This window comes from Thioclava nitratireducens, from assembly GCF_001940525.2.
Taxonomy (GTDB): Bacteria; Pseudomonadota; Alphaproteobacteria; order Rhodobacterales; family Rhodobacteraceae; genus Thioclava; species Thioclava nitratireducens.
This window is the reverse complement of sequence record NZ_CP019437.1, coordinates 3,556,494-3,910,681: the sequence shown is the minus strand read 5'-3', so window position 1 is coordinate 3,910,681 and position 354,188 is coordinate 3,556,494. Positions and strand designations below refer to the sequence as shown.

Genomic DNA, 354,188 nt, shown 5'->3' with positions numbered 1-354,188 from the left:
AAAACTGCAACAGTTTCGTGTCAAGGCACTGATTGTCCAAGAAAAAACGCGCCCACCAAATAGGCGGACGCGTTTTTTCTCAAGGAATCCAGCGTATTCCGGAGCCGGCTCGACCCCGGGGCGCAGATCAGGCGTTGAGAGCCTTCACGCGCGACGCAAGGCGCGAGACTTTGCGCGATGCGGTGTTCTTGTGCAGAACGCCCTTGGTGACGCCGCGAGCCAGCTCGGGCTGGGCAGCGCGCAGAGCGTTGGTTGCCGCTTCGTAGTCGCCCGAAGCGATCGCTTCTTCGACTTTGCGGATGAAGGTACGGATGCGCGAACGACGAGCTTTGTTGACGTCTTGGCGGCGCTCGTTCTGACGGGCGCGTTTCTTGGACTGGGGCGTGTTAGCCATGTGTATCTTCCCACTTTCCGGGTCTGTTCAAATCTTTCAATCGCACGACAGACCCCGGGCTCCAGCGAACCTAGATGATTCTAGCCTAAGCGGGCTCCACGCGCATGTGAGGCGGCCTCATAAGGCAAATTGCGCAAAAGGGAAAGGGAATAATGAAAAGCGGGGCCGAAGCCCCGCCATCTGGTGTCGTGCGAGCGGCCCGAAAGGGCTCACTTGTCGCGGAATTGAGGCTCGCGCTTTTCGAGGAAGGCAGCCATGCCCTCTTTCTGGTCGTCGGTGGCGAAGAGCCCGTGGAACAGACGACGCTCGAACAGGATGCCTTCGTTCATCGTCGTCTCGTAGGAGCGGTTCACCGCTTCTTTCGCGGCGCGAGTCGCAAGCATCGACTTCTCGGCGATCTTCTGCGCCGCAGCCATAGTCTCGGGGATCAGCTTGGCATTCGGGACGACCCGGCTGACAAGTCCCGACCGTTCAGCCTCGCCGGCATCCATGAAGCGGCCCGTGAGGTGCATGTCCATCGCCTTGGACTTGCCCACAAAGCGCGTCAGGCGCTGGGTGCCGCCGATCCCGGCGATCACGCCGAGATTGATCTCGGGCTGGCCGAACTTGGCGTTCTCCGCGCAGATGATGAAATCGCACATCATCGCCAATTCGCAACCGCCGCCGAGCGCGTAGCCCGCCACTGCAGCGATGATCGGTTTGCGGATGCGGTTGATGGCATCCGCTTCCTTGCCGAAGAAGTCGCTCGTGAACATGTCCACGAAGCTCTTTTCCGACATTTCCTTGATGTCTGCGCCAGCCGCGAAGGCCTTTTCCGAACCGGTGATGACGATGCAACGCACCTTGTCATTCTCTTCCGCCGATTTCAGCGCCTCGGCCAGTTCCCCCAGCAATTGCGAGTTCAGGGCGTTCAGTGCGTCGGGGCGGTTGAGCCGGATCAGGGCAACGTAATCCTCGATCTCGACGATCAGGGTCTGGTAGGCCATTTCGGTCTTGCCTTTCCTTGTCTCTGAACGGGACTCCTAGCAGAGCGTCAAATCAGATCAAGCGTCTTGTGATGCCGGAGCGCTGCGTCATTTCTGGCAGGCCGGGCAGAAAAAGGTGGATCGTCCGGATTGAACGATGCGCCGGATCGGCGTCCCGCAAGTGCTACAGGGCGCGTCCTCGCGGTCGTAGACATGGAAGCTGTGCTGGAAATATCCCAGTTCCCCATCCGCTTGCCGATGGTCGCGCAGAGACGACCCTCCCGCCGAGATCGCCTCGGTCAGCACCTCGCGGATGATCGGCACCAGCGAGGCGATGCGTGCGTTCGAAATCCGCTTCGCCTGACGGCGCGGGTCGATACCTGCCCGGTGCAGCACCTCGCAGACATAGATGTTGCCCAGACCCGCCACGACATGCTGGTCGAGCAGCGCAGACTTGATCGGGGTCGCGCGCCGTTTGAGCGCCTCGACCAGATAGTCTTCGTGGAAGTCGTTGCCGAAGGGCTCGGGGCCCAGGCCCGCCAAAAGCCAATGCGCCTGCTCGCGCTCGGTCAGCACCAGATCCATCGCCCCGAAGCGACGCGCGTCATTGAAGGTCACACGTCCGCCACCCGCCATGTGCAAAACAACGTGATCGTGTTTCGCAGGCGCGGGATGTTCGAGGTGAAACTCGCCAAGCGCCACGCCCGAGACCAGCATGCGGCCCGACATCCCGAGGTGGATCAGCAGGCTTTCTCCGCTGTCGAGATCCGCGAGGATGTATTTCGACCGTCGCCGCAGACGGTCCACGCGGGCCCCCTGCAACCGCTCGGCCATCCGCTCGGGCAGGGGCCAGCGCAGGTCGGGCCGATTGACTTCGGCACGCTCGATCCGATGGCCTTCCATGGCCGGGACCAACCCGCGACGAACCGTCTCGACCTCGGGCAATTCGGGCATAGTTCCTCCTCATCGCATTGTCTTGGGGCAAAGGGCCCCTATAAGAAGGGGGTGAAATGAGGATCGGCAAGGGCCCATGAGCGCAGAGCAATCAAAGACCACGCATTTCGGTTTTCAGACCGTGGACGAAGATGCCAAGGCAGGCATGGTTCACGGCGTGTTTTCGCGAGTGGCATCGAAATACGACATCATGAACGACCTGATGAGCATGGGCATCCACCGCGTCTGGAAGGACGCGATGATGGATTGGCTCGCGCCGCGACCGGGTCAAAAATTGCTCGACGTGGCGGGCGGGACCGGCGACGTGTCCTTCCGCTTCTTGAAACGCGCAGGCTCGGGCCACGCGACGGTCTGTGACATGACCGAATCGATGCTGATCGAGGGCCGCAAGCGCGCCGAGGCCGAAAGCATGGCCGACAGTCTCGACTGGGTGGTCGGCGACGCGATGGCGCTGCCCTTCGCGGATAATTCCTTCGACGTCTACACGATCTCTTTCGGCATCCGGAACGTGACGCGGATCGCGGATGCGCTTTCGGAGGCCTACCGGGTGCTCAAGCCTGGTGGACGGATCATGGTGTTGGAGTTCAGCCAGATCCCGAATGAACTGATGCAGAAGGCCTATGATCTCTATTCCTTCAACGTGATCCCGAAGATGGGCGAAATCGTCGCGAATGACCGCGACAGCTACCAGTACCTGGTGGAATCGATCCGCAAGTTCCCCTCGCAGGAGACCTTCGCGCAGATGATCCGTGAAGCCGGGTTCGACAATGTCTCCTACCGGAATCTGTCGATGGGAATCGCGGCGCTGCACTCGGGTTGGAAACTTTAACCGATGCGCGGACCCCACAACATCTGGCGCCTGATCCGGACGGGCGCGACCTTCATCCGCACGGGTGCGATGCATCAGGCGCTTGAGGCGATGGATGCGCCGCCGCGGCTGCGCGCCGTGGCCTATGCGATCAGCGCGCCCTTCGCGTGGCTTGGCTACAAGGGCGATCCGGAGCTACCGCCGGTCACGCGCGCGATCACCGCGCTGGGCCCGGCCTATATCAAGTTCGGTCAGGTCCTCTCGACGCGGCCGGACGTGGTCGGCGCCGAATTGGCCGATCAGCTGCGCGTGCTGCAGGACAAGCTGCCGCCCTTCGAGACCTCGATCGCCAAGCGTATGGTCGAAGACGAACTGGGCGCGCCCGCCGATCAGCTGTTCATCGATTTTTCCGAGCCCGTCGCCGCCGCTTCGATCGCGCAGGTCCATTCCGCGCGCCGTGCCGACACGGGTGAACGGGTCGCGGTGAAGGTATTGCGCCCGGGGATCGAGCGCGCTTTCCGTCGCGATCTCGACGCCTTCCATTTCGCCGCCGCGATGATCGAGCGGATTTCGCCCGCGTCGCGGCGCTTGCGCCCGAGCGAGGTAATCAAACACTTCGAATCCGTGGTTCTGGGCGAGTTGGATCTGCGTCTGGAGGCGGCTTCGGCTTCGCAATTCGGCGCCAATACCGTAGGTGATGCGGGCTTCCTAGTGCCACAGCCGGTCTGGAACCTCTCGGCCAAGCGGGTGATGGTGCTTGACTGGGCGGAAGGTCTGCCGATGGGCGACCCGACGGGCCTGCGCGATGCGGGACATGACGTGGCCGCCATCGGCGAGCGCGTGTTGCAACTGTTCCTTAGCCATGCGCTGCGCGACGGGTTTTTCCATGCCGACATGCATCACGGCAATCTCAAGGTGGCTGGGAACGGGGATATCCTCGCCTATGATTTCGGGATCATGGGGCAGATCGACGAATATACCCGCCGGGTCTATGCCGAGATACTCATGGGCTTCATCCAGCGCGACTACAAGCGTGTGGCCGAGGTGCATTTCGAGGCTGGTTACGTCCCCGCCGATCGCGATGTCGACGAGTTCGCGCTGGCGCTGCGCGCCGTGGGCGAGCCGATCTTCGGGATGGACGCCGCCCATATCTCGATGGCGCGGCTTTTGGCCTATCTCTTCGAGGTGACGGAGCGCTTCGGGATGCAGACCCAGACGCAGTTGATCCTGCTGCAGCGCACGATGGTCGTTGTTGAAGGCGTGGCGCGTTCGCTCCACCCGTCCATCAACATGTGGGAAGTCGCGAAGCCGGTCGTGGAGAAATACATTCGCGAAAGCCTCGGTCCGCGTGCCATCGCGAATGATCTGCGCAAGACGGTGCAGGTTCTGGGTCGCTTCGGGCCGCAACTTCCTGACCTCGTGAAGGCGGCGATCCGCAAGCAGACCGAACCGACACCGCCCCCGGTGACGGTGACCCGCTGGCGCTACGCGGCACTGATCTCAGCTGGGACGGCCCTTCTGCTGCTTGGCGTCGTCCTGGGCGAGCTGCTTTAACCCTCCCGCAGCGCGCTGACCGTATCGGCGGGAACTTTGGCCCCGCCTTCGAGCGTCAACATCGCGCCGTTAGCGCCTGCTTGCACCTCGACCACCCGGCTATAGGCCGCGACCGGATCGGTGCCGATCAGATTGCCCGCCGCGTAGCTTTGCAGCGAGAAGCGGTATTGCCCAGCCCCTAGCGATTGGCCCGCCTCGTTGGTTCCGTCCCACGCATAGCTTTCGAGCGTAGGCGAAATCAGCTTCTTCGCGACCTGTTCCTCGGTCGAATCCGTGATCACCAGAACGGCTGCGTCGGCCCCCGATTGCGCCGCGGGCGCAAGGTCGATCGGCGTCGAGCCGTCGAAGTAACTCGGTGCTTCCGCGCGGGCCTGCATTCCGACCCAGCTCGCCAGTTCGCTCAAACCGCCAAGTCCAATCTGGCCTGACAGAGCGATCAGCAGATCGTTGGTCTTTACCTGTTGCTCGACGCTGGAGAATGTCGCGAGTTGCACCGCGAAATCGGCGCTTTCGATCGGATTGAGCGGATCCTGATTTTTCATCTGGGCGGTGAGCATCGTCAGGAAGGTTTCGAAATCCGAACTGAGCGCCGAGGGGGCTTTTGCATCGCCACTGTTCGCTGCGGCCGTGGCGGCGACGTTGGGGTTCGTCGGGGTTACGGGGGAAGTGGTGGTGGTCATGATGATCTCCTACATGCGCAGGTCGAGCCCGCCTTTGTGTGGGGCTAGGCGGGTGGCGGGGCGCGGATTGGGGTCAATCGGCGTCTCAATGTGGGCGACGCCCGGGCCAGTACCTGACCTGTCGAATATATCGGGCCGCCGCTGGGGGCGCTCCTCGCGCTGGCTGAACTGAAAATCGAGCGTGCCGTAACCCAAGTCGCGTATTTCGCGCGCGAAAGTATCGATATGGCGGCGCATGAGGTCGAGTGTTTCGGCGCGATCGGCCTGTATCGCGACCGTCATGCCATGCTGGCTTGCATGGAGGATCATGCGCACGTGGCCCAATTCTTTCGGCGAAAGCGCAATTTCCACTGGCCGATCGGGCATCCACTGCAGTGAAATACCAATTTGATGCGCTATTGACTGCGCGATAGAAGCCGGGGCGGGCTGCGGCGCTGAACTTGTCGGCGCCGCCCCGCCTGTCCCCGCAGCCAGTGGTGCGCTGTGCGCGGCTGAGGTTTCGGGCGTCTCAGCCGTACTGAACCGCGCTCTGGGCAACTGGGACCTCTCCGTGTCCCCCTGCGCCGCCCGAAGCGCAGCTGTCCCCAGATAGATAGCCTGAGCATGGCTCATGCGAGCAGTCGGGGCATGGGCCGCAACGTCTATGGGTAGAATATCACGATCCACCCGGACCGAAGGTTCGCGCGCCTCGGCTTTGTCATTCTTGGACGTATCGCTTGGTGTGCTGAAAAGGCGCGCTGTGTTGAACTGTGGTTGTGGCGGCGGCTGCCAGCGGGTAGAGGCCCGCGCAATTTCTGCGTCGACTGGCGGAGCTTTGGCCGCCAAAGCGTAGTGAGGGTCTGATGCTTTCCCGCTCTGCACTACTTTTGCGGACACAGCGACCGTTTCGACCGTTTCCAAGGATGCGCTCCGCCGCACTGCGATCCCCGCAGCTCCCGCGCTTGGAGGGATAGCGTCGGCTGCCTCGGTGCTTGTGGCCGGTTTTGACGTGAAAACCGGCGTCGCGGCTTCGTGGTCGCCTCTGTTCGGGGATGCTTGCGCCGGCGCTGCCTCTGGCCCATGGCGGATTACAGCCCGGATCGCTTCCCCGTTCGGTTTCGCTGCGGTGTTACTCCGCCCCTGAAAAAACGACTCTGCGGATTGAGATGGCGCCTGAGTTCCGGCTTCTGCAGGAGGCGCGTGCGCGGACCGCGCCGTCTCCTCGGTCTCCGCGGGCAAAGTTTCCGGCGAGGCACGGGGACGGAGAGGCTTTGTGCCTCCCGTGTCCCTTTTCCTGTGACGCTTTGATGCAACATGCTCAGCTACTGGCTGCTCATTCTCGGGGGCGGGGGCGAGCGACTCGTTCACGTCGAAGGTTGCTTTCGGGGCATGCTCGGCACTGTGAACGACCACACTATCGGAAGCAGACGCACCGGTTCTTGCCGGCAAGGACACCGCTGATGTTTGCCCGGAATTGGCAGTTCTTTGTTCTCGCGCGTCGCTCGGCACCGCGAGTGGCTTTCGGTTCGACAGTGATCGTGGTGCCAGCCCATCCTGTCTGGAGTCGTTTCTTTTGGGCTCGATATGTGGTTGCATCGTGACTCCGCTCGAAACTGGAGCAGAAGTCATCATGTTGCCGGAGGTAGTCTCAGCGACTTTTGCTGCGGCTTTTGTCGGGTGCGTTTCGCTGGACTTGTCTGTCTCGGCGCCGTTCTTTCTCCCTCGAGGGCGCGCGTCGCCGTCTCTCGCGGCAACGTTCTTCTCCGTGGGCTTCACGATATCGGTCCCTTTGACCTGGTTTCGTTCGACCGTGGAAGCAGACTGCAGTTGGCGATGGGATTTCTGCCGTCCAAGCAGCACGATGACCTCAGACAAGTCATTTGAAACCGATGCGCGGAGAACGGCACCCTCTCTCTCCTCATGCGCGGACTGATCGTCCTCTGATCCTGCGCCGCTCTCCTTTGATGCGGCCGCGCCCGTATTACGAGCTTCGTCGGTAGTAGGCGCCGCTGCCTCGGCCACGAGCGCGAAATCCCCGCTCGGCGCTTCATCCGCCCGGGTATTGACGGTCGCTGACTTGATTTGGCTGCCCAAGCCTTTCGGTATTTCTGGCATCGGAAAGGGAATCATGGTCCTCACGACCTCTGTCTGTGTCGAAACCACTATCGCGGCAGGAACTTACCGATTCTTTACGCCCGACTGGCAGAGTGCAGAAAATTATCCGCACTTGGAGAGTTCGATGCTTCGCCCGACCATGTCACCAGGGCCGCGTGCCCCGGTCCTTTCGCCGCAAGACGCCAAACTTTTCGCGAAAGCCAAGGCGCTCGAAGCTGGTTTCCTTTCGGAAATGTTGAAAGAGGCCGGACTGCAGGCTGACGACGGCGCTTTCGGCGGCGGCATCGGGGAAGCGCAATTCGCATCTTTCTTAAGAGCCGAACAGTCGAAGGCCATGGTCGACGCGGGGGGGATCGGCCTTGCCGAAGTCATCTTCGAATCGCTCAAGAACGGAGGACAGGATGCCTGAAACGAATGCCGCGGAAGAGCTCATCTCGCTACTGCGCCTCGAACGAGAAGCAATCCGGTCGGCGGAGTTCTCCGACCTCATTGCCTTGAGCGACCGAAAGGAGCGCGCGATGGCCGCGCTGACGAAGCCTGATCGCGGCAGGGTCGAGCAGATTCAGGCGCTTGCTCGCGAGAATCAGGTGCTGCTGGCCTCTGCTCTGGAAGGAGTGCGCGCTGCGCAGGCCCGTCTCGAGGTAATTGTGGCGGCGGCGAAAGGCTTCGATTCCTATGACCGAGAAGGGCGTCCGCAGCCTATTCGCCGCGGTAGTGCGGATTTCGAGCGGCGTGCATAAGCTGTTAATCATGAAAGACATTTCTCAAGAGTTTAGGGACAGGATTTAGCAGGTTGTTAGCCTTTGCTCGGCCATTGTGGCGCCGCATCCAAGCGATGGCGCGCTTCAAAGCTCACGAGGCGCATTGGTCAGAAAGCCATGAGCGCCGCGTCGAACACGCGGCTTTGCAACCGAGTGACGCAAAGCGTCGACATTAAAAGGATAAATCATGTCCAGCATTCTGACGAATACCGGCGCCATGATCGCGCTGCAGACTCTGAAAGGGATCAATTCCGGCCTCGCCACCACCCAATCTGAAATCTCGACCGGCAAATCGGTCGGCTCGGCGAAAGACAACGCGGCCGTATGGGCGATTTCGAAGGTCATGGAGTCCGACGTAAAAAGCTTCTCTGGCATTTCGGATAGCCTCGCGCTGGGGGAATCGACTGTCGCGGTGGCCCGTAAGGCCGCCGAAACCGTGACTGACCTGCTGACCGATATGAAAAGCAAGATCGTCGCGGCACAGGAGTCGAATGTCGACCGCGACAAGATTCAGACGGATATCGACGCACTTCAGGAGCAACTGACGTCGGTCGTCGGGGCGGCGCAGTTCAATGGCCTGAACCTGGTCGATGGCTCCTCGGCTGCGACCGTTAAAGTGCTGTCGTCGCTCGACCGCGCCTCGGACGGCACCGTTTCCGCGAGCCATATCGACGTCACCGCCCAAAACCTCTCTGTCGGAAGTTACTCTGCGAAAGCGGCCTTCACCGGTTCGGCCGGGGTGTCTACCGATAAGGATACCGCCGCCACGACTCTCGCCAAGGCTGATACGACGGGAGTCAAAGTCTTTCTCGATGACACGGTTACCTGGGCCGCGGGCGATAGCGTGAAGGTCAGCCTCGGAGATCAAACGGTCAGCTACACGCTCTCCGAAGCGGATGCGGCGCAGACCGGCACTGCACGCACCGACTTGATCGCCGCTGGACTGAAATCGGCGATCGACGCGCTGGGCATCGCCAACCTGCAAGTCGACTTCACCGCCGGTGTGAGCACCACCAGCGACTCGACCCTGACCTTCAAGAATGATGGCGGCGCCGATCTGGCCGGCGATCTGACGATCGTGTCGCAATTCCTCAATGCGGGCTCGGGCGGTCTCGCCGCGGTCGCATCGATCGACGTGACCACTGACGCGGGGGCGACCGCTGCGCTCACCAATATCGAGACGCTGATCCAGACGGCAACCGATGCGGCTTCTTCCTTCGGTTCGGTCGAGGGCCGGATCGGCACGCAAGCCGACTTTATCTCCAGCCTCAGCGACTCGCTCAAGGCCGGTATCGGGTCGATGGTAGACGCGGATATGGAAGAGGCCTCGGCACGGCTTCAGGCTCTGCAAACTCAGCAACAGCTAGGTATCCAGGCGCTCTCGATCGCCAATCAGCAGCCCCAGAACATCCTTTCGCTGTTCCGTTAAAGTTCGGGTAGGGGCGCCTGATCCGGCGCCCCCGCTTCCCTCATGCCCTCCGCACATGATCAGTTTCAGTCACCGGAAGGATTTCCCGTGTACGCGACGACTTTGGCCAAAACGGCCTATTCCAATCCGAGCCAGCCGATGCGCACACCGCGCGGTCTCGAATTCGAGCTATTTGCCCGCATCACGCGTCGCCTTAAACAGGTGTCTTCGCAGGACGTGCCCTTTGCCGCGCTGGCAGAAGCGATCTTCGAAAACCGCCGCCTCTGGACCGCGCTCGCGGCGGATGTGGCGGATCCCGAGAATGGCTTGCCGCAGGACCTCCGCGCGCGCATTTTCTTTCTAAACGAGTTCACGCAGGCGCATAGCCGTCTCGTCCTTTCGGAAAAGCGTTCGGTCGATGTTTTGATCGACGTGAACACCGCAATCATGCGCGGGTTGCGGCAAGAAGGGATCAAACAATGAGCGGCCTAGTGCTTAAACTCGCCCCAAAGGAGAGAGTGCTGATTAATGGCGCGGTTATCGAAAACGGAGATCGCCGATCGCGGCTCGCGATCATGACGCCGAACGCAAATATCCTGCGGTTGCGCGACGCGATCCATCCGGAAGAGGTGAACACGCCTGTCCGGCGCGTGTGCTATATCGCGCAGCTCGTGCTGTCGGGGGACACCGACCCCGAAGAGGCAAGGATGCAGTTGCTTCGGGGGATCGAACAACTCAGCCAAGTTCTCAAGGATCACGATAGCCGGGCGCAGCTGAATGCGGCCACGCTCGCCGTGATCGAGAACCAGCATTACCAAGCGCTGAAGGCGCTACGGACGCTTCTCCCACGGGAGGAACGTCTCCTCGCCGCGGGCGCGTCATGACTTATCAACCCGTTATTCCCTTTTCCGGGTTCGCGGGGTGGCGGTTTCTCTCGCGCACGATGGAAACGCAGAAGGCGGCTTTCGCGGCGTCGTCGGAAAACCAGCGTCTTGATCGCTATTTCCGTGAGACGATCGGAAGCATCGATACGGCACAGGAACTGGTCGATGACCGGCGCCTTTTGAGCGTGGCGCTGGGCGCGTTCGGTCTCGATGCCGATATCGACAACAAGTACTTCATCCGCAAAGTACTCGAAGAGGGGTCTTTGGATCGCACGGCGCTTGCCAATAAGCTGTCGGATAAAAGCTATCTCGCACTGACCAAGGCATTCGGTTTTGGAGATTTCGCTATTCCGCGCACCAAGCATTCGACATTCGCGGATGAGATCCTGAACCAATTCGAGAGCCGGGAATTCGAAGTCGCGGTCGGCGGGGTCGACAACGACATGCGCATGGCGATGTCCCTTCAGCGTGATCTGCCCGCACTCGCGGCAAGGGACATGTCCGAGCCAGCGAAATGGTACACGATTATCGGATCGCCCGCTTTGAGCCGGGTCTTCCAGACCGCGCTCAACCTGCCGCCGAGTGTCGGCGCTTTGGATGTCGAGCAGCAGCGCGACATCTACATGACCAAGGCGCAACGCGTCTACGGCACCTCCGATCCGGCTGAACTCGCCGCGCCGGAGAAGCTGGTTGCCCTGACGCGGGACTATCTACTGCGCGCGCAGCTTTCGAACATGGCCAGCGTCTCTCCGCAGAATGTCGCGCTCAGCCTGTTGCGGAACACAGGGGCGCAGGGCCTGTCCCTTCGACTCTAGGCTTTAGGGGAACTGCGCTGCACGGCGCAGCTCGCCCGTTTTCAGGCCGCGCCAATTGGTGATTGGCCCGGTCAATCTGCGATGCACCACGGGCGCGTTGGCATCGAGCGCACCAAGGCGGATCAGCAGCGCGATTATCGCCGCTTCCGAGGCCCGGGTTGCGCCATCAGTGATTTTCAGGGCGACGCCGCGCTTCTGATCCGGAAGCATGGCGACGTAGACGCCTTCCGCACCGGTTTTGACGGCGACACGCCCGTTCGCCTCGCGCATGATTTCGGTGCAGGCGCGCCCTTCGCCCGCGACCATTTCAGGATACTCCATCATCGCGTCGACCAGTCGGGCGGCAGCGCGCGCCCGCAGATCGCCGTCCGGTTTCGCCGACGCGAAGAATTGCATCGCACGCGCGAGGCCAGCGAGGCTGGTCGCGAAATTCGGGGCCGAGCATCCGTCGATCCCATAGCGCGGAGAGCTCTCTTCGGTGACCTCTTCAAAGGCGGATTTCACGGCGCGCTGCACCGGGTGATCGATATCGATATAGTCCGGCCCGCCGCCCAGATACCGGTTCAGCGTCAGGAAGCCGGCATGTTTGCCCGAGCAATTGTTATGTGCTTGGCAAGGCGCGCCGTCCGCGCAGATCAGATGTTTCTTCTCGGCCTTGTCGCGCGGCAGATGGGCCCCGCAGCGCAGATCATCGTCCTTCATCCCGAGCGTCGCGAGCCAGTCTTCGACTGCGGCGCGGTGCATGCGAGCGCCGGAATGGCTCGCGCAGGACAGGGCCAGCTGGCAAGTGGTCAGGCCAGCCGCCTCCGCCGCCCCGCTTTCCAGCAGTGGCAAAGCCTGAATCATCTTCACGGACGATCTCGGAAAAATTACTGTTTCGGGATCGCCCCAAGCCGCTTCGATGCCCTCGGGGCCGAAGATCACTGCATGGCCATGATGGACGGATTCACACATCCCTCCGCGCCATAGCTCAATCATTGCCTCGGGTGCCGTCATCGCCTGCCTCCTATGCGCGAAATCTCGCCGTCGCGGGGTTTTCCCCCTAGGCTTTTTAGGGTTAAATGAGTGTTATCGAGAGGAAAACGCATCCGCCACCGAAAACAGGGTGACCAGCCCGGGCGATGCAGAGGCAACGTGACAGCTGGAGGCTGTAAGCATGATGATGAAGGGTCTGCGGATCGCGGCGGTCGCCGCGCTCATGATCGGGGCGGGGCACGGCGCAATTGCGCAGGAAAGCACCAACCGCGTCGCTGCGAATACCGATTGGAGCGTCTTCGTCGATAACGATCCGAAAGAATGTTGGGGCGTGTCGAAGCCGAAGAAAACGGTCAACACCAAAGCTGGGAAGGTCGTACAGGTGAACCGCGGGGATATCCTGCTCTTCGTGACCTATCGTCCGGGTAAGGCGCCCGAGATTTCCTTCATGGGCGGCTATCCTTTCGCGGATGGCTCGACCGTCGATCTGGAAGTCGGGGGGCAGAAATACACCCTCTTCACCGACGGTGGCGGCGCTTGGGCCGGATCGCCGGAAGAGGACGCGAAGATCATCGCCGCCCTCAAGGCTGGCGCAGACGTGAAACTGACCGGTCGTTCGAGCCGTGGCACCCAGACCGAGGACACGTTCTCGCTGATGGGCTTCACCGCCGCGACCGACGAGGCCGAGCAGCGCTGCAAGTAAGCGACCCTCGCGCCTGACATTCGAGCCCCGGCCATGCGCCGGGGTTTTCGCGTTCGAGCCAAAAGCGCGACGCCCCCTGTTAATGCAGGGGCGAATCCCCTATATGAGGCGCCTCATTTCAAGGAAACATGCGATGACCCAGTCTCAGGCTCCGATCACGCAAGACGTGCACACGATCCCGCGCAAGCTGCCCGAAGGCGGCAAGGTGAATCTCATCGGCCTCACCCGTGACCAGCTGCGCGCGGCGCTGATCGAGGCGGGCACGCCCGAGAAGCAGGCGAAGATGCGCGTCGGCCAGATCTGGCAGTGGATCTATTACTGGGGTGTGCGCGATTTCGCGGCGATGACCAACCTCGCCAAGGATTACCGGGCGATGCTGGCCGAGACGTTCGAGATTACCCTGCCCGAGATCGTCTCGAAGCAGGTCTCCGAGGACGGCACGCGGAAATACCTTCTGAAGATCGCGGGCGGCCACGAAGTCGAGGCGGTCTACATCCCCGAGGAAAGCCGCGGCACGCTGTGCATCTCGAGCCAGGTGGGCTGCACGCTGACCTGTTCGTTCTGCCACACCGGCACGCAGAAACTCGTGCGCAACCTGACGCCCGGCGAGATCGTCGGCCAGGTCATGCTCGCACGCGACGATCTGGGCGAATGGCCCGAGAAGAACAGCCCGAAGAACGAGACCCGTTTGGTGTCGAACGTCGTTCTGATGGGCATGGGCGAGCCGCTTTACAACTTCGAGAATGTCCGCGACGCGATGAAGGTCGTGATGGATGGCGAGGGGCTGAGCCTCAGCCGCCGCCGGATCACGCTCTCGACTTCGGGCGTGGTGCCGGAGATCGCGAAGACCGCCGAGGAGATCGGCTGTCTGTTGGCGGTGTCCTTCCACGCCACGACCGACGAAGTGCGCGACAAGCTGGTGCCGATCAACAAGCGCTGGAATATCGAGACGCTGCTGAACGCGCTGCGGGAATATCCGCGCCTGTCGAACTCCGAGCGGATCACGTTCGAATACGTGATGCTCAAGGGGGTGAACGATAGCGACGAGGACGCGCGGCGCCTGGTGAAGCTGATCCGCGGCATCCCCGCGAAGATCAATCTGATCCCGTTCAACGAATGGCCGGGCGCGCCCTACGAGCGCAGCGACTGGGAGCGGATCGAGAGCTTCGCCGACATCATCTATAAGGCGGGCTATGCCTCGCCGATCCGTACGCCGCGCGGCGAGGACATCATGGCCGCCTGCGGTCAGCTGAAATCGGCGACCGAGCGTGCGCGCAAGTCGCGGGCGCAAATTCAGGCGGAGGCGGGTCTTTAAGGAACCCGCTTCGCCGGGTCCGCATTGACGCTGGGTGTGGCTAGTTTCCGGAGACGTCATGACGCGAGAGGCCATCGCCCCGCTGCCAAAGCCCTGCAATGCCGAGGGAAAACCGCGCCGCACCGGCGTGGAGATCGAGTTCGCGGGGCTGACCGAGGCGCGCATCGCGCAGATCGCTGCGCGGGCCTTGGGCGGCGAGGCGCAGCGCAGCGACGGTCAGGACTGGGAAGTCACCGGTACGAAGCTCGGCGATCTGCAGGTCTATCTCGATATCTCGCTGCGCAAACAAGCCGGTGGGACGCTCAAAGAGCTTGGTCTACGCATCGGGCGCGAGGTCATTCCGGTCGAGATCGTGACCGATCCGCTGGACCGCGAAGGGCTCCTGCAGCTATCTGATTTCCTTGACTTGCTGCGCAGCGAGGGCGCGGAAGGAACCGGTCGGTCGCTGCTTTATGGTTTCGGGCTTCACCTAAACCCGGAGATCGCGTCCAGCAACGCAGAGGACATCGTCCGCCCTCTACTGGCCTTCGCGCTGATCGAGGAGTGGATGCGGGAGACATGGCCGATCGAGGCGACCCGCGAAGTGCTGCCCTTCACCGCCCCTTACCCCAAGAAGCTGATCGAAGATTTGGCGCGGCTCGGCCCGGATGCCGCGCTCGACGCGGTGATCCTGGCTTATCGCAAGCACACGCTGTCGCGGAACCACGGGCTCGACATGCTTCCGATCTTCTGCGAACTGCGACCCGACCTGATCGCGCCGGAAGAAGGGAAGGGTGGCACCGTTTCGCCGCGTCCCGCCTTCCATTTCCGGCTGCCCGATTGCCGCATCGACGATGAGACATGGTCGCTCGATAACGAATGGAAGCGTTGGTGGTTCGTGGAGACGCTCGCGGCAGACCCTGAACTGCTGGGTCTGATGTGTCGCGAATGGTTGACGGCGAAAACCGAATTTCATCTGCTGGGTGGGAAATGGCTCGAAACCTGCGAGAAAATTCTGAGGCTTGCCGGGCATAAATGAAGCCTCTGATCGGCATATCGACCTCGCGTCGCACCGGGTGGCGGGTCTATCCTTTCATCGCCTTCGGCGTCTGGCTTGCGGGCGGGCGTTCGGTGCGCTGGGTCGCGGGCAAACGCGCCGAGGTGCGCCATGTCGATGGCGTCATCGTGGGCGGGGGCGACGACATCTCTCCAGAGCTGTATGGCGGCGATCTGATCGCGAGCGCGGTCCTCGATCCGGCGCGCGACGAGTTGGAGAAATGTCTGGTCGAGGAGGCGATGGCGCAAGGAAAGCCGGTGCTGGGGATCTGCCGCGGCGCACAGATGATCAACGTGGCGCTCGGCGGTGATCTGCATCAGGACGCCTACGACCATTACAACGCGCGCAAACACACGACGCTCTTGCCGAAAAAGGATGTGCGGATCGAACCCGGCACCCGCCTCGGTGCGCTGGCCGGCCTGGAGCCGATGCGGGTTAACGCGCTCCACAGTCAGGCGGTGGATCGGTTGGGCGACGGCCTGCGGGTCGCGGCGCGCGACGGCTCGGGCATGGTGCAGGCGGTGGAGCGGATCGAGGAACCTTTCGCCCTCGGCGTTCAGTGGCACCCGGAATACCTGACCTATGCGCACCGGCAACGGGCGCTGTTTCGGGCGCTGGTGGCGGCCGCGCGCGCCGGTGTCGAACATCGCGCGCAGCTTCCCGAGGTCAGCGCCGAGGCGAAGGCCTGAGCCCACGCCTCAGCAGTTGTCGTAATCCCAGCCGTCGATGATCGCGACTGCGTCTTTTGCGGTCTCTACGAAGCTGACGAGCTCGAGATCTTCGGGCGAGATCGTCCCGGCCTCGGCCAGCCGATCCCAGTTGATGATCTCTTCCCAGAATTTTCGTCCGAACAGGATGAAGGGGATCTTCGACATCCGCCCCGTCTGGATCAGCGTCAGCGCCTCGAACATCTCGTCGAGCGTGCCGAAGCCGCCGGGGAAGACGCAGACCGCGCGGGCGCGCATCAGGAAATGCATCTTCCGGATCGCGAAATAGTGGAAGTTGAACGTCAGATCGGGCGTCACGAATTCGTTGGGCGCCTGCTCGTGCGGCAGCACGATATTGAGGCCGATGGACTGTCCGCCCGCTTCATGCGCGCCGCGGTTGCCTGCCTCCATCACGCCGGGGCCACCGCCGGTGCAGATCACGTTCTCCCGGCCATATTCCTGCATCGAACGCTCCGTCATCGCGCGGGCGAAGCTGCGGGCCTCCTCGTAGTAACCCGACAGTTCCGCGAGATATTCGGTCTTGGCGCTCGCCTTGTTTTCGGGGGCAGGGATGCGTGCGCCGCCGAACATGACGATGGTCGACTCGATGCCGCGCTCGTCCATGATCAGTTGCGGCTTGAGCAATTCGAGCTGCAGCCGAACCGGGCGCAGCTCGTCGCGCAGCATGAAATCCACGTCCGTATAGGCCAGCCGATAGGCGGGCGCGCGGGTCTGTGGCGTGTCGGGAATGTTCTTTGCGGTCTGCGCGTCTTCCCGCGAGTGGCGGAACGAATGCGTCGTGTCGTCCTTCATAGGGGCACCTGCTCATTGCGCGATTGGCTCTGACCAACTATAGGCTGAACGCTGTAAAGGCCACCTGAAAGAGGATTTGCCCATGTCGAACGCCGCGCTCGAAACTGCAATCGAAGCCGCTTGGGAAGCCCGCGACACGATCACCCCGTCAACCGGCGGTGAGACCCGCGAGGCGATCGAGGACACGCTCAACGCGCTGGATCGCGGCGAACTGCGTGTGGCCGAAAAGCGCGAGAACGGCGACTGGCATGTGAACCAATGGGCCAAGAAGGCGGTTCTGCTGGGATTCCGCCTGAAGGACATGGAGCAGCAGGATGGTGGCCCGCAGGGCGGTCACTGGTGGGACAAGGTCGACAGCAAGTTCAAGGGCTGGGGCGACAACGAGTGGAAAGCCGGAGGTTTCCGCGCCGTGCCGAACTGCATCGTGCGTAAATCGGCCTACATCGCACCGGGCGTGGTGCTGATGCCCTCTTTCGTGAACCTCGGCGCCTATGTCGACGAGGGCACGATGGTCGATACCTGGGCCACCGTCGGCAGCTGCGCGCAGATCGGCAAGGGCGTTCACCTCTCGGGCGGCGTCGGCATCGGCGGGGTGCTGGAGCCGATGCAGGCCGGCCCGACCATCATCGAAGACAACTGCTTCATCGGCGCGCGCTCGGAAGTCGTCGAAGGCTGCATCGTGCGCGAAGGCTCGGTTCTGGGCATGGGCGTCTATATCGGCAAGTCGACCAAGATCGTTGATCGGGAGACCGGCGACGTGATGTATGGCGAAGTGCCGCCCTATTCGGTCGTCGTGTCGGGCTCGATGCCGTCCAAGAACGGCATCAACCTCTACTGCGCGGTGATCGTGAAGCGCGTCGACGCACAAACCCGGTCGAAGACCGGCATCAACGAGCTGCTGCGTGACTGACAAGCCGGAAAAGCCGAAGAAGAAACCCTCGCGCCAGCAGGTCTTCACCCTGCTGGTCGAGGTCGGTCGCTCGCCCAATGACGGTCTGCCGAAAGGCGCGTCCGGGGCGGGGCTGCTCTGCTACGCATCGGGCGTGGACGAGGCAGAGGCCGTGCGCGAGACCGTGGCGATCCTCAAGCAGGCCGAGATGGCGCCGCTTGACGTCACGGGTTACGGCACGCTCGCGGAACGCGAAAAACAGGGGCACGAGATCGACGACGCTGAACGTGAATTGATGCAACGGGCGCTCGACGAGAACTCCGTGATCATCGCCCAGATGGAGCCGTTTTTCGGCAACGACAAGAAGCCGCTGCAGTAAGCCATAGAGTGTCTTTTGACGCCCGTTGAAACCTCACGAACCGTTGATACAGTGGTTCAAAGGGCAAAACAGCGAGCAGGCAACATGGCAATTCCGGGCAAGATTATCCCACTGACATTCATGGCGTTTTCCGCGCTCTCGGCCTGTGCGGGGCCTCCCGAATCCTCGCCCCGGCCGCTGGCGCGGGGCAGCGCGCCCGTGGCGGATCCGATCCCGCCGACGGACGCCGCAACGGAAGCGCGTTTCGAGTCCTGGCTCGCGGGCTTCAAATCACGCGCGCTGGCGAACGGCATCACCGAGTACACCTGGAACCGCGCGATGGCCGACGTGCGCTACAATCCCAAGGTGATCGAACGCGACCGCTACCAATCGGAATTCACCAAGTCGATCTGGGACTACCTCGACAGCGCGGTCTCGGATGAGCGCGTCGCCACCGGCAAGCAAATGCTGCGCCAATATGGCCCGCAGCTGGATGCGATCGAACGCAAATACGGGGTCGACAAGGAAGTCGTCGTCGCGATCTGGGGCATGGAGAGCCGTTACGGCGCCTATCGTGGGAAGACGGCGATCATCCCGGCGCTCGCGACGCTGGCCTATGACGGGCGACGCGGCGAGTTCTTCGCCAAGCAGCTGATCGCCGCGCTCAAGATCATCCAGTCCGGCGACGTGGATGCGCGGCACATGACCGGCTCCTGGGCCGGGGCAATGGGCCACACGCAGTTCATCCCGACCTCCTATCTGTCCTATGCGGTTGATTTCACCGGCGATGGTCGGCGCGATATCTGGTCGGAAGATCCAACTGATGCCCTGGCCTCGACGGCGGCCTATCTGGCGCGCTCGGGCTGGTCGAAGGGGCAGCCCTGGGGCGTCGAGGTCATCCTGCCGTCTGGCTTCAACTACGGCCTCACCGGCAAGGGCACGAAGAAGAGCCCTGCCGATTGGGCGGCGCTTGGCGTGCGCTCGGCCACGGGCGGCACTGTGCCGAATTATGGCTCGGCGTCGATCCTCGTGCCCGCAGGCGCGAAGGGACCGGCCTTCATGATCTTCGGCAACTTCCGCGCCATCTCGCGCTACAACTCCGCCGACAGCTACGTGATCGGCGTGGGGCATCTGTCGGATCGTCTGAAAGGGAAGGGGCCCTTCGTGCAGGATTGGCCCCGCACGGGCAAGCCGCTCAATTCGAAGCAGAAGGTCGAGCTGCAGGAGAGGTTGACCGCGGCGGGCTTCGATACGGACGGGACCGACGGCAAAATCGGCGCGAATACGTCGAAGGCGATCGTGGCCTTCCAGAAATCGCGCGGGCTGCCGCCCGATGGATACGCCACGTTGGAGCTGCTGCAGGTGCTGCGCGGCTCGTGAATTGCTAGGCGTAAAGTTCAGGGGCGCGGGGGGGGGTTACCTCCGCGCCTCTTGCTTTGAGATCTGCACCGCTAGAATGCCGCCTGCGATCACCAGCACGCCAAGCGCGTCGTGCCAGTCGACATGCTCGCCCAACACCGCCCAGGCGATCGCGACGCCGAAGACCGGCGTCAGGAAGTGGAAGGTCGCCGCGCGCACCGCGCCGATGCGGCCCACGAGGCGGAACCACACCCAGGTCGCCATCAGGCCTGGCACGATTACCGTATAGGTAAAGGCCAGCGCCAGTTTCGGCGTGACGGTCACGTCCAGATGCTCGGTGAAGGCGGAGACCACGGCGAGGCTCACGGAACCCACCAGCATCTGCAGCCCGACGATCATCAAGACGCCGCCGCCGCCGCCGCTCGCGCCGCGCACGGTCAGCGTGGCCACTGCCAGTGCCAAGGCGCCCGCGACGCAAAGACCCAGCCCGAACGGATCGATCCCGCCTTGCAGCCGCGCCCCCATGATGATGCCAACGCCCGCGAAACCAGCGATCAGCCCGGCGATACCGAGGAGCGGAATCCGGTCGCGGAAGACGATCCATCCGAGCGCGCCAACGATCAGCGGCATGGTAGAGGCGATGATCGCGGCGACCGAGGCTTCGACCGTCGTCATCGCGACCCAGTTAAACCCCAGGTAGAGCGCGTTTTGACAAATACCGAAAATGATCGTGGCGCGCCATTGGGCCCGGCTCAGCCGCCAGCTTTGCCCGAAGGCCAGCGCAAGCGCGATGCCGATCCCGCCGGACAGGGCGAACCGCAACGCCAGCGCCGCAAGGGGCGGCGCCTCCGCCACGATGATATGCGTGGACGTGAAAGCCGAAGACCACATCAGGGCAAAGGCGAGCCCCATTCCGATCGCGCGCAGATCCATCTTTCCTCCGGGCCTGAAAAAGGGCGCCCCGATTGCTCGCGGGCGCCCTAAAAACTTGGCTGTCCCTCTCTAGAGAGAGTCCTGCGATCAGGAATTCACGCTGTCCTTGAGCGCTTTCGCCACGGTCACTTTGACCTGCTTGTCAGCCGGCTTTTGCATCTGCTCGCCGGTGGCCGGGTTGCGGACCATGCGCTCGGGGCGCTCGCGGCAGTAGACTTTGCCAATGCCCGGCAGGGTAACGGCGCCGCCGTTCGACACTTCTTTGGTGACGACGTCGGTGATTGCGTCGAGCGCGGCCGAAGCCGTCTTCTTGTCGGCGTCCATCGCCTCGGCGAGGGCTGCCACCAGCTGGGTCTTGGTCATCGGTTTCGACATGTTCGTTCCTCTCTCCGCCCCGGTAATCCAGGGTCAATTTCGTCCGCGTTGCACGGTTGGTGGGCCATGTTCCACACGTTTTTATTGAGCATGGCAAGCCCTTTTCCCAGAATGCGCGGGTTTTTCCCACGTCACAGAAAAGCTGTTTCCTCGAAGCTACGCAATTTCCGGCTGTGAATACGATCCAGAGGCATCTCGCGAAGTTTCTCCATCGCGAGGATGCCGATCAGCAAATGGCTCGCGACTTGGGTGCGGTAGAATTCGGTCGCCATGCCGGGCAGCTTCAGCTCGCCATGCAGCGGTTTGTCCGAGACGCAGAGAAGCGTGCCGTAGGGCACCCGGAAGCGGAAACCGTTCGCGGCGATCGTGGCGCTTTCCATATCGAGCGCAACCGCGCGCGACTGGCTCAGCCGATGTACCGGGCCTGACTGGTCTCTCAACTCCCAGTTGCGGTTGTCGATCGTCGCTACCGTACCGGTGCGCATGATCCGCTTCAGCTCGTAGCCTTCCAGTTTCGTCACCTCTGCCACCGCTTCCTGCAGCGCGATCTGGATCTCGGCCAGCGCCGGGATTGGCACCCAGACGGGAAGGTCGTCATCGAGCACGTGGTCCTCGCGCAGATAGGCATGGGCGAGGACGAAGTCGCCCAGCTGCTGGGAATTGCGCAGACCCGCGCAGTGACCGACCATCAGCCAGGCATGCGGTCGCAGCACGGCGATATGGTCCGTCGCGGTCTTCGCGTTGGAGGGGCCGACGCCGATATTGACCAGCGTGATCCCGCCGCCATCGGCGCGCTTGAGGTGATAGGCGGGCATCTGCGGCAGTTTCGCAAGGCCCGGGATCTCGTCCTGCGGATCGGTGATCTCCTGATTGCCCGGCGCGACGAAGCTCGTATAGCCCGAGTTCTTGTCGCCCAGCAGGCGGCGCGCAACGGCCTCGAACTCGTCCACATAGAACTGGTAGTTCGTGAACAGCACGTGGTTCTGGAAATGCTCGGCCTTGGTCGCGGTGTAATGCGACAGGCGCGCCAGCGAGTAATCCACCCGCTGCGCGGTGAAGGGGGCGAGATGGCCCGAGCCGTCCGGGTTCGGCCCCGCCATGCCGTTGACGATATCGTCGTTCATCCCCGCAAGGTCCGGCACGTCGAACACGTCGCGCAGCGAGAAGTCGAGCACGCCTTCCTGCGGCACCGTCACTTCCGGATGCGCGGCGACGGCGAAATGCACCGGGATCGGGGTTTCCGACGGGCCGACCGTGACCGGGATATTGTGGTTCTTGATAAGCAGGCCCAGTTGCTGCGTCAGGTAGTTGCGGAACAGGTCGGGGCGCGTGATCGTCGCCGTGTAGGTGCCCGGCAGCGCCACATGGCCGAAGCTCAGCCGGCTGTCGGCCTTGATATGCGATGGCACAGAGATGCGCACCTCCGGGTAGAAGGCGCGAAAGCGGTTCCGCGCGGTCTTGCTCTCCAACGTCTCGTTGAATTTCTCGAGCAGGAAGGCGGTCGCCTCGTCATAGAGCGCCTCGAGCCGGGCGACGGCCTCGGCGGCATCGGTGAAGCTCTCCGCAGCCGCGGTTTCCGGGGTGATGAGGTCTAGCGTTTCGTTCATTCAAAAAGATCCGTCAGTTCAAAACGCGTCACGTCGACAAGTCCCAGATCCGAAATGCGGATCTCGGGAATGACGACGAGCGCGAGCAGCGAATGCTGCATGTAAGCGTTGTTCAAAGTGCAGCCGCAGGCGCCCATCGCCTCGACCATCTTGGCGGCGCGCGCGGCGACCGTTTGTGCCGGATCGTCCGACATCAGCCCTGCGATCGGCAGCGGGACGGCGGCGATTTCTTCGCCGTCCTTCCAGACCGAGACTCCGCCGCCCATCTCGCCAAGCGCATTGGCGCAGGCGGCCATCATCTCGCGGTCGGTGCCGACCACGATCATGTGGTGGCTGTCATGGGCCACGGTCGAGCCCATGGCCATGCGCCCTTTGTAGCCGAAGCCCGAGACGAAGCCGTTGGTGACGCCGCCCGTGCCCTGATGGCGCTCCACCAGCGCGATCTGGGCGATGTCCTTGGCGGTGTCGGGCTGGGCGAGCCCGTCGGTCACGTCCAGCTCTGCGGTCAGCGCCTTGGTCGGGGCCTGGTTCTCGACCACGCCGATCACCTTGGCGGTCACTGTGTTAGCGCCCTCCGGTGCCGCGATCTCAAAATCCGCGGCGGTAAGGGTCTTGCCCAGATGCACCGTGTTGCGGGCGCTTTCAGGCCAGTCGTAATGCGGGCAGTCCGCCAGCAGCTTTCCATCCTTCGCCACCGTGCGCCCACGTGCGATGACCTGCTCGACCGGCAGGGTCGCCAGATCCGAGGTCAGGATCACATCGGCCCGGCGGCCCGGCGTGATCGAGCCCAGCTCGCGCTCCAGCCCGAAATGGGTCGCGGTATTGATCGTGCACATCTGCAGCGCGACCAGAGGATCTGCCCCGCACGCCACGGCGTGGCGGAAGACGCGGTTCATATGCCCGTCATTCACCAACGTGCCGGAATGGCAGTCATCTGTGCACAGGATGAAATTGCGCGGGTCGAGACCCTTCTCGGTGACGGCGGTGATCTGCGTCTCCACGTCATACCAAGCCGAGCCCAGCCGCATCATCGAGCGCATCCCGTTGCGCACCCGCGCGATCGCGTCCGCCTCGCAGGTGCCTTCGTGATCGTCGGCGGGCCCGCCCGCGACATAGGCGCGGAACGGCGCGCCCAGATCGGGGGAGGCGTAATGTCCGCCCACGGTCTTATGCGCGTTCTGCGTCGCTGCGATCTCGGCGAGCATCTTCGGGTCGGCATTGATCACGCCGGGGAAGTTCATCATCTCGCCCAGACCGATGATGCCGGGCCATGTCATCGCCTCGGCCACATCTTCGGGGGTGATCTCGAAGCCCGTCGTTTCCAGCCCGGGCGCAGAGGGCGCGCAGGAGGGCATCTGGGTGAAGATGTTGACGGGCTGCATCAGCGCCTCGTCATGCATCATCCGCACGCCGTCGAGCCCCAGCACATTCGCGATCTCATGCGGATCGGTGAACATGCTCGTCGTGCCGTGAGGGATCACGGCGGCGGCGAATTCGGCGGGCGTGAGCATACCGCTCTCGATATGCATATGCGCGTCGCACAGGCCCGGCACCATATAGCGCCCTCCGGCCTCGATCACTTCGGTATCGGGTCCGATGCTGTCCGATAGATCGGGGGCCACGGCAGCAAATCTCCCCTCGGCCACGGAAATATCGTAGCCGTCGAGAACCTCTCGTGTGTGAACATTGACCCATTTGCCACCCCGGATCACGAGGTCGGCAGGTTCGCGCCCGGCAGCCACGGCAATCAATCGCGGTGCGGCTTCGGGCCAGGATTTGATCTTGTTCTTCTGTTCCATGTCCAAGCCTGTCATTGCATGCGGGAAGGTTCAAGAGACGTTGTTATGCCTTCACACAGCCTCTACCTATGACGGATGACAGAAACGCAAAGGAGGCCGTGATGCCGACGCTTCTTTCCATCGGACACGGCTATTCCGCCCGTGCACTCGCACCGCTTCTTCTGGCGCGTGGCTGGCGCGTGATCGGCACTACGCGCAGCGCAGAGAAGGCCGAAATGCTGCGCAGCGAAGGCGTGGAGCCGCTGGTCTGGGAAGGTGGGCCTCTGCCGCTCGATCAAGCGACGCATCTGCTGTCTTCGGTGGCCCCGGGACAGGAGGGTGATCCGGTCCTCGCTGCGCAGCATTCCGAAATCGCTGCATCGCGGCATCTGGAGTGGATCGGCTATCTTTCGACCGTCGGCGTCTATGGCGATCACGCGGGCGGCTGGGTCGATGAGGCAACGCCGCTGACCCCCTCGACCAAGCGCGGGCAGGCGCGGGTGGAGGCCGAGGCGGCTTGGGGCGCGCTGGCCGCAGCCCATGACCTGCCGCTGCATATCTTCCGGCTCGCGGGCATCTACGGCCCCGGGCGCGGGCCCTTCGAGAAGGTGCGGCAGGGCAAGGCCCGGCGGATCATCAAGGAAGGGCAGGTCTTCTCGCGCATTCATGTCGAGGACATCGCGCAGGTGCTGCTCGCCTCGATCGACCGTCCCGATCCGGGCGCGGTCTATAATGTCTGCGACGACGATCCCGCGCCGCCGCAGGACGTGATCGCCTATGCTGCGGAACTACTCAACCTGCCGCTACCGCCCGAGGTGCCGTTCGAGGAGGCCGATCTCAGCCCGATGGCGCGCAGCTTCTATGCGGAGAGCAAGCGAGTGCGAAACGACAAGATCAAACACGACCTCGGAGTCACGCTGCGCTATCCGGATTACCGCGCAGGGCTGCGCGCGCTTCTCGATCAGGCGGGCTGAAGCTCCACCCGCTTCTCGCGCACGGGCAGGTGGACGATGGCCGAGAAGGCACCCACGCCCACGCCGACCCACCAGACCAGCGTGTAATCGCCGTAGATGTCGTAGAGCTTGCCGCCCAGCCAGACGCCGAGGAAGGCGCCCACCTGGTGCGAGAAGAAGACTATCCCGTAAAGCGTGCCCATGTAACGAAGCCCGTAGATATGCGCGACCAGCCCCGAGGTCAGCGGCACGGTCGCGAGCCAGAGCGCCCCCATCGCGAGCGAGAACATCAGCACCGTCGCGGGCGTCATCGGCGTCAAGATGAATGCGGCGGCGACGAAGGTGCGCAGCAGGTAAACTCCCGCCAGCAGGTATTTCTTCGACCAGCGCTTGCCCGCCCAACCCGCATAGATCGTGCCAGCGATATTGGCGAGGCCGATCACCGAGATCGCGGCGGCGCCGAGCGCCGAGGTGGTCTCGATCCCGATCCCGGCCAGCAACGATCCGGGCGGCACCGCGCCGCACATCTCGGTCACCATCGCGGGGAAATGCGCCGTGATGAAGCCCAGCTGATAGCCGCAGGAGAAGAAGCCGAGGAAGATCAGCGTGTAGGACGGATCGCGGAAGGCGCGCATCAGAACGCTGCCCATGCTCTCGGCCATCTCTTCGCGGCTGGCGCGCTCAGGCGCGCGGATCAGCGGCAGGAAGGCCAGCGAGGCGAGGATCACGGCGGCGAAGATCACGAAGACGGTCTGCCACGGGAAATGGCCTAGCAGCAGCTCCGCCATCGGCGCGCCGAAGACCTGACCGGCCGAGCCTGCTGCCGTCGCGATGCCAAGCGCGAGCGAGCGGTTCTCGTCCGAGGTCGCTCGGCCTACCACGGCGAGGATCACGCCGAAGCCGGTGCCCGCGATGCCGAAACCCACGAGGATTTCCAGAAGCTGATGCTGTCCCGGCTCCACCGCGAAGGCCGAGAGCACGAGGCCGAGCGCATAGACCAGCGCACCGAGGATGATCGCCAGCCGGTCGCCCCAGCGCTCGGCAATCGCGCCGAAGATCGGCTGACCAATGCCCCAGGCGAGGTTCTGCACCGCGATGGCGAGCGAGAATTCGGCGCGTGGCCAGTTGAACTCGCTGGCGATCGGAATCTGGAAAACGCCGAAGCTCGCCCGGATGGCGAAGCTCAGCATCAGGATCACGGCCCCTCCGATCAGAACCGGCGTGAACAGTCTGCCTTGTGTCATTCTACGTCTCCCGGCGGATCTCCCTTCCGCGCGGGCGGCATATCGCCATGGATGCTGCAGCGCGTCAATCGCGAGCTTGTCTCGGTCACAATCGCGCGGGAATGCCCCAGAGCCGCTCTTGAACCTCCCCCGCAGCCATGGCCCAATGGCGTGACTTTCGAGGGGAGGCAGGATGTATACGGTTATCGGAACGGTCGGCTCGCGGACGCTGCGCGTGTTGTGGATGCTGGAGGAGCTGGGCGCGGAGTATCAGCACGTGCGGGCCGCGCCGCGCTCGGAGGATGTCGTGGCCTTCAACCCGGCAGGCAAGGTGCCGGTGCTCGTTGTCGACGGCACGCCGATCACCGATTCCACCGCGATCCTCACTTATCTTGCTGATGCGCATGGGAAGTTCACCCATGAGGCGGGTACGCTGGAGCGTGCGCGGCAGGACAGCCTGACGCAATTCCTGCTCGACGAGTTCGATGCGAATCTCTGGACCGCCGCGCGCCACAGTTTCGTCCTGCCCGAAGAGCTGCGGCTGTCGGGCATCAAGAATTCCCTGCGCTGGGAGTTCGAGCGCTCGCAGCGCACGCTGATCCACCGAATGGGGGATGGGGAGTTCGTGATGGGCGAGGAAATGACCGTGCCCGATATCATCCTGACGCATTGCCTCGACTGGGCGCTGATGGCGAAATTCCCGATCGTCGAGCATCGGCTGAGCGAATATCACGACCGGATGCGGGCGCGCCCCGCCTATAGGCGCGCGGTGGCGAAGCGGGACGAGTAAGGGGGCTCTGCCCCCGGTGCTACGGACCTCCCCCGGGATTTTCTATCAAGAAGAAGCGAGCTGTCGCGCGGCGGCGCGTCCGGCATGGCGGCCGGAGGCGAGGCAGGCGGTCAGCAGATAGCCGCCCGTCGGGGCCTCCCAGTCGAGCATTTCGCCTGCGGCGTAGAGGCCGGGCAGGGCGGTCAGTTCCAGATCGTCGGTGAGGCTGTCCCACGCGATGCCGCCCGCGCTGGAGATCGCCTCGGCGATCGGGCGCGGCGCACCGAGAGGCACGGGCAAGGATTTGAGCGTTGTCGCAAGTTGCGTCGGGTCCTTGGGTAGCGGGCGCCCCCATTCCAGAGCGAGCGCGAGTTTCACCGGGTCCAGCTTCGCGCCTTTGCGCAGGCGGTTCGTAAGGCTCTGTTTGGGCGGGATCTTCGCAAGCCGCGCGGCGAGGTCTTCGGCGCTTTGATCCGGGGCGAGATCGAGGCTCAGCGGCGCGCCCTCGCGCAACTCGGCGGAGAGTTCATAGATGCCGCCGCCCTCAAGGCCACGCTCCGAGATCACGAATTCCCCGCGCGTGCGCCGGGTCGGCGTGATCAGCGCGGCCCCTTTCACGGGCTGGCCGAGCTGGTTTGCCATATGCGCTGACCAGTCGATCTCGAACCCCATGTTGGCGGGGGCAAAGGGGGCGATCTTTACGCCTTTCGCGCTCAGCCAAGGCGCCCATGCCGCATCCGAGCCAAGCCGCGGCCAGCTTGCGCCGCCAAGCGCGAGAATCGTGGCATCGGGGCTCAGGCTCTGGCGCCCCTCGGGCGTGTCGAAGATCAGCGCGTCGCCGTCGAAGCCCTGCCAGCGCCAGCGGGTGTGGATCGTGACGCCGAGAGATTCGAGGCGCGCGATCCAGGCGCGCAGCATCGGCGAGGCTTTCATCACTTTCGGGAAGACCCGACCGGTGGAGCCGGTGAACAGCTCGACACCCAGATCGCGGGCGAAACTCTGCGTCGCCTCGGGGCCGAACGCGCGCGTGATCGCGGCGATCTGCGGGTGGGAATAATGGGACAGGAAGACGTCGAGCGGCTCATCCTTGGTCAGGTTCAGCCCGGACTTTCCCGCCATCAGGAATTTGCGCGCGAGCGTCGGCTTGGCCTCTGCCAATGTCACGGCGACACCGGCCCGCGCCAGTTCCTCGGCTGCCATCAGTCCCGCCGGGCCACCACCGATGACGAGCGCGGATTTCGCCGCCGCGCTCACCGCCGGGCCAGCATCGCGAGCCGCATCAGCGCGCGCTCCATCACCGCCATCTGCGGCGCGCGGCTGGCGGAGCGCAGGGTCAGGTCGGTCTCGACCAGTTCCTTCAGCGCGGTCTCCAGCTTGAACATGCCCCAGCTTTGCGCCTGCCGCTGCATCCGGTCGCGGCGCGGGCCGAAGATCGGTGGACGCATCCGGGCGATGCCTGCACCGGGGCCTTGCGGGTCGGAGGCCGCGGCATGCAGCGCGCGGAAATGGCGCATCGCGGCGATGGCGAGCTGCACGGGTTGCACCCCTTGGCTTTCCAGCCGCCGCATAACCGGACCAAGCTCGGGCGCGCGGCCCTCGGCCACGATGGAGAGCACGTCATCGACGCCTGCCTCGACCGAAGACGGCGCGCAGGCAGCCACATCGGCAGGGGCAAGCGGCGTAGTGTCACCGAATTTGTAGAGCGCGATCTTTTCGACGGTCTGGCGGAAATCGCCTGGATCGAGTGCCCGCGACAGCGCCACGAGATCGGTCATCGCGTCGTTCGAGATGTCGCGCAGACCGGCGCGGCGCAGGATATCCTCGATTTCCTCGCGGCTCGGCGGGTCGTCGTAAATCCCTACAGAATAGGCGTTGTTGTGACCCTCGAAAGCTTTGCGCAGCTTCGATTTCGCGGCGAGCGAGCCTGCGGTGATCACGATCTGCGCATCGCCTTCGCGCCATGCGTCGAGCGCGTTTTTCACTGCATCGGCTACCGCGTCGGTCGCGTCTTCGACGAAGGCCACGCGCGGGCCAGGGAAGAAGCCGACCTCCTTGATCGCATCGAGCAGCAGCGAGGGTTGCTTGCGCAGATCGCCGCCCGCGATCCGGCTCAGGCGCATCTCCTCTTCGCCCTTTGCGCCAATCAATGCGGCGATGACTTCCTGACGGCGGAGGGCCACGCGCATCGCATCGCCCCCGAAGATCAGCAGGCCGGTGCGCTCTGGCTCGGGTTTGGCGAAATAGCGGGTCGCTGCTACGCCGGTCAGTTTCATTCCGGAAGGCTCGGTGCTTGGGACAGCAGGCGCGTTACGATCTGATCGGCAAGGATCACCATCAGACGGCGATGCGCGTCTTCCTGCGCGGCCTGTGAGGCGACCACGGTGCCGGTCGCGGACCACGAGGTGAAGGAGGTGACGCGTCCGGTCAGCAGTACGGCGTTATCGGCCGCATCGCGCAGCGTGTAATCCACAGTGCCGTTCAACTGGTAGCGCGTGGTCGCGTTGTCGGGCGAGATGCCCTGACCGACCGCCTCGGTGTCGATCTTGTAATCGAGCCGGTAGCGGGTGGCCTGCGACGGGCCGAGCCGGGCATACAGCTGCTGAACGAGGGCGAAGGCGTCGCGCGTCGTGGGCGCAGCCGGTTCGACCCCTTCGAGCAGTTTCGCAGCCCCGCCCTGAGGCCCGTAGGCCGGGGTGAAGCCGCAGCCCGCGAGCAGGCCAGCGGCCCCCGCGAGCCCCAGAAATCCGCGTCTGTCAGATGACCACATTGACGATCCGCCCCGGCACAACGATCAGCTTCTTGGGCTGGCCACCGGCCAGCGCCTTGACCACAGCTTCGTCGGCCAGAACCAGCTTTTCAACCTCTTCCTTCGGCATGTCCTTGGGCACCGAAATCTCGGCGCGGCGCTTGCCGTTGATCTGGATCGGCAGCGTCACCGAATCCTCGACTAGCAGGGCCGGGTCCGCCTCTGGCCAAGGGGCTGCGATCACGAAGCCTTCGCCGCCCAGCATCGACCAGACCTCTTCGGCGAGGTGCGGGACCATCGGCGCCATCAGCTGCGCCATCAGCTTCATCGCTTCGCGCTTGGTCTCGGCCCCGGCCTTCGATTTCGACATCGTGTTGGTCAGGCCGTAGAGCGTCGCGACCGCCTTGTTGAAGGTGAAGCCCTCGATCGATTTGGTGACCTCGTCGATCGCCTTGTGGGTGGCCTTAAGCAGCGCCGTATCCTCGGCCTCGTTCGCGGGCGCATCCGAATTGGCGATATCGTCGGCAATGCGGTGCACGCGGGCGAGGAATTTCGACGTGGCTTCGGCGCCAGCGGCGGTCCACTCCACGTCCCGCTCGGGCGGGCTGTCGGACATCACGAAGAAGCGGGCGGTATCGGCCCCGAACTCGGCGATGATGTTCATCGGATCGACGACGTTCTTCTTCGATTTCGACATCTTGGCCGAGGGGATGGTCTCGACCGCTTCGCCGGTCGCCTTCAGCTTACCGTCCTCGACCTCTTCGGGGAGGTGGTAGACGGGGCGATTCTTGGCGTCGCGCGTGAGGTAGATCTCGTGCGTCACCATGCCTTGCGTGAACAGCGCATCGAACGGCTCGATCGCTTTCGCTGGCAGGTGGCCGGTCTTGTGCATCGCGCGGGCATAGAAGCGCGAATAGAGCAGGTGAAGAATCGCATGCTCGATGCCGCCGATATATTGGTCGACGTTCATCCAATACTCGGCCTCGGCCGGATCGGTCGGCGTGGCGGCGCCGGGCGAGGTGAAGCGCGCGTAATACCAGCTCGAATCGACGAAGGTATCCATCGTATCGGTCTCGCGCTGACCCGGCCCGCCGCAATTCGGGCAGGTGCAGTCGCGCCAGCTGGGATGACGGTCGAGCGGGTTGCCAGGTATCGAGAAGTCGATCTTCTGGCCGTCCTCGTCGTAAGGCAGCTCGACGGGCAGGTTTTCCTTCTTCTCCGGCACCACACCGCAGGTCTCGCAATGCACGACCGGAATCGGGCAGCCCCAGTAGCGCTGGCGGCTCAGGCCCCAGTCGCGCAGGCGGAACTTGGTCACGCCCTGACCGATGCCGTTTTCCTCGCAGAAGGCGATCGCGGCTGCTACGCCCTCTTCGCCGGTCTGCACTTCGTCGCCCGCGAAGCCGCGGATATAGCGGACTTTTTCCGATTTCAGCGGGACGTATTCGGCGTCGGGATAGTCACCTTCGAGCGGCTCGAAAACGGGCGTGATCGGCAGCTCGTATTTCGTCGCGAATTCGAAGTCGCGCGCGTCATGCGCCGGGCAGCCGAAGATCGCGCCGGTGCCGTAATCCATCAGGATGAAGTTCGCGATATAGACCGGCAGTTCCCAGCTAGTGTCGAGCGGGTGGCGGACCTTGATGCCGGTGTCCATGCCGAGCTTCTCGGCAGTCTCGATGGCTTCTTCTGTTGTGCCGCCCGCGCGGCATTTCGCGACGAATTCCGCGACCTTGGGATCGTGACGCTCCAGATGCTTGGCGAGCGGGTGATCGGGCGAGATCGCCGCAAAGCTAGCACCGCGCAGCGTGTCGGGGCGGGTCGTGTAGACCTCCAGCCGGTCGAAACCTTCCGGCGCATCGACGGTCGAGAAGGCGAATTGCAGGCCGCGCGATTTCCCGATCCAGTTTGCCTGCATCAGGCGCACCTTCTCGGGCCAGTCTTTCAGGTTGTCGAGCGCGTCGAGCAGTTCTTCGGCATAGTCGGAAATCTTGAAGAACCACTGCGTCAGCTCGCGGCGTTCGACCTCGGCGCCAGAGCGCCAGCCCTTGCCATCGATCACCTGTTCATTGGCAAGCACGGTCATGTCGACCGGGTCCCAGTTCACCACCGCGTTCTTGCGATAGACGAGACCGGCCTCGAGCATGTCGATGAACATCGCCTGCTGTTGGCCGTAATAGTCCGGGTCGCAGGTCGCGAATTCGCGCGACCAGTCGATCGAGAGGCCCAGCGGCTTCATCTGATCCTTCATTACGGCGATATTGCCGTAGGTCCAGTCCTTCGGGTGACCGCCATTGTCCATCGCGGCGTTCTCGGCGGGCATCCCGAAAGCATCCCAGCCCATCGGATGCAGCACGGAAAAGCCCTTCGCCATCTTGTAGCGCGCGACGACGTCGCCCATCGTGTAGTTGCGCACATGGCCCATATGGATGCGGCCCGACGGGTAAGGGAACATCTCGAGGACGTAATATTTCGGCTTGGCCGGATCACGGCGCGCGGCGAAGAGATCCGCCTCGTTCCAGGCCTCTTGCCATTTCGTCTCGCTCTGGCTCGGTTCGTAGCGTGCCATGTCGGGCCCCTCATCACGTCGAATTCTGCGCGAGCTTGCTACACTGGCCTTGGGGGCGAGGTCCAGCCGCCGCGCTCATTTGGACAGAAATATCCCCGCCGGAGGCTGGCTCGGGCGGGGATCTGAATGCGTCCTGCGGTCGACTTTCGGGATCAGAGTTGCGAGTCGCGGACCCGCAGCTGACGTGCGCGGGTGAGAATCGCGTTCTCCACGGCGCGCTGCGTATCGGCGGAAACTGCTCCGCCCCGGGTGCGGATCGACACTTTCAGCGAGCGCGCATCGAGCGCCGGATCGGTGACGTAAACAGTGGCTTTGTAGGCGCGACCGCCGCCCGGCGGGGTGCCGTAGCCGGTCACGATGACGCCGGAGAAGGGGTCAACCTCTTGAATCGGCAGGAAGTCGAGCACTTCGAGCGAAGCCTGCCAGAGATACTTGTTCACCTCGACGGTGATGTTCGGATCGCCCTTGCCGCTGAAGAGGTCCCACACGGTGGATTTCTTCTGAACGCGGCGCGAAGGCCCGTCGATTACGGCCTCGTTGGAGCCGGACAGGTGGTCGAGCTGATTGGCATCGCGCTGCGCGGGGGTGCCACCGCTACCCGAGAAGATGTTGCCGCTCGAGATACCCTTGCCGCAGCCTGCGAGCGCGAGGCACAGGCCCAGAATTGCCGTGCGTTTCAAAAGGGTTCTGGAAGTCATGCGAAGCTGTCCCCGTCGGCCTGCGTCATTGGTTGCCTTTTCTCTAGCCCATGGCCCCAAGCCCGACAAGGTTTTTCCCTTTTCGCCCCGGAATTCGCCCGATCGGCCCGCTGCCATTCGCGGGTCTTGTGCCGCTATACACGCACATGAGGGCTATCGCGAGGTGATGGCAAGGAAAGGCTGCAAGGGCGGGCTGACGTTACTGTGACATGTCTGCACCATCAAACACCCTATTCGACCGGGGCGGGCGCTTTGAGTTGCAATAAAAGGGGTGGGGAGAGAAAACACCGTCATACCCAACTTCGGATTCCCCAGGTTGGGGGTTACCTGTAAGACAATGAGGGAAAACGATGAAAAAGGTTCTCTTCGCGACGACCGCGCTCGTGTTCTCGGCTGGCATCGCTGCCGCTGAGGTCTCGGTTGGCGGTGACGGCCGCATGGGTGTCGTGTACAACGGCTCCGACTGGAACTTCTCGAGCCGTATCCGCGTCTCGTTCACCGCTTCGGGCACCACCGACGGTGGCCTCGAGTTCGGCGGCTCCATGCGCGCTGACCAAGCGACTGCTGCCACCAACGGCACCGCTGCTTCGGTCTACATCTCCGGCGCATTCGGCAAGCTCTCGATGGGCGACGTCGTCGGCGCTTCGGAAGCTCTGTTCGGCGACTACTACGAAGTCGGCTACACCGATCTGTCCTCGATGGACGGCTACGGCAACGACATCATGTACCTGACCGGCGATAACGGCGGCAATGTTGGTAAGAACGTCGCGACCATGGCGGCCACGTCGACCGGCAGCGCCACCACCACGTTCTCTGTCGCCAACACCGGCCCGAACCTGCTGTACACCGGCACCTTTGGTGCGTTCTCGGTCGCAGCGTCGATGTCGGACGGCAAAGCTAACTCGACCGATGCGTCTCAAGAGTACGCCATCGCGGGTGCATATACCTTCGGCAACTACACCGTTGGTTTGGGTTACGAGTATCTTGATGGGCGTTTCACCGGAACCTCCACGGATTCTTCCACCACCCCCCCCACTGTCACCGTTGGCACCGTCGACGGCAAAGCTGACATGGTCACTCTCGCCGGTGTCGCTCAGTTCGGCAACACCTCGGTCAAAGCCCACATCGCGCATGCTGGCAAAGATCTCGACATTGATTACTACGGTATCGGTGCTTCGTCGGTCTTCGGTGCGACCACCGTTGGTGGCTACGTGCAGCACGCTAAGTTCAACGGCTCGAACGAAGACGTGACCTGGTACGGTCTCGGCGCTGAGTACGACCTCGGCGGCGGCGCGACCATCAAGGGCGGCGTTGCTGACAACGACCTCACGGGTTCGGACATGGTTGCCGACCTCGGCGTGAAGTTCTCGTTCTAATCCTTCGGGACAGAACGATGGGAAGAGCGGGCCTTGCGCCCGCTCTTTTCTTTTTGGGCCCTTCGGTGTTTCTTGGGCGCGCTGACGAGGGAGGGCCAGATGGGACTGAGTGACATTCAGGCGCGGATCGCGAAAGCGGAAGACGAGGCAGGGCGCGACGCGGGATCGGTGAAGCTGATCGCCGTGTCGAAAGTTCAGCCCGCCGAGCGGGTCGAGGCGGTTCTGCGCGAAGGGCATCGGCTCTTCGGCGAAAACTACGTGCAGGAAGCGCAAGGCAAATGGCCCGCCTGGCGCGAGGAATTTCCCGGCTGCGAAGTCCACATGATCGGGCCGCTGCAGTCGAACAAGGCGAAGCTGGCGGTGGAGCTGTTCGAGGCAATTCACACGCTCGACCGGCCCTCGCTGGGCAAGAAGCTGGCCAATCTGGCGCAGGCGCGCGGGGCGTCTCCCGATCTTTTCATTCAGGTCAATACTGGCGAGGAGCCACAAAAAGCGGGCGTGCTGCCCGATGATGTCGACGCTTTCGTCGCGGACATGCGGGCGAAGGATCTTCCGATCGTCGGGCTGATGTGCATCCCGCCCGAATCCGAAGACCCTGCGCCGCATTTCGCGATGCTGGCCGAGATGGCCGGGCGCAACGGGCTCGACGGTCTCTCGATGGGGATGAGCTCGGATTTCGAGAAAGCGATCGCGGCGGGCGCAACCCATGTGCGCGTGGGTTCGGCAATCTTCGGCGCGCGCGACTATTCCTAAGCTTTGTCCCGGGCGTCGAGCGCCGGGGGCTTTCCGCCCCCGGACCCCCGGAGGATATTTCCTCCAAGCCGAATTGGAATGTCGAGCGGTTCGCCCGGTGCAACATGCCGCGCGATCCAGATCAGGTGGTCCCGGCGGAAGGCGAGGCAGCCTGCGGTAGGGTAGCCCGCGCGGCGGCGCTGATGCAGGAAGATGGCCGAGCCTTTGCCTGCCTGCGCCTGCGGATAGTTCCAATCGGTGACCAGTACGATGTCGTAAAGCGGATCGGCGCGCCGCATCGCCTCATGCGAGGCGGGGTAGGGTGCGCGAACCAATTGGTTATAGGCCGAATCCTCGGAGGCGTCGCACCACAGATCGCGCGGCCCGATCGGTTCGGCCCAGTCTTGAGGCGCGACAATTCGATCCGCGCGGTAGAACATCCGCAGGATGTGCAGCCGCCCCGAGGGGGTCGCGCCGTCGCCCTCCTGCTTGCTGCCGGTGATGCCGCCGCGGCCGATCTCGACCGGGAAACGGCGGCCGCGAAACAGCAGGCCGGTGGGCGTCAGGCGCATCACAGGATATGCCCCGATTTCGCCGCCTTGGTGGCGAGGTAGTTTTCGTTATGGCGGCTCATGCCGACCTTCAGCGGCACGCGCTCGGTCACGTCGATGCCGTTGGCCTCCAGCATCGCGACCTTGGCGGGGTTGTTGGTCAGCAGCCGCACCTGCGAAAACCCGAGCTTGCGCAGCAGCGCCGCGCCGATCCGGAAATCGCGCTCGTCATCCTCGAAGCCGAGGCGGTGGTTCGCCTCCACCGTGTCGAATCCCTGATCTTGCAGCGAATAGGCGCGCATCTTGTTGGCAAGCCCGATCCCGCGCCCCTCCTGATTGAGATAGAGCAGGATGCCCGCGCCCTCATGGCCCATCAGCGTCAGCGCCGCGTCCAGCTGCGGGCCGCAATCGCATTTCAGAGAGCCCAGAACGTCGCCGGTGAAACAGGCCGAATGCAGCCGCGCGAGAACCGGTTTCGAGCGATCGGGGCGACCGATCTCGATCGCGTAATGCTCCTCGGCGCCATTGTCGGGGCGGAAGATATGCAGGCGCCCCGCTTCGGCGGCGCGCATCGGCACGCGCGCGGCAGAGACCGGGGCGAAAGCCTGCGGAATGTCGGCAGCGGCGAGCGCCTCTTCGGCGGTAATGCAGGTCAGATCCGTCGGCGTGGGGTCGGGCGCTGCGACCATCAGCGCTGCGGGCAGAAGCTGGGCGGACTTTGCCAGCCGGATAGCGGCACGGGAGAGATCCGCATCGCCGCCGCGAAGGGCCTTGAGCGGGCCTTTCATCGGCACGCGCAGATCGTCTGCCGGATCGGCGAGCGCGCGCAGCCAGAGCAGATCGGCGTCTGCAGGCACTTCGATCCGGGCGATATCGGCGTCATAGACCCGGGCTTTCAGCGTCTCGGCCCGGCGCGCGGTCAGCACCAGCGTCAACGGCCCCAGCGCGCGCAACGCCGCGAGCCGCTCGGGCGAGAGCGCCTCGACCGCCACCGCGAGGTGATCTGACAGCAAGACGGGCAGCCCCATGCGCAGATCGGCGCGGGCGCGATTCAGTCGTTCAGCCGGGCTCGGCCCGAGGGAATAGGTACCGGTCATGCGCTCTGAGATAGCCTCGACTGTAACAAATTGAAATATCTGCCGGTGATTCGACACGTCAGCGTGAGATAGGTTTCACCACCCTTGCCATCGCTGTGAAAGGGCAACAGCTATTCGTCAAACGCAAATGGAGGCTCAGGACATGGCATCATTGAAGAAGGTCCTTTTGGTTGACGATGACAACGATCTGCGCGAGGCGCTCGCCGAGCAGCTCGTCGCGACCGATGATTTCGAGGTGTTCGAGGCCAGCAATGGTCACGAAGCTGTAGATAAGGCGAAATCGACGCTTTACGACCTCGTCGTTCTGGATGTGGGCCTTCCCGACACCGATGGCCGTGAACTGTGCAAGAAGCTGCGCAAAAGCGGTGTGAAATGCCCGATCGTGATGCTCACCGGGCATGACACCGACGCCGATACGATCCTCGGCCTCGACTCCGGCGCCAACGACTACGTCACCAAGCCTTTCAAGTTCCCGGTGCTTCTGGCCCGTCTGCGCGCCCAGCTTCGCACCCATGAACAGTCCGAAGACGCCGTATTCCAGCTCGGCCCGTATACGTTCAAGCCCGCGATGAAGATGCTGGTCGACGACAAGGACCGCAAGGTGCGTCTGACCGAGAAGGAAACCAATATTCTCAAGTTCCTCTATCGCGCGACCGACGGCGTGGTGCCGCGCGACGTGCTGCTGCACGAGGTCTGGGGCTATAATGCGGGTGTCACCACCCACACGCTCGAGACGCATATCTATCGCCTGCGTCAGAAGATCGAGCCCGATCCCTCGAATGCACGCCTGCTGGTGACGGAATCGGGCGGCTACCGACTGGTGGCCTGAACTGAAGCGTTTCGCGCGGCATGGGCTGCGTGACGCGCGCCAAGGTTGGAAATGAGGAAGGCGGCTCCTGCGGGGGCCGCCTTTTCCTTGTCCGGCGCTTGGGATGCGCGGCTCAGACCGTGGGGTAGATGTCTTCCTCGGCCTCTTCGAGCGAGATACCAAGCGCATTCAGCCCGTCTTCGAGATGATCGGCCAGCATCGGATTGCCCAGCAGGTAATCTTCGGTGGGCGCGGTCGCTTCGGCCTTGGCGGTGGCGATCGCTTCATCGAGTTCCGACGCGTCATAAGTGTCGCGCCCGACCCACATCACCGCAGTCAGACCTGCTTGCTCATCCTCGTTCAGCGCGGCGATGAAGGCACGCAGCTCACGGGCTTGGCCGGAGCCGGGCACGCCCGCGTCGAACTTGCGGGCGCGGATGATGACATGGGCGATTTTGGCGGGGCTGATGGTGAGCATGTATCCCTCCTGAGAGGCTTGAGTTTGCGCCTCCGCCCTCTTTTGCGCAAGCGGCAATAGGTGTCAGTCTTCCTCTTGCACGAGCGCCGGGGCGGAGACTGCGCGCGGATGGCTGTCGACCAGCGCGGGCGTCTCCAGCGTGCCGCCATCGGGCACGACGCCCATCTGTTCGAAGCGGCGGGCGGAAGGCAGCACGCGGCTTTCCAGCGAGCCCACCGCCTTGTTGTAGCTCTCGACCGAGCGGGTCAGCGCCTTGCCGACGGATTCGACATGGCCGCCGAAGGTCTTGATCCGCTCGTAGAGATCCTTGGCGGTCTTCTGCACTTCGATGGCGTTGCGGGCCATCTTCTCCTGCTGCCAGCCATAGGCGATGGCTTTCACCAGCGCCATCAGCGTCGTCGGCGAGGCGATCAGCACCTTGTTCTCGAACGCGTATTCGATAAGGCCCGGATCGGCCTCGGCGGCGGCGGCCACGAAGGTCTCGCCGGGGATGAACATCACGACGAAATCGGGCGTCTCGTGCAGCTGTTCCTGATAGGATTTCGAGGACAGCAGCTTCACATGCTGACGCACCTGCTGCGCGTGGCGGGTGATGGCCGCGTTCTGCAGTTCCGGGGTCTCCGCCTCCAGCGCATCGAGATAAGCCTCGAGCGGGGTCTTGGCGTCGATCACGATGCTCTTGCCGCCGGGGATATGGACGATCGCATCGGGGCGGCGCGCGCCTGCATCGGTCTGGAAATGCTGCTCGAGGTGGAAATCCACGTTCTCGGACATCCCCGCCATCTCGAAGACCTGCCGCAGCTGCATTTCGCCCCACCGCCCCCGCGTCTTCGGCGCCCGCAGCGCCTGCACAAGCTTGCGGGTCTCCTGCCCCAGATGCGCTTGCCCTTGGGCCAGCGTCTTCACCTGCGCATGGATCGCGCCGTAAGCCTCGTTGCGGGCCTTCTCGATCGACTGAATCTGCTCGCCGAACTCGTTGAGCCGGGTGTTGAGCGGCTTCACCAGATGCTCGATCGCGTCGCGGCGGCGGTCGAGTTCCTCCTGCGCGGTCTTCTCATGGGTCTTGAACCGTTCCGAGACGAGCGACAGGAAAGCCTCGGAGTTCTTCTGCAGCACGCCGGAGGCGACCGAGGAGAACCGATCCTCGATCTCCTTCTTCATGCCGCGCAATTCTTCGAGGCGCGCCGCATGTTCGCGCTGCAGGCTCTCATAGGCCTCGGACTTGGCAACGCGCGCCCGGTATTCGTCGTTGAGCGCGTTTCGCGTACGCTCCAGTGTGGCTTCGACCTCGTGCAGACGTTCTGCCGCAGCTTCAGAGGCAGCGAGCGCCTCGCGCAGGTTCTGGGCCTCTTCGCGGTAAGGTTCGGCCTCGGCCAGATCGGCATCCAGTTCCGCCGCGCGCTTGCGCGCAGACAGCCACAGCCCGGCGAAGATCAGCGCGACGACGACTGCGCCGATCAGAGCCTGAACCACGGGATCGTTAAGGTCGAGCGTGAGGGAACCGAGCTGGATCATGTGCGGCCAAACAGTCTTTCAATATCGCTGAGCTTCAGTTCGACATATGTCGGACGCCCATGGTTGCATTGGCCGGAATGGGGGGTGGCCTCCATCTGGCGCAGCAGCGCATTCATCTCGTCGGCGCGCATCTGGCGGCCCGAGCGGATCGAGCCGTGGCACGCCATGCGGCTGAGTACCGCTTCGATCTTGGCCTGCACCAACTGGCTGTCGCCCAGATCGGACAGCTCGTCGAGCACGTCGCGCAGCAGCCCTTCGGCATTGATTTCGCCCAGAACGGCAGGGGTTTCGCGCACCGCAATCGCGCTGCCGCCAAAGGGTTCGATGGTCAGCCCAAGGCGGGAAAGCGCGTCGGCATGTTCCAGGAGCAGCGCGGCGTCGCCTTGGGAAAGCTCCACAATCTCGGGGATCAACAGCGCCTGCGCGGACACGCCGTTCTCGGCCATCTGGCCCTTCAGCCTCTCATAGACCAGCCGCTCATGCGCCGCGTGCTGATCGACGATGACGATGCCCCGCTCGGTCTGGGCGATGATGTAATTCTCATGCACCTGCGCGCGGGCAGCCCCCAAGGGCTTTTCGGTCAGCGCGGGCTCTGCGGGGGCCGGGGCCTCGGCCCGCGCCGAGGGCGCATAGTCGAAGCTGGGCGCAGGGGCCTCTTGGAAGGACGGCTGCGGGTAGGATGCGGGCTGATAGGCCGGATCGGGCAGCGGCGCCTGCGCGGAGTAGGACGACCGCATCGCGCCAAGGCTCGGGCGATCCATCTGGTAAATGCGCGGTGGCTGATCGGCGGTCGGTTCGGGCCGCATCGCGCCGAGCGTCGCATCCGAGACGGTCGAGGACGCCCGATGCCCCGCTTGCGCCAGCGCATGGCGTAGCCCCGTCACGATCAGCCCGCGCACGGTCGCGGCCTCGCGGAAGCGGACCTCGGCCTTTGCGGGGTGGACGTTGACGTCGACGCGCTCGGGCTCGCAGGTCAGGAACAGGCAGGCGGCGGGGTGACGCTCGCGGCTGAGGAAATCCATGTAAGCCGCGCGCAGTGCCCCGGTCAGCTGCTTGTCGCGCACGGGGCGGCCATTGACGAAGAGGAACTGCTCCACCGCCGCGCCGCGCGAATAGGTGGGCAGCGCGGCATAACCGGTCAGACGGATATCTTCGCGCTCAGCGTCGATCTTCACCGCGTTGTCCGAAAAGGCCCGCCCGATCACCCGGGCCAGACGCTCGGACAGCGCGTCGAACAATTCGCCCTGCTCGCCATCGGCGCGGAAAATCTCGCGCGATTTGCCGTTGGACACATCGGTGAGGGTGAAGCTGACATAGGGCTCCGCCATCGCCAGCCGTTTCATCACATCGGCGATCGCCTGCGCCTCGGCCCGGTCGGTGCGCATGAATTTCAGACGTGCGGGCGTGGCGAAGAACAGGTCGCGCAACTCGACCACGGTGCCCCGGTTCAGCGCCGCCGGTTTCACCGGCCCGATCTGGCCGCCCGCCACGCTGATCTGGAAGGCGTCGAGACCATCGACGCGCGAGGTGATCGTCAGCCGTCCGACCGCGCCGAGCGAGGGCAGCGCCTCGCCGCGAAAGCCGAAAGTGTGGATGTTCAGAAGATCCGAGCCGTCGATCTTCGAGGTGGCATGGCGCGAGAGCGCCAGCGGCAGATCCTCGGCGGTCATCCCGCAGCCGTCGTCGGTTACGCGGATCAGCGTCTTGCCGCCATCGCAATATTCCACCGCGACCCGCGAGGCGCCCGCGTCCAGCGCGTTCTCCACCAGCTCCTTCACCGCCGATGCCGGACGTTCGACCACTTCGCCCGCTGCGATGCGGTTTGCCGCAGCGTCATCGAGCTGCCGGATCACGGGACGCTCAGACGCGCCGATATTGCGGTTGTGCTGGTTCATTCCACTAGGGATAGCATGGCGCGGCGCTCATCTAAAGAGATTCGCGCCAGCTATCCCCAGCGAAATCAGTTCAGGCCCTGCGGGCGTCCGACGACCACGAAGGTGAGGTTGTCGGGGTTCAGGATGCGCTTGGCCACGCGCTGGATATCCTCCTTCGTGACCGCGTTCACCTTGTCGTTGCGGGTGTCGATATAGCTCGGCGCCATGTCGTTGAGCTGCATCCCCGTGAGAATGCCCGCGATCGTGCCATTGCCGTCGAAACGCAGCGGATAGGCACCGGTGAGGTAGGTCTTGGCGTCCTCCAGCTCCTTGTCGGTGACCTTGCCGGTCGCCGCTTTTTTCCACTGTTCTTTCACGACCGAGATCGCCTCTGCGACCTTCTCATTGGCGGAGGCAAAGCTGCCCTGCCAAGTCTTCGCCAGATCCTTGTCGACGATATAGGAGGCGATGCCATAGGTCAGGCCGCGTTTCTCGCGCACCTCGTCCATCAGGCGCGACGAGAACCCGCCCGCGCCGAGGATCTGGTTGAGCACATAGGCCGCGAAGAAATCGGGGTCTTTCAGCCCGATCCCCTTCTGGCCGAACATCACCACCGATTGCGGGCTGTCGAAATCGACCGTGGTCACGCCGCCCTTGAAGCTCGGATCCGCGGGGGGTGGCATGTCGGCGCCCTTGGCGGGCAGATCGCCCAGCAGCTTGTCGAGCATCGGCCCGAGTTCTTCCGGGGTGATGTCGCCCACTGCGGAGACCACCATGTGATCGCGGGTCATCACACGGTCCTTGGCCTCGAACAGGTCCTCGCGCGTCAGGCCCTTCACGCTCTCGGTGGTGCCGTTGAGCGAGCTACCATAGGGATGATCGCCATAGGTGATCTCGCGGAATTTCTCGCCCGCGATGTCGTTCGGGTCCTGTTTGCTCGACGCGATCACGGCGAGCACCTGCTGGCGGACGCGTTCGATTGCGCTTTGATCGAAACGCGGATTGACCAGCGCCTCGCGCAGAAGATCCACGGATTTGTCGCGGTTCTCGGTCAGCATCCGGGCCGAGATGTCGAGCGAGTCGTCGCCCACATCGAAGCCGAACTGTGCGGCCAGTGCTTCCTCGGCCTCGGCGAATTGCTGCGAGTTCTTCTCTCCCGCGCCTTCTTCGAGCGTGGCGGTCATCAGGTTGATCGCGCCGCGTTTGCCCTTGGCATCGAGGCTCGCCCCGCCGCGGAAGGCGATGTCGAGCGCGGTGAAGGGGATGTCGTGATTCTCCACCAGCCACGCCTTGATGCCGCCGGGCGAGGTGACCTGCTGAATGTCGATCGCGCGGGCGGGCAGAGCCAGCACAAAGGCGAAGAGCGACGCCATCACGAGGCGCGCTGTGATCGGGAAACGGGTATGGATCATTGCGTGATCTCCTGCGCGGTCACGGGCGGCGCGGCGGGGGCCGCAGTCTCGGCGGGGGCGTCATCGGGACGCTTGGCATAGCCCGTCACCGAGGACTTGTTCTGGAACAGATCGCGGGCCGCCGCCATCACGTCCTCCTCGGTCACCGACATCAGAACGTCCGGCCAGTCCTCGACATCCTTCACCGTGAAGCCCGAGGCCAGTGCTTCGCCATAGCGCCGTGCGAGGCCCTGCGTGTTGTCGCGCGAATAGATCTCGGAGGCCTTCACCTGCGTCTTGATGCGGGCAAATTGCTCAGGGTCGATGCCTTCCTTCAGAAATTGCGCCAGCGCCTTGTCGAGCGCCTTTTCGGCCTCGGGGAGGCTCACATCCTTGGCAGGCATGACCGAGAGGTTGAACGTCGTCGGGTCGATCGACATGCCGTCATAGTAGCTCGACGCGTAGATCGCGGTGCCGTCGCCGTAGATCAGCTTTCGGCCAAGTACGGAGGTCGCCTGATTGCCGCCGAGAATCTCCGACAGAACGGTCAGGGCGGCCGCGCGCTTCTGATCGCCCGGATTGCGCTCGGGGGCGAGATAGGTGCGGACCAGATAGGGCTGGGCGACGCGGGCGTCCTCGAAGGTCAGGTGGCGCGCGGCGCGTTGCGGCGGCTCTTGCGGGCGGGCGCGGGGCGACAGGTCCTCGGTCGGTTTCAGCTTGCCGTAATACTTCTCGGCCAGCGCCTTCACCTCGTCGGGCTTCACATCGCCCGCGACCACGAGTACCGCGTTATTGGGCGCGTAATATTCGTGATACCACTTGAGCGCGTCCTGCCGGGTCAGGCCTTCCATTTCCTTGCGCCAGCCGATGACCGGCGTGCCATAGGGCGAGTTGAGGAACTGGGCGGCGCGCTCCTGTTCGTTGAACAGCGCCTGCGGGTTGGAATCGGTACGCTGCGCACGCTCTTCCAGGATCACCTGCAGCTCGGTCTTCGCGTCGTCGGGCGAGATACGCAGATTGCGCATCCGGTCCGCTTCCATCTTCATCACCAGCGGCAGTCGGTCCGCGGCGATGCGCTGGAAATAGGCGGTGTAATCGAAGCTGGTGAAGGCGTTGTCCGAACCGCCATTGGCGGCGACCGTCTTCGACAGCTCGCCGGGGGCCATGGTGTCGGTGCCCTTGAACATCAGGTGTTCAAGGTAATGCGCGATGCCGGATTTGCCGCGTTTCTCGTCGGCCGATCCGGCTTTGTACCAGACCATATGGACCACGACGGGCGCGCGGTGATCTTCGATCACGACGCCTTTCAGGCCGTTTTCCAACTCGAAAGTAGAGACGTCACCGGCCACCGCCGGGCTCAGACCTGCCAATGTCAGCAGGGCGAACAGGAATGCACGCAATGCCCAACTCCTCACAAGACACAGTTTCGGCGAAGATAAGCACTCTCGCTTCGCGTGCAAACGCCGGTGACGTTCTCGTGATGATTTTCCGGATTACTTGACCGCTTGCTGCGCTTCACCCGAGGGCGGGGCGCCCGGGGTGACGACGCCGAGACGGCGCCAGCGCTCGAGCTCTGCCGACTGGTCGAGCTCCATCGGCTTGTAGGCTTTGTAGTAGACCGAAACCTGGAACAGACGTTCGAGCAGGCGACCGTCGTGATCCTTGCGCCACTGGTAATCTTCGGCGGCGAGGGTCTGGCGGATGCCCGCCTGGCTGCCGTAACGCGAAGCCGCGGAGACGAGCGCCCGATCCGACGTCGGCACCTGGCCGTTCCGATCGAGGCGGCGCGGATTGCCACCAAGGGCGGCGACGGCATCGGCTTCGGGCGTGGGATCGGTGATGTTCGCGCCGCCCGGCGTCGGCGGCGGCAGGGCATCCAGATTCTCCGGCATCTCCAACGGCTTCGTCGGAATTACGCCGAATTCGTCCGGGCCTTGGTGCGAAGATCGCAGATTCATCAGGCTGGGGTCGCGGGAATTGCCGCAGGCAGCCAGCGTCAGTACCGCTGTAAACGCGAGTCCGAGCGTGCCGATCTTCGCCTGCATGAACCACTCCCTTGCCAGTTCCGCCCCTGTCTTAACGCAACATTGGAGCGTCGTCACCTGCGAAAAACAGGCTAGCCTTCGTTGGCGCGATGGTCCTTGCCGGTGAACAGCACCAGACCGACAGCGCCAAGGAAAATTGCCACATCTGCCACGTTGAAAGAATAGGGGTTCTCCCAACCCGGTAGCGACATGTTGAGAAAATCCGCCACCGCGCCGTAAACGAGCCGGTCGACGACGTTTCCGAGCGCGCCACCGACCAGCAGCCCGGCCGAGATATTCACCCGGCGCGAATGCGGCTCACGCGCGATCCAGACCCAGACCCAGAGCGAGATCACCAGCGCCACGATGATCAGCACCCAGCGCATCCAGTCGGTTTCGCCGGAGAACAGACCGAAATTGACGCCGCGATTCCATGCCATGCGAAAGTTGAGGTAGGGCGGCACCACGTCGATCGCGCCGCGCTGGTCGAGATGCATCCCCTGCACCACGATATATTTCGACACCTGGTCGAGGAGCAGGACGCCCGCTGTCACTTTCGCTGCTAGCCGCATCTGGCCCTCGTTTGTTTCTCGTCACGTCTTCATGCCAGAAGGTGCAGCCCGGCATCCACCGGGCTACGCGAAGATACGGGCGGATCAGTGGCGGAAATGGCGCATTCCGGTGAAGACCATCGCGAGACCACGCTCGTTCGCCGCGTCGATCACTTCCTGATCGCGCATCGAGCCGCCGGGCTGGATGATCGCGGTGGCGCCTGCCTCAGCCGCGGTGATCAGGCCGTCGGCGAAGGGGAAGAAGGCGTCCGAGGCCACGACTGACCCCTTGGTGGGAGTCTCGCTCAGACCAGCGGCTTCCATCATGTCTTCCGCTTTGCGCGCCGCGATCCGGGTCGAGTCGACGCGGCTCATCTGGCCCGCGCCCACGCCGACGGTCGCGCCGTCCTTGACGTAGATGATCGCGTTCGACTTGACGTGTTTCGCGACTTTCCACGCGAACAGAAGGTCTTTCAGCTCCTGCTCGGAGGGCTGGCGCTCGGTCACCACTTTCAGATCGTCCAGCGAGATCACGCCGTTGTCCTTGTCCTGTACGAGGAAACCGCCCGCGACCTGACGATAGGTCGTGATCGGTGCGGTGATGTCGGGCAGGCCACCGGTTTCGAGAAGGCGCACATTCTTCTTCTTCGCGATAACCTCTTTCGCCGCCTCGTCCACCGAGGGCGCAATGATGACTTCGGAGAAAATCTTGGTGATCTCTTCGGCGGTCGCCGCGTCGAGCGTCTGGTTCAGCGCGATGATGCCGCCGAAGGCCGAGGTGCGATCGCAGTCGAAGGCGCGCTTATAGGCCTCGATCACGGTCTCGCCGGTCGCCACGCCGCAGGGATTGGCATGCTTGATGATCGCGACGGCGGGCTTCTCGGTACCGAATTCCGAGACCAGCTCGTAGGCGGCATCGGTGTCGTTGATGTTGTTGTAGCTCAGTTCCTTGCCCTGCAACTGCTTCGCGGTCGCGACGCCGGGGCGGTTCGTACCGTCGAGGTAGAAGGCCGCCGACTGGTGCGGGTTTTCGCCATAGCGCAGCGTTTGGGCGAGCGTACCCGCGAAAGCGCGGCGGCGCGGGGTCTGCTCGCCGATAGCGCCGGCCATCCAGGTCGAGACGGCGGCATCATAGGCCGCGGTGCGCGCATAGGCGATCTGGGCGAGGCGCTGGCGGAACGGGTAGGAGGTCGCGCCATCATTCGCGTCGAGCTCTTCCAGCACGGCGGCGTAATCTTCGACATCCACGACGGTCGAGACAAACGCGTGGTTCTTCGCCGCAGCCCGGATCATCGCCGGGCCGCCGATATCGATATTCTCGATGCAGGTGTCGTAATCGGCGCCCTTCGCGACCGTTTCCTCGAACGGGTAGAGGTTCACCACCAGCAGGTCGATCGCCTCGATCTGGTGCGCTTCCATCGCGGCGAGGTGTTCTTCGTTGTCGCGCAGCGCCAGCAGGCCGCCATGCACTTTCGGGTGGAGCGTCTTAACGCGACCGTCCATCATCTCCGGGAAGCCCGTCAGATCGGCCACGTCGCGCACGCTGAGGCCAGCTTCGCGCAGGGTCTTGGCGGTGCCGCCGGTGGATAGCAGTTCCACACCGCGCGCAGCGAGCGCTTGGGCGAATTCGACCAGTCCGGTCTTGTCGGAAACGGAAATCAGCGCACGGGTCAGGGGGATCGGGCGGGTCACGGGCAGCTCCTCGCAAGGCTCAGGTCAGGGGCGCCCGGCCATCCTTGGGGGATCTGCCCCAAGGTCAGGGCGCGTCGATGGCCGAGGGGTTATCGCGTGCTTGCGAAAAGGTCCAGCCAATCTGGCAGGCCCGGTCCAGAACCTTGCTGGAAAGCACGATCTGTTGTGCGGGACGCGGGCGAATGCGCCCTTTTTCCAGGTAAACCGAGGGTTCCAATGCCAGATCGGCGACCCCGTCATGGCGGAAAATCCAGATTTCCCCGGTGCGCAGCGCGACCGAAACGGCGGTGCCACCCAGATCGAGTGCCGCGTCGCAATCGGGATGCAGGTGAAAGCGGATATCGAAGGGGATGCCGCGCAGGCCTTCACGCTCGAAGATCTGGTCGAAGCGCTCGATATCCTGAGGCGTCATCGCGCCCAGCGTGTCGCGCCCGCGCAATTCGCGCCCGTCGACGGAGAGGTCCAGCTCGCGGATATGCGACATGCCGTGGGTCTCGGCATAGCCGTCATGGCCGAAGATCATCCCGGTCTCGGACAGGTCGTCGGGCTTGAACCAGACGTTTTTCGGCGTCTTGTCGAGAAAGGCGCGCGGTGCCCGTCCGAAGAGGCGCTCGGGGCCGAGGCGCGACGAGGAATAGCCGCGGATCGAGAGGGTCGAATGGCTGGCGGTGGCCCGGCCCGCCCGGTGCCAATCCGCGCCGAACTGCGCGCCCGAGCCGCAATTGACGATCAGCGGGCGACGACCGGAGGTCAGCTCGAAGGCCAGCGTCGACGCATGGGCATTGGCCGAGGCCTCGCCCTGCGGAGGTCGCGCCGCGTCGATGATGAGAGAGCCGCGCCCCCCCTGCATTCGCACATAGCCCATCGCGATCGGTTCGCGCCGCACGCTGCGGATGCCGGTCGCCGAAAGCGCTGCGTCGAGACGTCCTTCGGGGCCGCGTCCGCCGCCGTGAAACCGCGCCAGCGCCCCATCGGAGTGGCGCAGTGCGCGTAGGGTGGGCGCAATCCGAGCGATCGCATCGAGGAGCGGACCCGGCGGCGTGCGCCCCGCCGTTTCCAATGCCTCGGCTGCCCAGTTGAGAAGCGTCAGGATCTCGAGCAGTTCCTCGGGGTTCCGGCTGGCGATCCCGCCCTCCGCGTCGATTTCCTGCGCGCAATCGCGCGACAGCGCCTCGAGCGCGGGGGCGGCGTGCCGCTCCATCCCGGTCAGCGCAAGTCCCGCATAGACGAGACCGGTAAGCGCCTCGAACCGGGGCAGCCCCTGCACCGCGCCGGACCAGCGCTTCGAAAGGAAGATCGTCTGCTTGCCCAAGGCGTGGAAGAAGCGGTCGGCATCCACGCGCTCGCGCCCGTTCAGAAGCAGGACCGCGTGGTTGATCCAGCGGATCAGGCGGCGCCCGGTCAGATCGGGCGTCCAGCCCGGCCCTTTGCCGTCGCCGAAGCGGTCGATCCAGCCGAAGACCCAATCCTGCGCGCGGATCCGGGCCTCGCGGGTGCCCAGCGCGGCGAGATCGTCCAGCCAACCGCAACCGTGAAGCGCATCCTCGAACGCGGGGTCAGGCATCGGCAGATCCCAGATATTGACCCCCGGACCTTCGATCAGGAAGCCGGCGAACAGGAAATTGCCCTGAACGAGTTGCCGCCCCTTGGCATAAGAGCCGATCGTGCGCGGTTCCGGCTGGCTGACGAAGCCGGTCACGGTTTGCGCACGGCCCGCGCGCGCAGCAGCGAGCCGGTTCAGCGCCATGCCGAATTTTGCCGATGATCGGGTTCTGTCCTTGCCCATTCCGTCGCCGCTTGCATGCCCTTCTGTCGGGGAATGCGGTCACGTTACTGGGAGGCAGGCGCGCTGTCACCGCCTGCGGTGCCAGTTCACGCAGAGCGTTGCAGTCGCGCCATGTAGAATCCGTCCATCCCCCCGAGATCAGGCCAGAAATCGGGCCGCAGGCGCAGCCCGCCTTCCTCGGTGATCCACGCGGGATCGACGCCGGGCAGATCGGGGCGGATCACGGTGAGGTCCGGATGCCGGGTGAGCGCCGCCTTGATCTGCGCCTCACCCTCTTCGGGCAGAAGCGAGCAGGTCGCATAGACCAGCATGCCGCCGGGTTTGAGCCATTGCAGCGCGCGGTCGAGGAGTTGTTCCTGAAGCGCGAAGAGCGGCTTGATCGAGGTGCCGTCCTTGATGAAGGGCAGGTCGGGATGGCGGCGGATCGTGCCGGTGGCCGAGCAGGGCGCATCGAGCAGGATCGCGTCGAAAGGCGCATCCGGCTCCCATTCGAGCGCGTCGGCGGCGACGATCTCGGCCTCCATCTGCGTCCGGTCGAGGTTTTCCGCGAGCCGCTCCAGCCGCGCCTCGGAAATATCGAGCGCGGTAACATCGGCCCCCATCGCGGCGAGTTGCAGCGTTTTGCCCCCGGGTGCTGCACAAAGGTCGAGGACGTGCGCACCAGATGCCGGAGCGAGCAGCTTCGCGGGCAGCGCGGCGGCGGCATCCTGCACCCACCAAGCGCCGTCTTCGAAGCCCGCCAGCTCGGACACCTTGCCGGGATCGGTCAGCCGCAGCGAGCCCGTGGGCAGAAGCGTCGCGCCCAGCGTCTCGGCCCAGCTAGCGGCTTCGTCCTTCACGCTCAGATCGAGCGGTGCGCCCGCCAGATGCGCAACTTCCATCGCCTGCGCGGCCTTCTTGCCGAAGGACGACATGACGCGCCCGCGCAGCCAGCCCGGCATTTCGGGCGCAGGCGTCGTGGCCCATTTCTCACCCTCCTCGGAGACCTTGCGCAGCACGGCATTCACCAGTCCGGAGAAGCTCTGCAGCTTCGGTCCGGCCGATTTCACCAGCGTTACGGCGGCATCGACGACGCCATGCGGGGCTTGCTTTTCCTCCAGCAGCTCGACCGTGGCCAGCCGCAGGATCGCCATCACGTCCGTCGGCGTGCGACGGCGCAGATGAGGTTTGAGAATCCGGTCGGCGCGGCCCAGATGGCGCAGCGTCGTCGTCGCGAGGCGCTGGGCGCGAGCGCGTTGCGCAGGCTCCAGCCCGTCGAGCGCTTCCGCGCCGATTTGCTCGGAGAGGCTTTCGCGATCCTCGAGAACGCCCACGATCAGGCCAAGGGCTGCGCGGCGCGCGGGGTCGGGTCTGGACATGGGCTGCGGCTTCCTGGCTTGTTGCGGCTTAAGCGCAGGCCTATATCATGCCCCGATCCACAGACAAGAAAGGACGCGCCATGTCCGATCAGCCCGAAGATAAGCGCGACTTGCCGCCCGCAGCCCTGCGCGCGCTCGCCGAAGCCGAGGAGCGCCGCAAGAACGCGCAGGCGGCGGAACTCCCAACCGAGCTTGGCGGTCGCGACGGTCCCGAGCCCGTGCGCTACGGCGATTGGGAGAAGAAGGGCCTCGCGATCGACTTTTGATCGCGGCGCCCTTTGATGCCGGGGCAGGGGGCGTCGCCCCCTCGGCGCGTTGCGCCTCACCCCCAGGATATTTGAGCCAATCCGAAACTGCTGTGACTCAGAGCCCCAGCACGTCGAGCATGTCGTATTCGCCGGGGCGCTTGTCCTGACCCCAGAGCGCGGCCTTGAGCGCGCCGCGCGCGAAGATGGCCCGATCGGTCGCGACATGGCGCAGGATGATCCGCTCGCCCATGCCGGCAAACAGCACGTCATGCTCGCCCACGATATCGCCACCCCGAATGGCCGAGAAGCCGATCGCGCCATGCTTGCGTGCGCCTGTGATACCGTCGCGGCCCGACTCGCGATTGTCTTCGAGCGAGACGCCACGGCCTTCCGCCGCCGCCTCGCCCAGCATCAGCGCGGTGCCAGAGGGTGCATCGACCTTCTTGTTGTGATGGGCTTCGATCACCTCGATATCCCAATCGGCATCGAGCGCCTGCGCGACTTTCTTCGTCAGCTGCGTGAGCAGGTTCACCCCGAGGCTCATGTTGCCCGCGCGCACGATCACCGCGTGACGGGCACAGGGCTTGAGCGCCGCGATGTCATCGTCATCCATGCCGGTCGTGCCGATCACATGGGTCAGGCGTGCCTGCGCCGCGATCTTCGCGAATTCGCGGGTGGCGGCAGGCGCGGTGAAGTCTATCACGGCCTGCGCCCCGGAAAACGCCTCCAGCGGATCGTCGGTCACGATCACGCCGTTCGGTGCGCCGCCCATCGCCTCGCCCAGATCCTGTCCGACCCAGTCGTGGCCCGTGCGTTCGACGGCGCCCACAAGGCGCGCCTTGTCGCTCTCGCCCACGGTGCGGATCAGCATCTGGCCCATCCGGCCCGACGCCCCGGTGATCACGATGCCCGGCAGGTCGCTCATGTCTTTCTCCTTCACGGTTTCGCGCTATCTAGCTTGCGCAGGCGCGCTTGGCAAAGCCCCCGTTGCGCAAAACCCGCAGACGCCCTATGTGAGCGCCATGGCAAAGAACCGTTTCTCCTCGGGCGATGGCCCCTCGCAACGTCAGCTTCGCATGGGCGAGTTGATCCGACGCACGCTGTCGGACCTCCTGATGCGCGGCGACGTGCATGATCCCGATCTCAGCCGCTTCTCGGTGACGGTGGGCGAAGTGCGCTGCTCTCCAGACCTGAAGGTCGCGACCGCCTATGTCACGCCCTTGGGCGGGGAAGGCGGCAAAGAGCTGATCGCGGCGCTCGCGCGCAACAAGGGCGAGCTGCGGCGTCTGCTGGGCAAAGAAATGACCGCGAAATACAGCCCCGATCTGCGCTTCCGGCTGGACGAGACTTATGACCGGCTGGACGAGACGCGCCGTATGTTTTCGGACGAGACGGTGCAGCGCGATATCGCTGCGCGGGACGATGACGAAGACGATGAAGACGATCGCAACTAATGCTGCCGCGCTGATGCTGCTGGCCACGCCTGCGCTGGCCGACGCTCCTTGCGCGGATCGCAGCTTCGACGGCGTGACCTACACGGTCTGCGAAGCGCAGCTCGGGCAGGACCTGAAGCTGTTCCTCGACGATCCCGATGGCAATCTGATCGGAACGCCCGAGCGGCTTTCCGAAGTCGTCCCCAAAGGCGACCGCGTTATCTTCGCGATGAATGCGGGGATGTACCATCCCGATCGCAAGCCGGTGGGCCTGTTCATCGAGAACGGCAAGGAACTGCATTCGATCGTCACCTCCGAAGGGCCGGGCAATTTCGGCCTGCTGCCAAATGGTGTCTTCTGCATCGGCGAGGCATTCTCGGTGACGGAATCGCGCGCCTTCGCCGCTGACCCGAAGGACTGCACCTATGCGACGCAATCGGGGCCGATGCTGGTGATCGACGGCACGCTGCATCCGAAATTCCTCGCCGACGGAACGTCGAAGAACATCCGCAACGGAGTGGGTGTCTCGGCCGATGGCAAGACCGCCTATTTCGCGATCTCCGATGCGCCGGTGAGCTTTCACGAATTCGGTCGGTTCTTCCGTGACGAGATGCAGGTGCCCAACGCGCTCTATCTCGACGGAAAGATATCTCGGCTGACCATTCCCGGCCAGGGGCGCGAGGATATGGGCCTGCCGATGGGGCCGATCGTGGCGCTGATCGCGCACGCGGACCCCGCTGCTGGAGATTGACGGCTCGCGCCGCTTGGGCTAGCAGGCGGCCCCTGTTGACTACGGAGGCCTCATGGCACGCAAGAAGGGTCGCGACATTTCCGGCTGGTTGATCGTGGACAAGCCCGCGGACATCACCTCCACCTCGGTGGTGAACAAGGTGCGCTGGGCGCTGGGCGCCAAGAAGGCGGGCCACGCGGGCACGCTCGACCCGGCGGCGACCGGGGTTCTGGCGGTGGCGCTGGGCGAGGCCACGAAGACGGTGCCTTTCATCACCGATGCGCTGAAGTGCTATCGGTTTCAGGTGCGGCTGGGGGCTGCGACCAAGACCGACGATGCCGAGGGCGAGGTGATCGAGACCTCCGATCTGCGCCCCACCGATGAAGAGATCGCCGCCGCGCTGACCGCTTTCGAAGGTGATATCGAACAGGTGCCGCCGCAATTCTCCGCGGTGAAGGTTGATGGCGAGCGCGCCTATGCCCTGGCCCGGGCGGGCGAGGAAATGGAACTGGCCGCGAGGCCTCTCTATGTCGAAAGCCTCGTGATGCTAGGCCGGCCCGATGCCGATACGGTCGAGCTGGAACTGGTTTGCGGCAAGGGCGGCTATGTGCGCTCCATCGCGCGCGATCTGGGGCAGAAGCTGGGCTGTCTCGGCCACGTCCTCTGGCTGCGCCGCGAATGGTCGGGGCCTTTCGAGGCGAGCGACGGGATTACGCTGGCGGAGATCGACGAACTGGCAAAGACGCCCGAACTCGATGCGAAACTGCTGCCTGTGGAACTTGGTCTTGACGATCTGGTGCAGCTGAAAGCCACGCCCGAGGGCGCGGTGCGGCTGAAGAACGGCAATCCGGGCATGGTGCTGCCGGGTGACGCCGAATGGGGCGAGGAAGTCTGGGTCAGCCATGAGGGCAAACCGCTCGCCGTCGGCATCTACAAATCCGGCGAGGTCCATCCGAGCCGCGTCTTCAATCTTTGACGCGCCCTTCCCCTTGGTCCAAATATCCCCGCCGGAGGCCTCCGCCCTCTGCCACACACGCAACGGTCAGGACGAGAGATGATCACCCGCGAGCATATTAAAGGCGACGCCCCTTCCATCGCGGTCTATTCGGATTGCGAGAACTACCGCTACCTGCTGACGCGGGTCTGGGACGACAGCAAACCCCGGGCGCTTTTCATCATGCTCAACCCCTCGACCGCGACCGAAGTGCAGAACGACCCCACGGTGGAGCGCTGCGAGCGCCGCGCGCGGGCGCTAGGTTTCGGGGCGTTCCGGGTGACCAATATCTTCGCCTATCGCGCAACCGATCCGAAGGTGATGCGGGCGCAGAAAGATCCGGTCGGTCCGGAGAATGATGCGTCGATCCGCGAGAGCCTCGATTGGGCGAGCGGTCCCGAAGACCGGATCATCTGTGCCTGGGGGGCGCATGGGGCGCATCTTCAACGGGGCGCCGCAGTAGAGGACTTGCTGCGCGCCAGTGGCCGGGCGCTGCACCATCTCGGGCTGACCAAGGCAGGCGCGCCGAAGCATCCGCTCTACATCGCGTACGAGCATCAGCCCGAGCTGTGGTTCGCCCCGGCAGGGTGAGCGTATCGTTAAGCATTTAACGCTTAAGTCCTAGGGAATTCTTCTCCGCGACCGTAACGTCCGCGCATCTTCGCAGGGGTGCTCGAAATGTTGTTTCTGTCGGGATTTCTGGGTCTGCTGATGGCGGGTGCCACGGCGGGTCTCATGGTGGTTTCCTCCGACAATGAGGAGGATGAGCCACCGCAGGGTGATCCGGATGGCACGTCCATGGAGAGTGACGGCAACCTTCTTACCTTGGTCAGTGCCGGAGAGGCTTCGCCGGTACCGGTCGATCCCCCAGCGCCCGGACCGGAGGATGACATGACCTGGGGTGATGCGTCCGACGATGCGATCGCGGGGGCGGCGGGCGATGACCAGATCGATGGATATGGTGGCGATGACAGCCTGCTTGGCGGCAGCGGTGATGACGAGCTTCTCGGGGCGGCCGGCAACGATACGCTGCGCGGAGAGGCGGGGGCGGACACGCTGATCGGCGGCGACGGCGCGGATGTGCTCGCGGGTGGCGCGGATCCGGATTTCCTCTCCGGCGGGTCAGGGGCGGATCGGCTCTCTGGTGAGGCGGGGGGCGACACGCTGATCGGTGGCGTGGGAGACGATACACTCGCGGGCGGCACTGGGGACGATACGATGGTCGGAGCGGATGGCGCCGACACGCTGACCGGGGATGCCGGGCGCGACGAGTTGAATGGCAATGCGGGAAACGATCTGCTGCGCGGCGTCACGCTGCAGACGCGCGATCTGGGGGCGGCCGATGCCGATACCCTCAATGGCGGGGCAGGGGAGGATGTGCTCCTTGGCGGCTCCGGCGATTGGCTGCATGGTGGCGAAGATCCCGACAGCTTTGCGCTGAGCGACTGGATCGACCCGGCGACGCCCGCAACGATCGCCGATTACACGGCGGGCGAGGATCGGCTGGCCGTGATCTACGATCCGCAGGGCGCGGCCTTGCCGCAGATCAGTGTCGAGCCCTCGGAGGTTCATTCCGGTGCGGCGTGGATCCTGCTCGATGGGATACGGCTGGCCGAAGTGCTCGACGCGCCGGAGTTGAGCGCGCAGGACATCGCACTCTTCACGCCCGAGCAATTCGCGGCGCAACAGGCGGTAGGCGCTTTGAAATAAGGCTTTTCAACAGGCCGATTCGCGTCTATACGCGCGCATCTGTTCCGAAAGGGGCAGTCTATGGACCTTGCTGGACGACATCCCGGCTTGCGCCCGAACCCTCAATGTAAGGAGATCCCGATGTCGATCACTGTTGAAGACAAGAACGCGCTTATCAAGGAATACGGCACCAAAGAAGGTGACACCGGTTCCCCCGAAGTTCAGGTCGCAGTCCTGACCAAGCGCATCGCGAACCTGACCGAGCACTTCAAAGAGCACAAGAAAGACAACCACTCGCGTCGTGGTCTTCTGATGCTCGTCGCGCAGCGCCGCAAGCTGCTCGACTACCTGAAGGCGAAAGACGTCGCACGTTACCAGTCGCTGATCGAGCGCCTCGGCCTGCGTCGCTAATCCGCCTAGGATTGGAATTCGAAACGCCCGCGCATACCGCGCGGGCGTTTTCATTTGCGTAATTCCGTGTGAATTGCCTGAAATGACATGATTGGGCTCTGTTCCCATGATTGGGGAGATTTTTGGGCGAATGGCCTTCCAATGAAAAAACTTTGGTCGGTTCGACTTCTTGTCCTCCTGTATCGTCCGCTCCAAACGGGAAAACGCGCGCATCTGCCCTAGTTTGCAGATGCGGTAACAGGGAGGATACAAAATGCAGATCGGAGTCTGGATCAGCTTGGCACTGTATTTCGTGCTGATGCTGGCCATTGGGGTCTACGCGTGGCGCAAGTCCACGTCGAGTTCCGAGGAATACATGCTGGGCGGGCGCAACCTGCCCCCCGCGGTTGCAGCTCTCTCGGCAGGCGCATCGGACATGTCGGGCTGGCTGCTTCTGGGTCTGCCGGGCGCGCTCTTCGTGTCGGGCCTGACGCAAAGCTGGATCGGGATCGGTCTTTTCGTCGGTGCGTTCGTGAACTGGATCGTCGTGGCGCCGCGCCTGCGCGAGCAGACCGAGCGTTATGACAACGCGCTGACCATCCCGGGCTTCCTCGCCAATCGCTTCCCGAGCCACGCGACATTGCTGCGGATGGTTTCGGCGGTGATCATCGTGGTCTTCTTCGCGGTCTACACCGCGTCGGGTCTCGTCGGCGGCGGCAAGCTTTTTGCCAGCGCCTTCGGTGGCAGCTACATGACCGGGGTCATCCTCACGCTGGGTGTCGTTCTGGTCTACACGGTGATCGGCGGCTTCCTCGCCGTGTCGCTCACCGACTTCGTGCAGGGCTGCATCATGATGCTCGCGCTCGTCATCATGCCGATCGTGATCCTCACGACCGGTCAGGGCGACGGCGTGGACGCGGCTGCGAGCCGACTGAGCGATATCGACCCGAACTTCCTGTCGATGACGAACGGGCTGACCTTCGCGGGCTGGCTCTCGGCCGTCGCCTGGGGGCTGGGCTATTTCGGCCAGCCGCACATCATCGTGCGCTTCATGGCCGTGCGCTCGGTCGCCGATGTGCCGAAAGCGCGGAATATCGGCATGGGCTGGATGGCGATCTCGCTGATCGGCGCGATCTCGGTCGGGATCTTCGGCCGCGCCTATGCACAGCGTAACGGGCTCGACGTGCAGGATCCGGAGACGATCTTCATCATCCTGTCGAACCTGCTCTTCCATCCGCTGGTGACGGGCTTCCTGTATGCCGCGCTTCTGGCGGCGATCATGTCGACCGTGTCGAGCCAGCTTCTGGTGTCCTCCTCCTCGCTGACCGAAGACTTCTACAAGATCGTCTTCAACAAGGAGGCCTCGGACCGTGCCTTGGTGAATGTCGGTCGTCTCGCGGTGCTGGCCGTGGGGATCGCGGCGATCATCATCGCCTCGAACCCGGACAGCAAAGTGCTTGGCCTCGTCTCGAATGCCTGGGCCGGGTTCGGTGCCGCCTTCGGTCCGCTGATCATCCTGTCGCTGACGTGGAAACGGATGACGGGTCTCGGCGGCGTGGCTGGCCTCGTCGTCGGCGCACTGACCGTGATCGTCTGGATTTCGCTGGGCTGGGGCTCGTTCCTCTACGAGATCATCCCGGGCTTCATCGCGGCCTTCATCGCCATCATCGTGGTGAGCCTCGCAAGCGAAGATCGTGGCGAGTTCCGCCCGATCGAATGATCCTCGCGACTTGAGATGTGAAAGGCCCGTCCAATGTGGCGGGCCTTTTGCGTTAGTCCTTCGCGGCGCGTCTCGCGAGCCAGCCGACACTCAGCCCCTGCACCACGATCGAGAAGACGACGATCACGTAGGTGGCCGAGAGGATTTCATCCGTCCACTGCGAGTCCGGCAGGGACAGCGCGAGGGCGACCGAGATGCCGCCTTTCAGCCCGCCCCATGTCATCACGCGGGTCACGCCGGGGCCGAAGTTGCGGAACGGGCGCAGCGCGAGGATCGGCACCACCACCGCGACCAGCCGGCCGACCAGCGCTAGGCCGATCGAGGCGACCGACGTCGTCAGGATATCCGCGTCGAACCGGATCGCGAAAATCTCCACCCCAATCAACAGGAAAAGCACGGCGTTGAGTATCTCGTCCACCAGCATCCAGAAAGCGTCGACGTACTTGCGGGTCTCCTCGGACATGCCGAACCGCGCCCCGACATCTCCGATCAGAAGCCCGGCGCAGACCGCGGCGATCGGGCCGGAGACATGCAGGAACAGCGCCAGCTCATAGCCACCGAACGCGAGGCCAAGCGTCAACAGTACTTCCAACGAGGGGTCGTCGATGAGGCGCATCACGCGAAACAGCCCCCAGCCCATCGCGAGGCCGAGCGCCGCGCCGCCCACCGCTTCGCGGAAGAACAGGGTGCCCGCCCCGGACAGGCTTGAGGCTTCGGAGTGGCCGCTGGTAAAGGCGAGGCCCGAGAGGATCAGGAAGACCGTGTAGCCGACGCCGTCGTTGAACAGGCTCTCGCCCGAGATCACGGTCTCGAGCGTGCGGCGCAGATTGGCCGAGCGCAGTACGCCGAGCACGGCGACGGGATCAGTCGGCGAAATCAGTGCCCCGAAGGTCAGCGCGACCATGATCGGCGCGCCGGTCAGCCAGTGAAAACCGAAGCCCACCACAAGGGTCGACAGCACGACGCCGATTGTCGCCATCACCAGAACCGTCGGCCAGACCGCCCGCAGGTCCGACAGCTTCACATGCAGCGCCCCCGCGAAGAGCATCAGCCCCAGCATCCCGTCGAGCAGCGCTTTCGAGAAGTCGATGCTCTTGACGTAATCTTGTACCTGCTGCGCGAGGTTCAGCCCGAAAATGCGATCGACGATCATCAGTCCGATCGAGGTCATCAGAGCGACGATCAGAATCCCGATCGTCGGCGGCAGGCGCAAAACGAAGTGATTGATGACGCCGAACAACCCAGCGAGCACGATGAGGGCGGCGGCGAATTGCAGAACGGTCATGGGGCGGCTCTTGGCGTGATTGTCCGTTTAAGGTAGCCCGGAGCACCTCAGGGCAAGCGGCGCATGCCCTCCAGAGGGGCGCCGCATTGATCCCGAGATCGCGGGGCGGGGACTCTATTGGGCGGCGATGACAAGCTGTGCGAAGCCCTTCGCGCGGTAGCGGACGAACGCCTCCGGGCCCTTGGGGTCGAGGTCGTAAAGATGCGGACGCCCGGCAAGATAGGGGCGCCAGCGCTTTTCCGGCGTTTCGCTTATCAGCACATCGTGAGACTTCTTCATCTCGCACGCGAGGTCCTTGATCTTCATTCCCCGGCCTTCCTTGCTGTTCTGCGCGATGACCTGTCGGATCTTGTGGTCGAGTTGGCCGATTTTGCTTTCGGGCGGGGCCACCTCCTTCGGCTTGCTCTTCGGCAGGCCGATTTCGTGAAACACGGAGCAGCTTTTCCGAAACCCGGCGGGCGCCTTCTTTTCGCCGATGCCGATGACTTCAAAACCCTTCTCGCGAAGACGGGTCGCGAGATGCGTGAAGTCTCCATCAGAACTTGCGATCACGACACGTTCGGCCAAACCTTCGAAAGCGATCTCCAGCGCGTCGAGGGCAAGCAGCAGGTCGGACGCGTTCTTGCCGGTGCCCGAATGTATGAGCCGGATCGACGGCACGTCTCCCCAGTTCTTGATCTGCGCGATATCGCCATAGGCGCGCCGGATGAACGCGCCGGGTGCGAAGGATAGGATCTTCGGCGCGTGGCAGGCGGAGATGTTCTCGCCGTCGATGAAAAGGGCTGTGGGTTTGCTCATGGTCTCACAATGTTCAATCTTAATAACTACGGGCTGAGGATGGCGCGCCAATCTGGCCAGAATTGGGCGCGGGCCGTTTCCTTCCCCAAGGACTCTTTGCTTCCCAAACCCCTTCATTTCCTGTATTGGCAGGCCCATCTGAGACGTGACGCCTCGAGCCCCCGGGCGCGTGCAAGAGGATAAGGGGGCGGCGGCAATGGGGCCGCCATGCAAATCGGGAGACACGGGATACGCCTGTGAGAGCTCCCAGAAGGATACGCTGAATGTTCAACACCGTTAAAAAATCGATCCAGTGGGGCGAAGAAGAGCTCACGCTGGAGACCGGCAAGGTCGCACGTCAGGCTGACGGCTCGGTTATCGCCACGCTGGGCGAAACCTCCGTCATGGCCAACGTGACCTTCGCCAAGGAACCGAAGCCGGGTCAGGATTTCTTCCCGCTCACGGTTCACTACCAAGAGAAATACTATGCCGCCGGTAAAGTGCCGGGCGGCTTCTTCAAGCGCGAGGCCCGTCCGTCCGAAAAAGAGACGCTCACCGCGCGCCTGATCGACCGTCCGTGCCGTCCGCTCTTCGCGGAAGGTTTCAAGAACGAAGTGCTCGTGATGTGCACCGTTCTCTCGCACGACCTCGTCAACGAGCCCGACATCGTCGCGATGATCGCCGCGTCGGCCGCGCTGACGATCTCGGGCGTTCCGTTCATGGGCCCGATCGCCGCTGCGCGCGTCGGTTTCGCCGATGGCGAATACATCCTGAACCCCGAAGTCGACGACATGCAGAAGCTGCGGGAGAACCCCGAGCAGCGTCTGGACCTCGTCGTCGCGGGCACCAAGGACGCCGTGATGATGGTGGAATCGGAAGCTTACGAGCTGTCCGAAGCGGAGATGCTGGGCGCGGTCAAGTTCGGCCATGACGCGATGCAGCCGGTGATCGACCTGATCATCGACCTCGCTGAAGCCGCCGCGAAAGAGCCCTTCGACTTCCAGGCGCCCGACTACTCGGCGATGCTCGAGACCGTCAAAGCTCTGGGCGAAGAGAAGATGCGTGCTGCATATGCGATCTCCGACAAGCAGGAGCGCGTGGCCGCCGTCAACGCCGCCAAGGAAGAGATCAAGTCGCAGCTCACCGAAGAGCAGCTCGAAGATCCGACCCTCGGCACCGCGATGAAGAAGCTGGAATCGGCTGTTCTGCGTGGTGACGTCGTGAAGAACGGTCGCCGCATCGACGGCCGTGCGCTGGACGAGGTTCGCCCGATCGTGGCGGAAACCGGTCTGCTGCCGCGGACCCACGGCTCGGCACTGTTCACCCGCGGCGAGACGCAGGCGCTGGTCGTGACCACGCTGGGCACCGGCGACGACGAGCAGATCATCGACGCGCTGCACGGCAATTCGCGCTCGAACTTCCTGCTGCACTACAACTTCCCGCCCTACTCGGTCGGCGAAGTGGGCCGCGTCGGTTCGCCCGGCCGTCGTGAGATCGGTCACGGCAAGCTCGCATGGCGCGCGCTTCAGGCGGTTCTCCCGGCTGCGACCGACTTCCCCTACACGATCCGCCTCGTCTCCGAGATCACCGAGTCGAACGGCTCGTCCTCGATGGCGTCGGTCTGCGGTGGCTCGCTGGCAATGATGGACGCGGGCGTTCCGCTGAAGTCGGCCGTGGCGGGTGTCGCGATGGGTCTGGTGCTGGAAGAGGATGGCTCCTGGGCCGTTCTGACCGACATCCTTGGCGACGAGGATCACCTCGGCGACATGGACTTCAAGGTCGCAGGTACCGAGGAAGGCATCACCTCGCTGCAGATGGACATCAAGGTCGCCGGCATCACCGCCGAGATCATGGAGAAAGCTCTGGAGCAGGCACGCGCTGGCCGCATGCACATCCTTGGCGAAATGAACAAGGCGCTCTCCGCAGGCCGTTCGGAATTCTCCGCCCATGCTCCGCGCATCGAGACGATGACCGTTCCCACCGACAAGATCCGCGAAGTGATCGGTTCGGGCGGCAAGGTCATCCGCGAGATTGTGGAAGTCTCGGGTGCCAAGGTCGACATCAACGACGACGGCGTGATCAAGATCGCTTCGGCCAATGCCGAGGCCATCAAGAAAGCGCATGACATGATCCACGCTATCGTGGCTGAGCCCGAAGAAGGCCAGATCTACACCGGCAAGGTCGTGAAGCTCGTCGATTTCGGCGCCTTCGTGAACTTCTTCGGCAAGCGTGACGGTCTCGTCCACGTCTCCCAGATCGCCAACAAGCGCCTGAACCACCCGAGCGATCTGCTAAAGGAAGGTCAGGAAGTGAAGGTAAAACTTCTGGGCTTCGACGATCGCGGCAAGGTACGCCTTGGCATGAAGATGGTCGATCAGGAAACCGGCGAAGAGATCGCGCCGGAAAAGCGTGAAGAGAAAGCCGACTGATCGGTTTGATCCGCTAGACAATTAAAGAAGGCCCCGGAGCGATCCGGGGCCTTTTGCTTTTCGCGCTTCTGCGGGGCCGCGCGGAGAGGAAAAAGCCCCGGACGCTGCCGGGGCTTTTCCGCAAATGGAGTGGCTGGGCTCAGCCCTGCGCTTTCACAGTGCGCAGATAAGGCAGCTTGACGTCGACTTCGCCAAATTTCTCTTTCGCTTCCTCGGTCGACACTGAGAGGGCGACGATCACGTCCTGGCCCGGGACCCAGTTCGCGGGGGTCGCGAAGGGCTTGCCGTCGGTGGCCTGAACGGCATCGAGGGCGCGGATGATCTCGGCGAAGTTGCGGCCGACCGACATCGGGTAGGACATGGTCAGACGGACCTTCTTGTCGGGTCCGATGATGAAGACGGTGCGCACGGTCGCCGAGTCCGCCGGGGTGCGGCCGTCGGGCAGGTAGGCGTCGGCGGGCAGCATGTCATAGGCTTTCGACACGGCCAGCGAGGTGTCGTCGATGATCGGGAAATTCGCGGGCGCGCCGGCGACTTGCTCGATATCCGATTTCCACTTCACGTGCTTTTCGACGCTGTCGACCGATACGCCCATGACCTTGGTGTTGCGCTTTTCGAATTCGGGGGCGAGCTGCGCCACAGCGCCGAATTCGGTGGTGCAAACCGGGGTGAAGTCTTTCGGGTGCGAGAACAGGATGGCGTAACCGTCGCCGATCCAGTCGTGGAATTTGATCTCGCCAGCGGTCGAGTCGGCGGTGAAATCGGGAGCGGTGTCGTTGATACGCAGGCCCATGAAAAACCTCCTGTGTTTGCGTAAAATTACGTCTTTGCGGGATATAAGTCCTCGCCGGGGTCCATTCCAGCCAGTTTAGAATCTTTTCAAACTTGGGGTCTGCGACCTATCGTCAGGCCTTGCGCAGGGCCGAGAGTGGTGAAACGCTCTTGCGCAATATCTGTGTGCGGGAGGCTGAAATGATCGAGAAGCGGAATTTCTACATCGACGGGGAATGGGTGGCACCCAAGGCTGCGCAGGACTACGAGGTGATTGATCCATCGACCGAAGATCCCTGTGCAGTAATCTCGCTGGGCGATCAGGCCGACACGGACGCGGCAGTCGCGGCAGCGAAGGCGGCGCTGCCCGGTTGGAAAGCGGCCGACCCGGCAGAGCGGATCGCGGCGGTCGAGCGGATCGCCAAGGTCTATGCCGAGCGCGCCGAGGACATGGCGCAGGCGATCAGCCTCGAGATGGGCGCGCCGATCGATCTCGCGCGCAAGAACCAGTGGGGCGCGGGCGCCTATCACATCAAGAATTTCATCGACGCGGCGAAGGCGTTCGAGTGGGTGCATCCTTTGGGCGACGGCACGCCGGGCGCGATGATCGCCTATGAGCCGGTGGGTGTCGTCGGGCTGATCACGCCGTGGAACTGGCCGATGAATCAGGTGACGCTCAAGGTGATCCCGGCGATCCTCGCGGGCTGCACGATGGTGTTGAAGCCGTCCGAGGAAGCGCCGCTGTCTTCGCTGATCTTCGCGGAAATCCTCGATGCGGCGGGGCTGCCGAAGGGCGTGTTCAACCTCGTGAATGGCGACGGCGCGGGCGTCGGCACGCAGCTCTCGACCCATCCGGATGTCGAGATGATTTCCTTCACCGGCTCGACCCGTGCCGGGCGCGCGATCTCGAAGGCGGCGGCCGATACGCTCAAGCGCGTGACGCTGGAGCTTGGCGGCAAGGGCGCCAACCTGATCTTCGCCGATGCGGACGAAGATGCGGTGGCCCGCGGTGTGAAGCATTGCTTCCAGAACTCGGGGCAAAGCTGTAACGCGCCGACGCGGATGCTGGTCGAGCGTTCGGCCTATGATCGCGCGGTCGAGGTCGCGCGGCAGACCGCCGAAGCCACGCAGGTCGCCAGCCCTCGCGAGGAGGGCAAGCATATCGGTCCGGTCATCAACAAGGCGCAGTTCGACAAGATCCAGGGCCTGATCGAGACAGGCATCGCGGAAGGCGCGAAACTCGTCGCGGGCGGTCCCGGACGGCCCGAACATCTCAATCGCGGCTTCTATGTCCGTCCGACGGTCTTTGCCGACTGCGATCCCTCGATGACGATCATGAACGAGGAAATTTTCGGCCCAGTCCTGTCGATCATGCCCTTCGACAGCGAGGAGCAGGCGATCGAGGTGGCCAACGCCACGCCATACGGTCTGACCAATTACCTGCAATCGGGCGACGGCGCGCGACGCAACCGGCTGGCGCGTCAGTTGCGCTCGGGCATGGTCGAGATGAACGGTCAGGACCGCGGGGCGGGGGCACCGTTCGGCGGCGTCGGCTCCTCGGGCCGGGCGCGCGAGGGTGGCCGTTGGGGCATCGAGGAATTCTGCGACGTGAAGTCGATCTCCGGCTGGGCGGAATAAGGGGCGCTGCCCCTCTTGCCCTATCGGCCAATTCACCTGCCGATATTTTTATTGAGAAGAACAGGGGCGGTTGCGCAAGCGGCCGCCCTTCGACATGATCGCGCGGCTTTTGGAACGGGAGAATGAGATGAGCTTCACGCTGGCGACCTGGAACATCAACTCGGTGCGGCTGCGCGAGGGGCTGGTGCGCAAGCTGATGGAGGAAGAGGCGCCCGACGTGCTCTGCCTTCAGGAATGCAAGAGCCCGGTCGAGAAGATCCCGGTCGAGGGTTTCAAGGAACTGGGCTACACGCACATGATCGCGCGCGGCCAGAAGGGCTATAACGGCGTCGCGATCTTCTCGAAAATTCCGATGGAAGAGAACAGCGCCCATGATTTTGCCGATCTCGGCCATGCACGCCATGTCGCGGGTACGCTCGAGAATGGCGTCACCATCCACAACTTCTATGTCCCCGCAGGCGGCGACGTGCCGGATCGCGAAGTGAACGAGAAGTTCGGCCAAAAGCTGGATTACCTCACCCAGATGCGCGATCACTTCAAAGCGGAAGGGCCGAAGAAGTCGATCCTCGTCGGCGATCTGAACATCGCCCCGCGCGAGGATGACGTCTGGAGCCACAAGCAGCTGCTGAAGATCGTCAGCCACACCCCGATCGAAGTCGAGCATCTGCATGACGCGATGGAGGCGGGCAAATGGGTGGACATCACCCGGCAGGACATTCCCGAGGGGCTTCTCTATTCGTGGTGGTCCTACCGGGCGCGCGACTGGGATGCCGCCGACAAGGGTCGCAGGCTCGATCACATCTGGGCGACGCCGGACATCTCGAACGCGGCGCATGGCAGCCGGGTGCTGCGCGCCGCGCGGGGCTGGGAGAAGCCCTCCGATCATGCGCCGGTTTTCGCGACTTTCGATCTGTAATCGCTTGCGGCAGCGCGCCGCGGTCAAACGGGTTTGCGTTCGGCCCTTCCGAGGCCATATAGGAAAGCAAATCCTCCGCAATTTCGGGAGACGGACATGCTGGAACTGGGTGGCGGCGCCAAGGCCGCAAGCAAGAGCGAATACGTCACGGACGTGACCGAAGCCAACTTCATGGCCGAGGTGGTCGAGAAATCGCAGACCGTGCCGGTCATCGTGGATTTCTGGGCGCCGTGGTGCGGCCCGTGCAAGCAGCTCGGCCCGGCACTGGAAGCCGAGGTCGAAGCCGCGAAAGGCGCGGTCGTGATGGCCAAGGTCAATGTCGACGAAAACCAGATGATCGCAGGCCAGATGCGCGTGCAGTCGATCCCGACCGTCTACGCCTTCTGGCAGGGCCAGCCGATCGACGGTTTCCAGGGCGCGTTGCCCCCCTCCGAGATCAAAAGCTTCGTGGCCAAGCTGATCGAAGCGTCCGGCGGTGAGGCGGGCAACGGTCTGGGCGATGCGGTCGAGGCGGCGGAAGCCATGCTGGCCGAGGGTGCGGCGGAAGATGCGGCAGAGACCTTCGCGGCGATCCTCGAAGAAGATGGCGAGCTGGCGGAGGCCCATGGCGGCCTGATCCGCGCACGCATCGCGCTCGATCAACTGGATGCGGCAGGTGCAGCCTTGGCCGCGGTGCCGCCGAAGCTCGCCGACAGTGCCCCGGTAGAGGCAGCGCGCGCGCAGCTCGATCTGGCGAAACAGGCGCAATCGGCCGGTCCGCTCGACGATCTGAAATCCAAGGTCGAGGCAGATCCGAACGATCATCAGGCCCGCTTCGACTATGCGCAGGCGCTCTACGCGGCCGGGAACGCCGAAGAGGCCGTGGATCAACTTCTCGAGTTGTTCCGGCGGGATCGCGAATGGGAGAACGAGGCCGCGAAGACGCAGCTTTTCACCATTTTCGACGCGCTCAAGCCGAACGATCCGATCGTCGCAAAAGGTCGCCGTCGTCTGTCGTCGATGATATTTGCCTGAGGACTTGGGCGCGCTAGTTTCATCCGCATGATGAAGAAAGGCGACTTGCCCGAAATCCTTCCGCTTTTTCCGCTGCCCGGTGCGCTGCTGCTGCCCCGGGCGCGGCTTCCGCTGCACATCTTCGAGCCGCGCTATCTGCAGATGATCGAAGATTGTATGAAGACCAAGTCTCGACTGATCGGGATGATCCAGCCGATCAAGGGGCCGGAGGGGCAGAACCACCTCAACACGATTGGCTGCGCGGGCCGTCTGACCGGGTTTTCCGAGACCGAGGACGGACGCTACATGATCACGCTGTCGGGGATCTCGCGCTATCGCATCCTGCAGGAGGTCGAAGGCTTCACGCCCTATATCCGCGCCGAGGTCAGCTGGGCCGGGTTCGAGCGCGATCTGGGCCCGGCGGAGCATGACAACGGCTTTGATCGAGACGATTTTCTCGACCTGTTGTCCAAGTTTTTCCACGCCCAAGGGCTGGATACTGATTGGCAAACGCTGAAGGATGCCGATGACGAGTTGCTGATCAACTCGCTCGGGATGCTTTTGCCGCTGGAGCCCGAGGACAAGCAGGCACTGCTGGAGGCGCCCTGTCTGGCCACCCGGCGCGAAACCCTGGTGACCCTGATCGAATATGCGCTGCATGGCGGCGGAGAGGAGCGGTTGCAATGAGCGAAGAGACCGAGAGCGCACCGGCTGCGGAGAAACCGCTATTCGACCGGCACATGCTGGAGGCGCTCGTCTGCCCGCTGACCCATGCGGTGCTAAAATACGATGCCGAGAAACAGGAGCTGATTTCTCAGCCCGCGAAGCTGGCCTTCCCGATCCGGGGGGGCATTCCGATCCTCTTGGAAGACGAAGCGCGCCGGATCGACGAATAAGGCGCGGTGCTTACAGTGCGCGGCCCTGCAACAGGCGGGGCAGGGGGCCCGAAAGCCCCGCCGCTTGCTGCATGAACCCGCGCCGCAGCCCCGGGATTGCCTGCACCAGACCCATTCCCAGATCGCGCCCCGCCTTCAGTAGCGGATCGTCGTTCGAGAACAGCTTGTTCACGGTATCCATGCCGAGTGCGAGCGACGTCGAGTCGAAGCGTCGCCAACCCTGATAACGCTCCAGCACGTCCTCGGCCCCGATATCCTCACCCCGGCGCATTGCTTCCACGACGATTTCCGCCAGTGCCGCCACGTCGCGCAACCCGAGATTCAGGCCCTGTCCCGCGATCGGATGCACCCCATGCGCCGCATCGCCCACCAGCGCCACGCGCGGCGCGACATAGGCTTTCGCAAGCGTCAGATTCAGCGGGTAGGAGAACCGTGGCCCGGCCAGTTTGATCTCGCCGAGGAAATCCCCGAAACGCGGGCGCAGCACAGCGAGGAAATCCTCGTCATCCAGCGCCGAAATGGTCTTTGCGTTTTCTTCGGTCTCGCTCCAGACGATGGAGGACCGATTGCCTTTCAGCGGCAGGATCGCGAGCGGTCCGGTCGGCATGAAGAACTGATGGGCGATGCCGTTATGGGGCTTCTCGTGCTCGACCGCCGCCACCAGCGCGGTCTGACCATAGCCCCAACCCTCACGGGTGATCCCGGCGCGTTCGGCCACGCCCGACCGGCGACCGTCCGCGCCGATCAGCAGTTTCGCGGTCAGGGTCTTGCCGGTGGACAGGCTCACCTCGACCCCGCCGGGCACGACCTGCTGTCCCGTGACCTGCGTCTCATGCAGCAGCGTGATCTTGTCGCTCGCCTCCATCGCATCGAGGAACGCGCGATAGAGGTAGCGATCCTCCAGCATGTACCCGACCGGTGCCTGATCCAGCTCGCGCGCGTCGAAATGCAGGAAGAAGGGCGCCGCCCCTTCGCCTGCGTGACCGTCGGCGGCTTTCACCTCCATCATCGGTTGCGCCTGATCGGCAAGCCCGTCCCAGACGCCGATCGCGCGCAGCAGTTTTTGCGACGCGATCGCCAGCGCATAGGCGCGTCCGTCGAACGTGTCGGTCGCGCGCTGGCGAGCCGGCGCCGCATCGACGAGGGTCACGGAAAGGCCGGCGGAGGCCAATGCAAGCGCCAAGGCGGGGCCGTTGAGCCCGCCGCCTGCGATGATGACGTCTGAATCGTGTTTCATGGCGCTTACTATGGCGCTGGAAGCGGGATTGTCCATGCGCGGGACTGTCGCTAGCGTGGCGGAAAGAACGAAGGAGGTGGGGTATGGAATGGCGTCTGGCAGGGGCTGCGGAGCAAGGGCGGGCGATCGCCGCCGGGCAGCTCGATCCGGTGGAGCAGACCGAGGCCTATCTCGCAGCGGCTGAAGCGTCGGAAGACATCTATGCACGCCTTACGCCGCAGCGCGCCCGCGACGAGGCGATGGCCGCGCATCAGCGCGCCAAGCAGGGCCGTCGGCGCGGGATGCTCGATGGCGTTGCGCTGTCGTGGAAGGATCTGTTCGACACCGCGGGCGTGGCGACGGAAGCGGGCACGCGGTTGCTGGCCGGGCGCGTGCCCGAGCGCGACGCCGATGTGCTGATCGAGGCCACGCTGGGCGGCTCTGTCTGTCTAGGCAAGACGCATATGACCGAACTGGCTTTCTCCGGGCTGGGCGTGAACCCGATGACGGCGACGCCGCCGAACATCCAGGATCCCGAACTCGCGCCGGGCGGGTCTTCCTCCGGAGCGGCGCTGTCGGTGGCGCGCGGCTTGGCGGCGGCGGCCGTCGGATCGGACACGGGCGGGTCGGTGCGCATTCCTGCGGCATGGAACGATCTGGTGGGGCTGAAGACCACGCATGGCCGGATCACGACCAAGGGTGTCGTGCCGCTGTGTAGGAGCTTCGACACGATCGGTCCGTTGACACGCAACGTCGAGGACGCGGCCCACGTGCTGGCGTTGCTCGAAGGGCGTGCCGCGCCGGATCTGCGCGACGCAAGCCTCAGGGGCAAACGGCTGCTGGTGCTCGAAGGGCTGCCGTTCGAGGGCACCCGCGAAAAGCCGGTGCAAGGCTTTGAGCGGGCCGTTGAGGCCTTCGCTAAGGCGGGTGCGGTGATCGAGCGGCGGGGCTTGCCGATGGTGCGCCCGGCGATGGACCTTTCCGGCGTTCTCTTCGCGCCCGAGGCCTATGGCGAATGGAAGCACGAGATCGAAGCCGCGCCCGAGAAGATGTTCGCAGCGATCCTCGAGCGGTTCCGCAGCGGGCGCGACGCTCTGGCCTCGGATTACGCCAAGGGGTGGCACGCGCTGGAGGGCTATCGCGCCGCCTATCTGGAGGCGACTGCGGAATATGACGCCGTTCTGGTGCCGACATCGCCGATACTGCCGCCCGATGTCCGCCGCCTTCTCAGCGACAAGCGCTATTTCCAAGAGGAAAACGTGCTCGCCCTGCGCAACACCCGGATCGGCAACGTGCTGGGGCTGTGCGCGCTGAACCTTCCGACGGGAATCCCAAGCTGTGGTATTTCGCTGATGGCGCCGCCCATGACGGAGGATCGATTGCTGCGTTTGGGCATGTGCGCCGAATCGGCGCTGGCCTGAAAAACACATTTCTTGTGGTCAACCCGCTCTGGAGCTTGTCTTTTTCTGGACGAAACGGCGGAGCTTTTGTAACCTCGTCGGTAATAAGGGGCGACATAGACCCCATTCGATGAGGCACAGATGGACTTTCCCGAGCGGTTTTCGAACCTGCCCGAATACGCATTTCCGCGTTTGCGCGCGCTGCTCGATTCGCATGAACCGGGCGGCGACGTCTTGGCCATGTCCATCGGTGAGCCGCGCCATCCGATGCCCGAGTTCGTGGGTGATGTCATTGCGCAAAGCCTTAGAGAGTTTGGGAAATATCCCGCCAACGACGGCACGCCCGAATTGCTGGATGCGATCTCTGGCTGGCTCAAGCGGCGCTATTCGGTCGAGATCGGACCCGAGCGGATCATGGCGCTCAACGGCACCCGCGAGGGTCTTTACAACGCCGCGATGGCGCTTTCGCCCGAACAGAAACGCGGCAAGACGCCCGTGATCGCGATCCCGAACCCGTTCTATCAGGTCTACGCGGTGGCCGCGGCAGCGGTCGGCGCGGAGCCGGTTTTCGTGCCCGCAGGCGTCGAGACCGGTTTTTTGCCTAATTATTCGGCACTTCCGGCGGAGGTGCTGGACCGCGTCACCGTCGCCTATCTGTGCTCGCCCTCGAACCCGCAGGGCGCAGTCGCGAGCCGCGAATATCTGGCCGATCTGCTGCATCTGGCCGAGAAGCACGACTTCATGGTTTTCGCTGACGAGTGCTATTCCGAGATCTGGCGCGAGGCCCCGCCGCCCGGTGCGGCACAGGTCGCCGCCGAGGAAGGCATCGACCCCGAGCGCGTGGTGATTTTCCATTCGCTCTCGAAGCGGTCGAACCTGCCGGGTCTGCGCTCGGGCTTCCTCGCTGCCGGGCCGCAAAGCATTAAACATATCCGTCGCCTGCGCGCCTATGCCGGTTCACCGTTGCCGCAACCGCTGCAGCGCGTGGCAGAGCGGGCCTGGGCGGACGAGGCCCATGTCACGGAAAATCGTCGCCTTTACGCCGAGAAATACGAGATCGCGGGACAGATCTTCGACGGCGTCGATGGCTTCCAGCTGCCGCAGGGCGGTTTCTTCCTCTGGCTTCCCGTCGAAGACGGGGAGGCAGCGGCGCTCAAGCTTTGGAAAGAGACCGGCATTCGCGTGCTGCCGGGCGCCTATCTCGCGCGCGAGGTGAACGGGGAAAACCCCGGCCAGAAATATATTAGGGTGGCTCTGGTCGCCCCAAAAGCAGAAACGCAGCGCGGGCTTACGCAGCTTCGCGACTGCCTATACGGTTGAGGACGGTAGGTTATGGCATCTTATCAGGTTCGACAGCGCGATCCGCTTTTCGATCAGGACACGCAAGCCGTTCTGGAACGGCGTGGCAAGGAATTGGTAGGGGGGCTGCTGGTCGTCTTCGGCCTGCTCGCCGCAATGATGCTTTTCTCCTATCATCCCGAAGATCCAAGCTGGATGGCAGCCTCGGATGAGCCGGTGCAGAACTGGCTCGGCCGGATCGGCGCCGGGATCGCCTCGCCGTTGTTCGTGATCGTGGGTCACGGCGCGTGGTTGCTGCCTGCGGCGCTGGTGGCCTGGGGCCTGCGCATGATCACCCATCGCGGCGAAGAGCGCCTCGTTTCGCGGATGATCTTCTTCCCGATCGCCGTGGCCGTCGCCTCCGTCTATGCAGCGCTTCTGGTGCCGGGCGATCAATGGGGTCAGGCCTTCGGCCTTGGTGGGCATTTCGGCGATATGATCGCGGGTGCGATGCTGGGGATCGTCCCGATTTCCGGCGTGGTCGGGCTGAAGCTTCTTTCGCTGGTCCTCGCCGCGGCGATGCTGGCGATGGCGACCTTCGTTCTCGGCTTCACCAAGCCCGAGTTGCGCGCGATCACGCGTTTCATGTGGCTGGGCACGGTCGCGGTCTATGTCGGTGTGATGAACGTTCTGGGTCGCGGGGCCTCGGCCTCGGTCATGGGGGCGCGCTCGGCGGCGGAGCGTGCGCGCCAGCGTCGCGCCGAAGCCGCCGAACGTGCCGCTGAGCAGGCGGCTTGGGAAGAGCAGCAGGCGCTCGCCGCGCAGCATTGGGCCCCGGAGGTCGAAGCCGCCCCGGCCGCGCGCCCGTCCTTCCTGTCTCGCATCCGTCGCCCGGTGGAGCCGGACTACGATCCCTATGATGCCTCGCCGGAGCTGTTCGAGACCGAGCCCTATTGGGACGACCAGCCGCCGGCCGCGCCCACCGAAGATCGGATCCGTGCGCGCATCAGCCAGGCGGTGCAGAACCGCAAGGCCGCACCGGTCGCCACCGATTACGCGCCCGAGCCTGCCGGAGCGCCGCTGCATCACGATATGCCCGAAACCTTCGCCGAGCCCGAGCCGGCGCCGCCGCGCCCTTCGGCCTCGGTGCTCGCCGCAGTCGCCAAGCGTCTCGCGCGCGGCCCGCGCCAGCCGCAGGTGGTCCATCAGGAGCCGCCGCTGCGGGCCGAGCCGCAATTGCGTGCGGAGCCACCGCTTCGGGCCAAGCCGCGTTTCATGCCGGGCTTCGGCGCACCGGCCGCAACCGCCCCGGAGCGCGCGTCCGAAATGGCGACCTATGCCGAGGCCGAAGAGCCGCATATGACGGCTGCCGAGCAGGTCGCACAGGAACGCGAATACGCAGGCGAAGAGAGCCGCGACTGGACCCACCCGGATTACGAAGGCTTCGAACCCGATCTCCGCGATATGCGCACCGAGCATTTCTATGCCGGCGAGCCACATTCCTTCGACGAGACCGGCAATGCGCAATGGATCGAGGAAGACGTGGTGCCGGAAATCCCGGCCTCGGCGCGTGGCCTCGACCGTCAGGTCATCAAACAGCCCGAGCCGAAGCGCGTGGTGCAGCCCGCGGCGAAACCCGCGGCCCCGTCGCGTCGTGCGATCGAAGAGGCGCAGCCCAAGATGACTTTTGAGAAGCCGCAGACTGCGCCCTTCGAAATGCCGCCGCTGTCGCTGCTGACCAATCCCACGACGATCCAGCGCCACCAGCTCTCGGATGAGGCGCTGGAGGAGAACGCACGGATGCTCGAGACGGTGCTCGACGATTACGGCGTGAAGGGCGAGATCGTCTCGGTCCGCCCGGGCCCGGTTGTCACGATGTATGAACTCGAGCCCGCGCCGGGTCTCAAAGCCAGCCGCGTGATTGGTCTGGCCGACGATATCGCCCGCTCGATGTCGGCGCTGTCGGCACGCGTTTCGACCGTGCCGGGCCGTTCGGTGATCGGCATCGAACTGCCGAACGATCACCGCGAGAAGGTGGTGCTGCGCGAGATTCTCTCGGCGCGCGACTTCGACGACAAGAACATCAAGCTGCCGCTGGCTCTGGGTAAGACGATCGGTGGCGAGCCTATCGTGACCAACCTCGCCAAGATGCCCCACCTGCTGATCGCGGGGACGACCGGTTCGGGTAAATCCGTCGCGATCAACACGATGATCCTGTCGCTCCTCTACCGTCTGACGCCGGAAGAGTGCCGCCTGATCATGATCGACCCGAAGATGCTCGAACTCTCCGTCTATGACGGCATCCCGCATCTGCTCAGCCCCGTCGTGACCGATCCGAAGAAAGCTGTCGTCGCCCTGAAATGGGTCGTCTCCGAGATGGAAGAGCGCTATCGCAAGATGTCCAAGATGGGCGTGCGCAACATCGAGGGCTACAACGGTCGCGTGAAGGAGAGCCTTGAGAAAGGCGAGATGTTCAAGCGCACCGTGCAGACCGGCTTCGACGAGGAGACCGGCGAGCCGATCTTCGAGACGGATGAATTCCAGCCCGAACCCTTCCCCTATATCGTCGTGATCGTCGACGAGATGGCGGACCTGATGATGGTCGCAGGCAAAGAGATCGAAGCCTGCATCCAGCGTCTGGCGCAGATGGCGCGGGCCTCGGGCATCCACCTGATCATGGCGACGCAGCGCCCCTCGGTCGATGTCATCACCGGCACGATCAAGGCGAACTTCCCGACCCGGATCTCGTTCCAGGTGACGTCGAAGATCGACTCGCGCACCATTCTGGGCGAGCAGGGCGCCGAGCAGCTTCTGGGCATGGGCGACATGCTCTACATGGCTGGCGGCGGCAAGATCACCCGTTGCCACGGGCCCTTCGTGTCCGACGAGGAAGTCGAGGAAATCGTCAACCACCTCAAGAGCTTCGGTCCGCCGGCCTATATGTCTGGCGTGGTCGAGGGCCCCGATGACGAGGTGGCTTCCGACATCGATCAGGTGCTGGGCCTCAACACTGGCGGCAATACCGGCGGCGAGGATGCGCTCTATGATCAGGCGGTGGGCATCGTGATAAAGGATCGCAAATGCTCGACCTCCTACATCCAGCGCAAGCTGGGCATCGGCTACAACAAGGCCGCGCGCCTCGTGGAGCAGATGGAGGATCAGGGCGTCGTGTCCTCGGCCAACCATGTCGGCAAACGCGAAATCCTCGTGCCCGAACAGCAATAAGCCGGTCACAATCTGAGATGCAGAGCGCCCCGGGGGAGACCTCGGGGCGTTTTGCATTGGGCCGCACGGGCTATCCGCACCCGGTGTGCTGTCATCCGATACTGGGGGAGATGTTATTGAATGACATCCCCGGTTCGGCGCAAATGCGCTCAAGACGGACCCGCAGCGCGATTGGCGCGTTACGGCGGGACTTCCGCTTTCGCAAGGAGTGCCTAAATCTATGGTCATGAAACAGATCCGCATCCTGCTCGCCGCGATCTTCACGCTGGCGCTCGCCCTTCCGGCTTCGGCCGGGAAAGTCTCGCTGAATCAGATATCGTCCTATCTGAACTCGCTGACCTCCGCTTCGGCGGATTTCACGCAGGTCAACTCGGACGGGTCTATCTCGACCGGCAAGCTGTTCATCAAGCGGCCCGGTCGGGCGCGCTTCCAATACAATAACGACAAGACTTTGGTGCTGGCCTCGGCTAACCGCGTCGCTGTGTTCGATCCGAAATCGAACCAGCCACCGGAGCAATACCCGCTGGTGAAGACGCCGCTGAACCTGATCCTCGGGCGCAATATCGACCTGAATCGTAACGGTATGGTCGTGGGCTACACGACGGACGGGCCGAAGACGATCGTCACCGCGCAGGACCCGCAGCATCCTGAATACGGGAATATTCAGCTCATCTTCACTGACGGGCCGGTTGAGTTGCGCCAATGGGTGATCACCAACCAGTCGGGCGAGAAGACCACGACGATCCTCAACAACCTCCAAAAAGGCGGCAACTTTGCCACCTCGATGTTCTCGATCGACCAGGCGTTGGCCCAGCGGCGCTGATTGTTCAGCGCCGGCAGGCTTGAAGCTGGATCTCGTACATCTGCGCGCGGGATGCGACTCGGTCGGCCACGGCTAGAAGCCAGGATTTCGACCGGTGTGACCCGCGCGAATAGCCGCCGCGCCCTTCGTGATAGGCGAGATACTGGTTGCGCGCGTCGGCCTTGGAGATGCCGAGCTTCTTCTGCGTGCCATCCATGTACCAACCCATGAAGTCGGTGGCATCCGAGATGCGGTTGCGCCGGGCACCGAAGCGACGGGTATCTTCGCGATACTCGTCCCAGGTGCCGTCGAGGGCTTGGCTGTAGCCGTAGGCAGAGCTCTGGCGGCCCAGCGGGATGATCCCGAGCGCGAAGCGCTGCGGTGTCTTCGCGTTGCCGTCGAACTTGCTTTCCTGGTGGATCGTGGCCATCTGAACCGCGACCGGAACGCCCCATCGGGCCTCCGTCCGGCGCATGGCGTTGAAATATTGCGGACGCTCCTTGATGATCGCGCAGGCGTCATCAAGGTTGCGCGGGGGCTTGGACGGTCCGCCTCCGCAGGCGGCCACCGCAAGCAATACGCCGAGGGCGAGGTATTTCTTCATAGCTGCTCTTCTTTGCTCTGACGGCCTTGTTTTTTGTCATCCTATGCGTAATTGGCCCGTTCGAAAACCGGGAAACGCACGATGTCAGCGGACTGTCGCGACGAATCGGACAATCTGTTTCCGGCGGAAATGAGGCGAAAACGTGGACCTGAGCGGTTTCACGATTTAGGTATTAGGTATGAGGATAGACATGCATACCACGCACGCGAAATATCACATCGGCCAAGTGGTGCGACATCGCAACCACCCGTTCCGGGGGGTGGTCTTCGACGTCGATGCAATCTTCTCCAACTCGCAGGAATGGTACGATGCGATCCCCGAGGAGTCGCGCCCGTCCAAGGATCAGCCCTATTACCACCTGCTCGCGGAGAACGACGAAAGCTACTATGTGGCCTATGTGTCCGAGCAGAACCTCGTCGCGGATTTCTCCGGCGAGCCGGTGAGCCATCCCGATCTCGATGATCTGTTCGGTGAGTTCGGCAACGGCTCCTATCGGCTGCAATTCCAGATGAACTGAACGACCCTGCGGGTTCGGCGCCGGCTTATCCCTCTTGGAGTATCTCGACCGGTTCCAGCGGCATCCGGAAGGCCAGCAGATTGCGCCCGTCCTGCCGGTGATAACCAAGATCGGTCGCGAGGTCGCGGATCAGGAACCAGCCGAAGCCTCCTTCGGGCAGGCTGCTCGGGTCGGGCCGCTCCGGGTCGCGGTCCCGAAGGTCGAGGCAGGCCGGGGGCAGTGGGATCCCGTCATCGCTGACCGAACAGTTGAGCCCTTTTCGGTCGCGGACGATGGATAACGCGATCACGCCCTCCTCGCTTTCGCCGTAGCTGTGTTCGACGATGTTGTTGAGGATTTCCGCGAGGATCAGTTCCAGTGTTCCGGCCTCTTCCTCGGTCATCAGACGGATGAAACGCGCCACCGCAGCCCGCAGGGCATCACGCACCGCGATCAGTGTCGCCGGGAAGCTGAGGTTGAAGACGCGCACCTCGCCCCCATCCGGGCGGGGGTCTGGGCGCGCAGTCGTGGCGGGGGCTCTTGCATTCAGACGCTCACGCATATCTCCGGTCCTTCCCCAAGGCGGTTGCGAGATCGGCATGGATCGGCAGGACCGAATTCATGCGGGTGAGGCGGAAAACTTTCACCACATTCGGTGTCAGCCCGCAAAGCTCCAGCTGTCGGTCGGGGGCGAGCGATTTCATCACCGCCACCACCGCGCCGAGGCCGGAACTGTCGAGAAACTCCACCTTCGAAAGGTCGAGCAGTACCCGCGGCGCGGGCTGCATCGTCACATCGCGCATCCGTTCCTTGAACCTGAGGGCGATCGCAGCGTCCAGCCGCGCCTCGGCCAGATGGACGACAAGCGCGCCTTTCAGCGCTTCGGCAGTAAGGTTCATGTACGCCTCCCGCGGTTGATCTGACGGGAAGGCTAGACGGCAATGCTTACCATTCGGTATCCGTGGAACAGGATTTTGGAGGATATCATGGAAAACGTGGTGATCGTCGGAGCGTCGCGCACGCCGATGGGTGGGATGCAGGGCGTCTTTGCAGGTGTGTCTGCGTCCGAACTGGGCGGTGTCGCGATCAAGGCGGCGATGGACGGTGCGGGTGTCGCGCCTGCGCGCATCGAGGAAGTGCTGATGGGCTGCGTGCTGCCCGCAGGGCAGGGGCAGGCGCCCGCGCGGCAGGCGGGTTTCGCGGCGGGCCTCGGCGAAGAGGTGCCCGCGACGACGCTGAACAAGATGTGCGGCTCGGGCATGAAAGCGGCAATGGTGGCCTATGACCAGATCGCGCTTGGCCAGACCGGGGTGATGGTCGCGGGCGGCATGGAGAGCATGACCAACGCGCCTTACATGCTGCCGAAGATGCGCGCAGGGGCGCGGCTCGGCCATGCGCAGGCGCTCGATCACATGTTCCTCGACGGGCTGGAGGACGCCTATGACAAGGGGCGCCTGATGGGCACCTTTGCTGAAGATTGCGCGCAGGCGTTCCAGTTTACCCGCGAGGCGCAGGACGATTACGCGATGGCGTCGCTGAACCGTGCCGTTGCCGCGGAGAAATCCGGGGCCTTCGCGGGTGAGATCGCGCCCGTGACGGTGAAGAGCCGCAAAGGCGAGACCGTGGTCGCGATCGACGAGCAGCCGGGTAATGCGCGCCCCGACAAAATCCCCCAACTCAAGCCCGCCTTCCGCAAGGACGGCACGGTGACGGCGGCGAATTCGTCCTCGATCTCGGACGGGGCGGCGGCGCTGGTGCTGGCCTCCGAGGCCGCGGCGAAGGCCGAGGGGCTGCCGATCCGCGCACGCATTCTGGGCCATGCGAGCCATGCGCAGGCGCCGGCCGATTTCCCGACGGCTCCGGTGCCGGCGGCGGAAAAGCTGCTGAAGAAGCTGGGCTGGACGATCGAGGATGTCGATCTTTGGGAGGTCAATGAGGCCTTCGCGGTCGTGCCAATGGCCTTCATGCACAAGCTGGGCATTTCGCATGACAAGGTAAACGTGAATGGCGGCGCCTGTGCGCTTGGCCATCCGATCGGCGCGTCGGGTGCGCGGATCATCGTGACGCTGCTCAATGCGCTGGAAAAGGCCGGTCTCAAGCGCGGCGTGGCCGCGATCTGCATCGGTGGGGGCGAGGGCACGGCCATCGCGATTGAACGGGTATGAACGTGGATTACCAAGACCTGACGAAACGCATCGCGGCGCTGACCGAGGGCGAGACCGACGAGGTCGCGCTGATGGCGACGCTCGCCTGCGAAATCCACCACGCGGATGACCGCTTCGACTGGACCGGCTTCTACCGGGTCACCGAGCCGGAGCTACTGAAGATCGGCCCCTATCAGGGGGGGCATGGCTGTCTCGTGATCCCGTTCTCGCGCGGGGTCTGCGGGGCGGCGGCCCGCGAGGGGCGCACGCAACTGGTGCCGGATGTCGAGGCTTTCCCGGGCCATATCGCCTGCGCCAGCTCCACCCGTTCGGAACTGGTGATCCCGGTCTATGCGCAGCGGGGCCTCATCGCGGTGCTGGATATCGACAGCGACCAGCCCGACGCCTTCACCGAGGCGGATGCCGCGGCGCTGGAAGCGATCCTGAAAAACGTGTTCGGCCATTTGTGAGGAAGCGATGAAACATACCGGCGCGTGCCTGTGCGGGGCGGTCAGCTACGAGGTCGAGGGAGAGATGCAGCCCGTGGTGGCGTGTCATTGCTCCCAGTGCCGCAAAACCTCCGGCCATGTCTGGGCCTCGTCGCAGGTCGACGCCCATCAGCTCGTGCTGATCAACCGCGACGGGCTGCGCTGGTATCGCTCTTCGGAGACGGCGGAGCGGGGCTTTTGCGCGGTCTGCGGCAGCTCGCTGTTCTGGCGTCTGGATGGGGAGGGGCGGATCTCGATCGCGGCGGGCACGCTTGACCTGCCGACCGGGCTTTCGATGGCGGAGCATATCTTCGTGGCGAACAAGGGCGATTACTACGAAATAGAGCCGGGGCCGCCCCAATCGCCCTGAGGCTTGACCCGACAGGCGGCGCAGTGCATCTCGCAGTCCATGAGTTATGTCTATGACCCGCCACAGGAGGCTCCGCGCATCCTTCATGCCGATCACGAAATCCTCGTGGTCGACAAGCAGGCGGGGCTTCTCTCGGTGCCGGGCAAGGGGCCGGACAAGGCCGATTGCCTCATTGCGCGGCTGCGGGGGATTTACCCCGAGGTGCTGCTGGTCCATCGGCTCGATACCGATACCTCGGGTGTGATGGTCTTCGCGCTGACGCCCCATGCACAGCGCCATCTCGGTCTGCAATTCGAGAAGCGCCAGACGAAGAAAGCCTATCAGGCGCGGCTCTGGGGGGAACTGGCCGATAAGGAAGGCCGGGTTGATCTGCCGCTTTGTGTCGACTGGCCGAACCGCCCGCGCCAGCATGTCGATCACCAGAACGGCCGTCCCGCGCAGACCGACTGGCGGGTTATCCGGCATGAGGATGGCTCGACGCGGGTGCGGCTGATGCCGGTGACCGGGCGCAGCCATCAGCTGCGGGTGCATATGGCCGAACTGGGCCATCCGATCCTCGGCGATCCGCTTTATGCGGAAGGAGAGGCGCAGGAGTTCGAGCGTCTGATGCTCCACGCCGAGACGCTGCGCTTTCGCCATCCCGATGGCGGGATGCATATGACCTTCACCGCGCCGGTCCCGTTCTGAAACCGATACAATCGCAGGTCTTTTCCCCGCCTGCGCGCGCAGGCATACTCCTGCGAGACCTATTGCGGAGAGCCCGATGTCCAAACCCTTGCGCCTTGGTGTGAATATCGATCACGTCGCCACCGTGCGGAATGCCCGCGGCTCGGCCTATCCTGACCCGCTGCGCGCCGCGCGTCTGGCCGAGCAGGCCGGAGCCGACGGGATCACCGCGCATTTGCGCGAAGACCGCCGCCATATCCGCGACGCCGATATCGACGCGCTGCGCGGCGGCATCGATATCCCGCTGAATTTCGAGATGGCCGCAACGTCCGAGATGCAGAAGATCGCGCTGCGCCATTTGCCCCATGCCTGCTGCATCGTGCCGGAAAAGCGCGAAGAGGTGACGACCGAAGGCGGTCTGGACGTCGCGGGCGATGTCTCGCGGCTGACCGATTACGTGGGGCCGCTCGTCGAGGCGGGCATCCGCGTGTCGATGTTCATCGGTCATGATCCGGCGCAGATCGAAGCCTCCGCCAAGATCGGCGCGCAGGTGATCGAGCTGCATACCGGCCATTTCTGCGACATGCATTACGCGGGCGATTTCGCCGCGCGTGATGCCGAACTGGAGGCGCTGAAAGCGGGCGCAGACTATGCCGACAGTCTCGGGCTGGAGGTCCATGCGGGCCACGGTCTGACCTACGAGACGGTCGAGCCGATCGCCGAGATGAAGCAGATCCGCGAGTTGAACATCGGCCATTTCCTGATCTCCGAGGCGATCTTCGTGGGGCTCGGCCCCGCGATCGTGCATATGCGCAAGCTGATGGACGCGGCGCGGGGCTGAGGCGGCATGATCCTCGGCATCGGCACCGATCTCGCGAATATCGAGAGGATCGAGCGCACGCTCGAACGCTTCGGCGACCGTTTCCGCAACCGCGTCTTCACCGAAATCGAGCAGCGCAAGGCCGAGCGCCGCAAGGATGTGGCGGGCACCTATGCCAAACGGTGGGCGGCGAAAGAAGCCTGTTCCAAAGCGCTTGGGACCGGGTTGCGGATGGGCATCGCGTGGAAGGATATGGCGGTCACGAATCTGCCAACGGGACAGCCGGTGATGCAGGTCACGGGCTGGGCGGCGGACCGGCTTAAGGAAATGACACCAGAGGGTTACGAGGCCGTCATCCATGTGACGCTGACGGATGACCACCCCTGGGCGCAAGCCTTTGTCGTGATCGAGGCCCGCAAGCTTTCTTGACTCGGGCGCGAGGCCGCGTATTGAGGCCAAGGAATTTTGAGGCAGGGTAAGAGATAATGGCGAAGAACAAGGCCGAGGGCGGTATCCTCGACACGATCAAGACGATTGTCTGGGCACTGGTGATCGCGGGGGTGTTCCGCACGCTGTTCTTCCAGCCCTTCTGGATTCCCTCCGGCTCGATGAAAGACACGCTGCTGATCGGCGACTTCCTCTTCGTGAACAAGATGGCCTATGGCTATTCGCGCTATTCCTGCCCGTTCTCGGCCTGTCCCTTCGACGGCCGCCTGCTGGCCCGCGACCCCAAACGCGGGGACGTGGTGGTGTTCCGCCATCCGACGAAGAACGTCGATTTCATCAAGCGTCTGATCGGCCTGCCGGGCGACAAGATCCAGATGATCAACGGCGTGCTGCAGATCAACGGCAAAGCGGTCGAGATGAAGCCCGAGCCCGATTTCGAGGAAGTCATGCAACCGCAGGGTCCGCAGGGGCTGTTGCCGCGCTGCTCGAATTCGCCGGTCGGCATGGGCGATACCTGCATCAAGAAACGCTATGCCGAGACGCTGCCCAACGGCGTCACGCATGACATTCTGCAGATCAATAATGACGGTCCCGTGGACAACACGCCCGTCTACACCGTGCCCGAGGGCATGTACTTCTTCATGGGCGACAACCGCGACAACTCCGAGGACAGCCGCTTCCCGCAATCGGTGGGCGGTCTCGGCTTCGTCCCGAAAGAGAACCTGATCGGCCGGGCCGACCGGGTGATGTTCTCCTCGGCGGGTCGCTCGCTGTTCTACTTCTGGACCTGGCGTCCGGATCGGTTCTTCAAGGCGATCAATTGAAGCTGAGCGCGGAGATCAAGGCATTCGAGAAGCGCCTCGGGCACAAGTTCAAACGGCCCGAGCTGCTCGCGCGCGCGCTGACGCATAGCTCGATCTCCACGCCGACCCGGCCCGACAACCAGCGGCTGGAATTTCTGGGCGACCGCGTTCTAGGCCTCGTGATGGCCGAGGCGCTGTTCCTAGGCGACCGTGCCGCTTCCGAGGGGCAGATGGCGCCGCGCTTCAACGCGCTCGTGCGCAAGGAAGCCTGCGCCGATATCGCCCGCAAGATCGACCTTGGCGCGGTGCTCAAGCTCGGCCGATCCGAGATGATGACCGGCGGGCGGCGCAAGCTGGCGCTGCTGGGCGACGCGATGGAGGCGGTGATCGCCGCCGTCTATCTCGATGGCGGGTTCGAGGCGGCGAAAGAGCTGATCCTGCGGCTCTGGGAAGACCGGCTCGACAGCGTCGAGGAGGACGCCCGCGACCCGAAAACCGCGCTGCAGGAATGGGCGCAGGCTCGCGGTCTGCCGCCACCGCGCTACGAGATCACCCATCGCGACGGTCCCGATCACGCCCCCAATTTCACCATCGAGGTGAGTCTGGAGAACGGCGCGCGCGAAACGGCCAAGGCCGGATCGAAGCGTCAGGGCGAGATGACGGCGGCGAAGACGCTGCTGAAACGTCTGGAAGACGACGCCGAGGGCTGAGATTTCGGTGGGACCGGGGCGACCAGCCCCGGGCCGCGCCCGATCCTTGGGAGGGCGCATTGGCGATGTCAGCGCGAGCACGCCTGACTTACGGGCTTCCAAGATAAAGCGCCAAGCCTCGTCGGGATGGCCGCGCCCACCCAAGGATCGGGCGCGGCCCTCGTCGCACAAGCCACATGACAAGATGACTGGCAACACGCGCCGTTATAAGCTACCCCGCGCCCCGTATCGCTTTCGCGTATCGCCAAAAAGGAATCCACATGACCACACGCGCCGGTTTCGTCGCCCTGATCGGAGAGCCCAATGCGGGCAAATCCACGCTGCTCAACGCGATGGTTGGCGCGAAGGTCTCGATCGTCACCCACAAGGTGCAGACCACCCGCGCCCGCATCCGTGGCGTCGCGATGGAAGGCCAGAGCCAGATCGTCTTCGTCGACACGCCCGGCATCTTCCGTCCGCGCCGTCGTCTGGACCGCGCAATGGTCAATGCCGCTTGGGGCGGGGCGGCCGATGCCGACATGATCGTCCTCCTGGTCGAGGCGCATCGCGGCCTCACCCCGGGTGTCGAAAGCATTCTCGAGGCGCTGCGCGGTCGCGAAGGCAAGCAGCCGGTGGCGCTTGCGATCAACAAGATCGACAAGGTGAAATCCGAGGAGCTTCTGGGCCTGACCGCGAAGCTCAACGAAGCGTTCGAGTTCACCAAGACCTTCATGATTTCCGCAGAGCGTGGCTACGGCGTGCAGGATCTCAAGGAATGGCTTGCGGGTGAGATGCCCGAGGGGCCGTGGCTCTATCCGGAAGACCAGATCGCCGACCTGCCGATGCGCATGATCGCAGCCGAGATCACCCGCGAGAAGCTGACCCTGCGGCTGCACGAGGAACTGCCCTACCAGCTGACGGTCGAAACCGAGAGCTGGGAGGAGCGCAAGGACGGCTCCGCGCGGATCGATCAGGTGATCTATGTCGCCCGGGACGGCCACAAGGGGATCATCCTTGGCAAGGGCGGCGAGACGATCAAGGCGATTTCCAAGGCCGCGCGCGAGGAAATGATCGAGTTTCTCGACCGGCCCGTGCATCTGTTCCTGCAGGTGAAGGTGCGCCCGAACTGGCTCGAAGAGGCCGAGCGCTATTCCGAAATGGGTCTCGATTTCAAGGACTCGAAGTGATGGCCGAGGCGCGTCTGACCACGGATTTCTGGGTCCGCGCCTATCTCAAGCGGCTGGAGCTCGCGAATATTCCGGCCTATGTCACTGCGCATGGGCAGGCATCTTCCGGTGCCGTTCTGGTGAAATGTGCCCGCCTCGACGGGACCGCGCAAAGCTACGAGCGGCGGGCGGATCTGATGACCGGAGAGAGCGCGTGGATGCTGCTGCATGACGGGCCCGAGGCCGAGGTCGATGCCAGCATCCGCAAGCAGCGCAGTTTCGACCCCGACCTCTGGGTGATCGAGATCGAGAGCCGCGACGGGCAAACGTTGCTGGAAGAGGACGGCCTCAGCGGCTGATCCCGAGCCGGTTGAGACCGCGGCCCAAGGTCACGATCACCAGCCCGCCGATCCAGAAAGCGACGAGGAACTTCACGCACCACAGGCCCAGTCCGCCCCAGCCGAGCTTGTCGAGGTTGAGGAAGAAATACGGGTAGAACCCGGTTTCCAGCCCCCGGATCACCGCATAGACCAAATAGATCAGCGGCCAGGCCAGCCAGATAACTGCGTGATGGCTCGTCAGCCCACCTTTCGGCGCGAAGGCCAGCCACCAGACCGGAACGAGTATCGGGGCTGCGGTGTGATAAAGCAGGTTCGAGACGTAATCGAGCCCGTGCAACGGCGTGTCGCCAGCCAGAAGCAGGTGATAGACCACGCCGACGATCAGCATCCACAGCACCAGAGCGGCAAGGAACGGTTTGGCCAGCGCCCGCTTGCGCCATGCCATCCAGCCGAAGGCGAGCCCCGCCAGCGTATTCGTCCAGATCGTGAAATAGCGAAACATCAGCCACAGGATGCCCAGCGGCACGGCGGCCTGCGGATGTTCGGCCATGTTGTCGAGGAAGCTTGCGCCGAACGCCGTCAACTCGACGAGGGCGATCAGGGCGGCGAAAAGGGTCGAGGCGCGTGTCATGCGACAAACGCTAGTGCGGCGCGGGGCGTTTGCGCAACTCACGAAGCCGCTTGCGCCGCAACGTCACGGAAAGGATAGTCGCAGCCATGGACTGGCAAGACCTCGGCACGATCCTCTCGGCACGACCGCATGGCGAAAGCTCGATGATCGTCGAGCTGTTCACCTCGGCGCATGGGCGTCACGCGGGCGTGGTGCGCGGCGGGGCGTCGCGGAAGATGGCGGGGATCCTGCAGCCGGGAAACCGGGTCACGGCGACGTGGCGCGCGCGGCTGGAAGATCACCTTGGCAGTTATACGATCGAGCCGCTGCAAAGCCGGGCGGTGATCCTGTCGGACAGGCAGGCCTTGGCCGGGCTGAACGCGGCGACGGCGCTGCTGCGGTTTACGCTGCCCGAGCGCGAGGCACATGACGCGCTGTTTCTGGCTTCCGAGGCGCTGTTCGACGCGATGGCCGAGGGCGGCGACTGGCTGCCGACCTATCTGCGCTGGGAGTTGGGACTGCTGGAGGAGATGGGCTACGGGCTCGACCTGTCGCGCTGCGCGGTGACCGGGTCGCGCGACGATCTCGCCTATGTCAGCCCGCGCTCGGGGCGTGCGGTGAGCCGTCAGGGGGCCGGGGAATGGGCGCCGAAACTGCTGCCGCTGCCGCTCTGCCTGCTGGGGCAGGGGCCCGCGAGTCTGGGCGAGATCGTGCAGGGGCTGCGGCTGACCGGGTTCTTCCTTGGCGAGCGGATGGCGCCGGATCTGGGAGACCGGCCCTTGCCCGAGGCGCGGCAACGGTTCGTGGATTTGCTGGGGCGGAGCGCGCGGTAGCTCATGGAGCGTGGCGCGGGGCGACGAGCCCCGGGCCGCGCCCGACCCTCCCCCGGGAGGGCGCATTGGTGATGTCATCGCGGGCACATCCGGCATGCGGGCTTGCGAGATAAAGCGCCAAGCCACTGGCGGAGCACAGCGCCCACCCAAGGGTCGGGCGCGCCCCTCACCTCAAGCTCAAGGCCGCTCGCGATCGTCCAGCAACAGCGTCAGCAGCGCCAGATCCAGCCAGCGCCCGAACTTCTTGCCAACCTGCGGCATCAGGCCAACCTGAGTGAAGCCCAGCCGCTCGTGAAGCCGGATCGACCCGTCGTTTGCGGCATCGATCGCGCCGACCATGACGTGAAACCCGCCCTCTTTGGCACGCTCGATCAGTGCCGCCATCAGCTTCGCACCCTTGCCGCCCGCGCGGTGGTCGCGATGGACATATACGGAATGCTCGACGCTCAGGTGATAGCCGTCATGGGGGCGGAACGGGCCGAAGCTCGCATAGCCTACGGCGCGCCCATCTTCCTCCCAGACCAGAACGGGATAACCCGCCGCCTGCCGATCCGCGATATAGGCGCGGCGGTTCTCGGGGCCGACTTCGATCTCGTTCCAGATCGCGGTCGTGTTGCGCACCGCGTCATTGTAAATCTCGGTGATCGCCTCTGCGTCTTCGGCCTTTGCGTCGCGGATCATCTGTGCCCCTCCAGTTCGTCGCGCCAGATTTGGCCGCGAAACCGGGCGAGCGCAACGCTATTTCTGCGCGATGAAATGTCCGGTGCGGCGCACGGCCTCGGCGGCGGGCACGAATTCCACGCCCAGATCGCGCGTCGCGGCCTCGTTGCTGAGCCGCATCGTCATCCCGAGCATCGGCTTGATCAGCGCGATCTGTTCGTCGAACAGCGCGAGGATCGAGACGATCCAGTTCGGCGCCTTCCGGGTCGGGATCTTGCGGTCGGGGAATTCGGCCTTCAGTACCTTCGCCATCTCTAGGAAGGACATGAAGCTTGCCGCACAGATGTAGCGGCGACCGATGCTCTCGGACCGGTCGAGCGCCGCGACATGGCAGGCGGCGACATCGGCCACATCGACCACCGGAATGTCGAACTCCGGCGCCATCGGGTCCTTGCCCGCCATCAGCCGCTCGATCACCGCGACCGACGAGCCGGTATGGCGATCCATCGGCGTGCCGCAAACGAGGCCCGGATTGATCACCGTCAGCTGCATCTCGTGGTGATCCTCGATGAATTCCCACGCCGCTTCCTCGGCGAATATCTTCGAGCGCGTATAGGCGCTGCAGGTCGGCGCGCGCGGGTTCGACCAGTCGGCTTCCGTAATCGGGTCGGAGGTCACGCCATGCATCACCGCCTCCATCGAGGAGGTCTGGATCACGCGGGTCACGCCGGCGGCCTGCGCTGCGCTCAGCACCCGCTTGGTGCCCTCGACCGCGGGCTGGATCACCTCGGCCTCGTTCTTGGGCTTGCTGAGCGGGAAAGGGGAGGCGGTGTGGATCACGGCATCGACCCCGGTCATCGCCGCGTCCCATCCCTCATCCGCCGTCAGATCGGCCTCGACGAAGCTCAGCCGCTCCAGCGCCTCGGGGCCGAGGTCGCGCAGCGCCGCTTTCACCTCTTCGCCCCGGCTGGCCTTGCGCAGCGTGCCGCGCACCTTTTCGCCCTGCGCGAGCAGGTCATAGGCGATGCGTTTGGCGATGAAACCGGTGATGCCGGTGACCAGAATTGTGCGGGCCATTCGCGCCTCCCTGCTTTGAACTCTTTCGTTCAGCTTGCGAGGGCGGCGGGCGGGAGTCAAACGAGAACGGGGCGATGCGAGGATCGCCCGCATCGCCCCGTGTTTTTCAGTGTGCCCCCGGCGCCGCGACGCGCGGCGCGTTCGTGCCTGAGAGGCTCAACTGGAGCCTCTCCGAGACGGCACTCACCCCAAAAGCCTGCGCGCAATCACCTGCGCCTGAATCTCGGCGGCCCCCTCGAAGATGTTCAGGATGCGCGCATCGCAGAGGATACGGCTGATCTGGTATTCCAGCGCGAAGCCGTTGCCGCCATGGATCTGCAGCGCGTTATCCGCGGCCGCCCAAGCAACTCGGGCACCCAGCAGTTTCGCCATGCCAGCTTCCAGATCGCAGCGATGGCCGTGATCTTTTTCCCAGGCCGAGAAATAGGTCAGCTGGCGGGCGATCATCGTCTCCACCGCCATCATCGCGAGTTTCGAGGATACGCGCGGGAATTCGATCAGCGACTTGCCGAATTGCTTGCGGTCGATCGCGTATTGCATCCCGATCTCCAGCGCCGATTGCGCCACGCCCACGGCGCGGGCGGCGGTCTGGATGCGGGCGGATTCGAAGGTCTCCATGAGCTGCTTGAAGCCTTTGCCCTCTTCGCCGCCCAGAAGGTTCTTGCCCTTCACGCGGAAATTGTCGAAACCGAGCTCGTATTCCTTCATCCCGCGATAGCCGAGCACTTCGATCTCGCCGCCGGTCATTCCCTCGGTAGGGAAGGGGTTGTCGTCGGTGCCCGGCGTCTTCTCGGCCAGGAACATCGACAGGCCTTTGTAATTGTCGGTAGCCGGGTCGGTGCGCGCGAGCAGCGTCATCACATGGGTGCGCTGCGCATGGGTGATCCAGGTCTTGTTGCCGGTAATCAGCCAGTCATCGCCATCCTTGACCGCACGGGTGCGCAACGAGCCCAGATCCGAGCCGGTATTGGGTTCGGTGAAAACGGCGGTGGACAGGATCTCGCCAGAGGACAGGCCCGGAAGCCATTTCTGCTTCTGCTCCTCGGTGCCGCCGCAGATGATCAGCTCTGCCGCGATCTCGGAACGCGTGCCGAGCGAGCCGACACCGATATAGCCGCGCGAAAGCTCCTCGGTCACGACGACCATCGAGGCTTTCGACAGGCCCAACCCGCCATATTCCTCGGGATGGTCAGGCCGAAGACGCCCAGTTCGGCGAGTTCCTCGATGATTTCCATCGGGATCAGCTCGTCCTTGAGGTGCCATTCATGCGCGTTCGGCTTCACGCGATCTTCGGCGTAGCGGTAGAACTGCTCGCGGATCATCTCGAGATCTTCATCGAGACCAGACTGCCCGAAGATCGAGCGCCCCTGAACGTCGCGCATCAGTTCCACTAGGCGCATTCGGGCGGCGTTGGAATTGCCCGCGGCGATCAACTTCGCGGCCGCGTCCGAGGGAGTCCAGCTGACGCCCATATCGGTCAGGCGCACCATCTCGCCCTGGTTCATCTGGATGCCGCCCGCGATCTGCGCGAGATATTCGCCGAAACCGATCTGCAGGATCAGTTGCTCCATTTCGCCCAGCTTGCCGTCCTCGGTCAGGCGCGCCGCCCAGCCGTGCAGCTGTTTGAGCGCCTGCTGATAGGTCGTCAGCCATGCAAGGCCGTGGGCGCGATACTGGTTCGCTTCGAGCGCGGCGCCGGAAATGCGACCGTCTCTCTCCGTCGCGTTGCGCAGGCTTGCGGTCGCGTCGGAGACCAGCGTCTCCAGCTCGGGCAGGCTCGCTTCCGCAAGGCTCAGGAGGTCATCCAGAATGATCGTCGTCGGCATATCGGCCCCGTCATGTGCCATGAGTCGGCTCCTTATTCTGCAGTTGCAGCCTGTGTAGATACTTCGCAACCGCAGCGCAATAAAAATTCGCCAGCGGATACAATTGCGACGGATAATGTCGCGGAGGTTGTCGGCGCGGTCGGGTATCCGCCTGATTTCACGTCGCTTCCCGGCTGTATCCCACCGCGTAACCCGATAGAAGCGATGCGGGACACGAAGGGGAGCGCGCATGTTCGGGATGGAAGTTTGGCAGATATTCGCGGCGCTTGGCGTCACGCTTTTCGCGGGTTTCGTGAAAGGCGCGGTCGGCTTCGCGATGCCGATGATCATGCTGTCGAGCTTCGCGTCGTTCCTGCCTCCGCATCAGGCGCTGGCGCTTCTGATCCTGCCGACGCTGGTGACCAACGTGATGCAGGCTTTCCGTCAGGGGGTCGGCGCGGCGGTGGGCTCGATCAAGAATTACCGACTGTTCATCGCGATGATCATCGTTTTCATTCCGATCAGCGCGACCCTCGTCGATGTAATCCCGCAGCCGGTGATGTACGCGCTTCTGGGGGCGCCGATCCTCGGCTTCTCGATCTGGCAGATCTCGGGACGGCAAATTCCGATGCCCACGCGCCATCGCGCGGTGACCGAGACGGGCTTGGGCGTGATCGCGGGACTCTATGGTGGGATTTCCGGCATCTGGGGGCCGCCGTTGATCATCTACCTGATCTCGATCGACGCGCCGAAACAGGAAGCGGTGCGCATCCTCGGCGTCGTCTTCCTGACCGGGGCGATTATCCTGACCGGCTCGCATCTGGTCTCGGGCGTGCTGAACGCGCAGACCATACCGCTGTCGCTGTTGATGATCCTGCCCGCGCTGGCGGGGATGAAACTGGGCTTCAAGGCGCAGGACCAGCTCGATCCGGTGCGGTTCCGGTGGTGGACGCTGATCTTGTTGGGCGTGGCCGGACTGAACCTGCTGCGCCGCGCGCTGATGGGTTAAGCCACGAAGGGGCGCAGCCCCTGACGGCGGGCGGAGGCCAGCGTCTTCGCCTCATTGCCCGAGACGATCTTGCGCACCGGCTTGCGATGGAGCGGTAGCCCGCCTTCGCGGACTAGCCCCGCAAAGGCCGTGGTCGCCGCCAGAAGCGGTTGCCGGGCGAGCCGCCCGATATGCAGGCTCTCCAGCTTGCAGCCATCCGCCATCAGCAGGTGATGACCGCCCAGCAACAGCCCGTGCCACTCCAGCACGCCGGGGCAATCGGGTTGCAGCGCGGCGCAGCCATCGGCCAGCGACCGCGCCTCGATCAGCACCTCGTCCTCGCCGAAGATGAAATCTACCGACGGACCGCTCAGCGCCACGCGGTGTTGGGGCATGACCCAGAGGTCCTGACGCGCCGAGAAGACTGGCGCACAGAGTTTCACCGGACGCAGGTGCCCGATCGCAGGCAGGCTGACCCGGCCCGACCAGAGCACCGGCTGCGGCCCGGCATCGAGGGTCTCGACCAGATCGCCCGCGCGCAGACGTGCGGCAGGCACCACGCCCTCCGGAGTCTGGATTGGGGTCGCGGGGGCGAAGCAGCCCGCCGGTCCCATCGGTTGCAGATGATCCCCAAGCGCCAGCCAATCGACGCGCGGCCCGATCCGCGCGGGCCCCGCCGGATCGATCAGGGCCGCGGCCTCGTCACGGGTCAGCGGCAGTGGCGCCATGCCCGCCTGCTGCCGGATCGTGCGCTGGTCGAGCGCCTCCAGCGTCAGCAGGCTCTCGCGTCCCGGCCCGTCCCAGCGCCAAATGAGCCGCATCCGCCCGCCGGTCAGCCGCTCCTGCGTGGCGTCGATGGAGATCGCATGGACCGCCGAGCCGCGCCGCTGCGCCAGCACGATCCGCCCGTCGACATCGAGATTGAGCGAGAGGAAATTCCGCCAGCCTTCGCGCTGATGCAGATGGATCAGCGGCAGGGGCGATTGCTCACCGCGCATCAGTGTGAATTCGAGCATCAGGCTGCCCCGTGCGAGCAACTCCGGCAGTCTGCGCTCTTCGAACATGACCGCGCCGCGATGTGCGATCTGCGCACCGATCCAGCCCTGTTGCGCCCTCATCTGCGACGCTCCGAATGCTGCCTTGATCCCATGCCTGTCTCCGCGCCCGGGGAAGCCGACACGGAAAACGTACGCCGCCCGAGAGGGCCGCGCGTGGGTCTGCTGCGTCTGAATCCGGGCTTTGCCCTGCTCGATACGCCCGATTCCGGGCTTTTGCTTTTGACATATCATGGCACCGCAACACGCCCTTGGGTAGTGCTTGTCTCTGCGTCACATGCTCCCGGTGGCGGGCCTGCAACAGCCATTGCCCCTAGGGCTTCGGCACTCTAAGCCTGTAGCGCTGAAAAGGAGTGCCCATGACGACCGACCCCATCCGCCTGAGCGCCGATCTGATCCGCTGCCCCTCTGTGACCCCGGAGGAGGGCGGCGCGCTCGTCTTGCTCGAAGATCTGCTGAGCGGGGCGGGCTTTTCCTGCACGCGCGTTGATCGCAACGGCACGCCGAACCTCTACGCGCGCTGGGGCGCGAAGGGGGCGGCGAAGAGCTTCGGCTTCAACGGGCACACGGATGTCGTGCCGGTGGGCGATGCGGCTGCCTGGACGCACGATCCCTTCGGCGCCGAGATCGTCGACGGCGTGATGTGGGGGCGCGGAGCGACCGACATGAAGACCGCCGTTGCGGCCTTCGCCGCGGCAGCGGTCGATTTCGTGACCGAGACGCCGCCCGAAGGCGCGGTGATCCTCGCCATCACCGGCGACGAAGAAGGGCCGGGCCGCGACGGCACGCGGGCGCTTCTGGATTGGATGAAGGCCGAGGGCGAGGCGATGTCGGTCTGCCTCGTGGGCGAGCCGACCTGCCCGAACGAGATGGGCGAGATGATGAAGATCGGGCGGCGTGGCTCGCTCAGCTTCTATATCGAGGCCGAGGGCGTGCAGGGCCATGCCGCCTATCCGCATCGCGCGAAGAACCCGCTGCATGCGCTGGTCGATCTGCTGGGCCGGATGACCGCAGAGCCGCTCGATAACGGGACCGATCATTTCCAGCCCTCGAGCCTGCAGATCACCACGATCGATTGCGGCAACCCGGCCAATAACGTGATCCCGGCCAAGGCGCGCGCGACCGTGAATATCCGTTTCAACGACGCCCATACCGGCGAGGGGCTGATCGCCTGGGCCGAGGCCATAGCCTCCGAGATCGCCGCCGAGACCGGCATCCGCATCGCGCTCAACCCTGACATCTCGGGCGAAAGCTTCGTCACGCCGCCCGGACCTTTCGTCGATCTCGTCGCGAAATCGGTCGAGGCGGAAACGGGCCGCGCGCCGGAGCTGTCCACCTCGGGCGGCACCTCGGATGCGCGCTTCGTGAAGGATCTCTGCCCTGTCGTGGAATTCGGCCTCGTAGGTGCGACGATGCATCAAGTGGACGAGCGTGTCCCGGTTGATCAGATCGTCACGCTCCAGCGCATCTATGCGCGCATATTGAAAGACTATTTCGCATGATCAAGATCGAGCCGGTCACCGATTATACCCCCTGCCACGCGCTGCGCCGGGCCGTGTTCATCGAAGAACAGGGCATCCCGGAGCCCGAGGAATGGGACGATCTCGACGATCAGGCGATCCATCTGCTGGCCAGCGAGGCAGGCACGCCGCTCGGCACCGCGCGGCTGATCCGTAAGGGTGAGACCGGCAAGATCGGCCGTATCTGCGTGGCGAAATCCGCGCGCGGCACCGGGCTTGGCGCGGCGTTGGTGCGCGAGGCCTGCGAACGGTTCGCGGAGATGGGCTGCACCCGCGCCTATCTCTCGGCCCAGAGCTACGCGATCCCGTTCTATGAAAAGCTCGGCTTCGTGCCTTATGGCGAGGATTACGACGACGCGGGCATCCCGCATCGCGATATGGAAAAGCCGCTCTGAGCTTCCTCTTGGCGAAAATATCCCGGAGGGCGCGTCAGCGCGGGGGCAGAGCCCCCTCCGCCTAAGCCATGCGCGCCTGCGCGCGGGGGCCGCGCCCCTCGACACCCACGAATAGCGTTCCACTCTTTGAGTGACGCCCCTCACGCCCCATGTTAGGCAAACCCATGAGCAAACCCGCCCCCATCCCCTCGCGCCAGCAGATACTCGACTGGCTGAACGACAACCCCGACCAAGGGGCCAAGCGCGACATCGCGCGGGCTTTCGGTGTGAAGGGGCAGGCGAAGATCGAGCTGAAGCGCATTCTCAAGGACATGGCCGACGAAGGCCTGATCGAGAAGCGCCGCCGCAACTTCCGCGACCCCAATGTGCTGCCGCCGGTGTCGGTACTGCGGGTAATGCGCGAGGATAGCCAAGGCGATCAATGGGCCGAACCTGCGGAATGGAGTGGCGAGGGGCCTGCGCCCTTGGTTCTCTTCGTTCCGAAGGACGGCGATCCTACGCTGGCCGAGGGCGACCGTATCCTCGGTCGCCTGACCCCGGTCGAGGATGAGGATTACGGCTACGAGGCGCGGCTGATCCGCAAGATCGGCCAGGCCTCGCATCGCATCGTCGGCATCTTCCGCAAGAATGCCGAGGGCGGGCGGATCATGCCGATCGACAAGGGGGTCGGCAACGAATGGCAGGTGCCGGCGGCGGTCACGCAGGGCGCCAAGGATGGCGAGCTGGTCGAGGCCGAACAGACCGGGCCGCGCGGCCGCATGGGCCTGCCCAAGGCGCGCGTGATCGAGGTGCTGGGCGATCCGTCCGCGCCGAAGGCGGTCTCCCTCATCGCGATCCATCAGCATGGCATCCCCGACGATTTTCCCGATGCGGTCGTGGCCGAGGCCGATGCCGCCGAGCCTGCGCCTCTGGGCGAGCGCGAAGACCTGCGCAAGCTGTCTTTCGTCACGATCGACCCGGCGGATGCCCGCGACCGCGACGACGCCGTACTGGTGATCCGCGATGACGATCCGAAGAACGAGGGCGGCTTCCTGATCTGGGTGGCGATCGCCGATGTGGCGCATTACGTGACGCCGGGCTCCGAGCTGGACCGCGAGGCGCGCAAGCGCGGCAACTCCACCTATTTCCCCGACCGCGTCGTGCCGATGCTGCCGGATCGTCTGTCAGGCGATCTGTGCTCGCTGCACGAGAACGTGGACCGCGCGGTGCTGGCGGTACGGATGAAGATCGACGCGCAGGGGCGGAAGGTCTCGCATCGCTTCACGCGCGGGATGATCCGTTCGGTCGGCTCGCTCGAATACGGGCAGGTGCAATCCGCGCGCGACGGCAACCCGGACGAGAAGACCGAGGATATGGTCGAGGAGATCATCGACCCGATCTACGAGGCTTACGAGGCGCTCAAGCATGCTCGTGCGATCCGTCAGCCGCTGGAACTGGACCTGCCCGAGCGGCAGATCGTGATCGGAGACGATGGCCATGTCGCCTCGATCCGGTTCAAGGAACGGCTCGATGCGCATAAGCTGATCGAGGAGTTCATGGTGCTGGCCAACGTGGCCGCCGCCGAGGAACTGGAAAAGCTGCGCCGTCCGCTGCTCTACCGGGTTCACGAAGAACCCAGCCTCGAGAAGATCGAGAGCCTGCGCGAAGTGGCGCAGGCGTCGGGCTTCACGCTGGCGAAGGGGCAGGTGCTGCAGACCGCGCATCTGAACAATCTGCTGAGCCAGTCCGAGGGCTCCGAGTTCGACGAGTTGATCAACATTTCGACGTTGCGCTCGATGACACAGGCCTATTACGCGCCGACGAATTATGGCCATTTCGGCCTCGCGCTGCGGTCCTACGCGCATTTCACCTCGCCGATCCGGCGCTATTCCGACCTGATCGTGCACCGCGCGCTGATCCTCGGCCATGGCTGGGGCAAGGACGGGCTGAGCGCGTGGGATATCGAGAACCTCGAGGACACGGCAAAGCAGATTTCCGATACCGAGCGCCGTTCGATGGTGGCCGAACGCGACACGACCGACCGCTATCTGGCCGCTTACCTGTCGGACCGCGTGGGCAGCGAGTTCACCGGCCGCATTTCGGGCGTGCAGAAATTCGGCGCTTTCGTAAAGCTCGACGAGACTGGCGCGGACGGGCTGATCCCGATCCGCGAGATCGGGCGCGAGTTCTTCCATTTCGATCGCGAGGCGCAGGAGCTGGTGGGCTCCGATACCGGCATGGTTATCACGATTGGGCAGCGCGTCCGGGTGCGGCTGTCGGAGGCCGTGCCGATCACCGGCGGGCTGATGCTGGAGCTGCTGGAAGTCGAAGGGCAGGGGATGCCCTCGGGCGACGGCAAGCGCCGCAAAGGACGTCGTCCCGGCACCCGCCCGCCGCGCAAAGGGCCCGGCAAGGGACCGCGCAAACCGGCCCGCGACGCTGCCAAGAAGAAGGCTGTCGCGCGCAAGGTGAAACGCACGCGCAAGAGCTGAGGCCTTAGAGCATCCACTCGATCGGCAGACGCTGCGCCACCCACAGGAAGATGCGATGCGAGAAGGGCACGCCCGGCTCGCGCTTGCGGACGCCGTGACCGGGCCGCGACCAGCGCAATTGCTGCGCACGGGTCAGGCGCAGCCGCCATGCGCGGGTGGGGATGAACTCCTTGAACGTCTCGGAGATCTCGCTCGCGATCTCGGGCGCAGCGATCACGATCCCCAACTCGGTATTCAACCGCATCGAGCGCGGATCGAAATTGAACGAGCCGATGAAAACCCGCGCGCGATCCACCGCGAAGACCTTGGCGTGCAGCTTGTTGCGCGAAAACGGCGAGGTGCCGCGAATGTCGGAGCCAAGCAGCCGTTCGCGCCGGTTACGCTCGTTCGGGCGGCGATCTTCGGCATCGGCGGCGTATTCGTAAAGCTCGATCCCGGCGCGCAACAACCCTTTGCGGCGATGGGCATAGCCCGAATGCACGAGCGCCACATCGGTCGCGGCATAGGAGTTCGTCAGCACCTTGATCTTCGCCCCCGATTTCGCGATCCGCTTTAGATAGCGCACGCCGGTCCGCGTCGGCACGAGATAGGGCGTGATCAGCACCAGTTCCTGCAGCGGCTGGCCGAGGGCACGCACCAGATATTGCCAGAGCAGCTTGCGCCCCTGCAAAAGCCCGTGAATCTTCGACGGGTGGTCGTAGATCAGCTGCGCCTCGGCGAAGATCACGGGCGCCTTGCCCGACAGCAGCCGCGAGAGCCGGTCGGGATGCCGCAGGTCCGCGGCATAGCGCTTCGCCTCTGGCTCGGAGAGACGAACCTCCTCATCCTTGATGATGTCTTCGGCTTCCGCTGCCTTGCAGCCACCCAGCATTTTCTCCGCCGGGATCGCGGGCGGGGCGTTCCAGTAAAGGTCGAACTGCTTTCCGATCTGCGCTAGAACGGGCCCTGCGACGGCGACGTCGAGATCCATGTAGAGCCCGCTCTCGGAGAGGCTGTTGAAGTAGTCGTCGCCGATATTGCGCCCGCCGAGGATCGCCATCCTTCCATCCGCGATCATCGCCTTGTTGTGCATCCGGCGGTTCAGACGACGAAAATCGGACAGGTAGCCGAGAACCCGCGCGGTCCGGATCGGGAAGGGGTTGAAGAGGCGCACCTCGACATTGGGCAATTCGTCGAGCGCGGCCAGCGTACGGTCCATCCCGGCGGTGCCGTTGTCGTCGATCAGAAGCCGGACATGGACCCCGCGTCCGGCCGCCCTGCGCAGCGCGCCGAGCATGATCGCGCCCGCAGTATCGTTCTGCCAAATGTAATATTGCAGATCGAGAGAGACCTCCGCCGCTTCGATGAGTTCCAGTCGCGCCGCAAGCGCATCGAGCGGATCGGCGAGCAGCTGGACCGCGTTTTTCGTTTCGAGCCCCGCAAGCCGGTCCTGCAGCGCGGTGGCAAAGCGGCCGGTTTCGGGGGCGACCTGCATCTTCGACTCGGGGAAGGGCCCTTTCGGTCGCCGATGCGACAGCCTCGCGACGATCAGAGTCAGGCCGGCCAGGGCGATGAGGCCAGCGAGCAGGGCGAAGCCCAGAATATGAAGCAGTTCCAGTTTCATGGCTGGCATCATGTAGGCGGTTCAAGGGTTTAGGAAAGTGGGCTTCGCGCATGAAAAAGGCCGGCGTGATCGCCGGCCCCTTTAAATATTTCGTGTTCCCGGTTCAGCGCATCAACCGATCGCGGCGGCTTTCACATCGTCGTCGATGTAGGGCACGTATTGCGCGAAATTGTCCGAGAACATCTCGACCAGTTTCTGCGCCTGCGCGTCATAGGCGGCCTTGTCGTCCCAAGTGCGGCGCGGATCGAGGAGCACGTCCGAGACGTTCGGGACCGAGACCGGAACCTCGAAGCCGAAGTTGGGATCCTTGCGGAACTGCACGTTGTGGAGCGAGCCGTCGAGCGCGGCTTTCAGAAGCGCACGGGTCGCCCGGATCGGCATCCGCGAGCCGGTGCCGAAGGCGCCGCCGGTCCAGCCGGTATTGACCAGCCAGCAGGATGCGCCAACGTCGCGGATCTTCTCCTGAAGCAGCTTGCCGTAGACCTCGGGGCGGCGCGGCATGAACGGCGCGCCGAAGCAGGTCGAGAAGGTCGGGATCGGCTCGACCACGCCCACCTCGGTGCCCGGCGTCTTTGAGGTGAAGCCCGACAGGAAGTGATACATTGCCTGCGCCGGGGTCAGCCGCGCGATCGGCGGCAGCACACCGAACGCGTCGCAGGTCAGCATGATCACGTTCTTGGGCTGGCCCGCCATCGCGGTATCCGAGGCGTTCGGGATGTAATGCAGCGGATAGGCGCAGCGCATGTTGTCGGTGATCGAGTTGTCGTTGAAGTCCAGCTCCAGCGTCTCCTCGTCGAAGACCATGTTCTCGATGACCGTGCCGAACATCGAGCACGTATCGTAGATCTCCGGCTCCGCCTCTTTCGAGAGGTTGATCGTCTTGGCGTAGCAACCGCCCTCGAAGTTGAAGATGCCGTTGTCGGACCAGCCATGTTCGTCATCGCCCACGAGGATGCGCGAGGGGTCGGCCGAGAGCGTCGTCTTGCCCGTGCCCGAGAGGCCGAAGAAGACCGCCGCGTCGTCGGGGTCGTCGATCGCGTGGTTGGCCGAGCAGTGCATCGCCATGACGCCTTCGCCGGGCAGAATGTAGTTGAGAAGGGTGAAGACGCCCTTCTTGTTCTCGCCCGCGTAGGAGGTGTTGCCGATCAGGATCGTCTTCTTGTCGAAGTTCAGCGCGATCACGGTTTCCGAGCGGCAGCCGTGCTTCGCGGGGTCGGCCTTGAAGCTGGGGCAATTGATGATCGTCCATTCCGGATCGAACGCGTCGAGCTCCTCGCGCTCGGGGCGGCGCAGCATGGTGCGCAGGAACAGGCCGTGCCATGCAAGCTCGGCCACCAGGCGCACGTCGAGACGGTGCTCCGGATCGGCGCCGCCGAAGAGGTCCTCGACGAAGTAATCCTTCCCCTTCATGTGCTCCAGCATGTCGGCGTGGAGGCGATCAAAGGCGTCGGGCTCCATCGGGGCGTTGTTCTCCCACCAGATGGTGTCCTCGACGGAGGTGGTGCGCACGACGAACTTGTCTTTGGGCGACCGGCCGGTGTGCTTGCCGGTCGTGCAGTAGAAGGCGCCGCCCTTGCCGAGTATGCCTTCGTCGCGCTTGATCGCTTCTTGGATCAGCGCCGGTTCCAGCAGGTTGTAATAGACATTCCCGAGACCTTCGATGCCTTGATCTTCCAGTCGTTTCGCGGGGTTAACGCGTCCAATGTCCATCTGATGCTCCCGATGCCGTCGCGCGGCGTTCACAGGGTTATTCCCGGCGCGTCGGGGCCTCGAAGCGCCGATCCAAGCAACAATCTTACCCGGATGGATCGCCTATAGCATGACATTTTTGCAATGGAACAGAATGGTAGGGTGCAGTTAGCGCAACCATCCGGAAGTTTAGCGCAATCACGGCGAAATGTCGCGGAAAGGTGAGGCAAATTAGTCAAAGGTTGGGAAATTCTGGCTCTATTGATTCGCGAAAACTTGGTGATTCGCAGCTTTTTGTTGATTTGAAGGCAGTGAACGCGGAATATGTGCGTAAACGCGGAATAAGTGCGTAATAACTATAAAGTAGCAGTGAAGGGGTATTCCGACATGTCGAGAATCGCGCTGGTCGATGACGACCGCAATATTCTGACCTCGGTCTCGATGACGCTCGAGGCGGAAGGTTACGATGTCGAAACGTATAACGATGGACAGGCTGCATTCGACGCGTTTACCAAACGCCTCCCCGACATGGCGGTTCTGGATATAAAGATGCCGCGGATGGACGGCATGGAGCTGCTTCAGCGGCTCCGGCAGAAGACCGCGATGCCGGTGATCTTTCTGACCTCCAAGGACGATGAGATCGACGAGGTTCTTGGTCTTCGCATGGGGGCGGACGACTACGTCAAGAAGCCGTTCTCGCAGCGTCTTCTGGTCGAACGCATCCGCGCGCTGCTGCGCCGGCAGGAAGCGATCTCGACCGGCGAGGTCGCCTCGACCGAAGACACCAAGGTGATGGTGCGCGGCTCGCTCGAGATGGATCCGCTGCGCCACGCGGTGACCTGGAAGGGCAAGGATGTCACGCTGACCGTGACCGAATTCCTGCTGCTTCAGGCGTTGGCCCAACGGCCCGGTTTCGTGAAGTCGCGCGATCAGCTTATGGACGTGGCCTACGACGATCAGGTCTATGTCGACGACCGCACGATCGACAGCCACATCAAGCGCCTGCGCAAGAAGATGCGCAGCGTCGACGATGATTTCTCGGCGATCGAGACACTCTACGGCATCGGGTACCGGTATAACGAAGAGTGATCCCACGTCGATGAGTATTGCCGGGAAGATCGGATTGGCTCGAAAGCGCTCCTCAAACTTCGCCCGTCGCGCGCCGGAAACGGATGTCGTGCTCGGCGAGGATTGGGTCGGCCCAGCCGATATCGTCGATGACGATCTGCGCAAGGGGCGGGCGCGGCGGTCCATGTTCTCGCTCAACCGCTCGCCGCTGGCGCGCAAGATCATCACCTTCAACCTGTTGGCGATGATCGTGCTGGTGACAGGCGTGCTTTACCTCAATCCGTTTCGCGACAGCCTCGTGCTGCAACGCGAAAGCGGGCTCGTGAACGAGGCGCAACTGGCTGCCGACGTGTTCGAGGCGCAGCTGCCCGCGGGTGCTCCGGTCAATCTGGCGGCGGGCGACGGGCTCGATCCGCTTGCGACGATCCGCGGGATGGAGCTGCCCGAGGGCGCCGATCTCTACCTGTTCGACCCAAGTGCTGCATTGCTCGGCACTACGACCACGGGCGACCGCGCGCCGGTCGAAGAGGTCGATGGGCTCAATTTCGACAAACGCTCGACCGTGCTCAGCGATTTTCTGGGCCAGATCTGGGACTCGGTCGCCGGCCTGTTCGAGCGGGGCGGCGGCACCGCAGCCGATAGCGCGCTCGATATGGTGCGCGATCTGGTGCCCTCCGCGCTGGAAGGGCGCACGAAGATCTCGTCGCAGAAGAACGCGGCGGGCTCGACAATATTCGCCGTCGCCACGCCGATCCGGCAGGGGGATCGCGTCGTTGGCGTCGTGGGGCTGATCTCGGTCGCGGGGCAGATCGATGCGCTGGTCCGCGTCGAGCGCGAGCAGGTGCTGCAGATGTTCGTGATCGCGATCATCGTCTCGATCGGCCTGTCGCTGGTGCTGGCCTCAACCATCGCAAATCCGCTCTCCGATCTCGCGGCGGCGGCCGAAATCGGGCGCGACAAGAATGCGCGCAAGATGGCGCCCGCCCGGGTGCGCATCCCCGACCTCACCGCCCGACCCGACGAGATCGGGCGGCTGTCGGGCGCGATGCGCGGCATGGTCGGCGCGCTTTACGAACGCATCGACGCGAACGAACAATTCGCCGCCGACGTCGCCCATGAAATCAAGAATCCCCTGGCCAGCCTGCGCTCTGCCGTGGCCTCGCTGCATATGGTCAAGAAGGACGAACAGCGCACGCGTCTTCTCGAAGTCATCGATCACGACGTGCGCAGACTGGATCGTCTGGTGAGTGACATCTCCAATGCGTCGCGGCTCGATTCCGAGCTGGTGAAGGAAGAGGAAGAGCAGTTCGACCTGATCAAGATGGTGTCGAACCTCAGCGAGTTCCTCGGTCAGCAGGCGCGCGAGAAGGGTGTCGACTTCATCACCGATCTGCCGTTGCAGTCCGTGATCATCTCGGGGCTGGAAGCGCGTCTGGCCCAGGTCTTCGTGAACCTGATCACCAACGCGACCTCGTTCTGCGAAGAGGGGGACGCGGTGCGGGTCTGGGCACGCCAGCGCGACAACCGCGTGCTGGTCGTGGTCGAGGATACCGGGCCGGGCATTCCCGAAGAGGCGCTCACCAAAGTGTTCAAGCGCTTCTACTCGGAACGTCCCGAGGGGCAGTTCGGCGACCATTCAGGTCTCGGCCTTGCGATCTCCAAGCAGATCGTCGAAGCGCATGGCGGCGTGATCTGGGCCGAGAATATCCGCCCGACTGATGCCGACCGGACCTCCGATCCTCTGGGCGCGCGTTTCGTCGTGGGCCTGCCGGTAAGCTGAATGACCGGGTCGGACGACCTCTCGACCAATCTCCATGCCAGTGCCGTCGCGCTCGACCCCGAGCGCGGCGTTCTTATTCGCGGCGCGTCGGGCAGCGGCAAGTCTCTCCTCGCGCTGCGGTTGATGGCGCTGGGGGCGTCGCTCGTAGCCGATGACCGGGTTGACCTGCGGGCCGAGAACGGGGAGCTGATCGCCAGCGCGCCGGAGATGATCGCGGGCCGGATTGAGGCGCGCGGCGTCGGTATCCTGAGGGCCGATCCCCTGTCGCATGCCCGCATCATCCTGCTCGTCGACCTCGACCGGGAAGAGACCGCGCGCCTCCCAACCTGTCGAAAAGACAGTATGTTGGGGGTCAGTCTGCCCCTTGTGCTGCGCGTGCAGCATCGTCATCTTGATGTGGCAATCCTGCAATGGCTGAAAGGGGGCCGATGGGCGTGACCCGATCCGATCCGGTATGGGCACAGGCTGGCCAGCGCGTCGTGCTGGTGACCGGCCCCTCAGGTGCGGGCCGCACCACCGCAATCGGCGCCCTCGAAGACCTGGGCTACGAGCCGATCGTCAACCTGCCGCTGAATCTCGTACCGCGCCTTCTCAAGGGCCATCTGACCGGCCCGGTCGCGCTTGGCGTCGATGTGCGCGGGCGCGATTTCTCGGCTGCGGCGCTGATCGAACTGGTCGATATGCTGACCAAACGGCCGGATCTGGATCTCGACTTGCTCTATCTCGACGCGCGTCCCGAGGTGCTCGAACGGCGCTATTCGGAGACCCGCCGCCGTCATCCGCTTTCGCCCGTGGAAGACCCCGGCGCCGGTATCGCGCAGGAGATGGATCTTCTCTCGCCGATCCGGATGCGCGCCGATGTCCTGATCGATACCTCCGAGATGAGCCCGCATGATCTGCGCGCCGAGGTCGGGCGTTTCTTCGACACGGGCCGCACCGAGCCGCTCTCGGTCACAGTGAATTCCTTCAGCTATAAGCGCGGGGTGCAGCGCGGGCTCGATCTGATGTTCGATTGCCGCTTCCTCGCCAATCCCCATTGGGAACCGGGGTTGCGTGCGCGCGACGGGCGCGACGCGGCGGTCGCGGAGTATGTCGCCGCCGATCCCCGCTTTGCCGAGTTCCACCAGCGCGTTCTCGATCTGCTTCTGTTCCTGCTCCCCGCCTATGTCGCGGAGGGCAAGGCCTATCTCTCGGTCGGCTTCGGGTGTACCGGGGGGCAACACCGCTCGGTCGCAATGACCGAGAGCATCGCCAAAGCGCTTGCGGAAGCAGGGTGGCGCGTGTCTAAACGTCATAGGGAATTGGAGCGTCTCGGCCATGCCGAGAACGAAGAAACGAAGGTGAGGTCGGGCGCGTGATCGGTATCGTGATCGTGGCACATGGTGGTCTGGCGCGCGAATATCTCGCCGCTATAGAGCATGTCGTGGGCCCGCAGCGCGGCATTCGTGCCATCACGATCGAGGATGATCACGACCGCGCGGGCAAGCAGGCGGAGATTCGCGCCGCCGCCGATGCGGTCGATGACGGCACAGGTGTCGTGGTTGTGACCGACATGTTCGGCGGCTCGCCCTCCAACTTGTCGCTGATGGCCTGCGAGGCGCGCGACCGCGAAATCATCTACGGCGCGAACCTGCCGCTTCTGATCAAACTGGCGAAATCGCGCAGCCTCGCCGTGCATGCCGCGGTCGAGGCCGCGCTCGATGCCGGGCGCAAATATATCAACAGTTACAACGCCCAAGCGGGAGTGGTGAAATGTCCGTGACCCGCGAATTGGAGATCGTGAACGAGAAAGGCCTGCATGCGCGCGCCTCCGCCCGTTTCGTCGAGGTTGTCGAGGATCACGACGCCCGCGCCACGGTGGCGAAGGACGGCCAGTCGGTCTCGGGCGACTCGATCATGGGGCTTTTGATGTTGGCAGCTTCGCGTGGAACCACTATTGAAGTGACGACAAGCGGGGCCGAAGCCGAAAAGCTCGCCGATGCGCTTCAGGCATTGGTGGCCGACAAATTCGGCGAAGGTATGTGACGCGCTCCGCACCCAGCGAGGGGGTTCGACCAATGAACCAAGAGAGCGACATCGCAATCGAAGCCGCGCAAGCCGTATCGAAGCCGTATGATAAGCGTCGCCTGTCCTATGCGGGAACGTTTTCCAACCCGTTCAAGGTCGGCACGATCCGCACTCTGGAATGGATGACGGCGAAGGCGCAGCTTCTGCACCTGATCCGCAAGTTCGAGAAACGCGGCGCCCCGGTCGGGGCCGAGTTCTGGCCGCAAGCGCTCGACGTGATGGGGATCGAGGTCAAGACGCCACCAGAACAGATCGCCCATATCCCGAAAGAGGGGCCGTTGGTTGTTGTCGCCAACCACCCGCATGGGCTGGTGGACGGGATGGTGCTGGCCTACCTGATCGGCCAAGTGCGCGACGATTTCCTGATCCTTACCCGCTCGCTGCTGACCGGGATTCCCGAGGTCGAGCAATACATGCTGCCCGTGCCCTTCCCGCACGAGCCCAATGCCCGCGAAGACAGTCTCAAGATGCGCGCGGCCTGCATGGCGCAGCTCAAGCGCGGTGGCGTTGTGGTGCTGTTCCCTGCGGGGCAGGTTGCCCATTCCGAGACGCTGATGGGCCCGGTGATCGAGCAGGAATGGAATCCCTTCACCGCGAAGATGCTCGCCCGGTCGAACGCCTCGGTGCTGCCGATCCACTTCCCGGGGCAGAATTCGCGCGCCTATCAGATCGCCAACAAGCTGAGCGCGACGGTGCGTCAGGGGCTTCTGCTGTACGAGATCAAACGCGCGCTGAACAAGCCGCAGAACCCCGCGATTGGCCCGGCAAAGCGGCCCGAAGAGATTGCCGAGGCCCTGAAGAACCCGCGCAAGTTCCTTGCGGATCTGCGGGCGGAAACCCTGGCGCTGTAAGACGGCTGACGGCGAGGGCTCTGTCCCCGCGGTTCCGCCGTTCCCCGGGATATTCGACCCAATTGGAAAGAAGAACGCCCGGCTATGCCTCTTAGGTCAGGGCAAGCCTGGCGCTTTCAACTGCGCGGGGATCGGCGTCCCGCCTGTTCCGCGAGACCATTTAAGTGGAGCTGGGTAAAGAAAGCCTGAGCGGCTTTCCAGCTGCCCTAAATATCCCGGGGGGAGCGACAAAGTCGCGAGCGAGGGGCAGCGCCCCTCAACCCCATCGGTTCAGCGCGTCGGCACAGGCTCCTCGCCGCGATAGTCGTAGAAGCCGCGCCCGGTCTTGCGGCCGAGCCAGCCGGCTTCGACATATTTCGTCAGAAGCGGGCAGGGGCGGTACTTGGTATCGGCCAGCCCGTCATGCAGCACGTTCATGATCGCGAGGCAGGTGTCGAGCCCGATGAAGTCGGCCAGCTCCAGCGGCCCCATCGGATGGTTCGCGCCGAGCTTCATCGACTCGTCGATCGAGCGCACGTTCCCCACGCCTTCATAAAGCGTATAGACCGCCTCGTTGATCATCGGCATCAGGATGCGGTTCACGATGAAGGCCGGGAAATCTTCGGCAGACGCGGCGGTCTTGCCGAGTTTCTCGACGACCTCGTGCAGCGTCTTGTAGGTCTCCTGATCGGTCGCGATGCCGCGGATCAGCTCGACCAGTTGCATCACCGGCACCGGGTTCATGAAGTGGAAGCCCATGAACTTCTCGGGGCGGTCGGTGCGCGAGGCAAGCCGGGTGATCGAGATCGACGAGGTGTTCGAGGTCAGGATCGTCGTCGGCTTGAGATGCGGCAGCAGGTCTTCGAAGATCGCCTGCTTGACGGTCTCGCGCTCGGTTGCGGCCTCGATCACCAGATCGGTCGGGCCCAGTTCGCTCAGTTTCGTGGTCGTGGTGATCCGCTTCAGCGCGGTGTTCTTCTCGTCTTCCGAGATTTTCCCGCGCGATACTTGCCGATCGAGGTTCTTGGTGATCGTGGCGATCGCCTTCGTCAGCGCCTCGTCGCTGATGTCGTTCAGGAGAACGTCATATCCGGCCAGCGCGAAGACATGGGCGATCCCGTTGCCCATCTGCCCTGCGCCCACGATGCCTACTTTCTCGATCGCCATAATTTTCCCTCTCGCGCTTTGCGCCCTGACCATAGTTCTCCGCTCGGTCCATGCAAGCGAAACGCAGGGCTGAGATCATTTTAACATTAGCCGTTTGGCAAGATTTTGGGCGCATTCTGGCCTCGGGCGAGTCGAACACAGACTGAGGTGGGAAAATGGCTTTCGAATATACGGGCGATGGCGCTCTCGATTACTTCCCGTGCAGATACGGGAAATCCAAACTGCTGTTCCGCGGGCCGCGCCGTGCGCTGCAAGGCGATTTCATCGCGGCGATGGGCGGGACGGAGACCTATGGCAAGTTCGTGGAGCATCCCTGGCCCGCGCTACTCGAGGCGCGGCTGGAGATGCCGGTGGTGAATTTCGGTTATCTGAATGCCGGGATCGACGTGTTCCTGCACGAGCCGCAACTGGCCGCCGCATCGGATGCGGCGCAGGTTACGGTCATCCAGTTGCTCGGGGCGCAGAATATGTCCAACCGCTTTTATGCCGTGCATCCGCGCCGCAACGATCGGTTCCTGCGCGCTTCGAGCCTGATGCGCTCGATCTTCCGCGGCGTGGATTTCACCGAGTTCAACTTCACGCGTCACATGCTGAGCACATTGAAAGAACGCGAGCCCGAGAAATTCACGCTGCTCGAGGCCGAATTGCAGGAGGCGTGGCTGCAGCGGATGACCGCGCTTCTGGCCAAGATCAAGGGGCGCAAGCTGCTGCTGTGGCTCGGGGCGTTCAACGACTCCGCCCGGAGCGACGATCTTGGGCCCGAGCCGTTGATGGTCACCGAACCCATGGTGGAGGCGCTGCGCTCGCTCGTGTCGGACGTGGTCCGGGTCAAGCCTTCGGCGGCGGCACGTAGCGCGGGCACGGCGGGGATGCACTTCACGCCGCTTGAGGAACCAGCCGCGGAAATGGTGCCGGGGCCGCTGGTGCATGAGGAGATCGCAGCGGCGCTCGCGTCTGCTCTGAAGCCATTGCTCTAACAGGAAAGGGCGGGGGATTTCCCCGCCCTTTCGATTTGGTTCCACTATCGCGGGGGCAGCGCCCCTTCCGCGGATCAGAGCTTTTCGGTCAGCGCCGGAACGGCGTCGAAGAGGTCCGCGACGAGGCCGTAATCGGCGACCTGGAAGATCGGCGCTTCTTCGTCCTTGTTGATCGCGACGATGATCTTCGAGTCCTTCATGCCGGCGAGGTGCTGGATAGCTCCAGAGATGCCGCAGGCGATGTAGAGCTCAGGGGCCACGACCTTGCCAGTCTGACCGACCTGCCAGTCGTTCGGCGCGAAGCCCGAGTCGACGGCGGCGCGCGAGGCACCCACAGCCGCGCCAAGCTTGTCGGCCAGCGCTTCGATCACCTTGAAGTCCTCTTCCGAGCCGACGCCACGGCCGCCCGAGACGACGATCTTCGCCGAGGTCAGCTCCGGACGATCGCTCTCGGCGACCTTGTCCTCGATCCAGCTCGACAGAGCGGGCGCGTCCGACATGGCGACGGTCTCGACCGAAGCCGAACCGCCTTCGCCGGCGGCGTCGAAGGTCGAGGTGCGGAAGGTGATGACCTTCTTCTCGTCCTTCGATTTCACGGTCTGGATCGCGTTGCCCGCGTAGATCGGGCGCTCGAACGTGTCGGCATCGACGACGCCGGAGACATCCGAGATCACCATCACGTCGAGAAGGGCTGCGACACGCGGCATCACGTTCTTCGCATCAGTCGTGGCCGGGGCCACGATATGCGAGTAATCGCCCGAGAGCGACACGATCAGCGCGGCGGTCGGTTCCGCCAGACGGTGGCTCAGCGACGGGTCCTCGGCCACGAGGACTTTCGCGACACCGTCGATCTTCGCCGCGGCTTCACCCGCGGCGGCAGCAGACGCGCCCGCGCAGAGCACGGTCACATCGCCCAGCGATTTTGCGGCGGAGACGGCCTTGGCGGTCGCGTCGACCGACAGTTCGCCATCATTCACTTCACCCAGCAGCAGAACGGCCATCACACGACCCCCTTCTCTTTGAGTTTCGCAACCAGCGTGTCGACATCCGGCACCATTTCGCCAGCCTGACGCGCTTCGGGCTCGGTGACCTTCACCACTTCGAGACGCGGCGAGACGTCGACGCCGTAATCCTCGGCGGTCTTCTCGTCGAGCGGCTTCTTCTTCGCCTTCATGATGTTCGGCAGCGACGCGTAGCGCGGCTCGTTGAGGCGCAGGTCGGTGGTGACGATCGCGGGCAGCTTGACCTCGATGGTCTGCAGACCGCCGTCGACTTCACGGGTGACCTTCGCGGCCTCGCCCTCAACCACGACTTCCGAGGCGAAGGTCGCCTGACCCCAGCCCAGAAGTGCGGCCAGCATCTGGCCGGTCGCGTTCATGTCGTTGTCGATCGCCTGCTTGCCGAGGATCACCATGCCGGGCTGCTCTTCCTCGACGACCTTGGCGAGGATCTTGGCGACGGCCAGCGGCTCGATATCGGTTTGCACGTCATCGGCAGCGACCACGAGGATCGCACGGTCCGCACCCATCGCGAGCGCGGTGCGCAGGGTCTCCTGCGCCTGCTTCACGCCGATGGAGACCGCGACGATCTCTTCGACAGCGCCCTTCTCCTTCAGACGGATCGCCTCTTCGACAGCGATTTCGTCGAACGGGTTCATCGACATTTTGACATTGGCGAGATCGACACCGCTTCCGTCCGCTTTCACGCGAGCTTTCACGTTGTAGTCGATCACGCGTTTGACGGGTACCAGGACCTTCATGCGTGTCTCCCTTGTCTGGTCCGCCAAATTGCGGCGAACGGATTCATTCGGCAATTTTGTTACAAGAGCACGGGGCGAAGGGACAGGGGGAAAACGCCTCGTTTTGGCCCTGAAACGTCACGTCTTTTCGACTGTTTGCGCTAGCGGTCGGGGCCCATTGCCGTTGCGTCGCCCCGGTACCGTCTCGCCGATGGCAAAAAGGCCGCCCCGGGGGACGGCCTTTCCTTGATTTGGCTTTCCGGCTGCCAGCTCAGTCCTGGCGCCGCTCACCGGCGATCCGCGCGTCGTTCTGCATCTCGAGCCACATCGCGTTGGCGACGGCGACCAGAGCGGCCAGCGGAAGTCCGAGGATCCATGCGAAGTACCACATCTGTCTGTCTCCTTAATAAGCTGTATGGCTGTCGCGCTCGACATCTGCGACCGTCACCTTGCCCCACAGAACCTTATAGACCCATGCGGTATAGGCGAGGATGAGCGGCATGAAGATCAACGCGGCGATGAGCATGATGAAGAGCGTCTGGTGGGAGGACGAGGCGTCCCAGACCGTCAGCGAGGCGTTGGGCATTTTCGAGCTCGGCAGGATGAAGGGGAACATCGTCAGGCCGACCGAGGAGATCACGCCGAAGATGCCCAGTTTCGACCAGAGCAGCGTCGAGACTTCGCGGCCGGCGCGCAGCCCCCGCACCGCCATGGCGATCCCCGTGAGGCCGAGGATCGGCGCAATCGCGATCCACGGGCGGTCCGCATAGGCCTGCATCCAGCTCCCGCCATGCTCGACCGTCGAGAAAAGCGGGTTGGAGGGGCCATTCGCCGGCACGACCGAGGTGACGTGGTAGCCCTTGATCCCGAAGGCGAGCCAGATGCCAGCGACGATATAGGCAACGAAGGCCACCATGCCCGCAACAGAGCCGATCTCGGTCGCGCGGACCTTCACCGCGCCTTCGGTCTTCACCGAGAGCCACGCCGCGCCATGCATCATCAGCATCGACAGCGACACAACGCCTGCAAGCAGCGCGTAGGGGTTCAGAAGGCCCAGCAGCTTCATGATGAAGTTGCCCGGATAGAGCGGCATCAGCATGTCGTTGAACTCGAAGGGCACGCCTTGCAGAACGTTGCCCACGGCCACGCCGAAGATCAGTGCCGGAACCGCGCCGCCCACGAAGAGCGCCCAGTCCCAGCCATTGCGCCACGCAGCCGAGTCGCGCTTCGAGCGATACTTGAAGCCGACCGGGCGCAGGATCAGCGCCGCGAGCACGAGGAACATCGCGAGGTAGAACCCCGAGAAGCTTACCGCGTAGAGGGGTGGCCAGGCCGCGAAGATCGCGCCCCCGCCGAGGATGAACCAAACCTGGTTGCCTTCCCAGACCGGGCCGATCGTGTTGATCGCCACGCGGCGCTCGCTATCGCTCTTGCCGACGAAGGGCAGCAGTGCGCCCACGCCCATGTCGAAGCCGTCGGTCAGCGCGAAGCCGATCAGCAGGACGCCCAGCAGCAGCCACCAGATGACGCGTAGAACGTCGAGGGGGATAAGTTCATAGAGGATCATTGGTTCTTACTCCGCAGGCATGGTGACAGGGTTGCCGCCGCGACCGGACAGGCGATCGTCATGTCGTTGCAGCCACTCCTGGGTGACCTCGACATCCTGATACGGGCCTTTCTTGATGTATTTGAGCATCAGGCCCATCTCGACGATGAAGAGCACGGTATAGAAGGCGACGAAGCCCAGCAGCGTGAACAGCAGGTCGCCCACCGAGAGGTGGCTGACCGAAAGCGCCGTAGGCAGCACGCCGTCGACGGTCCAAGGCTGGCGTCCGAACTCGGCGGTGAACCAGCCCAGTTCCGCGGCGATCCAAGGGGCGGGGATGACGATCACGGCCAGACGCAGCGCCCAGCGGGGATAGTTCATGCCCTTCCAGTTCGAGACGACGAAGAAGTAGACCATCAGCGCGATGAAGGAGAAACCTAGCGCAACCATCAGGCGGAAGGACCAGAAGATCGGCCAGACCGTTGGGACCGTGTCGTTCGCGGCTTTCTTGATCTGCGCGTCGGTCGCTTGACGCGGATCGTCCACGTAGCGTTTGAGCAGGTAGGCGTAACCGAGATCGCCGACGTTCTTGTTGAATTCCGCGGTGACGTCAGCGGGGACATCCCCCTTCGCTTCGCGAATTTTCAGCAGGTCATTATAGGCGACGATGCCGTTGCGGATCCGCTCCTCCGAACCTTTGACCAGATCGTCGATCCCGGTGATCTGCTCGGTCAGCGAGCGGGTACCGATCAGCCCCATCACCCACGGGATATGGATCGCGTATTTCGTTTCGCGCGCTTGCTGGTCGGGAATGCCGAAGAGCGTGAAGGAGGCGGGGGCCGGTTCGGTCTCCCACATGGCTTCCATCGCGGCGAGTTTCATCTTCTGGTTATGCGTCGTCTCGTAGCCCGACTCGTCGCCGAGGATCACCACCGACAGCGCCGAGGCGAGGCCGAACGCAGCGGCGACCGCGATGGAGCGGCGGGCCAGTTCGAGGTGACGCCCCTTGAGCATGTACCAGCTCGACACGCCCATCACGAAGACGGCCGCTGTGACGTAGCCGGCGGAGACCGTGTGCACGAACTTGGCCTGGGCCACCGGGTTGAACACGACATCGAAGAAGGAGGTCATTTCCATCCGCATCGTCAGCGGGTTGAACGCCGCCCCGACCGGGTTCTGCATCCAGCCGTTCGCGATCAGGATCCACAAAGCAGAGAAGTTCGAGCCGATGGCGACGAGCCACGTGACGACCATGTGCTTGACCGGGCTCAGCTTCTCCCATCCGAAGAACATCAACCCGACGAAAGTCGCTTCCATGAAGAAGGCCATCAGGCCCTCGATCGCGAGCGGTGCGCCGAAAATGTCGCCGACGTAATGCGAGTAATAGCTCCAGTTCATGCCGAACTGGAATTCCATCGTGAGGCCCGTGGCCACGCCCAGCACGAAGTTGATGCCGAACAGTGTGGCCCAGAACTTGGTCATTTGCCGCCAGACGGGGCGGTTGGTCATCACATAGACCGTCTCCATGATCGCCACGATGATCGACAGACCAAGCGTCAGCGGCACGAAGAGGAAGTGATACATCGCTGTCATGGCAAATTGCAGCCGTGACAGCTCGACGATCCCGAAATCCATTCTCGTTCTCCGTTTCCCTACTTGCATCCGGCGCGGTGAAAAGCCGGATTCTCCGGAAATGTTTTTCCTGGATGCAGGTTATGAGGAGGCGGTCGGCACGCGACTTTGAGCCAAATCAAATTGACGATGTGTCGCACGCGGACGTGAACAGAGGTGAACGGGAATATGTCTCGTGATTTTAGGGGCTTATCGTCGCAGGTCGTGCGTCATTTCAGCGCGATCGTGGCCGTGGCGGCGCTCTGGTCGGGCTGGCGGTGAGAGACCAGAACGAAGCCCGCCTCGGGCAGAAGCGCCCGTAATCCGGCCAGCGTCGCGGCGGCGGTTTGGGCGTCGAGTCCCTCGGTCGGTTCGTCCAGCAGAAGGATGTCGGGCCGGCGCAGTGCCGCACGGGCCAGCGCCAATCGTTTCGCCTGCCCGCCGGACAATCCCGTGCCGCCTTCGCCAAGCCGTGCTTCGAGCCCGCCGCGCGCCACGATCACTTCATCCAGCGCCACGGCGCGCAGCGCGGCCCATGCCGCATCGTCATCGAGTTGCGTTCCGGGAGGCAGGGCGAGCGCGAGATTCTCGGCAATGGTGCCGCCGATCAACTGGCTGCGCTGCGGCACCATCGTGAGCACATCGCGCAGGTCTCCCTCCGGCCAGTCGGCCAGCGCGCGGCCCATCGCCGTGATCTCGCCACCGGACGGCTTGAGAAGGCCGGACAGCACGGCGAGTGCGGTGGATTTCCCCGCGCCCGAAGGCCCGGCAAGCATCACGGTCTGACCGCGCGCGAGGGTGAAGGTCAGATCGGAAAAGAGCGGCGCGGCGCTCTTGGCGCGGGTGAAGGCAACTTGGCGCGCCTCGAGCAGCGGGGCGTCCATATCGGTGGGGGCGTGGCCGTCGGGCTGGGCGCGTGTGGGCGTATCGGTCAGCTCCATGACCCGCGCGCCCGCCTCCTGCATGCGTCCAATCTCGGCCATGCCTCGGCGCAGCAGCATCAGCGACTCGGCCAGTGCCAGCGCCACGAACAGGCCCACCGCGGCGCGCGCGGGCGTGATCTGCCCGGCCAGCGCCATCTGTCCGGCGATCGCCAGGGCGGCTGCCCCGGCAAGCGCGGTGGTGGCGGAAATCACCGCCCCCACCCGGCGGTCGAGCGCCTCGAGATTGCGCCGCGCGAGCGCTTCGGCCTCGACCTCGGCCAGGGTCTGCGCAGTTGCGGCCTCCAGCTGTCCGGCCACGGCCAGATCGGCTCGCGCGCGCATCGTCTCCAGCGCGCGGCGGCGAATGTTCTGCAGTGCCGTTTCGGCGGCGCGGGCATCGTGGCGGGCGGCTCGGGCGACCCAGATCAGGCCGAGCCCACCGCCCAGCAGGTAGATCAGGAAGACCGCGAGCCCGATCGGCAGCCCTTCGAGCCACCCCAGCATCAGAAGCGCCGCGATCTGGACCATGCCGCCTGCAAGGAAGGGGATGACCAGCCGCAGCAATACGCCATCAAGCGCATCCACGTCCGAGGTGATCCGGTTCAGCGCCTGCGCACCGCGCAGCCGCGCCTGTTCCTCATGCGGGCGGCGCGAGACGCCATCCATCAGGTCGATGCGCAGCTTCGCCAACGCGCGCAGTGTGGCGTCATGGGTCAGTAGCCGCTCGCCATAGCGCGAGACCGCGCGGCCGAGCGCGAGACCGCGGACACCTGCCGAGGGGGTGAAGAAATTGAAGTTTAGGCCCATCCCCGCGATCCCGGCCAGCGCGGAGGCGGTGATGAACCAGCCCGACAGGCCGAGCAGCGCCGCCCCCATCGCGAGCACGAGGAACGACAGCGCGAGGCCCCTACTGAAGGCCCATTTCTGATCGCTGATCAGGCGAGCGGTGAGGGTCAGAAGCGTTCTCATGCTGCGCCCTCCAAGTCGATCTGACGGTCCATCGCGGCAACGAGGGCAGGGTCGTGGCTTGCGACGATCAAGGTCGTGCCCTGCGATCGTAACGCCAGAAGAGCTGCGATGACTTTCGCGCCCGTCTCGGCATCGAGATCGGCGGTCGGTTCGTCGGCCAACACGATCGGGCGGCCCGCGTAATGGGCCCGCGCGATCAGCAGACGCCGCGCTTCGCCACCCGAGACGCCGCCGCCCATATCGCCCAGCCGGGCGTCGAGCCCGCCGGGAAGGCCCGCGACGACCTCGGTGGCCTGCGCAGCGTCGAGCGCTGCATCGAGGTCGCCGGGACGGTTCAGCGTGATCAGTTCGCGCAGGCTCGCATCGGCGAAGCGCGGGCTTTGAGGAATCCAGCCGAAGGCTGCGCGCCAGTCATCGGCGTTTTCCTCTGTCAGGGAGGTATCGCCCAGCGTGATCTTCCCCGCCTCGGGATGGATCAGACCGACCAGCGCGGTCAGAAGCGTCGTCTTGCCTGCGCCCGACGGTCCTGTGATCGCGATCGCCTCGCCCGGGGCGATGTCGCCATCGGGCAGGGGGAGCGGAGCGGCGGCCTCGCCGGGGCGGATTTGCAGCCCGTGCCAACGCAGCGCGCCAAGCGTCGGTGCCGCGCCTTCGCCTCCAGTGCCCATCAGCGTGTTGGCCTTGGCGATGGCAGTCTCGGTCGTCTCCAACTCGGAGGCTACGGCGAGCGCAGCGGCCCGGTCATGCCATGCCGCAGCGAGATCGCGCAGCGGCTGGAAAAACTCGGGCGCGATCATGAGCAGGAAAATCCCCTCGGCCGGGGTCATCTTGCTGCCCCATGTGCCGAAATTCATCCACCCGATCAGCGAGAAGCCGACATAGACCGCGACCAGCGCCACGCCGATCGCGGCGAACAGTTCCAGAAGCGTCGAGGAGAGGAAGGCAACCCGCAGAACCGCCATCGTGCGGAGGCGCAGGTCTTCGGATTTGGTTTCCAGATCGGCGCGCGAGCGGGCCTCCGCGCCCAGAAGTCGCAGATCGGTGATCGCGGCGATCCGATCGATCAGCAGCCGGTTGAGCGAACCGATTTCGACCATCTGCTTTTCCGAGGCGTCCTGCGCGGCCATGCCGACAAGCGCCATGAAGATCGGGATCAGCGGCCCGGCGATCAGCAGGATTCCCGCGACCGCCCAGCTTTGCGTGGCGGCGAGCAGGATGAAGGCGAGGGGGATGATCCGGGCGCGCAGGAAGGCGGGCTGATAGCGCGTGGCCCATGGGCCGAGCGCGCCGAGCTTCTCCGCGGACAGCGAAGCCAGTTCCGCAGGCGACAGCGCGGCGGCGCCGCTAGCCTGACGCAGCGCCTTTCGGATCAGCTTCTCGCGGCTCTCACGCAGCACCACCTCGGCGGCATCGGCCGAGAGCTTCTGCGAAATCCAGTCGAGGACGATCCGCACGAGCGCCAGCACCACGAAGCCTGCAGCCCCGGCGAGCGGCGAGAGCGACGGGCTCACCCCCGGTGCGACCAGGTCGCCAAGTACCAAACCGATCAGAGCGGCCTGCGCGGGCCAGATCAGCGCCGAGGCCACACCGAGCCACCCGGCGAGCTTCAACTTGCCCGCGACGGGCTGAGCGATGCGGGTCAGAACGGCTTTCGGCTTCGGCGCTTCGGTCGTGGCGTCTGTCATACGGGTTTTGGGGTCTTTTCCTCTTTCGCGCTTGGCTGTCGAGATAGCCGGGCAGAGGGGCTGCGACAATGGAGTGCGACAATCCGCGCTTGTCACGTCTGCGGTACGAACCTTCATGCCGACATGAAAAAACCGTTCGGATGAGGGTCCGAACGGTTTTCGAGGTTACCTGTGGCGGGGCCTTAGCAGGGCGCGATGTACTCGCGGCCATACGAGTCACGATAGCGGCACTGACCCGGCTGGTTGGCTTTACCGATCAGGGCGCCGGCAACGGTGCCGACTGCGCCGCCGATCGCGGCGTTTTGAACGCGGTCGCCATCATCCGAAACGGCAGCGCCGATCGCGGCACCGGCAACACCGCCGGTCGCGGCAGCGCGGTCCTGTTGCGACATCTGGCAGCCTGCAACGGCAACGGTGGCGCTGAGCGGCAGGATCAGGAACATCTTCTTCATGGTACGTGTCTCCCTTCTGTGTCTTCGGACATCCAACGTCGCCCCTCTCCGGGCAGTTCCAAGTTTTTCTTAATTAGTTTTGAGCATCTATTCTGGAGCCGTGATGACCCAGCGGCTTGACATGCGCGGTCATTCGGGGGTCAAGCAAAGAAAGACATCTCGAGACATACGACAGAAAGACCCGCCTATGAGTTCGACCGCCTGGCGCGTTCCCCTGATCGGAGCGCTTTTCCTTTTCGCATTGAGCGCGGTGGTGTTGATGATCATGCGCCCGCTGATGGCGATCGACGAGACGCGCTATGTCACCGTCGCCTGGGAGATGTGGCAGGGCGGCTCCAAGCTGGTGCCGCATCTCAACGGGGCGATCTATTCCGACAAGCCGCCGCTTCTGTTCTGGCTCATCAATATCGTCTGGAGCGTGACTGGCCCCAGCGAATGGGCGGCGCGGCTCGTGGCGCCCGCCTTCGGGCTGCTGTCGGTCGGACTGGTCGCGGTTCTCGCGCGCAAGCTCTGGCCGGAGGAACCGGAGCGCGCCGGACTCGCCGCACTGATCCTTGGGACGAGCGGCGTGTTTCTGCTCTTCGGCTCGACAACGATGTTCGACACGATGCTCACGGCGGCGACGCTGACGGGAATGCTCGCAGTCTGGGCGATGCGCGACACGGAGCGCTTCGCCCCGGTGATCGGGCTTGGCATCGCGCTGGCCTTCGGCGTCTTCGCCAAGGGGCCGGTGATCCTGGTGCATGTGCTGCCGACCGCGCTTTTGATGCCGCTTTGGGCAACCGGGGCGGAGCGGCCCGCGCTCAAGCAGTGGTATGCGCGGATCGGAATCGGTTTTCTGATCGGTTTCGGCATCGTCCTGCTCTGGCTCGGCCCCGCGATCATCTTCGGCGGTGCGGAATACCGCGAGCAGATTCTGTGGAAGCAGAGCGCCGGGCGGATGGTGGAAAGCTTTGCCCATGGTCGCCCCGTCTGGTTCTTCGTGGCGTTGCTGCCGTTCTTCCTCTGGCCCTGGGGCTGGAGCCGCGCGGGGCTGGCTACGTTCAGGCCGTCGCGGCTCTGGGAGGATGCGGGCACGCGCATGGTGACGGTCTGGTTCGTCGCCGCCTTCGTCGCCTTCTCGCTGATCTCGGGCAAGCAGGCGCATTACCTTGTGCCGGAAATGCCCGCGCTGGCGCTGATCCTGTCGGGATTGCTGCCCACGGCGGAGCGCCGGATGCGCTGGCTGCGCCTGCTGTGGCTTCTGCCCGGCGTGGCGACAGCGATTGCTGCGGCTTCGGTGCATTTCGGGGCGTTCCCCGAACTGCCCGAGGGCACCGGATCGTGGCTCTTCGTGATCGCTGGCGTGGCGATGCTCGTGGGCGGCGCGCTAATCGTGCTTAAAGCGCGGCAGGGCTGGTTCGCCGAAGCCTTCGTCGCGCCGCTGGTGCTGATCGCCATTCAGATCATGGTCTGGCCGATCCTCTGGAAAGTCTACGATCCGGCACCGATCGCGAGCCTGATCGCTTCGCATTCGGAAAATGGCGTGGCCACCACCGATCGCGGCTATGCAGGGCAGTTCTCCTTCGTCGCGCGGCTCGAGAACCCGGTGACGGTGCTTGGCAACAGCGCCGATCTCGGGCGCTGGATGGCGGCGCATCCCGACGGTCTGGTTCTCGCAGCGAATCCGATCGAGGGCGTCGACGGTCTGAGCCAGATCGCCGAGCGGCATTTCCGGCAGAACGACTGGCGGCTCTATCAGGTCGCGGAGGCGATTGTGCCGTCTGCTTCGGATGCTACGGCCACTCCCACCAGTGCGAACTGACACTTCAAACTAAAGACACGCCCGAAGCGGATGCTCCGGGCGTGCCTTCAAACCGATAGACTGCAAGTATTACGACTTGGTCTTCTCGGTGGGCCGCTCATCGAGAGTGACGGAGAGCGTGAGCGGCTTGTTCGCGCGCAGCAGCGAGAGCTGCACTTCGGTGCCCGGCTCGTCGGACCCGATCGCACGGGTCAGATCGCGGGGGGCTTTCATCGGCTTGCCATCCACGCCGACGATGATGTCGCCGCGCTTCAGACCAGCTTTCTTCGCGGGCGTGTCGGGCGACACGTCGGCTACGAGCACACCTTCCGGTTGGTCGAGCCCCAGCGCCGCGGCGATGTCCTCGCTGACCGGCTGGATCTGCACGCCGAGGAAGCCGCGCTTCACCGTGCCATTGTCCTGCAGGTCGGCGACGACGCTCTTGATGGTGTCGGAGGGCACCGAGAAACCGATCCCGACGGAACCGCCAGTGGGCGACAGGATCGCGGTGTTCATGCCGATCACCTGGCCTTGGTCGTCAAAGAGCGGGCCACCCGAGTTGCCTTTGTTGATGGCTGCGTCGGTCTGGATGTAGTTATCGAAGGGGCCCGATTTCAAGTCGCGGCCTTTGGCCGAGACGATGCCGGTCGACACGGAGGTGCCGAGGCCGAACGGGTTGCCGATCGCCACGACCGGCTCGCCGACCTGCGCGGCCTGACTGTCGCCGAAGCCCACGGTGTCGAGGTCCTTGTTGGTATCGACCTTGATCAGCGCGATGTCGGTGGCCTTGTCTTCGCCGATCACTTTCGCATCCGCGGTCGAGCCGTCGGAGAAGGTGACCTTCACGCTCTCGGCGCCGTCGACGACGTGGGCGTTGGTGACGATATGGCCGTCTTTCTGGATGATGAAGCCAGTGCCGAGACCGGTGATCTCAGGACGCTGCATCGGCTGACCCTGACCGTTGGGGCCCATGTCGGGCATACCGAAACGACGCTGGAAGAACTCGAAGGGGAAATCCTGAGGCATCCCCATCTGGGCCATTTCCTGATCGTTGGCCTGCTTCTTGATCTCGATGGTGACCACGGCGGGCATCACCTTCTTCACCAGGTCGACGGTGTTGGTGAAGGTTTCGGCCGCGGCCACGTTCGGGACCAGTGCCAGACCGCTCGTCGCCACGGCGCCGGCGCCGAGCATGGCGGTGGTGGCGAGGGTGCGCAGCAGGGGAGCTTTGCGAATGTCCTGCATGTTTCTCTCCTTTTTGACAGGTATGCACCCTATGTGAGGGCCTAGCCTGTCAGGGACTCTGCGGGAAGATTGCAGAGTTGTTATCCTTTTCACCTTTAGGGGAGGGGTGCGTGACTTGTGCGGTGTCATCGGCCACATATGTCGCGAACCGAGAAAGCGAGTGCGATGAAACTGCTGTTGATCGAAGACGACGCGACCACCGCCGATTACGTTCTGCGTGGCCTGCGCGAAGAGGGCCACACGGTCGACCATCTCGCGAATGGCCGCGACGGGCTGACCCAGGCGCTGGGCGGCAGCTACGACGTGATGATCATCGACCGAATGCTGCCGGAGCTGGACGGTCTCTCGATCACCCGCGCGATCCGGGCCGCAAAGGTCACGACGCCGATCATCTTCCTCACCGCGATTGGCGGCGTGGACGACCGGATCGAGGGGCTCAACGCGGGTGCCGACGATTATCTCGTGAAACCCTTTGCCTTCGGCGAGTTGTCGGCGCGGCTCGCGGCGCTGGCGCGTCGCCCGCAAGCGCAGTCGGAGCAGGTAATGCTGGAGGCGGGCGATCTGAAGATGGACCTGATCGCGCGCAAGGTGACGCGCGGCGGACAGGAGATCGACCTTCTGCCGCGCGAATTCTCGCTGCTGGAATTTCTGCTGCGCCGCAAGGGCCGGGTGCAGACCCGGACGATGCTGCTGGAGGGCGTGTGGGATCTGAATTTCGACCCGCAGACCAATGTGGTGGAGACGCATATTTCGCGGCTCCGGAACAAGGTCGACAAGCCGTTCGACCGTGATCTCATCCACACCGTGCGCGGCGCGGGCTACCGGATCGAGGGTTGATGAAGGCACGTCTGAATCGCGCAGAAATCCTTGCCTCGACGCCGCTGCGGCAGGCGCTCGGGCTGATGGGGATCGTCTTTGCGATCCTGCTGGTGACGCTGGGCTTCGCCTATGTCGCGCTGCGCTCCTCGACCGAGGAATCGATCCGCGCCGATCTAAAGCAGCAGACGGCGGTGTTTCAGGTTGCCGCCAACCCCGAGACGCTCTCTGTGATCGTGTCGGCGGAGGCGCGGGCGTCCGATCCGTCAGAGCGCGCCATCGCCTTCGTGATGTCGGACGGGCGGCAGGTCGGCAACGTCCGGGTCACCCATGAGGGCGACAGCTGGGTCATCTCGCGTCATCCCGAATATGCGCCGCTCTCGAAACATGGATATTTCACGCTGACCATGCCGCTTGCGGGCGGCTTGCTGGTGATCGGCGAAAGTCGCGCGCCGATTGCGGAACTGACCTCGACCTTCCTCGCGATTCTCGTCTTCTCCTTCGTACCCTCGCTTCTGGTCTCTGCCGCCTATGGTGCGTGGGTCGGGATGCGGGCGCGCAAACGGGTGAGCGCGATCGAAAACACGCTTGACGATCTTACCGAGGGGCGGCTCGAGGCGCGGGTGCCGCGCGACGAGGTGAAGGCGCGGCGCGGCGATGACCTCGCACGGATCGGGGCGCGGCTTAACGTGATGGCCGAGACGCAGGAGGCGACGGTTGCGGCGCTGCGTCAGGTCTCCGCCGATATCGCGCATGACCTGAAGACGCCGATGCAGCGGATTTCGGTGCTACTCTCGGAGCTGCAAGAGGCCTTGCCCGAGGACGCGCCGCCCCGCGCGCTGGCCGAGCAGGCAGGCACCGAGGCCGAGCGCGCGGTCGCCGTGTTCCACTCGTTGCTGCGGATCGCCCAAATCGAGGGCGGCAGCCCGAAGGCACGTTTCGCGACGGTCGATCTGGGCGCGCTCGCCGCCGATATCACCGAGCTTTACGAGGCCAGCGCCGAAGAGGCGGGCGGTTCGCTGACCCTGCAGCGGCCAGACGCGCCGCTCATCGTGCAGGGCGATCGGGGGCTTCTGGGACAGATGCTGTCGAACCTGATCGAGAACGCGATCCGCCATGGCGGGCCTGCGCCGAAGATCGCGGTAAGTCTGTCTCGCGAACGCGGCGCGGTCACGCTCAGCGTCGCCGATCGTGGCCCCGGCATCCCCGAGGCCGAGCGCGAGAAGGTTCTGCGCAGGCTCTATCGGCTGGAACGCTCTCGCACGACGCCGGGCAACGGGCTGGGCCTTGCGCTGGTTCATGCGGTGGCGGGGCTGCATGAGGCGGAGCTGGAGCTGTCCGACAACAATCCCGGTCTGATCGTGTCGCTGCGCTTCGTTGGGTCCGCTCAGTCGGCCTGATCGGGCAGATCGATCTCGGTCAGGAAACGCAGGCTCAGCGGCAGGGTCGCGGCCCCCAGCGCCCGCGCATCGGGCCCCACCTGGCCTTCGCGCACGATCGGAACGCCCGCGCCCGAGAGGTTGATCTTCGCCAGTTCCGCTTCGGTCGCGGCGACGAGCCGCGCGCGCAGATCGTCGGGCATCCAGCCGTCGATCACGATCGCATCGAGGTCGCACAGCGCCGCCGAGGACGCGGCGACAGTCGCGAGGCCCCGCGCCGCTTTCGCGAGCCAGTCGTCGACGATGTCTTCGGGAAGATCCCACTCATCGCGCCGCTCCCAGAGGAAACTCGCATCGAGCCCGCGCTCCGTCATCGCGGCTTCGATGACCGACAACGAGGCCACGTCGAGCAACTGGCACTGGCCGCCGTGACCGTCGGGCACCGGCATCGAGGCAAGCGCGCCCGCATTGTTGTTGGGGCCGGTCACAAGCGAGCCGCTCATCACCAGCCCGCCACCTACGAAGAAGCCCACGAACGCATAGAGGAAATCGTCGGGCAATGTCTGATCGCCCAGCAAAAGCTCTGCCGAACAGGCGGCAGAGGCATCGTTTTCCAGCACCACGGGAAACGGATAGAGCGCCTCCAGTTCGGCGCGGATGTCGCGTTCGCGCCAATCGGCCATCGCGCTTTCCTCGAGCCCGAGCGCGACGCCCCAATCCCACATCCTGAACGGCGCCCCGATGCCGAGGCCGGCGATGCGCTCGCGCTTCGAGGCGGGGAGTTCTGCCACCATCCGGGCGATCGCGTCGATGGCGAAGGCTATCGTGTCAGCCGCCGTGGGGTAGTCGTGGCGCGCGACACGGCGCGAGACCGGGGTGCCCATCATGTCGATCAGGATCACCTCGGTCCGGCGACGCCCGACCTTCAGGCCAAGAAAATAAGCCCCCTCGGGGTTCAGGCGCATCGGCACGGTGGGCTGGCCCACCTTGCCGCGCACCGGGTCGCAGCGCAGCAGGAAGCCTTCATCCTCGAGCGCGCGCATGATGACCGACACTGTCTGTGCCGAGAGCCCCGTGAGCCGTGCGATTTCGGATTTCGCCAAGGCGCCGCGACGGCGAATCAGCGACATCACGAGCCGCTCGTTGCGGTTGCGCATCGCGGAGTGATCCGAGCCGATCTTCCCCGCTCCGGTCTTGATCAATTCCATCACGCGGTGGGCCAAAATTCATTCTCCGAGGCTGCTCGCGCATAAACTACGCCTTGTATTTATCGGCTTCCAGAGGCTCTTCTGTCAATTAATAAATCCATTTGATTTATCTATTGACGAGTCGGCCCGTGTTCGCACATGATTTACCCCGAAGCCGATCGGAGGACGGCTGGACATGTTTCTGGGAGGAGACCTGACATGAAGAAGACAACCGCGATTCTGGGAGCGACGGCGCTTGGTCTGATGGCGACCGGGGCCTGGGCGGAGACGACCGCCTGCCTGATCACGAAGACTGACACCAATCCGTTCTTCGTGAAGATGAAGGAGGGGGCGACGGCGAAAGCCGAGGAGATGGGCATCAAGCTCAACACCTATGCGGGCAAGCTCGACGGCGACGTGGAAAGCCAGGTCGCGGCGGTCGAGAGCTGCATCGCGGCGGGTGCCAAGGGCATCCTGATCACGCCGTCCGACAGCCGCGCGCTGGCGCCGGCGGTGACGAAAGCGCGCGACGCGGGGGCGCTGGTGATCGCGCTCGACACCCCGTTCGAGCCCGCCGACACCGCCGATGCGACCTTCGCCACCGACAACTTCAAGGCGGGCGAGCTGATCGGGCAATGGGCCAATGCGAAGATGGGCGACAAGGCCAAGGACGCGAAGATCGCCTTCCTCGACCTCAACCCGAGCCAGGTCTCGGTCGATTACCTGCGCGATCAGGGCTTCATGAAGGGCTTCGGCATCGACGTCAAAGACCCCAAGAAGATCGGCGACGAAGACGATCCGCGCATCGTCGGCCATGACGTGACCAACGGCAACGAAGAGGGTGGCCGCACGGCGATGGAGAACCTTCTGCAGAAGGATCCGGGCATCAACGTGGTCTACACGATCAACGAGCCCGCCGCCGCCGGCGCCTACGAGGCGTTGAAATCGGTCGGCATGCAGGATCAGGCGATCATCGTCTCGATCGATGGCGGCTGCCCGGGCGTGCAGAACGTCAAGGAAGGCATCATCGGCGCGACCTCGATGCAGTTCCCGCTGAAGATGGCCTCGATGGGCATCGAGGCGATCGCGGCTTTCGCCAAGGACGGCACCAAGCCGCAGAACTCCGAAGGTCTCGACTTCTACAATACCGGCGTGACGCTGATTACCGACCAGCCGGTCGACGGGGTCGACTCGATCTCGTCGGAGGAAGGCCTCAAGCAGTGCTGGGGCTGATCCCCGCCTGACAGATCGGAGGGGCCGCCCGCGCGGCGGCCCGTCCTCTTCGGGCCGGATCACGGCCCCTCACCCCATATTGCACAAAGAGGATGACGGACATGACCCAGACCGCTCCGCCTCGCGGCCAGTCCTTCGAGCACGAGCTCGATAAGAGCGACAAGACCGTCGCGGCCTTCAAGGGAAAGAAGCGCGGGCTTCTCGGCACGATCCAGCACGGGCTGCACGGCAACCCGACGATGGTGCCGGTGATCGTGCTGCTGTTGTCCATCGCCGTGTTCGGCCTTGTGGCGGGGGGCAAGTTCTTCTCGGCCTTCAACCTGACGCTGATCATGCAGCAGGTCTCGATCATCGGTATTCTCGCCGCGGCGCAATCGCTGATCATCCTGACCGCGGGGATCGACCTGTCGGTCGCGGCGATCATGGTGCTGATGTCGGTCGTGGCGGGCAACCTCGCTGTCTACATGGGCGTGCCGGCACCGCTGGCGCTGCTGATCTCCTTCGCGGGCGGCACCGGGGCGGGGCTGATGAACGGCTTTCTGGTGACCAAGGTGAAGCTGCCGCCCTTCATCACCACGCTGGGCACCTGGTCGATCTTCTACGCGCTGAACCTGTGGCTGTCGGGCGCGCAGTCGATCCGCTCGCAGGATATCGACAAGTTCGCGCCGCTTCTGAAATTCTTCGGCAACACGATCGCGGTGGGCAATGCCCGGCTGACCTATGGCTCGATCCTGATGGTCGCCGTGTTCCTGGTGCTCTGGTATCTGCTGAACAAGACCGCCTGGGGCCGCCACGTCTACGCGGTGGGCGACGACAAGGAGGCGGCGGAGCTTGCGGGCATCCGCACCGACCGCACGCTGCTGTCGGTCTACGGCATGGCCGGGCTCGTCTGTGCGATCGCCGCCTGGGCCTCGATCGGCCGGGTCGGGTCGATCTCGCCGCAGGCCTTCTACGAGGCGAACCTGCATTCCATCACCGCCGTGGTGATCGGGGGGATCTCGCTCTTCGGCGGGCGCGGTTCGATCCTCGGGGCGCTGTTCGGCGCGCTGATCGTGGGCGTGTTCCAGTCCGGTCTGCGGCTCGCGAATGTGGACGTGCTCTGGCAGGTCTTCGCGATCGGCTGGCTCATCATCATCGCGGTCGCCATCGACCAATGGATCAGAAAGGTATCGGCATGACGCAAGAGCCCATTCTCACCGCGCGCGGTCTGGTCAAACGCTATGGCCGCGTCACCGCCCTCGACGAATGCGACTTCGATCTCTATCCGGGCGAAATCCTCGCCGTGATCGGGGATAACGGGGCCGGGAAATCCTCGCTCATCAAGGCGATCTCCGGCGCGGTTTCCGCCGACGAGGGAGAGATCCGTCTCGAAGGCAAGCCGATCAGCTTCCGCAGCCCGCTCGAGGCGCAGGATGCCGGGATCGCGACGGTCTACCAGACGCTCGCGCTGTCGCCCGCGCTCTCGATCGTCGACAACATGTTCGTCGGGCGCGAGCTGCGCAAGCCGGGCGCGATGGGCAAATGGCTGCGGATGCTCGACAAGCCCGCGATGCGCGCCTTCGCCCGCCAGAAGCTGAACGATCTGGGCCTGATGACCATTCAGGATATCGATCAGGCGGTGGAGACCCTCTCGGGCGGCCAGCGCCAGGGCGTGGCGGTCGCGCGTGCGGCGGCCTTCGGCTCGAAGGTGATCATCATGGATGAGCCCACCGCGGCGCTCGGCGTCAAGGAGAGCCGCCAGGTGCTGAACCTGATCCTCGATCTGAAGGCGAAAGGGCTGCCGATCATCCTGATCTCGCACAACATGCCCCATGTCTTCGAGGTCGCCGACCGGATCCACGTCCACCGGCTGGGCAAACGGCTCTGCGTCATCGATCCGAAGCAACACTCGATGTCGGACGCCGTCGCCTTCATGACAGGCGCCAAAACACCCGACGGCGCGACAGAGGCGGCCTGAGCGATGAGCACTACCGAGGCGCCCGGTCGGAAAGGCCGGGCGTTTTCGTTTGGGGTTGCGTCCTTGACTTGGGGCGACCACCCCGGGCTTCGCCCGCCCCTTCCCCGGGAGGGCGCATTGGCGAGGACAGAGCGGACACGAGTGACCGACGGGTTTGCAAGATAACGCGCCCGGGCACCGGCCGGACGAAGCGCCCACCCAAGGCTCTGACGCACCCGGAAGACCCCACACCAGAACACCCGCGCCCCTCGCGAGCGCGGGTTTCTCGTGAAACATAAATGGGTCGTCAGTCGCGGCGGCCCGCTTCCAGCGCATCCTCGAAGGTGCGCAAACCGGTTCTCGGAGCCTGAACCAGCACCGCCATATTGCCCGGCTTATGCTCGTTGCGCAGCATCTTGGTATGGGCCTGCGGGATCTGATCCCACGGGAAGACTTCGGACATGCAGGGGTCCAGACGCCGCTCTACCATCAGCTTGTTGGCCGAGGCCGCCTGCTTGAGGTTAGCGAAGTGCGAGCCCTGCAGACGCTTCTGGTGCATCCACATGTAACGCACGTCGAAGGTGCAGTTGAAGCCGGAGGTGCCGGCGCAGATCACGACCATGCCGCCCTTCTTCACCACCAGCGTCGAGACCGGGAAGGTCGCCTCGCCAGGGTGTTCGAAGACCATGTCCACGTTCACGCCCTTGCCGGTGATGTCCCAGATCGCCTTGCCGAACTTGCGAGCCTCTTTCAGCCATTCGTTATATTCCGGCGTGTTGACCGTGGGCAGCTGCCCCCAGCAATTGAACTCCTTGCGGTTGATCACGCCCTTGGCGCCCTGATCCATCACGAACTGGCGCTTGCTCTCGTCCGAGATCACGCCGATCGCATTTGCGCCCGCGGTGTTCGCGAGCTGGATCGCATAGGAGCCGAGACCGCCAGAGGCACCCCAGACCAACACGTTCTGGCCGGGCTTGAGCTCATGCGGGTGGTGACCGAACAGCATCCGGTAGGCGGTGGCCAGCGTCAGCGTGTAGCAGGCGGCCTCTTCCCAGGTCAGGTGTTTCGGGCGCGGCATCAGCTGTTGCGCCTGCACGCGGGTGAATTGCGAGAACGAGCCGTCATGCGTCTCGTAGCCCCAGATCCGCTGGCTGGGCGAGAACATCGGATCGCCACCGTTGCATTCCTCGTCGTCGCCGTCGTCCTGGTTGCAGTGGATCACGACCTCGTCGCCGACCTTCCAGCGTTTGACCTTGTCGCCCACCTTCCAGACGATGCCGGAAGCGTCCGAGCCCGCGATGTGATAGGGCTGCTTGTGCCCGTCGAAGGGCGAGATCGGCACGCCGAGACCTGCCCAGACGCCGTTATAGTTCACGCCAGCGGCCATCACGAGCACCAGCACTTCGTGGCTGTCGATCTCCCAGGTGTCGACGACTTCCTGCTGGAACGACTGCTCGGGCTCGCCATGGCGTTCGCGGCGGATCGCCCACGCGTACATTTTCGGGGGGACGTAGCCGAGGGGCGGCATCTCGCCGATCTCGTAAAGGTCCTTCTCCGGCGCGTCGTAGGGCGCGATCCCGGTTTCCTGATCAAGGGCCATGGCTCTCTCCTGTCAAAATCTCGCCGCGCCGCAGAATCGGGGCGGGTTGAGTAGGAGAGTTACGCATGGCCGAGTAACTTTGCAATAGTTGTAATGCATAGTTTTGAAATAATATGTCCCTGCCGTTTCGCGCGGCGCGGATCATAGATCAAAGTTCGGGGCAGCTGTAACTCCCGTCCTTGGCTCTTTTCGCTTTGACGAAACTGCCATCGCCGACGCTGCAGAGAAGCGCCCCGTCGGGGAAAGCTTCGCCTTCCTGGTTGCGCGCGTTCCTCACTGCGCCATAGGCTGCCTTGCCCCCTTCATAGCCAAGGTTTGTTGCTCCAACGGCGGTGTTGACCACCACCCGACCGCCGAGCTTGGCAGCATCCACGGAGATGTCGGTGACCTGCTCTCGGGTGCAGGCGGGCAGAGTGGCAGCAAGGGCGAGGGCGGGAACGATCAGCAGTTTCAAAGGGCTCTCCTAAGGTGGTCTCCCCGTCAAAACCCCGCCCTGCTACGATGCGTTCCCTTGGGGCTGCCGCCTCGCCGCGACGCAGCGAATTGACAGGATCACAAAATTGAATTTAAACCATCCAAACGCGCAACAATATTGCGCAGACAAGATTCGCACCCCGATGGAGGCCGCAATGACCGACACGATGCCCGCCAAAGACCGCCCCTGGCTGTTTCGCACCTATGCGGGCCATTCCACGGCTGCCGCCTCGAACGCGCTCTATCGCAACAACCTCGCCAAAGGACAGACGGGGCTCTCCGTGGCTTTCGATCTGCCGACCCAAACCGGCTACGACAGCGACCATGTCCTGTCGCGCGGGGAGGTGGGCAAGGTCGGTGTGCCGGTCTGCCATCTGGGCGACATGCGCGCGCTGTTCGATGAGATCCCTCTCGAGCAGATGAACACCTCGATGACGATCAACGCGACCGCGCCGTGGCTCTTGTCGCTCTATATCGCTGTGGCCGAGGAGCAGGGCGCGGATGTCTCGAAGCTGCAGGGCACGGTGCAGAACGATCTGGTGAAAGAATACCTGTCGCGCGGCACCTATATCTGCCCGCCGAAGCCGAGCCTCGCGATGATCACCGATGTCGCGGCCTATACCCGCGAGCACCTGCCGAAATGGAACCCGATGAATGTGTGCTCCTACCACCTGCAGGAAGCCGGGGCGACGCCGCAGCAGGAACTGGCCTTCGCGCTGGCGACGGCGATTGCAGTGCTCGACGATCTGAAAACCAAAGTACCGGAAGAGGCCTTCCCGGCGATGGTCGGCCGCATCTCCTTCTTCGTGAATGCGGGCATCCGCTTTGTCACCGAGATGTGCAAAATGCGCGCATTCACGGAGCTTTGGGACGAAATCTGCCGTGACCGCTACGGCGTCGAGGATGAGAAATTCCGCCGTTTCCGCTATGGTGTGCAGGTGAACTCCCTGGGCCTGACGGAGCAGCAGCCGGAGAACAACGTCTACCGTATCCTGATCGAGATGCTGGCCGTGACGCTGTCGAAGAACGCGCGCGCCCGCGCGGTGCAGTTGCCTGCGTGGAACGAGGCGCTGGGTCTACCGCGCCCGTGGGATCAGCAATGGTCGCTCAGGATGCAGCAGATCATGGCCTATGAGACCGACCTGCTGGAATATGGCGACCTCTTCGACGGTAATCCGGCGGTGACCGCCAAGGTCGAGGCACTGAAAGATGGCGCCCGCGCCGAACTCGAAACGCTCGACGGGATGGGCGGGGCGATCGCCGCGATCGACTACATGAAGTCGCGTCTGGTGGAATCGAACGCCGCCCGGATCAACCGCATCGAGGCCGAGGAGACCATCGTCGTCGGCGTGAACCGCTGGCAGCAGGGCGAGCCCTCTCCGCTGACCGCAGGCGATGGCGGGATCATGGTCGTCGACCCGGCGGTGGAGCAGGAGCAGATCGACCGGCTGAACGCATGGCGGGCCGAGCGCGACGAGGCCGCCGTGCAGGCTGCGCTGGCCCAGCTCAAGGCGGACGCGAAAGCCGGCAAGAACGTCATGGAAGCCTCGATTGCTGCCGCGAAAGCGGGCGCGACTACCGGCGAATGGGCGGGCGTGATGCGTGCGGTTCACGGCGAGTATCGCGGTCCGACGGGCGTCTCGCGTTCGCCCTCGAACCAGACCGAAGGGCTCGACGATATCCGCGAAGCCGTGGACGCGGTCAGCTCGCAGCTGGGCCGCCGCCTGAAATTCCTCGTCGGCAAGCCGGGCCTCGACGGCCACTCGAACGGCGCCGAGCAGATCGCCTTCCGTGCCCGCGATTGCGGCATGGACATCACCTATGACGGCATCCGCCTGACGCCGGAACAGATCGTCGCGAAAGCCATCGAGGACGAGGCGCATGTGGTGGGGCTGTCGATCCTGTCCGGCTCGCATATGCCGCTGATCGAGGAACTGATGGAGCGGATGCGCGCGGCGGGCCTCGACCATGTCCCGGTCGTCGTGGGCGGGATCATCCCGGATGAGGACGCGAAGAAGCTTCTCAGCTTCGGCGTCGCCCGCGTCTACACGCCCAAGGATTTCGAGCTGAACCGGATCATGATGGATATCGTGACGCTCGCGACCCCGGCCGAGAAGGCGGCCTGAACGCGCAAGCCAATTGGGATCGGGAAGGGGCAGGCGTCTTCTTCTCGACCCAAATATCCCCGCCGGAGGCTCCCGGTGGCGGACCCCGCGAAAACCGCGCCCTTTCTCCCTTCCGCCCGCCAATGTGCGCGGGTAAGGTCGCGCCATGACGACCCCCATGATCCAGTTTTCCGAGGACCAAGCCGAGGCTTGGGATGCCGTTGCTTCCGCGCTCGAGGCGGCGGGGGTCGATATTCTCGAAGGCGCGATGACGCCTGAAAGCGGCAGCAAACGCGTGCTGTCGGTGATCGGCAAGGCGGGGTCGGGCAAGACGCTGCTTCTGGCGGAACTCTACAAGGCGCTGGAGGCGGCAGGGGTCGATCTGGTCTCGGGTGATTTCGAGGGCAAGCGGCGCAAGGAGAAGCGCACGCTGGCGATCCTCGCGCCGACGAACAAGGCGGCGAGCGTGTTGCGCTCGCGCGGGGTGCCCGCGACGACGATCCACCGCATTCTCTACACCCCCGTCTACGACCCGGAATACGAACGGATCGCGGAGTGGCTCACCGGTCAGGGCGAGCGTCCGAAGCCTGAATTGCTGATCGAGATGGGGCTCACCGAAGAGACGCTCGACCGGGCGAAGGCCTTCTACGATCTGCACAAATCGATCCCGGCGGCGCTGGCTTCGGCGGGGTTGCGCGGCTCGGATTTCATCAATGGCTGGAAACGGCGCGAAGACCCGCTCGATATCGGTTTTGTCGATGAAGCCTCGATGCTCGACGAGCGGCAGTTCGACGATCTGCGCGAGATTTTCCCGACGCTGGTTCTGTTCGGCGACCCGGCGCAGCTCGCTCCGGTGAACCAGTCGGGCGAGATGGTGTTCGAACGGCTGCCCGACGAGCGCAAACACATTCTGCACCGCATCCACCGGCAGGCCGAGGATAACCCGATCCTCGATCTGGCGCATATGCTGGGCGACGACAGCCTGACCTTCGAGCAGTTCGAGCGCGAGATCGAGAAGGCGGCGGCGAAGGATGACCGCGTCGTCTGGGCCGAGCGGGTGGAGAGCGATCTGATGGCGCGCTCGCCGGTACTTGTCTGGCGCAACGCGACGCGCATCCGGTTGATCCATGCCTTCCGTGCGGCCCATTCCGCGCCCGCCGACATGATGCTGCCGGGCGAGCCCTTGATCTGCGACGGGATCGAACTGCCGGTAAAGCACCGCAAGAAGCGGATTGATCTGGAAGCGCGCGGGCTGATCAAGGGCGCGCAGGTGATCTATCTCGGCCCCGGCAAGAAGCCCGGTTTCTCGCGGCTACATGTGATGGGGGCGGAAGATCCGCGGCTTTCGGCGGCCTCGATCGTGAAGATCGAGATGCCGGACGAGGAAGAGCCGTTCATTCCGTTCGCGGCCCGGATGGGCGCCACCTTCCTGCATGGCGCTGCGGTGACGATCCACAAGGCGCAAGGCTCGCAATGGGAGGATGTGCAGGTTTTCGCGCCGGATATTTATGCGGCTTACAGGGCAGGGCGCATCGAGGCGGGTATCCCGCTGTGGAAGCGGCTCGCCTATGTCGCGATCACGCGAGCGCAGCATCGCCTGCTCTGGGTGGTGCGGGCGCGGCTGGCACGGCCCTCGGCGCCGCTGACCATTGACGACCTGCCGAAAGGCGGCGGTAAGCTGGAACTGAAAGCCGAACCGCAGGACGGATAGGGCCGGAGCCTCCGGCGGGGATATTTGAGCCAAGGCGAAGGAGGGGCGAGATGGGCGTGATGGTGGTGACCGGGGCGAGTGCCGGGATTGGGCGCGCGGTGGCAGAGGCCGCGCTGGCCGAGGGCTGGCAGGTCGCCTGTCTGGCACGCTCGGAAGACAAGCTGGCGGAGGTCGCCGCGAAGGGCGACGGGCTGGCGGTGGCCTGCGACGTGAGCGATGCGGCAGCGGTGGAGCGCGCCTTCGCCGAGGTGGTCGCCAGGTTCGGCCGGATCGACGTGCTGTTCAACAATGCCGGGATGTTCCCGCCTGCGGCCTTGCCCGACGAGGTTACGCTCGAGGATTGGGATGCCTGTATAGCGGTGAACCTGACGGGGATGTTTCTTTGCGCCCGGGCCGCTTTCGCGCAGATGCGCAGGCAGGCCCCGCGCGGCGGACGGATCATCAATAACGGCTCGATCTCGGGGCAGGTGCCGCGCGCGAAATCGCTCGCCTATACGACCACGAAACACGCGATCAACGGCATGACCAAGCAGATCGCGCTGGACGGGCGCGACTTCGACATCGCCTGCGGGCAGATCGACGTGGGCAACGCGCGCACCGGGCTTCTGGCGAATATGGATGCGGCGGCGGCGAAGACGGCGGAGCCTACGATGGATGTGGCGAATGTCGCGCGCTCGGTGCTGTACATGGCGTCGCTGCCGCTGGATGCGAATGTGCTCAACATGACGGTGATGGCGAGCGGAATGCCCTTCGTCGGGCGTGGTTAACGCACGAAGCGGAAGATCGCAGCGGCGGCCCAGCCAGCGAAGACCGCAAGCGCCAGTGACAAAAGCCCGTAGAGCGGCGCGTTCTCATGGGCGAGCGAGTAGAGCCACCGCTCAAGCCCGACTTTGCGCACTTCGATCGCGGATTGGTATTTGTCCACCAGCTTGCCGCCGCGCAGTAGGAAGATGCGGGTCTTGTAATCGCCCTCGATGAGGTTCGCCGGCAGCGCGAAGTCGGCGCGGAACAGTGTGTCGTCGACAATATGCACGCCGCCCGACTCCATCTTGTAGAGGCCTTGCTGCTTGCGGATATCGACCATCGCCTCGGTGAAGGGGATCGAATCCTCGACCGTGATCGGCCCGGAGAAGGCCCGCATCGCGAGCGGGATCGAGATGCGCTGCTGGATATCGGTGCGCCGCGAGAGGATGTCCTCCATCGGACCGGAGGTGGCGACGGCGTAATAACTGGGCGCGGCGGCCACGCCGACGGAGGCCGTGTTCACCCAGATGCCGAATTCGCGCGATTTGCGGCGGATCGTGACCGGGCCGAGCGGACCTTCCAGCGTCACGATCACCGCGAGTTTCTGCCCGTCGGGCTGCGGGGCCTCGCGCTTGATGGCGCCATAGATCAGGATTTGTGACCCATCGAAGGACGTTGTGATGCCGATGTTGTCACGGCTCAGTCCCGCGACGATCTGCTCGTCTGGCTCGGGGCGATTGGTGATCGGCATCCCAGGGCGCGCGGGAAGTACCTGCCGGGTCTGCGCCAAAGCGGGCAGGGCGGCTGCGCAAAGGCCGAGGACGAGAAGAGCGGCACGGATCATCATTCGCCCCCCGATGCGATGGAGTAGAGATTGGCCGGATGCAGCACGAGGTCGAGGCCGAGCTTGCCTGCGACGATGATCACGAGAAGCGCCAGCAAAATACGCAGCTGTTCCGCCTTCAGCCGCGCGCCCAGACGCGAGCCGATCTGTGCGCCGATCACGCCGCCGACGATCAGCAGCAGCGCCAGCATCACGTCGACCGTCTGATTGGTGATCGCGTGCATCAGCGTCGTGAAGGCCGAGACGAATAGAATCTGGAACAGCGAGGTGCCGATCACGACCTTGGTCGGCATGTTCAGCAGGTAGATCATCGCCGGAACCATGATGAAACCGCCGCCGACGCCCATGATCGCCGCGAGAATCCCGACCAAGGTGCCGACCAGCAGCGGCGGGATCACCGAGATATACAGGCCCGAGGCCCGGAACTTGAACTTGAAGGGCAGCTTGTGGACCCAGGTGTGCTGCACGCGTTTCTTGCGCGCGCCACCGCCCTTGCGCTGCTTTTGCAGAGTGCGGATGCCCTCCTGCAGCATAAGTAGTCCGATCAGGCCGAGAAAGACGACGTAGCAAAGCTGCACCGCGAGATCGATCTGGCCGAGCGCGGTGAGCAGGTTGAAGACGTAGATACCGCTTGCCGAGCCAAGAAGGCCGCCCACCAGCAGCACGAGCCCCATCGGGATGTCGACCGCCTTGCGTTTGAGCTGCGCAAGAACCCCCGAGACCGAGGAGGCGACGACCTGGTTGGCGCCGGTCGCCACCGCGACGGAAGGCGGGATGCCGATGAAGAACAGAAGCGGCGTGATCAGGAAGCCGCCGCCCACGCCGAACAGGCCTGAGAGCAGCCCCACGATGCCGCCGAGCCCCAGCAGGGTGAAGATATTGACCGAGACTTCGGCGATGGGCAGGTAGATCTGCATGGACTGCACCCGCTGAGGAGGTTGCATCGTTAGTGTCCCCGAAGGACAGGCGAAGTCAAACCCCGCCGTGCCGCAGGGTTACAACTGTTGCAGATATCGTCGCAAAACCTGCTCGAGCTTGGCTGCGCCCATGGGGGCGATCGCCTTGGTCTGCTCGTGGCTGATATTCTCCTGCGCCATGCCCGCCCCCATATTGGTGATGACGGAGACGGCGGCGACGCGCAGCCCGAGGAAACGCGCAAGGATCACTTCCGGCACGGTCGACATGCCCACCGCATCGGCGCCGAAGACCTTGGCGGCGCGGATTTCGGCGGGGGTCTCGAAGGTCGGGCCGGAGAACCAGCAATAGACGCCTTCGGGCAGTTCGATCCCTTCGGCCCGGGCCGCGGCTTTGAGCCCGGCACGGATGTTCGGGTCGTGCGCCTCGGTCAGCGGCACGAAACGCGCATCCGAAGGCTCGCCGATCAGGGGGTTGTTGCCCGAGAAGTTGATATGATCGTTCAGCATCATCAGCCCGCCGGGCTGGATGTCCTCACGCAGGCTTCCGGCCGCATTGGTCAGCAGCAGGCTTTCGCAACCGAGCTCCTTGAGGATCTCTAGCGGGAGGCGCATCTCGGCGGGGTTGCCGTGTTCATAATAGTGAACCCGACCGCCGAAGACCGCGACGCGGACGCCTTCGAGCGTGCCGATCACCAGCTTCGGATTGTGGCCCGAGACGCCCGCATGGGGAAAGCCCGGAAGCTCCGAATAGGGGATCGCGACACCCTCGACCTCCTCGGCCAGATGGCCGAGGCCGGAGCCGAGGATCAGGCCGAGGCGCGGGGCCTCGTCGCCCGCGCGTTCGCGGATCAGTTGCGCGAGTTCAGCGCTCTTTGACATAGGGCTGCCCCCCTGCACGCGGCGGGATCGCCTTGCCGATGAAGCCGGCGAGGATGATCACGGTGAGGATGTAGGGCACCGCCTGCATGAACTGGATCGGCAGCGTGATTACGCCCAGATCGATGTTCGGATAGCGGTTCGAGATCGCTTCCAGCAGGCCGAAAAGCATCGTCGCGCCAAGCGCCGGAACAGGCCGCCATTTCGCGAAAATCAGAGCCGCGAGAGCGATATAGCCGCGCCCGGCTGTCATTTCCTTCACGAAGCCAGCCGCGAGGCCGGTTGCCAGATAGACGCCGCCCAGCCCCGCCAGAACGCCGGTGATGGCGACGGCGGTGTAGCGCATCCGAATGACCGAGATGCCCGCGGTGTCGACCGATTCCGGGTTCTCGCCCACCGCGCGCAGGCGCAGGCCGAAGCGGGTGCGGAACAGCACCCACCAGGTGATCGGCACCATCGCGAAGGCGACATAGACGAGGATCGAGTGGCCCGAGATCAGGTTCGAGTAGATCGGCCCGAAGAAGGGAACATCCTTTATCGCGTCCGCACCGGGCAGCGTGATCGGATCGAAGCGCCCGTTGCCCGAAAGCTGCGGTGTGCGACCGCCCTGCTGGAACCAGCTTTGTGCGATCAGCACGGTAAAGCCCGAGGCAAGGAAGTTTACCGCGACGCCGGAGATCAGCTGATTGCCGCGGAAGGTGATCGAGGCGAGGCCGTGCACGAAGGCGAGGCTCATCGAGCCCGCGACACCCGCCAGAAGACCGAGCCACGCATTGCCCGTCACCGCCGCGACCGCGCCGGAGAAGAAGGCGGCCATCAGCATCTTGCCTTCGAGGCCGATGTCGAAGATGCCTGCGCGTTCCGAGAACAGGCCCGCGAGGCAGGCCAGCAGCAGCGGCGTGCCGAGACGAACGGCGCTATCGAGAATTTCGATGATCGTTCCGAAATCCATCTTAGGCCTCCTTCCGGGCGTTGGCGCGCGCGACGAAGAAGCTCTCGATCGGTGCGCGCAGCATGTTGTCGAAGGCCCCGGTGAACAGGATCACCAGCGCCTGGATCACGGTGATCAGCTCCCGCGGGATCGTCGTTTCCAGCGCCAGCTCGCCGCCGCCTTGGTAGAGAAAGCCGAAGAGAAGTGCTGCAAGGAACACGCCGAACGGGTGGTTGCGGCCCATCAGCGCGACGGCGATCCCGATGAAGCCTGCGCCCTCGACCGAATTCAGCACGAGACGATGCGCTTCGCCCATCACGTTGTTGATCGCCATCAGCCCGGCGAGAGCGCCAGAGATCAGCATCGCGGCCATCACGATCTTCACCGGCGAAATGCCTGCATAGCGCGCCGCGCTTTCCGACCGCCCGAAGGCGCGAATCTCGAAGCCCAGCTTCGTGCGCCAGATCAGCACCCAGACGAGGTAGCAGGCGAGGATCGCCACAAAGAACGACACGTTCGCCGGGACCGATTTCGAGAAGAACTGTCCGACCAACGGGAAATCATGGAAGGTCGGCAGATGGGTTGCGGGCCCGAAGCGCGCGGTGGCCGGGTCCATCGAGCCGCGCGGACGCAGCACGTTGACCAGCATGTAGTTCAGCACCGCAGCGCCGATAAAGTTGAACATGATCGTGGTGATCACGATATGGCTGCCGCGCTTGGCCTGCAGATAGGCCGGGATCGCCGCCCAAGCCGCACCGAAGATCGCGCCGCCCGCCATCGCCGCGATCAGCGCGATGCTCCAATGTGGCCACGGGAAGGCCAGCAGTACCAGCGCCACGCCAAGCCCGCCCAGCGTCGCCTGACCCTCGCCGCCGATATTGAACTGGCTGGCGTGATAGGCGACCGCGACGGCGAGGCCGGTGAAAATGAAGTTCGTGGCGTAATACAGCGTGTAGCCCCAGCCATAGGGCGAGCCGAGCGCGCCCGAGACCATGACCTTGATCGCCTTGATCGGGTCTTCGCCGATCAGCAGCACCACGATCCCCGAGATCACGAAGGCGATCAGCAGGTTGAGGAGCGGGATCAGGGCCACGTCTACCCATTTCGGTGTCTTTTCCATTATTGGCTCTCCTCGGGCGCGGCGATGGTCCAGCCGTCCATGCCGCGCACGTCCTCGCCGCCCATGCCCGCCATCAGGCAGCCCATGCCGGTCTGCGTGGCGGTCTCGACGGGGCCGATGCCCATGATCTGCCCGTCGAACATGACCGCGACCCGGTCCGAGAGCGCCCGGATTTCGTCAAGCTCGACCGAGACCAGCAGGATCGCGGCGCCTTGGTCGCGCAGTTCGATGATGCGTTTGTGGATGAATTCGATCGCGCCGATATCGACGCCGCGGGTCGGTTGCCCCACCAGCAGCAGGGCCGGATCTCTTTCGATCTCTCGCGCCAGCACGATTTTCTGCTGGTTGCCGCCCGAGAAGCTTTTTGCGGGCAGGGTCGGGATCGGCGGGCGCACGTCGAAACGCTCCATCGCCTCGGCGGTGTGGGCGACGATCCCCGTATTGTCCATCACGAAGCGGTTCTTCTGATAGGCCGGATCCGAGTGATAGCCGAAGATCATGTTCTCCCACGCGGCAAAATCGAGGATCAGCCCGAGACTGTGGCGATCTTCGGGAACGTGCGAGATGCCCCGACGCCGCCGCGACTGGCCGTCGCTGTGCTTGCCGGTGAGGTCGATCTCTTCGCCGTTGATGCGAATGTTGCCGGTGCCCTTGGCGAAACCGCCGAGGATTTCCAGCAGTTCGGACTGGCCGTTGCCCGCCACGCCCGCAATGCCGAGGATCTCGCCCGCGCGGATTTCGAGATTGATGCCCTTGAGGCGTTCGATCCCGTCTTCGTCCTTCACGCGGAGGTTCTCGATCTCCAGTACGGTCTTGCCGGGTTGGGCTGCCGTCTTGTCGACGTTCAGCAGAACCTTGCGGCCCACCATCAGCTCGGCCAGTTGCTCGGGCGAGGTCTCGGCGGTCTTCACGGTCGCCGTCATCTCGCCGCGGCGCATCACAGAAACAGTGTCGGTGATCTCCATGATCTCGCGCAGCTTGTGCGTGATCAGAATGATCGTCTTTCCTTCCTTGCGCAGGAAATCGAGGATGCGGAACAGGTGGTCGGCCTCTGCAGGTGTCAGCACCCCGGTCGGCTCGTCGAGGATCAGGATATCTGCTTGACGATACAGCGCCTTGAGGATTTCCACGCGCTGCTGGTGGCCGACGGAAAGCTCTTCGATCTTCTCGTCGGGATCGACGTTGAGCTCGTATTCCTCGGCGAGGCGCTTGAGTTCCTTGCGCGCCTTCGACAGCGAGGGGCGCAGAAGTGCGCCATCCTCGGCGCCAAGGATGATGTTCTCGAGCACGGTGAAATTCTGCACCAGCTTGAAATGCTGGAAGACCATGCCGATGCCGGCGCTGATCGCAGCCTGGCTGTCGGGGATATGAGTGTGCTTGCCCTTGATCCAGATCTCGCCCGCATCCGCCTTGTAGAAGCCGTAGAGGATCGACATCAGCGTGGATTTCCCCGCGCCGTTCTCGCCGATGATACCGTGGATCGTGCCGGGCATGACCCGGATCGAAATGTCCTTGTTGGCCTGCACCGTGCCAAAGGCTTTCGAGATGCCTTTAAGCTCGATCGCGGGCGCGCCCGTGGGCGTTGCGGCAGCGTGGGCCGCCTCGGCCGCATCGCTGGCGTTTTCAGTGGCAAGGGCGGCAGTTGCCTGCCGCCCTGCATTGTTCGACTCTGTTCCGTTCATCACTCGACCGGGCAGCTGTCATCCGACATGTAGTCATGCACTTCGATCTTGCCCGAAGCGATGTCGGCTTTCGCCTGCTCCACCGCTTTTTCCATCTCGGGGGTGACGAGCGACTTGTTGTTGTCGTCCATTGCGACGCCAACGCCGTTATCGGCGAGCCCCATCACCTTAATGCCCGGCTTCAGATCGGGACCGGCCGAGAACGCGTCATAGACGGCGTTGTCGACGCGCTTGAGCATCGAGGTCAGAACCTTGCCCGGGTGCAGATAGTTCTGGTTGCTGTCCACGCCGATCGACAGGACGTCGGCGTCGGCAGCCGCTTGCAGAACACCGATGCCGGTGCCGCCGGCAGCGGCGTAGATCACGTCGGCGCCTTGGCTGATCTGGGCCTTGGCGATCTCGCCGCCCTTCACCGGGTCGTTCCAAGCCGCCGGGGTGGTGCCGGTCATGTTCTGGATGACTTTCGCGTCCGGATTGGCCGCTTTCACGCCCTGCACGTAGCCGCAGGCGAATTTGCGGATCAGCGGGATGTCCATGCCGCCGACGAAACCGACGGTACCGGTTTTCGAGGCCATGCCAGCCATCAGGCCGACGAGATACGAGCCTTGCTCTTCCTTGAAGACGATCGACTCGACATTGGGCTGGTCGACGACCATGTCGACAATCGCGAATTTCGTGTCGGGATAGTCGGGGGCGACGGTGTTGAGCGTGTCGCCGAAGGCGAAGCCGGTCATCACGATCGGATTGGCACCCGACTCGGCGAGTTTGCGCAGGGCCTGCTCACGCTGAGCTTCCGACTGCATTTCCAGTTCCTTGTAGGAGCCGCCGGTCTCTTCCGCCCAACGCTTCGCGCCGTTGAAGGCGGCTTCGTTGAAGCTCTTGTCGAACTTGCCGCCCAGATCATAAATGATCGCGGGATCGGCCAGCGCGGCCCCGGCGCTCAGCGCGAGCGCGGTCGCGGCGCCGAGGAACTTGGTGAAATAGGTCATGGATTACTCCCGAGTCGTTATGGCCCTGTTGGAAAAGCCTGTTGGCGCGCTCTGTTCGGCGCGCGGACACAGCGATTTGGGCAGAGCTTGCCGAGGGGGTCAAGCGTCAAGTTGCGGATGACGCGAGGTCGCGAGACAAATTTGATTGAACGGTCAGCTTCCCGCTCTAGAGAGTGGCAGCGTAAGAACCAGCGCGTCGATGCGTTCGCCCTCCGGACCGCGGTAATAGCCCTTGCGACGGCCTGATTCCTTCCAGCCGGTCGCTGCGTAAAGCGCGCGTGCGGCATCATTCTCGGCGGAGACTTCTAGGAAGGCGCTCTCGGCCCCCAGCTCTGCGGCTTCTTGCGCGAAACGCTCGACCAACTCGCGTCCCGTGCCGTTGCGGCGCGCTTTCGGGTCGACGGCGAGGGTCAGAAGCTCGGCTTCGCCCGCGATGACGCGTCCCAGCAGGAAGCCTCGGTTCTCGTTCAGCAGAAAGGTGCCGGGACCGCGCATCAGATCCCGGAACTCGGCTTCGTTCCAAGGGCGTGGCGTGGTGAAAGAGGCGGCGTGCAGTTCGGCGAGAGCTTCGGCGCGCATCAGTCGAGGATCCTTGGCGGCGGATCGGAGGGCGGGGCGGCATCTGCGGCACGCAGGTAGAGCGGCGCGGGCCGTTCGCCGGCAACCACTTCGCGCTTCGCCGCGATGCGTGCGATCGCTTCGGCCGGCGAAAAAGCCGCAGGCGCGACAGCGGCGCCGATCCGTTGGGCGACCGCTTCGGCTGCGGAGCCGATGCACGTCAGCCCGGGTTCGGTCAGCCCTTCGGGCAGCGCGTCGAGATCGTGCAGATCGAGCGAAACGGGCCGGGCCATGCGGAATCCTTCGAGATAGACACGCTCGCGCGGGGCTGCGACCGCCGCAAGCACCGGGCCCTTACTACCGAACTGTGTGGCCTCGGTGATCGAGACGCCCAGAGCCGGGGCCCTCAGGCTCAGTGAAAGCCCGCGTGCGGCGGATACGGCGATACGGACGCCGGTGAAATTTCCCGGTCCGATCCCGACGCCGATTCGCGTCACGTCGCGCCAGCAAACGCCCGCCTCGGCGAGGAGTTCTTCCAGAAGCGGCACAAGCCGTTCCGCCTGACCACGTCCCATCTCTTCGTGGCGGGAAGCGAGGCAGTCTTCACCCGACAGCAAAGCGGCCGCGCAATGCGCGGCCGATGTGTCGAAGCCTAACGTCAGATCAGGCATTGACCGGACGCACCTCTGAAACCTCGGGGATGTAATGTCTGAGCAGGTTCTCGATCCCCATCTTGAGCGTCAGCGTCGACGACGGGCAGCCTGCGCAGGCGCCCTGCATGTGCAGGTAGACCACGCCTCGCTCGAAGCCGTGGAAGGTGATGTCGCCACCGTCCTGCGCCACGGCCGGGCGCACGCGGGTGTCGAGCAACTCCTTGATCTGCGAGACGATCGCACCGTCCTCGCCGTCATGCTCGGCATGGCCCGAGGGCGCAGCTTCGCCTTCGATCACCGGGGCGCCGGACTGGAAATGCTCCATGATCGCGCCGAGGATCGCCGGTTTCGCATGATCCCAGCTGGTCGTGTCATCCTTCGTCACGGTCACGAAATCCGAACCGAAGAACACTCCGGTCACGCCGGGTACTGCGAAAACGCGCTTGGCCAGCGGCGATTTGGCCGCCGTCTCGGCGGAGGGGAAATCAGCGGTGCCGGTCTCCAGCACGGTCTGGCCGGGCAGGAATTTCAGCGTCGCGGGGTTCGGGGTCGTCTCGGTCTGAATAAACATCGCGTGCCTCCTTGGCTTGCCGCTGATATGCGCCTTCCGACTGAATTAATCAAGTAATCGCGGCTATGCGCTAGATGATGCGCGGCGCGATCTCGGCGGGATCGGCCACCTCCGGGCGCCAGAATGCTTCCGCTTCCGGCCCGATCCGCGCGAGAGCGGCCCCGAAGTCACGATGATTGACATGGCGCCAGAGCGCAAAGGCGGTGGCCTCGATGGCGTTATCGGGGGTCAGGTTGTGATGTGGGCGCAACGCCTGCGCTTCGCGCGTCATCTCGGTCCGGCTGCCGAACGGCTGCGGCATCGACATCACATCCCAGTGATACAGGAAAATCGCACGTACCACCGCAGGCAGGCAATCGGCGAAGGCGATGGCCTCGACAGGGCGCAGCCGAGCACGGAAGGTCACGAAGACGCCCTCGATCGCCGTGTAGGTCATCTTGTCGGAATCGAGGCTCATCCGATCGCGCGCATCTGCGAGGAAAGAGGCGAACTCCTTCTGCGCATGCCGATAGGTCCAGGGCATCGGCATCGGTCAGGTGATCTGTTCGAGCTTTTCCTTCGACATCTCGCCCGGCACGATCGTCAACGGGCAGGGCAGCGTCCCCGCCTGCTTGACCATCTGCGTCACTAGCGGACCCGCGCCGCCCTTGCCGGAGCCCGCGCCGAGTACCAGAACGCCGATCTCGGGATGCTCGTCCATCACGGCGATGATCTCGGGCACCGGCTCGCCTTCGCGGATCACCAGTTCCGGCTCTACGCCCTGCCGGTCGCGCATCCATTTCGCGAAAACCTCGAAATGCGCCTCGATCCGCTCGCGGGCTTCGTCGCGCATGATCTCGGCTACGCCGATCCAATGCTGATACTCGTCGGGTGGAATCACCGAAAGGATGATCACGCCGCCGCCGGTATGGTTCGCGCGCATCGCCGCGAACCGCATCGCGTTGAGGCATTCGCGGGTATCGTCGAGCACAACCAGAAACTTGCGCATGGCTCCTCCGGGACGGGGTGTCTGCGGATCATCGCCCGGCGAGGGGCCTTTGGCAACCGCAGGGGTGTCGAGGCTCAAAGCGGCGAGCCTTGCGCCCAGTCCATATAGGCTTCGCGCGCCCGCTGTGTGCCCTTGCCGGGCGTGTAGCTGACATCGTCGAAGCCCGCGACCGGGGTGACCTTGGCGAAGTTGCCGGTCAGGAAGACCTCGTCGGCATTGCGGAAATCGTCGAGCGTCAGCACCGCTTCATGCACCGTCTCGCCGCCCTCGCGCAGAAGGCCCATGATCCGCTTGCGCGTGAGGCCTGCGAGGAAGGTGCCGTTCGGCATCGGCGTGAAATACTCGCCATCCTTTACCATCCAGACATTCGCGGTCGCGCTTTCGGCGACGTTACCCATGGCGTCCTGCACCAGCGCGTTGCCGAAGCCCTTGCGCTGCGCCTCGACCAGCATTCGGGCGTTGTTCGGATAGAGGCAGCCCGCCTTCGCGTCGGTGACGTTGTCGGCAAGAACGGGACGGCGGAACTGCGTCGTGGTCAGCGTCGTCGACTTGCCGGGGTCGGGCATTGCCACCTCTTCGAGGCACAGCGCGAATCCGGTTTCGCCGGGCTTCGGCGCGACGCCCAGATCCGAGCCCGCGATCGCCCAGTACATAGGGCGCACGTAGACAGCAGCACCCTTGTCATATTTCCGCAGCCCCTCGCGCGCGATTTCGACCATCTCCTCGGGTGCGATGGTCGGCGTGATCATCAGCGCCTCGGCGGAGCGGTTGGTGCGTGCGCAATGCAGGTCTAGATCGGGCACGACCCCGTCGAAAAGTCGCGCCCCGTCAAAGACCGAGCTGCCCTGCCAAAGCCCGTGATCGGCGGCGCGCATCACGGCGATATCGCCCTCGTGCCATGCGCCTTCGAACCATGTGCGGATGTTTTTGCCGAATGCCATCGGTGCCTCCTTCGTAACGGGCGCGATCCAACCATTGGCGTCCGGCGAAGTCCATACAGCCGATTGTATCGGTGTCAGGTGCCGTGAGGTCCGGTCACATCTCGTGATCTGGCGGCGTTAACCGCATCGCAACTGGAAGAGGCATAGGCTCGCGAAGGTTTCGTTTCTTCGGTGATGATCCACAGCAGGAGAATTGGCATGACCCAGGTCCGGCGCAGGCGCAAACGTCTCTTCGATCTGACACTGGCGATGCTCGCGCTACCCATGGTGGTGCCGCTGATCGCGCTGGTCTGGCTGGTCATCGCGATGGTGCAGGGGCGACCGTGGTTCCACGGGGGTGAGCGGATGCACAGTCCCACGCGTAGCTTCCGCATGTGGAAGTTTCGCACGATGGCGGCGGATCCCGGCGATTACGGCGTCTCCGGCGGACATAAAGCCGGACGGATTACGCCGCTTGGCCGGCTGTTGCGCCGCTGCCACGCGGATGAATTGCCGCAAATATGGAACGTGCTGCGCGGCGACATGAGCTTCGTCGGACCGCGCCCGCCGCTGCGCGAGGTGGTGGAGCGATTCCCCGCGCTTTACGCACAGGTGCTTACAAGTCCGCCGGGGATCACCGGGCTTGCGAGCGTGCAGTTCGCCGCGAAAGAGGCGCGGCTGATGGCATCGTGTCGTTCCGCGGAGGAGGCGCGGCGGATCTATGACCGCGTCTGCGTTCCACAGAAAGCGCGGCTTGATCTGCTGTACCAACGTCGGGCCTCGTGCTGGCTCGATCTCGCGCTGATCTGGCAAACCCTGCGCGGAGCGCGCGCATGAGTTCGGTGCTCACCGACAAGATCGCGACGCGGCTGATCGCATTGTCGCGCCCGCGAAAGGCGGCTGTCATCGCGGCGCTCGATGCGCTTCTGGCGATAGGATGCCTTGCCGCAGCAATGCATTTCGCAACCACGTCGCCGGGATGGAGCCTTGGGCTCCCTTCGCCGATCTTTCTGACGGTGGGGGGTATCGTCGCCGCATCAGTGAGCCTCGGCACCGGTCTTGCCCGCTTGCCCCTGAAGGACTTCGCAAGGGATGGGGCGGGGAAGGCATTGGGTGTCTCCTGCCTTCTGGTATTTGCCCTCTGGATCAGTCCTGGATGGCGAGGTGGCGCGATCGCATTCTTCTTCGGGGGCGCGTTCCTGTCTGGCCTCGTGGCTCAACGCTGGGCTCTTCTGGGGCTGACCGCAGTGCTGTATCGCCGCTCGTACGTCGTCTCGCGCATCGCAATCTACGGCGCGACCCCGGAGGGGCTCGCGCTGGCGCGGGCGTTGCGCGATCGATCCGGTTTCCTGACCTGCGCGTTTCTCGATGACAGCCCGGTTCTGCGCGGTGCGACCTTGGACGGGGTTCCGGTTCTCGGCCACGTGACGCGCGAGGCATTGATCCGCAAGTTCAACGTCGATCGCGTCGTTCTCGCCGACCCGCTCCTGCCCACGCCGCGCAAGGCCGCGCTGGCGCGAGACCTCTCGGCCCTCGGACTGCGCTGCGAGGCATTGCCGGATTTCGCGCTTCTGGTCGGTGGCGCCGATCTCGCCGCGCGGCTGCAGCCGGTGCGCTCCGAACGGTGGCTTGGTCGTTCCGAGATCACGGAAGACGATCCGCCCGACGCGGAGTTCTACTGCGGCAAAACCATGCTCATCTCGGGGGCGGGCGGTTCCATCGGGGCGGAGCTTTGCCACCAGATACTCGCCTGTCGTCCGGCGAAACTGGTCCTTCTCGAGCTATCGGAAAAGGCGCTCTTCACAATCCTCTCCGACCTGAGCCCGCTGGCGGAGCGCGCGGGCACCGAACTTGTCACGCGGCTCGGCTCTGCAGCGGATGCGGCGCTGGTGCATGAGATATTCGCGCGCGAAACGATCGACGTCGTATTCCACGCCGCCGCCTACAAACATGTCGTTCTGGTCGAGCAGAATCCCTTCTCGGGATGCGCGAATAACGTCGCCGCCACGGTCTGTCTCGCGCGCGCCGCCCGTGCCGCGAAAGTTACGCGTTTCGTGCTGATTTCGAGCGACAAGGCGATCGCGCCCCGCTCGGTCATGGGGGCGTCTAAACGAATGGCCGAATTGGTCGTGCAGGATCTTGCGCGCCGTGCGGGCGCGACCGTCTTCTCCATCGTGCGCTTCGGGAATGTGCTCGGCTCATCCGGGTCGGTCGTGCCGATATTCGAGCGACAGATCGCGCAGGGTGGGCCGATCACGCTCACCGATCCCGAGGCCACGCGTTACTTCATGACGATCGCCGAGGCCGCGCGGCTTGTGCTGATCGCAGGGCGTTGGGACGGCGCAGGACGGGTCTATGCACTCGACATGGGCGCGCCGATCCGGATCGGCGATCTCGCCCGGCAGATGGTCGAAGCGCGCGGGTTGCGCCTTCGCGGACCGGACTGTCCAGAAGGCGATATCGAGCTTTTGCCTATCGGCCTGCGTCCGGGCGAGAAATTGCATGAAGCTCCGGTGACCGGCGCGCGTAGCCAAGCGACCGCACATCCGAAGATTCGAGATGTCCCCGTCCCCCATCTCTCGAGACGCGAGACCGCCATGTTTCTGCGCTATCTCGACGCTGCCTTGGGGCAGCGTTGCGCGGCGCGGCTGGATGAGATCATCTCGCGTCTGCAACGGTTGGAGGGCGACGACCCTGCTTCGCCTGTCGTTCAGGTGCCCGGAGGGCCTGACGCTGATATTCAAAAAGCGCAGAATTTCGAGATCACGCCTCGCAGGCGAAGCGGAGCAATGGCAAGCCAGGTCACGCGCGCGATGAAGGAAAGTCGGAGCATCGCCCCGATGGAAAAGCGCAAGACCTCGCTTCCAACTCAGCTGCCGATGCCGCGCGCCCCGGCCGGGGGCCAGACCGTGTCAGCCGAAGGGATCGCGGGGATAGCCGACGGCGCTTAGATAGAGGCCCTGCGGCGGACAGACCGGACCGCATGCGGCGCGGTCGCGGGCGGCGAGCGCTTCGGCGACGCGCTCGGCCGGCCAGGAGCCAGCACCGACCCGCTCCAGCGTGCCGACGATCGAACGGACCTGATTGTGCAGGAAGCTGCGAGCGCGCAAATGAAACCGCACCTCGCGCCCATGTAGAATGTCATGTTCTTCGATCCGGATCTCGTCGAGCGTTTTGACCGGCGATTTCGATTGGCACATGGTCGAACGAAACGTCGTGAAATCATGGTGCCCGATCAGATGCGACGCGCCTTCGCGCATCGCCTCCACGTCCAGCGGGTTCTGCACGCGCCAGACCAGACCGCGGTCATGGGTCGTCGGCGCACGACGTTGCACGAGCCGGAACAGGTAGCGCCGCTCCTGCGCCGAGAACCGGGCGTGGAACTCGTCGTCGACCCGGGCGCAGGCGAGTATCGCCACCGGCGCGGGGCGGAGATGATAATTCAGCGCTTCCGAAAGTCGGAACGGGTCCCAATCCTTCTTCAGATCGGCATGGGCCACCTGCCCGGTCGCATGAACGCCCGCATCGGTGCGTCCCGCCGCGGCGATCGTGTGGGGGCCGGGTTCGAGCTTCGCCAAAGCGTCCTCGACCGCGCCTTGCACCGAAGGCTGATCGGCCTGACGTTGCCACCCGGCAAAGGGGCCCCCGTCATATTCGATTTTCAAGGCATATCTGGGCATGGGTCGCCCATAGCCCGAGTGCGCTGCGTTCCGCAATCCCTTCGCGCGCCCCTTCTTGCAACCTGGGAGTTCGGCGGACGGCACCGCTTTCCAGACCCGCGGCGGGGTTGCCGCCTTGGGACGAAGTTTCCGATTCACTGTATCATTCGGTCGCATTCCTCGCATGTCGGTTGACTCGAGAGCGCCGTAGCCCCTTCCCTAGTTTCTTCGTGCGCCCCGCGCGGAGAGAAGCCGTTGCGGCGAGGCCAGACATCTCAGCACGGTGCGAGGCCGCTTGCCCTTGTCGTGGCCCGGAGCTACCGATTGTCGGTCGGGCAGGGAAGGGCGCGGAAATGAGTTTGACGATCATGGCGGCGGTGCTGGGCGCGGCCTTTCTGCACGCCCTGTGGAACGCGCTGATCCGGCTTGGTGGCTCGAAAATCCGTGCGATGGTGATGCTGTCGATTGCCGAGGCGGTGATCGGCCTGGCGGTCGCCCTGTCGCGACCGCTGCCGGACAGTGCCGCGCTGGGCTGGATCCTCGCCGCGGGCGTCATCCATTTTGGCTACAAGTTCTTCCTCGCCCATGCCTATGAGCAGGGCGACCTGAGCCGGGTCTATCCGATCGCGCGTGGAACCGCGCCGATGATGGTGGCGGTCGTCTCCGCCGCCTTGGCGATCGACGCGATGAGCGGGCTCGAATATGCCGGGATCGCTGTGCTGGGCCTCGGCATCGCCTTGATGGCGCGCGGCGTGTTCACCGATGGCGAGAGTCGCCGTCTGCTGCCCTACGCGATGGGCTCGGCACTCGCGACTGCGACCTACACGCTGGTCGACGGGATGGGCGCGCGCATATCGGGCGAGCCGGTGGGCTACGTCGGGTGGATCATGGTGTTGGGTGGCGTGCTCTTCGCCTCAGGTATGCTGGCGCAGCGCGGCACCGCGATGCTGCGCGCCGTGCCGCGCGAATGGGGAATCGCGACGCTCGGGGCTGCGGCGTCTTACGGGGCTTACGCGATCTCGATCTGGGCGATGACCCGCGCGCCGATCGCGCTGGTCGCGACCCTGCGCGAGACCTCGATCCTGTTCGCGGTGCTGATCGGTTGGCTCGTTTTCGGCGAGAAGATGCGGGTTACGAAAGCGCTTGCCGCGCTGCTGATCGTCTCGGGCGTGGTGCTGACGCGGGTCTGAGTGCTCAGAACCGCGGCCGACCGTCGGCGTCGCAGCTTACGGGCATGGCCTCGTCCGAAGATCGCGCCACGAGGTACCCGTCCGTGATCTGCAGCGGCGTGAAGGGCGGTTCCTGGATCGCGGGTTGAATCTGGCGCACCACGTAACAGCCCCCGAAGCTCTCGGTCTTTCCGTCACGCGTCCGGGCGGTCACCGTCACCGCGAGAGTCGTGTAGATAGAGCCGGCCGCGCCTTCCGACGTCATGGGGCCGACCGTGACCGAGGCCTCCGCCGTGTCGGCGTAGCCTCTCGCGAAATCCGCATAATCGCCATCCTCTTCCGGATCGGCGTAATAGCTCCAGGCGCGGGCGTATTGATGCAGCGAGATCGCGTTATAGAGCGAGCGGACCAGCGCAGCGGGGGTGGAGCGGTCGTCGAGATAGTCCGGCGCGGCGATGGCCGACTGCGCCGAGAACACGACGGCAATGAGCGCGAAAGTGTGACGCATGAGGCCTCCTGAAAACTGTTGCCGCGGACCGCCGGAGCGGCCGTCGCAGGTCAACGCCGTTCAGGGACGATTTGTTGCACGATGCCGACGAGCAGCAGGTAGAACGAGGTCACGACCAGCCCCCAATGCGCCCAGCTCGCCGGGTCGAAATCGACCCATGCGGCCCAGCCCGCGAAGAAGGTCCACAGTAGCGCCACAGGCAGAGAGACCACGCGCCAGCGCTTCGTGCGCACGGGGTGGATGAATTTCAGCGGCAGGAACATCGCGATGGCAAGCGCCACGACCACCACGAGGATCGTCCAATAGCCGGGCTTCAGCGCGAACAGCACCAGCACAAGCATGTTCCACGCGCCCGGAAAACCCTGAAACGAGTTGTCCTTCGTCTTCATCCGGGTGTCGGAGAAATAGACCACGCTGCCATAGGTGATCGCGATGATCGCGAGCCAGCCCGTCCATCCCGGCAGCAGGCTCGACTGGAACAGCGCGAAGGCAGGGATGAATACATAGGTCAGGTAGTCGATGATCAGGTCCATCAGGACACCGTCATAGAGCGGAAAATTCGCCTTCACATCGTAGCGCCGCGCGAGCGGACCATCGATCCCGTCAACGAAGAACGCGGTGACGAGCCAAAGGAACATCATCGACCATTGGCCTTCCGCGGCCGCGAGGAGCGCGAGCATCGACAACACCGCGCCGGTGGCGGTCAGAAGGTGGACGAAAAGGGCTTTGATGCGGATATCCATTTGTCCGTGATGCCGGATTTGCGACGCAGGGGCAAGCGAACTTCAGGCGCGCGGATGGCTCTTGTCGTAGATTTCCATAAGTCGCGCCGCGTCGACGGCAGTGTAGATCTGGGTGGTGCCGAGGCTCGCATGGCCCAGCAGTTCCTGAATGGCGCGCAGATCGCCGCCAGCGGCCAGCAAATGCGTGGCAAAGCTGTGGCGCATCGCATGCGGCGTCGCGGTCGAAGGCAGGCCAAGCGACATGCGCGCCCGCTCCATCGCCTTGGAAATCATCCGCGGATTGAGCGGCTTTCCGCGTGCGCCGTAGAACAAGGGGGCGTCCGGCTCGGCCGGGTAGGGGCACAGGCGAATGTATTCGGCCACCGCCTCGCGGGCGGCGGGGACGACCGGGACCAGCCGTTCTTTGTCGCCCTTGCCGCGGATGCGCAGCACCTCGGGCAGCGGGTGGGCGTCGGCGCGCAGCGCGAGCGCCTCGGATATCCGCAGCCCGCAGCCATAAAGCAGCGTCAGCACGGCGGCATCGCGCGCGGCGATCCACGGCTCCATCGCTTGCGTGTCGACCTGTTCGATCATCTCGGCGGCGGCGTCTTCGTTCAGCGGTCGCGGCAGCTTGCGTTGATATTTCGGGCTGCGGGTCGAGAGGATATGGCTCGCGTCGAACCCGTCGCGATCGGCGAGCCAGCGGATGAAGCTTTTGACCGAGGACAGAGCGCGGGCGAGCGAGCGCGACGAGACCTCGCGCGACCGCTCATGCGCCATCCATGCCCGCATGTCGGAAGGGCCGAGCTGCGCGATCCGGGCGGTGCCGAGGCTCTCGCCATGATGATTTTGCAGAAATCCTAGGAAGCCCGCCACGTCGCGCCGATAGGCGGTGATCGTATGCTCGGACGCGTCGCGTAAACCGCGCAGATGGCTCAGCCACTCGGCGAGCGCGTCTAGCAGCCCTGCGGACGGCTCCGCCATCAATCCAGCCAGCGGCGCATCGTGCGTTCGAATACGCCTGCGAAGAAGGCCAGAAGATCGGTGCCCTGCGAGGGTTTGAACTGATGCGGATCCTCGGCGGCCATGACCAGCATGCCCGGCAGCCGGCCCTCGCCCAGATCGAGCTGCATCAGCGCCTCGGAGCGCACCCAGTTCGCGGCCTCGCCGAAGATCGCCTCGGAGCCGGGAACGGTCTGGCGCAGCACGACCTGTCGCGGCTGCCCGCCGCGCCCGCCGCGCATGTATTCGGTGATGAAGCCGGGTTCGGCCACGCAAAGCACCTCGCCCAGCTGGCGAAGTGCCGGGTCGTCCTCGTTCTGGTGGCTCTCGAGCACCAGGCGCACCGCATCGACGCGCAGGATCTCGGCCACTTCGGAAGCCAAATTCGACAGGAAGGACTGAAAGTCATGCGGGTCGAGCATCCGCAGAACCGCGCGGTGAATCTGGTTGGTACCTGCGAGGTTCTCATAGGCGGCGGCGATGACAGACCGGTGGGTGTCTTCCAGCCGGTCGAGCCGCGCCTCCAGCCGGGACATGGCCGCGCCGCGCAGATCGACGATATTGCCGCCCATCGCCGCTTCGTTCGCGGCGATCAGCGCCCGCATCAGGTCGCGGTCCTCGAGAATCACGTCAGGGTCGGAAATGATCTTGTCGCGGAGTTGCTCCACGAGGGCCGGTTCGGTCATGCCTGTCTCGTCGCTCATCGATGCGTCATTTTTTCCGAGCATACACGATGCGCATCGCGACGCAGTCCAAAAATCGGCCCCCGCGACGAAAAAGGCCCGCCGGATAGGCGGGCCTGTGCCGTTTCGGACGTACGCCGGAAGATCAGATCTTCTGGCCGGTCGCTTCCCAATCCTTGAGGAACTGGGCCAGACCCTTGTCGGTCAGCGGATGGTTCGCCATCGACTTGATAACCGCCGGCGGGGCGGTGATCACGTCGGCGCCGATGCGCGCGGCGTCGCTGATGTGGTTCACCGAGCGGATCGAGGCGGCGAGGATCTGGGTCGAGAAATCGTAGTTGTCATAGACCGTGCGGATGTCTTCGATCAGATCCATCCCGTCGAGGTTGATGTCGTCGAGGCGGCCGATGAAGGGCGAGATGAAGGTCGCGCCCGCCTTCGCGGCGAGGATCGCCTGCGCGGTCGAGAAGCACAGCGTGACATTGACCATGTGGCCTTCGGATGCGAAAGCCTTGCAAGCGGTCAGGCCCTCCCAGGTCAGCGGCACCTTGATCGCGATATTGGGGGCGATCTTGGCGAGCTTCATACCTTCTTCGATCATGTCCTTGGCTTCGGTGGCCACGACTTCGGCCGAGACCGGCCCGTGGACCATGTCGCAGATTTCCTTGGTGACTTCGAGAATGTTGCGGCCCGATTTCAGGATCAGCGACGGGTTGGTGGTCACGCCATCGACCATACCCAGATCGTTGAGTTCCTTGATCGCGGCGGTGTCAGCGGTATCGACGAAGAATTTCATGGCAGCTCTCCTTGGCGGCAGTCGCGAGCGTGTTAGCGCAAAAGCGGCGAGGGTGAAAGAGGTCGCAACGCCAGAGGGGCTCAGCCCCGCGGCTTCGCCGCTCCCGGGAATATTTAGTGCAGTTGGAAGGCATGGCGATGTCTGAACCCGGTTGGTTCGAAGAGGGCGCGCGGGTCGCGGTGCTGACAGCGGAGCCGATCGGGCGGCCGCTCGATTACCGCGCGCCGGAGGGCGGCTGCTACAACGGCGCTTTCGTCGAGGTGCCGCTGGGGCCGCGCAAGGTGCTGGGTGTGGTCTGGGGGGCGGGCGAGGGCGGTTTCGACGCGGCCAAGCTGCGCGCGGTGAACCGGGTCTTCGACGTGCCGCCGATGCGCGACGAACTGCGCATCTTTCTCGAGCGGATGGCGGAGTACACGATGACGCCCCTGCCGCAGGTTTTGCGCCTCGCGACGCGGGCGCCGGGCTTGGGCGATCCGCCGGGGATGCGCAAGATCTACCGCTTGGGCGATCGTGAGCCGTCGCGGATGACCGATGCGCGGGCGCGGGTGCTCGAGGTGCTGGAAGAGCATGGCGGCGCGGGGTTTTACCTGAGCGAGTTGGCGCATCTGGCGGGGGTGACGACGCAGGTGGTGAAAGGGCTGGTGAAGACTGGTGCGCTGATCGAGGCGGAGGTCCCGCGCGATCAGCCCTTCCCGCGGCTCGATCCGGCGCGGCCCGGCAAGGCGCTGTCGGAGGCGCAGGCCGCCGCGGCGGAGGCGTTGCGGGCAGGCTCCGGGGCATATTCGACGACGCTGCTTAAGGGCGTGACCGGATCGGGCAAGACGGAGGTTTATCTCGAGGCCGTCGCGGAATGTCTGCGCAAGGGGCGGCAGGCCTTGGTGCTGTTGCCCGAGATCGCTCTGAGTTCCGAGTTCCTTTCGCGGGTCGAGGCGCGGTTCGGCGCGCGCCCCGGCGAGTGGCATTCCGGCGTCACGCAGAGCGAGCGGCGCAGGCTGTGGAAGGCCTGCGGTGCGGGCGAGGTGCAGCTTGTCGTCGGCGCACGCTCGGCGCTGTTCCTGCCGTTTCGCGATCTGGGGCTGATCGTCGTCGATGAGGAGCATGACAGCTCCTACAAGCAGGAGGAGGGCGTTCTCTATAATGCGCGCGACATGGCGGTGCTGCGCGCCTCGGGTTGTTCGGCGCAGGTGGTGCTGGCCTCGGCGACGCCCAGTCTCGAGACATGGGCGAACGCGGAGGCGGGGAAGTATCAGCGGCTTGATCTGGGCGCACGGTTCGGCACGGCGGAACTGCCCGAGATGGGCACGATCGACATGCGTGACGAGGCGATCGAGAGCGCGCATTGGATCGGGCCGACGCTGGTGAAGGAGGTGCTGGCGCGGGTGGCCGAGGGGCAGCAGGCGATGCTGTTTCTCAACCGTCGCGGCTATGCGCCGGTCACGATCTGTCGGGCCTGCGGGCATCAGATCGGCTGCGATCATTGCGACGCGCGGATGGTCGAGCACCGTTTCCTGAAGCGCCTCGTCTGCCACCAATGCGGCGAGACGAAGCCGATCCCGGTGAAATGCCCGAGTTGCGAAGTGGAAGGGAAGCTCGCGCCGGTCGGGCCGGGGGTCGAGCGGCTGGCCGAGGAGGTTGCGGAGCGCTTCCCCGACGCGCGCCTGGCGGTGCTGTCTTCCGACCTGTTCGGTTCAGCCCGCGCGCTGAAGGAGAAGATCGCCGAGATCGCACAGGGCGAGGCGGATATCATCATCGGCACCCAGATCGTGGCGAAGGGGCATAACTTCCCACGGCTGACCTTGGTGGGCGTGATCGACGCCGATCTGGGCCTGCAAGGCTCGGACCTGCGCGCGGCGGAGAAGACATTCCAACTGATGCGGCAGGTGGCGGGCCGGGCGGGCCGCGCCGAGGAGAAGGGCGCGGCGCTGTTGCAGACCTATCAGCCCGAGCACCCGGTGATCCGGGCGATTCTGGGTGGCGACGAGGAGGCGTTCTGGGCGCAGGAGGCGGCCGCGCGGCAGGCGCAGGGCGTACCGCCTTACGGGCGGATGGCCGGGATCATCCTGTCGGGGCCGGACCTGCAGCCGCTTTTCGAGATCGGCAATCACCTGGCGCGCAACGACGCCGCGCTGCGCCGGATCGGCGCGCAGGTCTTCGGGCCCGCGCCTGCGCCGATCGCGCGGGTGCGCGGGCGGCATCGGGTGCGGATGCTGGTGAAGGCAGAGAAAAGCGCGCCGCTGCAGGGCGCGCTCAAGGCTTGGCTCAAGGGGCTGAAGCTGCCGACGAATGTGCGGCTCGCAGTCGATATCGATCCGCAGAGCTTCCTTTGAGGGCGCCTAGCGGCTGCCTCTTCCCTTCGCCGGTGGTTTCTGGAAGCTCCGCCACTGACTTCGTTAGCGGTTCGCTCCGGGAACCCATAACACATCATCCTTGCCATCGTCATTCGCGATCCGGGCTGCGACGAAGAACCAGTCGGACAGGCGGTTTAGATATTTCACTGCCCATTCGTTGACGCCTTCGATCGCGGCGAGGGACACGGCTTCGCGCTCGGCACGACGCGCGACGGTGCGCGACATGTGAAGGTGCGCCGCGAGCGCCGTGCCGCCCGGCAGGATGAAGCTGCGCAGCGGCTCGAGCTTCTTGTTCATCGCGTCGATCTCGGTCTCGAGCCGGGTCACCTGGGACTCGACCATGCGCAGGACCGGGTAGCCCGCCTCGTCGTCATGTTCCATGTCCGGGCGCGCCAGATCGGCGCCCAGATCGAAGAGGTCGTTCTGGATCACGGAAAGCTGCTTTTGCAGCGCCTCGTCGGCATGCAGGCGCGCGATACCCACGGTCGCGTTCAGCTCGTCCACCGTGCCATAGGCGGTCACGCGCGCGGAATGTTTGGCGACGCGCACCCCGTTCGAGAGCGCGGTTTCCCCGGCGTCGCCGGTGCGCGTGTAGATGCGATTGAGAACGACCATCAGCCACCCTTTCTGAGATAAACGAACAACAGGATCAGCGCGATCGCGACCGCCTGGGCGGCAATGCGCAACCGCATCAGCTTGTTGGCATGTTTCTTGTTGAAATCGCCCCCGCGTCCGAAGCCCGCGATGCCGATCATCAAGATCACCAGAACCGCCAGACTTGCCACGGCGACGATGTAGAATAACGGGTCGTTGCGCATGTAGTCTCTCTCCCTCTGGGCTCAAGACATAGCTGGAGATCACGAAAATGCGAAAGGATTTTCAGCCCTTGGCCAGCACCCAGTCGAGCATCCGGTCCGGCAGGAAGCGGCGCACGACACTGATCGTCTTCGTGGGCGTGGTGATCTTGTAGCGCGGCTTCGGGTTCGGGGCCTCGAGCGCCTTGAGGATCGCCTTCGTCACCTCGGAGGGCGGCAGTTCGAACGTGTCGGGCTTGCCGCGGCTTTGGTAGAGACGCTTTAGCAAGCTGCCCTCGTATTGCGCGCGGCGGGCGGAGTTCTTCCAATCCACCCATTTCTCGAAAGGCGGGATCGAATTGACCCGGATTTTCGAGGTGATAGGACCCGGCTGGATCAGCACGATCTTGATATCCGTATCTGCCATCTCGAGCCGCATCACGTCGGTCAGCCCTTCCAGCGCGAATTTCGTCGAGGCGTAGGCTGCGCGCCATTTCAGACCGACGAAGCCCAGCACCGAGGAGCATTGCAGGATGCGTCCTTCGCCGTTGTCGCCCTGTGCGCGCATCACCTTGATCGCGCGGGTCGTCAGGTCGTGCAGGCCAAACAGGTTGGTCTCGAAAATCTCGCGCAGCGCGCCGGGCGGAATGTCCTCGGCAGCGCCGGGGCAGGCGAAGGCGGCGTTGTTGTAGAGCGCATCAAGCCGGCCATGCCCGCGCGCGAGCGCCTCGTTGAAGCCAGCCTCGATGCTTTCGGGATCGGCCACGTCGAGTTGGAACGAGACCAAGCCCTCGGAGCGCAGACGTTCGCAATCCTCTTCGCGGCGGCAGGTGGCGAAGACTTTCCAGCCCGCGGCCTTCAGCCCGTGGGCCGCGTCGTAGCCGATGCCCGAGGAGCATCCGGTGATCAGAATCGTCTTGGCCATGCGCGCGCCTTCCCTCTGATCCGGCGAGGCAAAGAAAAACCCGCCGGAGATATGCCTCCGGCGGGAATATTTTGACCCGGGTGGAAAAACAAGATTTTAGCGGTGCACCGCCTGTGAAAGCTCAGTTCGCCGGGCGCAGATATTTCTTCGAGACCCAGCCTTCGGTGCCGCCGCCTTCGATCTTCACATGCGCCCAACCTCCGCTCTCGGCCACAACGAGCACTTGATCGCCTTTGCGGACGCTGTCGATCGCGGCATTGCTGGTCGAGGGGCCCGAGCGCACGTTGAGGGCATTGGCCGAGACGCTCCAGAGCGTGCCGCCGTCGACTTCCGGCGCAGCGGTCTTGCGATGTTCCGGCGAGGGTTTGAGCTCAGGGCCCGGCATCCGCGTTTTCGGCGTAATGCGCGTGATCAGCGACGCCTTCTCGATTTTCGGCGTATCGGTCGGCGATGTGGCGGCCGCCTTCGCGACAATTTGAGGCGCTTCGCTGGCCGAAAGTTCTTGACTGTCGGTCGCGGCGCGTGACACCTGTACCGTGTCATTTGACGTAGCCGCAGAGGCCTGTTCGACGTCCCCGGGGACGTCGCGACCGGCGATGGCCATAACGGCGTAAATACCCGCCAAAGTGGTCAGCAACAACTTACCCATGTTCAACCCCCTGATTCCGAATTGGCAGCTGGGGAATCATTGAAATGTTAACACGATTCCGCCTGCTCTACGTCGGTGAAATTCCGCCGACGGGGGAAAAGTTCCTTGGAAAATCTTATTCCTGCTTTTCCCGCTGGACCGGGATCGGGCTCGGCTTTAGTAAATCGGCATGAGCAGTGACGAAGAAAATCCCCTCTCCACCAGTTCCGAACCGCTGAGCCGCGCGATTGGCGAGCGCTATCTGACCTATGCGCTCTCGACGATCATGCACCGGGCGCTGCCCGATGCGCGCGACGGGTTGAAGCCGGTGCATCGGCGCATCCTCTTCGCGATGCGCGAACTGAAGCTGTCGCCCACCGGCGGCTTTCGGAAATCCGCGAAGATCTCGGGTGACGTGATGGGGAACTACCACCCCCATGGCGACGCCGCGATCTACGACGCGATGGCGCGTCTCGCGCAGGATTTCGCGATGCGCTACAAGCTCGTCGACGGGCAGGGCAACTTCGGCAATATCGACGGCGATAACCCGGCAGCCTCGCGTTACACCGAGGCACGTCTGGCCTCACCGTCCGAGTCGCTTCTGGAAGGTCTGGCCGAGAACGCGGTCGATTACCGCCCGAACTACGACGGTACGCTGACCGAGCCGGTCGTGCTGCCCGCCGCCTTTCCGAACCTGCTGGCCAATGGCGCGAGCGGCATCGCGGTCGGCATGGCGACGAACATCCCCCCGCATAACCTCGGTGAGTTGGTCGAGGCGCTCTTGGAGATGATCAAGCGCCCCGCCATCACTGATGACGAGCTGGTCGAGCATATCCCCGGCCCCGACTTCCCGACCGGCGGCGTGCTGGTCGAGCCGCCCGAGAATATCCGCGACGCCTATCGCACCGGGCGCGGTGCATTCCGTCTGCGGGCGCGCTGGGAGAAAGAGGATCTCGGCCGCGGTCAGTGGCAGATCGTCGTCACCGAGATTCCGTATCAGGTGCAGAAATCGAAGCTGATCGAGCGTCTGGCCGAGGTCATCCAGACCCGCAAAGTGCCCGCGCTGGCCGATGTGCGCGACGAGAGTGCCGACGATATCCGCATCGTGCTGGAGCCGAAATCGCGCACCGTCGAGCCCGAGATGCTGATGGGGATGCTGTTCAAGAACTCCGATCTTGAGGTCCGCTTCTCTCTCAACATGAACGTGCTGATCGACGGGCGGGTGCCGAAGGTCTGCTCGCTCAAGGAGGTGCTGCGCGCCTTCCTCGATCACCGGCGCGAGGTGCTGCTGCGCCGTTCGCAGCATCGGATGGACAAGATCGACGCGCGTCTGGAAGTGCTCGAAGGCTACATTATCGCCTTCCTGAACCTCGACCGGGTGATCGAGATCATTCGCTACGAGGACGAACCCAAAGCGATGCTGATGGCCGAGTTCGAACTGTCGGACGTGCAGGCCGAAGCGATCCTAAACATGCGCCTGCGCAGTCTGCGCAAGCTCGAGGAGATGGAACTCAAGCGCGAGCGTGATGCACTGATCGAAGAGCGCTCGGGACTGGAAGACCTTCTCGCCTCCGAAAAGCTGCAATGGAAGACGATCGGCGGTGAGCTGAAAGAGATCGACAAGAAATTCGGCCGCAACGCCGAGGGCGGCGCGCGACGCACCGGCTTCGCCGAGGCTGGTGAGGTCGAGGAAGTGCCGATCGAGGCGATGATCGAACGCGAACCGATTACCGTGATCCTGTCGAAGATGGGCTGGATCCGGGCGATGAAGGGCCACAACGCGCTAGACGCCGAGGTGAAGTTCAAGGATGGCGACGGGCCGATGTTCGCCATGCATGCCGAGACCACGGACCGGATCGTCGCGATGGGCTCCAACGGGCGCGCCTATACCGTGCTGGGGGCGAATCTGCCCGGCGGGCGCGGCATGGGGGAGCCACTGCGGCTGATGGTCGACCTGCCCAACGAGGCGGAGGTGACGCATCTGCTGCTGCCGAAGGCGGGCGAGAAATACCTTCTAGCCTCCTCGGATGGCGACGGGTTCGTCTGCCCGGGCGAAGAGCTCGTGGCGCAGACCAAATCGGGCAAGCAGGTTCTGAACATGAAGGGGGCGGCGAAAACCACCGTCTGCTCGAAGATCGACGGCGACACGGTCGCTTGCGTCGGTCAGAACCGCAAGCTGCTGGTCTTCCCGCTGGAAGAGCTGCCCGAAATGGCGCGCGGCAAGGGCGTCCGTTTGCAGAAATACAAGGACGGGGGGCTGAGCGACGCCAAGACCTTCACCCTGGCCGATGGTCTGAGCTGGAAGGATCCGGCGGGCCGCACGCGGACCGAGACCGACCTCGCCGAATGGACCGGAAAGCGCGCCTCGGCGGGCCGCATGGCCCCGCGTGGCTTCCCGCGGGACAACAGGTTCACCTGAGGCTTTGCCTGAGGGATCGTCCGGGCAGGCCCGGGCGATCCGGCAGGGGGCGCTGCCCCCTCTTGCCCTGTCGGGCAATTCACCCCCGGGATATTTTCGCCAAGGCGAAGCATGAGTGTTCGCTCTCGCCCGTCACGCGCGCTTTACCGTCAGCCAGATGCCGCCCTTTGGGCGTGTCGTCAGGATCATCTCCGGCACAGGCTCGCGCCCCGGAACGGCGGTGAAGCGGAACCGGGCGAGGAGCGTGGCGAGGATGATCTGTGCTTCCTGCATCGCGAAGCCCGCGCCGATGCAAATCCGCGGCCCGGCCCCGAAGGGCAGGAAGGCGAAGCGGTCATGCGTCGGATCGGCGAAACGATCCGGGCGGAAGGCATGCGGGTCGTCCCACAGCGCGTGGTGACGGTGGAGCGCGTAGATCGGCAGCATCACCGTGTCGCCTGCGCGCACCTCGCGCCCCAGAAGCGTGTCGGGTTTGCGCGCCGTGCGCGACAGGAAGCCCGCAGGCGGGTAGAGGCGCAGGCTTTCGTTCACGATCTGCGCGACGAGGGGCATCTTTGGCAGGTCATCGACGGTCGCCGCATGCGCGCCGAGCGCGGCCTGCGCCTCGCTGCGGGCGGCCTCCTGCACCGCCGGGTCGAAGGCGCAGAGATAGAGCGCCCAGGCGAGCGTCAGGGCGGTGGTCTCATGGCCTGCGACAATGAAGGTCAGCAGGTTGTCGCGTAGCTCGGCCGGGCTCATCTCGCGGCCGGTTTCGGGGTCCTGCGCGCCGTCGAGCAGGTCCAGAAGGTCGGGCACCGCCTTCGCCTCGCTCGCGCGCCGGGCCTCGATCGCGCTGTCCGCATGGCGCTTGAGGTCGCGCACGACGCCCGAGGAGATCACCCGATGCGGGCGCGGCACCCAGGCGGGCAGGGCGAAAAGATCCAGAAGCGAGACCTTTGCCGTCTGCGCGATATAGGCGTCGATCGCCCGATGGATCGCGGCTCGGTCGAAGCCCTCGTCGCCCGAGAAGGTCACGTCCGAGATCACCTCGAAGGTCGCGGCCACCATTTCCTGATGCAGGTCCACCGCGCGACCGGTATCGGCGGCGGTGCTGATGCGCGCGGCAGAGGCCTCCGCTGCGGCCCCCATGACGGGGGCGAGCGCCTCCATGTTGCGCGCGGCGAAGACCGGAGAGGCGGCGCGGCGCTGCCAGCGCCATTCGGCCCCTTCGGCGACGAATAGCCCTTCCCCTACGGCAGGGCCGAGAATGAGCTTGGTCACCACCGATTTCGGATAATCCTCGACGCGCGTCTTGAGGATGTGACGCAGGCTGTCAGGGTCCATCACCATATGCCAGCGCGCGCCTGTATTGCCCGAGATGATCGGTGCATGGGTGGCCAGTTCCGGTATTATTTCCAACAGGTTGCGCCGCGCAGCCCGGAAGCTCGCGAGAATCCCCAGCGGGTGCTCGGCAAGCGGTGCGCGGGCGGGAAGGCGGTGGGTGTCGTCTGTCGCAGCGTAATCCATGACGGGATGGTAGTGCGGAGCGGGTCGCTGCCCAAGCGAAACCGCGAACACAGACAGGGGAAACCCTGCATTCCGGGCTTGATTTTTCCCCGCCAGGGCAATAGGTAGCGCGCGATATTGACTCGGGCTCGCTGCTAGCGGCCCCCTAACCAGAGGCGCCCCGCGAGATGGCAAAGGAAAAGTTTGAACGTAACAAACCGCACGTCAACATCGGCACGATTGGCCACGTTGACCACGGCAAGACGACGCTGACGGCTGCGATCACGAAGTATTTCGGTGATTTCCGCGCGTATGACCAGATCGACGGCGCGCCGGAAGAGAAAGCCCGCGGCATCACGATCTCGACCGCGCACGTGGAGTACGAGACCGAGTCGCGTCACTACGCGCACGTCGACTGCCCCGGCCACGCCGACTACGTGAAGAACATGATCACGGGTGCCGCGCAGATGGACGGCGCGATCCTGGTCGTGAACGCAGCTGACGGCCCGATGCCGCAGACGCGCGAGCACATCCTGCTCGGCCGTCAGGTCGGCATCCCGGCGATGGTCGTGTACCTGAACAAGGTTGACCAGGTCGACGACGAGGAGCTGCTCGAGCTCGTGGAAATGGAAGTTCGTGAACTTCTGTCGTCCTACGACTTCCCCGGCGACGATATCCCGATCATCAAGGGTTCGGCTCTGGCCGCGATGGAAGGCCGTGATCCGGAAATCGGCGAGAACTCGATCCGTGCTCTGATGGAAGCTATCGACAGCTACATCCCGACGCCGGAGCGCGCCGTGGACCAGCCCTTCCTGATGCCGATCGAAGACGTGTTCTCGATCTCGGGTCGTGGTACGGTTGTGACCGGCCGCGTCGAGCGTGGCGTGATCAACGTCGGCGACGAACTGGAAATCGTGGGCATCCGCGACACCTCGAAGACGACCTGCACGGGCGTCGAGATGTTCCGCAAGCTGCTGGACCGTGGTGAAGCTGGCGACAACATCGGCGCGCTGCTGCGCGGCATCGACCGTGACGGCGTCGAGCGTGGTCAGGTTCTGTGCAAGCCGGGTTCGGTGAAGCCGCACACGAAGTTCGAAGCTGAAGCCTACATCCTCACCAAAGAGGAAGGTGGCCGTCACACCCCGTTCTTCGCGAACTACCGTCCGCAGTTCTACTTCCGCACGACGGACGTGACCGGCACCGTGACGCTGCCCGAGGGCACCGAGATGGTGATGCCGGGCGACAATCTGAAGTTCGAAGTCGAACTGATCGCTCCGATCGCGATGGAAGACGGTCTGCGCTTCGCAATCCGCGAAGGCGGCCGCACCGTCGGCGCCGGCGTGGTGTCGAAAATCATCGAGTGATCTTCGGATCATTTGGACTTGCGAAGGGCCGCCCGCTTGGGCGGCCCTTTTACTTTGCGTGAAAGGCGCGGTGCCGGTGGTCGCAATCGCGGGTGTCTCGCGCTAGATCTTCTGCGGATTGGGGGCGTGGGAGGATGCAAGACATGGTGGAGACGAACGGTGCGCGTGAGCGGCACTGGGACGTGGACGGGCTACGGATCGCCGGGCTCGAATGGGGCCCCGAGGAGGGGCTGCCGGTCTTGGCGCTGCATGGTTGGATGGATCATGCAGCAAGCTTTGCCGAGCTCGCGCCGCGGCTGAATGGCTGCCATGTCGTCGCGCTCGATTTGAGCGGGCAGGGGCTGAGCGGGCATCGCGCGGCCCATGCGAGCTACAATATCTGGGACGACTTGCCGCAGATCCTGCGGGTGCTCGACGCTCTGGGCTGGAAGGAGTGCGTGCTGCTGGGCCATTCGCGCGGCGCCAATATCTCGGCGTTGCTGGCGGCGGCGATGCCGGAGCGGGTGCGGGGTTTCATCGCGCTCGATTCGCTGGCCCCCGAGCCGGTGGCGCAGGATTTCGTCACAACTCTGCGCGCCTATCTGACCGAAGTGCCAACGCAGGCGGCGCGACCTCCGCGCCGTTTCCCGACGCGCGAGGCCTATATCGCGCGCCGCGCGGGGCAGGGCAATGCGCGCGCGGTGGCCGAGGCGCTGGCGGAGCGTGCGCTGGAAGACGGCCCGGAGGGCTGGCATCTGCGCGGCGACCGGCGGCTGTTCGCAAGCTCTGCAGCGAAACTCGATCGCGACGATGTGGAGGCGGTGCTGCGGGCGATCCGGGCACCGGTGCTCAATATCTGGGCTGCGGACGGGATCCGGGCGCGGCGCGAGGGCACGGCGGAGCTGGCGCGATGGGGGGCCGAGCTGATCGCCGATTATGAGAGCGTGGAGATCGCAGGCGACCACCATTTCCACCTCGACCCTGACGCGGCGGAGCAGATCGCGAAGGCGATGACGGAGTGGCGCGCGCGCAAGCTGTGACCGGACGGCTGGCGCGGACCCGTCGCTTGCGCTAGACTGGACGAGCACGCAATGGAGGCGCCGATGGACAAGACCCTTTTCTGATCCCGTTTCCCTGAAACTCTGATCGAGAGAGGTCTCTCCATGTCTGCCCATCCGCTGCCGCGGCGCTTTCCTGCGCCCGATACCCGCAATCCTGTACTGCTGCCCGATGGCATGCCGCATGAACCCACCGTGTTCCTGCAGGCGGTGATCGATCATCCCAATATCGAGGTCGGGCGCTATGCTTATTACAGTCCTCTCGTTCCCGTGCCGGACGCGGCGGCGGAGCTGGCGCCGTATCTGTTTCCCGGCTGCCCCGAGCGGCTGGTGATCGGCCCCTTCGCGCAGATCGCTCATGGGGTGCGCTTCATCACCGCCTCCGCAAATCACCCGATGGGCGGGATTACGACCTATCCGTTCCGGATTTTCGACATGGAGACAGCGGGGAAATATCTCGAGGAGAACGCCGCGACTGGGGACACTGTCATCGGGCCGGATGTCTGGCTTGGCTTCAACGCGATGGTGATGCCCGGCGTGACGATCGGCGCGGGGGCGATCGCGGCGGCTGGCTCGGTTGTGGCGCAGGACGTGCCGCCCTTCGCCATCGTTGCTGGCAATCCGGCGCGCGTGGTGCGGTCCCTGTTCAACCCCGATGAGATTGCACAATTGCTCGAACTGGCGTGGTGGGGCTGGCCGGTGGAGGCCATACAGGCCGCGCTTCCGGCACTGGAAGCAGGCGATGTCGCCGCACTGGCCAGACACGCACCCTAAGCGAGAGGCTTGCCGCTGCGCGCAACGACGCTAGGCTCTGGGCAACGCTACGATTTCGCCCGGAGCCCGGATGACCAACAGCCCGATCCTCTTCTCGCATATCCTCTCGGGCGCGCCCGATCCTGACGGGCCTGCCGATATCGTCGAGGCGCTACGGGACGAACGGCTCGCCTGGGCGCATCTGGACGGGACGCACCCGCGGGCGCAGCGCTGGATTCGCGAGGAGCTGGATTACCTCGACCCGCAGGCGGTGGAGGCGTTGCTCGATGTCGATACGCGCCCGCGCATGAGCCAGATCGGCGAGGGGCTTCTGGTGATCCTGCGCGCGATCAACTTCAACGAGGGCGAAGACCCCGAGGATATGGTCTCGCTGCGGATGTATCTCGACCGGCAGCGCATCCTGACGATCTCGCGCAAGCGCGTGCGCGCGATCGAGCACATGAACGTAGCGATCCGCGACGGCCAAGGGCCCAGCGACGCGGGCAGCTTCCTCGTGCAACTCACCGAGGATATCGTCGGCAATATCGGAGTGTTCCAGAGCGAATTGGACGAACGCGCCGAAACGCTAGAGGATCAGGTCTATGGCGGGCACGCCGATCATATGCGCCGCGACGTTCTGGACCTGCGGCTGCAGGTGATCGCGGCGCGGCGTTACCTCGCGCCGCAACGCGAAGCCCTGATCCGTCTGACGCAGGCGGAAAGCCCGATCATCGACGAGGTTACGCGGCGCGAGATCGAGGAAGAAGCGTTGAAGATGACGCGGATTTCGGAAGATATGGACGAGCTGCGCGATCAGGCGCAGGTGCTCCGCGAGGAACTCTCGAGCCAGCTGTCGGATCGGGTGAACCGCAACACCTTCGTGCTGTCGGTGGTCTCCACGATCTTCCTGCCCCTCGGGTTTCTCACCGGACTGTTCGGGGTCAACATCGGCGGGATGCCGGGGCTGAATTCCGACAATGCGTTCAATTATCTGGTGATCGTCTGCGTGGTGATCGTCGCCGTGCAGTTGATGGTCATGGGCCTCCTGCGCCTCTATTCGAAGCGCAGGAAGCGGTAATTCACGCGATCAGGCGGCGTCGCGCATGTGGCGACCTTCCTGCACCTCCTCGATGATCTTTGCGACGAAATCGTCGAGATCCTTCGGGTTGCGCGAGGTGACGACGCCATTGTCGGAAACCACGGATTCGTTGACCCATTCGCCACCGGCGTTTTCGACATCGGTGCGCACCGAGTGATACGAGGTCATCTTGCGCCCCTTGGCGATCCCGGTTTCGATCAGAAGCCAAGGTGCGTGGCAGACCGCGGCTACAACCTTCCCCTGGTCATAGAAATTGCGCAGCAGGTCCAGCGCGCTTTTCTCGACACGAAGAAGGTCGGGGTTGATCTGACCGCCGGGTAGAACGATCGCATCGTAATTCGACGCGTCGACATCGGAGATCTTGCGCTGCACCGAAACGGTTTCGCCCCAGTCGGTTTCGTCCCAACCGCGGATATCTTCGCCGTCGAGCGAGGCGATGTCGATCTGCGCGCCTGCTTCGATCAGCTTGTCGCGCGGAACGGTCAATTCGGCCTGCTCGAAACCATCGGTGGCCATGATCAGAATGCGGGCTTCGGTAATCTTGGGCATATGCTTTCCTTTCCAGAGGCGCAGCTTGCGCGGGTTCGGAGGAAAAACGATCTGTGCTCGGCTTGCGTTCCACGGCGATTTCTTCGGCGGGGAAATGCGAGATCGATGGAAAGGTACTTGATTTCGGTCGCGCGAGACTTTAGCACCCACGCCACGGCCTAGGGGTATAGCTCAGTTGGTAGAGCATCGGTCTCCAAAACCGAGGGTCGCGGGTTCGAGTCCCTCTGCCCCTGCCAGCCGTTTCCTGAAAATTTACGTTCGTTCGCGTAACGTTCCGAAAGATGGCGTCACCTGACGCCGATTTCGGACGCTATCGCGAGGAATCGTTGTGCTGGGCAGAATTTTCCGGGTCTTTCATCGATATGCCGACGCGAATCTCCGAATCTCTCGGACTGTGGGCGGTTTAGGCGCGCGCGCGGAAGCTTGGGGCCTGCATGTCACGCGATATGAGTATAGCGGAAACCGTCTTCGGCTGGAGGGGCGAATCGCCGCTCCGGAGCTGGTCTTGCGGTTGGACAGCGTGACGCAACGATGCGCCCTTGAACCCGACGTTTCAGGGGTGGCGAAATTCGCCTTCGATCTGCCGTTTTGGCCCGGTCGGGTAGAACTGGCCATTCCCGGTAAAGGAGCTGAAGGGCAAGGAAACGAAAGCTGGACCTTGCCGCCGATCGGACGCCTTCGTCTCACTTTCGGGCAGCTGCGTATTGCGCCGATATTTCTTTGGCGGCTCGCCTCTCATGCCGGCGACATCTGGCGATGGCGAAGCCGCGGCGACAGTTCCGCGGGGATGAGGGTGAAGTCGGCACTGGGGTTTGTGGCGCAATCGCGAGGTGCGCTTCTGCCGTCCAACTTGTTGCGCACCGGACCGCCTGACGAACCGCCGGCTTCCCCCGCGATCGTGATTGTCTTGCCAGTTTTCAACGCGCGGAATCTGCTGCGCGAGACGCTCGATCGCATCGTTCGGCATACGGATCTCGATTGGCACATGATCGTGGTCGAAGATCGCTCGACCGATCCCGAGATGCGGCCGTTTTTGCGCGATTGGTGTAAGGCCAAAGCCAACGTGACGCTTCTGGAAAATGCAGCGAATCTGGGCTTCGTCGCCTCCGTCAATCGCGGGTATGAGGAGGTCCTGAATCGCTTCCCAGACCGTCCCGTGGTCTTGCTGAATTCGGATGTCTTCGTGCCTGCGGGCTGGGCGTCGCGGCTTGTGGAGCCGCTCACCGACCCTGAGGTGGCAAGCGTGACGCCAATGTCGAATGACGCGCAGATATTGTCGGTGCCGTTGCCTGGTACGCGGAGCGATCTGCCGCCCGGGGCCGTCGATCAGATCGATGCCATCGCCGCGAAGTTGGAACCTTCGCAAGCGCGCGCCGATCTGCCCACCGGGATCGGTTTTTGCATGGCGCTCGCACCCCGCTTTCTTTCCCAACTCTCGCGCTTCGATCCCGGATTCGGGCGCGGCTACGGAGAAGAGACGGATTGGTGCCAGAGGGTGCGACGGCTCGGGGGGCGCCATGTCGGGATAAGCTCGCTTTTCGTCGAGCATCGGGGCAGTGCCTCCTTCGGTCCGTCGGCGCGCCAGAAACTGGTGGAACGCAATCACGCGAAGATCGAGCGGCGCTATCCGAGCTATCCGCGCGCGGTCGGTCGGTTTCTTAGCCGCGACCCGCTGGCAGCTCCTCGTTTTGTGCTTGCCTTGGCGCGTGCGGGCGCATTGCAGGCCGCGCCGCTCAAAATCTGGCTCGGACATTCCCTTGGTGGCGGCGCAGAGATTCGGCTGCGTGAGGAAATCGCCGCGGAGCTTCGCGCCGGGCGGCGCGGCGTCGTTCTGCGTGTCGGCGGTACGGCTCGTTGGTCCATCGAGCTTCACGACCCGCTCGGCCTATGCATCACAGAGACGGCGGATCGGGCAGCGATCCTTTCTCTGCTGCAGGTCCTTCCAGAACGCCACGTAATCTATTCCTGCGGCGTCGGTCATTCGACGCCGCTCGAAATCCCAGAGCTGTTAGTCGATCTGTCCCGAGGGCACCAACTCGACATTCTTTTCCACGACTATTTCCCTCTCAGTGAGGCATACACCCTCCTGGAAGAGGGGCCCAGTCTGCGCGACATCCCGGCGCGTATCGATCTGCGCCCCGGATTCCGAAAGCCGCCTCGCGTGCATTCAAGCGGCGACCGATCGGAATGGGAAGATGCATGGGGTGCGGCAATGACCGCCGCGACGTGCTTGCGAGTTTTCTCGCGCAGTTCCGCTGGCATCGTTGCGTCGGTTCGCCCCGACCTTGCGGATAAGATCGACTGCAAGCCGCATGACAGGAGGCGACCTGCACGTCTGACCTATCCGCATCACAGGCACCTGGCGAACTCCGGCACCTCCTCGAATGCTGACAGATCTGCGCAGCCCGTTATTGGCGTGCTTGGCCATATCGGCCTGCACAAGGGGGCCTCGGTCGTGGAAGCCGTAGGCGATGCGTGCATCGCTGACGGGCGCGCGCGGCTCGTGCTACTGGGGACTCTCGATCCGCGGTTTCATCTCGACGCGCCGAACCACATCCATGGGCCGTTCGAGCGGTCTGACTTGCCGATACTGGTTGCGCATCACGGAATCGATCGGTGGTTTATCCCGTCGCTCTGGCCGGAGACCTTTTCGTTCACGACGCACGAGGCCCTCGGCACCGGCCTGCCGGTGACCTGTTTCGATCTCGGCGCACAGGCCGAGGCGGTCAGGGCTGCGGGCGGACAGGGATGCGTTTTGCCGCTGCCACGGTATCCATCGGATGTCGACATGGGTCGCCTGCTCGGACAGCCCGACTGCGAAAGGTGGGTGGCATGACATTCGAGGACAGTGTCGCCGTCTTCCACGTCGGCGCTCCGAAATGCGGCAGTTCGGCCCTTCAATCGGCATGGAGCGTACACCCGGACAGGGCGTCACGCACCGGACATCGCGTGCGCTATATCGGCGCGGCGAAGGTCAGGGGATTGGTGATGCCGCTGCGCGGCAGGGCCGTGTCACATGCCGCGGCGCTTTCTCCTTACGGATATGTCTCGATGCCAGATCCGGGTCGCGAGGTCGGGGCAAGACCCTTCGCCGCTTTCCTCCAGAGAGAAATGGCGCGCGCCCACAGAGGCGGCTACATCCCGTTTTTCTCGAATGAGGGATGGATTCGGCGCCCCGAAATTTTTGCGTCGCTGCTCGCCGACCTTGGCCATCCGCCCGTCACCGTGTTGGCCTTCCTGCGGCCGCCTTTGACATGGATGAATGCGGCGTTCTGGCAGTGGGGCGTCTGGAGCCGTCCCTGCTTTGACGATTGGCTGCGCGCCTGGCGGTGTCCTTATAGCTTCGGTGCCGATCTCGCGGCTTGGGTGCGTATTCCCAATGTTCGCTTGCAGGTCGCCCCAGCAGGGCATGACGCGGTCGCTTGCACCGATGCTCTCTTTCAAACATCGAGCCAGCCGTCCCGGCAGCGTCACAGAACTGGCAGCGCGGCGCAGATTGGTTTCCTACTGCGCAATCGGCGCTTCCGCCCAGATACCCATCGCGCCGAAATCGAGTTCCTGTTGCAGAGGCGTTTGGCGGCGGGGCCTATGCTTCGCCGCGCGTGGGCAATCGCGCCGCATCATGTGGAGACGCTGCAGGAGATCGCGCAGACCCAGCGCCAAAAGCTCGAGCGCGTGTTACCCGCTACCCAGGCGGAGGCCATACGCGACGATCCGTTCTGGGCTTCACCCTATCCCTATCATCCCGAAATAGAGAAAGGTCCTGCACAGCTAGACGATCTCGACGAATTGCGCGTCTTTGCGGGGCGGCTCCTCTCTGGGTCATGGCCAGCGGACGCAACGCTTAGAGAACTCGATCGGTTGATCGCAAAGCGTCTCGATACCCTTCTGCACAAGGACCGTTGTGGTCGATGGCGCGCCGCGCTGTTCGGTGCGCCTTCGCGCCGATCCGCAACGCTCACCTTGCGAGGAGATCCCGGTAACGCGTCCCGAGCGCCAGAAGGCCGATGGCCAGCGCCACGAGTGATACGCCGATGACCCAAGGCGCGGAAAGATGATCGGGCTCGTAGGTCGGGAAGAACCCGTGCCTCAGATAGCCGATGACATGTACGAGCGGGTTGAACCACAGGACGTCTGCGGCCCACGTCGGCAGGTGATCGGTGAGGAAAAACACACCGGATATCAGGAACATAGGTCGCATCAGGATCGACCATATCTGCTGCCAGACAGGGATACGCAGGAAGAGAAAACAGTTGAGCGTTCCGATGCCGAAGGACAACAGCACGGCAAGACTCGCCGCCTCGAATATCCGCAGCGGATCAGGGCTCGCGCGGGAGTCGAAGATCAGCAGGCAGCCCTGAAGAACTAGGTAAGAGACGATGAGTTTCGTGAGTGCATTCAAAATAAGTCGCGCGATGAGTGCATCGAGAAAGCTCACCGTCGGATAGGCCAGAAGGGCGCGCGAGTAGGTGAGCGCGTTGGCGACTTTCGATTGGACCTCCGAAAACAGCATGAAGGGCAGTAGCCCTGTCGCATAGAAAAGCTCGAAACTGGCTCCGAGCGGCGGAGCATGGAAGGTCAACGAAAAGAAAAGAGTGAGCAAGGCGATGCCGCCGACCGGCTCGAGGAGAGCCCAGAGATAGCCCCCCGGCGAGCGGCCGTAGCTGGCGGACATCTCGCGCAAGATGAGCGCGCCGATCGCACGAAGAGCCGGGAAGGACCGGTTGGGGGGACTGGGCGCATGTGAGAAAAACATTTCGAGCCTCGTTTACCGGTTTTCAATTCGGATCGTGTTCGCTGGGATCCGATGCGATCAATAGTGGAGCCAATTGTGAAACACGCGGTTAACGAGCCTGCGCGTGCCGCGACCGTTCTCGCTACGGGGGCGGGGTTGCGCGACGTCTCCCAGCCGCTACGACCAGTGCCGAGCGCTTACGCCCCGCCTGCCCGCAAGGCGCGTTGGCGGCGGCGCCATCATGCGGTGGGGTTGAGCTTCGTGGCGCTGGTGATCGCGCCGGTTCTGGCCGCTGCCTGTTTTCTTTACGCGCAGGCTGCAGATCAGTTCGTCTCTCGCGTCGGCTTTACGGTTCAGCGCAAGGAGGCCGGCCCGGCATTCGATATTTTCGGCGGGCTATCCAGCCTGTCGGGGGCGTCTTCGGACGATACGGATATTCTGTATGAGTTTATTCAAAGCCCCAGCCTTGTCGCCGAGATCGACGATGCGCTCGATTTGAGAGCGATTTGGTCGCGCAAGCGATCAGATCCGGTGTTCGGGCTGTCGACCGACGCCAATTTGGAGGATCTTGTCGCCTATTGGCGGCGCATGGTCCATGTGCGGCACGGCGCGGGTGCCGGGCTGCTCGACATCGAGGTGCGGGCTTTCGACCCGGTCTCGGCGCAGCGGATCGCGCAGACCTTGATGGCCCGCAGCTCGACGATGATTAATCGGCTCAGCAACGCGGCGCGCGAAGACGCGATCCGCCATGCGCGCGGCGAGTTGCGGCGCGCGGAGGGGCGACTGAAGGCGGCGCGCATGGCACTCACCACCTTCCGCAATCGCCATCAACTGATCAGCCCGGAGATGGATTTGCAAAGCCAAGCTGGGGTTCTGGGATCGCTGCTCGAGCAGCAGGCGCATGTGATGATCGAGAGCGATCTACTACGCGGCACCGTGCGCAGCGGTACGGATCCGCGGTTGAAGCAGGCCGCGCGGCGGCTGGCGGTGATCGAGAAACGGATCGTGGCGGAACGGCGCAAGCTTGGCATCGAGGGCGGCACGAAGGACGAAGCCTATGCAAGCATCGTGGGCGAATTCGAGCGGCTCATGACGGAGCGCGAATTCGCAGAGCGTGCCTATGCGGCAACGCGTGCGAGCTTTGAGGCGGCGGAGGCCGAGGCGCGCCGCAAGAGCCGTTTCCTCGCGACATTCATGGCACCGACCCTCGCTGAGAGCGCCGAATATCCACGCCGCGAAACGCTTCTTGCGCTGATCGCCGGCAGCTTGATTTTGCTTTGGGCGATTGGCGTGCTGGCGGGCTATGCGATCCGGGACCGTCGGTAACGGCGATGATCCGGCTGCAAAATCTCGGCAAGAGCTTCCGCGTTCCCGGTGGCGAGAAAATCGTGGCGCTCGATATCTGCGCGAGCTTTCCCAGCGGGCGATCCGTCGCACTGCTGGGGCGCAACGGGGCGGGGAAATCAACGCTTCTGCAAATGATAGCGGGGACCGCACGGCCCGATCGGGGCCGGGTGATCACGCGGGGCAGCGTCTCCTTTCCTGTCGGCTTCGCAGGGTCGTTTCACAATGACCTGACAGGCGCGCAGAATTGCCGCTTCATCGCGAGGATCTACGGGGTGGATACGGATGAGATGGTGGCCTTCGTGGAGGAGACTGCAGAGCTCGGGCTGCATTTCCGAATGCCGCTGCGCAGCTATTCTTCCGGGATGCGCGCGCGATTGGCCTTTGCGGCGTCGATGGCGATCAGTTTTGACACCTATCTCGTCGACGAGATCACGGCGGTCGGCGATGCGGCGTTTCGCGAGAAGAGCGCAGCCCTGTTTCGCGACCGGCTGAAAGAAGCCGGAGCGATTGTGGTCAGCCACTCGATGAACCAGTTGCGCGAGATTTGCGATTGCGGCGCGGTGCTCGAGCGTGGACGGCTTGAGTTTTTCGACGATCTCAATGCCGCGATTGCCTGCCACGAACGCAATATGCTTTGAGTTGGGCGATGTTAGCCGTTGAATTCTATTAAAATATTGAGAAAAAACCATTTTCTGGCCGCTTTCCCTCCGCGCTCTGAGCCCAGCTGCGCCTCATGCTTGAGACAGTGAGAACGTTGAAAGCAGGGGTGGCTATGCCTCAATTGACGCCGGTCGCGACCGTAACGAATGGTGCGGAAAATTTCATGACGTCGATCACCGACCTGCTTCTCGTGCAGGGTGAGACGGGGCCAACGCTTTACTCGATTTCCAATGCGCCGGGCGGCATCGCGCAGCTTCCGCTGAGCGCGCAGCTGAATTCGAGCGATCTGGCTTATCTGAGCGAAAGTGCGGGACTGGATGCAGCCGGGACGCTGACCGAGATCTCGATCGACGGCAGTCCTGCCTTGATGGCGACCGGTTCGGCATCGGGCGCGTTTCAAGCGGTCTGGCTAAACCAGAATGACGGTGGAATCAGCGATGTGCTTACGCTGCCGGGGGCGGTTGCGCCGGGTGCGGTGCTTGCGATCGCGCCGCTGCAACTCGACGCGCAGAGCTTTTTCGTCGGCGCCCTGGCGCATGGGAGCGGGCTGCATGTCTGGCAGATGGGTGCCGGAGGCCGGATGACAGAGATCGCGCAGGGCACTGCGGGCGCCGCTTGGTCAGCGAATGATGTCCATACCCTCGGCACGGTCGAGATCGACGGGGCGCAATACGTTCTGGCCGCCTCGGCTACGGATAATTCGCTGACCACGCTCGCGCTCGATACGCAGGGACAGCTGAAGATCGCCAGTCAGATCGATGCGCGCGACGGCCTCTTCATCAACACCCCTAATTCGATCGAGACGGTCCATGTGGGCGGTCAGGCTTATGCGCTTCTGGGAGCGGCGGGCACAAGCTCGATCTCTGTCGTGGCGCTCGGTCCGGGCGGGCGGATGGAGGTCACCGATCAGATCAATGACGACCTCGGCACGCGGTTCGAGGGCGTGACGACGCTCGAAACCGTGACGATGGGCGATCAGGTCTATGTGCTGGCCGGAGGCGCCGATGAAGGGGTCAGCCTGCTTACGCTGCTGCCCGGCGGCAAACTGGTCCAGATCGGGACCTTGGCGGACGAGATCGAAACCGCGCTGACCGATCCGGCTGCGGCGGCGATGATCGCGGATGCGACCGGGCTCGATATTTTCGTGGCGGGCGACGTGTCAGCGAGCGCGAGCGATCAGGGAATGGGGATCAGCCATATCAAGGTGGAGTTGGGCCCTGCCGGTCTGGCGCTGAAGCTTGGCGATGGCGGCGAAACCGTGAAAGGTGGGGCGGGAAACGATCAGATTTCCGGCGGCGCAGGCGATGACGAAATCCACGGTGGGGCAGGGGCGGACATCGTGCAAGACGGCGGCGGTGTGGATACGCTTTGGGGGGGCGAAGGGGGGACGTCTTCGTGCTCGATGCGGATGGGCGCACGGATTTCATCATGGATTACGAGCCCGGCATCGATCGGCTCGACCTCTCGAGCATGGCCTGGTTCTACACCAAGGAGGCTTTGGACATTACCCCGACCGCGACGGGGGCGGATATTCGGATCGGCGACGAACGTGTGATCGTGAATACCGCGAATGGCTCAAGCCTGAGCGCCGCGGATTTCGAAACCTCGGAGCTGCGCGATCTGTGGCATTCCGCGATCAACCCGCTCGAGGTCGGCGATATCCACAAAGAAGGTACAGCGCAGGGCGATATCATAGATGGGCGCGGCGGGGACGATCTGCTGGTCGGCAATGACGGGGCGGATATCCTGCAAGGCATGGGCGGGGATGACCTGCTAAATGGCGGACGGATCGATCGCAGCTACGATCCGTTCGCGGCACAGGTGTTCCGGGTCTATCAGGCGACGCTTGACCGGGCGCCCGATGCGAACGGTCTGCACTATTGGACGGACCTTCTGTCGAGTGGCGCGATCGATCTGCAGGAAGTCGCGGACCGATTCATCAACTCGCCGGAATTCCAGTCGAACTACGCGCAGACGAGCGACGCGGAGTTTCTGACGCTGCTTTACCAGAACGTGCTGGATCGAAACCCCGATAGCGGGGGGCTGAGCTATTGGCTCGACCAGCTCGATCGGGGGGAACGAAGCCGGGAGGAGGTTGTCTTGGGATTTTCGGAAAGCCCGGAATTTAGGAAGGCGACGGAAATCGATACGCTTCTCCTGAGCCAGGCCAGCACTCAGACGGATTTCACCGACGACGTGTTTCGCCTGTATCAGGCGACGCTCGGGCGCGAGCCGAATCTCGGCGGGATGATATATTGGAGCGAGATGCAGGCCGACGGAATGGAGTTTCTCGACGTGATCTCGGGCTTCGTCAAGTCGCCGGAATTCACCGCAACTTACGGCAGTCTCGACGATGCCGGTTTCGTCTCGCTGCTCTATCAGAATGTCTTTGGGCGGGCGCCGGATAGCGAAGGGCTGACATGGTGGGTCGATCAACTCGACAGCGGGGGCTACACTCGCGAGAAGGTCGTCGCCGCCTTCGCGCAAAGCCCCGAGATGATAACCCAGACGGCGCAGTCGCAGATCGATTGGTTCCGTTCCTTCGGCTTCGAGGATCAACTCGATGGCGGCGACGGGTACAACCTGCTCCAGGGTGGCGTGATGGCGGATCAGTTCGTGTTCCGCGCTGATGAAGACGGGCATCACGTCATCATCGATATCGAACCCTGGGATGAGCTGAGCTTCGAGGGGTTCAACTACAGCTCTGCCGCAGAGGCCCGCCACCATATGATCGAGACCGGCTCCGGCGTGACGTTCTCGGATCAGGGCGTCACGGTCGAATTCATCGACACCGATCTCGGCCTGTTCTCCGACGGGATGTTCGACCTCTCGGGCTAGGTGAGTTCCGTTCGTAGTGCGGCGAGGTAGCTTGCGACAAGGCTCTCTGCGCGCTCGGGCGTCGCGGCTTCGGCGTAGCAGCGGCATTCAGGAGCGTTGCCAGAGGGCCGCAGATGGACGATCTCGCCCGAGGGGAAGGTTAGGCGCAGACCATCGGTCTGGTCGATTCGCTCGGCCGGGTCGAAATCGCTGAAGAATTCCGTCCGTGCGACGGGATCGGCTGCGAGGCGATCAATGAAGGCGCGCGAGCGGTCGGTCGAGACTTCGGCGACCCGGTCGGCTGCGGTGAAGCGGGCGGGCAGCTGGGCGACAAGTCCGCTGAAGGCGGTGCCGGCCTTTTTCGCTGCGACCAGCGGAGCGACGATCGGTAGCAGACAATCGCGCGTTGCGAGCGGCGCGATCTGCCCGACAGGGCCCGTTGCGGTGAAGCCCAGAAGGAAGCCGCCATTGGGCTCATAGCCTACGACCTTCGCGGCTGGATCGGCAGCGAGCGCGGCCCCCATCGCGGCGATCACGAAGGGCGATCCGATCTTAGTGCGATGAATGCTGTCGAATTCTGGCATCGCGTCGACCATCGTATTGGCGGAGACCGGGGTGCAGAGGATTTTCGCCCCGAGAAGCCGCGCGGTCAGCGCCCCCAGCACGTCGCCGGGGATCAGCGTGCCGGTCTCGTCGGTCAACATCGGGCGGTCGGCATCGCCATCGGTCGAGATCACCGCATCCAGCCGTTGCTCGGTGCACCAGCCTTGCAACGTTTCGCGAGTCTCGGGGGCGATCGCCTCGGTGTCGACGGGGATGAACTCGTCCGATCGGGCGAGCGGAACAGCGGTCGCGCCCATCGCCTCGATCGCGGTGACCAGGATGTCGCGAGCGACGGAGCTTTGTTGATAGACGCCGATGCGCAGGCCCTCGAGAGCCTCCGAGCCGAAGGCGTCGACATAGCGGGCGATGTAGTGCGCCGCGGTATCTGCCCCGGGGATTTCGGAGCCGCACTTCTCGGTCACGGGATGGTCTTGACCGAGCCGGTCGAGGATGGCGGCCTCGTCCTCTTTCGCGATCTCGCCATGCGGGACGTAGAATTTCAGCCCGTTGCGATCGGCGGGGATGTGGCTGCCGGTGACCATGATCGCGGCGTTGCCCGCTCCCATCGATGCGAGCGCGAGCGCGGGGGTAGGGAGCGCGCCCTCGCGGATCGCGGTGAGTCCGGCGTCGCGGATTGCGGCGATGACGGTCTCGGCGATCGCTGGGGAGGAAGGGCGCAAGTCCCAGCCCACATGGACGGCTCTGCCCTGCGGGCAGGCAGACAGGAACGCGCGGGTGTAATCGGTGACCAGCGCGTCGGTCAGTTCGGTGACAAGGCCGCGCAGCCCGCTGGTGCCAAATTTCGGTGCCATATGTCCTCGATTGTCGCGCCGTTGCAATCGCGTCGACCCTAGGGGGAGGGGTAGGGACAGGCAAGCACCGTGCGCCGCTCTCAGATACAGTTAACGCCAGGTTCCTATCGTCGGTCCCATCGCAACCATCGCAGGAAATCCCGATGCCCGATCAGACCGCCAATCTCGCGCTGCCGCTCATCCTTGGCAGCCAGGCCCAGAAACACGTCACCCATAACGAGGCGCTGCAACGGCTCGATACGCTTGTGCAGCTTGCGGTGATTTCGCGCAGTGTAAGCGAACCTCCGACCGGTCCATCCGAGGGGGCGAGGTATCTCGTGCCAGCCGGTGCGCTGGGCGCATGGGCGGGGCACGACGGCGCGCTTGCGATCTTCTCGACCGGGGCTTGGCAATTTCTGAGCCCGCGTGAGGGCTGGCGCGCTTTCGTGCTGGATGAGGCGGTGGAACTGGTCTTCGCAGCAGGCGCCTGGGACGTGCCGCCGTTGCCGGAGTTGAGCCAACTCGACGGTGTCGGGATCATGACCGGCTATGATGCGGTGAACCGGTTTTCGGTTGCTGCCGAGGCTACGCTGCTGAGCCATGCCGGGGCGGGTCATCAGCTCAAGCTGAACAAGGCAGCGGCGGCGGAGACGGCGAGCCTGCTGTTCCAGTCGAACTGGTCTGGCCGGGCCGAAATGGGACTGGCGGGCAGCGACGACTTCGCGATCAAGGCGAGTGCGGATGGCGCGACATGGTTCGAGGGTCTGCGCATCGACGCGGCCACCGGGCGGGCGACGATGTCGCAAGGCGCGGTGATCGACGGAGCGCTGACAGGCAGCGGCGTCGTCGGCACGGTCGCGCAGGTCGGCGGCGTATCGACGGGTGCCGTGATCGAGCAGGGCAGCACCGCCTCGGGCGATTACATCCGCTTTGCCGATGGCACGCAGATTTGTTCGGCGCAGCTGAGCCTTAGTTACGTCGCGGAGTGGGCGCTCAAGGAGGACTGGGCTTATCCGGCGCAATTCGCGCAGGCGCCCTGTCTGAGTGTCGCGCTCGATGCGGACAGCCTCGCGGCAGGCAGTGCCATTAGTGCGGGTGCGCTCTCCTTCGCGGGAGTCGAGGCCGTCACGAGTTCGGGCGCGCGCGCCGTGGTCTATGCCGCGAATGGCGCGAGTTTCCTCAGCGGTGAGAGTTGCGATCTGAGCGTCACCGCGATCGGGCGCTGGGTGTGACGCTTAATCGGCGGGGCGGGCGAGCGGTTTGTGCGTCCCGTCGAGCCGGATGAAAATCTCGGACAGGCGGACACTGTAGCGCGCGGCGATCGCATCGGCGGAGAAATGGCGGCGCACGAAGGCTTCGGCCTGCGCCGCCTTTTTCTTGCGCGCATCCGGGTGGCTGCGCGCCGCTTGTAACTGGGCGACCGCGGCGGCGTGATCGGGCTCGCCCCAGCGCATCCCCGGTTCGACATAGAGATAGTCCTGCGGCGCGACTTCAACTTCGGTCGCAGGCACAAGCCACGCGGTCTCTTCGTTGCAGAATTCCAGATTGCCGGAATAACCCGTGCATAGGACCGGCACGCCAAGCACCATCGCCTCGAGCATACCGAACCCCCAGCCCTCGGAGCGATGCAGCGACACGTAGAGGTCCGCACCGGTCATCAGCTCCAGCACTTCCGCGTGATCGAGCGTCTCGTCGAGCAAAGAGATGCGCGGTTCCGCCGCCAGGAGTCGCTCGATTTCGGACCAAAGCATGGCTTGCGCCGGATCGCAGATACGGCCGCGATTCTGCGTCTTGATCAGTAGGCGCACCTCCGCATCCTCGGCAAAGGCCGCGCGGAAGGCGTGGATCGTGCCGAGCGGGTTCTTCCGTTGTATGAACGAGAAACTGTCGAAACTGGCGAGGCAGACGAAGCATTGCTCGGGCCAATCGTTGCGTCGGCGCAGGGCGCTGCGCGCGTGGCCCCGGTCGATGGCGGGCGGTTCAGGATAGCACATCCCGACATTCACCACCGGCTTATCGGTCGCCTTGCGGTAAATCTCGGCGCAATATTCCGAGGGCACCCAGACCTCGTCGATCAGATCGAGGGCGAGGCGATGGCAGGCAGGGGCGCGGTTCAATTCCCAATGCATATAGGCGATATTGTAGGCGTCGGAGTAACAGTCGGCGTCGAAGGAGAAGGCCGGGGGGATCGCGTCTGCATTCAGGTGCAGGAGGTTGATCCGCGCGGGGCGGGATACGGCGGTCTTGGCTCCGCCTTGCGCTGGCGTCGGATTGTCGCGCGCGCTTTCCACCGCGTTGAGCGTGACGTCGCAGCGGGACAAAATGTCATGCGAGAGCCGCGTCGATTGGCCCAGTCCGGAGGCTTTCGCGAAGGGGCCAAGGACTTGAACATCGACCGGGACGCCCTTCGGGGCAGGGCGGGTGGCAGCCGCGAGACGATGGCCGCCGGGTGCGCGCAGGAACGCCATGCTGTCGAGGTCGAACCCATTCTCGCGCAGCGCCGCTGCATAGTGCGCGCGGGTGATCGGCGGGCCGGGATGCAGCCGCGCGCAGACATCCGAGAGGCGACCGCCTTCGAGAAGCATCGTGGTTTCACTTCGACGCAGGAACAGCAGGATCTCGGGCCGCTCGACCGCGAGGATCATCGCGAGCACATGCAGCATCCGGCGGTGGCGCTCGATTTTCGGCGAAAACTGCGCGAGCGGCGGGATGGCCTCGCGCAGGGCCAGAAGGCCGCGGGTCATCGGCCAGGGGCCGGGGGTTTCCGACTGGGACAAAGACTCGATCAGGCTGTCGGGGAGGAGGCAATCGGCGATGCCGAGCGACGGGGCCCCGCGAAGTGCCCATGCGGTCGTGGTGTCGCGATCGTCCCCGGTCTTCCCGAGGATATGCATCGCTCGGCTCGGGCCGCCGGGGTGGATCTCCGTATTGAGCCAGTCGATCGCGGCGCGACTCAGCGGGATTTGCTGTGCCGGGTGCTGCGCGGCGTGGCTCTCAAGATACCAGCGGAGAATGTTCGATACCGCCCTGTCGCTGCCATCAAGAGGAAGCTGCTTCGCCATCCCCGCATGATGGCGCGCGTAGTCGATGTAGGAAAAGAGCGGTGCGGGCAGCGCCTCTTCCCTCGCGCGCGAGGTGAAAAGGGGGTGCTGCGCGCTCAGATGGGGAGTGCGGGGCCGCTCTGTCCCGGCGGAGCGTAGCGTGACGATCGGGCCAAGCATATGGCGCCGCAGAGCGTCTCTCTCTTTCGGACACGGTGCCGCATCGGGGTCGAAGCGCAGCGAGGCAATCGGGCCGCCGCCGGGAAGGTGCAGGCTGAGCGCACCGCCTGCGGCGTCCTTCAGGGCCGGCGAGAGAGGGAGCGCGAAGCCGTGGTTGCCCGCGCCGATGCCTGCCTGCACAAGATCGGCGCGAAACATTGCCGCGCGCCCCGACCCGAGCCGCCCAGCGTTACAGTGGATCTCGATATCGAGCGGGGCGCTGTCGCCTGTCTTCGCGAGCCAACCGATTACCCTTCCGTTCTCGAGCCGCTCGAGCGCGCCGCGATAGCCGCGCAGGCGGTGGAGGAACGAGACGGCGGACGGGGGCGGGGCGAAAGTCGACATGCCAAAATTGTCTTCGAGAAAAGTCAATTTTTGATGGATAAGCCCCTGTCCATCGCCGGCGATAATCGCAACACTCCGCGCCACCCGGAAATTGGCGGGTGACGCGGCCGGCGTCATTACGGCTGCACCATCAATTGTTCGGCCAGCGCCGCGGCGGAGCTGTCCTGCGCCGCGGCGATTTCAGTCAGGCTTTGCGTCACGGTGGCGCCCAGTTTGGCGGCGGCATCCGTTCCCGAGATTCCCAGCACCGGGGCGGCCTCGGACAGCGGTGCGTCGAACAGCGCTTGGGCGATCGCGAATTGCGGCGGACCCCGGCGCGCGCCGTTCTCCGGCCCGATGACGGAGGGAAGCGCGAAGGCGAGTGCCGCGACGAGGGAGAGGGCAAGCGCCAGCGCCATCGGCGCGCGCTTCAGGTAGCAGCTCATCGGTCGCCAGTTCTTCCAGATGTGCAGTCCGAAAGGCACGATCAAAACCATCGAGAGCCATTCATGCATCCCGTGAAACCACGCGCTGCCCCAATGGAAGAAAAGGGCGATTCCCGAAACCAGCGATACGAGAAAAAGACCGGTGATGAGCGGCGTGGCGTAGCGGTTGAGGATTGCGGGCATTGAAGGCTCCTGTGAAACTGCGACTGCGTGCGTTTGCGGACATCAACTTCCACGCGGGACGAGCAAATTTCCGTCCTCAAAGCCGCCTTGCGGCCCGCGCATGACGCTTGCGCGGGGGCAGGAAGGCGCAACAGCCTTGAAATCCGCGAGGGGAGCAAGTATCTGGCGGCAGTTGCGCCGAAAGCGGCGCGGTTTTTTCGGCTCAAGGGCGCCGCATTGGGCGCGTAAGGAACGACGACGATGGCAAACCCACTCCAGTTTCTCCAGCAGGTGCGCTCGGAAGCGGGCAAGGTGGCTTGGCCGAGCCGCCGCGAAGTTCTGCTGACGACCGGCATGGTGCTGGCGATGGCGGCACTGACGGCAATCTTCTTCTCGCTGGTGGACTGGGTGATCCGTCTCGGCGTGACGCAGGTGATCGGGAGCTGATAGGCCCCCGGGCGCTCGCCGCCAGACCTAATTCGCAGTTGCGGCGAGGAAGTGATCGCGCTCCAGCCTTACGCTCTTGAAATCACAGGGCTCCGGCGGTAAAGGGGCGGGACTTTCCCAGAGGCGGCGTGCATCGATTCGCGTGGTGCGCGCTGTTTTTTATTCTGGGAGACGCGGGTAATACCGTGAAATAACAGGAATTTTCGGCGCTCCGGCGTCGGCGGCAAGAGGCAAAGAATCGGCATGGCGAAGCGTTGGTATTCGGTAAGCGTTCTCTCGAACTTCGAGAAGAAAGTGGCCGAGCAAATCCGTCAGGCCGTGATCGATCAAGGTCTGGAAGACCAGATCGAAGAGGTTCTGGTGCCGACCGAAGAAGTGATCGAGGTGCGTCGCGGCAAGAAAGTGACCTCCGAACGTCGCTTCATGCCGGGCTACGTGCTGGTGCGGATGGAGATGACCGACAAGGGTTATCACCTGATCAACTCGACGAACCGGGTCACCGGATTCCTCGGGCCGCAGGGCCGGCCGATGCCGATGGGCGATGCGGAAGTGAACCGCATCCTCAGCCGTGTCGACGAATCGGGTGAGCAGGCGGCACCGCGCAGTCTCATCACCTTCGAGGTCGGCGAGAACGTGAATGTGACCGACGGGCCCTTCGAGGGCTTCTCGGGCATGGTCGAGGAAGTGGACGAGGCGGCGAGCCGCCTGAAAGTTACCGTCTCGATCTTCGGCCGGCCGACGCCGGTCGAACTGGAATACACGCAGGTGCAGAAAACCGCCTGAGTGGGAGCCGTGGGAGGCGAGGGGCCCTGCGCGACAGGGAGGTCCGGACCGAACCACTAAACTTCGCGACCCCCTAGGGGCGTGACAGTGATAAGGAGAGGGCCACATGGCCAAGAAAGTTGTTGGGCAGCTCAAGCTGCAAATTCCGGCAGGCGGCGCGAACCCGTCCCCGCCGGTCGGTCCGGCGCTGGGTCAGCGCGGGATCAACATCATGGAATTCTGCAAGGCGTTCAACGCCAAGACGCAGGAAATGGACAAGCAGGCGAAGATCCCGACGATCATCACCTACTACGCCGACAAGTCGTTCACCTTCGAGATCAAGCAGCCCACGGCTAGCTTCATGATCAAGCAGGCGGCCGGTCTCAAGCCGGTCGGCAAGCGTAACCGTCCGAAGGGTTCGGAAGCTCCGGGCCGCGTCACCGCCGCGACCATCACCGCCGCACAGGTGCGTGAGATCGCCGAAGCGAAGATGAAGGACCTGAACGCCAACGACATCGAAGGCGCGATGAACATCATCCTCGGCTCCGCGAAGTCGATCGGCATCGAGGTGAAAGGCTAAGTCATGGCAAAGCTCGGTAAACGCACCAAAGCCGCCCGCGAAGCCTTCGCCGGCAAGTCGAACGTCTCCGTCGAGGAAGCCGTTTCGCTGATCAAGTCGAACGCGAACGCGAAATTCGACGAGACCCTCGAGATCGCGATGAACCTCGGTGTTGACCCCCGTCACGCCGACCAGATGGTTCGTGGCGTCGTCGCTCTGCCGAACGGCACCGGCAAGACCGTCCGCGTGGCTGTCTTCGCTCGTGGCGCGAAAGCGGATGAGGCCAAGGAAGCCGGGGCCGATATCGTCGGCGCCGAGGACCTGATGGAAACCATTCAGGGCGGCACGATCGAATTCGATCGCTGCATCGCGACCCCGGACATGATGCCGATCGTCGGCCGTCTGGGTAAGGTCCTGGGCCCGCGCAACCTGATGCCGAACCCGAAGGTCGGCACCGTGACGATGGACGTGAAAGCGGCTGTCGAAGCGGCGAAAGGTGGCCAGGTTCAGTTCAAGGTCGAAAAGGCCGGCGTCATTCATGGCGGCATCGGCAAGGTCTCCTTCTCGGAGGAGCAACTGGCCGAAAACATCCGCGCCTTCGTGGATGCCGTGACCAAAGCCAAGCCCGCCGGCGCCAAGGGCACCTACATGAAGAAGGTGTCCCTGAGCTCGACGATGGGCCCGGGCGTCGCAGTCGACATCACGTCGGCGACCGGCAACTAAGAGAATTCCACCGGGGGAAACCTCGGTGGGTGGTGGGGCGGCGGCCTGAAGTCTCCGCCCTGACCTGTCCGAGACGGAGGGTGCCAGATCCCGCAAGGTGACGGCTTAATTTCCTTCCTGAGATGGGGATCGAGACCAATTCCGGGTTTGGGCCTTCGGGCCGATCTCGGGCGATCTGGCCTCGGGCCCTTCGGACCCGACCCCGGGAAACCGGGACAATGAGAGCCGGGGGGAAACCCCCATACTTGGAGTGTAACTGTGGATAGAGCCCAAAAAGAGAAAGTGGTCGAGGAACTCGGCCAGATCTTCGCAAGCTCTGGCGTCGTAGTGGTTGCTCACTACGAAGGCATGACGGTTGCTAACATGCAGGACCTCCGCGCACGCATGCGTGAAGCGGGTGGTTCGGTTCGTGTTGCCAAGAACAAGCTCGCCAAGATCGCCCTTGAAGGTCAGCCCTGCGAAAGCATCGCTGAATACCTGACGGGCATGACCGTGCTTTCCTATTCCGAGGACCCTGTCGCTGCGGCGAAAGTGGTCGTCAACTATGCCAAAGAGAACGAGAAGCTCTCGATCCTCGGCGGCGCAATGGGAGACTCGGCACTCGACATCGCTGGTGTCAAAGCTGTCGCTGACATGCCGTCGCGTGAAGAGCTCATCGCTCAGATCGTCTCGCAGATCGGCGCACCCGCTTCGAACATCGCCGGTGCCGTTGGCGCGCCTGCTTCGAACATCGCGAGCATCCTTTCCACCATCGAGGAAAAGGCTGCGTAAGCAATCGACTTGTCCCGTAGCGGCTTGAAACCGCGACGTTGGAAACCCAAATCTAGGAACTGAAAAATGGCTGATCTGAAAAAACTCGCCGAAGAAATCGTGGGTCTGACCCTCCTGGAAGCCCAGGAACTGAAAACCATCCTGAAAGACGAATACGGCATCGAGCCGGCTGCTGGTGGCGCCGTCATGATGGCTGGTCCGGCTGCTGGTGGCGAAGAAGCTGCTGAAGAGAAAGACGAATTTGACGTCGTTCTCGTCGAAGCTGGCGCTCAGAAGATCAACGTGATCAAAGAAGTCCGTGGCATCACCGGCCTGGGCCTGAAAGAAGCCAAAGAGCTCGTTGAAGCTGGCGGCAAGGTCAAGGAAGGCGCTGCGAAAGCGGAAGCCGAAGAGATCAAGAAAAAGCTCGAAGACGCTGGCGCGAAAGTCGAGCTCAAGTAAGCGAGCCGGATGCGTCCGCATCCGATCTGAAAAATGGGCTGGGTCCGGGGTTTTCCCGGGCCCAGCCGAACCTGTCTCGGAGAGGGCTTTAGCGCCCTGAAGCCCTCTCCAAGGCGGTGTTCGCGGTTCGGGAGCCTTCCGGTGGGACGGAAGGCAGGTATGGAACCGCCCCCCCTTCATTCGCCTTGCGGCGTGCAATGGGCCCCGACATTGCATGTGCCGCGAAGAGACGAAAGGTCACGCAGAGCATGGCTCAAGCTTACGTTGGTCAGAAACGCATCCGTCGCTATTACGGCAAAATCCACGAAGTCCTCGAAATGCCGAACCTCATCGAGGTTCAGAAATCCTCCTACGATCTGTTCCTGCGCTCCGGCGAAGTGGATCAGCCCACCGATGGCGAGGGTATCCAGGGCGTTTTCCAGTCGGTCTTCCCGATCAAGGATTTCAACGACAACGCCATCCTGGAGTTCGTGAAATACGAGCTCGAAAAACCGAAATACGATGTCGACGAGTGCCAGGCTCGCGACATGACCTATTCGGCGCCGCTCAAGGTGACCCTGCGCCTCATCGTGTTCGATGTGGACGAGGAAACCGGCGCGCGCTCGGTCAAGGACATCAAGGAGCAAGACGTGTTCATGGGGGATATGCCCCTCATGACCAAGAACGGTACGTTCATCGTGAACGGCACCGAGCGGGTCATCGTGAGCCAGATGCACCGCTCGCCGGGCGTTTTCTTCGACCATGACCGCGGCAAGACCCACTCCTCGGGCAAGCTGCTGTTCGCCTGCCGCATCATTCCCTATCGCGGCTCGTGGCTGGACTTCGAATTCGACGCCAAGGACCTCGTGTTCGCGCGTATCGACCGCCGCCGGAAACTGCCGGTGACGACGCTGCTTTATGCGCTGGGGCTCGACCAGGAAGGCATCATGGATGCCTATTACGAGACCGTCACCTACACCGCGAAGGGCAAGTCGGGCTGGGTCACCAAGTTCTTCCCCGACCGCGTGCGCGGCACCCGTCCGACCTTCGATCTCGTCGACGCGGCGTCGGGCGAAGTGATCCTGAAGGCGGGCGACAAGGCGACCCCGCGCATGGTCAAGAAATGGCGTGACGACAACTCGGTTCCCGAGCTGCTCGTGCCGTTCGATCACATCATGGGCCGCTTCTGCGCCAAGGACATCATCAACGAGGAAACCGGCTTCATCTACATCGAAGCCGGCGACGAGCTGACGGCGGAATACGACAAGAACGGGGAACTCTCGGGCGGTTCGATCAAGACCCTGATCGACAACGGCATCACCGAGATCCCGGTGCTCGACATCGATAACGTCAATGTCGGTCCCTACATCCGCAACACCATGGCGTCGGACAAGAACATGAACCGCGAAACCGCGCTCATGGATATCTACCGCGTCATGCGTCCGGGCGAACCGCCGACCGTCGAGGCCGCGGAAACCCTGTTCAACAGCCTGTTCTTCGACTCCGAGCGCTACGACCTTTCGGCCGTGGGCCGCGTCAAGATGAACATGCGTCTCGACCTCGATGCGCCGGACACCCAGCGCACGCTGCGCCGCGAAGACATCATCGCCTGCATCAAGGGCCTGGTGGAGCTGCGCGACGGCAAGGGCGAGATCGACGACATCGACCACCTCGGCAACCGCCGTGTGCGTTCGGTCGGCGAACTGATGGAAAACCAGTATCGCGTCGGCCTGCTGCGCATGGAGCGCGCCATCAAGGAGCGTATGTCCTCGGTCGAGATCGACACGGTCATGCCGCAGGATCTGATCAACGCGAAACCGGCCGCGGCCGCGGTGCGTGAATTCTTCGGTTCCTCGCAGCTGTCGCAGTTCATGGACCAAACCAACCCGCTGTCGGAAGTCACGCACAAGCGTCGTCTGTCGGCGCTCGGTCCGGGCGGTCTGACCCGTGAGCGTGCCGGCTTCGAAGTGCGCGACGTTCACCCGACCCACTACGGTCGGATGTGTCCGATCGAGACGCCGGAAGGTCAGAACATCGGCCTGATCAACTCGCTGGCCACCTTCGCCCGCGTGAACAAGTATGGCTTCATCGAAACCCCGTACCGCAAGGTCACCGACGGTCAGGTCACCGACGAGGTGGTCTACATGTCCGCGACCGAGGAAATGCGTCACACCGTGGCGCAGGCGAACGCGACTCTCGATGAGAACGGCAAGTTCATCAACGATCTCGTCTCGACCCGCCAGTCGGGCGAATACGCGCTCAACCCGCCGGAAATGGTGGACCTGATCGACGTGTCGCCGAAGCAGCTGGTCTCGGTCGGTGCAGCGCTCATCCCGTTCCTCGAAAACGACGACGCCAACCGCGCTCTGATGGGGGCGAACATGCAACGTCAGGCCGTGCCGCTTCTGCGCTCGGAAGCTCCCTATGTCGGCACCGGCATGGAAGCGACCGTCGCACGCGACTCCGGCGCTGCGATCATGGCGAACCGCGGCGGCATCATCGACCAGGTCGATGCGCAGCGTATCGTTATCCGCGTGACCGACGATCTCGAAGCGGGCGATGTGGGCGTGGACATCTATCGTCTGCGCAAGTTCAAGCGTTCGAACCAGTCCTCGACCATCAACCAGCGTCCGATCGTGAAAGTGGGCGACCGGGTGGTGAAGGGGCAGATCGTCGCTGACGGTCCGTCGACCGACATGGGCGAACTGGCTATCGGTCGCAACGTGGTCGTCGCCTTCATGCCGTGGAACGGCTATAACTACGAAGACTCGATCCTGATCTCCGAGCGGATCCACCGCGACGACGTGTTCACCTCGATCCATATCGACGAATACGAAGTGGCGGCGCGCGATACCAAGCTCGGCCCGGAAGAGATCACCCGCGACATCCCGAACGTCGGCGAGGAAGCCCTGCGCAACCTCGACGAGGCCGGTATCGTCTATATCGGCGCCGAAGTGGGGCCGGGTGACATTCTCGTCGGTAAGATCACGCCGAAGGGCGAAAGCCCGATGACGCCGGAAGAGAAACTCCTCCGCGCCATCTTCGGCGAGAAGGCATCGGACGTGCGCGACACCTCGCTGCGTCTGCCGCCGGGGGCTTACGGCACGATCGTGGAAGTCCGCGTCTTCAACCGTCACGGCGTCGACAAGGACGAGCGTGCGCTGCAGATCGAGCGTGAGGAAGTCGAGCGTCTGGCCCGTGACCGGGACGACGAGCTCGCCATTCTCGAGCGCAACATCTACGCGCGTCTCAAGACCCTGATCACCGGCAAGACCGCCGTGAAGGGGCCGAAAGGCGTCAAGGCTGGTTCGACCATCGACGAAGAACTGCTGGGCACCCTGTCGAAGGGCCAGTGGTGGCAGCTCGCGCTCGAAGACGAGGGCGACGCCAAGGAAGTCGAAGCTCTCAACGACCAGTTCGAGGCGCAGAAGCGCGCGCTCGACCTGCGCTTCGAGGACAAGGTCGAGAAGGTCCGTCAGGGCGACGATCTGCCTCCGGGCGTGATGAAGATGGTCAAGGTCTTCGTGGCTGTGAAGCGCAAGCTTCAGGCTGGCGACAAGATGGCTGGCCGTCACGGCAACAAGGGCGTTGTGTCGAAAGTCGTTCCGATGGAAGACATGCCGTTCCTCGCCGATGGCACCCCTGTCGATCTCGTGCTGAACCCGCTGGGCGTGCCGTCGCGCATGAACGTCGGTCAGATTCTCGAGACGCACATGGGCTGGGCTTCGCGCGGTCTGGGCAACCAGATCGACGAGGCGCTGAAAGCCTATCGTCGTAACGGCGACCTGACCCCGGTTCGCGAAGCGATGAAGATCGGCTATGGCGACGAGACCTACGGTGAGATCATCGAAGGTATGGATGACGAAGCGTTCATCGAGAGCGCCGAAGCCGTCCGCACCGGCGTTCCGATCGCGACCCCGGTCTTCGACGGCGCCAAGGAGGCCGACATCAACGACGCGCTCAAGCGTGCGGGCTTCAACGAATCCGGTCAGTCGATCGTGTTCGATGGCCGCACCGGCGAGCAGTTCGCGCGGCAGGTCACGGTGGGTGTGAAGTACTTCCTGAAGCTTCACCACCTCGTCGATGACAAGATGCACGCCCGTTCGACCGGTCCGTACTCGCTCGTCACGCAGCAGCCGCTGGGTGGTAAGGCGCAGTTCGGCGGTCAGCGTCTCGGGGAGATGGAGGTCTGGGCTCTGGAAGCTTACGGCGCCGCCTACACCCTGCAGGAGATGCTGACGGTGAAGTCGGATGACGTGGCAGGCCGGACGAAGGTCTACGAGTCGATCGTCAAAGGTGAGGACAACTTCGAAGCCGGCGTGCCGGAGTCGTTCAACGTTCTCGTCAAAGAGGTCCGGGGCCTCGGCCTCAACATGGAACTCCTGGACGCGGAGGATGAGGAGTGAGGGCTTCGGCCCTCCTCTAAGCCCTTCCGCCCTCATTCAAGGATTTACAGATGAACCAGGAACTGACCCAAAACCCGTTCAACCCGCTCGCGCAGCCGAAGGCGTTTGACGAGATCAAGATCTCGCTCGCCTCGCCGGAGCGGATCCTGAGCTGGTCCTTCGGTGAAATCAAAAAGCCGGAAACCATCAACTACCGTACGTTCAAGCCCGAGCGTGACGGTCTGTTCTGCGCGCGCATCTTTGGCCCGATCAAAGACTACGAATGCCTGTGCGGCAAATATAAGCGCATGAAGTATCGCGGCGTCGTCTGCGAGAAATGCGGCGTCGAAGTCACCCTCCAGAAAGTGCGCCGCGAGCGTATGGGCCACATCGAACTGGCCTCGCCCGTCGCTCACATCTGGTTCCTCAAATCGCTGCCTTCGCGCATCGGCCTGATGTTGGACATGACGCTGCGCGACCTCGAGCGTATCCTCTACTTCGAAAACTTCGTGGTGATCGAGCCGGGTCTGACCGACCTGCAATACGGTCAGCTGATGTCCGAAGAAGAGTATCTCGACGCGCAGGACACCTACGGCGCGGATGCTTTCACCGCCAATATCGGCGCGGAAGCGATCCGTGAAATGCTTGCTGGCATCGATCTCGAAGCCACGGCCGAGCAGCTCCGCGAGGAGCTGAAGGAAGCCACCGGCGAGCTGAAGCCGAAGAAGATCATCAAGCGTCTGAAGATCGTCGAGTCGTTCCTCGAGTCGGGCAACCGTCCCGAGTGGATGGTGCTGACCGTGCTTCCGGTGATCCCGCCGGAACTGCGTCCGCTCGTCCCGCTCGATGGTGGCCGGTTCGCGACTTCGGATCTCAACGATCTCTATCGTCGTGTGATCAACCGGAACAACCGTCTCAAGCGTCTGATCGAACTGCGTGCGCCCGACATCATCGTGCGCAACGAAAAGCGGATGCTGCAGGAATCGGTCGATGCGCTGTTCGACAACGGCCGTCGCGGCCGCGTCATCACGGGCACCAACAAGCGCCCGCTGAAGTCGCTCTCGGACATGCTGAAAGGTAAGCAGGGTCGCTTCCGTCAGAACCTTCTGGGTAAGCGCGTCGACTTCTCGGGTCGTTCGGTCATCGTGACCGGCCCGGAACTCAAGCTGCACCAGTGCGGTCTGCCGAAGAAGATGGCGCTCGAACTCTTCAAGCCCTTCATCTACTCGCGCCTTGAGGCCAAAGGCCTGTCGAGCACCGTGAAGCAGGCAAAGAAGCTGGTCGAGAAAGAGCGTCCCGAAGTGTGGGATATCCTCGACGAGGTCATCCGCGAGCACCCGGTTCTGCTGAACCGTGCGCCGACGCTGCACCGTCTGGGTATCCAGGCGTTCGAACCGATGCTGATCGAAGGCAAGGCGATCCAGCTGCACCCGCTCGTCTGTTCGGCGTTCAACGCTGACTTCGACGGTGACCAGATGGCCGTCCACGTCCCGCTCTCGCTGGAAGCCCAGCTGGAAGCGCGCGTGCTGATGATGTCGACGAACAACGTTCTGTCGCCCGCCAACGGCGCGCCGATCATCGTTCCTTCGCAGGATATGATTCTGGGTCTCTACTACGTGACCATGGAACGCGAAGGCATGAAGGGCGAAGGCATGTCCTTCTCCTCGGTCGAGGAAGTGGAGCACGCGCTCAACTCTGGCGAAGTGCATCTGCACGCCAAGATCACCGCGCGGATCAAGCAGATCGACGAAACAGGTAACGAGGTCTACCAGCGTTTCGAGACCACGCCCGGCCGGGTGCGCCTCGGCGCGCTGCTGCCGCTGAACGCGAAAGCTCCGTTCGAGCTGGTGAACCGTCTTCTGCGTAAGAAAGACGTGCAGAACACGATCGACACCGTCTACCGCTATTGCGGTCAGAAAGAGTCGGTCATCTTCTGCGACCAGATCATGGGCATGGGCTTCAAGGAAGCGTTCAAGGCGGGCATCTCGTTCGGCAAGGACGACATGGTGATCCCGGACAACAAGTGGGACATCGTCGAAACCGTCCGCGACCAGGTCAAGGACTTCGAACAGCAATACATGGACGGTCTGATCACCCAGGGTGAGAAGTACAACAAGGTCGTCGATGCGTGGTCGAAGTGTAACGACAAGGTCACCGACGCGATGATGAACACCATCTCGGCGCCGAAATACGACGAGAACGGTGCCGAGCAGGAACCGAACTCGGTCTACATGATGGCCCACTCGGGTGCGCGTGGCTCGGTGACGCAGATGAAGCAGCTGGGCGGCATGCGTGGCCTCATGGCCAAGCCGAACGGCGAGATCATCGAGACGCCGATCATCTCGAACTTCAAGGAAGGTCTGACCGTTCTTGAATACTTCAACTCGACTCACGGCGCCCGTAAGGGTCTGTCGGATACCGCACTGAAGACGGCGAACTCGGGGTACCTGACCCGTCGTCTGGTGGACGTCGCTCAGGACTGCATCGTGCGTACGCATGATTGCGGCACCGACCGCGCGATCACCGCGTCGGCGGCTGTGAACGACGGCGAAGTCGTCGCTCCGATCTCGGAGCGCGTGCTGGGCCGTGTCGCAGCGGATGATGTGACAGTTCCGGGCGAGGACGAAGTGATCGTCCGCGCCGGCGAGCTGATCGACGAGCGCAAGGCCGACGCGATCGAGCAGGCGGGCGTCCAATCCGTCCGTATCCGCTCGGCGCTGACCTGTGAGGCCGAAGAGGGCGTTTGCGCGCTCTGCTACGGTCGCGACCTCGCACGCGGTACGCTGGTGAACCAAGGCGAAGCGGTGGGCATCATCGCCGCGCAGTCCATCGGTGAACCCGGTACGCAGCTGACGATGCGGACCTTCCACCTGGGCGGTGTTGCTCAGGGTGGCTCGCAGTCGTTCCTCGAGGCCAGCCAGGAAGGCAAGATCGAGTTCCGTAACGCCAACATCATCCTCAACGAGATGGACGAGCAGATCGTCATGGGCCGGAACATGCAGATCGTGATCGTGAACGATCAGGGTGACGAGCTTGCCTCGCACAAGATCGGCTACGGCACCAAGGTCTTCGTGAAGGATGGCGAAACGGTCAAGCGCGGCGACAAGCTGATCGAATGGGATCCCTACACCCTGCCGATCATCGCCGAGAAGCCCGGTAAGGTGCGCTTCGTGGACCTCATCTCGGGTATCTCCGTTCGCGAGGATACCGACGATGCGACCGGCATGACCCAGAAGATCGTGTCCGACTGGCGCGCTGCGCCCAAGGGCAACGATCTGAAGCCGGAAGTTCTGATCCTCGGCGAGGATGGCGAACCGGTCCGCAACGAAGCGGGCAACCCGGTGACCTATACCATGTCGGTGGACGCGATCCTCTCGGTGGAAGACGGTCAGGACGTGAAGGCGGGCGACGTCGTTGCGCGTATTCCGCGCGAAGGCGCCAAGACGAAGGACATCACCGGTGGTCTGCCGCGTGTGGCCGAACTCTTCGAGGCACGCCGTCCTAAGGATCACGCGATCATCGCCGAAATCGATGGCTATGTGCGCTTCGGCAAGGACTACAAGAACAAGCGTCGGATCGCGATCGATCCGCGTGACGAGGGTCTGGAGCCGGCAGAGTACATGGTGCCGAAAGGCAAGCACATCCCGGTGCAGGAAGGCGACTTCGTGCAGAAGGGTGACTACATCATGGATGGCAACCCGGCGCCGCACGACATCCTGCGCATCATGGGGATCGAGGCTCTGGCCGACTACCTCATCAACGAGGTGCAGGACGTCTATCGACTGCAGGGCGTGAAGATCAACGACAAGCACATCGAGGTGATCGTTCGCCAGATGCTGCAGAAGATCGAGATCCTCGACTCCGGCGATACGACGCTCCTCAAGGGCGAACATGTCGACAAGGTCGAGTTCGACGAGGAGAACGACAAGGTCGCGGCCCGTGGTGGGCGTCCGGCGCATGGCGAACCCGTGCTGCTCGGCATCACCAAGGCGTCGCTGCAGACCCGGTCGTTCATCTCGGCGGCCTCCTTCCAGGAGACGACCCGCGTCCTCACCGAAGCCTCGGTGCAGGGCAAACGCGACAAGCTCGTGGGCCTCAAGGAGAACGTCATCGTCGGCCGTCTGATCCCGGCGGGTACCGGTGGCGCGACCACCAAGGTCCGCAAGATCGCGACCGAGCGCGACTCCAAGGTCATCCAGCAGCGTCAGGCCGAGGCGGAAGCCGCGGCAGCGCTGGCGGCTCCGACCGAGGAAGAAGCCGATTTCGGTCCGGTCGAGACGCCCGAAAGCCGCGATTGATCCAACTCCGGTTGGAGACGATATGACACACCCCCGCGCGATCGCTCGCGCGGGGGTTTTTCTTTGCGCGAACCCGATCCGTGGGGCAGTGTAACGTCGAAAGGCGAAAGCCTGTTTGCCGGAGGAGGGACCCCGATGATCCGCTTTGTCACCCCGTTTGCGCTGAGCGCGTTGATCGCGTTGCCTGCTTTCGCAGGAGCCTATCAGGATGCGGAGGCCCAGCTGCGCAAGGCCTATGGGGCCTATCGTGCGGCGCTGTTCCTGTCGAACCAGGGCAAGCAGGCGGAAACCAAGGCCGCGCTCGATCGCTTCGTCGGAGAGTGGCAGACCCTGTCGAACGAATGGACCGCTTCGCCGCCGCCGCAATATGCCGATGACGCGGTTCTCGGCGCGACTTTCGACAAAGTCAGCGAGCTTGCGGCGAAGGCCGAGGAAGAGGTGGCCGCCGGGAACCTGCCCGAGGCGCATGAGACCCTCGAAGGGGTGCGTGAGAGCATCGGCGATCTGCACCTGCGCAACGGTGTCGTCGGCTTCTCGGACCGGATGAATGCCTATCACGCGGAAATGGAAAAGGTGCTCGCCCGCGATTACGTCGGGATGGGCGGCGAGGGCGCGCGCCAGTTGATCGCGGATGCCTCGCTTCTGAGCTACCTCGCGGCGCAGGTCGTCAAGCATCCGGCGCCGGAGGCCGACGCCGATATGAGCTATCAAAAACTCGTGGACGGCTTCGCGGTCTCCGTCGCGTTTTTCTATGATGCGGCGATGGCGGGCGACATGGAGCGCGCGATGGAGATGCGAAACGCCCTCAAAGCGAGCTACGCGCAGCTTTTCGCGAAATTCGGCTGATCGGCCACAGGGGGGCGGCTGTCCCGGCATGATCCGTTTACAAGACCGGGTCGCAGGTCTAATAGAGCCGCACCTTCGGCGCTACCGTGGCGCAGCGACAAAAGAGTTCTGGCACCCATGCCCGAGATTTCCATCGTCATCCCGGCAAAGAACGAGGCGCCCAACATCGCGGGGCTCCTCGACGAGATCGACGCCGCCTGCGCGCCGGTTTGCGACTACGAGGTGATCGTGGTCGATGACGGCTCGGATGACGGGATGGACCAGATTCTGCGCGAGCGCATGGAGACCCATCCGAACCTGCGTCTGCTGCAGCATTTGAACGCCGCCGGTCAGCGGGCTTCGGGCGGTCAGAGCGCGGGCGTGCATTCGGGCGTTCGGGCCGCGAAGGGCCACATCATCTGCACGCTCGATGGTGACGGTCAGAACCCGCCGTCGGAACTGCCTGCGCTTATGGCGCCGCTGCGCGCCGAGGGCTCCGAGATGATCGGGCTGGTCGCGGGGCAACGCGTCGGGCGGCAGGACACGATGTCGAAGAAGCTGGCGTCCAAGCTCGCGAACAAGATCCGCGGCGCGATCCTCAAGGATGGAACCCGCGACACCGGTTGCGGCCTCAAGGCATTCCGGCGCGAGGCGTTCCTGGCGCTGCCCTATTTCGACCATATGCATCGCTACCTCCCCGCGCTGTTCTCGCGCGATGGGTGGCAGGTGGCCCATGTCGACGTGGCCCACCGCTCGCGCGGCGGCGGCAGCTCGAATTACAACAATCTGCAGCGCGGTCTTGTCGGCATCGTCGACCTGATGGGCGTTGCGTGGCTTCTCCGTCGGCGCAAGAAAGCGCAGCCCGGAGAAGTGGCGCGCGAGGAGTGACGCCGATGGACTGGCTGATGGATATGCTTCACGTGGAAAGCATAGTCGAGCTGTGGTGGGTCCTGTTCGGCCTGCTTGCGCAGCTGATGTTCACCGGGCGGTTTCTCGTCCAGTGGATTGCCTCCGAGCGCAAGGGCGAATCCGTAGTGCCCATTTCGTTCTGGTATTTCTCGGTCGCGGGCGGTGCGATGCTGCTGACCTATGCGCTCTATCGCAGAGACCCGGTTTTCGTTCTCGGCCAGTCGCTCGGGGTGTTCATCTACGGGCGCAATCTGTGGCTGATCTATGCCAAGCGTCGGCGCGAAGCTTGATCGCGGGGCGGATCGGGACGGCTGGTTCCTCCCGACCCTGATCGTCGTCGCCGCGGCCACTGCGCTGCGGCTCGTATTCCTGGCGTTCAACAAAACCGATCTCTTCGTCGACGAGGCGCAATACTGGCTTTGGGGCCAGCATCTCGACTTCGGCTATTATTCTAAGCCGCCGCTGATCGGCTGGCTGCTTCGGGCGGTGACCGATCTGGCGGGCTCCGATGCGCCGTTCTGGGTGCGGATGCCGGGCGCCATTCTGCACGGAATCACGGCGCTGGTACTTGGCGCCTTGGGAGCCCGGATCGCATCGCGTCGGGTCGCGATCTGGTCGGCTGCGATCTATGTGACGCTGCCCTTCGTCGCGCTCGGCTCGGTGCTGATCTCGACCGATACGGTGATGGCGCCCTTCTACGCGTTAAGCTTGCTGTTCCTGCACCGCGCGGGCGGTAGCCGCCATTGGTCGGACGCGCTGGCCGCGGGGCTGACGGCAGGGCTGGCCTTCATGGCGAAATACGCTGCAATCTACCTGATCCCCGGTCTGGCGCTGGCTGCACTTGTCGCGCCGGCATGGCGGATCGGCTGGCGCAATACGGGGATTGCGGCGCTGGCGTTCGGGCTCGTGATCGCGCCGAACGTGGTCTGGAACCTCACCCATGGCCTGACCACGGTCTCGCATACGATGGATAACGTCGGCTGGGTCCGCGAAGGGGCCGAGCTGAATTTCAGCTCGATGCTCGAGTTCGTCGCCTCGCAATTCGCCGTCTTCGGGCCGGTGACGATGGTGGCATTGCTGATCGGCTATGCGAGTTGGGGCGACCCGGCGAAGCGCGGGCTGGCGATGCTCTCGGTGCCGCCGCTGGTCGCGGTGACGCTCGAGGCGCTCTTGGACCGGGCCTATGCCAATTGGGCGGTCGCCGCCTATTTCGCCGGAACCGTTCTGGCGGCGATGGTTCTGCGCGACATCTGGCGCTGGATTGCAATCCTGATCAACGGTCTGATCGCGCTGTCGATCCCGCTGCTGACCGTCCTCGCACCCTATCCGCAAAAAGACGGCGCGCCGCTTCTGAAGCGGTGGTTGGGGCAGGCCGATCTGAGCCGCCAGATCCTGACGCTCGCGAAAGAGGCCGATGTTCCGGTGTATGCCAGCAATCGCGCAATCCTCGCCGATCTGTTCTATACGGGGCAGGGCGCGGGCGTGACCGTCTACGCACCGAGGCCCGTCGTGCGGGCCGACAGCTATTACGAGCAGATGTGGCCCTTGCCACAGGACTACAACGGCCGCCTACTTCTGATCGCCAACAGCCCGCCCGATTGCGGCAGCGGCCCGGTCTCGCCGGCGGCGCAGCTCGACGCGACGGGGACTTGGGCCGATAAGGGATATGCGGCTTATCTGGTGGAGGCGCGCTGTGTCCGTTCCGAAAATTGATATGAGCTTTGCCGTCCGGCTGCTGCTGGCGGCGTGGATCGGAGGCTTCCTGCTGTTCCGCCTGGTGCCGGAACTCGATCTGGGCACCGCCGGGCTGTTCTACCGGGCAGGGGAGGGGTTCACGGTCATCACCAACCCGCTCTGGGAATGGCTGCGCCAGCGGATCTGGGATATCTCCATCGTGCTGTTCGTCGTCTCGCTCGTGGCGTGGCCATGGGCGGGGTTGCGCCATCGCACGGTGCTGCGTTTGCCTGCGCGGATCTGGGCCTTCATCTGCCTTCTCTATCTGCTTGGTCCGATCGTGGTCGTGAACGGCGTGCTGAAGGCGAATTCCGGGCGAGCGCGACCTGCGAATGTTGATCTATTCGGCGGCGCGCATCACTTCAGCCTGCCGGGCACCTTCACCGATCAATGCTCGCGGAACTGCTCGTTCGTGTCGGGCGAGGTCGCGGCGGCAGTTGCGCTGGGGCTGCTGATATGGCTCGGCGCAGAGCTGTGGCGGGCGCACCTGCCACGCTGGGGCGTGCTCTATCTGCGCGCAGTCGGCGTCTTCGTCGCGGTCTTCATCATCGTGCAGCGGATCGGCACCGGACGGCACTTTCTGTCCGACACCTATTTCGCCGGACTGGTAAGCCTTACGGTGGCCTGGCTGCTCTGGGGAATCCTCTTCGCAGGGTGGGGCGCGCGGCTTGTGGCGCAAGTGCGCGGCGAGGCCCGGCGCGAGAGTTGACAACCCAGACGACTCCCCCTATACGCCGCGCTACCTGACGGGTGAAGTCTGCCCGAAGGGTCGCCGATTTCTAGTGGTCATGATCCGGGCCTTCGCCCCGATCCTCTGGAATTCAACGCATTCGCCGCGGTCCTCGGGCCGGGGAGGAATGCGATTTGGCGTTTTCGCGAATCCGCGCGGAAACGCGTCGAGAAGTGGCGCCTCCGGAAACGGGGCGAGTATTGACAGCAGAACGGGGAACCGAATGCCGACGATCCAACAGCTGATCCGCAAACCGCGGCAGCCCAAGGTGAAGCGCTCTAAGTCGCAGCACCTCCAAGAATGCCCGCAAAAGCGTGGCGTGTGCACGCGCGTCTACACTACGACGCCGAAGAAACCGAACTCCGCTATGCGTAAGGTTGCCAAGGTGCGCCTGACGAATGGCTTCGAGGTCATCTCCTACATCCCGGGCGAGAAGCACAACCTCCAGGAGCACTCCGTTGTGCTCATTCGTGGCGGCCGTGTGAAAGACCTTCCGGGCGTTCGTTACCACATCCTGCGCGGTGTGCTCGATACGCAAGGTGTTAAAGACCGTCGTCAACGCCGTTCGAAATACGGCGCGAAGCGTCCGAAGTAAGGAGATCTCGAGATGTCTCGTCGTCACGCCGCTGAGAAGCGCGAAGTCCTGCCCGACGCCAAATATGGCGATCGCGTGCTGACCAAATTCATGAACAACCTGATGATCGACGGCAAGAAGTCCGCCGCCGAGAAAATCGTCTACAACGCGCTCAACCGCGTTGAGGGCAAGCTCAAGCGTGAGCCCATCGAGGTGTTCCACGAAGCCCTCGACAACGTGAAGCCTTCGGTCGAAGTGCGTTCGCGTCGTGTGGGTGGTGCCACCTATCAGGTTCCGGTCGAGGTGCGCCCGACCCGCCGCGAAGCGCTGGCCATCCGCTGGCTCATCGCTGCCGCCAAGTCCCGCAACGAGAACACCATGGAAGAGCGCCTCGCCGGCGAACTCCTCGATGCCGTGAACTCGCGTGGTTCCGCGGTCAAGAAGCGCGAAGACACCCACAAGATGGCCGACGCGAACAAAGCGTTCAGCCATTATCGCTGGTAATAACGGAAGGACGCCACCATGGCTCGCGAATATCCCCTAAAGCGTTATCGCAACTTCGGGATCATGGCGCATATCGACGCTGGTAAAACCACGACGACCGAGCGCATCCTGTTCTACACCGGCAAGTCGCACAAGATCGGCGAAGTGCACGACGGTGCTGCTACCATGGACTGGATGGAGCAAGAGGCCGAGCGCGGCATCACCATCACCTCGGCAGCTACCACGACTTTCTGGCAGTGGCAGGAAGATCCGACCGCCGAAGGTACGGATGATACCAAGTTCCGTATGAACATCATCGACACCCCCGGCCACGTCGACTTCACCATCGAGGTGGAGCGTTCGCTGGCCGTGCTCGACGGCGCTGTCGCGCTGCTCGACGGGAACGCCGGTGTTGAGCCGCAGACCGAGACCGTGTGGCGTCAGGCTGACCGCTACAAGGTTCCGCGCCTCGTCTTCGTCAACAAGATGGACAAGATCGGCGCGGACTTCTTCAACTGCGTGAAGATGATCAAGGACCGCACCGGTGCGACTCCGGTTCCGGTGAACTTCCCGATCGGTGCCGAAGATCAACTCGAAGGCATCGTCGACCTGGTCACCATGGAAGAGTGGGTCTGGAAAGGCGAAGATCTGGGCGCTGCCTGGGTGCGTCAGCCGATCCGTGACGATCTGAAGGCGACCGCGGACGAATGGCGTTCGCACCTCATCGAGAACGCCGTCGAGCAAGACGACGACGCGATGATGGCCTATCTCGAAGGCGAAGAGCCCGATATCCCGACGCTGCGCAACCTGATCCGCAAGGGCACGCTGTCGCTGTCCTTCGTTCCGGTTCTCGGTGGTTCGGCCTTCAAGAACAAGGGTGTCCAGCCGCTGCTCAACGCCGTGGTCGACTTCCTGCCCTCGCCGCTCGACGTGCCCGCCTACATGGGCTTCTCGCCGGACGACGAGACGGAAACCCGCAACATCGCACGTCATGCCTCGGACGAAGAGCCCCTGTCGGGTCTCGCGTTCAAGATCATGAACGACCCCTTCGTGGGTTCGCTCACCTTCACGCGCCTCTACTCGGGCACGCTGAAGAAGGGCGACTCGATCCTGAACTCGACCAAAGGTCGTAAAGAGCGCATCGGTCGTATGATGATGATGCACTCGAACAACCGGACCGAGATCGAAGAAGCCTATGCGGGCGACATCATCGCGCTGGCCGGTCTCAAAGAGACCACCACCGGTGACACGCTGTGCGACCCGAACAACCAGGTCGTTCTCGAAACGATGACCTTCCCCGATCCGGTGATCGAGATCGCCGTGGAGCCGAAGTCGAAAGCCGACCAGGAAAAGATGGGCCTCGCCCTTCAGCGCCTGGCAGCCGAAGACCCGTCCTTCCGCGTCGAAACCGACCTCGAGTCGGGCCAGACCATCATGAAGGGCATGGGCGAACTTCACCTCGACATCCTGGTCGACCGCATGAAGCGCGAGTTCAAGGTCGAGGCGAATATCGGTGCGCCGCAGGTGGCCTATCGCGAGACGATCAGCCACGCGACCGAGATCGACTACACGCACAAGAAGCAGACCGGCGGTACCGGTCAGTTCGCGCGCGTCAAGCTCGAGATCTCGCCGACCGAGCCGGGCGAAGGTTATTCGTTCGAGAGCCGCATCGTTGGTGGTGCTGTTCCGAAGGAATACATCCCGGGCGTCGAAAAGGGCATCAAGTCGGTCATGGACTCCGGTCCGCTGGCAGGCTTCCCGGTGATCGACTTCAAGGTTGCGCTGGTTGACGGTGCATTCCACGACGTCGACTCCTCGGTGCTCGCCTTCGAAATCGCGTCGCGTGCCGCGATGCGTGAAGGTCTGCGCAAGGCTGGCGCGAAGCTGCTCGAGCCGATGATGAAAGTCGAAGTGGTGACCCCGGAAGAATATACCGGTGGCATCATTGGCGACCTGACCTCGCGTCGGGGCCAGGTGCAAGGTCAGGACACCCGCGGCAACGCGGTCGTCGTGAACGCCTTCGTGCCGCTCGCCAACATGTTCGGCTACATCAACAACCTGCGTTCGATGTCCTCGGGCCGTGCGGTCTTCACGATGCTCTTCAGCCATTACGAAGCCGTGCCGCAGAACATCTCGGACGAGATTCAGAAGAAATACGCGTAAGGGACGCGCGCCGGGGAGACCCGGCGCCTTTCCCACCCAACGCACTGACAGGAGGCCATCATGGCAAAGGAAAAGTTTGAACGTAACAAACCGCACGTCAACATCGGCACGATTGGCCACGTTGACCACGGCAAGACGACGCTGACGGCTGCGATCACGAAGTATTTCGGTGATTTCCGCGCGTATGACCAGATCGACGGCGCGCCGGAAGAGAAAGCCCGCGGCATCACGATCTCGACCGCGCACGTGGAGTACGAGACCGAGTCGCGTCACTACGCGCACGTCGACTGCCCCGGCCACGCCGACTACGTGAAGAACATGATCACGGGTGCCGCGCAGATGGACGGCGCGATCCTGGTCGTGAACGCAGCTGACGGCCCGATGCCGCAGACGCGCGAGCACATCCTGCTCGGCCGCCAGGTCGGCATCCCGGCGATGGTCGTGTACCTGAACAAGGTTGACCAGGTCGACGACGAGGAGCTGCTCGAGCTCGTGGAAATGGAAGTTCGTGAACTTCTGTCGTCCTACGACTTCCCCGGCGACGATATCCCGATCATCAAGGGTTCGGCTCTGGCCGCGATGGAAGGCCGTGATCCGGAAATCGGCGAGAACTCGATCCGTGCGCTGATGGAAGCTGTCGACAGCTACATCCCGACGCCGGAGCGCGCCGTGGACCAGCCCTTCCTGATGCCGATCGAAGACGTGTTCTCGATCTCGGGTCGTGGTACGGTTGTGACCGGCCGCGTCGAGCGTGGCGTGATCAACGTCGGCGACGAACTGGAAATCGTGGGCATCCGCGACACCTCGAAGACGACCTGCACGGGCGTCGAGATGTTCCGCAAGCTGCTGGACCGTGGTGAAGCTGGCGACAACATCGGCGCGCTGCTGCGCGGCATCGACCGTGACGGCGTCGAGCGTGGTCAGGTTCTGTGCAAGCCGGGTTCGGTGAAGCCGCACACGAAGTTCGAAGCTGAAGCCTACATCCTCACCAAAGAGGAAGGTGGCCGTCACACCCCGTTCTTCGCGAACTACCGTCCGCAGTTCTACTTCCGCACGACGGACGTGACCGGCACCGTGACGCTGCCCGAGGGCACCGAGATGGTGATGCCGGGCGACAATCTGAAGTTCGAAGTCGAACTGATCGCTCCGATCGCGATGGAAGACGGTCTGCGCTTCGCAATCCGCGAAGGCGGCCGCACCGTCGGCGCCGGCGTGGTGTCGAAAATCATCGAGTGATCGGTGGTTTCGGGGCCCACTCCGGGGTCCCGAAAACGACAGTTGGAAAGAATCTGAATGGTGCGCCGAAAGGCGCGCCATTCGCTCTTGACAGACTCAGGGTGACGCCATAGAGGACGCGCCTGATCTGCCAAGATTTATAGGTTCGATGCAGGCGCTACATTCGGTGCCGTCTGCCTCTCAACCTTCACGCCATGCGAAGAGGCATGACATATGACCGGCCAAAATATCCGCATCCGGCTCAAGGCGTTCGATTACCGCGTGCTGGACGCCAGCACCCAGGAAATCGTGAACACCGCGAAGCGCACGGGTGCCCAGGTTCGCGGGCCCATCCCGCTCCCGAACAAGATCGAGAAATTCACGGTTCTGCGTGGTCCGCACATCGACAAGAAGTCGCGCGACCAGTGGGAAATCCGGACGCATAAGCGTCTTCTCGACATCGTCGATCCGACCCCCCAGACCGTGGACGCGCTGATGAAGCTCGACCTCGCAGCGGGCGTCGACGTCGAGATCAAGGTGTAAGGAGGGCATTATGCTGCGGACTGGTGTTATCGCCAAGAAGCTGGGCATGACCCGGCTCTTCCTTGAGGACGGCAAGCAGGTTCCTGTGACCGTTCTCCAACTCGACAAGCTTCAGGTGGTGGCTCAGCGCACTTCCGAGACCGACGGCTACACGGCCGTTCAGCTCGGCGCTGGTGAAGCCAAGGCCAAGCGTACGACCGCCGCCCTGCGTGGTCACTTCGCGAAAGCCAATGTCGCCCCGAAGCGCAAGGTCGCGGAATTCCGCGTCGCTGAAGAAAATCTGATCGAAGTGGGCGAGGAAATCACCGCGAACCACTATTTCGAAGGTCAGTTCGTGGATATCGCGGGCACCTCGATCGGTAAGGGTTTCGCCGGTGCGATGAAGCGTCACAACTTCGGCGGTCTGCGCGCCACGCACGGCGTGTCGATCTCGCACCGCTCGCACGGTTCGACCGGCCAGTGTCAGGACCCGGGTAAAGTGTTCAAGGGCAAGAAGATGGCCGGTCACCTCGGTGCCGTCCGTGTCACGACCCAGAACCTTCAGGTCGTCAAGACCGATGCCGACCGTGGCCTGATCATGGTCAAGGGTTCGGTTCCGGGCGCCAAAGGTGGCTGGGTGACGGTCAAGGATGCGGTCAAGAAGCCGCTTTCCGAGAACATCATCTACCCCGCCGCGCTGAAGTCGGCTGCCGAAGCCGCTGCGAAAGCTGCCGAAGAAGCCGCTGCCGCCGCTGCCGCCGAGGCCGAAGCCGAAGCTCAGCGTCTCGCCGAGGAGCAGGCCGCTCAGGAAGCTGCCGCGCTGAAGGAAGCCGAAGCGTCGATCGAAGCCGATAAAGGCGAAGACGGCGGCGAAGCGCCCGAAGGAGACAAAGAATGAAACTCGATGTGATCAAGCTCGACGCCGGCAAGGCCGGTTCGATTGACCTCGCCGACGAGATCTTCGGGCTCGAGCCGCGTGCGGACATCCTGCATCGCGTCGTGCGCTGGCAGCGCGCGAAGGCTCAGCAGGGCACCCACTCGGTTCTCACCCGCTCGGAGGTCAGCTACTCGACCAAGAAGATCTACCGTCAGAAGGGCACCGGTGGCGCACGTCACGGTTCCCGCAAGGCGCCGATCTTCCGCAAGGGTGGTGTCTACAAGGGTCCGACCCCGCGCAGCCACGCTCATGACCTGCCCAAGAAGTTCCGGGCTCTAGGTCTGAAGCACGCGCTGTCGTCGAAAGCCGCCGCTGGCAAACTGATCGTCCTGGAGGACGCGCAGCTCGCCGAAGCCAAGACCAAGCTGCTGGCGAAAGCCGCCAAGGAGCTGGGCTGGAAGAAGGTGCTGGTGATCGACGGGGCCGAGGTGAACGAGAACTTCGCCCAAGCCGCGCGCAACATCGACGGCATCGATGTGCTGCCTTCGATGGGCGCCAACGTGTATGACATCCTCAAGCGTGACACGCTCGTGCTCACGAAGGCGGGTGTCGAAGCTCTGGAGGCTCGTCTGAAATGAGCGCGAAACCCGAACATTACGACGTGATCGTCAAGCCGGTCATCACCGAGAAGGCCACAATGGCCTCGGAGAACGGCGCTGTTGTTTTCGAAGTGGCGAAAGACGCTTCGAAGCCGCAGATCAAAGAAGCTGTCGAGACTCTCTTCGGCGTCAAGGTGAAGGCGGTCAACACCACCATCACCAAGGGCAAGACCAAGCGCTTCCGGGGCACCCCCGGCCGTCGCTCGGACTTCAAGAAAGCCTACGTGACGCTGGAAGAAGGCAACACGATCGACGTCACCACCGGCCTGTAATCCGGTACGACCGAGACATTGGAAAGGCCCTCGTGATCGCGGGGGCCTTTTCGTTTGCGGAGTTGGATTAGGGGCTTGCCTCTTATGGGGCGCCCGGGTGGCCAGCCCGGGCAGCGCCCACCACTCACTTCTCCCGCAGGTAGCTCTCAGAGACATAGCCGCGCAGGTTGCGCGCGACGTCGAGCGAGACGTTGCACCAGCGGGTATTGCCGCTGCGCTCGCAGCTGCGCACATGGACGATTGCGCCGTTGGGAAGCCCCAGGATTACCTTGTAGCCGGTGCCGGGGCCTGCGCGCAGTTTCAGCATGTCCTGCCCCTTCACCCCGGCGACCTCATAGGTGCCGCGCCACGCGTCGGCGAGGGTCGGGGTGGCGAGGGTGGCTGCCGCGCAGAGCGGAGCGGCGAGCAGAATTGCTCGGGTTGGACGCATCGATTTTCTCCTGTTATGTCGTCTGCCTCGGGGGCCATTTTGCCTGCCCGGACCGCGAAGCGCCAGTTGCTTGGGCCATCGCGTGTAAAAACAGGCCAAGGCTATAGACTCACCCCCATAAGCCTGCTACATCGCGCCAGTCTCGCGGCCTCGGATTCGTTCCGGGGCCCGTGATTTTTGAATTCGGGGACCTTCGGGGCCCTATACACACAGACAGGCGAGGCAACTCGCCGCAAACCAACGGAAGACAGAAAGCATGGCACTCAAGTCGTATAAGCCGACGACGCCGGGCCAGCGTGGGCTGGTTCTGATCGACCGTTCGGAGCTTTGGAAAGGCCGTCCGGTCAAAGCCCTCACTGAGGGTTTGACCAAGTCGGGTGGCCGGAACAACACCGGGCGGATCACGATGTGGCACAAGGGTGGTGGCGCGAAGCGTCTCTACCGCATCGTCGATTTCAAGCGTCGCAAGTTCGATGTTCATGGCACCGTCGAGCGGATCGAATACGATCCGAACCGGACCGCCTTCATCGCGCTGATCAATTATGAAGATGGTGAGCAGGCCTACATCCTCGCACCCCAGCGTCTCGCTGTTGGTGACAAGGTCGTTTCGGGCTCGCGTCACGACGTCAAGCCGGGCAACGCGATGCCGTTCTCGGGCATGCCGATCGGTACCATCGTCCACAACGTCGAACTGAAGCCCGGCAAGGGTGGCCAGATCGCACGCGCCGCGGGCACCTACGCCCAGTTCGTCGGTCGTGACGGCGGCTACGCTCAGCTGCGTCTTTCGTCGGGCGAACTGCGCCTCGTGCGTCAGGAATGCATGGCGACCATCGGTGCCGTGTCGAACGCCGACCACTCGAACCAGAACCTCGGTAAAGCCGGTCGTAAGCGCCACATGGGTGTTCGTCCGACCGTCCGCGGTGTCGCGATGAACCCGATCGACCACCCGCACGGTGGTGGTGAAGGCCGCACCTCGGGTGGCCGTCATCCGGTTACGCCGTGGGGCAAGCCCACCAAGGGCAAGCGCACGCGCGTCAACAAGAAGACGGACCAGTACATCCTGCGTTCGCGTCACGCGAAGAAGAAGGGTCGCTAACATATGTCTCGTTCTGTTTGGAAAGGCCCCTTCGTTGATGCCTACCTGCTGAAAAAAGCAGAGAAGGCTCGCGAGTCGGGCAAAGGCGACGTCATCAAGATCTGGTCGCGTCGCTCCACCATCCTGCCGCAATTCGTCGGCCTCACCTTTGGGGTCTACAACGGTCAGAAACACATCCCGGTCAACGTCACCGAGGAAATGATCGGCCAGAAGTTCGGTGAATATTCGCCGACCCGCACCTATTACGGGCATGCGGCCGATAAAAAAGCCAAGAGGAAGTAATCGTCATGGGTAAGGAAAAGAATCCGCGCCGCGTGGCGGAGAACGAAGCGATGGCGAAGACCCGTATGCTTCGCACCTCGCCGCAGAAACTGAACCTCGTCGCCGCGATGATCCGTGGAAAGAAGGTCGACAAGGCCCTTTCGGACCTGACCTTCTCGAAGAAGCGCATCGCGCTCGACGTGAAGAAGTGCCTCCAGTCGGCGATCGCCAACGCAGAGAACAACCACGGCCTGGACGTGGACGAACTCATCGTGGCGGAAGCCTGGGTCGGCAAGAACCTGGTGATGAAGCGTGGCCGTCCGCGGGCGCGTGGTCGCTTCGGCAAGATCATGAAGCCGTTCTCGGAAATCACCATCAAGGTGCGTCAGGTTGAGGAGCAAGCGTAATGGGTCAGAAGGTTAATCCGATCGGCATGCGCCTCCAGGTCAACCGCACCTGGGATAGCCGCTGGTATGCCGACAGCAAGGACTACGGCGACCTGCTGCTCGAGGACATCAAGATCCGCGAGTTCATCCACGAGGAAGCCAAGCAGGCCGGCGTCAGCCGTGTCATCATCGAGCGTCCGCACAAGAAGTGCCGCGTGACCATTCACGCTGCGCGTCCGGGCGTCATCATCGGCAAGAAGGGCGCTGACATCGAAGCGCTCCGCAAGAAGCTGGCGAACTTCACCGACAGCGAGCTGCACCTGAACATTGTCGAAGTCCGCAAGCCGGAACTCGACGCGCAGCTGGTTGCCGAGTCGATCGCTCAGCAGCTCGAGCGTCGTGTCTCGTTCCGTCGCGCCATGAAGCGCGCGGTGCAGAACGCGATGCGCATGGGTGGTCTTGGTATCCGCGTGAACGTCGCTGGCCGTCTGGGCGGCGCCGAGATCGCACGGACCGAGTGGTATCGCGAAGGTCGCGTTCCGCTGCACACCCTGCGTGCCGACATCGACTACGCGCTGTCCGAAGCGTCGACCCCCTACGGGATCATCGGCGTGAAGGTCTGGATCTTCAAAGGCGAGATCATGGAACATGATCCGCAAGCTCGTGACCGCAAGCACGCCGAAGCCCAAGAGGGCCCGGCACCGCGCGGCCCGCGTCGCGATCGCTGAGGGAGTAGATAGTTATGCTGCAACCGAAACGGACGAAGTTCCGCAAGATGCACAAAGGCCGGATTCATGGTGAAGCCAAAGGTGGTTTCGACCTGAACTTCGGTCACTTCGGCCTCAAGGCAGAGGCGCCCGAGCGCGTCACCGCCCGTCAGATCGAAGCTGCGCGTCGTGCGATCACCCGCCACATGAAGCGTCAAGGCCGTGTCTGGATCCGGATCTTCCCGGATACCCCGATCACCGCAAAGCCCACCGAAGTCCGTATGGGTAAAGGTAAGGGTTCGGTCGACCGTTGGGCCGCCAAGGTCAAGCCCGGCCGCGTGATGTTCGAGATCGACGGCGTCAACGAAGTGACCGCTCGCGAGGCTCTGCGCCTCGGCGCGGCCAAGCTTCCGGTGGCCTGCCGCATCGTCGAGCGTCAGGACTGGTAATCCCGGTCTGAAGCTGAAGACAAACGAAAGCCCCGCCAGCGATGGCGGGGCTTTTGCGTATCTGGCGCTGCGATCAGGCGCCGTCGGAAATCCAGCCGTCGATCAGCGCGTCCAGTGCCTTCCAGTCGGTATATTCGATATCTGCATCGAGATCGGCATCGGGATTTTTCTTCGCCACGATCCGGCGCATCACGAACCGGCGGAAAATATCGTATCTCGACGGCAGATAGGCGCCCGCGATCTGTTCCGTCAGATCCGGCGTCCAGCCGGTCGCCGCTTCGAAGTCCTTCAGGATTTTGTCGAGGGCGCGCCAATCCTCTGCGTCATGACCGGCGGCGGCCAGCGAGACCGAGAGAAAGAGGTTCGGGCGGTTCTTGATGATATCGCGTTGTTCGGCGACGAAATCCGCGAAGCGACCCTGATAATGTCCGACATGGATCGAGGCCGCGAGGACGATCCGGTCGAACCGGCCGAGATCCATCCCTTCGGCCTCATCGGTGGAAATCAATTCCGCGGAGTGACCCAGATCCGCGATGCGGTCGGCGACGTGCCGCGCGATTTTGCGGGTTTGCCCCTCGGTCGAGGCATAGGCGACGAGTGTTTTCATGCTGCGCTCCCGGTGTCTGGTTGCGCAGCAAGAAAATCAGGTGAGATGCGGCTTGGCTATGATGGCGATCAAAGCGCCGGGCTCAGTCGACCCATTTGTAATTGAAGCTGACCGAGATCCGCTCGTCTTCGGCCGTGTTCATCGGTACCTCGTGGCGCAGCCAGCTTTCCCAGAGCAGCACCTCACCCGGTTCGGGGGCGATGTAGATGAAGGGCTGCAGCTCGCGCCGGGCGGTCTTGAGGCGGGTAGGGGCCGCCATCATCCGGGCGCTGCGCGGGTCTTCCAGCTTCAGCGCTGAGGCGCCGTCGGGCATTGCGACATAGGTCGTGCCCGAGATCACCGAATGGGGGTGCAGGTGCGAGCTGTGGGTGCCGCCTTCGGGCAGGATGTTGATCCAGAGGTCTTCCAGCACCAGCTTACCCTCGCCCAGATCGAATTCGAGATCTTTGGCAAAGGCCGCAACGTGCTTGTCGAGCGCCTTCACTATGTCCGCGAAGATCGGGAAGCGCCAGGGCAGGTCGGTGAGCGAGGCGTAGGAGGTATAGCCCGGATAGCCGTTCTCCTCGCACCAGTCCTGACCGGCTTCGTCGTCCTCGGCGATGGCGTAGCACGAGGTCTCCAGCTCGTTCGTATCGACCTTGGGGCCGAATTCGGATAGGGAGGCGCGGTAGAGGCGGGTGACGAAAAGGGACTCGATCTGGGATTTGGACTCGGGCATTGGGGGCTCTCGCAACTGGGCGTGGATTTACCCCCCTGTTACGCGAAAGCGGGCCGGAGGCCAAACAATCCTTGCCATATTCGATTCGCTCTGATATTGGCCCCAAGTTCCTGAAATCAGGACCGACATAACCCATCAGAAGTAGGGTCACCCGCGAGGGGCCCTCTGATGCCAAGAAAGGACCCGGGATGAACGCCCAAGAACTCAAGGCGAAGACGCCTGATGAGCTGCGTGACCAGCTCGTCTCGCTGAAGAAAGAAGCCTTCAATCTCCGCTTTCAGCAGGCCACGAACCAGCTCGAGAACACCGCGCGCATGCGTACCGTTCGTCGGGACGTTGCACGGATCAAGACCGTGCTGAACCAAAAAGCCGCTGAAGCCGCGAAGTAAGGAGAGCTTCCTATGCCCAAACGCATCCTGCAAGGTACCGTGACGTCGGACAAGAACGACCAGACCATCACCGTTTCGGTCGAGCGCCGCTTCACGCATCCGGTTCTCAAGAAAACGATCCGGAAGTCCAAGAAATACCGCGCCCACGACGCGGAAAACCAGTTCAAGACCGGTGACATTGTTCGCATCGAAGAGTGCGCGCCGATCTCGAAGACCAAGCGCTGGCGGGTTGTGGTCACGGCGTAAGCCGCGGCCATTTCGCCAGTATTCGAAACCCTGGGGCCCTTACTGCATAGGCGTCCCCAAAGGTCGGGAGTAACCCCATGATCCAGATGCAGACCAATCTGGATGTTGCTGACAACTCCGGCGCTCGCCGGGTTCAGTGCATCAAGGTCCTCGGCGGCTCGCACCGCCGTTACGCATCCGTGGGCGACATCATTGTGGTGTCGGTCAAGGAAGCGATCCCGCGCGGCCGCGTGAAGAAAGGTGACGTCCGCAAGGCCGTCGTCGTGCGCACCGCCAAAGAAGTTCGTCGCGACGATGGCACCGCCATCCGTTTCGACCGCAACGCCGCCGTCATCCTGAACAACGCGGGCGAGCCGGTCGGCACCCGTATCTTCGGGCCGGTCGTGCGTGAGCTGCGTGCGAAGAACTTCATGAAGATCATCTCGCTTGCTCCGGAGGTGCTGTAATGGCTGCTAAGCTCCGCAAAGGCGACAAGGTCGTCGTTCTCGCTGGTAAGGACAAGGGCAAGCAGGGTGAAATCACCTCTGTTGACCCGAAAGCCGGCAAAGCTGTCGTCGACGGCGTGAACGTTGCGATCCGCCACCAGCGTCAGACCCAGTCCAACCAGGGCGGTCGCCAGCCCAAGGCGATGCCGATCGACCTGTCGAACCTGGCTCTGATGGACGCAAACGGCAAAGCCACCCGCGTCGGCTTCCGCGAGGAAGACGGCAAGAAGGTGCGTTACGCCAAGACCACGGGGGATGCGATCTGATGCTCGATCAAGCTACCTACACTCCGCGTCTTCGCGCTCTTTACCGCGACTCGATCAAAGCCGCGCTGAAAGAAGAGTTCGGCTACAAGAACGACATGATGATCCCGCGGCTCGACAAGATCGTGCTGAACATGGGCGTCGGCGAAGCCGTGAAAGACACCAAGAAGGTCAAGCAGGCCGCCGAAGAGCTCTCGCTCATCGCTGGTCAGAAGGCCGTGATGACCAAGGCGAAGAAGTCGATCGCAGGCTTCCGCGTCCGTGAAGAAATGCCGCTGGGCGCGAAAGTGACCCTGCGCGGTGACCGGATGTACGAATTCCTCGATCGCCTGATCAACGTTGCCCTGCCGCGCGTTCGCGACTTCCGCGGCGTGAAGCCGGCCTTCGACGGTCGTGGCAACTTCGCAATGGGCCTCAAGGAACACATCGTGTTCCCGGAAATCGACTTCGATAAGGTCGATGAGGTTCTGGGTATGGACATCATCATGGTGACCACGTCTGACGTGGATGCCGAAGCGAAGGCGCTGTTGAAGCATTTCAACATGCCTTTCAACGCCTGATCGCGGAGGAACGAAACTTATGGCTAAGAAATCCATGGTTGCGCGCGAAGCGAAGCGCCAGCGTCTTGTGAACAAGTACGCTGACAAGCGGGCCGCGCTCAAGGAAATCATCAACGACCAGGAGCGCCCGATGGAAGAGCGCTTCAAGGCGTCGCTGAAACTCGCGGAACTCCCGCGCAACTCGTCGGCGGTCCGGCTGCACAATCGTTGCCAGCTCACGGGTCGTCCCCACGCTTACTACCGTAAGCTCAAACTCTCGCGGATCATGCTGCGTGACCTGGCCTCCTACGGTCAGATCCCCGGCATGGTGAAGTCGAGCTGGTAAGGAGGGCGACATGTCTGTGAACGATCCTCTCGGCGATATGCTGACCCGCATCCGCAACGCACAACTGCGTGGCAAATCCACCGTCCGCACCCCGGCCTCCAAGCTCCGCGCTTGGGTTCTCGACGTGCTGGCTGACGAAGGCTACATCCGTGGTTACGAGCAGACGACGTCTGCTGCCGGCCATCCGGAGCTGGAAATCAGCCTCAAGTACTACGAGGGCACCCCGGTCATCCGCGAGCTGCAGCGCGTCTCGACCCCCGGTCGTCGCGTGTACATGGCCGCGAAAGACGTCCCGTCGGTCCGTCAGGGCCTCGGCGTCTCGATCGTCTCGACCTCGAAGGGCGTGATGTCGGATGCAAACGCACGCTCCGCCAATGTCGGCGGCGAAGTGCTCTGCACCGTATTCTAAGGAGGGCTCAATGTCTCGTATTGGTAAGAAACCGGTCGAGCTTCCCAGCGGCGTTTCGGCGCAGCTGTCGGGCCAGACCATCGAAGTGAAGGGGCCGAAAGGCACCCGTTCCTTCACCGCGACCGACGATGTGACCCTCAAGGTCGAGGACAACCTCGTCACCGTCACCCCGCGTGGCCTCTCGAAGCGCGCGCGCCAGCAGTGGGGCATGACCCGCTCGCAGGTCGCGAACCTCGTGCAGGGCGTGACCGAAGGCTTCAAGAAGGAGCTGGAGATCCAGGGTGTTGGTTATCGTGCGCAGATGCAGGGCAACGTCCTGAAGCTGTCGCTCGGTTATTCGCACGAAGTCAACTTCGAGGTTCCGGAGGGCGTGACTGTCACCGCTCCGAAGCAGACCGAGATCGTTGTGGAAGGTTCCGACCAGCAGCAGGTGGGCCAAGTCGCGGCAAATATCCGCGAATGGCGTGCTCCCGAGCCCTATAAGGGCAAGGGCATCCGCTACAAGGGCGAGTATATCTTCCGCAAAGAAGGTAAGAAGAAGTAAGGAACGCGAAAATGGCAAACAGCAAACGGGATCTGTTCCTCAAGCGCCGCCTGCGCGTCCGGAACAAGCTTCGCAAGATGGCCGCTGGTCGCGCCCGTCTTTCGGTGCATCGTTCGTCGAAAAACATCAGCGTTCAGCTGATCGACGACGTCAACGGTCGCACTCTGGCAGCCGCTTCCACGCTCGAGAAGGATCTCGGCGTGGTCGGCAAGAACAACGTCGAAGCGGCTGCCAAGGTTGGCGCCGCGATCGCCGAGCGTGCGAAGAAGGCCGGTGTCGAAACCTGCTACTTCGACCGCGGTGGCTTCCTGTTCCACGGGAAGATCAAGGCGCTCGCCGACGCAGCCCGCGAAGGCGGTCTGAAGTTCTAAGACTGGTGGGGGACGTTCGCGTCCCCCCGATGATCCGGGCCGCGCCCTTCGGGGCGGGGCACCTGGATTGAGACAAACGGCGTGAGACCACGCCATCACGAGAAGGAATGCCTCATGGCAGAACGTGACAACCGCCGGGGCCGCCGCGACGACCGCGACGAAAACCCGGAATTCGCCGATCGCCTCGTCGCGATCAACCGCGTGTCGAAAACCGTGAAGGGTGGTAAGCGCTTTGGCTTCGCAGCCCTCGTGGTCGTCGGCGACCAGCGTGGCCGTGTCGGCTTCGGCAAAGGCAAGGCCAAAGAGGTTCCGGAAGCGATCCGCAAAGCCACCGAGCAAGCGAAGCGCAACCTGATCCGCGTCCCGCTGCGCGATGGCCGCACGCTGCACCACGACATCGAGGGCCGTCACGGCGCTGGTAAGGTCGTGATGCGCACCGCACCGGAAGGTACCGGGATCATCGCCGGTGGTCCGATGCGTGCCGTGTTCGAGATGCTGGGCGTGAAGGACGTCGTGTCGAAATCGACCGGCACCCAGAACCCCTACAACATGATCCGTGCCACGCTGAACGGTCTGACCCGCGAAGCAAGCCCCCGTCAGGTGGCTGCGCGCCGCGGCAAGAAAGTGGCCGACATCCTCAAGAAGCCCGAGGCCGAGGCACCTGCCGAAGCCACGGAAGCGTAAGGAGAGCGATCAATGGCTACCATCGTCGTCAAGCAGATCGGTTCGCCGATCCGTCGCCCCGCCATCCAGCGTGCCACGCTGAAAGGCCTGGGTCTGGACAAGATGAACCGTACCCGTGAGCTGGAAGATACCCCGGCCGTGCGCGGTATGGTCGCGAAGATCCCGCACCTCGTCGAAATCGTCGAAGAGCGTGGCTGAACCGACCGGTTCATCTGAGTAACGAAGCGCCCCGACCGAAAGGCCGGGGCGTTTTGCATTTGTAGCGCTTGGCTTCTGGCGGGGCAGGTGCGGAGAGGCCGCCCGCGTGTGACGGATCGTCCGCCGGATACGCGTCCTCCAAGGCCGAGAGACGGGCCGCATGTTTCGCCGGAATGAACGCCGCCTGCGGAGGTGACGTCGAGGCGCCTCCGACCGCGATCACGGTGTTGGTGCCGCTGAAATCTGTTCCATATCGGCGGTGAAAACGTCTCGCCCTCTCCGGTCTGAGGCGATCGGACATGGTACATCCGCGTATGGCGGTTTTGGGCGAAATTGGGGCCGTCGCGCGCCGCACCCGATAACGGCATGTCATTTCTTTAATATTTATTCACGATTTCCGGAACCGATTGTGACACACTGGGTTGGTTGGATATCGTTGCATCCTGCAATAGGGTGCTGCGCTTCAAGACTGAGGGACGGATCGAGATGTTTGAGAAAATCATGGTTCCGGTCGACCTGCGTCACGTCGAGAAGATGGACAAGACGTTGAGAGTCGCTTCGGAAATCGCAGCGAAACACGACGCGGAAGTCGTTTTCATAGGTGTTACGAGCCAGGAGCCGAGCGAATTCGGCCATAATGCCAAGGAATATGCCGCGAAGCTGGACGCTTTCGCGGATAGCCATGCCAACGAATTCGGGCACAAGGCCTCGGGGAAGGCGGTCGTCGTGCCCGATCCTGCCGTGGATCTCGACAAGACGTTGCTGAAGGTGGCCGACGATCTCGAGGCCGATCTCGTCGTGATGGCCACGCACGTGCCCAACGCGGCCAACTATCTCTTTGCCTCGCATGGGGGACATCTGGCCGCGCACAGCGATGCGTCGGTCTTCCTCGTACGCGGATAAGCGGACCAACATAACCAATAAGGACAGGAGGACGGCATATGGCCGAACCTGAAGAAGTTCAGGGTATCCCTGCCCCCGAAGGGGACACGCAACTCATCGAAACCGATTACGAAATCGGTCAGGACAACCTGGAAGGCCAAGTCGGGCCCTTCGGTTTCGACATTCACAACCCGGTTTTCATGATCTCGGCGCTGACGATCGTGGCCTTCGTCTTCTATGCGCTAGCCCTGCCCGAACAGGCGAGCGAGATCTTCGGCGCAATGCGTCCGTGGCTGACCTCGACTTTCGACTGGTTCTTCATGAGCGCCGCGAACATCTTCGTCATCTTCTGTCTCGCCCTGATCGTCTCGCCCTATGGCGCGGTGCGCCTGGGGGGCACGGATGCCGAGCCGGACTTCACCTATATGGGCTGGTTCGCGATGCTCTTCGCGGCCGGTATGGGCATCGGTCTGATGTTCTTCGGCGTGCTCGAGCCGGTCTATCACATGGCGGTATCGCAGCCGTTGGGCACACCTTCGCCCTTCGATGCGGATGGCAACCTGATCCCGGAGAATGTCGCCCGGGCCAAGGAAATGGGCCTCGCCGCAACGATCTATCACTGGGGTCTGCACCCTTGGGCGATCTATGCGGTCGTGGCGCTCGCGCTGGCGCTGTTCTCCTATAACAAGGGGCTGCCGCTGACGATCCGCTCGGCTTTCTATCCGATCTTCGGTGAGAAGGTCTGGGGCTGGACCGGCCACATCATCGACATCATCGCGGTGTTCGCGACACTGTTCGGTCTTGCGACCTCGCTCGGTTTCGGCGCGCAGCAGGCGAATGCGGGTCTCAATCACGTCTTCGGCGTTCCGATCAACACGACGGTGCAGATCATTCTGATCACCATCATCACCGGCGTTGCGTTGTTCTCGGTGCTGCGCGGCCTCGACGGCGGCGTGAAGCTGCTCTCGGAGATCAACATGGGCATCGCGGCGCTGCTGCTGCTCTTCGTTCTCTTCGCGGGTCCGACCCTGATGATCTTCACCGATTTCGGTCAGGGTCTTCTGGCCTATGCCAAGGACATCATTCCGCTGTCGAACCCGATCGGGCGCACGGATGACAGCTATCGCGACGGCTGGACCGCGTTCTACTGGGCGTGGTGGATTTCCTGGTCGCCCTTCGTCGGTATGTTCATCGCCCGGGTGTCGCGTGGCCGTACCGTGCGCGAGTTCATCATCTGCGTGCTGCTGATCCCCTCGCTCGTCTGCGTGCTGTGGATGGCGGTCTTCGGTGGCGTCGCGATCGACCAGGTTATCTCGGACCCGGCAGGCTCGCTGGTGAAGGCGCAGGTCATCGATAGCTACAACCCGCCGCTGTCGCTGTTCGCGATGCTGGAGGGTCTCCCGCTGACCTCGATCACCTCGGTCATCGCGATCATCCTGGTGATCGTGTTCTTCGTGACCTCCTCGGACTCCGGCTCGCTCGTGATCGACACGATTACCGCAGGCGGCAAAGTCGACGCTCCGGTGCCGCAGCGTGTGTTCTGGGCCACCTTCGAGGGCGCGGTCGCGATCGTGCTGTTGATCGGCGGCGGTCTGAGCGCGCTACAGGCGATGGTGATCTCGACCGGTCTTCCCTTCACGCTGGTTCTGTTGGTGATGTGCTGGGCGATCTGGAAGGGTCTTCGGACCGAGCCTCGGTAAACTGAGGGACACTTGAGACAGAGAGGCGCGCGGGGGGAAACCTCGCGCGCCTTTCGCTATGCGCAGGGCGTCTGGAAACGCGGCGCGACTGCGTATATGACCCGGCGCATGTCTGACGGCGCGACCCTTACTTCTGCGAGCCATATCGCGATTTCCGATCTGGGCCACGATCTCGACGGTCGCCCGGTGCTGGAGGGGATTTCGCTTGAGACCCGTGCCCGCCGCATCGGCGTGGTGGGGCGCAACGGATCGGGCAAATCTACCCTCTCGCGGCTGATGGCCGGGCTGATTGCGCCGAGCCGGGGCAGCCTGCGGATCAACGGCCACGATCTGGCCGCCGACCGCAAGGCCGCGCTGCGCGAGGTCGGCATCCTGTTCCAGAACCCCGATCATCAGATCATCTTCCCCACCGTGATCGAGGAGATTTCCTTCGGGCTGCGCCAGCAGGGGATAAGGAAAACCGAAGCCGAGGCTGCGGCGGAAGAGACACTCGCGCAGTTCGGCAAGGCGGCGTGGCGCGATGCCTATGTCACGACGCTCAGCCAGGGCCAGAAGCAGCTTCTATGCCTGATGGCGGTGAGCGCGATGGCTCCGAACCTGCTGATCTTAGACGAGCCCTTCTCCGGTCTCGACATCCCGACCAAGGCGCAGCTGGGTCGCGCGCTGACGCTCTATCGCGGGACGCTGGTGCAGGTGACCCACGACCCGCGCGAGTTGGAGCATTACGAAGAAATCCTCTGGCTCGACCAAGGGCGGCTGCGAATGCATGGCGCGGCGCGCGAGGTGCTGCCCGCCTACGTCGAAGAGATGACCCGCGCGGGAGAGGCCGATGATATCGCTCAGCTCTCCCGTTAAGACCGCCGCCCATGACTGGCCTGCGGGTTTGAAACTCGCAGCGCTCTGCCTCGCGACCGTGGGTCTGTTCTATATCGAAAGCCCGCTGATCCTCTCGGGCGTCGTCACGGCGATCCTGATCGCCTATGCCTTGCCCGGTCGCGCCTTCTTGCGCGCGGGCCTGTCGGCGCTGAAACTGCTCTGGCCGTTTATCGTCATCGTCGCGATCTGGCAGATGGTGATCGGCGAGATCGCGGAAGGCGCGGTGATCGTGATGCGGATGATCTCGGCGGTGGCGCTGGCGAACCTCGTGTCGATGACGACGCGGCTCAGTGATATGATCGCGGTTGTGCGCTGGCTGACGACACCGTTGCGCCGCTTCGGGCTGTCGACCGCCGCGCTGGAGATCGCGATCGCTTTGGTGATCCGCATGGTGCCGGTGCTGACCAACAAGGGTGCGCGCCTGACCGAGAGCTGGCGCGCCCGGGCGACGCGGCGACCGAGCTGGCGGCTGGTGCTGCCCTTCACGCTTCTTGCGCTTGACGATGCCGACCATGTCGGCGATGCGCTACGGGCCCGGGGAGGGCTCACATCCGAGAGGGAGACTTGAGATGGAAAAGAATGTCGCGCTGATCGCGCTGTTTGCGGCCCTGATCGCGGTACTCGCGCTGATCCCGAAGATCACGCTGGGCTTCGGTGTGCCGATCACGGCGCAGAGCCTTGGGATCATGCTGGCCGGCGCCGTGCTGGGCTCGAAGCGTGGTGCTCTGGCGGTCCTGCTGTTCCTGCTGCTGGTGGCCGTTGGTCTGCCGCTGCTGGCCGGCGGTCGTGGGGGCCTCGGCGTCTTCTTCGGTCCGACGGGCGGGTTCCTGTTCAGCTGGCCGCTGGCCGCGTGGCTGACCGGCTTCGTCGTCGAGAAATGGCGCTCGGTTCCGCTGGGCGCATCGGTCTTCGTAGGGTCGATCCTTGGTGGGATCGTGTTGTCCTACGCGATGGGAATCGTCGGGCTGTCGCTTGCGCTCGGCAAGAGCCTGATCGAAAGCACTTCGCTAATGGTCGTCTTCATCCCCGGCGATCTGATCAAGGCGCTGATCGTTGCGGCGCTGACCGTCTCTCTGGCCCGCGCACGGCCTTCCAGCGTCCTGTCGCGGAACTGAGGGACGCGGCATGGCGCTGCTTCTGATCCATACGGGCGGGACGATCGGCATGGTCGCCTCTGATGCGGGTTTCGTACCGCAGCAGGGCGTGGTCGAGGATTTCCTCGCGACCCTGCCCGAGGGGCGCGAGGTTGAGACCCTACGTCTCGATCCGCTGATCGACAGCGCCAATGCCACACCCGCCGATTGGGATCGGATCGCCGAGACCATCGCCGCGCGTCACGACCGTTGCGACGGGGTGATCGTGACCCACGGCACCGATACGCTCGCCTATACGGCGGGGGCTTTATGCTTCGCGCTCGAAGGGCTGGGCAAGCCGGTGATCGTGACCGGCTCGATGCTGCCGCTTTCGGTCGAGGGCAATGACGGCGCGCGCAATCTGCGCGACGCGATTGCGGCGGCGCGGACAGCTACGCCAGGCATATGGGTGCAATTCGCCAGACGCCTGTTGCACGGCGCGCGGGTCCGCAAAAGCCACTCGCGCGCTTTCGATGCCTTCGCCGCCGATCCTTCCGACATCCCGCCCTGCCAGCCGGGGCCGCACCTGATCCGTCATCCGGTCAGGCCCGCGCGGATCGCCGTTCTGGCCGTTGCGCCGGGGGCGGAGGAGAGCCTTCTCGACCATGCAGCCAAGACCTGTGACGGTCTGGTGCTGCGCTGCTACGGCTCGGGGACTGCGCCCGACACGCCCGGCCTGCGCGCGGCGCTTGCCGCGGCGCAGGCCCGCGCGGTCCCGGTCATCGGGGTCAGCCAATGTCCCGAGGGAGGGATGGCGCTTGGCACCTATGCGGCGGGGGCGGTCCTGCGCGATCACGGGGTGATCGACGGGCGCGACATGACGCCGGAGTCGGCCTATACAAAGCTCTCCCATGTCCTTTCGCTCGACGATCCGCAGACGCGGGCGGCGCGCCTCTCCCGGTCGCTCTGCGGAGAATACACGCCCTGAGCCTTGGGGCTCACGCCGGTTTTTCGGAACGCCTTCGCCCGTCCTCCCGTTAGGAGAGCGAACCCCGAAAAGGAGCAGCCCCATGGCGGAAGGCAATAACAAGCCGAAATCTTCCAATTCCAAAGCGTCGAGCCAGAAACGGTCGCGCAAGGCCACCGGGGTTGCGCCCGTCCAACAGCTCCAGAGCCGCGTCGAGGCCTATCGCGAGCTCGCCGAGGCCTATGTGAAATACCCCTGCGTGATGCGTCCGGGCGATCTGACCGGGCTTGCGCGTCGCCTGCATGTGCGCTCGACGATCATCGAGGACCACGCGGTGCGCATCGACGAGAAGGCCGAGGGCGCGAGCGAGAAATTCGAGGAACTGGCGGATTCGCTGTTCTCCTTCTTCCGCGGCACCTCGCTGCTGTTTCACCGCGACATGCTGGGCGAGGATGAGCGGATGCCGACGGTGCTCGCGCTCGGGGATGTCCATCCGGAGAATTTCGGGATCATGCCCAATGCCGATAACGTGCCGATCTTCGGCGTGAACGATTTCGACGACGTGCTCTACGGGCCCTTCACCTGGGATCTGAAGCGCGGCATCACGGGCTTTCTGATCGCCGCCAAGGAAGAGGGAGACCAGAAGAAGAAGCACCGTGAGAAGATCGTGCGCAAATTCGTCGAAGGCTATCGTGACGGGATGGAATTCTATGCCCGCCACGACAAGGAGGCGAGCCAGCAGATGCGCCCCGATAACAGTCCGAAAGTGATCCGGCGGATGTTCAAGAAGGCGCGCAATAGTCGGAAGGAATGGCTCTGGGATCGCTATCTCAACGAGACCGGGCGGGGCTTCCGGGCGAATGACGAACTGACGCCGATCTCCAGTCGGATCTCGGAGTTTCAGGGTTACATCAACGACGTGGCCAAGCAGAACGGGATCGATCCCGGTGGGCGCGCCGGGCAGCTGAAGGTGAAGGATGTGTGCATCCGCCATGGGCAGGGCACGGCCTCGCTGGGGCTGCCGCGCTACTATTGCCTGATCGAAGGTCCGAGCAAGAATGCCAGCGACGATCTGATCATCGAGTTCAAGCGTGCCCGGCAGTCCGCGCTCGAAGGTCTGGTCCCGGAGAACGATTTTGTCGCCGGTGAAAAGGGCGACCGGATCGCGCATGGCCAGCGGGTGCATCTGGCGCATGGCGATGTCTTCTACGGCAGCGTGGAGATCGACGATATGAGCTTCATGTCGCGCGAACGTGCGCCGTTCCGCGACGATATCGACCTCGACGATCTGTCGAAGGACAGCTGGCGTGACTATGCCCACGCCTGCGGGCAGGCGCTGGCGCAGGCCCACGCGCGCTCCGACGATGCGGGCGAGCTGGACTACCGGATCGAGCCGCGCATCATCGAGGCGATGCAGCCCTTCGATCTGTTCGTCGACGATCTGCTGTGTTTCGGGCGAGAGGCGGTGAAGCGCCTCAAGCGTGACCACAAGTTCTTCAAGATGGATCTGAAACGCGGCGCTTTCGACATGACGCAGAAGCACTACCGCTAAACTCTCGTACTCGCGTTGACACGGTCTTCCCAGACGGGCTCCCCAGACGGGGCGGCCGTTTCCCAATGAGCGCAGCTAGTCGCGTGACGGCGGTGTCGTGCTTGCGCGAGCGCCTTCCTGTCGTTACTCCGCGATTATGGCGGTGAAGCGTACGACATTGATGGATGTGGCGCGGGCGGCGGGCGTGTCCCGCGCCACGGCCTCGCTCGTCATTCGCGGCTCGGACCTCGTGGCGGCAAAGACGCGCGAGAAGGTCGAGAAGGTCATCGCCGAGCTCGACTACGTGCCCAATAGCGGCGCGGCACGTCTGCGCGGTCAGAAAAGCCGCACTATCGGCGTGATCATTCCGAACCTCGTGAACAGCTTCTTCTCGGAATTCGTCGAGGGGATCGAGGCCGAGCTGGACGAGCAGGGCTATCAAGTCATGCTCGCCAGTTCGCGGGACGATCCGGAACGGCAATCGGGTCTGCTCCGCCGGTTGCGCGAGCATGACGCGGAGGGAATCATCCTGTTTCCCGCCGAAGGGACCGAGCCGGATACGATAGAGAAGCTGGTCGCGGCAGGGGTGCCGCTGGTGCAGGCGATGCGCCACGTGGGCCGCGATCTCAGCGATTTCGCAGGCTCAGATCACGGCCTCGCGGTGCGGCTGAGCGTTCGGCATTTGCGCGATCTCGGCCATCGACGGATATCCTTCGTCGCGCTCGCGGGGGAGGTTTCCACGCGGGATGAACGTCTCGCGGCCTTCGAGGAGGAGATGCGGGCTCAGGAGCTCATCAATGCTGGGGTGATCGACGTGCCGCTCGCATGGGATGGCTCGCCGCAATCGGCCGCGATGCTGATGGCGCTCGAGCCACGCCCGACCGCAGCGATCTGCTTCAACGACATCCTCGCCTCGGGCCTGCTGCGGGGACTGTTCGATCTGGGGCTGATGCCCGGCCGCGATCTTTCGGTGGTGGGCCACGACAACCTGTCCTTCATCGATCTCGGTGCGCCGCCGCGCCTGACCACAGTGCAGGTCTTCCCGCGCCAGATCGGCGCGGCTTCGGCGCGCCTGCTGCTGCGGCGGATCGCAGATCCGGGCGCAGAGCGGAAAACCGAGATCGTGACGCCGCGCCTGCGGGTGCGCGACACCACCGGTCCCGCCGACTGATCCCAACTTGCCCCGACGTTTTCCACTCACGCATCCGTGATTTGCGACTCGGAATTTAGATCGTTCTAATTAGATCGATCTAAATGAGCATGCCCGACCGTTGAGGAGCGTGAGGGCATGTGGTTACACGCAGGGAGGCGACGTGTATCACTTCAACTTCACGCCCGTATTAGAGAATCTGGACCTGCTGCTTTACGGCGCATGGCTGACCATCCGCCTGTCTTTCGCGGCGATGCTTCTGGGCCTGATCGTGTCGGTCCTCGGGGCTGCTGCGCGCACCTCGCATTCGAAGGTGCTGCACGCGATCGTCGGCGCCTATGTCGAGATCATCCGCAACACGCCCTTCCTCGTGCAGATCTTCTTTCTGTATTTCGGGCTGCCCGCGATCGGGATTTCTCTCGATCCGAATGTCGCGGCGCTGATCGCTCTGGTGATCAATGTCGGCGCGTACGGGACCGAAATCACCCGCGCCGGGATCGAATCCGTGCCCCATGGCCAGATCGAGGCAGGGCGCGCGCTGGGTCTCGGGCCGATTCAGATTTTCCGCTACGTGATCCTGAAGCCGGCGCTGCGCAACGTCTATCCGGCGATGACGAGCCAGTTCATCTACCTGATGCTGACCTCGTCGGTCGTCTCGACGATCTCCGCGAACGATCTGGCCTCGGTAGGGGCGGATCTGAACGCCAAGACCTTCGCCAGCTTCGAGATCTACCTCGTCGTGACCGCGTTCTACCTCGTTCTCTCGCTGCTGTTCTCGGGCCTCTTCAAACTCGTCCAGAACGCCATTTTCAACTATCCTGCGAGCCGCTGACATGATCCGCCAATTCGGTCCCTCCGACATCCTGTTCATCATCGAGGCCGTGCGCTGGACGCTTCTGCTGTCGGTCATCGCCTTCATCGGCGGCGCAATCGGCGGGCTGTTCGTGGCACTCGCGCGCAGCTCGGGCTCGAAGGCTCTGCGCCGGATCAGCGCCGGGTTCATCCGGATCTTCCAGGGCACCCCGCTCCTGATGCAGCTGTTCCTGTTCTATTTCGGTCTGACCGTGCTGAACCTGCCGATCAACCCGCTGCTGGCGGCGGCGATCGCGCTGACCTTCCATGCCAGCGCCTATCTGGGCGAGATCTGGCGCGGCTCGATCGACGCGGTGCCGTCGGGGCAGACCGAGGCCGCGACTGCGCTTTCGCTGAGCTATCGCGACCGGATGCAGCATGTGGTTCTGCCGCAGGCGGCGCGGATCGCCGTAGCCCCGACCGTCGGCTTCCTTGTGCAGCTGATCAAGGGCACCTCGCTTACCTCGATCATCGGCTTCACCGAGCTGACGCGCGCCGGTCAGATCGTCAACAACGCGACCTTCGACCCCTTCGTGGTCTTCGGGCTGGTGGCCGCGATCTACTTCATCATCTGCTGGCCGCTGTCGCTTTATGCGCGCCGGCTGGAAGGGCGGATGCGCCTCGCATTCACCCGCTGATTTTTCACCCGCTTCAGGTTTAGGAGGAGTAAAACATGAAGTTTCTCAAGACAGTCGCAACGGCGGCCCTGACGGTCGGCGCATTGATGGCAGGCCACGCGCAAGCCACCACGCTCGATCAGGTCGAGAAGGCCGGCGTGCTCAAGGTCGGCATGCTCGTCGATTTCCCGCCCTTCGGTCTAATGGGCACCAGCGGCAAGCCCGAAGGCTATGACGCGGATACCGCCAAGGCGCTCGCCGACTACCTGGGCACCAAGATCGAGATCGTGCCGGTGACCGGCCCGAACCGTATCCCCTACCTGCTCTCAGGTCAGGTCGATGTGCTGGTCGCCTCGTTGGGCATCACGCCAGAGCGCGCCAAGCGGGTCGATTTCTCGCGCCCCTATGCCGGGATCGAGATCATGGTCTACGGCAAGAAAGAGGAAAAGGTCTCGAAGCCTGCCGATCTGTCTGGTGGATCTGTCGGCGTCGTGCGCGCCTCGACGCAGGACGCGGGCGTGACCAAGGTCGCCCCCGACGACACCACGATCCGCCGCTTCGACGACGACGCGGCCGCAGTGCAGGCACTCCTCTCGGGGCAGGTGCCGCTGATCGGTGTGTCCAACGTCGTGGCCGCGCAGATCGCGAAGGCTGCGCCGGGTCGCTTTGACGAGAAGTTCCCGCTTTCGAGCCAGGTCCAGGGCATCGCGGTCGAGCCGGGCGCAGACAAGCTTCTGGCCAAGATCAACGCGTTCGTCGGCTCCGCAATGAAAGACGGCACGATGGACAAGATCTCGCAGCAGTGGCTGGCGACGGACATCCCCGATTTCGTCCGCAACGGATCGGCCGAGGAAGCCGCGACGCCGAAATCGGCCTCGAACTGATCTCACCCCACATCCGGCGCAGCCCCGCGCTGCGCCGGGTCACCCTACAAGGCATCCCATGACACAAGCACAGCAGCCCGCCGTCGAGATGCGCGGCGTCACCAAGTTCTTCGGTGCGTTTCAGGCGCTGAAGTCGATCGATCTGACGGTCGAACAAGGCGAGCGGATCGTGATCTGCGGTCCGTCCGGCTCCGGCAAGTCGACCCTGATCCGCACGCTCAACCAGCTCGAAGAGATTCAGGATGGCACGATCACCGTCGACGGGATCGAGCTGACGGCAGGCGGCGAGAACGTCGCCAAGGTGCGCCGCGAAGTCGGGATGGTCTTCCAGCAATTCAACCTGTTTCCCCACCTGACCGTGCTGCAGAACTGCACGCTCGCGCCACTCAAGACGCGGCGGGCGGACAAGGCCGGGGCGGAGGCGACCGCGCGCAAGTATCTGGAGCGCGTGAAGATCCCCGAGCAGGCGGACAAATTTCCCGCCCAGCTTTCGGGCGGTCAGCAGCAGCGGGTCGCGATTGCGCGGGCGCTCTGCATGGAGCCGCGGATCATGCTGTTCGATGAGCCGACCTCGGCGCTCGATCCCGAGATGGTCAAGGAGGTGCTCGACACGATGATCGACCTCGCCCGTGAAGGCATGACGATGCTCTGCGTGACCCACGAGATGGATTTCGCCCGTGCCGTCGCCGACCGCGTGATCTTCATGGAGCAGGGCGCGATCATCGAAGAGGGGCCGCCGGCAGAGTTCTTCGGCAATCCGAAGTCGGAGCGTCTGCGCAACTTCCTGGGGCAGATCTCATGAGTGATGATGCCAAACCCACCCCGTCGATCCTCGCGCTGATCGAACTGAAGCCCGCCGACATGATGGAAGCGTTCTGCGCGGCGCACCCGGTCACCCGTGACGCCACAGCGCGCGAGGGCATCGAGATCGTGCTGACCAGCGGCGCGCGCGGCCTCTCCGGCGAGGAGATCGCCGAGTTTCGCGACCTGCGCCTGATCGCGGTCAATGGCGTCGGCACTGATGCGGTCGATCTGGATGCGGCGGCCGCGCGCGGCATCCATGTGACGACCACGCCCGACGTGCTGTCGGAAGCGGTGGCCGAGCTGGCGCTGGGTCTCGCTATCTCGGTGCGGCGGCGGATCGGCGAGGGCGAGCGGTTGCTTCGCTCGGGCGGCTGGTCGAACGGGCAGAAACCGCGGCTCGGTCAGGCGCTGACCGGTTGCCGTGCGGGTATTCTCGGCTATGGCCGGATCGGGCGCGCACTGGCGGATATGCTGCGCGCGCTGGGGGTTGATGTGATCTATCATGCCCGCAAGCCCCATGATGACGCCCCCGAGGCATGGCGCCCCGACGCCCGGACGCTGGCCGCCGAAAGTGACGTCCTGTTCGTCACGCTCTCGGCCACGCCTGAGACGCGGTATATTGTCGATGCGCCGGTGTTAGAGGCGCTCGGCTCCGAAGGCACCTTGGTCAATGTCGCGCGCGGCTCGGTCGTCGACAGCGCGGCGCTGGCTGCGGCCTTGCATGGCGGCACGCTCGGCTCTGCCGCGCTCGATGTATTCGAGGTCGAACCTGTCGCGCCCGATGGGGCGGAGGACGGTCTTTTGCGCGCGCCGAACACGCTTTTCACGCCACATATCGCTTCGGCCACGAACGAGGCGCGACGCGCGATGGCGCAGCTGGTGATCGCGAATATCGACGCCTATCTGGCCGGAGCCCCGCTTCTGAGCCCGGTAGGGCCCGCCTGATCGGAGCCTTGCATGCTGGACTTTCTCTGCATCGGCGAGCCTCTCGCCGAGTTCACAAACGACCCTGCAACGCCCGATCTGTTCCACCGCCGGCTTGGGGGCGACACGCTGAATGCGGCGATCTACCTCGCGCGGCTGCGGCCCGATCTGCGGGTGGGCTACCTTTCGCGGCTCGGTTCGGACGGGATGAGCCGCTGGATGCGCGATACGATCGCGCAGGAGGGGGTCGAAATCGAGGCAATCGGGTCCGATGCCGATGGCAGCCCGGGGCTGAGCTTCATCGCCACCGATGCCACGGGCGAGCGCAGCTTTACCTATTGGCGCGATCAGGCGCCGGCGCGCCGGATGTTCGGCGCCGACGGGGAGGAGGTCGCGGCGCTCGGTCAGGCACGCGTCCTTTTGTTCTCGGGCATCACCTTGGCGATCCTTCCCGACACGGCGCGCAGCCGTTTGCTGGCGGAGTTGGACGCGCTGCGCCAGCGCGGGATCACCGTCGCCTATGACACGAATTACCGCCCGCGGCTCTGGCGTGACCGGGCCGAGGCGGCGGAGTGGACCGAGCGCGCCTTGGCAGTGACGAGCCTCGCGCTGCCCTCGCTCGACGATCTCGCGGCGCTCTGGAACGAGACCGACCCCGAGGCGATCATGGCGCGCTGCGAGAAACACGCAGCGGGCGCCATCGTACTGACGACGGGCGGCGGCGCGGTGCTCGCGCGCGACGCATCGGGGGCGACGCTGCGCGTTGCACTGCCCGATCCCGTCGCGGCTGTCGACACGACTGCGGCAGGCGACAGTTTCGATGCCGCTCTCCTCTCGGCCCTGCAGCGCGGTAAAACGCTGGAGGCCGCAATTCTCGACGGTGCGCGTCTCGCAAGCCGAGTCGTCCGTCATCCCGGCGCGATCATCCCGCGCGATGCCATGAAAGAAGAGGTTGCACACCATGCAGCGTGACCAGATCGCAAGCGCCGCAGAGGCGCTGGCTGCCGCGAATGACGGCGAGACGCTCGAGGCGCTGACCCCGCTGCCGGTCACGCCGGCGGAAGCCTATGCCGTGCAGGCCGAGAGCCTGCGCCATCTCGGCCCCGTGGGGGGCTGGAAACACGCGCTGCTGGGCGGGCAGGACCTGTCCTGCGCCCCGGTTCTGGGTCGCGCGATCCATCGCTCGGGTGCGACCCTTGCCGTTGCGCCCCATGCGCGGCTCGAACTGGAAATTGCGGTGCGGCTGCGTGCCGATATTTCGCCCGAGGCCAAATCTCACGAGATTCTGGAAGCGATCGGCAGCGTTCATGTCGCCTTCGAAGTGCTTCAGTCGCGCTTCACCACGCTCGAAAAGCAGCCGCCGCTGGCACAGATGGCGGATCGGTTCTCGAACCGGGCGATCGTCATGGGAGATGAGGTGCCCGATTGGCAAACCCGTGACCTGTCGCGCCTGCCGCTTGCGATCGGCGCGCCTGCCGATCCGCCTGAAATGGCCGCTGGGATGTCACTTTCCGAGATCGTGTCCTTCCTCGGCTTCCTCGCCGAGCGCGCCGCCGTGATCGGGCCGGGGCTGCGGGCGGAGCATTGCATCGTCACCGGCGCGCGCATCGGCCCGCAGCCTCTGCCGGTGGGGGTGCAATTACACGGGGGGCTCGAAGGCTGTCAGGTTTCGCTGACCACGTGCGCGCTCTGAAAACTCATCGGTTTGACGGAGAGATAGCCGGCCCTGCTTCGAAAGAGGCGGGGCCTTCGTATTCCGCCCTCGCCGCCGCGATCGGGGGCAGGCTCTGTCGAGAGTCGCCCCGTGGGCGAAACGAAATTTTTCGGGGAAAGGTGGAGGCGAGTACCGGAATCGAACCGGTGTACACGGATTTGCAATCCGCTGCGTCACCACTCCGCCAACTCGCCACCGTGGTGTGGGCGTCAGATACGGTATCGCAGGCGCCCGCGCAAGAGGCGAGTTGCGTCCGAGATGCATTGTGCGCGGGCGCCATCGCCCCTGAGCGCGACGGCAGGTCGGATCTGGCTCTCGCATAACTTGCTCAGGCCCTGCTTCTGTGGCAAAACCGCCCACAAGGGTTTGCTACCGAAGAGTTCTCGACATGCAAGATTTCGCTACGCGCCGCACCGTGATGGTCGACACGCAGGTCCGCCCCAACGACGTGACCAAATTCCCGATCATCGCGGCGATGCTGCATGTGCCGCGCGAGCAATTCGTGCCCGCGGCCAAGCGCGAAGCCGCCTATATCGGGGAAAACCTCGAACTGGCACCGGGCCGGGTTCTGCTCGAGCCGCGCAATTTCGCGAAGATGCTCGACGCGCTCGACATTCAGCCCGACGATCTGGTGCTCGATGTGGGCGCGGGGCTCGGCTATTCCTCCGCGGTGATCGCGCGGATGGCCGAGGCAGTCGTCGCGCTGGAAGACGAGGACATGGCGTCGCAGGCGGAGGCCGCGCTGGCCGAGGCCGGGGCCGACAATGTCGCCGTCGTGACCGGCGCGCTGACCGAGGGTGCGGCGCAGCACGGCCCATATGACGCAATTCTGATCGAAGGCGCAGTGGAAGCCATTCCGCCCGCGCTGATCGAGCAGCTCAAGGAAGGCGGTCGGATCGCCGCGATTTTCATGGAAGGCGCCCTCGGCATCGCTCGGATCGGCTACAAGATCGACGGAGCGATGAGCTGGCGCGACCTGTTCAATGGCACCGCACCGGTCCTTCCGGGCTTCGTGCAGCCGCGTGAATTCGTGCTCTGAAAGGCACATCGAATAGGCTAGCTGTTTTGCAGGATATGCAATCGAGCGGCGAGCCGATAAACTTAAAGTAATTGCGCCCGGCGGCAGAGGGACTCCTGCATCTGTGGCGATACAGGAAAACGAGGGGCATTCGATGCTGCGCAAGACACTGACATGGACCGCTTTGGTCGCGGCGACCGCCATGGCGCCGATCACGGCCGGGGCCGAGACGCTGGCCGACGCGCTGGTCTCTGCTTATCGCCATTCGAACCTGCTGGAGCAGAACCGTGCTGCGCTGCGGGCCGCGGATGAAGACGTCGCGCAAGCCGTCGCGAATCTGCGCCCGGTCCTGCAATGGACCGCGAGCTACGATTACCTCAATGCCGACGCCACGCGCACGATCTCGCAAAAAGCCTCGACCACGCTCGGCGCGTCGATGACGCTGTTCGATTTCGGCCGTAACAAGCTGAATGTCTCGATGAAGAAAGAGACCGTGCTCGCCACCCGCGAGGGGCTGCGTTCGGTCGAGCAGAACGTGCTTCTGGCAGCGATCCAGGCCTATTCGGACGTGAAGTCGGCCTCCGAGCAGGTTGCGATCAACCAGAATTCCGCGCGCGTCCTGAACGAGGAACTCAAGGCGTCGAACGACCGGTTCGAAGTGGGTGAAGTCACCAAGACCGACGTCTCGCTCGCACAGGCGCAGCTGGCTTCCGCCCGCGCGTCGCTCGCCGCGGCACAGGGCAAGCTGCGTTCCGCGCGCGAGGCCTACAAGGCCGCGACCGGGCACTACCCGAGCAATCTCGCGGCGTTCCCGAAGCGGCCCTCGCTGCCGGGCTCGCTGGATGCCGCGCGCGATATCGCCCTACGCAGCCATCCGAGCATCAAGCAACTGCAGCACACTGTTGCGGTCTATGACCTCGGCGTTGATTACGCCCGCGCCAATCGTCTGCCGAAAATCACCGGTTCGCTCGGCCTGAAGCAGGAAGAGCAGGGCATCCAGACCCAGTCCGCCGGCATCGAAATGAGCCAGACGCTCTATTCCGGCGGTGCGCTTCTCTCGGCACAGCGCCAGGCCGTGGCGAACGACCAGTCGGCCCGTGCACAACTCAGCCAGGCCGGCGTGACGGTCGCGCAGAACGTGGCCAATGCGTGGTCGGCGATCGACATCGCGAAGGCGCAGATCTCGGCTTATGACCAGCAGATCACCGCAGCGCGTACCGCCTATCAGGGCGTCAAGGAAGAGGCGCTTCTGGGCGCCCGTACCACGCTCGACGTGCTCTCGGCAGAACAGGATCTGCTTGATGCGCAGGCCGGACGGATCGACGCGGCCGCCACGCTGCAGGTAGCTTATTATCAACTTTTGTCCGCTATGGGGCTGTTGACGGTAGAAAACCTGAAGCTTGGAATTCCGACCTATGATCCCGCGGCTTATTACAATGCGGTCCGCACCGCGCCCCTTACGCTCAGCCCGCAGGGCAAGCGTCTGGATCGTGTGCTCAAGGCCATCGGCCAGTAACGACCAACCGGTGTTCCGGCGGGCTCTTGGGGCCCGCCCCCCGCGCCATAGTGGCGCGGGTATCGCAGCCTCCGGGTGTCCCTCGCAGTTTCGGATCCGTCACGGCTGGACAGGCGCGCGTGCGCGCTGCAGGATGGAGTGATTATGGCTGATACCCGACCCAGACCTGAAATCGAAGATGTGCTGGCATCGATCCGGCGACTGGTGTCGCAGGACAGCCCGCGTATGGCCGAGAGTTATCCGGCCTCCAAGGCCGAGCGTGCGGCCCCCGATCCGCTGGTTCTGACGCCCGCGCATCTCGTCTCCGACACGCAGGCGGAGCCGAAGGGCGACATCCATGATCTCGAATGGTCCGCGCCGGGAGTGACGCCTGAAGAAGAGGCGGCCGAACCGCAGGATTTCGCGCAGGACCAGCCGGAGAAGGCCGCCGCGCCTGCCGGGGCCGAGGCGCCCGCGCCACTGTCCGAGGCACGTCGGAAGCCGCAGAATTTCGAACCCGAATTCGACGATGCCGAGGCCGAGCCCTGGCCGTCGGAGGCGGAACTGCAGCAGGGCGGGTTCGACGATGAGCTCAAGCGGCTTGAAGGGTCGCTCGCGCAACTCGAGGCGGAAGTCGCGCGCGATGGCTCAGATTTCGAATCCGAGACAGGCGACAGGTTCGAACCTGCCGGCACTGCACCCCTGACCGAACTTCCCGAGAGCTTCACGCCGGTCTGGTCCCAAGGTGCGGATCCGGAGCAGACTTTTGCCACTGCCGATTGGGAGGACGTGGCCGGGTTCGTCGCGCCGCAATCGCCGGATCAGTTTGGGGCCGCGGACGAAGGTATCACAGAGCCGCTCCCGGCAGAGGATGCCGACGCGCCTGCCGAAACCGATCCCTTGGCCGGGCTTGATTTCGCTGCGGCCGACACAGACGAAGGGGAGCCGGAAGACGTTAATCTCGGCGAAACGCCGTTCGAGGCAAACGCCATCTCGGGCTTCGATGTCCCGCCGGGAGTTGAGACACCGGAGGAGGCGCCTTCGGCACAGGATTGGGAAGATCTTGCACCGGAATCGGTCGGTGGCGCTGCCGCGCCGCAGGCGACAACCGCGCCACCGACCGATTCCGCACCGCCACGCCGCCTGCATCTCAGCGATGCCGGGGCGCGCATCCCGGAGCCGGAGCCACGTATGTCCAGCTATGCCGAATTGCGTGCGACGCTGGAAGAGGATTCCGAAGCCGACGAGATCGCCGCGCTCGAGGCTGAACTGGCGTCGACGCCGGACCAACCCGAAGCGCCGCTGCATCCGGCGGTGCAATCAATGAACGAAACCCAACTTCGTCAGATCGTCTCGGCGATGCTGCGCGAAGAGTTGCAAGGCGCACTTGGCGCGAAGATCACACGTAATCTGCGCAAGATGGTGCGCCGCGAAGTGCAGCGCGCGCTGATGAGCCGCGATCTGGACTGACTCGCGCCATCGCCAACACAGCCGGGGCAGGGGCGACGATCGCGCGCTGTTTGCCCGCGAACATGCGCTTCAGCCGCGATTGCGGTAATCTCGGCGCAAAGCTGCCCTTGAAAATTCAAAACGGCGCGCCCTGAGGGACGCGCCGTTTTGGGTACTCAACTGTCGCCGTGGCGCCTGACAGGATCAGGCCGCTTCGGCCTCGTGCTCATCCGAGATCGCGGCGAGGCGGCGTTCGCTTTCTTCGCGCGACAGCGCGACCGACGTACGGACACCCTTGCCGACGAATTCCATCAAACCCCGGACGACGCGCTCGTTCGGATCGATGCCGGCGCAGGACAGAACTTCACGGCCATCGCGCGAGCGTGCCCAGCGGGCGATCTGCTCGGGGCCATTGCCGTATTTCTTGTCGTCTGCAATCGCATCGTCCAAGGCCGCGAGGACCACAGCGGCGAACAGTTTGCGGGCTCGTTGGCCCTGCTCGTAATTGAAGGCCGAGCCGTCAACGAAATCGCGCATTCTTCCGTCCTTTGTTATTGCTCTTGCGTTTCCTGGCGTGAGGGCCATCTAGGCCTTTCGGCCCCCGATTCGATATGGCTTGGGTCACATGGCAGCTATGCGCTTAACGCATGGCACCTTTGCTCGTTTCCAAAACCTGGTCCTTCGCGAAGGATCGCATTGAACGCGAATTAAGCGCGGGCGCCCGAAATTCAAGGGCTGTCATTCGCGAAGCGCGAAACCCGTATCGCATCAAGAGCCGGTTAATATTCTGTAAACATTACAAGTTTACGGGATGGGCGCAGCGAAAAAACCTTTGGTGCCCCAGGTGCGGCCGATCGTCGTTTCCTCTGCGTCACGATGTTCCGCAAATCTCCGCCGTGGGGCTTGCGCTTTTCGAAACAGTTGATCCGCGGCGGTCATAAATAAGTGACCACGGCCTCGCCAGCCGACAACTCGCCATCGGCGCGCCCGAAGCGTAGATAGGCGATCGCGCGATCGCCCGAACGCGTGAAAAGACGCCCCACGCTGCGATCTTCGGAGGTAATCTCGGTACCCGGTTCCGCGGGCCCTTCGACACCTACGGTGACGAAGCCTTTGCGCAGCTCTGTTTTGTGCTTCATCCGCGCCGTGACCTCTTGCCCGACATAGCAGCCCTTGCGGAAATCGACGCCATTCAGCTGAGCGAACCCGGCTTCGAGGATGAAAGTGTCGGGGGTCAGTTCGATACCGGTCTCGGGGATGCAATGCTCGACCCGGATCGCATCCCAATCGGTGCCGTCATCGCCCACCTCGTCGCCGTAAAGCCGCCAGCCCATGTCGGGATGGCGTGGATCGGTCAGCGCGCCCTCGGGTGCCGGACCTGTGCCGCGGTAGACCTTCAGATCCGAGGGTGCGATCGCGACGTCGGCGCGGAGCTTGTACATGCCCAGTCGTTTGATCGTCGCCTCGGCGATGCTTTCGTCGATATCGATGACGATCGCGTCGCCTCGCGCTAGCAAGAAGAAATCGGCAAGGTATTTTCCCTGCGGCGTCAGCAGGGCGGTATAGACCAGCCCGTCTTTCACGTGGCGCACGTCGTTCGTCACCAGCCCTTGCAGGAAGTGCTCGCGATCCGTTCCAGTGATCTCGTAGAGAATGCGCTCGGCCATGGAGGTCTCCTTTCCCCGCCCATGTAGGCAGCCGGGGCGGGAATGCCAACTCAATCGAGAAGCTGCATCCGGCACAGCCCCGCATAGGGCCCGTTCTTGGCCAGCAGTTCGTCATGCGTGCCCTGTTCGACGACCTGACCTTCAACCACCACCACGATCTTGTCGGCGTTGCGCACGGTCGACAGGCGGTGGGCGATGACCAGCGTCGTGCGGCCCTCGCTGAGCTCCGAGAGCGCCTGCGCCACCTTTGCCTCGGAGACGGTGTCAAGCGCCGAGGTCGCCTCGTCGAGCAGCAGGATCGGCGCGTCGCGCAGCACGGCGCGCGCAATCGCGACCCTTTGCCGTTGTCCGCCCGAGAGCGCCGAGCCGCGCGGGCCTGCGCCGGTATTGATGCCGTTCTGCAGAAGGTCTGTGAACTCGGTCACGTGCGCGGCTTCGAGCGCGGTCTGGATATGGTCGGGATCTACCTCCTGCCGGCCGAGCAGGACGTTCTCGCGGATCGTCTCGTCGAAAAGAGCCGAGTCCTGCGACACGGTCGAAAAATGCTGGCGCAGTTCGGCAAGGCCGAGATCGCTCAGCGGCGTGCCGCCCAGAGTGATGCGCCCGCTATCGGGATCGACGAGCCGGGTCAGCAGGTTGAACACGGTGGTCTTGCCCGCGCCCGAAGGGCCGACGAGTGCGGTGGTCTGGCCGGGCTCCGCCACGAAGCTGAGGCCGCGCAGGACATGCTTGTCGCCGTAATGCAGATGTACGCCGTCGAACTCGATCCGCGTGGTCTCGGGCAGGGCGGCGGGTGCGCGGGCGAGGTGATCGACGGTTCGGTATCGAACAGGCGATAGATCCGCTCGAGGCTCGCCGCCGCCCCGTCTGCCAAGAGCCCGCCGAATTCGCGAGGCGGCGAAGCGGCTGGAAGGCCAGCGCCATTGCGGTGAAGAAGGACATGAAATCGCCGACCGAACGCTCGCCCGCCATGATTTCCTGACCGCCGAGGATCAGTACCAAGAAGAAGCCAAGCCCGGTGATGATGTCGATCATCGCGGGCACCAGCCCCGAAATGAAGGTGGTCTTGATCTGCGCGATGCGGACCTCGTCCACCAGCCGCGCGAAGCGCCCCGCTTGATAGTCCTCGATCCCGTTGAGCTTCACCGCAGCGATACCGTGGAACACCTCGTCGAGCCGAGTCGCGCGGTCGGAGGAGCTTTCGCGCATCTGCCGGGTTTTGCGGCGGATGTAGCGCTGCGCCATCGCGACCGGCAGGATCAGAAGCGGCGCGCCGATCACGGCGCCCATGGTCCAGCCCGGATCGATGGCGACCGCAACGGCGAACAGCGAGATCAGCGAGACCGCATCGCGCCCGGTGCTGGAAATGAAGATCTTCCAGACGTTCTGCACTGCGCTCGTATCGCCTTGCACCCGTTCGATCAGCGCGCCGGGCGGGTTGGCCTGGTAGAAGCGCTGGTCGAGCCGCAGCATGTGGCGGAAAGATCGGTCTGCATGTCGCTCGACGTGCGCAGCGAGACGCTGGTCATCACCGTGCGCGAGGCCACCGAGGTCGTCGCCCGGACCACGAACAGCCCGAAGATCGCGGCGCCTACCCACCAGATCAACTGGCTCTCGCCCTGCACGAAGACCTTGTCGAAGAGCGGTTTGAGCATCCAGCTCAGTGCGCCCAGCGTTGAGCCTTCGATCATCAGAAGGACCATCGACACCCCGATCATCGGCCAGTGCTTGCGCAGATAATCGCGCCACATCCGGCCGGCGAGGTGTTTCGACGTGTAAGGGTTTGCAGTCTTGGCCACGAGGCACCATGCGATAGGCGCGCCTCTCGAGCGCGCGGTTAAGTCCGTGAATTACCGCGAGACGGGGCCTGCGTGCAAGCCGGGCGCGAGATTGACGCCGCGCGCGGGCGGCATTACCGATTATTCGTTGTGCCAGACGGAGATACCCGATGAGCCTTGCCCAAGGTCGCCCTTACCTCGCAATTCCCGGCCCTCGACGATGCCCGACCGTGTTTTGGCCGCGATGCATCGCCCGGCGCCCAACATCTATGAGGGCGAGATCGAGGAGATCTCGGTGCGGGTCGCGGCGAACCTGCGGCGGGTGGCAATGTCCTCGTCCCATGTCGCGATCTACATCGCCAACGGCCACGGCGCATGGGAGGCCTCGATCGCGAACGTCTTCTCGCGCGGGATAAGGCGCTGAGCCTCGTGACAGGGCGCTTCGGCAATATCTGGGCGCGTAACGCGGCGACGATGGGCGTTCATGTGGAGCGGCTGGAATTCGGCCTGAAGGCGCCCGCCGATCCGGCCCGCGTCGAAGAGGCCCTGCGCGCCGACAAGGATCACGAGATCAAGGCCGTGCTGCTGACCCATGTCGATACCGCGACTTCCGTGGTCAACGACGTGGCGGCGATCCGTGCGGCGATCGACGCAGCGGGGCATCCGGCGCTGCTGATGGTCGATTGCATCGCCTCGCTCGCCTGCGACGAGTTCCGGATGGACGATTGGGGCGTCGATGTGATGGTCGCCGCTAGCCAGAAGGGGCTGATGGTGCCGCCGGGTCTGGGCTTTGTGTGGTTCTCCGACAAGGCGCTGGCGGCGAGCCGCGAGGCCGATATGGTCACGCCTTATTGGGACTGGCAGCCGCGCGCCTTCCCGAGATGGTCTACCAGTATTTCGGAGGCACCGCCCCGACGCATCACCTCTTCGGCCTCGACGAGTCGCTCAAGATGATCCTCGAGGAAGAGGGCTCACCCATATCTGGGCGCGTCACGCGACGCTCGCCTCCGCCGTCTGGGCTGCTTTCGAGACCTGGGGGCAGGAAGGGGATATTCGCGCTCAACATCGCCAACCCGGCCCATCGCGCCCATTCGGTGACGGCAGCGCGGATCGGCGCGGGCAATGCGCAGCGGCTGCGCAGCTGGTTGGAGCGCGAGGCGGGGGTGACGCTCGGCATCGGGCTCGGCATGGCAGAACCCGGCACGCCCGAGGCCAACGATTTCCTGCGGGTCGCCCATATGGGCCATGTGAACGCCCATATGACGCTGGGCGCGCTGGCGACGATGGAGGCCGGGATGCAGGCGCTGAAAATCCCGCACAACCCCGGCGGCATCGCCGCGGCGGGCTGGTGCGATCGCGAAAGGCGCCGGTCAGGCCTGACCGTGACGCTCCAGCCAGTCGGTGAGCTGTTCGACCTCTTCGAGGCTTCCCGCGAGACCTGCGGCGCCTCGGTGCGCGAGGACGACAGCCGCATCTCGCGGCTGGTCTGGTGTTGCCTGCATAGGCGCGAAGGCCAACGCGAAGGCCAGCGGGCTCAACATTGCGATACGGGCGTTGCGGATCTTGCGGCTCATGTGTCTGCTCCTGTTGTCGAGCAAAACATGGGCCCGGCCTCGAGTCGGCGCAATTCACCTGCGGCGAGACGTGCTGACGCCGGTGCTTTTTTGCCGATTGGTAGGCGGATTTGTGTCCGGGAGGGCGCGCAGATCAGCGGCGCGCGGGCGGCTTTCAGCGCGTCAGGGAGGGCCGCGGCAAAGGCGTCGAGCTCGGCTTCGGGCCCGACCGAGACGCGGATGCAGCGGTTTTGCGGGGCGACGAAGGGCATCCGCACGAACACCGCGCGCGCGTCCAGTTCCTGCAGCACGGCCCCGCGCGAAATCACCATCCTGCCCGCAGTCCACGGCGACGAAATTCGTGGCGGAGGGCAGGGTGCTCAGCCCGTTCTCGCGCGCGATCTCGTCGATCCGGTCGCGTGCGCCTGCCACGAGGAGACGCATGTAGGCCTGCCACGTCTTGTCCTGCAGCGCGGCCAGCGCGCCTGCCTGAGAGATGCGGCACATGCCGAAATGATGCGAATCTTGTCGAAAGCCGCGATCAGGCCGGGGGCCGCAAGCGCATAGCCCACGCGCGCGCCCGCCAGACCATGGGCCTTTGAGAAGGTCCGCATCCGAATCACTCGGGGATCGTCGGCCGCTATGCGCGCCTCGGTCCCGTCGTCGGCGAATTCCACATAGGCCTCGTCCAGCACCATCAGCGTGCCATCCGGCACCGCGTCGATCATCGCCTCGATCGTCTCGCGCGGATGATGCGTGCCCATCGGGTTATCGGGATTGGCGATATAGACGAGCTTCGCGCCCACCTCGGCGGCCTTCGCGATCAGCGCATGCGGGTCTTCGTGATCCCCGGCATAGGGCACTTTGTGAAGCACCCCGCCGAAGCCCGCGACATGGTAGTTGAACGTCGGGTAGGCACCTTCCGAGGTGACAACGGGATCGCCCGGTTCGATCATCAGGCGGCACAGGTAGCCCAGAAGCCCGTCGATCCCTTCGCCGACCAGAACGTTCTCGACCGCGACATCGTGATGCGCGGCAATCGCCGTACGCAGATCGAAGCTCGTCGAGTCGCCGTATTTCCAGGCATCGCCGGCCGCAGCCGCCATCGCGGAAATCGCCCGCGGCGAGGGGCCAAAGCCGTTCTCGTTGGCTCCGAGCCGCGCAGTGAAGCGGCGACCGGCAAGGCGCTCGTGTTCCTCGGGCCCGACGAAGGGCACGGTGGCGGGAAGGCTGTCGATCAGGCGGGTATATCGAGGTCCGGTCATGGCTACAGGCGTAAGCGCAAAGCGCGGATGCGGCAAGAGGCTGCGTCGATCGGTTCCTCGCGGCGGAACCGGGGACTGGGCCAAGCGCTTTTCCCTGCGTAATATCGTGAAATGACATAAGTTCGGGAAGCCAGCCGATGAGCGCCAGCGACACCTCTTTCTCCTCCTCCCTATTCGAAACGCTGACCGGCGATGCGCCGGGGAATGTGAAAGAGCTGAGCGACACCGCCGCCAAGCACGAACCCGGCAGTTTTTTGCGCCATGTCGGATCGCTGTCGATGACCAAGCTGGCAGACGGGCTGATCGACCCGAAGCTGGTGCTCAGCTGGCTCATGCAGGCGGTGGGCGCGCCCGCCGCTCTGGTCAGTTGGCTGGTGCCGGTGCGCGAGGCGGGCTCGCTATTGCCGCAGCTGTTCACCGCACCGCATGTCCGCAAGATGCCCCAGCGCAAATGGGCCTGGGCCGCCGGTAGCATGATCCAGGGGCTGGCGGCGGCGGCGATCGTGGTGATTGCGCTGACGATGCAGGGGATGGCCGCGGGGCTTGCGATGCTCGCCGCGCTGGGCGTGCTGGCCATCGCGCGCTCGCTGTCCTCGGTGAGCTACAAGACGTGCTGGGCAAGACCGTGGACCGCACGCGGCGTGGTACGACGACCGGCATCGCGACGAGCGTTTCTGCGGCCGGGGTGATCCTGTTCGCGCTGATCCTGATGAGCGGATTCGTCCCGCGGAAGAGCCTCGTGATCGGGGCGATTTCACTGGCCGCCGTGCTCTGGGTGGCGGCGGCTGCGCTGTTCTCGACGCTGCGCGAGGAAGACCAGCCGGGCGAGGCGAAGGGCAGCATTGGCCTGTCAGAGCTTAGCCTGCTGTGGAAGGATGCCGATCTTGGCAAGTTCGTGATCGCGCGGGTGCTGCTGCTGCCGACCGCGCTCGCGCCGCCCTATATCGTGCTGCTCGCCGCGAATGCCGGAGATAACCGTTTCGGCGCGCTGGGGGCGATGGTGCTGGCGTCGGCGCTGGCCTCGCTGGTGAGTTCCTATATCTGGGGGCGGCTGGCGGATCGCTCCTCGCGCAAGGTGCTGATCTTCACCGGGCTGGTCGCCGCCGCGTTCCTGGCGCTTGCGGTGGGATTGAGTTGGTCGGGGCTGATGGGCACGATCTGGGCCTCGCCGGTGGCGCTGTTCGGGCTGATGATTGGCTATCAGGGGGTGCGGCTGGGCCGCTCGACCTACCTCGTGGACATGTCGCCCAAGGACGATCGCGCGGCCTATACGGCGGTGTCGAACACGAGTGTAGGCGTGATGCTGCTGGCCTTCGGCGCGGCGAGTTCGGCGCTCGCGATAGCGGGGCCGGATATGGTGCTGATCGTCTATGCGGGGATCTGCGTGGTCGCCTCGGGCGTGGCCTTCACGATGAAGGAAGTGTCGGAGTAAGGTCTCCGCTCAGCTCACGGCGCGGGACGACCAGGCCCGGGCCGCGCCCACCCGAGGGGCAGGCGCGGCCCTGATCGCTAAAAGCCTCGCTCAGCCCAGCTCCGCCAGACGCGCGACGGCCTGACGCACCTTCTCGGCCTCTTCCTCGGCGCGGGCGAGGTTTTCGCGGGTTTCCACGACCACGTCGGGATCGGCATTGGCGATGAATTTCGGATTGTTCAGACGGCCCTTCATGCCGCCGATTTCCTTCTCCATCTTGCCCAGAGCCTTCTCCAGACGTGCCTTCTCCTTGGCGATGTCGATCACGCCTTCCAGCGGCAGACCGAACAGCGCGCCCTGCGCTGGGATCGAGATCGCGCCTTTCGGGATCGGTCCCTCGGTGACGCTTTCGATGCGGGCCAGCTTGAAAATCAGCGCCTCGTTATTGGCGAGCGCTGCGCGCGCCGCGTCATCGGCCTCGGCCAGAACCATCGGCAGTTTCAGCCCTACCGGCACGCCCATCTGGGTGCGCGACGACCGGATCGCCTCGATCAGTTCGATCACCCAGTTCATCTCGCGGTCGGCGGCCTCGTCCACCAGATCGGCGGCTTTGTAATCCGGCCAGTCGGCATGGACGAGCATCTTCGCGCGGTCGCCCTGCGGCGCAGTCAGTTCCCACAGCTCTTCGGTGATGAAGGGCATGATCGGGTGCAGCAGCGTGTAGCACTGATCGAGCACCCAACGCATCGTGGCGCGGGTTTCCTCGGCATGCTCGCCATCGAACAGGGGCTTGGCGAATTCGACATACCAGTCGCAGACCTTGCCCCAGACGAAACCGTAAAGCCCCAGCGCCGCGTCGTTGAAGCGGTATGCGGCGAAGGCCTCGTCCACCTGCTCACGGATCTTCGCGGTCTCGCCGATGATCCAGCGGTTCACCGTATGCGTCGGCTGCGGGATCTCGGTCACGACCGGCCCTTCGAACACGCCGTTCATCTCGGCGAAGCGTGTCGCGTTCCAGATCTTCGTGCCGAAGTTGCGATAGCCCTTGATGCGCTCTTCCGAGAGCTTCAGCACGCCGCCCATCGCCGCCATCGCGGCATTGGTGAAGCGCAGCGCGTCCGCGCCGTAAGCATCGATGATCTCGAGCGGGTCGATCACGTTGCCCGTCGTCTTCGACATCTTCTTGCCCTTCTCGTCACGGACGAGCTGGTGCAGGTAGACGGTGTGGAAGGGCACCTGATCCATCACGGCCAGCTGCATCATCATCATCCGCGCCACCCAGAAGAACAGGATGTCGAAGCCGGTCACGAGGACATCGGTCGGGAAATACTTGCGCATCTCCTCGGTATCCTCGGGCCAGCCCAGCGTGCCGATCGGCCAGAGGCCCGACGAGAACCAGGTGTCGAGCACATCGGCATCGCGCCAGACCGGGTAGACGAGCTGCGTCGGGTCCTCGGTCATCTCGTATTGCGCGAGGCTCGCGGCCAGCACTTCGATCGCCTTGTGGCGGTCTTCGACCTCGACGATGCGCGCCACGTTCAGCGGCGTCGGCAGCTCGGCATTCTGCGCCTTGAACCAGCCGATGACGCTCTCGAAGTCCGAGGCGCAGTGGTAGCGGTCGTCGCGATGCACCATCTTCGTATCGACGAGCAGGCGGCCCATCTCCACGAGGTCGATCGTGCCATCGCCTTCGTCATCGCGGAAGTCGGGCGCTTCCATGTCCAGACCGTACCAGACCGGGATCTGGTGGCCCCACCAGAGCTGGCGCGAGATGCACCAGGGCTCGATGTTTTCCAGCCAGTGGAAATAGGTTTTCTCGCCCGCTTCGGGCATGATCACGGTGTCGCCGTTGCGCACGGCGTCCAGCGCCTTGCCGACGATCTGCTCGGCATCGACGAACCACTGATCGGTCAGCATCGGCTCGATCACCACTTTCGAGCGGTCACCGAAGGGCTGCATGATCGGCTTGTCTTCGACATACGGAACGGTGGTTTCGGTCTCAACGCCGTCTTCGTCGGTGACGGTCTTCGTGGTCGTCACCGCGAGGCCTTCCTCGGTGATCTGACGGATCACGGCTTCGCGCGCCTCGAACCGGTCGAGCCCGCGCAGCTCCTCGGGCACGAGGTTGAGCGCGTCGATCTCTGCCTCGGTGAAATCCGCGCCGCGGGAGATCTCCATCGCGCGGGCCGCGCATTCCTCGTAGGACAGCCCGTCGGCGCGCATCGCGCCCTTGGTGTCCATGAGGCGATACATCGGGATGCCGCCGCGTTTGGCGACCATGTAGTCGTTGAAGTCATGCGCGCCGGTGATCTTCACCGCGCCCGAGCCGAATTCGGGATCGGGATATTGATCGGTGATGATCGGGATCAGGCGGCGATGCTCTTTCGGGCCCACCGGGATTTCGCAGAGCTTGCCGACGATCGGCGCGTAACGCTCATCGGACGGGTGCACCGCGACAGCGCCGTCGCCCAGCATCGTCTCGGGGCGGGTCGTCGCGATCGAGATGTAGTCGCGCTCTTCCGTGAAGACGACGTTCCCCTCTTCGTCCTTCTCGACATAGGTATAGGTCTCGCCGCCCGCGAGCGGGTATTTGAAGTGCCACATGTGACCGGCGACTTCGATATTCTCGACCTCGAGATCGGAGATCGCGGTCTCGAAATGGGGATCCCAGTTCACCAGCCGCTTGCCGCGATAGATCAGGCCCTTCTCGTACATGTCGACGAAGACCTTGATCACGGCGTCATGGAAGTTACCCTCGTTGCCTTCCGGCGCGCCGGGAGCCCCCGACATGGTGAAGGCATTGCGCGACCAATCGCAGCTCGAGCCCAGACGCTTGAGCTGGTTGATGATGGTCGAGCCGTATTCGCCTTTCCACTCCCAGACCTTCTCGAGGAATTTCTCACGGCCGAGTTCGATGCGCTTGGGCTGACCGGTCTTGGCCAGTTCCTTCTCGACCATCAGCTGGGTCGCGATACCCGCATGGTCCTGTCCCGGCTGCCAGAGCGTGTCGAAGCCGCGCATCCGGTGCCAGCGCACGAGGATATCCTGCACGGTGTTGTTGAAGGCGTGGCCCACATGCAGCGCGCCCGTCACGTTGGGCGGCGGGATCATCACGCAGAAGGTCTCGTCGCGCGACGCGTTGGCCCCGGCCTTGAAGGCTCCGGCCTCTTCCCATTTCGCGTAGATCCGCGGCTCGGCGCTCGCGGCATCGAAAGTCTTGTCCATCGTCATGTCAGGCATCCTTGGCTCGGCTTGAGGGCTGTTTAGCCCGCGCAGGCGACAAGGAAAACCCCGTGCGCGCGGTCCGAAAAAGCGCGGCGGGCACGATCGGGTCAACAAACTGCCGCGATTGCCCCTGAAGATAAGTGAAACTTATCCTACATTGGATAGTATAAGCCCAACTTATGTGGAGCGCTGATATGCGCGGTCTCTTCGAGCGTGTGATCTCTGCCCTGCGCCGCCGCAGCCCGGAACGGGCCGAGGCGCGCTCGGCGGCAGGCGCGGGCCGTGGCCCGGTCGATCATGTCGTGTTGCTCGACGGGACGCTCGGCTCGCTGCGCGCCGACCGGCTGACCTCGATCGGGCTGATCTATCGCTTCCTGCGCCGGGCAGCGCCGAAAGTCTCGGTCTATTACGGGCGCGGCCTGCGCTGGCGCGACTGGCACGACATGTCGGATGTCTGGTTCGGCTGGGGCGTGAATCAGCAGATCTCCCGCGCCTATGGCTGGCTCGCGATGCGCTACCGCCCGGGCGACCGCATCTTCCTGATCGGCTATTCCCGGGGCGGCTTCGCTGCGCGCTCGCTGGCGGGGATGATCGGGCGGATCGGTCTGTTGCGCCCGGAGCATGCGATCGAACGCAACACGCGGCTTGCATGGCGCCACTACGAGGAAGAGACGCCCGCGGACGTCCTCCAAAGCTTCCGCAACAGCCTGTGCCACGAGAATGTCGAGATCGAGATGGTCGGCGCCTTTGATACGGTTCAGGCGCTGGGCATTCGCGTGCCGTTCTTCTGGATCGTCAACGAGGAGCGCGTGCGCTTTCACGACCACCACCTGAGCGACCATGTGCGCCACGGGTTTCAGGCGCTCGCGCTCGACGAGCGGCGCTCTGTGCTGGAGCCGCTGGTGTGGGAAAGCGACGAGGGCGCTTCCGACGCCGATTCTCCCGCGACTCGGATCGAGCAGCGCTGGTTTCGCGGCGCCCATGGCGATATCGGCGGGATGCTCGGGCATTTCGCGGATGCGCGCCCGCTCGCCAATATTCCGCTCGTGTGGATGCTGGAGCGGGCGGAATCGCTGGGTCTGAGCCTGCCGCCCGGTTGGCAGGCGGAGTTCCCGCGCGATCCGAATGCGCCCTCGGTCGGCACCTGGACTGGCTGGGGCAAGCTGTTCTGGCTGCGCGCGCCGCGCGTCGTGGGGCGCGACCCCTCTGAAGGGCTGCATGAGAGCGTGGTCTTGCCCGAAGGCTCGCGCGCGATTTTCAGGCCGCGCATCCTGCGTCCCGAAATCCGTCGTCTCGCGCGCCGGTCCGAGCCTGTCTCAGAGGTCAGGCGTCATGACGAAACAGGTGGCGGTGCCGGTCGCGTAGAGGCGTCCATCCTCGGCGCCCCGGATCTCACCCCGCGCGACGCCGGTTGACCGGCCGATGTGATCGAGCTGTCCCACGCCGATCACCTCGGTGCCGGGCTTGATCGCGCGGATCAGGTTCACCTTGAATTCGAGCGTGGTCTGCGTCTGACCCTTCTTCAGTCCGGTGATCACCGAACAGGTCATCACCGTATCTAGCATCATCGCATACCAGCCGCCGTGAATGCCGCCATAGCCGTTGGTCTGCGGATGGCCCGGCGTCCCGCGGCAGACGACGCGGCCTTCCTCGGCCTCGGTGATCCGATAGGCCATCAGCTTCTGCACGGTGGGGGAGGGAACGTCGCCCGTCACCATCTTGCGAACGTAGTCGAGCCCCGACATCGAAAGCACCTCCTCGAGTGGGAGGAAATCTTCGGGGCCTTCGGCGAAATATTGGTCGGGCATCTTCGGGTCCTTTTCCGGGTCGGCACTAAGCTATCGCGGTAGCTCGGAAAGGGAAGGGGAGGTAGGTGTCGGATTGCGACCGAAGTGGCCTTAACTGCCCGGCGGCACGAAGTTCGAACGGATGCCGGCCGCAGCCTTCTGCATCTCCTTGAAGTCGGCGGTCGTGAAGGCCTCCTGCGTCTGCACCTTCGACAATGACCCCGAGCCAGCGGCGGCCATGATCGCCGGCAGCACCTTCTTCATGTCGTCGCCCGTGGCGATGATCAAAAAGTCACTCGGACCGGTGGTTATGTAGTAGTTTTCCAGTTTCCCCCCAGCCGCCTTTATCAACGCGTCGATGGTCTCCCATCGGTCCGTCGGGCTGTCCATGAAGCCCTTTATGGCCTGAGGAGAGAAGCTCCCCGTGATCACGAAACGTCCCATGTGTTACCTCCCTAGAACGGACGCCAGTCATCGGCGCGATCTCGTCGGCAGATTTGAACTGGCTTCCGCTGGGTAAACATTATCACGACCGGCGCGATTTCCTGAGCGTCTTCTCGGCGGTGGTGTGGGCGTTGCGACAAGCGTCAGACGCGTGACGCACCACGACCAAAAAAGAAAAGGGGCCCAGCCGGGCCCCTTCGTTCAATCCGTGTCGCGACCCTTTCAGGCCACTTTCTCCAGCACCGTATCGGGCGTCACACCCAGCGCGTGGCAGACGTCGCGGGTCAGGCCGGGACGGTTGAGCGTGTAGAAATGCAGGTCTTCCACGCCGCCCTCGATCAGCTTGTCGCACAGCTCGGTGCACAGCGCGGTCGCCAGAAGATGCTCGCGCCCGTCGCGGATCGCGGCCTCGAAGGCTTCCTCGACCCAGGCGGGGATGGAGGTGCCGCAGCTTTGCGCGAATTTCTTGGCGCCTTTCCACGACTGGATCGGCAGGATGCCGGGGATGATCTTGGCGTCGATCCCTTCGCGCTCGCAGGCATCGCGGAAGCGGAAGAAGGTCTCGGGCTCGAAGAAGAACTGGGTGATCGCCGAGGTCGCACCCGCCTCGACCTTGCGCTTGAGCCAGCGCACGTCGGCCATGTTGTCGGCGGCGTCCGGATGCCGTTCGGGATAGGCGCCGGCGCGGATCGTGAACCGGCCATCCTCGGCCAGCGCCTCGATCAGTTCGACCGAAGAGGCGAAGCCCTCGGGATGCGGGGTGAAATGCTTGGCACCCTGCGGCGGGTCGCCCCGCAGCGCCACGATCTCGGTCACGCCGACCTCGGCATAGGCGTCCACGATGTCCATCGTCTCTGCCTTGGTCGCTTCCACGCAGGTCAGGTGGGCGGCGACATTGAGGCCATAATTCTTGTGGATCGTCCCCACCGCCTCGTGGGTCAGCTTGCGCGTCGTGCCGCCCGCGCCATAGGTCACGGAGGTGAACTCGGGTTTGAGCGGTGCCAGAACCTGCGCGGTTTCCCACAGCCGGAACGACGCATCGAGCGTCTTCGGCGGGAAAAATTCGAAACTGACCTTGGGCGTCGTCATGGGATTTTGTCCTTTCGTTCGCTCTCTTGTGCCAGATCGGGCTTTGTGAGACAAACTCATAATCCTCAAAATGGTTATGAGTGTAACAGCAAGATGCATCTCGAGTTCCGTCACCTGCGCACAATCAAGGCGATTCACGATGCCGGAGGGCTCGCGAAGGCAGCGGACGTTCTGCACATAACACAATCGGCGCTGTCGCACCAAATCAAAGGGCTCGAGGACCAGACCGGGGTGGAGCTGTTCGTGCGCCGCTCGAAGCCGCTGAAGCTCTCGGCGGCGGGGCAGAAGCTGTTGCGGCTGGCCGAACGCATCCTGCCCGAGATCGCGGCAACCGAGGCCGAGTTCGACGCGCTGCGGTCGGGGCGGGCGGGCCGTCTGCATATTGCGATCGAGTGCCACGCCTGTTTCGACTGGCTGTTTCCGGTGCTGGAGCGTTTCCGCCATGCCTGGCCCGATATCGACGTGGATATCCGGCCCGGTCTGGCTTTCAACGCGCTTCCCGCGCTGAGCCGCGAAGAGGTCGATCTGGTGATATCGTCGGATCCGGAAAAGATCGACGGCGTCACCTTCAATCCGCTTTTCGACTACGCGCCGACCTTCATCGCCGCCGCGAATTCACCGCTGGCGGCGAAGCCATATATCGAGGCGCAGGACTTCGCGGATCAGACGCTGATCACCTATCCGATCGACCGCGGTCGATCGGACATCTTCACCCAGCTGCTCACGCCCGCACGGGTGGAGCCGAAAGCCGTGCGACAGGTGGAGCTGACGGCGGTGATCCTGATGCTGGTCGCCTCGAATCGCGGCGTGGCGGTGCTGCCCGACTGGGTGCTGCGCGAGGTGAAGTACCAGCCTGACTACATCACCAAACCTGTGACCGAACACGGGCTGACCAAGCGCCTTTACGCCGCGACGCGGTCCGAGGATGCCACTCAGCCCTTCATGGCGCATTTCCTGCGGCTTGCACGCACCGAGCCGGTGAAGCTTCAGCGTGCCTGACCCATCGGGCTTGTCCAAATATCCCAGGGGCTCGCGCAGCGAGCGGGGCAGAGCCCCTCCTCAGTTTGCCTCACGTGCCAAAGCTCTTGGATTTTCCGCGCAACCCCTGTAAGGCGACCGCTTGAAACGCGAAGGAGCCCAGAGATGCAAGGCAGCGCAAACCTCAACCTGATGATCAAGGCCGCCCGCAAGGCAGGCCGCTCGCTGGTCAAGGATTTCCGCGAGGTCGAGAACCTTCAGGTCTCCTCGAAGGGTCCGGGCGATTTCGTCTCGAAGGCCGATCGCGAAGCCGAGAAGATCATCAAGGACGAGCTGCGCGGCGCGCGCCCTTCCTATGGCTGGCTCGGCGAGGAGACCGGTGAAGAGGCGGGCGATGACCCGACCCGCCGCTGGATCGTCGACCCGCTCGACGGCACCACGAACTTCCTGCACGGCCTGCCGCATTGGGCGATCTCGATCGCGCTGGAGCATAAGGGCGAAATCATCGCGGCCGTGGTGTTTGACGCCGCGAAAGACGAGATGTATTTCGCCGAGAAGGGCCTCGGCGCCTACATGAACGATACGCGTCTGCGGGTCTCGGGCCGTCACAAGATGATCGAATCGATCTTCGCGACAGGCGTGCCCTTCGGCGGCAAGTCGACCCTTCCGGCGACGCTGCAGGACCTTGCGAAGCTGATGCCGCAATGCGCGGGCGTTCGTCGCTGGGGCGCGGCCTCGCTCGACCTCGCCTATGTCGCGGCGGGCCGCTACGAGGGCTATTGGGAGCGCGGGCTCAACGCCTGGGACATGGCCGCGGGGATTCTCCTCGTGAAAGAAGCGGGCGGTTTCGTGGAAGCAGTGCGCGAGGGGCGCGACGTTCTCGAATCGGGTTCGGTGATCGCGTCGAATGCTGAAATGTTCCCGGCTCTCACCAAGGCGCTTCGGTCAAACGACTGAGAAATCTCTGAAAATTCGATGAGGCGGCGAAAGGTGAGCGAAAGTTCACCTTTCGTTCATTCCGTTGTGCCAGCCTGAAGCGGTTACCAGAAAGGGGATGCCGCCATGGTTGGACAGGAATTCGGGTCCGCGTCACTCGCGCTTGAACAGCGCGCATTGACTGCGCTGCACGGGCCGGGCGATTGCGCGGTCGAACGCGCGTTGGAGGAGTTACGGCAGGCGGTGTCCGATCTCGCCTTCGCCGAGGTCGCCGAGTTGATCGCGCGGCATCGGGTCGCCTTCCTGGACGAGATGATTTCGGGCTGCCTCGACGATGCCGAAACGGCGGAGGCGGACACTGCGGCGGCGCTGCGCACGGCGGCCGAGGGGCTTCAGGAGGAGCGGGCGGCCGTGGCAGAGACCATGCCGCTGGAGCTTGCCCTGCGCGCCGACCAACGCGACGCCGCCTGCGATCGCATCCGTGCTGCGCAGCGGCGTCTGCGCAATATCTCACAAATGCCCCAGCATTTCGGTTGTGCCTGCAGCTTTGACTGTCCCTCTGAGGGCGACGGGGCGGGACCCTGCTCGGGGGTGGCAGAGCGAATCCAGCAGGCGCTCCGCTGTGATGCAGACGCCATCGCCGACATCGCCAGACAGGAAGCGCGCGCACGGCTCAGCGACGGTTTCGCGGCCTTGCCGGTCGCCGCGCCTCTCTCGTCCCGTTCCGGCGGGGACACGGTGTCCACGGCGGCGCAGGTCGCCCGCCGCCTTGTCGAGGATGCACGCCGAAGGTTGTGCTAAAGCGAAACCGGCAAGCCTGCCTTGCGCTCGCTGCTTGAGGCTATGCAGACGCAAAGATCGTGATAGCCTGTCGTCGCGCAGAACGCGCATCGCAATGAGGGGCTGGAATGATTCAGGAATTCAAGGATTTCATCGCCAAGGGCAATGTCATGGACATGGCGGTGGGCATCATCATCGGGGCGGCCTTCACCGCCATCGTGACCTCGCTGGTCGGCGACATCATCAACCCGATCATCGGTCTGTTCACCGGAGGCGTTGATTTCACGAATAACTACGCTGTGCTCTCCGGCGAGGTTCCCACCGGGGCGAGCCTTGAAGAGGCGCGCAAGGCAGGTGCCTCGGTCTTCGCCTATGGCGCGTTCCTGATGGCGGTGATCAATTTCTTCATTATCGCCTTCGTGGTCTTCATGCTGGTGAAGATGGTCAACCGCATCAAGGCTGCGGCGGAGAAGCCGGACGATGTCGCGCCCGAGGTGCATACCGGTCCGAGCCAGCTCGATGTGTTGCTCGAAATTCGCGACGCACTTCGGAAGTGACGGCGCGGCGCGCAGCGCCGCCTGAAGATAGAAGAACGGCCCGGGGCAAAGCGCCGGGCCGTCCTCGTCATGGGTGCAGTTGTTCTTGGCGTCGTGGCCTTTATTCGGCCGCGTGCATCACCGCGTCCGGCGCGTCGAACGGCAAGTCGAGCGCTTCGGCCACTGCCTTATAGGTCACCTTGCCGGCATGGATGTTAAGCCCCGCCGCGAGATGCGGATCCTCGGCACAGGCGCGCTCCCATCCCTTGTCGGCCAATGCGAGCAGGAAGGGCTGGGTCGCGTTCGACAGCGCGAGCGTCGCGGTGCGCGCGACCGCGCCGGGCATATTGGCCACGCAGTAATGCATGATGCCCTCGACCTCGTAGATCGGGTCGTCATGGGTGGTCGGGTGCGAGGTCTCGACGCAGCCGCCCTGATCGATCGCGACATCGACGATCGCCGCGCCGGGCTTCATCGTCTTGAGCATTTCGCGGGTGACCAGTTTCGGGGCGGCGGCCCCGGGGATCAGCACCGCCCCGATCACCAGATCGGAGGCCGCGACCAGCGCCTCGGTCTCGGCTTTCGAGGCATAGGCGGTGCGGAAGGTTCCGCCGAACGTGTCATCGAGATAGCGCAGACGCGGCAGCGACTTGTCGAGCACGGTCACATCCGCGCCCATCCCGGCAGCCACGCGCGCGGCGTTGGTGCCCACGACGCCGCCGCCGATCACGACGACCTTCGCGGGCGACACGCCGGGCACGCCGCCCAGCAGCACACCGCGCCCGCCATTGGCCTTCTGCAGGGTCCACGCGCCCATCTGCGGCGCGAGGCGACCAGCCACCTCGGACATCGGCGCGAGCAGCGGCAGGGTGCCGTCCTTCGCCGTCACCGTCTCGTAGGCGATGCAGGTCGCGCCCGATTTCATCAGGTCATGAGTCTGCGCCGGGTCGGCGGCCAGATGCAGATAGGTGAACAGAAGCTGGCCTTCGCGGAGCATCGCGCGCTCGGAGGCCTGCGGCTCTTTCACCTTCACGATCATCTCGGCCTCGGCGAACACCTTTGCCGCATCGCCGAGGATCTTCGCGCCGGCGGCCTCGTAATCGCTGTCATTGAAACCCGCGCCCAGGCCTGCGCCGGTTTCCACCAGCACTTCGTGGCCATGGGCGACCGCCTCTTGCGCCGCGGCCGGGGTCAGCCCGACGCGGAATTCCTGCGCCTTGATTTCGCGTACGGTTCCGATCTTCATCGCGTGTCCTCCTCCAAAACATGGAAACGTCCTGCGACCAGTATGCGCTCCGTCACAAGCAAGTGCTTTGCCATTTGGCGGTTGTGGATGGGGTGGGCCGCTCGTATCTTCGATAAAATACGTGAATAGCGGCAGGATTTTGCATGAGCGACAAGCTGGACGCGACAGATCGTCGGTTGCTGGAGGTTTTGCAGCGGCAGGGGCGAATCTCCAATGCCGAGTTGAGCGAGCGGGTGAACCTCTCGCCCTCGGCCTGTCACCGGCGGGTGCAGCGACTGGAGGAGGAGGGTTACATCCGCGATTACGTCGCCCTGCTGAACCCGCGCAAGCTGGGGCGGACGACGACGGTCTATGTCGAGATCAAGCTGTCCAGTCAGGCCGACGAGGTTCTGGATGCCTTCGAGAAGGGTGTGCAGCAGGTCCCGGAGGTGCTCGAATGTCATCTGATGGCGGGGGCTGCGGATTACCTTCTGAAAGTGGTCGCCGCCGATGCCGAGGATTTTGCGCGGCTGCACCGGGCGAAGCTGGCCAACATTCCGGGCGTGGCGCAGATCCAGTCGAGCTTCTCGCTCAAATGCGTGGTCTCCACCACGGCGATGCCGGTCTGAGAGTCAGGCGCGCCAGAAGCGCGGCAGGAATACGACGAGGATCGCGAGCATCCCGATCCGGCCCAGCAGCATTGCGAGCGTCAGCAGCCATGTCGCGGTGTCGCTGAAGTCGATCATCGTGCCGGTGCGATCGGTCAGCGGACCGACCCCGTAGCCTATATTGCCGAGAGCCCCCCAGGTCGCGAAGATGGCCGAGACGAAATCGGCCCCGGTCATCGAAATCCCGACCGAGATCAGGCCCAGCGTCAGGATGTAGCCGGTAAAATAGAGGATCAGGGAGGAGAGGATGTCTTCCTCCAGCAGCCTTTCGCCGAGGCGCGGCTGCAGTACACGATGTGGCATCTGCAATCGGCGCACGGCGGCGCGGATCACCGCGCCGAGTGCCTGCCAGCGAAAAACTGACAGCGCGCCCGAGCTGGACCCGGTGCAGCCGCCGATCAGCCCGACCCAATAGGCCAGCACCATCGCGAAGCTGCCCCAATTCGAGACGTTGGCCGTGCCGAAGCCGGTGCCGGTCATGATCGAGGACAGGTTGAAAGCGGCGGAACGGAAGGTCGGCTCGATCCCGTCGGGCGCGTGGGTGTAGAGCCAGATCAGGAGTGCCGCGAGCGCGAGGCCGAACCAACGAAAGAAGGCGTGGATTTGCGGGTCGTCCCAGAACGGGCGCAGGTCGCCTCGGCCAAGCTGGACATAGCGGATGAAGGGCAAGGCCGAACCCAGCATGAAGACGACGCCCGCATATTGCGATCCGGGCGAGAAGTTCGCGAAGGAGCTGTCATGCGTGCCGAAGCCCCCGGTCGCGATCGTCGCCATTGCGTAGCAGATCGCGTCGAAGGAGGTCATGCCCGTGGCGGTGTAGCTGATCGCGCAGGCCAGCGTCAGCGAAACATAGACCCAGAGCAGCGAGCGCGCGATGTTATGGGCGCGCGGCATGACCTTGCCCAGCGTGTCGAAGCCTTCCGCCTGGAAATAACGCATGCCGCCGATGCGGAGCACCGGCAGGAAGATCATCGCGACGAAGGCGATCCCGAGCCCTCCGAACCAGTTCAGCATCCCGCGCCACAACACGACACCGCGTGGCAGCGTGTCGAGATGTTCGAAGACGGTGTAGCCGGTCGTGGTGATGCCCGAGGCGGCTTCGAAATAGGCATTCGTCCAGGTCGCGTGCGGTGCGCCTTCGATGAAAGGGAGGGCGGCGAAGATCGGCAGGCCGAGCCAGATCGCCGCGGTGAGCAGATAGGCCTGCCGCGTGGTGAGCCCGCTCGCGCTCTTGGTGCGGGTCGCGAGCGCGAGAGCGCCCCCGATCAGCGCAGTCTCGAACGCCGCTTCCAGGAAGTCCTGCCAGTTCGGGTTGAGGTCGCTGAAATCCAGCGCCGCGGGCACCAGCATAGCGGTTCCGAGGGCTGTGACGATCAGGCCAAAGAGGTGCAGGACGGGCCGGATATCGGACATTTGAAAGCGGTTCCCGCCAGAGCGAAGTGCTGGCGCTAGGGTAGGGGGCGCAGCGCTTTAGGCAAGATCAAAGCGGCGGCGATTGCGCTTTCTTGTAGCGGTGTCCTCCAGAAACCAAAAACCCCCGCGGCCAAGCCTCGGGGGTCATCGGTGCGGGCAAGCCCGCCAGCATTTTCAGGCGCCTTTTCAGACGCGGAGCGGTGCGCTTAGAGCGCGCCTTCGCGCTGAGCCTTCTTACGTGCCAGTTTACGGGCACGGCGGACGGCTTCGGCTTTCTCGCGCGCTTTTTTGACCGAGGGTTTCTCGAAATGCTGCTTGAGCTTCATTTCGCGGAACACACCCTCGCGCTGAAGCTTCTTCTTCAGAGCACGGAGCGCCTGTTCGACGTTGTTGTCGCGAACGCTGACCTGCATGTGGTGTCACCACCTTCCTAAGTTAGAGTTGCAGTTGCTTGCAGGAGCGCTCCATATAGTCACCAAAAGGCGGTTTGTCTACCGTCAAAGCTGAGAGAGGAAACGCGATGAAAAACGACCATCTCGATATGGAACGCACGCGGTCCGAGCTGTTGGCGGCGATCAAGCCGCATGTCCCATTCGATGGCTGGTCCGAGCCGGCCTTCAAGCTCGCAGTGTCCGATCTGGGGCTCGATCCGGGGTTGGCGCGGGTCGTGTGTCCGCGTGGTGCCGTCGATCTGGCGGTGGCCTATCACCGCGAGGGCGATGCCGAAATGCTCAGGCGTCTGGAAGAGGCGGATCTGTCGGGACTGAAGTTCCGCGACCGGATCGCGACTGCCGTGCGCTTCCGTCTGGAAGAGGCCGATCCGGAGCTGGTGCGCCGTGGCGCCGCGATCTTCGCGCTACCGCAGAACGCCACGACCGGCTCGAAGCTGATCTGGGAAACGTCGGACAAGATCTGGCGCGCGCTGGGTGATGTCAGCGAGGATTACAATTGGTACACGAAGCGGATGACGCTTTCGGGGGTCTACAGCTCAACGGTGCTCTACTGGATGGGCGACGAGAGCGAGGGCAAGGGTGACACCTGGGCCTTCCTCGACCGCCGGATCGAGGACGTGATGCAGTTCGAGAAGGTGAAGGGGGCCGCGATGAAGCTGCCCTTCCTGCCGAAACTCCTTGGCGGCATCCGTGCGCCCAAGGGTAATGCCGACATGCCGGGTCGGGAGGCGCAGTGATGGAGCCTGTCGAGATGCCGACCGAGATGCGCTGCGTCGAGATTTCCGAACATGGCGAGCCGGAGGTGCTGAAGGAAGTGACCCGCGCCGTGCCGGTCGCGGGACATGGCGAGATCCTGATCGAGGTGGCCTATGCCGGAGTGAACCGCCCGGACGCGCTGCAGCGTGCGGGCGCCTACAATCCGCCGCCCGGCGCGTCGGATCTGCCGGGACTGGAATGCTCGGGTCGGGTCGCGGCGATCGGCCCGGGCGTCACCGATTGGGAGATTGGCGACGAGGTCTGTGCGCTGCTGCCCGGTGGCGGATACGCGGAATACGCGACCTGCCCGGCGGAACATGCGTTACCCGTGCCCGCCGGGCTCGATCTGAAATCGGCGGCCTGCCTTCCCGAGACCTGCTTCACCGTCTGGTCGACCGTTGTGATGCGCGGCGGCTTGCAGGCGGGCGAGCGGTTCCTCGTGCATGGCGGCTCGTCGGGAATCGGCACCACCGCGATCCAGATCGCGACGGCGCTGGGTGCGCGGGTGTTCACCACCGCCGGGTCAGCGGAGAAATGCGCGGTCTGCGAAGAACTCGGCGCGACCGCGATCAACTACAAGACCGGCGATTTCGTCGACGTGCTGAAGGCCGAAGGCGGGGCGAACCTCGTGCTCGACATGGTGGGCGGCGACTATATCGCGCGCAACATCAAGGCGATGGCCGATGACGCGCGGCTGGTCTTCATCGCTTTCCTCGGCGGTCCGAAGGCTGAAATCAATTTTGCGCAGGTCATGGCGAAGCGGCTGACGCTTACCGGAGCGACGCTGCGCCCGCAATCGGTTGCGGCCAAGGCAGAGATCGCGCGGCAATTGCGCGCCAATGTCTGGCCGATGATCAATTCGGGCAAGCTGCGGGTGATCCATGACAGCAGCTTCCCGCTGGCCGAGGCCGCAAAAGCCCATACCCGGATGGAGACGAGCCAGCATATTGGCAAGATCGTGTTGGAAGTTGCGGGCGGCTGAACTTTCGTCACGCGCGCGCCGGGTGTATGCTTGCGGCGCGCGCGAACCAACGAGGGGAGGCAGTCATGAGCGAAGGACGCTTTGAATTTCTGGACGGATTTCCGGCGGATGTGCTGGCTTTCGAAGCCAAGGGCACGATCGGTGCGGAAGCCTACGAAAAACACCTGATCCCGGCGGTGGAGAAGAAGATCGCCGCCGAGGGAAAGGTGAAGCTGCTCTATATCATCGGGGAAGAATTCGACGGCTACACTGCGAAGGGAGCATGGGACGACACCAAGCTGGGCCTGTCGCATCTGGGCGATTTCGCCGCCGTGGCGCTGGTCAGCGATGTCGACTGGATCCGCTGGGGCATTCAGGCCTTCGCGCCGATGATCCCCGGCACGGTCAAGCTGTTTCATCTCAGCGAGCTCGAGCAGGCGAAAGCGTGGATCTGTTCCTCGGGCAAGCTGGAGGAAGATCACAGTCACGACGTCGCGGCGACACACAAGCTGCCGACGCTGGAAGATCGTCAGCCGCCGCTCGACGAATAGCGCCTCAGCGCACCTTTTCCATCAGCGCGTTCGACAGGCTGCAATCGCGGATCGTATCGGCCCCGCAGCGGCGCGGCTCCAGCTCCTTGGTCAGGCAGATGCGCGCTTCTTGGATGCGTCCGGATTTGCAGGTGATGGTGATCTCGTCGGCATCGAGGCCGGGATTGGCCTCGAGAAACGCCTGTTCGACCACTTTCGCGGGCAATCTTACGTCGCGGTCGAGGTTCGCCAGCACGCGCGGAATTTCGATGCTCTCGTAAGCCTTGCGCTCCAACGCGAAGTAATCCGTGGCGGACAGCCCCGAGCAGCGCCCGTGCTTCTTCCACTCGTACCACGCCAGCCCCGGCGCGCCGGTCAGGTCCTCCATCGCTGCGGTCTGCTGGCGCGACGGATCGCGCTGCGGCGTGCGGCAGAAGCTGGGCCAGCCGGTCTCGTATTGCGGCCAGAGCCCGTGCAGCACGAAGCCGCGATCCTCCGCCGGGTCACATTGCGGCGAGTTGCGCGCGTCGCCGGTCAGCGCGCACCACGTGGGCGACCAGCTGAGCGAGAGGAGGTAATAGTCGAAATCGCCCGCGCGCTCGCCCTCGGCGGAGACGCTGGATGTGAGGGTCGAAAGCGCAAGCAGGGCTGCGGTCAGAAGGCTCAAACGAGTCATTTTCTCTTTTCTCCTGACGCGCGATTGACTATATGAGGCGGCAATTCCCCTTCCAGAAATGGACCGCGGCAGGGAAATCTCGCGCCGCAGCCGATTTCTCGGCCCGGGAGAGATATGTAAAGGATGGCTGCAATGACGAACAAGCCCCTGATGGCAAAGGCCACCGCCGTGTGGCTGGTGGACAATACGACGCTCAGCTTCAAGCAGATCGCGGATTTCTGCGGCCTGCACGAGCTGGAAGTACAGGGCATCGCCGATGGTGACGTCGCCACCGGCGTGAAAGGCTTCGATCCAGTCGCGTCGAACCAGCTCGATCAGGAAGAGATCGACAAGGCCGAGAAAGACCCGCTGCACAAGCTGAAGCTGAAGTTCAACAAGGCGGCGCTGGGCGAGGACAAGCGTCGCGGCCCGCGCTACACCCCGCTGTCGAAGCGTCAGGACCGTCCGAACGCGATCCTGTGGCTGGTGAAATTCCATCCGGAACTGGCCGATGCGCAGATTGCGCGTCTCGTTGGCACCACCAAGCCCACGATCCAGTCGATCCGCGAGCGCACGCACTGGAACATCCAGAACATGACCCCGATCGATCCGGTCGCGCTGGGTCTTTGCCGCCAGTCGGAACTGGATATCGAAGTGCAGAAGGCCGCGAAGAAAGCCGCCGCCGAAGGCGTGATGAGCGATGACGAGCGCCGCAAGCTGGTCTCGACCGAGCAGTCGCTGGGCATGCCCGACGAACCGCGTCTGCCCTCGGGCATCGCCGGCCTGGAGAACTTCTCCTCCTCCGATCTCAAACAGGAGACCGAGGAAGAGGAAGAGACCGCGGACAATGCCGACTATTCGGACGCGGACAGCTTCTTCAACCTGCCCGACGACAATGAGGACGAGGACGAAGACGACAACCACAAATAAGTTGTCGCCGTTGCGAAAGATCAGGGCCGCTCCATCGGGGGCGGCCTTTTCACATTGCGGGTGCGTCGTTTCGCGCCGCTGAGGATGGAAAAGGAACACGGGCGACGAATGAACCGTCGCCCGTCGCTGATATGGCAGAGTGAGCTGCTCGAGAGGCGGCCCTGTTCCGCCGCAGCTGCGACTTACTGCTTCAGCACCACCGGCTGGAACGAGAACACGGCGTCGGATTTCGGATCGACCGTCATCTCGACCCAGCTGTTGTCGCTGCTGCCGAAGACCTCGACGCGGGTGAAGTTCGCGGTGCTGCGGCCATCGGGCTGGATCATCGGCTTGTCGACCTTGAAGTAATGGGAGTCGCCATGGACCAGCAGGACCTGACCTTCGAAGTTATGCGTCTCCTCGACGAGAGACTTGTAGAAGTCGGTGAAGCCGTTCTTGTCGTCGAGGGTCGGAAGGAAATCCTCTTCGTAGCCGCCGTCGCTTAGCTCGAACGGGAAGAAGATGTCGGCCTGAATGTCGATCAGGATGCCCGCGTCGTTATTCTCGCGCGCCGTCGCGAAGGACTCCTTGAGCCATTCGACGTTCTTCGGATTGCGGGCTTCGTATTCCGCAGTTGCGGCATCGCAATCGGCCTGCGTGCGGTCGGATTTCTTGGTGCACTGCTTGTCGGTTACGACGAGGTTGTTGTTGCTGCCCGGCACGTTGAGGGCCACGAACATGACGTTGTCGCGCTCGAAACGGCTGTTCTCGCTGTAAGCTTCGCCCGGCGTGCCCTGACGTTCGACGTCGATCGGGTTCTGGCCTTGCGACTTCGCGGCAGTAAAGAAGGTCTTGCGCAGGTAGGACAGCCGCTCGACCGGGTCGTAGCTGCCGTTGTTGGTCCGGTGGCAGTCGACCCATTCATTATCGCCGAGGGCGTAGAGTGTCGGCATGTCGAGGCGGTTGAAGATCGCCTGCACGTCCGCCCCGATCGCCTGATCGGTGCACTCGCTGCTGCCGCTCTTGGTGTCGCCGGCGAAGATCGTGAAGTCGAGATCGTGTGCGTTCATCGAGGCGACGGTCTGGTCGATCCAGTTCGCCTTTTCCTCCGGGTCCTTGCTGTAGAACTCGTCGCCCCAGAGCGCGACCTTCAGCACGCCCGCGTCGGAGGCGGATTGTGCATGGGCCGGAGCCAACAGGGCAGTGGAGAGAACGGCGGCAGCGAGAGCCGCGCAAAGCGTGATCGAACGGGAAGGACGTGGCATATATACCCCCAAGGTAGACTTGATATGACGAAGGCCCAGAGGGTGGCGCGGTGCATCGGGCGGCAGACCGTCGGCTCGGGGCGCTTCGGGCGTCATAATACGCCGGGCTGTGACAGCCCGCTGACGCAGGGGCGAAGGATTTGTGACGCGGGCCGCGCCGCCACCGGCTGGACAGTCGCGACCCCGGGCGCGATGCTCCCGTCGAGAAGAGGAGGAACAGATGCGGGAATTCGCCACTTATCCGAGCCTGAAGGGCAAATCCGTGATCGTGACCGGGGGCGCCTCCGGGATCGGAGCGCTGATCGTCGAAGGCTTCGCCGCGCAGGGGGCGAAGGTCGGCTTTCTCGACCGCGATGCGGAGGGGAGTGCGGCGGTCGCGAAACGGCTGGGCGTCGAGTACGAGCTGTGCGACCTGCGCGACATCGCCGCGATGAAGGGGGCGCTGGGTCAGCTGCGCGAGAAGATCGGCACCGCGGATGTGCTGGTGAACAATGCCGCGCGCGACGACCGCCACGACTGGCGCGAGATCGATGCGGAGTACTGGGACGAACGCCAGCACACCAACCTGCGCCACATGTTCTTCACGATCCAGACGGTTGCGCCGGACATGATCTCGAAAGGGGCGGGGTCGATCATCAATATGGGCTCGAATTCGTGGTGGGAGGCCGGCAGCGGTTTCCCGGCCTACGCGACGGCGAAAGCGGCGGTGCACGGGCTGACCCGCACGATGGCACGCGAGTTGGGCGGGCATCGCATCCGGGTCAACACGGTCGTGCCGGGCTGGATCATGACGGATCGGCAGAAAACACTCTGGGCGACGCCCGAGGCGCTGGAGGATCATCGTCGCAATCAATGCCTGCCGGATCTGATCCAGCCGGAATATGTCGCGCGGATGGTGCTGTTCCTCGCGTCCGACGATGCGGCTATGTGCACCGCGAACAACTACATGGTCGAGGCGGGTTCGATTTAATCGGGTTGCGGCGCGTTGTTCGACGGCGCGTCGCTTCGCCCGGTCTCCAAGGGCTCGACAGGTTCGATCTCGACCTGCGCGAGTTCGGTTTCGAGGAATTTCTCGAACGCATCGAAGTCCAGCGGTTCGAACTGGCCGAAACCCTGAATCCATGTCGTCGCGGCAGACATTGCGAGCGGCTCCAGCTTGCACCATTTCACCCGGCCGCGTTTCTCCTGCGAGATCAGCCCGGCATTGGTCAGGATCGCGAGGTGCTTGGAAACCGCGGCGAGCGACATCTCGAAGGGCTCTGCCACGTCGGTCACCGCCATGTCGTCTTCGAGCAGCATCGTCAGGATCGTCCGCCGGGTCGGGTCGGCGAGCGCGGCGAAGATCGCATCGAGAGAAGGGGCGGGCGGCGGTAGCATCGCTCCTTGATGGGGCGGTACGCGACAAACGTCAACCGATCGGTTGAATATGCCCTTGCTCGCATTCCCGTGAGCTTGGCGCGGCGCGAAATTGATGCCTATTTTCAAAATCGTTACGGATCAATGGGTTGCGCGGTGCCTTCAAGGGGCTATCCGGAATTGACTCAGGCTGGGGGCGCGGCTATCACGGCTGGGACCTGAGTGGGGGCCGAACCATGCCTGATCACCGCTCCGACGAGCCCGATCCCGAGCGCCTCGCAGCGCTTGAGAAGAAGCTTGCGGCAGTGAGAAAGACGCAAGAACCGCCTCCGCAACGTGCCGATCATCATCTGTCCCAGGCGAACATGGCCTGGCGTATGGTGATCGAAATGGTTTCGGGGCTGGGGATCGGCTTCGGCATCGGATACGGGCTTGATGTGCTGCTTGGCACGATGCCTTGGATGATGGTGCTGTTCACGCTTCTCGGGCTCGCGGCCGGGGTGAAGGTGATGCTTCGCTCGGCCAAGGAAATGAACGAAGAGCGTGCGGCCGACATGGCCGATGAAGAGGAAGACGACCGTGGCAAATCTTGAACAGGAAATGCGCAGTGAACTGACCTTCCACCCGATGGATCAGTTCATCGTTAAGCCCCTCTTCGGCGAGGGTCCGGTTCACTGGTACACGCCGACCAATGCGACGCTGTGGATGGCGATTGCCGTTCTGGCGATCTTCTTCATGCTGGTCATCGGCACCCGTGGCCGCGCCGTGGTACCCTCGCGCGCCCAGTCGATCGCCGAGCTGTCCTACGGCTTCATCCACAAGATGGTCGAGGACGTGGCGGGCAAGGACGCGCTGAAGTTCTTCCCCTATATCTTCACGGTCTTCCTGTTCATCGTCTTCTCGAACTTCCTCGGCCTGCTGCCGCGCGGCTTCACCACGACTTCGCATATCGCGGTGACCGGTCTGCTGGCAGTCGCGGTGTTCGTTGCGGTGACCGTCATCGGTTTCGTCAAGAACGGCGCGGGCTTCCTGAGCCTGTTCTGGGTGGCTTCGGCCCCGCTGGCGCTGCGCCCGATCCTCGCGATCATCGAGGTGATCTCCTACTTCGTGCGTCCCGTCAGCCACTCCATTCGTCTTGCGGGCAACATGATGGCCGGCCACGCGGTTATGAAAGTGTTCGCCGCCTTCGCGCCGCTGATCCTGTTCTCCGGCGTCGGCCTCGCTGTGACCCCGCTGTCGATCCTCGCGATCACCGCGATGTACGGGCTCGAAGTTCTCGTGGCCTTCATCCAGGCCTATGTCTTCACGATCCTGACCTGCGTCTACCTGCGCGACGCGCTGCACCCGGCACACTGACCGGATAGCGGATCGAACCAGTTCACCAAGTTTCTGCCACTTCCAACCTCAAGGAGTTACGACAATGGAAGGCAATATCGTTCAAATGGGTGCTTACATCGGCGCTGGTCTGGCCTGCATGGGCATGGGCGGCTCGGCTATCGGTGTGGGCAACGTTGCCGGCAACTTCCTGTCGGGTGCCCTGCGCAACCCCTCGGCCGCCGCTGGCCAGACCGCGACCCTCTTCATCGGCATCGCCTTCGCAGAAGCGCTCGGGATCTTCTCGTTCCTCGTCGCTCTGCTGCTGATGTTCGCAGTCTGATCCAGCACGCTTTTCCTTGAGGGCGGGTGGGCTCATTCGGAGCCCATCCCGTGACCCGCAAGGGGATTTGTGATCAGGGTCGAGGGACGACATGGCAAGCGAAACGCAAAATACGGCGCACGCAGCCGCTGATGCGGCCCAAGGCGCGGCACATTCCGCGCAGCAGGGCGGCATGCCGCAGCTCGACTTCTCGAGCTACCCGAACCAGATCTTCTGGCTTCTGGTCGCTCTCGTCGCGATCTACTGGCTGCTGACGCGCATCGCACTGCCCCGGATCGAGGCAGTTCTCGCCGACCGTCAGGGCACGATCGCGGGTGACATCGCCGCAGCCGAGGACTTCAAGCGCAAGGCCGAAGAGGCCGAAGCCGCTTACGAGAAAGCTCTGGCTGAAGCACGCGCTCAGGCGCAGAAGATCGCAGGCGAAACCAAGGCCGAGATCCAGAAGGACCTCGACGCGGCCATCGCCAAGGCAGATGCCGAGATCGCGGCACGCTCCGCGGAATCGGAAGCGCGCATCGCGGAAATCCGGGACGGCGCACTTGCAGCGGTCGATCAGGTCGCCAAGGATACCGCCGGCGAGATCGTCGCGGCTCTGGGTGGCAACTCGGACGCAGCGGCTGTGAACGCAGCTGTCGAACAACGGCTGAAAGGGTAAGACGATGAAGAAACTCTCGCTTCTCCTTCCGCTCGTGGCGGCACAGCCCGCCTTCGCGGCAACTGGTCCGTTCTTCTCGCTGTGGAACACGAATTTCATCGTGACCATCGCCTTCATCATCTTCGTGGCCATCGTGCTCTACGCGAAGGTGCCGGCGACGCTGGGCAAGATGCTCGACAAGCGTGCGGCGAACATCCGTTCGGATCTCGACGAAGCTCGCAAGCTGCGTGACGAGGCACAGGCGGTTCTGGCCAGCTACGAGCGCAAGGCGCGCGAAGTGCAGGGGCAGGCCGACCAGATCGTTGCCGCCGCCAAGCGCGACGCCGAAGCCGCCGCAGAGAAGGCCAAGGAAGATCTGAAGGTCTCGATCGAGCGCCGCCTGAAGGCCGCTGACGAGCAGATCGCCTCGGCCGAGGCGCAGGCTCTGAAAGAGGTCAAGGACCGCGCCGTGTCGGTCGCCGTGGCCGCCGCTGGCGATGTGCTCGCCAAGCAGCTGAGCGCGTCGGACCGCGCCGCGATGATCGACAGCTCGCTTTCGGAAGTCGAACAGCGCCTGAACTGATCTTCCCTTACGGGTGACATTGAAAACCCCGGTCCGATGGGCCGGGGTTTTTCTTTATTCAGCGGTTATGTTCGAGACGTAATCGCGCGGTGGCCTCATTGCGCTCGGCCCGGCGCATCGCCGCCATCTCGACCTCGACGAATTCCATATGGGCCGCGATGGCCTTGCGCGCGGAGTTGGCGTCGCGGCGCTGGATCGCATCGTTGATCGCGCGGTGCTGGTCGAGCAGCTTGCTGCGCGTGCCGCGGTTCTTGAACATCATGGAGCGGTTGTAGAACACGCCTTCGGCCAGAAGATCGAACATCGCGCGCATCATATGGATCATGATGACGTTATGGCTCGCCTCGATGATCGCCATGTGGAACTGCGCATCGAGCTGCGCTTCCTGCGTGGGATTGCGCTTTGAATGGGCCGCTTCCATCTGAGAGAACAGGGTCTGGATCACTTCGAGATCGGTGTCCGAACCGCATTGCGCGGCGCGTTCGGCGGCCAGTCCCTCCATGTCGCGGCGGAACGAGATGTAATCGAACAGCGCCTGGTCGTTGCGGGCAAAGAGCCGGATCAGGGCGGGCGAAAAGGCGGAATCGAGCACTTCGGCGACATAGATGCCCGCCCCGGCGCGGGTCGTCAGAAGGCCGGATTCCTGCAGCTCCGCGACCGCTTCGCGCAGACTTGGGCGCGACACGCCGAGACGCTCGGAGAGCTCTCGCTCCGAGGGGAGGCGCTCTCCTGGGCGCAGGATGCCCTGCAGGATGAGCTGCTCGATCTGGCGCACGACGGCATTCGCGAGCTTCTCGGATTCAATCTTCTGAAACGGCATTTCCCCCTCCATGTGGTCAAGATGTATGACCAGATCAGGGGGTAGGCAATGAAAAAAGGCCGGGATTTCCCGGCCCTTTTCCCGCTCTGATGAGCGATTTAGTTGTTCGGACGAATGATGAATTCGACCCGGCGGTTGGCCTGACGGCCTTCCGGCGTGAGGTTGCTCGCGATGGGCTGATCCTCGCCACGACCGGTCGGGATGACGCGGTAGCTCGGGACGCCGCCATTGATGAGGACATTGGCCACCGACTGCGCGCGCTGACGCGAAAGGCGCATGTTGTAGGCCGCATCGCCGGTGTTGTCGGTGTGGCCGACGACCTCGACGGTGGTATCCGGATAGCGGTTAAGGCTGCCGGCGAGCGTGTACAGATCGCGCTGCAGATCGGGGCGCACGGCTGCGCTGTCGGTCGCGAAGAGCACGTCTTGCGGCATGGTCACGATCAGCTGGTTGCCCTGACGCACGACGCTGACGCCGTTGGTGGTCAGGTCGCGACGCAGTTCCTGTGCCTGACGGTCAAGCTGCGAACCGATCGCGCCGCCGATCACGCCGCCGACGATTGCGCCGGCTGCGGCTTTGGTCAGCTTCTCGTCGCCTTTGCTTTTCGCGCCGAGGGCGCCGCCGATCAGCGCACCGGTGATCGCACCGGCATTGCGATTTGCGTTCGGGCTCTGGTCGGGGTTGTTCGCCCCGGTATAGCCGCCCGGCACACAAGCGGTGAGCGCCATCGCTGCGGCGGCACTCAGAAGAATGGTTTTGGTCTTGAGAACGGTGGTCATGTTCTGTCTCTGCCTTCTCTGGTCGCCCCATGTTTCGAGGCTTGACGGAAGATACGCGTAAAAAACGCGCAGGTTCCATGCCCTTTTCGCGAAGCGCGGAATTCCGCGCATCATCTGCCGGTAGAAGCGGCGGAGCGACGCTCAATCTGCCTCTGCGCGGGCGCCTTCCCAGCCCAGAATCGCGCGTTTGACGCCCAAACCCCAGTGATAGCCGCCCAATCCGCCCGATTTGCGTAAGGCGCGGTGGCAGGGAATCAGGAAGGAAATCGGGTTGCGGCCTACGGCGGTGCCGACGGCGCGGACCGCTTTCGGGTGGCCGATCGCCTCGGCGATGTCGGAATAGGTCGTGACCTGTCCCGAGGGGATCGAGAGCAGCGCCTCCCACACCTTGATCTGGAAGGGCGCGCCGATCAGCGTCAGCTTCGCCTCACCATGGCGGGAGAAGGCGGCGTCGACCCAAGGACGCAGCGGCTCGGGGTCTTCGGTGAATCGGGCCTCGGGCCAGCGGCGGGCGAGATCGTCAAATGTCTCCTGCTCGCCCATCTCGGCGGTGAAGCCCATGCCGCAAAGCCCCTGATCCGTGCCCATCGCGATCACCGGGCCGAAGGGGCTGTCGAACCGTCCCCAGCGGATCGCGACGCCTTCGCCGCCACGCGCGAAGGCGCCAGGCGTCATCGCCTCCCAGCGCAGAACCAGATCGTGCAGACGGCCCGTGCCGGACAGTCCCGCACGGTCCGCCACCTCGTCGAGCGGCAGGCGTTGGCTGAGTAACTCGCGCACGAAGTCGAGCGTCAGATATTGCTGGTAGCGTTTCGGAGAGACCCCGACCCAGGCAGAGAACAGCCGCTGGAAATGCGCGGGGCTCATCGAGAGCCGCGCCGAGATCGCCTCGAGCGTCAGCAATTCGCCCGCCGCCTGCGCCGCGTCGATCTCGTCCAGCGCGCGGGCGATGACCTGATAGTGGTAGCTGTCGGCGATGTCGCTGTGGTCGTTCATCACGCACCTCTTGGGCTTTCCCCGATCCTAGGACGCGGGCGGCAGGCGCGCGACCCGAAAGCTGCGGTTTCGCGTGGCCTTGCCCTTCGCGCGCGTGGCGGGCATTAGGAAAGCATGGCCAAGCAATTCGATTATGCCACGATGAAAGAGGTCTTCGCGCGGTTCGAAGCCTCCGAGCCCCATCCCAAGGGGGAGCTCGAGCACGTCAACGCCTATACGCTCGTGGTGGCCGTGGCGCTGTCCGCGCAGGCGACCGATGCGGGCGTGAACAAGGCGACGCGAAAGCTATTCGCCGTGGCCGACACGCCCGAGAAGATGCTGGAGCTGGGCCTTGAGGGCGTGACCGAGCATATCAAGACGATCGGTCTCTTTCGGCAGAAGGCGAAGAACGTCATCAAGCTGAGCCAGATCCTCGTCGATCAGTATAACGGCGAGGTGCCATCCTCGCGTGCCGCGCTGCAATCGCTGCCGGGCGTGGGGCGCAAGACCGCGAATGTCGTGCTGAACATGTGGTTCGGCCATCCCGCGCAGGCGGTCGATACGCATATCTTCCGGGTCGGCAATCGCAGCGGCATCTGCCCGGGCAAGGATGTCGACGCGGTCGAGCGCGCCATCGAAGACAACGTGCCCGTCGAATACCAGCGCCACGCCCATCACTGGCTGATCCTGCACGGTCGCTATATCTGCGTGGCGCGCAAACCCAAATGTCAGGCCTGTCCGATCAAGGATCTGTGCCAGTTTGAGGAGAAAAACCTTTGAAACAGTATCAGGTCGTCGGCATCGGCAATGCCGTCGTGGACGTGATCGCGCAATGCGACGACAGCTTTCTCGAGCATATGGGCATCGAGAAAGGCATCATGCAGCTGATCGAGCGCGAGCGCGGCGAAACGCTGTACGGCGCGATGAAAGAACGCACGCAGGCGCCGGGCGGCTCGGTCGGCAACACGATCGCGGGGCTGGGCAATCTGGGCCTGACCACCGCCTTTATCGGCCGGGTGCGCGACGACACGCTGGGCCGCTTCTATGAGGCGGCTCTGCATGGCGAGGGCACGGATTTCCCGAACCCGCCGGTGAAGGATGGCGAGCTGCCGACCTCGCGCTCGATGATCTTCGTGACGCCGGACGGTGAGCGTTCGATGAACACCTATCTGGGGATTTCGGCTGAGGTCTCGACCGAGGATGTAAGCCTCGAGGTGGTCGAGAACACGCAGATCCTGTTCCTCGAAGGTTATCTCTTCGACAAGGATCACGGGAAGGCCGCATTCCTGAAGGCGGCGCAGGGCTGTCACCGGGGCGGCGGCAAGGCGGGGATCGCGCTGTCGGACCCGTTCTGCGTCGACCGTCACCGCGCCGATTTCCGCCGTCTCGTGCGCGACCAGATGGATTACGTGATCGGCAACCAGCACGAATGGGAATCGCTCTACCAGACCGATCTGGATGCGGCGCTGAAACAGGCCGCTGAGGAATGTGAGCTGGTGGTCTGCACCCGCTCGGGCGACGACGTGATCCTGATCCGTGGCGAGGAGCGTGCCACGGTTCCGGTCAAGCGCGTGGTGCCGGTCGATGCGACGGGCGCGGGGGATCAGTTCGCGGCGGGCTTCCTCTATGGCTACGCGACGGGGCAGAACCTCGAGACCGCGGGCAAGATGGGCTGCGCCGCGGCGGCCGAGGTGATCGGCCATTATGGCGCGCGCCCGGAAGTGGATGTGAAGGCGCTGTTCGCGGATCGCGGGCTCATTTGAGCCTGTCCGGCGCGCCCGGGATCAGGGCGCGCCGCCAACCTTAACGCATCAACAGCATCGGCCCGAGCGGGCGACCTGCGAGGATATGCAGATGGTAATGCGGCACTTCCTGCACGCCATTCTCGCCCGCATTGGTGATGCCGCGATAGCCCTCGCCGCCTTCGCCCGGGCTCGCGCCGGTCATCTTGCAGACCTCGGCCACGGTGCGGTGGAAATCGACGATCTCTGCATCGCTGGCTTCGGCGCAGAAATGATCGAGCGCGACATAGGCGCCTTTCGGGATCACCAGCACATGCTCGGGCGCTTTCGGGGCGATGTCGCGGAAGGCCAGCGTATGCTCGGTCTCCAGAACTGTGTCGTTCGGAATCTCGCCGCGCAGGATCTTGGCGAAGATGTTCTGGTCGTCATAGGTATAGGCCATGGCCTCTCTCCTCAGTCGCGGAAGATGTAGTCGAGTTCGGCCAATTCCTGCGCCATATCGGAGGGGATGTCGAGCGCATGGGCCAGCGCGCGTGCGTTGTCCTCGATCTCGCCGCCCTCGCGCATGAGCGCGTAATTCTCGAACTCGGCATCGCGGAGCCGTTCGGATTCATGATGCAGGTCGGCGCGGATCGTCGGCAGCATCTGATCGAGCACCTGCGGCGGAGTATGATGCCCAGCGAGGCCCACGCGTTGCGCGTGCCCCTTGAGATAGTCGTCGGAGAACTGGCACTCGATCTCGAGGATGCGGGTCTGGCATTTGTCGCGGGTGAAATCCTCGATCACGTCAAGCTCGGCCGGATCGACGCAGATCACCATGCGGTCGGCGTTCTCATGGTCGAACACCATCCGCATCAGGGCGCGGCGGTGACGGTTGCGCTTTTCGGGGCTGGTCTCGATGCCGCCGAGATCGGGCAGGGGGGCCATCTCGTTGAAAACGTAATCGAGCGCGGGGATCGAGGAGCGTTTGCGGAACTCGGCCACCAGCCGCTTCGCGACATGCCATTTCTTGCACAGGATCAGGGTCAGCGTGCGTTCGCGCCCCAAGGTCGCCTCCGCCTCCCAGAAGCGCGGTGCGAAGCGACGGCCGACGCGACCGCGCCCGGTCAGGAAGCGATGCAGCGCGCGGCCTTCGTTCGAGACGGCGAATTGGACGCCCTCGCGTGTCCACAGCTCGCCCAGACGCTGCTTCAGCTCCTTCGCCTCGGGGCTGATCTTGCGCGCGAAAAGGTAATCCTGAGCGAGCAGCAGGTCGTAATGGTCGTTGTAGAAATTCGCCGGCATCCCGTAATCGGTGAACATCAGGAAGGTCAGCGTCCGGGCACGGATCTCGGTCTCGGGGATCAGGTGGTGGACGATGGTCTGAAAGAAGGTCTCGTCCGGAATCCATGTCGTGCGGAAGAACCGCATCACATCGGGCCGCGCCTTGATGAAATCGAGCACCTGCTCCATCGTGCGCCGCCGCAGGCACCACCATTGCGAGCCGATCATCATCTGCAGATCGCGCGGCACCTCGCGCGATAGCTTCAGCCGTTTCTGCAGGTTATAGGCAAGGTAGAACCGCTTGGGTTGATTGCGCTCGTTGAACCAGTGGCGATAGACCAGCCGGTCCTCCTTCATCCCGGTCTTGATCCAGCCAGACGAAAAGAAGTCGAAGCTTTCGATGTAATCGACCTCTTCTGCGTCGAGAAAGTCATGCGCGTATTCGGCCGATTTGATCTGCATGCAATCGCCCGAGAGCATGTAGAAATGCGTGGCGCGCGGGAAATCGGCGACGGCGGCTTTTACCGCCTCCAGGGTCGCGGCGACGAGGCTCCATTCGCCCCAGCCGCATTTGACGCGCTTTTTCGCGAAGGTGACATTGGGATTGGCATCGAGCGCGCTGCGCAGCTTGCGGTAATGCTCTGGTTTGGCGCGGGCATCGAAATGGATCGCCACATAATCGCCGGTCTGCGTCAGTCGTTCCGCCTGAGCGATGATCCCGTCCGGGTCCTTATGGGTCAGAAGAATAAAGGCGATTCGGGCCATACGGGAAACGATGCGCTGTCACTTGCTGGTATTATCCGACTTGTTAGCCGGAATGAGCGTTGAAAAGACAGGGTTTCTTTGCTCTTTACTCGATATTTATTATGTCTGCGTCACCCATTCACGGGTGCGCGACCTTCTGGAGGGCTTTGAATGGGATTTCCCGGAACCTGGATGACCGAGAGCGAAAGCATGGTGTATCGCGTCGTGCCGAAATGCGCCTGCTCCTCCATCGGGCAGATCATGTTCTATTCCGACCACGGGAAATTCTTCGACGGCGACATCCACGATTCCAAGACCGGGCTGCATAAGTGGTCGCAGGAGGAAAGCCAGACGCCGATCACCGAGAACGTGGTGGCGCACAAAAGCTACGCCTTCACCTGCGTTCGCAACCCGTATCAGCGCATCCTGTCGAGCTTCTTCGACAAGATCGCGGGCATCCAGCGCAACGGCAAACGCTATCGCGGAAATCTGGTGCCGCAGCTCGTGCAGAAGTACGGGATTGAGGTCGGCTCGCCGGAAGATAACTTCGATTTCGACCAGATCGCCTCGTTCCGCCGCTTCTTGCTGTTCGCGCGCGACACGATCCGCTGGCGCCGCCCGATGGAGCCGGACATTCACTGGTCGGCCATGTCGGGCCATATCTCGACCTTCATCGTCAATGGCGGGAGCTACGACAACATCTTCTTCACCGAGAAATTCAACGAAGGGATGCAGTCGGTGCTCGACGCGGTCGAGACGCCGGTGAAGGTCGATCTGGCCGACGTGCCGCGGTTCAACGAATCCGAAGGGCACGGGCCGAAGCGTGCGCATAAGGTCAGCGATTACTTCGACGACCTCTCGCGCCACCTGATCTGGGAAATCTACAAGAAGGATTTCCAGCTGTTCCAATACGATTTCGACGATCCGGATAACAAGATGCCGGTGGGCGAGGTCGATCTGGACGAGGTGCACGCAAAGCTGGGCGACTGATCACCAGCGTTTCAGCGCGTCCTCATCCTCATCCTTCGCGGCGACCCAGGAGGTGCCTTCGGGCCCGTGTTCCTTCTTCCAGAAGGGCGCGCGGGATTTCAGGTAATCCATCAGGAATTCGGCCGCCTCGAAGGCAGCGACGCGGTGGCGTGCGGCGGTGGCGACCATCATGATTTGCTCGCCCACGACGAGACGTCCATGGCGGTGGATCACGGTCACGTCCGACAGGGACCAACGCTCGACCGCCTGATCCACGATACCCGCGATCGCGCGCTCGGTCATGCCGGGGTAATGCTCCAGCTCCAAGGCGTCCATCGCGCCGGTGTCGTCGCGCACGATGCCGGTGAAGCTGACGACCGCGCCGACATCCGCGCGGCCCGTGCCGAAATCGGCAAGCTCTGCGCCCAGATCGAAGGGCTCGGCCTGAACGGAGACTTTCATCTCAGCCTCCCGTCATCGGCGGGAAGAAGGCCACCTCGCGCACACCTTCGAGCGGCGCATCGAACTCTGCAAGATCCTGATCGAGCGCGACCCGCAGCGCCGAGATGTCGGCAAAGGCCGCCTCGTAGCGCGGCTCGCGCGCTTTCAGCTCCTCGACCAGATCGGCCACTGTTTTTGCCTCGGTCTCGACCTTTTCCCTCGGCAGGCCGATCCGCTCGCGGACCCATGCGAAATAGAGAACGTCAATCATGGCTCGGCTCCTTCAGATAGGGCAGGGCCTTGCGGAAATAGTCCCAGCCGGTGATCGCGGTCAGCACGGCGGCGATCCAGATCAGCGCAAGCCCCACATGGGTCGCGACATCGGCGGGGGTGGCGCCCATGCGGATATCACCTTCCCCCGCGCGCGGGGCCTGACCCTGTTCGAGATAGGCGAGCCCGGTACCGAGGAACAGCACGGCGATCGCCACCATCTGCGCGGTCGTTTTCCACTTCGCGAGCTTGGTCACCCGCAGCCGCCCGGCATCCGCGCCGAGGAATTCGCGCAGCCCCGAGACGAAGACCTCGCGGAACAGGATCACGGTGGCGGGCAGGATCAGCCAGGGGTTCATGCCCGAGTAGCCGGTCAGCACCACAAGCGCGATCACCACCATCGCCTTGTCTGCGATCGGGTCGAGCATCGCGCCGAAGCGGCTCTCCTGTTTCCACGCCCGGGCAAGGTAGCCATCGAACCAGTCGGTGATTGCTGCGCCGATGAACAGCGCGAGCGCCAGCCAGTCGGCCCAGGGCCGCGAGAAATAGAGGAACATGACCGCCACGCCCGGGGCAGCCAAGAGCCTGAGCACGGTCAGGATATTGGGAAGGGTCCATTTCATGGGAGGCAACCTAGCTGCGTGCTTGGCAAAGCGGAAGAGGGCGCGTTAACGGGTCGCGGGATCGCGATATGCATGCACCGTGCCGCGTCGGTCGGTCACATGCCAGTCTCCGGGACTGTCCCCCGGCGTGAAATGGTCGGACGTGATCGGCACTTTGCCATGCCCACCGGGGATGTCGAGCACATAGGTCGGCAGCATGGTGCCCGAGCAGCGGCGGCGCAGCTCGGCCATCAGCGCGCGGCCTTCCGCGATGGTGGTGCGGAAATGCGAGGTACCGCGCGCGAGGTCGCAATGGTGCAGGTAATAGGGTTTGACGCGCAGCTTGGTCAGGGCGCGGAACAGGCCCTCCAACGCGTCGGCACTGTCGTTGATGCCCCGCAGCAGTACGGTTTGCGACAGCATTGGGATGCCGCGATCGACAAGTCGGGCGATGGCGTCGTGAGCGACAGGCGTAAGTTCCTGCGCGTGGTTGGTATGCAGCACGATCCACGCAGTAGGCGCATTGCGCAACAGAGCGCAAAGCTGATCGGTGATGCGCTCTGGCGCGACGACCGGAACGCGGGTGTGGAGCCGGACCTGGTCGAGATGGGGGATGCCGGAAAGACGCTCCAGCACCGCGCCGAGCCTGCGCGTCGAGAGCGTCAGCGGATCGCCTCCGGTCAGGATCACCTCGCGAATGGCCGGGGTCGCGGCGATATAGTCGAGCGCCTGCGTCAATTGGTCTTCCGGCAGCGGCCCGTTCTCCCCCACCGTCTCGCGGCGGAAGCAGAAGCGGCAATAAACATCGCAGGTCTTGGTGATGTGCAGGATCACCCGGTCCGGATAGCGATGCGTCAGCCCGGGCGCTGGGGAATGGGCATCGTCGCCGATGGGGTCTTCCATTTCTTCGGCGCGGGTCACCAACTCCGCCGCGGAGGGCACGAATTGCGCGGCCACCGGATCGGTCGGATCGGCGATGGCCCCACGCATCTCGGGTGTCACGCGGATGCGGAATTCCTTGGCGACGCGCTCCAGATCGACGCGCACCCCCGAGGCGGTCAGCCCGTCGCGTTCGAGATCGGCCACGCGGGTCAGCGCGCGGGGGTGGCGGCTGTGATCGGTCATCTCAGCCCTTCTCGTTGAAGAAATTGTGGATGGTCTCGGCCATCGCCTCGGAGATGCCGTCGACCTCCATAAGATCGATCGGCGCCGCGCGGCTCACCGCCTTGGCGGAGCCGAAATGCGCCAGCAGCGCGCGTTTGCGGGCCGCGCCGATGCCCGGAATTTCATCCAGCGGGTTCGCCATCTGCGCCTTGGCGCGTTTCGCGCGGTGCGTGCCGATGGCCCAGCGGTGCGCCTCGTCGCGCAGGCGCTGGATGTAATAGAGGACCGGCGATTGCCGGGGCAGGGCGATCGGGCGCTGGCCGGTACGGTGGAATTCTTCCTTGCCGTGGTCGCGGTCGACGCCCTTCGCGACGCCGACCATCGCGACGTCACTCACGCCCATCTCGTCCATGATCTCGCGCACCGCCGAGACCTGCCCGGCGCCGCCGTCGATGAGCAGCAGATCGGGCCAGGATTCGGATTTGCGCTCTGGGTCTTCCTTCAGCAAGCGGGTGAAGCGGCGCGTCAGTACCTCTTTCATCATCCCGAAGTCGTCGCCCGGCGTCAGGTCGGCGTTCTTGATGTTGAACTTGCGATACTGGCTCTTGATGAATCCTTCCGGCCCTGCGACGATCATCCCGCCCACGGCATGCGCGCCCTGAATATGCGAGTTGTCGTAGACCTCGATGCGCTGCGGCGGCTTTTCCAGCCCGAAGGCTTCGGCCACGCCCGCCAGCAGCTTCGCCTGCGCCGCGGATTCCGACATCTTCCGACCGAGGCTCTCGCGGGCATTGCGCGCGGCGTTCTCGACGAGTTCGGCTTTCTCGCCCCGTTGCGGCACGGTGATCTCGACCTTGCGCTCGGCGCGCTCGGAGAGGAATTCGCTTACCAGTTCCTCATCCTCGACCGGGTGCGACAGCAGGATCAGCTTCGGCGGCGGGCGGTTGGTGTAGAACTGCGCGATGAAGGCCTGCAGGATTTCGGGCGCCTCGGCGCCGGAGCCGGTCTTCGGGTAGAAGTCGTGATTGCCCCAGCTTTGGTTCGCGCGGATGAAGAAAACCTGAACACAGGCCTGCCCGCCTTCCTGATGGAGCGCGATGACATCGGCCTCGGCGGTGGTACGGGGATTGATCCCCTGGCTTTGCTGCACGTTGGTCAGCGCTTTGATCCGGTCACGGAGCGCCGCGGCGCGCTCGAACTCCATATCGTCCGAGGCTTGCTGCATCTGCTCCGCCAATTCACGCTGGATCGTGGTGGACTTGCCCTGCAGGAAGCGCTTCGCATCGTCGACCAGCGCTGCGTAATCCTCCTCGGAGATCTTGCCGACGCAAGGCCCTGAACAGCGTTTGATCTGGTATTGCAGACAGGGGCGTGTGCGGGTCTCGAACATCGAATCCGAGCAGTTGCGCAGCAGGAACACCCGCTCCAGCTGGTTCAGCGTGCGGTTCACCGCGCCAGCGCTCGCGAAGGGGCCGAAGTAATGTCCCTTCTCTTTGCGCGCGCCGCGATGCTTCTTGATCATCGGGTAGGGGTGATCGGTCGCGATCAGGATGTTGGGAAAGCTCTTGTCGTCGCGTGCGAGAACGTTGTAGCGCGGCTTGAGCTGCTTGATCAGGTTCTGCTCGAGCAGCAGCGCCTCGGTCTCGGTCCGCGTCGTGAGGAACATCATCGAGGCGGTCTCGAAGATCATCCGCGCGATCCGTGCCGAGTGTCCCGAAGGCCGCGCATAGTTCGAAACCCGCGCCTTCAGGTTGCGCGCCTTGCCCACATAGAGCACCTCGCCCTTCGCGTTCAGCATCCGGTACACGCCGGGCGAGCCGTCGAGACGCTTGAGGTAATCCGCGATCAGAGCATGGCCCGTCAGCCCGTGTTGCGGGCGCGTGGCCGCCGGGGGATCGAGGGTGTCCTTGTTGTTCTCGTCATCATTCATGAGCAGGCTTCGATTCTCCCCCGTGGCTGCAACCTCGCGCGACCGTTTTCAAGAAAAAACATGTCCACGAAATTTGGGGATAAGTCTGTTGGCAAACATGTGGGACCGCGGGTTCCGACCTTAATATAAGGGTTGATCGAGTGTTTGCCCGTTTTTTGAGCAATTGCGGAGCGCATTGATTTCATTGAGAAATTTTCTGCACATTTGCCAAGCTATTGAAAGGATTAATACTTTTGTGACGGTCTCGTTACAGGCCGCCGCGCAGTGCACAACTTCGGCCTGTGATTCGATTTCAGGCTCATTCCGGACCTAATACATCGGGCGTCCGCCAGCCTAGATGTTGGCCGCCATCTACGCAGAGCAACTGCCCTGTGACGGCCGGCGCATCCATGAAATATCCTAGCGCTGCGACGATATCCGCAGGGTCCGCGCCACGCTCAAGGATCGTCGCCGCGCGCTGCCGGTTGAAGTGATCTTCCGACTGGCGCGCGCCCTGCAGGGTGGGGCCGGGGCCGATCGCGTTCACCCGGATATCGGGGGCCAGCGCCTGCGCGCCGGTCTGGGTCAGCGTCCACAGCCCCATCTTCGCGAGTGAGTAGGTCATGAACTCGGGCGTCAGCTTGCGCATCCGCTGATCGACCATGTTGACCACCAGGGCACGGGCCTTGGGTTCCGCGCCTGAGCGATCGGCTTGCGGGGCCTGTGCCGCGAAATGCTGGATCAGCACGAAGGGCGCGCGGAGGTTGGAGCCGATATGCCGGTCCCAGCTTTCGCGCGTGGCCGAGCGGATCGTGTCGTATTCGAAGATCGAGGCGTTGTTGATCAGCAGATCGAGCGGCCCGTCGAGCAGGTGCGCCGCATGCGGCACCAGTGCCGCCGTCGCTGCCTCGTCCAGCAGGTCGGCCTGTAGGATCTCGGCGCGCACGCCCTTCGCGCGGGCCTCCGCTGCCGTGGCCTCCGCGTCCTCCGCGGAGCCGTGATAATGGATCGCGACGTCCAGGCCGCGTTCGGCCAGATAAAGCGCCATCGCACGCCCCAGCCGCTTCGCGCCGCCTGTCACCAATGCTCGTTTCATGCGCTGCCTCCAATGAAGAGGGCCACCATATAGGCCAGATAAGCCACGGAAAAAGCGATACCGACGCCGCGGGTGATCACGCGGTTGCCGAAGATGAATGGCGCGAGCGCGATCGAGGCGGCTGCCATGACCCAAAGGTCGATCTGCAGCATCTGCCGAGGCACCGGAATATCGCCGAACAGCCCCGCAACGCCGATGATGCAGAGCAGGTTGAAGATGTTCGAGCCCACGACGTTGCCGAGCGCGAGGTCCGAGCGGCCTTTCATCGCAGCCGTGATCGAGGTCGCCAGCTCCGGCAGCGAGGTGCCGAGCGCCACCAGCGTCAGGCCGATCACCGCATCCGAGATGCCCATGGCGCTGGCGATCTCCGAGGCGCCGCTGACCAACCAGTTCGCGCCCAGCGGCAAGCCGACGAGGCCCGCGAGAACGTAAAGCCCGATCCGCCAGAGCGGCATCTTCGGATCGACGCTTTCGATCTCTTCATTCGCCTCGGTCTCGGCCGCGCTCCCGTTGCCGCGATTGGCGCGATGGGCGCGCGCCTCGCGGATCTGCCGGAACAGGACGATGCTCAGAGCAAAGAGCAGAAGCAGCCCCTGCGCCCAGCCGATCGGGCCCATGAAACAGACGAGAATGAACAGAATCGTCGCGCCCATCATCAGCACGAAGCTTTCGCGCGTGTCGTGCAGGTCGGTGCGGATCGCGGAGATGATCGCCGGCAGTCCCAGCACCAGCAGGATATTCGCGATGTTCGAGCCCACGACGTTTCCGAGCGCGATGCTCGGCGCATTGTCGAGGACGGCGGCGACGGAGACCATCAGCTCGGGCGCGGAGGTGCCGAAGGCCACGACAGTAAGCCCGACGATCAGCGCCGGAATCCCAAGGCGCAGCGACATCGCCACCGCGCCTTTCACCAGCAGATCGCCCGCCACGACCAGCAACGCCAGCCCGGCAATGATCTCGCCGAAATCCCAGATCATGACCGGCGCTCCGTCTTCTTGCTCTTGGTCTTGGAGGTCGTCTTGCAGGGGCAGGGGCCGCGTCCGATTTTCGGACGTCCGCAATCGGGACAACGTGCCGACAGCCGGCCCGGACCGCGCGGGCCCTTGATCTTCGGCATCCGCAGCTTGCCGAACATGGCGAGCACCGCCATGACGACCAGGAAGAGGGTCATGCCCTTGATGAGCATCGGGTTACAGCCCGTAGCGCGCCCAGAGCGCGCGCTCTTCGGTCGTGTCGATAAGTGCGCCTGCCGTCGCCGCCGCCATCTCGCCGCCGATCTGCGCGCCGAAACGCCGGAAGAGCGAACGCTTGGGCGCATAGGGCACGATGCGTGTCTTCTCGCCGTAGATTTCTTTCAGCTTCGGTACCGCATGGGCCAGACCGTCGATCAGGCCGGTCTTCTCGGCCAGCGCTTGTCGCCCGGTCCAGATATCGCCGGTAAAGAGGTCGCGATCCGAGGCCAGTTTCGCGCCGCGCCGGGACTCGACATGTTCCTTGAAGCTGACATGCATGTCCTCGAGCAGCTTGTTCAGCCGCGCGACGTCCTCGTCCTTTTCTGGGCGGAACGGGTCCATGAAACTTTTCGAGCCGCCCGCCGTGTGCACGCGGCGTTGGATTCCGTGACGGCTGATGAACTCGTCGAGGCCGAACCCTGCCGAGATCACACCGATCGAGCCCACGACCGAAGTCGGGTCGGCCCAGATCTGGTCGGCGGCGCAGGCGAGCCAATAGCCGCCCGAGGCCGCGACGTCTTCGACGAAGGCATGCACGGGAATACCTTTTTCGTCCGCGAGCCTGCGGATACGCCCCGCGATCAGCGCCGATTGCACGGGCGATCCGCCGGGCGAATTGATCATCAGGGCCACCGCCGCCGGTTTCCCGCGGGAAAAAGCCCGCTCGATGATCGGGGCCATCGCGGCATCCGACAGGCCGGGCGATCCCGGGCGCGAGATGCCAATGGCACCGTGCAGACGGATCACCGCTACGAAGGGCGATTTCTTGACGAAGGGGAGGCGTTGGATCAGGCTCATGTGAGGGATGTAGAGGCTCACCCCTGCCCGCGCAAGCACGGCGATGACGGTTCCTGTCCGCGCCTGTTCGCGATTGAACCAGTCGTGACTTGCTGGCCGGGGCATGCTCGCCCCATCATCGGGGCCGGGAGGATGGAAATGACCGAAGACGACAGGCTCGCCGCGATTCTGGCGGATCATGCGGGGCGCGAAGGTGCGCTGCTGCCCATTCTTCACGATGTGCAGGCCGCTTACGGCTGCGTGCCCGCCGATAGCTATCAGCCGATTGCCGATGCGCTGCGGTTGAGCCGGGCGGAGGTGGCGGGCGTCGTCTCCTTCTATCACGATTTCCGCGATGCGCCCGCGGGCAAGCATGTGATCAAGCTGTGCCGTGCCGAGGCCTGCCAATCGATGGGCGGGACGGAGATGATCGCGCGGCTGGAGCGCGCGCTCGGCATGAAAGTCGGAGAAACGAAGGGAGACGTGACCCTTGAGGCGGTCTACTGCCTCGGGCTGTGTGCCTGCGCGCCCGCCGCGATGGTGGGCGATCAGTTGGTCGGGCGGGCGACGCCCGAGCGGATCGAGGCTCTGGTTGCGGAGGTCTCGGCATGAAGATCTGGGTTCCCTGCGATGCCGCTGCCGTAGCCTGTGGCGCCGATGAGGTCGCGGCGGCGATTGCCTCGGCGGCTGGTCTGAGCGGCGAAACGGTCGAGATCATCCGCAACGGCGCGCGCGGGATGATCTGGCTGGAGCCTTTGGTCGAGATCGAGCGCGACGGTGTGCGCTACGGCTTCGGACCGATGACGCCCGAGGACGTACCTGCGCTGTTCGAAGACGGCGATCACCCGAAGGCGCTCGGCCCGGTCGAGGAAATCCCCTTCTTCGCAAAACAGACCCGCCTGACCTTCGCGCGCTGCGGTCGGACCGATCCGCTGTCGCTGGCCGATTATGAGGCGGGCGAGGGCTGGCAGGGTCTCAAGCGTGCGCTGGAACTGAGCGGGGAGCAGACCATCGAAGAGGTCATCACATCGGGGCTGCGCGGTCGTGGAGGTGCGGGCTTCCCGACCGGCATAAAATGGAAGACTGTCGCCGGGGCAGAGGCCTCGCAGAAATATATCGTCTGCAACGCGGACGAAGGCGATAGCGGCTCTTTCGCGGATCGGATGCTGATGGAAGGCGATCCCTTCTGCCTACTCGAGGGCATGGCGATTGCCGGTCTTGCGGTCGGCGCGACCAAGGGCTTCATCTATGTCCGTTCGGAATATCCCCATGCGATCCGCACGCTGAACGCAGCGATCAAGGCAGCGCGCGCGGCCGGGATCATCGGCGACAGCCTGATGGGGCAGGGGCCGGCCTTCGATCTGGAGGTGCGCGTCGGCGCAGGCGCCTATATTTGCGGCGAGGAGACCTCGCTTCTCAATTCGCTCGAAGGAAAGCGCGGGATGGTGCGCGCCAAGCCGCCGCTGCCCGCGCTGGAAGGCGCGTTCGGCAAGCCGACCGTGGTGAACAACGTGCTCTCGCTGGCCGCCGTGCCGTGGATCTTGGTCCACGGCGGCGCTGCCTATGCCGAATTCGGGCTGGGTCGCTCGCGCGGGACGATCCCGCTTCAGATCGCGGGCAACGTCAAACATGGCGGGTTGTTCGAGACCGGCTTCGGGATGTCGCTCGGCACGCTGGTCAACGAGATCGGCGGCGGTACGGCTTCGGGTCGTCCGTTCAAAGCGGTGCAGGTGGGCGGACCGCTGGGCGCCTATCACGGGCCGGACGATTTCGATTTGCCGGTCTGCTACGAGGCTTTCGCCGATCAGGGTGGCCTCGTGGGCCATGCTGGTTTCGTGGTGCATGACGACAGCGCCGACATGCTCGCGCTCGCCCGCTACGCGATGGAGTTCTGCGCCGTCGAGAGCTGCGGGAAATGCACGCCCTGCCGGATCGGCGCGGTGCGCGGCATGGAAACGCTCGACCGCGTGGCAGCGGGCGACCCGGCGGCGATCGAGTTGCTGCACGAGCTATGCGAAGTGATGGAGAAGGGCTCGCTCTGCGCGATGGGGGGCTTCACGCCCTTCCCGGTGCGCTCGGCGATCCGGCTTTTCCCGCAAGAATTCTCGCTCTCACAGGAGGCTGCGGAATGAAGGATTTCATCATCCCCGACGGAGTGCACGGGCCGAAACTCTCCGATATGGGCACGCCTGCCAAATCGGGCCCGCCTGTGACGCTGGTGATTGACGGCATGGATGTGAGCGTGCCCGAGGGCACCTCCGTGATGCGCGCCGCCGCCGAGGCCGGGATCACCGTGCCGAAGCTGTGTGCGACCGATATGCTAGACGCTTACGGCTCGTGCCGTCTTTGCGTGGTCGAGATCGAGGGGATGCGCGGAACGCCTGCGTCGTGCACCACGCCCGTGCGCGAAGGCATGGTCGTGAAAACCCAGACCGAGCAGCTGCACAGGCTGCGTCGCGGGGTGATGGAGCTTTATATCTCCGATCACCCGCTCGACTGTCTGACCTGCGCGGCGAACGGCGATTGCGAATTGCAGGACATGGCAGGGGCCGTCGGCCTGCGCGACGTGCGCTACACGCCGGGCGAGAACCATGTCGAGACGCGCGCGGCGGACGGCGCCAATCCGCTCTATATTCCGCGCGACGATTCCAACCCGTATTTCTTCTACGATCCGTCGAAATGCATCGTCTGCATGCGCTGCGTGCGCGCCTGCGAAGAGGTGCAGGGCACTTTCGCGCTGACCGTGGACGGGCGCGGCTTCGACGCCCGCATCTCGACCGGTACGGAAGATTTCCTGAACTCGGATTGCGTCAGCTGCGGAGCCTGCGTGCAGGCCTGCCCGACCGCGACCCTTCAGGAGAAGACCGTCGACGAGATCGGCGTGCCGGAGCGTTCCGTGGTTACGACCTGCGCCTATTGCGGCGTGGGCTGCTCTTTCGAGGCGCAGATGCGAGGCGACCAGCTGGTGCGCATGGTGCCGTGGAAAGAGGGCAAGGCGAACCGTGGCCATAGCTGCGTGAAGGGCCGTTTCGCCTGGGGCTATGCGAACCATGGCGACCGCATCCTCAACCCGATGATCCGCGACAGCATCACTGACCCGTGGCGCGAAGTGTCGTGGGAAGAGGCGCTGGAATTTGCTGCCAACGGCATCAAGCGCGCGCAGGCCAAGCACGGTAAGGATTCAGTGGGCGTCATCACCTCGTCGCGCTGCACCAATGAGGAGACCTTCCTCGTGCAGAAACTCGCCCGCGCGGTGATGGGCACGAACAACACCGATACCTGCGCCCGGGTCTGCCATTCGCCGACCGGCTACGGGCTGAAGCAGACCTTCGGGACCTCGGCTGGCACGCAGGATTTCGACTCCGTCGAGCAGGTGGATTGCGCCGTGGTCATTGGGGCAAACCCGACCGACGGCCACCCGGTTTTCGCCTCGCGGCTGCGCAAAAGGCTGCGGCAGGGCGCGAAGCTGATCGTCGTGGACCCGCGCCGGATCGATCTGCTGGAGACCCCGCATATGGGCGAGGGGCATCACCTACCGCTACGTCCGGGAACCAATGTCGCGGTGTTGACCGCGATGGCCCATGTGATCGTGACGGAAGGGCTGTTTGACGAGGCGTTCATCCGCGAGCGCTGCGATTGGGACGAATGGATGGATTATGCCGAGTTCGCCGCCGATCCGGCCCATTCTCCCGAGGCGGTCGAAGAGTTGACCGGCGTGCCGGCCGACGCGCTGCGCCACGCCGCGCGGACCTATGCCGCCGCGCCGAACGGGGCGATCTATTACGGGCTGGGCGTGACCGAGCACAGCCAGGGCTCGACCACCGTGATCGCCATTGCCAACCTCGCGATGATGACCGGCAATATCGGACGCCCCGGTGTGGGGGTGAACCCGCTACGGGGGCAGAACAACGTGCAGGGCTCGTGCGATATGGGCTCCTTCCCGCACGAACTGCCGGGCTATCGCCATGTCTCGGACGACTCCGTGCGCGCGGTGTTCGAAGCGGAATGGGGTAGGACGCTCGACCCCGAGCCGGGGCTGCGTATTCCCAATATGCTCGACGCCGCCGTCGCGGGGGACTTCAAGGCGATCTACATTCAGGGTGAGGATATTCTGCAATCCGATCCCGATACCCATCACGTGGCCGCGGGCCTCGCGGCGATGGATTGCGTGATCGTGCATGACCTCTTCCTGAACGAGACCGCGCGCTACGCCCATGTTTTCCTGCCGGGCTCCACCTTCCTCGAGAAGGACGGGACCTTCACCAATGCCGAGCGCCGGATCAACCCGGTGCGCAAGGTCATGGCGCCGAAAGCAGGGCTGGCCGACTGGGAGGCGACGCAGGCGCTGGCCAATGCGCTGGGCGCGGGATGGAGTTACACCCACCCGTCCGAGATCATGGCCGAGATCGGTCGTACGACGCCCGCCTTCGCGGGCGTGACCTACGACTTGATCGACCGTATGGGCTCGGTGCAGTGGCCTTGTAACGATGCGCATCCGCAAGGCTCGCCGGTGATGCATGAACATGGCTTCGTGCGCGGCAAGGGGCGGTTCATCCGCACGGCCTATGTCGCGACCGAGGAGCGCACCGGGCCGCGCTTCCCGCTGCTGCTGACCACCGGGCGCATCCTGTCGCAGTATAACGTGGGCGCGCAGACGCGGCGGACCGAGAATTCCGTCTGGCATGCCGAGGACCGGCTGGAAATTCACCCGCATGATGCCGAGACGCGCGGCATTCGCGAGGGCGACTGGGTCCGGCTCACCAGCCGAGCGGGCGAGACGTCCTTGCGCGCGACGATCACCGATCGGGTCTCGCCCGGCGTCGTCTACACGACCTTCCACCACCCCGAAACGCAGGCGAACGTCGTCACAACCGACAATTCCGACTGGGCGACGAACTGCCCGGAATACAAGGTGACGGCGGTGCAGGTGGGGCTGTCGAACGGGCCGTCGGACTGGCAGGAGCTCTACACCGCGCAGACCAAGTTGACCCGCCGCGTCGAGGCTGCTGAATGACGGCGACCGATTGGGAAATGCCCAGCGGCGCTGTGCAGCGCCTTGCCGAGGAAGTGCCCGTGGCGCTGTCTTTCGACGGGGTGACGCAGGCGGTGATGATGGCGAGCCCCGCCGATCTGGAGGATTTCGCACTGGGATTCGCGCTCTCCGAAGGGCTCATCGAGGACGCGTCCGAGATCACCCGGCAGGAGCTCGAAGTGACCGAGGCCGGGATCGAAGCGCGCAACTGGCTGGCAGCTCCCGCAGGCGCCCGGTTTGCCGAACGCCGCCGCGCTACGATGGGGCCGGTGGGCTGCGGGCTCTGCGGGATCGAGCAGCTGGAGGAGGCGCGGCGCAAGCTCGCTCCGGTTCTCCCGCCCGCCTTTACCATGACGCCGGAACAGGCCGCGGAGGCGCTCGAGACCCTGCGTGACCATCAGCCTCTGCAGGACGAAACCCGCGCCGCCCATGCGTCGAGTTTCTGGCAGCCGGGCAAGGGGATCGTGCTGACGCGCGAAGATGTCGGCCGCCACAACGCCCTCGACAAGCTGATCGGGGCGCTTATCCGGGGCGAGATAGACCCGGCGAGCGGCGCGCTGGTGATGACCTCGCGGCTTTCGGTCGACCTGATCCAGAAGGTCGCGACCCTACGTATCCCGGTGATAGTCGGCCCCTCCGCCCCCACCGCTTTGGCGGTGAGCGAGGCGCGGGACGCGGGCCTTACCGTTATTGCACGCGCAGGCCGGGGCCTCGCGCTCTACACCGCGCCGCAGGAGGCCACCGCATGAAGCCTGAGAAACTCGCCGGGATGGCCAATCAGATCGCACAGTTCTTCGAAAGCCAGCCCGGCGATCAGGCGCATGCCGTGGCAGATCACATCAATGCCAATTGGGCGCCCACCATGCGCGACACGTTCCTCGCGGCGGCGGACAAGCTGGAGCTGCACCCGCTGGTGAAAGCGGCCCTGCCGGATATCCGTCCCCCCAGCGCGGCTGATCGCCCGGCGTCACGATTGGCGCGACCGAGAGGGTGAACTTCGCCTCATCCGCGAAGGGGTAGGGGGCCGCGAACCGCTGCCCCGGTCCGATCGTCCAGTCGGGATGGCCTGGATAGGTCGCGCGCGGAAGACCTGCCCCGGACATATCATCTGCGCATCGTCAAGCCCGCGCGCACCGCCGAGCGCGGTGCGGTACAGGGTCTGGATCACGAAATAGGTGACGATGCTCAGCGGCCAGATCGCATCGGGCAGGCTGCGGCTTGCGATACGGGGCATGGGCTCGGCGCATATGCCGGCGGTGCGGCAGGGGAGGGCGCCACGGGAAAAGTCTGGAGCATGGCGCAGCTATTGGCTTGCAGATCGGCCGCGCATGGCGGGCGGGACTCGATACCAACTTCGGGGCGCGGGCCAAAGCGCCACGGGCGTCTGCCGCCTGACATGACGGTTTGGAGAATCTGCGGCAATATCGGGCAGGGAGCCGCGAGAGATCAGGCCTCTTTCGTACGCTCTATATAGGCGCGCAATTCCTCGGCCTCGTGACGCGCGTCGCGCAATCCATCCATCGCCGCGCGCAGCTCGGCCTCGGTCTGGCTGAGCTGATTGGCCAGTTCCGCCTCGCGCTGCTCGACATAGACGAGCGCCTGATCGCGGGTCTCCTCGGCTTCATGCAACGCCTGCGCCATCTGCTCCAGCTCGCCCATATCGGCCTGGCTCACACGGGTGAGGCGGTGGATCAGCCAGCTTGCGAACCAGCCAAGCGCGAAAGCCACGAAAAGGATGATCGCTGTGGCGATGATGAATTCGTCTCTGTTCATATGGCGTCCCTTCAGCCCTTCGACAGGTCCTCCGGCCGGGATTGCGGGCGCGGCGTCTTCTCGCCGGGCGTCTCGACCGGAATTTCTTCTTGTTGCGGGGTCTGTTGCCCCGGTTCTGCGGCGGTGTCCCCATCGCCGGATTTGTCCTGCGCGCCGTTCTCGGTGGCGGGGGCGCCGTCATCGGTCACGGCGCCATTCCAGTGCGGCTCGCCAGCGCCATCCCCAGTCCCCTCGTCAGCGCCTGCCGTCGCGTCTGCCGTGGCATCGGGCAGCGCCTCGTCACCCACCGGCGCCTCGTCCAGCAGCACGAACTCGATCCTGCGGTTCTGCTCGCGGCCGGCTTCGGTGTCGTTCGAGGCGATGGGCTGGGCTTCGCCGTAGCCTTTTGCCTCCAGGTTGCCGATCAGCACGCCACGGTCCAGAAGCCCGCGGATCACCGCCTGCGCGCGCTGTTGCGAGAGCTGCAGGTTCATTTCCTCGCGGCCCTGATTGTCGGTATAGCCGGCCACTTCCATCTTGAAGTCGGTGCAGTTCTTCATTGCCTTGGCCAACGCGTCGAGCGCGTCGAGGCTTTCCGCAGCGACCTGCGCCGAACCCGGATCGAAATCGACCTTCTTCTTCTTCAGCGTGTCGTTCAGGCGGGCCACGCACTCCTTGCCGGTCGGCAGGGCGAGCTGCTCATCGAGGCGCTTGTCGTATTTCACGCTCAGGTCGATCTGCGCATCTTCGCCAAGCTCGCTCGTCAGGATGCGCGAAATCGTGTCGGAGGCCTGCGGATCGCCCGAGACGCCGCTGACCGAGATGCCGTCGGGGGTCACGGTGACCTTGCCTTCGTGCAGCACCGACAGCGCGTCGAGGGCGGCCAGCGTGCGTACCGGCCAACCGGCGGGAAGCTCCTTGTCGACGCGGGTCGCGCCATGGACATTGGCATGGCCGAGCTTGGCGCGTGCGTAGCTCTCGACGGTCTGGCGCTCACGCGCATCGGTCACGCGGCCCTTCAGGTCGACATGGCCGTTGCCGTCGCGGGTGGCGGTGAAGCTCGCCTCGCCGGCTTTCGCATCGGGGGCGGGCTCGCGCTTGGCCTTGAGCGAAAACACCCCGGGCAGGTTCGATTCCAGCTCACCCACGACATCGTCGAATTGCTGCTGATCGACGGTCGAAGGCACATCCAGCGCGATATCGGCATCCGAGAAGGTCACCGAGCCCGCGCCGAGATCGCCGAGCGCCTTGATCGCCATCTGCGCGGCCTTGGACCAGTCGGGCGAAGGCGTGCCCATCCCGATCGTGCAGCTCAGCGTGCCTTTCGCGCCAGCCGCGCGGGCCGCAGTCAGGATGCGGTCGCGCGCACGTTCGTTATCGGCGGAGCAGGCGTCGAAATGCGGGCCTTCCGCCTTGTCGATGAGGAAGCGCAGCGTGAAGGGGGTGATCACGGGGCGCGGTGCGGAGATGTCGAAGCTGAGCTTGAGATCGGAGGGGCGGCGGCGTGCCAGCGAAGTCTCCACTCGCCCCTTTTCGGCGGGGCTGTCGGTGATCGCCTCCACCGAGACTTTGCCAGCGCTGACTGACACTTTCGAGCGCGGCAGCGTCTCGAGCGTCGTCATCGCGAATTTCATCGCTTCGTCCCAACCACCGGGCACCGGGTAATCGGCGCTCTCCAGCATGTCGGTGACGCCATCCTCGCCTGCGACTTTCGAGAGCTTCTCCACGATCGCCTCGCGGTCGATCGAGGATGGCACCAGCCCGATCAGCGAGATGCCGTTCTCGTTGCGCAGCATTTCCAGCGAGAAGGCGGGTGGCGTGATCGGCTTCGTGATCTGGGTGTCGGTATTGTCGACGACCCGCGAGCTGTCGACGTATTTGTCGACCTCGGAAACGGCGCGGAACCGCTCGGCCTCAGTCGGGGCGGTGCCGGAGAGGATCACCTGCAGCCCATCGGTATGGATACGCATCCAGCCGTAGCCCTGCGCCTCCATCGCGACGCGCACTTCTTGTTTCGTGGATTTTTCGACAATTGTCGCCGCGCCGCCCGCGATGACTGCGGAGACGACGAGTGCGAGGACAAAGGCGGCGATCGTCAACAAGGTGGCGCGGCTGCGCATCGGTCTCAGGCCCTCCCCAGGGGAATCTTTATCCCGTTTCCTTAAGGTGCAGGGGCGCGGGGATCAATCGATACGCCGTTACACGATTGCGCCAACGGCGAGAAACAGCGCAGCGATCAGGCCCGTATCGCGGTTCGCGCGGAACAGTTTCAGACAGGTGTCCGGGTCGTCGATATCGAGCTGACGCATCTGCCAGAGCATGTGCCACCCCATCGCCCAGGGCGCGAGCAGCGAGAGCGCGAGGCGCAGCGGCGGCGCGCCGGGCAACAGTGCGCCCATCACGGCGATGGTCATCAGCGCGACGGAGGTCATCAGGAAGCCGCCCAGCCATTTCGCGCTGTCGTCCCCGAAGAGCCGCGCGGTGGATTTCACGCCGATCAGCGCGTCGTCTTCCTTGTCCTGATGCGCGTAGATCGTGTCGTAGAACAACGTCCAGGCCATGCCCGCGAAATAAAGCACGACGGGCGGCCAGCTGAGGCTTCCGGTATGCGCGACCCACAGCAGCAGCGCGCCCCAGTTGAACGCGATCCCGAGGAAGATCTGCGGCCACCAGGTGAAGCGCTTGGCGAAGGGGTAGATCGCGACCGGACCGAGCGAGACGATCCCGAGAATGATCGCGGGGGTGTTGAAGGTCAGCAGGATCGCGAAGGAGATCAGCGACTGGATCACAGCCCAAGCCAGCGCCTGTTTCGTCGAGACCTGCCCCGAGGGGATCGGGCGCGAGCGGGTGCGGGCCACGCCGGCGTCGATGTCGCGGTCGGTGATGTCGTTCCAGGTGCAGCCCGCGCCGCGCATCAGGAAGGCTCCGACGGAGGCGCCGATGGCCAGCCACAGATCCCACCAGATGAAGCCGCCCGTCGAGGACGCGGCCAGCGCGATCGACCAGTAGCAGGGCAGCAGCAGCAGCCACGTCCCGATAGGCCGGTCGGCGCGGCTCAGGCGCAGATAGGGCCGCGTCCATGCCGGGGCCAGCCGGTCGACCCAGTTGCCGCGATAGGCATCCGCGACCGTACCGTTTGCGTCTTCCGCCGCCTCTGGCGTTTCGGGTTTTCCGCTCATAAAGTCCGCCTCATGGAACGTGCCAAGATCAGGCTCTGTGTAGAGCACCCGCTGGGCGCGGGGCAAGCCGTGCCTCTGACTCAGGACGAAGCGCATTACCTCTTCGCGGTGATGCGGCTGGCCGTGGGCGCCCGTGTTGCGCTGTTCAACGGGCGGGATGGCGAGTGGACGGCGGAGGTCGTCGAGGCTCACAAGAAGCGCGGTATTCTGGCCTGCGTCGAGCAGGCCGCACCGCAGCTCGCGCCGCCCGATCTCTGGCTGATCTTCGCGCCGATCAAGAAAGAGCGCACCGATTTCATCGTCGAGAAGGCGACCGAGCTGGGCTGCGCCAAGGTGCTGCCGGTACAGACCGAATTCACCAATTCCGCGCGCATCCGGCAGGACCGTCTGCAGGCCCATGCGAAGGAGGCGGCGGAGCAATGTCTGGGCACCTATGTGCCCCCGGTCGAGGATTTGCAGGGGCTCAAGAAGCTGCTGGATGGCTGGGATCCGAGCCGACGTATCCTCTGGGCCGACGAGGCTCTGGTTGGCCCCGCAGAGACGCTCGCGGGGTTGGAGCCGGGACCTTGGGCGATCCTGATCGGGCCAGAAGGCGGGTTCTCGGAGGCCGAGCGCGAGATGCTTCGCAGTCGCGATTTCGTGACCCCCGTCAGCCTCGGCCCGCGCATCCTGCGCGCCGATACGGCGGTCTGCGCGGCGATCACATTGTGGCAATCGGCGCTGGGAGACTGGCGGTGATCCGTCCCGAGGTCGCAGAAGGCTTCAAGCGCTGGGGCGAGGTGATCGCGGCGGGCGTCGTGGTGGCATTCGGCGCGTGGCTGATCTGGCTCGGTGGGTATGTCCTGATGCCGCTGGGGGTGATTACGGTCGCGCTCGGCCTTGGATGGGCGCTGATCGGCTGGCGTCGGCTGCGCTTTGCGCGTGAAACCAGCGCGCCGGGTCTGGTCGAGATCGACGAGGGTCGTATCTCCTATTTCGCAGCCAGCCGGGCGCGCGCCATTGCGGGGCCGGGCAGCAATGTCTCGGCGCTCGGGATGGGCGGCGAATTGCCGCTGCGCGAACTGGCCGAAATCCGTCTGCTGACACTGCAGGGCAAGCAATATTGGCGGCTTCGCAGCCTGTCGGGGGAGGCGCTCCTGATCCCGCTCGACGCGGCGGGGGCGGATGCGCTCTACGATGCCTTCGCGAGCTTGCCGGGGATCGATATGGGGAAAATCTCCGCCGCGCTCGACCAGCAGACTACCGCACAGAGCCTCTGGATCCGTAAACAGGTTTCACGCTTGACTTGAGCTAGCCCCCGCGCCACCTGTGGCGCCCCATAAAGCGACGCGAGAAAAGACATGTCCATTCCGCAGCAGGGCGGTGGCCCGATCGAGCGCTTCGAGCAACTGGCCGAATATCTGGCCGCGGGCGAGAAGCCGCGCGACGATTGGCGCATCGGCACCGAACACGAGAAATTCGGCTATTGCGCGGACAAGCAATTGCCGCTGCCCTATGACGGCCCGCGGTCGATCAAGGCGATGCTGGAAGGTCTGCGCGACCGCTTTGGCTGGCAGCCGGTGGAAGAGCAGGGCAACATCATCGGGCTGGAGCTGAACGGCGCGAATGTGAGCCTCGAGCCCGGTGGGCAGCTGGAACTGTCGGGCGCGCCGCTCGAGACGATCCACCAGACCTGCGACGAGGTGAACCTCCACCTGCGCGAAGTGCAGTCGGTCGCCGACGATCTCGGCGTAAGGTTCATCGGCCTTGGCGCGGCTCCGATCTGGTCGCAGGAGCAGATGCCGATGATGCCCAAGGGGCGCTACCGGCTGATGACCGATTACATGGGCCGCGTCGGCGAACTCGGAACGCAGATGATGTATCGCACCTGCACCGTGCAGGTGAATCTCGACTTCGCGTCCGAGGCCGACATGGTGCAGAAGATGCGCGTGGCGCTGGCGCTGCAGCCGGTCGCGACGGCGCTCTTCGCGAACTCGCCCTTCCTCGATGGCAAGCCCAACGGCATGAAATCGTGGCGCAGCCATATCTGGCAGAACCTCGACGATGCGCGCACGGGCATGCTCCCCTTCATGTTCGAAGAGGGCGCGGGCTACGAGGCCTACGCGAACTACGTTCTAGATGTGCCGATGTATTTCGTCTATCGCGACGGCAAATATATCAATGCTTTGGGCCAGTCCTTCCGCGACTTCCTCAAGGGCGAACTGCCCGCGCTGCCCGGCGAGAAGCCGACGCTGAGTGACTGGGCCGATCACCTGACCACCGTCTTCCCTGAGGCGCGGGCGAAAAAATTCATCGAGATGCGCGGTGCCGATGGCGGGCCCTGGCGGCGTTTGTGTGCGCTGCCCGCGCTGTGGGTCGGCCTGTGCTATGACCAGACCGCGCTCGATGCGGCTTGGGATCTGGTGAAGGGCTTCGATCACGAGACCCGCGAAGGTCTGCGCCGTGCGGCGGCGGTCGATGCGCTGCAGGGCGAGTTTAACGGCGTGAAGCTGCATGACCTCGCACGCGAAACGGTGGCGATCGCGAAATCCGGTCTGGCGGCACGGGCGAAGCCCGGCGCAGGCGGAATGATCCCCGACGAGACCCATTTCCTCAACGCGCTGGAAGAGAGCGTCGAGACCGGCCGCGTGCCTGCCGACGAACTCCTCGAGAAATATCACGGCGAGTGGAATGGCGATCTGAGCAAGATCTACGCCGAATACAGCTACTAACGGACAGGGCAGGGCGGTTAGCCGCCCCGCCGCTCTATCCCAGCCGCTCGCGCACCCATTGCGGGACGAGCACGCTCGCCGGTCCCTGGCGCGAGATGTCGAACATCTCGCTGCCCGCCGAGCGGTCGAGGTTCAGCTCCAGCGTCTCGACACCGGCCATCGCGGCATCCTGTACGAAGCCTGCCGCCGGATAGACGTTGCCGCTGGTGCCGATCGAGACGAAGAGGTCCGCGGCTTCCAGCTCGCGGATTATCCGGTCCATCTGGTAGGGCATCTCGTTGAACCAGACGATGTCGGGCCGCGTGGCTTTTCGCCCGCACTCGGGGCAGGTGTCACGCGGCTTCATCGCTTCCGGCGCGGGCCAGCGATGGCCGCATGCGTGGCACAAGGCTCCAAACAGCGTGCCGTGCATGTGGATCACGTTCCGAGAGCCAGCGCGCTCGTGCAGGTCATCGACATTCTGCGTCACCACCAGAACCTCGTGGCCCGGATCGGCCTCGAGTTCCGCCAACGCGACATGGGCAGGATTTGGCTGTGCCGCGCGCGCCGCCGCCCGGCGCGCATTGTAGAAGCGATGCACCAATTCGGGGTCGCGCGCAAAACCCTCAGGCGTCGCCACGTCCATGATGCGATGCTCTTCCCAAAGGCCGTCACTCGCCCGAAACGTCTTGAGACCACTTTCGGCGGAAATACCGGCGCCAGTCAGAATCACGACCTTGGCCATCGCGCTGCCCTCCGTTATCACTCCTCCTATGCGTATCCTCTTTCTCTGCCTTGGCAATATCTGCCGCTCGCCCGCCGCCGAAGCGGTGACCCGTCACAAGGCCGCCGCGGCCGGCCTCGATATCGAGTTCGACAGCGCCGGCACCGGTAGCTGGCATCTGGGAGAGCCGCCCTACGAACCGATGATCGCGGCGGCGGAGGCGCGCGGCTATGACATGCGCGCTCTGCGTGCACGGAAAATCGAGCCCGCCGATTACGACGCGTTCGATGTGATCCTGGCAATGGATGAAAATAACCTGCGCGATGCGCTGGACGGGGCGCCGCGCGAGATGCGCGCGCAGGTGCAGATGTTCATCGACGGGCCGGAAGGGCCGCGCGATGTGCCCGATCCTTATTTTACCCGCAATTTCGAGGGAGCCCTCGACATGATCGAGGCGGGCGCGGATCAGCTGATCGCCGATTTGCTGGCCGATGAGGAAGAAAAGCGGCGCGGGCAGTAGACCGCGCGCCGCAGACTGACCGCTTACTTGCAGAAGCCTTCCGCGGTGGAGGCGAAGTTCTTGTAGCGGTCCCAGAAGTCCGAATCCGACTTGCGATCCGACATCCGCACTTCCTGCGCGCGGTCGGGATCGTGGAAGAAGCTGGCGGCGCGGCGCTGGTCGCGGTGGCTCAGCGTCATGTCGGCGACTTGCTGGATGCACCCACAGGTGCCGGGATTGCTGGCGCGCCCCGCCTTCAGGCAGGCGTTGTCGATGGGCCCGGCCGAGGCCATCGAAGCGAGCGCCACGGCGCCCGAGAATGCGCAGAGTCCGAGTGTCGTCTTGAAAGTCATCTACTGCCCCTTTTGTCGTTGCGGCCGGCATGTATTTGCCGATCCTGCCTGCTCATTTGTCCGCGATTCTAACTCAAATTCAAAAAGCGGGCAATAAAACAGGCAGAATTCCGCCGGTTCGGGACAGGGGAGGGAACCCGATTTCTAACCGTCGCGTTGCGCGGCGCTGGGCCTACTACATCTGGACCGCGACGCCCCGCCGGATCACTCTTCGACCGGGGTGGCCTCGTAGCCCGCACCTTTCAACGCGCTGATCACGGTGGATTCGGGCAGCCCTTCCACCTCGACCTCGCGATCTTCCAGATAGACATCGGCCTTGCCGCCCACCTCTTCGATCGCGGCTTCGACCGAGGCTTTGCAATGCCCGCAGGTCATGTTCGGAACGGAATAGATCATCTTGCGTCTCCCGTGTTTCGTGTCTCAGGGATATGTCGGACGCGACCGGGCCGAGGTCAATGGCAGATGGCGTTCAATCCCTCTTCCCGGCCCGCTTTTTCCCCTGTATACGCGCGCCCATGACTGATCTTGATCGCATCCGCAATTTCTCCATCGTGGCGCATATCGACCACGGTAAATCCACGCTTGCCGACCGGCTGATCCAGCTGACCGGTACCGTGGCCGAACGCGATATGAAGGACCAGCTCCTCGACGCGATGGATATCGAGCGTGAGCGCGGCATCACGATCAAGGCCAACTCGGTGCGGATCGACTATCCCGCCAAGGACGGCAAAACCTATGTGCTGAACCTGATCGACACCCCCGGCCACGTCGACTTCGCCTATGAGGTGTCGCGCTCGATGCAGGCGGTCGAGGGATCGCTGCTGGTTGTCGACGCCTCGCAGGGCGTCGAGGCGCAGACGCTGGCCAACGTCTATCAGGCGATCGACGCGGATCACGAGATCGTCCCGGTCCTCAACAAGATCGACCTTCCGGCCGCAGAGCCCGAGCGCGTGAAGGAGCAGATCGAGGATGTGATCGGGATCGACGCCTCCGAGGCGGTCGAGATTTCCGCGAAGACCGGCCTGGGCATCCCGGATGTTCTGGAAGCTATCGTCCATCGTCTGCCCGCCCCGCAGGGCGACCGTGACGCGCCGCTGAAAGCGATGCTGGTGGATTCGTGGTACGACCCCTATCTGGGCGTCGTGGTTCTGATCCGCGTCATGGATGGCGTGATCAAGAAGGGCGACCAGATCAAGATGATGAAGACGGGGGCGACCTACAAGCTCGACCGTCTCGCCGTTCTGAAACCCGCGATGGTCAATATCGACGAGCTGGGCCCCGGCGAAATCGGTGTCTTCACCGCCTCGATCAAGCAGGTGCGCGACACCAAGGTCGGCGACACGATCACCCATGAAAAGAAGCCCTGCGCCAACGCGCTGCCGGGCTTCAAACCCTCGATCCCAGTCGTGTTCTGCGGCCTCTTCCCGGTCGATGCGAACGATTTCGAGGCGCTGCGCGACGCGATCGAGAAACTGCAGCTGAACGATGCGAGCTTCTCGGCGGAGATGGAAACCTCGGCAGCGCTCGGCTTCGGATTCCGCTGCGGCTTCCTCGGGCTGTTGCACCTCGAAGTGGTGCGCGACCGTCTGGAGCGGGAATACGATCTCGACCTGATCACCACCGCGCCCTCGGTGGTGTTCAAGGTTCACATGAAGGACGGGGAGGTGATCGAGCTTCACAACCCCGCCGACATGCCCGACCTGACCTATGTCGACCATATCGAGGAGCCGCGCATCAAGGCGACGATCCTCGTGCCGGACGAATATCTGGGCGATGTGCTCAAGCTCTGTCAGGACCGCCGCGGCATCCAGCAGGACCTGACCTATGTCGGTGGCCGCGCGATGGTGGTCTATGACCTGCCGCTCGCCGAGGTCGTGTTCGACTTCTACGACCGCCTGAAATCGGTCACGAAGGGCTATGCCAGCTTCGATTACCAGATCACCGAATATCGCGAGGACTACCTCGTGAAGATGTCGATCCTGGTGAATGACGAGCCGGTCGACGCGCTCTCGATCATGGTTCACCGCGACCGGGCCGAGGCCCGGGGCCGCGCGATGTGCGAGAAACTCAAGGACCTGATCCCGCGCCACATGTTCAAGATTCCGATCCAGGCCGCCATCGGTGGCCGCGTGATCGCGCGCGAAACGCTGTCGGCGATGCGCAAGGACGTGACCGCGAAATGCTATGGCGGCGACGCGAGCCGGAAGAAGAAGCTGCTGGAAAAGCAGAAAGCCGGTAAGAAGAAGATGCGCCAGTTCGGGAAGGTCGAAATCCCGCAGAGCGCGTTCATCGCTGCGCTGAAGATGGACGAGTGATCCTCTTCGAAATTTCTTGATTGAAGGCCCGGCGATTGCGCCGGGCCTTTTCGTTTCTGGCGGCGCAGGGCGGCGGCCTTTCTGAGGAACATGGGAAGGCGGGCTCACGTTCTCCTCCCAGACCTATTTCAGGAGGAAACGACATGACCGACCAAGCCAAGATCGAGAAAGATTTCTGGGACGCCCTCGACTCGGATCGCACAGTGATGTTGGCGCGGGCCGGCGTCGATACGGCGGCGCCGCGTCCGATGACGGCGATCGTCGAGGAAAAACCCGGCCCCGTCTGGTTCTTCACCGCGCGCGACACGGAATTGATGGACGGGCTGGCCCCCGGCGCCGGTGCGATGTTCACCTTCGTCGACAAGGGGCATGATGTCTTCGCGACCGTCACCGGCAGTCTGACGGAGAACACCGACCCGGAGATCGTCGAGCGTCTGTGGAACCCCTTTGTCAGCGCCTGGTATGACGGCAAGGACGACCCGAAGCTGGTGCTGTTGCGCTTCGATGCGGATGCGGCCGAGATCTGGGACAGCGGCAATGCCTTGGTGGCGGGCGCGAAAATCCTTCTGTCGTCGGACCCGGGCGAGTCGATGAAAGATCGCGTCGCCCATGTGAAATACTGAGCCGGACGCATCTCTGACGGCATCGGTCCGAAGTTCGAAATGCAAAGGCCCCGGAAATTTCCGGGGCCTTTGATGTTTCCGGCAAGCTTCGGTCGTGCTTAGCGCGCCTGACGGGCTTCACCCGCAATCGTGCTGCCCGCGACGGACAGATCCTGACCCGCGCCTTGCACCGTGTTGCAGGCCGCGAGGCCCAGAAGAATCACGGTCATTGCTGCCATTTGAACCGATTTCGTCATCTCTTACGCTCTCCTATTAAGCCATTGTCGGCCAACGTACGAAAAAATTTACGGTTCCGTGGAACTGTAGGCAAGAAGCGGCGTTTTGCCCTCGAACACATAAGGGAGAGCCCGAAGAAAGACGCCTCTGCGCCTATTCGTCGTCGCCCTCCCGGACCGAATTCTCGCCGGACTCCGGTCCGAGCGGCGCAACAAAAGGAATGACCCGTTCTGGCCGCCCCGCCAGGCATGATCCCTGTCAGAACGGTCTTGCGGCCCCTGCTATGTCCCTCGCGGGGGCCGCACACTCCGCCCGAGCTGGTTAACTCATTGTTAATCAAGCTCTGAAAGGCTCCGGGTTGTCCCTCCCCGGAGCCTTTCCATGTCTAGAGCCTCGTTTTTCCTCGCTCTTTGCCTCCTCGCGGGCTGCGCTTCCCCGGCGCCGCAGTTCCTCGGTGCGTCGCGGCACAAGGTGAGGCTCGACGGCATCGATTTCGTCGTCTTCCTCAAGGGGGACCGGGCGGAGGTCGTGCGAATGGGCTATCTGCGCAGGGCAGAGAGGGGCCGCGTGCCGCCCCTGTTGATCCGCGCGGCGGAACAGGTATCTGGCTGCAAGGTCACGGGTTCGGCGGGCGGGCTCTATCGGTCGCCCTCGCTGCCCGGCGATACGGGCGAAGCGCGCTTCCAGCTCGATTGCTGATGCGACGCCCTGCCGCAGCGGCGAGAGGGCGGATTTGATGCGGATCAAGGTAACATCGCCGTGATCGTGGCCAATCTGACGTCCGAAATGTGTTCTCACTGGAGATCAGATATGCGCCTCTTCGGTATCATCTACGCCCTCGCCGGACCGACCCTTGCGGGCATCCTCATTATCGCCGTATTGACGATGAATATGGTCACGACCAACGCGATCATCGTTTCGGCAGTAATCGGCTTCCTCGTGGCCCTTCCGATCGCGTGGTTCGTCGCCAAGGCGATCCGCGAAAACGCCTGATCGCATTCGCGCGAGCCGTCGTCGCGGGGGAATCCCAACTTCGTGACGGGGCGGAACCTCTGCGCCTTCCTCGCGCTAGTCTGGCGAAGCGCAGAGCCGTTTCGCCAATTTTGAAGAGGTAACATGTCCTACGCCCCCGGTTATTCGAAAACGCAGATATGGCTTCACTGGGCCGTCGTCCTGCTGCTCATCGTCCAGTACCTGTTCAATGACGAGATGGGCCACACTTTCCATGACCTGATGAAGAACGGATCGGCCGATGCCGGGTTTCTGACTTATGGTCACATCGTCATCGGCATCACGGTGCTCGTACTTGCGATCTGGCGCTTGGCGCTGCGCGCAGGCCATGGAACGCCCGAGCCGCCGGAGAACGATCCTGCCATTCTGCGGTTCGGCGCAGCGGCAATCCACTGGCTCCTTTACGTGCTGCTCTTCCTGATCCCGATTGCGGGGCTCGTGGCCTATTACGGGCAGCTGGGATGGGCGGCCGAGACGCACTCGATCCTGACGACGGCTCTCCTGTGGCTCGCCGGTCTGCATGTGGCGGCCGCGCTCTACCACCAATACGTCAAGCGCGATCATCTGCTCCGCCGGATGATGAGGCCGGGCGCCTGAGCGAGGGGGCGCGGTTTCGTCAGCTCGCGGAGTTGAGGAAACGCGCCACGTCGGCTTCGAATTCGCGGGGTTTCTCGGCGTGCAGCCAGTGCCCCGCGTTGTCGACTTCCTCGAAGCGAGCCTGCGGGAAGAAGCCGCGGATACGCTCATGCATCTCCGGCTGGACATAATGCGAGTCCGCGCCGGACAGGAACAGCGTCGGTCCGTCGAACTGTTTGCCCTCGAGTGTCTCGGGCCAGCCGAGAATGCCGTCCATATTCGCTTTCAGCGCCGCAAGGTTGAACTTCCAGCGCGGCGGGCCGTCGCGCAGCACCAGCGATTGTAGCAGGAAGGCGCGGGTGCCCGGATCGAAGACCTGCTCGCCCAGCCGCTCGTCCGCGGTGGAACGCGAGGTCAGATCGCTGATATCCATCTCCTGCATCGCTTCGATCAGCGCAGTGTGGTTGTCGCCGTGGTCGTAGTTCTCGGGCGCGATATCCGCGACAATGAGATGCTCGACACGTTCCGGCCGCGTCAGGGCGAGCGTCATCGCCGCCTTGCCGCCCATCGAATGGCCCAGAACGTCCGCGACCCCACCATTCGCCTCGATCACCTCGGCGATATCCCCCGCCATCGCCTCATAGCTGTGATCGTCGTCCCAGAAGCTGTCGCCGTGATTGCGCATGTCGAGCGCGATCACGGGCCGGTCCGCGCTCAGCCGTTTGGCGATCGCGGTCCAGTTCCGGGCCGATCCGAAAAGGCCGGGCGCGATGATCAGGGGCCGCGCGCCGGGATTGCTGTCGGAGGAGTAGAGGGTCGTGTTCAACATGGGGCCTAAGCTAGATCGCTCTTTCAGGCGCTTCCAGAGCGGATGCGAAAAAAACTGCGGCCATGCGCGCTGTTGCGCTGATCTCGCGCGGCGGCTAGCGTCCGGTGCGGTCGTGCCGAACGCCGCGTAGGGGAGAGGGTCGCATGGGACCGGAGAAGATAAACGAGATGGTGCGGCAGGTCTCGCGGCTTCTGGCGCAGCGGCTGGGCGCTAAGGGGCCGACGCTCGAGGCGCGGGTCGCCTCGCGGGCCCGGGCGCTGCCGCGCAAGGTGCGCAAGGCGGCGCTGGTGCTGATCGATGCCGAGCGCAAGATGCAGGCCCCCAAGATCGCCCGACAACTGGATGCCCGCCGGGTGGAGGCGGCCTTCGCGACCTGCCGCGATTATCTCGAACCGCTGGGCGCGGCAGAGCGGTTGCGCTCAGCGGCGCTTGGCCTCGCCACGTCGATCGCGGTGATCGTGGTGATCGTGGGCGGCACCTTGCTGGCGGCGATGGTCTGGACCGGGGCGATCTGATCCGCCCGCAATCTCCCACATGAAAAAAGGCCCCCGGAACGCGGGGGCCTTCGTCGTGATCTCGGATCCGGATCAGAGTTCGGGGTAGATCGGGAAGCCGCTGAGCAGGGTCGCGACCTTGGCCTTCACGGCCGTTTCGACCTCGCCATTGCCCTCTTCGCCATTCGCTGCGAGCCCGTCGACCACTTCGACGATCAGGCGTGCGATCTCGCGGAACTCTTCTTCGCCGAAGCCACGGGTCGTGCCCGCCGGGGTGCCCAGACGGATGCCCGAGGTGACCATCGGCTTTTCCGGGTCGAACGGGATGCCGTTCTTGTTGCAGGTGATGTGCGCGCGGCCCAGAGCCTTCTCGGTCGCGTTGCCCTTCACGCCTTTCGGGCGCAGGTCGACCAGCATCACGTGGGTGTCGGTGCCGCCGGTGACGATGTCGAGGCCACCCTTCATCAGCTCGTCGGCCAGCGCCTGAGCGTTCTTCACGACCTGGGCTGCGTAGTTCTTGAACTCGGGGCGCAGCGCTTCGCCGAAGGCCACGGCCTTGCCGGCGATGACATGCATCAGCGGACCGCCCTGAATGCCCGGGAAGATCGCAGAGTTCACCTTCTTCGCAATCTCCTCGTTGTTGGTGAGGATCATGCCGCCACGCGGACCGCGCAACGTCTTGTGCGTCGTGGTGGTCGCGACATCGGCATAGGGGAAGGGCGAGGGGTGCTGACCGCCCGCCACGAGGCCCGCGAAGTGGGCCATGTCGACCATCAGGTAGGCGCCGACCTCGTCCGCGATTTCGCGGAACTTGGCGAAGTCGATCTGGCGCGGGATAGCCGAGCCACCGGCGATGATAAGCTTCGGCTTGTGCTCCAGCGCGAGTTCACGGACCTGCTCGTAGTCCAGCAGGCTGTCTTGCTTGCGCACGCCGTACTGGATCGCGTTGAACCACTTGCCCGACTGGTTCGGCTTGGCGCCGTGGGTCAGGTGGCCGCCCGCATCGAGGCTCATGCCGAGGATGGTGTCGCCGGGTTTCAGAAGCGCGGTGAACACGCCCTGGTTCGCCTGGCTGCCCGAGTTCGGCTGGACGTTCGCGAATTCGCAGCCGAAGAGCTGCTTGGCGCGGTCGATCGCGAGGTTCTCCGCGACGTCGACATATTGGCAACCGCCGTAGTAGCGCTTGCCCGGGTACCCTTCGGCGTATTTGTTCGTCATCACCGAACCCTGCGCCTCCATCACCGCCTTCGAGACGATGTTTTCCGAGGCGATCAGTTCGATCTCGTCGCGCTGGCGACCGAGTTCATCGGTGATCGACTTGAACAGTTCGGGGTCACGGCTGGAGAGGCTTTCGGTGAAGAAGCCCGCATCGCGTTGGTCTTTCATGGCCATTCCTCGCAAAGATCCGGTCGCCGACCGTTTAGCGCAGATTTCGCAGGGCTGAAAGCAGACAAACGACCAAATCGGTCATTTCCGCGCCGGATTGACGCTTGTCTTTCGTCCAAGCCCTTGCAACACCTTGGACAAGCAGGAGGACGGCGCGGTGGCGAAGCAATTTACCCATATCCATTTCGCAGCCTCCCATGCCGAGACGGCGCAGAAGGCGCTCGAGGATCTGGTGGCGCGTTACGGGCAGGTGCCGCGCTATGCGGCCGATGTGATCGTGGCGCTTGGCGGTGACGGGTTCATGCTGCAATGCCTCCACGAGGGCACGGGGTTGCCGGTCTACGGGATGAACCGCGGCTCGGTCGGCTTCCTGATGAACGACTATGTCGCCGACGATCTGCCAGAGCGGCTGGAGGCGGCGGAGCAGGCGGTGATCAATCCGCTGTCGATGAAAGCCGAGACCGAAGACGGGATGCTGCATGAGGCGCTCGCCATCAACGAGGTCTCGCTGCTGCGCGCGGGTCCGCAGGCCGCGAAGCTGAAGATCTCGATCAACGGCAAGGTGCGGATGGAAGAACTGGTCTGCGACGGCGCGATCGTCTCCACCCCGGCCGGATCGACCGCCTACAACTTCTCCGCCCACGGGCCGATCCTGCCGATCGGCTCCGACGTGCTGGCGCTGACCGGCATCGCGAGCTTCCGGCCACGTCGCTGGCAGGGCGCGATCCTGCCATCCTCCGCGCTCGTGCGCTTCGACATTCTGGAATCCGACAAGCGACCGGTCATGGCCGATGCGGACAGCCGATCGGTCAAGCCGGTCAAATGGGTCGAGGTGCGCTCCGAGCCGGAGATCGAGCACTGCATCCTCTTCGATCCCGGCCACGGTCTCGAAGAGCGATTGATGCGCGAGCAATTCGCCTGACGCTCAGTCCTTCGACAGCCACGCATCGCGCTTTCGATAGATCGTAGAGGGCGCGACCCCCAGTTCCAGCGCCGCCCGCGGGATAGATCCGTCATGGCGGTCTATCGCGGCTTCGATCGCGGCGCGCTCGATCTCTGCCAGGGTTCGGTTCGCGAAGGGATCGGCGGCTTGCGCGGCAGGCGCGGCGGCGGCGCCCATCGTCGGGTCGAACTCCGGAAGCATATGGGCGCGCAGCACCGGCCCCTCATGCATGACGATCGTCGCGCGGATCACGTTCATGAGTTCGCGCACGTTGCCGGGCCAGGGGCGGTCTTCAAGACGGGCGATCGCTTCGGGCTCGATCTCGCTGAAGCAGCGATCTTCCTCGGAGGCGAACCGCTCCAGCGCCATCCGCGCCAGAGGGCCGATATCCTGCCGGTGCATCCTCAGCGGCGGCATCTCAATCGCGAGCACCACCAGCCGGTAATAGAGGTCTTCGCGGATCGCGCCGCTTTGCAGCAGTGCCGTCGGCGAACTGGTGGCGGCGCAGACGATACGCACGTTGACGTCAATCGCCTGGCTGGCACCGAGCGGTTTGATCTGGCCGCTTTGCAAAAACCGCAGCAGCTTGATCTGCGCGGTGGGGGCGAGCTCGCCGATATTGTCGAGCAACAGAGTGCCTCCATCTGCGTCATGGAGCGCACCGGGTTTGTCTTCCAAGGCGCCGGGGAAGGCGCCGCGGCTGTGACCGAACAGCTCGCTGTCGATCCGTTCCGCGGGCAGGGCGCCGCAATCAAGCGCGACGAAGGGGCCGTCGGCGCGGGGGCTCGTGCTGTGAACCGCATGGGCGCAGAGTTCCTTGCCGGTGCCGCTCTCGCCCCAGATATAGACCGGCGCCGTCGAGCGGGCGGCGGCGCGCGTCCGGGCATAGAGCGCGCGCATCTTCGGCGCGCTGCCGATGAACTCCCCGACCGTCCCTTCGACCGCGTTCGCATCGTTGGCATCCGCTCGCAGCGACAGGCTGCGCGCGCTCTCGATGGCGCTTCGGAAGCGCGGTTCGTCGATCGGTTTGACGAGAAAGTCGATCGCGCCCTCCTGCATCGCTCGCACCGCGCGATCGATCGACCGGTCGGCGGTGACCGCGATAATCGCCGTGTAGGGGCGCAGGGCCAGCATCTCCGCGATCAACTCATCGCCATCACGGTCGGGCAGCATCAGATCGAGCAGAACCATGCGGATCGGGTTCTCGCGGAAGATGCGCATCCCTTCCTCGGCGCTTGCCGCGAGATGGGTGACGAAGCCGGCATTGCGCAGATAAGCGTCGTAGATCGCGCGCAGCGATCCGACATCTTCGATCAGAAGGAAATGATCGGCTTCTGCGTCTTCGCCGTCCCGCGCGCGTTGGCTTGACGCGTAAGGCTGGTCGTCCGTCCCTCCGTGCGTCTCGCTGTCCGGGGTCTTCGTATCGGAGTCACTGGGTCTCATGCTGTAAATCAGTCTTCGTGTTCAAATTATTTCGAGTGGTGGCGATCAGCCGGTCGATGAAAATGAGGGCGACACGGCCAAGGGTTTGAATATCTTCATAAGTCCCATGACGGGTAGCGCTGTCAAGCGCCCGTGCTTGCCGCGACAGGGGTGTGTCACCGGCGGCTCCAGCCACGGCACTGAGCTTATGACTAAGTAATTGCAGGGCGCAGAGGTCGAAAGGGGGCAACGCGAGCGAGAGTCCGTGACGTACCGTCTCGAGATCGGCGATCAACTCGCGCCCGAGCCCTTCCGGCAGCGCCTTCTCGGTCAGGCGCAGGTGCGCGAGCAGACCGCGCGGCGGTGTGGTCACCCGCGGCACCGTCGTCGTGCAGCCGGCGTCTTCCAGAGCGCGCAGGATCGGCCGCAGACCCAGCATCGGCTTGAGGAGGCAGGCATCGGCCCCACCCATCTGAGCTCCGCTATGGCCGCTACACTGAATGATCGGAAGGTCCGCCCAAGGCAGCCCGGAGCGGCGAATAGCCGCAATCACCTCGGTGCCGCGGAGACCCGGCATCTCGATGTCCAGCACCGCGAGATCGAACCGTTCGGTCAATAACTGGGCAGCGGCGGTGCCGCCGTTGCTCAACCCTGTCACTTGCGCGCCCAACGCGCTCAGGAACTGTTCGAGCAAGGCGCGGCTCGTCTCGCTGTCGTCCGCGACGAGCACGTTCCATCCGCTGAGATCGGGCAGCGGAGCGTCTGGCATCGTGGAGCCGATATCGACGGGACGGGCGGGAAGCGACACGCGAATTTCGGCGCCGCCTTCCGGTGCGTTGGCGAGTTCGATCCGGCCGCCGGCCTCCGCCACCAGCGCGTGGCAGATCGCGAGCCCCAGCCCTTGCCCTTCTGGATTGCGGAACGTCGCGGTCTCGCTGCGTTGCCCCGCGCATGCCGGATCGCTGAGGCGTTCGGCGGGAAAGCCATCCCCCTCGTCCCGCACGGTCAGCAAAAGCCCCTCGGCTTGGTCGAAGTCAAGCGACAGATGGATCGTGCCACGCTGCGCATAGCACAGTGCGTTGCGCATCAGGTTGGCGAAGATGCGGGTGAGCGGCACGCGGTCGATCGCCAGCACCGGCGGAATATCGGGGGACATATGAACTGCGAGCGCCATGCCGCGACCGGAGGCCGCGCTGGTCCAGCGACGGCGCACACGTTCAAGCGCATCGGCGATGACCAAGGGCGGTGTCTCGGAGGGGGTGCCCCGATCGGCTGCGTCATCGCTCTGGACCACGGGCGCACCCGTCACCGCGTCGTCCAGATCGATCAGCTGAGCGAGATCGTTCGCCGCTTCGCGTGCGCGTTGGAGTTGCCCATGCATGCCTCGCCCGCCGGGATCGGCGAGCGCCGCGTCCAATCCGCACATCACATCGGCAAGCGCGGCGCGCAGATCGTGCTGCCATAGAGGCCCCCGATCGCATCGCGATGTCGCGAGAGGGGCTTGGTCAGCGGGGTCTGGTAGCTCTCGGTTCATCAAAATAACCCCTCGATGGATGATTCCGGGGTGCGGTTCTCAAATCAATCTTTGATAGCATAAACAATAACGTAAAGCCGCACCCATTGTGGATGCGGCTTCTTAACTTTCGCGTAAACTTCTAAAGTGGTGCCTATTCGCGTCTCTCACAATCAGCGACGCTTATTATAAGCTTGCCTTACTTTCGGGGATAACCGAGCCCCTTGAGCGCCTCGGTTATCTCGTCGAGGATCGCCGGATCGTCGATGGTGGCAGGCATTTTCCACTCCTGCCCGTCCGCGATCTTCACCATCGTCGCGCGAAGGATCTTGCCAGAGCGGGTCTTTGGCAGCCGATCCACCACAGTGGCGAGCTTGAAGGCCGCGACCGGACCTATCTGTTCGCGCACGCGGCTCACGCATTCCTTGACGATCTCTTCATGCGGGCGGTTGCAGCCAGAACTGAGGCACAGGAAGCCCAGCGGCGTCTGCCCCTTAAGCTCGTCCGCCACGCCGATCACGGCGCATTCGGCGACGTCGGGATGCCCTGCGAGAACCTCCTCCATCGCGCCGGTCGAGAGGCGGTGACCGGCGACGTTGATCACGTCATCGGTGCGCGCCATGATGTAGAGATAGCCATCTTCGTCGACATAGCCCGCGTCGCCCGTCTCGTAATAGCCGGGGAACTGTTCGAGATACGCCTTCTTGAAGCGTGCCTCGGCATTCCACAGCGTCGGCAGCGTGCCCGGAGGCAGCGGCAGCTTGATCGCGATGGCGCCGAGCTGGCCCGCCCCGACCGGATGGCCGCCCTCGTCGAGCACCTGAATGTCATAGCCCGGCATCGGCACCGAGGGGCTGCCCACCTTGGTCGGCAGTTCCTCGATCCCGATCGGGTTTGCGGCGATGGCCCAGCCGGTCTCGGTCTGCCACCAGTGATCGACCACCGGCACGCCAAGATGTTTCTGCGCCCATTCGACGGTCGCGGGATCGGCCCGCTCGCCTGCGAGGTAGAGTGCCTGCAGGTCGTGCAGCGCATAGCGCTTGATCCATTCGCCATTCGGGTCTTCGCGCTTGATCGCACGCAGCGCCGTGGGGGCGGTGAAGAAGCTCTTGATGCGGTTGTTCTGAATAATCCGCCAGAATACGCCCGGATGCGGCGTGCCGATCGGCTTGCCTTCGAACACCACCGTGGTGGCGCCTGCGATCAGCGGGCCGTAGCAGATGTAGGAGTGACCCACGACCCAGCCGACATCGGACGCCGCCCAGAAACGGTCGCCCGCCTCGATATTGTAGATGTTCTTCATCGACCATTGCAGCGCGACGAGATGGCCGCCGGTATGGCGCACGACGCCCTTCGGCTGTCCGGTCGTGCCCGAGGTGTAGAGGATATAGGCCGGGTGGTTGCCTTCGACCGGCACGCAGTCTGCGGGCTTCACGCCATATTGGAAACCGTGCCACGAGAAGTCGCGCCCCTCGATCAGCTTCGCCACTTCCTGTTCGCGCTGGAAGATGACGCAGAATTCCGGCTTGTGCTCGGCCTGCTCGATCGCCTCGTCGAGAAGCGGCTTGTAATGCACTGTGCGGCCCGGCTCGAGACCACAGCTGGCCGCGATGATCGCCTTGGGGGTGCAGTCGTCGATCCGCACCGCGAGTTCATGCGCTGCGAAGCCGCCGAACACGACCGAATGGACCGCGCCGATCCGGGCGCAGGCGAGCATCGCCTCCAGCGCCTCGGGGATCATCGGCATGTAGATGATGACGCGATCGCCCTTCTCGACGCCGCGCATCTTCAGCGCGCCCGCCAGCGAGGCAACGCGCGTCTGCAATTCCTTGTAGGTGATGCCCTTGGTCGAGTGGGTGATCGGGCTTTCATGCATGATCGCGATCTGATCGCCACGTCCTTCCTCGACATGGCGGTCGACCGCGTTCCAGCAGGTATTGACCATCCCGTCCGAGAACCATTCGTAGAGCGGCGCGTTCCCGTCAAACAGGGCCTTCGAGGGCTTCTCGTCCCAGTCGATCTTCTCGGCGGCGTCCATCCAGAATTTCTCGGGATCGGCCTGCCAGGCGGAATAGACCTCTTTGTAGCCCATGCGAACATCTCCTCCTCAGGAATTTGGAGATGTGTTACGGAGCGGAAACGGCTGACGCAAGAATGTTACCGCGCACAATCCGTTGCCCTGCCAAAAAATTTGCAGAAACCGCGACAAATCGCCCGCAAACTTTTGCAAACTGCGGGCGAGTTTTCAGGTTATTTGCACCCTCGTGGGGGTTTGCAAATTTCGCTGGCGAGTGCGACTCAGCTGTAATGCGCCACCGGCGTGCCTGCGATGGCGGACATGTTCAGCAGGCCGCGCGAGGTGATCGAGGGCGTGACGATATGCGCCTTGTTGCCCATCCCCATCAGGATCGGCCCGACTTCCAGACCGCCCGCTTTCATCTTGAGGATGTTGCGCACGCCCGACGCCGCATCGGTATTGGCGAAGACCAGCACGTTGGCCGCCCCCTCGAAGCGCGAATTCGGCATCAGGCGGGCGCGGGTGTCGGGGTCGAGCGCCGCGTCGACATGCATTTCGCCTTCGAAGTCGAAATTCACCTCGCGCTGGATCAGCAGATTCATCGCGGCGCGCATCCGCTCGCCCGAGTCGCTGTCGAGATTGCCGAACTGGCTATGCGAACACAGCGCGATCTTCGGCTTCAGCCCGAAGCGCGAGACGTGCCGCGCCGCGCCGCAGACCGTTTCCATGATCTGCTCCGGCGTCGGCGCGTGATGGACGTGGGTGTCGGCCACGAAAAGCGGGCCGTCCTCCAGGATCATCAGGCTCAGCGCGCCCTGGGGATGGAGCCCGTCGCGGGCAAGGATTTCGCGCACATATTTCAGGTGCCACAGATACTGCCCGAATGTGCCGCAGATCAGCGAATCCGCTTCCTCGCGATGGACCATAACGCCGGCAATCGCGGTGGAGTTGGTGCGCATGATCGCACGCGCGAGGTCGGGCGTGACACCGCGGCGGGCCATCAGCTCGTGATAGGTGCCCCAATAGTCGCGGTAACGCGGGTCGTTCTCCGGGTTCACGATCTCGACCGCGCCGAGATCGAGCGGCAGGCCGGCCCGTTCGCAGCGCATCTCGATCACGTCGGGACGACCGATCAGGATCGGCGTGTCGGTGGTCTCCTCGATCATCGCGTTGGCGGCGCGCAGCACCCGCTCGTCCTCGCCCTCGGCGAAAACGATACGGCGGCTCACGGTCGCAGCGGCGTCGAAGACAGGCCGCATCAGCAGGGCCGATTTGAACACCGAACTGTCGAGCTGGACCTTGTAGGCATCGAGATCTTCCAGCGGGCGGGTCGCCACGCCGGTCTCCATCGCGGCTCTCGCCACAGCGGAGGCGACGATGCCGATCAGCCGGGGGTCGAACGGCTTGGGGATCAGGTAGTCCACGCCGAAGGTGAGTTTCTCTCCGCGATAAGCGGCGGCGGCTTCGGCGGAGGTGGTCTGCCGCGCGAGTTTGGCAATCCCTTCGACGCAGGCGATCTGCATCTCGTCGTTGATCGTCGTCGCGCCCACATCCAGCGCGCCCCGGAAGATGAACGGGAAGCACAGCACGTTGTTGACCTGGTTCGGGAAATCGCTGCGCCCAGTCGCGATGAGCGCGTCGGGGGCGACCTCGCGGGCGAGATCGGGCAGGATTTCCGGGTTCGGGTTCGCCAGCGCGAAGATGATCGGCTGCTTTGCCATCTTCTGCACCATTTCGGGCTTCAGCACGCCGGGACCGGAAAGGCCGAGGAACATGTCCGCGCCTTCGATCACCTCGTCGAGCGTGCGCAGATCGCTGTCCTGTGCGAATTCGGCCTTCTGCGGCGTCATGTCGGCTTCGCGGCCCTTGTAGACCAGCCCTTCGATATCGCAGAGCCAGACGTTCTCGCGCTTCACGCCCAGCTTCAGCAGCATGTTGAGACAGGCGATGCCCGCCGCCCCGCCGCCGGTCGAGACGATCTTGATGTCCTCGAAGTTCTTCTTCGCGATGCGCAGCGCGTTGGTCGCGGCTGCCCCCACAACGATCGCGGTGCCATGCTGGTCGTCGTGGAAGACCGGGATGTTCATCTTCTCGCGGCAGATTTTCTCCACGATGAAGCAGTCGGGCGCCTTGATGTCTTCAAGGTTGATCGCGCCGAAAGAGGGCTCGAGCGCGCAGACGATCTCGGCCAGCTTCTCGGGGTCGTTCTGGTTCACCTCGATGTCGAACGCGTCGATATTGGCGAATTTCTTGAACAGAACCGCTTTGCCTTCCATCACCGGTTTCGCGGCGAGCGGTCCGATGTTGCCCAGGCCCAGCACCGCCGAGCCGTTGGTGACGACAGCCACCAGGTTGCCCCGCGCGGTGTAGTCATGCGCGGTGTCGGGATCTTCCTTGATGGCGAGGCTCGCCTCGGCCACGCCGGGCGAATAGGCGCGGGCCAGATCGCGGCCGTTCGCGAGCGGCTTCGTCGCACGAATTTCCAGTTTTCCGGGTTTCGGCTTGGCGTGATATTCCAGTGCCGACTGACGCAGGGTGTCCTGACGCGCCTCTTCCATGAGATCCTCCCCGAACTGGTTTAGCGCTAAACTAATTTTTCGCGCGCGACTCTCCCGTCGTTCTAGATAGCACGAAGGGAGTGATTGCAACCCCTGCGAATTACGTTGCGGCATGAACTCCGCGCGAGGCGGACGGGTGGCGCGAGGTGAGCGCTTGCATCCGGAGCAGGTGCGGCGCAGGATCGGGAGAACTCAACCGGCTGGACAAATTTTACGCTCCGGCCACGGACCGGAGACCGCCGATGTCGCTGCTCGATTCTGCCCGTCAGGTGCGCGAAAACGCCTATGCGCCCTATTCGAAATTCAAGGTCGGTGCGGCGGTGCGCGGGGCGTCCGGCACCATCTATAGCGGCGTGAATGTCGAGAACGTGGCCTATCCCGAAGGCACCTGTGCCGAGGCCGGCGCGATCGCCGCGATGGTGGCCGCGGGCGAGACCGAGATCACCGAGGTAGCCGTGATTGCCGACAGCCCGACGCCGGTCCCGCCCTGTGGCGGCTGCCGTCAGAAGCTGGCGGAATTCGCGCGTCACGACACGCCGGTGACGCTGGCCACGACCGAGGGCGAGCGACTCGATACGACGGTGGGCGATCTGCTGCCCGGTCGCTTCGATATGAGCCATATGGAAAACACCTGATGGATGCCCGCAGCATTATCCAATCGGTGCGCGACGGCAAAAGCTTGAGCGCAGATCAAGCCCAATGGTTCGCGCGCGGTCTGGCCGACGGCTCGGTCTCCGATGCGCAGGCGGGGGCCTTCGCGATGGCCGTCCTGCTGAAAGGTATCGGCACCGACGGTCGTGTGGCGCTGACGCAGGCGATGCGCGATTCCGGCGAGGTTCTGCGCTGGGACATGCCCGGCCCGGTGATCGACAAACACTCGACCGGCGGGGTAGGGGATTCCGTCTCGCTGCTGCTTGCGCCCGCGCTGGCGGCCTGTGGCTGCTACGTGCCGATGATCTCGGGACGGGGCTTGGGCCATACCGGCGGCACGCTCGACAAGATGGAAGCGATCCCCGGCTATGACGCGACCCCCGGTATCGGCGCGTTGCGCAAGGTCGTGGGCGAAGTCGGTTGCGCGATCGTCGGCGCCACGGGCGAGATCGCCCCGGCCGACAAGCGCCTCTACGGGATCCGCGACATCTCGGGCACGGTCGAGAGCATCGACCTGATCACCGCCTCCATCCTGTCGAAGAAGCTGGCCGCCGGGCTCGAAGGGCTGATCCTCGACGTCAAGGTCGGCTCGGGCGCGTTCATGGCGCGGCCCGAGGATGCGAAGGCGCTGGCGCAGAGCCTCGTTGCCACCGCGAACGGTGCGGGCTGCAAGACCACGGCGCTGATCACCGACATGGATCAGCCGCTGGGTCATTCGGCGGGCAATGCGCTGGAAGTGATCGAGGTGATGGAGACGCTGACCGGCACCGGTGTGAACGAGGCGCTTTGGGACGTGACCGCGGCTCTGGGCGGCGAGGCGTTGGTTCTCGCGGGGTTGGCCAAGGACGCGGTCGACGGCACGGCGCGGATCGACGAGGTGCTCAGCAACGGGCGCGCGGTCGAGGTGTTCGGCAAGATGGTCGCCGCGTTGGGTGGCCCGAGCGATTTCGTCGAACGTTTCCCCGACCGACTGCCCTCCGCCCCGGTGATCCGCGCCGTGGAGGCGCCGCGCGCAGGCTTCGTCAGCCGCATCGACACCCGCGCGGTGGGCGAAGCGGTGGTGCATCTGGGCGGCGGGCGTCTGGTCGGCACCGACAGGATCAATCCCTCGGTCGGGCTGTGGGAGATCGTCTCGCTGGGCGACGACGTGACATCGGGCGAACCGCTGGTGACGATCCATGCCGCGAATGATCGCGACGCCGATGCCGCCGAAGCGGCCCTTCTGGCTGCGATCGAGCTGAGCGACGAGGCCCCCGAAGAGCCGCCCCTGATCCACGAACGTATCGGCCCGGAGGATGTGCAATGAGCCGCGCCTTTCTGATCGTCATGGACAGCGTCGGGATCGGCGGCGCGCCCGATGCGGATCGTTTCTTCAACGACGGCGCGCCGGATACGGGCGCGAATACCGTGGGCCATATCGCGCAGGCCTGCGCCGGAGGACGGGCAGAGGAGGGCCGCTCGGGGCCGCTGAAGATGCCGACTTTGGCCGGTCTGGGGCTGGGCGCTGCGGTGAAGCTCGCCTCGGGCGAGGCTGCGCCGGGGCTGATGGCTGAACCTGTCGGGCTCTGGGGCGCGGCCACCGAGGTCTCTCCCGGCAAGGACACGCCCTCGGGCCATTGGGAACTGGCAGGTGTGCCGGTGCCGTGGGAATGGCATTACTTCCCGGACAAGGTTAACAGCTTCCCGCCGGATCTCGTCGCGAAAGCCTGCGAGATCGCTGGGACCGACGGCATCCTCGGCAATTGCCACGCCTCGGGCACGAACATCATCGAGGAACTGGGCGACGAGCATATCCGCACCGGCTGGCCGATCTGTTACACCTCTGCCGATAGTGTGTTCCAGATTGCAGCCCATGAAGAGCATTTCGGCCTCGACCGCCTTCTGAAGCTCTGCGAGGGGCTCGCGCCGACGCTGCATGCGATGAAGGTGGGGCGCGTGATTGCGCGGCCGTTCATCGGCGAGAATGGCGAGTTCACCCGCACCCCGAACCGCCGCGATTACGCGATCCCGGCACCGTCGCCGACGCTACTAGACTGGGCCTATGACGCGGGCCGCGTGACACATGCGATCGGCAAGATCGGGGATATCTTCTCGCATCGCGGCATCACCCATCTGCACAAGGGCAAGGGCGATGCCGATCTGGCCGATCACTTGATCCGGCTGACGGGTGAGGCTGAGGAGGGCTCGCTCACCTTCGCCAATTTCGTCGAGTTCGACAGCCTCTACGGCCATCGCCGCGACGTCTCGGGTTATGCCCGCGCGCTGGAATGGTTCGACACGGTGGCGGAGCAATTTCTCGACCGCCTGCAACCGGGCGATCTGGCGATCTTCACCGCCGATCACGGCAATGATCCAAGCTGGCGCGGCACCGATCACACCCGCGAACGCGTGCCTGTTCTGGGCGCGGGCCCGGGTATCGGGTCGCGCAGCGTGGGGAATGTGGGCTATGTCGACCTAGCGGCCTCGCTCGCCACGCATCTGAACATTCCGGCGCAAGGGCCGGGCAAAAGCTTTCTGTGAGGGACAAGACCATGAGTGACCATCTGACCGTCGTCAAACATCCGCTGGTGCAGCACAAACTGACCCTGATGCGCGAGAAGGACACCTCGACCGCGTCCTTCCGTCGTCTGCTGCGCGAGATCAGCCTGCTGCTGGCCTACGAGATCACGTCGGAGTTGGAACTGACCTCGAAGAACATCGAGACGCCGCTTCAGGAAATGGACGCGCCGATCCTCGCGGGCAAGAAGCTCGCGCTGGTCTCGATCCTGCGGGCGGGCAACGGTCTGCTGGATGGGGTGCTGGAACTGGTGCCGGCGGCGCGCGTGGGGTTCGTCGGTCTCTACCGGGACCCCGAGACGCTGAAGCCGGTCGAGTATTACTGCAAGCTGCCGAGCGAGCTCGAAGATCGTCTGACCATCGTGGTCGACCCGATGCTGGCCACCGGCAACTCCTCGGTCGCGGCGATCGACCTGATCAAGGAAAAGGGCGCGAAGAACATCCGCTTCATGTGCCTGCTGGCCGCCCCCGAGGGCGTCGCGCGCATGAAAGAGGCGCACCCGGACGTGCCGATCGTGACCGCCGCGCTCGACGAGAAGCTCAACGAGCACGCCTATATCGTGCCGGGTCTGGGCGACGCGGGCGACCGGATGTTCGGGACGAAGTAAGGGCAACGTCCTTTACTCAAAGGAAAACCCGGCTATCCTCCCCCTAGATAGTTTAGGGGTTGTATATGCGATTGAACGCAGGAGCAGCGGTCGGTCTGGCCGCAATTCTCACGCTGGGGCTGGGAGGCTTCGCATCGGAATTGCGGGCGCAGCAATATGCGCCCGCCGAGATGCCCCCGGCAAGCTATACCGAGCCGCAATATGTCGACAGCGAGGGCTGCGTCTTCGTGCGCGCCGACTATGGTGGTGCCGTGCGCTGGGTGCCACGAATGAATAGCGACCGCGGCATCGTCTGCGGCTATAAGCCTACGATGACGCTGGCGGCGAAGCCCGCAACTGCGAAACCTGCCACCCGGGCGAAGGTGGCAACGCGCGCTCCCTATTCGCCGACCCCTGCGTCCCCGCCCGCGCCGCGCGACAGCGCGCGCGTGTCGCACAGGGTGAGCGTCGGTGGACTCGCCCCGATCATAACCCGCGCGCCCCAGCCGGAGAACGGCTGGAGGAATGCCTTCGAGGACGGGCGCCTCAACCCCTATCGCGGTCCACGCACCGTCCAGGGCAACGAACAGATGCGGGCGCGCTGGACCGAGGAGACGCCGATGCAGCTACGGCCCACCGCGACGCCCGATCAGGTCTATGTCGAAAGCTCTCACCCGCCGGTGCCAAGAACCCAGATCGTGGTGGTGCCGACCGTCACTGTGTCGAACAAATCGGTCGCGCCGGTCGGCTCGAGCGGCAAGCAATATGTGCAGGTCGGCAGCTTCGCCAATGTCGCGAATGTTGCGACCGCGACGAAGCGTCTGCAGGCGCTGGGCCTGCCGGTCGCGACGTCCAAGACGCAGGAGCTGACTGTGGTCTATGCCGGGCCGTTCTACGATACCGCGAAGCTGAACTCGGCGCTGGCCTCGGCGCGTCGAGCGGGCTTTCCCGATGCGCTCGTGCGCTGAGGAAGTATGACGACCGAAGCAAGATCGAGCGGGCCTTCGGGGCCGTTTTTCATTGCGCTGAGCAGATATCCTGCAGGGCCACCCATTGCGCATCTTCGAGAACCGGCTTCGGCGCGGGCTGGCCCTTGAACGGATCGGCCTCGATCAGGCCCAGCACGGACTCTCCGGTCGGGTCGAGCGCGTAGGCGTAGGGCGTCGCGCTGACCCCGGCCTCGCGGAAGGCGCGCAGAAGCGTGTCGCTATCGGCGCGAGCAGGCGGACGCTGCAACAGGTCCTGCGCATATTCGGCCAGTCCGCTCTCGGGAAGGTCGCCCGTCGTCAGCAGCCGCAGCGCCGCCGCGGGCCCGAGACGGTCGAGCATCCGGTGCAGCGGGCGTTCTCCGGCGGCGCTGTTCTGCGCGGCGATGATGTAGCCCGCGACGACCTCGGGGGTGTCCGGCCCGTTGATCGTGTCGCGACCGACCACGGTCATCCCGCCGGGCAACAGCCGCGCCCCTTCGAGCGCCTGCGGCAGGACCGCGATCGCCGATTGTCCGGGCAGTCGCTCGGCGAGGGCCGAGAGCGCGCGATCACCGCCGGGGCTGTGACAGGCAGCGCCCGTCATCTTTACCATCTCCGACAGCAGCTTACGCCCGATCTCGACGCGTTTTGCCTGGGGTGCGACGCGCGCGGCATGATCGACCAGCGCCGAGGGTAGCCAGAACAGCGCCACCGCGCCGACTGCCAGCAGAACCGCCCCGATGAGCACGCCGCGCAGCCGCCCCGGATGCGGGCGCTGTGCGGCGATCATCGCGTGAACCTTCTCGATCGCGGCGATCATCGTTTCGTCTTCGACCTCGAGCTCTTCGCCCGGCTCCTCGGATGGGGCGAAGATCGCGGGGCGCTTGCCGGGATTGCGACGGTGCATCGCGGGCAGCGACCAGTGTGCGAGTGCCGTGCCGGAGCGCACCTCCGACAGCACAAGCGTCGCGTCGCCCAGCGAGAGGATCACCTCGCGGCGTTGTGCGTCCGCATCGGGACGCCATATGCCGATCGCCTCGAGGCGCTCATATTCGGAAAGGGCGGTCATGCGGGCCCGTTACTGCTCTTGTTTGTCAAGAGGATAGCCGATCCTGCCGGGGGGTCAATCAAACAGCCCTGCCTGCAACGTAAGCCGCCCCGCACGGAAGGCCGAGCGGGGCGATCTGGGGCGCAATTCAGAGTGGAGTGCGCGGGATGCGTGGTGCTGCCCGCGCTCTCGTCCGTCAGGGGCGCAGATAGGCGTAACCGTCGCGCTGCAGATCGACGAGGTAGGCCGCGCCGGACGGGACGATCTCCGCCTCTTCGACCATCGGAGGCTCCTTGCCGAGCTTCTTCGTCATACCGGCGAGCGTGTTGGCGCAGGCGCGGAAATGGATCGGCTGGCCCAGCATCGCCATTTCCTCGATCCGGGCTTTCACCGGCGAGGTATCGGCGCGCAGCATGTTGAGACCGGGCCCGTAGGTGACCAGCTCGATCTGCACGTCTTCGCCCTGGTCCTTGTAGTATTGGATCATGTTGAGCGCGTTGTTGAGCGCCATGTTCATCACTTGTGGGTCGGCGCTGTTGACCTGAATCGCGATCTTCTCGTTCGCCATCGCGGGCAACGCCCAAACCATCGCCGCGAGCGCGAGCCCGAGGCGCAGTCCTCCCTTGTCCATCGTGATCTCCCTTTCACTTCAATGGAAGCTCAGCCTCGACGTGCCGGGGTCGAAAAGCAAGCGATTGCACGGATCGCTCCGCAAATTTCACGTCCTCGTGATGGATGGCTGGCGCTCTCGGCCCGGCTACGGGCGCGCGCGGTGCGCCCATCCGGGCGATTGACCGCATGAGTGCGAATGTCTATCTGCTGCCTTGCGCGGATGGCTGGATGGCCGCGAGCGCCCGTAGCCCCGCGCAATGCGGGCAGCCGGGTGCCCGAGGAAAGTCCGGACTCCATGAAGCAACGGTGCCGGGTAACGCCCGGGCGGGGAAACCCGACGGAAAGCGCCACAGAAAACAGACCGCCCCGGTTTCGGCCGGGGTCAGGGTGAAACGGTGGGGTAAGAGCCCACCGCGGGACTGGCAACAGGACCGGCACGGCAAGCCCCACCGGGAGCAACGCCGAATAGGGATCGTGTGCTGCGCCGCTTGCGGTGATGGCAGGGGAGCTTCGCCCCGAGCGATCCGGGTTGGCGGCTGGACCCTGCGAGCAATCGCAGGGCGAGAGGAATGGTCATCCACGGGGGCGCGAGCCCTCGGGACAAAATCCGGCTTACAGGCCGTCCGCGCAAATTCCGCTTCCACTATCGCCAGAAAACGCGGGCATGGAACAAGCTCCCACCCGCACGGGTTCCCGCCATTGCGGCACAGCGAGCGCGCGTTGAAGCACAGGCCTCGCCATGATCGTGACTTGCGTTTCGGACCGAATTAACCACGCTCGAAGCAAAGGCAAACAAAGCTGAGACGAACAGGGGAGAGAGATTGCCATGGGCTATACGATCGACAAGGTGATGACCGGGGCATTCGACGAGGTCGAGGCGAAAGTGCGCGAGGGATTGGCTGATGCGGGCTTCGGCGTGCTGACCGAGATCAACGTCTCGGCCACGATGAAGGCCAAGCTCGACAAGGACATGCCGCGCTACAAAATCCTCGGTGCCTGCAACCCGAAGCTGGCCTACGAGGCGATCGGCTTCGCGCCGCGGATCGGGGCGATGCTGCCCTGCAACGTGGTCCTGCGCGAGGTCGAAAACGGGATCGAGGTCAGCGCGGTCGACCCGGTTGCTTCGATGCTGGCGGTCGAGAACGACGATCTCGTGGAAGTCGCCAGCCAGGTGCGCCAGATGCTCGCCGACGTGATCGCCAAACTGTAGGCCGCACGAGTTTTTTCTAGCCAAGCGCGCCGACGCGCGCGAAGCTGTCGCAACAGGAAACCGAATTTCGGGGGAATGATATGAGCTTCGTGAAGACATTGGCCACGCTCGCGGTGGGCTTCGCCGCTGCCAAGGGCGTGGAGCGTTTCAACAAGATGGGCGGTCTCGACGGCATGAAGGACGCGCTCGGCAAGGCGGGCGAACCCGGCGGTATGGGTGACCAGATGGGCGAGTGGGCCGAGAAGATGGGCATGCCCGGCGGCAAGGAGACCGTGCGCGGTCTGTTCGGCCAGTTCGGCTCTCAGGCGGCCTCCGCGACGGCTGCGACCGAGGCGGGACTGGGCGCGCTGATCGGCGCCATGACCGGCGCTGCGAAGACGGGCGCGGGCAATATCTCGGAAATGCTCGGCGCCGTGACCTCCGGCACGCCGGTCAACGCGATGATGGAAGATCAGGCCAAGCTGATGATCCGCGCAATGATTCAGGCCGCGAAAGCCGATGGCGAGATCGACGACAAAGAGCGGCAGACCATTCTCGATCACCTGTCCGATGCCTCCGATGAGGAAATCGCCTTCGTGAAGGCCGAACTCGACGGCCCGATCGACATCACCGCTCTGGCCAATGCCACCTCGGATCACATGAAGTCGCAGGTCTATTCCTCAGCGCTTCTTCCGATCACAGTCGATACCGAGGCGGAGAAGCAATATCTGGCGAATCTGGCTGCCGCGCTGGGCCTCGAGACGGAGAAAGTCGCCCAGATCCACGAGACGATGGGCAAGCCGCTGATCTGAGCGGAGAGAGCCTTCCGGCTTTATGGGGCGCGGGCGAAGAATTTTCAGCTTGCGGCCCGGTTTGCCGGTTGACTCCGCATCGCGCATCGCTAAAAGGCGGGCTTCAAGGATTCCGCGGGTGCGTAGTTTTTTCGATGCCCGGAGCTAGGAGATAGACAATGGCGAAGCCGACGACGATCAAGATCCGTCTGAACTCGACGGCGGGCACCGGGCACTTCTATGTGACCAAGAAGAACGCCCGCACCATGACCGAAAAGATGACCGTGAACAAATACGATCCGGTCGCGCGCAAGCACGTCGAATACAAGGAAGGCAAGATCAAGTAAGATCGCCTGACCTTGACGGTTAGAAGGCCGTGCCTCCGGGCACGGCCTTTTTCTTTTTGTATTGGAATTGGAAGCTGGCTGCCCGGATCAGCCGCGAAGCGGCCCGGGCCGCGCCCGACCTCCCCGGGGAGGGCGCATTGGCGATGTCGTCGCGGGTCTATGTGTCTTGCGGGCTTGCGAGATAAAGCACCCTGCCATAGGCGGGGAAAGCGCCCACCCGAGGTCGGGCGCGGCCCTCTGGAGGCTCAAAATGGAGTTACCGGGGGTTCCCCGGTGCATTGCTCGCGCAATCCGCGTTCGCCGCTTCGGTGGCTTCTCTGGAGCCCCCGATCTGCGCCTTCAGCGCAGGCCGCGGCTCACACCAGCCACAGCGAGAGGTAAAGCGCTGCGAGCCCGCTCAGAATCGCCCACAGCGTGTTGCGCGTCGCGATCCCGACGCCGAGCGTCGCGAAGGCCGCGATCATCCGCGCGGGGTCGGTCTCACCGCCGGTACCTGCGGGCCACAGCACCAGCGGGGCCACGAGCCCCGGCAGCACCGCAACCGGCGTGTAGCGCAGGTAGCGCAGCGCCCATTCAGGCAGTTGCCGGTCGCCGAGAAACCCCATGAAGGAATAGCGCAGGAAGTAGGTGCCGATCCCCAGTGCGACGATGATTCCCCAGACCAAAGCGTCCGAATAGCCGTTCATTCCCGCACCGCCTTTCTACGCGCGACCCAAAGCTCGACCTGCGCGCCTGTCACCATCGCGGCGACGGCGGCGATCATCAGCCCAACGCCCGAGGGCAGGAAGCTCAGCGCCAGTGCGCCCACGACCGAGACGGCCGCCGCGGCGACATGGGCCAACGTGCGCAGCGCCGGCCCGATCATCGCAAGAAAGGTGATCGGCACCGCGAAATCGAGCGCGAATTCCGGCGGGATCTGCGCGCCGACCAACGCGCCGACAAGGGTCGCGACATACCAGTTCGGGCAGACCGGGGAGCAGACGCCCGCGTAATAGGCCAGCTTCTCGGCGCGGCTCATGTCGGGCTCGGCCTCGTATTCATTGGCCGCCATCGCATAGGCCTGATCGACCATGAAATAGGCCACCAACGCTTTCTGCCACGTCTTCGCCTTGCCGAAATGCGGGGTGAGGGCCGCCGAATACATCGCCATGCGCAGATTGACCGCAAGCGAGGCTGCGAGGATCAGCACGACCGGCGCGTGATCGCCCATCAGTTGCAATGCGGTGAACTGCGCGGCGCCCGCGATGACCATCACCGAGAAGCCCATCACCTGTACCAGATCGAGCCCCGCACTGGTTGCGGCCACGCCGAACAGGAGGCCGAAAGGCACGATGACCAGAAGGAACGGCAGGCCATGCCGAAATCCGCGCCAATAGGCGGCCCGCACCGCGCCTTTCGGGGCCGTCCCGTTCGCAGTCATGTCCGACATGATGCTTGTCTCCCGTTCTCAGTTGCGGGACAGATAGGGAAGGATGCGGGCAAAGGCAAAGCGCGCGATTGTATTGGAGGCAATCATCTTGACCGCTGGCGAAGAAGTCGGGCCGCGCGTGGTCGCGGTGATCCTTGCGGGCGGGCGGGGCCGGCGCATGGGCGGCGTCGACAAGGCGATGGTGATGCTCGCCGGACGCCCGCTATTTGCCCATGTCGCAGCACGGATCGGCCCGCAGGTGGTAGGGCTCGCGATCTCCGCCAATGGTGCGGCGGTTCGATTCGCGCCGATCCCCGTTCTACCCGATCCGCCCCAAAGGCAGGGCGAGGGCCCCCTGGCGGGGCTCCTGAGCGCGCTGGATTGGGCGGCGGAGCAGGGCGCGGATATGCTGCTCAGCGTTCCCGTCGACACACCTTTCCTGCCCCGCGACCTCGTTGCCCGGCTGCGCGCTCCCGGCGGCGCGGCTTACGCCGCCTCGGCCGGTCGCGACCACCCGAGCGTCGCGCTGTGCCCGGTCATGGAACGGGCGCGGATAGCCGAGCTGTTCGCCTCGGGCGAACGCCGATTGCGTGCGGCCTTCCCGGAGGCGACGCGGGTGGCGTTCGAGGGCAGCCCAGACCCGTTCACCAATCTCAACACGCCCGAGGATCTCGCCACGGCGGCCGCGCATCTGGCTGAGGCGACCCGGTGACCCAGGTGTCGATCCGGCACGGGCTCGCACGCGAGCATCGCGCAGCGGCGGCGGAGCTTTACTGGCAGGCATTCGGCGGCAAGCTCGGCCGCGTGATGGGGCCGGAGCAGCGCGCCTTGGGCTTCATCGCCGAGGTGATCGATCCGAGCCACGCGCTCTCGGCGCTCGATGGCGATGGCGCGCTGGTCGGGGTGGTCGGGTTTCGCACGCTGCGCGGCTCCTTCGTCGGCGGTAGCTGGGCCGATCTGCGCAGCCATTACGGGCGCGGTGGCGGGCTCTGGCGCGGCGCCTGCCTGCATCTTCTGGCCCACGATTTGCCCGAAGGCGGAATGATGGTCGACGGGATCGCCGTCCACCCGGAACTGCGCGGCGCAGGCATCGGGCGCGCGCTGATCGAGGCGCTGTCCCGCGAGGCGCGCAGGCGTGGCTACCGGGCGCTCTGTCTCGACGTGATCGACGAGAACCTGCGCGCACGCGCCTTGTACCAACGGCTGGGCTTCGAGGTGACGGGGCGGCGCAGTTCGCGACTGACGCGGCTGGTCTTCGATTTCCGTTCGGTGCAACTGATGCGCCGCGCGCTCTGAAGGCTCCGCCGCGCCCTTTCGTATTGGCTCAAATATCCCCGGGGGGCGAGGGCGAAGCCCGAGGGGCTGGCCCGTCAGTCGAAACTGCCGGTGACGCGCCCCAGCAGCATGAAGGCGCGGGCGGTGCGGGTTTCGGCCATCTCGGCGATGTCCTGATCGGAGGCGTTCTTCTCGAACTCGGCGAAGGTCCGGTCGAACTGGCGCAGGAAGTGATGCGCCACGTCGCGGAAGATCGTATCGCCGCGCATCCGGCCCGCGCTGAGCGCCAGCGACGAGCGATCGCGAATGCCGCCGAGGCTGGTGATCTCGCGGCCGCGCTCGCCTTGCGCAAAACGACGCCATAGTTCGGGCCGGGCGCGGTCGGGCTTGAGGTCGTCCATGTAGATGCCGTCCTGCGCGAGCAGGTTCAGCACATCCTGCGCCGAGCGCAGCAGCTTTGCCGTCGAACGGTCTTCGAGGGCGCGGCGCAGCGCGCGGAAGCCTTCAGTGTCGTCGGGCGAATCCGGGAAGTTCAGCGCGCGGACGAAATCCGCGACCGAGAGCGGCGCGCGGAGGTCCTCCGCCGGGGTGCCGAGCGCCAGCATCGGTTCGCTGTCATCGGGTCGGGGCGGGGGCGGGGCGACCAGCGCCGCCTTGCGGTCGGCGGAGGGCTGGCTTGCCTGCACGTCGCGGCGCGAGGCGAAGGTCGCGATCGTGGTCTCCGCCTGACGGGCGACGGCAGCGATCTCGTCGAGCTTCTTCTCGACATTCTGATCGGTACGCATCGCCTGCTGATTGAGCCAGGCGGTACGCATCGCCTCGATCGATTGTCGCAGCGCGGCGGTTTCGGCGCGCATCTCGCGGGTAGCGCGCGCGGTCACGGCGGCGACCCAGACCATCACGATCGGCACCGCCATCCCCACGACGAGGCTGACGGTGGCAAACAGCGACGCGGCGCGCGCGATCCCGGGTGCGAAGAACCAGAAGGCCGCGACCAGGAAGACCCACAGGATGCTCAGCCCCAGCGCGATCCATTCCGGCGCGCCGGGAAAGCGTGTCTTGAGGCGTGGACGACCGGCAGGCGGGTGCGATCCGCCGGGCATGGCGAACCGATCCTTGTCCTGCTCTGCGGGTCCTTCCATTCAGGCTCTCCGTCAGTGGCGCACGGGCACATGCTCAGCGGCAGCCGCGCAGGGGCGTCCGTGTCAGGCGAAAACGATCTTTAGGATTTCGTAAGCCTTGTCGCCACCCGGCGTACGAACCTCGACAGAGTCGCCCTCGTCCTTGCCGATCAGCGCGCGCGCCAGAGGCGACTTAATGTTGAGCTTGCCCTTCTCCAGATCGGCTTCGGGTTCGCCGACGATCTGGTAGGTCTTCTCTTCGTCAGTGTCCTCGTCGACGATGGTCACTGTCGCGCCGAATTTCACGGCGCCCGACATCTTCGACGGGTCGATCACCTCGGCCCGGCCCAGAAGCCCTTCGAGCTCCTTGATCCGGCCTTCGATAAAGCCCTGCTTCTCGCGTGCCGAATGGTATTCGGCATTCTCCGAGAGGTCGCCCAGTTCCCGCGCTTCCGCGATCGCGGCAATGATCGCGGGACGCTCTTCGGACTTGAGCTTTTTCAATTCTGTATTGAGCGCGTCAAAACCTGCGCGCGTCATCGGTTGTTTGTCCATGGAAGGCTCCCGAACTCGGAACTGTCCCCAATTCAGGGCATCTAAATCTGCTCTCACCCCCGGAAGTCAAGTGGACAGCGCGATTTTCGCGGCGAATTGCCGATCTCGTCAGTTCGGGAAGGCGGCGCAATTTGGCGCAAGATTGTTGCGCGGCATCGCAGCGTAACAATTGCCTCGTTACGCGAGGTAGGCTAGGCAGGACGCCAGCTAGGACGACCAGCAAGGGGTTCGACAGACATGACCGACGTGACGCGCGAGTCGATGGAATATGATGTGGTGATCGTGGGCGCGGGGCCTGCAGGGCTTTCGGCGGCGATCCGCCTCAAACAGATTGATCCCGAGCTTGAGGTCGTCGTGCTCGAGAAGGGCTCGGAAGTGGGCGCGCATATCCTGTCGGGCGCGGTGCTCGACACCAGCGGGTTGGATCAGCTGATCCCCGACTGGAAGGACAAGGGCGCGCCGATCACCGTGCCGGTCAAGAAGGACAATTTCTATGTCCTCGGAGAGGCCGGAGCGATGCGCATTCCGAACTGGCCGATGCCGCGCCTGATGTCGAACCATGGCAAATACATCGTCTCGATGGGCAATGTCTGCCGCTGGATGGCCGAGCAGGCTGAAGCCCTCGGCGTCGAGATTTTCCCGGGCATGGCCGCGTCGGAAATCGTCTGGGATGGAGGCCGGGTGGCCGGTGTCGTCGCGGGCGAATTCGGCAAGAACCCTGATGGAACCGAGGGCCCGGGCTACGAGCCGGGCATGGAGCTGCGCGGCAAATACGTGATGATCGCCGAGGGCGTGCGCGGCTCGCTCGCCAAGGTGATGATGGAGAAGCACAACCTCTCCGACGGTCACTGCCCGCAGAAATTCGGCCTCGGCATGAAGGAAATCTGGGAGATCGACCCGGAGAAGCACCGCGAAGGCACCGTGACCCACACGATGGGCTGGCCGCTGGGCGGCAATGCGGGCGGCGGGTCGTTCATCTATCACCTCGAGAACAATCAGGTCTATGTCGGCTTCGTGGTGCACCTGAACTACGAGAACCCGCATCTGTATCCCTACATGGAGTTCCAGCGCTTCAAGCATCACCCGATGGTTGCGGAGCTGCTGGAGGGCGGCAAGCGCGTGGCTTACGGCGCGCGGGCGATCTCGGAAGGCGGCTGGCAGTCGATCCCGAAACTGACCGTGCCGGGCGCGGTGCTGCTGGGCTGTTCGGCGGGGCTCGTGAACGTGCCGCGCATCAAGGGCAACCATAACGCGATGCTCTCCGGCATCGCGGCGGCGGAAGCCGCGGCAGCCGCGATCAAGGGCGGGCGTTCGGGCGACGAGCTGACCGAGTACGAGACCGATCTGCGCTCCGGTCCGATCGCCGAAGACCTCAAGAAGGTCCGCAACGTGAAGCCGATGTGGTCGAAATGGGGGATGGTCCCCTCGCTCGTCCTCGGCGGGCTCGACATGTGGACCAACGATCTCTTCGGCTTCTCGCTCTTCGGCACGCTCAAGCATGGCAAGTCGGATGCGAAAGCGACCGGCGAGGCGAAAAACTTCAAGCCGATCGACTATCCCAAACCCGACGGCAAGCTGAGCTTCGACCGCCTGACCAATGTCAGCTTCTCCTTCACCAACCACGAAGAGAGCCAGCCCTGCCACCTGAAACTGAAGGACGCGTCGGTCCCGATATCGGTGAACCTGCCGAAATATGACGAGCCCGCTCAGCGCTATTGCCCGGCGGGCGTCTACGAGGTGGTCGGCGAGGGCGACGACGCGAAGTTCCAGATCAATTTCCAGAACTGCGTCCACTGCAAGACCTGCGACATCAAGGATCCGAGCCAGAACATCAACTGGACCACCCCGCAAGGCGGCGACGGGCCAAACTACCCGAACATGTGATCGCGAAAGGGGCCTGCGGGCCCCTTTTTCGTTTCCACCGCTCCTCGCCCCCATCACAACGCCGTGTCTGTGACGGCGGCTTCCCGCGTGCGGTGGTTCGGCTCATTGTAATGCCCGCAGCGCCCCGTTACGCTCGATTTCGACCCGAATGAGAGGACCGTTTCGTGCCGAGTTTTAAGACCCCGCTGCGCCTTGCGCTCTTCGCCCTCTTGATGGGCTCCACCGCGCCCCTGCCGCTGTTCGCTCAGGATGCGCCGACGGCCGGCAGCGCCGAGGATGCCGCGCAGGCTGCCGATACTGCTGCTGCCGAAGGCGATGCAGGCGACACCGCGAATGACCCGAGCCCTGCGGAGGCGGGGGCCTATCTCGCCGCGCGCATCGCGTCGCAGCAATTCGATTTCGCCGAAGCCGCGCATTACTACCGCCAGTTGATGGCCAGTGGCGATACCAGTGGCACGACGGCAGAGGCCACGCTCGTCTCAGAGATCGCGATCGCCGATTTCGACCGTGCCAAGCCGCTTGCGCAGCAGATGGTCGAGGCCGGCACCGGAAGCCAGATCGCGGCGCTGACCGTGCTCGCTGCGGACGCGCATGACAAGAACTGGAGCGCCGCGCTCAAGTTGCTCGACAGCGATGCCGATCCGGGGCCGCTCGTGGGCGGGCTGACCAAGGCCTGGGTGCTTGCGGGCGACGGCAAGATGTCCGACGCCTCCGCTGCCTTCGACGAGGTCGGCAAGCAGCAGGGCCTCGCAGCCTTCGCGGGTTTCCACAAGGCGCTCGCACTCGCGCTCGTCGGCGATTACGAGGGGGCTGATGCGATCCTCTCGGGCGAAGATGGCGAGAAGATCACCTCGACCCGTCGCGGCGTTCTGGCCCATGTCGAGGTGCTCTCGCAACTCGAGAAGAACAAGGAGGCGCTGAAGCTGATCGAGGATCGCTTCGGCAAGGATCTCGACCCGCAGCTTAAAGATATCCGCTCCAAGCTGGAGGCGGGCGACACGCTGCCCTTCGACGTCGTGCGCAATGCGTCCGACGGCGTTGCAGAGGTCTATTACTCGGTCGCGCAGGCGCTGATCGGCGATGCGCCCGACACGTTCACGCTGGTGCATTCGCGGCTGGCCAACATGATCCGGCCCGACATGGATGACGCCACTCTGCTGACCGCGTCGATGCTCGACCAGCAGGGCCAATACGATCTGGCCATCGAAGCCTATGCCGATATCAAGCCCGACAGCCCGATCTACCACGCCGCCGAAATCGGGCGCGCGGAATCGATGGTGCGCGCGGGCCGCAACGATGCGGCCATCGAAGTGCTCGAGAACCTGTCGCGCAGCCGACCCAACCTCGTCGGCGTCTGGACCGCTCTGGGCGATACGCTGCGCCGCGAGAGCCGCTTCGCCGAGGCTGCGAAAGCCTATGACAAGGCGATCGACCTGCTCGGCCAACCCGAGCCGAAGGACTGGTTCGTCTGGTATTCGCGCGCCATCGCGCAGGAACGCTCGGGTAACTGGGACGAGGCCGAGAAGGGTTTCCGCGAGGCGCTGCGCCTTTCGCCCGATCAGCCCTCTGTGCTGAACTATCTGGGCTATTCCTACGTGGACAAGGGCGAAAACCTCGACGAGGCGCTCGACATGATCCGCAAGGCCGCCGCCGAGCGTCCCGATGCGGGCTTCATCATCGACAGCCTCGGCTGGGCGCTGTTCAAGCTTGGCCATTACCAGGAGGCGGTGGCGAAGATGGAGCGGGCCGTGGAGCTCGAGCCGCGCGATCCGCTGCTCAACGACCACTTGGGCGATGTGCTCTGGGCCGTGGGCCGCCAGCGCGAGGCGAAATTCCAGTGGCGCCGCGCGTTGTCCTTCGCGACCGACGATGCGGAGACCACCGAGGAACTCGATCCCGATGCGATCCGCCGCAAGATCGAGGTAGGTCTGGACCAGCAGCGCAAGGAGCAGGGTCTGCCGCCGCTCGAGGATAAGGGCCCGAGCAAGGATAGCCCCAAGGCCGCCCCCGAAACGCCCGCGAGCGATGCGAATAATTGACGCTTTCGCGCCTGCGAAGATCAACCTGACGCTGCATGTCATCGGCCAGAGGGCCGATGGCTATCACCTGCTCGACAGCCTCGTGGCCTTCGGGCCGATGGGCGACCGGCTGGTACTGCGCGAAAGCGGCACCCTGTCGCTCAGTGTGACGGGCCCGGAAGCGGCAGGCGTGCCTGCCGATCCGTCGAACCTCGTGCTGAAGGCCGCAGCGCTTCTGTTGCGCCCGGCGGGGCAGGGGGCGGAAATCCATCTCGACAAATATCTGCCGCCCGCCTCGGGCATCGGCGGTGGATCGTCAGACGCGGCGGCTGCGCTGCGGGCGCTGGCTGCGCTTTGGGACCAGCCGCTTCCGGCGGAGACCGCACAACTTGGGGCAGACGTGCCGATGTGTCTTACGCCACGCCCCCAGCGCGTGCGCGGCATTGGCGAGGCGCTCGACCTCGTGTCGCTGCCGCCGCTGCCCGCGCTACTGGTGAATCCGCGTGTGGAGGTGCCGACGCCGGCGATCTTCAAGGGGCTAGATTCGAAGGACAATCCCCCGATGCCCGACGTGCTGCCGACATTTACTGGCGCGCCTGACTGCATCGACTGGCTGGCCACGCAGCGTAACGATCTGCAGGCGCCTGCCATCGCCTCGGCCCCCGTGATCGGGGAGGTGCTGGACGCGCTCATGACGCTCCCCGGCTGTCGTCTCGCGCGCATGTCGGGCTCTGGCGCGACCTGTTTCGCGCTGTTCGAGACGCTGGACGCCGCGCAGGCTGCGGAAGCCACGCTGGCTCAGCGCCACCCTGGCTGGTGGCGGGCCTCCGGCATGCTCGGCGATCAGACGCAAAAGGCGCAGCCCCATAGCCGCGCCTCTACTTCTTGACCCAAATATCCCGTGGGGAGCCCGCAGGGCGGGGGGTAGTGCCCCCTCAGCGCAACCGCGCCACCACGTAATCGGCCAGATCGTCCAGCATCTGCCGCAGCCCGCTTTCCGGCAGGATCTGCAGGCGCTCGCGCCCGCGATCGGCCCACTCGAGGGCTGCCGCGCGGGTCTCTTCCAGCGCGCCGGTCGCCTTCAGCAACTCCAACGCATGCTCCAGATCGCCCTCGCGCTGATCGCCCTTGTCGATGGTGCGGGTCCAGAAAGCGCGGGCCTCGCCGTCGGCCTTGGCCAGCGCCTTGATCAGCGGCAGCGTCAGCTTGCGCTCGCGGAAATCGTCGCCCACGTTCTTGCCCATCGTCTTGGCATCGCTGAGATAATCCAGCAGATCGTCGACCACCTGGAAGGCGATCCCGAGGCTCTCGCCGTAATCGTGCAGCGCCGCGATCTGTTCCTCCGGCGCGCCGGCCAGAACCGCGCCCGCCTCGGTCGCCGCCGAGAACAGAGCCGCCGTCTTGCCGCGCACCACCTTGTAATAGGTGTCCTCGGTCGTGTTCAGGTCTTCGGCCGCCGAGAGCTGCAGCACCTCGCCTTCGGTGATGACGGCGGAGGCGTTCGACAGGATAGACAGAACCCGCAGGTTGTCTGTATCCGTCATCAGCTGGAACGACCGCGCGAAGAGGTAATCGCCAACCAGCACGCTCGATTTGTTGTCCCAGAGCAGGTTTGCGGTCGGGCGGCCCCGGCGCTGCTTGCTCTCGTCGACCACATCGTCATGCAGCAGCGTTGCGGTATGGATGAATTCGACCGCCGCGGCGAGGTTATGGTGCAGATTGCCCTCGTAGCCGCACAGCCGTGCCGCCGCCACCGTTAGCATCGGCCGCAGCCGCTTGCCGCCCGCGCCGACCAGATGGGCGGTCACTTCGGGGATGCGCGGCGCGTTCTCCGAGGCCATGCGCTCGGCGATCAGCGCATCCACCGCCGCCATGTCGTCGGCCAAGGCTTCCGCGAGCCGGTCATGCGGTTTCGCTGTGTTGTCGGGCTTGTCGTCGAGGCTCATGTTCATCCCTTCGATCTGCCTCATCTCGACAGCCCTCGCAAGGGGCCGTAAGTGAGGGATATGAAAGAGCTACTGCGCAGCACGGACCCGGTGAAACTGGCCATGGCGACCGCCCTTCTCGAGGGCGAGGGTATAAGCACGTTTCAACTCGACGTCCATACGAGCGTGCTGGAAGGCTCGCTTGGGATTCTCCCGCGCCGCCTGATGGTGCGCGACAGCGACATGTTCATGGCGCAGGCGGTGCTGCGCGATAACGAGATAAAATCGGATTGAGCGCATGGATCGGTTCGCGCCCGAGGATCTGACAGTCGATGGCTTTCTCGGCGGGCGGTTGCGGGTCGCCCAGCCGCGCGCGGGCTACCGCGCCGCGATGGATCCGGTCCTTCTGGCGGCGGCCTGTCCAGCGCAAGCGAGTCAGTCGGTCCTGGAGCTCGGCTGCGGGGCAGGGGTGGCGAGCCTGTGCCTTGGCTGGCGGGTGCCGGGGCTTGCGCAAAGCGGGCTGGAACTGCAGCCCGCCTATGCCGATCTCGCCCGGCGCAACGCAGCGGATAACGGGATCGCGCTCGAGGTGATCGAAGGCGATCTGGCGCAGATGCCCGCCGAATTGCGGGCGCGCAGTTTCGATCACGTCATCGCCAATCCGCCCTATTTCAGCCCCGAAGACGGGACGCCCGCCGCCGATCCCGGTCGCGAGCGCGCGCAGCGGGAGGCGACGCCGATCAGCGCATGGCTCGACGCGGGGTTGCGGCGTCTCAAGCCCGAGGGGCGGATCACGCTCATCCAGCAGGCCGACCGGCTGGCAGACCTTCTGGCGGGGCTCCAGGGGCGCGCGGGCGCGATCACCGTCCTGCCGATCTCGCCGCGGGTGGGGCGCCCGGCGCGGCGGGTGATCGTGACGGCGCGCAAGGGGGTGCGAACGCCGCTGCAGCTTCTCGCGCCGCTGATCTTGCACGCGACGCCGATGCATTCACACGATGCGGAGGATTTGACGGATATTGCGCGCGAAATTCTGCGCGAAGGTCAAAAATTGCCTATTCCTCGTTAGTGCTTTCGCAAGATTTCGCGAAAATGATGGAGATGCCCCGTCACTATACGACATTTCCGTGACACGACTCAAAAGCTGTGCTGCAATCGACGGGCTGACAACTGGAGAGGAGACTGCCATGTCGCTTGGTTCGCATATCACCGAACTTCGCAAGAAACATGAGGCTCTGTCGATGGAGGTAGAGCGCGCTGCGCGCAGACCCGGCGTCGACGATCTTGAAATCGCTCAGATGAAAAGGCAAAAACTTCGGCTGAAAGAGGAAATCCGCCGCCTCGAAACGGCCTGAGGGCCCTCCCACGAGTTTAACCGGGCCGTCCTTTGGGCGGCCCGTGTCATTATAACGGGGCCGTTCGAGAGGGCGCCTACTCAGGCCGAACCTTTCCGCGGTATCTCTTGCCCGGTCATGTCCGGCGGAGGGGGCGAGGCGCGCCGACCCCGACCGCCAAGCGCCGCCAGCCCCGCGCCCCCGGCGATCATCGCTGCCGCAATCAGCAGGCTCGGGCGCGCGCTCGCGATCCCTACGGCGACCAGCACCAGCGTCGAGACCAGCGGTGCCGCATAGGAGGCCGTGCCTAGCAGCTGAATATCGCCGCGCTTCACGCCAAGATCCCATGTGTAGAAAGCGAGCCCGACGGGCCCCAGTCCCAAGCCGATCACCGAGGCCCAGCCGACCGCGCTTTGTGGCCAGATCGTTGGCTCCAGCGCCAGATGGGCGACGGCGGACAGCGCTGCGCTCGCCAGACAATAGACCGCGACCGCCGCCGTCGGCACCGCGCCGAAGCGCCGCGACAGCAGCGAATAGCTCGACCATGTCAGCGCGCAAATCAGCGCCAGCCCATAGCCGGGCAGCGCCTCCGGATCGGCGGAGATCCCGCCTCCCAGGATCAGCGCGGCGCCCCCGAAGGCCAGTACCGCGCCCGCGACATGCCAAAGGGTCAGCCGCTCGCCGGGCAGCAGCCCGGAAAACAGCACGATCAGCAACGGCCAGAGATAGGCAATTAGCCCGGCCTCGGCCGGAGGCGCGAGACGTAGCGCCGAGAAATACAGGAAATGATATCCGAAAAGCCCCGCGGTTCCGGCGAGATAGACCTTCCACGAGACATGCCGCAGTTGCCCTAGCGCGCCGGTCGCGAACAGCCAGATTATGCCCACCGCGCCGCCAAGGGCGAAGCACAGCGCGTTCAGCATCAGGGGCGGCACCGGATCCGATCCCACGGTGAACAGCGCCAGAAGCGCCCACAGCAACACTGCCGTGAACCCGATCGAAGTGGCCTTGCCGCGCGTCATCCTGCCCCCGCCAAAACAAAGAGGCCCGCAAAATGCGGGCCCCCGTCGAGAATGCCAAGAGGCGAAATCAGATGAAATACTGACCGCCATTCGCGGTGATCGTCGAGCCGGTGATGAAGCCCGCATCGTCGGAGACGAGGAAGACCACGCAGCGCGCGATCTCTTCGGGCTCGCCCAGACGCCCGACCGGGATCTGGCCGATGATCGACTCACGCACCTTCTCCGGCACCGCCATGACCATTTCGGTTGCGATATAGCCGGGGCAGATCGCGTTCACCGTGATGCCTGCGCGGGCGCCTTCCTGCGCCAGAGCTTTGGTGAAACCCAGATCGCCCGCCTTCGCTGCCGAGTAGTTCGCCTGCGCGAACTGGCCCTTCTGGCCGTTGATCGAGGAGATGTTCACGACGCGGCCAAACTTGCGCTCGCGCATCTTCGTCCAGAGCGGATGGGTCATGTTGAAGATGCCGCTGAGGTTGGTGTCGATCACCTCGCTCCACTGCTCGCGGGTCATCTTGTGGAAGGGCGCGTCACGCGTGATGCCGGCGTTGTTGATCAAAACGTCGATCGGGCCGACTTCGGATTCGATCTGCTCGATGCCCGCCGCGCAGGCGTCGTAATCGGCGACCGACCACTTGTAGGTCTTGATCCCCGTTTCCTCGGTGAACTTGGCCGCAGCCTCGTCATTGCCGGCATAGTTCGCGACGACCGTGTAGCCCGCCGCCTGAAGCGCCTTCGAGATCGCCGCGCCAATGCCGCGCGATCCGCCGGTGACCAATGCAACTCTCGACATGATTCCTCCTCCAATGGATTACCCCTTGAAACGCTGTTACCGAAAATGACAAGAGCGCGCAACAAAGTTGCGCGCTCTTTTTGCAGATGCAGCATTTTTTTGCCGTTAGAGGCCTTCAATACACATTGCGACGCCCATGCCGCCGCCAATGCAGAGCGTGGCGAGGCCTTTTTTCGCGCCTTGGCGCTTCATCTCGAAGAGCAGGGTGTTGAGGATTCGCGCGCCGCTTGCGCCGATCGGGTGGCCGATGGCGATGGCGCCGCCGTTGACGTTCACCTTGCTGACATCCCAGCCCATATCCTTGTTCACGGCGCAAGCTTGCGCCGCGAAGGCTTCGTTTGCCTCGATCAGGTCGAGATCGGAGGCTTTCCAGCCCGCTTTTTCCAGCGCTTTGCGAGAGGAGGGGATCGGACCGCAGCCCATGATCGACGGGTCGAGGCCGGCGGTCGCGTAGGACGCGATGCGGGCCAGCGGCGTGAGGCCGCGCTTCTCGGCCTCTTCTTCCGACATCAACAGCACTGCTGCCGCGCCGTCGTTGATGCCGCTCGCGTTGCCCGCGGTCACCGAGCCGTCCTTGGTGAAGGCGGGGCGCAGCTTCTGCATGTTCTCGATGGTCGCGCCGTGGCGGATATATTCGTCCTGATCCACGACGATGTCGCCCTTGCGCGTCTTCACGGTGAAGGGTGCGATCTCGTCGGCGAACTTACCCGCCTTCTGCGCGGCTTCCGCCTTGTTCTGCGAGGCGAGCGCGAATTCGTCCTGCTGCTCGCGCGAAATCTGCCACTGGGTCGCGACATTCTCGGCGGTCTGGCCCATGTGGTAGCCGTTGAACGCGTCCCACAGCCCGTCCTTGATCATCGAGTCGATCATCTTCATGTCGCCCATCTTCTGGCCCGCGCGCAGATGCGCGACATGGGGGCTGAGCGACATGCTTTCCTGACCGCCGGCTACGACGATATCGGCATCGCCGCACATGATATGCTGGGCGCCGAGCGCAACGGTGCGCAGGCCCGAGCCGCAGACCTGGTTGATGGACCAGGCGGCGCTTTCGATCGGCAGGCCCGCGTTGATATGGGCTTGGCGGGCGGGGTTCTGGCCTTGGCCCGCGGTCAGCACCTGACCGAGGATCGTTTCGGACACATCGGACTTCTCGATCCCGGCGCGGGCGACGACGGCCTCGATCACGGCGGCGCCGAGGTCATGTGCGGGCGTATTGGCGAACGCGCCCAAAAACGAGCCGACGGGCGTGCGCGCGGCCGAGACGATGACGACATTGGTCATGGGATCCTCCTCATCACTTAAGCGGGCGCGAAAGCGCGTCCGTTCTGCTGCTGCGCAGCATGGCGGATGGAGGCGAGAGGTCAAGCTTAATCCCGTCGCTCGGGAAATTGTTAGCGCAAGTTTATTGCGCTTTCGCCGGGGTCATGCGCGCCTCCTCTGCGGCTCGGGCGTCTGGCTCCACGGAGGGTGGATCGTCGGCGCGCCAAAGTAATAGCCCTGCATGCAATCGATGCCGAGGCTCGCCAGATATTCGGCATCCTCCAGCGACTCGACCGCTTCGGCGATCGTGAACATCTCAAAATGGCGCGCTACATCGAGCAGCGATTTCGTCAACGCCTGATTGTCCGGATCGTGGGAGATGCCGCGAATGAACTGACCGTCGACCTTGATGATGTCGAAGTAGAAATCCCTAAGGTAGCGGAAGGAGGTGTAGCCCGCCCCGAAATCGTCGAGCGCGAAACTGACACCTCGGGCCTGCAGGTCCTCCATGAAGATGCTGACCAGCTCAGGCATTTCCATGGCCGAGCTTTCGGTAATTTCGAGTATGAGGCGATCGGCGACCGTTTCATCGAGTGCGAGGCAGCGATTGAGCACCTTGGTCCACGGCGCGTAGCCGATAGAGCGCGCCGACATGTTGACCGAAAGGCGCAGATCCGGTTGCCCGAGAAGCGCCTTTAAACCGAGTTCGAGCGAGAGGCAGTCGAGCTTTCGCCCGACCTCCGTGCGTTCGATCGCCTCCATGAAATCTTTGGCCGGGATAATCCGCCCGCGGTCGTCGAGCACACGGATCAGCCCTTCATAGAAGGCAGGACGGTCGGGACGACAGGTTTGGATTACGGGTTGAAAGGCCAGCATGACGTCGTGCCTATCGATCGCCGCGTGCACCATGGTAATGGACTGTCGTCTTTGCTCCGCAGCCGCGACGCTCAGTGGGCTGTCTTCGTCACGATGCACGGGCATGGCTTTCGCGTTTCGAATCGTCATGTGCCCCTCCTTCACCTTCGCAACAAGCATCCCCGCAAGCGCCTAAGAAGCGGTAAAGAGGGGGAAAGGCATCGGACTCGTGGTTAGCAAAAAATTCTTCTGCAGCGTTAAGCCGTTCGTAATCGTCGGTTGCCTAGGGTGAGTCCTGATGGAACAGAATGGGCGATAACGACAATGGGGCAGCCGGAAATGCGCGGCACCAGCGAGGTGCCTTTCGCGCTGGAAGAATTGTTCTACTCGCGCACCGACACGCGCGGTGTGATCCAATCGGGTAACGAAATTTTTCGCCGCACCGCGGGCTTCGAGTGGTCCGAGATGATCGGTGCCCCGCATAAGATCGTGCGCCACCCCGATACGCCGCGCGCGGTGTTCCGGGTGCTGTGGGATGCGATCAAAGAGGGCTATCCCATGGGCGCCTATGTGAAAAACAGGGCGAAAGGTGGCGGTTGGTACTGGGTGTTCGCGGTCGTCATGCCAATCGAGAGCGGTTATGTTTCCGTCCGGCTGAAGCCGACGAGCGACCTCTCCGATCGGATTCATTCATTCTATCGCGAGCTCTCTGCGCGCGAGCGGGCAGAGGCCCTCGACCCGGGGGAGAGCGCGGGTCTGCTGCGCGATTTCGCAGAGCGGGGCGGCTACTCCAACTACACTGCCTTCATGGCCTATGCTCTGGCGCTTGAACTGACCGAACGGGATCGCCGCCTCGGTCGAACTGCCGATGAGAATACGCGGATGCTGGCCGAGTTGAACACCGCGATGGGGCGGCTAACGAAGGAACAATTCGGACTTTTGCGCAGTTTCGAGGCGTTGCAATCCGTGCCCAACAATATGCGGATTGTTGCTTCGCGGTTGGAACCATCCGGGGGGCCTGTGTCTGCAATCTCGGAAAATTACAAAGCCTCGTCTGCCGTTATATCGGAACGGCTGCGCAAATTCGTCGCCGGCCGCGACAATCTTTGTGGCCAGATGGCCTACCAGGTTGCGCGCGCCGTGTTCCAACTAGGATGCGCTCGTGTCCTCAACGAGATGAGCGAAAATTTCATGGGCGAAGAGGCGCAGCCTAGCCAACCTCGCGAAGGTCATACCCGAGACGAGGAGCGCACATTGCTTCAGTCTCTCGTCGTCAGGGGCACTGCCGATGCGAATGCCGCGATGCGCCAAGCGGCAGAACTCGCTGACGATATGATGGACCAAAGTCGAGATCTTCGTCGCCAGTTGCTCGGGCTCGACACGATCCGGGTTCTCGGGCGGGTCGAGTGCGGGCGCATGCGGGATACCAACGGTGGGCTCGCGGCCACAATAGACCAGCTCGACAGCTTCCATGACGACATCAAGGGACGGCTCGAGGCTATCCTTTCTCTATCCGAAGAGATCGAGCATTGGCTAGGGCGCTACCTCCGAGCCGAAAGAACCGCGGCATGAGCGCGTCTCAGGGCTTATGGCTGTGCCATCACGGCCATGAGGCGCCCAGAGCCTTGTGGCATTAGCAGTGCCACATCGCTCAAAGAAAATAAGCGAGCTTTCGCGACGCGCGGAGCCCGCGGGGCGCCATCGGGTGTCCGAACGCGTGTGCCATGTGAGGTGGAATGCGAAGTACAGTATATGCGAAGTACTGTATAAATGCGCAGCACAGCATCTACGAGAATACCGCGATGGCGCAGCGGTTCGCCTTAAACCACACGCGTCACGGCGTCATCGCGCCTCAATCCTCGTCGATCAATGCCTGAATGACCTTCTTCGCCTCGGGCGAATCCCATTCCGCCCCGCCGATCATTCGTGCAACCTCGTGGCCGTTCTTGTCGACCAGGACCGAAACCGGCAGGCCCAGCACCCCCATCGCGCGGGCGGCGAAATTGGCATCGTCGTGGAAACGGGGCAAGACGTCTATGCCTTCCTTATCGAAGAAGGCGGCGACTTTCTCGGGCGAGTTCGATCCGCCCGTGGCGATCGTCATCACCTGAAACCCATCTTCGCCGAACTCTTTTTGCAGCGCATTCAGCGAAGGCATCTCCTCGCGGCAGGGCGGACACCACGTCGCCCAGAAATTGATCAGCACAACCTTGCCTTCGAAATCTTTCATCGAATGCTCGTCGCCGCTTTCATCGGTCACCGTGAAGGGCGGCAGCGGCAGCGGTTCGTCATAGGTAACGAGGGATTCCATCTGCCCCGATTTAATCGCATCGAGATCCGCGGCCTGCGCAACATTTGCACCCAGCGCCAGCGCCGTATAAAGGACGAGAAACCGTAACATATAGCCTCCTAGCAAGGGCCTTCGACCATGACCGATCAGACCGACGAGAACAAGTCCTCCAACGCGATGTGGGGCGGGCGTTTCGCCGCGGGGCCTGATGCGATCATGGAGGCGATCAACGCCTCGATCGGGTATGATCAGCGGCTCTACGCGCAGGACATCCGCGGCAGCCGGGCCCACGCCGCGATGCTCGCTGCGCAGGGCATCATCAGCGACAAGGATGCCGAGGCGATCGGGGAAGGTTTGCTCACCGTCTTGTCCGAGATCGAAGCGGGCGGCTTTCCGTTCTCTACCGCGCTCGAAGACATCCACATGAATGTCGAGGCGCGGCTGAAAGAGGTCATTGGCGAACCGGCGGGGCGGCTGCACACGGCGCGGTCGCGCAACGATCAGGTCGCGACCGATTTCCGCCTCTGGGTGCGCGAACAATGCGACGCCGCGATCTCGGGTCTCGACACGCTGATCCGCGCCGCGCTGACCCGGGCCGAGGAAGGCGCCGATTGGGTCATGCCCGGCTTCACCCATCTGCAGACCGCGCAGCCGGTGACTTTCGGCCACCACATGATGGCCTATGTCGAGATGTTCGCGCGCGACAAATCCCGGTTCATTGATGCGCGCAAACGGATGAACGAATCTCCTCTAGGGGCGGCGGCGCTTGCTGGCACAGGTTTCCCGATCGACCGTCATGCGACGGCCGAGGCGCTCGGTTTCGATCGGCCGATGGCGAACTCGCTCGATGCGGTGTCGGATCGCGATTTCGCGCTGGAGTTCCTGTCGGCCTCTGCGATTTGCGCGGTGCACATGTCGCGCCTTGCCGAAGAACTGGTGATCTGGTCCTCCGCGCAGTTTCGTTTCGTCGCGATGTCGGACAAGTGGTCGACGGGCTCGTCGATCATGCCGCAGAAACGCAACCCGGACGCGGCAGAACTGATCCGCGCCAAAATCGGACGCATCCTCGGGGCGTCGGTCGCGCTGTTCACCGTGATGAAAGGGCTGCCGCTCGCCTATTCCAAGGATATGCAGGAAGACAAGGAACAGGTCTTCGACGCCGCCGACAACCTGATGCTCGCGCTCGCCGCGATGGCCGGGATGATCGGCGACATGACCGTCAATGCCGACAAGCTGGAGGCCGCGGCCTCGGGCGGGTTCTCCACCGCGACTGATCTGGCCGACTGGCTGGTGCGCGAGGCGGGGCTACCGTTCCGCGACGCTCACCATGTCACCGGTTCGCTCGTCGCGATGGCCGAGGAGCGGGGCTGCGATCTGCCCGATCTGAGCCTCGAGCAGATGCAATCGGTCAACCCGGCGATCACCGAGAGCGTGTTCGACGTGCTCGGGGTTCACAACTCGGTCGCCTCGCGTCAGTCTTACGGGGGCACCGCGCCCGACCAGGTGCGCGCGCAGGTCGCCCGCTGGAAGGAACTGCTTGGATGAACTTCGCGGTCCCTTTCGTGCTGATCGGCCTTCTTGGCGGATGCGCCGCCGACCCGGCCTTGCATACGCATGTCGGCATCAATCGTGACGGCATCAAAGTCTATCCCGCCGCGACGGCGCGTGTCGGCATCATGACCCTGTCGGTGACTCCATGACCAAGACCCTGACCCTCGCCCTGACGCTTCTTCTTTCGCTCGCTGCCTGCGGTGTCGACGGCCCGCCCGTTCCTCCGTCCGAGGCGGACAGCGCGCAATCCCAGCAGGCTTCGGCCCAGTAATCGAGACCTCTCATGGATCATTTCCTTTATCGCGACGGCGTCCTTCATGCAGAGGATGTGCCGATCCCCGAGATTGCGGCGGCCGTGGGCACGCCGTTCTACGTCTATTCGACCGCCACGCTGGAGAGGCATTTCAAGCTGTTCGAAGAGGCGCTTGGCTGGACCGAACACCTGATCTGCTTCGCGATCAAGTCGAACTCGAACCTCGCCGTACTGAAGGTGCTGGGCGATCTCGGCGCGGGGATGGACGTGGTTTCGGGCGGTGAATATCGCCGTGCGCGGGCGGCTGGCGTGCCGGGCGAGCGGGTGGTGTTCTCGGGCGTGGGCAAGACCCGCGAGGAGATCGCCTACGTTCTCGAAAACGGCATCCGCCAGTTCAATGTCGAATCCGAGCCGGAGCTACTGGCGATTTCCGAGATTGCCGCGTCGATGGGCGTGACCGCGCCGATCGCGCTGCGGGTGAACCCGGATGTCGACGCGAAGACCCATGAGAAGATCGCGACCGGGAAATCCGAGAACAAGTTCGGCATCCCGATCGCCAAGGCGCGCGCGGTCTATGCCGAGGCTGCGAAGCTGCCGGGCATCGATGTCGTCGGCATCGATGTGCATATCGGCTCGCAGCTGACCGATCTGGAGCCGTTCGAGGCGGCTTTTCTGAAGGTCCGCGAACTGACCGAGACGTTGCGCGCGGATGGCCATGATATCCGTCGGCTGGACCTCGGTGGCGGCTTGGGCATTCCCTATGAGCGCTCTAACTCCGCGCCGCCGCTGCCCATCGAATACGGGCAGGTGATCCAGCGCACCGTGGGCGATCTGGGCTGCGAGATCCAAATCGAACCGGGCCGCCTGATCTCGGGCAATGCCGGGCTGCTGGTCTCCTCGGTGATCTGGCTGAAAGAGGGAGAGGGACGCGATTTCCTCATTCTCGACGCAGCGATGAACGACCTCGTGCGGCCCTCGATGTATGGCGCCTATCACGATATTGTCCCGGTGCTCGAACCAGAGCCGGGCACCGACTCCGCGCCTTACGACATCGTCGGCCCGGTATGCGAGACCGGCGACACCTTCGCCAAGGCGCGCAACCTGACACCGCTGGGCCCGGGCGATCTGGTCGCCTTCCGCTCGGCGGGGGCCTACGGCGCGGTCATGTCGTCGGAATACAATTCCCGCCCGCTGATCCCCGAGGTTCTGGTGCGGGGGGGCGAATTCGCTCTCATTCGTGCAAGACCGAGCTTTGAGGAAATGCTCTCCCGCGATACGATCCCGGAGTGGCTCTGATCCGTAGGAAGGGAATCAGGGCCGACGGATAGGGAGAGAATGCCGGTCAGGAACTGGTTCAGCAAAGCTTCGCGCGATACCGCGACGAAGGAGGACGGGCAGGCCGCTCTGGCCCCGCTCGCCCGGCCTATTTTGCTGACCCATGCCGGGATGATCCTCGAGCGAGGGCTGGCCGCCTTCTGGCCGCTTCTCTCCGTTCTCGCGCTGATCGCCACCGCCATCGCCTTCGCCCTGCCCGCCTATCTGGGGCCGGGCGGGCGTTGGTTCTGGCTGGTCGCGCTGATCGCGTCGCTCGTGGCTTTGGGCTGGGGCGCGTGGCGGATGCGTTGGCCGCGCCGGACCGATGCGATCGCGCGTCTCGATGCGACGTTGCCGGGCCGCCCACTTTCCGCGCTGACCGACGAAATGGCGCTGGGGCGGAACGATCCCGCAGCCCGCGCGCTCTGGATGGCGCATCTGCGGCGCATGGCGAAAGCCGCGCAAGCCGCCCGCGCGCCGCGACCGAAACCCGATCTCGCTCGCCGTGATCCTTATGCGCTGCGTTTGACTGCGCTCACGGCCTTGGTCGTCGCGGTGATCTTCGGGGTGCCGCAGCGTCTGTTGCATCCGACCGAGGGGCTGCCGACGCCTGCAGGCTCTGCCGAGGCCGCGATGGGACCGAGCTGGGAAGGCTGGGCCGCGCCGCCGCGCTATACCGGCAAGCCGGGGCTCTATCTGAACAAGGTCGAGGGCGACGAACTGATCGTGCCCGAGGGCACCCGTTTCTCGATCCGGCTGTACGGCTCTTCCGGCGCGATCGGCTTTTCCGAGAGCGTTTCGAATCCGGCCGCGCTGCCCGAGCAGGGTGCGGCGCAGACCGCCAGCGGCATCGAGACCCACGAATTCGAAGCGGTTCGCGACGGGCTTTTGGAGTTCAAGGGCCCCGCCGCGCGCCGCTTCAATGTGGTGGTGCGCCCCGACGAGGCGCCCTCGGTCGCGCTGGCCGGTACCCCCGACCGCCGCGCCGATGGTAAGCTGAGCCTGCCCTTCACCGCGCAGGACGACTACGCCGTGACCAAGGGCCATGCGGTGATCTCGCTCGATCTGGCGAAGGTCGATCGCCGCTACGGCCTGGAGATCCCGCCCGAGCCGCGCGACGATCTGATCTATGATCTGCCGCTGCCGATTTCCGGCTCGCGCGCCGATTTCACCGAGAGCCTTGTCGAGGATGCCGCGAAGCATCCTTGGGCGAACCTGCCGGTGAAGCTTACGCTCGATGTCGAGGACGGGCGCGGCCAGACCGGCACCTCCGGCACGCAGGAAATCATCCTGCCCGGCAAGCGCTTCTTCGACCCGCTCGCCGCCGCGCTGATTGAGGTGCGCCGCGATCTTCTGTGGTCGCGCGACAACCGCGGCTATGCCGATCAGCTTCTCCGCGCGATCTCGAACCGGCACGAGGGCTTCATCAAGCGCGAGGAGGTGTATCTGATGATCCGCCTCGTGATCGGGCGGCTCGACGATCCCGACCTGTCCCCCGAGGCCCGCGACGAGATCGCCGAGGCGCTGTGGAAGATGGCGGAGCTTGTCGAAGATGGCGGCTTGGCCGATGCGTTGGCCGCGATGCAGAAGGCGCAGGAGAAGCTTTCCGAAGCGATCCGCAACGGGGCCTCCAAGGACGAAATCGCCAAGCTCATGCAGGAGCTGAAACAGGCCACCGACAATTACATCCGCATGCTCGCCGAACGCTCGCAACAGCAGGATCAGGGTCCGCAATTTGGGCAGCAGCCGCAGCAGGGCCAGCAGATAACCGGCGACCAGATCCAGCAGATGATGGACCAGATCCAGAAGCTGATGGAGGAAGGCCGGATGGCCGAGGCGCAGGAATTGCTCGATCAGCTCTCGCGGATGATGGAGAACCTCAAGGTCCAGCAGGGCCAGAATGGTCAGGGCGACATGCCCGGCGGTCAGGCGATGCGCGACATGCAGGACACCTTGCGCAAGCAGCAGGAGCTTTCGGACGACGCGTTCCGCAACCTGCAGGACCAGTTCATGACGCCCGAGGAGCGCCAGCAGCAGGCCGAGAACGGTCAGCAGGGCCAGCAAGGTCAGCAAGGGCAACAGGGTCAGCAGCAAGGTCAGCAGGGGCAACAAGGCCAGCAGGGTGAGCAAGGCCAACAAGGTCAGGGCCAGCAGCCCGGCAACCAGCCCGGCCAAGGCCAGGACGGACAAGCGCAGCGCGACGGTCAGGGGCAGGGCGACCAGCCCGGCATGAACGGCGGGCAGGGCGGTGTGGACGGCCAGAGCCTCGCGGATCGCCAACGTGCGCTCCGCCGCGAACTCGACCGCCAGCGCGGGCTGCTGCCGGGCTTTGGCAACGAGGCGGGCCAGCAGGCCGAGAAGCGTTTCGACGACGCCGGGCGCGCGATGGATCAGGCCGAGCAGGCCCTGCGCCAGGGCGACAATTCGGCGGCGATCGACCGTCAGGCCGACGCGATCGAGGCGCTGCGCGAAGGGATGCGCGCGTTGGGCGAGGCGATGCGCAACGAACAGGCGCGCCGCGACGGTCAGCAGCCCGGCCAGCAGGGCAATCAGCAGGCGGGCCAACCTGGACAACTCGGTGGGCGCGAGATGCCACGCGATCCGCTGGGCCGGGCGCAGGGCGAGGGCAACCAGCTCGGCACGGATCGTCAGATGCTCAACGGCGAGGATGTCTATCGCCGGGCGCAGGACCTGCTCGATGAAATCCGGCGCCGCTCGGCCGATCGTCTGCGCCCCGAGGAAGAACTGGATTACCTCAAGCGGCTGCTCGATCAGTTCTCGAATTCGGGCTGATGCCGGGCGCGCATAAGTTCAACTTATGCGGGGCGTCGAAATATTAGGAAAACTTATTCGGTGAAGCCGTCCGAGGCCGTCTCTGGCGAGAGGCGATGGGTGAGGATCTGGAGCTGGTCGTCGAGCCAGATGCGCCCCTCGTCCACCGCGACGACATATTGCGTCAGCGGCGATTTCAGCGCCGGGACCTTCGCTGCGATGTCCGGCGCGAAAGCATAGAGCAGCGCCAAGACCGCAGTCACGGCCATCACGAAGATGAAGCCCCGGCTGAAGCCAGAGCGACGGCGGCGCGCCATCTCCGGCGAGAATTCGGCGACGCTGTCGCCTTCGCGATCGGAGGTCGCGGTGAGGGTCGAATTGATCTCGTCGATATCGGGCAGGCGTTCGCGCCCGCGGATCGTCTGCAGGTCCTCATCGTCCTCGCCGAGCAGGTCGGCCACGCGATCTTCCTCGCGCTCGGCGTCGGGGTCGCGAAGGTCGGAAAAATCCTGTGCGCGTTTGCGACGGCGCGCCAGATCGGCGGCGGCGGCCTCTGCGGCGCGTTCAGCATCTTCGCTGGTTTCGCGTTCTTCGAGGTTCAGCTCCTCTTGCGTCTGCAATTCGCTCGAGCCTTCGGCGCGGCGCTGCGCGGCTTCGCGCTCGGCCTCTTCGCGCAGGATCGACAGGAGCCCGTCATCGAGTGGTTTGCGCGGTTTGGCCCCGACGCGCGGGGCGGGGCCTAGGCCCGGCTCGTCCGCGTCATCTTCCTCGGCCTCCGGCGCCGCGACCATCGCCGCGACGGCTGCATCGGTATCATCGTCGCTTTGCTGCGTCACCACCGGCTCGGGCTCGGGCAGATGGGTCGCCGTGTCGTGGCTGGGTTGCTGTTCGGGCTCCGGCATCGGCGCGGGCTCGGACGGCTCCTCGGTCGCCTTTGAGGCAACGGGCGCCTCTGTCTCGGCTCGGGAGGTTTCAGGTTCTGAGGTCGTTTCGGGGTCGGGATCCGGATCCCAGCCTGCCGGCGGGGCCGCAGGGCCTGTCGGGTCGCTGTCGGCAGAGAGCATATCCTTGCTCGGCTGGAACCAGCCATGCCCGCAATTGGAGCATTGCACATCCCGTCCGCCGTCTGGGATGACGGCGTCATCCACTTCGTATTGCGCACCGCAATTGGGGCAAACCAACCGCATATTGTCCCATCCCTGCCCGTGTTGGCGTTTTGCCGTTCTGGCCAACCACTGTCTTATGTTGTAGCAAGCGCGGGCGGAATGTCCAAATGATTTGGGCCGCTTAATTCGCGAAACGCGCACCAAATAGAGGGGCTGGCAGTGATCGAGCTGCAAAATGTGGCGATGAGCTATAGCGGGGCGGAGCTATTGAGCGATATGTCCCTGACGCTTGCCCCAGGGTCATTTCATTTTCTCACCGGGCCGTCGGGCGCGGGGAAGACCACATTTCTCAAATTGTGCTACGCGGAGCTGCTGCCGACGGCGGGTCATTTATCTCTGTTCGGCAAGGATGTGCGCACGATGAGCCGCGACGAAATCGCGGGGCTGCGCCAGCGTATCGGTGTCGTGCACCAGGACTGCCAGTTCCTCGATCACCTCTCGGTGGAGGAAAACGTGGCGCTGCCGATGACGGTCAATCGCCGCACTCCCGACATGACCCAGCTGCGCGAATTGCTGGCGTGGGTCGGGCTGAAGCGGCAGGCGAATGCGCTGCCGCCGCAGCTGTCGGGCGGGGAGCGCCAACGGGTTGCATTGGCGCGGGCCGTCATCATGTCGCCCGACGTGATCCTTGCGGACGAGCCGACGGGGAACCTCGATTGGGAGATGTCGCTGCGGCTGCTGTCTTTGCTGGTCGAGCTGAACAAGATGGGCAAGACGGTGGTGATCGCGACCCACGATCTGAACCTGATCCGGCAGGCGAAGCCGCAGGTCTCGGCGCGGGTGCTGCGGATCGCGAAGCGCCATCTGCATACGGCGGGGGCCGATCTGTGAAGCTGACCATGCTGACATTCGCATCCGAGACCACGGGGCCGGATCGTGTCGTGCCGCCGACCGGGTTTACCGCGCGGCTGACCCTGTTCACGGCCGCCGCGATGGCGTTTCTGGCGGTTTTTGCGCTCGCTCTGTCGCTGGCGACCGGGCGGCTTGCCGATCGCTGGGCGGATAGCCTCGCGCGGTCCGCCACGATCCGCATCTCCGCCCCGCCCGAGCAGATGGATGCGCAGGTCGCCGCCGTGCAGGAGGTGCTGAAGACGACGCCGGGTGTCGCCTCGTCGCGGGTGTTGGGCGATGACGAGATGAAGGGGCTGCTGAAGCCGTGGTTCGGTCCCGATCTGCCGGTGGATGCGTTGCCGTTGCCGAAGCTGATCGCAGTGACCGAGACCGGCGCGGGCGTCGATGCCGAGGGGCTGCGGCTGCGGCTGCAGGCTGAAGCGCCCGGCGCGATCTTCGACGACCATACCCGCTGGCGGCGCCCGCTGGTGGCCGCCGCGCAGCGGATCCGGACGCTGGGGCTGCTCTCGCTGCTGCTGATCTTCGGCGCGATGGCGGGGATGATCACGCTGGCCGCGCAGGCCGCGCTGGCCGCGAATGGTCAGGTGATCGCGACGCTCCGGCTTGTGGGCGCGCGCGACGCCTTTATCGCGCGGGCCTTCGTGCGCCGGTTCACCACGCGCGGGCTGATCGGTGCCGTGGCGGGCACGGTGATGGGGATGCTCGCGGTGGCGCTGCTCCCCTCGACCGAGGCCGCGGGCGGCTTTCTCACCGGCCTGGGCTTTTCCGGGGCCGCATGGCTCTGGCCATTGATCATTCCGCCGATCGCCGCGATCGTGGCCTTTGCCGCCACGCGTTTCGCCGCGCTGCGTATGCTCAGGAGACTTCGCTGATGTCCGATCCTTCGCACCGACCCGGAAAGGTCACGCCGCTGACCCATGTGATGACCGGAGTTTACTACGTCCACATTGCGCTCGCGACGGTGCTGATCGGGGCGTGGGGCCTTGTGTTTCAGGTGCTGCCAAAGGGGCGGGACGGGGTGCATCGCGTGGCCGGGATCTGGACGCAGCATCTGTTGACGATGGCGCGCGTCTATCTGGGGTTGCGCTACGAGTTGCGCGGCACGCCGCCGCAGGGCGACTGCATCATCGCGGCCAAGCATCAGAGCTTTTTCGACATTCTTATCCTCGCCAATCACCTGCCGCGCCGGGCTTTCGTGATGAAGAAGGCGCTGTTGAACGTGCCGGTGATGGGCTGGTTCGCGCACAAGGCGGGGTGCATTCCGATCGATCGCTCCAAGGGGTCGGAGGCGATGAAGGTGATGCTTGGGGCGGTCGAAGAGGCGCGTGCGACGCATGGGCTGGGCCAACTGATCATCTATCCCGAGGGCACGCGCGTGCCGCCGGGCGAGAAACGCCGTTACAAGCAGGGCGTGGGGGTGGTGGCGGAGGCCACGAAACTGCCGGTCGTGCCCGCCGCGACCAATGCCGGGCTGTTCTGGAACAAGCGAGGCTGGCCGATCCGCTCGGGCGTGGCGGTGACCGAGTTCCTGCCGGTGATCGACGCGGCTGGCTCGGCACCACAGACGTTGGCGGCGGTCGAAGCGGTGGTGGAGCCGCGCTCCGATGCGCTCATGGCGGATGCCGGGTTCGAGCTGCCGAAGCCCTGAGTGGATGCCGGGGGAGGGAGCCTCCGGCGGGGATTTTTTAGCCAAGAGGAAGAGGTGCGGCGGGGCCGCGAAGCGCGGCGCGGAACACGTTGGCGTGATCATCCCTCGCGTAGATCGGCGTCGAGGATCGGGTCGATCAGGCCGGGGAAGCGCGCTTCGAGGTCGTCCCGGCGCAGGGTGAGAAGGCGGCCGCGGCCGTTCGGATTCGGCTCGTTCCGTATTACGCCGGATTCCCGCAAGACCTTGAGAATATGGGATTTCGTAGATTTCGGAACGCCCGCGCCCGCAGAGCTGCAGGCGGCGGCTTCAAGCGGGCCCTCGCGCAGGTTGCGGGCGATTTCGCGCCGCGCCGGATCACTGAGCGCGAACAGCACTTGCGACAGCGACAGCGAGTCTGCGGGCGGGTGAGGAAGTTCGGGGGGCGTGCTCATGGTTCGACAATACTTGAACCATCGGCTGTGTCGAGTATGTGGAGGTTCAACAATTTTCGAACCTATCGCATCAGGAGACAGCGATGACCGATGAGACCCGTCCCGGCCCGCGCCCCACCTCTCCAAATCCGCCAACGCGGAGCCGCGCGGGCTTCGTTCTGGCCCTTGCAGGGCTCGTGCTGATGCTGGCCGGGGCCAGTGCGCCGTCGCCCTTCTACCCGGTGCTACAGGCGCAGATCGGCTTTTCCTCGGCGATGATGACGGGAATCTTCGCGATCTATGCCGGGGCTCTTCTGGTGACCCTACTGGTCTTCGGGCGGCTCTCCGACCACCTCGGGCGGCGGCCCGTCCTTTCAGTGGGGTTCGTTCTGTTGGCGGTCGGGATGCTCGAATTCCTCCGGGCCGATACGGCCACGACGCTGCTAATGGCGCGGGTGTTGCAAGGATTGGCAAGCGGTCTGCTGATCTCGACGCTGAGCGCGAGTTCGACCGATCACGAGCCGCCGGCGCGGCCCGGACTGGCGGCGGTCTGGAATGCAGTTGCGCCCTTGGCGGGGCTGGCACTCGGCGCGCTCGCGGGTGGGGCATTGCTGGCCTATGTGCCCGCGCCGCGTTTGGTGACCTTCCTTGGACTTGCTCTGGTCTATGCCGTGCTGGCGCTGCTGGTCTGGCTCCCGCCGGAGACGGCGCCGCGCCATGCGGGGACGCTCGCCTCGCTGCGCCCGCAGGTCTCGGTCCCGCCGCATATTCGCGCAGCGTTCCGGCGGGGCGCGCCTGCCGTCGTGGCGGGGTGGGGGACCGGCTCGCTGTTCCTGTCGCTGGGCGCGCCCATCGTGGCCCGGGTCTTCGAGGTTCACACAGCGCTGGCGCAGGGCGCGATCGTGGCGCTTTTGGCGGCGACCGGAGCGGCCTCGTGCTATGCGACGCGCAATCTGGCGCCACGCCGGATTGCGCTTCTGGGCACGGACGGGCTGGTGCTGGGCACGGTGTTGTCGCTGGCGGCGCTCACGACGGGGAGTTTCGCGCTCTATCTTGCGAGCGTTTTCATCGCGGGGATCGGGTTCGGCACCTGCTTCGCGGGGGTGTTACGTTCGCTTGCGCCGCTGACTGCGCCGGATGAGCGTGGCGGCCTGTTCGCGGCACTGTTCACACTGGCATATTCGGCCTTCGGGGTGCCTGCGGTGCTCGCAGGGCTGGCGGTGCCGGAACTGGGACTGCGGCTGACGACCGAGATTTATGGCGCGGTCATAATCGCGCTCGCGCTCGGGGCGGGGCTGATGCGCAGGCAGGCGGAGCCGGCGTGAGGCCGGCGCTGGTCTTCGCGTTTCGGGAGGAGTTTCGGTTTAGGCCGAAAGCCCCTTCGCGCCCATGTCGAGGAACTTCTTGCGCCGGGCCTTGATGAGATCGGCGGCCTTCTTGCCCTCCAGCTCGGCCAGCATCAGCGAGATTTCAGAGCCGACCGAAGCGATGGTCGCCTTGGGGTCGCGCTGTGCGCCGCCCATCGGCTCCGAGATGATGCGGTCGATCACGCCAAGCTTCTTGAGATCTTGCGCAGTCAGGCGCAGCGCCTCGGCGGCTTCGCGCATCTTCTCGGCATCCTTCCAGAGGATCGAGGCGCAGCCCTCCGGCGAGATCACCGAATAGACGGAATGTTCCAGCATCGCGACACGGTCGCCGGTGGCGAAGGCCACGGCGCCGCCCGAGCCGCCCTCGCCGATGATGACCGAGATCAGCGGAACGCCGATCTGCAGGCATTTCTCGGTCGAGCGGGCGATGGCTTCGGACTGGCCGCGCTCTTCCGCGCCCTTGCCGGGATAGGCGCCGGGCGTGTCAATCAGGGCGACGACGGGCAGTCCGAAGCGGGCGGCCATGTCCATCAGGCGGATCGCCTTGCGGTAGCCCTCGGGGCGAGCCATGCCGAAGTTGCGCTCGATGCGGCTCGCGGTGTCGTTGCCCTTCTCGTGGCCGATCACCATCACCGGCTTGTCGCCGAGACGCGCAAGGCCGCCCATCACCGCATGGTCGTCGGCGAAGTTGCGATCGCCTGCGAGCGGCGTGTATTCGGTGAAGAGCTGGTCGATATAGTCCTTGCAATGCGGCCGGTCGGGATGGCGCGCGACCTGGCATTTCCGCCAGGGCGACAGATCCTTGTAGAGATCGCGCAGCATCGTCTCGGCCTTCTTGTCGAGGGCCGACGCTTCCTTGTCGACATCCATCTCTTCGCTTTGCCGGGCCAGCGCGCGCAGCTCTTCGGCTTTGCCTTCGATTTCTGCCAGCGGCTTTTCGAATTCGAGATAGGTCATGGATCACTCCGCATCCGGAAACTCGGGCCCTTAATGTCTTCAACGCTCGGGAATTGCAACTGGGTGGCGCATGGGCAGCCTATCGCAGATGTGCGGGTGGCGGGAGCCTGCTAGATAGGCGGGGAAGCGCGGGGCGCTAAACTGCTCGGGGCGAGGCCCGGTTAGCTTTCAAGGGAGGGTGCGATGGCCTACGAGGTCGAGATACGGACGCTGCCGCCGGTGCGGTTGGTGGGTTTGGCGCATACCGGACCCTATCCTGCGGTGGCGCCGGTGTTCCAGAGGCTCGTTTCGCTGATTCCCGAACCGTCTTGGACGGAGGTCGAGCATCCGGCGATGATCGGGCATGACAATCCGCGCACGGTCCCGGCGGAGGATCTGCGTTCGCATGCCTGTTTCATAGTGGGCGAGGGGTTCGTGATCTTCCCGCCTCTCGAGGAAATCCGCTATCCCGCAGGGAGATATGCGATCCTGACGATCGCAGGGCCCTATGACCAGTTGCCCGAGGCGTATCGCTGGCTGGCGCAGGAGTGGTATCCCGCGTCGGGCGAAGCGCCGCGCGGTCTCGATCGCTACGAGGTCTATCTGAACGATCCCTTCGAGCCGAAGCCCGGAAATCTGCTGACGGAGATTCGTTTGCCGCTCAAGGACTGAGCGGTGGCGGTCTGTCACGGGGCAGTCGCACGGGGCTGTTAAGGAAGGTTACGCGGCGAGAGCGCCCGATTCCAGAAAACGGAAACGCCCCGGCACGGGGCCAGGGCGCTCCTTTTCCCTCATGCGGCCGGGCCTCCCCTCCCAACCGCTCCGGGATTCGATAACTATATCGCGATTCGTTCGCGCGCGGCTTAATCTTTAATCATTTCAGCTTGTCTTACAATCACTTCAGCTTGTTTGATCGACGCTATGTCAACGAGACGGCCTTTGTAAACCGTCGCGCCTTCCCCGCGTGCCTTGGCTTCTTCCATCGCTGCGAGGATTTCGCGCGCCTCGGTGACCGCCTCATCTGACGGCGTAAAGACTTCATTTGCAAGGGAAATTTGCTTGGGGTGGATCGCCCATTTGCCGACCATGCCCAGAGTCGCCGAGCGGAGCGCCTGCGCGCGGAACCCGTCATCGTCGGAAAAATCGCCAAACGGGCCATCGACGGGCAGAATCCCGTGCGTGCGGCAGGCGGCGACGATCGCGGCCTGTGCCCAGTGCCACGGGTCGGACCAATGCTTCTCGCCGTTGCGCAGCATGTAGTAGTTTTCCTGCGTCCCGCCGATGCCGGTGGTCTGCATTCCCATCGAGGCGGCGAAGTCGGCCGCGCCGAGGCTCATCGCCTGCAGACGCGAAGAAGATGCAGCGATTTCCTCGACATGCGCGAGACCGGCGGCGCTTTCGATGATGACTTCGAGCGAGATTTTCTTGCTGCGGCCCTTCGCGGTTTCGATCGCCGTGACCAGCGCATCGACCGCATAGACATCCGCCGCACAGCCGACTTTCGGGATCATGATCTGGTCTATGCGCTCGGAACCTTCTTCGAGCAATTCGACCACGTCGCGATACCAGTAGGGGGTGTCGAGACCGTTGATGCGCACCGAGAGGTACTTGTTGCCCCAGTCGATCTCGTGGCTGGCCTGAATGATGTTGCGCCGCGCCTGCGCCTTGTCATCGGGGGCGACCGAATCCTCGAGATCGAGATTGATCACATCGGCGGCGGAAGCGGCCATTTTCGGGAAGAGCTTGGTGTTCGAGCCGGGGCCGAAGAGCTGGCAGCGGTTCGGGCGGGCAGGGGGCGTAGGTTGAACGCGGAAGCTCATGAAGCGGCCTTTCGCAATGAAGTTACGTTTTTTGTTGTGGATTGGGTATATTGTTGCGCGGACGCATGCAAGGCGATTTTGCAGGCGCAGAATCGAGGCCGCACTGCAGCATCAGACGCGCCTCGAAATCCGCGTGATGCACGAAATTGCGTCGCGATGGCGCTTTTACCGAAGGATCTTCCGTTTTTGCGTGAATATTGCACGGAAATCCCCAAGAAATTTTTGCGTCGCGTCCTAATATCATCGACAAACAAAGACAAAACACAGGGAGACCCGCATGTCGCTGATCGACACCCCTTATCTGCTTTTTCTGGGCGATGCCCACGATCCATTGGCCGCGAAGGTGGCGCAGGGGATCAAGGACTGGCGGCCTGAATACGCCATCGGCCAGTACCGGATGGAGGGATGCCAAGCCGACATGGGCATCCCCGATCTGGATATCAAAGAGGCGGTCGCGAAGGGTTGCAAGACGCTGGTGATCGGCGTTGCCAACCGCGGCGGCGTGATTTCGCAGGCCTGGAAGAAAGTGCTCGTCGAGGCGCTGGAGGAAGGGCTCGACCTCGCGTCGGGGCTGCACAACCTGCTGCGCGACGAACCCGATCTGGTCGCCGTGGCCGATGCCTGCGGGCGTCAGTTGCATGACGTGCGCATTCCGGCGGTGAAATATCCGATCGCGAACGGCGAGAAGCGCACCGGCAAACGCTGCCTCGCCGTGGGCACCGATTGCTCGGCGGGCAAGATGTATACCGCGCTTTGCATGGAGCGCGAGATGCGCGAGCGCGGCATGAAGGCCAGCTTCCGCGCCACCGGGCAGACCGGAATCCTGATCACCGGCGACGGGGTGCCGCTCGATGCGGTGATCGCGGATTTCATGGCTGGCTCGGTCGAATACCTGACACCTGACAACGATCCCGACCATTGGGACTTGATCGAAGGGCAGGGGAGCCTGTTCCACGTCTCCTATTCGGGCGTGACGATGGCGCTGATCCATGGCGGTCAGCCCGATGCGCTGATCCTCGCCCACGAGCCGACGCGCACCCATATGCGCGGGCTGCCGGGCTACAAGCTGCCCTCGCTGCAAGAACTCAGCGACATGGCGCTCGCGCTGGCGAAGGTCGCCAATGCCGCCTGTCAGGTGGTCGGCATCTCGGTCAATACCCAGAAGATGGGGGAAGACGAGGCCAAGGCCTATCTGGTCAAGGTCGAGGAGGAAATGGGCCTGCCCGCGACCGACCCGTTCCGCTTCGGCGCGGGCAAGCTGGTGGACGCGCTCGCCGCGATCTGATTGTCTCGCCTGTGACACCCGTCGGATGCCTCCGGCGGGGATATTCTGACCAAGTCGAAGGGGGCGCGGATGATCCGGGTAAGCCATGATACGTTCAAGCTGGCGCAGGTCTTCACTATCGCGCGCGGCTCGCGCACCGAGGCGCATGTACTGAGCGTGACCATAGAGCGCGACGGCAAGATCGGGCGCGGCGAATGCGTGCCCTATGCGCGCTACGGCGAAAGTCTCGACAGTGTGACGGCGCAGATCGAGAGCTTGCCCGAGGGGATCAGCCGCGCCGAGTTGCAGGATGCGCTGCCCGCCGGCGCCGCGCGCAACGCGGTGGATTGCGCGCTGTGGGACTGGGAAGCCAAGAAGAAGGGCGTGCCGGTCTGGGAGCTTGCGGGGCTGGAAAAGCCAGAACCGCAGGTCACGGCCTACACGCTCTCGCTCGACACGCCCGACAAGATGCGCGCGGCGGCGGCCGAACATGCGCACAGGCCGCTGCTGAAGATCAAGCTCGGCACTCCCGAGGATATGCCACGTCTGCGCGCGGTACGCGAGGGCGCCCCGGAGGCGAAGATCATCGTCGACGCGAACGAGGGCTGGGAGATGGAAACCTTCCTCGACATTCAGGGCGAGTTGAAAAAGCTGGGTGTCGCCCTTGTGGAGCAACCTCTGCCCGCGGCGGGGGACGAGGCGCTCTCGGAAATCGAGCGTCTGGTGCCGATCTGTGCGGATGAGAGCTGCCACACGCGCGACGGGCTTCTCAACCTCCGCGGTAAGTATGACGTCATCAACATCAAGCTCGACAAGACCGGCGGGCTGACCGAGGCGCTTCGGTTGCGGGCGCTGGCCCGCGCCGAGGGGTTCAAGGTCATGGTGGGCTGCATGGTCGGGTCGAGCCTCGCGATGGCTCCGGCGATGCTGGTCGCGCAGGGCGCGGATTACGTCGATCTTGACGGCCCGCTGCTTCTGGCCGAAGACCGCGACGTGCCGCTGCGTTACAAGGGCAGCGTGGTCGAGCCGCCGGAGCCGGAACTCTGGGGCTGAGTTTGCAAGGAGCGAGAACATGAGCCGGATCGTCTATCTCAACGGAGAGTATATGCCCGAGGAAGAGGCCAAGGTTTCGGTCTTCGACCGGGGCTTCGTCATGGGCGATGCGGTCTATGAAGTGACCTCCGTTCTGGATGGCAAGATCCTCGAATTCGAAGGTCACATGAACCGGCTCGCCCGCTCGTTGGCGGAGCTGGAAATGACGTGCGATCTGACCCGCGACGAATGGATCGAGATCCATCGCGAACTGGTCAAGCGTAACGATCTCGAAGAAGGGATGATCTACCTCCAGGTCAGCCGCGGCAATGCGGGCGATCGCGATTTCCACTACCCGCCAGAGGGCACGCCCCCGACCGTGGTGCTGTACACGCAGTCGAAGCCGAACCTCGCCGACGATCCCAAGGCGAAAGAGGGCATCAAGGTGATCTCGCTGCCCGACCTGCGCTGGCATCGCCGCGACATCAAGACGGTGCAGCTTCTGTACCCTTCCATGGCGAAGATGGCGGCCGAGAAGGCGGGCAAGAATGATGCGTGGTTCGTGGAAGATGGCTTCGTCACCGAAGGCTCATCGAACAACGTCTATATCGTCAAGGACAACAAGATCATCACGCGGCACCTGAGCCACGACATCCTGCACGGGATCACCCGCGCCTCGCTGCTGAAATACGCCGCCGAAGCGCAGATGGAGATTGAGGAGCGGCCCTTCACCATCGAGGAAGCGCAGGCAGCGGACGAAGCCTTCTTCACCTCGGCTTCGGCCTTCGTGATGCCGGTGGTCGAGATCGACGGCGAGACGGTGGGCGAGGGCGTGGTCGGTCCGGTCGCGGTGCGACTGCGCGAGATCTATCTCGACGAGAGCCGCAAGGCCGCGATCTGATCCGCGCCGAGGCGCAACATCCTGTAGTTAAAAAGAAAAGACCCCGGCCAGCCCAACCGGGGTCTTTTCCTGTCATGCGGGCGGTGTCTCTCAGGCCGCCGCATGAGCGCGGAATTGGAAGGCGTCGGGCGCGAGTTGCTCTGGCGCGACGCCGGTGATGACGAGCTCGGCCCGGCCGTCGATCACGACTAGCGTGCCTTCGGCGCAGGTGCGGAAGGTGATGTCGTCGTGGCGCGGCGCAGCGCCGGTGAAGTCGAGGGCGATCGCGTCTCCCGGCTCGAACCCGTCGATCCGCGGGAGCGGTTCGGGGCCCGCGGCAGGCGCAGGGTTTTCTTTTGCGTGGGCGCCGGCCTGTTGGTTCGAATGCGCCAGCAGGGTTTCAATGCGCGACATCACGGCAGCGTCGAGGTCTTCCGAGGCGTCCGACGCTTCGGGCGTCTGGTCCGACCGGGCGCCATGCGACGGGTCAGCGGCGATCGCTGCAGCGTCGGAGGAGACGCGAACCTGACGCTGGCGCGGCAGACCCTCGGCCCAGCCGAGAAGGCATAACGCGATGGTGGTGGCGATGAACAAGGCGAGCATGGTTTCTCCTGAACTTGCCCTGATCGTCGCGATATTTGATCGCTTGCGCAAAAGCTTTGTGACGCCGAAACCGCTCCATTGTTCAGATGTCGTTAACCATCGGCCGGCATGGCGCGGATTGGTGCCGTGTCCCGGGACGGCCGGATTTCGGGCGCTTTACCAAAACGGAAAGAGGCCGCGTGGTCGGCGACCTCCGATACGATTCGAGTGGCGGTCAGGCGTAGCTCGGCTGGCCGTAATTGATCCCGTCAGTGGCGTAGATCGCGCCGCTCGCCGACTTCAGCGCGGCATATTCGACATCCTTGAGCGTCGCGACCGTCTGGCCGTTGATCGAGACGATGGAATCGGTGCCGCTTTGCGAGACGGTGAAGTCGGAGATCTGCGCGAGGTCGTCGACCTCGATGCCGAGATACTCGCCGGGTGCGGCCGGGATCGGGTCGGTCTGTCCGAAATCGGTCACCGTCACCGGCGCATCGCCCTCGTTCCAGTCGACCCCGAACCAATCCGACCCGGTGCCCCGGTCATCGTGTCGCCGTCATCGCCGTTCAGGTAGTCGTTATTGGCGCCGCCATCGAGCAGGTCGGGGGCACCGTCCAGATCGCTGGCATAGAGTTCGTCATCGCCATAGCCGCGATAAAGCGCGTTAGCCCCTTCCGCATCGAAGAGGTAGTCAGCGCCGAGGTTGCCGCGCAGCGTGTCGTCGCCCTGGCACTCACGAAAGCGTCGATGGAATGTGATCAGAATGTGGCTGCGCATGCGTCTGGCGGAAACGACGTGCGCCCGCAGTCGTCGCTGTCGCCGATTACAGTCCGCTCTGCGCCAGGACGCAGGTCAGAATCGGCGCAAGGCGGTCCGCCCACGCCGCCTGCTGCTCCGGCGTCGCGATCAGGTCGTTGCGCAGCTCGATCAAAACGTTCGGGCGGCGATGCGCCAGCGCGTGACGGTCGATCGAGTCACCCTCCAGATGCCCAAGATAGGGCTGGTTGTCGCCCACGCAGAGATCACCCTCGGCCTCGAGGGCCGCGATCATCTCATAGGCGAGGCGCGGATCGGCCGGAGCGTGCAGGATGCCGACATCCCACGGCCGGGGCGGGCGCCCGCGCAGGCGAGGGGTGAAGGAGTGGACGGCACAGATCACCGTATCCTCGCGCCGCGCCGCGAGCCGGGCATATTCCGCATGATAAGGACGGTAGAGCCGGTCCAGTCGCCGCTCGACCTCCGCCGCGTCGGCATGGCGGTTCGCGGGGACGATCGTGCCGTCATAAAGCTTCATCACCAGCGTGGGGTCATCTTCGCCGCGGTTCGGGTCGATCACCAGCCGCGAGAAGTCGCTGGCAATCATCGGCGAGTCGAGCCGCTCCGCCAGTGCCTCCGACAGCCCCAGCGCGCCGACGTCATAGGCTATGTGTCGCGCCATATCCTCGGCGTCGATGCCAAGGTCGCCACCGCCCACCCAGCCGGGCACGGTGTTGCGCGCATGATCGCACGTGACCAGCCAGCGTCCAGTGCGTGCCTCTCCCGTGATCGAATAGGGCTGTTTTTCGTTCATCTTCTCTTCACGCTTGCTCGATATGGCTCAGATAACGGGAAAGATTGCGCCACGCCAGTTGCGGCCCGGGGCAAATTGCGCCATACGCTTACTTGGCCCACGAAATGACATCAATTTGAACGGAAAACGAGGACGCATGAGACGCCTTCGCAACGTGAAGATCGTGGCTACGCTGGGCCCTTCTTCGTCGGATTATGACAGCATCAAAGCTCTGTTCGTTGCAGGCGCGGACGTGTTCCGCCTGAACATGAGCCACGGCAGCCACGAGGAACATCGCGCCCGCCACGCCATCATCCGCCAACTCGAAGCAGAGTTCGGCCGCCCGATCGCGATCCTCGCGGACCTGCAGGGCCCGAAACTGCGCGTCGGCACTTTCGCGGCGCATGGCGCCGAGCTAGAGGACGGCGACAAGTTCCGCTTCGATCTCGACGAGACGCCTGGCGCGACGCACCGCGTTTGCCTCCCGCACCCCGAGATTTTTCAGGCGCTCGAGCCGGGCTCGGAACTGCTGGTGAATGACGGCAAGATCCGCCTCGTGGTCGACGAATGCGGCGATGATTTCGCCAATTGCACCGTCACCGTGGGCGGTACAATTTCGGACCGCAAGGGCGTGAACGTCCCCGACGTGGTGCTGCCGCTGGCCGCGCTCTCGGAGAAGGATCGCAAGGATCTGGAATTCGCTTGCGAGATGGGTGTCGACTGGCTCGCGCTGAGCTTCGTGCAGCGTCCCGAGGACGTGCAAGAAGCGCGCGAACTGGCCAAGGGCCGTGCGGCGATCCTGTCGAAGATCGAGAAGCCTTCGGCGGTCCGCTGCTTCGACGATATCCTCAAGGTCTCGGACGGGATCATGGTGGCGCGCGGCGATCTGGGCGTGGAACTTCCGGTGCAGGCCGTTCCGCCGATCCAGAAGCAGCTGATCCGCAAGTGTCGCACCTGGGCGAAGCCGGTGATCGTGGCGACGCAGATGCTGGAATCGATGATCGAGAGCCCGATGCCGACCCGCGCGGAGGTCTCTGACGTCGCGACCGCGATCTACGAGGGCGCGGATGCGGTGATGCTCAGCGCGGAATCCGCTGCAGGCAACTACCCGGTCGAAGCGGTCGAGACGATGAACAACGTCGCGATCTCGGTCGAGAAGGACCCGACCTATCGCGAGGTGATCGAAGCGTCGCGCCATGCGGCCCGCCAGACCGTCGCGGACGGGATCGTGGCCGCCGCCCGCGAGATCGCGGAAACCACGGATATCGCCGCGATCTGCGCCTATACGCAATCGGGCCAGACCGTCGGGCTGATCGCGCGGGAGCGTCCGCGTGTGCCGATCATCGCGCTGTCGCCGATCGAGGCGACGCTGCGCCGGGTCTCGCTGACTTGGGGCGTGCATGCCGTGCCGTGTGGCGAGCTGGAGCGGTTCAAGCAGGCCGTGGTCAACGCGGCCCGTGCCGCGCGCGATTTCGGCTTCGCCGACGAGACGCAGCAGATCGTGGTCACCGCCGGTGTGCCCTTCAACGTGCAGGGCACCACGAACATCCTGCGCGTCGCGCCCTGTGATGAGCGATTGATTTACCGCACCGACCCTGAGTAACCTTTCCCGAAAGGGGTGGTGACAAGGGCACAGGCGATGGATCTTTCTTCGATCGATACCGATCTCCTGCTGACGATCGGGCTGGCGATCGCGATCTTCGCGATCCCGGCCGCGATCTCCGCCTTCTCCGATGGCCGCCCCCCGCGGGCGGCCACCGTCGGAATCGTGGTGGCGGGCGCGCTGATCGTGATCGCCTTCTACGCCCGTCCGGGTGGCTACACGCTCAGGATGGTGCCCGAAGCGGTGGCGCGTACATTGGCCCGCGTGGTCAATCGCTAATACGGTCCCCGGTGCCTTCGGCGGATCCGGATTTTTCCCTTGCCAAACCGCCCTGCGGCGTCTAACAGGCCCTCTCTGAACCCGCGCGGCCGGCCTATGTGGCATGCCGAGTCGCGCTTCCACACCCTGCAAAGGAGCTGTAAATGCCCAAGATGAAGACGAAATCCGCTGCCAAGAAGCGGTTCAAGTTCACCGCGACCGGCAAGGTCAAGGTCGGTCCGGCCGGCAAGCGTCACGGCATGATCAAACGCTCGACGAAATTCATCCGCGAAACCTCGGGCACCATGGTGCTCAGCGAGCCGGATACGAAGATCGTCAAGAAATACATGCCCTACAACCGCTGAATTCGGGAGACTTGAACAATGGCACGCGTCAAATCCGGTAAGGTCACCCACGCCGCGCACAAGAAAGTGCTCAAGAAGGCGAAAGGTTACTATTCCTCGCGCTCGCGCAACTTCCGCACTGCGACCCAGGCGGTCGACAAGGCGAACCAATACGCGACCCGCGACCGTAAAGCCCGTAAGCGCAATTTCCGCGCGCTTTGGATCCAGCGTATCAACGCCGCCGTGCGCGCCGTCGATGCC

General features: G+C 64.2%; 362 protein-coding genes, 2 tRNA genes, 1 other RNA gene and 4 pseudogenes (1 of these 369 only partly in view). 216 read left to right on the top strand and 153 right to left on the bottom strand.

Going from position 1 to position 354,188, the window contains the following annotated elements; genetic code table 11:
• Positions 1-127: 127 nt before the first annotated feature.
• The 3 genes from rpsT to mutM form a co-directional block, all read right to left on the bottom strand.
• On the bottom strand, positions 128-394 hold the full coding sequence (rpsT, locus tag BMG03_RS18775) for a 30S ribosomal protein S20 (protein WP_075776775.1): 267 nt from the start codon (positions 392-394) through the stop codon (positions 128-130).
• Between the two features lie 209 nt (positions 395-603).
• The gene (locus BMG03_RS18770; RefSeq protein WP_075776776.1) at positions 604-1,380 is read right to left on the bottom strand and encodes an enoyl-CoA hydratase; all 777 of its coding nucleotides are present in this window, start codon (positions 1,378-1,380) and stop codon (positions 604-606) included.
• Positions 1,381-1,467: 87 nt separating this feature from the next.
• Positions 1,468-2,313 carry a bifunctional DNA-formamidopyrimidine glycosylase/DNA-(apurinic or apyrimidinic site) lyase gene (gene mutM / locus BMG03_RS18765; protein ID WP_075776777.1) on the bottom strand — a complete coding sequence of 282 codons (846 nt, stop codon included), beginning with the start codon at positions 2,311-2,313 and terminating at the stop codon, positions 1,468-1,470.
• Positions 2,314-2,389: 76 nt separating this feature from the next.
• On the opposite strand from mutM, the gene ubiE reads away from it, so the two are divergent.
• Together ubiE and ubiB are read left to right on the top strand one after the other, a co-directional pair.
• The gene (ubiE, locus tag BMG03_RS18760; RefSeq protein WP_075776778.1) at positions 2,390-3,142 is read left to right on the top strand and encodes a bifunctional demethylmenaquinone methyltransferase/2-methoxy-6-polyprenyl-1,4-benzoquinol methylase UbiE; all 753 of its coding nucleotides are present in this window, start codon (positions 2,390-2,392) and stop codon (positions 3,140-3,142) included.
• Positions 3,143-3,145: 3 nt separating this feature from the next.
• A complete protein-coding gene (ubiB, locus tag BMG03_RS18755; protein ID WP_075776779.1) occupies positions 3,146-4,675 on the top strand; it encodes a 2-polyprenylphenol 6-hydroxylase in 1,530 nt (509 codons plus the stop codon).
• Here ubiB and BMG03_RS18750 read toward each other — a convergent pair.
• The gene (locus BMG03_RS18750) at positions 4,672-5,355 is read right to left on the bottom strand and encodes a flagellar hook capping FlgD N-terminal domain-containing protein (RefSeq protein WP_075776780.1); all 684 of its coding nucleotides are present in this window, start codon (positions 5,353-5,355) and stop codon (positions 4,672-4,674) included. The two genes, ubiB and BMG03_RS18750, sit on opposite strands and share 4 nt — an antisense overlap.
• A gap of 9 nt (positions 5,356-5,364) precedes the next feature.
• Positions 5,365-5,706, bottom strand: a complete 342-nt coding sequence (gene fliK / locus BMG03_RS20830) for a flagellar hook-length control protein FliK (protein WP_157771617.1) — start codon at positions 5,704-5,706, stop codon at positions 5,365-5,367.
• A 1,756-nt stretch (positions 5,707-7,462) separates the two neighbouring features.
• Here fliK and BMG03_RS18740 point away from each other — a divergent pair.
• From BMG03_RS18740 to BMG03_RS18715, 6 genes are all read left to right on the top strand, one after another.
• Positions 7,463-7,858, top strand: a complete 396-nt coding sequence (locus tag BMG03_RS18740; RefSeq protein ID WP_425275159.1) for a rod-binding protein — start codon at positions 7,463-7,465, stop codon at positions 7,856-7,858.
• Positions 7,851-8,189, top strand: coding sequence for a flagellar export chaperone FlgN (locus BMG03_RS18735; protein WP_075776783.1), 339 nt, complete (start codon positions 7,851-7,853; stop codon positions 8,187-8,189). The genes BMG03_RS18740 and BMG03_RS18735 overlap by 8 nt, the downstream gene beginning before the upstream one ends.
• A 208-nt stretch (positions 8,190-8,397) precedes the next feature.
• Complete coding sequence (locus BMG03_RS18730) at positions 8,398-9,639, top strand: flagellin (RefSeq protein WP_075776784.1); 1,242 nt, start codon at positions 8,398-8,400, stop codon at positions 9,637-9,639.
• A gap of 87 nt (positions 9,640-9,726) precedes the next feature.
• Complete coding sequence (gene flaF, locus BMG03_RS18725) at positions 9,727-10,101, top strand: flagellar biosynthesis regulator FlaF (RefSeq protein WP_077701342.1); 375 nt, start codon at positions 9,727-9,729, stop codon at positions 10,099-10,101.
• Positions 10,098-10,502: a flagellar biosynthesis repressor FlbT gene (gene flbT, locus BMG03_RS18720; protein ID WP_075776786.1), complete on the top strand. Its 405-nt coding sequence runs from the start codon at positions 10,098-10,100 to the stop codon at positions 10,500-10,502. Before flaF ends, flbT begins: the two co-directional genes overlap by 4 nt.
• Positions 10,499-11,317 (top strand): DUF1217 domain-containing protein, encoded by an 819-nt coding sequence (locus BMG03_RS18715; protein WP_075776787.1) that lies wholly within the window; start codon positions 10,499-10,501, stop codon positions 11,315-11,317. Before flbT ends, BMG03_RS18715 begins: the two co-directional genes overlap by 4 nt.
• 3 nt (positions 11,318-11,320) lie before the next feature.
• On the opposite strand, the gene BMG03_RS18710 is transcribed toward BMG03_RS18715, so the two are convergent.
• The gene (locus BMG03_RS18710) at positions 11,321-12,313 is read right to left on the bottom strand and encodes an asparaginase (protein ID WP_075776788.1); all 993 of its coding nucleotides are present in this window, start codon (positions 12,311-12,313) and stop codon (positions 11,321-11,323) included.
• A 166-nt stretch (positions 12,314-12,479) separates the two neighbouring features.
• Here BMG03_RS18710 and BMG03_RS18705 point away from each other — a divergent pair, with 166 nt between their 5' ends.
• The 4 genes from BMG03_RS18705 (at position 12,480) to BMG03_RS18690 (ending at position 16,035) form a co-directional block, all read left to right on the top strand.
• Positions 12,480-12,995 (top strand): invasion associated locus B family protein, encoded by a 516-nt coding sequence (locus tag BMG03_RS18705; protein ID WP_075776885.1) that lies wholly within the window; start codon positions 12,480-12,482, stop codon positions 12,993-12,995.
• A gap of 133 nt (positions 12,996-13,128) precedes the next feature.
• On the top strand, positions 13,129-14,310 hold the full coding sequence (gene rlmN / locus BMG03_RS18700; protein WP_075776789.1) for a dual-specificity RNA methyltransferase RlmN: 1,182 nt from the start codon (positions 13,129-13,131) through the stop codon (positions 14,308-14,310).
• A 58-nt stretch (positions 14,311-14,368) separates the two neighbouring features.
• Positions 14,369-15,328, top strand: coding sequence for an amidoligase family protein (locus BMG03_RS18695; RefSeq protein ID WP_075776790.1), 960 nt, complete (start codon positions 14,369-14,371; stop codon positions 15,326-15,328).
• Entirely contained in the window at positions 15,325-16,035 is a 711-nt protein-coding gene (locus tag BMG03_RS18690) for a gamma-glutamyl-gamma-aminobutyrate hydrolase family protein (RefSeq protein ID WP_075776791.1), read from the top strand. Before BMG03_RS18695 ends, BMG03_RS18690 begins: the two co-directional genes overlap by 4 nt.
• A 9-nt stretch (positions 16,036-16,044) precedes the next feature.
• Here the strand turns inward: BMG03_RS18690 and BMG03_RS18685 are convergent, their stop codons facing one another.
• Positions 16,045-16,866, bottom strand: a complete 822-nt coding sequence (locus BMG03_RS18685) for an LOG family protein (protein ID WP_075776792.1) — start codon at positions 16,864-16,866, stop codon at positions 16,045-16,047.
• Positions 16,867-16,948: 82 nt separating this feature from the next.
• Here BMG03_RS18685 and dapD point away from each other — a divergent pair, with 82 nt between their 5' ends.
• The 3 genes from dapD to BMG03_RS18670 all read left to right on the top strand — a co-directional run bounded on the left by dapD (position 16,949) and on the right by BMG03_RS18670 (position 19,493).
• Complete coding sequence (gene dapD, locus BMG03_RS18680) at positions 16,949-17,776, top strand: 2,3,4,5-tetrahydropyridine-2,6-dicarboxylate N-succinyltransferase (protein ID WP_075776793.1); 828 nt, start codon at positions 16,949-16,951, stop codon at positions 17,774-17,776.
• A complete protein-coding gene (locus tag BMG03_RS18675; RefSeq protein WP_075776794.1) occupies positions 17,769-18,134 on the top strand; it encodes a hypothetical protein in 366 nt (121 codons plus the stop codon). Before dapD ends, BMG03_RS18675 begins: the two co-directional genes overlap by 8 nt.
• A gap of 84 nt (positions 18,135-18,218) precedes the next feature.
• On the top strand, positions 18,219-19,493 hold the full coding sequence (locus tag BMG03_RS18670; protein WP_075776795.1) for a lytic murein transglycosylase: 1,275 nt from the start codon (positions 18,219-18,221) through the stop codon (positions 19,491-19,493).
• 36 nt (positions 19,494-19,529) lie between these two features.
• On the opposite strand, the gene BMG03_RS18665 is transcribed toward BMG03_RS18670, so the two are convergent.
• From BMG03_RS18665 to ade, 4 genes are all read right to left on the bottom strand, one after another.
• Positions 19,530-20,405 (bottom strand): DMT family transporter, encoded by an 876-nt coding sequence (locus BMG03_RS18665; protein ID WP_075776796.1) that lies wholly within the window; start codon positions 20,403-20,405, stop codon positions 19,530-19,532.
• Positions 20,406-20,492: 87 nt separating this feature from the next.
• Positions 20,493-20,780, bottom strand: a complete 288-nt coding sequence (locus tag BMG03_RS18660) for an HU family DNA-binding protein (protein ID WP_075776797.1) — start codon at positions 20,778-20,780, stop codon at positions 20,493-20,495.
• Between the two features lie 131 nt (positions 20,781-20,911).
• Positions 20,912-22,387 (bottom strand): AMP nucleosidase, encoded by a 1,476-nt coding sequence (locus BMG03_RS18655; RefSeq protein ID WP_075776798.1) that lies wholly within the window; start codon positions 22,385-22,387, stop codon positions 20,912-20,914.
• Positions 22,384-24,186, bottom strand: a complete 1,803-nt coding sequence (gene ade, locus BMG03_RS18650; protein ID WP_075776799.1) for an adenine deaminase — start codon at positions 24,184-24,186, stop codon at positions 22,384-22,386. Before ade ends, BMG03_RS18655 begins: the two co-directional genes overlap by 4 nt.
• 101 nt (positions 24,187-24,287) lie before the next feature.
• Here ade and BMG03_RS18645 point away from each other — a divergent pair, with 101 nt between their 5' ends.
• On the top strand, positions 24,288-25,139 hold the full coding sequence (locus tag BMG03_RS18645) for an SDR family oxidoreductase (protein ID WP_075776800.1): 852 nt from the start codon (positions 24,288-24,290) through the stop codon (positions 25,137-25,139).
• On the opposite strand, the gene BMG03_RS18640 is transcribed toward BMG03_RS18645, so the two are convergent.
• Complete coding sequence (locus tag BMG03_RS18640) at positions 25,127-26,362, bottom strand: MFS transporter (protein ID WP_075776801.1); 1,236 nt, start codon at positions 26,360-26,362, stop codon at positions 25,127-25,129. The two genes, BMG03_RS18645 and BMG03_RS18640, sit on opposite strands and share 13 nt — an antisense overlap.
• A 172-nt stretch (positions 26,363-26,534) precedes the next feature.
• Between BMG03_RS18640 and BMG03_RS18635 the strand changes: the two genes are divergently transcribed.
• Positions 26,535-27,131, top strand: coding sequence for a glutathione S-transferase family protein (locus tag BMG03_RS18635; RefSeq protein ID WP_075776802.1), 597 nt, complete (start codon positions 26,535-26,537; stop codon positions 27,129-27,131).
• 45 nt (positions 27,132-27,176) lie between these two features.
• On the opposite strand, the gene BMG03_RS18630 is transcribed toward BMG03_RS18635, so the two are convergent.
• The 5 genes from BMG03_RS18630 to BMG03_RS18610 all read right to left on the bottom strand — a co-directional run bounded on the left by BMG03_RS18630 (position 27,177) and on the right by BMG03_RS18610 (position 33,120).
• On the bottom strand, positions 27,177-28,364 hold the full coding sequence (locus BMG03_RS18630; RefSeq protein ID WP_075776803.1) for a TIGR03862 family flavoprotein: 1,188 nt from the start codon (positions 28,362-28,364) through the stop codon (positions 27,177-27,179).
• Positions 28,361-29,383, bottom strand: coding sequence for a DNA polymerase III subunit delta (gene holA / locus BMG03_RS18625; protein WP_075776804.1), 1,023 nt, complete (start codon positions 29,381-29,383; stop codon positions 28,361-28,363). Before holA ends, BMG03_RS18630 begins: the two co-directional genes overlap by 4 nt.
• Positions 29,380-29,877 carry an LPS assembly lipoprotein LptE gene (gene lptE / locus BMG03_RS18620; protein ID WP_075776805.1) on the bottom strand — a complete coding sequence of 166 codons (498 nt, stop codon included), beginning with the start codon at positions 29,875-29,877 and terminating at the stop codon, positions 29,380-29,382. The genes holA and lptE overlap by 4 nt, the downstream gene beginning before the upstream one ends.
• Positions 29,864-32,422 (bottom strand): leucine--tRNA ligase, encoded by a 2,559-nt coding sequence (gene leuS, locus BMG03_RS18615; protein ID WP_075776806.1) that lies wholly within the window; start codon positions 32,420-32,422, stop codon positions 29,864-29,866. Before leuS ends, lptE begins: the two co-directional genes overlap by 14 nt.
• A gap of 152 nt (positions 32,423-32,574) precedes the next feature.
• Positions 32,575-33,120, bottom strand: coding sequence for a DUF3576 domain-containing protein (locus tag BMG03_RS18610; protein ID WP_075776807.1), 546 nt, complete (start codon positions 33,118-33,120; stop codon positions 32,575-32,577).
• A gap of 350 nt (positions 33,121-33,470) precedes the next feature.
• On the opposite strand from BMG03_RS18610, the gene BMG03_RS18605 reads away from it, so the two are divergent.
• Together BMG03_RS18605 and BMG03_RS18600 are read left to right on the top strand one after the other, a co-directional pair.
• Positions 33,471-34,496, top strand: coding sequence for a porin (locus BMG03_RS18605; protein ID WP_075776808.1), 1,026 nt, complete (start codon positions 33,471-33,473; stop codon positions 34,494-34,496).
• Between the two features lie 99 nt (positions 34,497-34,595).
• Positions 34,596-35,249 carry a YggS family pyridoxal phosphate-dependent enzyme gene (locus BMG03_RS18600; RefSeq protein ID WP_075776809.1) on the top strand — a complete coding sequence of 218 codons (654 nt, stop codon included), beginning with the start codon at positions 34,596-34,598 and terminating at the stop codon, positions 35,247-35,249.
• Here BMG03_RS18600 and BMG03_RS18595 read toward each other — a convergent pair.
• Together BMG03_RS18595 and ribA are read right to left on the bottom strand one after the other, a co-directional pair.
• Positions 35,246-35,800, bottom strand: coding sequence for a L,D-transpeptidase family protein (locus BMG03_RS18595; protein WP_075776810.1), 555 nt, complete (start codon positions 35,798-35,800; stop codon positions 35,246-35,248). The two genes, BMG03_RS18600 and BMG03_RS18595, sit on opposite strands and share 4 nt — an antisense overlap.
• Complete coding sequence (gene ribA, locus BMG03_RS18590) at positions 35,800-36,876, bottom strand: GTP cyclohydrolase II (RefSeq protein ID WP_075776811.1); 1,077 nt, start codon at positions 36,874-36,876, stop codon at positions 35,800-35,802. Before ribA ends, BMG03_RS18595 begins: the two co-directional genes overlap by 1 nt.
• 142 nt (positions 36,877-37,018) lie before the next feature.
• On the opposite strand from ribA, the gene BMG03_RS18585 reads away from it, so the two are divergent.
• Positions 37,019-37,705 (top strand): response regulator transcription factor, encoded by a 687-nt coding sequence (locus tag BMG03_RS18585; RefSeq protein ID WP_075776812.1) that lies wholly within the window; start codon positions 37,019-37,021, stop codon positions 37,703-37,705.
• Between the two features lie 112 nt (positions 37,706-37,817).
• Here BMG03_RS18585 and BMG03_RS18580 read toward each other — a convergent pair whose 3' ends face one another.
• The 10 genes from BMG03_RS18580 to BMG03_RS18535 all read right to left on the bottom strand — a co-directional run bounded on the left by BMG03_RS18580 (position 37,818) and on the right by BMG03_RS18535 (position 50,353).
• A complete protein-coding gene (locus tag BMG03_RS18580; protein WP_075776813.1) occupies positions 37,818-38,162 on the bottom strand; it encodes a DUF3775 domain-containing protein in 345 nt (114 codons plus the stop codon).
• A gap of 63 nt (positions 38,163-38,225) precedes the next feature.
• Positions 38,226-39,677 carry a DNA recombination protein RmuC gene (locus BMG03_RS18575; RefSeq protein WP_077701341.1) on the bottom strand — a complete coding sequence of 484 codons (1,452 nt, stop codon included), beginning with the start codon at positions 39,675-39,677 and terminating at the stop codon, positions 38,226-38,228.
• Entirely contained in the window at positions 39,674-41,572 is a 1,899-nt protein-coding gene (gene mutL / locus BMG03_RS18570; protein ID WP_075776814.1) for a DNA mismatch repair endonuclease MutL, read from the bottom strand. The genes BMG03_RS18575 and mutL overlap by 4 nt, the downstream gene beginning before the upstream one ends.
• Before the next feature lie 65 nt (positions 41,573-41,637).
• Complete coding sequence (locus BMG03_RS18565; RefSeq protein WP_075776815.1) at positions 41,638-42,963, bottom strand: M16 family metallopeptidase; 1,326 nt, start codon at positions 42,961-42,963, stop codon at positions 41,638-41,640.
• Entirely contained in the window at positions 42,960-44,342 is a 1,383-nt protein-coding gene (locus BMG03_RS18560) for a M16 family metallopeptidase (RefSeq protein ID WP_077701340.1), read from the bottom strand. The genes BMG03_RS18565 and BMG03_RS18560 overlap by 4 nt, the downstream gene beginning before the upstream one ends.
• A 93-nt stretch (positions 44,343-44,435) precedes the next feature.
• Complete coding sequence (locus BMG03_RS18555; RefSeq protein WP_075776816.1) at positions 44,436-44,987, bottom strand: DUF3035 domain-containing protein; 552 nt, start codon at positions 44,985-44,987, stop codon at positions 44,436-44,438.
• Between the two features lie 71 nt (positions 44,988-45,058).
• A complete protein-coding gene (gene lspA, locus BMG03_RS18550) occupies positions 45,059-45,538 on the bottom strand; it encodes a signal peptidase II (RefSeq protein WP_075776817.1) in 480 nt (159 codons plus the stop codon).
• 84 nt (positions 45,539-45,622) lie between these two features.
• The gene (gene purH / locus BMG03_RS18545) at positions 45,623-47,209 is read right to left on the bottom strand and encodes a bifunctional phosphoribosylaminoimidazolecarboxamide formyltransferase/IMP cyclohydrolase (protein WP_075776818.1); all 1,587 of its coding nucleotides are present in this window, start codon (positions 47,207-47,209) and stop codon (positions 45,623-45,625) included.
• A gap of 64 nt (positions 47,210-47,273) precedes the next feature.
• Positions 47,274-48,995 carry a heparinase II/III family protein gene (locus BMG03_RS18540; protein WP_075776819.1) on the bottom strand — a complete coding sequence of 574 codons (1,722 nt, stop codon included), beginning with the start codon at positions 48,993-48,995 and terminating at the stop codon, positions 47,274-47,276.
• 86 nt (positions 48,996-49,081) lie between these two features.
• Positions 49,082-50,353 carry an RsmB/NOP family class I SAM-dependent RNA methyltransferase gene (locus tag BMG03_RS18535; protein ID WP_075776820.1) on the bottom strand — a complete coding sequence of 424 codons (1,272 nt, stop codon included), beginning with the start codon at positions 50,351-50,353 and terminating at the stop codon, positions 49,082-49,084.
• A gap of 80 nt (positions 50,354-50,433) precedes the next feature.
• On the opposite strand from BMG03_RS18535, the gene BMG03_RS18530 reads away from it, so the two are divergent.
• Entirely contained in the window at positions 50,434-50,619 is a 186-nt protein-coding gene (locus BMG03_RS18530; RefSeq protein ID WP_075776821.1) for a DUF1674 domain-containing protein, read from the top strand.
• A 97-nt stretch (positions 50,620-50,716) separates the two neighbouring features.
• Here BMG03_RS18530 and dapB read toward each other — a convergent pair whose 3' ends face one another.
• Entirely contained in the window at positions 50,717-51,526 is an 810-nt protein-coding gene (dapB, locus tag BMG03_RS18525) for a 4-hydroxy-tetrahydrodipicolinate reductase (RefSeq protein ID WP_075776822.1), read from the bottom strand.
• Between the two features lie 97 nt (positions 51,527-51,623).
• Between dapB and rbfA the strand changes: the two genes are divergently transcribed.
• From rbfA to putP, 7 genes are all read left to right on the top strand, one after another.
• Complete coding sequence (gene rbfA / locus BMG03_RS18520) at positions 51,624-52,055, top strand: 30S ribosome-binding factor RbfA (protein ID WP_075776888.1); 432 nt, start codon at positions 51,624-51,626, stop codon at positions 52,053-52,055.
• Positions 52,036-52,785 carry a phosphodiester glycosidase family protein gene (locus BMG03_RS18515; RefSeq protein ID WP_075776889.1) on the top strand — a complete coding sequence of 250 codons (750 nt, stop codon included), beginning with the start codon at positions 52,036-52,038 and terminating at the stop codon, positions 52,783-52,785. Before rbfA ends, BMG03_RS18515 begins: the two co-directional genes overlap by 20 nt.
• Before the next feature lie 52 nt (positions 52,786-52,837).
• Positions 52,838-53,740: a tRNA pseudouridine(55) synthase TruB gene (gene truB / locus BMG03_RS18510; RefSeq protein WP_075776823.1), complete on the top strand. Its 903-nt coding sequence runs from the start codon at positions 52,838-52,840 to the stop codon at positions 53,738-53,740.
• 78 nt (positions 53,741-53,818) lie between these two features.
• Entirely contained in the window at positions 53,819-54,349 is a 531-nt protein-coding gene (locus tag BMG03_RS18505) for a DUF1643 domain-containing protein (protein WP_075776824.1), read from the top strand.
• Between the two features lie 87 nt (positions 54,350-54,436).
• Positions 54,437-55,468 (top strand): calcium-binding protein, encoded by a 1,032-nt coding sequence (locus BMG03_RS18500; RefSeq protein ID WP_075776825.1) that lies wholly within the window; start codon positions 54,437-54,439, stop codon positions 55,466-55,468.
• 120 nt (positions 55,469-55,588) lie between these two features.
• Positions 55,589-55,858 carry a 30S ribosomal protein S15 gene (gene rpsO / locus BMG03_RS18495; RefSeq protein ID WP_075776826.1) on the top strand — a complete coding sequence of 90 codons (270 nt, stop codon included), beginning with the start codon at positions 55,589-55,591 and terminating at the stop codon, positions 55,856-55,858.
• A 253-nt stretch (positions 55,859-56,111) separates the two neighbouring features.
• Positions 56,112-57,557, top strand: a complete 1,446-nt coding sequence (gene putP / locus BMG03_RS18490) for a sodium/proline symporter PutP (RefSeq protein WP_075776827.1) — start codon at positions 56,112-56,114, stop codon at positions 57,555-57,557.
• Between the two features lie 52 nt (positions 57,558-57,609).
• Here putP and BMG03_RS18485 read toward each other — a convergent pair whose 3' ends face one another.
• Both BMG03_RS18485 and BMG03_RS18480 read right to left on the bottom strand, forming a co-directional pair.
• Positions 57,610-58,842 (bottom strand): cation:proton antiporter, encoded by a 1,233-nt coding sequence (locus BMG03_RS18485; protein WP_075776828.1) that lies wholly within the window; start codon positions 58,840-58,842, stop codon positions 57,610-57,612.
• Between the two features lie 114 nt (positions 58,843-58,956).
• Positions 58,957-59,778 (bottom strand): NYN domain-containing protein, encoded by an 822-nt coding sequence (locus BMG03_RS18480; protein ID WP_240496997.1) that lies wholly within the window; start codon positions 59,776-59,778, stop codon positions 58,957-58,959.
• A gap of 125 nt (positions 59,779-59,903) precedes the next feature.
• On the opposite strand from BMG03_RS18480, the gene pnp reads away from it, so the two are divergent.
• Positions 59,904-62,048, top strand: coding sequence for a polyribonucleotide nucleotidyltransferase (gene pnp, locus BMG03_RS18475; RefSeq protein WP_075776830.1), 2,145 nt, complete (start codon positions 59,904-59,906; stop codon positions 62,046-62,048).
• A 139-nt stretch (positions 62,049-62,187) separates the two neighbouring features.
• On the opposite strand, the gene BMG03_RS18470 is transcribed toward pnp, so the two are convergent.
• Complete coding sequence (locus BMG03_RS18470; protein WP_075776831.1) at positions 62,188-62,841, bottom strand: peroxiredoxin; 654 nt, start codon at positions 62,839-62,841, stop codon at positions 62,188-62,190.
• 179 nt (positions 62,842-63,020) lie between these two features.
• Between BMG03_RS18470 and BMG03_RS18465 the strand changes: the two genes are divergently transcribed.
• From BMG03_RS18465 to BMG03_RS18445, 5 genes are all read left to right on the top strand, one after another.
• On the top strand, positions 63,021-64,457 hold the full coding sequence (locus BMG03_RS18465) for an aldehyde dehydrogenase family protein (protein WP_075776832.1): 1,437 nt from the start codon (positions 63,021-63,023) through the stop codon (positions 64,455-64,457).
• A 127-nt stretch (positions 64,458-64,584) separates the two neighbouring features.
• On the top strand, positions 64,585-65,373 hold the full coding sequence (locus BMG03_RS18460; RefSeq protein WP_075776890.1) for an exodeoxyribonuclease III: 789 nt from the start codon (positions 64,585-64,587) through the stop codon (positions 65,371-65,373).
• A gap of 96 nt (positions 65,374-65,469) precedes the next feature.
• Positions 65,470-66,387, top strand: a complete 918-nt coding sequence (locus BMG03_RS18455) for a thioredoxin family protein (protein ID WP_075776833.1) — start codon at positions 65,470-65,472, stop codon at positions 66,385-66,387.
• A gap of 27 nt (positions 66,388-66,414) precedes the next feature.
• Entirely contained in the window at positions 66,415-67,053 is a 639-nt protein-coding gene (locus BMG03_RS18450) for an LON peptidase substrate-binding domain-containing protein (RefSeq protein WP_075776834.1), read from the top strand.
• Entirely contained in the window at positions 67,050-67,262 is a 213-nt protein-coding gene (locus tag BMG03_RS18445; RefSeq protein WP_075776835.1) for a Trm112 family protein, read from the top strand. Before BMG03_RS18450 ends, BMG03_RS18445 begins: the two co-directional genes overlap by 4 nt.
• A 10-nt stretch (positions 67,263-67,272) precedes the next feature.
• Here BMG03_RS18445 and BMG03_RS18440 read toward each other — a convergent pair whose 3' ends face one another.
• Positions 67,273-68,535, bottom strand: a complete 1,263-nt coding sequence (locus BMG03_RS18440) for an FAD-dependent monooxygenase (protein ID WP_075776836.1) — start codon at positions 68,533-68,535, stop codon at positions 67,273-67,275.
• A gap of 47 nt (positions 68,536-68,582) precedes the next feature.
• Between BMG03_RS18440 and BMG03_RS18435 the strand changes: the two genes are divergently transcribed.
• From BMG03_RS18435 to BMG03_RS18420, 4 genes are all read left to right on the top strand, one after another.
• On the top strand, positions 68,583-69,899 hold the full coding sequence (locus tag BMG03_RS18435) for an amidase (protein WP_075776837.1): 1,317 nt from the start codon (positions 68,583-68,585) through the stop codon (positions 69,897-69,899).
• A gap of 120 nt (positions 69,900-70,019) precedes the next feature.
• Positions 70,020-71,198: an aminotransferase class I/II-fold pyridoxal phosphate-dependent enzyme gene (locus BMG03_RS18430; protein ID WP_075776838.1), complete on the top strand. Its 1,179-nt coding sequence runs from the start codon at positions 70,020-70,022 to the stop codon at positions 71,196-71,198.
• A gap of 12 nt (positions 71,199-71,210) precedes the next feature.
• On the top strand, positions 71,211-74,381 hold the full coding sequence (locus BMG03_RS18425; protein WP_075776839.1) for a DNA translocase FtsK: 3,171 nt from the start codon (positions 71,211-71,213) through the stop codon (positions 74,379-74,381).
• A gap of 226 nt (positions 74,382-74,607) precedes the next feature.
• Positions 74,608-75,204 (top strand): LolA family protein, encoded by a 597-nt coding sequence (locus BMG03_RS18420; protein ID WP_075776891.1) that lies wholly within the window; start codon positions 74,608-74,610, stop codon positions 75,202-75,204.
• A gap of 4 nt (positions 75,205-75,208) precedes the next feature.
• Here BMG03_RS18420 and BMG03_RS18415 read toward each other — a convergent pair whose 3' ends face one another.
• Entirely contained in the window at positions 75,209-75,787 is a 579-nt protein-coding gene (locus tag BMG03_RS18415) for a transglycosylase SLT domain-containing protein (RefSeq protein ID WP_075776840.1), read from the bottom strand.
• Positions 75,788-75,977: 190 nt separating this feature from the next.
• On the opposite strand from BMG03_RS18415, the gene hspQ reads away from it, so the two are divergent.
• On the top strand, positions 75,978-76,304 hold the full coding sequence (gene hspQ, locus BMG03_RS18410) for a heat shock protein HspQ (RefSeq protein WP_075776841.1): 327 nt from the start codon (positions 75,978-75,980) through the stop codon (positions 76,302-76,304).
• A gap of 25 nt (positions 76,305-76,329) precedes the next feature.
• Here hspQ and BMG03_RS18405 read toward each other — a convergent pair whose 3' ends face one another.
• Positions 76,330-76,845, bottom strand: a complete 516-nt coding sequence (locus tag BMG03_RS18405) for an ATP-binding protein (RefSeq protein ID WP_157771616.1) — start codon at positions 76,843-76,845, stop codon at positions 76,330-76,332.
• The gene (locus tag BMG03_RS18400) at positions 76,838-77,182 is read right to left on the bottom strand and encodes an STAS domain-containing protein (protein WP_075776842.1); all 345 of its coding nucleotides are present in this window, start codon (positions 77,180-77,182) and stop codon (positions 76,838-76,840) included. Before BMG03_RS18400 ends, BMG03_RS18405 begins: the two co-directional genes overlap by 8 nt.
• 87 nt (positions 77,183-77,269) lie before the next feature.
• On the opposite strand from BMG03_RS18400, the gene BMG03_RS18395 reads away from it, so the two are divergent.
• The 10 genes from BMG03_RS18395 (at position 77,270) to BMG03_RS18350 (ending at position 84,235) form a co-directional block, all read left to right on the top strand.
• Positions 77,270-78,448: a thiolase family protein gene (locus tag BMG03_RS18395; RefSeq protein ID WP_075776843.1), complete on the top strand. Its 1,179-nt coding sequence runs from the start codon at positions 77,270-77,272 to the stop codon at positions 78,446-78,448.
• A complete protein-coding gene (locus tag BMG03_RS18390; protein ID WP_075776844.1) occupies positions 78,445-78,897 on the top strand; it encodes a GAF domain-containing protein in 453 nt (150 codons plus the stop codon). Before BMG03_RS18395 ends, BMG03_RS18390 begins: the two co-directional genes overlap by 4 nt.
• Before the next feature lie 7 nt (positions 78,898-78,904).
• Positions 78,905-79,285: a GFA family protein gene (locus BMG03_RS18385; RefSeq protein ID WP_075776845.1), complete on the top strand. Its 381-nt coding sequence runs from the start codon at positions 78,905-78,907 to the stop codon at positions 79,283-79,285.
• A gap of 39 nt (positions 79,286-79,324) precedes the next feature.
• Positions 79,325-79,972, top strand: a complete 648-nt coding sequence (locus BMG03_RS18380) for an RluA family pseudouridine synthase (protein WP_075776846.1) — start codon at positions 79,325-79,327, stop codon at positions 79,970-79,972.
• Between the two features lie 76 nt (positions 79,973-80,048).
• A complete protein-coding gene (locus tag BMG03_RS18375) occupies positions 80,049-80,792 on the top strand; it encodes a pyridoxine 5'-phosphate synthase (RefSeq protein ID WP_075776847.1) in 744 nt (247 codons plus the stop codon).
• 6 nt (positions 80,793-80,798) lie between these two features.
• Positions 80,799-81,200, top strand: a complete 402-nt coding sequence (gene acpS, locus BMG03_RS18370; protein ID WP_075776848.1) for a holo-ACP synthase — start codon at positions 80,799-80,801, stop codon at positions 81,198-81,200.
• Positions 81,201-81,256: 56 nt separating this feature from the next.
• Positions 81,257-82,042: a signal peptidase I gene (gene lepB / locus BMG03_RS18365; RefSeq protein WP_088720511.1), complete on the top strand. Its 786-nt coding sequence runs from the start codon at positions 81,257-81,259 to the stop codon at positions 82,040-82,042.
• On the top strand, positions 82,039-82,731 hold the full coding sequence (gene rnc / locus BMG03_RS18360; RefSeq protein ID WP_075776850.1) for a ribonuclease III: 693 nt from the start codon (positions 82,039-82,041) through the stop codon (positions 82,729-82,731). Before lepB ends, rnc begins: the two co-directional genes overlap by 4 nt.
• Before the next feature lie 260 nt (positions 82,732-82,991).
• Positions 82,992-83,897, top strand: coding sequence for a GTPase Era (gene era, locus BMG03_RS18355; RefSeq protein WP_075776851.1), 906 nt, complete (start codon positions 82,992-82,994; stop codon positions 83,895-83,897).
• Positions 83,897-84,235 (top strand): DUF1491 family protein, encoded by a 339-nt coding sequence (locus BMG03_RS18350; protein ID WP_075776852.1) that lies wholly within the window; start codon positions 83,897-83,899, stop codon positions 84,233-84,235. Before era ends, BMG03_RS18350 begins: the two co-directional genes overlap by 1 nt.
• On the opposite strand, the gene BMG03_RS18345 is transcribed toward BMG03_RS18350, so the two are convergent.
• Positions 84,225-84,848, bottom strand: a complete 624-nt coding sequence (locus tag BMG03_RS18345) for a Pr6Pr family membrane protein (RefSeq protein ID WP_075776853.1) — start codon at positions 84,846-84,848, stop codon at positions 84,225-84,227. The two genes, BMG03_RS18350 and BMG03_RS18345, sit on opposite strands and share 11 nt — an antisense overlap.
• Positions 84,849-84,934: 86 nt before the next feature.
• Between BMG03_RS18345 and recO the strand changes: the two genes are divergently transcribed.
• Complete coding sequence (gene recO / locus BMG03_RS18340; RefSeq protein WP_075776854.1) at positions 84,935-85,660, top strand: DNA repair protein RecO; 726 nt, start codon at positions 84,935-84,937, stop codon at positions 85,658-85,660.
• Positions 85,661-85,837: 177 nt separating this feature from the next.
• Here the strand turns inward: recO and BMG03_RS18335 are convergent, their stop codons facing one another.
• From BMG03_RS18335 to BMG03_RS21080, 4 genes and pseudogenes are all read right to left on the bottom strand, one after another.
• On the bottom strand, positions 85,838-86,341 hold the full coding sequence (locus BMG03_RS18335; RefSeq protein ID WP_075776855.1) for a GNAT family N-acetyltransferase: 504 nt from the start codon (positions 86,339-86,341) through the stop codon (positions 85,838-85,840).
• Between the two features lie 57 nt (positions 86,342-86,398).
• Complete coding sequence (locus BMG03_RS18330) at positions 86,399-87,397, bottom strand: SDR family oxidoreductase (protein WP_075776856.1); 999 nt, start codon at positions 87,395-87,397, stop codon at positions 86,399-86,401.
• Between the two features lie 183 nt (positions 87,398-87,580).
• On the bottom strand, positions 87,581-88,105 hold the full coding sequence (locus BMG03_RS21085; protein ID WP_341865735.1) for an acyl-CoA dehydrogenase family protein: 525 nt from the start codon (positions 88,103-88,105) through the stop codon (positions 87,581-87,583).
• Between the two features lie 30 nt (positions 88,106-88,135).
• Positions 88,136-88,719 (bottom strand): annotated as a pseudogene (locus BMG03_RS21080) (acyl-CoA dehydrogenase family protein); the annotation flags it as partial.
• Positions 88,720-89,452: 733 nt separating this feature from the next.
• Between BMG03_RS21080 and BMG03_RS18320 the strand changes: the two are divergent.
• A complete protein-coding gene (locus BMG03_RS18320) occupies positions 89,453-90,211 on the top strand; it encodes a sulfite exporter TauE/SafE family protein (RefSeq protein WP_075776858.1) in 759 nt (252 codons plus the stop codon).
• Here the strand turns inward: BMG03_RS18320 and BMG03_RS18315 are convergent.
• Entirely contained in the window at positions 90,208-91,308 is a 1,101-nt protein-coding gene (locus BMG03_RS18315; RefSeq protein WP_075776859.1) for a Hint domain-containing protein, read from the bottom strand. The two genes, BMG03_RS18320 and BMG03_RS18315, sit on opposite strands and share 4 nt — an antisense overlap.
• Positions 91,309-91,604: 296 nt before the next feature.
• On the opposite strand from BMG03_RS18315, the gene dapE reads away from it, so the two are divergent.
• The 3 genes from dapE (at position 91,605) to rnr (ending at position 95,631) form a co-directional block, all read left to right on the top strand.
• Positions 91,605-92,747, top strand: coding sequence for a succinyl-diaminopimelate desuccinylase (gene dapE / locus BMG03_RS18310; protein ID WP_075776860.1), 1,143 nt, complete (start codon positions 91,605-91,607; stop codon positions 92,745-92,747).
• Positions 92,747-93,160: a GNAT family N-acetyltransferase gene (locus BMG03_RS18305; RefSeq protein ID WP_075776893.1), complete on the top strand. Its 414-nt coding sequence runs from the start codon at positions 92,747-92,749 to the stop codon at positions 93,158-93,160. Before dapE ends, BMG03_RS18305 begins: the two co-directional genes overlap by 1 nt.
• A gap of 164 nt (positions 93,161-93,324) precedes the next feature.
• A complete protein-coding gene (gene rnr / locus BMG03_RS18300; RefSeq protein ID WP_075776861.1) occupies positions 93,325-95,631 on the top strand; it encodes a ribonuclease R in 2,307 nt (768 codons plus the stop codon).
• A gap of 4 nt (positions 95,632-95,635) precedes the next feature.
• Here the strand turns inward: rnr and BMG03_RS18295 are convergent, their stop codons facing one another.
• The gene (locus tag BMG03_RS18295; RefSeq protein ID WP_167733401.1) at positions 95,636-97,234 is read right to left on the bottom strand and encodes a phospholipase D-like domain-containing protein; all 1,599 of its coding nucleotides are present in this window, start codon (positions 97,232-97,234) and stop codon (positions 95,636-95,638) included.
• A gap of 111 nt (positions 97,235-97,345) precedes the next feature.
• Positions 97,346-98,944, bottom strand: a complete 1,599-nt coding sequence (locus BMG03_RS18290; RefSeq protein WP_075776863.1) for a phosphoenolpyruvate carboxykinase — start codon at positions 98,942-98,944, stop codon at positions 97,346-97,348.
• Between the two features lie 366 nt (positions 98,945-99,310).
• Here BMG03_RS18290 and BMG03_RS18285 point away from each other — a divergent pair, with 366 nt between their 5' ends.
• From BMG03_RS18285 to BMG03_RS18255, 7 genes are read left to right on the top strand one after another with little or no spacing between them, the layout of a single operon-like run.
• Positions 99,311-100,012, top strand: a complete 702-nt coding sequence (locus BMG03_RS18285) for a response regulator transcription factor (protein WP_075776864.1) — start codon at positions 99,311-99,313, stop codon at positions 100,010-100,012.
• Positions 100,013-100,022: 10 nt separating this feature from the next.
• A complete protein-coding gene (locus BMG03_RS18280; RefSeq protein WP_077701335.1) occupies positions 100,023-101,771 on the top strand; it encodes a sensor histidine kinase in 1,749 nt (582 codons plus the stop codon).
• Positions 101,772-102,209, top strand: a complete 438-nt coding sequence (locus BMG03_RS18275) for an HPr kinase/phosphorylase (RefSeq protein WP_075776865.1) — start codon at positions 101,772-101,774, stop codon at positions 102,207-102,209. It abuts the gene before it with no gap.
• Positions 102,200-103,129, top strand: coding sequence for an RNase adapter RapZ (gene rapZ / locus BMG03_RS18270; protein ID WP_075776866.1), 930 nt, complete (start codon positions 102,200-102,202; stop codon positions 103,127-103,129). Before BMG03_RS18275 ends, rapZ begins: the two co-directional genes overlap by 10 nt.
• Complete coding sequence (locus tag BMG03_RS18265) at positions 103,126-103,533, top strand: PTS sugar transporter subunit IIA (RefSeq protein ID WP_075776867.1); 408 nt, start codon at positions 103,126-103,128, stop codon at positions 103,531-103,533. Before rapZ ends, BMG03_RS18265 begins: the two co-directional genes overlap by 4 nt.
• Positions 103,524-103,796, top strand: a complete 273-nt coding sequence (locus BMG03_RS18260) for an HPr family phosphocarrier protein (RefSeq protein ID WP_075776868.1) — start codon at positions 103,524-103,526, stop codon at positions 103,794-103,796. The genes BMG03_RS18265 and BMG03_RS18260 overlap by 10 nt, the downstream gene beginning before the upstream one ends.
• 32 nt (positions 103,797-103,828) lie before the next feature.
• Positions 103,829-104,689, top strand: coding sequence for a lysophospholipid acyltransferase family protein (locus BMG03_RS18255; RefSeq protein WP_075776869.1), 861 nt, complete (start codon positions 103,829-103,831; stop codon positions 104,687-104,689).
• A 270-nt stretch (positions 104,690-104,959) separates the two neighbouring features.
• Here BMG03_RS18255 and BMG03_RS18250 read toward each other — a convergent pair whose 3' ends face one another.
• On the bottom strand, positions 104,960-105,835 hold the full coding sequence (locus tag BMG03_RS18250; protein ID WP_075776870.1) for a 3-hydroxybutyryl-CoA dehydrogenase: 876 nt from the start codon (positions 105,833-105,835) through the stop codon (positions 104,960-104,962).
• A gap of 155 nt (positions 105,836-105,990) precedes the next feature.
• Between BMG03_RS18250 and BMG03_RS18245 the strand changes: the two genes are divergently transcribed.
• The gene (locus BMG03_RS18245) at positions 105,991-106,812 is read left to right on the top strand and encodes a DUF6473 family protein (protein ID WP_075776871.1); all 822 of its coding nucleotides are present in this window, start codon (positions 105,991-105,993) and stop codon (positions 106,810-106,812) included.
• A 74-nt stretch (positions 106,813-106,886) separates the two neighbouring features.
• On the opposite strand, the gene BMG03_RS18240 is transcribed toward BMG03_RS18245, so the two are convergent.
• From BMG03_RS18240 to BMG03_RS18205, 8 genes are all read right to left on the bottom strand, one after another.
• Positions 106,887-107,813, bottom strand: a complete 927-nt coding sequence (locus BMG03_RS18240) for an electron transfer flavoprotein subunit alpha/FixB family protein (protein WP_075776872.1) — start codon at positions 107,811-107,813, stop codon at positions 106,887-106,889.
• Entirely contained in the window at positions 107,813-108,571 is a 759-nt protein-coding gene (locus BMG03_RS18235) for an electron transfer flavoprotein subunit beta/FixA family protein (protein WP_075776873.1), read from the bottom strand. The genes BMG03_RS18240 and BMG03_RS18235 overlap by 1 nt, the downstream gene beginning before the upstream one ends.
• A 250-nt stretch (positions 108,572-108,821) precedes the next feature.
• Entirely contained in the window at positions 108,822-108,941 is a 120-nt protein-coding gene (gene cydX, locus BMG03_RS18230; protein WP_075776874.1) for a cytochrome bd-I oxidase subunit CydX, read from the bottom strand.
• A 12-nt stretch (positions 108,942-108,953) separates the two neighbouring features.
• Complete coding sequence (cydB, locus tag BMG03_RS18225; protein ID WP_075776875.1) at positions 108,954-110,117, bottom strand: cytochrome d ubiquinol oxidase subunit II; 1,164 nt, start codon at positions 110,115-110,117, stop codon at positions 108,954-108,956.
• Positions 110,118-110,123: 6 nt separating this feature from the next.
• The gene (locus BMG03_RS18220) at positions 110,124-111,731 is read right to left on the bottom strand and encodes a cytochrome ubiquinol oxidase subunit I (RefSeq protein ID WP_075776876.1); all 1,608 of its coding nucleotides are present in this window, start codon (positions 111,729-111,731) and stop codon (positions 110,124-110,126) included.
• A gap of 206 nt (positions 111,732-111,937) precedes the next feature.
• The gene (gene cydC / locus BMG03_RS18215; protein ID WP_075776877.1) at positions 111,938-113,599 is read right to left on the bottom strand and encodes a thiol reductant ABC exporter subunit CydC; all 1,662 of its coding nucleotides are present in this window, start codon (positions 113,597-113,599) and stop codon (positions 111,938-111,940) included.
• Complete coding sequence (gene cydD / locus BMG03_RS18210) at positions 113,596-115,284, bottom strand: thiol reductant ABC exporter subunit CydD (protein WP_077701334.1); 1,689 nt, start codon at positions 115,282-115,284, stop codon at positions 113,596-113,598. Before cydD ends, cydC begins: the two co-directional genes overlap by 4 nt.
• 182 nt (positions 115,285-115,466) lie before the next feature.
• On the bottom strand, positions 115,467-115,736 hold the full coding sequence (locus BMG03_RS18205) for a YMGG-like glycine zipper-containing protein (protein ID WP_075776878.1): 270 nt from the start codon (positions 115,734-115,736) through the stop codon (positions 115,467-115,469).
• A 187-nt stretch (positions 115,737-115,923) separates the two neighbouring features.
• On the opposite strand from BMG03_RS18205, the gene BMG03_RS18200 reads away from it, so the two are divergent.
• Positions 115,924-117,540, top strand: coding sequence for an ArnT family glycosyltransferase (locus BMG03_RS18200; RefSeq protein WP_075776879.1), 1,617 nt, complete (start codon positions 115,924-115,926; stop codon positions 117,538-117,540).
• Between the two features lie 69 nt (positions 117,541-117,609).
• Here BMG03_RS18200 and BMG03_RS18195 read toward each other — a convergent pair whose 3' ends face one another.
• Positions 117,610-118,764 (bottom strand): S1C family serine protease, encoded by a 1,155-nt coding sequence (locus BMG03_RS18195; protein ID WP_075776880.1) that lies wholly within the window; start codon positions 118,762-118,764, stop codon positions 117,610-117,612.
• Between the two features lie 165 nt (positions 118,765-118,929).
• On the opposite strand from BMG03_RS18195, the gene BMG03_RS18190 reads away from it, so the two are divergent.
• Both BMG03_RS18190 and BMG03_RS18185 read left to right on the top strand, forming a co-directional pair.
• Complete coding sequence (locus tag BMG03_RS18190) at positions 118,930-119,601, top strand: winged helix-turn-helix domain-containing protein (RefSeq protein ID WP_075776881.1); 672 nt, start codon at positions 118,930-118,932, stop codon at positions 119,599-119,601.
• Entirely contained in the window at positions 119,601-120,980 is a 1,380-nt protein-coding gene (locus BMG03_RS18185) for a sensor histidine kinase (RefSeq protein ID WP_075776882.1), read from the top strand. Before BMG03_RS18190 ends, BMG03_RS18185 begins: the two co-directional genes overlap by 1 nt.
• On the opposite strand, the gene BMG03_RS18180 is transcribed toward BMG03_RS18185, so the two are convergent.
• Entirely contained in the window at positions 120,968-122,182 is a 1,215-nt protein-coding gene (locus BMG03_RS18180) for an ROK family transcriptional regulator (protein ID WP_341865716.1), read from the bottom strand. The genes BMG03_RS18185 and BMG03_RS18180 overlap by 13 nt on opposite strands.
• A 183-nt stretch (positions 122,183-122,365) precedes the next feature.
• On the opposite strand from BMG03_RS18180, the gene BMG03_RS18175 reads away from it, so the two are divergent.
• From BMG03_RS18175 to BMG03_RS18165, 3 genes are all read left to right on the top strand, one after another.
• Positions 122,366-123,379 carry a sugar ABC transporter substrate-binding protein gene (locus BMG03_RS18175; protein WP_077701105.1) on the top strand — a complete coding sequence of 338 codons (1,014 nt, stop codon included), beginning with the start codon at positions 122,366-122,368 and terminating at the stop codon, positions 123,377-123,379.
• Between the two features lie 101 nt (positions 123,380-123,480).
• Positions 123,481-124,557, top strand: a complete 1,077-nt coding sequence (locus BMG03_RS18170) for an ABC transporter permease (protein WP_075777671.1) — start codon at positions 123,481-123,483, stop codon at positions 124,555-124,557.
• Complete coding sequence (locus BMG03_RS18165) at positions 124,554-125,336, top strand: ATP-binding cassette domain-containing protein (RefSeq protein ID WP_075777669.1); 783 nt, start codon at positions 124,554-124,556, stop codon at positions 125,334-125,336. The genes BMG03_RS18170 and BMG03_RS18165 overlap by 4 nt, the downstream gene beginning before the upstream one ends.
• Positions 125,337-125,622: 286 nt before the next feature.
• On the opposite strand, the gene ccrA is transcribed toward BMG03_RS18165, so the two are convergent.
• Both ccrA and BMG03_RS18155 read right to left on the bottom strand, forming a co-directional pair.
• The gene (ccrA, locus tag BMG03_RS18160; protein ID WP_075773779.1) at positions 125,623-126,915 is read right to left on the bottom strand and encodes a crotonyl-CoA carboxylase/reductase; all 1,293 of its coding nucleotides are present in this window, start codon (positions 126,913-126,915) and stop codon (positions 125,623-125,625) included.
• Positions 126,916-127,063: 148 nt separating this feature from the next.
• Complete coding sequence (locus tag BMG03_RS18155; protein WP_075773780.1) at positions 127,064-127,369, bottom strand: hypothetical protein; 306 nt, start codon at positions 127,367-127,369, stop codon at positions 127,064-127,066.
• 163 nt (positions 127,370-127,532) lie between these two features.
• Here BMG03_RS18155 and BMG03_RS18150 point away from each other — a divergent pair, with 163 nt between their 5' ends.
• The 3 genes from BMG03_RS18150 to BMG03_RS18140 all read left to right on the top strand — a co-directional run bounded on the left by BMG03_RS18150 (position 127,533) and on the right by BMG03_RS18140 (position 131,972).
• A complete protein-coding gene (locus tag BMG03_RS18150; protein WP_276206141.1) occupies positions 127,533-129,515 on the top strand; it encodes a protein meaA in 1,983 nt (660 codons plus the stop codon).
• Between the two features lie 145 nt (positions 129,516-129,660).
• Positions 129,661-131,205 (top strand): ATP-dependent DNA helicase, encoded by a 1,545-nt coding sequence (locus tag BMG03_RS18145; protein WP_075773782.1) that lies wholly within the window; start codon positions 129,661-129,663, stop codon positions 131,203-131,205.
• Positions 131,206-131,255: 50 nt separating this feature from the next.
• Positions 131,256-131,972 (top strand): SDR family oxidoreductase, encoded by a 717-nt coding sequence (locus tag BMG03_RS18140; protein WP_075773783.1) that lies wholly within the window; start codon positions 131,256-131,258, stop codon positions 131,970-131,972.
• Here the strand turns inward: BMG03_RS18140 and BMG03_RS18135 are convergent.
• From BMG03_RS18135 to BMG03_RS18075, 13 genes are all read right to left on the bottom strand, one after another.
• Positions 131,969-132,793 (bottom strand): TIGR02186 family protein, encoded by an 825-nt coding sequence (locus tag BMG03_RS18135; protein ID WP_166504624.1) that lies wholly within the window; start codon positions 132,791-132,793, stop codon positions 131,969-131,971. The genes BMG03_RS18140 and BMG03_RS18135 overlap by 4 nt on opposite strands.
• Entirely contained in the window at positions 132,793-133,710 is a 918-nt protein-coding gene (locus BMG03_RS18130; protein ID WP_075773784.1) for a sulfite exporter TauE/SafE family protein, read from the bottom strand. Before BMG03_RS18130 ends, BMG03_RS18135 begins: the two co-directional genes overlap by 1 nt.
• 78 nt (positions 133,711-133,788) lie before the next feature.
• Positions 133,789-134,589: a purine-nucleoside phosphorylase gene (locus BMG03_RS18125; RefSeq protein ID WP_075773785.1), complete on the bottom strand. Its 801-nt coding sequence runs from the start codon at positions 134,587-134,589 to the stop codon at positions 133,789-133,791.
• Complete coding sequence (locus BMG03_RS18120; RefSeq protein WP_075773786.1) at positions 134,573-135,538, bottom strand: ABC transporter permease; 966 nt, start codon at positions 135,536-135,538, stop codon at positions 134,573-134,575. The genes BMG03_RS18125 and BMG03_RS18120 overlap by 17 nt, the downstream gene beginning before the upstream one ends.
• Position 135,539: 1 nt before the next feature.
• A complete protein-coding gene (locus tag BMG03_RS18115; protein ID WP_075773787.1) occupies positions 135,540-136,637 on the bottom strand; it encodes an ABC transporter permease in 1,098 nt (365 codons plus the stop codon).
• The gene (locus BMG03_RS18110) at positions 136,637-138,319 is read right to left on the bottom strand and encodes an ABC transporter ATP-binding protein (RefSeq protein ID WP_077701331.1); all 1,683 of its coding nucleotides are present in this window, start codon (positions 138,317-138,319) and stop codon (positions 136,637-136,639) included. The genes BMG03_RS18115 and BMG03_RS18110 overlap by 1 nt, the downstream gene beginning before the upstream one ends.
• On the bottom strand, positions 138,319-139,308 hold the full coding sequence (locus tag BMG03_RS18105; protein WP_075773788.1) for a BMP family lipoprotein: 990 nt from the start codon (positions 139,306-139,308) through the stop codon (positions 138,319-138,321). Before BMG03_RS18105 ends, BMG03_RS18110 begins: the two co-directional genes overlap by 1 nt.
• Positions 139,309-139,461: 153 nt before the next feature.
• Positions 139,462-139,887 carry a ribosomal protein S18-alanine N-acetyltransferase gene (gene rimI / locus BMG03_RS18100; protein WP_075773789.1) on the bottom strand — a complete coding sequence of 142 codons (426 nt, stop codon included), beginning with the start codon at positions 139,885-139,887 and terminating at the stop codon, positions 139,462-139,464.
• Complete coding sequence (gene tsaB / locus BMG03_RS18095; RefSeq protein WP_075773790.1) at positions 139,887-140,537, bottom strand: tRNA (adenosine(37)-N6)-threonylcarbamoyltransferase complex dimerization subunit type 1 TsaB; 651 nt, start codon at positions 140,535-140,537, stop codon at positions 139,887-139,889. The genes rimI and tsaB overlap by 1 nt, the downstream gene beginning before the upstream one ends.
• A complete protein-coding gene (locus BMG03_RS18090; protein WP_075773791.1) occupies positions 140,530-141,090 on the bottom strand; it encodes a NifU family protein in 561 nt (186 codons plus the stop codon). Before BMG03_RS18090 ends, tsaB begins: the two co-directional genes overlap by 8 nt.
• A gap of 70 nt (positions 141,091-141,160) precedes the next feature.
• Positions 141,161-141,619 carry a DUF2267 domain-containing protein gene (locus BMG03_RS18085; RefSeq protein ID WP_075773792.1) on the bottom strand — a complete coding sequence of 153 codons (459 nt, stop codon included), beginning with the start codon at positions 141,617-141,619 and terminating at the stop codon, positions 141,161-141,163.
• 3 nt (positions 141,620-141,622) lie between these two features.
• On the bottom strand, positions 141,623-142,078 hold the full coding sequence (locus BMG03_RS18080) for a universal stress protein (protein ID WP_075773793.1): 456 nt from the start codon (positions 142,076-142,078) through the stop codon (positions 141,623-141,625).
• Positions 142,079-142,152: 74 nt separating this feature from the next.
• Positions 142,153-143,019: a branched-chain amino acid aminotransferase gene (locus tag BMG03_RS18075; protein ID WP_075773794.1), complete on the bottom strand. Its 867-nt coding sequence runs from the start codon at positions 143,017-143,019 to the stop codon at positions 142,153-142,155.
• Positions 143,020-143,217: 198 nt separating this feature from the next.
• Here BMG03_RS18075 and BMG03_RS18070 point away from each other — a divergent pair, with 198 nt between their 5' ends.
• Both BMG03_RS18070 and BMG03_RS18065 read left to right on the top strand, forming a co-directional pair.
• Positions 143,218-143,835, top strand: a complete 618-nt coding sequence (locus tag BMG03_RS18070) for a sugar transferase (RefSeq protein ID WP_075773795.1) — start codon at positions 143,218-143,220, stop codon at positions 143,833-143,835.
• The gene (locus BMG03_RS18065; RefSeq protein WP_075773796.1) at positions 143,832-145,949 is read left to right on the top strand and encodes a polysaccharide biosynthesis protein; all 2,118 of its coding nucleotides are present in this window, start codon (positions 143,832-143,834) and stop codon (positions 145,947-145,949) included. The genes BMG03_RS18070 and BMG03_RS18065 overlap by 4 nt, the downstream gene beginning before the upstream one ends.
• Here the strand turns inward: BMG03_RS18065 and truA are convergent.
• Positions 145,911-146,678, bottom strand: a complete 768-nt coding sequence (gene truA, locus BMG03_RS18060; RefSeq protein ID WP_075773797.1) for a tRNA pseudouridine(38-40) synthase TruA — start codon at positions 146,676-146,678, stop codon at positions 145,911-145,913. The two genes, BMG03_RS18065 and truA, sit on opposite strands and share 39 nt — an antisense overlap.
• Positions 146,679-147,010: 332 nt before the next feature.
• On the opposite strand from truA, the gene BMG03_RS18055 reads away from it, so the two are divergent.
• Positions 147,011-147,847, top strand: coding sequence for a DMT family transporter (locus BMG03_RS18055; RefSeq protein ID WP_075773798.1), 837 nt, complete (start codon positions 147,011-147,013; stop codon positions 147,845-147,847).
• A 4-nt stretch (positions 147,848-147,851) separates the two neighbouring features.
• On the opposite strand, the gene BMG03_RS18050 is transcribed toward BMG03_RS18055, so the two are convergent.
• The 5 genes from BMG03_RS18050 to fsa all read right to left on the bottom strand — a co-directional run bounded on the left by BMG03_RS18050 (position 147,852) and on the right by fsa (position 151,537).
• Entirely contained in the window at positions 147,852-148,334 is a 483-nt protein-coding gene (locus BMG03_RS18050) for a hypothetical protein (protein ID WP_075773799.1), read from the bottom strand.
• A gap of 50 nt (positions 148,335-148,384) precedes the next feature.
• Positions 148,385-149,077 (bottom strand): CDP-alcohol phosphatidyltransferase family protein, encoded by a 693-nt coding sequence (locus BMG03_RS18045; protein ID WP_088719445.1) that lies wholly within the window; start codon positions 149,075-149,077, stop codon positions 148,385-148,387.
• A 42-nt stretch (positions 149,078-149,119) separates the two neighbouring features.
• A complete protein-coding gene (locus BMG03_RS18040; RefSeq protein ID WP_075773801.1) occupies positions 149,120-150,040 on the bottom strand; it encodes a tyrosine recombinase XerC in 921 nt (306 codons plus the stop codon).
• Complete coding sequence (locus BMG03_RS18035) at positions 150,040-150,762, bottom strand: DUF484 family protein (protein ID WP_240497676.1); 723 nt, start codon at positions 150,760-150,762, stop codon at positions 150,040-150,042. Before BMG03_RS18035 ends, BMG03_RS18040 begins: the two co-directional genes overlap by 1 nt.
• A gap of 124 nt (positions 150,763-150,886) precedes the next feature.
• Positions 150,887-151,537: a fructose-6-phosphate aldolase gene (gene fsa, locus BMG03_RS18030; protein ID WP_075773802.1), complete on the bottom strand. Its 651-nt coding sequence runs from the start codon at positions 151,535-151,537 to the stop codon at positions 150,887-150,889.
• Positions 151,538-151,674: 137 nt separating this feature from the next.
• On the opposite strand from fsa, the gene BMG03_RS18025 reads away from it, so the two are divergent.
• Complete coding sequence (locus BMG03_RS18025; RefSeq protein WP_075773803.1) at positions 151,675-153,864, top strand: primosomal protein N'; 2,190 nt, start codon at positions 151,675-151,677, stop codon at positions 153,862-153,864.
• 63 nt (positions 153,865-153,927) lie between these two features.
• Here the strand turns inward: BMG03_RS18025 and BMG03_RS18020 are convergent, their stop codons facing one another.
• The 4 genes from BMG03_RS18020 to BMG03_RS18005 form a co-directional block, all read right to left on the bottom strand.
• A complete protein-coding gene (locus BMG03_RS18020) occupies positions 153,928-154,500 on the bottom strand; it encodes a cob(I)yrinic acid a,c-diamide adenosyltransferase (RefSeq protein WP_075773804.1) in 573 nt (190 codons plus the stop codon).
• A complete protein-coding gene (locus BMG03_RS18015) occupies positions 154,500-154,703 on the bottom strand; it encodes a twin transmembrane helix small protein (protein ID WP_075773805.1) in 204 nt (67 codons plus the stop codon). The genes BMG03_RS18020 and BMG03_RS18015 overlap by 1 nt, the downstream gene beginning before the upstream one ends.
• 61 nt (positions 154,704-154,764) lie before the next feature.
• Positions 154,765-155,604: an SDR family NAD(P)-dependent oxidoreductase gene (locus BMG03_RS18010; RefSeq protein ID WP_075773806.1), complete on the bottom strand. Its 840-nt coding sequence runs from the start codon at positions 155,602-155,604 to the stop codon at positions 154,765-154,767.
• 121 nt (positions 155,605-155,725) lie between these two features.
• Positions 155,726-156,253 carry an SH3 domain-containing protein gene (locus BMG03_RS18005; protein WP_075773807.1) on the bottom strand — a complete coding sequence of 176 codons (528 nt, stop codon included), beginning with the start codon at positions 156,251-156,253 and terminating at the stop codon, positions 155,726-155,728.
• A gap of 169 nt (positions 156,254-156,422) precedes the next feature.
• On the opposite strand from BMG03_RS18005, the gene parC reads away from it, so the two are divergent.
• Entirely contained in the window at positions 156,423-158,651 is a 2,229-nt protein-coding gene (gene parC, locus BMG03_RS18000; protein WP_075773808.1) for a DNA topoisomerase IV subunit A, read from the top strand.
• Between the two features lie 132 nt (positions 158,652-158,783).
• On the opposite strand, the gene BMG03_RS17995 is transcribed toward parC, so the two are convergent.
• Positions 158,784-160,157 carry a cytochrome P450 gene (locus BMG03_RS17995; RefSeq protein ID WP_075773809.1) on the bottom strand — a complete coding sequence of 458 codons (1,374 nt, stop codon included), beginning with the start codon at positions 160,155-160,157 and terminating at the stop codon, positions 158,784-158,786.
• 167 nt (positions 160,158-160,324) lie between these two features.
• On the opposite strand from BMG03_RS17995, the gene tuf (BMG03_RS17990) reads away from it, so the two are divergent.
• The 4 genes from tuf (BMG03_RS17990) to BMG03_RS17975 all read left to right on the top strand — a co-directional run bounded on the left by tuf (BMG03_RS17990) (position 160,325) and on the right by BMG03_RS17975 (position 164,368).
• Entirely contained in the window at positions 160,325-161,500 is a 1,176-nt protein-coding gene (gene tuf, locus BMG03_RS17990) for an elongation factor Tu (RefSeq protein ID WP_075773810.1), read from the top strand.
• Positions 161,501-161,643: 143 nt separating this feature from the next.
• Positions 161,644-162,519, top strand: coding sequence for an alpha/beta fold hydrolase (locus BMG03_RS17985; protein WP_099049370.1), 876 nt, complete (start codon positions 161,644-161,646; stop codon positions 162,517-162,519).
• Positions 162,520-162,642: 123 nt separating this feature from the next.
• Positions 162,643-163,311: a CatB-related O-acetyltransferase gene (locus BMG03_RS17980; RefSeq protein ID WP_075773812.1), complete on the top strand. Its 669-nt coding sequence runs from the start codon at positions 162,643-162,645 to the stop codon at positions 163,309-163,311.
• A 70-nt stretch (positions 163,312-163,381) separates the two neighbouring features.
• Positions 163,382-164,368, top strand: coding sequence for a zinc transporter ZntB (locus BMG03_RS17975; RefSeq protein ID WP_075773813.1), 987 nt, complete (start codon positions 163,382-163,384; stop codon positions 164,366-164,368).
• 9 nt (positions 164,369-164,377) lie between these two features.
• Here the strand turns inward: BMG03_RS17975 and BMG03_RS17970 are convergent, their stop codons facing one another.
• Positions 164,378-164,938, bottom strand: a complete 561-nt coding sequence (locus BMG03_RS17970; protein ID WP_075773814.1) for a type 1 glutamine amidotransferase domain-containing protein — start codon at positions 164,936-164,938, stop codon at positions 164,378-164,380.
• A 160-nt stretch (positions 164,939-165,098) separates the two neighbouring features.
• Between BMG03_RS17970 and BMG03_RS17965 the strand changes: the two genes are divergently transcribed.
• The 3 genes from BMG03_RS17965 (at position 165,099) to BMG03_RS20825 (ending at position 168,976) form a co-directional block, all read left to right on the top strand.
• Positions 165,099-165,174: transfer RNA gene (locus BMG03_RS17965), tRNA-Trp, on the top strand.
• Positions 165,175-165,443: 269 nt separating this feature from the next.
• Complete coding sequence (locus BMG03_RS17960; protein WP_157771615.1) at positions 165,444-167,774, top strand: glycosyltransferase; 2,331 nt, start codon at positions 165,444-165,446, stop codon at positions 167,772-167,774.
• Complete coding sequence (locus tag BMG03_RS20825) at positions 167,771-168,976, top strand: hypothetical protein (RefSeq protein ID WP_157771614.1); 1,206 nt, start codon at positions 167,771-167,773, stop codon at positions 168,974-168,976. The genes BMG03_RS17960 and BMG03_RS20825 overlap by 4 nt, the downstream gene beginning before the upstream one ends.
• Here BMG03_RS20825 and BMG03_RS17955 read toward each other — a convergent pair.
• Entirely contained in the window at positions 168,897-169,694 is a 798-nt protein-coding gene (locus tag BMG03_RS17955; protein ID WP_075773815.1) for an ABC transporter permease, read from the bottom strand. The two genes, BMG03_RS20825 and BMG03_RS17955, sit on opposite strands and share 80 nt — an antisense overlap.
• Positions 169,695-169,769: 75 nt before the next feature.
• On the opposite strand from BMG03_RS17955, the gene BMG03_RS17950 reads away from it, so the two are divergent.
• The 4 genes from BMG03_RS17950 to BMG03_RS17940 all read left to right on the top strand — a co-directional run bounded on the left by BMG03_RS17950 (position 169,770) and on the right by BMG03_RS17940 (position 174,518).
• Positions 169,770-170,999: a KpsE/RkpR family capsule polysaccharide export protein gene (locus BMG03_RS17950; protein WP_157771613.1), complete on the top strand. Its 1,230-nt coding sequence runs from the start codon at positions 169,770-169,772 to the stop codon at positions 170,997-170,999.
• Between the two features lie 5 nt (positions 171,000-171,004).
• The gene (locus tag BMG03_RS17945) at positions 171,005-171,658 is read left to right on the top strand and encodes an ABC transporter ATP-binding protein (RefSeq protein ID WP_075773817.1); all 654 of its coding nucleotides are present in this window, start codon (positions 171,005-171,007) and stop codon (positions 171,656-171,658) included.
• Between the two features lie 185 nt (positions 171,659-171,843).
• Positions 171,844-173,235: a calcium-binding protein gene (locus BMG03_RS21075; protein WP_244270971.1), complete on the top strand. Its 1,392-nt coding sequence runs from the start codon at positions 171,844-171,846 to the stop codon at positions 173,233-173,235.
• Positions 173,151-174,518 carry a DUF4214 domain-containing protein gene (locus BMG03_RS17940; RefSeq protein WP_244271034.1) on the top strand — a complete coding sequence of 456 codons (1,368 nt, stop codon included), beginning with the start codon at positions 173,151-173,153 and terminating at the stop codon, positions 174,516-174,518. Before BMG03_RS21075 ends, BMG03_RS17940 begins: the two co-directional genes overlap by 85 nt.
• Here BMG03_RS17940 and BMG03_RS17935 read toward each other — a convergent pair.
• On the bottom strand, positions 174,515-175,912 hold the full coding sequence (locus BMG03_RS17935; RefSeq protein WP_075773820.1) for a phosphomannomutase: 1,398 nt from the start codon (positions 175,910-175,912) through the stop codon (positions 174,515-174,517). The genes BMG03_RS17940 and BMG03_RS17935 overlap by 4 nt on opposite strands.
• A 143-nt stretch (positions 175,913-176,055) precedes the next feature.
• Between BMG03_RS17935 and BMG03_RS17930 the strand changes: the two genes are divergently transcribed.
• On the top strand, positions 176,056-177,123 hold the full coding sequence (locus tag BMG03_RS17930; protein ID WP_075773821.1) for a DUF2793 domain-containing protein: 1,068 nt from the start codon (positions 176,056-176,058) through the stop codon (positions 177,121-177,123).
• Positions 177,124-177,126: 3 nt separating this feature from the next.
• Here BMG03_RS17930 and BMG03_RS17925 read toward each other — a convergent pair whose 3' ends face one another.
• Positions 177,127-179,496: a glycosyltransferase gene (locus tag BMG03_RS17925; RefSeq protein ID WP_157771612.1), complete on the bottom strand. Its 2,370-nt coding sequence runs from the start codon at positions 179,494-179,496 to the stop codon at positions 177,127-177,129.
• A gap of 116 nt (positions 179,497-179,612) precedes the next feature.
• Positions 179,613-180,104 carry a DUF4405 domain-containing protein gene (locus tag BMG03_RS17920; RefSeq protein ID WP_075773823.1) on the bottom strand — a complete coding sequence of 164 codons (492 nt, stop codon included), beginning with the start codon at positions 180,102-180,104 and terminating at the stop codon, positions 179,613-179,615.
• Between the two features lie 240 nt (positions 180,105-180,344).
• Between BMG03_RS17920 and secE the strand changes: the two genes are divergently transcribed.
• The 21 genes from secE (at position 180,345) to BMG03_RS17815 (ending at position 203,411) form a co-directional block, all read left to right on the top strand.
• Positions 180,345-180,530, top strand: a complete 186-nt coding sequence (secE, locus tag BMG03_RS17915; protein WP_075773824.1) for a preprotein translocase subunit SecE — start codon at positions 180,345-180,347, stop codon at positions 180,528-180,530.
• 243 nt (positions 180,531-180,773) lie between these two features.
• A complete protein-coding gene (nusG, locus tag BMG03_RS17910; protein ID WP_075773825.1) occupies positions 180,774-181,313 on the top strand; it encodes a transcription termination/antitermination protein NusG in 540 nt (179 codons plus the stop codon).
• A 106-nt stretch (positions 181,314-181,419) separates the two neighbouring features.
• On the top strand, positions 181,420-181,872 hold the full coding sequence (rplK, locus tag BMG03_RS17905) for a 50S ribosomal protein L11 (protein ID WP_075773826.1): 453 nt from the start codon (positions 181,420-181,422) through the stop codon (positions 181,870-181,872).
• Positions 181,873-181,875: 3 nt separating this feature from the next.
• Complete coding sequence (gene rplA / locus BMG03_RS17900; protein ID WP_075773827.1) at positions 181,876-182,574, top strand: 50S ribosomal protein L1; 699 nt, start codon at positions 181,876-181,878, stop codon at positions 182,572-182,574.
• Between the two features lie 258 nt (positions 182,575-182,832).
• The gene (gene rplJ / locus BMG03_RS17895) at positions 182,833-183,345 is read left to right on the top strand and encodes a 50S ribosomal protein L10 (RefSeq protein ID WP_075773828.1); all 513 of its coding nucleotides are present in this window, start codon (positions 182,833-182,835) and stop codon (positions 183,343-183,345) included.
• A gap of 66 nt (positions 183,346-183,411) precedes the next feature.
• The gene (rplL, locus tag BMG03_RS17890; RefSeq protein WP_075773829.1) at positions 183,412-183,786 is read left to right on the top strand and encodes a 50S ribosomal protein L7/L12; all 375 of its coding nucleotides are present in this window, start codon (positions 183,412-183,414) and stop codon (positions 183,784-183,786) included.
• Between the two features lie 248 nt (positions 183,787-184,034).
• Positions 184,035-188,171 (top strand): DNA-directed RNA polymerase subunit beta, encoded by a 4,137-nt coding sequence (rpoB, locus tag BMG03_RS17885; RefSeq protein WP_075773830.1) that lies wholly within the window; start codon positions 184,035-184,037, stop codon positions 188,169-188,171.
• Between the two features lie 50 nt (positions 188,172-188,221).
• Positions 188,222-192,448: a DNA-directed RNA polymerase subunit beta' gene (rpoC, locus tag BMG03_RS17880; protein WP_075773831.1), complete on the top strand. Its 4,227-nt coding sequence runs from the start codon at positions 188,222-188,224 to the stop codon at positions 192,446-192,448.
• Between the two features lie 135 nt (positions 192,449-192,583).
• Positions 192,584-193,294 (top strand): hypothetical protein, encoded by a 711-nt coding sequence (locus BMG03_RS17875; protein WP_075773832.1) that lies wholly within the window; start codon positions 192,584-192,586, stop codon positions 193,292-193,294.
• A gap of 117 nt (positions 193,295-193,411) precedes the next feature.
• On the top strand, positions 193,412-194,161 hold the full coding sequence (locus BMG03_RS17870; protein ID WP_075773833.1) for a glycosyltransferase family 2 protein: 750 nt from the start codon (positions 193,412-193,414) through the stop codon (positions 194,159-194,161).
• 5 nt (positions 194,162-194,166) lie between these two features.
• A complete protein-coding gene (locus BMG03_RS17865) occupies positions 194,167-194,472 on the top strand; it encodes a lipid-A-disaccharide synthase N-terminal domain-containing protein (RefSeq protein ID WP_075773834.1) in 306 nt (101 codons plus the stop codon).
• On the top strand, positions 194,447-195,895 hold the full coding sequence (locus BMG03_RS17860) for an ArnT family glycosyltransferase (RefSeq protein WP_077701327.1): 1,449 nt from the start codon (positions 194,447-194,449) through the stop codon (positions 195,893-195,895). The genes BMG03_RS17865 and BMG03_RS17860 overlap by 26 nt, the downstream gene beginning before the upstream one ends.
• Before the next feature lies 1 nt (position 195,896).
• On the top strand, positions 195,897-196,625 hold the full coding sequence (locus BMG03_RS17855; protein WP_075773835.1) for a phosphatase PAP2 family protein: 729 nt from the start codon (positions 195,897-195,899) through the stop codon (positions 196,623-196,625).
• Positions 196,626-196,869: 244 nt separating this feature from the next.
• The gene (gene rpsL, locus BMG03_RS17850; RefSeq protein WP_038074720.1) at positions 196,870-197,241 is read left to right on the top strand and encodes a 30S ribosomal protein S12; all 372 of its coding nucleotides are present in this window, start codon (positions 196,870-196,872) and stop codon (positions 197,239-197,241) included.
• A 12-nt stretch (positions 197,242-197,253) separates the two neighbouring features.
• Positions 197,254-197,724, top strand: a complete 471-nt coding sequence (gene rpsG, locus BMG03_RS17845; RefSeq protein WP_075773836.1) for a 30S ribosomal protein S7 — start codon at positions 197,254-197,256, stop codon at positions 197,722-197,724.
• Positions 197,725-197,742: 18 nt separating this feature from the next.
• Positions 197,743-199,866, top strand: coding sequence for an elongation factor G (fusA, locus tag BMG03_RS17840; RefSeq protein ID WP_075773837.1), 2,124 nt, complete (start codon positions 197,743-197,745; stop codon positions 199,864-199,866).
• 60 nt (positions 199,867-199,926) lie between these two features.
• The gene (tuf, locus tag BMG03_RS17835) at positions 199,927-201,102 is read left to right on the top strand and encodes an elongation factor Tu (protein ID WP_077701325.1); all 1,176 of its coding nucleotides are present in this window, start codon (positions 199,927-199,929) and stop codon (positions 201,100-201,102) included.
• Positions 201,103-201,315: 213 nt separating this feature from the next.
• Positions 201,316-201,624 (top strand): 30S ribosomal protein S10, encoded by a 309-nt coding sequence (rpsJ, locus tag BMG03_RS17830; RefSeq protein ID WP_036639457.1) that lies wholly within the window; start codon positions 201,316-201,318, stop codon positions 201,622-201,624.
• A 10-nt stretch (positions 201,625-201,634) separates the two neighbouring features.
• The gene (rplC, locus tag BMG03_RS17825; protein ID WP_075773838.1) at positions 201,635-202,501 is read left to right on the top strand and encodes a 50S ribosomal protein L3; all 867 of its coding nucleotides are present in this window, start codon (positions 201,635-201,637) and stop codon (positions 202,499-202,501) included.
• Positions 202,498-203,118 (top strand): 50S ribosomal protein L4, encoded by a 621-nt coding sequence (gene rplD, locus BMG03_RS17820; protein WP_075773839.1) that lies wholly within the window; start codon positions 202,498-202,500, stop codon positions 203,116-203,118. The genes rplC and rplD overlap by 4 nt, the downstream gene beginning before the upstream one ends.
• Positions 203,115-203,411 carry a 50S ribosomal protein L23 gene (locus BMG03_RS17815; protein ID WP_075773840.1) on the top strand — a complete coding sequence of 99 codons (297 nt, stop codon included), beginning with the start codon at positions 203,115-203,117 and terminating at the stop codon, positions 203,409-203,411. Before rplD ends, BMG03_RS17815 begins: the two co-directional genes overlap by 4 nt.
• Positions 203,412-203,535: 124 nt before the next feature.
• Here the strand turns inward: BMG03_RS17815 and BMG03_RS17810 are convergent, their stop codons facing one another.
• On the bottom strand, positions 203,536-203,841 hold the full coding sequence (locus BMG03_RS17810; protein WP_075773841.1) for an SH3 domain-containing protein: 306 nt from the start codon (positions 203,839-203,841) through the stop codon (positions 203,536-203,538).
• Between the two features lie 256 nt (positions 203,842-204,097).
• On the opposite strand from BMG03_RS17810, the gene rplB reads away from it, so the two are divergent.
• The 5 genes from rplB to rplP are packed head-to-tail and all read left to right on the top strand — an operon-like array spanning position 204,098 to position 206,740.
• Entirely contained in the window at positions 204,098-204,937 is an 840-nt protein-coding gene (gene rplB, locus BMG03_RS17805; protein ID WP_075773842.1) for a 50S ribosomal protein L2, read from the top strand.
• A gap of 3 nt (positions 204,938-204,940) precedes the next feature.
• Positions 204,941-205,219 carry a 30S ribosomal protein S19 gene (gene rpsS / locus BMG03_RS17800; protein ID WP_075773843.1) on the top strand — a complete coding sequence of 93 codons (279 nt, stop codon included), beginning with the start codon at positions 204,941-204,943 and terminating at the stop codon, positions 205,217-205,219.
• 5 nt (positions 205,220-205,224) lie between these two features.
• Positions 205,225-205,605, top strand: coding sequence for a 50S ribosomal protein L22 (rplV, locus tag BMG03_RS17795; protein ID WP_075773844.1), 381 nt, complete (start codon positions 205,225-205,227; stop codon positions 205,603-205,605).
• Positions 205,605-206,312, top strand: coding sequence for a 30S ribosomal protein S3 (rpsC, locus tag BMG03_RS17790; protein WP_075773845.1), 708 nt, complete (start codon positions 205,605-205,607; stop codon positions 206,310-206,312). The genes rplV and rpsC overlap by 1 nt, the downstream gene beginning before the upstream one ends.
• Positions 206,313-206,326: 14 nt before the next feature.
• A complete protein-coding gene (gene rplP, locus BMG03_RS17785; RefSeq protein WP_075773846.1) occupies positions 206,327-206,740 on the top strand; it encodes a 50S ribosomal protein L16 in 414 nt (137 codons plus the stop codon).
• Positions 206,741-206,813: 73 nt separating this feature from the next.
• Here the strand turns inward: rplP and BMG03_RS17780 are convergent, their stop codons facing one another.
• On the bottom strand, positions 206,814-207,347 hold the full coding sequence (locus tag BMG03_RS17780; RefSeq protein ID WP_075773847.1) for a flavodoxin domain-containing protein: 534 nt from the start codon (positions 207,345-207,347) through the stop codon (positions 206,814-206,816).
• Positions 207,348-207,429: 82 nt separating this feature from the next.
• Positions 207,430-208,065, bottom strand: coding sequence for a 2OG-Fe(II) oxygenase family protein (locus BMG03_RS17775; protein WP_075773848.1), 636 nt, complete (start codon positions 208,063-208,065; stop codon positions 207,430-207,432).
• Between the two features lie 188 nt (positions 208,066-208,253).
• Here BMG03_RS17775 and rpmC point away from each other — a divergent pair, with 188 nt between their 5' ends.
• From rpmC to BMG03_RS17645, 26 genes are all read left to right on the top strand, one after another.
• Positions 208,254-208,454 (top strand): 50S ribosomal protein L29, encoded by a 201-nt coding sequence (rpmC, locus tag BMG03_RS17770; protein WP_075773849.1) that lies wholly within the window; start codon positions 208,254-208,256, stop codon positions 208,452-208,454.
• A 12-nt stretch (positions 208,455-208,466) separates the two neighbouring features.
• Positions 208,467-208,700 carry a 30S ribosomal protein S17 gene (rpsQ, locus tag BMG03_RS17765; RefSeq protein WP_075773850.1) on the top strand — a complete coding sequence of 78 codons (234 nt, stop codon included), beginning with the start codon at positions 208,467-208,469 and terminating at the stop codon, positions 208,698-208,700.
• 77 nt (positions 208,701-208,777) lie between these two features.
• On the top strand, positions 208,778-209,146 hold the full coding sequence (gene rplN / locus BMG03_RS17760) for a 50S ribosomal protein L14 (RefSeq protein WP_075773851.1): 369 nt from the start codon (positions 208,778-208,780) through the stop codon (positions 209,144-209,146).
• A complete protein-coding gene (gene rplX, locus BMG03_RS17755; RefSeq protein WP_075773852.1) occupies positions 209,146-209,451 on the top strand; it encodes a 50S ribosomal protein L24 in 306 nt (101 codons plus the stop codon). Before rplN ends, rplX begins: the two co-directional genes overlap by 1 nt.
• Positions 209,451-210,008 carry a 50S ribosomal protein L5 gene (rplE, locus tag BMG03_RS17750; RefSeq protein ID WP_075773853.1) on the top strand — a complete coding sequence of 186 codons (558 nt, stop codon included), beginning with the start codon at positions 209,451-209,453 and terminating at the stop codon, positions 210,006-210,008. Before rplX ends, rplE begins: the two co-directional genes overlap by 1 nt.
• A 19-nt stretch (positions 210,009-210,027) precedes the next feature.
• Positions 210,028-210,333, top strand: a complete 306-nt coding sequence (rpsN, locus tag BMG03_RS17745; RefSeq protein ID WP_075773854.1) for a 30S ribosomal protein S14 — start codon at positions 210,028-210,030, stop codon at positions 210,331-210,333.
• Between the two features lie 10 nt (positions 210,334-210,343).
• On the top strand, positions 210,344-210,742 hold the full coding sequence (gene rpsH, locus BMG03_RS17740; RefSeq protein ID WP_088719470.1) for a 30S ribosomal protein S8: 399 nt from the start codon (positions 210,344-210,346) through the stop codon (positions 210,740-210,742).
• 10 nt (positions 210,743-210,752) lie between these two features.
• Positions 210,753-211,286: a 50S ribosomal protein L6 gene (gene rplF / locus BMG03_RS17735; protein ID WP_075773855.1), complete on the top strand. Its 534-nt coding sequence runs from the start codon at positions 210,753-210,755 to the stop codon at positions 211,284-211,286.
• Between the two features lie 11 nt (positions 211,287-211,297).
• Entirely contained in the window at positions 211,298-211,657 is a 360-nt protein-coding gene (gene rplR / locus BMG03_RS17730) for a 50S ribosomal protein L18 (protein WP_075773856.1), read from the top strand.
• 114 nt (positions 211,658-211,771) lie between these two features.
• A complete protein-coding gene (rpsE, locus tag BMG03_RS17725) occupies positions 211,772-212,341 on the top strand; it encodes a 30S ribosomal protein S5 (RefSeq protein ID WP_075773857.1) in 570 nt (189 codons plus the stop codon).
• Positions 212,342-212,353: 12 nt separating this feature from the next.
• Positions 212,354-212,539 (top strand): 50S ribosomal protein L30, encoded by a 186-nt coding sequence (gene rpmD / locus BMG03_RS17720; protein ID WP_075773858.1) that lies wholly within the window; start codon positions 212,354-212,356, stop codon positions 212,537-212,539.
• Between the two features lie 486 nt (positions 212,540-213,025).
• Positions 213,026-213,442, top strand: a complete 417-nt coding sequence (locus BMG03_RS17715) for a universal stress protein (protein WP_075773859.1) — start codon at positions 213,026-213,028, stop codon at positions 213,440-213,442.
• Positions 213,443-213,480: 38 nt separating this feature from the next.
• On the top strand, positions 213,481-215,121 hold the full coding sequence (locus tag BMG03_RS17710; protein ID WP_075773860.1) for a BCCT family transporter: 1,641 nt from the start codon (positions 213,481-213,483) through the stop codon (positions 215,119-215,121).
• Positions 215,122-215,229: 108 nt separating this feature from the next.
• The gene (locus BMG03_RS17705; protein ID WP_244270970.1) at positions 215,230-215,976 is read left to right on the top strand and encodes an energy-coupling factor ABC transporter ATP-binding protein; all 747 of its coding nucleotides are present in this window, start codon (positions 215,230-215,232) and stop codon (positions 215,974-215,976) included.
• Positions 215,951-216,565: a CbiQ family ECF transporter T component gene (locus BMG03_RS17700; RefSeq protein ID WP_075773861.1), complete on the top strand. Its 615-nt coding sequence runs from the start codon at positions 215,951-215,953 to the stop codon at positions 216,563-216,565. Before BMG03_RS17705 ends, BMG03_RS17700 begins: the two co-directional genes overlap by 26 nt.
• A 1-nt stretch (position 216,566) precedes the next feature.
• Positions 216,567-217,112, top strand: a complete 546-nt coding sequence (locus BMG03_RS17695; RefSeq protein WP_075773862.1) for a biotin transporter BioY — start codon at positions 216,567-216,569, stop codon at positions 217,110-217,112.
• A gap of 10 nt (positions 217,113-217,122) precedes the next feature.
• The gene (locus BMG03_RS17690) at positions 217,123-218,058 is read left to right on the top strand and encodes an asparaginase (RefSeq protein WP_075773863.1); all 936 of its coding nucleotides are present in this window, start codon (positions 217,123-217,125) and stop codon (positions 218,056-218,058) included.
• An 82-nt stretch (positions 218,059-218,140) separates the two neighbouring features.
• The gene (locus BMG03_RS17685) at positions 218,141-219,589 is read left to right on the top strand and encodes a DUF2252 domain-containing protein (protein ID WP_075773864.1); all 1,449 of its coding nucleotides are present in this window, start codon (positions 218,141-218,143) and stop codon (positions 219,587-219,589) included.
• A gap of 136 nt (positions 219,590-219,725) precedes the next feature.
• Entirely contained in the window at positions 219,726-220,739 is a 1,014-nt protein-coding gene (locus tag BMG03_RS17680; RefSeq protein WP_075773865.1) for a LacI family DNA-binding transcriptional regulator, read from the top strand.
• 142 nt (positions 220,740-220,881) lie between these two features.
• Positions 220,882-221,550 (top strand): amino acid ABC transporter permease, encoded by a 669-nt coding sequence (locus BMG03_RS17675; protein ID WP_075773866.1) that lies wholly within the window; start codon positions 220,882-220,884, stop codon positions 221,548-221,550.
• 1 nt (position 221,551) lies between these two features.
• Complete coding sequence (locus BMG03_RS17670) at positions 221,552-222,208, top strand: amino acid ABC transporter permease (protein ID WP_075773867.1); 657 nt, start codon at positions 221,552-221,554, stop codon at positions 222,206-222,208.
• Between the two features lie 35 nt (positions 222,209-222,243).
• The gene (locus tag BMG03_RS17665; protein WP_075773868.1) at positions 222,244-223,071 is read left to right on the top strand and encodes a transporter substrate-binding domain-containing protein; all 828 of its coding nucleotides are present in this window, start codon (positions 222,244-222,246) and stop codon (positions 223,069-223,071) included.
• Between the two features lie 88 nt (positions 223,072-223,159).
• Positions 223,160-223,873, top strand: coding sequence for an amino acid ABC transporter ATP-binding protein (locus tag BMG03_RS17660; protein ID WP_425275171.1), 714 nt, complete (start codon positions 223,160-223,162; stop codon positions 223,871-223,873).
• Positions 223,870-224,820 carry an NAD(P)-dependent oxidoreductase gene (locus BMG03_RS17655; protein WP_077701324.1) on the top strand — a complete coding sequence of 317 codons (951 nt, stop codon included), beginning with the start codon at positions 223,870-223,872 and terminating at the stop codon, positions 224,818-224,820. Before BMG03_RS17660 ends, BMG03_RS17655 begins: the two co-directional genes overlap by 4 nt.
• A 12-nt stretch (positions 224,821-224,832) precedes the next feature.
• The gene (locus tag BMG03_RS17650) at positions 224,833-225,771 is read left to right on the top strand and encodes a sugar kinase (RefSeq protein WP_244270969.1); all 939 of its coding nucleotides are present in this window, start codon (positions 224,833-224,835) and stop codon (positions 225,769-225,771) included.
• Positions 225,761-226,492: a hypothetical protein gene (locus BMG03_RS17645; protein WP_075773870.1), complete on the top strand. Its 732-nt coding sequence runs from the start codon at positions 225,761-225,763 to the stop codon at positions 226,490-226,492. The genes BMG03_RS17650 and BMG03_RS17645 overlap by 11 nt, the downstream gene beginning before the upstream one ends.
• 141 nt (positions 226,493-226,633) lie before the next feature.
• On the opposite strand, the gene BMG03_RS17640 is transcribed toward BMG03_RS17645, so the two are convergent.
• Positions 226,634-226,707, bottom strand: a tRNA-Cys gene (locus tag BMG03_RS17640).
• Between the two features lie 194 nt (positions 226,708-226,901).
• Here BMG03_RS17640 and BMG03_RS17635 point away from each other — a divergent pair.
• From BMG03_RS17635 to BMG03_RS17625, 3 genes are all read left to right on the top strand, one after another.
• Positions 226,902-227,552 carry a protein-L-isoaspartate O-methyltransferase family protein gene (locus tag BMG03_RS17635; RefSeq protein WP_075773871.1) on the top strand — a complete coding sequence of 217 codons (651 nt, stop codon included), beginning with the start codon at positions 226,902-226,904 and terminating at the stop codon, positions 227,550-227,552.
• 133 nt (positions 227,553-227,685) lie between these two features.
• Entirely contained in the window at positions 227,686-229,047 is a 1,362-nt protein-coding gene (locus tag BMG03_RS17630) for a TolC family outer membrane protein (RefSeq protein WP_075773872.1), read from the top strand.
• 144 nt (positions 229,048-229,191) lie between these two features.
• Positions 229,192-230,496: a hypothetical protein gene (locus tag BMG03_RS17625; protein ID WP_157771611.1), complete on the top strand. Its 1,305-nt coding sequence runs from the start codon at positions 229,192-229,194 to the stop codon at positions 230,494-230,496.
• A gap of 183 nt (positions 230,497-230,679) precedes the next feature.
• Here BMG03_RS17625 and BMG03_RS17620 read toward each other — a convergent pair whose 3' ends face one another.
• The 3 genes and pseudogenes from BMG03_RS17620 to BMG03_RS17610 all read right to left on the bottom strand — a co-directional run bounded on the left by BMG03_RS17620 (position 230,680) and on the right by BMG03_RS17610 (position 233,893).
• Positions 230,680-231,012 (bottom strand): DUF6280 family protein, encoded by a 333-nt coding sequence (locus tag BMG03_RS17620; protein WP_075773874.1) that lies wholly within the window; start codon positions 231,010-231,012, stop codon positions 230,680-230,682.
• A 398-nt stretch (positions 231,013-231,410) separates the two neighbouring features.
• Positions 231,411-232,142: a CAF17-like 4Fe-4S cluster assembly/insertion protein YgfZ gene (ygfZ, locus tag BMG03_RS17615; protein WP_075773875.1), complete on the bottom strand. Its 732-nt coding sequence runs from the start codon at positions 232,140-232,142 to the stop codon at positions 231,411-231,413.
• 50 nt (positions 232,143-232,192) lie between these two features.
• Positions 232,193-233,893: pseudogene (locus tag BMG03_RS17610) on the bottom strand (ABC transporter ATP-binding protein).
• A gap of 197 nt (positions 233,894-234,090) precedes the next feature.
• On the opposite strand from BMG03_RS17610, the pseudogene BMG03_RS17605 reads away from it, so the two are divergent.
• Positions 234,091-235,263: pseudogene (locus tag BMG03_RS17605) on the top strand (pyridoxal-phosphate-dependent aminotransferase family protein); the annotation flags it as partial.
• A gap of 27 nt (positions 235,264-235,290) precedes the next feature.
• Here BMG03_RS17605 and BMG03_RS20905 read toward each other — a convergent pair.
• Complete coding sequence (locus BMG03_RS20905; RefSeq protein WP_167733378.1) at positions 235,291-235,494, bottom strand: hypothetical protein; 204 nt, start codon at positions 235,492-235,494, stop codon at positions 235,291-235,293.
• 143 nt (positions 235,495-235,637) lie between these two features.
• Positions 235,638-236,738: pseudogene (locus BMG03_RS17600) on the bottom strand (pyridoxal phosphate-dependent aminotransferase); the annotation flags it as partial.
• Positions 236,739-236,875: 137 nt separating this feature from the next.
• Between BMG03_RS17600 and BMG03_RS21070 the strand changes: the two are divergent.
• Together BMG03_RS21070 and BMG03_RS21065 are read left to right on the top strand one after the other, a co-directional pair.
• Complete coding sequence (locus tag BMG03_RS21070) at positions 236,876-237,427, top strand: hypothetical protein (protein ID WP_244270968.1); 552 nt, start codon at positions 236,876-236,878, stop codon at positions 237,425-237,427.
• Complete coding sequence (locus BMG03_RS21065; RefSeq protein WP_244270967.1) at positions 237,349-238,170, top strand: MFS transporter; 822 nt, start codon at positions 237,349-237,351, stop codon at positions 238,168-238,170. The genes BMG03_RS21070 and BMG03_RS21065 overlap by 79 nt, the downstream gene beginning before the upstream one ends.
• Before the next feature lie 90 nt (positions 238,171-238,260).
• On the opposite strand, the gene BMG03_RS17590 is transcribed toward BMG03_RS21065, so the two are convergent.
• Positions 238,261-241,380 (bottom strand): valine--tRNA ligase, encoded by a 3,120-nt coding sequence (locus tag BMG03_RS17590; protein WP_075773881.1) that lies wholly within the window; start codon positions 241,378-241,380, stop codon positions 238,261-238,263.
• Positions 241,381-241,568: 188 nt separating this feature from the next.
• On the opposite strand from BMG03_RS17590, the gene BMG03_RS17585 reads away from it, so the two are divergent.
• Complete coding sequence (locus BMG03_RS17585; protein ID WP_075773882.1) at positions 241,569-242,789, top strand: DUF2235 domain-containing protein; 1,221 nt, start codon at positions 241,569-241,571, stop codon at positions 242,787-242,789.
• On the opposite strand, the gene BMG03_RS17580 is transcribed toward BMG03_RS17585, so the two are convergent.
• The 3 genes from BMG03_RS17580 to metF all read right to left on the bottom strand — a co-directional run bounded on the left by BMG03_RS17580 (position 242,691) and on the right by metF (position 244,694).
• Positions 242,691-243,182 carry a PaaI family thioesterase gene (locus tag BMG03_RS17580; protein ID WP_075773883.1) on the bottom strand — a complete coding sequence of 164 codons (492 nt, stop codon included), beginning with the start codon at positions 243,180-243,182 and terminating at the stop codon, positions 242,691-242,693. The genes BMG03_RS17585 and BMG03_RS17580 overlap by 99 nt on opposite strands.
• Before the next feature lie 90 nt (positions 243,183-243,272).
• Entirely contained in the window at positions 243,273-243,605 is a 333-nt protein-coding gene (locus BMG03_RS17575; protein WP_075773884.1) for a GYD domain-containing protein, read from the bottom strand.
• Between the two features lie 222 nt (positions 243,606-243,827).
• Complete coding sequence (metF, locus tag BMG03_RS17570; protein WP_075773885.1) at positions 243,828-244,694, bottom strand: methylenetetrahydrofolate reductase [NAD(P)H]; 867 nt, start codon at positions 244,692-244,694, stop codon at positions 243,828-243,830.
• 93 nt (positions 244,695-244,787) lie between these two features.
• On the opposite strand from metF, the gene BMG03_RS17565 reads away from it, so the two are divergent.
• From BMG03_RS17565 to mscL, 4 genes are all read left to right on the top strand, one after another.
• Entirely contained in the window at positions 244,788-245,693 is a 906-nt protein-coding gene (locus BMG03_RS17565; RefSeq protein WP_075773886.1) for a LysR family transcriptional regulator, read from the top strand.
• A gap of 144 nt (positions 245,694-245,837) precedes the next feature.
• Positions 245,838-246,629, top strand: coding sequence for an inositol monophosphatase family protein (locus tag BMG03_RS17560; protein WP_075773887.1), 792 nt, complete (start codon positions 245,838-245,840; stop codon positions 246,627-246,629).
• A gap of 156 nt (positions 246,630-246,785) precedes the next feature.
• Positions 246,786-247,409: a hypothetical protein gene (locus tag BMG03_RS17555; RefSeq protein WP_157771610.1), complete on the top strand. Its 624-nt coding sequence runs from the start codon at positions 246,786-246,788 to the stop codon at positions 247,407-247,409.
• A 107-nt stretch (positions 247,410-247,516) separates the two neighbouring features.
• Positions 247,517-247,945 carry a large conductance mechanosensitive channel protein MscL gene (mscL, locus tag BMG03_RS17550; RefSeq protein ID WP_075773889.1) on the top strand — a complete coding sequence of 143 codons (429 nt, stop codon included), beginning with the start codon at positions 247,517-247,519 and terminating at the stop codon, positions 247,943-247,945.
• Between the two features lie 100 nt (positions 247,946-248,045).
• Here the strand turns inward: mscL and ald are convergent, their stop codons facing one another.
• Positions 248,046-249,170, bottom strand: a complete 1,125-nt coding sequence (ald, locus tag BMG03_RS17545) for an alanine dehydrogenase (protein ID WP_075773890.1) — start codon at positions 249,168-249,170, stop codon at positions 248,046-248,048.
• Between the two features lie 143 nt (positions 249,171-249,313).
• On the opposite strand from ald, the gene BMG03_RS17540 reads away from it, so the two are divergent.
• The gene (locus BMG03_RS17540) at positions 249,314-249,778 is read left to right on the top strand and encodes an Lrp/AsnC family transcriptional regulator (protein ID WP_075773891.1); all 465 of its coding nucleotides are present in this window, start codon (positions 249,314-249,316) and stop codon (positions 249,776-249,778) included.
• Between the two features lie 3 nt (positions 249,779-249,781).
• Here the strand turns inward: BMG03_RS17540 and BMG03_RS17535 are convergent, their stop codons facing one another.
• Both BMG03_RS17535 and rpsU read right to left on the bottom strand, forming a co-directional pair.
• Positions 249,782-251,230 (bottom strand): TrkH family potassium uptake protein, encoded by a 1,449-nt coding sequence (locus tag BMG03_RS17535; RefSeq protein WP_075773892.1) that lies wholly within the window; start codon positions 251,228-251,230, stop codon positions 249,782-249,784.
• Between the two features lie 206 nt (positions 251,231-251,436).
• Positions 251,437-251,643 carry a 30S ribosomal protein S21 gene (rpsU, locus tag BMG03_RS17530; RefSeq protein ID WP_011748553.1) on the bottom strand — a complete coding sequence of 69 codons (207 nt, stop codon included), beginning with the start codon at positions 251,641-251,643 and terminating at the stop codon, positions 251,437-251,439.
• Between the two features lie 107 nt (positions 251,644-251,750).
• Between rpsU and BMG03_RS17525 the strand changes: the two genes are divergently transcribed.
• From BMG03_RS17525 to BMG03_RS17515, 3 genes are all read left to right on the top strand, one after another.
• The gene (locus tag BMG03_RS17525; protein WP_077701322.1) at positions 251,751-252,419 is read left to right on the top strand and encodes a COQ9 family protein; all 669 of its coding nucleotides are present in this window, start codon (positions 251,751-251,753) and stop codon (positions 252,417-252,419) included.
• Between the two features lie 14 nt (positions 252,420-252,433).
• Positions 252,434-253,420, top strand: coding sequence for an NAD(P)H-quinone oxidoreductase (locus BMG03_RS17520; RefSeq protein ID WP_075774309.1), 987 nt, complete (start codon positions 252,434-252,436; stop codon positions 253,418-253,420).
• Between the two features lie 65 nt (positions 253,421-253,485).
• Entirely contained in the window at positions 253,486-253,950 is a 465-nt protein-coding gene (locus tag BMG03_RS17515) for a SpoIIAA family protein (RefSeq protein ID WP_075773893.1), read from the top strand.
• A 4-nt stretch (positions 253,951-253,954) separates the two neighbouring features.
• Here BMG03_RS17515 and BMG03_RS17510 read toward each other — a convergent pair whose 3' ends face one another.
• Positions 253,955-254,605: a ribonuclease T2 family protein gene (locus BMG03_RS17510; RefSeq protein ID WP_077701320.1), complete on the bottom strand. Its 651-nt coding sequence runs from the start codon at positions 254,603-254,605 to the stop codon at positions 253,955-253,957.
• Between the two features lie 132 nt (positions 254,606-254,737).
• Between BMG03_RS17510 and BMG03_RS17505 the strand changes: the two genes are divergently transcribed.
• Positions 254,738-255,514, top strand: a complete 777-nt coding sequence (locus BMG03_RS17505; RefSeq protein WP_075773894.1) for a DUF1013 domain-containing protein — start codon at positions 254,738-254,740, stop codon at positions 255,512-255,514.
• A gap of 182 nt (positions 255,515-255,696) precedes the next feature.
• On the opposite strand, the gene BMG03_RS17500 is transcribed toward BMG03_RS17505, so the two are convergent.
• Positions 255,697-256,758 (bottom strand): hypothetical protein, encoded by a 1,062-nt coding sequence (locus tag BMG03_RS17500; RefSeq protein ID WP_075773895.1) that lies wholly within the window; start codon positions 256,756-256,758, stop codon positions 255,697-255,699.
• 220 nt (positions 256,759-256,978) lie between these two features.
• Here BMG03_RS17500 and BMG03_RS17495 point away from each other — a divergent pair, with 220 nt between their 5' ends.
• Positions 256,979-257,728, top strand: coding sequence for an SDR family NAD(P)-dependent oxidoreductase (locus tag BMG03_RS17495; protein ID WP_075773896.1), 750 nt, complete (start codon positions 256,979-256,981; stop codon positions 257,726-257,728).
• On the opposite strand, the gene BMG03_RS17490 is transcribed toward BMG03_RS17495, so the two are convergent.
• Positions 257,725-258,135 (bottom strand): ArsR/SmtB family transcription factor, encoded by a 411-nt coding sequence (locus BMG03_RS17490; RefSeq protein ID WP_075773897.1) that lies wholly within the window; start codon positions 258,133-258,135, stop codon positions 257,725-257,727. The two genes, BMG03_RS17495 and BMG03_RS17490, sit on opposite strands and share 4 nt — an antisense overlap.
• A gap of 215 nt (positions 258,136-258,350) precedes the next feature.
• Between BMG03_RS17490 and BMG03_RS17485 the strand changes: the two genes are divergently transcribed.
• From BMG03_RS17485 to BMG03_RS17465, 5 genes are all read left to right on the top strand, one after another.
• Positions 258,351-258,707, top strand: coding sequence for an AtpZ/AtpI family protein (locus BMG03_RS17485; protein WP_075773898.1), 357 nt, complete (start codon positions 258,351-258,353; stop codon positions 258,705-258,707).
• Positions 258,708-258,714: 7 nt separating this feature from the next.
• Complete coding sequence (locus tag BMG03_RS17480) at positions 258,715-259,470, top strand: F0F1 ATP synthase subunit A (protein ID WP_233243003.1); 756 nt, start codon at positions 258,715-258,717, stop codon at positions 259,468-259,470.
• 64 nt (positions 259,471-259,534) lie between these two features.
• Positions 259,535-259,771 (top strand): F0F1 ATP synthase subunit C, encoded by a 237-nt coding sequence (locus BMG03_RS17475; RefSeq protein WP_038144344.1) that lies wholly within the window; start codon positions 259,535-259,537, stop codon positions 259,769-259,771.
• 91 nt (positions 259,772-259,862) lie between these two features.
• On the top strand, positions 259,863-260,426 hold the full coding sequence (locus BMG03_RS17470; protein ID WP_075773900.1) for a F0F1 ATP synthase subunit B': 564 nt from the start codon (positions 259,863-259,865) through the stop codon (positions 260,424-260,426).
• A 4-nt stretch (positions 260,427-260,430) separates the two neighbouring features.
• On the top strand, positions 260,431-260,988 hold the full coding sequence (locus BMG03_RS17465; RefSeq protein ID WP_075773901.1) for a F0F1 ATP synthase subunit B: 558 nt from the start codon (positions 260,431-260,433) through the stop codon (positions 260,986-260,988).
• Between the two features lie 58 nt (positions 260,989-261,046).
• Here the strand turns inward: BMG03_RS17465 and BMG03_RS17460 are convergent, their stop codons facing one another.
• The 3 genes from BMG03_RS17460 to BMG03_RS17450 all read right to left on the bottom strand — a co-directional run bounded on the left by BMG03_RS17460 (position 261,047) and on the right by BMG03_RS17450 (position 263,583).
• Positions 261,047-261,808 carry a FadR/GntR family transcriptional regulator gene (locus BMG03_RS17460; RefSeq protein ID WP_075773902.1) on the bottom strand — a complete coding sequence of 254 codons (762 nt, stop codon included), beginning with the start codon at positions 261,806-261,808 and terminating at the stop codon, positions 261,047-261,049.
• A gap of 98 nt (positions 261,809-261,906) precedes the next feature.
• On the bottom strand, positions 261,907-262,587 hold the full coding sequence (locus tag BMG03_RS17455) for a YiaD family glycine zipper/OmpA-like lipoprotein (protein WP_075773903.1): 681 nt from the start codon (positions 262,585-262,587) through the stop codon (positions 261,907-261,909).
• 141 nt (positions 262,588-262,728) lie between these two features.
• A complete protein-coding gene (locus tag BMG03_RS17450; RefSeq protein ID WP_075773904.1) occupies positions 262,729-263,583 on the bottom strand; it encodes a bifunctional helix-turn-helix domain-containing protein/methylated-DNA--[protein]-cysteine S-methyltransferase in 855 nt (284 codons plus the stop codon).
• Positions 263,584-263,697: 114 nt separating this feature from the next.
• Between BMG03_RS17450 and nth the strand changes: the two genes are divergently transcribed.
• Positions 263,698-264,342 (top strand): endonuclease III, encoded by a 645-nt coding sequence (gene nth / locus BMG03_RS17445; RefSeq protein WP_075773905.1) that lies wholly within the window; start codon positions 263,698-263,700, stop codon positions 264,340-264,342.
• Positions 264,339-265,325, top strand: a complete 987-nt coding sequence (locus tag BMG03_RS17440; RefSeq protein WP_075773906.1) for an adenosine kinase — start codon at positions 264,339-264,341, stop codon at positions 265,323-265,325. The genes nth and BMG03_RS17440 overlap by 4 nt, the downstream gene beginning before the upstream one ends.
• 40 nt (positions 265,326-265,365) lie before the next feature.
• On the opposite strand, the gene BMG03_RS17435 is transcribed toward BMG03_RS17440, so the two are convergent.
• Positions 265,366-265,746 (bottom strand): HIT domain-containing protein, encoded by a 381-nt coding sequence (locus BMG03_RS17435; RefSeq protein ID WP_075773907.1) that lies wholly within the window; start codon positions 265,744-265,746, stop codon positions 265,366-265,368.
• A gap of 11 nt (positions 265,747-265,757) precedes the next feature.
• The gene (locus BMG03_RS17430; protein ID WP_075773908.1) at positions 265,758-267,332 is read right to left on the bottom strand and encodes a DUF5928 domain-containing protein; all 1,575 of its coding nucleotides are present in this window, start codon (positions 267,330-267,332) and stop codon (positions 265,758-265,760) included.
• A 150-nt stretch (positions 267,333-267,482) separates the two neighbouring features.
• Here BMG03_RS17430 and BMG03_RS17425 point away from each other — a divergent pair, with 150 nt between their 5' ends.
• Positions 267,483-268,301 carry a sulfotransferase family protein gene (locus tag BMG03_RS17425; RefSeq protein ID WP_075773909.1) on the top strand — a complete coding sequence of 273 codons (819 nt, stop codon included), beginning with the start codon at positions 267,483-267,485 and terminating at the stop codon, positions 268,299-268,301.
• Here the strand turns inward: BMG03_RS17425 and BMG03_RS17420 are convergent, their stop codons facing one another.
• The 9 genes from BMG03_RS17420 to BMG03_RS17380 form a co-directional block, all read right to left on the bottom strand.
• Entirely contained in the window at positions 268,302-268,742 is a 441-nt protein-coding gene (locus tag BMG03_RS17420; RefSeq protein ID WP_075773910.1) for a molybdenum cofactor biosynthesis protein MoaE, read from the bottom strand.
• Position 268,743: 1 nt separating this feature from the next.
• Complete coding sequence (moaD, locus tag BMG03_RS17415; protein WP_075773911.1) at positions 268,744-268,992, bottom strand: molybdopterin converting factor subunit 1; 249 nt, start codon at positions 268,990-268,992, stop codon at positions 268,744-268,746.
• Positions 268,985-269,614: a CDP-diacylglycerol--glycerol-3-phosphate 3-phosphatidyltransferase gene (gene pgsA, locus BMG03_RS17410; RefSeq protein ID WP_075773912.1), complete on the bottom strand. Its 630-nt coding sequence runs from the start codon at positions 269,612-269,614 to the stop codon at positions 268,985-268,987. Before pgsA ends, moaD begins: the two co-directional genes overlap by 8 nt.
• 45 nt (positions 269,615-269,659) lie before the next feature.
• Positions 269,660-270,718 carry a lysine-2,3-aminomutase-like protein gene (locus BMG03_RS17405; RefSeq protein ID WP_075773913.1) on the bottom strand — a complete coding sequence of 353 codons (1,059 nt, stop codon included), beginning with the start codon at positions 270,716-270,718 and terminating at the stop codon, positions 269,660-269,662.
• A 1-nt stretch (position 270,719) separates the two neighbouring features.
• Entirely contained in the window at positions 270,720-272,627 is a 1,908-nt protein-coding gene (gene uvrC, locus BMG03_RS17400) for an excinuclease ABC subunit UvrC (RefSeq protein WP_077701319.1), read from the bottom strand.
• Positions 272,628-272,925: 298 nt separating this feature from the next.
• Positions 272,926-273,702, bottom strand: coding sequence for an SDR family oxidoreductase (locus BMG03_RS17395; RefSeq protein ID WP_075773914.1), 777 nt, complete (start codon positions 273,700-273,702; stop codon positions 272,926-272,928).
• Positions 273,699-274,679 (bottom strand): calcium/sodium antiporter, encoded by a 981-nt coding sequence (locus tag BMG03_RS17390; protein ID WP_075773915.1) that lies wholly within the window; start codon positions 274,677-274,679, stop codon positions 273,699-273,701. Before BMG03_RS17390 ends, BMG03_RS17395 begins: the two co-directional genes overlap by 4 nt.
• Positions 274,676-274,888: a hypothetical protein gene (locus BMG03_RS17385; RefSeq protein WP_075773916.1), complete on the bottom strand. Its 213-nt coding sequence runs from the start codon at positions 274,886-274,888 to the stop codon at positions 274,676-274,678. The genes BMG03_RS17390 and BMG03_RS17385 overlap by 4 nt, the downstream gene beginning before the upstream one ends.
• A 4-nt stretch (positions 274,889-274,892) precedes the next feature.
• Positions 274,893-275,732 carry a S49 family peptidase gene (locus tag BMG03_RS17380; RefSeq protein ID WP_075773917.1) on the bottom strand — a complete coding sequence of 280 codons (840 nt, stop codon included), beginning with the start codon at positions 275,730-275,732 and terminating at the stop codon, positions 274,893-274,895.
• A 138-nt stretch (positions 275,733-275,870) separates the two neighbouring features.
• On the opposite strand from BMG03_RS17380, the gene BMG03_RS17375 reads away from it, so the two are divergent.
• The 5 genes from BMG03_RS17375 to BMG03_RS17355 are packed head-to-tail and all read left to right on the top strand — an operon-like array spanning position 275,871 to position 281,737.
• Complete coding sequence (locus BMG03_RS17375; RefSeq protein WP_075773918.1) at positions 275,871-276,323, top strand: formate dehydrogenase subunit gamma; 453 nt, start codon at positions 275,871-275,873, stop codon at positions 276,321-276,323.
• The gene (locus BMG03_RS17370) at positions 276,320-277,843 is read left to right on the top strand and encodes a formate dehydrogenase beta subunit (RefSeq protein ID WP_075773919.1); all 1,524 of its coding nucleotides are present in this window, start codon (positions 276,320-276,322) and stop codon (positions 277,841-277,843) included. The genes BMG03_RS17375 and BMG03_RS17370 overlap by 4 nt, the downstream gene beginning before the upstream one ends.
• Positions 277,840-280,725 carry a formate dehydrogenase subunit alpha gene (gene fdhF / locus BMG03_RS17365; RefSeq protein ID WP_075773920.1) on the top strand — a complete coding sequence of 962 codons (2,886 nt, stop codon included), beginning with the start codon at positions 277,840-277,842 and terminating at the stop codon, positions 280,723-280,725. The genes BMG03_RS17370 and fdhF overlap by 4 nt, the downstream gene beginning before the upstream one ends.
• On the top strand, positions 280,722-281,492 hold the full coding sequence (fdhD, locus tag BMG03_RS17360; protein WP_075773921.1) for a formate dehydrogenase accessory sulfurtransferase FdhD: 771 nt from the start codon (positions 280,722-280,724) through the stop codon (positions 281,490-281,492). The genes fdhF and fdhD overlap by 4 nt, the downstream gene beginning before the upstream one ends.
• A complete protein-coding gene (locus BMG03_RS17355) occupies positions 281,489-281,737 on the top strand; it encodes a formate dehydrogenase subunit delta (protein ID WP_075773922.1) in 249 nt (82 codons plus the stop codon). Before fdhD ends, BMG03_RS17355 begins: the two co-directional genes overlap by 4 nt.
• Positions 281,738-282,189: 452 nt before the next feature.
• Here BMG03_RS17355 and BMG03_RS17350 read toward each other — a convergent pair whose 3' ends face one another.
• From BMG03_RS17350 to ubiA, 3 genes are all read right to left on the bottom strand, one after another.
• The gene (locus tag BMG03_RS17350) at positions 282,190-282,516 is read right to left on the bottom strand and encodes a cation:proton antiporter (protein ID WP_075773923.1); all 327 of its coding nucleotides are present in this window, start codon (positions 282,514-282,516) and stop codon (positions 282,190-282,192) included.
• Between the two features lie 11 nt (positions 282,517-282,527).
• A complete protein-coding gene (locus BMG03_RS17345; RefSeq protein ID WP_075773924.1) occupies positions 282,528-284,615 on the bottom strand; it encodes an OmpA family protein in 2,088 nt (695 codons plus the stop codon).
• 78 nt (positions 284,616-284,693) lie between these two features.
• Positions 284,694-285,674 carry a 4-hydroxybenzoate octaprenyltransferase gene (gene ubiA / locus BMG03_RS17340; protein ID WP_075773925.1) on the bottom strand — a complete coding sequence of 327 codons (981 nt, stop codon included), beginning with the start codon at positions 285,672-285,674 and terminating at the stop codon, positions 284,694-284,696.
• 12 nt (positions 285,675-285,686) lie between these two features.
• Between ubiA and BMG03_RS17335 the strand changes: the two genes are divergently transcribed.
• The 3 genes from BMG03_RS17335 to BMG03_RS17325 are packed head-to-tail and all read left to right on the top strand — an operon-like array spanning position 285,687 to position 288,385.
• The gene (locus tag BMG03_RS17335; RefSeq protein ID WP_075773926.1) at positions 285,687-286,412 is read left to right on the top strand and encodes a 16S rRNA (uracil(1498)-N(3))-methyltransferase; all 726 of its coding nucleotides are present in this window, start codon (positions 285,687-285,689) and stop codon (positions 286,410-286,412) included.
• Positions 286,409-286,963: a hypothetical protein gene (locus tag BMG03_RS17330; RefSeq protein ID WP_075773927.1), complete on the top strand. Its 555-nt coding sequence runs from the start codon at positions 286,409-286,411 to the stop codon at positions 286,961-286,963. Before BMG03_RS17335 ends, BMG03_RS17330 begins: the two co-directional genes overlap by 4 nt.
• 51 nt (positions 286,964-287,014) lie before the next feature.
• Positions 287,015-288,385 (top strand): glutamate--cysteine ligase, encoded by a 1,371-nt coding sequence (locus BMG03_RS17325; protein WP_075773928.1) that lies wholly within the window; start codon positions 287,015-287,017, stop codon positions 288,383-288,385.
• Positions 288,386-288,419: 34 nt separating this feature from the next.
• On the opposite strand, the gene BMG03_RS17320 is transcribed toward BMG03_RS17325, so the two are convergent.
• The gene (locus BMG03_RS17320; RefSeq protein ID WP_075773929.1) at positions 288,420-289,109 is read right to left on the bottom strand and encodes an NAD-dependent deacylase; all 690 of its coding nucleotides are present in this window, start codon (positions 289,107-289,109) and stop codon (positions 288,420-288,422) included.
• 28 nt (positions 289,110-289,137) lie between these two features.
• Here BMG03_RS17320 and BMG03_RS17315 point away from each other — a divergent pair, with 28 nt between their 5' ends.
• On the top strand, positions 289,138-289,608 hold the full coding sequence (locus BMG03_RS17315) for a low molecular weight protein-tyrosine-phosphatase (RefSeq protein ID WP_075773930.1): 471 nt from the start codon (positions 289,138-289,140) through the stop codon (positions 289,606-289,608).
• A gap of 23 nt (positions 289,609-289,631) precedes the next feature.
• On the opposite strand, the gene BMG03_RS17310 is transcribed toward BMG03_RS17315, so the two are convergent.
• On the bottom strand, positions 289,632-289,940 hold the full coding sequence (locus BMG03_RS17310) for a hypothetical protein (protein ID WP_075773931.1): 309 nt from the start codon (positions 289,938-289,940) through the stop codon (positions 289,632-289,634).
• Positions 289,941-290,144: 204 nt separating this feature from the next.
• Positions 290,145-290,336: a heavy-metal-associated domain-containing protein gene (locus BMG03_RS17305; protein ID WP_075773932.1), complete on the bottom strand. Its 192-nt coding sequence runs from the start codon at positions 290,334-290,336 to the stop codon at positions 290,145-290,147.
• A gap of 119 nt (positions 290,337-290,455) precedes the next feature.
• On the opposite strand from BMG03_RS17305, the gene lepA reads away from it, so the two are divergent.
• Positions 290,456-292,255, top strand: a complete 1,800-nt coding sequence (gene lepA / locus BMG03_RS17300) for a translation elongation factor 4 (RefSeq protein ID WP_075773933.1) — start codon at positions 290,456-290,458, stop codon at positions 292,253-292,255.
• Positions 292,256-292,398: 143 nt separating this feature from the next.
• Positions 292,399-292,878, top strand: a complete 480-nt coding sequence (locus tag BMG03_RS17295) for a pyridoxamine 5'-phosphate oxidase family protein (RefSeq protein ID WP_075773934.1) — start codon at positions 292,399-292,401, stop codon at positions 292,876-292,878.
• Between the two features lie 98 nt (positions 292,879-292,976).
• Here the strand turns inward: BMG03_RS17295 and BMG03_RS20820 are convergent, their stop codons facing one another.
• Positions 292,977-293,114 carry an entericidin A/B family lipoprotein gene (locus BMG03_RS20820; RefSeq protein ID WP_109171601.1) on the bottom strand — a complete coding sequence of 46 codons (138 nt, stop codon included), beginning with the start codon at positions 293,112-293,114 and terminating at the stop codon, positions 292,977-292,979.
• Between the two features lie 361 nt (positions 293,115-293,475).
• Here BMG03_RS20820 and BMG03_RS17290 point away from each other — a divergent pair, with 361 nt between their 5' ends.
• The 3 genes from BMG03_RS17290 to BMG03_RS17280 all read left to right on the top strand — a co-directional run bounded on the left by BMG03_RS17290 (position 293,476) and on the right by BMG03_RS17280 (position 294,702).
• Positions 293,476-293,793, top strand: coding sequence for a hypothetical protein (locus BMG03_RS17290; RefSeq protein WP_075773935.1), 318 nt, complete (start codon positions 293,476-293,478; stop codon positions 293,791-293,793).
• Positions 293,794-293,904: 111 nt separating this feature from the next.
• Positions 293,905-294,087 (top strand): hypothetical protein, encoded by a 183-nt coding sequence (locus BMG03_RS17285; RefSeq protein WP_075773936.1) that lies wholly within the window; start codon positions 293,905-293,907, stop codon positions 294,085-294,087.
• Between the two features lie 123 nt (positions 294,088-294,210).
• Positions 294,211-294,702: a cytochrome b gene (locus BMG03_RS17280; RefSeq protein WP_075773937.1), complete on the top strand. Its 492-nt coding sequence runs from the start codon at positions 294,211-294,213 to the stop codon at positions 294,700-294,702.
• A 19-nt stretch (positions 294,703-294,721) separates the two neighbouring features.
• On the opposite strand, the gene BMG03_RS17275 is transcribed toward BMG03_RS17280, so the two are convergent.
• On the bottom strand, positions 294,722-295,510 hold the full coding sequence (locus BMG03_RS17275; RefSeq protein ID WP_075773938.1) for an alpha/beta fold hydrolase: 789 nt from the start codon (positions 295,508-295,510) through the stop codon (positions 294,722-294,724).
• 143 nt (positions 295,511-295,653) lie between these two features.
• On the opposite strand from BMG03_RS17275, the gene BMG03_RS17270 reads away from it, so the two are divergent.
• Complete coding sequence (locus BMG03_RS17270; RefSeq protein WP_075773939.1) at positions 295,654-296,025, top strand: hypothetical protein; 372 nt, start codon at positions 295,654-295,656, stop codon at positions 296,023-296,025.
• Between the two features lie 72 nt (positions 296,026-296,097).
• Here the strand turns inward: BMG03_RS17270 and glyA are convergent, their stop codons facing one another.
• On the bottom strand, positions 296,098-297,390 hold the full coding sequence (glyA, locus tag BMG03_RS17265; protein WP_075773940.1) for a serine hydroxymethyltransferase: 1,293 nt from the start codon (positions 297,388-297,390) through the stop codon (positions 296,098-296,100).
• 157 nt (positions 297,391-297,547) lie between these two features.
• Between glyA and BMG03_RS17260 the strand changes: the two genes are divergently transcribed.
• Positions 297,548-298,312, top strand: a complete 765-nt coding sequence (locus tag BMG03_RS17260) for an NAD kinase (protein WP_199224616.1) — start codon at positions 297,548-297,550, stop codon at positions 298,310-298,312.
• A 3-nt stretch (positions 298,313-298,315) separates the two neighbouring features.
• On the opposite strand, the gene BMG03_RS17255 is transcribed toward BMG03_RS17260, so the two are convergent.
• The 4 genes from BMG03_RS17255 to BMG03_RS17240 all read right to left on the bottom strand — a co-directional run bounded on the left by BMG03_RS17255 (position 298,316) and on the right by BMG03_RS17240 (position 305,843).
• On the bottom strand, positions 298,316-299,776 hold the full coding sequence (locus tag BMG03_RS17255) for a sigma-54-dependent transcriptional regulator (protein ID WP_077701318.1): 1,461 nt from the start codon (positions 299,774-299,776) through the stop codon (positions 298,316-298,318).
• Complete coding sequence (locus BMG03_RS17250) at positions 299,763-301,136, bottom strand: ATP-binding response regulator (protein WP_075773941.1); 1,374 nt, start codon at positions 301,134-301,136, stop codon at positions 299,763-299,765. Before BMG03_RS17250 ends, BMG03_RS17255 begins: the two co-directional genes overlap by 14 nt.
• 331 nt (positions 301,137-301,467) lie before the next feature.
• Positions 301,468-303,360 (bottom strand): propionyl-CoA synthetase, encoded by a 1,893-nt coding sequence (locus BMG03_RS17245; RefSeq protein ID WP_075773942.1) that lies wholly within the window; start codon positions 303,358-303,360, stop codon positions 301,468-301,470.
• 206 nt (positions 303,361-303,566) lie between these two features.
• Entirely contained in the window at positions 303,567-305,843 is a 2,277-nt protein-coding gene (locus BMG03_RS17240; protein ID WP_075773943.1) for an NADP-dependent malic enzyme, read from the bottom strand.
• A 242-nt stretch (positions 305,844-306,085) separates the two neighbouring features.
• Here BMG03_RS17240 and BMG03_RS17235 point away from each other — a divergent pair, with 242 nt between their 5' ends.
• The 5 genes from BMG03_RS17235 (at position 306,086) to BMG03_RS17215 (ending at position 310,605) form a co-directional block, all read left to right on the top strand.
• The gene (locus BMG03_RS17235; RefSeq protein ID WP_075773944.1) at positions 306,086-306,478 is read left to right on the top strand and encodes a cytidine deaminase; all 393 of its coding nucleotides are present in this window, start codon (positions 306,086-306,088) and stop codon (positions 306,476-306,478) included.
• Entirely contained in the window at positions 306,478-307,800 is a 1,323-nt protein-coding gene (locus tag BMG03_RS17230) for a thymidine phosphorylase (RefSeq protein WP_075773945.1), read from the top strand. The genes BMG03_RS17235 and BMG03_RS17230 overlap by 1 nt, the downstream gene beginning before the upstream one ends.
• Positions 307,797-309,014, top strand: coding sequence for a phosphopentomutase (locus BMG03_RS17225; protein WP_075773946.1), 1,218 nt, complete (start codon positions 307,797-307,799; stop codon positions 309,012-309,014). Before BMG03_RS17230 ends, BMG03_RS17225 begins: the two co-directional genes overlap by 4 nt.
• An 11-nt stretch (positions 309,015-309,025) precedes the next feature.
• Complete coding sequence (upp, locus tag BMG03_RS17220) at positions 309,026-309,658, top strand: uracil phosphoribosyltransferase (protein ID WP_075773947.1); 633 nt, start codon at positions 309,026-309,028, stop codon at positions 309,656-309,658.
• Positions 309,659-309,723: 65 nt separating this feature from the next.
• Entirely contained in the window at positions 309,724-310,605 is an 882-nt protein-coding gene (locus BMG03_RS17215; RefSeq protein ID WP_157771609.1) for an SPOR domain-containing protein, read from the top strand.
• A gap of 49 nt (positions 310,606-310,654) precedes the next feature.
• On the opposite strand, the gene BMG03_RS17210 is transcribed toward BMG03_RS17215, so the two are convergent.
• Both BMG03_RS17210 and BMG03_RS17205 read right to left on the bottom strand, forming a co-directional pair.
• Complete coding sequence (locus BMG03_RS17210; protein WP_075773949.1) at positions 310,655-311,674, bottom strand: hypothetical protein; 1,020 nt, start codon at positions 311,672-311,674, stop codon at positions 310,655-310,657.
• A gap of 175 nt (positions 311,675-311,849) precedes the next feature.
• Positions 311,850-312,284, bottom strand: a complete 435-nt coding sequence (locus BMG03_RS17205) for a DsrE family protein (protein WP_075773950.1) — start codon at positions 312,282-312,284, stop codon at positions 311,850-311,852.
• 197 nt (positions 312,285-312,481) lie between these two features.
• Between BMG03_RS17205 and rnpB the strand changes: the two genes are divergently transcribed.
• From rnpB to rpmG, 4 genes are all read left to right on the top strand, one after another.
• Positions 312,482-312,896: RNase P RNA component class A (gene rnpB / locus BMG03_RS17200), an RNA gene on the top strand.
• Between the two features lie 195 nt (positions 312,897-313,091).
• The gene (locus tag BMG03_RS17195) at positions 313,092-313,475 is read left to right on the top strand and encodes a DUF302 domain-containing protein (RefSeq protein WP_075773951.1); all 384 of its coding nucleotides are present in this window, start codon (positions 313,092-313,094) and stop codon (positions 313,473-313,475) included.
• Positions 313,476-313,555: 80 nt separating this feature from the next.
• Entirely contained in the window at positions 313,556-314,266 is a 711-nt protein-coding gene (locus tag BMG03_RS17190) for a tellurite resistance TerB family protein (RefSeq protein WP_075773952.1), read from the top strand.
• Between the two features lie 158 nt (positions 314,267-314,424).
• Complete coding sequence (rpmG, locus tag BMG03_RS17185) at positions 314,425-314,592, top strand: 50S ribosomal protein L33 (protein WP_036638206.1); 168 nt, start codon at positions 314,425-314,427, stop codon at positions 314,590-314,592.
• A gap of 356 nt (positions 314,593-314,948) precedes the next feature.
• Here rpmG and BMG03_RS17180 read toward each other — a convergent pair whose 3' ends face one another.
• Together BMG03_RS17180 and BMG03_RS17175 are read right to left on the bottom strand one after the other, a co-directional pair.
• Entirely contained in the window at positions 314,949-315,278 is a 330-nt protein-coding gene (locus BMG03_RS17180) for an AzlD domain-containing protein (protein WP_075773953.1), read from the bottom strand.
• Entirely contained in the window at positions 315,275-316,021 is a 747-nt protein-coding gene (locus BMG03_RS17175) for an AzlC family ABC transporter permease (RefSeq protein ID WP_240497064.1), read from the bottom strand. The genes BMG03_RS17180 and BMG03_RS17175 overlap by 4 nt, the downstream gene beginning before the upstream one ends.
• Before the next feature lie 88 nt (positions 316,022-316,109).
• Between BMG03_RS17175 and mobA the strand changes: the two genes are divergently transcribed.
• Both mobA and BMG03_RS17165 read left to right on the top strand, forming a co-directional pair.
• Positions 316,110-316,712, top strand: coding sequence for a molybdenum cofactor guanylyltransferase MobA (mobA, locus tag BMG03_RS17170; RefSeq protein ID WP_279627824.1), 603 nt, complete (start codon positions 316,110-316,112; stop codon positions 316,710-316,712).
• Positions 316,709-317,296 carry a GNAT family N-acetyltransferase gene (locus tag BMG03_RS17165; RefSeq protein ID WP_244270966.1) on the top strand — a complete coding sequence of 196 codons (588 nt, stop codon included), beginning with the start codon at positions 316,709-316,711 and terminating at the stop codon, positions 317,294-317,296. Before mobA ends, BMG03_RS17165 begins: the two co-directional genes overlap by 4 nt.
• 74 nt (positions 317,297-317,370) lie before the next feature.
• Here BMG03_RS17165 and BMG03_RS17160 read toward each other — a convergent pair whose 3' ends face one another.
• Positions 317,371-318,417, bottom strand: coding sequence for a hypothetical protein (locus tag BMG03_RS17160; protein ID WP_233242995.1), 1,047 nt, complete (start codon positions 318,415-318,417; stop codon positions 317,371-317,373).
• Between the two features lie 63 nt (positions 318,418-318,480).
• Positions 318,481-318,951 carry a transcription elongation factor GreA gene (gene greA / locus BMG03_RS17155; protein WP_075773954.1) on the bottom strand — a complete coding sequence of 157 codons (471 nt, stop codon included), beginning with the start codon at positions 318,949-318,951 and terminating at the stop codon, positions 318,481-318,483.
• Between the two features lie 237 nt (positions 318,952-319,188).
• On the opposite strand from greA, the gene BMG03_RS17150 reads away from it, so the two are divergent.
• From BMG03_RS17150 to BMG03_RS17140, 3 genes are all read left to right on the top strand, one after another.
• Positions 319,189-320,835 carry an electron transfer flavoprotein-ubiquinone oxidoreductase gene (locus tag BMG03_RS17150; protein ID WP_075773955.1) on the top strand — a complete coding sequence of 549 codons (1,647 nt, stop codon included), beginning with the start codon at positions 319,189-319,191 and terminating at the stop codon, positions 320,833-320,835.
• A 164-nt stretch (positions 320,836-320,999) separates the two neighbouring features.
• Positions 321,000-322,874: a tetratricopeptide repeat protein gene (locus BMG03_RS17145; RefSeq protein ID WP_075773956.1), complete on the top strand. Its 1,875-nt coding sequence runs from the start codon at positions 321,000-321,002 to the stop codon at positions 322,872-322,874.
• The gene (locus BMG03_RS17140) at positions 322,861-323,742 is read left to right on the top strand and encodes a 4-(cytidine 5'-diphospho)-2-C-methyl-D-erythritol kinase (RefSeq protein ID WP_075773957.1); all 882 of its coding nucleotides are present in this window, start codon (positions 322,861-322,863) and stop codon (positions 323,740-323,742) included. The genes BMG03_RS17145 and BMG03_RS17140 overlap by 14 nt, the downstream gene beginning before the upstream one ends.
• A gap of 46 nt (positions 323,743-323,788) precedes the next feature.
• Here BMG03_RS17140 and BMG03_RS17135 read toward each other — a convergent pair whose 3' ends face one another.
• Positions 323,789-324,823 carry a polyprenyl synthetase family protein gene (locus tag BMG03_RS17135; RefSeq protein WP_244270965.1) on the bottom strand — a complete coding sequence of 345 codons (1,035 nt, stop codon included), beginning with the start codon at positions 324,821-324,823 and terminating at the stop codon, positions 323,789-323,791.
• Between the two features lie 36 nt (positions 324,824-324,859).
• On the opposite strand from BMG03_RS17135, the gene BMG03_RS17130 reads away from it, so the two are divergent.
• The 3 genes from BMG03_RS17130 to BMG03_RS17120 all read left to right on the top strand — a co-directional run bounded on the left by BMG03_RS17130 (position 324,860) and on the right by BMG03_RS17120 (position 326,130).
• Positions 324,860-325,072, top strand: coding sequence for a putative signal transducing protein (locus BMG03_RS17130; RefSeq protein ID WP_075773958.1), 213 nt, complete (start codon positions 324,860-324,862; stop codon positions 325,070-325,072).
• 4 nt (positions 325,073-325,076) lie between these two features.
• Positions 325,077-325,844 (top strand): tRNA1(Val) (adenine(37)-N6)-methyltransferase, encoded by a 768-nt coding sequence (locus BMG03_RS17125; protein WP_075773959.1) that lies wholly within the window; start codon positions 325,077-325,079, stop codon positions 325,842-325,844.
• A 118-nt stretch (positions 325,845-325,962) separates the two neighbouring features.
• Positions 325,963-326,130, top strand: coding sequence for a YdcH family protein (locus tag BMG03_RS17120; RefSeq protein WP_075773960.1), 168 nt, complete (start codon positions 325,963-325,965; stop codon positions 326,128-326,130).
• 80 nt (positions 326,131-326,210) lie between these two features.
• Here BMG03_RS17120 and yddG read toward each other — a convergent pair whose 3' ends face one another.
• The 4 genes from yddG to BMG03_RS17100 form a co-directional block, all read right to left on the bottom strand.
• Positions 326,211-327,131 carry an aromatic amino acid exporter YddG gene (yddG, locus tag BMG03_RS17115; protein ID WP_077701315.1) on the bottom strand — a complete coding sequence of 307 codons (921 nt, stop codon included), beginning with the start codon at positions 327,129-327,131 and terminating at the stop codon, positions 326,211-326,213.
• 67 nt (positions 327,132-327,198) lie between these two features.
• Entirely contained in the window at positions 327,199-327,921 is a 723-nt protein-coding gene (phbB, locus tag BMG03_RS17110) for a beta-ketoacyl-ACP reductase (RefSeq protein WP_075773961.1), read from the bottom strand.
• A gap of 105 nt (positions 327,922-328,026) precedes the next feature.
• Complete coding sequence (locus tag BMG03_RS17105) at positions 328,027-329,202, bottom strand: acetyl-CoA C-acetyltransferase (protein ID WP_075773962.1); 1,176 nt, start codon at positions 329,200-329,202, stop codon at positions 328,027-328,029.
• A 141-nt stretch (positions 329,203-329,343) separates the two neighbouring features.
• On the bottom strand, positions 329,344-330,162 hold the full coding sequence (locus tag BMG03_RS17100) for an EAL domain-containing protein (protein ID WP_075774319.1): 819 nt from the start codon (positions 330,160-330,162) through the stop codon (positions 329,344-329,346).
• Between the two features lie 198 nt (positions 330,163-330,360).
• Here BMG03_RS17100 and BMG03_RS17095 point away from each other — a divergent pair, with 198 nt between their 5' ends.
• Positions 330,361-331,608 carry a PAS domain-containing protein gene (locus BMG03_RS17095; RefSeq protein WP_075773963.1) on the top strand — a complete coding sequence of 416 codons (1,248 nt, stop codon included), beginning with the start codon at positions 330,361-330,363 and terminating at the stop codon, positions 331,606-331,608.
• A gap of 280 nt (positions 331,609-331,888) precedes the next feature.
• Here BMG03_RS17095 and BMG03_RS17090 read toward each other — a convergent pair whose 3' ends face one another.
• Positions 331,889-332,437 carry a TlpA family protein disulfide reductase gene (locus BMG03_RS17090; RefSeq protein ID WP_075773964.1) on the bottom strand — a complete coding sequence of 183 codons (549 nt, stop codon included), beginning with the start codon at positions 332,435-332,437 and terminating at the stop codon, positions 331,889-331,891.
• A 27-nt stretch (positions 332,438-332,464) separates the two neighbouring features.
• On the opposite strand from BMG03_RS17090, the gene argH reads away from it, so the two are divergent.
• Genes argH through BMG03_RS17075 form a run of 5 tightly spaced genes read left to right on the top strand, consistent with a single transcriptional unit; the run spans position 332,465 to position 338,237 of the window.
• On the top strand, positions 332,465-333,871 hold the full coding sequence (argH, locus tag BMG03_RS17085) for an argininosuccinate lyase (RefSeq protein ID WP_075773965.1): 1,407 nt from the start codon (positions 332,465-332,467) through the stop codon (positions 333,869-333,871).
• Entirely contained in the window at positions 333,868-334,026 is a 159-nt protein-coding gene (locus BMG03_RS20815) for a hypothetical protein (protein ID WP_157771608.1), read from the top strand. The genes argH and BMG03_RS20815 overlap by 4 nt, the downstream gene beginning before the upstream one ends.
• Positions 334,023-334,148: a hypothetical protein gene (locus BMG03_RS21220; protein ID WP_255415012.1), complete on the top strand. Its 126-nt coding sequence runs from the start codon at positions 334,023-334,025 to the stop codon at positions 334,146-334,148. Before BMG03_RS20815 ends, BMG03_RS21220 begins: the two co-directional genes overlap by 4 nt.
• 12 nt (positions 334,149-334,160) lie before the next feature.
• On the top strand, positions 334,161-335,426 hold the full coding sequence (gene lysA, locus BMG03_RS17080; protein ID WP_075773966.1) for a diaminopimelate decarboxylase: 1,266 nt from the start codon (positions 334,161-334,163) through the stop codon (positions 335,424-335,426).
• 39 nt (positions 335,427-335,465) lie between these two features.
• Positions 335,466-338,237 carry a DUF4175 domain-containing protein gene (locus tag BMG03_RS17075; RefSeq protein ID WP_075773967.1) on the top strand — a complete coding sequence of 924 codons (2,772 nt, stop codon included), beginning with the start codon at positions 335,466-335,468 and terminating at the stop codon, positions 338,235-338,237.
• A gap of 53 nt (positions 338,238-338,290) precedes the next feature.
• Here BMG03_RS17075 and BMG03_RS17070 read toward each other — a convergent pair whose 3' ends face one another.
• Positions 338,291-339,403, bottom strand: coding sequence for a zinc-ribbon domain-containing protein (locus BMG03_RS17070; protein ID WP_075773968.1), 1,113 nt, complete (start codon positions 339,401-339,403; stop codon positions 338,291-338,293).
• Positions 339,404-339,541: 138 nt separating this feature from the next.
• On the opposite strand from BMG03_RS17070, the gene BMG03_RS17065 reads away from it, so the two are divergent.
• The 3 genes from BMG03_RS17065 to BMG03_RS17055 are packed head-to-tail and all read left to right on the top strand — an operon-like array spanning position 339,542 to position 341,882.
• Complete coding sequence (locus tag BMG03_RS17065) at positions 339,542-340,213, top strand: cell division ATP-binding protein FtsE (RefSeq protein WP_075773969.1); 672 nt, start codon at positions 339,542-339,544, stop codon at positions 340,211-340,213.
• An 8-nt stretch (positions 340,214-340,221) separates the two neighbouring features.
• A complete protein-coding gene (locus BMG03_RS17060; RefSeq protein WP_075774320.1) occupies positions 340,222-341,106 on the top strand; it encodes a cell division protein FtsX in 885 nt (294 codons plus the stop codon).
• A complete protein-coding gene (locus BMG03_RS17055; protein WP_075773970.1) occupies positions 341,106-341,882 on the top strand; it encodes a lysophospholipid acyltransferase family protein in 777 nt (258 codons plus the stop codon). The genes BMG03_RS17060 and BMG03_RS17055 overlap by 1 nt, the downstream gene beginning before the upstream one ends.
• Positions 341,883-341,980: 98 nt before the next feature.
• Here BMG03_RS17055 and BMG03_RS17050 read toward each other — a convergent pair whose 3' ends face one another.
• Complete coding sequence (locus tag BMG03_RS17050; RefSeq protein ID WP_075773971.1) at positions 341,981-342,313, bottom strand: ArsR/SmtB family transcription factor; 333 nt, start codon at positions 342,311-342,313, stop codon at positions 341,981-341,983.
• 83 nt (positions 342,314-342,396) lie between these two features.
• Here BMG03_RS17050 and BMG03_RS17045 point away from each other — a divergent pair, with 83 nt between their 5' ends.
• Entirely contained in the window at positions 342,397-343,617 is a 1,221-nt protein-coding gene (locus tag BMG03_RS17045) for an MFS transporter (protein WP_075773972.1), read from the top strand.
• 39 nt (positions 343,618-343,656) lie between these two features.
• Here the strand turns inward: BMG03_RS17045 and BMG03_RS17040 are convergent, their stop codons facing one another.
• A complete protein-coding gene (locus tag BMG03_RS17040) occupies positions 343,657-344,616 on the bottom strand; it encodes an acetyl-CoA carboxylase carboxyltransferase subunit alpha (protein WP_075773973.1) in 960 nt (319 codons plus the stop codon).
• Positions 344,617-344,799: 183 nt separating this feature from the next.
• On the opposite strand from BMG03_RS17040, the gene BMG03_RS17035 reads away from it, so the two are divergent.
• Entirely contained in the window at positions 344,800-345,267 is a 468-nt protein-coding gene (locus BMG03_RS17035) for an AraC family transcriptional regulator (RefSeq protein WP_075773974.1), read from the top strand.
• Positions 345,268-345,458: 191 nt separating this feature from the next.
• On the opposite strand, the gene BMG03_RS17030 is transcribed toward BMG03_RS17035, so the two are convergent.
• Positions 345,459-346,415 (bottom strand): L-malyl-CoA/beta-methylmalyl-CoA lyase, encoded by a 957-nt coding sequence (locus BMG03_RS17030; RefSeq protein WP_075773975.1) that lies wholly within the window; start codon positions 346,413-346,415, stop codon positions 345,459-345,461.
• A 283-nt stretch (positions 346,416-346,698) separates the two neighbouring features.
• Here BMG03_RS17030 and dgcN point away from each other — a divergent pair, with 283 nt between their 5' ends.
• From dgcN to BMG03_RS17015, 3 genes are all read left to right on the top strand, one after another.
• Positions 346,699-347,700 carry an N-acetyltransferase DgcN gene (gene dgcN, locus BMG03_RS17025; RefSeq protein ID WP_075774321.1) on the top strand — a complete coding sequence of 334 codons (1,002 nt, stop codon included), beginning with the start codon at positions 346,699-346,701 and terminating at the stop codon, positions 347,698-347,700.
• A 69-nt stretch (positions 347,701-347,769) separates the two neighbouring features.
• Entirely contained in the window at positions 347,770-348,732 is a 963-nt protein-coding gene (gene dgcA / locus BMG03_RS17020; RefSeq protein WP_075773976.1) for an N-acetyl-D-Glu racemase DgcA, read from the top strand.
• A 19-nt stretch (positions 348,733-348,751) separates the two neighbouring features.
• Positions 348,752-349,612, top strand: a complete 861-nt coding sequence (locus tag BMG03_RS17015) for a D-amino-acid transaminase (RefSeq protein ID WP_075773977.1) — start codon at positions 348,752-348,754, stop codon at positions 349,610-349,612.
• A gap of 90 nt (positions 349,613-349,702) precedes the next feature.
• Here the strand turns inward: BMG03_RS17015 and BMG03_RS17010 are convergent, their stop codons facing one another.
• The 4 genes from BMG03_RS17010 to BMG03_RS16995 all read right to left on the bottom strand — a co-directional run bounded on the left by BMG03_RS17010 (position 349,703) and on the right by BMG03_RS16995 (position 351,743).
• Positions 349,703-350,194, bottom strand: coding sequence for a hypothetical protein (locus BMG03_RS17010; RefSeq protein ID WP_075773978.1), 492 nt, complete (start codon positions 350,192-350,194; stop codon positions 349,703-349,705).
• Positions 350,195-350,408: 214 nt separating this feature from the next.
• Entirely contained in the window at positions 350,409-350,660 is a 252-nt protein-coding gene (locus BMG03_RS17005; RefSeq protein ID WP_075773979.1) for a hypothetical protein, read from the bottom strand.
• Positions 350,657-350,950: a hypothetical protein gene (locus BMG03_RS17000; RefSeq protein WP_075773980.1), complete on the bottom strand. Its 294-nt coding sequence runs from the start codon at positions 350,948-350,950 to the stop codon at positions 350,657-350,659. The genes BMG03_RS17005 and BMG03_RS17000 overlap by 4 nt, the downstream gene beginning before the upstream one ends.
• Before the next feature lie 46 nt (positions 350,951-350,996).
• A complete protein-coding gene (locus BMG03_RS16995) occupies positions 350,997-351,743 on the bottom strand; it encodes an N-formylglutamate amidohydrolase (protein ID WP_075773981.1) in 747 nt (248 codons plus the stop codon).
• Positions 351,744-351,879: 136 nt separating this feature from the next.
• On the opposite strand from BMG03_RS16995, the gene pyk reads away from it, so the two are divergent.
• The 4 genes from pyk to rplT all read left to right on the top strand — a co-directional run.
• A complete protein-coding gene (gene pyk / locus BMG03_RS16990) occupies positions 351,880-353,325 on the top strand; it encodes a pyruvate kinase (RefSeq protein ID WP_075773982.1) in 1,446 nt (481 codons plus the stop codon).
• Between the two features lie 36 nt (positions 353,326-353,361).
• Positions 353,362-353,604, top strand: coding sequence for a hypothetical protein (locus tag BMG03_RS16985; RefSeq protein ID WP_233242991.1), 243 nt, complete (start codon positions 353,362-353,364; stop codon positions 353,602-353,604).
• 143 nt (positions 353,605-353,747) lie between these two features.
• Positions 353,748-353,948, top strand: a complete 201-nt coding sequence (gene rpmI / locus BMG03_RS16980) for a 50S ribosomal protein L35 (RefSeq protein ID WP_075773983.1) — start codon at positions 353,748-353,750, stop codon at positions 353,946-353,948.
• Between the two features lie 18 nt (positions 353,949-353,966).
• Positions 353,967-354,188 carry the 5' portion of a 50S ribosomal protein L20 gene (rplT, locus tag BMG03_RS16975; RefSeq protein WP_075773984.1) on the top strand. Its footprint extends 144 nt past the window's final position, so the window shows 222 of its 366 coding nt (coding positions 1-222); it begins with the start codon at positions 353,967-353,969; the stop codon falls past the right edge of the window.

What these genes read in the sequence shown, in the direction of transcription:
- BMG03_RS17515 (WP_075773893.1), top strand. Translation starts at nt 253,486, where the DNA reads ATGAGCGAAGGACGCTTTGAATTTCTGGACGGATTTCCGGCGGATGTG.
- BMG03_RS17630 (WP_075773872.1), top strand. Translation starts at nt 227,686, where the DNA reads ATGCTGCGCAAGACACTGACATGGACCGCTTTGGTCGCGGCGACCGCC.
- rplD (WP_075773839.1), top strand. Translation starts at nt 202,498, where the DNA reads ATGAAACTCGATGTGATCAAGCTCGACGCCGGCAAGGCCGGTTCGATT.
- BMG03_RS17045 (WP_075773972.1), top strand. Translation starts at nt 342,397, where the DNA reads ATGACCGATGAGACCCGTCCCGGCCCGCGCCCCACCTCTCCAAATCCG.
- BMG03_RS17665 (WP_075773868.1), top strand. Translation starts at nt 222,244, where the DNA reads ATGAAGTTTCTCAAGACAGTCGCAACGGCGGCCCTGACGGTCGGCGCA.
- BMG03_RS18135 (WP_166504624.1), bottom strand. Translation starts at nt 132,793, where the DNA reads ATGATCCGTGCCGCTCTTCTCGTCCTCGGCCTTTGCGCAGCCGCCCTG.
- BMG03_RS18470 (WP_075776831.1), bottom strand. Translation starts at nt 62,841, where the DNA reads ATGGGCCTGCGTATCAACGACACCGCTCCCGATTTCACCGCCGACTCG.
- BMG03_RS17230 (WP_075773945.1), top strand. Translation starts at nt 306,478, where the DNA reads ATGGATGCCCGCAGCATTATCCAATCGGTGCGCGACGGCAAAAGCTTG.
- BMG03_RS18050 (WP_075773799.1), bottom strand. Translation starts at nt 148,334, where the DNA reads ATGCGTCACACTTTCGCGCTCATTGCCGTCGTGTTCTCGGCGCAGTCG.
- BMG03_RS17860 (WP_077701327.1), top strand. Translation starts at nt 194,447, where the DNA reads ATGCCAAGCGTCGGCGCGAAGCTTGATCGCGGGGCGGATCGGGACGGC.
- BMG03_RS17455 (WP_075773903.1), bottom strand. Translation starts at nt 262,587, where the DNA reads ATGACCACCGTTCTCAAGACCAAAACCATTCTTCTGAGTGCCGCCGCA.
- lepB (WP_088720511.1), top strand. Translation starts at nt 81,257, where the DNA reads ATGGCGAAGAACAAGGCCGAGGGCGGTATCCTCGACACGATCAAGACG.
- mutL (WP_075776814.1), bottom strand. Translation starts at nt 41,572, where the DNA reads ATGAACCAGCACAACCGCAATATCGGCGCGTCTGAGCGTCCCGTGATC.
- fdhD (WP_075773921.1), top strand. Translation starts at nt 280,722, where the DNA reads ATGACGGCGACCGATTGGGAAATGCCCAGCGGCGCTGTGCAGCGCCTT.
- BMG03_RS17335 (WP_075773926.1), top strand. Translation starts at nt 285,687, where the DNA reads ATGGAACGTGCCAAGATCAGGCTCTGTGTAGAGCACCCGCTGGGCGCG.
- BMG03_RS18530 (WP_075776821.1), top strand. Translation starts at nt 50,434, where the DNA reads ATGTCCGATCAGCCCGAAGATAAGCGCGACTTGCCGCCCGCAGCCCTG.
- BMG03_RS17270 (WP_075773939.1), top strand. Translation starts at nt 295,654, where the DNA reads ATGGGACCGGAGAAGATAAACGAGATGGTGCGGCAGGTCTCGCGGCTT.
- BMG03_RS17405 (WP_075773913.1), bottom strand. Translation starts at nt 270,718, where the DNA reads ATGACCGATCACAGCCGCCACCCCCGCGCGCTGACCCGCGTGGCCGAT.
- BMG03_RS18190 (WP_075776881.1), top strand. Translation starts at nt 118,930, where the DNA reads ATGAAACTGCTGTTGATCGAAGACGACGCGACCACCGCCGATTACGTT.
- BMG03_RS18710 (WP_075776788.1), bottom strand. Translation starts at nt 12,313, where the DNA reads ATGACGGCACCCGAGGCAATGATTGAGCTATGGCGCGGAGGGATGTGT.
- BMG03_RS17345 (WP_075773924.1), bottom strand. Translation starts at nt 284,615, where the DNA reads ATGCGCAGCCGCGCCACCTTGTTGACGATCGCCGCCTTTGTCCTCGCA.
- BMG03_RS17305 (WP_075773932.1), bottom strand. Translation starts at nt 290,336, where the DNA reads ATGATCTATTCCGTTCCGAACATGACCTGCGGGCATTGCAAAGCCTCG.
- BMG03_RS17450 (WP_075773904.1), bottom strand. Translation starts at nt 263,583, where the DNA reads ATGAACGACCACAGCGACATCGCCGACAGCTACCACTATCAGGTCATC.
- fsa (WP_075773802.1), bottom strand. Translation starts at nt 151,537, where the DNA reads ATGAAATTCTTCGTCGATACCGCTGACACCGCCGCGATCAAGGAACTC.
- BMG03_RS18445 (WP_075776835.1), top strand. Translation starts at nt 67,050, where the DNA reads ATGAGCGAAGAGACCGAGAGCGCACCGGCTGCGGAGAAACCGCTATTC.
- BMG03_RS17010 (WP_075773978.1), bottom strand. Translation starts at nt 350,194, where the DNA reads ATGCTCGCCTTGTTCATCGCCACCACCATCGCGTTATGCCTTCTCGGC.
- BMG03_RS17925 (WP_157771612.1), bottom strand. Translation starts at nt 179,496, where the DNA reads ATGTCGACTTTCGCCCCGCCCCCGTCCGCCGTCTCGTTCCTCCACCGC.
- BMG03_RS17945 (WP_075773817.1), top strand. Translation starts at nt 171,005, where the DNA reads ATGATCCGGCTGCAAAATCTCGGCAAGAGCTTCCGCGTTCCCGGTGGC.
- BMG03_RS17685 (WP_075773864.1), top strand. Translation starts at nt 218,141, where the DNA reads ATGGCGGAAGGCAATAACAAGCCGAAATCTTCCAATTCCAAAGCGTCG.
- BMG03_RS17245 (WP_075773942.1), bottom strand. Translation starts at nt 303,360, where the DNA reads ATGGGCTACAAAGAGGTCTATTCCGCCTGGCAGGCCGATCCCGAGAAA.
- BMG03_RS18175 (WP_077701105.1), top strand. Translation starts at nt 122,366, where the DNA reads ATGAAGAAGACAACCGCGATTCTGGGAGCGACGGCGCTTGGTCTGATG.
- rpsC (WP_075773845.1), top strand. Translation starts at nt 205,605, where the DNA reads ATGGGTCAGAAGGTTAATCCGATCGGCATGCGCCTCCAGGTCAACCGC.
- rpsS (WP_075773843.1), top strand. Translation starts at nt 204,941, where the DNA reads ATGTCTCGTTCTGTTTGGAAAGGCCCCTTCGTTGATGCCTACCTGCTG.
- BMG03_RS18065 (WP_075773796.1), top strand. Translation starts at nt 143,832, where the DNA reads ATGAGTTCGGTGCTCACCGACAAGATCGCGACGCGGCTGATCGCATTG.
- BMG03_RS17635 (WP_075773871.1), top strand. Translation starts at nt 226,902, where the DNA reads ATGCAAGATTTCGCTACGCGCCGCACCGTGATGGTCGACACGCAGGTC.
- BMG03_RS18565 (WP_075776815.1), bottom strand. Translation starts at nt 42,963, where the DNA reads ATGATCCATACCCGTTTCCCGATCACAGCGCGCCTCGTGATGGCGTCG.
- BMG03_RS18750 (WP_075776780.1), bottom strand. Translation starts at nt 5,355, where the DNA reads ATGACCACCACCACTTCCCCCGTAACCCCGACGAACCCCAACGTCGCC.
- nusG (WP_075773825.1), top strand. Translation starts at nt 180,774, where the DNA reads ATGGCGAAGCGTTGGTATTCGGTAAGCGTTCTCTCGAACTTCGAGAAG.
- BMG03_RS17315 (WP_075773930.1), top strand. Translation starts at nt 289,138, where the DNA reads ATGCGTATCCTCTTTCTCTGCCTTGGCAATATCTGCCGCTCGCCCGCC.
- BMG03_RS18390 (WP_075776844.1), top strand. Translation starts at nt 78,445, where the DNA reads ATGAACGTGGATTACCAAGACCTGACGAAACGCATCGCGGCGCTGACC.
- BMG03_RS17285 (WP_075773936.1), top strand. Translation starts at nt 293,905, where the DNA reads ATGCGCCTCTTCGGTATCATCTACGCCCTCGCCGGACCGACCCTTGCG.
- BMG03_RS17975 (WP_075773813.1), top strand. Translation starts at nt 163,382, where the DNA reads ATGACCAACAGCCCGATCCTCTTCTCGCATATCCTCTCGGGCGCGCCC.
- BMG03_RS17940 (WP_244271034.1), top strand. Translation starts at nt 173,151, where the DNA reads ATGGCCTGGTTCTACACCAAGGAGGCTTTGGACATTACCCCGACCGCG.
- BMG03_RS18600 (WP_075776809.1), top strand. Translation starts at nt 34,596, where the DNA reads ATGGGACTGAGTGACATTCAGGCGCGGATCGCGAAAGCGGAAGACGAG.
- rbfA (WP_075776888.1), top strand. Translation starts at nt 51,624, where the DNA reads ATGGCAAAGAACCGTTTCTCCTCGGGCGATGGCCCCTCGCAACGTCAG.
- BMG03_RS18130 (WP_075773784.1), bottom strand. Translation starts at nt 133,710, where the DNA reads ATGCAGATCTACCTGCCCATCGCCGAAGTCTCGGTCAATATCTTCACC.
- rnr (WP_075776861.1), top strand. Translation starts at nt 93,325, where the DNA reads ATGAGCAAACCCGCCCCCATCCCCTCGCGCCAGCAGATACTCGACTGG.
- rplL (WP_075773829.1), top strand. Translation starts at nt 183,412, where the DNA reads ATGGCTGATCTGAAAAAACTCGCCGAAGAAATCGTGGGTCTGACCCTC.
- BMG03_RS18330 (WP_075776856.1), bottom strand. Translation starts at nt 87,397, where the DNA reads ATGGCCCGCACAATTCTGGTCACCGGCATCACCGGTTTCATCGCCAAA.
- ribA (WP_075776811.1), bottom strand. Translation starts at nt 36,876, where the DNA reads ATGACCGGTACCTATTCCCTCGGGCCGAGCCCGGCTGAACGACTGAAT.
- BMG03_RS17585 (WP_075773882.1), top strand. Translation starts at nt 241,569, where the DNA reads ATGCGCGGTCTCTTCGAGCGTGTGATCTCTGCCCTGCGCCGCCGCAGC.
- BMG03_RS18150 (WP_276206141.1), top strand. Translation starts at nt 127,533, where the DNA reads ATGGAGGCCGCAATGACCGACACGATGCCCGCCAAAGACCGCCCCTGG.
- BMG03_RS17475 (WP_038144344.1), top strand. Translation starts at nt 259,535, where the DNA reads ATGGAAGGCAATATCGTTCAAATGGGTGCTTACATCGGCGCTGGTCTG.
- glyA (WP_075773940.1), bottom strand. Translation starts at nt 297,390, where the DNA reads ATGAAAGACCAACGCGATGCGGGCTTCTTCACCGAAAGCCTCTCCAGC.
- BMG03_RS17205 (WP_075773950.1), bottom strand. Translation starts at nt 312,284, where the DNA reads ATGGACAAGGGAGGACTGCGCCTCGGGCTCGCGCTCGCGGCGATGGTT.
- phbB (WP_075773961.1), bottom strand. Translation starts at nt 327,921, where the DNA reads ATGTCGAGAGTTGCATTGGTCACCGGCGGATCGCGCGGCATTGGCGCG.
- truA (WP_075773797.1), bottom strand. Translation starts at nt 146,678, where the DNA reads ATGCCCAGATATGCCTTGAAAATCGAATATGACGGGGGCCCCTTTGCC.
- rplA (WP_075773827.1), top strand. Translation starts at nt 181,876, where the DNA reads ATGGCAAAGCTCGGTAAACGCACCAAAGCCGCCCGCGAAGCCTTCGCC.
- BMG03_RS18505 (WP_075776824.1), top strand. Translation starts at nt 53,819, where the DNA reads ATGATCACCCGCGAGCATATTAAAGGCGACGCCCCTTCCATCGCGGTC.
- BMG03_RS18660 (WP_075776797.1), bottom strand. Translation starts at nt 20,780, where the DNA reads ATGTCGAAACCGATGACCAAGACCCAGCTGGTGGCAGCCCTCGCCGAG.
- BMG03_RS17190 (WP_075773952.1), top strand. Translation starts at nt 313,556, where the DNA reads ATGAGCTTCGTGAAGACATTGGCCACGCTCGCGGTGGGCTTCGCCGCT.
- BMG03_RS18200 (WP_075776879.1), top strand. Translation starts at nt 115,924, where the DNA reads ATGAGTTCGACCGCCTGGCGCGTTCCCCTGATCGGAGCGCTTTTCCTT.
- BMG03_RS17485 (WP_075773898.1), top strand. Translation starts at nt 258,351, where the DNA reads ATGCCTGATCACCGCTCCGACGAGCCCGATCCCGAGCGCCTCGCAGCG.
- BMG03_RS17955 (WP_075773815.1), bottom strand. Translation starts at nt 169,694, where the DNA reads ATGTTTTTCTCACATGCGCCCAGTCCCCCCAACCGGTCCTTCCCGGCT.
- BMG03_RS18240 (WP_075776872.1), bottom strand. Translation starts at nt 107,813, where the DNA reads ATGGCCGTTCTGCTGCTGGGTGAAGTGAATGATGGCGAACTGTCGGTC.
- BMG03_RS17540 (WP_075773891.1), top strand. Translation starts at nt 249,314, where the DNA reads ATGAGCGACAAGCTGGACGCGACAGATCGTCGGTTGCTGGAGGTTTTG.
- BMG03_RS18020 (WP_075773804.1), bottom strand. Translation starts at nt 154,500, where the DNA reads ATGGTCGTTCTCAATCGCATCTACACGCGCACCGGCGACGCCGGGGAA.
- nth (WP_075773905.1), top strand. Translation starts at nt 263,698, where the DNA reads ATGGCCAAGCAATTCGATTATGCCACGATGAAAGAGGTCTTCGCGCGG.
- BMG03_RS18250 (WP_075776870.1), bottom strand. Translation starts at nt 105,835, where the DNA reads ATGGCGATCGAGAAAGTAGGCATCGTGGGCGCAGGGCAGATGGGCAAC.
- BMG03_RS17680 (WP_075773865.1), top strand. Translation starts at nt 219,726, where the DNA reads ATGGCGGTGAAGCGTACGACATTGATGGATGTGGCGCGGGCGGCGGGC.
- BMG03_RS17490 (WP_075773897.1), bottom strand. Translation starts at nt 258,135, where the DNA reads ATGCTACCGCCGCCCGCCCCTTCTCTCGATGCGATCTTCGCCGCGCTC.
- BMG03_RS18165 (WP_075777669.1), top strand. Translation starts at nt 124,554, where the DNA reads ATGACGCAAGAGCCCATTCTCACCGCGCGCGGTCTGGTCAAACGCTAT.
- BMG03_RS18705 (WP_075776885.1), top strand. Translation starts at nt 12,480, where the DNA reads ATGAAGGGTCTGCGGATCGCGGCGGTCGCCGCGCTCATGATCGGGGCG.
- BMG03_RS17645 (WP_075773870.1), top strand. Translation starts at nt 225,761, where the DNA reads ATGCAGCGTGACCAGATCGCAAGCGCCGCAGAGGCGCTGGCTGCCGCG.
- BMG03_RS17035 (WP_075773974.1), top strand. Translation starts at nt 344,800, where the DNA reads ATGGCCTACGAGGTCGAGATACGGACGCTGCCGCCGGTGCGGTTGGTG.
- BMG03_RS18540 (WP_075776819.1), bottom strand. Translation starts at nt 48,995, where the DNA reads ATGGGCAAGGACAGAACCCGATCATCGGCAAAATTCGGCATGGCGCTG.
- BMG03_RS17395 (WP_075773914.1), bottom strand. Translation starts at nt 273,702, where the DNA reads ATGAAACGAGCATTGGTGACAGGCGGCGCGAAGCGGCTGGGGCGTGCG.
- BMG03_RS17120 (WP_075773960.1), top strand. Translation starts at nt 325,963, where the DNA reads ATGTCGCTTGGTTCGCATATCACCGAACTTCGCAAGAAACATGAGGCT.
- BMG03_RS18645 (WP_075776800.1), top strand. Translation starts at nt 24,288, where the DNA reads ATGCCGACGCTTCTTTCCATCGGACACGGCTATTCCGCCCGTGCACTC.
- BMG03_RS17470 (WP_075773900.1), top strand. Translation starts at nt 259,863, where the DNA reads ATGGCAAGCGAAACGCAAAATACGGCGCACGCAGCCGCTGATGCGGCC.
- rplC (WP_075773838.1), top strand. Translation starts at nt 201,635, where the DNA reads ATGCTGCGGACTGGTGTTATCGCCAAGAAGCTGGGCATGACCCGGCTC.
- BMG03_RS17280 (WP_075773937.1), top strand. Translation starts at nt 294,211, where the DNA reads ATGTCCTACGCCCCCGGTTATTCGAAAACGCAGATATGGCTTCACTGG.
- rplP (WP_075773846.1), top strand. Translation starts at nt 206,327, where the DNA reads ATGCTGCAACCGAAACGGACGAAGTTCCGCAAGATGCACAAAGGCCGG.
- BMG03_RS17100 (WP_075774319.1), bottom strand. Translation starts at nt 330,162, where the DNA reads ATGCCCGTGCATCGTGACGAAGACAGCCCACTGAGCGTCGCGGCTGCG.
- BMG03_RS18690 (WP_075776791.1), top strand. Translation starts at nt 15,325, where the DNA reads ATGAAGCCTCTGATCGGCATATCGACCTCGCGTCGCACCGGGTGGCGG.
- cydX (WP_075776874.1), bottom strand. Translation starts at nt 108,941, where the DNA reads ATGTGGTACTTCGCATGGATCCTCGGACTTCCGCTGGCCGCTCTGGTC.
- rlmN (WP_075776789.1), top strand. Translation starts at nt 13,129, where the DNA reads ATGACCCAGTCTCAGGCTCCGATCACGCAAGACGTGCACACGATCCCG.
- BMG03_RS17650 (WP_244270969.1), top strand. Translation starts at nt 224,833, where the DNA reads ATGCTGGACTTTCTCTGCATCGGCGAGCCTCTCGCCGAGTTCACAAAC.
- BMG03_RS17655 (WP_077701324.1), top strand. Translation starts at nt 223,870, where the DNA reads ATGAGTGATGATGCCAAACCCACCCCGTCGATCCTCGCGCTGATCGAA.
- BMG03_RS17125 (WP_075773959.1), top strand. Translation starts at nt 325,077, where the DNA reads ATGGATCGGTTCGCGCCCGAGGATCTGACAGTCGATGGCTTTCTCGGC.
- ccrA (WP_075773779.1), bottom strand. Translation starts at nt 126,915, where the DNA reads ATGGCCCTTGATCAGGAAACCGGGATCGCGCCCTACGACGCGCCGGAG.
- BMG03_RS18275 (WP_075776865.1), top strand. Translation starts at nt 101,772, where the DNA reads ATGACCGGGTCGGACGACCTCTCGACCAATCTCCATGCCAGTGCCGTC.
- pyk (WP_075773982.1), top strand. Translation starts at nt 351,880, where the DNA reads ATGAGACGCCTTCGCAACGTGAAGATCGTGGCTACGCTGGGCCCTTCT.
- BMG03_RS18185 (WP_075776882.1), top strand. Translation starts at nt 119,601, where the DNA reads ATGAAGGCACGTCTGAATCGCGCAGAAATCCTTGCCTCGACGCCGCTG.
- BMG03_RS17250 (WP_075773941.1), bottom strand. Translation starts at nt 301,136, where the DNA reads ATGCATGGGCAACTCCAACGCGCACGCGAAGCGGCGAACGATCTCGCT.
- BMG03_RS18075 (WP_075773794.1), bottom strand. Translation starts at nt 143,019, where the DNA reads ATGGCATTCGGCAAAAACATCCGCACATGGTTCGAAGGCGCATGGCAC.
- secE (WP_075773824.1), top strand. Translation starts at nt 180,345, where the DNA reads ATGGCAAACCCACTCCAGTTTCTCCAGCAGGTGCGCTCGGAAGCGGGC.
- BMG03_RS18385 (WP_075776845.1), top strand. Translation starts at nt 78,905, where the DNA reads ATGAAACATACCGGCGCGTGCCTGTGCGGGGCGGTCAGCTACGAGGTC.
- ygfZ (WP_075773875.1), bottom strand. Translation starts at nt 232,142, where the DNA reads ATGGCCGAGCGCATTCTCTACGAGATCACTGGAACGGATCGCGAGCAC.
- BMG03_RS20905 (WP_167733378.1), bottom strand. Translation starts at nt 235,494, where the DNA reads ATGAGCCGCAAGATCCGCAACGCCCGTATCGCAATGTTGAGCCCGCTG.
- BMG03_RS17375 (WP_075773918.1), top strand. Translation starts at nt 275,871, where the DNA reads ATGACCGAAGACGACAGGCTCGCCGCGATTCTGGCGGATCATGCGGGG.
- BMG03_RS18045 (WP_088719445.1), bottom strand. Translation starts at nt 149,077, where the DNA reads ATGGATATCCGCATCAAAGCCCTTTTCGTCCACCTTCTGACCGCCACC.
- rpsG (WP_075773836.1), top strand. Translation starts at nt 197,254, where the DNA reads ATGTCTCGTCGTCACGCCGCTGAGAAGCGCGAAGTCCTGCCCGACGCC.
- BMG03_RS18460 (WP_075776890.1), top strand. Translation starts at nt 64,585, where the DNA reads ATGAGCTTCACGCTGGCGACCTGGAACATCAACTCGGTGCGGCTGCGC.
- BMG03_RS18220 (WP_075776876.1), bottom strand. Translation starts at nt 111,731, where the DNA reads ATGGATTTCGGGATCGTCGAGCTGTCACGGCTGCAATTTGCCATGACA.
- BMG03_RS17050 (WP_075773971.1), bottom strand. Translation starts at nt 342,313, where the DNA reads ATGAGCACGCCCCCCGAACTTCCTCACCCGCCCGCAGACTCGCTGTCG.
- BMG03_RS18670 (WP_075776795.1), top strand. Translation starts at nt 18,219, where the DNA reads ATGGCAATTCCGGGCAAGATTATCCCACTGACATTCATGGCGTTTTCC.
- ubiA (WP_075773925.1), bottom strand. Translation starts at nt 285,674, where the DNA reads ATGAGCGGAAAACCCGAAACGCCAGAGGCGGCGGAAGACGCAAACGGT.
- tuf (WP_077701325.1), top strand. Translation starts at nt 199,927, where the DNA reads ATGGCAAAGGAAAAGTTTGAACGTAACAAACCGCACGTCAACATCGGC.
- BMG03_RS18350 (WP_075776852.1), top strand. Translation starts at nt 83,897, where the DNA reads ATGGCCGAGGCGCGTCTGACCACGGATTTCTGGGTCCGCGCCTATCTC.
- BMG03_RS17420 (WP_075773910.1), bottom strand. Translation starts at nt 268,742, where the DNA reads ATGAAAGTCTCCGTTCAGGCCGAGCCCTTCGATCTGGGCGCAGAGCTT.
- BMG03_RS17560 (WP_075773887.1), top strand. Translation starts at nt 245,838, where the DNA reads ATGCAAGGCAGCGCAAACCTCAACCTGATGATCAAGGCCGCCCGCAAG.
- BMG03_RS18010 (WP_075773806.1), bottom strand. Translation starts at nt 155,604, where the DNA reads ATGGCCAAGACGATTCTGATCACCGGATGCTCCTCGGGCATCGGCTAC.
- BMG03_RS17430 (WP_075773908.1), bottom strand. Translation starts at nt 267,332, where the DNA reads ATGGCCCGAATCGCCTTTATTCTTCTGACCCATAAGGACCCGGACGGG.
- truB (WP_075776823.1), top strand. Translation starts at nt 52,838, where the DNA reads ATGGCACGCAAGAAGGGTCGCGACATTTCCGGCTGGTTGATCGTGGAC.
- BMG03_RS18285 (WP_075776864.1), top strand. Translation starts at nt 99,311, where the DNA reads ATGTCGAGAATCGCGCTGGTCGATGACGACCGCAATATTCTGACCTCG.
- argH (WP_075773965.1), top strand. Translation starts at nt 332,465, where the DNA reads ATGACCGATCAGACCGACGAGAACAAGTCCTCCAACGCGATGTGGGGC.
- BMG03_RS17135 (WP_244270965.1), bottom strand. Translation starts at nt 324,823, where the DNA reads ATGAGGCAGATCGAAGGGATGAACATGAGCCTCGACGACAAGCCCGAC.
- BMG03_RS21075 (WP_244270971.1), top strand. Translation starts at nt 171,844, where the DNA reads ATGACGTCGATCACCGACCTGCTTCTCGTGCAGGGTGAGACGGGGCCA.
- BMG03_RS17525 (WP_077701322.1), top strand. Translation starts at nt 251,751, where the DNA reads ATGAAAAACGACCATCTCGATATGGAACGCACGCGGTCCGAGCTGTTG.
- upp (WP_075773947.1), top strand. Translation starts at nt 309,026, where the DNA reads ATGAGTGACCATCTGACCGTCGTCAAACATCCGCTGGTGCAGCACAAA.
- BMG03_RS18405 (WP_157771616.1), bottom strand. Translation starts at nt 76,845, where the DNA reads ATGCGTGAGCGTCTGAATGCAAGAGCCCCCGCCACGACTGCGCGCCCA.
- BMG03_RS17870 (WP_075773833.1), top strand. Translation starts at nt 193,412, where the DNA reads ATGCCCGAGATTTCCATCGTCATCCCGGCAAAGAACGAGGCGCCCAAC.
- BMG03_RS21070 (WP_244270968.1), top strand. Translation starts at nt 236,876, where the DNA reads ATGAGCGCCAGCGACACCTCTTTCTCCTCCTCCCTATTCGAAACGCTG.
- fdhF (WP_075773920.1), top strand. Translation starts at nt 277,840, where the DNA reads ATGAAGGATTTCATCATCCCCGACGGAGTGCACGGGCCGAAACTCTCC.
- putP (WP_075776827.1), top strand. Translation starts at nt 56,112, where the DNA reads ATGCAGATCGGAGTCTGGATCAGCTTGGCACTGTATTTCGTGCTGATG.
- moaD (WP_075773911.1), bottom strand. Translation starts at nt 268,992, where the DNA reads ATGATTGACGTTCTCTATTTCGCATGGGTCCGCGAGCGGATCGGCCTG.
- cydC (WP_075776877.1), bottom strand. Translation starts at nt 113,599, where the DNA reads ATGAGAACGCTTCTGACCCTCACCGCTCGCCTGATCAGCGATCAGAAA.
- rpsU (WP_011748553.1), bottom strand. Translation starts at nt 251,643, where the DNA reads ATGCAGGTCAGCGTTCGCGACAACAACGTCGAACAGGCGCTCCGTGCT.
- BMG03_RS17140 (WP_075773957.1), top strand. Translation starts at nt 322,861, where the DNA reads ATGCGAATAATTGACGCTTTCGCGCCTGCGAAGATCAACCTGACGCTG.
- flbT (WP_075776786.1), top strand. Translation starts at nt 10,098, where the DNA reads ATGAGCGGCCTAGTGCTTAAACTCGCCCCAAAGGAGAGAGTGCTGATT.
- BMG03_RS18635 (WP_075776802.1), top strand. Translation starts at nt 26,535, where the DNA reads ATGTATACGGTTATCGGAACGGTCGGCTCGCGGACGCTGCGCGTGTTG.
- rplF (WP_075773855.1), top strand. Translation starts at nt 210,753, where the DNA reads ATGTCTCGTATTGGTAAGAAACCGGTCGAGCTTCCCAGCGGCGTTTCG.
- ade (WP_075776799.1), bottom strand. Translation starts at nt 24,186, where the DNA reads ATGGAACAGAAGAACAAGATCAAATCCTGGCCCGAAGCCGCACCGCGA.
- BMG03_RS18665 (WP_075776796.1), bottom strand. Translation starts at nt 20,405, where the DNA reads ATGGATCTGCGCGCGATCGGAATGGGGCTCGCCTTTGCCCTGATGTGG.
- BMG03_RS17700 (WP_075773861.1), top strand. Translation starts at nt 215,951, where the DNA reads ATGATATCGCTCAGCTCTCCCGTTAAGACCGCCGCCCATGACTGGCCT.
- BMG03_RS17535 (WP_075773892.1), bottom strand. Translation starts at nt 251,230, where the DNA reads ATGTCCGATATCCGGCCCGTCCTGCACCTCTTTGGCCTGATCGTCACA.
- BMG03_RS18345 (WP_075776853.1), bottom strand. Translation starts at nt 84,848, where the DNA reads ATGACACGCGCCTCGACCCTTTTCGCCGCCCTGATCGCCCTCGTCGAG.
- BMG03_RS16995 (WP_075773981.1), bottom strand. Translation starts at nt 351,743, where the DNA reads ATGAACGAAAAACAGCCCTATTCGATCACGGGAGAGGCACGCACTGGA.
- uvrC (WP_077701319.1), bottom strand. Translation starts at nt 272,627, where the DNA reads ATGAATGATGACGAGAACAACAAGGACACCCTCGATCCCCCGGCGGCC.
- BMG03_RS18400 (WP_075776842.1), bottom strand. Translation starts at nt 77,182, where the DNA reads ATGAACCTTACTGCCGAAGCGCTGAAAGGCGCGCTTGTCGTCCATCTG.
- lepA (WP_075773933.1), top strand. Translation starts at nt 290,456, where the DNA reads ATGACTGATCTTGATCGCATCCGCAATTTCTCCATCGTGGCGCATATC.
- BMG03_RS18415 (WP_075776840.1), bottom strand. Translation starts at nt 75,787, where the DNA reads ATGAAGAAATACCTCGCCCTCGGCGTATTGCTTGCGGTGGCCGCCTGC.
- BMG03_RS18315 (WP_075776859.1), bottom strand. Translation starts at nt 91,308, where the DNA reads ATGAGGGCGCAACAGGGCTGGATCGGTGCGCAGATCGCACATCGCGGC.
- pnp (WP_075776830.1), top strand. Translation starts at nt 59,904, where the DNA reads ATGTTCAACACCGTTAAAAAATCGATCCAGTGGGGCGAAGAAGAGCTC.
- BMG03_RS17435 (WP_075773907.1), bottom strand. Translation starts at nt 265,746, where the DNA reads ATGGCCTATACCTATGACGACCAGAACATCTTCGCCAAGATCCTGCGC.
- BMG03_RS18005 (WP_075773807.1), bottom strand. Translation starts at nt 156,253, where the DNA reads ATGGGTAAGTTGTTGCTGACCACTTTGGCGGGTATTTACGCCGTTATG.
- rpsE (WP_075773857.1), top strand. Translation starts at nt 211,772, where the DNA reads ATGGCAGAACGTGACAACCGCCGGGGCCGCCGCGACGACCGCGACGAA.
- ubiE (WP_075776778.1), top strand. Translation starts at nt 2,390, where the DNA reads ATGAGCGCAGAGCAATCAAAGACCACGCATTTCGGTTTTCAGACCGTG.
- BMG03_RS17180 (WP_075773953.1), bottom strand. Translation starts at nt 315,278, where the DNA reads ATGAACGGCTATTCGGACGCTTTGGTCTGGGGAATCATCGTCGCACTG.
- BMG03_RS18235 (WP_075776873.1), bottom strand. Translation starts at nt 108,571, where the DNA reads ATGAAGGTCCTGGTACCCGTCAAACGCGTGATCGACTACAACGTGAAA.
- BMG03_RS18025 (WP_075773803.1), top strand. Translation starts at nt 151,675, where the DNA reads ATGTCTGAACCCGGTTGGTTCGAAGAGGGCGCGCGGGTCGCGGTGCTG.
- BMG03_RS17030 (WP_075773975.1), bottom strand. Translation starts at nt 346,415, where the DNA reads ATGAGCTTCCGCGTTCAACCTACGCCCCCTGCCCGCCCGAACCGCTGC.
- BMG03_RS17290 (WP_075773935.1), top strand. Translation starts at nt 293,476, where the DNA reads ATGTCTAGAGCCTCGTTTTTCCTCGCTCTTTGCCTCCTCGCGGGCTGC.
- BMG03_RS18695 (WP_075776790.1), top strand. Translation starts at nt 14,369, where the DNA reads ATGACGCGAGAGGCCATCGCCCCGCTGCCAAAGCCCTGCAATGCCGAG.
- BMG03_RS18115 (WP_075773787.1), bottom strand. Translation starts at nt 136,637, where the DNA reads ATGGAAAAGACACCGAAATGGGTAGACGTGGCCCTGATCCCGCTCCTC.
- BMG03_RS17590 (WP_075773881.1), bottom strand. Translation starts at nt 241,380, where the DNA reads ATGACGATGGACAAGACTTTCGATGCCGCGAGCGCCGAGCCGCGGATC.
- rplE (WP_075773853.1), top strand. Translation starts at nt 209,451, where the DNA reads ATGCTCGATCAAGCTACCTACACTCCGCGTCTTCGCGCTCTTTACCGC.
- BMG03_RS18320 (WP_075776858.1), top strand. Translation starts at nt 89,453, where the DNA reads ATGTTCGGGATGGAAGTTTGGCAGATATTCGCGGCGCTTGGCGTCACG.
- BMG03_RS17565 (WP_075773886.1), top strand. Translation starts at nt 244,788, where the DNA reads ATGCATCTCGAGTTCCGTCACCTGCGCACAATCAAGGCGATTCACGAT.
- BMG03_RS17210 (WP_075773949.1), bottom strand. Translation starts at nt 311,674, where the DNA reads ATGACCGCCCTTTCCGAATATGAGCGCCTCGAGGCGATCGGCATATGG.
- greA (WP_075773954.1), bottom strand. Translation starts at nt 318,951, where the DNA reads ATGGACAAACAACCGATGACGCGCGCAGGTTTTGACGCGCTCAATACA.
- rpoC (WP_075773831.1), top strand. Translation starts at nt 188,222, where the DNA reads ATGAACCAGGAACTGACCCAAAACCCGTTCAACCCGCTCGCGCAGCCG.
- recO (WP_075776854.1), top strand. Translation starts at nt 84,935, where the DNA reads ATGGACTGGCAAGACCTCGGCACGATCCTCTCGGCACGACCGCATGGC.
- BMG03_RS18335 (WP_075776855.1), bottom strand. Translation starts at nt 86,341, where the DNA reads ATGATCCGCGACGCAAAGGCCGAAGACGCAGAGGCGATCACCGAGATT.
- BMG03_RS18170 (WP_075777671.1), top strand. Translation starts at nt 123,481, where the DNA reads ATGACCCAGACCGCTCCGCCTCGCGGCCAGTCCTTCGAGCACGAGCTC.
- BMG03_RS17195 (WP_075773951.1), top strand. Translation starts at nt 313,092, where the DNA reads ATGGGCTATACGATCGACAAGGTGATGACCGGGGCATTCGACGAGGTC.
- BMG03_RS17355 (WP_075773922.1), top strand. Translation starts at nt 281,489, where the DNA reads ATGAAGCCTGAGAAACTCGCCGGGATGGCCAATCAGATCGCACAGTTC.
- BMG03_RS18295 (WP_167733401.1), bottom strand. Translation starts at nt 97,234, where the DNA reads ATGAAACTGGAACTGCTTCATATTCTGGGCTTCGCCCTGCTCGCTGGC.
- BMG03_RS17215 (WP_157771609.1), top strand. Translation starts at nt 309,724, where the DNA reads ATGCGATTGAACGCAGGAGCAGCGGTCGGTCTGGCCGCAATTCTCACG.
- BMG03_RS17070 (WP_075773968.1), bottom strand. Translation starts at nt 339,403, where the DNA reads ATGCGGTTGGTTTGCCCCAATTGCGGTGCGCAATACGAAGTGGATGAC.
- rpsL (WP_038074720.1), top strand. Translation starts at nt 196,870, where the DNA reads ATGCCGACGATCCAACAGCTGATCCGCAAACCGCGGCAGCCCAAGGTG.
- BMG03_RS18395 (WP_075776843.1), top strand. Translation starts at nt 77,270, where the DNA reads ATGGAAAACGTGGTGATCGTCGGAGCGTCGCGCACGCCGATGGGTGGG.
- BMG03_RS17500 (WP_075773895.1), bottom strand. Translation starts at nt 256,758, where the DNA reads ATGCCACGTCCTTCCCGTTCGATCACGCTTTGCGCGGCTCTCGCTGCC.
- BMG03_RS18575 (WP_077701341.1), bottom strand. Translation starts at nt 39,677, where the DNA reads ATGATCCAGCTCGGTTCCCTCACGCTCGACCTTAACGATCCCGTGGTT.
- rpmG (WP_036638206.1), top strand. Translation starts at nt 314,425, where the DNA reads ATGGCGAAGCCGACGACGATCAAGATCCGTCTGAACTCGACGGCGGGC.
- BMG03_RS18120 (WP_075773786.1), bottom strand. Translation starts at nt 135,538, where the DNA reads ATGGATTTCGGAACGATCATCGAAATTCTCGATAGCGCCGTTCGTCTC.
- BMG03_RS17040 (WP_075773973.1), bottom strand. Translation starts at nt 344,616, where the DNA reads ATGACCTATCTCGAATTCGAAAAGCCGCTGGCAGAAATCGAAGGCAAA.
- dapB (WP_075776822.1), bottom strand. Translation starts at nt 51,526, where the DNA reads ATGAGCGACCTGCCGGGCATCGTGATCACCGGGGCGTCGGGCCGGATG.
- rplV (WP_075773844.1), top strand. Translation starts at nt 205,225, where the DNA reads ATGGGTAAGGAAAAGAATCCGCGCCGCGTGGCGGAGAACGAAGCGATG.
- BMG03_RS18500 (WP_075776825.1), top strand. Translation starts at nt 54,437, where the DNA reads ATGTTGTTTCTGTCGGGATTTCTGGGTCTGCTGATGGCGGGTGCCACG.
- BMG03_RS17620 (WP_075773874.1), bottom strand. Translation starts at nt 231,012, where the DNA reads ATGCGCGATTTCGTTGACGGCTCGGCCTTCAATTACGAGCAGGGCCAA.
- BMG03_RS17055 (WP_075773970.1), top strand. Translation starts at nt 341,106, where the DNA reads ATGTCCGATCCTTCGCACCGACCCGGAAAGGTCACGCCGCTGACCCAT.
- BMG03_RS18435 (WP_075776837.1), top strand. Translation starts at nt 68,583, where the DNA reads ATGGAATGGCGTCTGGCAGGGGCTGCGGAGCAAGGGCGGGCGATCGCC.
- BMG03_RS18085 (WP_075773792.1), bottom strand. Translation starts at nt 141,619, where the DNA reads ATGCCGATGCCCTGGACCTATCGGCATGCGCAGAAGGAGTTCGCCTCT.
- BMG03_RS17225 (WP_075773946.1), top strand. Translation starts at nt 307,797, where the DNA reads ATGAGCCGCGCCTTTCTGATCGTCATGGACAGCGTCGGGATCGGCGGC.
- mutM (WP_075776777.1), bottom strand. Translation starts at nt 2,313, where the DNA reads ATGCCCGAATTGCCCGAGGTCGAGACGGTTCGTCGCGGGTTGGTCCCG.
- hspQ (WP_075776841.1), top strand. Translation starts at nt 75,978, where the DNA reads ATGCATACCACGCACGCGAAATATCACATCGGCCAAGTGGTGCGACAT.
- tsaB (WP_075773790.1), bottom strand. Translation starts at nt 140,537, where the DNA reads ATGCCTGATCTGACGTTAGGCTTCGACACATCGGCCGCGCATTGCGCG.
- rpmD (WP_075773858.1), top strand. Translation starts at nt 212,354, where the DNA reads ATGGCTACCATCGTCGTCAAGCAGATCGGTTCGCCGATCCGTCGCCCC.
- rpsQ (WP_075773850.1), top strand. Translation starts at nt 208,467, where the DNA reads ATGCCCAAACGCATCCTGCAAGGTACCGTGACGTCGGACAAGAACGAC.
- BMG03_RS18140 (WP_075773783.1), top strand. Translation starts at nt 131,256, where the DNA reads ATGGGCGTGATGGTGGTGACCGGGGCGAGTGCCGGGATTGGGCGCGCG.
- BMG03_RS17875 (WP_075773832.1), top strand. Translation starts at nt 192,584, where the DNA reads ATGATCCGCTTTGTCACCCCGTTTGCGCTGAGCGCGTTGATCGCGTTG.
- BMG03_RS17855 (WP_075773835.1), top strand. Translation starts at nt 195,897, where the DNA reads ATGAGCTTTGCCGTCCGGCTGCTGCTGGCGGCGTGGATCGGAGGCTTC.
- rplX (WP_075773852.1), top strand. Translation starts at nt 209,146, where the DNA reads ATGGCTGCTAAGCTCCGCAAAGGCGACAAGGTCGTCGTTCTCGCTGGT.
- BMG03_RS18070 (WP_075773795.1), top strand. Translation starts at nt 143,218, where the DNA reads ATGACCCAGGTCCGGCGCAGGCGCAAACGTCTCTTCGATCTGACACTG.
- BMG03_RS18035 (WP_240497676.1), bottom strand. Translation starts at nt 150,762, where the DNA reads ATGAGCGACGAGACAGGCATGACCGAACCGGCCCTCGTGGAGCAACTC.
- BMG03_RS17295 (WP_075773934.1), top strand. Translation starts at nt 292,399, where the DNA reads ATGACCGACCAAGCCAAGATCGAGAAAGATTTCTGGGACGCCCTCGAC.
- BMG03_RS17715 (WP_075773859.1), top strand. Translation starts at nt 213,026, where the DNA reads ATGTTTGAGAAAATCATGGTTCCGGTCGACCTGCGTCACGTCGAGAAG.
- BMG03_RS17710 (WP_075773860.1), top strand. Translation starts at nt 213,481, where the DNA reads ATGGCCGAACCTGAAGAAGTTCAGGGTATCCCTGCCCCCGAAGGGGAC.
- BMG03_RS18080 (WP_075773793.1), bottom strand. Translation starts at nt 142,078, where the DNA reads ATGCGCAAGTTTCTGGTTGTGCTCGACGATACCCGCGAATGCCTCAAC.
- BMG03_RS17000 (WP_075773980.1), bottom strand. Translation starts at nt 350,950, where the DNA reads ATGCGCAGCCACATTCTGATCACATTCCATCGACGCTTTCGTGAGTGC.
- rpsN (WP_075773854.1), top strand. Translation starts at nt 210,028, where the DNA reads ATGGCTAAGAAATCCATGGTTGCGCGCGAAGCGAAGCGCCAGCGTCTT.
- BMG03_RS17235 (WP_075773944.1), top strand. Translation starts at nt 306,086, where the DNA reads ATGTCGCTGCTCGATTCTGCCCGTCAGGTGCGCGAAAACGCCTATGCG.
- BMG03_RS18685 (WP_075776792.1), bottom strand. Translation starts at nt 16,866, where the DNA reads ATGAAGGACGACACGACGCATTCGTTCCGCCACTCGCGGGAAGACGCG.
- BMG03_RS20825 (WP_157771614.1), top strand. Translation starts at nt 167,771, where the DNA reads ATGACATTCGAGGACAGTGTCGCCGTCTTCCACGTCGGCGCTCCGAAA.
- BMG03_RS17980 (WP_075773812.1), top strand. Translation starts at nt 162,643, where the DNA reads ATGTCTGCCCATCCGCTGCCGCGGCGCTTTCCTGCGCCCGATACCCGC.
- mscL (WP_075773889.1), top strand. Translation starts at nt 247,517, where the DNA reads ATGATTCAGGAATTCAAGGATTTCATCGCCAAGGGCAATGTCATGGAC.
- BMG03_RS17150 (WP_075773955.1), top strand. Translation starts at nt 319,189, where the DNA reads ATGACCGACGTGACGCGCGAGTCGATGGAATATGATGTGGTGATCGTG.
- BMG03_RS17775 (WP_075773848.1), bottom strand. Translation starts at nt 208,065, where the DNA reads ATGCCCGAGTCCAAATCCCAGATCGAGTCCCTTTTCGTCACCCGCCTC.
- BMG03_RS17325 (WP_075773928.1), top strand. Translation starts at nt 287,015, where the DNA reads ATGTCCATTCCGCAGCAGGGCGGTGGCCCGATCGAGCGCTTCGAGCAA.
- lysA (WP_075773966.1), top strand. Translation starts at nt 334,161, where the DNA reads ATGGATCATTTCCTTTATCGCGACGGCGTCCTTCATGCAGAGGATGTG.
- dapD (WP_075776793.1), top strand. Translation starts at nt 16,949, where the DNA reads ATGTCGAACGCCGCGCTCGAAACTGCAATCGAAGCCGCTTGGGAAGCC.
- BMG03_RS17660 (WP_425275171.1), top strand. Translation starts at nt 223,160, where the DNA reads ATGCGCGGCGTCACCAAGTTCTTCGGTGCGTTTCAGGCGCTGAAGTCG.
- acpS (WP_075776848.1), top strand. Translation starts at nt 80,799, where the DNA reads ATGATCCTCGGCATCGGCACCGATCTCGCGAATATCGAGAGGATCGAG.
- BMG03_RS17520 (WP_075774309.1), top strand. Translation starts at nt 252,434, where the DNA reads ATGCCGACCGAGATGCGCTGCGTCGAGATTTCCGAACATGGCGAGCCG.
- BMG03_RS18465 (WP_075776832.1), top strand. Translation starts at nt 63,021, where the DNA reads ATGATCGAGAAGCGGAATTTCTACATCGACGGGGAATGGGTGGCACCC.
- BMG03_RS21085 (WP_341865735.1), bottom strand. Translation starts at nt 88,105, where the DNA reads ATGAAGGAATACGAGCTCGGTTTCGACAATTTCCGCGTGAAGGGCAAG.
- BMG03_RS18430 (WP_075776838.1), top strand. Translation starts at nt 70,020, where the DNA reads ATGGACTTTCCCGAGCGGTTTTCGAACCTGCCCGAATACGCATTTCCG.
- BMG03_RS21220 (WP_255415012.1), top strand. Translation starts at nt 334,023, where the DNA reads ATGACCAAGACCCTGACCCTCGCCCTGACGCTTCTTCTTTCGCTCGCT.
- dgcA (WP_075773976.1), top strand. Translation starts at nt 347,770, where the DNA reads ATGATCCGGGTAAGCCATGATACGTTCAAGCTGGCGCAGGTCTTCACT.
- BMG03_RS18105 (WP_075773788.1), bottom strand. Translation starts at nt 139,308, where the DNA reads ATGACCTATTTCACCAAGTTCCTCGGCGCCGCGACCGCGCTCGCGCTG.
- BMG03_RS17160 (WP_233242995.1), bottom strand. Translation starts at nt 318,417, where the DNA reads ATGGAAGGACCCGCAGAGCAGGACAAGGATCGGTTCGCCATGCCCGGC.
- BMG03_RS17670 (WP_075773867.1), top strand. Translation starts at nt 221,552, where the DNA reads ATGATCCGCCAATTCGGTCCCTCCGACATCCTGTTCATCATCGAGGCC.
- BMG03_RS17985 (WP_099049370.1), top strand. Translation starts at nt 161,644, where the DNA reads ATGGTGGAGACGAACGGTGCGCGTGAGCGGCACTGGGACGTGGACGGG.
- BMG03_RS18145 (WP_075773782.1), top strand. Translation starts at nt 129,661, where the DNA reads ATGACGACCCCCATGATCCAGTTTTCCGAGGACCAAGCCGAGGCTTGG.
- BMG03_RS17510 (WP_077701320.1), bottom strand. Translation starts at nt 254,605, where the DNA reads ATGACTCGTTTGAGCCTTCTGACCGCAGCCCTGCTTGCGCTTTCGACC.
- BMG03_RS17930 (WP_075773821.1), top strand. Translation starts at nt 176,056, where the DNA reads ATGCCCGATCAGACCGCCAATCTCGCGCTGCCGCTCATCCTTGGCAGC.
- BMG03_RS18245 (WP_075776871.1), top strand. Translation starts at nt 105,991, where the DNA reads ATGGCTTTCGAATATACGGGCGATGGCGCTCTCGATTACTTCCCGTGC.
- BMG03_RS17935 (WP_075773820.1), bottom strand. Translation starts at nt 175,912, where the DNA reads ATGGCACCGAAATTTGGCACCAGCGGGCTGCGCGGCCTTGTCACCGAA.
- BMG03_RS18485 (WP_075776828.1), bottom strand. Translation starts at nt 58,842, where the DNA reads ATGACCGTTCTGCAATTCGCCGCCGCCCTCATCGTGCTCGCTGGGTTG.
- BMG03_RS18595 (WP_075776810.1), bottom strand. Translation starts at nt 35,800, where the DNA reads ATGCGCCTGACGCCCACCGGCCTGCTGTTTCGCGGCCGCCGTTTCCCG.
- BMG03_RS18605 (WP_075776808.1), top strand. Translation starts at nt 33,471, where the DNA reads ATGAAAAAGGTTCTCTTCGCGACGACCGCGCTCGTGTTCTCGGCTGGC.
- BMG03_RS20815 (WP_157771608.1), top strand. Translation starts at nt 333,868, where the DNA reads ATGAACTTCGCGGTCCCTTTCGTGCTGATCGGCCTTCTTGGCGGATGC.
- BMG03_RS17105 (WP_075773962.1), bottom strand. Translation starts at nt 329,202, where the DNA reads ATGACCAATGTCGTCATCGTCTCGGCCGCGCGCACGCCCGTCGGCTCG.
- BMG03_RS17580 (WP_075773883.1), bottom strand. Translation starts at nt 243,182, where the DNA reads ATGCCCGACCAATATTTCGCCGAAGGCCCCGAAGATTTCCTCCCACTC.
- BMG03_RS17465 (WP_075773901.1), top strand. Translation starts at nt 260,431, where the DNA reads ATGAAGAAACTCTCGCTTCTCCTTCCGCTCGTGGCGGCACAGCCCGCC.
- BMG03_RS18735 (WP_075776783.1), top strand. Translation starts at nt 7,851, where the DNA reads ATGCCTGAAACGAATGCCGCGGAAGAGCTCATCTCGCTACTGCGCCTC.
- rimI (WP_075773789.1), bottom strand. Translation starts at nt 139,887, where the DNA reads ATGCGCGCCGAAGCTCTCGCCGAACTGCACGCCGCCTCTTTCACCACG.
- BMG03_RS18535 (WP_075776820.1), bottom strand. Translation starts at nt 50,353, where the DNA reads ATGTCCAGACCCGACCCCGCGCGCCGCGCAGCCCTTGGCCTGATCGTG.
- BMG03_RS17995 (WP_075773809.1), bottom strand. Translation starts at nt 160,157, where the DNA reads ATGGATTACGCTGCGACAGACGACACCCACCGCCTTCCCGCCCGCGCA.
- BMG03_RS17695 (WP_075773862.1), top strand. Translation starts at nt 216,567, where the DNA reads ATGGAAAAGAATGTCGCGCTGATCGCGCTGTTTGCGGCCCTGATCGCG.
- BMG03_RS18450 (WP_075776834.1), top strand. Translation starts at nt 66,415, where the DNA reads ATGATGAAGAAAGGCGACTTGCCCGAAATCCTTCCGCTTTTTCCGCTG.
- rplN (WP_075773851.1), top strand. Translation starts at nt 208,778, where the DNA reads ATGATCCAGATGCAGACCAATCTGGATGTTGCTGACAACTCCGGCGCT.
- BMG03_RS17425 (WP_075773909.1), top strand. Translation starts at nt 267,483, where the DNA reads ATGGGATTTCCCGGAACCTGGATGACCGAGAGCGAAAGCATGGTGTAT.
- BMG03_RS18770 (WP_075776776.1), bottom strand. Translation starts at nt 1,380, where the DNA reads ATGGCCTACCAGACCCTGATCGTCGAGATCGAGGATTACGTTGCCCTG.
- BMG03_RS18655 (WP_075776798.1), bottom strand. Translation starts at nt 22,387, where the DNA reads ATGAACGAAACGCTAGACCTCATCACCCCGGAAACCGCGGCTGCGGAG.
- BMG03_RS18740 (WP_425275159.1), top strand. Translation starts at nt 7,463, where the DNA reads ATGGTCCTCACGACCTCTGTCTGTGTCGAAACCACTATCGCGGCAGGA.
- BMG03_RS17370 (WP_075773919.1), top strand. Translation starts at nt 276,320, where the DNA reads ATGAAGATCTGGGTTCCCTGCGATGCCGCTGCCGTAGCCTGTGGCGCC.
- BMG03_RS18640 (WP_075776801.1), bottom strand. Translation starts at nt 26,362, where the DNA reads ATGACACAAGGCAGACTGTTCACGCCGGTTCTGATCGGAGGGGCCGTG.
- BMG03_RS17380 (WP_075773917.1), bottom strand. Translation starts at nt 275,732, where the DNA reads ATGAGCCTGATCCAACGCCTCCCCTTCGTCAAGAAATCGCCCTTCGTA.
- BMG03_RS17505 (WP_075773894.1), top strand. Translation starts at nt 254,738, where the DNA reads ATGACGAACAAGCCCCTGATGGCAAAGGCCACCGCCGTGTGGCTGGTG.
- BMG03_RS17240 (WP_075773943.1), bottom strand. Translation starts at nt 305,843, where the DNA reads ATGGAAGAGGCGCGTCAGGACACCCTGCGTCAGTCGGCACTGGAATAT.
- fusA (WP_075773837.1), top strand. Translation starts at nt 197,743, where the DNA reads ATGGCTCGCGAATATCCCCTAAAGCGTTATCGCAACTTCGGGATCATG.
- BMG03_RS18425 (WP_075776839.1), top strand. Translation starts at nt 71,211, where the DNA reads ATGGCATCTTATCAGGTTCGACAGCGCGATCCGCTTTTCGATCAGGAC.
- BMG03_RS17970 (WP_075773814.1), bottom strand. Translation starts at nt 164,938, where the DNA reads ATGCCCAAGATTACCGAAGCCCGCATTCTGATCATGGCCACCGATGGT.
- BMG03_RS18205 (WP_075776878.1), bottom strand. Translation starts at nt 115,736, where the DNA reads ATGAAGAAGATGTTCCTGATCCTGCCGCTCAGCGCCACCGTTGCCGTT.
- BMG03_RS18090 (WP_075773791.1), bottom strand. Translation starts at nt 141,090, where the DNA reads ATGTTTATTCAGACCGAGACGACCCCGAACCCCGCGACGCTGAAATTC.
- rplR (WP_075773856.1), top strand. Translation starts at nt 211,298, where the DNA reads ATGGCAAACAGCAAACGGGATCTGTTCCTCAAGCGCCGCCTGCGCGTC.
- pgsA (WP_075773912.1), bottom strand. Translation starts at nt 269,614, where the DNA reads ATGAAATGGACCCTTCCCAATATCCTGACCGTGCTCAGGCTCTTGGCT.
- rpmC (WP_075773849.1), top strand. Translation starts at nt 208,254, where the DNA reads ATGAACGCCCAAGAACTCAAGGCGAAGACGCCTGATGAGCTGCGTGAC.
- rapZ (WP_075776866.1), top strand. Translation starts at nt 102,200, where the DNA reads ATGGGCGTGACCCGATCCGATCCGGTATGGGCACAGGCTGGCCAGCGC.
- BMG03_RS18055 (WP_075773798.1), top strand. Translation starts at nt 147,011, where the DNA reads ATGAGTTTGACGATCATGGCGGCGGTGCTGGGCGCGGCCTTTCTGCAC.
- BMG03_RS17310 (WP_075773931.1), bottom strand. Translation starts at nt 289,940, where the DNA reads ATGACTTTCAAGACGACACTCGGACTCTGCGCATTCTCGGGCGCCGTG.
- BMG03_RS18110 (WP_077701331.1), bottom strand. Translation starts at nt 138,319, where the DNA reads ATGAACGGAACAGAGTCGAACAATGCAGGGCGGCAGGCAACTGCCGCC.
- BMG03_RS18260 (WP_075776868.1), top strand. Translation starts at nt 103,524, where the DNA reads ATGTCCGTGACCCGCGAATTGGAGATCGTGAACGAGAAAGGCCTGCAT.
- BMG03_RS18280 (WP_077701335.1), top strand. Translation starts at nt 100,023, where the DNA reads ATGAGTATTGCCGGGAAGATCGGATTGGCTCGAAAGCGCTCCTCAAAC.
- BMG03_RS17705 (WP_244270970.1), top strand. Translation starts at nt 215,230, where the DNA reads ATGTCTGACGGCGCGACCCTTACTTCTGCGAGCCATATCGCGATTTCC.
- BMG03_RS17920 (WP_075773823.1), bottom strand. Translation starts at nt 180,104, where the DNA reads ATGCCCGCAATCCTCAACCGCTACGCCACGCCGCTCATCACCGGTCTT.
- BMG03_RS18290 (WP_075776863.1), bottom strand. Translation starts at nt 98,944, where the DNA reads ATGGACATTGGACGCGTTAACCCCGCGAAACGACTGGAAGATCAAGGC.
- metF (WP_075773885.1), bottom strand. Translation starts at nt 244,694, where the DNA reads ATGACGACGCCCAAGGTCAGTTTCGAATTTTTCCCGCCGAAGACGCTC.
- BMG03_RS18730 (WP_075776784.1), top strand. Translation starts at nt 8,398, where the DNA reads ATGTCCAGCATTCTGACGAATACCGGCGCCATGATCGCGCTGCAGACT.
- BMG03_RS17780 (WP_075773847.1), bottom strand. Translation starts at nt 207,347, where the DNA reads ATGAAAACACTCGTCGCCTATGCCTCGACCGAGGGGCAAACCCGCAAA.
- BMG03_RS17015 (WP_075773977.1), top strand. Translation starts at nt 348,752, where the DNA reads ATGAGCCGGATCGTCTATCTCAACGGAGAGTATATGCCCGAGGAAGAG.
- BMG03_RS17060 (WP_075774320.1), top strand. Translation starts at nt 340,222, where the DNA reads ATGCTGACATTCGCATCCGAGACCACGGGGCCGGATCGTGTCGTGCCG.
- yddG (WP_077701315.1), bottom strand. Translation starts at nt 327,131, where the DNA reads ATGACGCGCGGCAAGGCCACTTCGATCGGGTTCACGGCAGTGTTGCTG.
- BMG03_RS17460 (WP_075773902.1), bottom strand. Translation starts at nt 261,808, where the DNA reads ATGCCGTTTCAGAAGATTGAATCCGAGAAGCTCGCGAATGCCGTCGTG.
- BMG03_RS17815 (WP_075773840.1), top strand. Translation starts at nt 203,115, where the DNA reads ATGAGCGCGAAACCCGAACATTACGACGTGATCGTCAAGCCGGTCATC.
- BMG03_RS17275 (WP_075773938.1), bottom strand. Translation starts at nt 295,510, where the DNA reads ATGTTGAACACGACCCTCTACTCCTCCGACAGCAATCCCGGCGCGCGG.
- rplK (WP_075773826.1), top strand. Translation starts at nt 181,420, where the DNA reads ATGGCCAAGAAAGTTGTTGGGCAGCTCAAGCTGCAAATTCCGGCAGGC.
- rpmI (WP_075773983.1), top strand. Translation starts at nt 353,748, where the DNA reads ATGCCCAAGATGAAGACGAAATCCGCTGCCAAGAAGCGGTTCAAGTTC.
- rpsJ (WP_036639457.1), top strand. Translation starts at nt 201,316, where the DNA reads ATGACCGGCCAAAATATCCGCATCCGGCTCAAGGCGTTCGATTACCGC.
- BMG03_RS18195 (WP_075776880.1), bottom strand. Translation starts at nt 118,764, where the DNA reads ATGCAGGACATTCGCAAAGCTCCCCTGCTGCGCACCCTCGCCACCACC.
- cydD (WP_077701334.1), bottom strand. Translation starts at nt 115,284, where the DNA reads ATGACAGACGCCACGACCGAAGCGCCGAAGCCGAAAGCCGTTCTGACC.
- BMG03_RS18715 (WP_075776787.1), top strand. Translation starts at nt 10,499, where the DNA reads ATGACTTATCAACCCGTTATTCCCTTTTCCGGGTTCGCGGGGTGGCGG.
- BMG03_RS18580 (WP_075776813.1), bottom strand. Translation starts at nt 38,162, where the DNA reads ATGCTCACCATCAGCCCCGCCAAAATCGCCCATGTCATCATCCGCGCC.
- rpsH (WP_088719470.1), top strand. Translation starts at nt 210,344, where the DNA reads ATGTCTGTGAACGATCCTCTCGGCGATATGCTGACCCGCATCCGCAAC.
- BMG03_RS17350 (WP_075773923.1), bottom strand. Translation starts at nt 282,516, where the DNA reads ATGAACAGAGACGAATTCATCATCGCCACAGCGATCATCCTTTTCGTG.
- BMG03_RS18515 (WP_075776889.1), top strand. Translation starts at nt 52,036, where the DNA reads ATGAAGACGATCGCAACTAATGCTGCCGCGCTGATGCTGCTGGCCACG.
- BMG03_RS18015 (WP_075773805.1), bottom strand. Translation starts at nt 154,703, where the DNA reads ATGCGCAACGACCCGTTATTCTACATCGTCGCCGTGGCAAGTCTGGCG.
- BMG03_RS17810 (WP_075773841.1), bottom strand. Translation starts at nt 203,841, where the DNA reads ATGCGTCCAACCCGAGCAATTCTGCTCGCCGCTCCGCTCTGCGCGGCA.
- era (WP_075776851.1), top strand. Translation starts at nt 82,992, where the DNA reads ATGACCACACGCGCCGGTTTCGTCGCCCTGATCGGAGAGCCCAATGCG.
- leuS (WP_075776806.1), bottom strand. Translation starts at nt 32,422, where the DNA reads ATGGCACGCTACGAACCGAGCCAGAGCGAGACGAAATGGCAAGAGGCC.
- rplB (WP_075773842.1), top strand. Translation starts at nt 204,098, where the DNA reads ATGGCACTCAAGTCGTATAAGCCGACGACGCCGGGCCAGCGTGGGCTG.
- BMG03_RS17690 (WP_075773863.1), top strand. Translation starts at nt 217,123, where the DNA reads ATGGCGCTGCTTCTGATCCATACGGGCGGGACGATCGGCATGGTCGCC.
- BMG03_RS17865 (WP_075773834.1), top strand. Translation starts at nt 194,167, where the DNA reads ATGGACTGGCTGATGGATATGCTTCACGTGGAAAGCATAGTCGAGCTG.
- rpoB (WP_075773830.1), top strand. Translation starts at nt 184,035, where the DNA reads ATGGCTCAAGCTTACGTTGGTCAGAAACGCATCCGTCGCTATTACGGC.
- ald (WP_075773890.1), bottom strand. Translation starts at nt 249,170, where the DNA reads ATGAAGATCGGAACCGTACGCGAAATCAAGGCGCAGGAATTCCGCGTC.
- BMG03_RS18455 (WP_075776833.1), top strand. Translation starts at nt 65,470, where the DNA reads ATGCTGGAACTGGGTGGCGGCGCCAAGGCCGCAAGCAAGAGCGAATAC.
- BMG03_RS17095 (WP_075773963.1), top strand. Translation starts at nt 330,361, where the DNA reads ATGGGGCAGCCGGAAATGCGCGGCACCAGCGAGGTGCCTTTCGCGCTG.
- tuf (WP_075773810.1), top strand. Translation starts at nt 160,325, where the DNA reads ATGGCAAAGGAAAAGTTTGAACGTAACAAACCGCACGTCAACATCGGC.
- dapE (WP_075776860.1), top strand. Translation starts at nt 91,605, where the DNA reads ATGACGACCGACCCCATCCGCCTGAGCGCCGATCTGATCCGCTGCCCC.
- BMG03_RS17390 (WP_075773915.1), bottom strand. Translation starts at nt 274,679, where the DNA reads ATGATCTGGGATTTCGGCGAGATCATTGCCGGGCTGGCGTTGCTGGTC.
- BMG03_RS18125 (WP_075773785.1), bottom strand. Translation starts at nt 134,589, where the DNA reads ATGTCAAAGAGCGCTGAACTCGCGCAACTGATCCGCGAACGCGCGGGC.
- BMG03_RS17495 (WP_075773896.1), top strand. Translation starts at nt 256,979, where the DNA reads ATGCGGGAATTCGCCACTTATCCGAGCCTGAAGGGCAAATCCGTGATC.
- BMG03_RS16985 (WP_233242991.1), top strand. Translation starts at nt 353,362, where the DNA reads ATGGATCTTTCTTCGATCGATACCGATCTCCTGCTGACGATCGGGCTG.
- BMG03_RS17130 (WP_075773958.1), top strand. Translation starts at nt 324,860, where the DNA reads ATGAAAGAGCTACTGCGCAGCACGGACCCGGTGAAACTGGCCATGGCG.
- holA (WP_075776804.1), bottom strand. Translation starts at nt 29,383, where the DNA reads ATGAAACTGACCGGCGTAGCAGCGACCCGCTATTTCGCCAAACCCGAG.
- BMG03_RS18610 (WP_075776807.1), bottom strand. Translation starts at nt 33,120, where the DNA reads ATGACTTCCAGAACCCTTTTGAAACGCACGGCAATTCTGGGCCTGTGC.
- parC (WP_075773808.1), top strand. Translation starts at nt 156,423, where the DNA reads ATGAGCAGTGACGAAGAAAATCCCCTCTCCACCAGTTCCGAACCGCTG.
- BMG03_RS18040 (WP_075773801.1), bottom strand. Translation starts at nt 150,040, where the DNA reads ATGGCGGAGCCGTCCGCAGGGCTGCTAGACGCGCTCGCCGAGTGGCTG.
- BMG03_RS18375 (WP_075776847.1), top strand. Translation starts at nt 80,049, where the DNA reads ATGTCCAAACCCTTGCGCCTTGGTGTGAATATCGATCACGTCGCCACC.
- lspA (WP_075776817.1), bottom strand. Translation starts at nt 45,538, where the DNA reads ATGCGGCTAGCAGCGAAAGTGACAGCGGGCGTCCTGCTCCTCGACCAG.
- BMG03_RS18380 (WP_075776846.1), top strand. Translation starts at nt 79,325, where the DNA reads ATGAGTTATGTCTATGACCCGCCACAGGAGGCTCCGCGCATCCTTCAT.
- BMG03_RS18555 (WP_075776816.1), bottom strand. Translation starts at nt 44,987, where the DNA reads ATGCAGGCGAAGATCGGCACGCTCGGACTCGCGTTTACAGCGGTACTG.
- BMG03_RS17480 (WP_233243003.1), top strand. Translation starts at nt 258,715, where the DNA reads ATGCGCAGTGAACTGACCTTCCACCCGATGGATCAGTTCATCGTTAAG.
- BMG03_RS17320 (WP_075773929.1), bottom strand. Translation starts at nt 289,109, where the DNA reads ATGGCCAAGGTCGTGATTCTGACTGGCGCCGGTATTTCCGCCGAAAGT.
- BMG03_RS18420 (WP_075776891.1), top strand. Translation starts at nt 74,608, where the DNA reads ATGAAACAGATCCGCATCCTGCTCGCCGCGATCTTCACGCTGGCGCTC.
- BMG03_RS17090 (WP_075773964.1), bottom strand. Translation starts at nt 332,437, where the DNA reads ATGTTACGGTTTCTCGTCCTTTATACGGCGCTGGCGCTGGGTGCAAAT.
- cydB (WP_075776875.1), bottom strand. Translation starts at nt 110,117, where the DNA reads ATGATCCTCTATGAACTTATCCCCCTCGACGTTCTACGCGTCATCTGG.
- BMG03_RS18440 (WP_075776836.1), bottom strand. Translation starts at nt 68,535, where the DNA reads ATGGACAATCCCGCTTCCAGCGCCATAGTAAGCGCCATGAAACACGAT.
- BMG03_RS17175 (WP_240497064.1), bottom strand. Translation starts at nt 316,021, where the DNA reads ATGTCGGACATGACTGCGAACGGGACGGCCCCGAAAGGCGCGGTGCGG.
- rpsO (WP_075776826.1), top strand. Translation starts at nt 55,589, where the DNA reads ATGTCGATCACTGTTGAAGACAAGAACGCGCTTATCAAGGAATACGGC.
- rpsT (WP_075776775.1), bottom strand. Translation starts at nt 394, where the DNA reads ATGGCTAACACGCCCCAGTCCAAGAAACGCGCCCGTCAGAACGAGCGC.
- BMG03_RS18480 (WP_240496997.1), bottom strand. Translation starts at nt 59,778, where the DNA reads ATGGGCCTGCCAATACAGGAAATGAAGGGGTTTGGGAAGCAAAGAGTC.
- BMG03_RS17385 (WP_075773916.1), bottom strand. Translation starts at nt 274,888, where the DNA reads ATGCTCATCAAGGGCATGACCCTCTTCCTGGTCGTCATGGCGGTGCTC.
- BMG03_RS20820 (WP_109171601.1), bottom strand. Translation starts at nt 293,114, where the DNA reads ATGACGAAATCGGTTCAAATGGCAGCAATGACCGTGATTCTTCTGGGC.
- BMG03_RS17075 (WP_075773967.1), top strand. Translation starts at nt 335,466, where the DNA reads ATGCCGGTCAGGAACTGGTTCAGCAAAGCTTCGCGCGATACCGCGACG.
- BMG03_RS17255 (WP_077701318.1), bottom strand. Translation starts at nt 299,776, where the DNA reads ATGAGACCCAGTGACTCCGATACGAAGACCCCGGACAGCGAGACGCAC.
- BMG03_RS17575 (WP_075773884.1), bottom strand. Translation starts at nt 243,605, where the DNA reads ATGGGACGTTTCGTGATCACGGGGAGCTTCTCTCCTCAGGCCATAAAG.
- BMG03_RS18585 (WP_075776812.1), top strand. Translation starts at nt 37,019, where the DNA reads ATGGCATCATTGAAGAAGGTCCTTTTGGTTGACGATGACAACGATCTG.
- BMG03_RS18255 (WP_075776869.1), top strand. Translation starts at nt 103,829, where the DNA reads ATGAACCAAGAGAGCGACATCGCAATCGAAGCCGCGCAAGCCGTATCG.
- ubiB (WP_075776779.1), top strand. Translation starts at nt 3,146, where the DNA reads ATGCGCGGACCCCACAACATCTGGCGCCTGATCCGGACGGGCGCGACC.
- BMG03_RS17625 (WP_157771611.1), top strand. Translation starts at nt 229,192, where the DNA reads ATGGCTGATACCCGACCCAGACCTGAAATCGAAGATGTGCTGGCATCG.
- lptE (WP_075776805.1), bottom strand. Translation starts at nt 29,877, where the DNA reads ATGTGGTCATCTGACAGACGCGGATTTCTGGGGCTCGCGGGGGCCGCT.